This is a genomic window from Escherichia albertii (genome assembly GCF_028622335.1).
Classification (GTDB): domain Bacteria; phylum Pseudomonadota; class Gammaproteobacteria; order Enterobacterales; family Enterobacteriaceae; genus Escherichia; species Escherichia albertii.
On record NZ_CP117568.1, the window covers coordinates 1,960,831 to 2,422,203 of the forward strand.

Below are 461,373 nucleotides of genomic sequence, written 5' to 3' on the forward strand. Positions count from 1 at the left end.
CTCGAACATGTTCAACGAGGGTAATGATATCCTTCTCTCTTGGACTCCATAGTGCTAATGCTTCCATAACCAACCGCATGTTGCGAACTGAAATACGCTCCTGAATTAATCGCTGAATTACTTCAGATATGCGCTGTACAGTAATATAACGCAGTATTTCCTTTAGTAGATCAGGATATTTCACTTCGAGCTGATCAAGAATATATTTTGTTTCTTGTATACCGAAATACTCATTGATATTATGAGCAAGACAGACGGATAAATGATTATACATTTCATCCATAGCTGTACGTGTATAGCAGCCGATTCTTGTTAATTTCTGAGCATCATTTTTCGTAACCCAATAATATTGTTCTCCATTGCTGTTCACTATCACTGGTTTTTTTAAGAGCGCCGAAAAAATCTCATCAGAATACTCTATCAGCAATACCATATCATGATAGATCTTAAATTGAGAGGCCCTAACTTCATTCAACATCAATATTACATCTTCATCATTAAGTCCATCCCCCTCACGAATAACAATTCCAGGTATGCGAATTCCATATTCGATAAAAAACTGGCTACGAATTCTGTCTGCAAGATTAATATCAGTATACTTTTTGGCCTGTTTACTATTCATAATCAGAACAAGCGGAACAGTTTCGGTAATAACTTGATCCAGTTTATTAATAATGCCCAACGAGATATCATCATTCTGATTATAAGGCTCCAGACCAAGTGATATTTCATCTTCAGTAGCCGTGTTCTCTGTATCTTTCTTCTCAAATTTAAAATAAAAGTAAATCCCAAGTATAAATGCCAGACATAAAAAAACGGCAAGAGGAAACCCCGGTAACAATCCTATACTTAATGCAAGAACGCAGGTAACTATAATTACAAATGAATTACTTAACAATTGGGACATTATATTTTTCCCCATATTGTCACTATCACCATTTACACGTGTAACAATAAAACCGGCACTAATAGCTATTAACAGAGCTGGTATTTGAGAGACAAGTCCATCTCCCACAGTAAGAATAGTATAAACGGTTAATGCCGTTGAGAAATCCATTCCATTCTGACCTACCCCGACTGATAACCCACCAATTATGTTGACAAATATAATAATAATATTAGCAATTGCATCGCCTTTTATAAACTTCATCGCGCCATCAAACGAGCCATACAATTGGCTTTCTCGTTCCAAAACACTCCGTCGTTCTTTGGCTGCTTCTGCATCAATAATACCGGCTCGTAAATCTGCATCGATACTCATTTGTTTACCAGGCATACCATCGAGAGAAAAGCGGGCCGCAACTTCCGCCACACGCTCAGATCCTTTGGTAATCACGATAAACTGAACAATGGTTACAATTGAAAATATAACAAAACCAACAATAAGGCTGTCCCCAATAACAAACTCACCAAAACTTGTGATAATTTCCCCAGCATCAGCCTCAAGGAGTATGAGTCGACTGGTACTGATAGCGAGTGCTAAACGAAACAAAGTGGTTATAAGAAGAATTGAAGGAAATGATGAAAAGCTCAGTATTCTATCTACATAAAATGATCCTAAAAAAACTAAAATAGCCAATGTTAAATTGAGACCAATTAAAAAATCGATAAGGTAGGTTGGTAATGGAATGATAAGCATGGCGATAATCATCACCATTAACCCTAAAATAATTAATTCTGGGTGGCTACGTAAACCTATCAGAACCTTATTAAACATTGAACATTACCTTCTTCCATGATTTTTTATTATTTATGTTTTTATCTCTATATGTTTCAAAGAGTTCTACATTAAATGTTTCTTTTATCATTTTCTTGCAACACTCTCTGATCTCTAGTAATTGTTCATTGTTTATAAAAAGAGAAAATGGCAGATTATTACAACCACTATAGATTGTTTTGAGTAATGAGGTTCTTTCCTTAAATCTGGTATCGATTGGTAACGCCGCCAGTGCGTTCTGCATCAACTCTTCTGCTGTTTCTGGAAATTTAATTAATGATATTAAAAAAAATATCCAATAGTCTTCTGCAGCAATAGCTTTTTGTACTAAAGCATTATTCATTATTGTTTTAAGGAATAAGTTCTCTGCTGACTGCAGTGAAAGTAGTTTTGCCAGTTTATTAAGAAACAATCCAAACTCTAGTGATGAGCAACTTGCATCTAATGCATTGATATCAGAGAACAATGATTCTTTAATAAATTTAGTAACCATGCTCCTGTTTTGATAACCATAGCTACCAATCCATTCAACATAGGTATCTATAGCGTCCTCTTCTGCCATCAGAAACTGCCGATAACTGGTTCGCAATAACTTTGGATTTAATGAAAGTGTTTTGCCAAACAATTTTGCTTTCAAGGCACTATTGATACCGCTATTAATGAATTTTTTCGTTGTCTCTTCATCAACTTTTTTAAGTAAAGCTTCAGCGTTGAGCCTTGCTCTCTCTGAAATTTGTTTTTTGCGCAGTATCCCTCGCAGAACAATGACTAAATCACTTTCATCAGGAAAGAGTTTTTTTGCAAAGACATATAGTTCATGCTCATGTGTCGCGGCAGTTTTAAGCGCTTCCATGACTTTATCCGTTTTCTCGACAGCATGGTCTTCCAGAATATACTCTTCACCATCAAGAAAATGAGCTAACTGCTCTTCATGTACTTTCTTTTTCATAAACTGCGTTAACGCAGCTGACATCTCATCTGTAGCTTGAAAAAATCGAGCTTCTTTTCCCGCTGGATCATCACCAACTTTGAACATTTCAGCTTCAATTTCCTCACTATCTTCTGCAACAATATTTTCTAGCCGAGAAACCTCTCTGGATCTTTCTAATACACCTACGTGCTCAATGTGTGTCGCCATTTGGTTATCCTCCGACGACTTCACGATTAAGATATGTTTTTACCCATTTTTGTAGCAATTCATCTTTAATATCTTTATTTCTTACCATTTGCTCAGAAATAGCGCTGGCATCAACCGCAGCGTCATTTGCATTATTCATCATACCTTCATCGATTTCTCTTGGTTCTATAAGAAACACACGCACAATATTATTTTCATTTGTTCCTTCATAGCTAAATAACTTTCCAATAAAAGGAATGCTACCCAGTATAGGTATTTTTCTACTCTCATAAGTGTTAGTATTTCGAGTATATCCCCCAACTAATAAACTTTTTCCTTGAGGAACCCGTGCCACCGTACTAATCAATGTCCGTCCGACCTGTGGCAAGTCATCAACATTTGTATGTTCTGAACTTATTTCATTGCCATCTTCAATATTGAGTAATAATTCAATTTGATTCTTCGCTGCAAAACGGGGAAGCACACTGATCATTGTACCGTAAGTGACTTCATCCAGTTCAGCAGTTCGCTCCCCAACTAACTTAGTATAGAAAGTACGGTTATTATCAAATATTGCAGGTATATTTTCCTGGGTTAGTACAACTGGACGAGACACCACTGCAGCTCTTTTCTTTTGTGCAAGGGCCTGTATAGTTGCAATAAACTGAGTCCCATCGAGGGTACTAATTGAACCAGTACGATTAAATGATGCACTTAAATTAGAACCAATTTTTATCGTACCAGACCAGTCTGCACCTATCTGTTCCAAATCTGTTTTATCAATATCTATAATCCATAAAGATAATTCAATATGCCTTTTGGGAATATCTAAAGCGGTTACTAGCTTTTCAATAAAATTAACCTGGGAAACGGTTCCTTTAACCAACAAACTGTTTGTGTCTGGATAAGCGATGATTTGTATGTCATCTGTAGATGGCGCGCCACTTGTTGAAATTATTTTTTCTACCTGTAAATCACTCTCTTCTTCATCTCCCACAGGAAAGGGAGGCATCCGGGTTGGATTTTTTATCTGCTGAGAGCTGGAAAGTTCAGACAGTACGTTAACACCTGTACCTTGCTTAACATGACTATTCAGTAAAGTTGAGAGCACTTTTGCCATGCCAGGAATTACAATATGCTCACCGCGTAAATCATAATTTCGATCGTTCACGAAAGTGTTAATGAGATGTATAACACCTATTTTATTACTTCCAATTTCTATTCCATCACTATTTTGCTCAAGTAGTTTTGCAGCATTGATCACCAGTTCAACATAAACAGGAGGACCTGAAACATAAAAAGTTCCATTACTTCCTCCCTTTATTTCATAACGAACATTATAGAGTCCTGACCGTTTTAAGAAATTATTAAATTCTGCTGTCGAAATTTTTCGTAAAGTGATTAATGCATTACGCATTTCAGATGAGTCATAAATATAAATAGCTTTGCCATCATCATACCAAATGAGTCCCATTTGTCGTGAAAGACGCTCAATCAATGCATAAGGATCTGTTAAATCAAAGTTGCCACTAATTTGCTTTTTCATCGCTATCTTACTTACGATAGTTGGCTTCCCTGCATACGATGATACGGTTTCAAAAAAACTACGTAAATTTTCTTTATTTGCCATATACCCATTAGCTGTTGTTGCCGCAGCCATAGATGTAGCAAATACCGGGAAGATAAAAAAAATCGTAACAAATAATAATGTGATCTGTGATTTTATTTTCATATTATTATAACTTCTTACAGAGTTCTCTTGGTGTTTTTCCTAATCGGCTTTTTACTTCCGCAGAAAAATGGGATGAAGAAGAATAACCATACTTATGGGCAATAGTAGTCATATCACTATTGCCCTCAATGATTTCTAATACTGCTCTTGCGACTCTCCATCCACAGAGTTCTGTTTTAACTTTACCGCCCAAAGCATAACTGCATAAACGACGAAAATGTGAATATGAAACACCGTAGAGTTCACCAAGATCATACAGTGAAGTTTGCATAAGTGATTGAGATAATAAATAACGAACGAGCTTATAACACTCTGTTTTCCTTAGATGTCTAAATAATATTTCGTTAGCATTATCATTGCTAAGATAAACAGCCAGAAACCAGGCTTCACTTGCAACCTTACTAAATAGTACCATCTCGGATGTAAAGGGTATTGCATCGGCAAAAAACTCATGATGTTCTCTTTCTGCAACACCTGCGGACTCATCTATAAAAGCTAATAGTTTACTCAGGATATCAATTCGCAGTGGGTGATAGACAACTTTTCCCGTGATCACCTCAATTTGGCTTCTATCAAGTAGAAGTAAAACATCTTCTACAATAATTATTCTTTGATGATTGTTCCCAATGCTAACAGCAAGGCTTACATCTTGATTTTCATTGTATCTTAAGAACCACAATTCTGGGTCCAGCAGAGTTAACTTCTGTCCTTGAAGCAAAACACTCATTGGAAGTAACAGCCCTTCTTCAATCATGTTTCATCTCCTTATTCCATATTCTCATTCTCCATAAACTTTCAACAGAAACATGATTAAAAAATGATGATTATCGCCGAATAAATAATACTTAATCTTCATTACCCTTACACAAACAACCTCATAAACATGTTATTTATCAATAAATTACACAAGAAACATTATCAAATTAGATGTTCTTATATTTTTAGTAAGTCGTCATGGATGTTACCTGGTTAATATTTTATGTGAAGGTCATTATTTTTGTGATTCTTATTAAAGATTTATTTCCTTTCGTAGAGTTAATCATTTCCTCTCTTTGGGAGTGCTTATGTTTTTCTGAGTTGTACTTGCATTTATCTTATTGCTCAGATTTGTGTATCATCAGACTTATAACAGCAGGAAAAAGACTTAACGGCCATGTCAAACCAACTATAATTGCAGAGAAAAAACGAAAGAGTAAAGTTTCTTCTGACAAAATAAAGATCACTATGGAAGTAAAAAATACGCCGAGCAGATAGATAAGCAGAAGTATATTCATTTTCTTATTTTCCTTATCCGCAAACGCAATCAATTGCGGCTCTTAACATTAAGAACCGCAATTGATAAGTTAATGATTTGCATCCACCTTATCATGCATGACGCTTGAAAACTCTTTCAGCATTAATGTCATCGATGCTTTTGACCAGTTTAGCGGGATAATTGGGCTTGGAACTTCATGTAAACTGCCTGATAAATAGATATAATTATAGCTTTCCGGCAATGCCATTTCCGGTACATTTCTGCCATTTGCGCCAATCATGTTCGCTCCTGTAATCTGAGCTATAGAACGATTCATAAATTTTACAGCATCATTTAAGTATTGATCTTTCTGAGTTTCTTTATAAACAATCACTGCTGATTTTGCATACCATGAGTCAAAAAACCATTCTGCTTCTGTTGAAGGAATAAAACTATTCTCTCTCTTTATATGAGAGAGTTCATCAGTATCCGTTTTTATATTGTTAAACCAAAAATTGGCTGACTGGTAGTTATCTTTCTCGTACCTTTTTATACCGTAAGGACCTGCCAGCGTTTTTACCAACTTTAGTACCTGCTCCTTACGTCTGGTATTTATCTTAGAAAGATTAGCAGGATAAATAATATTGAGTAGTGCCGCGTCTGCTTCCCGGTAGTGTTTATCACTTCCCAGATAACCTGGAGATTCTCCACCAAGATCAAGCTGCAAAGTGATTCTTTCATATCCTTTATCAATTTGGTGATTGAGTCTGTCAATGGTCAGCGGCTCATCCAGTTCATTAATTTTCGCCTCCTTCACTAGCTCCGTAGCAAAATCAGACTGTTTCCTGGCAAGTAATGTAACAAGGCGTTCCAGTCCCGATGTGACCAACGCGACTGATGATGTATTGAGACGAGCATCCTCTTCCCACGCACCAGAATCTTCCATTCTGTAAAAACAAACCTTATCCAGGTAGGCAACAAGAAGCACGACTGACTTTAAACGGTCCCCTTTTTCCCAGTCTTCAGCTTTAATTATCCCCGTATCAGCAGCCTGAATAAGAATATCAAGGTACAACCCAAGGGCATCATTTTGTTTATGGTTCCATAACTGAGGTTTGCCACCTTCCTGGACATCTGCCATTACGGAGGAGTTACTATCAAAGCGGATATGCACGGCATTCATTTGTCCATTAGGTGCATTTATTAGTTCTGGATTATTTATGACATCCTGCATTCGTTTTATTTGCTCTGGCGTCGACATATAATCCCAAAGCGTTAACAACACTTTTTTTGCCGAATCTTTATTATTTTCATCTGATGCTAATGCCAGATATCCCCATAGACTATCCCTGAGCCAGACCGCATCATAATGGGTTTCTTCAGCCGTTTTATCATCTTCAAATGTCGACGCAAGGATAAACGTTCCCCATGGCTTATCAGTAAGTGCCAGTTTACGTGTATTCTCTGTAATTTTTGTCAGTTGCAAAAGATCGTTTTGTGTATAACTACTCTTTATCTCATTTTTTAATTTATCTGCGTGTATATATATTGGATAATTCGGATACTTTTCTGGATTTATTGATAAATAACTTTTATTTATTGCTGATGGCTTTTCATTCAGATGGCTAAAAACAGATTCACTCGTCATTTCTGATGACATTGCATAAGTCGGCATACAAGCAAGTACACTTGTGAGGAAAATATCTACAACCGATTTCCTTTTCATAAAAAATCAAGAATCCATACAGTCTGGTTTAAAACTGTAGCTAACCACTTCTATAATATTTTGAAAATAAGGTTATTTACTTAATCCAGATAAGTAAGGTTGTCTATATTGAGTTATGTTTATTACAGAAGATTAGCCTTTGGAAGGTGGTTTTATAGCGCAACAGGAATTGTCCCAGCAAAAACAGACGCTGCTAATGGTTTTGCATTTGCTGTCCTGCGGAACAGGCACTGAAGTCGCCTGGTAAATGCGAATACCACTCTGTTAAGTGCTATTCATATCACGGGTGGGAGACAGAATCACCAGAACGGGTGTCTGTATCTGCTTTCGCTGTTCAGGAAGTGGAGCGAGTGAGGGGAATCGAACCCCCGTCATTTGGTTGGGAACCAAAAGCTCTACCATTGAGCTACACTCGCGAATGATCACGTTGTCGGAACGCTTAACACTCAGGTTGCATGCGCCACCGCTAAACTAACTCTGTATTAAAGAGCGTAAGGGATTATAAACCTTACGCTCTTCTTGGCAAGGGACTTCCCCACTGAATGGCGATTAATTCGCCGTCAACATTTTGGCTTACTGCCCTGCGGTGGCAAATAGCGCAACGGATCGATAGCTGTCGCCCGATAGCGAATCTGGAAATGCAGACGCACAGATGCCGCATCAGAACTCCCCATCGTCGCAATTTTTTGCCCTGCCTTTACCGTTTGCCCATTGTTCACCAACATCGTGTCGTTATGGGCGTATGCGGTGATGTAATCTTCACTGTGTTTAATCATGATGAGATTACCGTAACCACGCAATTGATTACCGACATACACGACCTTTCCAGCGCCTGCGGCGTAAATTGGCGTACCGCGCGGCGCTGAGATATCAATCCCTTTATTGCCGCCATCTGCCGTCGAATACGGTACGATAACTTTCCCTGTCGTTGGCCATAACCAGCAACGTTGACCAACCGGCGGCCATGAAGATTTTGGAACCGCTGAAGATGGCGTTACAGCGGCTGTTTTCGTCGTCGATTTTGCAGTGGATTTACGCGAGCCGCTGCTGCTTTTCGCCCCACCGAGTTTCAGTTTTTGGCCGACTTCTATGGTATACGGAGGAGAAATACCGTTCAGCCGGGCGAGTTCTTTTACGCTGGTTCCCGTGGTGCGTGAAATACGATAAAGCGTATCCCCCCGTTTCACGGTGTAAACGGAGCCAGAATACGTTTCGGTATTTGATGATTTGCTACCCGAACAGCCCGCCAAAAGCAGTCCTGTCGATAACAGCATCACAATCCCCAGAGTGTGTTTATTCAGGCGTCCTGCGCTCAAAATTGTTCCTCTCTCAAAAAACAAGACGCTATATCATAGCAGCCACCCGCCAGATCCCCAATCCATTGCTCTGGAACATCTCCTGTACAATGCTCGTTTTGTTATTGAATCTCTTTTCGATTAACCACAGACCAACAAAAACGATAAATACAATTTTCAGATAATGCCCAAAGTTTATTTATCACAATGATTTTTATCACGCTCATATTGATACGATCTCCCCTTTTTCATTACTGATAAAATCACATCATCTCCGTCGTTTTTTTAACGACATCACACTTCCCTCCTCACCTCACGCTTATAGTCGTTTCTGGCGTAATTCTTGCCTGCATTACCTCAATCATTGCCATTAAGAATGAAATATTCAAACCAAGGGGATTTTAATGGAAGCGCGGGAAGCTACCGCTACAGGTGAATCATGCATGCGCGTAGATGCTATTGCCAAAGTCACCGGGCGGGCACGATATACAGATGATTATGTTATGGCAGGCATGTGCTACGCGAAATATGTACGTAGTCCAATTGCACATGGTTATGCCGTGAGTATTAACGATGAAGAAGCCAGAAACTTACCTGGTGTGCTGGCCATTTTCACCTGGGAAGATGTGCCTGACATTGCGTTTGCCACAGCAGGACATGCATGGACTCTGGATGAAAATAAACGTGACATTGCCGATCGCGCCTTGTTAACTCGTCACGTTCGCCACCATGGCGATGCAGTTGCTATCGTCGTTGCCCGTGATGAACTCACGGCAGAAAAAGCAGCACAACTTGTGCATATCGAATGGCAAGAATTACCCGTCATTACTACGCCAGAAGCGGCACTTGCAGAAGATGCTACGCCAATTCATAGCGGTGGTAATTTGCTAAAACAAAGCGCGATGTCGACAGGTAATGTCCAGCAAACAATCGACGCGGCAGATTACCAGATTCAGGGGCACTATCAGACGCCGGTCATTCAACATTGCCATATGGAAAGCGTAACATCGCTGGCATGGATGGAAGATGATTCACGAATTACGATCGTTTCCAGCACTCAAATCCCGCATATTGTTCGCCGGGTTGTTGGTCAGGCACTGGATATTCCCTGGTCGTGCGTGAGAGTGATTAAACCGTTTGTCGGCGGTGGTTTTGGTAATAAGCAAGATGTGCTGGAAGAGCCAATGGCGGCATTCCTGACCAGTAAGCTTGGCGGCATTCCGGTGAAAGTTTCGCTTAGCCGCGAAGAGTGTTTCCTGGCGACTCGTACCCGTCATGCCTTCACCATTGATGGGCAGATGGGGGTGAACCGCGACGGTACGTTAAAAGGTTATAGTCTGGATGTTCTGTCCAACACTGGTGCCTATGCCTCGCACGGTCATTCCATTGCCTCTGCGGGCGGTAATAAAGTCGCTTATCTTTATCCTCGTTGCGCCTACGCTTACAGCTCAAAGACCTGCTATACCAACTTACCCTCGGCTGGCGCGATGCGTGGCTATGGCGCGCCGCAAGTGGTATTTGCTGTCGAATCACTACTTGATGACGCCGCCGAAGCACTAAATATCGACCCGGTAGAAATACGTTTACGCAATGCAGCCCGCGAAGGTGATGCCAATCCACTCACGGGCAAACGCATTTACAGTGCCGGATTGTCTGAGTGTCTGGAAAAAGGACGTGAAATCTTTGAATGGGACAAGCGTCGTGCAGCATGCCAGAAGCAGCAAGGCAATCTGCGCCGCGGCGTTGGCGTAGCCTGCTTTAGTTACACCTCAAACACATGGCCCGTCGGTGTTGAAATTGCTGGCGCACGCTTATTGATGAACCAGGATGGAACCATCAATGTCCAGAGTGGGGCCACAGAGATCGGCCAGGGTGCCGATACAGTATTCTCACAGATGGTCGCTGAAACCGTAGGTGTTCCCGTCAGCGATGTACGCGTGATTTCAACGCAAGATACCGATATTACACCGTTTGACCCAGGCGCATTTGCTTCACGCCAGAGTTATGTCGCCGCACCGGCATTACGCAACGCAGCACTGTTGTTGAAGGAGAAGATCATTGCCCACGCTGCAGTGATGCTGCATCAATCAGCAATGAATCTGACGCTGATAAAAGGCAATGTCGTTCTGGTTGAAAGACCGGAAGAGCCATTGCTATCGCTAAAAGAGCTGGCGATGGATGCTTTTTATCATCCTGAGCGCGGCGGGCAACTTTCTGCGGAAAGCTCAATAAAAACGACGACGAACCCGCCAGCATTTGGCTGCACTTTTGTCGATCTGACGGTTGATATTGCGCTGTGTAAAGTGACCATCAATCGCATCCTCAACGTCCATGATTCGGGTCATATTCTTAACCCGCTGCTGGCTGAAGGTCAGGTACACGGCGGAATGGGAATGGGCATTGGCTGGGCGCTATTTGAAGAGATGATTATCGACGCTAAAAGTGGTGTGGTACGTAACCCGAATCTGCTGGATTACAAAATGCCGACCATGCCAGATTTGCCACAACTGGAAAGCGCGTTTGTCGAAATTAGTGAGCCGCAATCCGCATATGGACATAAGTCACTGGGTGAACCGCCCATTATTCCTGTCGCCGCGGCGATTCGTAATGCGGTGAAAATGGCCACCGGTGTTGCAATCAATACACTGCCGCTGACACCAAAACGGTTGTTCGAAGAATTCCATCTGGCAGGATTGATTTGAGGAAAACATCATGTTTGATTTTGCTTCTTACCATCGCGCGACCTCAATTGCCGATGCCATCAACCTGCTGGCTGACAATCCGCAGGCCAGACTGCTCGCTGGCGGCACTGATGTGCTTATCCAGCTCCACCATCACAATGACCGTTACCGCCATATTGTTGATATCCACAATCTGGCGGAACTGCGGGGAGTTACGCTGGCGGAAGATGGCGCGCTACGAATCGGTTCAGCGACAACATTTACCCAGCTCATTGAAAATCCGTTAACACAGTGTCATCTTCCGGCGTTATGTGCCGCAGCTTCGTCAATTGCCGGACCGCAAATCCGTAACGTCGCGACCTACGGTGGTAATATTTGCAACGGCGCCACTAGCGCAGACTCTGCCACACCAACGCTGATTTATGACGCAAAGCTGGAAATTCATTCGCCACGCGGGATCCGCTTCGTCCCAATAAACGGATTTCATACCGGACCAGGCAAAGTTTCTCTTGAACACGATGAAATCCTGGTCGCATTCCACTTTCCCCCCCAACCGAAAGCACACGCTGGTAGCGCACACTTTAAATATGCTATGCGTGACGCAATGGATATTTCAACCATTGGTTGCGCCGCCCATTGCCGACTGGATAACGGCAACTTCAGCGAGTTGCGTCTGGCATTTGGCGTTGCCGCACCAACGCCGATTCGTTGCCAGCATGCAGAACAGGCTGCGCAAAATGCACCATTAAACCAACAAACGCTGGAAGCCATCAGCGAATCAGTCCTGCAAGATGTTGCCCCACGTTCTTCCTGGCGGGCAAGTAAAGAGTTTCGTCTGCATCTCATCCAGACGATGACTAAAAAAGTGATTAGCGAAGCCGTCGCCGCGGCGGGGGGGAAATTGCAATGAATCACAGCGAAACGATTACCATCGAATGCACCATTAACGGGATGCCTTTTCAGCTTCACACCGCGCCAGGCATGCCGCTCTCGGAACTACTTCGCGAGCAAGGACTGCTTAGTGTCAAACAAGGTTGTTGCGTGGGCGAATGTGGTGCCTGTACGGTGCTGGTTGACGGCACCGCGATAGACAGTTGTTTATACCTGGCGGCCTGGGCTGAAGGAAAAGAGATCCGCACTCTGGAAGGTGAAGCGAAAGGCGGCAAACTATCCCATGTCCAGCAGGCTTATGCGAAATCCGGCGCAGTGCAATGCGGGTTTTGTACGCCGGGCCTTATTATGGCTACCACGGCAATGCTGGCGAAACCACGCGAGAACCCATTAACCATTACGGAAATTCGTCGCGGCCTGGCAGGGAATCTGTGCCGTTGCACAGGATATCAAATGATTGTAAATACGGTTCTGGATTGCGAGGAAACAAAATAAGAGATATCCGGCCTGAATTCAGGCCGGATTTTTACTGTCATGCGTCCAGCAATTCATATTTTTTTATCTTACGATAGAGGGTTGCAATACCAATTCCCAGTTCATCTGCGACTTGCTTTTTACTGTTATGACGTGAAAGCGCCTCGCGAATCATCTGTTTTTCCATCTCCTCCAGAGCAGTGCCGCCTGCATCATCTAATGCCAAATGCGCTTCACTGGCTTCTGCTCCTTCAGCTTGTTCCGTACTGATATTCAGCAGATTTGGCGGCAGAAGTGTACTGTCAATGACCTCGCCTGAAGGAACAACGTTAACCAGATATTCCATCAAATTGCTTAACTCGCGCAAATTCCCCGGCCAGCGATGCTTACGTAATAACTCAACAACATCAGGGGCAATGCCCGGGTAAACCGACCCCAGGCGACGCGTATGCAGATGTAAGAAGTAATGGACCAGTAATTCAATATCTTCCTGACGCTCACGCAACGGAGGCAGAGTTAACGGAATAACATTCAAGCGATAGAAAAGATCTTCACGAAATTTACCTTCAGCAATAAACTGGGCCAAATTCTGATTAGTTGCAGAAATAATACGGATATCGACCTGTATCGGACTGCTGGCGCCAATCGGCAGGATCTCTCGCGCTTCAATGGCCCGCAACAATTTTGCCTGCAGCATTAACGGCATATCGCCAATTTCATCAAGAAATAGCGTTCCCGTGTTCGCCGCCTGAATCAACCCGGTTTTACCATTGGCAGAAGCGCCAGTAAATGCGCCTTTGACATAACCGAACAATTCGCTCTCCAGCAACTGCTCTGGGATCGCCGCACAGTTAATAGCAATAAAGGGCTTGTTCCGCCGCCCACTCAACTTATGGATAGCACGGGCGACAACTTCTTTCCCAGTTCCGCTTTCTCCTACGACCATAACACTCGATGGGCTGGGCGCGATGCGACTAATGAGCCGTTTTAATTGCCGCATCACTCTACATTCCCCCACCAGTTGTTCAATATGCGGTTCGTCAGTAGCATTTGCCACAGAAAAACTGCTATGGGACTGGTGAAATGCCATTAAAAATAGTTGTCGTCCCTGGATGTTATGCAACTGACCAATAATCAATTCACTTTTATCATCCCACGAGACAATATGTTGCATATGCCCATGGGTAAAATTACTCTCAAATGTTAATGGCCTGAAACGGATAGGTTTCCCAATGATATTATTTTGCACGACACCAAGCGTTTTTAATGCCGTCTGGTTAACAAACTGAACCCGATTTTCCTCATCAATAACTAATACACCTTGATCCATATTATCGATCATAGTGGCGAATATTTTACTGATGTTATCTCCTGGCCCCTGATCCTCCAGAAGTTTTGAAACAAAAATAGTGGATATATGGCGAACGTAATCAGAGAACTCGCGCAAATTATCACTGATATGTTCTTGTTGCTCATGGGTAACAGCAATCAAACTTATCACCCCGACACAGCGATCCTGTAAAATTACAGGCGTACCAAGAAATGCTTTTTCACGGCAACTGTCTTTACTGTCGCAACCTTCGCAAAGAGGATCGAAGCGAGACTGTGTCACAACCTTTTCGGTTTTGGTTTCGAGGACATAGCGGAGCAAGCGTGAGTTGCCGCTCAGCTGGCGGCCAAGAAATTTCCCATACGCGCCGGTTCCAGCGACGCGACACAAGTTTTCATCAACGATCTCAACCTCAAGCTGCAAAACGCTGGCAAGCATTCTGGCAAAACGCTGAATTGTTGGTTGAATTTGCATCAATACTGACTGCGTAGTAGCAAGCTCCATAGCTTTACCTTCCAGAATCACTTAATAGTCGATCATTGAAGACGTTGATGGTTCACAGATCATGATGATATTAACTCAGGCGAATTTTGCTTTGATAAAAACATAAGATTTTTATCACTTTCTAATGAAATTATGGAAGAGATATCACATTTCTATATCAATATGAGAATCACGTAGGGGAGTTTATCAAACTGACGAGGGATAACCTGTCCCGTTATCTTATTTCTGATAATTAGCAGCAAATAAATAACACTATAAAAAAAGCCAAACGTTTTCGTATTTTCTGATGAATATGAGGATGGCATCAATTTGTGATCAAACCCACATATTACCTGTCAAATTAGCATTTCGCTTCTGCGTGGATAATTCTGGCATGTTTATTGTTAGTTCCGGGTATAGCTGTGAAAACACCAATCATTTGGCACGTCACAGTGAAATAAACCACTTTGCCTGTCATTCCACTACCGGGACTTTATGATGAAAACTGTTAATGAGCTGATAAAGGATATCAATTCGCTGACCTCTCACCTGCACGAGAAAGATTTTTTGCTAACGTGGGAACAGACGCCAGACGAACTGAAACAAGTACTGGACGTTGCCGCAGCGTTAAAAGCACTGCGTGCTGAAAACATCTCAACCAAAGTCTTTAACAGTGGATTAGGTATTTCCGTATTCCGCGATAACTCCACTCGTACCCGCTTCTCTTACGCTTCCGCACTTAACCTGCTCGGCCTTGCACAACAGGATCTCGACGAAGGTAAGTCACAAATTGCTCACGGCGAAACCGTTCGCGAAACCGCCAATATGATCTCCTTCTGCGCCGATGCAATCGGGATCCGTGACGATATGTATCTGGGTGCGGGCAACGCCTATATGCGTGAAGTTGGCGCGGCGCTCGATGATGGTTATAAACAAGGTGTACTGCCACAGCGTCCAGCTTTAGTTAACCTGCAATGCGATATTGACCACCCGACTCAGTCTATGGCTGACCTGGCATGGTTACGTGAACACTTTGGTTCACTGGAAAACCTGAAAGGTAAAAAAATCGCCATGACCTGGGCTTATTCCCCAAGCTACGGCAAACCACTCTCTGTTCCTCAGGGCATCATCGGCCTGATGACCCGCTTCGGTATGGATGTCACTCTGGCCCATCCAGAAGGTTACGACCTGATCCCAGATGTCGTTGAAGTCGCTAAAAACAATGCTAAAGCATCCGGCGGCAGCTTCCGTCAGGTCACCAGCATGGAAGAGGCATTCAAAGATGCAGACATCGTTTATCCGAAATCATGGGCGCCTTACAAGGTGATGGAAGAACGTACTGAACTGCTGCGCGCTAATGATCATGAAGGTCTGAAAGCACTGGAAAAACAGTGTCTGGCACAGAACGCACAACACAAAGACTGGCATTGCACAGAAGAAATGATGGAACTGACCCGCGACGGTGAAGCCCTGTATATGCACTGCCTGCCAGCCGATATCAGCGGCGTATCCTGCAAAGAAGGTGAAGTCACTGAAGGCGTATTCGAAAAATATCGTATTGCAACCTACAAAGAAGCTAGCTGGAAGCCATATATCATCGCCGCGATGATCCTTTCTCGTAAATATTCAAAACCAGGCGTACTGCTCGAACAACTGCTGAAAGAAGCGCAAGAACGCGTGAAATAACCCCCTTGAGCCGATCGACAGGTCGGCTCTCTATTTCCAGAGGCCAAAAGGATAGGATATGTCCGTTTTCTCATTGAAGATTGATATCGCCGATAACAAATTTTTCAACGGCGAAACATCACCGCTCTTTTCGCAAAGCCAGGCAAAACTGGCGCGCCAGTTCCACCAGAAAATCGCTGGCTATCGCCCAACGCCGCTTTGCGCGCTGGACGATCTCGCAAACCTTTTTGGTGTGAAGAAAATTCTCGTTAAGGACGAATCAAAACGATTCGGTCTTAACGCCTTCAAAATGCTCGGCGGTGCGTATGCCATCGCTCAGTTACTGTGCGAAAAATATCATCTTGATATCGAAACACTGTCATTTGAGCACCTGAAAAATGCCATCGGTGAAAAAATGACATTCGCCACTACTACTGATGGCAACCACGGACGCGGTGTGGCATGGGCTGCACAGCAACTCGGTCAGAATGCGGTGATTTATATGCCGAAAGGTTCCGCTCAGGAGCGCGTCGACGCCATTCTGAACCTGGGAGCCGAGTGTATCGTCACTGATATGAACTATGACGATACCGTTCGCCTGACGATGCAACACGCACAGCAACACGGCTGGGAAGTGGTGCAGGATACCGCCTGGGAAGGCTACACAAAAATCCCAACCTGGATCATGCAAGGTTATGCCACTCTGGCGGATGAAGCCGTTGAGCAAATGCGTGAAATGGGTGTAACGCCGACTCATGTTCTGCTGCAAGCCGGCGTCGGTGCGATGGCCGGCGGAGTGCTGGGTTATCTGGTCGATGTCTATAGCCCACAAAATCTGCACAGCATTATTGTTGAACCTGACAAAGCTGACTGTATTTATCGTTCTGGCGTCAAAGGCGACATCGTCAACGTTGGCGGCGATATGGCCACTATCATGGCAGGCCTGGCCTGCGGCGAACCTAACCCGCTGGGCTGGGAAATCCTGCGTAACTGCGCCACCCAATTCATTTCCTGCCAGGACAGCGTTGCCGCATTAGGTATGCGCGTGCTGGGTAATCCGTATGGCAACGATCCGCGCATCATCTCCGGTGAATCTGGCGCTGTTGGTTTAGGCGTTCTTGCGGCAGTTCATTATCACCCACAACGTCAAAGCCTGATGGAAAAACTGGCGCTGAACAAAGATGCCGTGGTGCTGGTTATCAGCACGGAAGGCGACACCGACGTGAAGCACTACCGCGAAGTTGTCTGGGAAGGCAAACACTCTGTAGCACCTTAATCACCCTATTGGAACTGCTCTTCGCAAAACGGGGAGTAAAAACTGGAGAAAAATAATGGCTAAGAATATTCCATTCAAACTGATTCTTGAAAAAGCAAAAGATTACCAGGCAGACATGACTCGCTTTCTGCGCGATATGGTTGCGATCCCCAGCGAAAGCTGTGACGAAAAACGCGTAGTGCATCGTATTAAAGAAGAGATGGAAAAAGTCGGCTTCGACAAAGTTGAAATCGACCCGATGGGCAACGTTCTCGGTTATATCGGCCACGGCCCACGTTTGGTTGCGATGGACGCACATATCGACACCGTTGGTATTGGTAACATCAAAAACTGGGAATTCGACCCGTACGAAGGTATGGAAACCGATGAACTTATCGGCGGTCGTGGTACTTCCGACCAGGAAGGTGGCATGGCGTCTATGGTTTATGCCGGTAAGATCATTAAAGACCTCGGTCTGGAAGACGAATACACCCTGCTGGTAACCGGTACAGTACAAGAAGAAGACTGCGACGGCCTGTGCTGGCAGTACATTATTGAACAATCCGGCATTCGCCCGGAATTTGTGGTCAGTACAGAACCAACTGATTGCCAGGTATACCGTGGTCAACGCGGTCGTATGGAAATTCGCATTGACGTTCAAGGTGTTAGCTGCCACGGCTCTGCACCAGAACGCGGAGATAACGCTATTTTCAAAATGGGCCCGATTCTTGGCGAATTACAAGAACTGTCCCAACGTTTGGGCTATGACGAATTCCTTGGCAAAGGCACTCTGACCGTTTCCGAAATTTTCTTCACCTCTCCAAGCCGCTGCGCCGTAGCAGACAGTTGTGCAGTCTCTATTGACCGCCGTCTGACCTGGGGCGAAACCTGGGAAGGCGCGCTGGACGAAATCCGCGCCCTGCCGGCTGTGCAGAAAGCGAATGCCGTCGTTTCTATGTACAACTACGACCGCCCGTCCTGGACGGGTCTGGTTTACCCAACTGAATGCTACTTCCCGACCTGGAAAGTGGAAGAAGATCACTTCACCGTTAAAGCGCTGGTCAATGCCTATGAAGGTCTGTTTGGCAAAGCTCCGGTTGTTGATAAGTGGACCTTCTCTACTAACGGCGTCTCCATCATGGGTCGCCACGGCATTCCGGTTATCGGCTTTGGTCCGGGTAAAGAACCGGAAGCACACGCACCAAACGAAAAAACCTGGAAATCTCATCTGGTGACCTGTGCCGCTATGTACGCTGCAATCCCGTTAAGCTGGCTGGCAACAGAATAATTATTCGTCACTTATTCCCCTCCGGTTCGCCGGAGGGGTTCTGGAGTTTGCTATGCGCGTATTGATTAAAAACGGCACAGTAGTTAACGCTGATGGACAATCAAAGCAGGATTTGTTGATTGAAAGCGGTATTGTTCGCCAGTTGGGCAACGATATTTCGCCGCAGCTCCCCTGTGAGGTCATTGATGCCGCGGGTTGTTATGTTTTCCCTGGCGGCGTGGATGTCCATACACATTTCAATATTGATGTCGGTATTGCACGCAGTTGTGATGATTTTTTTACCGGTACCCGCGCAGCCGCGTGTGGCGGTACAACAACCATTATTGACCATATGGGGTTTGGCCCGAACGGATGTCGGTTACGCCATCAACTGGAAGTTTATCGCGGTTATGCCGCCCATAAAGCAGTCATCGACTACAGCTTTCATGGCGTTATCCAGCATATTAATCACGCCATTCTTGATGAAATTCCAATGATGGTCGAAGAAGGGCTTAGCAGTTTCAAACTCTATTTAACCTATCAATACAAACTCAACGATGACGAAGTGTTGCAAGCGCTACGTCGTTTGCATGAATCCGGCGCACTAACTACCGTGCACCCGGAAAATGACGCGGCAATTGCCAGTAAGCGAGCGGAGTTTATCGCCGCCGGGCTAACCGCACCGCGCTATCACGCATTGAGCCGACCGTTAGAGTGCGAAGCAGAAGCTATCGCCCGGATGATCAACCTGGCGCAGCTTGCCGGTAATGCCCCACTTTATATCGTTCATCTGTCTAACGGTTTAGGCCTGGATTATCTACGTCTTGCCCGTGCGAATCACCAGCCTGTCTGGGTGGAAACTTGCCCGCAATATCTCCTGCTGGACGAACGCAGTTACGATACAGAAGATGGAATGAAGTTCATTCTTAGTCCGCCGCTACGCAATGTTCGCGAACAAGACAAACTGTGGTGCGGTATCAGCGATGGCGCGATTGACGTCGTCGCGACTGACCACTGCACCTTCTCAATGGCCCAACGCCAGCAAATCTCCAAAGGCGACTTCAGCCGTTGCCCAAATGGCTTACCCGGGGTGGAAAATCGCCTGCAATTGCTATTTTCCAGCGGCGTAATGAGCGGACGCATTTCGCCTGAACGTTTTGTGGAATTAACCAGCGCGATGCCCGCCAGATTATTTGGTCTGTGGCCGCAAAAGGGATTATTGGCGCCAGGTTCTGATGGCGACGTAGTGATTATCGACCCACGTCAGAGCCAACAAATTCAGCATTGTCATCTCCACGACAACGCCGACTACTCTCCCTGGGAGGGCTTTACCTGTCAGGGAGCAATTGTCAGAACGCTATCTCGTGGTGAAACGATCTTCTGTGACGGCAACTTTACAGGCAAAGCCGGACGTGGCCGTTTTCTGCGACGCAAACCGTTTGTCCCTCCCGTGATCTAACCACTGCCAGGGATCTATACACAATCAAGAATGATGAGTGAGGAAAAATGAGTAAGAAAATTGTTCTCGCCCTGGGCGGGAATGCGCTGGGCGACGATCTGGCCGGACAAATGAAAGCGGTGAAAATTACGTCTCAGGCAATTGTCGATTTGATTGCCCAGGGACATGAGGTCATCGTCACACACGGTAATGGACCGCAGGTGGGTATGATTAACCAGGCATTCGAAGCTGCCGCGAAAACTGAAGCACACTCGCCGATGCTGCCAATGTCTGTCTGTGTCGCCTTAAGTCAGGGCTATATTGGTTACGATCTGCAAAACGCCTTACGGGAAGAATTGCTTTCTCGTGGCATTAATAAACCCGTTGCGACTCTGGTTACCCAGGTCGAAGTCGACGCTAACGATCCCGCGTTCCTCAATCCGACGAAACCAATCGGTTCATTCTTTACCGAACAAGAAGCAGAGCTACTGACAAAACAAGGCTATACCCTGAAAGAAGATGCCGGTCGCGGCTATCGTCGTGTAGTCGCTTCACCGAAACCAGTTGATATCATTGAGAAAGAAACGGTAAAAGCGTTGGTGGACGCAGGCCAGGTTGTGATTACCGTTGGTGGTGGTGGTATTCCTGTGATTCGTGAAGGTAACCATCTACGCGGCGCCAGCGCAGTTATTGATAAAGATTGGGCCAGCGCCCGTCTGGCAGAAATGATCGATGCTGATATGTTGATAATCCTTACCGCCGTCGAAAAAGTGGCAATTAACTTTGGCAAAGAAAATGAACAATGGCTGGACCGCCTGTCATTGGCTGATGCAGAACGCTTTATCGAAGAAGGTCATTTTGCGAAAGGCTCTATGCTACCGAAAGTAGAAGCTGCCGCATCATTTGCTCGCTCTCGTGCAGGCCGCGAAGCACTGATTACCGTATTGAGCAAAGCGAAAGAAGGGATTGAAGGCAAAACCGGAACAGTGATTTGCCAGTAATTTAAAGGTCGGATGACGATGCCATCCGGTCAAAGACTGTTAACAAAGTGCGCTTTGTTGATGCCGGATGCGGCGTGAATGCCTTATCCGGCCGACAAAACATCGTAAGTTCAATACATTGCAATACTATTGATTGTAGGCCTGATAAGCGTAGCGCATCAGGCATATTTGGCGTTTGTCATCACTCTCTGGCCGGGTAGGTAATACCATCCGGCCAATTTCATTTAAGCCACTTCCAGCACTTCTTTTGTTGCTTTAACGCCCTGATGCATCAGCATCATTAACGCCTCCAGCACACCGCCGCCAATAGCTCTGGCTTTATCAGAAACGCTGGTGAAATCAGCCGTTTCACCACGGGGATCGATATCACCAATTTTAAAGCCGCCGACCACAGCCAGTCCGTCGTTCAGCAATCCACGCACCATTCCCGTCAACGGTGCTTTAATTTCATGCTCGCCAATCCAGGCAATGACATCGCCCTCTTTAACCAGATCGCCCAATTTCACGTTCGAACGCATAATGCCCGCAGCCGGAGCGCGGATCACTCGCCGGGTGGTATGCCCCATAATATTGCCGGGAACGCCGGTGTTCTCCTGCGCACAACCGGAATAAATGACTTGACCAAGCCAGTGCCCGCGATTTGTTTCAATCACCGCATGGCAATCTTTACCTGCGGTAAAACCAGGCCCAAGCGCAATTGTCACTGGCGCCATATCTGCCCGCGTACCCAAATTCTGTTTCGCCAGGATAGCGTCCACCACACAAAGGGGATTTAACTCATCAAGCAGTGAACAGGCAGGATCCACCATCACCGGAATAACCCCTCGTTCAGTCAACGTCATTGCTTCCACGGAGGTCTGAGCCAGACGGGCTGTAACGCCTTCAACTGTCATTTCACCGTCAAATACGGCCTGAGCAAACGCCACGGAGCAGCGAATCACAGTTGGTTTTTCCACTTCTAACATGATCACTTTGAAGCCAGCATGATACAGACGCAGAGCCACGCCAGTTGCAATATCGCCTGCCCCACGAATCACCACACGTTGATGTCCAGAAGGATGTGAAGGTTTCATCATCAGCCCTCCTGGCGCGTTATTTTTCACCTGTAATATTTCTGCCAGCACGCTGATGGCGATCTCCTGTGGCGTTTCCGCACCAATGTTGTAGCCAACTGGCGCATGTAAACGGGCAATATGATCTTCTGAGACGCCTTTCTCGCGTAACTGGCGCAAGAAAAGCTGAACCTTACGGCGACTGGCCAGTAAACCCAGCCATGCAATGGGTTGTTCAATGAGTTTGTCGAGGGCTTCACGATCCTGATTATTGGTGGCAATCAGGACAAAATTATCAGGGCGAATCTCCAGTGCCTCCACTGCCGCGCCAAACGACTCAGCGTGTAGAAGCGTAGTTGATGGTGGGAAAAGTTCGGGGTTCAGACTTTCGCGATAAATATCGGCAACGGCGATATCAAATCCTAATAATGCAGCACTCTGGGCAATCGCCCGGTTAACATGTCCTGCGCCGATCAACACCAAACGTGGCCGCATCCCATGTACGCTGATGAATACTGACATTGCGCCTCCGCAATCTGACCCGACGGCATCCGCGCCGTTACGAGCCATGCGCCCATGGAATAATCGCGGCTTACGTTCCTGCAATGCCTGTAGCGACTCTTCAATCACTTTACGCTCAACCATTCCACCACCAATTGTGCCGACGATAGAACCATCGGCGCGCACTAACATTTGTGCAGAATGGCGGGGAGTGGAGCCTCGGCTATCAACAATTTGCGCCATCGCAAACGGACAATTTTGCTCTTCGAGTTTTGCAGCCTCTGTGAAAATATTCATACCAACCTCAATCGATATCCATTCAGTAACCCGGAGTACCCTGGCCGCTAATTCACAAATCTGCGCGCGATTGCAGGAAATTCTTGTATATCGCCCAGCCAGATTGCCTCTACGTCATGTTGTTGCAGCGGCTTAAGTAGCTCACTTTGCGCAATCGCATTCTCACAATGAGAAAAACGGTTAATGAACCAGACCCGCCGACAGTCTTGCGGTACGTTTTTAAATGCGCCCAACGGGTGGCGAACCAACGTAACGAGATCGCTCAGTTGCAAGGTGGTACCCGGCGTCAGCCCGGTAATGTCGGCAAACTGCGGCCAGCGATGGACATTTTCTGCGCCTATTTTCTCGCCCAGTAAGAGCCCGCTCATCACAGCAATCACGCAGCAACTGCTTTGCGGTATGCAAGGTTCATGCTCATCCGGCGCTTTTAAGGGCATTCCACGCGAACCATCTGCCTCAACGAGAATCACGTCACATTCCGGGCGCTGTGTCAGCGCATCAATGGCCTCTGGTGCAAATCCTTTGGCTTTCCCCTGCGTCGCTTTCCAGTGGTGAAAACAAAATGAAACAGGCGATGAGAGAGACGTTCGAGGAAGCATTGCGGGATCACGGCAGAAAATCACGGGCCAGGTGGACTCTGGCAAAAACATATGTGTCGTTGTGGTGATTAAAACGCGCCTACCGCCAGACTGAAATAACTGCGCCAGCCAAAAAAGCAGACTGGTTTTCCCTCCAGCGCCAACAACGGAAATGACGGTAGGACGTTTCTGCGCGCCTAAATCAATAAACAATGCAGCCGGGTCAATTATACTTTTCACGAGACTTTATGAACCTCTCTGGGGTAAATTAGCCTCACCACGTCATTTATTTGGAAGTGACTAAATTTCCAGACGTTATTAACCAATATAAATAATGGAAGCACTATGTCAGCTATCGACTGTATAATTACTGCTGCCGGATTATCATCTCGAATGGGGCAATGGAAAATGATGTTACCCTGGCAACAGGGAACAATTCTTGATGCAAGTATCAAAAATGCGTTGCAGTTCTGTAGCCGAATTATTTTAGTTACGGGTTATCGTGGTAATGAACTGCATGATCGCTATACGAACCATAGTAATATTATTATTATCCACAACCCAGACTATGCGCAGGGGTTACTGACCTCGGTAAAAGCGGCAGCATCAGTAGTACAAACAGAATTTTGTTTTCTCACCCATGGTGATATGCCCACTATTAACAGTGATATATTCCGAAAAATCTGGGCATTGCGTAACAATGGGGCAATACTTCCTTTGCACAAGGGGATCCCCGGCCATCCGATTTTAGTGTCAAAATCATGCCTGATGCAGGCAGTTCAACGACCTAACATTAGCAATATGCGTCAATCATTACTCATGGGCGAACATTATTCCGTCGAAATAGAAAATGAAGAAATAATTTTAGATATTGATACCCCAGACGACTTTATTAATGCGCAAAAAAGGTATACTAAAATTTAGCAACTCCAGTTAAACGATTGCGTTCAAATATTTAAACGGCTCAAAGCGCTTTTATCATAATGATAAGGAATCACTGATTTTGAGAAATGAGAAAAAGTGATAAAACAGCTGACAACAATAAAATCCAGGAGTGATTTTAATTCTCATTTAGTACCTGTGAGATCATTCACAAAAAGCCGTTAAGTTTCGAGCCGCCTCACATTTTTTTATATTTCCCGGCAAACCTGGCAAGAGTGGTGCGATTGTTGCTCTATCCCCCTAAACCACCGGATTTCTCAATACCGGTCACTCAATGATATCTGTATAAGCTAAGGAGAGGGTTATGGGGGATATTATGCGTCCCATTCCGTTTGAGGAACTTTTGACGCGCATATTTGATGAATACCAACAACAACGCTCAATCTTTGGTATTCCCGAGCAACAGTTTTACTCGCCTGTAAAAGGTAAAGCTGTCAGCGTCTTCGGTGAAACCTGTGCCACCCCCGTCGGCCCTGCCGCTGGCCCGCACACGCAACTTGCGCAAAACATTGTCACCTCCTGGCTGACAGGCGGACGCTTCATCGAACTGAAGACCGTACAAATCCTTGATCGTCTGGAGCTCGAAAAACCCTGTATCGACGCCGAAGACGAATGTTTTAACACTGAATGGTCCACCGAATTTACCCTGCTAAAAGCGTGGGATGAATACCTTAAAGCCTGGTTTGCCTTGCATCTGCTTGAAGCCATGTTCCAGCCTTCCGCATCCGGTAAATCGTTCATCTTTAATATGAGCGTCGGTTACAACCTCGACGGTATTAAACAACCGCCAATGCAGCAGTTCATCGACAATATGATGGACGCGTCCGCGCATCCGAAATTCGCCCAATACCGCGATACGCTTAATAAGCTGCTCCAGGATGACACATTTTTAACCCGCCACGGATTGCAGGAAAAACGCGAAAGCTTGCAGGCCTTACCTGCCCGTATCCCCGCCAGCATGGTTCAGGGCGTCACCCTCTCCACGATGCACGGCTGCCCTCCACATGAAATCGAAGCCATTTGCCGCTACATGCTGGAAGAAAAAGAGCTGAACACTTTCGTGAAACTCAACCCAACCTTACTGGGGTACGCACGTGTTCGCGAAATTCTTGATGGTTGTGGATTCGATTACATCGGCTTAAAAGAAGAGTCCTTTGATCATGATCTCAAACTGACACAGGCGCTGGAAATGCTGGAACGCCTGATGTCGCTGGCAAAAGAGAAATCTCTCGGCTTTGGCGTCAAACTGACTAACACCCTCGGCACCATCAACAACAAAGGCGCACTGCCAGGTGAAGAGATGTATATGTCCGGGCGCGCGCTGTTCCCGCTCTCTATTAATGTTGCAGCAGTTCTGTCTCGCGCCTTTGATGGCAAACTGCCGATTTCTTATTCCGGTGGCGCCAGCCAACTGACCATCCGCGATATTTTCGACACAGGTATTCGCCCAATCACCATGGCAACTGACCTGCTGAAACCTGGTGGTTATCTGCGTTTAAGCGCCTGTATGCGCGAACTGGAAACATCCGACGCCTGGAATCTTAACCATGTTGACGTTGAAAGACTGAACAGGCTGGCTGCAGACGCGCTAACCATGGAATACACACAGAAGCACTGGAAGCCAGAAGAGCGTATCGAAGTGGCGGAAAACCTGCCACTGACCGACTGCTACGTTGCCCCTTGTGTTACCGCCTGCGCCATCAAACAGGATATTCCAGAATACATTCGCCTGCTGGGCGAACACCGCTATGCTGATGCACTGGAACTCATCTATCAACGCAACGCCCTGCCAGCCATCACTGGTCACATTTGCGATCACCAGTGCCAGTACAACTGTACTCGTCTGGATTACGACAGTGCGCTGAATATCCGCGAACTGAAAAAAGTCGCCCTGGAAAAAGGCTGGAATGAGTATAAACAACGTTGGCACAAACCTGCGGGTTCGGGCTCGCGTCATCCCGTTGCCGTAATTGGCGCAGGTCCGGCTGGTCTGGCTGCCGGTTATTTCCTTGCCAGAGCCGGTCATCCGGTCACACTGTTTGAACGCGAAGCCAATGCAGGCGGCGTAGTGAAAAATATCATTCCCCAGTTCCGTATCCCGGCGGAATTAATTCAGCACGATATTGATTTCGTCGCCGATCACGGTGTGAAATTTGAGTATGGCTGCTCACCGGCGCTGACCGTCGAACAGTTGAAAAATCAGGGATTCCATTACGTTCTTGTCGCCACGGGCACCGATAAAAACAGCGGCGTAAAACTGGCGGGCGATAACCAAAATGTCTGGAAATCCCTCCCCTTCCTGCGCGAATACAACAAAGGCACGACACTCAACCTGGGTAAACATGTGGTGATTGTCGGTGCGGGTAACACGGCTATGGACTGCGCGCGTGCCGCATTACGCGTGCCTGGCGTTGAAAAAGCAACCATTGTCTACCGCCGTTCACTGCAAGAGATGCCAGCGTGGCGTGAAGAGTATGAAGAAGCATTGCAAGATGGCGTGGAGTTCCGTTTCCTGAACAACCCAGAACGTTTTGATGCTGATGGCACCTTGACGTTGCGCGTCATGTCTCTTGGCGAACCTGACGAGAAAGGTCGTCGTCGCCCGATTGAAACTAACGAAACGGCAACTCTGCACGTAGACAGTCTGATCACCGCCATTGGCGAACAGCAGGATACCGAAGCACTGAATGCCATGGGCATACCGCTGGATAAAAACGGTTGGCCAGACGTCGACCATAATGGCGAAACTCGTCTGACTGATGTCTTTATGATCGGCGACGTTCAGCGCGGCCCCTCTTCTATCGTCGCGGCTGTCGGCACCGCGCGTCGGGCAACCGATGCCATCCTTAGTCGAGAAAACATCCGTTCCCACCAGAACGACAAACACTGGAACAACGTCAACCCAGCAGAAATTTACCAACGCAAAGGCGATATCTCTGTCACTCTGGTGAACAGCGACGATCGTGACGCATTTGTCGCTCAGGAAGCCGCACGCTGCCTTGAATGTAACTATGTTTGCAGCAAGTGTGTAGATGTTTGCCCGAACCGCGCCAACGTCTCGATTCCGGTCCCAGGTTTCCAGAACCGTTTCCAGACACTGCACCTCGATGCCTACTGTAACGAATGTGGTAACTGCGCCCAGTTCTGCCCATGGAATGGCAAACCGTACAAAGACAAAATCACCGTCTTCAGTCTGTCGCAAGACTTCGATAACAGCAGCAATCCGGGCTTCCTGGTGGAAGATTGCCGGGTACGCGTACGTCTGAATAACCAAAGCTGGGTGTTAAACATCGACAGCGAAGGCCAGTTCAGCAACGTACCGCCAGAGCTGAACGATATGTGCCGCATCATTAGCCATGTCCACCAGCATCATCATTATCTGCTGGGCCGCGTGGAGGTGTAATCATGTTGATTCTGAAGAATGTCACCGCAGTGCAACTGCATCCGGCAAAAGTACTGGAAAGTGTCGATATCGCTATCGAAAACGATGTAATTGTCGATATTGGCGACGCCCTGACACAACGTTATCCAGATGCCAGCTACAAAGAGATGCATGGACGGATTGTGATGCCAGGGATTGTCTGCTCGCATAACCATTTTTACTCGGGTCTTTCTCGCGGAATTATGGCGAACATCGCCCCCTGCCCGGATTTCATCTCAACGCTGAAAAATCTCTGGTGGCGACTCGATCGCGCTCTTGATGAAGAATCGCTCTACTACAGTGGACTGATTTGTTCACTGGAAGCAATTAAGAGCGGTTGCACATCGGTTATCGATCACCATGCATCCCCGGCGTATATCGGCGGATCACTCTCGACGTTGCGCAACGCTTTTTTAAAAGTTGGCCTGCGTGCGATGACCTGTTTTGAAACCACTGACCGTAATAGCGGCATCAAAGAGTTGCAGGAAGGAGTGGAAGAAAACATCCGCTTCACCCGTCAAATTGATGAAGCGAAGAAAGCAGCAGTCGAACCGTATCTGGTAGAAGCACACATCGGCGCTCACGCACCGTTTACTGTTCCTGATGCAGGTCTGGAAATGTTGCGCGAAGCGGTAAAAGCAACGGGACGTGGTTTACACATTCACGCCGCCGAAGACCTGTACGACGTATCCCACAGTCACCACTGGTACGGCAAAGACCTGCTGATACGCCTGGCGGAGTACGATCTCATCGACAGTAAAACGCTGGTCGCTCACGGGCTATATCTGTCGAAAGACGATATCGCGCTGCTCAATCAGCGCGATGCGTTCCTGGTGCATAACGCCCGTTCAAACATGAACAACCATGTCGGCTACAACCACCACCTTAGCGATATCCGTAATCTGGCATTAGGTACTGACGGCATCGGTTCAGACATGTTTGAGGAGATGAAATTCGCCTTCTTTAAACACCGCGACGCGGGAGGACCACTGTGGCCAGACAGTTTTGCCAAAGCCCTGGCTAACGGCAACGAACTGATGAGCCGCAACTTCGGTGCGAAATTTGGTCTTCTGGAAGCCGGTTACAAAGCTGATTTAACCATTTGCGATTACAGCTCTCCGACCCCGCTATTGGCAGATAATGTCGCCGGACATATCGCCTTCGGTATGGGATCAGGCAGTGTTCACAGTGTGATGGTCAACGGTGTGATGGTTTATGAAGACCGTCAGTTTAACTTCGATTGCGATTCCATTTATGCACAAGCCAGAAAAGCTGCCGCCAGTATGTGGCGTCGGATGGATGCGCTGGCATAAATGACAAATCCCCTCTTCTTTCAAAGAAGAGGGGGAATTAAGGAAAGAAGATGATTGAACAATTTTTCAGGCCCGACTCAGTAGAACAGGCGCTGGAACTGAAGCGCCGATACCAGGATGAAGCTGTCTGGTTTGCCGGAGGCAGCAAACTTAATGCTACGCCGACCCTGACGGATAAAAAGATTGCCATTTCCTTGCAGGATCTGGAGCTGGACTGGATTGACTGGGATAACGGCGCACTGCGTATTGGCGCAATGTCACGCTTACAATCCCTGCGCGATGAACGCTATATACCTGCAGCGCTGCACGAAGCGCTCGGTTTTGTTTACTCCCGTCATATTCGTAACCAGTCCACTATCGGTGGTGAAATCGCAGCTCTGCAGGAAGAGTCCGTGTTACTTCCCGTTCTTCTGGCGCTGGATGCTGAACTGGTTTTTGGCAACGGCGAAATCCTGTCGCTCGAAGACTATCTTGCCGCTCCATGTGACCGTCTACTGACGGAAATTATCATTAAAGATCCATATCGCACCTGTGCTACTCGAAAAATTAGCCGTTCCCAGGCTGGATTAACGGTGGTTACCGCTGCCGTTGCGTTAACCGAGCACGATGGTCTACGGATTGCGCTGGACGGCGTCACCAGTAAAACTCAGCGCCTGCACGACGTAGAAAAACAAAACCTGGAAGGTAGCGCGCTGGAACACGCTGTCGCCAACGCCATTTTTCCCAAGGAAGATTTGCGGGGTAGCGTAGCGTATAAACGTTATATCACAGGAGTTCTGGTAGCCGACCTGTATGCCGACTGCCAACAGGCTGGGGAGGAAGCCGTATGATCATTCACTTTACTTTAAATGGCGTTCCCCAGGAGCTAAAGGTCAACCCGGGTAAAAACGTACAAAAACTGTTGTTTAACATGGGAATGCACTCCGTGCGCAACAGTGATGATGGTTTCGGTTTCGCCGGTTCCGACGCAATTATCTTTAACGGTAATATCGTCAACGCTTCCTTACTTATCGCCGCACAGTTAGAAAAAGCAGACATTCGCACCGCTGAATCTTTGGGTAAATGGAACGAATTGAGTCTGGTTCAGCAAGCAATGGTTGATGTCGGCGTAGTGCAGTCTGGTTATAACGATCCGGCTGCGGCACTGATCATCAGCGATCTGCTCGATCGCATTGCAGCACCAACCCGCGAAGAGATCGACGACGCGCTTTCCGGTTTGTTCAGCCGCGATGCTGGCTGGCAGCAGTATTATCAGGTTATTGAGCTCGCGGTAGCGCGGAAAAACAATCCTCAGGCAACAATTGATATTGCCCCAACCTTCCGTGACGATCTTGAGGTTATCGGTAAACATTATCCAAAAACCGATGCCGCCAAAATGGTGCAGGCGAAACCCTGCTATGTTGAAGACCGCGTAACGGCTGACGCCTGCGTCATTAAAATGTTACGCAGCCCACATGCCCACGCGCTGATTACACATTTAGATGTCAGCAAAGCCGAAGCCTTACCGGGTGTCGTTCACATTATTACTCACCTGAACTGCCCGGATATTTATTATACCCCGGGAGGTCAGAGCGCACCGGAACCTTCACCGCTTGACCGTCGCATGTTTGGCAAGAAAATGCGCCACGTTGGCGATCGTGTTGCCGCAGTAGTCGCTGAAAGTGAAGAGATAGCGCTCGAGGCACTTAAGCTCATCGACGTTGAATATGAAGTGCTCAAACCGGTCATGTCCATTGACGACGCAATGGCAGAAGACGCGCCGGTCGTTCACGATGAACCCGTCGTATATGTTGCCGGTGCACCAGATACTCTGGAAGAAGACAATAGTCATGCAGCCCAGCGCGGCGAGCATATGATTATCAACTTCCCCATCGGCTCTCGCCCACGCAAAAATATCGCAGCCAGTATTCATGGTCATATTGGCGATATGGACAAAGGCTTTGCCGATGCCGATGTGATCATTGAACGAACCTATAACTCAACTCAGGCGCAGCAATGCCCGACTGAAACACATATCTGCTTTACCCGCATGGACGGCGATCGACTGGTGATCCACGCCTCCACTCAGGTACCGTGGCACCTGCGTCGTCAGGTGGCGCGTCTCGTCGGAATGAAACAGCATAAAGTTCATGTCATTAAAGAACGCGTCGGTGGGGGCTTTGGTTCCAAACAGGACATTTTGCTGGAAGAAGTGTGCTCATGGGCGACCTGCGTAACCGGACGTCCGGTACTGTTCCGCTATACCCGCGAAGAAGAGTTTATTGCCAACACCTCACGCCACGTCGCAAAAGTCACCGTTAAACTGGGGGCGAAAAAAGATGGTCGTCTGACGGCAGTGAAAATGGATTTCCGCGCGAATACGGGGCCTTACGGCAACCATTCACTTACCGTACCGTGTAACGGGCCGGCTCTGTCATTGCCGTTATATCCGTGCGATAACGTCGATTTCCAGGTTACCACCTACTACAGCAACATTTGCCCGAACGGTGCCTATCAGGGCTATGGCGCACCGAAAGGTAACTTCGCTATCACCATGGCGTTAGCGGAGCTGGCCGAACAGTTGCAAATTGACCAACTGGAAATTATTGAGCGTAACCGGGTACATGAAGGGCAAGAGCTGAAGATCCTCGGTGCTATCGGCGAAGGTAAAGCGCCAACCTCAGTTCCTTCTGCGGCCAGTTGCGCGTTGGAAGAGATCCTGCGCCAGGGCCGTGAAATGATCCAGTGGTCTTCACCGAAGCCGCAGGAAGGTGACTGGCACGTAGGACGTGGTGTCGCCATTATCATGCAGAAATCAGGGATCCCAGATATCGATCAAGCTAACTGTATGATCAAACTGGAATCTGATGGCACGATTATCGTCCATTCAGGCGGCGCAGATATTGGCACCGGTCTGGATACCGTGGTGACTAAACTGGCGGCAGAAGTGCTGCATTGTCCACCTCAGGACGTGCATGTTATCTCTGGCGACACTGACCATGCGCTGTTTGATAAAGGCGCATATGCCTCGTCCGGTACTTGTTTCTCAGGCAACGCTGCGCGCATGGCCGCAGAAAATCTGCGTGAGAAAATTCTCTTCCACGGTGCGCAAATGCTGGGTGAACCACTGGAAGATGTTCAACTGGCAACGCCTGGCATCGTCCGCGGTAAGAAAGGAGAAGTCAGTTTCGAAGAAATCGCCCATAAAGGAGAAACAGGTACTGGCTTTGGCTCGCTGGTGGGAACAGCCTGTTATATCACACCTGATTTTGCCTTCCCGTATGGCGCAAACTTCGCTGAAGTTGCCGTCAATACACGTACAGGTGAAATCCGCCTGGATAAATTCTACGCACTGCTGGACTGCGGTACACCGGTCAACCCGGAATTAGCGTTGGGACAAATCTACGGTGCCACCCTGCGTGCCATCGGGCACAGTATGAGCGAAGAAATCATTTATGACGCCGAAGGCCACCCATTAACCCGTGATTTACGCAGTTACGGCGCACCGAAAATTGGTGATATCCCGCGTGATTTCCGCGCTGTGCTGGTGCCGAGCGACGATAAAGTCGGTCCGTTCGGGGCGAAATCGATCTCGGAAATCGGTGTAAATGGCGCAGCTCCAGCGATTGCTACCGCAATTCACGATGCCTGCGGCATATGGTTACGCGAATGGCATTTCACACCGGAGAAAATACTCACCGCGCTGGAAAAAATATAAGTAATAAATGGCCGCTCCGGCGGCCTGTTTCTCTGTTTTAACGATGATTAATTAGTAACTGCGAAAATGAGATAAGTCGTTCTCAAGGCGTCCTGCGCTCCAAATTCGTGGGTATTTATTTTACTGATTCAGATGATCAAATTTACTTTAAAAGGAGTGAAGGGATGTCTGATATAAACCGAGCAGGTTCCGACCTTATATTTGAACTGGAGGATCGTCCTCCCTTTCATCAGACCATCGTTGGCGCCATTACCCATCTGTTAGCAATTTTCGTTCCGATGGTGACCCCCGCCTTAATTGTTGGTGCGGCCTTACAACTTTCCGCAGAAACTACCGCCTATCTGGTTTCTATGGCGATGATCGCTTCCGGCATTGGCACCTGGTTGCAGGTAAACCGTTATGGCATCGTAGGTTCCGGTTTACTCTCAATTCAGTCAGTCAATTTTTCATTTGTTACGGTCATGATTGCGCTGGGCAGCAGCATGAAAAGCGACGGTTTTCACGAAGAGTTAATCATGTCGTCGCTACTCGGCGTCTCCTTCGTTGGCGCATTTCTCGTGGTTGGCGCTTCATTTATTCTCCCTTATTTACGCAGAGTGATTACGCCCACAGTCAGCGGCATCGTCGTGTTGATGATTGGTTTAAGTCTGATTAAAGTCGGCATCATTGATTTTGGCGGTGGCTTTGCGGCCAAAAGCAGCGGGACATTCGGCAGTTACGAACACCTTGGCGTCGGTTTGCTGGTTCTGATTGTCGTTATCGGCTTTAACTGCTGTCGCAGCCCACTCCTGCGTATGGGCGGTATCGCTATTGGTTTGTGTGTTGGCTATATCGTTTCGTTATGTCTGGGAATGGTTGACTTCAGCAGTATGCGCAATCTACCGCTCATCACCGTCCCACATCCCTTCAAATACGGATTTAGTTTCAGCTTTCATCAGTTTCTTGTTGTCGGCACCATCTATTTACTTAGCGTACTTGAAGCCGTAGGCGATATTACCGCCACAGCGATGGTTTCTCGCCGCCCGATTCAGGGGGAAGAATATCAGTCCCGTCTGAAAGGCGGCGTGCTGGCTGATGGGCTGGTCTCTGTTATCGCTTCCGCTGTCGGTTCATTGCCATTAACAACTTTTGCGCAAAATAATGGCGTAATTCAAATGACCGGTGTCGCCTCACGTTATATCGGGCGAACTATTGCAGTAATGCTGGTAATTCTGGGGCTATTTCCAATGATCGGCGGATTCTTCACCACTATTCCCTCATCGGTTCTGGGTGGAGCAATGACGCTAATGTTTTCCATGATTGCGATTGCCGGTATTCGCATCATTATCACCAACGGGTTAAAGCGTCGTGAAACCCTGATCGTCGCCACCTCTTTGGGACTGGGTCTCGGTGTTTCATATGACCCCGAAATTTTTAAAATCTTACCCGCATCTATTTATGTATTAGTTGAAAATCCTATTTGTGCCGGAGGGTTAACCGCGATTGTATTAAATATTATTCTCCCTGGAGGCTACCGACAGGAAAATGTTCTGCCAGGTATTACCCCCACGGAAGAAATGGATGAACAGTAAAGGAGTTAATGATGTCAGGCGAACACACGTTAAAAGCAGTACGAGGCAGTTTTATTGATGTCACCCGTACGGTCGAGAACCCGGAAGAAATTTCTTCTGCGTTACGATTTATCGAAGATGGATTGTTACTGATTCGCCAGGGAAAAGTGGCATGGTTTGGCGAGTGGGAAGAGGGAAAACATCAAATCCCTGACACCATTCGTGTCCGCGATTATCGCGGCAAGCTGATAGTTCCAGGTTTTGTCGATACGCATATCCATTATCCGCAAAGTGAAATGGTCGGCGCCTATGGCGAACAGTTGCTGGAGTGGCTGAATAAACACACCTTCCCTGCCGAGCGCCGGTATGAAGATTTAGAATACGCACGTGAAATGTCGGCGTTCTTCATCAAGCAGTTACTACGTAATGGCACAACCACCGCGCTGGTGTTTGGAACAGTTCATCCGCAATCGGTGGATGCATTGTTTGAAGCTGCCAGTCATATCAATATGCGAATGATCGCCGGCAAGGTGATGATGGATCGCAACGCGCCAGATTATCTACTCGACACGGCTGAAAGTAGCTATCAGCAAAGCAAGGAACTAATCGAACGCTGGCATAAAAACGGTCGTCTGCTGTATGCCATTACACCACGTTTCGCTCCCACCTCAACGCCCGAGCAGATGGCAATGGCGCAACGCCTGAAAGAAGAATATCCCGATACGTGGGTGCATACCCATCTTTGTGAAAACAAAGATGAAATTGCCTGGGTGAAATCACTTTATCCTGAACACGATGGCTATCTGGATGTTTATCATCAGTACGGTCTGACGGGTAAAAACTGCGTCTTTGCTCACTGCGTCCACCTGGAAGAAAAAGAGTGGGACCGCCTTAGCGAAACAAAATCCAGTATTGCTTTTTGCCCGACCTCTAACCTTTATCTCGGCAGCGGCTTATTCAACCTGCAAAAAGCATGGCAGAAAAAAGTAAAAGTCGGCATGGGTACCGACATTGGTGCAGGAACCACCTTTAACATGCTGCAAACACTTAACGAAGCTTACAAGGTGTTGCAATTGCAGGGATATCGCCTCTCTGCTTACGAAGCATTTTATCTTGCAACTCTGGGAGGTGCGAAATCATTAGGACTCGACAATCTGATCGGCAACTTTATGCCGGGTAAAGAAGCCGATTTCGTGGTGATGGAACCAACAGCAACGCCGCTTCAGCAGTTGCGCTATGACAATTCTGTTTCTTTAGTCGACAAATTGTTCGTGATGATGACGTTAGGTGATGATCGTTCGATCTACCGCACCTACGTTGATGGTCGTCTGGTGTACGAACGCAACTAATAATAAAACCTTAACATCCTCGTGAGGACATCATTATGTCTGGAGACATCCTACAAACACCGGACGCACCAAAGCCGCAAGGCGCGCTGGACAATTATTTTAAAATTACCGCTCGTGGGAGTACCGTGCGCCAGGAAGTACTGGCAGGTTTGACAACCTTTCTGGCCATGGTTTATTCCGTTATCGTGGTTCCCGGCATGTTAGGAAAAGCGGGGTTTCCTCCGGCCGCAGTTTTTGTCGCCACCTGTCTGGTTGCGGGCTTCGGCTCCCTGTTGATGGGGTTATGGGCTAATTTGCCAATGGCGATCGGCTGTGCCATCTCATTGACCGCCTTCACCGCATTTAGTCTGGTTCTCGGGCAGCAAATTAGCGTTCCTGTCGCGTTGGGCGCGGTCTTTTTGATGGGACTCATCTTCACTACCATCTCCGTAACGGGTATTCGTACCTGGATATTGCGCAATTTACCAATGGGAATTGCACACGGTACAGGTATCGGTATTGGTCTGTTCCTGCTGCTGATTGCCGCTAACGGCGTCGGCATGGTCATCAAAAATCCGATTGAAGGTTTACCTGTTGCGCTTGGTGCATTTACCTCTTTCCCGGTAATGATGAGCTTGTTAGGGTTAGCGGTTATTTTTGGTCTGGAAAAGTGCCGCGTACCTGGCGGGATCTTGCTGGTGATTATCGCTATCTCGATCATTGGCTTAATTTTTGATCCTGCAGTCAAATACCACGGTCTGGTGGCAATGCCAAGTTTGACCGGAGAGGATGGTAAGTCTCTGATCTTCAGTCTCGATATTATGGGCGCGCTCCAGCCGACTGTGCTCCCAAGCGTGCTGGCACTGGTGATGACCGCAGTTTTCGACGCAACCGGGACCATCCGCGCCGTAGCCGGTCAGGCGAATTTGCTGGATAAAGACAACCAAATCATTAACGGTGGTAAAGCACTGACCAGCGACTCGGTAAGTTCAATATTCTCCGGGTTGGTGGGCGCAGCACCTGCGGCAGTTTATATCGAGTCAGCGGCAGGAACCGCTGCTGGGGGGAAAACAGGTTTAACCGCAACCGTGGTTGGTGCATTGTTCCTGATGATTCTGTTCTTATCACCGTTGTCGTTTCTGATCCCCGGTTATGCCACAGCTCCCGCTCTGATGTACGTTGGCCTGCTGATGTTAAGTAACGTCTCGAAACTGGACTTCAATGACTTTATTGATGCTATGGCAGGTCTGGTTTGTGCGGTCTTTATCGTCCTGACCTGCAATATCGTTACCGGTATTATGCTGGGCTTTGTCACTCTGGTAGTGGGCCGCGTCTTTGCGCGCGAATGGCACAAACTGAATATCGGTACCGTTATCATTACCGTCGCTCTGGTCGCGTTTTACGCGGGAGGTTGGGCAATTTAAGAGAAGCTCCGCGCTATACAGCGCGGAGTTTTTATCAGAGAGGATTCTCACCGCTGGTAGCAATACGTTGCCGGCGGATCCGCTTAAGTTCTCCCTCGGTCATCAACTGTAACGCCTTCGTCGGACAGGACTCTACACAAGCCGGTCCTGCAACCCGATGTTCGCAAAGATCACATTTCACAATCAGTGGGCGTGTATTTCCCGGCAATATCTGAACGGTGATCATGCCAAACGGACACGCACTGACACACCTCTGACAGCCAATACAACGGGCGGCGTTTGCCTGTACTACCTGCTCCCCCATCGTCAGCGCATGTACCGGGCAAGCCCTTACACACGGCGCGTTTTCGCACTGATGACACATCACCGGAGCACTCACGCTATCCAGACGTTGCACCTTCAGGCGTGGCAGAAAAAAACGGGCATTCAACTCCTGTTCTGACGAGTGAGCAACCACACAAGCGACTTCACAAGTACGGCAACCAATGCAGTCAGTTTGATTGACGATAATTAACGATTTCATTGCGATACCTGCGTATCAAACATGGCTAACATATCGCGCGCAGCCTGTCTTCCTGCCGCCATTGCAGTGACGACCAGATCCGCACCATGAACAGCATCGCCACCAGCAAAGACTTTTTTCAGATGCGTTTGAGTGGATAAATATCCCGCGTCGCCGGTTTTAATCAGGCCATATTTATCGAGTTTAATACCACTACCTTGCAACCACGGCATCGCGTGCGCCTGAAAACCAAAGGCCATAATCAGAACATCGGCGGGCAGCTCAAACTCAGAACCGGCAACCGGACGTGGACGGCGACGCCCGTCAGGGCCAGGGTCTCCCATTGCGGTGCGAATCAACCCTACCGCCGTTAAACGTCCATCTTCATCACAGGCGATATATTGCGGCTGAACATTAAACTGAAACTCAACGCCTTCTTCGCGCGCATTGACTACCTCTTTGCGAGATCCCGGCATACTGACTTCATCACGACGATAAGCACAGGTTACGCTGGCGGCATTCAAACGAATAGATGTACGCAGGCAATCCATTGTTGTATCGCCGCCCCCCAGCACCACAACCCGTTTACCAGCGACATCAGTCAGCGGATATTCTTCAGATTCAGGCAGCCCCATTAACTGACGGGTATGCGCAGTAAGGAACGGCAATGCCTGAATCACACCAGGCGCATCTTCATGAGGTAACTCCGCACGCATCATGCCGTAAGTCCCAACGCCGAGGAAAACGGCGTCATATTCCGCCATTAAATCGCTAAAGGAAATATCGCGACCAATTTCACAGTTGAGATGAAAGCCTATCCCCATCGCTGTGAAAATCTCCCGCCGTTGGCTTAATACTGTTTTATCCAGTTTGAAAGGAGGAATACCAAAAGTCAGCATGCCGCCGATTTCAGGATGACGATCAAAGACATCAACGTGAACGCCTGCGCGCGCCAGAATATCCGCACATCCCAGCCCTGCAGGCCCTGCGCCAATCACCGCCACTTTTTCCATGCGGGGTACAACATGGCTGACATCGGGACGCCAGCCCATCGCCAGCGCAGTATCAGTAATGTAACGCTCCAGATTACCGATAGAGACTGCGCCAGAGTGATCTTTTAGTGTACATGCGCCTTCACAAAGCCGGTCCTGCGGGCACACCCTGCCGCAGATTTCTGGTAAGGAACTGGTCTGGTGACAGAGTTCCGCCGCTTCAATAATCTTTCCTTCTTGCACCAGACGAATGTAGTCAGGAATGGCGTTATGCAGCGGACAATGCCAGTTGCAGTTAGCTTTTTCGGCACAATAGACACAGCGGTCGCTTTCATAAAGCGCTTGTTTTTGATCCAGAGCGCAATAAATTTCGCCAAAGTGTTTTTTTCGCTCATGGGCAGAAATTTTTGCGGCCCCCTTGCGAGGCGCTACGGGGAGCAATGCCTCACTGCGGGATGAGGACGGTTGTTTTACTGTTTTTCCTTCCACCGTTCTGCGCTGACGCGTTATTTTTATCTGTTGTAACCCTTTGCCATCCATCAGCCGTAACGCCTGCGTTGGGCAAACGTCAATACACGCTTGTGCGCCTGAATCTCGTTGAAGACAAAGGTCACATTTCAATGCAACCACGTGATTCATCTCAATAACACCAAAGGGGCAAGCGATTGCGCACCTTTTACAACCAATACACTTCTGTTCATCCAGATGCACACTATCAGGTTGAAAAGTAAGAGCATTAACGGGGCAAGCTGTAACACAGGGGGCATTATTGCAATGATGGCAAGCAACTGGACTCGCGACCAGTCCTTTCCCAACAACATGGATACGGGGTCGAAAATCACTCTGACTCTGTGGCCAGTTTTCATGATTATGTGCCACCGCACAGGCAATTTCACAGGCATGACAGCCTATACATTCCGCAGCATCAGCAGCGATAAATTTGTTCATTCGCATCCCTTTCATTTGATGAGTTTTGGCCTCTCAAATATTGCGATGCAATAAACGGGCATATATTAGATAGCAAGTCTGTTTTAATTATAATTTTGCGAGTCAGGTCAAATTATTGCCTCGCAATCTATGCCGTTTTCATTAATTGCTCCCCATCCCCCTAAATAGACGTTTCAGGATAAAAAGCAATAAATATGAGAGTTTGACGTGCCAGAATGATTAAAGAAATATCAATATGAGAAAATTAGAGATAACTTCACTCCCCATTTATTTTCTCCCCAGTTCTGTTTAACGGCGATTATGTGATTGCCTCCGCATTTCCACCTTATAACCTCGCCTCCTCGCTAAAACTGGCATTCCACGAGCATGTGTTTATTCAGTTTCATAAAGGTAAACGGTTGCTTTTTAATCTGGCGAGCTTAAGGAGAGACGCATGAGCGCCATAGATTCTCAACTTCCCTCATCTTCAGGGCAAGAACGCCCTACTGATGAAGTTGACCGCATATTATCACCTGGAAAGCTGATCATACTCGGTCTGCAGCACGTACTTGTTATGTATGCAGGCGCGGTCGCTGTACCGCTGATGATTGGCGACAGACTCGGCCTCTCTAAAGAGGCTATTGCAATGCTCATCAGTTCCGACCTCTTTTGCTGTGGTATCGTCACGTTGTTGCAATGTATAGGCATCGGTCGTTTTATGGGGATTCGCTTGCCTGTCATTATGTCGGTGACCTTCGCTGCCGTGACGCCGATGATTGCTATCGGGATGAACCCGGATATTGGGCTACTGGGGATTTTTGGCGCTACTATCGCAGCGGGATTTATCACCACATTATTGGCGCCGCTTATCGGTCGCTTAATGCCTTTATTCCCGCCGCTGGTAACTGGGGTAGTCATTACTTCGATTGGTCTTAGCATCATTCAGGTCGGCATTGACTGGGCCGCAGGCGGTAAAGGCAATCCGCAATATGGTAATCCCGTTTATTTAGGGATCTCCTTCGCCGTTTTAATTTTCATCCTGCTCATCACTCGCTATGCGAAAGGATTTATGTCCAACGTCGCCGTATTACTGGGGATTGTATTTGGCTTTTTTCTGTCGTGGATGATGAATGAAGTGAATTTATCCGGGCTGTATGATGCATCGTGGTTTGCAATTGTCACACCGATGTCGTTTGGCGTGCCAATTTTCGATCCCGTTTCAATTCTGACCATGACAGCCGTACTCATCATCGTATTTATCGAATCGATGGGAATGTTCCTTGCGTTGGGCGAAATAGTCGGTCGCAAACTCTCATCGCAGGACATCATTCGCGGGCTACGAGTAGATGGCGTGGGGACAATGATTGGCGGTACGTTTAACAGCTTCCCGCATACGTCATTTTCGCAAAACGTCGGGCTGGTTAGTGTGACGCGCGTGCACAGTCGCTGGGTGTGCATTGCTTCCGGCATCATTTTGATTCTGTTCGGCATGGTGCCGAAAATGGCGGTACTGGTGGCTTCCATACCGCAATTCGTGTTGGGTGGTGCGGGCCTGGTGATGTTCGGTATGGTTCTGGCTACAGGGATTCGTATTCTGTCCCGCTGTAACTACACCACTAACCGTTACAACTTGTACATTGTCGCGATCAGCCTCGGTGTTGGTATGACCCCAACGCTTTCTCATGATTTCTTTTCTAAGTTGCCGACCGTACTGCAACCCTTGCTGCATAGCGGCATTATGTTGGCAACCCTTAGCGCCGTTGTGCTGAACGTCTTCTTTAATGGCTATCAGCATCATGCCGATCTGGTTAAAGAATCTGTTGCTGATAAAAATTTGAAAGTCAGAACAGTACGTATGTGGCTTCTGATGCGCAAGCTAAAGAAAAATGAGCATGGTGAATGATATGAATCTTTTAATACGCGCGATATTCAGTCTGCTGTTGCTCTTTACTCTCTCTATTCCTGTCATATCTGACTGCGTTGCGATGGCCATTGAAAGCCGCTTCAAATATATGATGCTGCTTTTTTAATTGCCTTTCCCTGTCGGCATCTGTTCGCTACAGACAGATGCCGATAAACACTCACATAGTTAATCATTTCACTCTTCTGTTATCTATAATGATGAGTGATTAGAATTACATGTGAGAAATTATGCAAACGGAACACGTCATTTTACTGAATGCACAGGGAGTCCCCTCGGGTACGCTGGAAAAGTACGCCGCCCACACGGCTGATACCCCATTACATCTGGCATTTTCATGCTGGCTTTTTAACTGTGAAAAACAACTATTAGTCACCCGCCGCGCATTGAGCAAAAAAGCGTGGCCCGGCGTGTGGACCAACTCGGTTTGCGGCCACCCACAGCAAGGAGAAAGTAATGAAGAGGCAGTGATCCGCCGTTGCCGCTTTGAACTGGGCGTGGAAATAACGCCCCCCGAACCGATCTATCCAGACTTCTACTATCGCGCCACCGACCCGAATGGCATTGTCGAAAATGAAGTCTGTCCGGTATTTGCCGCGCGAATTACCAGCGCGTTACAGCCCAACAATGATGAAGTAATGGATTATCAGTGGTGTGATTTAGCGCAGGTATTACGCGGTATCGATGCCACGCCGTGGGCATTCAGCCCATGGATGGTAATGCAAGCGACAAATAGCGAAGCCAAAAAACGGTTGTCTGCATTTGCCCAGCGTAAATAAAAAACCCCGACGATTGCCGGGGTGACAATGTTTTCGCTATTTCATGCCGGATGCGGCGTAAACGCCTTATCCGGCCTACAACATCGCAAAAATTCAATATATTGCAGAGGCGATGCAGGCCTGATAAGCGTAGCACATCAGGCAATTTTGCATTTATCAACAGTCACAACCCCGACGATTGCCGGGGTTGTGAGCGTAGCGTAATGCTTATTTTACCGGACGCATCGCCGGGAACAGAATCACGTCGCGGATGGTGTGGCTGTTGGTGAACAGCATCACCATACGATCGATACCAATCCCCAGACCAGCAGTTGGCGGTAAGCCATGTTCCAGCGCGGTGACGTAATCTTCGTCGTAGAACATCGCTTCGTCGTCGCCCGCCTCTTTCGCGGCAACCTGATCCTGGAAACGTTGCGCCTGATCTTCTGCGTCGTTCAGCTCGCTAAAGCCGTTACCGATTTCACGACCACCGATGAAGAATTCAAAGCGGTCAGTGATTTCCGGGTTAACGTCGTTACGGCGTGCCAGCGGAGAAACTTCTGCCGGATATTCAGTAATGAAGGTCGGCTGAATCAAATGTGCTTCTGCCACTTCTTCGAAGATCTCAGTTACGATACGGCCCAGTCCCCAGCTCTTCTCAACGTGAATGCCAATAGATTCAGCAATCGCTTTCGCAGAGTCGAAGTTATCCAGATCCGCCATCTCAGTTTCCGGGCGGTATTTTTTGATCGCTTCACGCATGGTCAGTTTTTCAAACGGCTTACCGAAGTCCAGCGTCACGTCGCCATAGGTTACTTCCGTCTTACCGAGAATATCCTGTGCCAGAGTACGGAACAGCGATTCGGTCAGCTCGATCAGATCTTTGTAATCTGCGTAAGCCATGTAGAGTTCCATCATGGTGAACTCTGGGTTATGACGTACGGAGATACCTTCGTTACGGAAGTTACGGTTGATTTCGAATACACGCTCGAAGCCGCCAACCACCAGACGCTTGAGGTACAGTTCCGGCGCGATACGCAGGTACATGTCGAGATCCAGCGCGTTATGGTGGGTAATAAACGGACGTGCTGCCGCACCGCCTGGAATCACCTGCATCATCGGCGTTTCAACTTCCATAAAGCCGCGATTTACCATGAACTGGCGGATGCCAGAAAGGATCTGCGAGCGCACTTTAAAGGTGTTACGGGATTCATCATTAGAGATGAGATCCAGATAACGCTGACGATAGCGCGCTTCCTGATCCTGCAAGCCGTGGAACTTATCCGGCAGCGGACGCAGTGCTTTGGTCAGCAGACGCAGCTCGGTGCAGTGGATAGACAGTTCGCCAGTTTTGGTTTTGAACAGTTTACCTTTCGCGCCGAGGATGTCGCCGAGGTCCCATTTTTTGAACTGCTCGTTGTAAACGCCTTCCGGCAGATCGTCACGGGCAACGTACAACTGAATGCGACCGCCAACGTCCTGCAAAGTAACGAAGGAAGCTTTACCCATAATACGACGGGTCATCATGCGGCCAGCAACGGCCACTTCGATATTCAGCGCTTCCAGCTCTTCGTTCTCTTTATCATCGAATTCTGCGTGCAATTGGTCAGAGGTATGATCACGACGGAAATCGTTCGGGAAGGCAATCCCCTGCTCACGCAGGTTCGCCAGCTTCTCACGACGCGTTTTCAGTTCATTGTTAAGATCGACTACCGCGTCAGCGCCCTGTGCGTGTTGTTCAGACATGTTGGTTCCTCATAACCCTGCTTTCAAACTTGCTTCGATAAATTGATCCAGGCTGCCGTCCAGCACGGCCTGCGTATTGCGGGTTTCAACCCCGGTGCGCAGATCTTTAATGCGGGAGTCATCAAGGACATAAGAACGAATCTGGCTGCCCCAGCCGATATCAGATTTGTTATCTTCCATCGCCTGTTTCTCGGCATTCTTCTTCTGCATCTCCAGTTCATAAAGCTTCGCTTTCATCTGCTTCATGGCCTGGTCTTTGTTCTTGTGCTGGGAACGATCGTTCTGGCACTGAGTCACAATCCCGGTCGGGATGTGAGTAATACGCACTGCGGATTCGGTACGGTTAACGTGCTGACCGCCCGCGCCGGATGCGCGATAAACGTCGATGCGCAGATCCGCCGGGTTAATTTCGATATCGATATCGTCATCGACTTCCGGGTAAACAAACGCAGAACTAAACGACGTGTGGCGACGACCGCCGGAGTCGAACGGGCTTTTACGCACCAGACGGTGAACACCGGTTTCAGTGCGTAGCCAGCCATATGCGTAGTCGCCGGAAATCTTAATAGTTACGGATTTGATACCCGCCACTTCACCTTCTGACTCTTCGATAATTTCAGTTTTGAAACCGCGCGATTCCGCCCAGCGCAGATACATACGCTCAAGCATGCTCGCCCAATCCTGTGCTTCAGTACCACCGGAGCCGGCCTGAATATCGAGATAGCAGTCAGCGCTGTCATATTCGCCGGAGAACATACGACGGAACTCAAGCTGCGACAGTTTTTCTTCCAGGGCGTCAAGTTCAGCAACGGCTTCGTTAAAGGTTTCTTCGTCGTCAGCTTCTACAGCCAGTTCCAGCAGACCAGAAACATCTTCCAGTCCCTGTTTCATTTGGTCGAGAGTGTCGACAACGGCTTCGAGGGAGGAACGCTCTTTACCCAGCGCCTGTGCGCGTTCGGGTTCGTTCCAGACATCCGGCTGTTCCAGCTCGGCGTTTACTTCTTCCAGACGCTCTTTCTTGGCGTCGTAGTCAAAGATACCCCCTAAGAACGTCGGAGCGTTCCGTGAGGTCCTGAATGCGATTATTTACCGGATTAATTTCAAACATGGTCTGATTTCTTTTCTTGAGCTAGTCAAAATGCGGTGATAAGAGCGGGATTGTACCCAATCCACACTCTTTTTTATAGAGAAGATGACGCTAAATTGGCCAGATATTGTCGATGATAATTTGCAGGCTGCGATTGCCGCGAAACTCGTTGATATCAAGCTTATAAGCCAGTTGCACTTCGCGCACGCCGTTATCCGGCCAAAGGGCGGTATCAACGTTAAAGGCAATGCCGTCCAGCAGCGGGCCGCCGCCGACCGGTTCAACCATGACCTTCAAATGGCGTTCGCCTACCAGTCGTTGTTGCAGAAGGCGGAAATGACCGTCAAACAGCGGTTCCGGGAACATCTGTCCCCACGGGCCAGCATCGCGCAGTAACTGCGCCACTTCCATGGTCATTTCGGCTGGGCTTAACGGACCGTCTGACACCACTTCGCCTTGCAATAGTGAAGGGTCCAGCCACTCAGTCACCAGTTCGCCAAAGCGTTGCTGAAAGAGTTCGAATTTATCCTCTTCCAGTGACAGCCCGGCCGCCATTGCATGGCCGCCAAACTTAAGCATCATGCCGGGGTAGAGCGTGTCCAGCCGCTCCAGCGCATCGCGCATATGCAACCCCTGAATGGAACGACCAGAACCTTTCAGCGTACCGTCGCCCGCAGGGGCAAAGGCGATAACCGGACGGTGAAAACGCTCTTTGATACGCGATGCCAGAATGCCAACAACGCCCTGATGCCATTCAGGGTGATACATTGCCAGCCCGCCGGGTAGCGTGTCACGGCTGCGTTCCAGTTTCTCGCACAGGGTCAGGGCTTCAGCCTGCATTCCCTGTTCGATCTCTTTTCGCGTCTGGTTTAGCGCGTCGAGTTCATTTGCCAGCACGCGCGCTTCACCGATGTTGTCGCACAGCAACAGCGCCACACCAACGGACATATCATCCAGTCGCCCGGCAGCATTGAGACGTGGCCCCAGCGCAAAACCTAAATCGCTGGCGGCGAGTTTTTGCGCATCGCGGTTTGCCACTTCCAGCAGCGCTTTAATCCCCGGACGGCACTTTCCGGCACGAATGCGACTCATCCCCTGCCAGGTCAGAATGCGATTATTAGCGTCCAGCGGCACGACGTCCGCCACTGTCCCCAGCGCCACCAGATCCAGCAATTCTGCCAGGTTAGGAATTGCGATACCGCGCTCATCAAACCAGCCCTGATCGCGCAGAAAAGTGCGTAGCGCCAGCATCAGATAAAACGCCACGCCCACGCCTGCCAGAGATTTCGACGGAAAATCGCAGTCGCGCAAGTTAGGGTTAATGATCGCTTCTGCCTCGGGTAACGTATCGCCCGGCAAATGGTGATCGGTAACAATAACCGCAATACCCAGCGCGCGGGCATGTTCAACACCCGCATGAGAGGAAATGCCGTTATCAACTGTGACAATCAACTGCGCGCCGCGGGCATGGGCCTGATCGACCACCTCCGGGCTTAAGCCGTAACCATCTTCAAAACGGTTCGGCACCAGATAGTCGATATTAGCGCAGCCAAGTGAACGCATCGCCAGTACGCTGAGGGCAGTGCTGGTTGCGCCATCGGCATCGAAATCACCGACCACAATAATGCGCGTTCCTTCGCGAAAGGCGTTGTAAAGAATTTCAACGGCTTTCTCTACACCACTCAGTTGCTGCCAGGGCAACATACCTTTAACACTGCGTTCCAGTTCCTGCGCATTGCGCACCCCCCGGCTGGCATATAAACGGCGCAGTAAGGGCGGCAAATCTGCAGGCAATTCTGCCGTTTCATCGACTTCACGGCGACGAAGTTGTATCTGTTGTTTCACGCGAATTATTTACCGCTGGTCATTTTTTGATGTTCGTCGAGGAATTCTTTCATCTCTTTCGGCGGCTGGTAACCCGGAACAAGTGTGCCATTGCTCAGTACAATCGCCGGAGTACCAGTGACGCCAAGCTGGACGCCAAGTGCGTAATGGTCGGCAATATCGATATCGCAACTTGCCGGAGTGGCTGCTTTACCTGCCATCACATCATCAAACGCTTTCTTTTTATCTTTTGCACACCAGATAGCTTTCATTTGTTGCTCAGCCTGGCTCTCCAGCCCCTGGCGCGGGAAGGCAAGATAACGCACGGTGATCCCCAGCGCGTTGTAGTCTGCCATTTGCTCATGCAGTTTATGGCAGTAACCACAGGTGATATCAGTAAACACGGTGATGACGTGTTTTTCCTGCGGCGCTTTATAAATGATCATCTCTTTTTCAAGCGCGTTCAGCTGCTTTAACAGCATCTTATTGGTGACGTTAACCGGAGCCGTGCCGCTAACGTCATACATTGGCCCCTGAATGATATGTTTACCATCGTCGGTGATGTACAACACACCGCTGTCAGTCAGTACGGTTTTCATACCTGCAACGGGCGCGGGCTGAATATCGCTGCTTTTAATGCCCATTTTGGTTAACGTTTGCTGTATTGCCGCGTCATCCGCCTGAACAAAGCCAGAAAACGCAGTCAACAGAGTAAACAACATAAAGCTTTTCTTCATAAATTTTCCTGTTCTTTTCAACCATCACGCCCGCGGGTGATGTTGTTGATGAAGTTGCCGCAGACGCTCGGTGGCGACATGCGTATAAATTTGAGTCGTGGAGAGATCGCTATGGCCCAGCAGCATTTGTACCACGCGTAGGTCCGCACCATGATTTAACAAATGGGTGGCAAAGGCATGACGCAACACGTGCGGTGACAGCTTTTCGCTGTCAATCCCTGCCAGCACAGCATAATGTTTAATGCGATGCCAGAAAGTCTGCCGCGTCATCTGTTGCGCGCGCTGGCTGGGAAACAGCACATCAATCGACACGCCATTCAGTAGCCAGGGGCGTCCGTGTTCCAGATAGGTTTCCAGCCAGTAAACCGCCTCTTCACCCAACGGCACCAGCCGCTCCTTGTTGCCTTTACCGATTACCCGCACCACGCCCTGACGCAGGCTGATATCGCTCATCGTCAGCCCAACCAGTTCAGAGACGCGCAGCCCGGTAGCATACAGTACTTCAAGCATCGCCTTATCGCGCAACTCCAGCGGCTGATCGATTAGCGGCGCCTGCAACAATCGTTCAACCTGCGCTTCGCTTAAATCTTTCGGCAAACGCTGGGGCAATTTTGGCGACGCAAGATGCGCACTGGGATCGTCCTCGCGAAACTTTTCGCGATAAAGATACTGGAACAATCGACGCACCGCACTCAGCAAACGCGCTGAACTGGTGGCCTTATACCCGCCCTCCAGCCGCTCTGCCAGTAATGCCTGCAAATCATCGCTTTGCGCCGTTGCCAGCGTCAGCCCGCGATGATGCAACCACTCCACCATCATTGACAAATCGCGCCGGTAAGCGTTCAAAGTATTTTCTGCCAGATTTTTTTCAAGCCACAGGGCATCAAGAAACTGCTCGATGCGTGCCAGATCCTGTTTCACTTGCGCCCCTTATCGTTACCCATTTGATCTATTATGCCTTATTGTGCCGTGACTAAAGCGATTCTGATACACTAGCCGCAAAAGCCACAGCAGAATCGAGAAGCTTACGTGATGAATATGGGTCTTTTTTACGGTTCCAGCACCTGTTACACCGAAATGGCGGCAGAAAAAATCCGCGATATTATCGGCCCAGAACTGGTGACCTTACATAACCTCAAGGACGACTCCCCGAAATTAATGGAGCAGTACGATGTGCTCATTCTGGGGATCCCGACCTGGGATTTTGGCGAAATTCAGGAAGACTGGGAAGCGGTCTGGGATCAACTCGACGACCTGAACCTCGAAGATAAAATTGTTGCGCTGTATGGGCTTGGCGATCAACTGGGATACGGCGAGTGGTTCCTCGATGCGCTCGGTATGCTGCATGACAAACTCTCGACCAAAGGCGTGAAGTTCGTCGGCTACTGGCCAACGGAAGGATATGAGTTTACCAGCCCAAAACCGGTGATTGCTGACGGGCAACTGTTTGTTGGTCTGGCGCTGGATGAAACTAACCAGTATGACCTTAGCGACGAGCGTATTCAGAGCTGGTGTGAGCAAATCCTCAATGAAATAGCAGATCACTACGCCTGATGTGATGTGACTGGCGGCTTAGCGTATTTGCTTCGCCGTCACTGTATCTCTTGTTGTAACAAAATTCGCCGCAAATCCCGCCATTCAGCTTCATCCATACTGTCGGCTGCCAGCCACAGGTGCTGACGTTTGCCGCTATCAGAGAGTAAACGCAACATCATGCCAGTTTTAATCATCCACGGCGCTCTGACGATGCTCCACTCCTGCCCCTGCCAACGTAAACGCCCATCCATCAACAGGCGAATCTCCCCCTGACGAGCATTAATGCGCCGCTGACTGCGGACGCAATCAAACACCACCAGCGAAAGCAACACCATCCATAACGGGGTATAACTTAGCGGCCAGGGCATGAGTAAAATAGCAGCGGCAACCAGCCCATGAATCAGCAAGGAGAGCCACTGCGCGCGCCAGGAGACGCGCAAATCAGATTGCCACAGGACCACGTTCCCGGTTCCGTGTCTGGATGAGTCGGACCATCATTTCCAGTTCTGCGTCGGCCGGTTTACCGTGATTCATCAACCAGTTGAATAAATCGGGATCGTCACATTCCAGCAGTCGAATAAAGATGCGTTTTTCGTCATCGCTTAAGCTATCGTACTCATGTTCGAAAAACGGCATGATTGAAATATCGAGTTCGCGCATACCACGGCGGCATGCCCAGTGAATGCGGGCTTTATTGTTAATGTCCATCTTCTTCCTGTCTCACGAAAATCCAGTACCTGGCTATTGTAACGTGTTTTTCGACTTCTTTTGCGGGAATATCAGGAAACACTATCGCGATCGCGAAATGAATCCACAATAATTCACTGGCTTCATTTTTTTGGAAGTCGCCTCGCAAAGCCAGGCAGAAGGCACAGATCGCGTAGTGAAAGCTCTTGCAATGCCCCATAGCTCTTTTACCATTAGTCATTATTACGCCGTTTGTAAAACAGGACTCCAATATGGCTTTTACTCCTTTTCCTCCCCGTCAACCTACGGCTTCTGCCCGTTTACCGCTGACTCTGATGACGCTTGATGACTGGGCGCTTGCCACCATTACCGGCGCGGACAGCGAAAAATATATGCAGGGCCAGGTGACGGCTGATGTCTGTCAGATGACGGAAGACCAGCATCTGCTCGCCGCCCATTGCGATGCCAAAGGTAAGATGTGGAGCAATTTACGGCTGTTCCGCGACGGCGATGGCTTTGCGTGGATTGAACGCCGTAGCGTACGCGAGTCGCAGCTCACTGAACTGAAAAAATATGCAGTGTTCTCTAAAGTGACCATCGCACCAGACGACGAACGTGTGCTGCTCGGCGTTGCTGGTTTTCAGGCGCGCGCCGCGCTGGCAAATCTCTTTAGCGAACTGCCTTCGAAGGAAAAACAGGTGGTCAGAGAAGGCGCGACCACTCTGCTGTGGTTTGAACATCCAGCAGAACGTTTTCTGCTCGTCACCGATAAAGCTACCGCCAATACACTGGTCGATAAACTTCGCGGTGAAGCGGAACTGAACAATAGCCAACAATGGTTGGCATTAAACATTGAAGCAGGTCTCCCGGTGATTGATGCCGCCAACAGCGGGCAGTTTATCCCCCAGGCAACCAACCTCCAGGCGCTGGGCGGTATCAGCTTTAAGAAAGGTTGCTATACCGGGCAAGAGATGGTGGCGCGAGCAAAATTCCGTGGCGCCAACAAACGCGCCCTCTGGTTGCTTGTAGGTCACGCCAGCCGTTTGCCGGAGGCAGGTGAAGATTTAGAGATGAAAATGGGCGAAAACTGGCGCCGTACCGGAACTGTGCTGGCTGCGGTAAAACGGGAAGATGGTCAGGTCGTGGTGCAGGTCGTCATGAATAACGATATGGAGCCAGACAGCATCTTCCGCGTGCGTGACGATGCGAACACACTGCATATCGAGCCACTGCCGTATTCGCTGGAAGAGTAAATCTCTGTATCGCTCCGCTCCCCGGCCCCCACTGCCTGATGCGACGCTGACACGTCTTATCAGGCCTGAGATTTGATGCCTTTTTCACAAATGAGAAACGGCTCGTAGGCCGGATAAGGCGTTCACGCCGCATCCGGCGGTTGCGTTCCGATGCCTGATGCGACGCTGATGCGTCTTTTCAGGCCTGAGATTTGATGCCTTTTTCACAAATGGGAAACGGCTCGTAGGCCGGATAAGGCGTTTACGCCGCATCCGGCGGTTGCGTTCCGGTGCCTGATGCGACGCTGATGCGTCTTTTCAGGCCTGGGATTTGATGCCTTTTTCACAAATGAGAAACGGCTCGTAGGCCGGATAAGGCGTTTACGCCGCATCCGGCGGTTGTATTCCGATACGGATGCTGCCGCTGGAGTGTCTTTTCAAGCATACAAAGGCGTACCAATTACGCCTGCCCAATATACAAATAGATCGCCAGGAAATGACACACACTGCCGCCGAGCACAAAACCGTGCCAGATGGCGTGATTGTACGGGATACGTTTACAGACGTAAAAAATGACCCCGAGCGAATAAACTACACCGCCGACTGCCAGCAATGTCACGCCACCTACCGCCAGTTTCACCGCCAACTGATAAATCACAATCAGCGAAAGCCAGCCCATTGTCAGGTAGGTTACCAGCGACAAGATTTTAAATCGGTGCGCAATGGTCAGTTTGAACAGAATCCCCAGCAGCGCCAGACTCCAGATAACAATCATCAGCCCACGCGCTAACGGTGAACCCAGCCCCACCAGTAAAAACGGCGTGTAGGTTCCGGCAATCAACAGATAAATGGCGCAATGGTCAAATTTCTTTAACCACATTTTTGCCCGTTGATGAGGGATAGCGTGATAGAGCGTTGAAGCCAGAAACAGCAGGATCATGCTGCCGCCATAGAGGCTGTAACTGGTTATCGCCGTGGCGCTGGCATTGAGATCCACCGCCTGGACCAGTAACAACACTAGCCCGACGATACCAAACACCAGCCCAATACCATGACTGACGCTGTTGGCAATTTCCTCTGCCAGCGAATATCCCTGCTTAATGAGAGGCTTCTGAACCATAACTTACTCCGGAGAAACATACACGCACGCGCGTGATTGCAACTCCAGCGTAACTGAGAATAGTTCCAGTGAACACCTGTTAGCTAAAATAAATTCAGATTTGCGATTAATCTCCGAAAATTCATGAAATTAAAGATTAAATTTCAACTAACGGGCGTGAGCTTAATTTAAAGACATTTAAATTCAATCACATAAAACTGTGTCTGACCGGGATAGATATCAGCAATGACTTTTTTCAGTTCGGTCAGCGTCATATTTTCCTGCTCAGCATGTTTTTCTGTGAGAGTATCCAGCGTTACGGTTGAGGTTGCGGTGACTTCAATGGTGCAAAAATAGCCGTCATCCTCAAAGCGTCCGACGCGAAGCACATCACCCGTTTTAAAGTGCGATTCAGACTCGTCGCGGATGGTAATGGTTTTACACCCAGCCAGAATGTCATCCTGGAATCGTTGAAAAAAAGTGATGTCGTTTGGCTGCATGGTACTATTTCCTGTAAGAATTGACTCATCTGGAGCCTATGATAGTGAAAAAACTCACTTTACCGAAAGATTTCTTATGGGGCGGCGCCGTTGCCGCTCATCAGGTCGAAGGCGGCTGGAACAAAGGCGGCAAAGGGCCGAGTATTTGTGACGTGCTGACCGGTGGTGCACATGGCGTGCCGCGCGAAATCACTAAAGAAGTCTTGCCCGGCAAATACTATCCTAACCATGAAGCCGTTGATTTTTATGGTCACTATAAAGAAGACATCAAGCTGTTTGCCGAGATGGGCTTCAAATGTTTTCGTACTTCCATCGCCTGGACGCGTATTTTTCCAAAAGGCGATGAAGCACAGCCAAACGAAGAAGGGCTGAAGTTCTACGACTCCCTGTTCGATGAACTGCTGAAATACAACATCGAACCGGTGATCACCCTCTCCCACTTTGAAATGCCTCTGCATCTGGTGCAGCAATACGGTAGCTGGACTAACCGTAAAGTGGTTGATTTCTTTGTCCGTTTCGCGGAAGTGGTATTTGAACGCTATAAGCATAAAGTCAAATACTGGATGACCTTCAACGAAATTAACAACCAGCGTAACTGGCGTGCGCCACTGTTCGGTTACTGCTGCTCCGGCGTTGTCTATACCGAGCATGAAAACCCGGAAGAGACCATGTATCAGGTGCTGCATCACCAGTTTGTCGCCAGCGCCCTGGCGGTGAAAGCCGCGCGTCGCATTAACCCGGAGATGAAAGTCGGCTGTATGCTGGCCATGGTGCCGCTCTATCCGTATTCCTGTAACCCGGACGATGTGATGTTTGCCCAGGAGTCGATGCGCGAACGCTACGTCTTTACCGATGTGCAGTTGCGTGGCTATTACCCGTCCTATGTGTTGAACGAGTGGGAGCGTCGCGGATTTAACATCAAAATGGAAGATGGCGATCTGGATATTCTGCGCGAAGGCACCTGCGATTATCTCGGCTTTAGCTACTACATGACCAATGCGGTGAAAGCCGAAGGCGGCACCGGCGATGCTATTTCTGGTTTTGAAGGCAGCGTACCGAACCCGTATGTTAAAGCATCTGACTGGGGCTGGCAGATTGATCCGGTGGGCCTGCGTTACGCACTTTGCGAACTGTATGAGCGTTATCAGAAGCCGCTGTTTATTGTCGAAAACGGTTTTGGCGCCTACGACAAAGTGGAAGATGACGGCAGCATCAACGATGACTACCGCATTGACTACCTGCGCGCCCATATTGAAGAGATGAAAAAAGCGGTGACTTACGATGGCGTGGATCTGATGGGCTACACGCCGTGGGGCTGCATCGACTGCGTATCATTCACCACCGGGCAGTACAGCAAACGCTACGGTTTCATCTATGTGAATAAGCATGACGACGGTACTGGCGATATGTCGCGTTCACGTAAGAAGAGCTTTAACTGGTACAAAGAGGTGATTGCCAGCAACGGCGAGAAGCTTTAATCCTTACATATTACCCGCCAGTTGGCGGGTAATACTTTGAGCGAGCCTTACCAGGTCTTACCTATTTTAAATTCCCAGCGTACATCTTCCATCTTAGCTGGCGACTTCGCTTCCTGCATTACAGGGAAGAAAGCGCCAGCACCAAACCATAATTTTAGTGAATCGACGGCAATATTAAATGACGGTCCAACAACCCATTCGGTAGTACCTGAGTGGTTATTAATGGTGCTGCCATTAGGCAATTTTTTTGTACCTGAAGCGTTATTGCTGTAAGCGCTTTCCAGACCAATATCCAGCGGTAAATCGCTGAACATATACCGCATCTGAGTATTCCATTGAAATTCACCGCCACGTTTCACATCCTGATTACCGCGCTCAAAAGGCCCCTGATAAACAAAATCCATATCACCTTTAATATTTGTTGTGAATGATTTCGTTAAAGAAAGTGATACTCGCCCTCCCCAGGCGCTATTACCCGGCAAATGATTATTTCCGTCTTGCCCGGTAGGAAGTAATAAGGCCCCACCTACCGTAACCCAAAACGGATCGCCTCTTCGCTGGCTCATTAAGGCATAGGTGGCACCCACAGATTGGTCGCCCATTCCCTCTATATGTTCGGGTGACATATTGTCTCGTTTGTTATTGATATAAGAGCCCACGGTTGATAACTCCAGCCTGTCGGTCAGACCGTAACGAACCTTCAATAACCATATCTGAGAGTAAACATCCGGGCTTCCGTGCCCCTCGATTTGATGATCTTTATCGCGAAATGAGCTATTCACAGCGGTTAATAACATACCTTCAGGTAAAACCGCACCTCCAGAAATTGCGGTATTAACCGGTGCGCCTAATAGGTTACTGGGTTTATTTTCTCCTTCAACTGCCACTGCATTCATTGATAAAAAGCATGTTATTAATGGCAGAAATATAAATCGTTTCATCATTCCCTCCAGGTATGAAAAATAAATCGCTAAGTTAATAACTATTTGCGTTACTTATGTTTATTTTGAATTTATAGTTTGAATAAATAGTTTGATATATTTAATATACAGAAAGCTTTGCAGCTATGTTGAGAGGTAAATAACGATTTCAAAGGGAAATTATTTGTGATTGCATGTGAGTACACAGTATTCGCTTTATTAAATAACAGCAAAATACAAATCATTCACAATGAATAATGAGTGAAAAGCTTATTAAAAATCAGGCAATTTAATTCCGACTAACAAACTGATGGCAAGTACATAATTGTCTGATGCGCTACGCTTATCAGAGCGACCAATCCCTGCAGGTGCTGAACGCTGGTCGAATAAGAGGCGCATACTGCTTCCAGCATAAACAAAGTGTACTTTGTCAACACGCGAAAAAGGCGCCGAAGCGCCTTTAGACGTTAGTCGAATCAGTAAATTACTGGTATTCGCTAATCGGTACGCAGGAGCAGAACAGATTACGATCGCCGTAAACATCATCCAGACGTTTCACTGTCGGCCAGTATTTGTCTGCCACGCCTGCCGGGAATACCGCAACTTCACGGCTGTACGGGTGTGCCCACTCGGCGACCAGTTCGTTCTGAATGTGCGGCGCGTTCACCAGCGGGTTATCTTCCAGCGGCCAGACACCGGCTTTCACCTGGTCGATCTCCGCGCGGATAGCCAGCATCGCGTCGATAAAGCGATCCAGTTCCACTTTGCTTTCAGATTCAGTCGGCTCAACCATCAGCGTCCCTGCCACCGGGAACGACATGGTCGGCGCGTGGAAACCGTAGTCAATTAGACGCTTGGCAATATCCAGCTCGCTGATGCCGGTTTCTTCTTTCAGCGGACGAATATCGAGAATACATTCGTGCGCCACGCGACCATCACGACCGGTATACAGCACCGGGAAGGCATCCTGCAGGCGGCTGGCAATATAGTTGGCGTTAAGAATTGCCACCTGGCTTGCTTTTTTCAGCCCTTCTGCACCCATCATGCGGATGTACATCCAGCTGATTGGCAGAATGGATGCGCTACCGAACGGCGCCGCAGAAACCGCGCCCTGACGGGTTAACATACCTTCGATTTGCACCACGCTATGACCCGGCACAAACGGTGCCAGATGCGCTTTCACGCCGATCGGTCCCATCCCCGGGCCGCCGCCGCCGTGCGGAATGCAGAAAGTTTTATGCAGGTTAAGGTGCGAAACGTCCGCGCCAATAAAGCCCGGCGAGGTAATGCCGACCTGGGCGTTCATGTTCGCGCCATCAAGGTAAACCTGACCGCCGTACTGATGCACGACTTCACACACTTCACGGATCGTTTCTTCGTACACACCGTGGGTGGAAGGATAGGTCACCATGATGCAGGAGAGGTTATCGCCCGCCTGTTCCGCTTTAGCGCGCAGATCAGCCAGATCGATGTTGCCATTTTTATCACACGCCACAACGACCACCTGCATTCCTGCCATATGCGCGGAAGCAGGATTAGTACCGTGCGCCGATGCCGGGATCAGACAGATATCACGATGACCTTCGTTGCGGCTTTCGTGATAATGGCGAATCGCCAACAGGCCCGCGTATTCGCCCTGGGCGCCAGAGTTCGGCTGCATACACACGGCGTCGTAACCGGTCAGTTTCACCAGCCAGTCAGCCAGTTGCGCGATCATCTGCTGATAACCTTCGGCCTGTTCCGGTGGGCAAAACGGATGCAGTTCGGCAAATTCCGGCCAGGTTATCGGGATCATCTCGGCAGCGGCGTTCAGTTTCATGGTGCAGGAACCCAGCGGGATCATCGCCTGATTCAGCGCCAGATCTTTACGCTCCAGCGAGTGCATATAGCGCATCATTTCGGTTTCGCTGTGGTAGCGATTAAACACCGGATGGGTAAGGATTTCGTCATCGCGCAACATCGCAGGCTGAATAGAGCGGCTATCGTGCGCCACGTCTTTGTCCAGCGTGTCGATGTCCAGCCCGTGATTATCGCCCAACAGCACGCTGAAAAGCTGCATCACGTTTTCGCGGGTGGTGGTTTCATCAAGGGTGATCCCAACCGCGTTCAGAATATCGCTACGCAGGTTGATTTCAGCCGCTTCGGCACGCGCCAGCACGCCCGCTTTATCTGCCACTTCCACACATAAGGTGTCAAAATAGTGCGCATGACGCAGCTTCAGACCTTTTTGTTGCAGGCCCGCCGCCAGGATATCGGTAAGACGGTGGATGCGGTTAGCGATACGTTTCAGGCCAACCGGACCGTGATAAACAGCATACAGACTGGCGATATTTGCCAACAATACCTGAGAGGTACAGATGTTGGAGTTCGCTTTCTCGCGACGAATATGTTGCTCGCGAGTCTGCATCGCCATGCGCAGAGCGGTGTTGCCAGCTGCATCTTTCGATACACCGATAATACGGCCCGGCATTGAGCGTTTGTATTCATCTTTCGCCGCAAAGAATGCCGCGTGTGGGCCACCGTAGCCCATCGGTACGCCAAAGCGTTGCGCCGAACCAAAGACAATATCCGCGCCCTGTTTACCCGGCGCAGTTAACAGCACCAGCGCCATAATATCGGCGGCGACGCTGACCACAATTTTGCGTGATTTCAGTTCGCTGATAAGCGCAGTGTAATCGTGGATTTCCCCCGTCGTGCCGACCTGCTGTAACAGCACGCCAAAGACGTCCTGATGATCGAGCGCTTTTTGCGCGTCATCGACAATAACTTCAAAACCAAAAGTTTCAGCACGGGTGCGTACTACATCCAGCGTTTGCGGATGCACGTCAGAAGCCACGAAGAAGCGGTTGGCATTTTTCAGTTTACTGACGCGTTTCGCCATCGCCATTGCTTCGGCGGCGGCAGTGGCTTCATCCAGCAAAGAAGCAGAGGCCATATCCAGTCCGGTTAAATCCAGCGTTACCTGCTGGAAGTTGAGCAGTGCTTCAAGGCGGCCCTGAGAAACCTCAGGTTGATACGGAGTATACGCGGTATACCAGCCCGGATTTTCCAGCATATTGCGCAGGATAACCGGCGGCAACTGCACGGCGGTGTAACCCATGCCGATGTAAGACGTGAAGCGTTTATTGCAACTGGCAATAGCCTTGAGTTCCGCCAGCGCGGCGTATTCGGTCGCCGGTGCGCCAACCTGTGGCGGGGTCGCAAGCTGAATATCTTTCGGCACAATCTGGCCGGTCAGCACGTTTAACGATTGTGCGCCAACGGCATTCAGCATTTCTTGCTGTTGCGCGGCGTCCGGTCCGATATGGCGTTCAATAAAAGCGCCGCTGTTTTCAAGCTGGCTTAACGTCTGTGTCATGAGCGATGGTTCCTGAAACGTGCAGTGAATGGTGAACCTCTCTCCTTGCGAAGAGAGTGGGGTGAGGCGCGAATTTTCCTCACCCCGGCCCTCTCCCGCAGAAGAGGGATAAAGCCGTTACTCGTCTTCTAACAATGCTTCGTATGCGGTCGCATCCAGCAGTGAATCCAGTTCGCTTTCATCGCTGGCTTTGATTTTAAAGATCCAGCCACCAGCGTACGGCTCGCTGTTTACCAGTTCCGGGGAGTCGCTCAGTGCGTCGTTCACCGCCACGATTTCACCGCTTACTGGCGCATAAATGTCTGACGCCGCTTTTACCGATTCGGCAACCGCGCAGTCATCGCCCGCGCTTACCGTTGCGCCGACTTCCGGCAGGTCAACAAACACCATATCGCCTAACAGCTCCTGAGCGTGCTCAGTGATGCCAACAGTGTAAGTGCCGTCGGCTTCTTTACGCAGCCATTCGTGTTCTTTGCTGTATTTCAGTTCTGCTGGTACGTTGCTCATCAATCAATCTCCAAAAAAGTAAATCACGCGACGGCTTTGCCGTTACGCACAAAAACAGGTTTAGTCACTTTAACCGGCATCTCACGGTTGCGAATTTGCACAATCGCCGTTTCGCCAATGCCTTCCGGCACGCGCGCCAGCGCAATGCTGTAACCCAGCGTCGGGGAGAACGTCCCGCTGGTGATAATGCCTTCATGCTGATTGCCCTGCGCATCGGTAAAACGTACCGGCAGTTCATTACGCAGCACGCCTTTTTCGGTCATCACCAGGCCAACTAATTTTTCTGTGCCATGTTCACGCTGCGCTTCCAGGGCTTCGCGACCGATAAAGTCACGATCTGCCGGTTCCCAGGCGATGGTCCAGCCCATGTTGGCGGCTAAAGGAGAAATGGTTTCGTCCATCTCCTGACCATAAAGATTCATACCCGCCTCCAGACGCAGCGTGTCACGCGCGCCCAGGCCACATGGCTTAACGCCCGCTTCTACCAGCGCGCGCCAGAAATCCGCCGCTTTTTCATTGGGCAGCGCAATTTCGTAGCCCACTTCACCGGTATAACCGGTGGTGGCAATAAACAGATCGCCCGCCTGCACGCCAAAGAAGGGTTTCATCCCTTCCACCGCCTGACGCTGAGCATCATTAAACAGTGTGGCAGCTTTTGCCTGCGCATTCGGCCCTTGTACGGCAATCATGGAGAGGTCATCACGAACGGTAATTTCGATGCCAAAAGGTTCAGCGTGTTGGGTAATCCAGGAGAGGTCTTTTTCGCGGGTGGCGGAGTTGACAACGAGGCGGAAGAAATCTTCAGTGAAGTAGTAGACGATGAGGTCATCTATCACCCCGCCAGAGGCATTTAACATCCCCGAGTAAAGGGCTTTTCCGCTTTTGGTGAGCTTCGCCACATCGTTCGCCAGCAGATAACGCAGAAACTCCCGGGTGCGACTGCCGCGAAGATCGACGATGGTCATATGTGACACATCAAACATTCCCGCATCGGTGCGTACCGCGTGGTGTTCGTCGATTTGCGAACCATAATGCAGCGGCATCATCCAGCCGTGGAAATCCACCATGCGAGCGCCGCAAAGCGTGTGTTGTTCGTACAAAGGTGTCTGTTGTGCCATCTTGTCCTCATTGAATAAGCGGGGCTGACAACTTTTTCACGGTGAAATCATCACCACGAAACCCAGCATCGGAGCCACTCCCGGTCCCCAACGCAATCGTTCTCTTTTCCCTGAACTTACCACCGAAACAGACGGTTAACCATAAGGTAAAATTGATCATCACATTAGCTTATGGTTAAAAAATGCCAAAATCTCAACAGAATAAAAAACTAAAAAATATTCATATTCTTATGCAAACACACCATATTCAGACAACGAATTCATATAAGCCAATATTAAGAACTAAAAAGATGTCAGAAATCACCAAACCCAAAAAATGAGACATTAGAAAATATAATGCGAAATTGCAGGTGAAATTAGTTTATTTCAAATGAGGAAAATCTCCCGGCGAAAAAACCGGGAGATAAAAGTGTGATGGGTATCAAATAAACAGCAGAGGGGAAATTTTTAACGCAGCCATTCAGGCAAATCATTTAATCCCATTGCCTGACGGATAAGTTGCGGTTTAACGCCAGGAAGCGTATCGGCCAGTTTCAGCCCAATATCGCGCAGTAGTTTTTTCGCCGGATTAGCCCCGGAAAACAGATCGCGGAATCCCTGCATACCTGCCAACATCAACGCCGCGCTGTGTTTGCGGCTACGCTCATAGCGACGCAGGTAAATGTACTGCCCGATGTCTTTACCCTGACGATGCAACCGTTTCAGTTCAGCAATCAGCTCCGCGGCATCCATAAAGCCGAGATTCACGCCCTGGCCTGCCAACGGATGAATGGTATGCGCGGCGTCGCCCACCAGCGCCAGACGGTGCGCGGCAAACTGGCGCGCATAGCGCCCCGTCAACGGGAACACCGGGCGTTCACTCTCAACCTTGCATAAGCCCAGGCGATTATCAAAAGCGATATTTAACGCGCGATTAAATTCCTCTTCGCTTGCCTGCTGCATCCGTTTCGCTTCCTGTGGTGCTAATGACCAAACAATTGAGCAAAGATGCGTATCGCTAAGCGGCAAAAAGGCCAGAATGCCTTCGCCGTGGAAAATCTGGCGCGCCACTGCTTCATGCGGCTCTTCCGTGCGAATAGTCGCCACCAGCGCGTGATGCTGATAATCCCAGAAAGTCAGCGGAATATCGGCTTTGTTGCGCAACCAGGAATTAGCGCCGTCTGCGCCAATCACCAGACGCGCCGTTAACATACTGCCGTCTTTCAACGTCAGGAAGGTTTCGTTCTCTCCCCAGGCAACCTGCTGTAATTCTGCGGGGGCTAACAGGCTGATATCTGACGACTGCTGCGCTTTGTTCCACAGCGCGTAGTGAATGACTGAATTTTCAACGATATGCCCAAGATGGCTATAGCCCATGCTTTGATCATCAAACGAGATGTGACCAAAACTGTCTTTATCCCACACTTCCATGCCGTGATAGCAGCTAGCTCTGCGGGAGAGGATCTCCTGCCAGACGCCAAGACGGGTGAGTAATTTTTCGCTGGCGGCATTGATAGCCGAAACGCGCAGTTGTGGTGGTGCATCCGCCGCCAGAGGTTCCGGTACGCGCTGCTCCAGTACGGCGACGCGTAATCCGCTCCCCTGTAAGCCGCAGGCAACCGCCAGCCCCACCATGCCGCCGCCAACAATGGCTACATCAACACTTTGCATTGTTTATTCCTTAAAGCCGCCTTCAACGCGCTACCCAACCGAGGGTGCGCTGCGCCAGCACATCGCGTGCCGGAGTGAATAATTCCATCGCCATCAGCCCGAGGTTACGCCCGGCAATCAGCGGCGCCCAACGGTTGGCAAAGAGATGCACCAGACTGTCCGTGACGCTAATGGTTGCTTCGCGATCGCTCTGCCGACGCTGCTGATAACGGCACAATACGCCGTAATCACCAATATCTTCTGCACGCTCCTGCGCCTGAGTCAGAGTTTCCGCAAGACTCATCACATCACGCATACCAAGGTTGAATCCTTGCCCGGCGATCGGGTGCAGGGTTTGCGCCGCATTACCTACCAGCACGGTACGATGGGTAATAGGTTTGGCAGCGCGAGTTAACGCCAGCGGATAAGCACTGCGTTTTCCTGCATGGGTAATTTGCCCCAGTCGCCAGCCAAAGGCAGACTGGAGTTCACGGCAAAACTTCTCGTCGCTCCACGCCAGCACCTCTTCGCGCCGTTCCAGTGGATGACACCAGACCAACGAACAGCGTTCGTCAGACATCGGCAACATCGCCAGCGGGCCATGTTGTGTGAAGCGTTCAAAAGCGCGCCCTTCGTGCGCAACGGAAGTCGCAACGTTGGCAATCACTGCCAGTTGTTCGTAAGGCTCCTGCTGCCAGTCAACGCCGCACGCGGTGGCTAACGCTGAATGGGTGCCGTCAGCCGCCGCCAGCACACTGCCCGTCAGCGCCTCGCCACTCTCCAGCGTCACTTCAACGTGGCTCTGAGTACGGGCAACGTTAGCCACGCGATCAGGGCAATGCAGCGTTACGCCAGGTGCTTTGCGCAGCAATGCAAACAACCGTTGCCCGACATTGTGCAATTCGACAACCTGCCCCAACGCCGCCAGTTGGTAATCTTCTGCAGCGAGGGTGACGAATCCGGCATGACCGCGATCGCTGACATGCACGGTAGTGATGGCGGTTGCGCAATCAGCCAGAGATTGCCAGACGCCGATGCGCGCCAGTTGCTGACAGGTACCCGCCGCCAGCGCAATAGCTCGTCCATCAAAGCCCGGATGAGCATGTGACTCTGGCGCGGTCGCTTCAATCAGATGTACCGGCAGCGTCCCGTGACTTAGCCGGGAAATAGCCAGCGCCAGCGTCGCGCCCGCCATGCCGCCACCGACGATGATTACGCTCATTGTTTTCTCGCAGCTGCCATCAACGCTTCGATTTCTTCCGGCTTTTTCACCACGCTGGCGGTGAGGTTTTCGTTGCCGGTTTCGGTGATCACAATGTCGTCTTCAATACGAATGCCGATGCCGCGATATTGTTCTGGCACATCCGCATCCGGCGCGATATACAGACCCGGCTCTACGGTCAGTACCATGCCCGGTTCCAGAATGCGCGAGCGATCCTGACCATAAACGCCAACGTCGTGAACATCCAGCCCTAACCAGTGGCTAAGGCCATGCATAAAGAAGGGACGGTGCGCATTTTGGGCGATCAGTTCATCGACATCGCCTTTCAGGATACCCAGTTTTACCAGGCCGCTAATCATAATGCGCACCACTTCACCGGTGACTTCCTGAATGGACGTTCCCGGACGATACAGGCGCAAACTGGTTTCGAGAGACTCCAGCACAATGTCGTAGATTTCGCGCTGAGCCGGCGTGAATTTGCCGTTGACCGGGAAGGTGCGGGTAATATCGCCAGCATAACCTTTGTATTCGCAACCCGCGTCAATCAACACCAGATCGCCGTCGCGCAGTTCACACTCGTTTTCGGTGTAGTGCAAAATGCAGCCGTTCTCACCGCTGCCGACAATGGTGTTGTAGGAAGGATAACGCGCGCCGTGGCGGTTAAATTCGTGGTGAATTTCGCCCTCCAGATGGTACTCAAACATCCCCGGACGGCATTTTTCCATCGCCCGTGTATGCGCCAGTGCAGTAATTTCGCCCGCTCGACGAAGAACGGCAATCTCTTCTGGCGATTTGAACAGACGCATTTCATGGACCATGGGACGCCAGTCGATCATCGTTGCCGGGGCAGTGAGATTTTGCCGCGAGCCTTTACGCAGTTTTTCCAGCGCGCTGTTCACGATTTCATCAGCATACGCGTATTCGCCCTGGGCGTGGTAAACCACATCCAGACCATTAAGCAATTGATAAAGTTGCTGATTGATTTCGCTGAACGCCAGTGCGCGGTCAACGCCCAGTTTCTCTGGCGCGGCATCCTGACCTAAGCGGCGACCAAACCAGATCTCTGCCGTCAGATCGCGAACGCGGTTAAACAGAACGCTGTGGTTATGAGTGTCATCGCTTTTAATCAGCACCAGCACCGCTTCCGGTTCGTTAAAGCCAGTGAAGTACCAGAAGTCGCTGTTCTGACGATAGGGGTATTCGCTGTCGGCGCTACGAGTCACTTCCGGGGCGGCAAAAATCAGCGCCGCGCTGCCAGGTTGCATTTGCTCCACCAGGGCCTGACGGCGGCGCTGAAATTCTTGCTGGGATATCACACTCATAACACTCTCCTTACGTTTTTTGTTTTTAGTGTAGAGTCGGTTTTTGTACTTCTGGCGCGGTCGGTTGCGGATGGGTAAAGGTATCGTGGCATAACAGCGCAGCGACACGGACATACTCGATGATCTCTTCAAGCGACATTTCCAGCTCTTCCTGATCTTCGTCTTCGTCGTAGCCCAACTGCGCAATATTACGCAGATCGTCGATGGCTTCACCGGTTTCGCCGGTCACTTTGTCCAGCTTCGGTTGCGTAACGCCAAGACCAAGCAGGAAGTGATTGACCCAACCTGCCAGCGCATCCGCACGATCGAAAACGCTGACATCATCACCATCAGGCAGATAAAGCTGAAAAAGAAAACCGTCATCCTGCAGGGCATCGCTGGTAGCAGAGTGCATTTTGCGCAGTGCCTGTGCCAGCTCATGACCGAAAGCCATGCCTTCGTTCGTCAGGTCGTGAAGCAGCGGCAGCCATGAGCTGTCATCGTTACCGCCGCATACCATCCCGCTGATCAAACCATGCATTTCAGCAGGGGTCAGACCCGTCCCTTGTTGGTTCAGATACTGGTTCATTTCGTTGTAACCAGGCATTTCATTCTGTATAGACATAAGCATTCGTCATCAAAGGGAGGAATATTCATGGTATGCTACCACTTTGGGCCCTGGTGGACCAGAAAAGGGCTTGTCTCTTCTCATCAGGGTAGCTATAGTGTCGCCCCTTCGCAGACCATGGGTCTAAAGACGAAGGCAGCGCAGTCAATCAGCAGGAAGGTGGCATGTCTGCACAACCCGTCGATATCCAAATTTTTGGCCGTTCACTGCGAGTGAACTGCCCGCCTGACCAAAGGGATGCGTTGAATCAGGCCGCGGACGATCTGAACCAGCGGTTGCAAGATCTGAAAGAACGCACTAGAGTCACAAATACAGAACAGTTGGTCTTCATTGCCGCGTTGAATATCAGCTACGAGTTAGCGCAAGAAAAAGCGAAAACTCGGGACTACGCGGCGAGTATGGAACAGCGTATTCGGATGCTGCAACAGACCATAGAACAAGCGTTACTTGAACAAGGTCGCATCACCGAAAAAACGAACCAAAACTTTGAATGACACTTTTCGGTTTACTATGGTAGAGTAACCGTGAAGACAAAATTTCTCTGAGATGTTCGCAAGCGGGCCAGTCCCCTGAGCCGATATTTCATACCACAAGAATGTGGCGCTCCGCGGTTGGTGAGCATGCTCGGTCCGTCCGAGAAGCCTTAAAACTGCGACGACACATTCACCTTGAACCAAGGGTTCAAGGGTTACAGCCTGCGGCGGCATCTCGGAGATTCCCTTCTTATCTGGCACCAGCCATGACACAATTATCAGAACTCCCACTGACATTATCCCGACAAGACATCCGCAAAATGATTCGGCTGCGTCGTCGTGCGTTAACGTCAGAACAACAACAAGAAATGGGTCAACAAGCCGCTACCCGGATGATGAATTATCCCCCGGTGGTGATGGCGCATACAGTTGCCGTATTCCTCTCGTTTGATGGCGAACTCGACACTCAACCGCTCATAGAACAACTCTGGCGCGCCGGAAAGCGCGTATATCTTCCAGTTTTGCATCCTTTTAGTGCCGGTAATTTGCTATTCCTGAATTACCATCCGCAAAGTGAACTGGTGATGAACAGGTTGAAGATCCACGAGCCAAAACTGGACGTGCGCGATGTGCTTCCCCTTTCCCGGCTAGATGTATTGATCACACCGCTGGTAGCTTTTGATGAATACGGTCAACGCCTGGGAATGGGCGGTGGTTTTTATGATCGAACCTTACAAAACTGGCAGCACTACAAAATGCAACCGATAGGTTATGCGCATGATTGCCAGTTAGTAGAAAAACTGCCGGTGGAGAAGTGGGATATTCCACTGCCTGCGGTGGTTACACCGTCGAAAGTCTGGGAGTGGTAAGGGCGACACACTCCCGCATCGCCCTGATTGACATCGTTGATTCTTTGACCTAGCTTAGTGAGTAAGGGTAAGGGAGGATTGCTCCTCCCTCTGACTTCTGTTTAGAAAGCTGGTGCGCTTATCATCAACAGAATGACCAGTATGATGACGCTCTTCATCATAACCCTTCTCCTTCAAGCCCTCGCTTCGGTGAGGGCTTTACCGTTACAGCCCTGTGCTGCCTCGCCATCGTAAATCCTCCATATACAAAGACAACGCATTGATCTAGCTTTGGTTTATTTCTTCGAGCAGACTCGCAAAGATATATGTACGGCACTGCAAATGTGGGGAAAACGGATAAAAAAACGGGCAAGTCAGCGACCTGCCCGTTATTTGTCAGAGATGGAGAAATCAGTACAGCAGACGAGCGCGGATAGTCCCCGGAATAACTTTCATCGCTTGCAGTGCTTTCTCGGCGACGTCCTCATCAGCTTCAATATCAATAACTACGTAGCCCATCTGAGCAGAAGTTTGCAGATACTGCGCGGCAATGTTAACGCCCTGCTCGGCAAATATTTTGTTCAGCGCAGTCAGCACGCCCGGACGGTTTTCATGGATGTGCATTAGTCGGCGACCGCCATGTAACGGCAGCGAGACTTCCGGGAAGTTCACTGCAGAGAGCGTAGAGCCATTATCAGAGTATTTGATAAGCTTACCAGCCACTTCCAGACCAATATTCTCCTGCGCTTCCTGAGTCGAACCACCAATGTGCGGCGTCAGCAGAACATTGTCGAATTCGCATAGCGGAGAGGTAAACGGATCGCTGTTGGTCGCCGGTTCCGTGGGAAATACGTCGATTGCCGCACCGGCCAGATGTTTGCTCGCCAGCGCATCGCACAGAGCGGGAATATCAACCACCGTGCCACGAGAGGCGTTAATCAGTAGCGAGCCGGGCTTCATCAGCGAGATCTCTTTCGCTCCCATCATGTTTTTGGTGGACGGATTCTCTGGCACATGCAGACTCACCACGTCGCTCATATTCAGCAGGTCAGAAAGATGTTGTACCTGAGTGGCATTGCCCAGCGGCAGTTTGTTTTCAATATCATAGAAGTAAACATACATTCCCAGCGATTCCGCCAGAATGCCCAGTTGTGTACCAATATGACCATAGCCGATGATACCCAACTTTTTACCGCGCGCTTCAAAAGATCCCGCCGCCAGTTTATTCCACACGCCACGGTGTGCTTTGGCGTTAGCTTCCGGCACGCCGCGCAACAGTAACAGAAGTTCGCCAATCACCAGCTCCGCGACAGAGCGCGTATTCGAGAACGGCGCGTTAAATACCGGGATCCCGCGTTTTGCCGCCGCATCCAGATCAACCTGATTTGTGCCGATACAAAAGCAACCAATTGCGACCAGTTTTTCTGCGGCGTTGATCACGTCCTCAGTCAGATGGGTACGGGATCGCAGGCCGATGAAGTGGGCATCGCGGATGGATTCTTTTAATTGTTCATCATCCAGCGCGCCTTTGTGAAATTCGATGTTGGTATAACCTGCCGCGCGAAGACTTTCCAGCGCCTTTTGGTGCACGCCTTCTACCAGCAGAAACTTAATCTTGTCTTTCTCCAGCGATACCTTTGCCATTTACCCAATCCTGTCTTTGAAATGTTGTGTGTGGATTTGCATCCGCCTTTCAACATATCAAAAAATAATATTGCGGCAATATGAACGTTTGCGTCGCGATGTTGAGGAAATATCACGTGAGGTTAATTAACAGAAGAAAATACTGGGGATAAGACTTTCTTTAGATGGTTAGGCAATTTCGCAGGAAAAACGTGACACATGTCACCAAATTTAACAGTACAAAAATTTTAGCGGGGGAACTCGTTCCCCCGTCAGCTCATTTCACAATGGTTTTGACACCGTCAGCCGTGCCAATCAGTGCAACATCCGCACCACGGTTAGCAAACAGACCAACAGTAACAACACCAGGAATAGCGTTAATCGCGTTTTCCATTGCTATAGGGTCAAGAATTTCCATACCGTGAACGTCGAGAATCACGTTACCGTTATCGGTTACCACGCCTTGACGGTATTCCGGTCGGCCACCCAATTTCACCAGCTGGCGCGCTACTGCGCTACGCGCCATCGGAATAACTTCTACCGGCAGCGGGAATTTACCCAGAATATCAACCTGCTTAGAGGCGTCCGCAATACAGATAAATTTCTTCGCCACTGAAGCAACTATTTTTTCACGCGTTAGCGCCGCACCACCGCCTTTGATCATCTGCATATGGCCGTTGATTTCATCAGCGCCATCAACATAGATGCCGAGGCTGTCCACTTCATTGAGATCAAAAACGTGAATGCCGAGGCTTTTCAGTTTTTCAGTGGATGCTTCAGAACTGGAAACCGCACCTTCAATCTGATCTTTCATCGTGCCGAGCGCATCAATAAAATGTGCGGCGGTTGACCCCGTGCCTACGCCAACAATGGTCCCGGGCTGAACATATTGAAGTGCTGCCCATCCTACTGCTTTTTTCAATTCATCCTGCGTCATGATCGTTTCGCCTGTGATATGAAATTCAAGGCGCATTATAGATCATTAATGAGAAAAATATCCCCGCGAAGGCACGTAGATAGTGGATTTGCTCTGTATCCAATGCAAAATTATGTCATAGTTCGGCATAAGAAAATTTCAGGAGCAGGCCAAAGCAATGAAACGCCCGGACTACAGATCATTACAGGCACTGGATGCAGTGATACGTGAACGAGGATTTGAGCGCGCAGCACAGAAATTGTGCATTACGCAATCAGCAGTCTCACAACGTATTAAGCAACTGGAAAATATGTTCGGGCAGCCGTTATTGGTGCGTACGGTCCCGCCACGTCCAACAGAACAAGGGCAAAAATTGCTGGCGCTGCTTCGCCAGGTTGAATTGCTGGAAGAAGAGTGGCTGGGCGATGAACAAACCGGTTCAACTCCGCTATTACTCTCACTGGCGGTTAACGCCGACAGTCTGGCAACCTGGTTGCTTCCGGCGCTGGCCCCTGTGCTGGCAGACTCGCCTATCCGCCTGAACTTACAGGTGGAAGACGAAACCCGTACCCAGGAACGTCTGCGTCGCGGCGAAGTCGTTGGCGCAGTGAGTATTCAACACCAGGCGCTGCCCAGTTGTCTTGTAGATAAACTGGGCGCGCTCGACTATCTCTTTGTCAGTTCCAAACCGTTTGCCGAAAAATATTTCCCCAACGGTGTAACGCGTTCTGCATTGCTGAAAGCGCCAGTCGTCGCCTTTGACCATCTTGACGATATGCACCAGGCATTCTTGCAACAAAACTTCGATTTGCCGCCAGGTAGCGTGCCATGCCATATCGTTAACTCATCAGAAGCGTTCGTGCAGCTCGCTCGTCAGGGAACAACCTGCTGTATGATTCCGCACCTGCAAATTGAGAAAGAGCTGGACAGCGGCGAGTTGATCAACCTGACACCCGGACTATTTCAACGGCGGATGCTCTACTGGCACCGTTTTGCCCCTGAAAGCCGCATGATGCGTAAAGTAACCGATGCGTTACTTGACTATGGTCACAAGGTTCTTCGTCAAGAGTAATCAATCACTTAATGCCTGGTAGCACATATCAGGCATTCCACCAATATCTTTTTATATTCTTTGAATTCCATCACAAAACAGACAAATCTCACACGGCAAAAAACGACGCCTCAATGCATTTTTTTTGCTGGCGACAAATCAGCGTAAAAAGTTCACCGTAAGCGCAAATACCCTCATTTTTATTGCGTTTTATGGAGCAGATAATGTCTAACGTGCAGGAGTGGCAACAGCTTGCCAACAAGGAATTGAGCCGTCGGGAGAAAACCGTCGACTCGCTGGTGAAGCAAACCGCGGAAGGGATCGCCATCAAGCCGCTGTATACCGAAGCCGATCTCGACAATCTGGAAGTGACCGGTACTCTTCCTGGTTCGCCGCCCTACGTGCGTGGTCCTCGCGCAACCATGTATACCGCCCAACCGTGGACTATCCGTCAATATGCGGTTTCTCCACCGCAAAAGAGTCCAACGCCTTTTATCGTCGTAACCTCGCCGCCGGGCAAAAAGGACTTTCCGTTGCATTTGACCTGGCAACTCACCGTGGCTACGACTCTGATAATCCACGCGTCGCGGGCGACGTCGGTAAAGCGGGCGTCGCAATCGACACGGTGGAAGATATGAAGGTGCTGTTCGACCAGATCCCGCTGGATAAAATGTCAGTTTCGATGACCATGAACGGTGCAGTCCTGCCGGTGTTGGCGTTTTATATCGTTGCCGCCGAAGAACAAGGCGTTACGCCCGAAAAACTGACTGGCACCATTCAGAACGATATCCTGAAAGAATATCTCTGTCGCAATACCTACATTTATCCGCCAAAACCGTCCATGCGCATTATCGCCGACATCATCGCCTGGTGTTCCGGTAACATGCCGCGCTTTAATACCATCAGTATTAGCGGCTACCACATGGGAGAAGCGGGCGCGAACTGCGTACAGCAGGTCGCGTTTACCCTTGCCGATGGCATTGAATACATCAAAGCAGCAATCTCCGCTGGGCTGAAGATTGATGACTTCGCACCGCGTCTGTCATTCTTTTTTGGCATTGGCATGGATCTGTTTATGAATGTCGCTATGCTGCGCGCGGCACGTTATTTGTGGAGTGAAGCGGTCAGCGGATTCGGCGCCCAGGACCCGAAATCGCTGGCGCTGCGCACCCATTGTCAGACCTCCGGCTGGAGTCTGACTGAACAGGATCCGTATAACAACGTCATCCGCACAACCATTGAAGCGCTGGCGGCCACTCTGGGCGGAACGCAATCGCTACATACTAACGCATTTGATGAAGCGCTTGGTCTGCCCACCGATTTCTCGGCACGCATTGCCCGCAACACGCAGATCATCATTCAGGAAGAGTCAGAAATCTGTCGCACAGTCGATCCTCTGGCCGGTTCTTATTACATCGAATCACTGACCGATCAGATCGTGAAACAAGCCAGATCCATCATTCAGCAGATCGATGAAGCAGGCGGGATGGCGAAAGCGATCGAAGCCGGTTTACCAAAACGAATGATCGAAGAAGCATCCGCGCGCGAGCAGTCGCTTATCGATCAGGGCAAGCGTGTGATCGTTGGCGTTAACAAGTACAAACTGGATCACGAAGACGAAACTGATGTACTTGAGATCGACAACGTAATGGTGCGTAACGAGCAAATTGCTTCACTGGAACGCATTCGCGCCGCCCGTGATGATGCAGCAGTAACAGCCGCTCTGAACACCCTGACTCACGCAGCACAGCATAATGAAAACCTGTTGGCAGCCGCCGTTAACGCCGCGCGTGTTCGTGCGACGCTGGGCGAAATCTCCGATGCGCTGGAAGCCGCATTTGACCGTTATCTGGTACCGAGCCAGTGTGTTACTGGCGTGATTGCGCAAAGCTACCATCAGTCCGATAAATCAGCCGCCGAATTCGACGCTATCGTTGCGCAAACAAACCAGTTCCTCACCGAAAACGGTCGCCGTCCCCGTATTCTGATCGCCAAAATGGGCCAGGATGGACACGATCGCGGAGCAAAAGTGATCGCCAGCGCCTACTCCGATCTCGGTTTTGATGTCGATTTAAGCCCTATGTTCTCAACACCGGAAGAGATCGCTCGTCTGGCAGTGGAAAACGACGTTCATGTCGTTGGCGCATCCTCACTGGCGGCGGGTCATAAAACGTTGATACCAGAACTGGTTACAGCATTGAAGAAATGGGGACGTGAAGACATCTGCGTGGTTGCCGGCGGCGTTATTCCGCCGCAGGATTATGCCTTCTTGCAAGAGCGCGGCGTGGCAGCGATCTATGGTCCTGGCACCCCCATGCTCGACAGCGTGCGCGATGTGCTGACCCGCATCAGTCAACATCATGATTAATGAAGCCTCGCTTGCAGACAGTATCCGGCGCTTACGTTTGGGTGAGCGCACCACGCTCGCCCAGGCAATGACCCTGGTGGAAAGCCGTCATCCTCGTCATCAGGCGCTCAGCACCCGATTGCTTGACGCCATCATGCCATTTTGCGGTAACGCCCTCCGGCTGGGCGTTACCGGCACGCCAGGCGCAGGGAAAAGTACCTTTCTTGAAACTTTTGGCATGTTGCTAATTCGCCAGGGATTAAAAGTTGCGATTATCGCCGTTGATCCCAGCAGCCCGGTCACAGGTGGCAGCATTCTCGGGGATAAAACCAGAATGACTGAACTGGCGCGTTCCGATGCAGCATTTATTCGCCCGGTTCCTTCAGCCTGTCACCTTGGCGGCGCCAGCCAGCGGGCCCAGGAGTTAATGCTGTTATGTGAAGCGGCGGGTTATGACGTGGTGATTATCGAAACGGTCGGCGTCGGTCAGTCAGAAACGGAAGTGGCCCGCATGGTGGACTGTTTTATCTCACTGCAAATTGCCGGCGGCGGCGACGATCTACAGGGTATCAAAAAGGGGCTGATGGAAATGGCGGATCTGATCGTCATTAACAAAGACGATGGAGATAACCATGCGAATGTCGCCATTGCCCGCCATATGTATGAGAGCGCCCTGCATATTATGCGTCGCAAATACGATGAATGGCAGCCACGGGTCCTCACCTGTAGCGCGCTGGAAAAACACGGTATTGATGAGATCTGGCGCACAATCATTGATTTCAAAACAGCGCTCACTGCCAGTGGCCGTTTGCAGCAGGTACGGCAGCAACAATCGGTGGAATGGCTACGTAAGCAAACCGAAGAAGAAGTGCTGCACCACCTGTTCGCTAATGAAGATTTCAGTCGCTATTACCACCAGACATTGTTAGCGGTCAAAAACAATACGCTTTCGCCACGCACCGGCCTGCGACAGCTCAGTGAATTTATTCAGACGCAGTATTTTGATTAAGGGAATTTGTATGTCTTATCAGTATGTTAATGTTGTCACTATCAACAAAGTTGCGATCATTGAGTTCAACTATACCCGCAAACTCAATGCGTTAAGTAAAGTATTTATTGATGACCTGATTCAGGCGTTAAGCGATCTTAACCGACCAGAAATCCGTTGTATTATCCTGCGAGCGCCGAGTGGATCGAAAGTTTTCTCCGCAGGCCATGATATTCATGAACTGCCATCAGGCGGTCGCGATCCTCTCTCCTACGACGATCCGCTGCGCCAGATCACCCGCATGATCCAGAAATTCCCGAAGCCAATCATTTCGATGGTCGAAGGCAGCGTCTGGGGGGGCGCGTTTGAAATGATCATGAGCTCAGATCTGATCATCGCCGCCAGTTCTTCGACCTTCTCAATGACGCCGGTCAACCTGGGCGTACCATATAACCTGGTTGGCATTCACAACCTGACCCGCGATGCAGGTTTCCACATCGTCAAAGAGCTGATTTTTACCGCTTCGCCTATCACCGCTCAGCGCGCGCTGGCCGTCGGCATTCTCAACCACGTTGTTGACGTCGAAGAACTGGAAGACTTCACCTTACAAATGGCACATCACATTTCGGAAAAAGCGCCACTGGCGATTGCGGTAATTAAAGAAGAACTGCGCGTACTTGGCGAAGCACACACCATGAATTCAGATGAATTCGAACGTATTCAGGGTATGCGACGCGCCGTTTATGACAGCGATGATTATCAGGAAGGTATGAATGCATTCCTGGAAAAACGTAAACCTAATTTCGTCGGCCATTAATGGCCTGCGAACGAAGGAGTAAAGGATGAATATTTCCTGGACAAGGATGAGCGCCGATGAAGCGGCGGAAATTATCCAGCATAACGATATGGTGGCATTCAGCGGTTTTACTCCCGCAGGTTCACCAAAGGCTCTGCCTGTCGCTATTGCCCGTCGCGCCAGCGAACAACATGAAGCGAAGAAACCGTATCAAATTCGCTTGCTGACCGGGGCATCGATTAGCGCCGCCGCTGACGATGTTCTCTCTGAAGCCGATGCAGTCTCATGGCGCGCGCCGTATCAAACATCGTCGGGTTTGCGTAAGAAAATCAATCAGGGATCGGTGAGCTTTGTTGATCTGCATTTGAGTGAAGTGGCACAAATGGTCAATTACGGTTTCTTCGGCGAGATTGATATTGCGGTAATTGAAGCGTCTGCGATAGCGCCGGATGGTCGAGTCTGGTTAACCAGCGGGATTGGTAATGCCCCGACCTGGTTATTGCGAGCGAAGAAAGTGATCATTGAACTCAATCACTATCACGATCCGCGTGTCGCCGAACTGGCCGATATTGTGACTCCCGGCGCCCCTCCACGCCGCAATAGCGTTCCGATCTTTCATGCGATGGATCGCGTTGGCACTCGCTATGTGCAAATTGATCCGAAAAAAATTGTCGCTGTCGTGGAAACCAACCTCCCCGATGCCGGTAACGTACTCGATAAGCAGAACCCTATTTGTCAGCAAATCGCCGACAATGTAGTGACCTTTTTGCTGAATGAGATGGCAAACGGACGCATTCCACCAGAGTTTCTACCGCTGCAAAGCGGAGTAGGTAACATCAATAACGCAGTAATGGCGAGGTTGGGCGAAAACCCGGATATTCCTTCATTTATGATGTATTCGGAAGTACTACAGGAATCTGTCGTGCATCTGTTAGAAACCGGAAAAGTTACCGGCGCCAGTGCTTCAAGTCTGACGGTTTCTGCCGATTCACTGCGCAAGATTTACGACAATATGGACTATTTCGCCAGTCGCATTGTGCTGCGACCACAGGAAATTTCCAATAATCCAGAAATTATCCGCCGTCTTGGCGTTATCGCCCTGAACGTCGGCCTGGAGTTTGATATCTACGGGCACGCCAACTCCACGCACGTTGCCGGCGTTGATTTGATGAATGGTATCGGCGGAAGCGGTGATTTCGAACGTAACGCTTATCTGTCGATCTTTATGGCGCCATCTATTGCTAAAGAGGGTAAGATCTCAACCGTTGTGCCAATGTGCAGTCATGTCGATCACAGCGAACACAGTGTGAAAGTGATCATCACGGAGCAAGGGATCGCCGATCTTCGCGGCCTGTCTCCACTTCAACGCGCCCGTTCTATTATTGATAACTGCGCTCACCCCATGTACCGGGATTATCTGCATCGCTATCTGGAAAATGCGCCAGGCGGTCATATTCATCACGATCTAAACCATGTTTTCGATCTACACCGCAATCTGATCGAAACCGGCTCAATGTTGGGTTAATTGCTCGTACCGTCACGATCTTCAGCAATATATTGAAGCATCGTGGCGGTATATCGATGATTTCTAATCGAATAAAGATATTCCTGCATATACATTGGCGTATGCGGCGCATCAAAATATTTCAGCTTTGCCGGATTTACCAGGCGCCAGGCAAAATGCGGGATCACCGTAAGGAAATGTCCACGCTCTACGGCGCTGATTTTGGCCATAAAACTGTATGGACGATAAATAATGGTTGGATTGATCCCACAAGGGCGCATGTTCGCATCAATCATCGCTTCAAAGTTCGCCCGGTTCTGAAAGCGCATCTGTAACCAGGGCAACTCCTGTAGCAGTTCCTGTTCTTGTCGCTCTTCATAACGGCGAGAAACAAGAAAGCCCAGTCGTAGCGGCGGCAATTCGCTGATCGCCAGATTTTCCAGGTCCTGCACGCGAGCGGAGACGTGCTGTGGGGAGATAATAAAATCAAGCTGGCGATCAAAAAGGTTGTCGATAACGCCATTTTCACTGAACTCAATCGGCTGTGCTGTCACTCCTTCATACTTATCGCCGAGGCTGATTAGCTGATCAAAAATAATTGTCGGATAAGTATTATCGATACCAATCACAATTTCACGTGAACGACGCCCTGAGTTATGGATCTCATTATCAATAGCAGAAAGCCGTTGATAAACAGGAAAAAGTTTTTGATAAAGTTCCTGCCCTGCTTTGTTGAGGCTAATATTATTATCTTTGCGGGTAAACAGTGTATAACCAATTTGCTCTTCCAGAGCGGCAATACTTTTGCCAAATGGCGAGGCAGTCATATGTATTTTTTCTGCTGCCCTGGCAATATTATTAGTTTGCGCTAATAAAATAAAATTGCGCATCTTTTTCGAAATAAAAATATCCATACCTGCTCTCCACCGACATCCCTATCCGCTTAACCGTTTCAGTAAGCCTATCCTTAATAAAATCACGGACAAAGATAGGTGATTGCGTCATGGTTTTACAGAAACTTACAGAAAAAGAAGGCAATATCAGGTGAAGATATTAGCCCGACGAATGAGTCGGGCTGGATGTATTATTTTGCTGGTTGTTGATCAACAGGTTCTAACTGGAAGACGACATCGACCTGATCATCAAACTGAATTGCAGCCTGCTCATAGGTTTCCTGAGAAGAAACCGGGGCGGCATCCGCTTTCATCATCCGTACCATTGGGCTTGGTTGATAGTTTGAAACATGGTAGCGCACACTGTAAACCGGCCCCAATTTGCGATTAAAACCGGCAGCCAGCTCCTGCGCCTGATGAATCGCATCATCGATCGCCGCTTTGCGCGCTTTATCTTTATAAGAATCCGGCTGTGCCACGCCTAACGAAACAGAACGAATCTCGTTAAGCCCGGCCTTCAGCGCACCATCCAACAAAGAATTTAGTTTGTCTAACTGACGCAACGTCACTTCTACCGTTCTCACAGCCCGGTAACCTTTCAGAATACTTTTACCGTCCTGGTAATCGTAATCTGGCTGGGTCCGTAAATTCGCAGAACGAATATCCTTTTTGGCTATCTGATTGAGTTCAAGGAAAGAGATATATTGCGCAACGCGTTCATCCGCCTGTTTCTTAGCTGTAGCAGCATCCTTCGCAGCCACGTTAACTTCAATAGCAAGAGTGGCGATATCTGGCACCGCATCGACACTTGCCGTACCGGAGGTAACAATATGCGGTCCATCCGGCAATTCGTTAGCTTGCACCGCCATCCCGCTAAAACCCATCAATGCCGCCAGGGCGATAACTTTGAACTTCACGTTAGTCTCTCCGTGTTAATTGACTTGCCCACAATTTCAGGACCTCTGGATGCAAGCTTAGCGGTTCTGTTTTAATTTTCCATCAGATAGCGCCTAACTGAATAAGGCTTGTACATGAGCAATGCCATCTTTCGCCAGTTGCAGGGCGATAAACCACATCACACCACCCACAATAATATTGATAATACGCTGTGCATTGGCAGTCCGCAGACGCGGCGCCAACCAGGCTGCTAACAACGCCAGGCCAAAAAACCACAGAAAAGAAGCACTAATCGTACCAAGTGCAAACCAGCGTTTTGGCTCCGGGGCCAGCTGCCCACCCAGGCTGCCCAATACCACAAAGGTATCCAGATAAACATGCGGATTCAGCCAGGTGACTGCCAACATAGTGGCGATAATTTTCCATCGTCCCTGCTTCATCATCCCGGCACTGACTAGCTCAGTATTGCTGCTCATTGCGTTTTTAAAAGCACCAAAACCATACCACAGCAAAAAGGCAACGCCGCCCCAGGTCACCAGCGCCAGCAGCCATGGCGACTGCATGAGTAACGCACTACCGCCAAAAACACCGGCGTAAATAAGCAGCAAATCGCTGAGTGCACAAAGCAAGGCCGTCATAATATGGTATTGGCGACGAATCCCCTGGTTCATTACAAACGCATTTTGTGGGCCAATCGGCAGGATCATTGCAGCACCAAGAGCAAGCCCTTGAAAATAATAAGATATCACGTTAATTATTCCGATTTAATTATCTGACGCGGAGACTATAGCGCGGGAATAACATTAGTAGAAATTGATAATATTAATTGGCAATCAGAATAACTAATAAGAGAGAGGCCAGATAAAATTATCTGGCCTCAGCGTTGATTATGCCGCTTTGTTCTCTTTTACCCGCTTAAAGTTCACATCCATTTGCGGATACGGGAAGCTGATACCTGCGGCATCAAACTCGCGTTTAATACGCTCCAGAACGTCCCAGTAAACATTTTGTAGATCGCCGCTTTTGCTCCAGACACGAACGATAAAATTAATCGAAGATGCGCCAAGTTCATGCAAGCGAACAGTCATTTCACGATCTTTCAAAATACGATCGTCGGACTGAATAATATTGGTCAGGATCTGCTTAACCTGATCGATATCAGAATCATATGCCACGCCAATAATAAACTCGTTACGGCGCGCTGGCTCGCGAGAGAAGTTAATAATATTACCAGCAATAATTTTCCCGTTCGGAATAACGATAATTTTACCGTCTGCGGTGCGCATGGTGGTGGAGAAAATCTGCACACTCAGCACAGTACCCGCAACCCCGCCGAGATCAACATATTCGCCGGCACGGAACGGGCGGAACAGTACCAGCAATACGCCAGCGGCCAGGTTGGACAAAGACCCCTGCAAGGCCAGACCAACGGCTAAACCTGCGGCGCCCAGAACAGCAATAATCGATGCCGTTTGTACGCCCACGCGACCCAGTGCTGCGATTAGCGTAAAGGCAATAATCGCATAACGAACTAATGCAGAAAGAAAATCAGCAACAGTGACATCGATTTTACGGGAGATCATCAGGCGATTCACCGCGTTGGAGAAAACCCTCGCCACAATCAAACCAATGATGATAATCGCGAGTGCCGCCACGATGTTTACAGCATAGCTTAACAGCAGTGCCTGGTTATTCACCAACCAGTTCCCTGCGTCGTTTATGCTATCGACAACATTCAAATCTTCCATTCAATATTCCTTTTCAACTGACTCAAAATGGAGAAAAACTCCGCCGCCATATGGCGGACAGTCAGACAAGGGTAAACAAAAAATAATAATTTTGCCAAATAGATCACAGATTTCCCCTATCCATCACCTTGCTTTTGGCGAAAAAAAGCCCTGCGGAGCGGGTTCTCAGACAGATGACAATGTGCGCTTTGTCATGCCGGATGCGGCGTAAACGCCTTATCCGGCCTACAAAAACATGAAAATTCAAGATATTGCAGGATACGTGTAGGCCTGATAAGCACAACGCATCAGGCAATTTTTCTTTTGGCGAAAAAAGACCCGCTGAGCGGGTTCTCAGACAGATGACAATGTGCGCTTTGTCATGCCGGATGCGGCGTAAACGCCTTATCCGGCCTACAAAAACATGAAAATTCAAGATATTGCAGGATACGTGTAGGCCTGATAAGCACAGCGCATCAGGCAATTTTTCTTCTGGCGAAAAAAAGACCCGCAGAGCGGGCCTTGAGATAAGCAGAAAGGAATATCTTACAGAACGTCGATTGCGTTCAGTTCCTGGAATGCTTTTTCCAGACGAGCAATCATTGAAGTCTGGCCGGCACGCAGCCATACGCGCGGATCGTAGTATTTCTTGTTCGGCTGATCTTCGCCTTTCGGGTTGCCCAGCTGCCCCTGCAGGTAAGCTTCGTTCGCTTTGTAGTAGTTCAGAACGCCTTCCCAGGTTGCCCATTGGGTATCGGTATCGATGTTCATTTTAACTACGCCGTAGCTTACGGAGTCTTTGATTTCCTGAGCAGTAGAACCGGAACCGCCGTGGAATACGAAGTTCAGGCTGTTGTGCGGCAGGTTGTGTTTCTTAGAAACATATTCCTGAGAGTCGCGCAGGATGGTCGGAGTCAGAACCACGTTACCCGGCTTGTAAACACCGTGTACGTTACCGAAGGAAGCTGCGATGGTGAAACGCGGGCTGATTTTGCTCAGCTCGGTGTATGCGTAATCAACGTCTTCCGGCTGGGTGTACAGTGCAGAAGCGTCCATGTGGCTGTTGTCCACGCCGTCTTCTTCACCACCGGTGCAACCCAGTTCGATTTCCAGAGTCATGCCGATTTTGGACATGCGCGCCAGGTATTTAGAGCAGATTTCGATGTTTTCGTGCAGAGACTCTTCAGACAGGTCGATCATGTGAGAAGAGAACAGCGGTTTACCGGTAGCAGCGAAATGTTTTTCACCCGCGTCCAGCAGACCGTCGATCCACGGCAGCAGTTTCTTCGCACAGTGGTCAGTATGCAGGATAACCGGAACACCATAGTGTTCAGCCATCTGGTGAACGTGATGCGCACCAGAGATCGCACCCAGGATAGCAGCACCCTGCGGAACGTCAGATTTCACGCCTTTACCAGCGATAAAGGAAGCACCACCGTTGGAGAACTGAACGATAACCGGCGCTCTAACTTTAGCAGCGGTTTCCAGTACGGCGTTGATGGAGTCAGTACCGACGCAGTTTACTGCTGGCAGTGCGAAGTTGTTTTCTTTTGCTACCTGGAAAACTTTCTGTACGTCATCACCAGTGATTACGCCAGGTTTTACGAAATCAAAAATCTTAGACATGTCTCTTGTCCTGTATCGTCGGGCCTTATACTCCTCATACTTCAAGTTGTATGTGCTGCGTCTTGAATTATTTAGAGTATGAAAAATTGCGTGCTACATGAGCGCGCTGCAACAAGGGCAGGTTTCCCTGCCCTGTGATTTTTTACTTCTTAGCGCGCTCTTCGAGCATCGCTACTGCAGGCAGTACTTTACCTTCCACGAATTCGAGGAATGCGCCGCCGCCAGTGGAGATGTAGGAAATTTTGTCAGCAATGCCGAACAGATCGATTGCTGCCAGAGTGTCACCGCCGCCAGCGATGGAGAACGCTTCGCTGTCTGCGATAGCGTTAGCCACAATTTCAGTCCCTTTACGGAAGTTCGGGAATTCGAACACACCAACCGGACCGTTCCACAGAATGGTTTTCGCATTCTTCAGGATTTCAGCCAGTTCCTGTGCGGAAGCATCGCCGATATCCAGGATCTGCTCGTCAGCTTTCACGTCGTTAACCGATTTCAGGGTAGCCGGAGCGGTTTCAGAGAATTCAGTTGCTACGCGAACATCAGAAGGAACCGGGATGTTGCAGGTGGTCAGCAGACGTTTAGCTTCGTCAACCAGGTCAGCTTCGTACAGGGATTTACCCACATCGTGGCCTTGTGCCGCGATAAAGGTGTTAGCAATACCACCACCAACGATCAGTTGGTCAGCGATTTTAGACAGGGAGTCCAGAACGGTCAGTTTGGTAGAAACTTTAGAACCACCAACGATAGCCACCATCGGGCGAGCTGGTTCTTTCAGTGCTTTACCCAGCGCGTCCAGTTCAGCCGCCAGCAGCGGGCCTGCACATGCAACGTCAGCAAATTTACCGATACCGTGCGTAGAAGCCTGAGCGCGGTGAGCTGTACCGAATGCATCCATTACGAACACGTCACACAGTGCAGCGTATTTTTTGGACAGGGTTTCGTCGTCTTTCTTCTCGCCTTTGTTGAAGCGAACGTTTTCCAGAACAACCAGTTCACCTTCAGCAACATCAACGCCGTCGAGGTAATCTTTGACCAGACGAACCGGATTAGACAGTTTATCTTTCAGGTAGTTAACAACCGGCAGCAGAGAGAATTCTTCGTTGTACTCGCCTTCGGTAGGACGACCCAGGTGGGAAGTTACCATCACTTTTGCGCCTTGTTTCAGGGCCAGTTCGATGGTCGGCAGAGAAGCACGGATACGCGCATCGCTGGTTACTTTCCCGTCTTTTACTGGTACGTTCAGATCCGCACGGATAAATACACGTTTCCCAGCAAGATCCAGATCGGTCATCTTAATTACAGACATGGTGAATCCTCTCGTTGATTCTAAAAGTTTTGCAGACGCGCACGCGTCTTACCTGAAGGCAACAGCGGTCATCGCTAACGTCGTGTCAAGCATTCGGTTAGCAAAGCCCCATTCGTTATCGCACCAGACCAACGTTTTGATCAGATGTGCGCCACTGACCCGGGTTTGGGTGCCATCGACAATGGCACTGTGCGGATCGTGGTTAAAATCTACAGAGACCAACGGCAATTCCGTATAGTCAACTATACCATGAAATGCACCTTGTGCTGCTTTTTGCAGCAATCGGTTGACTTCATTGGCTTTTACCGGTTTCTTCACCGTTACGCTTAAATCGATTGCCGTCACGTTGATGGTCGGCACACGTACCGCAATCGCCTCAAAGCGATCGTTAAACTGCGGAAAAAATCGTGTGATACCGGCGGCCAGTTTTGTATCGACCGGAATGATCGACTGGCTGGCAGCCCGGGTGCGGCGCAGGTCAGGATGGTACGCATCAATAACCTGTTGATCGTGCATGGCGGAGTGAATTGTGGTCACAGTGCCAGATTCAATACCGTACGCATCATCTAACAATTTGATGACGGGAATTATGCAATTCGTGGTACAGGAGGCATTAGAAACGATGCGGTGTTCCGCCCGAAGTTGATCCTGATTGACGCCATAAACAACAGTTGCGTCGAGATCATTACTGCCAGGATGTGAAAAGAGCACTTTTTTGGCCCCGGCGGCAATGTGTGCTTCGCCATGCTCGCGGGTGCCATATACGCCGGTACAGTCAAGGACCACATCAACGCCAAGTTCACGCCAGGGCAGCGATTGCAGTGAACGTTCATGCAATACGCGGATGGCGTCACCACCAACAAAAAGCTGATCGCGTTCCTGGCGAACTTCCCAGGCAAAACGGCCATGGCTGGTGTCGTATTTCAACAAATGCGCCATGCCCGCAGCATCCGCCAGTTCGTTGATTGCCACCACGGTAATTTCCGCCCGACGTCCTGATTCATACAAAGCACGAACCACATTACGCCCGATGCGACCGAAGCCATTTATCGCTACGCGTACGGTCATAGATCTCCTGCAAGGCTTTCCCTGAGCAAATTTGCCAGACAGAGTAATCCAGCAAATCGTCCGGGGAAACCTTACCTGTCGCAAACTGCGACTGATTGGTTAATTGTCGAACATTTAATCGACTGAAACGCTTCAGCTAGAATAAGCGAAACGTGGAATAAAAGGAATGATTGTCCAGTCAAAGAAGACAATTATCTGACTTACGTCACATTTTTCCTCTCTGTCAAACAAGAATTTATTCCAATACGGCGTAATAATAACTATGCAATAACTGGAATAAATCATTAGGATGCGAAGCAATATCTACCTTCTTCAGTCATCTCTAGTATCAGATTGGCTCTACGGCTATTCATCAATACACGCTCGACATTGGGACCATCGGTTCGGGCATAAAAAGCTTCCGCTTCTTCCCGCGATAATCCCCCGGCAATTTTACGACTAATCAAGCGTTCCCGCAGAATTTGAGCTGGTGCATGAATAAAAATAGAAAAATCGCAGAAGGATGCCAACACCTGCCACTTTTCATCGTCCAGCAACAACCAGTTTCCTTCGACGATGACGAGAGATGCGGTAACGTGCAATGCATCTTCTACCGGATCGTGCTTTTGTCGATCATACTGCGGCCACGTACAATCCCCTTCCACTGCCCGGCGCAGATTTTCCGCCAGTTTCGCCACATCGAATGTCTCTGGCGCGCCTTTGAAGGGGCGTAATTGGTGCGCATCCAGCCAGCCGTTGTAATGGTGAAACCCATCCATCGGTAGCGTCTGGATAGTGGGTAATTCAGGGTCTTGTTGCGCGAGATATTCCCAGAAGGTGGTTAGGGTAGATTTACCCGTCCCCGGCGGAGCGCAAAGAAAAACCACCGTACGCCGCTGCGGATTTACCGCCTGTAAGGCCGCCAGCATACGCAGTAGCGGTTTATGAACATTCTCAATTTCATCATCAGAGTACTGCGCCTGTACCTTTAGTCCATTCACCGTCAGTTCGATTTTCACGGCGTTAATTCCTTTAAGGTGGTCGTTACTGCCAGCGTCAGCGCCGTTTTGACCATCCCGCTAAAACGCGCCTCTGACCAGACGGCGAAATCGGCGAACTTCATCGCTTTCAACGCGTCATAGAGCGTCGCATTGCGGGTTATGCTATTGACGTTGCTGATAAAATCCCAGGTCATGTCATCGGCAAATCCGGGCGTTTCATCCTGTTCGTTCAGGTAATGCCAGAACTGGGAAAAATGCGTGATATCGGCGTACAGCCATTTATCCATTTTCCCCAGCGCATAAATCAAACGCAGCGCAACATCAATATCGTCAAGTGGGCCACTTTGGGCGAGTAGCGGCTTCACTGCATATTCCACGATCTCTTCATCGTTATCGACAAACAGCGACGGCAGAAACTGGCGTATCCCCTGGAGCAAAATAGAATGCGCAGTTTTCATAAATGAAAATAAATTGTCCTGTGCATCCAGTTGCTCAAGCACATCATCTTCTGTCAGCGTCGCCATTGGTCTTCCGATAGATCACCATCAATGCAGGGAGTCTATTATATTACACGTTTGGTCCGCGCCGCCGATCAGTAATGTCTGCGTCCGCACCCCATTCGCCGTCTGTTGGATACCGTTCACCAACTCGCCGCCCGTCACGCCCGTAGCGCTAAAGAGGATATCGTTCCCCCTCACCAGTTCATCGAGCGAGTATACTCGGTTAACGTCAACGCCCATTGCCTTGCAACGCTTGCGCTCCTGCTCTGCAATCTGCCGATTTTCCGTGTAATCCCCTTTAGCCTGACAAAAGTCAATCAGCTCGGCCTGCATATCTCCGCCCAGCGCTTTGACGGCACAGGCAGAAATAACCCCTTCTGGTGCGCCGCCGATGGTATACATCACGTCGTAAGGATTATCCTGCCAGCAGGTCAGCACGCTGGCGGCGACATCGCCATCCGGCAAGGCGAAAACCTTCACGCCCAGTTGCGTTGCTTCCTCAATCACGGCACGAAGACGGGGTTTATCCAGCGTAACCATGCGTAGCCGGTCCAGCGGTTTTCCTAACGCTTTCGCCACGTTGCGCAAGTTATCCGCCAGAGGCAAAGACAAATCAATCGCGCCCGCCGCCAGTCGATTAACAACCAGTTTTTTCATATACATATCGGGCGCGTGTAACAAGCTACCTCGTGGTGCGAAAGCCATTACCGCCAGCGCATTGCTCTGCCCCATCGCCACCATCCGCGTACCTTCAATGGGATCAACCGCAATATCCACTTCTGGCCCATCCCCCTTGCCTACATCTTCACCAATCCACAGCATCGGCGCGTGGTCAATCTCCCCCTCACCGATAACCACTCGCCCACGAAAAGCGACGTCGTTCAACGCCTGACGCATCGCGGTGACCGCCAGACCATCAATTTTGTTTTTATCGCCACATCCGGTTTGCGGCCAGGCAGCCAACGCTGCCTGTTCCGTAACGCGAAATAATGGCCACGCCAGGGACATCATTGCGCAGCCTCCCCGATATCAACGCCAAATTGCGCCAGCAGATATTTCTCGGCCTGTTCATTCCAGATACCGTGCGTTTCCTCAACCAACCGCGCCAGCGCTTTAAACAGCGGATCGGTTTTGCCTTTTTCGGCAAAATCAGCAATGGCGGTCAGCGGCATGGTGACACCGTTATAAATGAGTTTTTTGCCGCCGGGGATATCCGGCAAATTGAGCACGGTATCTGGCACCGCATCCAGCCCACCGACATGGGTCACCATAAAGGACGGCTGCAACTGCCCCGTGGCACTTAGCGCTATCGCCTCTTTCATATCGTCCGTTGAACCGCCAGATGTACCGACAACATGCGTGCTGTTGTAATGCACGTTGTAGAAATTAAACGGTACTTTGAAGTTTTTATCCGTCGGCCCGGCAAAGAAGTTCAGGCAACCATCTTCCGCCAGTAATTCGTCAGCCATCTCAACGACAGCAGGCACCGCCGCATAAACAAAAATGTCATCGAACCCGGCATCTCCTGTCAGTGCCCGCAGTATCTGGACCGGATCGCTCATCCCTTTGGTATTCACATATACCAGCTCAATGCCTTTACTGGCCGCCATTTCCGCCGGCAGCAGCTTCTGCACCTGCTCCAGCCGTTTTTCGTCGATATCGACCACCACTATCCGCGACGGTTGTATATCACCGTTAATGGCGTAATCGATAGCACCAATCCCCATCGGGCCAGCACACGCCAGCAGCGCAATATTGCCGCCAGGTTTGACGCCCATGCGATGTTCGTAAACATATTGCGTGGTGTGATAATTGGCATGATAAGCGCCAATAATGCAGCACATCGGTTCCGCCAGCGATGCCGCAGCAAAATAAGAGCCGTGATACGGTAATACGCAGCCCAGGTTAATAGCGACCTCAGGAATAATCATATAAGTGGCATTACCGCCAAAATATTCGTAGCTGTATCCGGCTGAATATCCACTGGGTAATCCCATTGCCGGTTGCAGTACAAAACGCTGCCCCTTTTTATATTTCCCGGTAAGATTCTTACCCACTTCGACAATAATCCCGGCACATTCATGCCCGGTAATGACCGGATGATTTTCTAAATCGTCGGGGACGCGTTTATGTTCACTACCGAGTAACGCCGCTTTCCATGTTGATAAACAAACACTGTCGGAAATAACGCTAACCAGTAATTCATTATCGGTAATTTCGGGCAATTCAAATTCGCGCAGACGGACATCCCGCTTGCCATAAATAGCAGCAACTTTGGTTTTCATTTTTACCTCTGCAATCAGTTTTTATGTTCGGCGGTTAATTGATTAAATAAAGTGTCGAGTTTTGGATCGCCAATATAGTTATTAATCAATATCAGTGGCTTCTCCGTCACGCGTTTCACTCGCCCTTCCAGACTGGCGTGCGTGACGACAATATCTGCATCCGCAGGCACGTTTTCGATGGCGTAATGTTTTACTTCAATTGCCAGTCCCGCTTTTTCCAGACGCTTACGGAAGGTGGTTGCGCCCATCGCGCTGGAGCCCATCCCCGCATCGCAAACAAAAGCAATACGCTTAACACGGCTTAATGAGAACGCGCCTTTCTGCTTCATTGCCTTAACGGCATTGGCTGATTCGGCAAACTCATCCTCACTCTCGGTTTCTGCCGTTTTTTCCATCTTCAGTATCAGGGAAGTAATGACGAAAGACACCAGGGTGCCGACTGTAACACCGGCAATTGTCGCCAGGAACGAGCCTTTCGGCGTCAGTGCCAGGTAAGCAAAGATAGACCCCGGACTTGGGCCAGCCACCAGACCACCATCCAGTAAGTTAAACATCCAGGTGCCAGACATGCCGCCCGCAATCATGGCGATAATAGTCAGCGGCTTCATCAGCACGTACGGGAAATACAGTTCGTGGATCCCGCCGAGGAAGTGAATAATCATCGCGCCAGGCGCAGAGTGCTTACTCATTCCCTTACCAAACAGACTAAACGCCAGCAGCAACCCCAACCCTGGCCCCGGATTCGACGCCACCATAAAGAAGATGGATTTACCGTTAACCGAAGCCTGTTGCATCCCCAACGGATAATAGACGCCCTGATCGATAGCGTTATTGAGGAAAAGCACTTTTGCTGGTTCATTGATGACTGACAGCAAAGGCAAATAGCCCGCATGTACCAACGCCTCAATACACTCTTTGACGAAAGTATTGGCAATTAACACTGCCGGACCGATAACTTCAAAGCCCAACAAGCAGAGGATCATCCCGGCAATCCCTAATGAGAAGTTATTGATAACCATCTCAAAACCGGCGGGGATTCGCTTTTCCAGAACCTTATCGATGTATTTAATCACCAGGCCGCCCAGCGGCCCCATAATCATTGATCCAAGGAACATAGGTATATCAGCGCCGACGATCACACCGATAGTACCGATTCCCCCCATTACTGCGCCGCGCTTACCACCGACCAAATGACCGCCGGTAGAACCAATCATCACGGGCAATAAATAGGTAATCATTGGACCGACAATTTTGGCGAAATGTTCGTTTGGCAGCCAACCGGTGGGAATAAATAACGCCGTTATAAATCCCCAGGCAATAAAGGCACCGATATTGGGGATGACCATTGCAGTCAAAAAGCCCCCAAAAGCCTGGACCTTTGCACGAGCAGACTTGTTTTCCATGATATTATCCTGTAGAGGAGAGAGTAATTATCCGCGGCTGATAATGTCCGCTAATTGTCTTTCTGATGTTGCTGTTAATAATTGTTCGAGTATTTCATCTTCACTCAGTAATTCGCCTAACGCCTGAATAGCGCCAATGTGCGAATCGGCATCGGCAGCAGAAAGCCCGATAAGTAATTTAATCGGTTCATTACTTCCCGGAAAATACACTGGCCGTTCGAGTAATGTCAGAGACATCCCGGTTTTAAGCGCCCCACATTCTGGCCGTGCATGAGGCATCGCTACTCCCGACGCAAGAATATAATAAGGACCATTGCTGATAGTTGAATCTTTAATAGCCTGGATATAATCCTCGCTGATATAATTTTCTGCTAGCAGTGATGCCATCGAAAAATCAATAGCATCCTGCCACTCTTTTGCTGCATGTATAACTGAGATTGATGATTCTGGAAAATAATCAATAAGCTGCATAAAATATCCTTATTTTTAGAATGCCGCCGAGCGGTAAAAACAGAATACAGCGAATAAAATTGAAATCAATTCAGCTTAAAAGACAGCATTTAAAAGTCGGCAATAATATCAAACTATAATTAACAATGAGTTGTGATAAGATAAAAATAAGTCAATCATTAAAACGTGACAGTGAACACAAATAATGATTTTTTTATTAAACATATAATTGTGACTTGCATCACTTTTTGTATATTGAAAGTACGAAAATGGACAATTTAGTTTTAATCATTTCCGCTATCGCCTTTATAGAATCCTAATTAACAAGCGTTCTCTGTTCTCTTTTCTGCCCATATGACATATTCCGTATCTTTACTCAAGGAAGATACACATGAAAGCCCCAATTGCGATAACCTCATTCCGTCCGCAAAAACCTCTTGCCATCTCTATTGGCGTTCTGGCCATTGTGATACTGCCCTTTCTCTCGTATTACACCGTAAATGAAGGCGAGCGCGGTATTTTGCTTCGCTACGGAAAAATAGTAAAAGTGGCCGATCCGGGGTTGGGTTTTAAGATTCCTTTTATGGAAAGTGTGGAGAAAATTTCCACGCGTAATCAGGCTGTTGTCTATCAAGGGTTGCAAGCCTACAGTCGTGACCAGCAGCCAGCGCAAATGACTGTATCAGTCAGCTTCCATATTAAGCCTTCAGAAGCGGGGGCGGTTTATACTACCTATAACACCATTGACGCCTTAAAAGATCGCCTTATTGTTCGACAGTTGCCGACCCAACTGGAGAACGTTTTCGGGCAGTATACTGCCATCAGCGCCGTACAGGATCGTACAAAATTAGTTCAGGATCTACAAAACGCGATGCGTAAAGCCGTGGTTGGCCCGGTGGTTATTGACGGGGTGCAAATTGAGAATATTGATTTTTCTGATGCTTATGAAAAGTCGATTGAGGACCGGATGAAAGCGGAAGTCGCTATTGCCACACGTAAACAAAATCTGGAAACAGAAAAAATCCAGGCGCAAATTGCGGTAACTCAAGCCCAGGCAGAAGCAGATAGTAAGCTGGCGGCGGCCAAAGCGGAAGCAGAAACGATTCGCGTAAGAGGTGCGGCAGAAGCCGAAACTATCCGTTTAAAAAGTGCCGCAGAAGCAGAAGCTATTCGCCTGCGCGGAGAAGCACTGCGAGATAATCCAGGCCTTGTAGCCCTTACCACTGCTGAACGCTGGAACGGTAAATTACCCGATACCATGATCCCCGGCAGTACAGTTCCGTTTATCTCCACCAAATAATAAAGGGCCGCGTTTGCGGCCCATGAGACTGATGGCAAAGGCAAAACTGCCTGATGCGCTACGCTTATCAGGCCTACATACTTCCTGCAATATATAGAATTTGCACGATCTAGTAGGTCGGATAAGGCGTACACGCCGCATCCGACATAAACAACGCGCACTTTGCTAATAATCTGCAGGGCCGCTTTCGCGGCCCTTCTCACAAAACGTCTTACTGATTACAGCAGCGCTTTGGCTTTCGCAACAACGTTGTCAACGGTGAAGCCGAACTCTTCGAACAGCTGTTCTGCCGGAGCAGATTCACCGAAGGTATTCATGCCGACGATAGCGCCATTCAGGCCAACATACTTGTACCAGTAGTCAGCAATGCCCGCTTCCACCGCAACGCGAGCAGTAACCGCTTTCGGCAGTACAGACTCACGGTAAGCCGCATCCTGCTTGTCGAACGCGTCGGTAGACGGCATAGAAACCACGCGCGCTTTCACGCCTTCGGCAGTCAGTTTTTCATATGCAGCGACAGCCAGTTCAACTTCAGAACCAGTGGCGATGAAGATCAGTTCCGGCTGACCGGCACAGTCTTTCAGCACATAACCACCACGCGCGATGTTTGCCAGCTGCTCTTCAGTACGTTCTTGCTGCGCCAGGTTCTGACGGGAGAGGATCAATGCGGTCGGGCCGTCCTGACGCTCAACACCGTATTTCCACGCTACCGCGGATTCAACCTGGTCACACGGGCGCCATGTAGACATGTTCGGGGTCACGCGCAGAGAAGCGACCTGCTCTACCGGCTGGTGAGTCGGGCCATCTTCGCCCAGACCGATGGAATCGTGGGTGTAAACCATCACCTGACGCTGTTTCATCAGCGCTGCCATACGTACGGCGTTACGTGCGTATTCCACAAACATCAGGAAGGTGGAGGTGTACGGCAGGAAACCACCGTGCAGGGAGATACCGTTAGCAATCGCGGTCATACCGAACTCGCGAACACCGTAGTGGATGTAGTTACCCGCGGCATCTTCGTTGATTGCTTTAGAGCCAGACCACAGAGTCAGGTTAGATGGCGCCAGGTCAGCGGAACCGCCGAGGAATTCCGGCAACAGCGGACCGAACGCTTCAATCGCATTCTGAGATGCTTTACGGCTGGCGATTTTCACCGGGTTCGCCTGCAGTTTAGCGATGAACTCTTTTGCTTTCGCGTCGAAGTCAGACGGCATTTCGCCTTTCATACGGCGGGTAAATTCAGCAGCTTCCTGCGGATAAGCTTTCGCGTAAGCAGCGAATTTCTCGTTCCATGCGGACTCTTTCGCCTGACCTGCTTCTTTCGCATCCCACTGAGCATAGATTTCAGACGGGATTTCGAACGGCGCATATTTCCAGCCCAGCTGTTCGCGGGTCAGGGCAATTTCAGCGTCGCCCAGCGGCGCACCGTGGGAGTCGTGCGTACCGGCTTTGTTCGGGGAACCGAAACCGATGATGGTTTTGCACATCAGCAGGGACGGTTTGTCAGTCACTGCGCGCGCTTCTTCTACTGCGCGTTTGATGGATGCCGCGTCATGACCGTCGATGTCGCGAATAACGTGCCAACCGTAGGCTTCGAAACGCATTGCGGTATCGTCGGTGAACCAGCCTTCAACGTGACCATCAATAGAGATACCGTTGTCATCGTAGAATGCAATCAGTTTACCCAGCTTCAGGGTGCCCGCCAGAGAGCAAACTTCGTGGGAGATGCCTTCCATCATGCAGCCATCACCCATGAACGCGTAGGTGTAGTGGTCAACGATGTCGTAACCAGGACGGTTAAACTGCGCCGCCAGCGTTTTTTCTGCGATAGCCATACCGACTGCGTTGGCAATACCCTGACCCAGCGGACCAGTGGTGGTTTCCACACCAGCGGTGTAACCCACTTCCGGGTGGCCCGGCGTTTTGGAATGCAGTTGACGGAAGTTTTTCAGTTCTTCCATCGGCAGATCATAACCAGTGAGGTGCAGCAGGCTGTAGATCAGCATGGAGCCGTGGCCGTTGGACAGCACGAAGCGGTCACGGTCAGCCCAGGACGGATTCTGCGGGTTATGTTTCAGGAAATCACGCCACAGGACTTCGGCAATGTCAGCCATACCCATCGGGGCGCCCGGGTGACCGGATTTGGCTTTTTGTACTGCGTCCATGCTCAGCGCACGAATAGCATTGGCAAGCTCTTTACGTGAGGACATTTTGACTCCAGATCGGATGATGAAGGGCACGCCCTTAACGACTTGACGACAGCGCGTTTTGGGCTACGCCGGAAAATTTGCCAACAATTTACCGCAAGCCGCGCGTCATGTACATGGAACATCCTTTTGCCGTCTCAGAAATCTCTGGATCATGCTCGCATGTTGCGCAATCTGCTCGCCCGTCCATCACGCTTTTCCTTATACTTAGCCAGAACGTCGATTCACCTGCAAACGGCGTATTTTTAGAATAATCCTGACCTTGTGCGGAAGAGAAAACATGAAAATTCGCGCCTTATTGGTAGCAATGAGCGTGGCAACGGCACTGACCGGTTGCCAGAATATGGACACCAATGGACTGCTCTCATCTGGAGCGGAAGCTTTTCAGGCTTACACGCTGAGTGATGCGCAGGTGAAAAGCCTGAGCGATCAGGCATGCCAGGAGATGGACAGCAAGGCGACGATTGCACCAGCCAGTAGCGAATATGCTAAACGCCTGACAGCAATTTCCCGTGCATTGGGCGATAACATCAACGGTCAGCCGGTGAATTACAAAGTGTATATGGCGAAGGATGTGAACGCTTTTGCAATGGCGAATGGCTGCATCCGTGTCTACAGTGGCTTGATGGATATGATGACCGATAACGAAGTTGAAGCAGTGATAGGCCACGAGATGGGACACGTCGCATTAGGTCATGTGAAGAAAGGGATGCAGGTAGCGTTAGGTACCAATGCAGTACGCGTCGCGGCGGCCTCTGCGGGCGGAGTTATCGGCAGCTTATCGCAATCACAACTCGGCGACCTGGGCGAGAAACTGGTCAACTCGCAATTCTCTCAGCGCCAGGAATCGGAAGCAGATGATTACTCCTATGACCTTCTGCGCCAACGCGGCATCAGCCCGGCGGGTCTTGCCACCAGCTTTGAAAAACTGGCGAAACTGGAAGCTGGCCGCCAAAGCTCAATGTTTGACGACCATCCGGCCTCCGCCGAACGCGCCCAGCATATTCGCGATCGCATGAGCGCGGATGGAGTTAAGTAAAGTCTGGTGGTGCCGAACGTAGATCAGATAAGGCATTCACGCCGCATCCGACATGAATGGCACATTTACTACCTCGTGCGCATTGCCGGATGCGATGCTGGCGCATCTTATCCGGCCTACAGGTGCCGAACGTAGGTCAGATAAGGCGTTCACGCCGCATCCGACATGAATGGCACATTTACTACCTCGTGCGCATTGCCGGATGCGATGCTGGCGCATCTTATCCGGCCTACAGGTGCCGAACGTAGGTCAGATAAGGCGTTCACGCTGCATCCGACATTAATAGCAAATAGTACGTTACCCGTGCGCAGCTTATTCGGCGCTTACTCGCCCTTTTTCGCCGCCTGAATATACAGCATCTCCAGCGCCAGCGTCGCTGCTGCCAGAGCGGTGATTTCAGACTGATCGTATGCCGGAGCCACTTCCACTACGTCCATCCCAACAATGTTGAGATCTTTCAGACCACGAACCAGTTTAATGGCGCGATCGGAGGTCAGGCCGCCAATCACTGGCGTACCGGTTCCCGGCGCAAATGCAGGGTCCAGGCAATCGATATCAAAGGTCAGGTAAACCGGCATATCACCAACAATCTGTTTCACCTGGGCGATAACGTCATCCACACTGCGATCGTTCACCTGGCAAGCATCCAGCACGGTAAAGCCATTATCTTTATCGAACTCAGTACGAATACCAATCTGCACGGAATGATTCGGGTCGATCAGACCTTCTTTCGGCGCAGTATAGAACATGGTGCCGTGGTCAAATTCACAACCGTTCGCATAGGTATCGGTGTGGGCGTCAAAGTGTACCAGCGCCATTTTGCCGAAATGCTTCGCATGAGCACGCAACAGCGGCAGCGTAACAAAGTGGTCACCACCGAAGGAGAGCATACGCTTGCCAGCAGCCAGCAGCTTCTCGGCGTGCGCCTGCAATTTCTCGCTCATCTCACGGGCATCGCCGAAGGCATACACCAGATCGCCGCAGTCCACCACGTTCAGGCGCTCACGCATGTCGAAATTCCACGGGAAGCGATTGTGTTCCCAGGCCAGATTCGTCGAAACCTGGCGAATCGCTGCCGGACCGTGGCGCCCCCCCGCACGACCAGAAGTGGCCATATCAAACGGCACGCCAGTAATCACCCAGTCGGCATCGCTGTCATACGGCTGGAAGTTCATCGGCAGGCGTAAAAAACCAAAGGCATTGGAAACCAGTGAGTTATCGTATTGATGACCTAAGGTGCTCATGGATGGACTCCTATTACAAAGTCGATATAAAAAAACCCTTCCGCGTCGTTAGGCCCGACGAGGAAGGGTTGGATTCGCGAAACACATATTTAGAGCAATTATCGCCTTAAATGGGCGAAGCATCAAGCGAGGTTGCTACTTACGACACGGCGGCGGCGCATAACCGTTGTTGTCTGCAGGAAATGCCTGCGCAGAACATGGCGGTTGCGCATTTTGAACCGGGCTTTGCAATTCAAAAGCGGCAAAGCCAATCACCCCTGTATTACGCACATCGCCTTGCGCCGAATTGGCAGCGTAGGAATCAGCAACGTTGGCGAACTGAAAAGCCGCTTCGGTATGTTTATCTTTGCGGAATCCTTTAATCGCTAACGAATCTCCAGCATTCACAATATAGCCATTGTTGTTCAACGAACCTTGTTTTCCGTTCAGAACATCCAGGCCATCAACCGTGGCAACAATCTCGTAGTTAGTGTTACGGCTGTAGTTACGGATATATAGTTGATAATTCATTCCCACACGAGCCTGAACAATATATCTCGGCTCATTATTTGATGAATCATAAACCCGTGTTATAGGAAGCGAATTGAAATTAGCATCACGAATAGCATATTCCAGTTCGTTAATACGAATACTGTAAACGCGATCGTAACCAGAAGGAATGTTAGTTGAATAGTTAATAACGATCATTTCTGCGGGATCGCGCCAGGCTCGTTCAGCAGATACGCCCTGAACCGATGAGTGCACATCCCCACCCCAGGCGGTGCCGACATTGCCCGATGCACTGCTATTATACTGCGCATTACTGGAACAACCAGCCAGCAGCACGACTAATGCTATCAACGCGCTACGTACTTTCCATTTTTTCATAACCGTTCCCTCTGCATTTAATTAATGCAGCGATTGTAGGGAGATTATTTAATAAGAAAAGCAGCAAAATTATTTTTAAGAATATATAAAAAGAAAGCGAGCCGATTTACGTAAATAAATCGACCCGCCAGCGGAATAATCTTAATTACTCATCTTCAAGATAAGTATAACCGTACAAACCTGCCTCGAACTCTTCCAGGAACTGTTGTTGCAGTTCAGCATCAAGATCGGTTTTCTTCACCTGATCGCGGAACTGGGTTAACAGCGTTTTCGGATCGAGCTGAACATATTGCAGCATGTCCGCCACGGTATCGCCTTCATCAGACAGTTCCACTTCTACGCTGCCATCCGGGAAGACAAATACGTCAACCGCTTCGGTATCACCGAACAGGTTGTGCATGTTGCCGAGGATCTCCTGATAGGCACCGACCATAAAGAAACCAAGCATCGGCGGATTCTCCGGGTCGTACTCCGGCATCGGCATTGTCGTGGCGATACCATCGCCATCAATATAGTGATCGATAGCGCCGTCAGAGTCACAGGTGATATCCAACAGAACCGCGCGGCGTTCCGGGACTTGATTCAGCCCTTCCAGCGGCAGAACCGGGAACAACTGGTCGATCCCCCACGCATCCGGCATCGACTGGAACAATGAAAAGTTGACGTACATTTTGTCCGCCATACGTTCCTGCAATTCGTCGATAATCGGGCGATGGGCGCGATTTTGCGGGTCCAGTTGTTTCTGCACTTCATGGCACATACTCAAATAGAGCTGTTCCGCCCATGCGCGTTCTTGCAGGTTATAAGTGCCTGAAGAATAGCCAATATGAATATCGTGCAGATCCATCTGGCTGTCATGCAGCCACTCGCGCAGTGAACGGCGAGTTCCCGGCTCGTGCATCTCCAGCCAGGTTTCCCACATGCTTTGCAGCGCGCGCGGCGCGTCTTCTGCGGGCGCGGTTGGGACCGTGTATTCGTTACGTTCCACACCGATGATATTCGATACCAGCACGGTATGGTGCGCAGTCACCGCACGGCCCGATTCGGTGATCACCGTCGGATGCGGCAGGCCATTTTCTTCACAGGCATCGCCAATCGCCCAGATAATGTTGTTGGCGTATTCATTGAGGCCGTAGTTCACCGAACAATCGGACTGCGAACGAGTACCTTCATAATCCACACCCAGACCGCCGCCAACATCAAAACACTGAATGTTGACACCCAGTTTGTGCAACTCAACATAGAAGCGTGCAGATTCACGAACGCCAGTGGCGATATCGCGAATATTCGCCATCTGTGAACCGAGGTGGAAGTGCAGCAGTTGCAGGCTGTCGAGACGCCCGGCTTCACGCAACGTTTCAACCAGTTGCAGAACCTGCGTCGCTGCCAGACCGAATTTCGACTTCTCGCCGCCGGAAGACTGCCATTTGCCAGAACCTTGCGAGGCCAGACGGGCACGCACGCCCAGACGAGGGATGACGTTCAGACGTTCTGCTTCATCCAGCACAATGGCGATTTCCGACATTTTCTCAATAACCAGATAGACCTTATGGCCCATCTTCTCGCCAATCAGCGCCAGACGAATATATTCACGATCTTTATAACCGTTACAGACGATGACGCTGCGAGTCATTCCTGCATGCGCCAGAACCGCCATCAACTCGGCTTTCGACCCGGCTTCCAGCCCCAGCGGTTCGCCAGAGTGAATCAGCGACTCAATCACACGGCGATGCTGGTTAACTTTGATCGGATAAACGAGGAAATAGTCGCCGTTGTAACCGTAGGATTCACGCGCGCGTTTGAACGCAGCGTTAATAGAACGCAAGCGGTGTTGCAAGATCTGCGGGAAGCAGAACAGTGCAGGCAGACGCTGGCCCTGCGCTTCGCGAGTTTTCACCAACTGCGCGAGATCGACGCGAGCTTCCGGGACGTCCGGGTCCGGGCAGACACTGATGTGGCCCAGCTCATTCACGTCGTAGTAGTTATTGCCCCACCAGGCAATATTGTAAGTACGCAGCATCTTGCTGGCTTCCTGCGAGCTCATTGCAACCTCCTGCATGGAGCGTAGTACACCATGTTCGCCCGCTGACGAAGGCAAACTCATAGACATGTCGTCAGACATAGCGAACCTCAAATTATTTTATTAAGTGTAAAACAGTTAACCACTATCGCAGCCTCAAACTGCGATAACAACCCATAAGCACACGGATTTTCCAGCAGCGTATGCTGACACTCCGACTGCGCAATCGGTTTCTTTTTCATAACATTATTAAGCACATAACCGAACGTAACTGTGACAGTCCGGCGAAACCACGAGAAAACTCTTGTCATAACAAGAGCGCCCTTGTTCAGTCCTCAATAACTGTTGCCAGCTCTTGAATCCTGAGAAGCGCCGAGATGGGTATAACATCGGCAGGTATGCAAAGCAGAGATGCAGAGTGCGGGGAACGAATCTACACCAGAACGGTGCGACAGATTAAGCAGCAGACAACGATTCATTATTTCGTATCACCTCCACGGCCGCCTGCAAAGACGAACCAACAAGCTAAAACACTGATTTCAACCCGGCTGGAAGTGGCAACACGAAAGAAACGCCGTGTGCTTTTTATTTAAGCCGCGCGTCGCGTTTTATACCCCACAATGGCAGAAAAATGCAAAAGATAAATGCGCAGAATGCCAGCATTGTCAGGAAAAATTTCCAGCCACGTTTTTAGCAGAATGAGACATGTTTCAAAAAAAAGTGGCAATCGGGTGAAGAATTGACCTAAAATAGCCATCCAGATGTTAATCCGTCCATACTGATTAACACTCAGACTGCCAGTGTTTTTAACCTGCAGAGTCGTGGTAGGATCCGCTACCACAGAAATTCCACACAACAGTTTGAGCTAACTAAATTCTCTTTAGGTGATATTAAATATGGCAAAACACCTTTTTACGTCCGAGTCCGTTTCTGAAGGGCATCCTGACAAAATTGCTGACCAAATTTCTGATGCCGTTTTAGACGCGATCCTCGAACAGGATCCGAAAGCACGCGTTGCTTGCGAAACCTACGTAAAAACCGGCATGGTTTTAGTTGGCGGTGAAATCACTACCAGCGCCTGGGTAGACATCGAAGAGATCACCCGTAATACCGTTCGTGAGATTGGCTATGTGCATTCCGACATGGGCTTTGACGCTAACTCCTGTGCGGTTCTGAGCGCCATCGGTAAACAGTCCCCGGATATCAACCAGGGTGTTGACCGTGCCGATCCGCTGGAACAGGGCGCGGGCGACCAGGGTCTGATGTTTGGCTACGCGACCAATGAAACCGACGTGCTGATGCCAGCACCTATCACCTATGCGCACCGTCTGGTACAACGTCAGGCTGAAGTGCGTAAAAACGGCACTCTGCCATGGCTGCGCCCGGACGCGAAAAGCCAGGTTACTTTCCAGTATGATGACGGCAAAATCGTCGGCATCGATGCGGTGGTGCTTTCCACTCAGCACTCTGAAGAAATCGACCAGAAATGCCTGCAAGAAGCGGTTATGGAAGAGATCATCAAACCGATTCTGCCGTCTGAATGGCTGACTTCTGCAACCAAATTCTTCATCAACCCGACCGGACGTTTCGTGATCGGCGGTCCGATGGGCGACTGCGGTCTGACCGGACGTAAAATTATCGTAGATACCTACGGCGGCATGGCGCGTCACGGTGGCGGTGCGTTCTCCGGTAAAGATCCATCAAAAGTGGACCGTTCTGCAGCGTACGCCGCACGCTATGTAGCGAAAAACATCGTTGCCGCTGGCCTGGCTGATCGTTGTGAAATCCAGGTTTCCTACGCAATCGGCGTGGCTGAACCGACCTCCATCATGGTGGAAACTTTCGGTACCGAGAAAGTGCCTTCAGAACAACTGACCCTGCTGGTGCGCGAGTTCTTCGACCTGCGTCCATACGGTCTGATTAAGATGCTGGATCTGCTGCACCCGATCTACAAAGAGACCGCGGCATATGGTCACTTTGGTCGCGAACATTTCCCATGGGAAAAAACCGACAAAGCACAGCTTCTGCGCGATGCCGCTGGACTGAAATAATACTCCAGCGCCTTCGTCTTCAAGGCCAGCCACGCGCTGGCCTTTTCTTTTCCAGTGAAATGCCCGATGCGCTACGCCTATCAGGCCTACAACTATCGCAATAGAAAGGTGGATAAGGCATTCACGCTGCATCCGGTAAAAAGCCGTCCGCACGATAGCAATATTCTGTTGCTGAACACGTTTACTCGTAAAGTATCACAATAATTGAAACCGATTACACCAGCCTACATGCCAGATATTAATAATATTTTCATCATATTATTCAATTTCCACAGTTGTTACATTTCTTTTCAGCAAAGTCTTAACTGAAGATAACTCTGTTTAATTCATGATGATATAAATCAATAATTTTCATGCACTTAAATTATAGTTATTATGAATGCCAGTGTAAGCGATTACACTGATGTGATTTGCTTCACATCTTTTTCCGTCATACTCACCTATCTTAATTCACAATAAAAAATAACCACATTGGAGGGCATCATGCCTGACGCTAAAAAACAAGGGCGGTCAAACAAGGCAATGACGTTTTTCGTCTGCTTCCTTGCCGCTTTGGCGGGATTACTCTTTGGTCTGGATATCGGCGTAATTGCTGGCGCACTGCCGTTTATTGCAGATGAATTCCAGATTACCTCGCACACACAAGAATGGGTCGTAAGTTCCATGATGTTTGGTGCGGCAGTCGGAGCTGTGGGCAGCGGCTGGCTCTCCTTTAAACTCGGGCGCAAAAAGAGCCTGATGATCGGCGCAATCCTGTTTGTTGCCGGGTCGTTGTTCTCTGCTGCCGCGCCAAATGTTGAAGTGCTGATCCTTTCCCGTGTTTTATTAGGTCTGGCAGTAGGTGTTGCCTCTTATACCGCACCGCTGTATCTCTCTGAAATTGCACCTGAGAAAATTCGCGGCAGTATGATCTCGATGTATCAATTGATGATTACCATCGGCATCCTCGGTGCTTATCTTTCTGATACCGCCTTCAGCTACACTGGCGCATGGCGCTGGATGCTGGGCGTGATTATCATCCCGGCGATACTGCTGCTGATTGGTGTCTTCTTCCTGCCAGACAGTCCACGTTGGTTTGCTGCAAAACGCCGCTTTATCGATGCCGAGCGCGTGCTAATGCGTTTGCGTGATACCAGTGCAGAAGCCAAACGCGAGCTGGATGAAATCCGCGAAAGTTTGCAGGTTAAACAGAGTGGTTGGGCGCTGTTTAAAGAGAACAGCAATTTCCGCCGTGCAGTATTCCTGGGTGTACTGTTGCAGGTAATGCAGCAATTCACCGGGATGAACGTCATCATGTATTACGCACCGAAAATCTTCGAACTGGCAGGTTATACCAACACCACAGAGCAAATGTGGGGGACAGTGATCGTCGGCCTGACCAACGTACTCGCCACCTTTATCGCTATCGGCCTTGTTGACCGCTGGGGACGTAAACCAACGCTAACGCTGGGCTTCCTGGTGATGGCTGTTGGCATGGGCGTGCTGGGCACAATGATGCACATCGGTATTCACTCGCCGTCGGCGCAGTATTTCGCCATCGCCATGCTGCTGATGTTTATTGTCGGTTTTGCCATGAGTGCCGGTCCGCTGATTTGGGTATTGTGCTCCGAAATTCAACCACTGAAAGGCCGCGATTTTGGTATCACTTGCTCCACCGCCACCAACTGGATTGCCAACATGATTGTCGGTGCAACGTTCCTGACTATGCTCAATACGCTGGGCAACGCCAATACATTCTGGGTTTACGCGGGTCTGAATGTGTTGTTTATCCTGCTGACGCTGTGGCTGGTGCCGGAAACCAAACACGTTTCGCTGGAACACATTGAGCGTAATCTGATGAAAGGCCGCAAACTACGTGAAATCGGCGCTCGCGATTAATCACGTCAGGCTTCCTCCCGTCGGGGAGGAAGCCGCCTCTTGCAGTCCTCTTTTCTTCGCTCTATCCTCTGCCGCTATGAAAACTCCCCGTCTCCCTATCGCTATCCAACAGGCTGTTATGCGTCGCCTGCGGGAAAAACTCGCCCAGGCCAACCTGAAGCTGGGGCGTAGCTACCCGGAGCCAAAACTCTTTTACACTCAACGCGGAACATCAGCCGGAACGGCCTGGCTGGAGAGCTATGAAATTCGTCTCAATCCCGTTTTGCTGATGGAAAACAGCGAAGCCTTTATTGAAGAAGTGGTGCCGCATGAACTGGCGCATTTGCTGGTATGGAAACATTTCGGGCGCGTAGCGCCGCATGGCAAAGAGTGGAAGTGGATGATGGAAAGCATACTGGGCGTTCCTGCGCGCCGTACACATCAATTTGAACTACAATCTGTGCGCCGCAACACCTTCCCTTACCGCTGCAAATGTCAGGAGCATCAGCTCACCGTGCGTCGCCACAATCGTGTAGTACGTGGCGAGGCCGTCTATCGCTGCGTTCGCTGCGGTGAACAACTGGTTGCTAAATAACCACCTGAACTATCAGGAACTTTCCTGATCTGGCTGATTGCATAGCAGAACAACTTTCGCTACGTTGCTGGCTCGTTTTAACACGGAGTTAGTGATGTACCGTTATTTCTCTGTTGCTGCGCTGGTACTGAGCGCCGCATTTTCCGGCTCAACGTTGGCCGAAGGTATCAATAGTTTTTCTCAGGCGAAAGCCGCTGCGGTAAAAGTCCACGCCGATGCGCCGGGTACGTTTTACTGCGGATGTAAAATTAACTGGCAGGGTAAAAAAGGCGTTGTCGATCTGCAATCCTGCGGGTATCAGGTGCGCAAAAATGAAAACCGCGCCAGCCGCGTAGAGTGGGAACACGTCGTTCCCGCCTGGCAGTTCGGTCACCAACGCCAGTGCTGGCAGGACGGTGGACGTAAAAACTGCGCCAAAGATCCGGTCTATCGCAAGATGGAAAGCGATATGCATAACCTGCAACCGTCAGTTGGCGAAGTGAACGGCGATCGCGGCAATTTTATGTACAGCCAGTGGAATGGCGGCGAAGGCCAGTACGGGCAGTGCGCCATGAAGGTGGATTTCAAAGAAAAAGTCGCAGAACCGCCAGCACGTGCGCGTGGCGCCATTGCTCGTACCTACTTCTATATGCGCGACCAGTACAATCTGACGCTTTCCCGCCAGCAGACACAACTGTTTAACGCCTGGGACAAGATGTATCCGGTCACCGACTGGGAGTGCGAACGCGACGAACGCATCGCGAAGGTACAGGGCAATCATAATCCGTATGTGCAACGCGCTTGCCAGGCGAGAAAGAGCTAACCTACACTAGCGAAATTCTTTTTTGTTAACCCTACCCCACGCGCGCAATCGCGTGGGGAGACGACGCGGATTTTTAACTATGCGTATCCCTCGCATTTATCACCCTGAGCCACTCACCAGTCACTCGCATATCGCACTTTGCGAAGACGCTGCCAACCATATTGGTCGCGTCCTGCGTATGGGGCCGGGGCAGGCATTACAGTTATTTGACGGTAGCAATCAGGTCTTTGACGCTGAAATTACCAGCGCCAGCAAAAAGAGCGTGGAAGTAAAAGTACTGGAAGGTCGACTCGACGATCATGAATCGCCGCTGCATATCCACCTCGGACAGGTAATGTCACGCGGTGAAAAAATGGAATTCACTATCCAGAAATCGATCGAACTTGGGGTAAGCCTCATTACGCCACTTTTTTCTGAGCGCTGCGGCGTTAAACTGGATAACGAACGTCTGAACAAGAAGCTCCAGCAGTGGCAGAAAATAGCAATTGCTGCTTGTGAGCAGTGTGGTCGTAACCGGGTGCCGGAAATCCGTCCAGCGATGAGTCTGGAAGCCTGGTGCGCAGAACAGGATGAAGGACTGAAACTGAATCTTCATCCGCGCGCCAGTAACAGTATCAACACGTTGCCATTACCGGTTGAACGCGTCCGCCTGCTGATTGGCCCGGAAGGCGGTTTGTCGGCAGATGAAATTGCCATGACTGCCCGCTATCAATTTACTGATATCCTGTTGGGACCTCGCGTTTTGCGTACAGAGACAACAGCGCTCACCGCCATTACCGCACTGCAGGTGCGATTCGGCGATTTGGGCTAACGGAGAAGAATAATGATCAAGCTCGGCATCGTGATGGACCCCATCGCAAGCATCAACATCAAGAAAGATTCCAGTTTCGCCATGTTGCTGGAAGCACAACGCCGTGGTTACGAACTTCACTATATGGAGATGGGCGATCTGTACCTGATCAATGGTGAAGCCCGCGCCCGTACCCGCACGCTGAACGTGAAGCAGAACTACGAAGAGTGGTTTTCATTTGTCGGTGAACAGGATCTGCCGCTGGCGGATCTCGATGTGATCCTGATGCGTAAAGATCCCCCATTTGATACCGAGTTTATCTACGCCACTTATATTCTGGAACGCGCTGAAGAGAAAGGTACGTTGATCGTCAACAAACCGCAAAGTCTGCGTGATTGTAACGAAAAACTGTTTACCGCCTGGTTCTCTGACCTAACGCCGGAAACGCTGGTCACTCGCGATAAAGCGCAGATAAAAGCGTTCTGGGAGAAACACAGCGACATCATTCTTAAACCGCTGGACGGGATGGGCGGTGCGTCCATTTTCCGCGTGAAAGAAAGCGATCCGAACCTTGGCGTGATTGTCGAAACCCTGACCGAACACGGTACTCGTTACTGCATGGCGCAGAATTATCTACCTGCCATTAAAGATGGCGACAAACGCGTGTTGGTGGTGGATGGCGAACCCGTACCGTACTGTCTGGCGCGTATTCCGCAGGGTGGCGAAACTCGTGGCAACCTGGCCGCCGGTGGTCGCGGCGAACCTCGTCCACTGACAGAAAGTGACTGGAAAATCGCCCGTCAGATTGGACCGACATTGAAAGAAAAAGGGCTGATTTTTGTTGGTCTGGATATCATCGGCGACCGCCTGACTGAGATTAACGTTACCAGCCCAACCTGTATTCGTGAGATTGAAGCCGAATTTCCGATCTCGATCACCGGAATGTTGATGGATGCTATCGAAGCGCGTTTACAGCAGCAGTAAAAACCCTTAACGAGAGGGATCTCGTTAAAACCGTGAGTGACAGCGCTCTTCTTTCCCAGCATACTGAGCGCTGTTGCTTTTTTGAACCAGGAAACAGAACCTCTGACAATGAATTTACAGCATCACTTTCTTATTGCCATGCCTGCTCTCCAGGATCCGATTTTCCGCCGTTCCGTGGTCTACATTTGCGAACATAATGCAGATGGAGCAATGGGGATTATCATTAATAAACCGCTGGAAAATCTCAAAATTGAAGGGATTCTGGAAAAGCTAAAGATCACGCCGGAGCCGCGTGATGAGTCAATCCGTCTGGATAAACCCGTTATGCTCGGTGGCCCGTTGGCAGAAGATCGCGGGTTTATTTTGCATACTCCCCCCTCCAATTTTGCCTCCAGCATTCGCATTTCTGACAACACGATCATGACCACATCCCGTGATGTACTGGAAACTCTCGGCACCGATAAGCAACCCACTGACGTGATAGTGGCGCTGGGCTACGCCTCCTGGGATAAAGGCCAACTGGAGCAAGAAATTCTCGATAACGCCTGGCTAACTGCCCCGGCAGACCTGAACATTCTGTTCAAAACGCCGATTGCCGACCGCTGGCGCGATGCGGCAAAACTGATTGGTGTTGATATTCTCACCATGCCTGGTGTAGCAGGGCACGCCTGATGAGTGGAACCTTACTCGCCTTCGACTTCGGCACCAAAAGCATTGGCGTAGCGGTCGGTCAACGCATTACCGGCACCGCTCGCCCACTCCCCGCAATTAAAGCGCAGGACGGTACGCCGGACTGGAACATCATCGAGCGTTTACTGAAAGAGTGGCTGCCGGACGAAATCATCGTCGGTTTGCCGCTGAATATGGACGGCACCGAGCAACCTTTAACCGCCCGGGCACGTAAATTCGCCAACCGTATTCATGGTCGTTTCGGCGTTGATGTAAAGCTGCATGACGAACGTCTTAGCACCGTAGAAGCGCGTTCCGGCCTGTTCGAACAGGGCGGTTATCGGGCGCTTAATAAAGGCAAAGTCGACTCCGCCTCTGCGGTTATCATTCTCGAAAGTTATTTCGAGCAGGGATATTAGGGCGATTCGCAAGCCTGACAAATTGTAGATAGCGCCATCGCCCCGTCTTGCCGGATGCGGCGTAAACACCTTATCCGGCCTACATCTGGCAGCGATTGTAGGTCTGATAAGACGCGTTAGCGTCACATCAGACATTTATTGCCTTTGTAGGCCCGATAAGCTTGCACATCGGGCATGGCAACGTCACAAACGCCCTTCCCCCACCCGCTGCTGATAACTCTGCTGAAAAGTTAACATCCCCACCTGCTGCCCGGTTTGAATAACATGCGGCAACTGGTGGTTTTTCCCTTCGCGAATCAAATTCCCCACCGCAGGTGTGTTAATCAGCAATTCAAACAGCGCCACGCGTCCTTCCTGTTTATCCACTTCCAGCTTTTGTGACAACACTGCCCGTAAACTACCCGCCAGTTGATTACGCACGGGATCTTTTTCCTGCGCCGGAAACGAATCCACCAGCCGCTCGACCGCCTGAGCCGCTCCGCGCGTATGCAAGGTTGCCAGCACCAGATGACCTGTTTCTGCCGCCGTCAACGCCAGGCGAATAGTCTCGCTGTCCCGCAGCTCGCCAAGCAAAATTACATCGGGATCTTCCCGCAATGCCGCACGTAATCCCGATGCAAACGTCATACAGTGCAAACCAATCTCCCGCTGCTGGATCAAACATCGCTGGCTGGCATAAAGATATTCCACAGGATCTTCCAGCGTAAGAATATGCGCATCGGTATGCTGATTGAGATAACCAACCATCGCCGCCAGTGTGGTGGATTTGCCGCTCCCCGTCGCCCCCGTCACCAGAATCAGTCCATTCTCGTTATTGAGTAGTTCCGGTAATACCGTCGGCGCACCAAGTTGTTCGAGTTGCGGGCAATGCGAAGGCAACAACCGTAACGCCAGCGAAATGCCTTGCCGTTGCGCGAACGCACTGCCGCGCAATCGCTGGTTTTCCGCCAACGACACGGCAAAATCCAACTGCCCATTCTCCAGCAATAACGCTCGCTGAGCGTCATCCAGCCATTCCCTTAGCAGCACTTCAACGTCCGGCGTATCAAACGGCGCAGCTTCCATCCTCCCGCGAATACGCCAGCGTGCAGGCCAGGCGCTACACAGGTGTAGATCCGAGACATTATGCTTTACACTAAGAGCCACAATTTCTTCCATATTCATACTAAGATCCTCGGAAAATGAACGATATCGCGCATAACCTGGCACAGGTCCGGGACAAAATCTCAACGGCTGCAACGCGTTGCGGCCGTTCTCCAGAAGAAATTACGCTACTTGCAGTCAGTAAAACCAAACCTGCGAGCGCCATCGCAGAAGCTATTGATGCCGGGCAGCGTGAATTTGGAGAGAATTACGTTCAGGAAGGTGTTGATAAAATTCGCCACTTTCAGGAACTGGGCGTAGAAGGATTGCAATGGCATTTCATTGGCCCATTGCAGTCCAACAAAAGCCGTCTGGTGGCAGAGCACTTTGACTGGTGTCATACCATCGACCGTTTGCGTATCGCCACGCGTCTCAACGATCAGCGTCCGGCAGAACTTCCCCCTCTTAACGTGCTGATACAAATCAACATCAGCGATGAAAACAGTAAGTCAGGCATTCAACTGGCGGAACTGGACGAGCTGGCGGCGGCGGTGGCTGAGCTACCACGTTTACGTCTGCGCGGACTGATGGCAATCCCTGCGCCAGAGTCAGAATATGTAAGGCAGTTTGAAGTCGCACGCCAAATGGCTGTAGCATTTGCCGGGCTGAAAACGCGCTACCCGCATATCGACACACTCTCCCTGGGGATGTCAGACGATATGGAAGCCGCCATTGCGGCAGGTAGCACGATGGTTCGCATCGGCACTGCCATCTTTGGTGCACGTGATTACTCTAAAAAATAAGGAATTAAAGGAACGCCATGAATACGTTGACTTTCCTGCTTTCAACGGTCATTGAGCTGTATACCATGGTGCTGTTATTACGCATCTGGATGCAGTGGGCTCATTGTGATTTTTATAACCCTTTCTCACAGTTTGTGGTGAAAGTCACACAGCCAATTGTCGGACCACTGCGCCGTGTTATTCCGGCAATGGGGCCTATCGACAGTGCCTCACTGCTGGTTGCCTATATTCTCAGCTTTATCAAAGCCATCGTGCTGTTCAAAGTGGTAACCTTCCTACCAATCATCTGGATTGCCGGTTTGTTGATCCTGCTGAAAACCATCGGCCTGCTGATTTTCTGGGTCCTGCTGGTAATGGCGATTATGAGCTGGGTAAGCCAGGGCCGTAGCCCTATTGAATACGTGCTGATTCAGTTAGCCGATCCGCTGCTGCGTCCTATTCGCCGCCTGCTGCCTGCTATGGGGGGAATTGATTTCTCGCCGATGATCCTCGTACTGCTACTGTATGTCATCAATATGGGTATCGCAGAAGTACTGCAGGCGACCGGAAACATGCTGCTACCGGGGCTGTGGATGGCGTTATGAGTGCCGTAACAGTGAACGATGACGGTCTGGTTTTACGGCTTTATATTCAGCCGAAAGCCAGCCGTGATTCTATTGTCGGTTTACATGGCGACGAGGTAAAAGTCGCCATTACCGCACCGCCGGTCGATGGTCAGGCCAACAGCCATCTGGTGAAGTTTCTCGGCAAGCAGTTCCGGGTAGCGAAAAGCCAGGTAGTGATTGAAAAAGGCGAACTTGGTCGTCACAAACAAATTAGAATCATTAATCCGCAACAAATTCCGCCAGAAATCGCGGCGTTAATTAATTAGGTATCCTATGCAAAAAGTTGTCCTCGCAACCGGCAATGCCGGTAAAGTGCGTGAGCTGGCGTCGCTGCTTAGCGACTTCGGCCTTGAGATCGTAGCTCAAACGGAACTCGGCGTGGATTCTGCCGAAGAGACCGGACTGACTTTTATCGAAAACGCGATTCTGAAAGCGCGCCACGCAGCAAAGGTGACTGGCTTGCCGGCGATTGCTGATGATTCCGGCCTGGCGGTTGATGCACTTGGCGGCGCACCGGGTATTTACTCCGCACGTTACTCCGGCGAAGACGCGACCGATCAAAAGAATCTGCAAAAACTACTGGAAACACTGAAAGACGTACCGGACGACCAACGTCAGGCGCGCTTCCATTGCGTGCTGGTATATCTGCGCCACGCTGAAGATCCAACCCCGCTGGTATGCCACGGCACCTGGCCGGGGGTGATTACCCGTGAACCTGTCGGTACTGGCGGCTTTGGTTATGATCCAATCTTCTTCGTACCTTCCGAAGGCAAAACTGCTGCCGAACTGACCCGCGAAGAAAAGAGCGCCATTTCCCACCGTGGTCAAGCGTTGAAACTGCTGCTGGACGCTTTACGTAATGGTTAAATTACCGCCGCTAAGTCTCTACATTCACATCCCGTGGTGCGTGCAGAAATGCCCGTACTGCGATTTCAACTCTCACGCGTTGAAAGGGGAAGTGCCGCACGACGATTATGTTCAGCATTTGCTTTGCGATCTGGACAACGATGTGGCTTACGCCCAGGGCCGTGAAGTGCAGACAATCTTTATTGGCGGCGGCACGCCGAGCTTGCTTTCTGGCCCGGCGATGCAAACGCTGCTGGACGGCGTGCGTGCGCGTTTGCCGCTGGCAGCGGATGCAGAAATTACGATGGAAGCGAACCCTGGCACAGTAGAAGCCGATCGCTTTGTTGATTATCAGCGTGCTGGTGTGAACCGCATCTCTATTGGCGTACAGAGTTTCAGCGAAGATAAGTTAAAACGGCTGGGGCGTATTCATGGTCCGCAAGAAGCGAAACGCGCTGCAAAACTGGCAAGCGGGCTGGGGCTACGTAGTTTTAACCTCGATTTGATGCACGGGTTACCCGATCAATCACTGGAAGAGGCGCTTGGCGATCTGCGCCAGGCCATTGCACTGAATCCGCCGCACCTTTCCTGGTATCAACTGACCATCGAACCCAATACGCTGTTTGGCTCACGCCCGCCCGTTCTGCCGGATGACGACGCGTTGTGGGATATTTTCGAACAGGGGCATCAGTTGTTAACCGCGGCAGGTTATCAACAATATGAAACTTCCGCTTATGCCAAACCAGGTTATCAGTGTCAGCACAATCTTAACTACTGGCGATTTGGCGACTACATCGGTATTGGCTGCGGCGCGCACGGCAAAATCACCTTCTCTGATGGTCGCATCCTGCGTACCACCAAAACGCGTCACCCGCGTGGTTTTATGCAGGGGCGGTATCTGGAAAGCCAGCGCGATGTTGAAACCACAGATAAGCCATTTGAGTTCTTTATGAATCGCTTCCGTTTGCTGGAACCTGCGCCGCGCGTGGAGTTTAGCCAGTATACTGGCCTTTCTGAAGCAGTGATTCGCCCACAGTTAGACGAGGCTATCGCTCAGGGCTATCTCACCGAATGTGCGGATTACTGGCAGATAACGGAACATGGGAAGTTGTTTTTAAATTCGCTGCTGGAGCTTTTTCTGGCGGAGTAAATTTGTGTAGCCGGATGCGGAGTGAACGCCGCATCCGGCTACAGGCCATGCGTCATCGCAATAATTATTTAATCACTCCATTACGCCGTAAATCGTCAGTATCTTTTTTCCAGCGATCGCAGGCCTGGTTGATATCGTCAATCTTCATCAAAATCGCGACTTTTTTACTGTTTATTTCCGAAACTTTCATCGTTAGCGGATATTGTCCTTTTTCAAGCGTTATCCAGTCATCCTGCAATTTACGGCTGAGTTTTTCTGATTGTAGAAAAGTCTGTCGCCGCTGTTCATTGATATCAAAATCCCGTTTCTGCTGAATGGGCACTTCATAACACTCTGCGCTTTGTTTATGGCATGCCGCTATCGCAGGTTGATAGACCTCTTTGTCATATTTCGTGGCGAACGCTTCACTATCATTTTGTTTATTAAACTCATCTCTCTGCTGGAATATCTTTTTAAATGCATCTTCCCGGGTCATTTGTTTGCCATTTGCATTTTTTCCCCAATAAGCATCTGCCGCTTTCTGCGCCGCAACCATTTGCTTATCAAGCTCTTTTACATCCTTTTCCAGCGCAGGAATCGAGTTCTTCTGGGTATTCAACGCTGCTTCAAGCTGACTAAAGCGATAATTGAAATCTTCGCTATTCACAATCAGGTATTTATTATTCGTTTTAATATCGTCGACCACCCGCCCACTATCACTGGCTGCCGCCTGAAAAGAGTAAAAGTTCACCGTCCAGCCAGACGCCGGCGTTCCTTTACTGGTCAGCATTGCTGAGAATTTTACCGGTTTATCTTTCGCCCAGGTCTGTTCGAGCAGTTCATAATCTGCCAGTTGACCGACCCAGGTATAGAGATCATCGCTGGAAGAGACATCGCCTTCTGCTGACCAGGTGGCCTGATTACCTTTCGCATCAAGGTTTTTTAAACTGATAGCATCAAGTTTGAGTATGCCGTGATACTGCTTTTTGAATTGATCTTTTAAAACATTTTCAGTTGGCGGTTCGCCATCAGCCCAGCCATTACCAGACATCAACACAAACAGTGCAGTGCCGACAATCCATTGCTTTTTCACCAGAAAACCTCCGTGCGAAATAATTTGTTCCAGCAATTATCATTAGCGCGATAACAATTAGCAATGGACGTGAGTCTGAAGTGAAAAAGCCCCGGCAAGATACCGGGGCGAGGTGATTAGTACTGATTGAAGATCTGCTGGATCTGCTGCGGATCTTTGGTTTGCGTCAAAGCCAGTTGCAGCAGAACGCGCGCTTTTTGCGGGTTCAGCGTGCCAGAGGCGACGAAACCGTATTTTGCATCATCCACTTCGGCATCCTGAGTCGTTGCCCCTGTCGGTACACGGGAAGAACGCACTACCGCAGTGCCGTTTTTCGCCGCAGTCGCCAGAGTATCAAACACGGTTTTATACAGATTGCCATTACCCACGCCGGCGCTAACGATACCGTCATAGCCCGCCTCTACCAGCGCTTTTGCCGGAAGATCGGAGGCGTTAGCGTAGTTATAAACGATACCGACTTTCGGCAGTTCATTCAGCTTAGAGACATCGAACGGTGTGTCGCTGGTATGCTTACGTGCCGGAGTACGCTGGTAGTCAATCTTACCGTTGTGAATGTAACCCAGCGGGCCATAGTTAACAGACTTAAAGGTCGCTACGTCAGTGGTGTTGGTTTTCGTGACATCACGACCGTCCAGCACGGTATCATTCATCACCACCAGCACGCCACGATTGGCGGAGGCTTTATCTGCTGCGGTAACGACAGCGTTATACAGGTTGAATGGACCGTCTGCGCTCATAGAAGTGGACGGACGCATTGCACCAACCATCACGACTGGCTTATCACATTTCACCGTCAGATCAAGGAAGTAAGCCGTCTCTTCCATCGTGTCGGTGCCGTGAGTAATGACAAAGCCGTCAGTCTTATCGCAGTCGGTGTTAATTTTTTTCGCCAGAGTCAGCCAGACATTATCGTTCATGTCCTGAGAGCCGATATTCACGACCTGCTCGCCTTTAACGTTCGCTATGTCCTTCAGTTGCGGTACCGCATTGACCAGATTTTCTACGCCAACTTTACCCGCTGTGTAGTTAGATTTGGTTGCGGAGTCACCACCACCGGCAATGGTCCCGCCGGTTGCTAAAATGGTGATATTCGGTAATGCCAATGCTGCACCACTAAAACCCATAACCAGTGCGGCAAGTGCCGTCTTTTTGAAAAACTCCATTTCATTCCTCCAGTTACGTGAACGTTACGTATTATCCCTTAGCTTTGTATGGGAAATTTGACGTTAAACAATTTACAACGTGAATATATTTTGGAGTTCTATAAAGTTAGAGGCAGGTAACAAAACGAAGAATTAAACGGCATAAAACAGTATTATGCCGCCTTAAAATAGAGGATTATTTTAAATTTCCGACCAGAGCTTTGCGGCTCTCTTCCAGAGTCACCACACGGCTACAGACATCTTTGCCAAACTGCTGGAAATCTTTTTCCTGCTTTTTCCATTCATTCTGGATTGAGGATTGCAGACCGCCCAGGCTTCCCAGCACGTTCTGTAATGGGTTACCGCCGCTTTTCAGCACCGCTTTCGCGCCCATTTCATTAATGCTGTCCTGCAAAATACCGCCCATCGCCTGATTTACTAACTGCTGACCATCGGCACGAACCTGATCAATGGCTTTGTAGTGGAATGTCAGACCATCGCTGCGCGTTTCGATAATGCGATTCATCTGCTCTTTTAACTGCGCATCAAGTTTAGTCAAACGACTGCGCATTTTGCTGTTTTCGCCCATTTCCTGAACGATGATCTTATCCAGCGCGACACGTGCCTTCTCTACGCGGCTTTTCGCACCTTCATCGATCCACGGCAACGTGCTGCGCAGTTCCGCCTGATAATCCTTCGCCTGCTCGCGCTGGGCGGCGTTCAGAGAATATTGCTTGCCGTTGTACTTCACATTACCGTCTGGCGTGATCACCAGGTCGCCGTTTTCACCTTTCACCTGTACGGTTTGCGGGCTGACAATCACATCATCACGCGGCGTGACGCTGCACTTGTAGTCAGCGTGCGCGGCCATTGCCGTTACTGAAAGCGCTGCCGCCAGCAGCATTTTGCGCATCATAGTCTTCCCTCAAGAAAAATCAGGCCAGCATTTGCTGGCCCCAGATTGATAACAAAGTGCGCATTGTCCATGCCGGATGCGATGTAAATGCCTTATTCGGCCTACTCGATTATGCATCTTTGCAGGCCTGATAAGCGTAGCGCATCGGGCAGTTTTGCATTTGTCATCACCCGTATGCTTTCTTAGTCCCACCAAACGTCGAAAAGTTCGCTGGTGCGAACCTCTTCCAGTTTGCGCTCTTCCAGCCACTTGCGTACAACGGCCTGATGTTCTTCGGTGCATTTGCCGATTTCCTGCATGCAGATCAAACCTTCCCAGGCCAGATATCCGCTGCCGTCAAAGGCCAGTTTGTTCGGTTCGATAACTTCGTTGATAAAATCATCAACGGTTTTATCAATCTGTTCTTCCGATGTACCTTCCGGGAATCGCCATGCCACCGAAAATCCTAATTCCTGGAATTCGTCAATGTGCATTTTTTTACGCAGACGACGGCTACGGTTCTTTGCCATTATTTCACCCTCTCGAACATTAAGTCCCATACTCCGTGACCAAGACGATGACCACGTTGTTCAAATTTCGTCACCGGACGAGATGCCGGACGCGGTACGTAATCGTTGCTCTCTGACAGGTTGTTATAACCATCAATGGAAGACATCACTTCAAGCATATGCTCCGCATAAGGTTCCCAGTCGGTCGCCATATGGAATACGCCCCCCAGCTTCAGTTTGCTTTTTACCAGCCCGGCAAACGGTACCTGAACGATACGGCGTTTATTATGGCGCGCTTTGTGCCACGGGTCAGGGAAAAATAGCTGAACCATGCTCAATGAGTTGTCAGGAATCATTTTATGCAGCACTTCTACCGCGTCATGGCACATCACACGCAGGTTGCTTAAGCCTTCTTCATGCGCGGAGGCCAGGCACGCGCCGACACCCGGTGAATGCACTTCAATGCCGAGAAAGTCCTGCTCCGGGCGTTCTTTCGCCATTGCTACCAGCGAAGCCCCCATACCAAAACCAATCTCAAGTGTCACCGGCGCTTCACGGCCAAACAGCGTCGGGAAATCCAGCATATCTTCGCTGAACTCAACGCCCATCACCGGCCAGTAGTTTTCCAGCGCATGTTCCTGGCCTTTGGTCAGTCGCCCCTGACGGCGCACAAAACTACGGATACGGCGCAGAGGGCGGCCGTTTTCATCAAATTCCGGTGAGATGACGTCGTTTTTCATAAAGATTTAGTCGCTTGTGAAAGTGTTCTGAAAACGGGCATTATCCAAAGTTAGTTGTCGGATGCAAGCATGATAAGGCCGTGACTGCGGAAAGTTCCGGTTTACACTCTGCCGCTGCTGTGCTGCAATCTTGCCCCCAACAACAGTGAATTCGGTGACCATGCAAGCGTCGCAATTTTCAGCCCAGGTTCTGGACTGGTACGATAAATACGGGCGGAAAACCCTGCCCTGGCAAATTGACAAGACGCCCTACAAAGTATGGCTCTCAGAAGTAATGTTGCAACAAACACAGGTTGCGACCGTTATCCCCTATTTTGAACGCTTTATGGCGCGCTTCCCGACGGTGACCGATCTCGCCAATGCGCCGCTGGACGACGTTCTCCACTTGTGGACCGGGCTTGGCTATTACGCCCGCGCGCGCAATCTGCATAAAGCGGCACAGCACGTTGCCACCTTACACGGCGGTAAGTTCCCGGAGACCTTTGAGGAAGTCGCGGCACTGCCTGGCGTCGGACGCTCCACCGCAGGCGCGATTCTCTCACTTTCTCTGGGTAAGCACTTTCCGATTCTCGACGGCAACGTCAAACGGGTGCTGGCGCGATGCTATGCTGTAAGCGGCTGGCCAGGGAAAAAAGAGGTCGAAAATAAACTGTGGCGTTTGAGCGAGCAGGTTACACCCGCCGTCGGCGTGGAGCGGTTTAATCAGGCGATGATGGATTTGGGCGCGATGATTTGCACGCGTTCAAAGCCGAAATGTTCGCTTTGCCCGCTACAAAACGGATGTATTGCCGCTGCCAATAATAGCTGGTCGCTTTATCCGGGAAAAAAACCAAAACAGACGCTGCCGGAGCGCACGGGCTACTTTTTGCTATTACAGCATGATGATGAAGTATTGCTGGCGCAACGTCCGCCAAGCGGATTGTGGGGCGGCCTGTTCTGTTTCCCACAGTTTGCCGATGAAGAAAGTTTGCGGCAATGGCTGGCGCAACGGCAAATCAACGCCGATAAACTGACGCAATTAACCGCATTTCGTCATACCTTCAGCCATTTCCACTTAGATATTGTGCCTATGTGGCTTCCCGTGTCGTCATTCACCGACTGCATGGATGAAGGTAATGCGCTCTGGTATAACTTAGCGCAACCGCCGTCAGTTGGCCTGGCGGCTCCCGTGGAGCGTTTGTTACAGCAGTTACGCACTGGCGCGCTGGTTTAGCGCGTGAGTCGATAAAGAGGATGATTTATGAGCAGAACGATTTTTTGTACTTTCCTGCAACGTGAAGCAGAAGGTCAGGATTTTCAGCTATACCCAGGCGAACTGGGAAAACGCATCTACAACGAGATTTCTAAAGAAGCCTGGGCGCAATGGCAACATAAACAAACCATGCTGATTAATGAAAAGAAACTCAACATGATGAATGCCGAGCACCGCAAGCTGCTGGAACAGGAAATGGTGAATTTCCTGTTCGAGGGTAAAGAGGTGCATATCGAAGGCTATACGCCGGAAGATAAGAAATAAAAGACATTGCCGGAGCACACCTCCGGCAAATTGCATAAAAACAAACACTACACGCATTCCCGGAATGATGAAAAAATATCTTGCGCTGGCTTTGATTGCGCCGTTGCTCATCTCCTGTTCGACGACCAAAAAAGGCGATACCTATAATGAAGCCTGGGTCAAAGATACCAACGGTTTTGATATCCTGATGGGGCAGTTCGCCCACAATATTGAGAACATCTGGGGATTCAAAGAAGTGGTGATCGCTGGTCCGAAAGACTATGTGAAATACACCGATCAATATCAAACCCGCAGCCACATCAACTTTGATGACGGTACGATTACTATCGAAACCATCGCCGGGACAGAACCTGCAGCGCACTTGCGCCGGGCAATTATCAAAACGTTACTGATGGGTGACGATCCGGGTTCAGTCGATCTCTATTCCGATGTTGATGATATCAGGATTTCGAAAGAACCTTTTCTTTACGGTCAGGTGGTGGATAACACCGGGCAGCCCATTCGCTGGGAGGGGCGTGCGAGCAAATTCGCCGATTATTTGCTAAAGAACCGACTGAAAAGTCGCAGTAACGGGCTGCGTATCATCTACAGCGTGACCATTAACATGGTGTCGAACCATCTTGATAAACGTGCGCACAAATATCTCGGTATGGTCCGTCAGGCATCGCGTAAATATGGCGTCGATGAGTCGCTGATTCTGGCGATCATGCAGACCGAATCTTCCTTTAACCCGTATGCGGTCAGCCGTTCCGATGCGCTGGGGCTAATGCAGGTGGTACAACATACTGCCGGGAAAGATGTGTTCCGCTCACAGGGGAAATCCGGCACGCCAAGCCGCAGTTTCTTGTTTGATCCTGCCAGCAATATTGATACCGGCACCGCGTATCTGGCAATGCTGAATAATGTTTATCTCGGCGGCATTGATAACCCAACGTCACGGCGTTATGCCGTTATCACCGCCTATAACGGCGGCGCAGGCAGCGTTTTACGCGTCTTCTCAAATGATAAAATTCAGGCTGCCGCTATTATTAATACCATGACACCGGGCGATGTTTATCAGACGCTGACGACCCGCCATCCTTCGGCGGAATCTCGCCGCTATCTGTATAAGGTAAATACGGCGCAGAAGTCCTGGCGCCGTCGATAATTCTACTTTTGCCTCTGAGGATGCCAGAGGCAAAAGTGTTACGTGCGTCACAATTTCGTTTTGCAAATCGGGAATGTTTGCAATTATTTGTCACAGGTAACAAAAAAACAGTCAGTGAAGTTGATAGAATCGCATCATATTGCACGGTCAAATGTGCTTTTTAGAACACTTATCCGCATCATGATGTGAGGAAATTAACATGAATCTTAAGCTGCAGCTGAAAATCCTCTCTTTTCTGCAGTTCTGTCTGTGGGGGAGTTGGCTAACGACCCTCGGCTCCTATATGTTCGTTACCCTGAAGTTCGACGGTGCTTCTATCGGTGCAGTTTATAGCTCTCTGGGTATCGCCGCGGTCTTTATGCCTGCATTGCTGGGGATTGTGGCCGATAAATGGATGAGTGCGAAATGGGTATACGCTATTTGCCATACCATCGGCGCTATCACTCTTTTTATGGCGGCGCAGGTCACCACACCGGAGGCGATGTTCCTCGTTATCCTGATTAACTCGTTTGCTTATATGCCAACGCTTGGGTTAATCAACACCATCTCCTACTATCGTCTGCAAAATGCGGGGATGGATATCGTTACTGATTTCCCGCCAATCCGTATCTGGGGCACCATCGGCTTTATCATGGCAATGTGGGCAGTGAGCCTGTCTGGTTTCGAACTGAGCCATATGCAGTTGTATATCGGCGCTGCGCTCTCCGCCGTTCTGGTTCTGTTTACCCTGACTCTGCCGTATATTCCCGTTGCTAAACAGCAAGCTAACCAGAGCTGGACGACGCTGCTGGGGCTGGATGCGTTCGCACTGTTTAAAAATAAGCGTATGGCGATTTTCTTCATCTTCTCGATGTTGCTGGGTGCAGAACTGCAAATTACCAACATGTTCGGTAATACCTTCCTGCACAGCTTCGACAAAGATCCAATGTTCGCCAGCAGCTTCATCGTGCAGCATGCGTCAATCATTATGTCGATTTCGCAGATCTCGGAAACGCTGTTCATCCTGACAATCCCGTTCTTCTTAAGCCGCTACGGTATTAAAAACGTAATGATGATCAGTATCGTGGCGTGGATCCTGCGTTTCGGTCTGTTTGCCTATGGCGACCCGACTCCGTTCGGTACTGTACTGCTGGTGCTGTCGATGATTGTTTACGGCTGCGCATTCGACTTCTTCAACATCTCTGGTTCGGTGTTTGTCGAAAAAGAAGTGAGCCCGGCAATTCGCGCCAGTGCACAAGGAATGTTCCTGATGATGACCAACGGCTTCGGCTGTATCCTCGGCGGCATCGTGAGCGGTAAAGTTGTTGAGATGTACACCCAAAACGGCATTACCGACTGGCAGACCGTATGGCTGATTTTCGCAGGCTACTCCGTGGTTCTGGCCTTCGCATTCATGGCGATGTTTAAATACAAACACGTTCGTGTTCCAGCCGGAACACAAACTGTTAGCCACTAATTACGCAAAGAAAAACGGGGCGCCAGAAGGTGCCCCGTTTTTTTATTCTTACTTCAACACATAGCCGTACAACCGTTTCATACCATCCGCATCGGTTTCGCTATAGACACCTTGTAGCTCCGGCGAAAATCCTGGCAGCAAATTCACCCCTTCTTCCAACGCGAGAAAATAACGCTGAACCGCCCCGCCCCAGACTTCTCCTGGCACCACGCAAAGTACGCCTGGTGGATAAGGAAGCCCGCCTTCTGCGGCAATTCGTCCTTTAGCATCACGAATGCGCACCAGCTCAACTTCACCACGAATATAGGCACTGTGCGCGTCCTGGGGATTCATCACCACTGGCGGGAAACTCTGTTGGCGGAACATCGCTTTTTGCAGGTCTTTGACGTCGAAACTGACATACAGGTCGTGCATCTCCTGACACAACTGACGCAGGGTATAGTCGCGATAGCGCACTGGATATTTGTTATAAACGCCTGGCAACACTTCAGCCAGTGGCGAGTCATCCTCAATATGTTGTTCAAACTGCGCCAGCACCGCCACCAGTTGCGCCAGTTTCTCGTGACTTTCCGCCGGGGTTAATAAGAACAGAATGGAGTTGAGATCGCACTTTTCCGGCACAATACCGTTTTCACGCAGATAGTGCGCCAGAATCGTCGCCGGAACGCCAAAGTCGCTATATTCGCCGGTTTGCGCATCGATTCCCGGCGTGGTCAGGAGCAGCTTGCATGGATCAACAAAATACTGATCCTCGGCATATCCCTCAAAGCCGTGCCACTTTGCCCCCGGCTCAAAACTGAAGAAACGGCGGTCGGAAGCCAACACTGAGGTCGGATAATCCTGCCACAATTTGCCATCGACAACGGGCGGAATAAACGGGCGGAACAGCTTACAGCGCGCAAGAATCGCCTTGCGAGCGTCAATCCCCAACTCGACACACTCCGCCCACAGCCGACGCCCACTCTCTCCTTCATGAATTTTGGCGTTAACGTCCAGCGCGGCAAACAGCGGATAGAACGGGCTCGTAGAGGCATGAAGCATAAAGGCATTATTCAACCGTTTATGCGGGCAAAAACGTGCCTGCCCGCGAATATGGTTATCTTTTTTATGGATCTGCGAAGTCTGTGAGAACCCCGCTTGCTGTTTGTGCACAGACTGAGTGACAAAGATACCTGGATCATTTTCGTTAAGCGCTAACAACAACGGCGAGCTATCCGCCATCATCGGAATAAATTGCTCGTAGCCGACCCACGCGGAATCAAACAGAATGTAATCACACAGATGGCCAATGGTATCGATCACCTGACGAGCGTTGTAGATGGTGCCGTCATAGGTCCCCAACTGAATAATCGCCAGACGGAACGGACGCGGCTGTTCGGCTTTTTCTGGCGCAACGTCGCGAATTTGCTGGCGCAGATAATCTTCATTAAAACAATGAGCATCAATACCGCCGATAAAACCAAACGGGTTACGTGCGGCTTCCAGATACACAGGCGTCGCACCAGCCTGAATCAGCGCACCATGATGATTCGACTTATGGTTATTGCGATCGAACAACACCAGATCACCGCGCGTTAATAGTGCGTTAGTCACAACCTTATTCGCTGCCGAGGTGCCGTTAAGCACAAAGTAGGTTTTATCGGCATGAAATACCCTGGCGGCGAATTTCTGGGCATCCTTCGCAGAGCCTTCATGGATAAGCAAATCACCCAGTTTCACATCGGCATTACACATATCGGCGCGAAAGACGTTCTCGCCAAAGAAATCGTGAAAATGGCGTCCGGCAGGGTGCTTTTTAAAAAACGCGCCATGTTGATGACCAGGGCAAGCAAAGGTGCTGTTGTCCATCTCAACGTACTGCGTCAGCGTGTCATAAAACGGCGGCAGCAAATTCTCTTCATACCGACAGGCCGCGGATTCCAGTTCCAGCCAATGCTGCTCATTACCGTTGATGAGTGCCGTGACGCCCGCTGGCAACTCGACCACATATTCGGAAAATAAAAATACTGGCAGTTGAAAACCAATACGCTTAAGTAACGTAAGAATGCCGCTACGACTATCTGCAGCGGTAATAACAACTGCCGCAATATCAGTAAAATCAGTATCTTCCAACGCCACCACACGGCGATGAGTAGAAAGCCGGGAAACCAGTTCGCCACTGGCGGCAATACCCATTAATTTCATAAGCGCAAAACCCGTTTCGGGGAAGTTAAAATGCCGGGCAAGGTGGAAAACCCAGCCCCATGAGATGTGGCTAAAACTGGTCATCAGCTCCGACTGCCGGACATCAGTAAAAGCAGAAACGCTCTGATTTTACTGTTATCTCGCAGTGAGCGTGCGTTAACGTCACCGCATGAAAATCAGCGTCACAGCACGGGAGGCATTTCGCGCAAAATGGCGGAAAGCGGGAGAATGCAAGGAGGCGGCATACATCAGGCAAACTCCGTACAGGAAGGGGAAAATTTGCGCAATCATGGCACCTTTCATCAGAGCGAGCAAGCCAGGACTTTGCGACCAGACAAGCCATCAGGCAGCGAATACGTTCATAATGAGAGTATCTGACAATACAGTTAGCAGGAACTCTTGTGGTAATTGGTCCCTTTATCAATGCAGGTGCAGTATTAACAGGCGGCGTTCTTGGCGCTCTGTTGAGTCAACGCTTACCGGAGCGGATCCGTGTCTCGATGACGTCCATTTTTGGCCTGGCATCGCTGGGGATTGGTATTTTACTGGTAGTAAAATGCGCCAACCTTCCCGTTATGGTATTAGCCACCCTGTTGGGAGCGCTGATTGGCGAGTTTTGTTTTCTGGAGAAAGGAATCAATAACGCTGTTACCCGAGCGCAGAGTCTGTTTCGTTCCCCACACAAAAAACCAACGCATGAATCATTTATTCAGAATTTTGTGGCGATTATCGTCCTGTTCTGTGCCAGCGGTACCGGGATTTTTGGTGCAATGAACGAAGGAATGACTGGCGATCCGAATATTTTGATCGCCAAATCGTTTCTCGATTTCTTTACTGCGATGATTTTCGCCTGCTCGCTCGGCATTGCGGTGTCAGTAATAAGCATTCCATTACTGATCATCCAGTTAACCCTTGCCAGTTGCGCCACGCTGATATTGCCGCTGACCACTCCTGCAATGATGGCTGACTTTAGCGCCGTAGGCGGATTACTGCTGTTGGCAACCGGTTTGCGCATTTGTGGCATAAAAATGTTTCCGGTGGTCAACATGCTACCGGCATTACTTCTGGCAATGCCGCTTTCCGCCGCCTGGAGCGTCTGGTTTGCCTGACGATGCGTGCAATAGCGGCAAAGTGATGATAGATTGTGCAGTCTGCCGTAAATTGAAGAAATTTAATTGACGAGACAAGGCGAATCAGGTTTAATGCGCTCCGTTGCCCGGATAGCTCAGTCGGTAGAGCAGGGGATTGAAAATCCCCGTGTCCTTGGTTCGATTCCGAGTCCGGGCACCAAATTCATATCAACGGACCTCCACGGAGGTCCGTTTTTCGTTTCAGAGCTTTATTCTTCAGTGTCAACGTCATTGCCCGAATGTCATCGCGGGTATCCCCCAGTCAGACAGTGTTTGTGCCCTCTTTAACGTATACAGAGGGCTAACCTATGGCACTGACCGGCGCAGAAATCCAGGCAACAAAGCTCACAGACAAGGCTGATTCCACCCTATCCTGTTCAGAGCGAACTTCACGGAGCTGAAAAATTCAGAAGGCATATATAATGGATTAATGATATTGCCAAAGAGTATTATAAATTAGAACATCCCCACTGGTTTGCTTAGATAACTCGAATATATCTCTTAATAACAGAGTGTCATTACTTAAAGATATTTTTGTTTCCGATGTATTTAAATCCACGCGTAAGCTACTTCTTGGTCTTAACGTCAATTCAAAAGAACCATAGGACCATATAAATTTTAGAGTACATTTATTTCCTTTTACATTAGATAATATTTTCACTTCCTCAGATGTATCTGTAAAACTTGATACATTAATAGTCTCGGGGTTCCTGTTATCATTATTTAAGAAAATAAGATGAGACGGTTGTTTTACTCCATTGAAATAGTAGTGACACCCTCCTTCTCCAAAAACATGTGATGATTTCCCTGAAGATATATAAAACTCCGCCCCCGGATTAGTTACTTTGTATATAAACATGTCTTGGGAAGAAACAACTCTATAATTACCAAAATCAAATTCACTAACATTATCCTTAAAGAAAAAAAGACTGTTATTTTCTAATATATTCAGGGGTTCTAATACACCAATATCACGATGATGCTTTTCGAATTTTGGAATATCAATCTTTGCTGCGACTACGGGCCTTACTTTATTCGTGGATAGTTCTAACTCTATACCATCAAGAGTATACATAACTATTTTTCCTAAATAATCATATATGTTGCCCCCCTTATCCCCGTGAAATTCAATATGTTTCACAGAAGCACCATGATTTCCTCTTAGGTATAAAACTATTTTATCAGAGTGCCTGATGATATTTCTTATATTATTTACAGGAAAATCAAGTTGGACATATTGAATGAGACTATCTGCATCCAAAATAATTTTAGCAATGAAAAAATCATTAATCTTATTAGGAATGGTTATTACATTTGAACCTTTTCCGGGATATATAGTTGCACCTGAACGCCCAATGACAAAGTGATTATCGAATTCATTACCAATAAAAACATTAATCCCATGGTCAGAACCAATAATGGTATTTATATTTTTTTGGATCAGCGCCATATTTGATTCAATTTCAGCTTGATAAACAGCCACAGTTTGTTGGCTCGTCAGATTTAAATTGACAAAAACATCAAAATTTTTTGATAATTGACTAAATGATAGTATGTTTTTTGCTCCAGGAGCGCCTATTATATTAAAATTACCAACACCATTGGGGAAAACAGTAATACCTTTCTCGCCTCCTCTGACAGTGAACCAATGAGTGCTTAACTTATATAAATCATCACTATTCTTAGGAGAAAAAATATCATTATCCAATACAGGAAGAATTATCTTCACATTTTTATTACCTGTAACAACCTCAGCATTTTTATTCATTATTTCAACCAAAGGATAATTTTCCCTTGCAACCTCTTGAAAATCATCCCAGGTCATTCTAATTACTTCTGTATTGGCCACAATTTGAGAGGAATACCCCAGTATTACGGTATCATAATTCCCCTTTTTTATCGTCGGTACATGTGAAGGCCATACCCTGTTTGCAAACCCTCGAACTAATCTCGATTCTGATAAAGATAGTTCCCTGCATCTTTCCCCTCTATTCCCCCCACCAAAACTAGGAACATGCAGGTCATCATCATTAACACAAGCAACAGCATATTTACTTCTTTTTCTAACTTCCATATCACTCAGCTTTGGATCATTTCCAATATTTTTTCCACTGTTATATGAAAGATCACCTGATAATTTCACATTTTCTGTTGAAAGATCTAGTTTTAGATTACCAATTATATCAATTGCCGAAAGGTCTATTACTCCCCGGGAAGTATCAACTTTAACAACATTACGTCTTGCAGCAGTATCTAGATAGTGCTCAACTTTTTTCCAGGCGTCTCTTCTCTCATTTTCCATGTGAAGATGTGCTTTAAACGTCTTTATATCTTGTTGTAAAAAAATAAGCGGCAGAGTGGCTAATGCGATGGGAGGGAAGGCAAAACTAGATAGTGTAAGCGCGGTATAAGTTGATGCAAAAGCAACATCTATTTCTGCCAGCATTTTATCTAAACTGCCACTTTTCTCCGATGTATATCTGTGAATAGATTCACCAAGAGACCATAAGTTTAATGCTGTATCGATGACAGGAAATTTAATTACATTAGCTATCTTAGATAAAATTCTTCCTTGAACTCCACCAATTCTTGTTGCAACTTGAGACAACTTAATAGCAGCCATTGTTTCTAAACGAATCTGAGAGATGCTGGTGCCAAATTTTTCTACTCCCATAAACATCAGGCTCGTGCCCACAACTTTCTCTACTACTGTCTTTATATCTGACACGAAATTCGCATGGTCTATCGCTGATACATAGCCACCATACCCCGTAATTTTCATATATTGAATAATACCGACAATAGCCATAATTCCATCAATATTCATTTCATCAATGGCTTCAGTTAATGAATCAAGGCCTTGTCTGAGCGTTATATTTAAATCTGAAGTATCAATATTAACATTTATATTTTTATTATTATCTAAATCATACAGCGATAACTTAACACTATCACTTTCACTATTAGGATTAACTGAATTAATTCTATATTTATGAACATTTATATCGCGTAATTTCTCTGATATTTTCTGGTGAATAGCACTTAAGATCCCCGAAACTGATTCTTCTTGAATTTGAAGCTTACTTAGTAATCCAGTACCAACGTTATCTGTTAGAAATACATCCTTCACAAGGATTTTGTTTTGCTCTGATACTTTATTAATTTCATTTATAAGTAATTTTATTTTCTCATGTTCTTTTGCTGTTATGTAGTTCGTATCAATATATTTTTTCAATATATCTAAGCTTATTGTCATTTTGTATAATTCATTAAATGAAAGCTTTGATATACTAAATTTTTCATCTATTCTTTTCCCATTAAAGAAAACGCCATAATTATATAAATCGATAATTTTAAATACTCCATCACCAAGTTGAATATCCATATTCAACTTTCTCAATTTTTCAACTGAAGATAAATGTTTTACTGATGTAAGTTGACAGGCATCATGATCAATAATTCTTCCCCATTGATTATCTTCCATGATAAACATATCTATAGCAACATCACCTTTCTTACCCGTATAGATTTCTTTTATATCTGGAGAAATGCTAACAGAACTCTCAATAAACGCTAATGATTGTTCCAGAGATGAAAAATCAGCATATCCGAAGTTAGGATCTGTAACACGAACCACATCATCGAAGACGGATACTACAAAACTGTGATGTTCTGTGGTTATCAGAATATTATTTATGTTTTTGTCTTTTAAGTAATGAACAACACTTGCTGTATTAAAATCAGTTAACCGTATTCTCTCAAGCTCCCCGGACTGTAATAATTTATTATTCCCATGCTGCTGATAATATTCAATTTGTGATACAGTGTTTTTCAACAATCGATGATCACTTTCTGAAAGATGTGCATTGTCAGATATATCTTGTTGATATAATGAGCTGATTAAATCAAGGTTCTCTTGTAACGTATTATATTTTTCTTTAGTATCAGCAAGGATATATAACTCACTTAAACCGATACAACGCCCTTCATTGGGTGAAAACAACATCTGGGGATGATATCTTGGCTCACTACCGGAGTATTTTATCACGGCTTCATGCCATAATCTGGCATTGTGCCCATAAAAGTTTCTCCATTCCAGAGCTCTATATTTTGCCCGAATAGAAATATCATGTAATGTCGGGGATGATATTGGTGATTTAATATAACTATCGCTTCCTGTATAGCCTATACTTTCCCATGTTACGGGATCAACTAATGGTGAATCCATTATAGAATATATTGATGGAAGTCTATATTCTTTTTCCTTCAAGAGAATTTCTGATACACTGGGCAGTTTATTATGCACGATAGATGAAATACAGTCGATAAAAGATCTGTTGCCCGTTAATCCTTCACTAAGAGCACTTAAAGACATATGTTCATATTGCTTTGATTTACTTAAAAAGTTAGTAATATCAGCATCACCTGATAACATAAAATCAAGGGATTTTTGCTTGAATATATATTTTATTAAATTAGCATTAATATTACCTTTATTCTTTATGATAGTTCCAGTCTCATATAATGCGGAAAAATAATTTTTAAGATTTTCAAAAATTATATCTTTTTTACTATCTTGTATTTCTTTAATGCCAGATATAATTACATCATCTGACAAAGCATTATCCGTATTAGAAAACTTTACTCCCAGCCCAGACACATTCTGATTCATAATCGATACAAAATATCTATTAATATTTTTCGTATCGATATCACTTAATATTCCAGCAATGATCTCATGATGAATTTTGCTTTGCTTACTGGAATCTCTGACAATCTCTTCGATACCGAATAATTTATTATATAATTTATCTAAAATAGAAGAGGTATCCACATCGAACGTTGATGCATATTTGGATACAATATCGACTAACTCTTTTGATGGTGCTGAAACAGCAGCATTTTGTATAACAACTCCAGACTCTTTGCTAATGAGCGAATACTTAGCAATTCTTTCGATATCCTCAAATCCATACCCGTCATGAATTATGTTTTTTATTAAACTATTATCATTAAACTCAATATTTATTTCTTTTACTTTAACTCTATCAGAAAATTCACTTTCTTTTAATACACTATATAGTTCTTTAATTTTTTCTGCATTCTTTGATATATATTTATCCCATAACATATTAATATGTTTTTTCTTATATAATCCCTTAAGATTTTTTGTTAGTGTATCGACATCTTTTATATCATATACATTAATAGGATTACCGCTCTTATCTACTATTTTTCTTAATGGTGAAAACAATGTTTTGTTTTCTATGTCGATTAACTTAGCCTTTAAGAAATCATCCTCAGAAAGATTTGTTGATATAATCAATAATCTTTCTTGTCCATTTTTATCAATAATATCAAGCTGTTCTTTTTCTTTCAGTCTTAGATATTCCAATAATAACCTTCTCTTCGTTTTATCATGTTGCCCATTTAGCAGTTTATAAATTAATTGTCTTCTGGATTCCATTATCCATAACTCCCTCAATATGAGAGATTTATTTATATTATTATCGTTCCAAATATATACTACGGTATTACTATCACTTGCCAAAAGAGAATTTATAGACTGAACATTATCTTTAAATTGTTTATGAATATCTGACATCAGATAATGTATCTTATTTTCAATAGGGAGTGTAAGATGCTTTATTTTCTCAGCCAGTTGTTCTGCTAATGATATGCCTACCCATTTAACAAGACTATTAGTTTGAGATATCAAATACTTGCTTATCTTTTGATCTACTTGAGATATCTCTTCCAGATCTATAGTACTACCACTAATTATTCTATTATAGTCATCCTCCATTGAAGGCCACTTTTCTTTTATTGCTTTTTTTATTTCTGGCGGCCAACCAACAGTTAACTTTGATATATTTATTTCTGTTGGCGTTATATTCCACCCAGAATTTTTCTTCAATTTATCAATATTAGAAAATATATCTTCTATCTTCTCTAGTTTAGCAACCCAGGTACTTGCATCGTCAGGCGTAACATCATTAACACACACCGAGTTAGCATTAACCCAGTCATAATGAACACCTTTTGCACCTTCAATCACTTTAAGATTCCCTACAAATGAATCTTCCGCCAATCCTTTGAAGTTTCTGGCTTCTCTATCAATCCGGCACTCACCCAGCTCACCTAATGAATTATAGTAATCTTTCATCGCCATCATAATGGCATCTGGGCCAGAAATAAAAAGCGTGCTGTATTTTTTAGGGATAATTGAGTCCATTCGATAATTAGAAAAAAGACTATTTTCAGAATAATATTTTTCAGGAATGAAGTCTTTTTTTATTGGCTGACTAACACTTTCTTTTTTACTTACACTGTCAAATACTTTAATATCCAATATATTCTTTATGGCATCATCATTATAATTCGTTTTATATTGCGATAATTTTTCACCATCCAATAAGACAATCTGGTCGAAGACAGGAGAATTATGAGGAGGAAGCTTTTTTAAATGATATTTTTCAGCTTTATTCAATCCTGAAGCAGAAAAAAGTTCTGTCATATATTCTTTAAACTTTTCTGTTTCTGAAAACTCAACAACACCACCATTTGCATCATAAAAACCATATTTTCGCTCATTATCGTTACCAATAGCCCAGGCAGCCATTGCATGACCAGGAGCCTCCAGTTTCAATAAAACTGGATTATCTGTAGTTTTTGGGGAAATTATTAAATCTATAACTTGTTCAACTGTTTGATGTGCTATTTTTTCTTTCCATATTTGTGTTAAGGTAGAGCTCAACGGATTTTTTGCATGAAGTTTAGCCAAGCTTGTTAACAGTTTGTTGGCATTTGTTATTTCTACTTCACTATATAAACCAGGTTCACTTAATACCGCTGCTGTTGAATATAGATTTTCCAGAAATAGCTTTGTCTGCTTCTGTGAAGATTGGTTTTCAAGGTGTTTTGCAGTAAGAACCAAAATAGACAACGGATCACAACGACCTCCATATCCGTCACCAGAAAGGTTTAAGAAAAATAATTGTGGTATCAAGAATTCAACAGCATATTTATCCGTAGAACCTTTTGATACGACATTATTGAAAAGCTTATGGTACTCTTCTACATTAGAATGGAATGTAGCCAGTAACGCACGTTTTTCAATCTCATAGGCCATAGCTCCTTTTTGCTCGTTACTTAAGCTATTTATATTTTTTTCATCAGCTTAACTAACTTTTTAATGTTCATGTCACTACGAAATCCATCCACTATCCTCTCTGCATTTCCTGAACTATAGCCTCTTAAGAAATCCTCCGTCGCTCTAATATCTTTAGGTTTTAGTCCACTTGCATTGCTATCAAGTAGTGCTCCATATACTGCCAGATCTTTTTTTAAGTCTTTAAGAACCTCTTTATTTTTCTTTTTATTAGCGGCATGCTTCACCCCCGACACGACCAAATTTGCTTCTGCCTTTTTATCTCCCCGATGAAAATCAAGAGAATTAATATTATCTGAATGTTGTTGTGCTATGTTGCCTGTATCTCGTAACTTCTCTCTTACCTCAAGAAGCTTTTTATAGGCTATTTCTTGCCTGTTTATTACGAAATCAGTTACTTTACTTCCTTTATGTGTGGCAAGGAAATTATTATTTGCACGAATATTCCAGCCTTTCTCCTTCCCCCAATATTGATAACGTTTTGACATCACCATTGAGTCTCTGATTATCATAGTATCGATAGGAGAAAATATATCTTTAGGGTCAAGTTGTTTTATCTTGTCGATGATAACAGAGAGACGTTTTCTGTCTTGTTCAGGGAGTTTATTTTTTATTCCTGAACTTGGTTCTTTACTTATAATAGAAAGAATCTCATCATTTAATGCCCTTCGATGATGCTCTTTCTCTAAGAAATCATAATTAATACTATGCTCTTGAATTATTTTGTAGACATTTTTTCCATAAGCAGGAGTGACGTCATAATCTGTATATATTCCACCATATTCTTTGAGTATATAAACACGTAATTGATCTGTCGCAGACGCATAATTGCCACGCAATATCAATTCTTGTTGATATCGTTGTTTATATTGTACTTTTTTCATCTCCGGCAACTTTGTTGCATCATGAATATGAAAATTATCTTGGCCAAAGATATTACTCAATTCATCATCCAGAGAATATGTTTTTATCTTGTTTTTATGGATAACCTCTTTAAATTTCTCAATTCTCTCATTATCATAATGTAAAATTTCTTTCAGAAATGAAATTCGATCTTGATCGCTGAAATTTAATATCCCTCTGGTATAGGCATAATTCATTACAGCGTCCTGGATCTGTAGAACCGACTTTAATAAGTTAGTTTCAAAAAGCGAATTTAATTTAGCATGAAAACCATCATCAGGTTGCTCCTTATTTTTTAATACATTAAGCTCCTCGATAGTTAAACTGTTAATAACTTCACTTTTTGCATGTTCAAGTGCTACACTTTTTAATTGAGAGTTAAATTCATAAGCTGCAAATGCGTTAGGGTCTATCCACAAATTAAAAGAAAAATCAGGATAAGCTGCTTTATATGCTTTTGCATATTTTGTTATAGTCTCAGGTGGCGCGCCAGCGATCCAAATCACATGAATTTTTTTATCTATTTCCACCTTAAGTGATTTATATTCGCTATGCAATGAACTAATTATTTCAGATATATTATCCTGAACGACTGGAGATACATCAGCCCGAAGCTTTTCCAAAATACTTGCCTGGTTTTTTAGACTTTCAATGCCTTTTCTGCTATTTTTTTCTGGTAGACTTATATAGGTCCTAATTTCATCCTTAAGGATTTTTATCAATTTCTTATCTTTGGGTGACACCGTATCAATATGACCAAATATCTTATCCTTTATGTTATCCACTGTTAGTGAATATTTTGTATCTTTTTCCGCAGTTTGAATAATCTCCTCTGTTTTTTTTATGTTGTTTGTATTCCTTTTTTCCCTTTTATGAATCACTTGCGTTTGACTATTATTTTCTCTTACAGATTCAGGATGTTCTTTGATACCAGTAGGTATTAAATTTCTATTGTTATTTTCTGATATATGATGAGGTAACGAAGTTACATCTTTTGGCTCCTGCTGTAAGTTATAAGAAAAAAATGGTATCTGCAAAGGTTTAGATATTAACAACCCTATATAATGAATAATAACCGACTTCCAGTTCCTGGCCGATGTGGTCGCAGGTAAAGGTGAAGGCTGTAGAGTTCTTCTTATTTCACTCTGAATAATTCCACCTATAGAAATTACGTCATCTACAGACAAATGTCTTATTTTTCTATTCTTTTCAAGAAAATATAAATTTTGCCTTTCACTTCTTCTTTGGCGAACTTGTTTTGTGACATCATTTGTGTTTTGGGTTTCTATATTCAAAGTAACCTCCTATATAATTTATCACGTATACTTTTTTTGTGAATATAGGTAAATTTGCTGGCCGTAAGGAAATATCAGTGAATCACCGACCAGTAATCCACTTCCTTTCAAAGAAAAACGAGGTGCTAATTTTTTCGATGTGTGATGAGATCGCCACAAACACTCGCGACTATCTGTATCTATGGATATTTTCTGAACCAGAAGAGTCAGTGCATGATGCTGATGTCCGGGAAGAAAGATCAGAGTAAGGATGAGTCCTGTCCCTGGACTTCATCTGACTGATTTCATATAAGGAAACTACCACCATTGATTCTCTGGCGTTTCGAACTATCACGGATAATGATAAAACAGCAAAGCTACCGCACATTATTTGCAAAGACGCAAATAATGTAAAATTTGTCATCTGTTCTAAATCCTAACAACCAGCATGGTAATACTGTCAATCAAATATAGATAAAATGCATAAGTGAATCGCTGTAGATAATCCATAAACATCTGATTCATTGATAATATTGATTTTTATATTCGGTCGTAAACGGCTGACCATACTGACACTGACTGGTATAAAACAGCTAAATAATCATCGGCGCAATCACGAAACCTAATGCCACTCCTGCAATAATTCCCCCCAATCCTGGCAACATGAATGGATGATTCAGCACATATTTGCCCACGCGAGTTGTGCCAGTAGTATCAAATTCCATGGCGGCCAGCGACGTTGGATATGTTGGCAGTACAAATACACCTGTGACAGCGACATAGGACGCCAGAATTGCCCAGGTGGGTACATCAAGCGCCACGGCAAGCGGGATAATTAACGGCGTGGTCGCGCCTTGCGAGTAGAGCAGAGCACAAGTGCCAAAAAGAACCAACGCCAACAACATCGGATACGCCTGCAAAATATCGCCAGCAATATCCTTAATCTCGGTTAAATGCGCATCAATAAACGTGGTGCCTAAGGTTACAATGCCGAGAATCACCGCCAGCGAGCTCATCCCCGCACGGAATGTGGAGGTGAGAATAATGGCATCGGTAGCCGTCTTGCACAGCGCCACCATCAGGCAGGCGGCAGAGAGCATACAGATAATAATAATATCGCGTGTTTCCATCGGTTTGCCGATATCAACCCCCGGACGCAGTTGAGGGAAAGCGGCAAGAATAACAATGGCGACCGTCGCCAGCAGGAACAATCCTACGGAAAGCGTCGCACCAGGTTTGATGCTGCTATTATTCTCGTATTTTTGCACCAGTCCTTTTTGCAGACGCTCAAGATAGACCTCGTCATCCTGCAACTCACATCCTTGTCGGGAAGCAATAAAAGCGGCGACCATCGCGGCGGCAAAAGAGGTAGGAAGACATACCGACATCACCTGAATAAAACTGACGCCGTTAACCTCCATAATAGTGAGCATAGCGGCCATTGCGGCGCTGATCGGCGAACCAGAAATCGCCACTTGCGAAGCAACGACCGAACCGGCGAGCGTACGGGAAGGACGAATACCTGACTCTTTCGCAACTTCAGCAATCACCGGCAGTGTGGAAAAAACAATAAATCCGGTACCGGCCATAATAGTCATTGACCAGGTAATAATCGGCGCGATGATGTTGATATATTTCGGGTTACGACGCATAAAATTACCGGCGACGCGTACCAGATAATCCATTCCGCCTGCGGCCTGTAATGCTGAAGCCGCCACAACAACGGTCATAATAATCAGGATCACGTCTACTGGCGGCGACCCCATAGGCAGACCAAATCCCAGAGTCAGGATAGCGAGCCCAAGCCCGCCACATAAACCAATACCGATCCCTCCCTGGCGAATACCAAAAAATATTGCGCCAAGTACTACGATAATTTCCAGCCAAACCATGATGTTCTCCGTTATAAATATAATTTTTTCTAAAAGTGAATGACTTTCTGGCTGCGATTAAAATGATTATTGGGTTAGAAGATGCTGTTTTCCGACACGATTTTCATACCATTTTATTCCGGCGCGAACGAGTGAAGCAGTTGAGTCAATATAATGAGAAGGCTGCTCTTTAACAGCTTGCGCCAGAATAACCGGAATTTCCGTACAACCAAGAACAAGAACTTCAGCGCCGCGGGAAAATAATATTTCAGCCTGCTCGCTCATCAACTGTTGTGCATGCGTCATATCGCCTGCTTTCAAAGAATAAATACTTTCCATTACTTTTTTCTGACTGTCTGCATCGGGGCGGATACAGGTAAGTCCCAGTGACTCAATTCCTTTTTGGTATAATCCCATATACAGCGTAGCATTGGTGGCTAACAGGCCAATGCGGGTTTTACCACAGTCGCGAACTTCATTGATCGTTGTCTCTACGATACTTAATATATCAATATGACAAGCATCTTTTAATTCTTTGAACCAGTAATGTGCGGTATTACAGGGAATAACAATACATTCCGCCCCGGCATCTTCCAGTTTATGCATATAGTCACGCATAACAGGTAACGGCGAGCGCCCATGATGCATTAATGCATCGGTACGGTCAGGAATATTCGGAATAGAAGAAATAATTAATGGAATATGTTCCTGATCACGTTGTGCGGCGGTAAACGTCACAAATTTATTAAACAGATCGACGGTAGCCGCCGGCCCCATTCCGCCGAGTACACCAATTAATCCTTTCACAAGATCTGCCTCTCAAAACGTTAATGGCAATGAGTAATGAATAACTACTGCTCTCTTTTTTAACAGCCAAAATAGACAATGAGAAATGCAAGGTTGTACAAGGTGATGCAAGACACGCATAGTGTAGCTATAGAGCACACAGTTCATTCGCCATGGTTATGACATTTTCTGGCTATCTAATGGAAAAAACTCGTTTTTTTGCTGAAGTGTGATATCAACGTCAATACCGGAAATGAAGGTGTTATGCACAAAACGAATGACAAAAGCCCAATTGTGCGACTTGAGAACATTATTTTTATTGCCAGGATGTTTTATTATGCCTCCAGGTTGAAAATACAGGTGCCATGATAATGAAAAATATCGAGACAAAATGGTTATACGATTTCCTGACGCTGGAAGCCTGTCGCCATTTTTCTCAGGCGGCAAAAGAGCGTAATCTTTCACAACCCGCATTCAGCCGACGAATTAAGGCGCTGGAAGCGGCGATCGGCGTTGCTTTATTCGATCGCACAACCACCCCTTTACAATTAACCGAAGAAGGCAGGCTCTTTCATTCCCAGACTCGCAGCTTATTACAGCAGCTTGAATGCAATTTGGGGGAGTTAAACGGCCAGAATTTACTCGGCGTACCCAACATTAAAATTGCCGCCGCGCACTCACTATCCCTGAGTGTATTACCCAAACTGGTGAATTCACTGACCGCCTATGGCGGAGAATTCGTCTATCATGTTGAAGCCATTGATGTTGTCCAGGCCGTAAATACGTTACGCGAAGGCAAGAGTGACTTTATTATTTCGTTTCGCGATGAAGATCTTATGCAATCGCCTTTTTGTTGCCTGAAACTGTTTGAATCTGAGTTGTACCCGGTATGTGCCGCCGATGTACAGGGGCAGCCAGTATTTGATATCACCCAGCCCCAGGTTCCTTTACTCAACTATACTGCCACTTCTTATATGGGCAGGCTGGTCAATCGCCATCTGGCAGAGGTTGGCGGTATTACCGGACGCACGATATTTATCTCTTCGATGAGCGAACTATTAAAAAATATGGCACTCAACGGATATGGTATTGCCTGGTTACCGATCTGGTCGATCATCGATGAACTGCAGACCAAACGTCTGATATGCCTTGATTCAGCTAAATTGACAGTCCCCATTCAGGCTTATATTTACCGTATGAACACCCGACTGAATAGAACCGCCGAAAATCTCTGGCGTATTTTGCAGGAACATATGCCGGGCGATTTAATTCAGCAGATATCAATGGAAAAACCAGCGCGCCGTTATTGATGGCGTGCTGAAAAAGATCAGCCCCGACGCCAGCCCTTATCCGGCTGGCGTTTCTTTCAGGAGAATAATGCTGTCGATTGAATATCCTACCCGCGCCCAAACTCCAGCCGCTGCACATTCACCATCCCTGGTTTTTCTCCGGCACTGACATCAATTTGTGTCACCCGCAACGCATATTTTTCATTCAACGTATTAAGCCAGTCCAGGAGATCATTAAATACCACAGGGCCTATCCAGACCTGAATATTCTCCCCGCGTTCGGCTATCCGCTTGATAACCACAGAATGTGCAGAAGCGCTGTCGCTGATGACTCGCGATATCTGTGCCGGCGTTGTCGTGCCGGATTTTCGTGCCGCAATAATATTCGGCGCGGCGCTCTGCAGCCGGGTATTCATCGCCGCCAGTTGTTGCAACGTTGTCTCCTGTTGCTCAATCCGTTCACTCAGCGGTTGCCAAATGAGGACGTAATATCCGACGCTAAACAGGAACACCATTGCTGCCAGCAACATCCCCTTTTCGCGCGGTGAACGCCCCGCCAGATGCTGTGACAGCCAGTGTTCGCCCCGACTTAACTGCCGCTCACGCCATTGCTGAAAATAGTGAATGTATTTATCGCGTAACATATTATTTCCTCCGCAGCGTTACGCCGCCTGAAACTGCATCACCCTCTTTTTGTAACGCGTCCTGTTGCACCACAAAATCTGCCGCCAGTGCGGTACGCAGTTTGTCGAAGCTGGCAAAATTCGCCGCCCGTAACTGGAGGTGAAGCGTCTGGCGTTTTTGATCAAAGGTGAAACCGCGCATCTCAATATCAGTAAGTGACGCTGATTTCAGAGTGCTGGCGATCGCAGACAGTTGACCGAGTAGATCAGCATCGTCGGTCTGCGGACGATATTTTTTCAGCGCCATCGTGATCTGCGAGCGTAAATTCACAATTCGCTTCTGTTCAGGGAACAGTTTTAAGAACTGCTTCTCTGCCTGAGTGCGGCTTTGCGCCACTTGTTCGCTGACGCTCCATAACGTCACGCCCCGCTCCACGGCTAACGCAACCAGAATCAGCAATATTGGCAGAACCATCACCCGCCAGCGCGCCCACTGTTTTCGGTAGCTGACGCGGGGCTGCCACGGCCCTGTCAGCAGGTTCCCTTCAGGTTCGCCACAGGGGGTTATAGCAGGTAGAGTCGTAACGGTCAGGCGTTCAGCGTCTGCGCCAGCCCATGCAGATAGCTCTTCCGGTGCAATGCCGACCACCGTCAGCGAAAGCGGTAAATCCTGCTCATTGAGCTGTGCGCGAAACATGACCGGGGCCAACGCCCATCCGGCGCTCCATCCCCGGCATTCATCGATTCGGCAGATAACCCGTTGCGCATCGCCAGCCATATAGCCACAGGGAATGGACATCCAGTCCGGTGCAACGGTAACGCGGGTGATGCCATTAGCCTGCAACCAATCTGCAATATTGCGCATATGTTGCTGGTGTATCACTGCCACGGTAGCCTGCTGTTGGTCAATTTTCAGCGGTGCAAAATGCAGCTCGTCGATATCCTGATTCAGCTCTTCTTCCAGTAAAGCAGGCAGAATCGTCTGTACCTGCTTGCGGGGAACATCAGGCAGTTCAACCTGCCAGACGCTTATCCATTCGCCGGGAATATAGAGTCGAATCGTGTCTGTTTGCAGCCATTGCTGGAGATATTCGTCGGCGACGTCAGGCCAGATGCCGTGCTCCGTATCGGCGGTACGGCGTTGCCAGCGAACAGGATCGGAGGCGCAAAGCGGAAAAAAAATCTCAAGTACAGAACTCACTCACTTTCTCCTGTCTGATGCCAGAGAACAGAAAAGTGTTGTGGGCCCATGCGGACAATTAACGAATTCATCGTCAGTTCAATCTCATTCACGGTGATATCTGAACGCAACCAGAAGTAATTGCTGTCCACGCTCAGGACGGTTTTTAGTTGTTTTTTTGTACGCTCATCGACATCAGCAAGGAGCGGCTGCGCAAGAAACTGATCGACATCCTCCCAGCCCTTCGCCGGACGTTGTTGCAATAACGTCCGCGCCTGAGTTGGGCTTAACCACGGGTCGAACAGTGCCTCAATAATGGCGCTTTGCGTGACGTCTAAGGTGTTGATGTTGATTTGCTGGCTGTCCATCGGCAGCGCACAGACCAACGGTTTCAGTTTTTGATAGAGTCCGGCGTCCATTCCCTGCACTACGCGCATTTCGCTGATATCGGCCAGCGGTTGATTGGCTGCGTAGAAAGGCACCGAGCGGGCGAGATATTCACTGTCTTCCCGGCCCAGACGTGTCTGCACGCTGCGGTCCTCATCAATAAACTCCCACAGACTTTCTGCTATCAGCTCGGCCCGATAAGCAGGAACATCGAGGCGCGTGATCAGGGCAATCAACTGTTGCACCGCGAGCGGACGTGAAGCCGTTGTCGAGCGGGCGAGAGCATTCAGGTTAAAACAGGCCTGGGCGTCGCGCAGAGTGACGGCAATTTGCCCCTGCGGCAGTGGAAAAAAACGAGGTCCGGCAGCCCACGGCTGCGCCAGGTGCACACGCTTTTCATTTTTCAGGCTCAGACTGAGCGCGCTCAGTGCCAGGCTTTCCGCACTGGCGCTGTACCACAATGCTTGTTGGTATTCCTGCTGACTGCGCGTTCTCCCCAGTTGCTGCTGCATCCGCCCGGAAAGCGTGATAGTCACCAGCATCATAACCGCCAGCAATACCAGCACCACGACCAGTGCCATTCCGCGTTTGGGGGGTGAGATAATCATGATAACTGCGGCCCGCGTAACAACCAGATGCGTTCAATCTCGCCCCATTGCGGCGAATGCAGGGTCATGCGCACCGCCACAGGGATCGCCTGCAGCGACGACCAGCTCTCCTGCCAGCGCGTGCCATCGTAGAACTGCAAATGGAGTGAATCTGCCGGAATCAATTTTTGCATTGTTGGCTTCACGCTGCCTGCGGCATCGGTCAGCGGCCAGGCTAACCGCTCCAGGTAGCCGTCATGAATGCGGTAACCGACGGAGATCAGATTACTGCGCGGCAGGCGCATCAACGGATTGACCACGCCACCGCGCACAAAACGCATTCCTTCACTCTCAGACGCCAGCACGCCAGCGCCCGCCAGCAACGCCGGTTCCCGCTGGCCCTGCTCGCCTCTTACCGGACGCGGCATCATTTGTGTCAAATCGTGGCTCAGAAAACTCATCGTTTGCTGCATGAGATTTAGTTTTTGATCGTGTTCCGAGACAGCACTGTTCACGCGTGTGACACCGTTTGTCACCTGCTGTGCCATTAATGCCAACGAGGCAAAAATCGCAATCGCAATCAGCATTTCCAGTAATGTGAAGCCAGAGCGAATCTTTCTCACTGCTGACCTCCTGTGGCGCTGAACCACGCGCGTCGTGACTGAATCACCGACGAAAAGTCTTCGCGACGGCTGACTTCAATATCCACCGCCTGAAGCAACGCATTGCCTGTATTCAGAGGAATGGTTCGCCAGTACCAGCGGCTACCCGCCATTTCGCTCTCGCCCTGATGCCTGACCGCCCGCTGCTCGCGAGTCATCAGGTAGAGCAGTGCGGTCTGGTTTTCAGCTACCCAGCCAGCCACCGTTTTTTCCTCAAGGACTTGCTGATTACTCAGCGCGCCGCTGGCTATCTGTAACACCGCCATGGCGGCCAGTGCAAAAATCGCCAGTGCGAGCATCACTTCCAGCAAGGTAAAACCACGCTTCATAGCGTCCTCTCATCACATTGATTGAGAGATAACGCGCCATCGTGCGCCAGTTTCACCGCCCAGCATTCACTTTGCTCAGCAGAGTAAAAGCGCAACGCAAACGGCGTGGCGGGCTCAAAAGGCGAGAAACGGATCTGCGGCGTTTTCTTTTTCGCCTCTTTTTGCAGCTCCAGCTCAATATCATGCAGCGTCAGGCGGCGACGTTGCAGCTCCAGCGCATATTCCTTCTGCCAGATATCACTCCCGGGTTGTAGCAGCATCTGCACCTGTTTCGGCACTGTGACCTGCGTCGGTAACCGGGCCGTGGAAACAGGCAGCCAGCGCCCCTGACGACGCTGCATAAACTGGTAGCCGGGCGGGTCGATTAGCACACCGAGTGTTTGCCCTTCGATCACCGCCTTATCCTTAAACTGTGCAAAACGGGCCAGAAAATCCTGCGCCGCTTTTTTCGCAGGTGGTTCAGAACGGGTCGCAAAAGTTTGCACCACGCCCGCACTGGCAAGGCCGATAAGGAAAATCACCAACATGATTTCCAGAAGAGTGAATCCGCGTCTGGGCACTGATTTACTGAAACTCCTGCAAATTCCAGTTACCGATATCTGCACCAGCGCCTTCCCCGTTTTCCTGGCCATCCGCCCCTAAGGTGTAAACATCAAACAGCCCTTTTTCACCCGGACTGAGATACTGATAATCGTTGCCCCACGGATCTTTTGGCAATCGCTTGATGTACCCACCAGTACGGTAATTGCGGGAATCCGCCATATTGCCCGGTTGCTGGATCAGCGCTTCCAGCCCCTGTTCGGTGGTCGGATAACGCCCATTATCCAGTCGGTACATATCCAGCGCGTTTTCCAGCGCCACAATATCGCTAATGGCTTTTTGCCGATCTGCTTTCTCTTTATTACCTAACAGATTAGGCACCACCAGACTTGCCAGAACGCCAAGAATAACAATCACCACCATCACTTCCAGCAGGGTAAAACCTGCCCGTGGTTTTTGCGTGCGGGATAACGAATTCATGTGATAACTCCGTAAATTACATTCCAACCATATTGTTCAGTTGCAGCATCGGCTCGAGAATAGCGATGACGATAAACAGCACCACGCCCGCCATCATCACCACCAGCGCCGGTTCAAACAGTCCTAACGCCAGCCCTACCTGGGTATCAAACTCCCGTTCCTGGTTGACTGCGGCCTGCTCAAGCATGGTTTCCAGTTCGCCGCTCTGCTCGCCGGAGGCGATCATGTACAGCATCATCGGCGGGAACAGGCGCAACTCCGTCAGTGCTGCACGCAGGCTGCTTCCTTCGCGGACGCGATCTGCCGCCAGCAGCAGTTGTTGCTCGACATAACGATTTGCCGACACGGCAGCGGCGGTCTGAATACCTTCCAGCAACGGAACGCTACTGGCGGTGAGGATGCTTAAGGTGCGGGAAAAGCGCGCCGTATTTAGCCCGCGAGCGACCCGCCCGATAACAGGCAGGCGCAGCAGGGTTTTATCCCAGCGCAGGCGCATAGCGGGATTTTTGAGTAGCCGTTGCCCCAGTACCAGAAGCCCCAGCAATCCCGCCAGCCAGTAAACGCCGCTGGTCTGTAAAGCGTCGCTCATGGCGATGAGCATTCGGGTGGAGGCAGGCAGCGCATGTCCGAGGTGATCAAACTGTTCGATGATTTTCGGCACCACTGCCGTCAGCAAAATAGTGACCACGCCCGTTGCCACCACCAGCAGTACCAGCGGGTAGAGCATCGCCTGCAACAGACGCGATTTCAGGCGTTGTCGCTGTTCGGTGTAATCCGCCAGGCGATTGAGCACCACATCGAGATGCCCGGATTTTTCTCCGGCTGCGACCATCGAACAAAACAGGGAGTCAAAGACGCGGGGATGTTCGCGCAGGCTGTCCGACAGGGTGTAACCTTCCTGAATCCGGCTGCGCAGCGCCATTCCGAGGCTTTTTACATGCAGTTTTTCACTTTGCTCACTGACCGCCTGTAAGCAGGTTTCCAGCGGCATTGCTGCCTGCACCAGCGTTGCCAGTTGGCGAGTGAACAGCGCCAGATCGGCCGCCGCCACGCGACGATGTGCGTGTCGCCGACGCTGCAACAATCCCCCTGTCGAAGCATTCATCCGGGCTTCAATGTGCACGGGAATGAGTTCTTTTCCACGTAACAACTGACGGGCGTGACGCGCGGAATCCGCCTCAATCATACCTTTGGTTTTGCGACCATTACGCTGTAGCGCCTGATAGTAAAACAGTGCCATTACGCCTCCATGGTTACCCGCAGAACTTCATCAAGAGAGGTCTCTCCGGCGAGTACTTTCTCAATGCCGTTACTGCGGATACCTGCGGAGTGTTGCCGGACATAACGTTCCAGCTCCAGTTCCCCGGCCTGACGGTGGATCAAATCACGCAATGTGGCATCCACCACAATCAGTTCATGGATGGCGGTACGCCCGCGAAAACCTTTGTGATTACAGGCGGGGCAGCCCTGCGGATGGTACAGCGTGACGGTATGCACGTTGCTAATTCCCATCAGACGTTTTTCTTCGTCAGTGGCAGGCCGGGCCTGGCGGCAGTCGTGGCACAGCGTTCGAACCAGTCGCTGCGCCATCACGCCCGTCAGGCTGGAAGAGAGCAGGAAAGGCTCGACGCCCATATCCTGCAAACGCGTGATCGCCCCCACCGCCGTGTTGGTATGCAGCGTGGAAAGTACCAGGTGCCCGGTAAGCGACGCCTGAACGGCGATTTCTGCAGTTTCGGTATCGCGGATTTCACCGACCATCACCACATCCGGGTCCTGACGCAAAATCGCGCGCAGGCCACGGGCAAAGGTCATGCCGACGCGGGTGTTGACCTGTGTCTGACCGATCCCTTCAATCATGTATTCGATAGGGTCTTCAACCGTGAGAATGTTGCGCGAGTGGTTGTTCAGCTCCTGCAATCCGGCGTACAGCGTGGTGCTTTTGCCGGAACCTGTCGGCCCCGTCACCAGAAAGATGCCGTGCGGTTTGTGCAGTAGCTGACGCAACTGCGCGGTCAGTTCGTGACTTAACCCCAGACGTTCCAGCGTCAGGCGAGCCTGGTTTTTGTCCAGCAGTCGCAGTACCACGCGCTCGCCCCAGGCGGAAGGCATGGTGGAGACACGCACGTCAATCGCCCGACCGCCCAGCAGCAGCGCAATACGACCATCCTGCGGCACGCGCTTTTCGGCGATATCCAGCCGCGCCATCACTTTGATACGCGATACCAGTAGCGAGGCCAGTTTGCGCCCTGGACGCAACATTTCATGCAACGTGCCGTCAACGCGAAAACGGATCACCAGACTCTTTTCAAACGTCTCGATGTGGATATCCGAAGCGCCTTCTTTAATCGCCTCTGCCAGCATGGCGTTGATCAGTTTGATGATCGGCGCATCGTCGTCGCTTTCCAGCAGATCCTCGGTTTCCGGCAGCTCCTCCGCGAGGGTAAAAAAGTCCTCGGCGGAGCCGATATCTTCCATCAACTGACGCGCCTCGGAAGAGTCCCGCTGCCAGACCGCATTCAGTCGCTGTTCAAATTCAGCCTCGTCGATTTGCCGTAGCGTAAAGGGTGCGCTCAGCCCCCGCTGCAGCTCCTGCAAAACAGAGAGCGACAGCGGATGAACGTGGAGGATCTCCAGCGACGCTTCGCACCATGCCACCAGGCTAAACCGACGGCTGAAACTGTAGGGCAGGCGCACGGCGTTAGCCGTGGTTTCCTGTGCTACAGGCGCCATTAACGCGTTCTCCCGGCATTAAGGAACGCGCGAACTTCCGGCGGTAAAGCCTGGTTTTGCGCAGGCAATACCGGCTGTGAAGTATGCGGCATCAGGCTTAACCCCTGCTCGTCGCGATAGATCTGCTCGGCACGCATATAGTTATATTTGCGCTGCGATACACCGTCTGCCGCCATACCGTCACGCAGAATGGTCGGGCGGATAAACACCATCAGGTTACGTTTTTCTTTTTTATCCGCCGTCGATTTAAACAGGTTGCCAATCAACGGGATATCGCCCAGCAACGGTACTTTCGCCACACTTTCTCCCGCCTGGTCGTCCATCAGACCGCCGAGCACGATCAGTTCGCCGTCGTTAGCCAGTACGGTGGTTTTCAGTTTGCGCTCGCCAAATACCACGTCGAGGCTGGTCTGTCCTTCCACCTTCGAGACTTCCTGTTCAATCACCATCTGTACCGCATTACCTTCGTTAATCTGCGGCGTGACTTTCAGCATGATGCCGACTTTTTTCCTCTCTACTGTATTGAAAGGATTGCTGTTATTGGAGCCAACGGTAGATCCGGTTAATACCGGAACGTCCTGGCCCACCATGAAGAAGGCTTCCTGGTTGTCCAGTGTGGTGATACTCGGCGTGGAGAGGACGTTAGAGCTGGAGTCATTTTTGACCGCCTGCACCAGCGCCATCCAGTCGCCTTTCACCACGCCAACCGCCGTACCGCTAAAGCCAGAAAGAAGCTGGGCGAGCGTGGAGAGGTCGCCGTTGGTCTCCGGGTTAATGGTGGTGGCGCCATTTTCACTGATCACCGTGGAACCTTTCTGCGGCTTCGCTTGAGAAATGGCTGCTCCCAGCGTACCGATAGGAATCTGCGTGCCGTTGGCAAACTGCATTAATCCAGCATCTTTCGATGCCCACTGCACGCCAAAGTTGATATTGCTGCCTTCGGCAACTTCCACGATCAACGCCTCGACATGTACCTGAGCACGGCGAATATCCAGTTGTTCAATCACGCTTTGCAGCGACTGCATGATGTCCTGCGGCGCGGTAACAATCAGGGCATTACTGTGTTTGCTGGCAGCGATGGAGACAACCTCACGCCCGCTACCCACCGTACCTTCCGCCTCTTCTTTAGCCGCCGTGAGCGTGCCGCTAACCTGCTTCAGCACATCGACCAGATCTTCCGCTTTGCTGTATTTGAGATAGAACACCTGGCTGTTGCCGCTACGCTCCATTTCTGAGTCCAGGCGACGGATCAAACGGCGCATTTTGTCTCGCGTGGCGGGATCGCCGCTGACAATCACGCTGTTGGTGCGTTCATCAGCAACAATTTGTGACTTCAGCGTTGCTGGCTGGTTCTCGCCACTGTTTTTGGTCAGGCTTTCCAGCACACGGGCAATTTCCGAAGCCGATGCGTTATCCAGTGGGATCACCTCTTCGGTACGGTTTCCCGCACGGTCCACACGCTGGATCACTTCCGTCAGCCGTTCCACGACAGAGGCGCGTCCGGTGAGCATAATCACGTTGGAGGGATCGTAATTGACGACGTTGCCGGATCCTGCGCTGTCGATCATCTGGCGCAGCATCGGCGCCAGGTCGCGTACCGACACATTACGTACCGGCACCACTTTGGTAACCATTTCATCGCCTGCATAGTTATCGTTGCCTTCACTCACTAACGGCAGCGGTTCAACCTTTGCGGCACTGGATTTCACTACCTTCAGCACGTCGTTCTCCATTGGTACGACGGCATATCCCTGCGCTTCCAGCAGGTTAAGGAATAGCTGGTAATACTGGCGTTCATTGAGCGGCGTCATGGTACGAATGCTCACCTTCCCCTGTACGCCCGGCCCCATAATGATGGTTTTATTGAGGTTAGCGCCGACGGTTTCAATGAACGATTTCAGGTCAGTATCTTTAAAATTAGCGGTAAAGGTGTGCTCTTCCGCCCAGGCCGGTGAACTACATAATGCCGCAGCCAGCATCAGCGGCAGTAAACGCTTTTTTGTTTTGAAGGCAGTTGTCTTTTTACGCCAGACCGACAACGTAATATCACGCCAAAACACGATGAATGATTCTCCTGGATTAAATGCAATTAGCGCAGCGCAATGGAAATGTCGTAGCGCGCACCCTTTCGCAAAACCGTAAGTTGAATTGAATCCATTGAAGGTAACTGCCGCATCAGAGCAATCATTGCTCGTGGATCAGTGAAATCCTGCTGATTTAGCGCAATGGCGATATCGCCTTCCTTGAAACCGCTGGCATCGAACAGAGAACGATCTGCCCCCGGCTTCACTGCATAACCGACAATCCCCTCCTTACGCACGGGCGTAAGTTGGATATAGTTGAAAATTTTCTGCGGATCTTTCGCCAGTGCCTGACGCACGGCAGCCGGGATCTCCACTGGCGCGCTGACAGTAGACTCAACAACAGCTTGCTTTACTTCGTCACTGGCGGCTTTTTTGTTGGTCACGGCTACGGCGGAACGCTCCTCCTCAGCCAGACTCAAACGTTCCATTTTCCCCTGATAACGCAGCATCACATGGTCGCGATTGATTTCCTCAATCACCGCGTTGTGAGAGTCAAGCCGTTCGCCCTGCAAATAAAGCTGTTGTTTGCCGCCCTCTTCAATCACCGCACCAGGTCTGGCGCCAAAAGCGATACCTCGCAGCACCACATTAAGGCGCGTTTCTGCCACAGGCGCAGGTTCAGGTTGTTTTACCGGCGCGACAACGGGCTGATATTTGCCAAACCAGTTTTGCTGGCTGATTAATTGCGCATCGTTTTTATCAAACGGTTTTGCCTCCGAACGGGGCGTTTTATTCCCGGATGAAGAAACCGTCGTATATTCCGCAGAAAAGACGATGTAGCGCCAGAGTGAGTGCGCCATTTTCGCAGAAATAATAAGCAGCATCAGCCAGAACATCCCGCGCGCTATTTTCCGCAGATGTTCTTTATCTGTATTAAGAGATTGTCCCTGGCTAAGAACGTGACGAATTTTTGTCAGCCATTGATTGAGATAAATCCGTGCATCACGAAAAACAACCCGCGCCAATTTATATCTACCCGACGTTATGCTTTGACTATTCCACAGGTGGTGCGATCCAGCTTCCGCTGGTACTGGTTGCCTGTGCGTGTATCTTTAATCGTTATGCTGTAATTAATCCCTTCGGCAATCATCAATTTCACCGTTGGGTCAGCGCACATTTGTCGTTGATAGCTGGTTAAAAAGGCGTCAGGCGTTTGCGTAGTCTGGGCACCCGCTTCGCTGATAATGGTCATTTTTACCGTTGCGCCGCTACTTTGCGCCAGCACTAAGGTATATCCCGCAGATTTAATGGGCAGGTTTTGACTGATATTTTGCGCCTGTTTTTTCGCCAGCAAACTGGCGTTTTCATTATGGCTGGCGCAGCCACTTAATAATCCAGTAACGCTCAACAATAGCGATATTAATACCCTCCCTGGCATCTGTTTTATTGACATGGTAAATAATCTCTAATGTTATTAATTAAAATAAAAATGTCACTTCGATAATTACATGTTTGTCATTAAAGCAATGCCTGTAGATAAAGTGTTGCTATACCGCCCAGACTTAAACATGGCCCAAAAGGCAGCGTGGTTGATCCTTTTTTTGTAATAACGGCATATATCAGGCCGCAACATGAAGCGATTAACGCAACATGGGGCAGCGACAACGCGCCCACCCAACCGCCTAAAGCAGCGAAGAGTAATACATCGCCCATGCCTAATGCTTCTTTACGCAGAATTATTCCGGCCAACCAGCGCAGGGAATAAAACGTTGCGAATCCCACCAGTACGCCGGTAACCGCGTCCTGTAGCGTTAACGGACTCTGCTGAGCCCATGCCGCAATCAGTCCCGTCCACAATACGCCCTGAGTAAAGACATCAGGCAACCATTGGTGACTGAGATCGATGATGCTCGCGGCAATCAGCCAGGCGGATAATATCATCACCGCCAGCGCCCATCCACTCTCCGGCCAGACCAGACTTGCCAGCAAAAAAGCGAGTGCCGTCAATAATTCCACCAGCGGATAACGCTTGCTGATTTTTGCCTGACAGTCACGGCAGCGCCCTTTGAGCATCAGCCAGGAAAGCAGCGGAATGTTGTCACGTATCCGAATGGCCTGCTGACAATGCGGGCAGTGCGAGCGCGGCAACGCCAGGCTCATTTTCGGCTGTACGTTCTGCGTTTCCCCCTGAAACTCCGCCATTTGTTGGCGAATCATGATGGGGTAGCGCCAGATCACCACATTCAAAAAACTGCCGATGATCAATCCTCCGACAGTTGCCAGTATGGGCATCGCTGCGGGGTATTGCTGAAAAACATCAAAATACATGGTTAAAGGTTATGTGTTGTAGCTTGCCGGATGCGGCGTGAAACGCCTTATCCGGCCTACGGGTGTCTGCCAACGCAAATAATCGCGGCTTTCCCTGTCTGTAGGCCCGATAAGCTGGCGCATCGGGCAAGTGTGTTAACCCGGTGCGCCTTATTTCATGCCGGATGCGGCGTAAACGCCTTATCCGGCCTACAGGCTTACTCGGCTGACATCGCGTGCTCGGTAACCTTGTTAATGGTTTCCGGCCCGTTTTCCGGTTTCGGCAGCTTAAGCGCCGCCAGCGTAGCGTAAGCCGACGAGCTCACCCCGCCCTGGAAACTCATCTCCGTTGCTCCCGGCAGCTGATAAGCACTTGCACCCGGATTCCATTTCTTAAAGAACTCCGAAAGGTCCGCCCGGGCAACCCAGGAGGCACACAGCATCAGCGTGTCGGCAGCGTTACCGTTTGATTCGGCACAGTAGTTCTTACCGCCGAACTTGTCATTGCCAACCTCATCGCCACGTGCTTTACGGTGCATCAACTGGAACAGGTTCCAGCCTTTCATCCCTTCACGCTCGCTGTAGAACGCTGGCAGAGTTGTACCTTCTGGATACCACTTCCTGATATCAAAGTTTTTCTCTGCCCACTCCTTCAACTGTGCGTACATCAGCAGACGGTCACCCGCACCGCCGCGCGCCCATGCCTGACCTTTGCTCTCCTCCAGATATTCCGGCGCGACGGTAATATCGTCAGCGACACGGTTCATCTTGCCGAGATAGCGATCCTGCATGTACAGCGCCAGCACGTTGTTCGCCACTTCGGTCGCGCCTGGAACAGTCAACGGCGTTTCTGCGGCGTTATGACCAACTTCGTGCCAGATCAACCAGTCGTTCAGCGGCGTCGTCGGCAGCGTGGTGCTGTTCGGCGAGAAGCTGCTGTTCATCACCGGATAACCCGAGTGCGCATCCCCGATGGAGATCTGCACATCGTTGGTGAAACGATGTTTGTGACCCGGCAAGTTTTTATAGGTAAACATCCGGTGGTTACCGCTTTCGTCATTACGACCGTAGAAATCATTCATCGAGCTGGCAAAGGTATCCAGTTCATCGGCGAACTGTTTTACACCTTCAGCATAATTGCTGGCCTTCAGGTTATTCTTCGGCGTGGTATAGACGAACGACGCAGACTCCAGTTCGCCCAACGGCGCCGGGGAACTCAACTCATGCTTCCACTGACCATCTTTATAGAACGGTGCTTTTACTACACCGGTAAAGGTGAATTCAGCTGATTGCACCTCTTTGCTGTCGCCCTTGATATAAATCAGACCACCGTAAGGCACCTTAAACTTCACCGTACCATTAGCCGCCAGAGTATACGTTTTAGTCACTCTTGGCGGACGGTTCAGAGCAACTTCATGCTTCTCACGTCCGGTCAGGTCGTCAGCCAGCGCCACGGTAACGGTCACAGGAACTTTTGCTGTGGACTGAATGCTGACGTCCTGCTGAGCCGGAGCCCACAGACCAGTAGACTGCATGTTACCCGCAAACCATTTGGTCGGATTCGAGTACAGGCTGATGGTTTCCGTAACGGTTTCACCACTCGCAGACACATCCCCCGGATACTTAGCAACATCAACCTTAATGTTCAGATCCCACCAGGAACGGCCCAGCATCAGGCGCGTCAGCGGTTTTTCCATATAGTTGAGCGGATAGCTCGGGTTCATCATGCCTGCTTTATTACCGCTCTTTTCGCCGTAGATCATGTTGTTATCGACCAGCGATTTCTTCAGATCCGCGGAGCACAGCGTGCCTTTGGTATAAGCATCATTGGCGTAGCAGTTCAGGAACTCGGTGAAGGTTTTAAAGCCCAGCTCATCTTCCTTACCTTCCTCATAACGATAGCTCGTATCGTTCCACAGCCAGACCGACATGTTCTGGTACAGACGTTCCAGATCGACGCTGTTCAGACGCTCGCCTTTACGACCATTGGTACGGAAATAGAGCTCATGCTGATACAGACGCTGAATGTTGGTGCCTAAATCCGCAGCCTGCACCATCGCTTTCGCGGTGTCGGCGTTAAGACTCAGTTGCGTATACTGTGGAACATACATGCCACCTGTAACCGGAACCTTCGTGCCAGGACGGTATTCCAGACAGTTAATCTCGTAATGGTAAGTCGGGTCGGTACACTCTTTCAGTCCCGGGAACGCTGCAAAGATCTTATCTTTTGCGGCTTTCAGAGACTCATCAGTTGTATGTTTAGCCACATCAATAAAAGCGTATTGAGTTACCTGTTTACCATCAACCTCTTCTTGCCAGCTAGCAACTTCCAGTGTTGGTTTCTTATCTGGTTTATTTTCAACCTGATATTTCCAGACAACTTCTTTGGTATCAGGATCGATGGTATACGGTAGCTCCCCTTCTACAGCAGGATAACGCTCATAGACCCACATACCTTTTTCATTCAACTGACGAACACGGCTCGGATACCCCTGCGGATCGTTATTCACCACCGACTTGTTCAGTGCCATTGACAGACCCGCAGCATCCAGCAGACGCACAAAGCCAGACGCGCTCTCTTCCTTAAGATTGCTCATCACGTTTTCCATGATCAGCACAGAACCGCCTTTGTTCATATAGGCGATAAGATCGGTCACATCCTGCTGAGTCAGTTTCGGCTTGCTGGTGTCTGCACGCAGGGGGATCGCATAAGGATCATTCCCCACCTGAGTGACATACTCAAAGCCATTAAGGATCAGCAATGGAACCTCTTCCGGATTCAGATCGCCATAGCTGCTCAAATGCTTAACAGAGATACCGGCAAAATCCGGGTGGAAGCCAAACGCAGCACTGCTCCCGGTGACCTGACCATGACGTTTGAAATAAACGTTTTCCAGGTTCGTACCCACGGTCATTGTGCTCTTTGTATTCGGCTGCCAGATGTCGTTTGACAGGTAGCGCAGTACGTTCTGCATGAAGTGCTTCATGTCATCTGAATCACCGCTGAGCGTACACTCACCTTTATTATTAACACCACCGTTCCAGCTATAACCGTTCGGGCAGCGCAGGATGCTGTTATAGTGCGGGTTACCGATAACCATCAGTTTGCCCTCGCCGACTTGCCCCAGCGAAATAAACGGCAGGTTGAAGGTCGCGGTATCACGCGTAACGTTTTCCGGTCGCACAATAGAAGGCGCTTCCGTAATGTACGCCAGCTCATTTTTATCCCAGGCGCGTTTTTCGCCGAAAGCCAGCCAGTAGTTTTTATCATTACGCGCCATCAGAATCGGGAATGCCGCGTTGGAGATATTCACCACCGCCTGACCACGTGCGTTGCCGGTGCTGCCATAGAAGTTGGTGGAGTCATGGAAGACGTGGAACTTGCTGACAGACTGGTAGTTCGTATCCACGCCCCACAGCTTGTTGATAACGCTCTGAATCTGACCGTCATTGACATTGCGCGTCGTCAGAGAGAACCAACGAGCGGAGTTGCAGTTGTTGGTTTTACCGCAAATCGCGGTATCGATCTCCTTAGCCTGGCCCGTTTTAAACTGTTCGATGAATTCGTTTGGCAACGTAACGGGTTTATCGCCTTCGTTCAACGTCTCACCATTGGATAACGAGAGATTGATAATCTCGTTGATCACGTTGGGATACTCGGCAAAAACTTTGCGCACAACATCCGGGAGTTCACGATCGCCGTTTTTCCCCGCCTGGGAATAACGATGAATCAGTTGATCGATATTCGCCCCGCGAACTTCGTCGCCCAGCTCAGTCAAGGCAATGGTCGACTTATTACCGCGTACTGAGCCCAGTTCAAAGGTATCGATGCCGAAGGAGACGGTTTCGCCCCAGCTAAAGGAGAATTTACCGTTTTCGCCCGTTACACCACGGCCTGAATTGGTGTAGTAGTCAACGCCAGCAACACCGTTCCCCAGGCTATCCACCAGTCGGCCTTCGGAAAGAATGATTTCAGTGGGTTGATACTGATAAAACTGTTCCGCATTCGCCGACACGAAAGAAGCGTTCAGATCCGGTTTAGTGCCCGGCGTCGTGGCTGGCACGACCGGAGACGTATGGGTAGACGGCGCTTTATCAGTGGCGGCATTGTTTTCCACCTCTTCATTCACCAGCTTGCTGAAGTCGTCCGGTGTCAGTTCTATTTGCTTATACAGTTTTTCAAAACGCGCGCGATCAACCACTGACGGGAAGGTCAGACAAAGTTGCTCTGCATCTGCCGGGCAACTGTCGCTGGAAGTCACCAGAGAGATAGCGTTGGCTTTCTTGTTGTCTGACCCCGCCAGTTCTTGCGCATCTTCCAGGCTAAATGACACTTTTTCAACCGAACGCAGGCTACGCGCCGTTTCTGACTGGGTGTCAAATGTCGCGATTGTCGTCCCGCCTACCACGCAAGTGATGGTGTTACCAGGCGTAAAGGTAAAGCCGTCGCTGGTTTCACCATTACAGGTAGCCCCCGTTACCCGCTGGCTTCCGCCCAACGTCAGATAGCCCGTTTTCGTGGGAACAGGCTCTGGTTCCGGTGTTGGCTCCGGTTCTGGAGTGGGATCCGGCGTAGGTTCAGGTTCTGGCGTCGGATCAGGCGTCGGCTCCGGGTTTGGCGTGGGATCGGGTTTCACCTCTGGCAGAGAACCGGTCCCAGAATCAACAGGTGGCGTATCGGAGGATGATCCCGAACCACCACCATCACAACCGGTTAACAAGGTTGCGCTTAAAATAGCCGCTAATAGCGATTTCTTATATTTAAATTTCTTATTCATTAATAACGCAAGTGACCAAATAGAGTTAAAGATTTCGTAACCTGGGAAATAGTTTTATGTTTTTACTTTCTCTTGAAACAGAACCTCCTCTATTCATAAAACTGCATTATTGATAACGACATGATAAATAAAAGCATCAGGATAACCCCGCAGCGATGTAGAACGGGTTATTTGCGCAAAGATGCAATACTCGAAAAAACAACAATTATTCAGAAGGTAATTATCCCAAATTGTTGATATTTTTATCGATAAAGACTGCAAAATCAACAGATAACATGGTGTTTGCTCATTACGTAAGCACTCTTTGCACGCACTTGTTTTGCATTATGAAAAAATAATACGTGTTCTCACTCCCGGAATTATTTAGCATGTTATCTAAACAAGAAATATTGTTTATCAATAGATAATAAAGAACGAAATGATTTTGCAGTTATTCAAACAGAATAACGAAGTAAGAGTGGAAAGAAGCCGAATGATATTGACAACCATCCGGCTTTATCGACTTACGAAACTAACATTCCGGTAAATACATATGCCTGTAACAGGGTGATAATGCCGATAACACTGGCAAAGATCAGACTGTGCTTTACGGTATAGCGGAACAGCTCAGATTCTCTGCCCACCATCCCCGTTGCAGCACAAGCCACGGCGATAGATTGCGGGGAGATCATCTTACCCGTCACACCACCGCTGGTGTTTGCTGCCACCAGCAGAGTGTCTGAGACATTGATTTGCTGCGCCGTGGTTGATTGCAGTGAACCAAACAGAGCGTTCGAGGATGTGTCCGAGCCGGTAAGGAATACCCCCAGCCAGCCGAGGAATGGCGAAAAGAACGGAAACATCGTACCAGTTCCTGCCAGTACCAGCGCCAGCGTGGTAGACATACCGGAATAGTTAGTCACAAAAGCAAATGCCAGCACCATGCCAATCGATAATATCGGCCACTTCAGGCTAATTAGCGTTTCTGCGAAGACAGCAATGCCTTTTTTGATCCCCACGCCGAGAATGAAGATAGAGATAATCGCCGCGATAAATATAGCAGTGCCGCCAGCGGAGAGTGGATCGAATTTAAATACCGCATCCATTGGCGTCGACTGGGCGACAATGGGCGCTGCTTTCATTACCTGGTGATGCAAATGGGGGATCTGGAAATTAATCACCAGCGAATAAAGTGCACCGCCCGGAGCAAATAACGCTTTAAACGGTTTCATGGTCCAGATGGTGACCAGTACCGTTAAGATTAAAAACGGTGACCATGCGCGAATGATTTGTCCGACGCGATATTCCGAAGGTACCGGGCCGCCAGAAGATGGCTTATTCACCACCATCGCACCAGCGGATTGCCCCATGCTGATAGCCGTTTCAGTATTTTTTGGCCGCCACACTTTAAGGAATAAAGAGAGTGAGACGATACTCACCAGCGCCGAAGTAATATCCGGCAGCTCCGGGCCAATGTAGTTAGAAGTAAAGAATTGGGTTACAGCGAAACTTCCCCCCGCCACCAGCGCGGCCGGCCATGTCTCTTTCACACCTTTCCAGCCGTCCATCATCGCCACCAGCCAGAACGGCACCAGCACCGACAGGAACGGCAACTGGCGTCCCGCCATTGCGCCAATGTGGAAGGGATCGATACCAGTGACCTGCCCGGCAACCAGAATCGGCACGCCCAACGCACCAAACGCCACCGGCGCGGTGTTGGCTATCAGGCACAGCCCCGCCGCGTATAACGGTTTGAAGCCCAGTCCCACCAACAGTGCGCCAGTAATCGCCACCGGCGCGCCAAAGCCCGCGGCTCCTTCTAACAACGCGCCAAAGGAGAAACCAATCAGCAACACCTGCAAACGCTGATCGTCGGTAATCGAGATAACCGAGCTGCGGATAATATCAAACTGACCGCTGGCAACGGTTAATTTATAGAGGAATACCGCCGCCACTATAATCCAGGCGATGGGCCATAAACCGTAAATAAAACCATATCCCGCAGCAGCAAATGCCATATCAATCGGCATTTTAAAGGCGAATATCGCAATCAGGATAGATAATATGAGGGTTATTGCTCCGGCGACATGGCCTTTCAGACGTAATACAGCGAGTGCCACAAAGAAAAATATTATTGGAATTAAGGCGACCAGAGCGGATAGCCCCAGTCCTCCCATCGGCATATACATTTGAGTCCAGGTAACCATATTGTTCAGTCTCTTATTATCTTTATATGCTTGATATACTTAAGGTTGTAATAAGCAAAAGAGGACTGAACTGTAAAGTATAGGCGTTATACTTTACAGCAACAGCACGCCGCTAACGCAATTGCTACCTCTGGCATAACAAGTATATCGGGTAAGGGGTTCTGTTCCGCACACACAGGCGCAGAGTATCGTTAAGATGTCCATCTTATTATTTTAATCCCGCTAGTGATGCGCTGCGGGTATTTAATATTGTTAAACCCTGATCATCGCTCCGGTTATTTCCGGGATAAATGCACTACCGCAGTAACTATAATAGCCCCGGCAGTAAAACTTGCCGGGGCTTTTTGACGCTATTAATGACTTTCTTTTTCGCGTAAACGCCAGGCATGTAATAACGGTTCGGTATAACCGTTTGGCTGTTTCACGCCGAGGAAGATTAAATCGCTGGCGGCCTTAAAGGCACACGAGTGAGCGAAATTCCCCGCCATCGGACGATAAGCCGGATCGCCAGCATTTTGCTGATCGACCACTTTCGCCATATTCTCCAGCGACGCCTGCACCTGTTCTTTGGTCAAAATGCCGTGGCGTAACCAGTTGGCGATATGCTGGCTGGAGATGCGCAGTGTTGCGCGGTCTTCCATCAGCGCTACGTTGTGAATATCCGGCACTTTTGAACAACCAATCCCCTGCTCGACCCAACGCACTACGTAACCCAGAATTCCCTGCACGTTGTTATCCAGTTCTTGTTGGATCTCTTCCACTGACCAGTTAGCATTTTCCGCTACCGGAATAGTCAGCAGATCGTCCAGCAGCGGCTCAAATTCGGCATTAAACCCGGTCTGGGCAATGTTAGCTTGCACGCTCTGTACGTTGGTTTGGTGGTAATGCAGCGCATGGAGCGTCGCGGCGGTTGGCGACGGAACCCATGCAGTGTTCGCCCCGGCGCGAAGTTGATCACCTTTCTGGCGGTACATGTCAGCCATCAGATCCGGCATTGCCCACATTCCTTTACCGATCTGCGCTTTGCCGCGCAGTCCGCAAAACAGACCAGACAGTACGTTGTTGCGCTCGTAGGCTTTGATCCACGGTGTCGATTTCATCTGGTTTTTACGCAGCATCGGGCCCGCTTCCATTGCCGAATGCATCTCATCGCCGGTACGATCAAGGAAACCAGTGTTAATAAATGCCACACGATGGCGCGCCTGAGCGATGCAACTGCGTAAATTCAGCGAGGTTCGGCGTTCTTCATCCATAATGCCCATTTTCAGGGTATTCGGCGCCATGCCGAGCATTGCCTCAATGCGGGTAAACAGTTTGTTGGCAAACGCCACTTCCTGCGGACCGTGCATTTTCGGTTTCACAATGTAGACACTGCCGGTGCGTGAGTTTTTCTGTACTTTTAAATCGTAGAGGGCAATCGCGCCAGTCATTACGCCATCAAGAATGCCTTCCGGGATTTCATTACCTTCGCTATCCCAAATCACGGGAATAGTCATCAAATGACCCACGTTACGGATAAACAACAGCGAGCGTCCGTGCAGAGAGATTTCAGAACCATCGGCGGCAGTGTATTGACGATCTGCATTCAGCTTACGCACGATTTGCCGACCGTTTTTCTCCATTTTCTCTTGCAGAGTGCCCTGCATCAGGCCCAGCAGGTTGCGGTACAGCAGGATTTTATCTTCCGCATCAACCGCCGCGACCGAGTCTTCACAGTCGAGAATGGTACTGATAGCCGCTTCGACGATAACATCGTTGATGTGCGCCGGATCGTCTTTGCCAATTCGCCCGTTGGCATCAATTTGCAGCTCGATATGCAGGCCGTTATTTTTCAGCAAAATGCAGCTCGGCGCAGTGACGTCGCCACGGTAACCAACAAACTGCACCGGAGTACGTAACGTGGTTTCCGTGCCATTTTTTAACCGGATACGTAATTGTTTATCGACCACTTTGAACGAGAGCACATCCTGATAACTGCCGTTTTCCAGTGGTAATGATTCATCAAGAAAGCGACGGACCCAGGCGATAACCTGCTCGCCGCGCTGCGGATCGTAGCCGCTGACCATCGCCCCTTCCTGTGGGATAATGTCGCTGCCGTAAAGCGCGTCGTACAATGACCCCCAGCGAGCGTTCGCTGCGTTCAGCGCGTAGCGCGCGTTCATTGCCGGAACCACCAGTTGCGGGCCGGCCTGGCAGGTGATTTCGCTGTCAATACCGGTAGTTTCTACCATGACGTGATCCGGTTGCGGCACCAGGTAACCCAGTTCCCGCAGGAAGGATTTATAGGCCGCTTTGTCTTTTACCGGCCCCGGATTGCTGCGATGCCATTCGTCCAGCGCCGCCTGAATGCGATCGCGTTCTGCCAATAGCTGACGATTCTCTGGCGCCAGATCGTGAACGATCTCATCAAAATTGCGCCAGAATGCCGCAGCATCCAGTTCCACGCCCGGTAACACTTCTTCATCGACAAAACGTTTAAAGTCGGCGTCAATGCGTAAACGGCCCTGGGTTATGGTTTGACTCATTGTTTATCTCCTCGTTTTCGCTTATTTCGCCAACACCGCTGCCGCTGCTTTCGCGACCTGCGCATCTTGTGCTCCGGTTAAACCAGAAACGCCCACCGCACCAATAATTTGCCCATCAACAATAACCGGAACGCCACCTTCCAGCGACGTCAGTAACGGCGCGGTCACAAACGCGGTACGCCCATTATTTACCATCTCTTCATAGCCCTTAGTTTCGCGACGCCCCAGCGCGGCAGTACGCGCTTTCTCCTGGGAGATGTAGGCCGCTATCGGCGCGCAATCATCCATGCGACTTAACGCCAGCAGATGACCGCCGTCATCGGCAACAGCAATGGAAACAGACCAGTTATTTTTCTGCGCTTCTTCCTGACCTGCGGCAATAATTGCGCTCGCCATTTGCTGGCTAAGAATGACTTTAGTTTTCATTTTGTTATTCCTTTTCAAGGGCTTGTTCTACAATTTCAATCCAGTGACGCACAGAGGTACGACCGGCGCTCGCCAGATGCGTCTGGCAACCAATGTTGGCGGTGACGATCATTTCCGGTTTGCCGCTTTCCAGTGCATTCATTTTGTTATCCCGTAGCTGGCGCGCCAGCTCGGGATGCGTTAATGCATACGTTCCCGCCGACCCGCAGCACAGATGGCTGTCGGGGACATCGGTTAAGGTAAATCCAAGACGGAGTAACACTTTTTCCACTTCGCCGTTCAGCTTTTGCGCATGTTGTAGGGTACACGGGCAGTGAAAGGCCAGTTTTTTATCGCCGCGAATCGCTAGCTTTTCCAGCGGTTCCTCACGTAAAAGCTCGACTAAATCGACCGCCAGTTCACTGACCTGACGCGCTTTATCGGCATACAATGCATCGTTTTTCAGCATCTGCCCGTACTCTTTGACGAACGCGCCGCAGCCACTGGCGGTTTGCAAAATTGCCTCGGCGCCCGCTTCAATCGCGGGCCACCATGCATCAATGTTATTTCGCGCCCGCGCTAACCCTTTTGCTTGCGCATTTAGATGATAGTCCACTGCGCCACAACAGCCTGCTTCGTCAGCTGGCATGACGCTGATCCCCAGGCGATCCAGCACACGCGCGGTTGCCGCGTTAGTATTGGGCGAAAGCGCAGGCTGGGCGCAACCTTCCAGCATTAAAACCCGGCGCTTATGGCGCAGCGGCGGACGCGGTTTGGCTTTCACAATTTTGGCGGGTAATTTTGCTCTGGCCTGTTCTGGCAACAACGGGCGTAACACCAGCCCTACCCGCGTCAGCGCACGGAAGACTGCCGGACGCGGCACCACCTGGCGCAAACCTTCACGTAACATTCGCTCCGGTAACGGGCGTTTCACTTTCTGCTCGACAATATCACGCCCGATATCCAGCAGATTGTGATAGTGCACACCAGAAGGACAGGTAGTTTCACAATTACGGCAAGTGAGGCAACGATCGAGATGCTCCTGCGTTTTAAGCGTGACTTCGTTACCTTCCAGTACCTGCTTAATCAGATAGATGCGCCCGCGCGGCCCGTCCAGTTCATCTCCTAAAAGCTGATACGTTGGGCAGGTTGCGGTACAAAATCCGCAGTGAACACAGGCGCGCAGGATACTGTCGGCTTCCTGCGCCCGCGGGTTCTGGCGCATCTCTTCGGTTAATCGGGTTTGCATAGCCTGCTCCTTAAAGTTCCGCGTACATGCGACCGGGGTTAAACACGCCGCAAGGGTCGAGCTGCTGTTTAAGCCGCTGGTGATAGCGGAATAAAGGGGCGGATAGCGGGGCAAAGCCGCCATCTCCGGCACTAAAGCGGGTCGCATGACCGCCAGCGTTGCGGGCGATGCGATGGATTTGATTGTCATCGGCTGTCGATTTCAGCCAGCGTAACGCCCCGCCCCAGTCGAGCAGTTGCTCGCCGGGTAAATCCATCATCGGCGCATCGCCAGGGAGTGAAATGCGCCATAAGGTGCCAGGTAATGAGAAAAACGGCAGTTGTTGTTCACGCAATTGCTGCCAGAACTGACTCGCAACCTCTTCGCCCCCCAGCAGTTCACGCGCCGCTTTTACCGATCCTTCACCGCCTTCGAGGCGAAACCACAACGCGTTGTCGAAGTAGCATAAACCACTAATGGGGAGTGGCTGGAGTTGCCACTGAGCGATTTCGTTCATGGCTTCTTGCAGGCTGATTTCCCGACGCAGACTCAGGGAGGCACGCGGTCGCGGTAACACTTTCATCGAGATTTCAGTGAGCACGCCAAGACAGCCGTAACTTCCGACCATTAACCGCGAGAGATCGTATCCGGCAACGTTTTTCATCACTTCGCCGCCAAAACGCAGATGTTTACCAGTGCCGGTAATAATGCGCGTACCGAGGACAAAATCGCGGACCGAACCGCTCCACGGGCGACGCGGCCCCGCCAGCCCGCAGGCGACCATCCCGCCCCAGGTGGCTTCTTCGCCATAATGCGGCGGCTCGCAGGGCAGCATTTGCCCGGCGCTTTCCAGCGCTGCTTCAATCGCCACCAGCGGTGTTCCGGCGCGAGCGGTGAGCACCAACTCGGTCGGGTCGTAATTAACAATGCCGCGATGGCAACGCACATCCAGCGCTTGTCCGGTGACAGGGCGTCCTAAAAAGGCTTTGCTATTGCTGCCCTGAATCACCAGCGGCGTTTTATCGCTAATCGCCTGATTCACCTGCTCCAGCAGCGCCTGACTGTAATCACACTCGCGTAGCATCAGAAACGCTCCAGTTCAGGGAAAGGTAAATGACCGTGATGCACATGCATGGCGCCAAATTCAGCGCAGCGGTGTAGCGTGGGAATGTTTTTTCCTGGGTTCAGCAAACCATCGGGATCAAACGCCGCCTTGACCGCATGAAAAGTCGTGATTTCATCGCTGTTGAACTGGGCACACATTTGATTAATTTTTTCTCGCCCGATGCCATGTTCCCCGCTAATGCTGCCGCCCACTTCGACGCAGAGTTCGAGGATCTTCCCGCCCAGCTCTTCCGCGCGGGCAAATTCACCGGGTTCGTTGGCATCGAAAAGGATCAACGGGTGCATGTTGCCGTCTCCGGCATGAAAGACGTTGGCGACGCGTAAATCATATTGCTGCGATAAACGGGCAATGCCTTCCAGTACGCCAGGCAGCGCACGGCGCGGGATGGTGCCGTCCATGCAGTAGTAATCCGGGGAGATACGTCCTACCGCCGGGAAAGCGTTTTTGCGGCCCGCCCAGAAACGCACACGTTCCGCTTCGTCCTGCGCCAGACGGACGTCAGTCGCGCCCGCTTTCCGTAAGATGTCGTTAACTCGTTCGCAGTCTTCCTGTACGTCAGACTCCACGCCATCCAGTTCGCATAACAAAATCGCTTCGGCATCGACGGGATAACCAGCATGAATAAAATCTTCCGCCGCGCGAATCGACAGGTTATCCATCATCTCCAGTCCACCAGGGATAATGCCATTGGCTATGATGTCACCGACGGCGAGTCCGGCTTTTTCTACCGAGTCAAAGCTGGCTAACAGAACCCGCGCCACGGGCGGTTTAGGCAGCAGTTTTACCGTCACTTCGGTGGTCACGCCGAGCATACCTTCCGATCCGGTAAACAGCGCCAGCAGATCAAAACCCGGTGAGTCCAGCGCATCCGATCCCAGCGTCAGCACCTCACCCTCCAGCGTTTGCACTTCAATTTTCAGCAAGTTATGTACGGTAAGCCCATATTTCAGGCAGTGGACGCCCCCCGCGTTTTCCGCCACATTGCCGCCAATGGAACAGGCGATTTGTGAGGAGGGATCCGGCGCGTAATAGAGATTATGTGGCGCAACGGCCTGGGAGATCGCCAGGTTACGCACGCCCGGCTGCACGCGCGCACGACGACCGACGGGATTGATTTCGAGGATTTTTTTAAAGCGCGCCATCACCAACAACACACCTTTTTCCAACGGCAACGCGCCGCCAGAAAGCCCGGTGCCTGCGCCACGGGTCACCACCGGCACACGCAAACGATGGCAGACAGCCAGAATCGCCGTCACCTGTTCCATCTGCTTAGGTAGAACAACCAGTAATGGACGCGTGCGATACGCGCTCAACCCGTCACACTCGTAAGGAATGATCTCCTCTTCGGTATGCAGGATCTCGAGTCCAGAGACATGCTCACGCAGTGCCATCAGTACCGATGCGCGATCGACATCGGGTAAAGCGCCGTCAAGACGCTCTTCGTACAAGATGCTCATGAGTAGGGTTCGCTTTGTTGTGTGTGTGTGGCAGCTAATTTTTGTACGCTGCTTCTGTGAACAGTTATTAAACGGGCTTTTCGTTTTCGTCTATCTCTTTAGCTACCGGTCAGACCATTTTTTTTCCCTCTCTGTGACTGCACATAGGTTAACTTAATGTTAAATTGATGTAGCATAATCACTTACGTGATGTCCGTGTTTCGCGACTTAATAACAGAAAAATTGGTCCTACCTGTGCACGAGGTCCGGGAATGAAAGATGAGCGTCGCCCTATTTGCGAAGTGGTTGCGGAGAGTATCGAACGGTTAATTATTGACGGCGTGCTGAAGGTCGGGCAGCCGCTTCCTTCGGAGCGTCGACTGTGTGAAAAGCTCGGCTTCTCGCGTTCCGCACTGCGTGAAGGGCTGACTGTGCTGCGCGGACGCGGGATTATTGAAACGGCGCAGGGGCGTGATTCTCGTGTGGCGCGGCTTAATCGTGTGCAGGACACCAGCCCACTGATCCATCTGTTCAGCACACAGCCAAGAACGCTTTACGATCTTCTCGACGTTCGCGCATTACTGGAAGGCGAATCTGCAAGACTAGCGGCTACGCTGGGAACCCCGGCGGATTTTGTTTTGATAACTCGCTGTTATGAAAAAATGCTCGCCGCCAGCGAGAGTAACAAAGCGATTTCGCTGATCGAACATGCGCAATTGGATCACGCTTTTCATCTCGCCATTTGCCAGGCTTCCCACAATCAGGTGCTGGTGTTTACTCTGCAATCATTGACCGATCTGATGTTTAATTCAGTGTTTGCCAGCGTGAACAATCTCTATCATCGCCCTCAACAAAAAAAACAGATCGATCGCCAGCATACCCGGATCTACAACGCCGTTTTGCAGCGTCTGCCGCTCATTGCCCAACGCGCTGCCCGCGATCATGTGAGGACGGTGAAAAAGAATCTCCACGATATCGAACTGGAAGGGAATCATTTGATTCGATCCGCGGCGCCACTGGAGATGAAATAGCGTCAAAGCCGTTTCTCATATAAGCGGTAACGCTTGTACGGTTCTGCGCCAATGCGCTCCAGCATGTTATTCATGCCCGCATTGGTTTCGAGGATCCATGACATCTCCAGCGCATCAATCTTCCGGCGGGTAAACGGATCGCGTAAGGCTTCAATCAATAACAGCGCAATCACCGGGCCGATGCGGCTAAACTGATACTCTTCGCGCACGCCCATTAGCGGCACCCGCGCAGTACGAACACCGCTGACTTTTAAGCGCCACAGCAATTTTGCCCAGCCGAAGGGAAAGAGCGATCCGTTAAGATCGGCAATCGCTTCATTGATGTTCGGTAAGCCGACAATAAATGCACAAGGAGCAGAATCTATCTCAGCAATGTAGATCATGTCATCCGGCACCAGATACTTAAGCTGATCGCCCATTGTCGCGAACTCATGTTCGGTAAACGGCACAAATCCCCAGTTGTGCTGCCAGCCAGAGTTAAAAATCTCGCGCAGGATCTGCATCTCTTCAGCAAATCGCTGACGATTAATACAGCGTATGGTCACCTTTTTGCGAACTTGATCCATCAGTTTCTTTAGCGCTGGTGAGAAAGTGAGATCGGTACGCTGCATCCACCACGCCAGCAAATCAATGCCTTTACGATAACCCAGTTGCTCAATATGCAAGGCATACCACGGTTTACCGTGAGGCATCATTGCACTGGGCGGCGTGTCAAACCCTTCAATCAGCAATCCACTTTCCTGATTAATATTCAGGCTGAATGGGCCAGTGATATTGCGCGCGCCTTGTGATTCCAGCCATGCTTCCGCTGCAGCAAATAAAGCAGCAAAAACGTCAAAATCATCAATGGCGTCAATCATACCGAAATGCCCCGTCTCTTCGCCGTAACGCTCGCGGTGCAAGGTATCAATTTGCGCGGTAATACGCCCTACGACACGCCCTGCTTTTTTCGCCACCCATGCCTGCCAGATGATATGCTCAGTCCCCGGATTCTTCGCCGATAAATGCTCATTGCGTTCAACGAATAAAGGCGGGATCCAGTTCAGATCATCTTGATATAGGGACGAAGGAAAAGCGATAAATGTTTGTAATTCATGCTTATTCATGACTTTTTCAATGTGAATCATTAGCGGCTCATATTTTTGTGGATATCAAATAATTAACGGAGGAAATACAAGCGGCAACAGAGAAATGCGAAACCGTAATAATTCTTCCATGAATATGCAAAAAGATAACAACATTCTCATTTATTACTACATGAAAAGTTTTGTCTAAATTACTACGCGAAATTTGATTTTCTTAGCACTAAATGCGTCAACGCCGAGATCATTATTGATATATTCACCACATAACTTATTGAATCAACATTAAGTAATATTCACCTGATAAATATTATTCACTGAAAGATATTTATCACATCAATTTATTACTCAAACAAATATAAAATATCTGGTACGTGAAAATACTATCCCCTTTCTCTTTTATGCATATATAATCCACCGCATTATTGTCATTTTATTTTCTGATATCCAATTTTCTTGTGGTGTATATGTCTAACAGAATCTTTACGCATTCCCTACCTATGCGCTATGCCGATTTTCCAACGCTGGTTGAAGCTTTGGACTATGCCGCTCTGGGAAGCGCCGGAATGAATTTTTACGATCGACGTAGCCAACTCGAAGAAAAACTGGAATATCACACATTAAAAACACGGTCCGAAACCGGAGCCAGGCGGCTGTTATCGCTGAACCTGAAAAAAGGTGATCGCGTGGCGCTGATTGCAGAAACCAGCGCTGGATTTGTCGAAGCGTTTTTTGCCTGCCAGTACGCAGGTTTAGTTGCTGTCCCGTTGGCGATTCCAATGGGCGTCGGGCAACGTGATTCATGGAGCGCTAAATTACAGGGTTTACTGGCAAGTTGTCAGCCAGCCGCGATAATCACCGGCGAGGAGTGGTTGCCGCTGGTCAATGCCGCCACGCTGGACAACTCTCAGTTACATGTTTTAAGCCACGCCTGGTTTAATGCTTTACCTGAAGCCGATATTGCACTTCAGCGCCCAGCCCCGGACGATATCGCCTACCTTCAGTACACTTCAGGCAGCACCCGTTTTCCGCGTGGCGTTATCATTACCCATCGCGAAGTGATGGCCAATCTACGCGCCATCAGCCATGACGGAATCAAATTACGTCCGGGCGATCGTTGTGTCTCCTGGTTGCCTTTCTATCATGACATGGGGCTGGTCGGTTTCCTCCTCACCCCAGTCGCTACACAGCTTTCTGTTGATTATTTGCGGACCCAGGATTTCGCTATGCGTCCGCTACAATGGCTAAAGTTGATCAGCAAAAATCGCGGCACAGTCTCTGTTGCGCCGCCGTTTGGCTATGAATTGTGTCAGCGACGCGTCAATGAAAAGGATCTTGCAGAACTGGATCTCTCCTGCTGGCGCGTCGCCGGTATTGGTGCAGAACCCATCTCCGCAGAGCAACTTCATTTATTTGCTGAATGTTTCCGTCAGGTCAACTTTGACGATAAAACCTTTATGCCCTGCTATGGACTGGCAGAGAACGCGCTGGCCGTCAGTTTTTCCGATGAAGCCTCTGGTGTTGTCGTTAACGAGGTCGATCGCGATATCCTTGAATATCAGGGGAAAGCCGTTGCGCCCTGCTCGCAGACACGCGCTATTTCGACCTTTGTTAACTGTGGTAAAGCGTTGCCACAGCATCGTATTGAAATTCGTAACGAAGCAGGCATTCCCGTAACGGAACGCGTAGTAGGCCATATTTATATTTCCGGCCCAAGTCTGATGAGCGGTTATTTTGGCGATCAAACGTCACAGAATGAGATTGCCGCAACAGGTTGGTTAGATACCGGCGACCTTGGTTATCTTCTGGACGGTTATCTGTATGTCACCGGGCGTATTAAAGATCTGATCATTATTCGTGGACGAAATATCTGGCCGCAAGATATTGAATATATTGCTGAGCAGGAACCGGAAATTCACTCTGGAGATGCAATTGCCTTCGTTACCGCTCATGAAAAAATTATTTTACAGATCCAGTGCCGGATCAGTAATGAGGATCGTCGAGCCCAGCTTATTCATTCTCTGGCCGCACAAATACAAAGCGAATTTGGCGTGACGGCAGCTATCGATTTGTTACCACCACACAGTATTCCACGCACCTCTTCCGGTAAGCCTGCCCGTGCAGAAGCGAAAAAACGTTATCAGAAAGCCTATGCCGCTAATTCCCATATACAGGAATCTCTCGCAGGTTTTGCGCAATGAATCAAACGGTCGCGGTAACTGGCGCTACTGGGTTTATCGGTAAATATATTATCGATAACCTGCTCAACCGCGGCTTTCACGTTCGCGCATTAACACGCACTCCTCGTGCTCACGCCAGCGATAGTCTTATCTGGGTGAACGGCTCGCTGGAAGATGCACATTCGCTTACTGAACTGGTAGCCGGAGCAAATGCAGTGGTCCACTGTGCCGGACAGGTGCGCGGACACAAAGAAGAGATCTTTACCCATTGTAACGTTGACGGCAGTCTGCGGCTGATGCAGGCAGCAAAAGAGAACGGCTTATGCCAACGATTTCTGTTTATCTCTTCACTGGCGGCGCGTCATCCTGAGCTTTCCTGGTACGCAAGATCTAAATATGAAGCCGAACAAAAATTAGCGGCAATAGCTGGCGAAATTGCGCTGGGCGTTTTTCGCCCAACGGCGGTGTATGGCCCTGGCGACAAAGAGCTAAAACCGCTTTTCGACTGGATGCTTCGCGGATTGCTGCCGCGACTTGGTGCGCCTGAGACTCAACTCTCTTTTCTACACGTCTCCGATTTAGCGCAAGCTGTGGGTCAGTGGTTGTGCGCCGATACTGTGCAAACACAAACGTATGAATTATGCGATGGCGTCGCCGGAGGCTATGACTGGCAACGGGTTCAACAACTGGCCGCCGACGCTCGTCAAGGGCCTGTACGGATGTTAGGCATACCTCTGCCACTGCTTATATGCCTTGCAGATATCAGCACAACATTAAGCCGCCTGTCTGGTAAAGAACCCATGCTGACACGCTCAAAAATTCGTGAATTAACCCATGCCGACTGGTCGGCAAGTAATAAATGTATTTCTGAAGATATTAATTGGTTTCCCGGGGTTAGCCTGGAACACGCATTACGCAACGGGCTATTTTGATTGTCTTGTTAAAAGGTGTCTTAACGTTTCTATGGTAAATCGTGAAATAGTAATGGATTACATCCTTTCCTGTTTACAGGATTTGGTCGAAAACGGTGTAGAAATTAAACCGGGTAGCGATCTTGTCAACGATCTTGGCCTGGAGTCGATCAAAGTGATGGATCTCTTAATGATGCTGGAAGATAGATTCGATATTTCCATTCCTATCAATATTCTGCTGGATGTCAGAACCCCTGTGCAATTAATGGAAACACTACTTCCATGGCTGGAGAATAAATAATGGGGCTATACGATAAATATGCGCGCCTTGCCACCGAGAGGCTGCAATTCAGTGATAACGGGTTAACGCCGTTTGGAACCTGTATTGATGAAGTCTATTCCGCAACGGAAGGACGTATCGGCGATAAAAAAGTGATCCTTGCCGGGACCAATAATTATCTTGGTTTAACCTTCAATGCCGAGGCCATTGCAAAAGGACAGTCAGCGTTAGCAACGCAAGGAACCGGCACTACCGGTTCGCGTATGGCTAACGGTAGCTATGCGCCGCACCTGGTATTAGAGAAAGAAATTGCAGAGTTCTTCAACCGTCCGACTGCCATCGTCTTTTCCACCGGCTATACCGCTAATTTAGGTGTTATCAGCGCCCTCGCTGACCACAACGCAGTCGTATTGCTGGACGCCGATAGCCATGCCAGTATCTATGATGCCTGCTCGCTTGGTGGGGCAGAGATCATTCGTTTTCGCCATAATGACGCTAAAGATTTGGAACGGCGGATGATTCGCCTCGGTGAACGGGCGAAAGAAGCGATTATCATCGTCGAAGGCATCTACAGTATGCTTGGTGACGTTGCGCCGCTGGCGGAAATTGTTGATATCAAACGTCGTCTTGGCGGCTATTTGATTGTCGATGAAGCTCACTCATTTGGCGTGTTAGGTGCGACGGGACGCGGATTGGTTGAGGCTGTTGGGGTTGAGGATGACGTTGATATCATCGTCGGAACTTTCAGTAAAAGCCTGGCCTCCATCGGTGGTTTTGCCGTCGGTTCGGAAGCGATGGAAGTGCTGCGTTATGGCAGTCGTCCGTATATCTTCACCGCTTCGCCTTCTCCCTCATGTATTGCTACCGTTCGTTCGTCGTTAAGAACTATTGCGACACAGCCAGAGCTGCGACAAAAGCTGATGGATAACGCCAACCGTCTGTATGCAGGTCTGGAGAAACTCGGTTACGAGTTAAGTTCACACATTAGCCCGGTAGTGCCGGTGATTATCGGTTCGAAAGAGGAAGGGTTACGTATCTGGCGCGAGCTTATTTCTCTGGGCGTATATGTGAATCTGATCCTGCCACCTGCCGCACCTGCAGGCATTACGCTGCTGCGCTGTAGCGTTAATGCTGCACACAGTCATGAGCAAATTGATGCCATCATTCAGGCTTTTGCAACTCTGAAACAGTAATGCTGCCCCGCCGTGGCGTTATGCCATGGCGGATTTAATGTTTCCTGTCGTATCGATATACCAGAATTAACGCTGCCAGCATAAACACGATCGGCAAACCGAGCGCTGTGACTGGCACGCTCAACGCGAATAACAATCCCAGATTGGCCATGATTTGATAGCTGATCCAGGTCAGTAGACCAACGATGACGCCCACAGCAAGACGGCTGCCCATCCCGGGAGCGCGCGGCACGCTAAAAGTAAAAGGAACGGCCAGTAAAATCATCGCCAAAGTTAATATGGGATGCCCTAGTTTTTCCCACAATGCCAGACGGTATTCACTGCCGGGTTGCCCGGTCTCCTGCAAATAATGGATGTAGTGGTTCAACTGGCGAACGGAAAAGCTGTTGCCCGGCATCGACAGTTCCTGAAGATTCATGCTGGTGAACGTCGATTGCCATGCCAGCTTATCTAACGTCTCCAGCGACTCCTTACCGTTGTGCCATTTTTTATGATTCACACCATGCAACATCCACGTTTTATTGTCTTCAATAGTGGCGCTACGTGCATAAATGTAGGATTCGAGCGAAAGATCATCCCGATAGTGAAAAATCTCTACGCCCACAGGTTGCCCCTGTTCGTTGAGCGATTTTACCGTCACAAATTCATTGCCACGTCTGGCCCACAGCATATTCCCGGTAATGTCGTGCTCATCGCCCAACGCAGTGGCAGTAGATTTGATTTGCAGCGCATGTTGCTGCAACGGCGACGCCACCCACTCATCAATCGCCCCCAATGAAACAGCCCACAAAATGCCGGCAACCAGCACCACCATCGCAATACGAAAAATAGAAAATCCCGTGGTTCGAATTGCAGTAAGTTCGCTGTTCTTCGACATTTGCCCAAGACCGACGATCCCACCTAACAAGGCAATAAATGGTCCAAGATCAATAAGTGTACGCGGCAGAGTCATTAACGCTACCATCACCGCCTGAGTCCAGCGATAACCACCGGGGCTAACGTCATCCAGCTCATTAATCAGGTTGAAAGTCGTGAAAAGCGGTAGCAGTAATCCTGCCGCAGCGGCAAAACCGAGAAAAACGTAACGAATTAAATAGCGACTGAAGATATTCATCGGAAGAATTTCTGCAACAAAGAGAAGTCGCGAGCGATTAGCATCAGCAAGCCGACTAACATCAGTCCGGGTATCAACCACAAACCAGGAATAAGGGGAATCGCCCCATTCGCCACCAGCGTACGGCAAACATCGCCGCCATAAAAAATGGCGATAAACAGCAACGTCAGCGGCAACAACGTTGAAAAACGTCCCTGACGCGGTTTAACCCGGCTCAATGAAATTGCCAGCATGGCCATTAGCAGAGCCGTAAAACCACGGCTTTGCCGCCATTGCAGTTCGGCATGATCGGCAGGAAAAACAGAGCGTGCCAGCTCTGTGACTGATTTCGCTTTACGCTTGACGTTCACGCTTTGATCCAGCGGATTAAGATGTAATTGCAGATTACGGTAGAGCTGTTCGTTGTCGTCACGCCCCTGATGATCGAGAACATAAGCCGTGCCGGTATGCAGCATGACGGTAGGTTTCTCTGGAGAAGGATCAACAACATCTACTGAATGAGCGCGAAAAATACGAGTTCGGTTGGCCGTCGAGGTATAAATCAGCGTATCAGTAAGATGGTTATTGTCTGGATCGACCGTCTGCGCAAGGATCATGCGTCCATTATCGTTAGTATTAAATTTCTTTGCCTGAAGATGGCGAACATCCAGCTCTGATTGCGACTGTTGCTCTAACTGATAAATTTGCGCATAAGCCCAGGGCCGACCATACATCGACAAAAGAGCAACAATAATACTCAGCGGGATCGCCAGATAAAGAACGGCTTTATACAAACGCGCAGGGCTGGCGCCAGACGCCGCGATAGCGGTAATTTCCGAATCGGTATACATCTGCCCAAGTGTTACGCCGACCGACACATACAAGCCGACAGGCAACAGCATCTCCAGTGCAATCAGTACCTTATAAAAAACAATATCCAGCACAACATTAAGAGCTAAAGTGCCATTAGCCGCTTCGGTCAGATAGCGCTGTGCAGAGTAGCTGGCGAAGATAAAGATCAAAAAACCAACGATGATCAACACTAAACGGCGCGTACCACACATGATGTAATGTTCAACCAGCTTCATCTCACCAACGCCCTCAATCCTTTGAATTTATTCTTCATTGATCAGCTTATTCGCCAGTGCAATGACATAATCGACTTCTTCCGGCGTCAAGCTGCCGTCCTTCGCCCACTGAATTTTCCCATCTTTACTCAACACCATGATGGTTGAACTTTGTTCCGGCAATTGCCAGGCAACGCGTCCCTGGCCGTTACCGTCGATAACGAATTGCGCCCAGGGATAATGGCGTTTATTTTTCTCAATTTTACCAACCACAAAATAACCGGAACCAAAGATGGCATCATCGGTGTTCACAATGGTGGTCGGCTGAAAACGATCCTGTGGGAAATTCGCCGCTTCTACTGCTTTGATTAACAGCGAGTTCTTTTTTTTTGCCGATTTCCTCCCGGCGATATACTGAATGATGCGTACTTTTCCTGTCAGTTGCGTACTGTTCCACTTTTGGTAGTGAATTTCGTCATCAGCGTTCAGCAGCAACTCGCCGCCGTCCTGGATATAAATCGGCGTCACCGGTTTGCCGGTAACAAAATTATGCGCCGCTGCACCGAATGGCAGGAACAAAAATGTCAGCACGATAATCAGACGAGATGGCATTATTTCTCCGGCTATACGGGAAAGCGCGAAATCAGCAGCTCTAAGCGCTGGCGAATATTGCTGTCGAGCGCTACCGGCGCGTCATACGGCTGGCGGTTTTCCATATCGTCCGCCACCATCTCATCATGCTTGTCCCCCATCAGACCGTTAATTGCCGCCAGAAAACGGGATATTTGCAGCGCCTCTTTATTTTCGGGATCAATCGATCTTAAGGTGTCGTAATAAGAAACCTGTTGGCTGATGATTTTACGCACATCATGAAATTCCCTGCCAGTCAGCAGTGGGCTGGAGACAATCTCTTTTAGCATGCGCATCTGTGCCTGACGGTAGGCGATAAAACCGTTTACACTTTCTAATTGGCTATGACGTAGTGAATAATTTACCAGCCACCAGACAGGAGAGCTTAAATAAACCCGTAAAAGGTTGCCGTAATATGACACTATATTTTTCTTACCGTTGCGGAAACCATCCTGAAAACGGCCAAGAAAGACGGTTGTTTTGCCAAACAAAAAACCTGCCTGATGTTTTTTTAAGTACAATCGTTGAGCAAAACGGAGATGTTTGTAGCGCGCACGCATGTATTTATACTGTTTACGCTCGTCAGTGGAGAGTTCATCTCCTGCTGCTTGCTTCAGCGTTAAGCGGAGTAGTTCCTTTCGATTTACACCATCCAGCCAGAATTTAAGACATAATGCATAATTGTCATGAATAATATCGGACGTACAGCGTAACGTGATAGTTGGCGGTAAGCTGACTTCTGCATCAACAACATCATCCTCTTCAACTGCAATAAATAAACGCTCACTGACCTCAAGTGGAAAATATTTTCTCATCATTGGGATTTTACTCCAGTTGCGTTACAGGCCAATAAATGGCGTTGGAAAAACGCCTTTAAGGTCGGAATTAACGAGAGCACCACATCCAGACATTGACCACCGAAATAAGCAAATGCCGCCCCCAGCACGCCAAACAGGTGACAGAATATGAACAGTAGAACGATGTAGCCCGCCGAAGCGATGGTTTGCGCCACGAGGAAAGCACGCTGTTTCCCTGCCATCAACAGTAATGATTCCTGCGGGAAGCCCAGCATTGAAATAACAATCGCGCCAAGCATCACCTGGATCAGGTCATAGGCTTCGAGATACTTCACGCCGAATACCAACGAAATAAGCGGCTTACCAACGATTAACACCGCCAGCGCCACCAGTATACCAATCCCCCCCGCCAACAAACCTGACTTCACTCCGAGTAGCCACGGTCTGGTGGTTCGTGGATCTAACCGCATGACTTCAGGATAAAAACTCTTACCCAGCAAGCTGGCGGGCGTACCGGCGGCATCGAAAAATGTCATTGCGATTTTAAATAGCCCGGCTGCAGCTGGCCCTAATACGATCCCCACCAGCACCGTGCTACATGAGTTACGCGCAGACCAAATGGAGTGGGCAATATTCGTTGACCAGACAAAACTCCACGCGCCTTTGATATGCCGCGCGGACTCAAACAGGTTCAATTTAAAGGCGCCATGAATATTTCTGCGACGCAATTCGCGCGCAGCAAACCACCAATACATAGTGCCGCCAATCAGATTCGAGGCGTACCAGGCGATAACGAAGCCAGCAAAGCCAAAGTTAAAATACCAGGCAATGACGCTACCTGCCGCACGCAGAAAAGGTTTCGTCGCCTGCTGCACCGCAATTAAATCGAAGCGATCTACCGCACGCAAAATACCCGTCGGCGTAGAAGAGGCCATCGAAGGAATAAGCGTGCAATAGAGCGCGGCCAGCCAAAAGCTTTGAGAATCAAGTCCTAAGGAATGGGAAAGGAAAGGCAGCAAGGCAATACCGCCGACAATCGCCACCGCCCCACTGACGATATCCAGCGAGAAGGAAAATGAGACAACATTACGAAATTGCTGGGGATTATTGTTGGTTAAGGCAGGCGTTCCGTACTGCACCACCAGTTGCCATGTCTGAAACTTAATAAAATCGCTAATCGACTTGGCGTAGGACTGTATGACAACGAGTACGCCAAACATCGCTGGTGTCATCCCTTTACCGGCACACGAGAGCGCCAGCAATCCCAGTAAAGCGCTCACGACATTGCTGGAACCTAACCAGGCGCTGTTGCGAATAATGGTGCGAAATGCGCCATCTGCAAACCAATGTTTGATGTTAAAACCCGCCAATTCAGCCAGACCTTATCGTTAAAAAATGAAAAATATCCCGTCGACCTTAAGTCAGGCTTCGGCGGTCAGAAACAATGGCGACTAACGAAACGGCCTGTAGCGCCCGTTCCAGCACCTCGCTATAGGGCGCTCTGGAATCGATCTCCAGAATTTTCGTGCCGTTATAGCCAATCTTCGACATGACGCTAATTTTGTCCTGCAGCTCGGCATAATCGTGATCAGGCTTGCGGGCGATGGCGGTATCTATATCAATTCCGAGACGAATGATTAATTCCGGGCGGTACTGTGCCATGTGTTGATACAAACGCCGTTCACTCTGCGCCAGAGAGATTTTGATTTTCCCGGTCGCACGCTCAACGCCAATCCCCGGCCCGTCATAATAAAAACCAGAAATTTCTGCCTGCGGAAAACGATCGCTGACTACCAGTACGCCACTTTGCGCCAGCCGCTGGACTTTACGCAGATTCGCCATACGCCGTAGTGAAAAGCAGTACATAATTACTGCCGCCCATAGCGCTGGCGATTTCGTTTTCATGCTCTGAGTTTTAGAGGATTTCGCCGCCAGCCGTCGCTCCAGCCAGACACCAACTAACGGCAACCGTTTGATTTTATCGCCGTCTTCACCGGAGAGTAGCCCCAGATAACGCCGTTCAGTCTGCCAGTGCTGTTGCAACGATTTTACCAGGTCGGTGGTCAACGTTGACTTACCAGTGCCGTCGCAGCCGACCACCGCAATCAACCCAGGAATATAGTTGGCCTGCGGCACGGTAGTGCTATTAACCGTTTGTGTTTGTAGTGCATCCATTCGTTAAATCATCCCTTATCCATTTTGCTGATCAGGAAAGTACGCTCTGAATAGAACGTAGCGAAGCTTGCAAAATCTCGTCTGCTGGCTGTCGCCCATCCAGTTCCAGGATCGTCGCGCCATTGAACGTCAATTGCGGCGTAACAGCGATTTTTTCGCGTAACGCCGCCAGTTGATGGTCAGGTTTACGCAAAAATGCCGTCTGTTCATCGATACTAAGGCGAATCAATAACACCGGTAGATATGAAGCCATCCACTGGTACAGTTTCAGTTCGCTCTGCCTTAACATTTTTACCCAGCCGTTGCCGCCCGTGGTTTTTGCCAGTTGCGGGCCATCGAAGCGAAACCCCGGCACTTCAACCTGTGGATAACGATCGGTAATTAGCAAGTAGCCTTGCTGGCTTTTGCTTAACATTTTACGAAACTTGTACGCACGCCAGCAGGAAAGCAGGTAGATGACCAGCGCAGTAAAATTGCCGGGCGGCGTTAAAGGCCGCTCGTGCACGTCGGCCGCTTTGCCCCGCAGATAACGCCCAAAGGGCGCACCAATACCAGGCAACTGCGAAATCCACTCACCGATACGCCCGGAAGACTGCCCCAGATAGATCTGTTCTGTGGGTATTTTCGCTGTCAGTTCATTGACCAGACTCGCAGTAAGCGTCGATTTACCCGAACCATCACATCCTACAATGGCAATAACACGCAGTGGTGTGGAATTAATTATTGACATATTACGTTGATTCACGAAAAACCCGGCAGCAAATAATGTATTGAATATTACGTAGTCCGTGTCCAGAATATCCGTTCAACCTTATTGTGACAATGCCTAATTGTGGCATTAGTCTGAATAACGTCTTTATAAAATCATATTGACCAAATAAATATTTACAATGGATATTTAAATTAAGGGATATATTCATGGAATCAATAATTCCACCAGTCATTGCCGTTATCGGTAGCGATGGTTCAGGTAAATCTACAGTTTGTGAACATCTTATTTCTGTTGTCGAAAAATATGGCGCCGCAGAAAGAGTTCATCTCGGAAAACAGGCAGGGAATGTCGGGCGTGCTGTGGTAAAAATGCCATTAATGGGAAAATCACTGAATAAATCCATTGAACGAAATAAAGTAAAAACGGCTAAAAAATTACCTGGACCGATTCCTGCACTGGTGATTACGGCATTTGTCGCCCGCCGCTTACTACGCTTTCGCCATATGCTCACCTGCCGACAACACGGATTAATTGTCTTAACCGATCGTTATCCGCAGGACCAAATCCCTGGCGCTTATGACGGTACGGTGTTTCCCCCCAACGTTGAGGGAAGCCGTTTTGTTTCATGGCTTGCTAATCTGGAACGTAGAGCATTTCACTGGATGGCGAGCTATAAGCCGGATCTGGTGATTAAGCTCAACGTTGATCTGGATGTCGCCTGTGAACGTAAACCTGACCATAAAAGGGAGTCTCTGGCGAGGAAAATTGCCATCACGCCACAGTTAACCTTTGGCGGCGCGCAATTGATTGATATCGATGCCAATCAGCCACTTGAGCAGGTACTTGTTGATGCAGAAAATGCCATTAAGGATTTTATGGCAGCACGAGGTTATCACTAATCAAAATTAAAAATGCCCGATCACAAAGACCGGGCATCACCAGTAAAGTCAAATAAATTGCAACGCAATCCAGTAAAGACTGCCAGACAGAAAAATCGCCGCCGGTAAGGTAAACACCCACGCCATCAGAATACTGGTGACGGTTTTACGCTGTAACCCGCCACCATCAACCACCATCGTCCCTGCGACAGCAGAAGAGAGTACATGTGTCGTGGAAACCGGCATCCCAATATAGCTGGCAAGACCGATAGACACCGCAGCGGTCATCTGCGCAGCCATCCCTTGAGCATACGTCATACCACGCTTACCAATTTTCTCGCCAATGGTCATCGCCACACGACGCCAGCCTATCATGGTACCGATACCCAGCGCCAAAGCCACTGCCATAATGATCCAGACCGGTGCATATTCAATGGTGCTTAACATATCAGTACGCAGTTTTTTCAGCAGGTTCTGATCTTCTTTGCTAACGCCCGGCAATTTCGCCAGCTTCGCGGAGGTATCGGAGATGCAAAGCATAATACGACGCAACTGGCTGCGTTGACCTACGCTTAACGGCTCATAACTGTCCATATTACCCGGTAGCATCGTTTTAACACGGTCAATGGCATCAAAAGTGTTTGCAGGATGACAATGGAACTCTTTCGGCTGAGAACCGTCAGCCGGAGTGGCAGGCAATGGTTGTTCCATCGCAATCAATTTTTGCGGCAGTTCGGGATGCTGTTGCAAATAGTGTTCGAAGTTAGTGACCGCATCTCGAGTACGAGTAATTTCATATCCTGATGCGTTCATGTTAACAACGAACCCGGCAGGCGCAATCCCTACCAGCACCAGCATGACCAGGCCAATCCCTTTTTGCCCATCGTTCGCACCATGAGAGAAAGCCACGCCCGCAGCGGAAACAATCAGCGCAATACGTGTCCAGAACGGCGGCTTGCGTTTGCCTTTTTTCTTCTTCCGCTCCTCTGGAATACGATGGATGCGATCGCGCTTTTTCGTCCCGCTCCAGTAGCGGCGCAACAGGAAAATCAGTCCCCCAGCAATCACCAGTCCAACAATGGGAGAAACTATCAACGAAGAGAAAATCTTTGTAACTTCACGCAGATTTAATGCATCCATGACCGACGAACCGGTTAAAAGTGCATTGGTTAAACCGATGCCGATAATCGCGCCAATCAAAGTGTGAGAACTGGAGGCAGGTAAACCAAAGAACCACGTTCCCAGGTTCCAGATAATCGCTGCTAACAGCATGGAAAAGACCATCGCCAGGCCATGGGCCGAGCCCATATTGAGCAACAAATCAGTAGGCAACATATGAACGATGGCATAAGCAACGCTAAGCCCACCAAGCAACACGCCAAAAAAGTTAAAAAATGCCGCCATCACTACAGCAAGATGCGGCTGCATGGCGCGGGTATAAATAACGGTTGCTACCGCATTCGCCGTGTCATGAAAACCATTGATCGCTTCGTAGAACAACACAAATGCCAGAGCCAGTAATAGCAAAAGCCCTGTGTATATATCAAGGCCAACAAATAAATTTAGCATATATTAGATTACGCCATTTTGAATTTACGAACGAACGCATTATCAGTGACTTTAATGGCGTGGGCAAAGTGAAATATCGCTTTTTAGTGATAAAAACAAAGTTATTTCTTTAGTATCAGACAATAAGTCGCCTCTCAAAACTTTAAAGAATATTTAATAATGGCGTATTTTATCCGTTAATATATTTAGGGTGTGAACATATTGGCATTAATATATACAATTAATTAATGATTTGAATAATCTGCGGACATGTTCCCGTACCGATTAATTTCATAATCAGTACGGGTTTACTACAACATGTATTACTCTTTCACCACAATTAACGGTTCAATATCACTCTCTTTTTTGATGACCAGTGATTCATCGCCGCGCAGGCAAGTTCCACCATAGTTACCACCAACAGTGAAGGTACACACCTGGATATACTTACCGTCCACTTTTGGCAGGCACCACAGTTGCTGGTAAATATTTTTCTGTTCGGCAAATTTACCACTGGTCTGATCAAGCACCTCTTCATGATGGCTGACCAGGTCGATGTTGCTACCACAGCGCCCGGCAATCGGTTTAACGGCATAACCGGTTTTCACCAGCTCATCATTCACGGTGAAGTCAGTATCCAACAGATAACGATGGTGCGGGAACAGAGACCAGAGGATCGGCAGAATCGCTTTGTTACCGGGGATCACCGTCCATAGCGGCTCAAAAACCAACACTTCCGGGCGTAACAGAACGTCTATCAGACGAACTTCATTTTGTGGATGCCCGGTGCGAATCGGCACTGCGGCAAATTCACGGTCGCTCACTTCGCGGATTTGATCAAATGCCGTTTCCCACGCCCAGGTTTTCCATACACAGTTAACCTGTCGCCCTTCTCCATCAATCAGTTGCCCGGCAGCATCCCAACGCAGTTCCTCTAACCCGCGTAAAATACGCGTTTCAAAGCCTGCTTGTTGCAGCGCCTGCTCCATAAACTGAGCGTGATAATTCTCCTCAATATCTTTGTCCTGCATGATATGCACAAACGGACGCGCGCGGCTGTGTTTCCATGCGCCTGCCAGCTCGTTAATCAACCCTTCAGCTGGATTGAAGCCGCTGCCTTTATAACCCTGCTCCGCCCAGCGTTCGAGGATTAAGCCTGCTTCGGTATGGCAGGAGGCGGAATCGGCGTTGTATTCATAGACTTTCAGGCCACGCTCATCCATGCAGAAGTCCATTCGGCCGGTAATCATATGGTGTCGGCGACGCTGCCAGGAGAGACGCAAACGCGGCCAGAGGATTTTTGGAATATCGAACAGCGCCAGCAGATTGTCATCTTTCAGCACCTTGTCGGTGGCATGCAGATACATCAGGTGCAGCTCGTTAGTGGCTTTTATCAGCTCCTGTTCGGCGCTCTCGGTAATGGTGTAATAATGATACGGGTCCTGATTGATTACCTGACCGTTCGCCTGCACGTAGGCATTTTGTAGCGGATCCTGCTCATCCAACCATTTACCGTCAAACTGACCTTTGTTTTCCAGTCGCGCCCCGCTGATTTTCAACAAATCACTTTCAATTTGCGGCTGCGGCAAGCTGTGTTCGGTATCTTCCGTCTGGATCATCCAACCAAGAATAGTAGTGTCATCAAAAGTATCTTTCAGGGTATAACAACCGTTTTCGACTACCATCTCCAGCTCGCGCGTCCACTGTTGCCCTTGCGGCAACGGAGAATGAATCACGTTCTGTTCCGCAATGCGAACTTTATTCCCGTGCAATTGCGTAATAATGGCGACATGGCCTGTGTCTTTAAATTCACCGCCTTTATCCCAGATAAGAAGCGCGCCCGCGACTGGCGCACGTGGCGAGCCATTAGGGAACGCCTGCAATGGCAAAATGTTGTCATTAACCACTTCACGCAGGAAGCGCAGTGAGAAAATCTCCCACGCCATTCCCACATCTGTGAAGACTACACCGTAGTTCAGAAAGAGAAAACGGCGAGCAAATTCAACACATTGCCATTTGTAGCCCATATATTCGTCGTCGATATAGCTACGGAATACGGCATCATCTTCGTATTCCTGCGGATCGAGAGAACTGTAATCTGAAGAGTAGATTGCTACACCACCGGGGGCATAGCCTAATAATGTCCCAAACGGGGCATCCTGACTGGTCGTTCCTTTGCTCATCACGTTACCTTAAACAATACAGCCTAAGCAGTTGGCGTAAATGTTATGCTCTGATTACCTGCTCAGTGACATTAACCGGACAGAGGTCAGACTAATCATACACCTCAACGCAGCGGCTGGCGCAAAGGGTTAAAAAATTCACAATCTGTACAGCAGACGAACTGCTACACTGCTTCAACATTACCACTCAGAAGGCAACTCACTATGGCAGAAAATACTTATCAGCCCGCGAAAGTCTGGACGTGGGATAAATCCTCTGGTGGCGCGTTCGCCAATATCAATCGCCCGATGTCTGGCCCGACACATGAAAAAGCGCTACCGGTTGGTAAACACCCGTTGCAGCTCTATTCTCTGGGTACGCCAAACGGTCAGAAAGTCACCATAATGCTTGAAGAACTGTTGGCGCTGGGCGTTACTGGCGCAGAGTACGATGCCTGGCTGATCCGCATTGGCGATGGCGATCAATTCTCCAGCGGCTTTGTGGAAGTGAACCCGAACTCGAAGATCCCGGCACTGCGTGATCATACGCATAATCCGCCTATCCGCGTATTTGAGTCAGGATCGATTCTGCTTTATCTGGCAGAGAAATTTGGCTACTTCCTGCCGCAGGATCTGGCTAAACGTACCGAAACGCTGAACTGGTTGTTCTGGTTACAGGGCGCCGCGCCGTTCCTTGGCGGTGGTTTTGGTCACTTTTACCATTACGCACCGGTGAAAATTGAGTACGCCATCAATCGCTTTACCATGGAAGCCAAGCGTCTGCTCGACGTGTTGGACAAACAACTGGCACAACATAAATTTGTTGCGGGTGATGAGTACACCATTGCGGATATGGCAATCTGGCCGTGGTTTGGCAACGTGGTGTTAGGTGGCGTGTATGATGCCGCAGAGTTTCTTGATGCAGGTAGCTATAAGCACGTGCAACGCTGGGCGAAAGAAGTGGGCGAACGTCCGGCAGTAAAGCGTGGGCGTATTGTTAACCGCACCAACGGGCCGCTGAACGAGCAGTTACATGAGCGCCATGACGCCAGCGATTTCGAGACGAATACGGAAGATAAGCGTCAGGGGTAATGGTTAGTGCTCGTCGCAGCAAGCCATCCAGGCCGGATAAGGCGTTCACGCCGCATCCGGCAATCGAGCGCAATATCTGATGCGACGCTAGCGCGTCTTATCAGGCCTACAAATGCCTCCGGCTTTCATCATCACGCGCTGGTAATGTCGTAATCCATTTGGCGCAGCGCGTCTAATGTGGCTTTGGCTTCATCTTCGTCGATGATGCTCATGGCAAATCCGACGTGTACCAGCACCCACTGGCCCAGCAGATCGGCAGGGTTACCTTCGCAAATCAGGGCGATATTCACGTCGCGCTTGATACCACATACTTCAACCTGCGCAAGCTGGTGAATATCTTCACCGACAGCCAGCACCTGACCAGGAACACCAATACACATTGTTAACTCCGGTTATTCAACTTCAATACTTTTGACGATCAGCGAATCGCCGGTATCGACACGCAACCACTCGCCGTGACAGATCGGACACTGCGCATCGTGCTGATGAATCTCCACCACCTGGCTGCAATCCCAACACCAGGCCTGGGCGGGTTTATAGACGATATGTAAATCGCACCCTTGCGCCACCGTTCCCTGGCAGACGATTTCAAAACTAAAACGGACGGCGCTCTCCTCAACGCAGGAGAGCGCGCCAATTTCCAGCCACACGGCGGTGACGCGCTTAACATCGTGCTGCTCCGCCTGCCGTTGGATAATTTCAACGGCGCTCTGGCAAAGCGACAACTCATGCATTTTCGCCACTCCTGCGACCAAACAGCAGGGCGCGACGCCCTGCGTGTGGTACATCTGGATTGGTGACTGGCAACGAAAGGATCATTCGCGCACAGTCATCCGTCAGGCGTTGCCCCTCTTCAATCGACATACTGTGCGAAAGCGGCGACATCAGAGAACAGGAGAGATATTGCGAAACATCGTCCAGTTCTCCTACGGTAAAGGTCATGGTGCCATACGGCAGTTGCAGACCGATTTTCTCACTCACTTTGCGCAGCGGCCAGAGTTGATCCGGGCCGGGGAAGATAACTGCACTCAGCATCCACGGGGTGATCACACACCCCGTCCACTGACCTTCGAACAGCGTAAAGTCGGAAACATACACCGGCATTGAAGGATGCAGAAAAGAGAGATCGTGCATCGAACGCCGGGCAATTTCTTCAAACGCTGCCTGTACTAGCGCCTTCGGGGAGGTCTGGAAACCGGCTATCTCTTCAGTCATGAGCAACCTCCCGCGGGATGGCTTCCACGCCTGATTCGCGCAGCGCAGCCAGAACCTGCTCAAGCGCAGGTTCAATCATTGCTTCAACCGTCGGCGTCAAGCCGATGTGCGGCTCCAGCGATTCCGGGATCACGCCGACAAGAGTCAGTTTTTTCGGAAACTCGCCGGTGAAGCGCAGGGCCGACAAGACGTCGGCCAGGCCAAGCTGATGCGGAGAGATTTTATTGGTAAACAACGCCGGAACTTCTTCATCCCGCAGGATCATCATTGTTCCCGGCGCGTTCTTTTTCGACACAATGGCATCGGCGATAATCAGATGATCGCGATTTGCCATGTCGCCAAGCAGCTCCATTCCCGCCGTGCCGCCATCAAGGATTTCAACATAATCCGGCAGAATGTATCGTTGCTCTAACGCTTCAACAATCCGCACTCCGATGGCTTCATCGGTCAGCAAAATATTGCCGACCCCTAAGACTAAAATACGCATTACAGAACCTTCACTGAAACCACTTCGTTGCCGTCGGCATCCACTACGTGTACCGCACAGGCCATGCACGGGTCGAAAGAGTGAATGGTACGCACCACTTCCAGCGGTTTATTCGGATCGGCAACCGGTGTACCCACCAGCGACTGCTCGTAAGGACCGACGTCATCATTGAAGTTACGCGGACCAGAGTTCCAGGTTGATGGAACAACGGCCTGGTAGTTACTGATGATACCGTCTTTGATCACCATCCAGTGAGAGAGCATACCGCGCGGCGCTTCGAGGAAGCCAACGCCTTTGAACTCACCCGTTACCGGAATGTTCGGCTTCACAAAGGTGGTGTGATCGCCTTTGCCGATATTGGTGATCAGCGCACTGTATTGGTTTTGCAGGATATCCTGCAATTCGCAGCAGTGAACGGTACGACCAATAATACGACCCAGCGTGGAATGCAACTGCGCCACTTCCAGCGTGTTGCCGGTCAGTTTCTGATAAATCGCAACGATTTCATTCAGTTTGTTCTGGGTAGACTCGCGTCCTGCCGCCAGTTTCACCAGCATGTTAGCCAGCGGCCCCACTTCTACCGTTTTGCCGTAGAAAGTCGGTGATTTCACCCAGGAGTATTTACCGTCGTCAGACCAACCATCGTAAGCCGGAATAGTGGTGCCTTCCCACGGTGCCTGCGGCGCTTCGTCTTTATACCAGGAATGCTTCGCGCTTTCCTGAATCCCTTTGATCAGGTATTCATCGGAATGAGAAGTGATCGGACGATACGAGGACAGATCCGCATTCTCAATGTAACCGCCCGGGAACAGGAAGCTGCCGTTTTTGCTGTCGGTCGGGAATTCCGGCACGCTCAGGTAGTTCACCGCACCTTTGCCGCGCGTCAGCCATTCCGGGTAGAACGCGGCAATAACTGCGGTATCAACCTTGTAAACCTGCTCAACAAAGTCACTCAACTTGTCGATGAAAGACTTGATGTACATCAGGCGCTCAAGGTTCAGCACGCCCAGACCGTCCAGGTTGATCGGGTTCGCAACACCGCCTACCGCCAGGTTCTGAATATGCGGCGTTTTACCGCCCAGCAGCGCCACCACGCGGTTAGCATCACGCTGGCACTCCAGCGCTTGCAGGTAGTGCGCTACGGCAATCAGGTTCACTTCCGGCGGCAGTTTCATCGCCGGATGTCCCCAGTAGCCGTTAGCAAAAATACCCAACTGACCGCTGGCAACCAGATCTTTAATCTTGTTCTGAACTTTGGTGAATTCTTCCGGGCTGTTCAGGTGCCAGGTCGAAACGCCTTTCAGCATTTCGGAGGCTTTAGCCGGATCGGCCTGCAGTGCAGAAGTGATGTCCACCCAGTCCAGCGCCGAAAGCTGATAGAAATGAACGATATGGTCATGCGTGGTGTGCGCAGCCAGAATGATGTTACGGATGTATTGCGCGTTAACCGGAACGTCGATATTCAGCGCACTCTCTGCCGCACGAACAGAAGACAGCGCGTGAGTGGTAGTACATACGCCACAGATACGTTGCACAATCATCCATGCATCGCGCGGATCGCGGTTTTTCACGATCTCTTCCATACCGCGCCACATGGTACCGGAAGCCCATGCTTTTGAAACGACGCCATTTTCGATTTCGCAATCGATGCGTAAATGCCCTTCAATACGGGTTACCGGATCAATAGTAATTCTCTGGCTCATGCTTTGCTCGCCTCATGACGATTATGATCGTTTTGTTTTAAAGGAGGAAGTATCGGCAGTAGACGAATGAGTACGATGTAAGCGCAAATCTCAATAGCCACAAAACCAATAGAAATCAACAGTTCTTCCCAGGTCGGGAAGTAGGCGTAACCGCCGCCCGGGTTGAATGCCACCAGCGAATAGGTCAGACGCCAGGTTGCACAACCTAACAGAGCGCTCAGTGCCGACAGGAACAGCATGCGTGAATCGTTGCGCAGTTTCGCCACACGCAGAACCACCAGCGGGAAGAGCATCAGCAGAACTTCAACCCAGAACATCACGGAGTAGAAGTCACCGGCAAACGCCAACGACAGCTTGTCGCGATAGATAAGCTCGCCAAAGCGCAGCACGATGAAAATCGCCAGCAATACGCTGATGGTGTTGGTCAGTTTGACGAACAGACTCTTCTCATCCGGGCCGTTGCCACGCAGACCCGCCTGCACCAGCGAACCTTCAAAGATGACAATCGAGAAGCCCATGATGAACGCCGTCAGCAGCGAGAACAGCGGCAACATTTCATAGCTCTGCCACAACGGATGCACCTTGTAGCCCGCCGAGATCATCAGCGACCCCATTGAAGACTGGTGCATGGTCGGCAACAGCGCACCGAGCGCGATGATGAAGAACATCACCTTGTTCAGACGCTTGAGAGAAACCTTCCAGCCCAGACGTTCAAACAATGCCGGAGCAAACTCCAGTGCCATCACGCCAATGTAGATGGTCATACAGACCGCTGTTTCGAACAGCACCGAGTTCACGTTGAAGTGACCCGGAATGTAGAAGTACGGCAGGTTCCAATAGCGACCAACGTCGATAGTGATCGACAAACCGCCCAGTGAGTACCCGAACAGACTCGCCAACAGCGCCGGGCGCACCAGCGGATGATATTGCCCACGGTTAAAGACGTATACCGCCCATGCCAGCGCCCAGCCGCCACAGGCGAAGCCAGTGCCAATCAGCAAATCAAACGCAATCCACACGCCCCACGGGAAGCCGCCGTTCAGGTCGGAGACAGAGCCCAGACCGAACACCAGACGCTTCACAATCAGGAGCATACAGATGACGATTAACGGTCCAAAAATCATGACCGGTTTACTGATGATTTTGCCGCCCAGCGGTTGTGGATCATGACTCATGATCATCTCCTCCGTCGTGATGGTCGTTTTTAGTGTTGCGACGAACCAGCACGGTTAAGCCCGCCAGCACGGCCAGTGGTAGCATCATGCCTTTATACAGGGTGTGTTGAATATTTTCGGAACGCGCGCCAGTAGAAAGATCGTCCAGTTTCGGTAGATCGAGGTTTTCGTAAGGTACGCCTGTCAGTACCAGAACCTGAGTACCGCCCCCCTCTTTCTCACCATACAAATGCGGATAATATTTCGGCACGGTATGCAAATACGTATCGCCAGATTTCAACGTCTGACGCGGATAGTGATATTCGCTACCCGGCTTCAGCGCCAGGCGTTTTTTCGCCTCGGCCATCAACTCTTCACGCGTACCAAAAATCACCGCTCCCGCCGGGCACACTTCTACACAGCCTGGCAGACCGCCTTTATCGAGACGCTCCACACCTTTCTGGTTACACAGCTCACACTTATGCAGCGCACCAAATGGGTTGTTGTAGTCGTACTTCGGCACGTTGTACGGGCAGGCGACCATGCAGTAACGACAGCCGGTACACACGTCTTTGTCGTAATGGACAATGCCGGTTTTCGGATCTTTTTTCAGTGCAGAGACCGGGCACACGGAGACACAGTTCGGATCGACACAATGCATACATTGTTTCTTAATGTACGCGTAGCCGTTCTCTTCCTGGTCTTTGTTAACGCCCGTGCCGCTGGTCCACACCTGAATGATGTTATTGGTATACGGCGACAGTTTGTCGTTGTTCGACCAGGTCTGTTCTCCTTGTGGGTTACGCTCAGGGAAGTTGATATCCTGACACTTGGTAACGCAAGCCTGGCAGCCTACGCACAGCGTCGAGTCGTACAGCATCCCCAGCGATCCCGGAATTGGCGGGCGGTTTTCAGCAGCCGCATGACTGACAGACGGTAGCGCGCCCGTCAGCAATGCCCCGCAGGAGGCTGCTTTAATAAAATTACGTCTGTTCACGGTTATTCTCCCCGTGAGTCAGCGTTATCTTTCTTTTGCTGACGACCCAGTTCACGCACCGCCATCACGCTGACACCGGCAACCAGCCCAACCACACCCCCGAGCAAACCAATAGCGCCCGCAGAGACGTTACCGCCCTCTTTAGCGTTAACGTCCGGTTTCTGTGAACGCGGCGTCTGGTTTTCGACGTTGGCAAGCTGATGGATGCCTTTATGGAAGCCGATACCTTCTTCGTTACAGCCATAGCACGGGTGACCAATAGCCACCGGCCACACGCCGCCAACGTCACAGAATTGCAGCGTTGAGCAGTTGCCGTAAGTTTCCGGCCCTTTACAGCCGAGGTGGTACAGGCACCAGCCTTCGCGGTGACCTTCATCGCCGAACTCTTTGGCGAAGCGACCAGCATCAAAGTGCGGGCGACGTTCGCAGTGTTCGTGAATCAGACGACCATAGGCGAAAGTCGGACGGTTTTTGTCATCCAGTTTCGGCGGTTTGCCGTAAGTGATGATGTGCGCAACGGTCGCGAGGAAGTTGTGCGGGTTCGGCGGGCAGCCAGGAATGTTGATTACGGTTTTGCCTGGCAGAACTTCTTGCAGGCTAACCGCGCCGGTTGGGTTAACCCCAGCAGCGGCGACACCGCCCCACGCGGAGCAGGAACCGATAGCGATAATTGCTGCTGCGCCTTCTGCCGCTTTGCGGATGTGGTCCACAATCGGCTCACCGGCAACCATGCAATAAATACCGTTATCTTTTAATGGGATGGAACCATCCACAACCAGCACATACTGCCCTTTGTATTTCTCAAGCGCATTATGTTTGTTCTCTTCAACCTGATGGCCGAAGGCGGCGGAAAGCACCTCGTGGTATTCCAGAGAAATTGTCTCCAGAACGAGATTTTCTACCGTTGGATGAGTGGCACGAAGCAGAGATTCCGTACAACCGGTGCACTCCTGCGCGCCAATCCAGATAACCGGTGGGCGCTGCGGGTTAGTGACCGATTCGGCCATCTCTGCAGCGGCTTTGCTACTCAGCCCCATAGTGGCGGCCAATGCTGCACAAAGCTTCATGAAATCACGACGATTAATGCCGTGAGAATGGATGAGGGTGTTATCTCCAGTCATTTATAGTTATTCCGTTGCGAAGACCTGGCATATATTTTGCCTCAATCGCAAAATCAATAATGCGATCGATGCGCCATTTACCACACATTTATTATGGTTATCATTGCAATGATACTGCGGCAGGCCGCTAAAACGAAGGGAAGAAGCGTTAGTGTAATTAATTAAAGCAAGATAATACGTATGTTTGATCAATTTTCGCGGCGTTAACCGACCAGAGTCCAAACAAAGTGATGAAAACTTAACCGTGCCGATACTCGATGCCCAACGTTCCCACCGGATATTGCCACTTCGCTAATAACGACTCTCCGCATAATACCCGGCAAGTACCACATTCAAGGCAACCCGCATAATCAAAGAGAAAATGGCCATTTCCATCACAGCGATACAAACCGGCAGGACATGCCATTACCAGTAATTGAAATAACTGCGGATCGATCTGTTCATTGAGAACAATATGAGGATTTCCTTCATCAACATAAAATTTATTGACGCCCAATTTGACATCGACATTCACCGTATTCATAAGCTACGAACTCCTTTCAAACCATCCTTGAATAAATTGAATAATCCAACTTTTTTGATATGAGGAAACAACTTATTACGCAATGGTCGTTGTGGCCCTGTCACAGAAAATACTTCATGCATGAGATCAGCCATGAGACCGGGATACTGTGTAAACAAACGGGGGTTATTCATCAGATCCGGTATATTTTGATAGAGCTTCAGGTCATTCATAATAAAACTTTGCTCCAGTAAATCACGATACATGCCCAGCCCGTAGCGACTAAAATCTTCGTTTTCTTTTGCCTTAATGATCGCTTTTGCCGCAGCTTCACCAGACGCGATAGCCAGATCCATTCCACGAACAGTGTAACCAATATTCAAACACAACCCCGCAGCGTCCCCTGCCACGACGATTCCATCGCCAACCAGCTCGGTAACCATCTTCAAACCGCCTTCCGGTACCATATGGGCAGAATATTCCAACAATCTTCCATCACTGATAAGCGGAGCGACAATGGGATGGTTTTTAAAATCTTCCAGCATCTGTGGGATACTATGGGGAAACTTGCTGACATTGTGCAGCCCCATAACCAGGCCTAATGAAACGCTGGTTTTATTGGTATAAAGAAACCCACCGCCCATATGCCCACACGATGGCGCCCCAGCAAACAACCATGCTGTTCCGGTATTCCCCGTACAGCCAAAACGATCGAGCATTTGCGTGGGAGATAGTTCGATCAATTCTTTAACGCCAACCGCAACAGTATGCGCATTAATTTTCTGCGCAATTCCTGCCTGTTTAGCCAGCAATGAATTCACGCCATCTGCCAGAATCACCGCCCGAGACTCAATTTCGTCATCCCCGGCTTTAACACCGCATATTTTTCCATCTTTGCGGATTAACTCATCGACTCTGACGCCAGTGATCACCTGAGCGCCTGCATCTTCTGCTTTTCCCATTAGCCATTGATCAAACGACGATCGCAACACTGTCCATGATGCTGCAGACGGCGCACGCCCCGGATGCTGATAATCCAGCGTGACGCCAGAGTCTGCCGTCATCATGGTTATTTTTTCTCGAACAACCAGCCGCTCCACAGGCGCCTCTTCTGCAAATCCAGGAATAATCGATTCCAGACTATGAGCATACAGACGCCCCCCTGTCATATTCTTACTGCCAGCAAAATTGCCTCTCTCAACCACCAGCACATCGCATCCGGCTCTTGCCAACACCAGAGCAGCGGTGGCTCCTGCTACACCACCGCCAACGATGATGGCGTCGAAAATATCTTCAGCCATACGTCAATCCTTTCTGAGAAATAATCGCAGTTTCACACCGCTAACTTTTTGGTCAACTCCGGGAGTATTTTGTAGATATCCCCAACGATGCCGTAGTCTGCCGCACTGAATATCGGCGCATTCTTGTCTTTGTTAATCGCTACGATCGTTTTCACCCGATTAACACCAACCATATGTTGAATTTGCCCGGAAATACCAACTGCAACATATATATTGGCCGACAACGCTACCCCAGAAACGCCAATATACCGTTCCTGTTCCATCCACCCTTCACCTTCCGCGATTGGCCGTGAACAACCAACTTCCCCCTGAAGCGCAGTCGCCAACGCACTGGCAAGCGCAAGATCATCCTGTTTCGCAAAACCACGCCCCACACCAACAACGCACTTTGCTTTACTTAAATCGACCTGACTTGCCGCTTTTTCTTTACGTGAAACAAATCTGATGGGATGGGCAGGGCTGACAAACCCGGCGGTCAATACTGTTGCCGCGACGCTAACCGACGGCGCCATTTCGACAACATGACCGGAACCGCATGTCACGACAGACCATGCAGAATGGAGCTGTACGTTCGCATGAGCAAGACCACCGTAGAACTGATGTGAACTGGTCAATTGATCATCTGTAATGCGCAAGTCTGCCATATCGTTGATGACTGCCGCATTCAATCTGACGCCCAGTTTTGCCGCAATGGCTTTGCCTCGTTTTGTTGAAGGCATCAAGACCAATCCCCGCGTTCCCGTAGTCTCGATAACCCGCGCAAAGGAGAGAACATAATCTTCAACAAGAACATCATGCTGAGGGCTAAAATGGTGAATTACGTCAACACCGCAATGCCGTTGCTCTTGCAACTGCTCTTCATCGCCAACAAAAAGAAGATGTACGCGCTCTGCCCATTGCCGCCCTGTTGCCACTAATTCATTAATTCGTTGCGGGTTATCGGACCAGACAAAAATTTCAGGTAATCGCATTGTCATAACTAACTCCCTTTATAAAATTTAGTGGTTGAGCGCCTGACGCAAATAATCTGCAAAAATATTAATACTCTCGTCAGAGTCCTCCTCGACAATCACGCCAAGCCGATTTTTCTGCTCCGGCGCCGACACAGAAATACGTGTTGCTGTCGGCTGTAAAACGTCTGTCGCCAGGTCATCCGCTCCCCACTGAATAATCGGTTTTTTATTTGCTGAAAGAATAGCTTTCATCGATGGAAGTTTGGGAACATTGATATCTGAACTGACCGATATCACCGCTGGCAAACTTAACTCCAGCTCTTCTACAGCGTCTTCAAGAGTACGTTCGACAATAACGCAGGAATCTGAAACAGTAATTTTACTGACCGCATTTATACAGGGAAGATTTAGTCGTTCACCAATTTGTATTCCCGTTTGTTGAGCATACAAGTCACCAGAACCTTCACCGCAGATTAATAAATCAAAACCTATTTTCTTCGCTGCCGCAGCAAGCAATATAGCTGACTCTGTCGGATATAATGCTTCATATTCCTCACCAGTAATAACTGTTAAGGCATCGACTCCACGCGATAAAATATCTTTGCGGATTTTTGAGTTCTCCAGCATGGATTGACTACCAAGGCTCAACGCAGTCACATGCGAATCAGGCTGATTCTGAGCTATTTCAACGGCTGCTTCTAAAGCATTCAAATCATAAAGACTGATCTTGAGCCCAGCATTGTCAGTATTAATCCCTTGATGAGCTTTGACAATAATATCCAGTTCGTCACGAACCACTTTGCAACACGTAATCAATTTCATAGGCGGGTATCTCTGTCTTTGTTATTAGTTAATTAATGAGAAACTTATTATTTCGCGGTAAATTCATCAGGCCAGAATATGTTTAGCAATCACCATTCGCTGTATTTCGCTGGTACCTTCAAAAATTTCCGTCAGTTTCGCTTCACGCATCAGGCGCTCCACAGGGTACGATTTGGTGTATCCCATGCCGCCGTGCAATTGCACCGCCTTCTGAGCTACATAACTCGCTGTTTCTGAAGCGTATAATTTTGCCTGCGCCGATTCGAGGGTATATGGCTCGCAGGCCATTTTCGCTGCGGCAGCCCGCAGAACGAGCATACGAGCACAATCAACACGCGTCGCCATATCAACTAACATCCATTGCACGCCCTGATTGGCGGCAATGGGTTTCCCAAACTGGATACGTTCTTTGGTATAGGCAATCGTGGCATCCAGCGCGCTCTGCGCGATACCCAACGCAATTGCCGCGCAACTCAATCTCCCGCCGTCTAATGTCTCCATGGCAATATGGAATCCTTGCCCCTCCGCACCTAAACGCGCGCTTTCTGACACGACACAGTCGCTGAAACTGACGGAACACGTATCCGAACCGTTCATCCCCATTTTTTCTTCTGGAATACCAATACTGATTCCCGGATTATCTCGTTCCACCAGGAATGCCGTGATCCCTTTGACTCCGCGACTTTTGTCGGTCATTGCGAAAACAATGTAGAACGCTCCTTGCGGCGCGGCAGTGATCCATAGCTTGGAACCGTTGATGACATACTCATTACCGCAACGTACAGCTACCGTCTGCTGAGCCGCTGCATCACAACCCGCACCGGGTTCTGACAGACAAAAACAACCTATTTTTTCACCGCTGACGACTCCTGGCAGTAGACGCTGTCGGGTTTCCTCGTCGGCGTATTTCTCAATAACAGGCCCCGTTAGCGAACACTGAGATCCCATTATCATCGCGTGTGCTGCGCTGACCTTAGACATTTCTTCGGTCGCCAGAACGTAGCTAATAATGTCCGCTTCCGTTCCACCATATGCTTCGCCAATGTTGAAACCAAACAGTCCTGCCGCGCCCATCGGGGCAATACTCTCAACCGGAAAGCGATGTGCTTTATCAATTTCAGCCGCAATAGGCCTGACTTCGGTATTGACAAACTCCCGCACCATATCCCTGATCAGGATTTGTTCTTCAGTAAGCTGTAAATTCATTTGCCATATCTCTCTTAAACTTAAAAAGTTGTGCTCATGCGGATAAGGAATTAACCACCGAAAGCCGTAATAGATGCCGGTAACACTGCGTATAGCAGCAACATGAAACACATCGCGATCAGTGGTATCGCTAACGTCAGAATGCCAACCGGACCATAGCCTTCTTTATGGCTGACTCCGCATACACTCAGAACGGTGACAATCAGGCCATTAAACGGCGGTGTCGTACTCATACACGACATTGTCGCCACACGGTGCAAAGCCCCCTGATCAACAACCGTTGCTGGGAACATGCTGGCGATCAGCGGCATCGCGACGCTTAGCGCGCCAGAACCTGAGCCGCTAATAAACACCAGGGCGCCAACAGAGATTGCCGTTACCATCAATGGACTGAGACCGGAATGAACAATGGCCTGAAAAGATTGCTGGAAAGCAGGAAGTGTCATCACCAGCGCGCCAAAACCGACAATGACCGCCGTATTGAACAATGACATGACACCTTCCATCGTGCCTGCGGCCAGGTTACTGACAATCGCTTTCCAGTCCAGATAGCGCAAATAGACAACTAATGCGGCGATGATTGCAGAAAACAGCGCAATCGCGGGATCCCACTTCAAAATATTCAATACCACCAGCAATACGAGCATGGGTAATAGCGCGACAACTACGTGTGGCAAGGTGCGGGTCGCATTATCTTTTCCGGCTTTGGCACTCTTTTCGTCCTCCTGCCAGCCTTCGCCATTCGCCCTCACCCGTTTAAACAACCAACTCAGATACAGCACCACCAACGTAACCTGAAACAACGCAGTAAGCATGCCGGGAACCAGTCCGGCTGTAGCCGACGTACCAAGATATTTCATCGGTATTAAATTCTGGATTTGCGGAGAACCCGGCATAATCATGACAAATGTACCGGCACCCGCGAAATAGACTGCGGGGATTAATCGACGAGGTAAATTCGCTTTGCGGAACAGACTTACCATCATGGAATAGACAGTGAATAACGCAACAAATACAGATACGCCGCCATACGCCAGAATTGCACAGGCGGCTACCAGAGAAGGAATTACCGCTTTCTGACCAAATTTTCCGATAATAAAAGATGCCACGCTATCTGCCGCACCGCTAATTGCGGTAAGTTTTCCAAATATTGCGCCAAGAACAAAAATAAAGAAAAAATTGCCGAAATAGCCTCCCACTCCCGCCGTATACACCTTCAGAATAGTATCTAATGGATTAATCGTTCCCGGAGAAGTTATCCATGCCGTTGTTGCGAGAAACAAACTTGTGACAAATACAGCGATAAATACATGAATCCCCTTCATACACATGGCCATTAATATGAAGAGGCCGATAATCAGACAGACGATGCCCATAAGAACTCACTTATATTCAGTCAGTCAATTACGATTTGAGAACAATAATAAATACGTTCATGCATGAATGAACCAAACCGTAATAATTGTTATAGAATAATTAATTTACAGATAAAACATCGGCAAACGTCTGCAACGCAGTTCGTGCCTGCTCATATGTCTTCGTCTGCTGATCTACTTCGATAATAATCGAAGGAATACCTTCTTTATCGAGATATTTTTTTATCACCGGCGCATCGAATTCTTCGGGATCACAGAACTTTGTCAGCAGATAAACGACGCCATCGGCATTATTCTGGCGAACCATCTCTGCCAGTAATCTCCCACGTTTCTTTTCTACGTCATATAAAAGCGAGCATCCTTCCAGCTCTGCAATCTGGCGGGAAAGTGCTGTCCATGGATTTGGATCGGCAGGAACATCCTGGCGAAACTGTCGGGATTCATGCGCCACTTCATCCGCTACAATAGCCATATGGTTATCAGCAAGGATCTGCAGGATTGTGGGACTATCGGCAATAATCCCCGTAACAACGATTTTGTGACCTTTCCACTGTTGTAACGGCTGCTGTTTTGTCAGCGTAATGATGTCCCACAGATATCGGGTATGCTCGATGACATCCATAAAGTAACCGCTTTTTATCACCGCACTACGCAAGGCTGGTGTAAAAATATGCGGATACTGAGCCACAACCTGAGAAAATATCCTCAGAGCAGCACGGTGCTGGTTATAAATTTCGATGGCATTAATCAGTCCATCGTCTGTAACTTCCACACCAGAGATTGCGGTTAACCTGGCAGCTATTTTTTTATATTGCTCCGTCAGAAATGTAACACCGCCCGGAGTAGCGCGATTCTGCGGATGTACTAGCTGAATAAACGGTACTTGAGGAACGCCAACTTTCCAGTTTTGTCCAAGGCATTTCAGCGTGTCACACAAAGAGGGAATAATTACCGCCGATAATTTATTCAACGCATTGTCCAGTCCCAACTCAAGAGAGGAGAGCGCCAGCGCACAATAAAATGGTGGAAAATATCGCTTTGCTTCAGAAATATTACGACCTTCCTGTCCCCATATACCAAACGGTACCATACCCGCGGCATAAACAATTTCATATGGCGTATATTCAGGAAAGCAGCCCACCACCTTCTGATTATTTTTGATAAAATGTTCGAGTTGTTTTGCAGGATTATTCACTATCGCCCGCAGTTGCTCAATTTTTTGGCTGAGTACGTCCATTATTGTTTTCCTCCCTGCATTTCGACCTTATTGGTCGCCATGATCTCCGCCAACGCCTCAATACGCGTAACGTACTGCGCCTCGGAAAAACCTCTGGGATCGGCCTGATCGCCATCAAAAGTCACCGTTGGAATGCTCAATTCACGACGGAGCTTCCTTTCAATTTCAGGCATTATTCCGCTCCACATCTTGCAACTACGATTGATATGGATCACCGCGCCATCCACTTTATTCTGTCGACAAACATCAATACGCATATCTGCCGCTCGTTCCACTGAAACGCAATTAGGCACGTAGGAATAGGCCCGCATCATCTCTTCGCTATTCTGGTAAATAACGCCAAACGCAGTTGCATAAACAGTCGCCGTTACGTTCATTCCATGCTCTTTCAGCGGTGTCGACGTTGCCCTCAGATAAGGCCAGCAGGCAATACCTTCAAATAAAATTCGGTACTTTTCTTCTCCACGCCAGGTGGATTTTTGTTCGCGAATATTTTGTTCCATCTCTTCGCATAGCAATTCAAACGCGTCGGCCGCTTCCTTTTTCCCACGTGCACATACCGCCACCGCCATGTGATTAAACAAATCAAAGCCATTCATTGGCGAGGGATGATACTGACAATATTCTGCGGCTTTCAGCCAGGCTTTACCTGTACGCTGAGATATTTCACAGACTTCATTAAATCTCTCCATGGAAAATGTTTTTCCCGTAATGCCCTCTAATTTTCTGATAGCATCATCGAACTGAGACTGAATGTAACGTACAGAAATATCATCTGTTTCATAATCATTTTTATAAGGGATGTCGATGAGAATCATTGGGATCTGTAATTCATAAGCAATATTTTCGTACCACTTAATCATGCAGTTACAAATGTTGTTACTGCACAACAGGAAGTCCGGTTGCGGCATATCCATTTCGTCACAGTGTTTTACATCCATGAAAGAAAGACTGATACGGGCATAGGCACAAATATCATTTGAATAACCCATACTCTCAGCGTGCTCACACATCCGTAAACCACCACCTTTAGCAGCAATTGCTGCCGCCTGATTTTCTGGATAAACCACGCAAACATCTAACGTTTCGGCAATTTCCTGCGGGAAATTCGACGCGCACCATCCTATCTTTTCACCACGTTTTTTTGCATCCCAGGCGCGTTGGTAGGCATCTGCGGCAATTTTCTGTAATCGCTTTTTAGCCGGTATATATTCAGATGAAGCTATAGTCACATCGCTCATAAAATTCGTCCTTGTTCAGATTCTTTAATTTTTAACTGGCGGTAAGACTCCCAGGCATATATTGCTGCGCCAATCGCACCGTTATATTGCGAAAGCGGAGAAGTCATCACTGACGCTCCAATCTCCTCGCTGATATAGCGAACAACTTCAAAATTACGTGAAACACCTCCGGTCATTACAACCGGATCCTCAATGCCTACCCGCTTCGCCAGACCAGCAATACGGCCTGACACAGATCGATGAATACCATTAATAATGTCAGGTATCGTTTGGTTATTTGCTAAATGCGAAATCACTTCGCTTTCAGAAAAAACCGTACAGGTCGAGCTGATGGTCACATTCTTCTGTGATTGCGCCCCTTGTGCGGCAAGTTCGGCAATATCCGTCTCCAGAACGCGAGACATCACATCAAGAAATCGTCCAGTTCCTGCGGCACATTTGTCGTTCATCACAAAGTTGAGCAAACGACCTTTCCCATCCATATGCAGCGCTTTTACATCCTGACCGCCAATATCGATAACCGTTCTGACACCCGGAAAGAGGAAATTTGCGCCTTTAGCATGGCAACTCAGCTCACTGACTTCTTTATTGGCTATCGCTAAAGAATTTCGCCCGTAGCCTGTTGCACAAACCCAATGAATATTCTGCAAGTTGCCGCCAACTTGCCGGAAAATATCAGCAATTGCTTTCTCAGGGCCCGAAGTCCCAGCCCCGACCGGGACCAGAGATTTCGCCAAAATTTGGCTGCCATCACGCATCAGGATGCACTTCGAAGCGGATGAACCAATATCAACGCCCAGCGTCAGAATATTTTGCATATCATTACTCCTGACCCACACTCAGTCACGCCAGACAGCAATATCGTTATCAGCTTCAAGTTGGGTAATTTCCGCTTCGCTGTACCCGAGGTCGCGCAAAATTTGCGGCGTATTTTCCCCTAACAGCGGTGCTCGCAAATAATCCGGCAGACCACATTCACGCAGCGAAATGGGGGGGCGTACCAACGCCTTCTCACTGCCATTGGCATATTTCATGGAATAAAATACATCAATTGCCCACGCCTGCTCGTCCTGTAGAACTTCTTCCCACGTTTGCGCCACACTGAACGGAATATCATTTTCAATCAGGATCTCCCGCCATTCGCTGGCAGTTTTTTGTTCTATTTGTTGCCAAATGATGTCGTAAACTTCGGGAGACCGCATATGTTTCGCCACTTCCTGCAAACGGGTATAGCGTTCATCTCCAGCCAGATCAGGGCGGCCAATACAGCTAATAAACTTCGGATAGTAAGCGTCATAAACGGGCATACAAATCTGAATGAAACGGTCATCCTTCGTTTTATAAGCAAGGACAAACGGGCTGGTAGTCGTGCGACGATCGATAGGGTAAGGCTGCCCATAGTCAGGATATTGCGCAGCCTGAATCATAATTGCCTGAGTATAGATAGAGGTATGCAAAAGATTAGTTGAAACATATTCCCCTTCCCCCGTATTTTTTGCCCGAATATAAGCCGCCAGTGCGCCAGAAACCAACGCCATGGCGCACTGGTGATCGCCCAACCCAGGAATGACGTTCATCGGTACCGTCCCTTTCTGATACAACGATCCCAATATCCCGGCTCGCGCAAAAAAGGCCGTATAATCAAATCCAGGTAAATCCTGATCGGGTCCATTCTCACCATAACCAGTCACACAGGCGTAAACTAATTGAGGAAAACGCTCTTTTAGCGTTTCATAATCAAGGCCAGCCCGGGCACGTGCTTTTGGTCGCCAGTTGGTCATAAAAATATCGGCTTTTTCCAGTAGCTGAAATAATATTTTTCGCCCTGATTCTGTTTTTGTATTTAGCGCAATACCTTGTTTATTCGCATTTTCTAAATCAAAAGTCGTATTTTCATATTGATCTAAAGGTCGTCCCTCTGTGGGGGCTGTATAACGTAGGTTATCACCATCAAGGGACTCTATTTTTATTACTGTAGCCCCCATATCAGCCAGAATGCGACCTGCAGCGGGAACTGCAATAAATGTTGCCAACTCAACAACGGTAATGCCTTCCAGTGCTTTCTTCGTCATTTGTTATTCCTCACAATTATATAATCCGGCAAGCGACCAAAACGCTTCTGGCTGTTTTATTCCCTGAACGAAACAAATAATTTATTGATGGAAAACCGTACGCTTTGTATATCTATTTTTCCACATGCGGTAAGTGGGAATGTAGAAAAAAAGAAAATATGCGCCGGAACTTTATATCTCGCCAATCGCTGATGCAGAAAATACATCAATGCTGATTCACTTAATGGCATGTTATTTTTAGGACACACTGCCGCCGCCACAACCTCACCAAGAGACTCTGACGCTAAACCAAAAACACATACCGACTCTACCTCAGGAAATTCAGCGATTGCCGACTCAATCTCTCGTGGGCTGATATTTTCTCCTCCCCTGATAATGATGTCCTTCTTACGCCACAAATAATGGAAGTAGCCATCCCGATCAACAAACCCAATATCTCCTGAATGAAACCATCCATGTGAGTCAATAACATGTTGTGTTTTCTGCGGATCGCCATCGTATCCTGCCATTAGATGATAACCACGGGTACATAACTCCCCTTTATCGCCCGGCGCGCACAATTCCCCGGTAACCCAATCAATTACACACATTTCTACGTAAGGTAGCGGTTTACCGATGGTCGAACCTTTGATCACTAACGAGTCAGAAGGAAATCCCTGAGTACAACATGGCGAGGTTTCAGTTTGACCATAAGAGACCACTATTCCGCTCATACCAAGTCGATGCGTAATATCACGAATAAGTTGCTCTGGGCAGAAAGCTCCCGCAACAATACCTTTTTTCAGCGTATCTATAGCATATTGGGCCAGAGTTTCATGCTGGATAAGACGATTAAAGATCGTTGGCACGCCATGCAAAGTCGTACAGCGATAACGTTGTACGGCACTCAATATTTCTTCTGTGTTATAACTATCAAGAATAACAAGCCGACATCCTGTCATTAATGAAAAATATAGCCCAGACACAAGACCAAAACAGTGAAATAAAGGGATGGCAAGGCACAGAACGTCTGTACTATCTATTCCAAGGCGCTGAGCAGAAAAAATAGCATTATTAGTAATATTGCGATGGCTTAAGATGACTCGCTTAGGCATTGCGGTACTTCCTGAGGTCAACTGAATAACCAGAGGATCGATGTGCGACACGGCTTCTACTGACTCTGTATATTTTTCTGCTGAAACAGACGCCCCATGTTCAATAATTTCTGTTAGCGGCAAAACAGCGCTATCATGATTTGTTCCAAGGCCGATGAGTAAACCTGGAACTATATTATGCGGGAGATGTTTAATTATCTGATTAAAATTATTGTCACGGAAACCATCGGCAAAGCAAAGCGCTGTTAGACGACACTCCGACAAAATGTCCTCTAACTCTCTTTCTTTAAAATGAATATTAATACAGAGTGCAATAATGCCTGTTTTAGCTGCAGCAAGGAAACAAGTGACCCAATCGATACTGTTAGGTGCCCAAATTCCTAGCCTGTCTCCTTTCTTTAATCCTTTAGCCAGTAACCCCCTTGCAATTTTATCAACACGACTGTTCAGGTCACACCAGGAAACTTCCCGCCCTGACTGCGCATCAATAATTGCAGTCTCCAATGCCTGAGTTTCAACTCTGGCATCAAGACATAATCCGGTCGTTACTGATAAAAGACGCATAATGCCTCCTCCGATATTGTGACGATTGTGGAGGACAGGCCTACGATGAGACTTGGTAAATTACGAACTAATTTTCGTCATTCCCTGTTTACAGATAAAAAATGCTCTCTGTCGGCACAGAACACACGAACATCAGGAACTGTAGTATTAATGTTTTAATTGGTGATAAAAATGTTGTGAATTAGTGATTGGTGTTAAATAAATATAATCTGGCAAGGTGCGTTCTACGATATTCAGAAGGTGTAACCATATTTTCCGCTTTAAACTTACGACTCAAATTAGATATATCGCTAAAACCACAATCATAGGCTATTTGAGTAATATTCTTTTCTGCCAAAAGAGGATCAGTCAGCGCACACTTATAATTTTCCATACGACGATTCTGGATCCATTTATTTACTGTCGTTCCCTGCTCCTGAAACAGCTTCTGTAAATACCGTGTTGAAATCCCACACTTTTGCGCGCAGTCGTGGATGCTCAAATCAGGATCGGAAAGGTGACGTTCGAGATAATCCTGCGCAATAAAAAAAATGGTTGTATGACCACAAGGTTGTACCGGAGATCCCTCACTCAACTCACTGAGTGCAGAAACGATCAGATTCAGCAGGATGTCAGACAGTTGGCTGGCGCGTTGCGGAGAAAGCAAATCCAGGAAGGGAACATATTTCATCACAAAGCTATAAACCAGAGAACCGCTCACACTGTTCCCACGTACCGCTTTTGCAGTCAAATTATGAGTATTACCCAGTTTGCTGGAGATTTTTTCACGTGGAATCAAAATCTTATATAACGAATAATCACTCTCAAATCGCCATGAAACGGCTCTGGACATATCACAGAAGCAGAAGTCGCCCTGGCGGAGAAAAGCGGTACGTCCATCCTGCGTGAGTTGTCCGGCACCAGAACGCTGCAACTCAATATAAAAATCGCCTCCCTGACCGCAGCTTAACGCTCTCGGCTTACTGCTCGCCTGATGAGCATTTGACTCTAACAAAAGAAACTGCAAATCCAGAACACGTTGTTGAACAAGATTGGCATAAAACGGCTGTTGTAACATTCGCCCCTGGCCGGGATCGCAGTCATAGGAAGAGAGGAAACGCGACCTGACAGTATCCCGAAAAAACGAGAACCGTTCATGAGAGGGGACATCTTGCGTCGTGATTAAGTTCTTCATCAATAACCCACTGGTATTGCCAAGAGCCATTGAGACACGTATATCCATATCGCAAGAAAAGAGCAAGATGATACTTGTTAAAATAGAAGCGAGCTCTCACTTGCCAATTTTTGCTCAGTTTTCCAATCGATAACCCGCCATGAAAAACCGCAATATCGTACTGGAGTGATTCTCACGGAAAAAATCCATCACCATTTCTTTATCCAGCCCATAACGACGCGTCAGAATGCCTGCTTTCCAGGCGCTCAGCTGGCGGTCGCCGGTTTTTTCATACATACGATGCGAGAAACCTAATACAAAACCACGCTTATAATCAGCGCAGAATTTCGCCACATTGACGGCACTGTCGGCATGTGTTGCTTCCAATCCCGCCATCAGACCTTTACCAAAATGGTTATTCATCATTCACCTCAACCGCTATATATAATTATATATAGCGATATTTTAGGCAAAGAATGGCACCATCGCACGCTATTTTTTCTGCGATTAAAAAAAGTTACCTTGTATGCAATATGTGAATTAAAAGAGATAGTTGGCAATATCTGATAAGTATTCTCTGCCTACGCAAGGTGAGTCACCAATTTGTCACCGCCAGGCGTCGGATCGTTATGGCGCCCGTTATCCCGCGAATACACATACATCTCCTGTCGTCGTCATTTTCCAGATTGCATATACTGCGGCAGCATTCACGACTCTCTCCCGACATAGCGCTTTGAGCAAAACATAAGCGACTGTTTTTTCGTCACTCTGTGAGCCAGGTGACGGGATCTCCTCTGGCGAATCGCTAAGCTAGAAATATTGTTTCGAAATTGAACGGTAGAAAGGAGATGTCATGGTCTGGTTAGCGAATCCCGAGCGTTATGGACAGATGCAGTATCGTTATTGCGGGAAAAGTGGTTTACGCCTGCCCGCGCTGTCATTGGGCTTATGGCACAATTTCGGCCACGTAAACACACTGGAAACACAGCGCGCGATACTGCGCAGAGCCTTTGATTCAGGTATCACCCACTTCGATTTAGCCAACAATTACGGACCGCCTCCAGGCAGTGCGGAAGAGAACTTTGGTCGTTTGCTACGAGAGGATTTTGCCGCTTATCGTGATGAGCTGATTATCTCCACCAAAGCAGGATACGATATGTGGCCCGGCCCATATGGCTCTGGAGGCTCGCGTAAATACCTGCTCGCCAGCCTCGATCAAAGTCTGAAACGCATGGGACTGGAATACGTTGATATTTTTTATTCTCACCGCGTTGATGAGAATACGCCAATGGAAGAAACCGCCTCAGCGCTGGCGCATGCAGTGCAAAGCGGTAAGGCGCTATATGTCGGGATCTCGTCTTACTCTCCAGAGCGCACCCAAAAAATGGTCGAGTTGCTACGCGAGTGGAAAATTCCTCTGTTAATTCATCAGCCTTCGTACAATCTACTGAATCGTTGGGTAGATAAAAGCGGTCTGCTGGATACTCTGGAAACTCATGGCGTGGGATGTATCGCCTTTACCCCTCTGGCCCAGGGATTGCTGACCGGAAAATATCTCAACGGTATTCCAGAAGATTCAAGGATGCATCGCGAAGGTCACCAAGTCCGCGGACTGACGCCGGGAATGCTTACCGAAGTCAATCTCAACAGTCTGCGGTTATTGAATGAAATGGCGCAACGGCGCGGTCAGTCGATGGCGCAAATGGCCTTAAGCTGGCTACTCAAAGATGAACGCGTCACATCAGTTCTGATTGGCGCCAGCCGCCCGGAACAGGTAGAGGAGAATGTGCAGGCGATAAATAATCTGACATTTAGCGCCGAAGAACTGGCGCAGATTGACCAACATATCGCCGATGGCGAACTGAATCTGTGGCAGGCATCATCGGACAAATAGCGCAATGATGCGGGTACGAGAGTTGTGCCCGCCAACAAGTCGTAATGATAAATCGGGCATTTGGCGATGTTGCCGTATCTGTGTGCGGCAGCGAACATTCAGGCTGAAAAAATGCCCGGCTGTGAAAAACAACCGGGCATCATCGTACGTTTAACTCTTGCCAGATGCGACATTAGCGCCTTACCCAGCCGACAAATTCGTGAAAATTCAATATATCACGATATATCTTGTAGGCCTGATAAGTGTGGCGCATCAGGCAATTATGCTTTACTTCGCTTTGGCGGTTTCTTCGCCAACCAGACCTATCTTCAGGTAACCCGCCTGATGCAACGAATCCATTACCTTCATCAACGTCTCGTAATCGACGGTCTTGTCAGCACGAAAGAAGATAGTAGTATCTTTTTTGCCTTCCGTTAACGCATTCAGCGCCGTGATCATGGTTTCATCGGTGACCGGATCATTACCGATAAACATCGATTTATCTGCCTTCACCGACAGATAAACCGGCTTTTCCGGGCGCGGCTGCGGCGTACTGGTAGAAGCAGGCAAGTTCACCTTCACATCTACCGTCGCTAATGGCGCCGCCACCATAAAGATAATCAGCAGAACCAACATCACGTCGATAAACGGCGTCACGTTGATATCGTGCATTTCGCCATTATCGTCGAGGTTTTCGTTAAGATGCATTGCCATTGAGCATTACCCTGCACGTAATTTTTGTGCGACACGTACCGGATGCGCCGCGGCGCTGGCTTCCAGATCCAGGTCACGACTTTGCAGCAACAGAACCTGCGCTGCGACATCGCCCAGCATCGCTTTAAAGCCGCCAATCTGACGTGCAAATACGTTATAGATAACGACCGCCGGAATCGCAGCCACCAGACCGATTGCCGTTGCCAACAGAGCCTCTGCGATACCCGGCGCAACCACCGCCAGGTTGGTAGTCTGCGTTTGCGCAATACCGATAAAGCTGTTCATGATGCCCCAGACCGTACCAAACAAGCCCACAAACGGCGAAATCGCACCGATGGTTGCAAGGTAGCCATTACCACGGCCCATTTGGCGACCTACTGCGGCGACCCGACGCTCAAGGCGGAAACTGGTACGCTCTTTAATACCTTCGTTATCATCGCTGCCTTCTGACAGTTCCAGCTCATTTTGCGCTTCATTGAGCAAATGCAGACTTAAGCTTTTGCTACCAAAATCAGCAGCGATATCGTTGGCCTGGTTTAAGGAGCGAGCTTCAGCCAGCATTTGCTGTTCGCGCTTAAGACGGCGCTTCTGGTTGAAGAACTCAACGCTCTTACTGAAGAAGATTGCCCAGGTGACGACGGAGGCCAAAATCAGCCCGATCATCACACACTTAACAACAATATCGGCGTGCTGATACATACCCCAGACGGAAAGATCCGTCTGCATTAAATTATTACCCACTGTGTATCTCCAGGACGCAAGTCACAAAATCTGCGCATAATAATATCAAAACGACGTCGAATTGATAGTCGTTCTCATTACTATTTGCATACTGCCGTAGCTTTGCTTTCTTTTCCTTGCGTTTACGCAGTAAAAAAGCCACCCGCATGTCATTTGCGAAAATTTTCTTCTTTGTGCCAATTCTTCAGGATGCGCATGACAACATTCATGCTAATTTAGACATCCAGACGTATAAAATCAGGCATCTCAACATGGCAGACAAACAACTTGATACTCAGCTGGTGAACGCAGGACGCAGCAAAAAATACACTCTTGGTGCGGTGAATAGCGTGATTCAGCGCGCTTCTTCGCTGGTTTTCGACAGCGTGGAAGCGAAAAAGCACGCAACACATAATCGTGCTAATGGCGAATTGTTCTATGGAAGGCGTGGAACGTTAACCCACTTCTCACTGCAAGAGGCGATGTGCGAGCTGGAAGGCGGCGCAGGATGTGTGCTGTTTCCTTGCGGTGCCGCGGCTGTTGCTAATTCCATTCTTGCCTTTGTCGAACAGGGCGATCATGTGTTGATGACCAATACCGCCTACGAACCGAGTCAGGATTTCTGTAGCAAAATCCTCAGTAAATTAGGGGTGACGACATCATGGTTTGATCCGCTGGTTGGTGCGGATATTGTTAAGCATCTACAGCCAAATACCAAAGTGGTTTTTCTGGAATCACCAGGCTCCATCACCATGGAAGTCCACGACGTTCCGGCGATTGTTGTCGCCGTGCGCCGCATGCTGCCGGACGCCATCATTATGATCGATAACACCTGGGCTGCTGGCGTACTGTTCAAAGCTCTGGATTTTGGCATTGATGTTTCCATACAGGCGGGAACAAAGTATTTGGTCGGTCACTCAGACGCGATGATCGGCACAGCGGTTTGCAATGCCCGCTGCTGGGAGCAACTGCGAGAAAATGCCTATCTGATGGGGCAGATGGTCGACGCCGATACCGCCTATATGACCAGCCGCGGCTTGCGAACGTTAGGCGTGCGTCTACGTCAACATCATGAAAGTAGCCTGAAAGTCGCCGAATGGCTGGCGGCGCATCCTCAGGTCGAACGGGTTAACCATCCAGCTCTGCCTGGAAGTAAAGGGCATGAATTCTGGAAACGAGACTTTACAGGCAGCAGCGGGCTATTCTCATTCGTGCTCAATAAAAAACTGAGTAACGAAGAGTTAGCGAACTATCTGGATAACTTCAGTTTATTCAGCATGGCTTACTCATGGGGCGGTTATGAATCGTTAATCCTCGCAAACCAGCCGGAGCATCTCGCCGCCATCCGTCCGCAAGGTAAGCTCGATTTTAGCGGTACGTTGATTCGCCTGCATATTGGTCTGGAAAACGTCGATGATTTGATTGCCGATCTGGACGCGGGCTTCGCGCGAATTGTGTAACATTGCAAGCTTTGGACAATTTTGCAGACATTTTATTGTGAAAAGTCTTAAATTGTTGCGTCCGGGATCAAGGCGTCCTGGACGATTCAGGAGTACAATAGGCAGATAAAGGCTAAAACGCTGTTCCACAGGAAAGTCCATGGCTGTTATTCAAGATATTATCACTGCGCTCTGGCAACACGACTTCACTGCACTGGCTGATCCCCATATTGTTAGCGTTGTTTACTTTGTCATGTTTGCCACGTTGTTTTTAGAAAACGGTTTGTTGCCGGCCTCATTTTTGCCAGGCGACAGCTTGTTGATACTGGCAGGTGCATTGATTGCCCAGGGGGTTATGGATTTTCTTCCAACCATCACGATCCTGACTGCCGCAGCCAGTCTGGGCTGCTGGTTAAGCTATATTCAGGGACGCTGGTTAGGCAATACTAAAACGGTGAAAGGCTGGCTGGCGCAGCTTCCGGCTAAATATCACCAGCGCGCCACTTGTATGTTTGACCGCCACGGTTTGCTGGCGCTGCTGGCGGGGCGTTTTCTCGCATTCGTGCGCACACTGCTGCCAACGATGGCGGGCATCTCCGGGCTACCAAATCGTCGATTCCAGTTTTTTAACTGGTTGAGCGGTTTGCTGTGGGTATGTGTCGTCACCAGTTTTGGCTATGCCTTAAGCATGATCCCGTTTGTTAAACGCCATGAAGATCAGGTAATGACATTCCTGATGATTCTGCCGATTGCCCTGTTAACCGCAGGTCTGCTGGGCACACTGTTTGTAGTGATTAAAAAGAAATACTGCAACGTCTGACGTTTTACTCCGTTCCCGGCCCACGGGCCGGGAACGCATCAATTCCCCTGCATCATCCGCATTCTTGCCGCATCTTCCCCTGGCGTCACGCCAAAGTAACGTTTGAACTCACGACTGAACTGCGATGCGCTCTCATACCCCACGCGCATCGCCGCCGCGCTGGCCTTCATGCCATCGTGGATAATCATCATCCGCGCCTTATGCAGACGGTAATTTTTCAGATACTGCAACGGCGAGGTACTGGTGACAGACTTAAAATTATGGTGGAACGCCGAAACGCTCATGTTGGCTTCTGCTGCCAGTTGCTCAACGCTTAAATTTTCGGTGTATTTATTCTCAATCCGTTTCAGCACACGACTTATCAGGCTGAAATGCGTCTGGCGACTTACCAGCGCCAGTAACGAACCGCCGCAAGGTCCGGTCAGCACGTAGTACAGAATTTCGCGGATAATCTGTTTACCGAGAATGCGCGCATCCAGTGGTCGCTCCATCACATCCAGTAACCGCTCTGCCGCGCATAAAATCTCTTCTGACAACGTGGCGGAGTTTATGCCGCTGGCTGCCGTTGATGGCTGAAAACGTTCATCTTCGCCAATGTCCATCAACAATTCCTGTAACTGCAACATATCGACATTAAGACGCAAGCCTGCCAACGGCACCTCCGGCGTGGCATAGGTTTCGCACTCAAACGGTAATGGTACCGTCAGCAACAGATATTCATTGGCGTCATAACGAAACACGCGCTCATTGATATAACCAACTTTATGCCCGGAAAAGAGGATTATGATGCCAGGATCGTACATCACTGGCGTACGTGCGCCAGGCGTCTCACCATACAACAAGCGCACATTGGGCAACAGTTCTGATAAATTATTTTCTTTATTTTTCAGACTATTAATTTTATCCGTCAACAGACGGCAAATTTCTTCACGTTTCATATCGCGTAATTTCTTAGGAATAATACGGCAATTTGATTGTGCGCAATTTTGTACCATTTCTCCAGCACTCTGGAGAAATAGGCAAGACATTGGCAGAAATGAGCATTGAGAGCCCCGGCGCTGGAGACCACAATAAAAAACATCAGGCAGACTGACCTCTGCACTCATATTGACCCAGTAAAGGGAGCCAAAAAATGAACAACTTTAATCTGCACACCCCAACCCGCATTCTGTTTGGTAAAGGCGCTATCGCTGGCTTACGCGAACAAATTCCTCACGATGCTCGTGTATTGATTACCTACGGCGGCGGCAGCGTGAAAAAAACAGGCGTCCTCGCTCAAGTGCTGGATGCGCTGAAAGGAATGGACGTACTGGAGTTTGGGGGTATCGAACCCAACCCGGCTTATGAAACGCTGATGAACGCCGTAAAATTGGTTCGCGAGAAAAAAGTCACTTTCCTGCTGGCCGTTGGCGGCGGTTCTGTACTGGACGGCACCAAATTTATCGCCGCTGCTGCCAACTACCCGGAAAACATCGATCCGTGGCACATCCTGCAAACGGGCGGTAAAGAGATTAAAAGCGCCATTCCAATGGGCTGCGTACTAACGCTGCCAGCGACGGGTTCAGAATCTAACGCAGGCGCAGTTATCTCCCGTAAAACCACTGGCGACAAGCAGGCGTTCCATTCTGCCCACGTTCAACCAGTATTTGCCGTGCTCGACCCGGTTTATACCTACACCCTGCCGCCGCGTCAGGTGGCTAACGGCGTAGTGGACGCCTTTGTACACACGGTGGAACAGTATGTAACCAAACCGGTTGATGCAAAAATTCAGGACCGCTTCGCAGAAGGCATTTTGCTGACGCTGATTGAAGACGGCCCGAAAGCCCTGAAAGAGCCAGAAAACTACGATGTACGCGCTAACGTCATGTGGGCGGCGACTCAGGCACTGAACGGTTTGATTGGCGCAGGCGTACCGCAGGACTGGGCAACACATATGCTGGGGCATGAACTGACGGCGATGCACGGTCTGGATCACGCGCAAACGCTGGCTATCGTCCTGCCTGCGCTGTGGAACGAAAAACGCGACGCCAAACGCGCTAAACTGTTGCAATATGCAGAACGCGTCTGGAACATCACCGAAGGTTCTGACGACGAGCGTATTGATGCCGCAATTGCCGCCACCCGCAACTTCTTCGAGCAATTAGGCGTACCGACCCACCTCTCCGACTATGGTCTGGACGGTAGCTCCATTCCGGCATTGCTGAAGAAACTGGAAGAGCACGGCATGACCCAACTGGGTGAAAATCATGACATTACGCTGGATGTCAGCCGCCGCATTTACGAAGCCGCCCGCTAAGCTTTTTACGCCTCAAACTTTCGTTTTTGGGCATTTCGTCCAGACTTAAGTTCACAACACCTCACCGGAGCCTGCTCCGGTGAGTTCATATAAAGGAGGAACGTATGGCTAATCCAACCGTTATTAAGCTACAGGATGGCAATGTCATGCCCCAGCTGGGACTGGGCGTCTGGCAAGCAAGTAATGAGGAAGTTATCACCGCCATTCAAAAAGCGTTAGAAGTGGGTTACCGCTCAATTGATACCGCGGCGGCCTATAAGAACGAAGAAGGCGTCGGCAAAGCCCTGAAAAATACCGCACTAAACAGAGAAGAGCTGTTCATCACCACCAAACTGTGGAACGACGACCACAAACGCCCCCGCGAAGCCCTGCTCGACAGCCTGAAAAAGTTACAACTTGATTATATCGATCTCTACTTAATGCACTGGCCTGTTCCGGCTATCGATCACTATGTGGAAGCCTGGAAAGGCATGATCGAGTTGCAAAAAGAGGGATTAATCAAAAGCATCGGCGTCTGTAACTTCCAGATCCACCACCTGCAACGCCTGATTGATGAAACGGGTATAGCGCCTGTTATCAACCAAATCGAACTTCACCCGCTGATGCAGCAACGTCAATTGCATGCCTGGAACGCTACGCACAAGATTCAGACTGAATCATGGAGTCCATTGGCCCAGGGCGGAAAAGGCGTTTTTGACCAGAAAGTCATTCGTGAACTGGCGGATAAGTACGGCAAAACCCCGGCGCAAATTGTCATCCGCTGGCATCTGGATAACGGTCTGGTGGTGATCCCGAAATCGGTCACGCCTTCACGTATTGCCGAAAACTTTGATGTCTGGGATTTCCGTCTGGACAAAGACGAACTTGGCGAAATTGCCAAACTCGATCAAGGCAAACGCCTCGGTCCAGATCCAGACCAGTTCGGCGGTTAACACCTCTCCAGGCCCGGTATTCCTGCCGGGCTTTATTTTCGAAATATTAAGAAACAATTAGTCCCTGAGCGTCAGTGTATTTTTTCCGTATATACGTGCAGCATTACCGCCAAATAATCACATAATTACTCATAATTATTATATTTAATACATTTATATTCATATAAATTATAGGTGTTAACTATGGCGGAAGAAAAGTCTCAGGGCGTCAAATGGCTCCCATTAATTTTTATTGTTCTTATTTCTGGAGGTTTGTGGCAAATTTCCCCACCTTCTGGTCTTAGCGGGCCGGCCTGGCATTCAGCGATTATTTTTGTCGCGACCATTGCATCAATTGTGGCAAAGGTTCTTCCCATCGGCGCTGTAGGTATTATCGGTATCACCATCTTTGCTCTTGCCTACGCAGCAGGAGATACAACACCCAGTCAGGCTATCGCAACAGCTCTGAGCGAGTTAAACAGTTCGCTTATCTGGCTGATTGTCGTAGCATTTATGATCGCCAGAGGATTTATTAAAACCGGATTGGGGCGTCGTATTGCGCTGCAAATGATCCGTCTGTTAGGTAAACGGACTCTGGGGCTGGCGTATGGCCTTGCCTTTGCCGACCTGATACTCTCTCCCGCCATGCCCAGTAATACCGCACGCTGCGGAGGAGTTATTTACCCCATTGCCGATTCTCTGGCGCGTAGTTTCGACTCACGTCCTGATGATGAATCACGCAGTAAAATTGGTACCTTTCTGGTCACATGTATCGGTAACGTCAATGATATAACTGCAGCACTGTTTATGACCGGTTATACCGGCAACCTGTTGGCGGTAAAACTGGCAGCAAATGCCGGAGTAACATTGACCTGGGGAAGCTGGTTTATAGCGGCGCTGCTGCCATGTGTGGTTTCGTTGTTGATCGTCCCGCTTTTGGTTTACTGGCTGACGCGCCCGGAGATCAAACATACCCCAAATGCTCCTGATATCGCCCGTAAAGAATTGGCCCAAATGGGCAGGATGTCGCGTGGTGAGTGGCTGATGCTGGCAACGGTTGGTGTTTTGCTGGTGTTGTGGATTTTTGGCGATGTACTGAAAGTTGATGCCACTACCGCGTCGTTTGTTGGCCTGTCAATTTTATTGCTAAGTGGTGTTCTCAGTTGGGAAGATGTCAAAAGCGAGAAAGGCGCATGGGATACCTTAATCTGGTTCGCTGCGCTGTTGATGATGGCCAACCAATTGAAAAAACTCGGCTTCACTACCTGGTTTGGTAACCTTATAGGTGACACAATTGGCAGTGCAATGGGCGGTACCAGTTGGATAGTGATTTTGTTACTGCTTAATGCGGCATATTTCTATACCCATTATTTCTTCGCCAGTGGTAACGCACAGATTGCAGCATTGTATGCAGTGTTCCTCGGTGTCGGGCTACATCTTAATATTCCGGCAGCTCCCATGGCGCTGATGTTGGCATTTACCAGCAGCCTTTACTGCTCATTAACGCAATACACCCATGCCCGAGGCCCGATTCTGTTTGGTGCGGGATATGTCCCAACAGGTGTATGGTGGCGTACCGGGTTTGTTATCAGCTTATTTAACCAGGCAGTATTTATTACAGTCGGCCTGGCCTGGTGGAAAATGCTAGGTTTGTATTAAGTTTATTTTTGTCAAATTAAACCGTTTTTTCTATCCGTGGAGAAAACGGTTTTACGCCGTATTTAATACCAGGATAAATAGATTCACCAATAAAATGGATTATGAGGGAACAATAAAATGAAAATGTTTCTCTTGATTATCAATATTCTTTTGATATTCCCTGCCCTCGCACAATCACCATCACTGACAGTCGAACAAACGGTCAGGCAAATTTACCAAGACTATACTGGTGGAACCAGCGTGCCTTATTTCGGTGATGGCGGAGAGAAAGCCATAACGTCAGTGCGAATGCAAAAGGCGCTGACTCTGAATGATAATCTCACGCTACCAGGCAATATTGGCTGGCTGGATTACGATCCGGTTTGTGATTGTCAGGACTACGGTGATCTGGTGTTAGAAAACGTTGCAATCACCCAGACGGATGCCGATCACGCGGCTGCCATCGTGCGTTTCCGCCTCTATAAAGAAGATAAAGAAAAAATAACGCAAACACTGAAAATGGTGGCTGAAAATGGTCGCTGGGTCATTGATGATGTTGTCAGTAGCCATGGCAGCGTCTGGCAAGCGGTTAATGGCGAGAATGAAAAAATACTGACAGTGCTGGCGTCGCTGCAAAAAGAACAACCTGAAGCTTTTGTTGATGAATTATTTGAACATATTGCCGATTATAGCTGGCCCTGGACATGGGTTGTTTCCGATACCTATCGTCAGGCAGTAAATGCCTTTTATAAGACGACCTTCAGGAATGGCAGTAATTCTGATGAAGATATGCAGACAGAGCGACAATTTATTTACGATAACCCGATCTGCTTTGGTGAGGAAACGCTATTTTCCCACATTGATGAAATTCGTACTCTGGAGAAAAATGCCGACGCTGCCCGTATTCATGTTCGTTTTTCGCTAACCAATGGTAATAGTGAAGAACAGGATTTGGTTTTACAGAAACATGAAGGAAAGTGGGAAATAATGGATTTTATTCGTCCAGGGAGTGGGAGTTTGCTCAAACAAATTGAAGCCAAAACCACGGATAGATTAAAGCAAGGGGCTGAGTAAAATGCCAAAAACAACGTGCCCAATCTGCCTTATCCATTCCATCACTTTGCCGCATGGGGTTTGTCAGGTTTGTTTTAATCGATGAAAAGCCTGGCATTTTCACACCAGTGATTTCTGGAAGGAGAGCTGGGAAATACTCTTCAGCCCCGGGAAGGATAATCTCGATTTATTCATCGGAAAGATAACTCAGGGCAGAACTTAATGATTAAAACCGAGTTTGGTATTATTGATGAAATTGATACTAATAAAGACTATGGTCACTATGAGCCTGAGAAATACAACTGCGTCTATATTGATGATGATATTTATATTAATGATTGGTGGGAACAACTCAACGCGGTAAAAACATTTTATCATAACTTAAGTCGTCCAGGTTATGCACTTGCTCGCCATGGAGTTACCATCATCCCACCGGGTTCATTAAAACAATTTCATCATATTGTGATATCAGACCCAAGATTCAAGCATGACCATTTACTTTTTTCTTTATCAGTAGTAATACAAAAAGCCATCATTGAAAATAAACATATGATACATTTTGGCATATAATAAAAATCATGATGAAATCTAACAAAAGGCACCATAAAAATGAAAATAATTCTATTATTGATTTCACTGATACTCTGCGTAGCCTGCAGCCCCAGTAGCCAAAAACTCACTCATATAGAAAAAGACATTCAACAGGTGAATATAAAAGTGAATCAACTCCAAATGGATATTGATGCTTTACGTCAGGAAGTTCAGGCCGCCAAAGAAGCAGCAGAAAGGGTAAATACACGGTTGGACGAGGCAGCGGAATGGCCTAACGGATTTTTTGCGAATCCACCGCGTTATTAACCGATCGCTAAGCGTAAAAATATAATTAGGAACAATAAATATAAGGGAACAATAAATGAAAAAGATTTTCACCGCGGGAATAGTCATTCTGGCAACCAGTCTGTTAAATGGTTGTGTGAATGAGCAAAAAGTCAATCAACTGGCGGGCAATGTGCAAACTCTGAATGCAAAAATAGCCCGGCTTGAGCAGGATATTAAAGCATTACGTCCGCAAATCTACGCCGCAAAATCCGAAGCCAACAGAGCCAATACGCGTCTTGACGCCCAGGACTTTTTTGATTGTCTGCGTTGTTTGCGTCTATATTCGGAATGATAAAAATAGCCCCGGCAGCACATTGCTGCCGGGGATTTGTGACTTAACGACCTGATGCCACTTTAGGGCGTTTCTTCGCCCCTGTATTCACCAGACGAGGCTGCACTTTCTTTGCTCCTGCTGGCGTTTGCCGTTGAGTCGCCATCGGCGTATGTTTGGTCAACGCCGGACGGGTATTACGGTTCTGACGGCGAGCTTCGCGCATCTCTTCAATAGTTGGCGCTGGAACTAAACAATCACGACGGCTGCCTATCAAATGTTTCTTACCCATCGCTTCCAGAGCCTGGCGGATTAACGGCCAGTTTGCCGGATCGTGATAACGCAGCAACGCTTTATGCAGGCGACGCTGCTTATCGCCTTTCGGCACAAAAACGTCTTCGCTCTTATAACCAATCTTCGCCAACGGGTTTTTGCCGGTGTAATACATGGTGGTTGAGTTAGCCAGCGGCGACGGATAGAAATTCTGTACCTGGTCGAGGCGGAAGCGATGCTTTTTCAGCCACAGCGCCAGGTTCACCATATCTTCATCGCGCGTACCGGGGTGCGCGGAGATGAAATACGGGATCAGATACTGCTCTTTACCTGCCTGTTTCGAGTAGGTGTCGAACAGCTCTTTAAAGCGGTCATAGCTGCCCATGCCCGGCTTCATCATCTTCGACAGCGGCCCTTCTTCGGTATGCTCCGGGGCAATCTTCAGATAACCACCAACGTGATGGGTCGCCAGCTCTTTGATATAGCGCGGATCTTCCACGGCGATGTCATAACGCACACCGGAGGCGATCAGGATCTTCTTGATACCTTTCAGATCGCGAGCACGGCGATAGAGATTGATCGTCGGTTCGTGGTTAGTGTCCATATGCGGACAAATATCCGGGTAGACGCAAGACAAACGACGGCAAGTCTGTTCAGCGCGCGGTGATTTGCAGCGCAACATATACATGTTCGCAGTCGGTCCGCCGAGATCGGAAATCACGCCCGTAAAACCTGGAACAGTGTCGCGGATCGCTTCAATCTCATTGATGATCGAATCTTCGGAGCGGCTCTGAATAATGCGCCCTTCATGCTCGGTAATAGAACAAAAAGAACAGCCGCCAAAGCAGCCACGCATGATGTTGACCGAGAAACGAATCATTTCGTAAGCCGGAATACGGGCATTACCGTAAGCCGGATGCGGCACGCGCTTGTACGGCAACGCAAAAACGCTGTCCATCTCTTCGGTAGAAAGCGGAATAGCAGGCGGGTTAATCCACACATAGCGGTCGCCGTGTTTTTGCATCAATGCACGAGCGCAGCCTGGGTTGGTTTCGTGGTGCAGAATACGCGAAGCATGAGCGTACAGGACTTTATCGCCCTTCACTTTCTCGAAAGAAGGCAGCAATACGTAGGTTTTTTCCCACGGTTTCGGGCGCGGCGGCTGCACGGTTACGGCTTTCGCTTCCTGCTTTTTCGGCGCAACAGGTTTGTTATCCGCACATGGCAAATCCTCGCCATACGGATGCGGAATTGGGTCGATTTTTCCAGGTGTGTCAAGACGGGTGGAATCCACGCCACTCCAGCCAGGCAGTGCCTCTTTCACAATAATCGCGGTATTACGCACATCGCGAATTTCACTAATCGGCTCGCCCATCGCCAGACGATGCGCCACTTCCACCAGCGGACGCTCGCCATTGCCAAACATCAACATGTCGGCTTTAGAATCCACCAGCACTGAACGGCGCACGGTATCAGACCAGTAATCATAATGCGCGGTACGCCGCAGGCTGGCTTCGATACCGCCGAGGATCACCGGCACATCTTTCCACGCCTCTTTACAACGCTGGGTATAAACCAGTGTTGCACGATCCGGGCGCTTACCCGCGACGTTATTCGGCGTGTAGGCGTCATCATGGCGCAAACGGCGATCGGCTGTGTAACGGTTGATCATCGAGTCCATGTTGCCCGCAGTAACGCCGAAAAACAGATTCGGTTTCCCCAGACGCATAAAGTCGTCTTTGCTGCTCCAGTCCGGCTGAGCGATGATCCCGACACGAAACCCCTGCGCTTCCAGCATACGACCACAAATCGCCATCCCGAAGCTTGGGTGATCAACATACGCATCGCCTGTTACCAAAATGATGTCGCAGCTATCCCAGCCAAGTTGATCCATCTCTTCACGTGACATCGGCAAAAACGGCGCCGGTCCAAAACAGGCGGCCCAGTACTGCGGCCAGGAGAACAGGTCGCGATCCGGTTGGATCAGGGAGATAGAGCTCATTTTGCTTCCAGAAATGGTAAAAAAATAATCAAAGGCCGGGGATTATACGCTGTATCGCGCGCTGAAATGAAGTGGTGTTGATGAAAGGTTACGAAACTATTTTTCACAGCCCTACCGCAGCAAACACATTTAAGGCTGGCGGTCTCCTGGCAACTGCCGCTACTATTTACCCCGCTCAGCACCGCTCGCCCTGAAAGAAGTCATGTTGCATGACGATCGGCTATCCGAGGACACCCACAGTAAGGCAAGGTATGGAACAGGTTATTACAAAACGCCGCTATTACGATATTGGTCTACAGATTGAAGAGTTACTGTATTCAGGCGTATTCAAAGCCGGAGAGCGCTTACCTTCAGAACGTGAACTTAGCGAGCGGTTTAATACCAGTCGAACGACCATTCGTGAAGCCATCATTATGCTGGAACTCAAAGGCGTACTGAATGTGAAGCAAGGTTCAGGGATCTTTTTTGTTGATTCCACTGATAAGCTTAATCAGAAATCATTAATGCCCTATTCAGAAATCGGTCCATTTGAATTGTTGCAGGCGCGTCAGGTAATTGAGAGCAATATTACAGGCTTTGCGGCCCGTCAGATCAGTTTTAATGAGCTACAAGAGTTAAAGAAAATCATTAAGTTACAAGAGAAAGCTATTGCCGCAGAAAGTGATAAATTTGAAGAACTGGATCACCGTTTTCATAGCATTATTGCCGAAGCGACACAAAATCGGGTACTCATCAAACAAGCAGCCGAATTATGGCGGGCAGTGCGCACAGAAAATCCACGCTGGAAAAAGCTGAACTACAAATACCTGCACGAAAAGCATTTGCGTCTGCAATGGCTGGAGGATCACCGGGCTATTTTTCTTGCTTTGCAACAGAAAGATTCTGAACTCGCCAGAGAAGCGTCCTGGAAGCATCTGGAAAATAGCAAAAACGAACTGATCAAAATCTTCAAACAAGACACCTCAATCAGCGATTTTGATGACTTTTTCTTCGCACGTTGACCTTCATTAGTCCAGAGCTGACGTGAAAAATGGCGCCGGCTCTGCGTCCCGCCCCCATTGGTACACGCTCTATTACTAATTGGTCTAATAAATCGGACGGCTAATATTAGTATTGATTCCCCCCAATATGATCTCTTGAAAATTCCCAGATCGATTTATACATACAACCTACTGATATTAAATAAAATAGCTTATTTTCATTCTGTTTCTTACTTTGACCTTTATCTGCAAGCGTGATGCATATCTCTGTTTTTGGTCTAGTGAATTATGTAAATTGGTCCACACACAATAACCAACAGAGATAAGAACACAATGTCAGGGAACGAAAGCATCGCTGTCGCCCACTATGATCAGGTAACCACCTGGCCTCGGGGCGGGTTACAGGCAGATATTGTCCATATTGGTTTTGGCGCTTTTCATCGGGGACACCAGGCTGTCTATACGGATCTCACCAATCAGCTTTCGGACACCCGCTGGGGGATCTTTGAGATCAACCTGTTTGGTGATGCTCAACTGATCGAAAACTTAAATGCGCAAAATGGGCTGTTTTCGGTTGTGGAAACGTCTGCATCGCAATCTACCTCGCGCCTTGTGCGTTCGGTGGCTGGCGGTATTCATACGCCAGTGGACGGCATTGCCGCAGCGATCCAGAAATTGACTGAACCTCAGGTAAAAATCGTTTCATTAACCATCACCGAGAAAGGCTATTGTCTCGCGCTCGCTTGATCTCACCAATGGATTAATCCAACACGATCTACAAAACCCGGATGCGCCTCAGTCGGCTATTGGCTTGATCGTCTGTGCTTTGCAACAACGTAAAGCGGCCGGACTCGCTGCTTTTAGCGTGCTCTCCTGCGATAACTTGCCAGACAACGGACATCTGACGCGAAATGCCGTTCTCGGTTTTGCCCGACAACTGGACCAGCCCCTGGCTCAGTGGATCGAAGAAAATGTCTCGTTTCCAGGCACGATGGTCGACCGCATTGTTCCGGCAATGACTGAATCGCAATTCGCCTTACTGGAAACGAAAACCGGTTATGCCGACCCCTGCGGAATCGTCTGCGAATCGTTTCGTCAGTGGGTGATCGAAGATAATTTTGTGCGCGGACGGCCGGAATGGGATAAAGCCGGCGCGATGTTGGTCAGTAATGTTCAGCCTTATGAAGAGATGAAGTTACGCATGTTAAATGGTAGCCATTCATTTCTGGCTTATAACGGCTCGCTGGCAGGTTATGAATTTATCTGGCAATGCATGGAAGACGCTGATTTTCGTTCCATTACCCTCCAGCTGATGATTAATGAACAAGCCCGAACACTTAATCCAGACTTAAATATCAACATCCAGGAATACGCCGACCTGTTAATTGAACGTTTTAGCAACCGTAACGTTGCACACCGTACCGGACAAATAGCCATGGACGGTTCACAAAAGCTTCCCCAGCGAGGGCTGACTCCCTGGCTGAAATTGCATCAGCAAAAACAAAACAATGCTGTTCTGTCACTGCTCGTCGCTGGTTGGTTGCATTATGTCATTGAAGCCGTTGAGAAAAGCCAGTCTGTCGCTGATCCAATGAGTGAACAATTTCAGGCGCTAATAAAGGAACAACAAGACGCATGGCAACAGGCACTCGCATTACTGCACCTTAGCGCCATATTTGGTGAATTAAGCAATCATCAGCCATTTATAAATGAAATAAAAATCGCCTTTGCGAATATAGAAAACAACGGCATCAAGGCTACCATTAGCCAGTTATTATTGGATAAGCAAAAATGAAAACATTAATTTGTCAGCGGCCTGGCGTTATGGAATATGAGGAAAAGGATATTCCCGTGCCAGCAAATAACGAAGTGCTATTAAAAATTAAAGCCGTGGGTATTTGTGGTACTGATATTCACGCATTTGCCGGTAGACAGCCTTTTTTTAGCTACCCACGTGTATTAGGCCATGAAATATGCGCCGAAGCGGTTTCACGAGGTAGCCAGTGCCAAACAGCACAGTCAGGCCAGCGCTATTCCGTCATCCCATGCATACCATGTGGCGAGTGCGCAGCCTGTCGGGAAGAGAAAACGAACTGCTGCGAACGTGTTTCGTTGTATGGCGTGCATCAGGATGGGGGTTTTTGTGAATACCTTGCGGTACGTGAAGACAACCTTGTGCCGCTCCCTGACGAGGTCAGCGATAGCGCCGGAGCATTGGTTGAATGCTTCGCTATTGGAGCACACGCCGTTCGCCGTGCTGAGATCAAGACTGAACAAAACGTACTGGTGATTGGCGCCGGACCAATCGGTCTGGCGACCGCAGCCATTGCCAGGGCTAAAGGGGCGCATGTTGTTGTTGCAGATATTGATAGCCAACGTCGCCAGCACGTTGTGGGTAATCTGGCTATTAATGCCTTCGATCCCACACAGGAAGATTTTATTCCCGCGCTTCGTGAGGCCTTTGGAGGCGAACTGGCTTGCGTACTACTGGATGCGACGGGAAATAAAGCTTCAATGAGTCAGGATGTAAATCTTATTCGTCATGGCGGCAAAATTGTTTTTATCGGTTTGTATATTGGTGAACTTGTTATTGACGATCCGACCTTCCATAAAAAAGAGACAACTTTACTCAGCAGTCGCAATGCCACACGGGAAGATTTTGTGTTGGTGATTGAACTGATGCGCAGCAATAAAATTCACGAAAATTTAATGAAAAACCAGCAGTTCAATTTCTTTCGTGTTGGCGAGGATTACCAGCGAAACGTGGTAGAAAATAAAAATATGGTCAAGGGTGTGATTACTTTTTAAGGGAACAAAAATGACAACTGTTTATGTCAGTGAAGAAAATTTAAAATCACTGGTGCACCACAAATTACATACCGCCGGTCTGGATGCCGACACCGCACAACAGGTGACAGATGTTTTAGTTCATGCCGATATTACTGGTGTGCATTCACATGGTGTTATGCGTGTCGAACATTATTGCACCCGTCTTGCTGCCGGAGGGTTAAATAAAACCGCACAGTTTAGTATCGAGCAAATTTCACCGTCAGTGGCAATTCTCGACTCTGACGACGGGATGGGGCATTCCGCATTAATTAACGCCACTGAACACGCCATTAAACTGGCCCAGGAAGAAGGGCTCGGTTTTGTTAGCATTAAAAACACATCTCACTGTGGCGCGTTATCTTATTTTGCAGAGATGATCACCAACAAAGGGTTGGTCGCTATTGTAATGACGCAAACCGATACCTGCGTGGCTCCTCATGGCGGCGCCGAGCGCTTTTTGGGAACTAACCCCATCGCCTTCGGTTTCCCGGTGGAAAACAGCCATCCGATGATTGTTGATATGGCGACCAGCGCCACGGCTTTCGGCAAAATACTGCATGCAAAAGAAACTGGCAAACATATTGCTGAAGGGCTGGCGATAGATAAAGACGGTTATGGCACCACTGATCCGCATAAGATTGAAAATCTGCTACCTTTCGGCCAACACAAAGGTTCGGGCATTGCGCTGGCTATAGATGCACTGACTGGCGTGCTGATGAATGCAAATTTTGGCAACCATATTGTTCGCATGTATGGTGATTATGACAAAATGCGTAAGCTGGCAAGTCTGGTTATTGCTATCGATCCGAAAAAGTTCGGCAATCCTGTTTTTGCAAAAACCATGGCGCAAATGGTCACGGAACTGCATGCCGTTAAGCCAGTTCCCGGTGTCGAAAAAGTATTAGCACCAAATGATCCACAAATACACTACAAAGAAAAATGCCAGCGAGAAGGAATTCCGGTTCCTGAAAGCATTTTCCATTATCTGGCAGAGAATTAATAACCACTTTTTACTATAACGATAGAAAAGCGCGGTATTTATCGTTTCTGTTATATTAACCAGGAGCAGGATATGAAAGCACTTCGTCCTCTAACGGCATCGCTTATGCTGTTAACCAGTTGTTTATTAATTTCCAATGCAACGCTGGCGAAAACAACATTAAAACTCAGTCATAATCAGGATAAAAGCCATGCTGTCCATAAAGCATTAAGTTATTTAGCTGATAAAACTAAAGAATATTCTAACGGTGAACTGGTTATTCGAATTTACCCAAATGCCACATTAGGTAACGAACGTGAATCACTAGAACTAATGAACTCCGGTGCATTACAGATGGTGAAAGTGAACGCCGCGTCACTGGAATCTTTTGCCCCGGATTACAGTCTTTTCAGTCTGCCATTCTTATTCCGCGATCGCGATCACTATTATCGTGTTCTGCAAAGCGATTTAGGTAAAAAAATACTTAAGTCATCAGAAAGCAAAGGTTTTGTTGGTATTACATATTATGACGGCGGTGCGAGAAGTTTTTACGCCAATAAACCGATTACCAAACCTGAAGATTTAGCAGGAATGAAAATCAGGGTTCAACAAAGTCCCAGCGCTATCGCAATGATGAAAGCACTTGGTGGTGTCGCTACCCCTATGGCGCAGGGTGAACTCTACACCGCACTTCAGCAAGGTGTGGTTGATGGCGGAGAAAACAGCACTGTCGTTTATTCCGACATGCGTCACGCCGAAGTCGCAAAAGTCTATTCACGAGATGAGCATACTATGGTGTCAGATGTATTAATTATTAGCACCAGCGCGTTGAATAACCTTGGAGACAAAGAACGCACAGCATTATTAAAAGCTGCCGATGAATCAATGCAGCAAATGAAAGATGTCATCTGGCCTGCAGCAGAAAAAGAGGCCTATGAAAAAATAAAAGAGATGAATGCAACTGTTGTTGATGTTGATAAATCTGCGTTCAAAGCGCGAGTAAAACCTTTATATGACGAGTTCAAGGCAAAAGATGCGCAGTCAGCCAAAAACCTTGAGCAAGTAGAAAATATGTAACCCTAATGGGCGGGTAATACCTGCCCTTTCAAGGAAGACTTATGCAAACATTCACACATATTATTAATAAGATTCTTGCCGGATGTTGCTGCATTATTCTCGCCATTATGGTGTTCTGTGTAACCTGGCAAGTGATTGCACGTTTTATTTTTAACGCTCCCAGCACTGTGCTTGACGAGTTTACTCAGATTTTATTTATGTGGATGATTTTACTTGGCGGCGTCTATACTGCCGGGTTAAAAAAACATCTGGCGATTGAGCTGTTAGCACAAAAACTTCCCGTAGCTTCTGCACGAGTTCTGGACTGCTTTATCCAGATTGTTATAACGGTCTTTGCGATTATTTTTATGATATATGGCGGTAACATTGTTGTCGAAAAAGCTCAACATGTTGGACAAATATCCCCCGTATTAAAATGGCCGATGGATAAAGTCTATTGGGTAATGCCTGTCAGTGGGGTTATTCTGGTTTGGTATTCAGTAATGAATATTATCGACAACTATCGTAAACGGAATTCTCATTAACGAGGGAAGTATGGACTTTGAATATATCTACCCCGTATTAATTCTATTTGGCAGTTTTGCCGTTATGCTGGCAATAGGTGTGCCAATCACTTTTTCTATTGGTCTTTCTTCACTGTTATCTATTATTACTGCTCTCCCCCCAGATGCCGCCATTTCTGTTATTTCACAAAAGATGACCGTAGGTCTGGACGGTTTTACGCTATTAGCTATTCCCTTTTTCGTGTTAGCCGGAAACATTATGAATACCGGCGGCATCGCCCGACGACTGGTTCATCTGGCGCAGGCGCTGGTTGGTCGTCTTCCCGGTTCGCTGGCTCATTGTAATATCCTTGCGAATACTCTGTTTGGCGCGATTTCAGGTTCGGCCGTTGCGTCAGCAGCCGCGGTAGGCGGGATTATGTCGCCACTACAGGAAAAAGAGGGCTATGATCCGGCGTTCTCTGCGGCAGTGAATATTGCCTCTGCTCCCATTGGCCTGATGATCCCGCCGAGCAATGTGTTGATTGTCTATTCGCTTGCCAGCGGGGGGACTTCTGTTGCCGCGCTATTCTTAGCCGGATATCTACCGGGTATTCTCACCGCAATTGCTTTAATGTTTGTAGCGGCACTTTATGCACGACGTAACCATTATCCGGTGGCTGAGCGGATAAGTTTTCGTCAGTTTTTACAGGTATTTCGCGAATCAATTCCCAGCCTGATGCTTATTTTTATCATTATCGGCGGTATTATTGCGGGGATATTTACACCTACGGAGGCGTCTGCCATTGCGGTAATTTATAGCTTACTGCTGGCGATGATTTATAGAGAAATTACCCTTAAGAAACTCAATGACATTCTGTTAGATTCTGTGGTAACCAGCTCAATCGTATTACTATTGGTAGGATGTTCGATGGGAATGTCATGGGCCATGACCAATGCAGATGTTCCTGAGTTAATCAATGAGCTCATTACCCGCGTTTCGGATAACAAATGGGTTATTCTGTTTATTATTAATATCATTCTGTTGATCGTCGGTACTTTTATGGATATCACGCCCGCAATTCTGATATTTACGCCCATTTTCCTGCCGATCGCTCAACATCTGGATATAGATCCCATTCACTTTGGCATCATTATGGTTTTCAACTTAACCATTGGCCTTTGTACACCGCCAGTCGGCACTATCCTGTTTGTGGGGTGCAGTATTGGCAAGGTCAGTATCGACAGGGCAATAAAACCATTGCTACCGATGTTTCTGGCTTTGTTTGTAGTGATGGCAATTATTTGCTATTTCCCACAGATTAGCTTGATGCTACCAGGGCTATTTTCGAACTGACAGACAGACGGGCCTGAAGTATTCAGGCCCGTCTGCTTACTTCGCGGCACATAGCGAGGATTGCATGTAACGTAATTGATTCACCGGCAGTACTGATTCTTTCGCCTGAAGACTTTGTTCAATTGCGGTACAGAATTGTACCTGACTCATTCCGGCAGCCAAAAAATCATCTGGCGTCATGCCATCCTTGATGCAATTCATTACTTCTTCCGCCCCCGGAGGCGTATTTTTTGCCAGCATATCCTTTAGAATCAATACGAAGGTGCCATGATCGTCCTCGTATTTTTGTCGCCAGGTCGCCAGTAATAATGGCTTCGTACGTTCCTGATGTTGAATAAACCGTTGCCAGTCAATTAGATTAGCGTCAATCAGTGCCTGTATTACAGCAATATTCCCAAAACGCACAATGTAAGCCAGCACCGTTCTGCCGCTATTATCCTTCGATTGCAGCAGCGTTGGATACGCCTTTACCTCTTGAACCAGTTCTGTCGTCATGGGAATTACGGACATTGCCTCCAGGCGTAAAACAGGCGTGGGCGGCGGCTGTATCTGCCAGAAAGTTTTCAGCGTTGCACTGTCATAAGAATCAATAACATTGGCATACACTTCCTCGCTCAATAATTCCGGCATCAGAGACAGCAATGTCAGGCTTATTTTGCGTGCGGAAACAAGCTGACGAGCAATATCTTCATCGCTATAGCGAACAGGAACGCGTATCCCCCTGTACATCTCCAGTAATGGATTGTCTTCTCGAATAATTTCACGGTATTTCTGCGCTTGTTGGGAATCCCCTTGCAGAAAACGACTGAATGCTCGGATTGCGCGCGCATTGTAGTGCTCCAGCGCCAGAGAAAAAAATGAGCGGGTAAAATACTTTTCATCGTCAATGGAAGGAATGGTAAACGGTGAGATCCGATCTGACAGGTAACGAAAGACCTTTTCGGATGTTTCATTCTCTGGGGACTTCAACGCTACCAGCAACATCTGTTCCAGCCGTCGAGTATCACGAATCCTGTCCAGTGTGCGGAAGTTTTCCTGTTCCGCCTCGACCAACTGACGTAGTTGTTGGTGATTAAACCAGGCTGTAGTTAACATGGGCTCTGCCTGCCAAAAGAGCAACAACAAGCAAATAGTATGGCAAATACATGTCCATACGAGGGAACGCTGTCTCCATTTATTTATCAGTATTATTAATATTAGACAGGGGAATAATATCCACACCGAATTAAACAAAAACCCAAACGCAACAGAAGATAACGCCAGTAAATACAACCCAGTCGGCAACAAAAACACCATCGCCAGCTGCGGTAATATCCCCCACATTCCTGTTTTTCGCCATCCCGAACGACTAAAGGAAAGGACGAGGACAATAAACAGCAATAACAGATATCCCCCCACCATAAGTAGTGTCAGGAAAAAATGGTGAAGCGCTTCATCGTCACGCATAAATTAATCCCTTAATTTGCATTGCTGATTTATCTTTTCATGCGTCGCGTTCCAATTAGCGGTATCAACATGAATAACACAAACAACTATTTTTGCGGAGCATCGCGTCAGTCGCAAATCCACACTATCAACATTAAATTTACCATTTACTGTTCCATTCGTTGGTGCAAATGGGAAATCTGTTTTCCTTCCCATCCTTCAAGGATTGCTCTTTGTAGTGAATTGACGGGCTCCATACATCCCCAAAGAATAACAAAAATGATATGACACAATAGCCAAATATATTTAAGATGCCGCCGCCCAATAACCGCAACCAGCAATGCGGGAAATTGGCTTATCAGCGCGAAGGTGATAATCATCCCCAGATAATCTACCTGTTCCAGCCAATAAAAGAGAAAAGCCGCGGCAGAAACAACCGCTGTTTGGGGCAGTATGACCCACAACCAAACCGCACGAACACGTGGGCTATGGAGCACCAATGTAATCAGCAGCAATGCGCAGATGTCTGCTAATGCCAAAGGCCATAGCCAAAGACCAATTGCAAATTCTCGTCCCATTGAAGTCTCTGCCATGAAAGATAATACCGGGACAATAGCGCGTTATCATTGCGCAAACAGCACCCGAAATTCTGAAACGGCTTCAACCTCAAGCGGATTTGTGAGACACAGGACGTGTCATATGAAAAATATTGCTGTGCAGAACTCCCCAGGCAATGCTGAGAATGAAAAAAGGGGCGCAATGCCCCTCATTAAATCTTGCTGCTTCAGCGAATTAATCACTATTAACATCAGTGTATAGCTGATCTATGTAATCAATTTCTCCATGGACCTTCCCGGAGCCTCCCTCAATCCAGGCGGGAGAATTCGTCCGTTATGGCACCGGGTTTACCAGCAACTGCCCAATCGAACCGCGATCCGCCATTTCCAGCGTCTGGCTACCAAAGTAGAACGGGAAATGCGCCCAGGAAGGCTGACCGTAATAGACCAATAGTTCTACCTGTCCATCGACCCAAACGGTGTCTTTCCAGCCTCTGTCTTCCGGGAATGGCATCGCGCCGTTCACATTGCGGATCAGGAACATCACGCCTTCAATATGGAACGCTTGCGGTTCGTCTGCGCGCACCGTCCATCGTTCCCACGTTCCCTGCTGGGCGGCTATATCAATGCGGTTAACATCCCATAGCTGTCCATTAATGCCGGGATCATCGCTGAGGCTAATATCACGGCTACGAATCGGCGAACCCGTCATAATTTCAGTTGGCAACAGGCGCATCGGCAGGCTATCAGTCACCAGCGGCAGAAGCCCGGTCGGGCGCAGTGTAAGCACTAACGTAGAAACCAGAATGCTGGATGGCTCAAAGAAACCGCGAATACGATCAACAATACTCGCCGCCTCACCGCAGGTGATCGACACTTCATCACCGTTGCTCATATCCACCAAAACTTCACGGCGTTCTCCCGGAGCCAGCGAAAGTTGTTTTACCGACACCGGCGCAAGCAGGAATCCCTGATCGCCAGAAATCACGTGCAACGGGCGTCCGTCACTCATCTGCAATTGGTAACGACGTGAGTTCGAAGCATTCAACAAACGCAGACGTACCCAGCCGCGCGACACTTCGACGTACGGACTTTGTACGCCATTGACCAGCAGCGTATCACCAACAAAGCCGCCGCTTCCCGGTTCGTTGTATTCCGGTGTACCAAAGTTATCCAGACGTTTATCCTGGATAATTACGGGAAAATCATCCACACCATAATGATTGGGAATCGGCAGTGATTTACTGACTTCATCTTCCACCAACCACATCCCGGCAAGACCGTTATAGACCTGCTGGGCGGTACGGTTTGGCGTATTGGCGTGATACCACAAGGTCGCTGCATTCTGACGAATCGGCAGCACTGGCGCCCAGTCAGCGTTCGGCGACATCATGCGAGCCGGGCCCCCCATCAACGGACCGGGCACCTGTAGCCCAGCCACGGTCATTGAGACATTTTCTGTCAATCGGTTGCTGTAAATCAGCTTAACATCATCGCCCTTCCAGACGCGGATAGTCGGCCCAAGATAACGACCATTGATACCCCAGACCGGCGCGCGCGTTCCTGGCGTAAATGACCAGTGCGCGCGCTGTACTGTCATAAACAGCGGTTGCCCACGGCGAGATTCAAGCAGCGGCGGAACGGGCAGAGGTTGCTGTTGACCGGCTGCGCTTGCCTTCAGGGGGACAGCTCCTGCACACAATGCAATCCCCGATGCCTGAATGAACTGACGCCGACTGAGTGACATATTTGCTCCATGTAAAACTGGCTAAAGTAATACCGTGCAGGAAAATATTCCCGCAAAAACAGATTGCCGACTTAAACTTTTCCGGCGGCTTCGCGCTCTGCGACTTCTTTATCGAGCTCGGCGATTTTTTGTTCCATTATCGAACGACAATGGGCAGCCAGCTCGCGAACTTGATCTTTGCCATATTGACTAACGTCAATTGGCGGCAGCATTTCTACGATCACTAAACCATTATTCAAGCGGTTAAGATTAATCTTATTCGAAGTTGTGGAAACACACACGGGAATAATAGGAACACCTGCCGCAATTGCCGCATGAAATGCCCCTGTTTTAAATGGCAGCAAGCCACGACCACGGCTACGCGTTCCTTCCGGGAACATCCAGATGGAAATGCGGCTTTTTTTGAAGTGATTTACAACTTCCGCGATGGTGCCGTGAGCTTTAGTACGATTGTTTCTGTCGATCAATAAGTTACCGGTTAACCAGTACAACTGCCCGAAGAAGGGGATCCACAACAAACTCTTTTTACCTACCGTCACTGTCGGCGGCTGTACAATGTTTGATGCCGTCACCATGTCGTAATTGTTCTGGTGGTTAGCAATATAGATAGCATTACCATAGCTTTCAGCATCTGCAGGTTTACGGCACTCAACTTTCAGGCCAAAAAGCGGCGCAAGACGACCAAACATATGCCCAAAAGTAGCCACATGCTTCGGATTACGTGGGCTGAAAAGGCAATAAATAGAGCCGAATACACAGACTAAGATGCTGTAAATCACGGTAATAATCAGACGAAAAATATATAGCATAACACCCTCTAAAGGTCTGAGAGACTGGCATTGTACGTCACCTGAAGTCAGGTTAGGGCATTGTTAAAGGCCGCTCTCCGTAAAAGCGTATTGTTAATCGCAATACATGAATAAACAACGGGTTCAGGGGAATTTTTATCGTTTCTACGGACTCAACGCGGTGCCGGATGGTAGCATCAATGCCTCATCCGGCGTACCTTGCAGGCTGGAGGAGGCAATACCCCTCCGGCATTTTACTCTTCGCTGTCGCCATTACCGGCGCGTCGCGGGGAGTCAATCTCGACACGATCAATACGCTGTAAACCGCGCATTAATGTCCCGCGACGCCCACGCTCGCCTGTGACCTTTTGCAACTCTTCCGGGCGCAATTTAATTTTGCGTTTCCCGACATGAATGGTCAGCGTACTTTGTGGCGGTAGAATATACAGCTGCGCCAGTCCATCTTCTCCACGTGCGGCTTCAGCCGACGGAATATTGATGATCTTGTTGCCTTTACCCTTCGACAACTGCGGCAGGTCGCTTACCGGGAACATCAACATTCGGCCCGCCTGAGTGATTGCCAGCAGCATATCAGAGGCATCTTCAATCACCACCGGTGGCATGACATGTGCATTTTCCGGCAAAGTAATCAATGCTTTACCTGCACGGTTACGGGCCACCAAATCATTAAAAGTACAGACAAAACCATAACCAGCATCGGAAGCCATCAACAGTTTCTGATCATCACTTTCCATCAACATATGGTCAACGGTGGCGCCTGGCGGCAGCGTCAGTTTACCCGTGAGCGGTTCACCCTGACCACGCGCGGAAGGTAGCGTAATCGGATCGATGGCGTAACTACGTCCGGTGGAGTCAACAAACACCACCGGCTGGTTGCTCTTGCCTTTTACCGCTGCTTTAAAGCTATCGCCCGCTTTGTAGTTCAAACCTGGCGCATCGATATCGTGGCCTTTGGCGCTACGTACCCACCCCATCTGCGACAGCACAATGGTAACGGGTTCTGACGGCAGCATGTCGTGCTCGCTCATCGCTTTCGCTTCTTCGCGTTCCTGCAACGGCGAGCGGCGCTCATCGCCATAAGCTTGCGCATCGGCCTGCAACTCTTTCTTCAGCAGATTATTCATCTTGCGCTCGGAAGCCAGAATGCTCTGCAACTGGTCGCGCTCTTTTTCCAGTTCGTTCTGCTCACCGCGAATCTTCATCTCTTCCAGTTTGGCGAGGTGACGCAGTTTTAGTTCGAGGATTGCTTCTGCCTGAGTTTCCGTAATACCAAAACGCGACATCAACTTCGGTTTCGGCTCATCTTCACTACGAATGATCTCAATCACTTCGTCGATGTTGAGAAACGCCACCAGCAAACCTTCCAGGATATGCAGGCGCTTGAGGACTTTCTCCAGACGATAGTTCAGACGGCGGCGCACAGTATCACGGCGGAACACCAGCCATTCGGAGAGGATTTCCAGCAGGTTTTTCACCGCCGGACGACCATCCAGGCCAATCATATTGAGGTTAATGCGATAGCTCTTTTCCAGATCGGTGGTGGCGAAGAGATGATTCATCACCTGATCCATATCCACACGATTAGAACGCGGCACAATCACCAGACGAGTCGGGTTCTCGTGATCGGATTCATCGCGCAGATCGTCAACCATCGGCAGTTTTTTGTTGCGCATTTGTGCAGCAATTTGCTCAAGCACACGTGCGCCGGAAACCTGATGCGGTAAAGCACTGATAACCACCGCACCATCTTCTTTCTTCCACACCGCGCGCATACGCACAGAACCACGACCATTTTCGTAGATTTTACGGATCTCGGCACGGGAGGTGATGATTTCCGCTTCAGTCGGATAATCCGGCCCCTGCACGATATCCAGTAACTGGTCGAGCGTGGTTTTCGGATCGTCGATTAAGGCGATTGCCGCCTGTGCCACTTCGCGCAGGTTATGTGGCGGGATGTCCGTTGCCATGCCAACGGCAATACCGGTAGTGCCATTAAGCAAAATGTTCGGCAGGCGGGCAGGCAGCATTTTCGGCTCCTGCAAGGTGCCGTCGAAGTTTGGCACCCAGTCAGCCGTCCCCTGTCCCAACTCGCTCAATAGCAGCTCGGAATATTTCGACAACCGGGATTCGGTGTAACGCATCGCCGCGAACGATTTCGGATCGTCCGGCGCCCCCCAGTTACCCTGACCATCAACCAGCGGATAGCGGTAAGAAAACGGCTGCGCCATTAATACCATCGCTTCATAACAGGCGCTATCGCCATGCGGATGGTATTTACCCAACACGTCACCCACGGTACGGGCCGATTTTTTAAATTTGGCGCTGGCATTTAGACCCAGTTCAGACATCGCATACACAATGCGGCGCTGAACGGGTTTCAGGCCATCACCAATAAACGGCAACGCGCGGTCCATGATGACGTACATGGAGTAGTTTAAGTAGGCGTTTTCCGTAAATTCATGTAGCGCAAGGCGCTCTGCCATATCGCTCATTAATTCTGATTCCTCAACTTATTCGCCAGCCTTCAAAGGGGCAATATTGCCGGAGATACTACATTATCTGCCGCGTCGAGTCACAGGAGATCAGCGTGAATAGCGCCGTCGGACGCGTTCCGACGGCGATAAAGGCATCAATGTGCCTTGATATACAACTCTTTGCTGTAAACATAATCCTGGGGATTATGCAGTGGGAAACCGCCAACGTAAGGTTTAAGCAGTTTGATGAGCGGCTGATAGTAGACAGGAATGAGCGGTGCTTGTTGATTAATGATGACCTCAGCCTGCTGATACAGCGCATTACGCGTTGTTGCATCCGTCGTTTGTGCCGCCTGGTTTAGTAAGGCGTCATACTGTGCGTTTTTCCAGTGGCCGACATTTTCTTCGCTATCGCTCTTAAGCGTGTTCAAAAAGGTTGATGCATCATTGTACGTCGCATCCCACGACTGCCGCGATAGCATGAAATCGCCGCTACGCCGGGCATCAAGATAGGTTTTCCACTCCATCGTACGCAGCGTCACCTGCGCGCCAAGCCATTTTTTCCATTCAGAAGACAAGGCAATCGCCGTTTTTTCATGCAGATCGTACTTGTTATAGAACAGCTCAAAACGTAACGGATGAGAGGCATCGTATCCCGCTTGTTTCAGCAAGGCTTTTGCTGCCGCGACGCGCTCGCTCATCGGTTGTTGCAGTTCCCCGAACGTTGGCGCACGAAAACCTTCTACCTCTGGCGGCGTCAACGTCATTGCAGGCGTTCGCAATCCAAGGATCTTCTGCGCAATTAACGGCCTGTCGACCGTAAGGTACAGCGCCCGACGCACACGGACGTCATCAAACGGCGGTTTCTGAATGTTGAAATTGTAATATTCGCTGTTCAGACGCGGGATGATCCGCAGTTCGCCCGGGAGGGACTTTTCGATAGCGGGAATTTGCTGCGCCGGAACCCAGGTAAGATCGACCTCTCCCGCACGATAGCGGTTATAGCCGGTGACCGAATTATCCAGCGCCAGATACTCAACCTGTTGCAATACCGTATGTTGTGCATCACGGTAGTTTGGATTTTTACGTGCGGTAATTTTTTCGTTGACTACCCACTTATCAAGCACAAAGGCGCCGTTGTAAACCATATGTTCTGGCTTACTCCAGCTATCGCCATATTTTTCAACCACATGATGCGGAACCGGAAACAGCGTTGGCCAGGCCAGCATGGCGGTAAACCACGGCGCAGGTTGCTCAAGCGTGACTTCCAGAGTGCGGTCATCTGTCGCTTTCACACCTAATGATGAAACTTTCGCTTTTCCCGCCACAATAGCGGCTGCATTTTGAATATGCGCCTGCGCCAGATATCCGGCAAAGGGGCTTGCCGTTTGCGGGTCAACCGCACGCTGCCAGCCGAGGACAAAATCCTGCGCCGTCAGAGGCTGACCATCAGACCACCGTAAGCCTTTACGTAAATGGAAGGTATAACGTTTGCCGCCATCTGACACATCCCAACGTTCGGCCTGCGCAGGTTGAACTTTTCCTTCGCCGTCCATCCATACCAGACCTTCAAACAGATCCAGCACAATCTGCGCGGCAGTATTCTCTTCAACCTTTTGTGGGTCGAGTGTGCCGGGGTCGCTATGGTTGTTGTAACGAAAAACTTGTTGCGGAGCGAGCAGTGTGTTGGCGGGAATGTCAGCTGCGTAGAGAGGAGCCGCACTTACCAGGCTGACCAGCCATAATAAATTTCGCGTATACATGGTATTCCTTACCGGAGAGATTATAAGCCCGACAACAATACGCCTGTGGCATTGTTTGCTCAAACGTATAGCGAGTGATTTGGCTCACACTCCAGTAAAAGATTCCCGTCACGCCAACGGCACATAAACATCCGTTTCCAGTCGCCGCTCTGTCATCCCTTCGGCAAGATTGGCGTAGTGAAACAGGATCGGCGCTTTACGCATTTTCTCGCCGCTTGCCGGAAGCCAGTGGCGAATGATGGCCCAGATAGTGTGAGAGATATTATCCAGATCGCCAAAATGACGGGCGACAGCATAACGTCCACCAGTAAGTTCTCCATTACTCACGCCATAACGATTATCGGGAATCGGTTCGTTAACACTGCCGCAAATATCAAAACGAAATGCGTCTGGCTCAGTGGTAGCAGGATCGTCCCAGGCGACGCCAAATGTTTTACTTTGATTAACAGGAGAGAATCCGCTGTCTTTGCGCCACATGATGAATTTCGCCACACTGTAGTTGAGCAAATCCGGGCTACCGCGATGCGGCAACATCGCCACGCGGGTTGATGGGAAATCGATAACACTAACCTTCAAAGTCTGGTCTTTCATTTTGCCTCCCTGCGTAATTATTCCCGGGAACACGCCCCGGGAGAGATAATTATTATGGATTAACTTTGCGGATCTCTTTAACGTCAATCTCAACGGAGTTCCAGTCTTTATCGACTTCGCCCTGAATCTCAACGGTATCTTTCGGCGTAACCGTCACACCTCTCCAGCGTTTGTGGTCGATATCCACATTGATGGTGCCGCTGGCATCTTTAAACAGATAGAGATCGTCAGAAATACGTTCAACAATATTTCCGCGCAGGGTTACCCAGGTATCGTCACGCATTGATTTTGCGCTTTCTACGGTCGTTACACTACCGTTCGGCCCCTGGAATCCACCGGCCTGACTCTGCGTTGCCGTTGGGCCAGAAAATCCCCCCTGCTCTGCTGCCATAACCGGTGCGCTGCACAGGGCCATTACTGCGATTGCTGCTGCAAATTTTTTCATGCTTATTACTCCCTTTCATGTCTGTTTCCGGGCATTTAACAAGATAGTCCTTAACAACTTCTTAAGGCAAAAAAAGAAAATTTAGTGCTGTACAGAGCCCGTTACAACACGGTTTACTGGCAGCAAATACGAATATCGCAGGGAATAAAAGATGCGAATTTTACTGATAGAAGATGACATGCTGATTGGCGACGGTATCAAAACGGGCCTGAGTAAGATGGGCTTTAGCGTCGACTGGTTTACAGAAGGTCGTCAGGGTAAAGAGGCGCTTTATAGCGCACCTTATGACGCGGTGATTCTGGATCTAACCTTACCAGGAATGGATGGTCGCGATATTTTGCGCGAGTGGCGGAATAAAGGCCAGCGTGAACCAGTACTGATCCTCACCGCGCGAGACGCGCTGGCCGAACGCGTGGAAGGTTTGCGTCTGGGAGCCGACGATTATCTGTGTAAACCTTTTGCGTTGATAGAAGTTGCCGCCAGACTGGAAGCTCTGATGCGTCGCACCAACGGCCTGGCCAGCAACGAGCTGCGCCACGGTAATGTAATGCTCGATCCGGGTAAACGAATCGCCACTCTGGCAGGCGAATCTTTAACACTCAAACCCAAAGAATTTGCCCTGCTGGAACTGCTAATGCGTAACGTCGGGCGGGTATTACCACGCAAACTCATCGAAGAAAAACTGTATACCTGGGACGAAGAAGTCACCAGTAATGCCGTCGAAGTACATGTGCATCATCTGCGACGCAAGCTCGGCAGCGACTTCATTCGTACCGTTCACGGTATTGGCTACACATTAGGTGAGAAATGAAATTTACCCAACGCCTTAGTCTGCGGGTCAGGCTGACGCTGATCTTTCTAATTTTGGCCTTGCTGACCTGGATTATCTCCAGTTTTGTTGCCTGGAAACAAACGACAGATAATGTCGATGAATTGTTCGATACTCAGCTTATGCTGTTTGCCAAACGGTTAAGTACGCTCGATCTTAACGAAATCCATGCAGCAGATCGTATGGCAAGAACACCGGATAAATTCAAACACGGCCATATAGATGACGACGCGCTAACTTTCGCCATCTTTACCCATGACGGCAAAATGGTCCTCAACGACGGTGATAACGGGGAGGACATTCCCTACAGCTATCAACGTGAAGGATTTACTAACGGGCAACTGGTGGGCGATAAAGATCCATGGCGCTTTATCTGGATGACCTCCCCTGATGGAAAATACCGTATTGTGGTTGGTCAGGAGTGGGAATACCGCGAAGATATGGCGCTGGCGATTGTCACCGGGCAACTGATTCCCTGGCTTGTCGCACTGCCCATTATGTTAATTATCATGATGGTACTACTGAGTCGCGAACTTTCACCGCTAAACAAACTGGCGCTGGCGCTACGTATGCGTGATCCCGACTCGGAAAAACCGCTTAACGCTACCGGCGTACCCAGCGAAGTACGTCCGCTGGTCGAGTCGCTGAATCAACTGTTCGCCCGTACGCATGCAATGATGGTTCGTGAGCGACGCTTTACCTCCGATGCGGCCCACGAACTGCGTAGTCCGTTAACGGCGCTGAAAGTACAAACCGAAGTTGCACAGCTTTCTGATGATGATCCGCAGGCGCTAAAAAAAGCCTTTGTGCAATTACACTCAGGGATTGATCGCGCGACCCGACTGGTTGATCAGCTGCTGACTCTGTCACGGCTTGACTCGCTGGATAATCTGCAGGATGTCGCGGAAATCCCGCTTGAAGACCTCCTGCAATCATCAGTGATGGATATTTACCACACAGCGCAACAGGCGAAAATTGACGTCCGGCTGACACTCAACGCACATGACATCAAACGTACCGGACAGCCGCTATTACTAAGTTTGCTGGTACGAAATCTGCTGGATAATGCCGTGCGCTACAGTCCACAAGGTAGCGTAGTGGATGTCACCCTGAATGCCGATAATTTCATCGTCAGAGACAACGGCCCCGGCGTGACGTCAGAGGCGCTGGCGCGAATTGGTGAACGTTTCTATCGTCCACCAGGACAAACCGCCACCGGCAGTGGGCTTGGGCTGTCGATTGTCCAACGAATCGCCAAATTACATGGCATGAATGTTGCGTTTGGGAACGCAGAACAAGGTGGATTTGAGGTAAAAGTGAGCTGGTAGCGGTAAGACTTTTGCTAAATTCGCAAAAGACTTTGCACATTTTGCTAATTTCACCGCACCGCTCTGTGACGTACTATTGTCGGCAAACGTCTCTCCTTGAGGATAAAAAATGAGCAACATTCTGATTATCAACGGTGCAAAGAAATTCGCCCACTCCAATGGCCAACTGAACGACACCCTGACCGAAGTTGCGGATGGTACGCTGCGCAACCTCGGGCATGATGTCCGCATCGTTCGCGCCGACAGCGACTACGATGTAAAAGCCGAAGTTCAAAACTTTCTCTGGGCTGATGTGGTGATCTGGCAGATGCCAGGCTGGTGGATGGGTGCGCCGTGGACAGTGAAAAAATACATTGATGATGTGTTCACCGAAGGTCACGGGACGCTGTATGCCAGCGATGGACGTACTCGTAAAGATCCGTCGAAAAAATACGGTTCTGGCGGCCTGGTACAGGGTAAAAAATATATGCTGTCCCTGACCTGGAACGCACCAATGGAAGCTTTCACCGAAAAAGATCAGTTCTTCCACGGCGTTGGCGTTGACGGTGTGTATCTGCCGTTCCATAAAGCAAACCAATTCCTCGGTATGGAACCGCTGCCGACATTTATCGCTAATGACGTGATAAAAATGCCTGATGTTCCCCGCTATACTGAAGAATATCGCAAGCATCTTGTGGAAATTTTTGGTTAACTAGAGCTCTGGCTTTAGAAGGAGTTAACCATGATTACAGTAATCGCAGAAATCCGTACTCGTCCTGGTCAACATCACCGTCAGGCAGTATTGGATCAGTTTGCTAAAATCGTTCCAACTGTACTGAAAGAAGAAGGTTGCCACGGCTATGCGCCGATGGTGGATTGCGCTGCTGGCGTGAGTTTCCAGTCTATGGCGCCAGATTCTATTGTGATGATTGAGCAGTGGGAAAGCATCGCGCACCTTGAAGCGCATCTACAAACCCCGCACATGAAAGCATACAGCGAAGCCGTAAAAGGCGACGTGCTGGAGATGAATATTCGCATCCTGCAGCCGGGGATTTAACCCTGCCTTGTTTGCCCGGCCATCCTGACCGGGCAATGTTCTTTCTTTTAAACCTCAATCTCCGCCATGTCGCCTTTCTCTTGCAACCAGTTACGGCGATCTTCCGCGCGTTTTTTCGCCAGCAGCATATCCATTACCGCATCAGTACGCTGATCGTCTTCATCGCTGATAGTTAACTGCACCAGACGGCGAGTGTTCGGATCAAGCGTTGTCTCACGCAATTGCATCGGGTTCATTTCCCCGAGACCTTTAAAACGCTGGACATTTGGCTTGCCTTTTTTGCGTTTTAATTGCTCGAGCACACCCTCTTTTTCTTCTTCCGTCAGGGCGTAATAAACTTCCTTGCCCAGATCGATTCGATACAACGGTGGCAGAGCGACGTAAACGTGACCGTGTTTCACCAGCGTGCGGAAGTGTTTTACAAACAGCGCACAGAGCAGCGTGGCAATGTGCAGGCCATCAGAGTCCGCATCCGCCAGAATACAGATCTTGCCGTAACGCAACTGGCTAAGATCGTCGCTGTCAGGATCGATACCGATCGCCACCGAAATATCGTGCACTTCCTGCGAGGCCAGCACTTCATCGGAAGAGACCTCCCAGGTGTTAAGGATCTTACCTTTCAGCGGCATGATCGCCTGATATTCCCGATCGCGCGCCTGCTTGGCGGATCCACCTGCGGAGTCACCTTCCACGAGGAACAGTTCGGTACGGTTAAGATCCTGCGCGGTACAATCAGCCAGTTTGCCAGGCAACGCCGGACCACTGGTGAGTTTTTTACGTACAACCTTCTTCGCAGCGCGCATACGACGCTGGGCGCTGGCTATCGCCATTTCCGCCAGCAGTTCAGCCGCCTGAACGTTCTGGTTCAGCCACAGAGTGAACGCATCTTTCACCACGCCAGAAACAAATGCCGCACACTGACGAGAAGAGAGACGCTCTTTCGTCTGTCCTGCAAACTGCGGATCCTGCATTTTTACTGACAGCACATATGCGCAGCGATCCCAGATATCTTCTGCCGACAGCTTCACGCCGCGCGGCAGAATATTGCGGTATTCGCAAAATTCACGCATCGCATCCAGCAGGCCCTGACGCAGGCCGTTAACGTGCGTACCGCCCTGCATAGTAGGGATCAGGTTAACATAGCTTTCAGTCAGCAGTTCGCCACCTTCCGGCAACCACAGCAGCGCCCAGTCTACGGCCTCCGTTTCACCATTAAAATTACCGATAAACGGTTTTTCCGGCAGCGTCGGTAAGCCATTTACGGCCTCCGCCAGGTAATCGTTCAGACCATCCTGATAGCACCAGCGTTGTTCGGTATTGTTGATCTCATCTTTAAAAGTGATCTCAACACCAGGACACAACACTGCTTTGGCTTTCAGCACATGTGTCAGGCGCGAAACAGAAAAGCGTGGACTGTCAAAGAAGGTTTCATCTGGCCAGAAGTGCACGCTGGTGCCGGTATTACGTTTACCGCAAGTACCGACAACCTGCAGATCCTGTACCTTTTCACCATTTTCAAAGGCAATGTTATAGATCTGACCATCGCGGCGCACATTGACTTCTACGCGTTTAGACAAAGCGTTAACTACCGAGATCCCTACGCCGTGCAAACCGCCAGAGAACTGGTAGTTTTTATTAGAGAATTTACCCCCTGCGTGAAGACGGCAAAGAATCAGTTCGACCGCCGGCACGCCCTCTTCCGGGTGAATATCAACCGGCATCCCGCGGCCATCGTCAATCACTTCCAGCGACTGGTCAGCATGTAAAATAACGTCCACGCGTTTGGCGTGGCCGGCCAGTGCTTCATCCACACTGTTATCAATAACTTCTTGCCCCAAATGGTTAGGGCGAGTGGTATCGGTATACATCCCCGGGCGGCGGCGAACCGGCTCAAGCCCGGTGAGTACCTCAATGGCATCAGCGTTATAAGTTTGCGTCATGGTTTAAGTTAGCAATTCGAGTTGATCGTCAGAGATGGTGCAGACCAAGAAAATCGACGATCGGGTTGAAATAATCTTCGAAGCCCGTGAATGCGTGGTTGCCGCCTTCTATGACAGTCTGGCGGCAGGAAGCGTAATACGCTACCGCCTGACGGTAATCCAGCACTTCATCTCCCGTCTGTTGCAGCAACCAAATCAAATCCGGCGCTTCCAGCGGGTCAATCTGCATGACTTTAAGATCGTAAATATGGCGTGACTCTAGCACATATTGCTGCCCGGTGTAGGGGTTCTCGTTCTGACCGAGATAGTCCGTCAGCAGCTCAAACGGACGGACTGCCGGGTTAACCACCACAGCCGGCAGCATAAAACATTGCGACAACCAGGTAGCGTAATAGCCGCCCAGTGACGAACCGACAATACCCAACGAATCACCGCCATGCTCAAGAACGATTGACTCCAGCAGTTCTGCCGCATCGGAAGGATACGGCGGTAACTGCGGAATAATCATCTCAACGTCAGGGTGATGTTCCGCCAGCCAGTTTTTTAACAAACTCGCTTTCGCTGAACGCGGCGAGCTGTTGAAACCGTGTAAATAGAGTAGCGTAAACATCAGTAGCCTTCTGAAGCGGTATCAGGTTGAAAACGGGTATCCGCCAGACGGTGCACTTCGGTAGTCAGCGTGCCATCGGCATGTAATTCCAGCGTACGCCAGCCTGGCGCGATGGTGTCCAGGGTGAAGTTGGAACAGTGCGGTTTAAACTGCACGCAGGTCGACGGCGTTGCCAGCAAACGACGACCATTCCAGTCGAGATCCAGTTCCTGATGGATATGTCCGCACAACAGATATTTGACGTGCGGAAACTTCGCCAGCACGTTGTCCAGTTCGCCTGCGTTACGCAAACTGTGTTGGTCAAGCCAGCGACAACCCGCAGGCAGCGGATGATGATGCAGTAACAGCAAGGTATGGCGTTCTGGCGCATCGGCCAGTTTACGTTCCAGCCACTCAAGCTGAAACTCGCTCAACTCGCCATGCGGCACGCCAAACACCTGGCTATCCAGCAACAAAATTTGCCACTGTTCACCGATAAACACGCGTTTCGCCGGAGAGATCCCCGCATCTTGTAACGCGCTATACATCGCAGGCTGGAAATCATGGTTGCCAGGCAACCAGACGCAAGGCGCACGAAAACTTGCGATGCCTTCCGCAAAATGCAGATAGGCCGCCGCCGTTTGATCCTGCGCTAAATCACCTGTCGCAACAATCAGGTCGAATTCGTGCTGGTGTGGGCGAATCGCCTCCAGCACCGCCTGGTAGCTTTCCCAGGTGTTTACCCCCAACAGGGCTTCGTGCTTTTGCGCAAACAGGTGAGTGTCGGTAATTTGTAAAATCCTGACTCTGGCCTCACCAGCCAGAGGAAGGGTTAACAGGCTTTCCAAATGGTGTCCTTAGGTTTCACGACGCTAATAAACCGGAATCGCCATCGCTCCATGTGCTAAACAGTATCGCAACCAGTCCGCTAAAAACTGGTTAATTTGATGCTTTTCGTCGCGTTGATGCAACTTTTTATTCGGATAATCATACCGCGCTTTAAAGCGAAAAATCTGCTGACTTGAACACACTTCAGCCACCATCGCATCATGATACAGACGCACTGTCATTGACGGAAGACTCCAGTAACTGATCGCCGGAGCAGTCTGTTCAATTGTCACCAGGGTAGTGTATCGGGTCGATTCCACAATCGTTAGCCGATATTGTGCGTTCGCCACCTGATAGCTTACAGTTTCGCCGGGTGCGTCATTGCGCGGCAACAAACGGCGCAATTGCGAAAAATTCATCTCGCACAGACGCATCATTTCAGGAAAGTCAGGTGTGTAACGCTTCATTTATGTCCACTCATTTTTTAACGCTTGATGATGCAACTGCAGCCATTGCAAAGCGATGACCGACGCTGCGTTGTCGATTTTCCCCTCTTCTACCCACTGGTATGCCTGTTCCCGGCTTACCACATGAACCCGAATATCTTCGTTTTCATCAGCCAGACCGTGGATCCCGTTTGCGGTCGTGGCATCCACTTCCCCCACCATAATTGATGAGCGCTCACTCGTGCCGCCTGGGCTTGCCAGGAAACTTAACACCGGTTTGGTCCGTTTGACTATCACTCCCGCCTCCTCAACCGCTTCCCGGCGGGCGACATCTTCCACACTTTCACCCTCTTCAATCATCCCGGCAACCATTTCCAGCAGCCAGGGCGTTTCGCTGGTGTCATACGCGGCAATCCGAATCTGTTCAATCAGCACAACTTCATCGCGCACAGGGTCAAAGGGTAGCAAGACTGCGGCGTGACCGCGCTCAAAAATTTCCCGCCGAACCTCATGACTCATTTGCCCGTTGAATAGACGATGACGAAACCTATAAAGATCTAATGAAAAAAAGCCGCGATAAAGTGTTTCTCGTGCAATAATTTCTACATCGTTTTTGCCAAATGTAACGGGCGGGTTGTCTGGCTTAAGCATGGTTAATACCCTGGCATTAAAAGTGAATAAAATGTGAATTTCAGCGACGTTTGACTGCCGTTTGAGCAGTCATGTGTTAAATTGAGGCACATTAACGCCCTATGGCACGTAACGCCAACCTTTTACGGTGGCGGCTTCTGCTAGAATCCGCAATAATTTTACAGTTTGATCAGCGCTAAATACTGCTTCACCACAAGGAATGCAAATGAAGAAATTGCTCCCCATTCTTATCGGCCTGAGCCTTTCTGGGTTCAGTACATTGAGCCAGGCCGAGAACCTGATGCAAGTTTATCAGCAAGCACGCCTTAGTAACCCGGAATTGCGTAAGTCTGCCGCCGATCGTGATGCTGCATTTGAAAAAATTAATGAAGCGCGTAGCCCATTACTGCCACAGTTAGGTTTAGGTGCAGATTACACCTATAGCAACGGCTACCGCGACGCGAACGGCATTAACTCTAACGCAACCAGCGCGTCACTACAGTTGACCCAATCCATCTTCGATATGTCGAAATGGCGTGCGCTGACCTTGCAGGAAAAAGCGGCCGGTATTCAGGACGTCACTTACCAGACCGATCAACAAGCCTTGATCCTCAACACCGCGACTGCGTATTTCAACGTGTTGAATGCTATTGACGTTCTTTCCTACACCCAGGCACAGAAAGAAGCGATCTACCGTCAGTTAGATCAAACGACCCAACGTTTTAACGTGGGTCTGGTTGCTATTACCGACGTACAGAACGCCCGCGCACAATACGATACCGTGCTGGCGAACGAAGTAACGGCTCGTAACAATCTCGATAACGCCGTTGAACAGTTACGTCAGATCACCGGTAATTACTACCCAGAACTGGCGGCCCTGAATGTCGAAAACTTTAAAACCGACAAACCTCAACCGGTTAACACACTGCTGAAAGAGGCCGAAAAACGCAACCTGACGCTATTGCAGGCGCGTTTGAGCCAGGATCTGGCACGCGAACAGATTCGCCAGGCGCAGGATGGTCACTTGCCGACGCTGAATTTAACCGCCTCTACCGGGATTTCTGACACCTCTTACAGTGGTTCAAAAACCCGCGGCGCAAACAGCGCTCAGTATGACGACAGTAATATGGGCCAGAACAAAGTCGGCCTGAGTTTCTCGCTGCCGATTTATCAGGGCGGGATGGTTAACTCGCAGGTGAAACAGGCGCAGTACAACTTTGTGGGCGCCAGTGAACAACTGGAAAGCGCACATCGTAGCGTCGTGCAAACCGTACGTTCCTCCTTCAACAACATTAATGCATCTATCAGTAGCATTAACGCCTACAAACAAGCCGTGGTTTCCGCCCAAAGCTCTTTAGACGCGATGGAAGCGGGCTACTCGGTCGGTACGCGTACCATTGTTGACGTGCTGGATGCGACCACTACGCTGTACAACGCCAAGCAGGAACTGGCGAATGCCCGTTATAACTATCTGATTAACCAGTTGAATATTAAGTCAGCTCTGGGTACGTTGAACGAGCAGGATCTGCTGGCGCTGAACAATGCGCTGAGCAAACCGGTTTCCACTAACCCGGAAAACGTTGCGCCGCAAACGCCGGAACAAAACGCTATTGCTGACGGCTATACTCCAGATAGTCCGGCGCCAGTCGTTCAACCAGCGTCAGTACGCACCAATACCAGCACCGGAAAAAATCCTTTCCGTAACTGATGATGATGACGGGGCTTCGGCCCCGTCTGAACGTAAGGCAACGTAAAGATACAGGTTATCTGCCGCATTCTTCCCCCTTCTCGCTTCAATTTCGACCAGCCATCCTCTATTCTGATGGATATTTACCACTGGTCCCGGAAGACAAAAATGAAACGGACAAAATCCATACGCCACGCATCGTTCCGCAAAAACTGGAGCGCACGCCACCTGACGCCTGTCGCTCTCGCTGTCGCCACTGTTTTTATGCTGGCAGGCTGTGAAAAGAGCGATGAAACTGTTTCTCTGTATCAAAATGCTGATGATTGTTCAGCCGCAAATCCTGGCAAGAGCGCAGAATGCACCACCGCGTATAACAATGCGTTGAAAGAAGCAGAACGTACCGCGCCAAAATACGCCACCCGTGAAGACTGCGTTGCCGAATTTGGCGAAGGTCAGTGCCAGCAGGCGCCTGCTCAGGCAGGAATGGCGCCTGAAAATCAGGCGCAAGCCCAGCAATCCAGCGGTAGTTTCTGGATGCCGCTGATGGCAGGTTACATGATGGGGCGTCTGATGGGCGGCGGCGCGGGCTTTGCACAACAACCGCTGTTTACCTCGAAGAACCCAGCCAGCCCGGCTTACGGTAAATATACCGACGCGACCGGTAAAAACTATGGCGCTGCCCAACCAGGCCGCACCATGAGCGTACCGAAGACGGCAATGGCGCCGAAACCGGCGACCACTACCACTGTTACCCGCGGCGGCTTTGGTGAATCCGTTGCTAAACAAAGCGCCATGCAGCGTAGCGCAACAGGCACTTCATCACGTTCAATGGGTGGCTGATACCGATGGAAAGAGTCAGTATTACCGAGCGCCCGGACTGGCGCGAAAAAGCCCACGAATACGGTTTCAATTTTCACACTATGTATGGCGAGCCTTACTGGTGTGAAGATGCTTACTACAAGCTCACTCTCGCCCAGGTTGAAAAGCTGGAAGAAGTCACCGCCGAACTGCACCAGATGTGCCTGAAAGTGGTAGAAAAAGTGATCGCCAGCGATGAGCTGATGACCAAATTCCGCATACCGAAACATACCTGGAGTTTTGTGCGTCAGTCCTGGCTGACTCACCAGCCATCGCTTTATTCGCGTCTTGATCTGGCGTGGGACGGCACAGGCGAACCTAAGCTTCTGGAAAATAACGCCGATACGCCAACTTCATTGTATGAAGCAGCGTTCTTTCAGTGGATCTGGCTGGAAGATCAGCTCAATGCCGGTAATTTGCCGGAAAACAGCGATCAATTTAACAGTCTACAAGAGAAGCTGATTGACCGTTTTGTGGAGCTGCGAGAGCAATACGGCTTCCAGTTGCTGCATCTCACCTGCTGTCGGGATACGGAGGAAGATCGCGGCACCATTCAATATTTGCAGGATTGCGCTAACGAAGCTGAAATCGCCACCGAGTTCCTGTACATCGACGATATCGGTTTAGGTGAAAAAGGTCAGTTTACGGATTTGCAGGATCAGGTGATTGCGAATCTGTTCAAGCTATATCCGTGGGAATTTATGTTGCGCGAAATGTTCTCCACCAAACTGGAAGATGCTGGCGTACGCTGGCTGGAACCGGCATGGAAGAGCATTATCTCCAACAAGGCGCTTCTGCCGCTATTGTGGGAGATGTTCCCGAATCACCCGAATCTGTTGCCGGCTTATTTTGCGGAGGACGATCATCCGCAAATGGAAAAATATGTTGTTAAACCGATCTTCTCACGTGAAGGCGCAAACGTGTCGATCATTGAGAACGGTAAAACCATTGAAGCGGCTGAAGGTCCATATGGCGAAGAAGGGATGATTGTTCAACAATTCCATCCGTTACCGAAATTTGGCGACAGCTATATGTTGATTGGCAGTTGGCTGGTAAACGATCAACCTGCCGGAATTGGCATTCGCGAAGACCGCGCGTTGATCACCCAGGATATGTCACGTTTTTATCCGCATATCTTTGTAGAGTAAATATACTGAACGTTGCCTGGCACATCCGGGCAACGCTACTTAACGTCCTCTATCTCTTCAATATATTCTACATATATCTCACTTATATTTAACATTACCCGTTCATTTTCTCTTTCTTTTTATTACCACAAAAACTCGCCTGATTTTTTAATCTAACTCTATGATTTATCATAGAACAGATCTCAACACGAAAATAAAATTAGCCATTGTTGTATTAAATAAAAATGTCGCCACGATCACATTGCAGGACATTATTTATTGTTCGGAATATACAATCACCCTACTATCAAAAATAATAAAAAAGAACCACCAGCCATAAAACAAATATATTTAACCCTGTGTTATTTTCCTTTTCTGACGAATAAATGGCCCTATCTTATTCACCTAACAAATTATTAAGCGTCATCTTAACAGTAGATATTTATCAGTATTATATATTTTATTTATATAAGGAGATATATCCATGTTTGTTTCATATAGAAAAACGCTGGTTGCAGGGGCTGTGGCATTAACTCTGGGGTTCTCTGTCAGCAACGTCATGGCGGCAGGTTTTAAACCCGCGCCTCCTGCCGGGCAATTAGGCTCCATTGTTGTCGATCCTTACGGTAATGCACCGCTGACGGCAGTCGTGAATTTAGATAGTCACGTGATTTCTGACGTTAAAGTAACGGTTCACGGTAAGGGCGAAAAAGGTGTGCCTATTACTTATAAAGTGGGCCAGGAATCACTGAAAACTTACGACGGCGTACCAATTTTTGGTCTTTATCAGAAATTCGCCAACAAAGTGACGGTCGAATGGAAAGAAAACGGTAAAGCCATGAAGGATGATTACGTTGTGCAGACGTCATCCATCGTAAACCAATATATGGATAACCGCTCCATCTCCGATCTACAGCAGACCAAAGTCATTAAAGTCGCTCCCGGTTTTGAAGATCGCCTTTATCTGGTTAATACCCATACATTTACCGCGCAAGGTTCCGATCTCCACTGGCATGGCGAGAAAGATAAAAACGCCGGTATCCTTGATGCCGGTCCAGCGACTGGAGCGCTGGCTTTTGATATCGCGCCCTTTACCTTTATTGTCGATACCGAAGGAGAATACCGCTGGTGGCTGGATCAAGACACCTTCTATGACGGTCGTGACCGCAATATTAACAAACGTGGTTATCTGATGGGTATCCGTGAAACGCCACGCGGTACCTTTACTGCAGTTCAAGGCCAGCACTGGTACGAATTCGACATGTTAGGCCAGGTACTGGAAGATCATAAATTGCCGCGCGGATTCGCCGATGCGACCCATGAATCTATCGAGACGCCAAAAGGAACGGTGTTACTACGCGTAGGTAAGAGTAATTATCGCCGTGATGACGGTGTCCATGTCACCACTATTCGTGATCATATCCTCGAAGTGGATAAATCTGGTCGCGTTATTGATGTATGGGATCTAACGAAGATCCTCGATCCGAAACGTGATGCTCTTCTGGGCGCGCTGGATGCGGGCGCCGTTTGCGTTAACGTTGACCTTGCTCATGCCGGACAACAAGCAAAACTGGAACCGGATACTCCGTTTGGCGATGCATTAGGCGTCGGTCCAGGCCGTAACTGGGCGCATGTCAACTCCATCGCCTATGATGCAAAAGATGATTCGATCATTATCTCTTCTCGCCATCAGGGTGTATTTAAAATCGGCCGTGACAAACAGGTGAAATGGATCCTCGCTCCGTCCAAAGGATGGCAAAAACCACTGGCCAGTAAACTCCTGAAACCCGTTGACGCTAATGGCAAACCAATTAGCTGTAACGAAAATGGCGTATGTGAAAACTCTGATTTCGACTTTACCTACACGCAGCATACCGCCTGGCTTTCCAGCAAAGGGACGCTCACCATTTTTGATAACGGCGATGGTCGACATCTGGAACAACCTGCATTACCAACCATGAAATACTCTCGCTATGTGGAATATAAAATAGACGAGAAAAAAGGCACAGTTCAGCAAGTCTGGGAATACGGAAAAGAGCGCGGCTACGATTTCTATAGCCCAATTACCTCCATCATTGAATATCAGGCCGATCGTAACACCATGTTTGGCTTCGGTGGTTCTATTCATTTGTTCGATGTCGGCCAGCCGACCGTCGGTAAGTTGAACGAAATCGATTACAAAACCAAAGAAGTGAAAGTGGAAATCGACGTGTTATCTGATAAACCCAACCAGACTCACTATCGCGCGCTGTTAGTTCGTCCACAAGAGATGTTCAAATAATTAAGAGGGAACAAGAATGTCAAAGTCAGGAATTACATCACTATTTAAAAGCGTACTATTAACAGCGACATTGGCTATTTCATTTACCGCCAGTGCATTCACTGAAGGCACTGATTATATGGTGCTGGAAAAACCTATTCCTAACGCGGATAAGACGCTGATTAAAGTTTTCAGTTATGCCTGCCCGTTCTGCTATAAATACGATAAAGCAGTTACCGGCCCGGTATCGGAAAAAGTGAAAGATGTCGTCGCTTTCACGCCTTTTCATCTGGAAACCAAAGGTGAATACGGCAAACAAGCGAGCGAAGTCTTTGCAGTATTAATCAACAAAGATAACGCGGCTGGTATTTCTCTGTTTGATGCAAACTCGCAGTTCAAAAAAGCCAAATTTGCCTATTACGCTGCTTATCACGACAAAAAAGAGCGCTGGTCTGATGGTAAAGATCCGGCTGCTTTTATCAAAACGGGTCTGGATGCTGCCGGGATGAGCCAGGCAGATTTTGAAACAGCACTCAAAGAACCTGCGGTGCAAGAAACACTGGAAAAATGGAAAGCAGCCTATGATGTCGCAAAAATTCAGGGCGTTCCGGCGTATGTTGTTAATGGCAAGTACTTGATTTACACCAAGAACATTAAATCCATTGACTCTATGGCAGAGCTTATCCATGAATTAGCGAGCAAGTAAACAGGGAGTCAGGCTATGGCTTTCATCAAGGGGATGTGGAAAAACCTTCGCTCTTCACCAGTGGAGACGCTGGTAAGATGGCAAGAGCAGCGCTTTTTGTGGTTGCTGATGGCCGTAGCGATGGGTGCACTGATTATCCTGGCGCACTCTTTCTTCCAAATCTATCTCTACATGGCCCCATGTGAACAGTGCGTTTACATCCGTTTCGCCATGTTCGTGATGGTTATTGGAGGATTGATTGCGGCGATCAACCCGAAAAACATCGTCATGAAGTTGATCGGATGCGTTATGGCATTTTACGGCAGCATTATGGGACTCAGATTTTCGTTCAAACTGAACGATATCCACCATGCCGTACATAACCCGGATCCCGATTCATTGTTTGGTGTGCAGGGCTGCTCGACCGATCCAACGTTCCCCTTCAACTTACCGTTGGCACAGTGGGCGCCGGAGTGGTTCAAACCTACTGGCGATTGCGGCTACGATGCACCTATCGTTCCCGATGGCGTCTCGCTCAGCAGCACTCAACAGTGGTTTGTGGACCTGTATCAACAATCTGAAGGCTGGTATCTGCTGCCGCCGTGGCATTTTATGAACATGGCGCAAGCGTGTATGTTGGCTTTTGGAATGTGTCTGGTGCTGCTGGTCATTATGAGTGGCGCATGGGCGCTTAAAATCGTCAAAGGGTAACTCAGCAATACCCGAGGCCAGTCATTCTGGCTTCGGGTTATTTTATTAGCCTATCTGCACCGACAGCATACTTAAACTCCCCATCTCAATGCCATCAACAGGGACTGTTATCGATTCCCGGCCATTCCATGCCCCTAAAATATAAAGCAGCGGCAGAAAATGTTCTGGCGTCGGATTCGACAAAGCGCCCCCATCATGGTCAAGATAATTGATTAATGGATGCTGCTCTATCGGGCCTTGCCACGCCAGATTAGCTTTCACATATTCATTGAACGACATCGCCCACGGATATGGCGAACTATCGCCATGCCATTTGACTGTGCGCAGATTGTGCACAACGTTGCCGCTGGCGATCAACATGATTCCTTCGTCGCGCAACGCCGCCAGTTTACGCCCCATCTCAAAATGCCAGGCCGCAGGTTTGGTGCTATCGATACTCAACTGCACCATTGGAATATCTGCGTCTGGATACATCTTAATCAGCACGCCCCAGGAACCGTGATCAAAACCCCAGGCTTCTTTATCAAGCGTCACTGGAACAGGAGCTAACAGTTCGACCAGTCGCTGCGCCAGTGCAGGCGATCCGGGAGCAGGGTAATGAGTGTCATAAAGCGCCTGAGGAAAGCCGCCAAAGTCATGAATAGTAGGCGGTGCTTCCATCGCAGTAACCCCCATACCTCGGGTAAACCAGTGCGCGGAAACCACGACAATCGCTTTCGGACGTGGCAATGTCATCCCCAACGTCTGCCAGCTACGGGTATACAGATTATCTTCCAGCACATTCATCGGGCTACCGTGACCTAAAAACAATGCTGGCATACGTATTGAAGACATGATGATATCCTTAACTAAAGGTGTCATTTTGATATCCTCACAATACGCTTGTTCGACGGAGTAAGAACCCGGATAACAATGATGATCATCATCAGTTATTTTGAAGATCTGCCTGAAGGCGAAGGTTTATAAGGAGTTGTCGATGTCAGTACCTCTCATTCTGACCATACTGGCGGGGGCAGCCACATTTATTGGCGCGTTTCTCGGCGTTCTTGGGCAAAAACCCTCGAACAGATTACTGGCGTTTTCGCTGGGGTTTGCGGCGGGAATTATGCTACTTATCTCGTTGATGGAAATGCTCCCCGCCGCATTAGCCGCCGAAGGAATGTCACCGGTATTGGGGTATGGGATGTTTATCTTCGGTCTGCTGGGCTATTTTGGTCTGGACCGTATGTTACCCCATGCCCATCCACAAGATTTAATGCAAAAATCGGTGCAACCGTTGCCAAAATCGATCAAACGCACCGCTATTTTATTGACCCTGGGCATCAGCCTGCATAACTTCCCGGAAGGGATCGCCACCTTTGTGACGGCAAGCAGCAACCTGGAGCTGGGCTTTGGCATCGCTCTGGCCGTCGCATTACACAATATTCCTGAAGGTCTGGCGGTGGCGGGTCCAGTTTACGCGGCAACGGGCTCGAAACGAACGGCGATTCTGTGGGCGGGTATTTCTGGGCTGGCGGAAATTCTCGGCGGCATTCTGGCGTGGTTGATCCTCGGCAGCATGATATCACCAGTCGTTATGGCAGCAATTATGGCGGCAGTCGCCGGAATTATGGTCGCGCTTTCTGTCGACGAATTAATGCCGCTGGCCAAAGAGATCGATCCCAATAATAACCCCAGCTACGGCGTACTGTGCGGGATGTCTGTAATGGGCTTCAGCCTGGTGCTGCTACAAACGGCGGGAATCGGCTGAAAACAACGCCAGATGTTGTCCAGCATATGGACAACATCTGCTGGCTTCACTAAAGTCCTATTTCAATTTTTCTGCTGTCTCTTCTCTCGCACTGTTTAAGTATTTGTTCCGCGCCTCCAGCAGAGCGTCTCTGTCCTGGCGAAACGCCCGACAATAACGTTTCAAATGCAGAAAATATCCCACCACAACCAGAGCAATCAATACAATCCAGTACCAGGAAATATACATCCTTTTAACCTTCTCATTAACATTCCCAACGTTGTGATATTACAAAAAATATCCACGCCATTCGATATATTCATATAACCACAAAATATCCAAAGATGTATATGATTTTGATCATACAATCAAACAAAGCTAAATCTTAGCTACACACCTAATATAATTGAGATATTTATAAAAATATTAACATCAGAATTAATCATGCACGTGGAAATAGAATATATAAAGCAGTTAAAGAATATCATTCTGCGGATTATGGCGGCCTGAATAAACTCGTCTATTTATCGTTCCTGGCTTTTTTGCAAAAAAAAATGAACAGCACAAAAGGTATAGCAAAAATCTTTTTTTGAATATTATATCCAAAAATCAATAATTACAGCGAATAGATTTGCTTAATAGCACCACAAAATGATGTTTTTACGAGCAAACTTATTCACCAACAATATTTTTTAAGTTTCCCTAAAAATTAAATTTAGTAAATATAACAAGCTGAAAATCATTTCAGCATGTTATGTTTGTAAACAGGGAAACATAGACACAAAATATATGTTATCCCATGCATACTTACAATATTTAATTTAGCAAAGGTTATATTCATGTCTAAAAAAATGCTCCTGTCTGTTGTTGCAACTGCACTATTATCAGGCGTTGCTTTTAATGTACTGGCAGACGACCCTAATCAGGGCTCCGGTAAAATCACTTTCAAGGGTGAAGTTATCGATGCGCCATGCTCAATTGCCCCTGGTGATGAAGATCAGACCATTAACCTCGGTGAAGTGGCTAATAAAGTATTAAACAATGGACAAAAATCTTTACCTGTTGATGTTACCGTTCATTTACAGGATTGTATTCTGTCTGATGGTGCTAACACCGTTGATAAGGTAAAAATCACCTTCAGTTCTGCCAGTGTCGACGCAAATGATTCCAGCCTCCTGAAAAACACTCTCGAAGGCAACATCGGTGGCGCGACCAACGTAGGCGTGCGTCTGGTGAAATCTGACAACACCAATGTCACTTTGGGTACGCCTATCGTTATCAACTTCCCGACAACGAACGCTTATCAGGAGCTGAATTTCAAAGCTCGCATGGAGTCACCAACGAAGACAGCAACAACAGGCAACGTCCAGGCACAAGCAAACTACGTTCTCGATTACAAATAATCGTCATTTAGTCAAAACATAACGCCAGGTAGTAAAGCCGATTAAATATTATCGGCCAATTCGGTTTTTTTAAAAAATGGATTTTTATGAAACATAAAAACACGTTTAACCGGGATAGTTTATCCCTTTCAATTAAAAATGCCCTTTCTGGCGTTATATATTCACTATTATTAGTTCTACCAACGCAAGCAGTTGAATTTAACGTTGATATGATTGACGTCGAAGATCGTGGGAATATCGATATTTCCCGTTTTGAGAAAAAAGGTTATATCACACCGGGGAAATATCTCGTTCGGGTGCAAATAAATAAAAATATGCTGCCTCAAGCGTCAATGCTGGAGTGGGTAAAAGCTGATACTGAAAGTGGCTCATTACTTTGCCTGACCAAAGAACATTTAACCAGCTTTGGCCTGAGTATGGACTTTATTTCATCACTGCAAACACCTGCTGGCACTGAATGCCTCGATTTAAGTCAAAAAAATGAGTTAATAACTCGCCTCGATAAATCCACCATGGTGTTATCGCTCAGCGTTCCACAAGCCTGGTTAAAATATCAGGCAAAAAACTGGACGCCTCCTGAATTCTGGGACGAAGGCATCGCTGGACTCATTCTCGATTACAATCTGTATGCCAGTCAGTATGCTCCCCATCACGGAGATAGCACCCAGAACATCAGTTCTTACGGTACATTAGGGTTTAACCTCGGCGCATGGCGGTTACGAAGCGATTATCAATATAACCAGAATTTTGCCGATGGCCGTTCTGTAAATCACGACAGCGAACTGGCACGTACATATTTGTATCGTCCAATTCCCGCATGGTCGTCAAAATTCACCACAGGGCAATATGATCTCAGCTCTAATCTCTACGATACCTTCCATTTTACTGGTGCATCCTTAGAAAGTGACGAAACGATGTTGCCGCCAGACTTACAGGGCTACGCCCCGCAAATTACGGGTATTACGCAAACTAACGCCAAAGTCACAGTGGCGCAAAATGGTCGTATACTTTACCAAACCACCGTCGCACCGGGTCCATTTACCATTTCAGATTTAGGCCAGTCATTTCAGGGGCAGCTGGATGTCACGGTAGAAGAGGAGGATGGTCGCACTAATACTTTTCAAGTCGGTACAGCCTCGATCCCTTATTTAACGCGTAAAGGGCAAATACGCTATAAAACGTCATTGGGGAAACCAACGTCTGTCGGACATAACGATATCAACAACCCCTTCTTCTGGACGGCTGAAGCCTCATGGGGTTGGTTGAATAATGTGTCGCTCTATGGCGGGGGCATGTTCACAGCGGACGATTATCAAGCTGTGACCATGGGTATTGGCTTTAACCTTAATCAATTGGGTTCGCTCTCTTTCGATGTCACCGGAGCTGAAGCCTCGCTGCAGCAACAAAATAGTGACAATCTACGCGGATACAGCTACCGATTTAACTATGCAAAACATTTCGAATCAACAGGTAGCCAGATTACCTTTGCCGGTTATCGCTTCTCTGATAAAGATTACGTCTCAATGAGCGAATATCTCTCCTCACGCAATGGTGATGAATCAATCGATAACGAAAAAGAAAGCTATGTTATTTCTCTGAACCAATACTTCGATGCGCTGGAATTAAACTCTTACCTCAACGTAACACGCGACACTTATTGGGATCGAAAAAGTAATACCAACTACTCACTCTCTGTGAGTAAAAACTTTGATATTGGCGATTTTAGAGGAATATCCGCATCACTGGCGATAAGCCGAATTCATTGGGATGATGACAAAGAGAATCAGTATTACTTCTCTTTCTCCCTGCCATTACAGCAAAGCCGAAATATTTCCTACAGTATGCAACGCACTGGGGGCAGCAATACCTCGCAGATGGTCTCCTGGTATGACTCATCAGATCGCAACAATATCTGGAATATTTCTGCTTCAGCAACGGACGATAATATCCGCGACGGTGAGCCGACACTTCGCGGCAGCTACCAACACTATTCACCCTGGGGTCGCATGAATATTAACGGTAGCGTGCAGCCAAATCAGTATAACTCGGTCACTGCGGGTTGGTATGGTTCACTAACGGCTACACGTCACGGCGTTGCGCTTCACGATTATAGCTATGGCGATAACGCTCGTATGATGGTTGATACCAACGGTATCGCTGGCGTTGAAATAAATTCGAACCGTACTGTCACCAACGGGATGGGCGTGGCTGTTGTACCTTCTTTATCGAACTACACCACAGCCATGCTACGCGTAAACAATAACGATTTGCCAGAAGGCGTTGATGTTGAAAATTCCGTTATTAGCACCACTCTCACCCAGGGGGCGATTGGTTACGCGAAACTGAATGCGACTACGGGTTATCAAATCGTTGGCATAATCCGTATGGAAAATGGCCACTTCCCTCCACTGGGGATCAGCGTTACAGATAAAACCTCCGGTAAAGATGTGGGGTTGGTTGCAGAAGATGGCTTCGTGTACCTCAGCGGTATTCAAGAAAACAGTACCCTGCGTTTAACCTAGGGTAACACCACCTGTGAAGTTACGCCGCCTAATCAGAGCAACATCAGCGAAAGCGCCATTATTTTACCTTGTAAAATGGTCAATTAATTCAGGATGAATATGATGAAATCGCCATTAATCGTAACAGGAATGATTTGTTTGTTGAGTATAAGTCATTTTGCTCAGGCAACCGTCTCTCCTGATAGAACTCGCATTATATTTAATGCGTCGAATAAAAGTGCTACGGTTCGCCTGATCAATCAAAGCAAAACCGAACCCTATCTTGCGCAATCCTGGATTGAAGATGCCAGCGGTAAAAAAACGCGTGATTATATTTCGACACTACCGCCGATGGAACGAATTGAACCAGACGAACAGGTGCAAATTCGTCTGATGGCGCTGGCATCGCTTAGCAACTTACCGCAGGACCGAGAAACGTTGTTCTATTTTAACGTACGAGAAATACCACCGCGTGCAAAAGAACAGAACGTAATGCAAATAGCGATGCAGAGTCGCCTGAAACTGTTCTGGAGACCAAAAGCAATTGAGTTAAAAGACGGTGAGATAGTCCCCGTGCATAAAATGACGGTAACCCGAACAACTGCGGGATTGACACTGAACAATCCCACGCCTTACCACATCACTGTCGGTTATATCGGTACTAACGGTAAAACGTTAATGCCTGGAGCAGACAGTATTATGGTCGCACCGTTTGCCTCTGCGACATCTCATCTGAGTAACCTGCCAGCCACTTTTCTGGTAGGGTTTGTTGGCGATTATGGCGGGCTGGAGATGTTTAAAGTGGAATGTAACTCCATCCAGTCTCTCTGCCAAAGCACACCCGCCAGGAAGGGGAAAATATGATTAAGTTGTTTCGACTACTGGCAATTCTGTGCCTTTTTTTTAACATTTCGGCTTATGCCGTAGATTGCTATCAGAACAATCATGGCGGTAATACCAGAATTATAGGTGAATTAGCGGCCTTTAGAATTCCAGAAAATGCCCAACCAAATCAAAAAATTTGGGAAAGTGGCGATATCAACGTTACGGTTTATTGTGACAATGCGCCAGGCTGGACTCAGGGTAATCCGACAGAAGATGTTTATGCCTGGATTAAGATGCCCGCAATAAATAGTGCTGACGTTTTAAACAACCCCTACCTGACATTCGGTGTAACCTATAACGGTGTTGACTATGAAAACAGCGATGTAGGAATTGATACGTTTGCCTGTCTGGATAAATATGAGCAACTTTATTCCGGTATCTATCACGACCCTGTTTGTAACGGCACAACATTACAAAAAAATGTCACGTTTAACGCTCGCTTTCGCGTATATGTGAAATTCAAATCACGCCCCACGACAGATCAGACATGGAATTTTGGCGATGTAAATGTACTACAATTTGACGGCGAAGGCGGCGCTAATCTGTCATCTGGAGCCCAAAACTTGCGTTATGTTATTACAGGATTAAATAATATCTCATTCCTTGATTGCAGCGTTGATGTGCGTATATCCCCAGAGAGCCAAATCGTAAACTTTGGACAAATCGCGGCCAACACCATCGCCACCTTCCCGCCCAAAGCAGCATTTAGCGTCTCCACTATTAAAGATGTCGCCGCCGATTGTAGCGAGCAATTTGATGTATCGACCAGTTTCTATACTACAGATACATTATATGATGAAAAACACCTGGAAATGGGTAATGGTCTGTTGATGCGTATTACCGATCAAAAAACGCAAGAAGACATCATATTTAACCAGTATAAGCTCTTCACAACCTATATTCCTGGTCAGGGTAACGTAATGGCAACGCGTGACTACCAGGCTGAATTATCACAAAAACCTGGAGAAAGCCTTAATTACGGTCCTTTTCAAAAAGACCTTATTGTAAAAGTTAACTATAACTAAACAGCAAAATGCCGGATAAACTCCGGCATTTTTGATTTTACGCTATCAGCTAGCTTTACGCTCATGCGCCTGACGATACGCCACCAAATCTTCGATGGTGACTAGCGCCATATTGTGTTTATTGGCGAACTTGATGCACTCTGGCGCGCGAGCCATAGTGCCATCATCATTAGTCAGTTCACACAGCACACCTGCAGGTTTAAACCCAGCCAGCGTCATCAGATCAATGGTGGCTTCCGTATGACCGCCACGTGTCAGTACGCCGCCCGCCTGCGCACGCAGTGGGAAAACGTGACCCGGACGATTCAAATCTGATGGTTTTGCACCATCGGCAATCGCCGCGCGAACGGTCGTAATACGGTCAGCAGCAGAAACACCGGTCGTCACACCTTCTGCCGCTTCAATGGTCACGGTGAAACCAGTGCCGTAGGCGCTGGTGTTATTTTCCACCATCATCGGCAGATCAAGTTGTTTACGACGATCTTCGGTGATACACAGGCAAACAATACCGCTGCCGTGGCGGATGGTCAGCGCCATCTGCTCTACAGTCATCGTTTCTGCCGGGAAGATCATATCGCCTTCATTTTCACGGTCTTCATCATCAAGCACCATTACACCGCGTCCTTCACGCAGTGCAACCAGCGCGTTTTCAACGCGTTCGAAAGGCGTACCAAAAGAGGAAAGTAGCGTCTGATTCATGGTAAAAAAACCTCACTAAAATTATGGTTACCAGAATCAGGGCAGTCTTAGGAGTGGCGGCATGCAGCCAAAATAACGTGAGCGGGTCCATGCCCGGCAGAATCGTTACTCTCTCCCATCCGGACTTTAACCGTCGGCCCCGGAATTACACCGGATCTGCTGTCCTCTGAGTTCACACTCAAAGCGCTCGCGGGCTTTCAACTGTGTTGATTTACCGCCGGTGGGGAATTTCGCCCCGCCCTGAGAATAAGCGGATTCACTATAACGCTAATGATTAGCGGCGGCAACGCATAGGTTCACATAATTCTGGTTTATGCCTTAGCCTTATCGCACTACAATGGCATCCAACACCTATCAGTACAGGGAAACAACAATGATTGACCCGAAAAAGATTGAACAAATTGCTCGCCAGATTCACGAATCAATGCCAAAAGGAATCAGGGAGTTCGGGGAAGATGTGGAGAAAAAAATCCGCCAGACCCTACAAGCACAACTGACACGCCTCGATTTGGTAAGCCGCGAAGAGTTCGATGTGCAGACACAAGTCCTGTTGCGGACTCGTGAGAAACTGGCGTTACTGGAACAACGCCTCAGTGAACTGGAAGCACGCAGCATCCCGGTAGCAGAAGAACAGACTCCACCGGTTGATAAGTCTGAATAAACAAAAACGGGCCAAATGGCCCGTAATATCAATGTTCTAATTCCAGTTCTCTGGTCTGCATCATCTGTTGGCAATACCAGGTATAGCGGGCGCAAAACCAGGTTCGATGTTCTTCATCCATGTTACCGGTGATGGCCAGAATATCGACCGGACGGCCTTCTGCATGCATTCTGGCAAAACTACGTGCCAGAAAATCAAAATTATTTAATGAATTAAGACTATGGTCCATAAGCACATCCTCCGGTTATCACATACCTTGTAAGGTCATATGCTTTTTCTGATTTCAGTATTCCCCATTCAGTGTAGCGGCTTTAAACATAACGTGCGTAAATATATTGTCTCGGATCACATTTTTTATCGAAAAATAAAAAGAACATTAGAACTCTTTTCCTTTTAAAACTTAGTCAAGTTATGTTATTATTAAAAAGTAAAATACAAGCAAAGAAATTATAATATAACGAACGATGCGTCACTAAATGGACAACGGAGTGACATATGATTTTATTTTCCGATTACAACACCCCGTACCTCTTTGCTATTTCCTTTGTACTGTTAATTGGTCTGCTGGAAATTATTGCCATCATCTGTGGTCATATGCTCTCCGGCGCTATTGATGCACATCTTGATCATTATGATTCCATCACCACAGGTAATATTAGCCAGGCGCTTCATTATCTCCATATTGGAAGATTGCCAGCTCTCGTCGTCCTCTGTCTGTTGGCCAGTTTTTTCGGTCTCATTGGCATTCTCCTGCAACATGTCTGCATCATGGTTTGTCAAACTCCGCTCACGAACCTGTTCGTTGTTCCTGTGAGCTTGCTGCTTGCCACTATTGCCGTTCATTATATTGGTAAGGTGATCGCGCCATGGCTTCCTCGCGATCATAGCTCTGCCATCACAGAAGAAGAATATATTGGCAGCATGGCGTTAATTACCGGTCATCAGGCAACATCTGGAACGCCCTGTGAAGGAAAACTCACCGATCAATTCGGTCAAATTCACTATTTATTGCTGGAGCCCGAAGAAGGGAAAACTTTTAATAAAGGTGACAGGGTTTTAATTATTTGCCGACTTTCTGCAACACGGTATTTGGCTGAAAACAATCCCTGGCCAAATATATTGTAAATATTTAATCAAAAGGAAATTTAATAATGGATGATATTGTTAATTTAGTGCCGTCATGGATGTTTATGGCGATTGTTACCGTATGCGTTCTGTTTATTATCGGTATTATTTTCGCGCGGCTTTATCGTCGGGCATCCGCCGAACAGGCATTTGTGCGTACCGGGTTAGGTGGACAAAAAGTGGTTATGAGCGGCGGCGCAATTGTTATGCCGATTTTCCATGAAATCATTCCTATCAATATGAACACCCTGAAACTGGAAGTCAGTCGCTCGACAATCGATAGTCTGATTACCAAAGATCGTATGCGTGTCGATGTGGTAGTCGCTTTCTTTGTGCGAGTTAAACCGTCGGTAGAAGGTATAGCCACAGCCGCCCAGACACTGGGGCAACGAACGCTATCACCGGAAGATTTACGTATGCTGGTCGAAGATAAATTCGTTGATGCCCTGCGCGCCACCGCGGCGCAAATGACTATGCATGAGTTACAGGATACCCGCGAAAACTTTGTTCAGGGCGTGCAAAATACGGTTGCAGAAGACCTGTCGAAAAACGGTCTTGAGCTCGAGAGCGTGTCACTCACCAACTTCAACCAAACCTCGAAAGAACATTTCAATCCGAATAACGCTTTCGATGCCGAAGGTCTGACAAAATTAACCCAGGAAACGGAACGTCGTCGTCGCGAACGTAACGAAGTTGAACAGGATGTAGAAGTTGCAGTGCGTGAGAAAAACCGTGATGCGCTGTCGCGGAAGCTAGAAATTGAGCAACAAGAAGCGTTTATGACGCTTGAGCAGGAACAACAAGTTAAAACCCGCACCGCCGAGCAGAATGCGAAAATTGCCGCTTTTGAAGCTGAACGTCGTCGTGAAGCGGAGCAAACACGAATTCTGGCTGAACGTCAAATTCAGGAAACCGAAATCGACCGTGAACAGGCCGTCCGCTCCAGAAAAGTTGAGGCAGAACGCGAGGTTCGCATTAAAGAAATTGAACAGCAGCAGGCTACCGAAATCGCTAACCAGACGAAATCGATCGCCATTGCCGCAAAATCAGAACAACAGTCGCAGGCGGAAGCGCGTGCTAACCTTGCTCTTGCGGAAGCCGTAAGCGCACAACAAAACGTGGAAACCACTCGTCAGACAGCCGAAGCCGATCGTGCCAAGCAGGTTGCGCTGATTGCTGCGGCGCAAGATGCCGAAACCAAAGCCGTTGAACTGACAGTACGGGCGAAAGCAGAAAAAGAAGCCGCAGAGATGCAGGCGGCGGCTATTGTTGAGCTAGCCGAAGCAACGCGTAAAAAAGGTCTGGCAGAAGCGGAAGCACAGCGTGCGTTGAACGACGCTATTAACGTGCTTTCTGACGAACAAACCAGCCTAAAATTCAAACTGGCATTGTTGCAGGCGCTGCCTGCGGTAATTGAGAAATCCGTGGAACCGATGAAGTCTATTGACGGCATCAAGATTATTCAGGTCGATGGTCTGAATCGTGGTGGCGCTGCGGGTGATGCAGGCACAGGTAGCGTTAATGGAGGAAACCTTGCAGAACAGGCATTATCTGCCGCCCTTTCTTACCGCACACAAGCACCGCTGATTGACTCCTTGCTCAATGAAATCGGTGTTTCTGGCGGCTCGCTGGCGGCATTAACTTCCCCCTTAACCACAACAACTCACATCGCAGAAATCGCAGAATAAATCTTCAGCTATAAAAATCCTCTGCCTCAAAAAGCCGGGGATTTTTTATATCTGCGTTCCGCTAAAAAGAGCAAATGATCAGGTTGTTGCAGCGTTTTTCGAGCCGACTCGGGGAAGAGAAAACGGCATCCGAGAAAACGTTGCGCAGGGTCTGGCACTCATCAACAATCGGGAGGCAGCAAGGGGCTGAAACGGGAACGCCCCTCCCGAGGAAGGGGCCTTACAGAAGGAAAGGGTTATGATGAAGCTCGTCATCATACTGATTGTGTTGTTACTCGTAAGTTTCGCAGCTTATTAACAGCCAATCAGAGGGGGGAGAAATCCTCCCTCACCCTTGTTCCTTTACTCTAGGTTGAAAAAACAACAGCGTCAAGAAGGTTTCGCTAACACATATCCCTGGCCCAAAAAGCCGGGGATTTTTTATATCTGCGTTCCGCTAAAAAGTACAAATGATCAGGCTATTACAGCGTTTTGCGAGTCGACTCGGGGAAGAGAAAACGGCATCAGAGAAAGCGTTGCGCAGGGTCTGGCGCTCATCAACAATCGGGGAGTCAGCAAGGGGCTGAAACGGGAAAGCCCCTCCCGAGGAAGGGGCCTTGTATAAGGAAAGGGTTATGATGAAGTTCGTCATCATACTGATTGTGCTGTTACTGTTAAGTTTCCCGACTTACTAACAACCAATTCAGAGGGGGGAGAAATCCTCCCTCACCCTTGTTCCTTTACTCTAGGTTGAAAAAACAACAGCGTCAAGAAGGTTTCATTGACACACATCCCTGGCCCAAAACACCGGGGATTTTTTATATCTGCGTTCCGCTAAAAAGTACAAATGATCAGGCTATTACAGCGTTTTGCGAGTCGACTCGGGGAAGAGAAAACGGCATCAGGGAAAGCGTTGCGCAGGGTCCGGCGCTCATCAACAATCGGGAGGCAGCAAGGGGCTGAAACGGGAAAGCCCCTCCCGAGGAAGGGGCCTTGTATAAGGAAAGGGTTATGATGAAGTTCGTCATCATACTGATTGTGCTGTTACTGATAAGTTTCCACGCTTATTAACGGCCATTCAGAGGGGGGAGAAATTCTCCCTTACCCTTGTTCCTTTACTTTAGGTTGAAAAAACAACAGCGTCAATAGGTCTATCCGGCACAACGTGAGAACTGAGAACCGCTTTCCGGTTAGCCTTTTTTATCCTGTTGGATCTTCTTAATAATGTTAGTGGTCGAGCAACCGTCTTCAAAGTTGAGCACCAGCACTTCACCGCCATTGGCCCAGACTTCTTTACTCCCGGCAATCTCTTCCGGTTTATAGTCGCCGCCTTTCACCAGCAGATCGGGCAAGATCCCGGCAATCAGGCGCTGCGGCGTGTCCTCTTCAAACGACACCACCCAGTCGACCGATTCCAGCGCCCCCAATACAATCATACGCTGTTCGAGCGGGTTAACCGGGCGGGAATCCCCTTTCAGCCGTTTCGTTGAAGCATCGCTGTTCACTGCAACAATTAAGCGGTCCCCCAGTTTACGGGCGTTTGCCAGATAGGAGACGTGCCCGGCGTGGAGAATATCGAAGACGCCGTTGGTCATCACCACTTTTTCACCGCGTTTACGTGCCGCCGCTACAGCCAGTTTCAGTTCCTCTTCAGTCATCACGCCAAAGCCGGTGTCCGCACGTCCGCGCACTGCATTTTCCAGTTCAACAGGTGAAACCGTAGACGTTCCCAGTTTACCGACAACAACACCAGCCGCCGCATTAGCAAAGAAGCAGGCTTTTTCCAGTGAATTGCCCGCCGCCAGCGTTGCCGCCAGTACGCCAATTACCGTATCGCCCGCACCGGTAACGTCATACACTTCCTGCGCCTGGGTTGGCATATGCAGCGGAGCTTTACCCGGTTGCAGCAACGTCATTCCCTGTTCAGAACGCGTTACCAACAGCGCAGAGAGTTCGTAGTCGGCAATCAATTTCATGCCGCGTTCAACGATCTCTTCTTCGCTCTTACACTTACCGACAACAGCTTCAAATTCCGAAAGATTCGGCGTTAACAGCGTAGCGCCGCGGTAGCGCTCAAAATCGGTACCTTTTGGATCAATCAGTACCGGAACACCCGCTTTACGCGCCAGTTGAATCATCTGCTGCACGCTTGCCAGCGCGCCTTTGGCGTAGTCAGACAGAACCAGCGCGCCAATCGAACCCAGAGCCTGATTAATCCGCTCATGCAACGGCTGCGGATCAACACCTTCGAAACCTTCTTCGAAATCCAGACGAATCAGCTGCTGATTGCGGGAAAGTACCCGCAGTTTGGTGATGGTCGGATGCGTCGGCACAGAAACGAAGTCGCATTTTACGTTTACGTCGGCCAGAGATTTACTCAGCGCGCGCGCCGCATCGTCAATCCCTGTCAGCCCAACCAGGCGTGCGTTTGCGCCGAGAGAAGCGATGTTCATCGCCACGTTTGCCGCGCCGCCCGGACGTTCTTCGATGGTGTTCACTTTAACCACGGGCACCGGCGCTTCCGGCGAGATACGGCTGGTGGGACCGTACCAGTAACGATCCAGCATCACATCACCAACCACCATCACTCCTGCACGTTCAAACTCTGGCAGCGTTACTTTCATTCCTGTCTCCTGAGAGATTCAAAATTTGCGCGCGATAATACCATATTTCATTCTTCCACCAGCCACTTCTGCCAGCTTGCCCGCACCAGTTCACGCTCTGCGGTAAAGCAATCCTCCGGCACATGGCCCGGCAACTCTTGCAATGCCAGATGATGAAGTTCATCGCGAAGCGTCGTGTAAGCACGAGTCAGCGCCACCGCTTCCTGCTCTTCCATAATGTCGTTTTGTGCCAGCAGTTCCAGAATGCGCACATTGTCTGACCAGCGCGTTAACTTCGGTTTTTCATGAGCGTAGCGCAACACCAGATATTGAGTAATAAATTCGATATCGGTAATTCCGCCTTCATCAGCTTTGATATCAAAGCGATCGCGATGTTTATTACCAAGGTGAGCGCGCATTTTCTCGCGCATCTCCCGCACTTCTGTTTGCAAGGTTTTACCTTCGCGCGGCAGCGTCATAATCTCCCTACGCACCGCGTCAAAGTGCGCAGTGAGCTGTGGATCGCCATATACCACACGCGCACGTACCAGTGCCTGATGTTCCCACGTCCAGGCCTCGTTTTTCTGATAATCGGCAAACGCTTCTGCAGAAGTCACCAACATTCCTGCCGCCCCGGATGGACGCAGTCGTGCATCCACTTCGTACAAAATGCCGGAAGAGGTGCGCGTGCTGAACAGGTGCATAATGCGTTGCGCCAGACGCAGATAAAACTGTCGCCCGTCGATTTCCCGTTCACCATCAGTTATCGCATCCATTGGGCAATCATGGAGGAAGATAAGATCAAGATCAGAGCTGTAGCCTAACTCCCAGCCGCCCAGCTTGCCGTAGCCGACCACCGCAAAACCACGGCCTTCGCGTTCGTTCAGGTGATTTGGCTTACCGTAGCGGGCAACCATTTGAACCCACGCCTGCTGAACGACGGCATCTATCATCGCTTCCGCCAGCCAGGTTAAGTGATCGCTCACTTTCATTACCGGCAGCGTACCGGCAATATCCGCCGCCGCGATGCGTAACAGTTGCGCCTGTTTGAACTGACGCAACGCCTCAAGCTGTTGTTCTTCGTCATCTTCCGGCACACGCAGCAAATACTGACGCAGTTCGTCACGGTAGGCGTCCGTTGCGGTCGGCTGGTAGAGCGTGTTGGGATCGAGCAGTTCGTCCAGCAATAATGGATAACGAGCCAGTTGGCTGGCGATCATTGGCGATGCAGCACACAGAGAAATCAAATGCTTAAGTGCCGCCGGGAATTCACTGAGTAATTCTAAATAGGTGGTGCGGGTAACAATCCCCACCAGCAAGGCGGTAATGCGCGACAGCGTGACAGCAGCGTCTTCACGCGCGCAGACATCACTTAGCAAATGCGGCATCAGATGGTCGAGCACCTGACGTCCACGCGGCCCGATAGTGCGCTTATCCAGCTCTTTGCGGAAATCGGCTATCAGCGTCAGCACTTGTTTACGATCATCCTCGCAGAGATGCGCCAACACAGGCGTAGTGTCATCTTCCTGCAATACATCCTGCCACAACTCACGCCACTGTTCCGACAGTGACTCTTCCTGAGTTTCGCTTTCATCGTCGCCAATGAGTTCGTTAAACACCCGGCGCACATTGGCCATATGTGCGGTCAGCACCCCGGTCAATTGCGGCCAGTCAGCAAAGTCCATCGCCCACGCCAGCCGCGCACGGTTAAGCTCATCAGAAGGAAGCGTCTGGGTTTGTTCGTCATTAATGCTTTGCAGCAAGTTTTCCAGGCGCCGCAGGAACAGATACGCTGCCCGCAATTGTTCGGCATCGTTTTCAGAAAGCAGATTCAGTGCGGCAATAGCGCTGAGCGTGGGCAGTAAAGAGCGCGATTGCAGCGACGGTTCACGCCCGCCGCGAATAAGCTGGAACACCTGGACGATAAATTCAATTTCGCGAATACCGCCCGCACCAAGTTTAATGTTGTCGGTCAAACCACGACGGCGCACTTCACGGGCAATCATCCCTTTCATGTTGCGCAGCGACTGGATCACGCTGAAATCAATGTAACGGCGGAAGACAAACGGGCGTAGCATCGAACGCAATTCGTTAGCATAGACGCCATCGCTATCGCCCATAATCCGCGCCTTGACCATGGCGTAACGCTCCCAGTCGCGCCCCTGCTCCTGGTAATAATCTTCCAGCGCGGCAAAACTCAGTACCAGCGGACCACTTTCGCCAAAAGGACGCAGCCGCATATCCACGCGATAGACAAAACCATCTTGTGTGGGCTGATCCAGCACTTTAATCAGCCGCTGGCCCATACGGGTAAAGAACTGAGCGTTATCCAGTTCGCGGCGTCCGCCCTGCGTGCAACCATGCTCAGGCCAGGCAAAAATCAAATCGATATCTGAAGAGAAATTCAGTTCGCCGCCGCCCAGCTTACCCATGCCTAAAATCAGCAGCGGTTGCGCTTCGCCCTGCGCATTGCACGGCGTTCCCCACTCACGACAGCAGGCGTCATACAGCCAGTCGCGCGCGGCGACAATCAGTGTCTCCGCCAGATGACTCAACTGCTGCAAAATACTCTCTTCAGCAACCAGCGTCAGCGTTTGCGCCCAGGCGATGCGCACCATAATGCGCCGCCGGAACAGCCGCAGTTCACGCATTAACCCAGCCTCGTCACTCACATGACTGAGCGCCTCCTGCAACCATGCAGCGTAATACTGCCATTCGTCGGCCTGCGGTGGTTCGCTTTCCAGTTCCTTCAGCCACTCTGGATGCGCAATCACGCTGTCCTGCACAAAATCACTGAAAGTAAGTACCGACTTCGCCTGTATGCTAAGTGATTCCTCGGCTAAAGGCGCTGGCAGCCGCTCAACAACGGTCTGCCAGTACTGCTGTAACGATGAAGAGAGCGGCTTCATAAGCAATTTTATCCTTGCCAGATTAACGTTTTCCGCTGTGCAACCAGAACGGTTCCTGATTGTTTGCCTCGTTACGGAAATGTTCAATTTCAATGCGTTTCCCGGTCACAATGGCGCGACGCAGTCCCTGCCAGTTCTCCAGCCAGGCTTGCGCAACAAGGGGATCGTAGTAACCCGCCAGCAGCAGTATAGAGTCGATATCACGCGTCAGGCGCGGCAACTGGTCACGATAGCGATCGCCCAGCGGCTGGCAAAAAACGCTTTTCAGTTCGGCAGCATGGCGGGAAAGATGGATATCGGCAAAGCGTTTAAAAGAATCGCTGATTTTTCCCTGCGCTTTGGCATCTAAAAACGGTTGCCAGGCTTTGCTCACCAGCCATTCGGTCAACGCCAGTTTCGCCATCGCCGTTTCGGTGGAGTAGACCGCCGTCGTGGCAGAAACCGCAGAAGCAATCGTCGCCTCGCATTGGGTCAGCAAGTCACGTAAGTGAGTGCTTGCTTTGCGTGGAACAATGCCGCCGAACAGCATCAGCGTATGACGAACCAGGCCAATGGCTGCCAGCACCTGCTCTTTCGCCGCATCGTTGCCGCGTACCCACAGTTCTTCATGATACTGCCATTGCGCTAACGCCAGCTCCAGTGCCGCTTCCAGCCCCTGTTCCACGTTAGCTTTTGCCGCAACATGCAAAATGGTAGTGGGTTTAATTTCACGCACAGGATTGCCCTGCGCCAGATGGTAACCGCGCGCCGCTTTGCTCAGGCTGCCCTGGCGTAATCCGGCTTGCGATACCAGTTGATTCGCCAGTTTCAGCACTGCACGTGTTTCTCCGCTGAGTAATTCCAGCTCCAGCTCACTGATAGGTTCAGCAAATTCCCCTGCTTTCACCTCGCCCTGGTCGAGGGCAATTTCAATCTGGCTGCCATCAACCTCCACCAGCCATTTTTCGCGATAAAAATCGGTACTGAACAGCGGCTGCACACGGGAAGCGAGATCGGCAGGTAACTCGCCGTTCGGCCAGACTTCCGTTGGTAACTGCGCAAGGTCGAGCGTCGGTTCGCTCAACGCCACGTTATATTCCGGGCGCTGGTGTAAGCCGCCAGTCACTCTCCCTGCGACTTTCATGGTCATCTCATAGCGACCGTTTTCACCACGAATACGCAGGCCCATATCGTGCCCACGCAGCCAGTTATCTGGCGTTTCGTAGTAAATATTCAGCAACTGCACGGGATCATGGTGCTCGCCGCCCAACGTATTGAGATGGTCACGTAACGCCTCAACGGCACTGTGATTAACAATAAACTTTAATTCGATTTCCTGAGCCATGGCCTTTACTTACTGGTTGTGTCACATAAGTGACGATGAACGGCGAACTTAATGCGATCTTTCTTGTCAGTAGATAGTATTTTGCGCCAAATTGCCATGCAACGGGCAATTTGACGGGCGTAAAAGTTTGAAGCAGTGGCAAAACCTGACACAGAGGATTCCGATTGATACCGAATGCTTTGCGTAGCGACACTGATGCCACTACTATCGTTCCACTTTCCATGACAATAACGACAGCCTGATGCCAAAATTACGCCTGATCGGATTAACTTTACTCGCACTTAGCGCCACTGCCGTCTCACACGCCGAAGAAAAGCGCTATGTTTCTGACGAACTGAACACCTGGGTCCGCAGCGGTCCGGGGGATAATTATCGCCTCGTGGGCACGGTTAATGCCGGCGAGGAAGTGACCTTATTACAAACTGACGCCAACACCAATTATGCCCAGGTGAAAGACAGCTCCGGTCGTACTGTCTGGATCCCGTTGAAACAACTGAGCACAGAGCCAAGTCTGCGCACCCGCGTGCCAGATCTGGAAAATCAGGTCAAAACGCTGACCGATAAGCTCACCAATATCGATAACACCTGGAATCAGCGCACCGCAGAAATGCAGCAAAAAGTGGCGCAGAGCGACAGCGTGATCAACGGGTTAAAAGAAGAGAATCAGAAGCTAAAAAACGAACTGATTGTCGCCCAGAAAAAGGTCGATGCCGCCAGCGTTCAACTGGATGACAAACAGCGCACCATCATCATGCAGTGGTTTATGTATGGCGGCGGCGTGCTGGGGCTTGGCTTGCTGCTCGGTCTGGTACTGCCGCACCTGATCCCCACGCGCAAACGCAAAGATCGCTGGATGAACTAAATCGCCTTCTCCGTCACACTGTCTTATTATTAGGAATTGTGAATATGACGAAGGGATGATGGCGTGAAGATTTTTCTGGTCGGTGGTGCGGTTCGGGATGCATTGTTAGGGCTACCGGTCAAAGACAGAGATTGGGTAGTGGTTGGCAGTACGCCACAGGAGATGCTCGACGCGGGCTACCAACAGGTAGGCCGCGATTTTCCTGTTTTTCTGCATCCGCAAACCCATGAAGAGTATGCGCTGGCGCGTACCGAGCGGAAATCCGGTTCCGGTTATACTGGTTTTACCTGCTATGCCGCACCAGATGTTACGCTGGAAGATGATCTTAAGCGTCGTGATTTAACCATCAACGCACTGGCCCAGAATGATGACGGCGAAATTATCGATCCGTACAACGGTCTGGGCGATCTACAAAATCGCCTGTTACGTCATGTTTCCCCCGCCTTTGGCGAGGATCCGCTACGCGTACTGCGCGTGGCGCGTTTTGCTGCACGTTATGCCCACCTCGGTTTTCGTATTGCCGATGAAACCCTGGTGCTGATGCGCGAGATGACTCACGCTGGCGAACTGGAACACCTGACACCAGAACGGGTGTGGAAAGAAACGGAAAGCGCCCTCACCACACGTAATCCACACGTGTTCTTCCAGGTACTGCGCGATTGCGGCGCACTGCGCGTTTTATTCCCGGAAATTGACGTGCTGTTTGGCGTTCCGGCACCCGCCAAGTGGCACCCGGAAATCGACACAGGCATTCACACCTTAATGACGCTGTCGATGGCGGCGATGCTGAGTCCGCAGGTCGATGTCCGGTTTGCAACCTTATGCCACGATCTCGGAAAAGGGCTGACGCCGCCAGAACTTTGGCCGCGCCATCATGGTCACGGTCCGGCGGGCGTAAAGTTAGTGGAGCAACTGTGCCAGCGTTTACGCGTGCCAAATGAAATTCGCGATTTAGCCAAACTGGTGGCTGAGTTTCACGATCTCATCCACACCTTCCCAATGCTGAACCCGAAAACTATTGTTAAATTGTTTGATTCTATTGACGCCTGGCGTAAACCGCAGCGTGTCGAGCAACTGGCGTTGACCAGCGAGGCCGATGTACGCGGCAGAACCGGCTTTGAATCGGCGGACTACCCGCAAGGACGCTGGTTGCGCGAAGCCTGGGAAGTGGCACAGTCAGTGCCGACAAAAGCCGTCGTTGAAGCGGGATTCAAAGGTGTAGAGATTCGCGAGGAGCTGACTCGCCGCCGGATTGCAGCGGTCGCCAACTGGAAGGAACAGCGTTGCCCAAAACCAGAGTGAGTGCGGGGCATTTTGCCGGATGCGACGTAAACGCTTTATCCGGCTACATGTCAACGACAGTTGTAGGTCGGATAAGACGCGCCAGCATCGCATCAGGCATTGATTGCCGGATGCGGCGTGAGCGCCTTATCCGGCCTACGCAATCGTGGACAATTCCAGGCATCTGACACTGTTCTTTACATCAAAAGAACACGACGTACACCGCTGCTGCCACAATAAAGCGATAAATGGCAAACGGGATAAACGAAATCCGCTTAATCAGTTGCAGGAAGGTTTTAATCGCAATCAGCGCCACCACGAAGGCAGTGATAAACCCAACGGCAAACATCGGGATATCGCCAGTCGTCAGGAACCCCCAGCTTTTGTAGAGATCGAGCGCCGTTGCGCCCATCATCATCGGCACCGCCAGCAGGAACGAGAACTCGGAAGCGGCATAACGGCTCACGCCCATCAGCATCCCGCCGGAAATGGTCGCCCCGGAGCGGGAGAAGCCCGGCCACAGCGCCAGACACTGGAAGCAGCCAATCATAAACGCCTGGCGATAAGTCATATCGTCCAGCCCCGGCGCACGCGGCTCTTTCGGCTTCAGGCATTCGGCGGCAATCAGCAACAGACCGCCAACGACCAGCGCATACATGACATTAACCGGGTTAAACAATGACTTAATCGTGTCGTGGAATAACAGTCCCAGCACTACCGCCGGAACCATCCCCAGCAGAATGTGGATCAGCGTTAGACGGCCTTTGCTTTCTCCTTCATGCTGTAGCGGACGACCAAAGTGAATGCCAATCAGGCCAAACAGACGGCGCCAGAACATCACTACCACAGCCAGAATCGATCCTAACTGGATGACGACTTCAAAGGTTTTCGCCGTATCGCCTTCAAATCCCAACAAATGACCGACAATAATCATATGGCCCGTGCTGGATACCGGCAGAAATTCTGTCAATCCTTCGACCACACCCAATATTGCCGCTATTAGCAGCGAGTGCATATCGCTCATCAATAAACCCCTAAATTATAAAAATATACCGCGTGTCCAAACGACAGCAGTATGACCTGGTTATAACCGTTTGGTTTAATAACTGTAAAATTAATTATTTTCTTTCAGATTATTGCCACGCTCAATAATGACGCCAACATTCGCCGCACGCGCCACTGCGCCCGGTTTGCTAAGTTTGATACGCACCCACGGCGAGTTAAAGCGAGTCAACAGCAATTCAGCCACCTCTTCCGCCACGCGTTCCACCAGAGCAAAACGTGCGCCCTCAACGTGATGGATCACCGTTTCTGCGATGTCGGCATAGCTGAGGCAATCCGCCACATCATCGCTTTTCGCCGCTTTGCGGTTATCCCACGCCATTTCGATATCGAACACCAGCTTCTGTTCGATGGTCTGTTCCCAGTCGTAAACACCAATAGTGGTGATTACCGAAAGTTGCTCTATAAATACAATATCCATCACGTCCTGCCTGCTTTTTGGCTAACCGGATACCACTTCCGGCGAAATGTGCGTATTATCCACAGATTCATCGTTGAACACGAATTTTCAAAACGGAACAGCTTATGAGTGCAATCGCGCCTGGAATGATCCTCATCGCGTACCTCTGCGGCTCTATTTCCAGTGCCATCCTGGTTTGCCGCCTGTGTGGGCTGCCCGATCCGCGAACCAGCGGCTCCGGTAATCCTGGCGCAACCAATGTGTTACGTATCGGTGGCAAGGGAGCAGCCGTAGCAGTACTGGTTTTCGACGTTCTGAAAGGAATGTTGCCCGTCTGGGGCGCATATGCATTAGGCGTCAGCCCCTTCTGGCTCGGCCTGATTGCCATTGCCGCCTGCCTGGGGCACATCTGGCCGATCTTCTTCGGTTTCAAAGGAGGAAAAGGCGTAGCCACCGCATTTGGCGCTATCGCCCCAATTGGCTGGGATCTAACAGGAGTAATGGCGGGAACCTGGCTACTTACCGTGCTATTAAGCGGATATTCGTCGCTGGGGGCGATTGTCAGCGCGCTAATTGCGCCTTTTTACGTGTGGTGGTTTAAGCCCCAATTCACTTTCCCGGTCTCGATGCTCTCTTGCCTGATTCTGTTGCGTCATCATGACAACATCCAGCGTTTGTGGCGTCGTCAGGAGACGAAAATCTGGACGAAATTCAAAAGAAAGCGTGAAAAAGATCCCGAGTGATTTCTGGCGGCCCTACAAAACCTGATACCCCTCATTGGGTTTACCCAGACGCTGTTGGCACCACGCCGCCAGAAACTCCACGCAGACACGTAATTTCATACTGCGATAAAGCGGTTCCCGATAGACCGCCCAAATATTAGCACTTTGCGCATATTCCGGTAACACCCGAACCAGCTTACCGCTTGCCAGAAACGGCTGCACATCCCACTCGGAACGCAACATAATTCCTTTGCCCTCCAGCGCCCATTGCAACACAATCTCGCCGCTATTGGAGGAAAGATGCCCACTCACCTTCACCGACTTTTTCTCCTGTCCGTTCCCCAACTCCCATATTCCGTGAGTCATATCACGCTCTTTAGTCACCAGGCAGTCATGACGGCTTAATTCCTGTAATGATTGCGGCAGGGGATATTTTTGCAGATACTCAGGCGCTGCACATAATATTCTTTTATTTTTCGTTAACAGATGTGTGATATAATAATCAGGAATTTCATCGTTAATCCGAATATCCAGATCAATATTATCCTGCACTAAATCAATTTGCCGATCGAACAATTCAAAATGCACCTGCAACTCGGGGTAATTGCGCATCAATTCGGTAATGGCTGGTGCAATATAACTGCGACCAAAACCAAAACTGCAACCAATACGAATCATTCCTTCTGGACGCGTTTTGATTTGTGTGACGTCATCGACCAGCCGCTGATATTGCGTGAGGATTTCTAACGCATGTTCATAGCAACGTTGACCGCTTTCGGTTAGCGCCACACCGCGGGCAGAGCGATTAAGTAGCATCGTTGCCAGCGTGTTTTCAAGGATTTGGATCCGTTTAGTAACAAAAGCAGGCGTCTGCCCAAGCGCAGCGGCGGCGGCACTAAAACTGCCGCAATGGACGATTTCTACCAGTACCTGCAAATCCTTAGCCAGAGGCCATGTATTCAGCATCATTCATTGTCCGCAGTTTTGATAAGCGAAGTGTATTTCGCCAGGCATTTCTATTCTCTGCTCTGGCGCAATATTCATCTTTATTTTCGCGCTGATTCACGAACTGTTAATTACATATTCACGGTAGCAAAAAATATAAAACCACACTTTTAGTGGTAGTTTGTGGTAGTGAATTTTTCCAGACAAATACAAAAACTGGAGTTGCTATGAGCGAATGTAATAAACAACAGGCAGTAAATAAGCTGACAGATATTGTCGCTAACTTTACTGCAATGATTTCCACTCGTATGCCCGACGACGTAGTGGATAAATTAAAACAGCTACGGGATGCCGAGACGTCGGCAATGGGAAAAATTATCTACCACACGATGTTCGACAACATGCAAAAAGCGATCGACCTCAATCGCCCTGCTTGTCAGGACACCGGGGAAATCATGTTTTTCGTTAAAGTCGGTTCTCGCTTCCCGTTGCTTGGCGAGCTGCAAAGTATTCTTAAGCAAGCCGTGGAAGATGCAACTGTCAAAGCCCCGCTACGCCACAACGCAGTAGAAATTTTTGACGAAGTGAATACCGGCAAAAATACCGGCAGCGGCGTACCGTGGGTAACCTGGGACATCATTCCCGACGGTGACGATGCGGAAATCGAAGTTTACATGGCAGGCGGCGGCTGCACATTACCAGGCCGCTCGAAAGTGTTAATGCCATCGGAAGGCTACGAAGGGGTAGTGAAATTCGTCTTTGAAAATATTTCTACTCTCGCGGTAAACGCCTGTCCGCCGGTACTGGTGGGCGTGGGCATCGCCACCTCGGTGGAAACCGCCGCCGTTCTCTCGCGTAAAGCCATTTTGCGCCCGATTGGCAGCCGACATCCCAACCCGAAAGCCGCAGAGCTGGAGCTACGCCTCGAAGAAGGACTCAACCGTCTGGGGATTGGTCCACAAGGGCTGACAGGCAACAGTTCAGTAATGGGTGTTCATATCGAATCTGCCGCTCGCCATCCATCAACCATCGGTGTTGCTGTTTCTACAGGTTGCTGGGCACATCGCCGCGGTACGCTGCGGGTTCATGCCGATCTCACCTTTGAAAATCTGTCTCACACCCGGAGCGCGTTATGAAAAAGATCCTGACAACCCCGATCAACGCTGAAGATCTGCAAGATATTCGCGTCGGCGATGTGATCTACCTGACCGGTACGCTGGTGACCTGCCGCGACGTTTGCCATCGCCGTTTGATCGAACTTAAACGTCCGATCCCTTACGATCTCAACGGCAAGGCGATTTTCCACGCTGGCCCTATCGTGCGTAAAAACGGCGATAAATGGGAGATGGTGTCTGTTGGCCCGACGACCAGTATGCGGATGGAAAGTTTTGAACGTGAATTTATCGAACAGACTGGCGTAAAACTGGTAGTCGGCAAAGGCGGAATGGGGCCGCTGACCGAAGAAGGTTGCCAGAAATTTAAGGCACTGCATGTAATTTTCCCGGCAGGTTGCGCGGTTCTGGCGGCAACTCAGGTGGAAGAGATTGAAGAGGTGCACTGGACAGAACTCGGGATGCCGGAGTCGTTGTGGGTATGCCGGGTCAAAGAGTTCGGTCCGCTGATTGTCTCTATTGATACCCACGGCAACAACCTGATAGCCGAGAACAAAAAACTGTTCGCCGAACGCCGCGATCCTATCGTGGAAGAGATCTGCGAGCGCGTCCATTACATCAAATAACCTTCACGGAGAGGCTCGCCCCTCTCCGTTTTCGCAGGCATAACACGATGAAATCTTCCACTGAATGGTGGCGATATCTCGCGCCGCTGGCCGTCATCGCCATTATTGCTCTACTTCCGGTTCCCGCAGGGCTAGAGAGCCATACCTGGCTCTACTTCGCCGTTTTTACAGGTGTGATCGTTGGACTGATCCTCGAACCCGTGCCGGGTGCCGTGGTGGCGATGGTGGGTATCTCCATCATCGCCATTCTTTCGCCGTGGCTGCTATTCAGCCCGGAGCAACTCGCCCAGCCCGGCTTTAAATTCACCGCCAAATCCCTCTCCTGGGCGGTTTCCGGTTTTTCTAATTCGGTTATCTGGCTGATTTTCGCCGCCTTTATGTTTGGCACCGGCTATGAAAAAACCGGGCTGGGGCGACGTATCGCGCTGATTCTGGTAAAAAAAATGGGGCATCGTACGCTGTTTCTCGGCTATGCGGTGATGTTCTCCGAGCTGATCCTGGCGCCTGTAACACCGTCCAACTCGGCGCGTGGCGCAGGGATTATCTATCCCATCATCCGTAACCTGCCGCCGCTCTATCAATCACAACCGAATGACAGCAGCTCGCGCAGTATTGGGTCTTACATTATGTGGATGGGGATTGTTGCCGACTGCGTGACCAGCGCCATTTTCCTGACGGCGATGGCCCCTAACCTGTTGCTGATTGGCCTGATGAAAAGTGCTTCTCATGCCACACTTAGCTGGGGCGACTGGTTCCTCGGCATGTTGCCGCTCAGTATTTTACTGGTTCTGTTGGTTCCCTGGCTGGCTTACGTGCTGTATCCGCCGGCGCTGAAGTCAGGCGATCAGGTGCCGCGCTGGGCAGAGACGGAACTGCAAGCGATGGGCCCACTCTGTTCGCGTGAAAAACGGATGCTGCTGTTGATGGTCGGCGCACTGGTGCTGTGGATTTTCGGCGGTGATTATATCGATGCCGCGATGGTCGGTTACAGCGTGGTGGCACTGATGCTGCTCCTGCGCATTATCTGCTGGGACGACATTGTCAGTAACAAAGCCGCGTGGAACGTCTTCTTCTGGCTAGCCTCGCTTATCACCCTCGCCACCGGACTCAACAACACGGGTTTTATTAGCTGGTTTGGCAAGCTGTTAGCAGGCAGCTTAAGCAGCTATTCGCCAATAATGGTGATGGTGGCGTTAATTGTGGTGTTTTATCTACTGCGCTACTTTTTTGCCAGCGCCACGGCGTATACCTCTGCCCTCGCGCCGATGATGATTGCCGCCGCGCTGGCGATGCCGGAAATCCCACTGCCAGTGTTCTGCCTGATGGTTGGCGCGGCAATTGGTCTGGGAAGTATCCTTACACCATATGCCACCGGCCCCAGCCCGATTTATTACGGTAGTGGTTATCTGCCAACAGCAGATTACTGGCGACTGGGGGCGATTTTTGGGCTGATATTCCTCGTGTTGCTGGTGATTACCGGCTTACTGTGGATGCCCGTGGTGTTGCTTTAAGGGAGGACGGTGCCGGAAGTGACTCTCCGGCACCGGATAGTTTTACGCAGCCGGTAACTCTGCCAGCGGCCAGCGCGGACGCACGCTGACGCCGAGATCCGCCGTCGCGCCAGCTTTAAACCGCACCATTCCGGCATAGGCGATCATCGCACCGTTATCAGTACAAAACTCCGGGCGTGCGTAGAACACTTCGCCGCGACGCTTTTTCATCATTTCCGCCAGTTTCGCCCGCAGCGTACGGTTAGCACTCACGCCGCCCGCCATGACCAGACGCCTGAAGCCCGTCTGATCCAGCGCTCGCTTGCATTTAATCATCAGCGTATCAACCACCGCATCTTCAAAGGCGCGAGCAATATCGGCTCTCGTCTGGTCGTCGGTACCGTTGTCACGAATGGTGTTCGCGGCAAAAGTTTTCAGACCAGAGAAGCTGAAATCCAGCCCCGGGCGATCGGTCATCGGGCGCGGGAAAACAAAACGCCCGGCGGTGCCCTGAGCCGCCATTTTCGACAGCAGCGGCCCACCTGGATAATCCAGCCCCAGCAGCTTCGCGGTTTTATCAAACGCTTCCCCGGCAGCATCATCAATGGACTCACCGAGCAGCTCATACTGGCCAATGCCAGTCACACTAATTAACTGCGTATGACCGCCGGAAACCAGCAGCGCGACAAACGGGAACTCTGGCGGATTATCTTCCAGCATCGGCGCTAACAGATGCCCTTCCATATGATGTACCGGGATCGCCGGAACGTCCCAGGCAAACGCCAGTGAACGTCCCACCGTTGCGCCAACCAGCAACGCGCCGACTAATCCAGGGCCTGCGGTATAGGCCACAGCATCAATGTCTTTTGCCGTTAAACCAGACTCCTTCAGCGCCTCCTGAATCAGCGGTACGGTTTTACGCACGTGATCGCGGGAGGCCAGTTCAGGCACTACGCCGCCGTAGTCAGCGTGCAATTTCACCTGACTATACAATTGGTTGGCTAACAAACCTTTTTCATCGTCGTAAATGGCGATGCCGGTTTCATCGCAGGAAGTTTCAATACCCAGTACACGCATGACTTGTTTTACCTCGCTTTATTACCGCGCAGTGTAGGACCAATGCGGGTTGATGTAAAACTTTGTTCGCCCCTGGAGAAAGCCTCGTGTATACTCCTCACCCTTATAAAAGTCCCTTTCAAAAGCGGCCGCGGTGCTTTACAAAGCAGCAGCAATTGCAGTAAAATTCCGCACCATTTTGAAATAAGCTGGCGTTGATGCCAGCGGCAAACCGAATTAATCAAAGGTGAGAGGCACATGCCGGTAATTAAAGTACGTGAAAACGAGCCGTTCGACGTAGCTCTGCGTCGCTTCAAGCGTTCCTGCGAAAAAGCAGGTGTTCTGGCGGAAGTTCGTCGTCGTGAATTCTATGAAAAACCGACTACCGAACGTAAGCGCGCTAAAGCTTCTGCAGTGAAACGTCACGCGAAGAAACTGGCTCGCGAAAACGCACGCCGTACTCGTCTGTACTAATTCCCCGAGAGCGTTGCTCTCCGATCAGACCGAGTTGTAGTTGTAAGGCCGTGCTTCCGAAAGGAATGCGCGGCTTATTTTCGTTTATGAATTGCTAAAAATCGGGGCCTATGGCTGGACGAATCCCACGCGTATTCATTAATGATCTGCTGGCACGCACTGACATCGTCGATCTGATCGATGCCCGTGTAAAGCTGAAAAAGCAGGGCAAGAATTATCACGCGTGTTGTCCATTCCACAACGAAAAAACCCCGTCATTCACCGTTAACGGTGAAAAACAGTTTTACCACTGCTTTGGATGTGGCGCGCACGGCAACGCGATCGACTTCCTGATGAACTACGACAAACTTGAGTTCATCGAAACGGTCGAAGAGCTGGCGGCAATGCACAATCTTGAAGTGCCTTTTGAAGCAGGCAGCGGTCCCAGCCAGATAGAACGCCATCAACGACAAACTCTTTATCAGTTGATGGACGGTCTGAATACGTTTTACCAACAATCGTTACAGCAACCTGTTGCAACATCTGCGCGCCAGTATCTGGAAAAACGCGGATTAAGCGATGAAGTGATCGCCCGCTTTGCGATTGGTTTTGCCCCCCCCGGTTGGGACAACGTCCTGAAACGGTTTGGCGGCAATCCAGAAAATCGCCAGTCATTGATTAATGCAGGCATGTTGGTAACCAACGATCAGGGCCGCAGTTACGATCGTTTTCGCGAGCGGGTAATGTTCCCCATTCGCGATAAGCGTGGTCGGGTGATTGGTTTTGGCGGGCGCGTTCTGGGCAACGATACGCCAAAATATCTGAACTCGCCTGAAACCGATATTTTCCATAAAGGCCGCCAGCTTTACGGTCTTTATGAAGCACAGCAGGATAACGCTGAACCCAATCGTCTGCTTGTGGTCGAAGGCTATATGGATGTGGTAGCGCTGGCGCAATACGGTATTAATTACGCTGTAGCGTCATTAGGCACTTCAACCACCGCCGATCACATTCAGTTGTTGTTCCGCGCGACCAACAATGTCATTTGTTGCTATGACGGCGACCGGGCTGGTCGCGATGCCGCCTGGCGAGCGCTGGAAACCGCGCTGCCTTATATGACAGATGGCCGTCAGTTGCGCTTTATGTTTTTACCGGACGGCGAAGATCCTGACACACTGGTGCGCAAAGAAGGTAAAGAGGCGTTTGAAGCGCGAATGGAGCAGGCAATGCCGCTCTCCGCGTTTCTGTTTAACAGCCTGATGCCGCAGGTTGATCTGAGTACTCCTGACGGGCGCGCACGTTTAAGTACGTTGGCGTTGCCGCTGATTTCTCAGGTGCCAGGAGAAACATTGCGCATCTATCTTCGTCAGGAATTAGGCAACAAGTTAGGCATACTTGATGACAGCCAGCTTGAACGATTAATGCCAAAAGCAGCGGAGAGCGTCGTTTCTCGTCCTGTACCGCAGCTAAAACGCACGACCATGCGTATACTTATTGGGTTACTGGTGCAAAATCCAGAACTAGCGACGTTGGTACCGCCGCTTGAAAATCTGGATCAAAATAAGCTTCCCGGACTTGGCTTATTCAGAGAACTGGTCAACACTTGTCTCTCTCAGCCAGGTCTGACCACCGGGCAACTTTTAGAGCACTATCGTGGTACAAATAATGCGGCCACCCTTGAAAAACTGTCGATGTGGGACGATATAGCAGATAAGAATATTGCTGAGCAAACCTTCACCGACTCACTCAACCATATGTTTGATTCGTTGCTTGAATTGCGCCAGGAAGAGTTAATCGCTCGTGAGCGCACGCATGGTTTAAGCAACGAAGAACGCCTGGAGCTCTGGACATTAAACCAGGAGCTGGCGAAAAAGTGATTTAACGGCTTAAGTGCCGAATAGCGCTCGGGAAGCCCCCGACAGCCGCACTGAGAGGCAGCGGCAATGATATAAGTACGCCCTCGTAATTATCGTTGGCGATAAACAACCGTTGAATTTCAGCGTTAACGTCTGAATGACATCCGGTCAGTCGCCCAACACCAACCTCATGAAATAAGTGTGGATACCGTCTTATGGAGCAAAACCCGCAGTCACAGCTGAAACTTCTTGTCACCCGTGGTAAGGAGCAAGGCTATCTGACCTATGCCGAGGTCAATGACCATCTGCCGGAAGATATCGTCGATTCAGATCAAATCGAAGACATCATCCAAATGATCAACGACATGGGCATTCAGGTGATGGAAGAAGCACCGGATGCCGATGATCTGATGCTGGCTGAAAACACCGCGGACGAAGATGCTGCCGAAGCCGCCGCGCAGGTGCTTTCCAGCGTGGAATCTGAAATCGGGCGCACGACTGACCCGGTACGCATGTACATGCGTGAAATGGGCACCGTTGAATTGTTGACCCGTGAAGGCGAAATTGACATCGCTAAACGCATTGAAGACGGGATCAACCAGGTTCAATGCTCTGTTGCTGAATATCCAGAAGCGATCACCTATCTACTCGAACAGTACGATCGTGTTGAAGCAGAAGAAGCACGCCTGTCCGATCTGATCACCGGCTTTGTTGACCCGAACGCAGAAGAAGAGCTGGCGCCGACCGCCACTCACGTCGGTTCAGAGCTTTCCCAGGAAGATCTGGACGATGACGAAGATGAAGACGAAGAAGATGGCGACGATGACGCCGCCGACGATGACAACAGCATCGACCCGGAACTGGCTCGCGAAAAATTTGCTGAACTGCGCGCTCAGTATGTTGTAACGCGTGACACTATCAAAGAAAAAGGCCGCAGCCACGCCGCCGCCCAGGAAGAGATCCTGAAACTGTCTGAAGTGTTCAAACAGTTCCGCCTGGTGCCGAAGCAGTTCGACTATTTGGTCAACAGCATGCGCGTCATGATGGACCGCGTTCGTACGCAAGAACGCCTGATCATGAAGCTCTGCGTTGAGCAGTGCAAAATGCCGAAGAAAAACTTCATCACCCTGTTTACCGGCAACGAAACCAGCGATACCTGGTTCAACGCGGCAATTGCGATGAACAAGCCGTGGTCGGAAAAACTGCATGATGTTTCTGAAGAGGTGCATCGCGCCCTGCAGAAACTGCAGCAGATTGAAGAAGAAACCGGCCTGACCATTGAGCAGGTTAAAGATATCAACCGTCGTATGTCCATCGGTGAAGCAAAAGCCCGCCGCGCGAAGAAAGAGATGGTTGAAGCGAACCTGCGTCTGGTTATTTCTATCGCTAAGAAATACACCAACCGTGGTCTGCAGTTCCTCGATCTGATTCAGGAAGGCAACATCGGTCTGATGAAAGCGGTAGATAAATTCGAATATCGCCGTGGCTACAAGTTCTCCACCTACGCAACCTGGTGGATCCGTCAGGCGATCACCCGTTCTATCGCGGATCAGGCGCGCACCATTCGTATTCCGGTGCATATGATTGAGACCATCAACAAACTCAACCGTATTTCTCGCCAGATGCTACAAGAGATGGGTCGCGAACCGACGCCGGAAGAACTGGCTGAACGTATGCTGATGCCGGAAGATAAGATCCGCAAAGTACTGAAGATCGCCAAAGAGCCAATCTCTATGGAAACCCCGATCGGTGACGATGAAGATTCGCATCTGGGGGATTTTATCGAGGATACCACCCTCGAGCTGCCGCTGGATTCTGCGACCACTGAAAGCCTGCGTGCGGCAACGCACGACGTGCTGGCAGGCCTGACTGCGCGTGAAGCGAAAGTTCTGCGTATGCGTTTCGGTATCGATATGAACACCGACCACACGCTGGAAGAAGTGGGTAAACAGTTCGACGTTACGCGTGAACGTATCCGTCAGATTGAAGCGAAGGCACTGCGTAAACTGCGCCACCCAAGCCGTTCTGAAGTGCTACGTAGCTTCCTGGACGACTAATCTGTAGACCGGATAAGGCGTTCACGCCGCATCCGGTGCTCGTCGCTATACTCAAACGCCATCTTTCCGGTGGCGTTTTTTATTGCCCACGCACCACCAGCGCCTCATTCAACTCCCGATAAGCCTCCACCAGTTTCTCCAGTGAAATGCGGTTTAAACCGCTGGGATTCGGCAACACCCAAATCTGCGTCGAACCAATGACGAGAGTTTGCTTTCCCCACTGCGCGCCTCGCTGGCGGAATCCTTGCTCAAACGCCTGTTTACCCAGAATCGCCAGCGCCTGCGGCTGAAAATTCTCAATTTTTTCAATCAACCTGCGCCCGCCTGCATACAGTTCCTGTCTTGAGACTTCACTGGCCTGCACCGTTGGTCTGTCAACCAGTCTGGTAGCGCCACAGCGATAATCCAGCAGATGCTGCGCCTCCTGCGGCTTCAGTTGCCGGTCAGTAAATCCGGCCTGATAAATAACCTTCCAGAAGCGGTTTGCCGGATGGGCGAACGGAAAACCAAACTCTGCAGTAGAAAGCCCCGGATTGATACCGCAAAACACTACACGCAACTCCGGCGCAAGAATATCGTTAACCATATAAACCCCTAAACAACACAACCGGGGAAAAGTATAACGAATTGAAAACACATTGTTTATAAAAACAGCAGCCGCACGGTAATGGCTGGATCACGACACAGAGTTACTTTATAATCCGCTACCATGGCCCCTTAGCTCAGTGGTTAGAGCAGGCGACTCATAATCGCTTGGTCGCTGGTTCAAGTCCAGCAGGGGCCACCAGATACGGCAAAGGCTGACGAGAAATCGTCAGCCTTTCGTTTTTTCTTGCAGTTCAATCACTTCGCGTGCCAATAAGCCGCTGCGCGTACCCGCTGTGGATCGTATTGTTCCGCTTCAAAGCGACGGCTTAAATTCTTCACCACCTTTCCTTCGCCCGTGACCCAGATGAAGTAATCATCAGCAGGAATCGTCAGTTGCGCCAGACGCGCGTCTACCGCCTGTTCATCATGCGCCAGCCATTCGATATTAAAGCCTTCAAAATGCGCAAGATAATCCTGATAAGCGTTATCCCGCACACTGACCAGTGCGATAACTTGTGGTTTAACGGTAAGTTTGCTCAACGTCTCCAGACGACGACATAGTGCGGGCATCCCTGACTCATCGCAGACATACACCTGATACGTGTAATCCTCTGGCACCACCAGTGAACCGCGCGGCCCAGCCACCGTGAGTTTATCACCCGGTTGCGCCTGCATCGCCCAGCTGCTGGCGACACCACCGTCATGAATAAAGAAATCGATCGCCAGTTCATGGCGTTGTTCATCGTACAGCGGCGTATAGTCGCGAGAAGGAGGACGCGGTCCTTCCGGCCAGACAATCCCCTCTTCAGTTACCGTTGGCAGCACAAAGTGAGAGCCAGGTTGAGGAAAGAAGAGCTTGCTGTGATCGTCAAAGCCGCGCGACGTAAAACCCTCCAGCGCCTCATCGCCGAGGACAATGCGCTGAAAACCGGCGCTGATACGCTCAACGCGTAACACGGTTAATTCACGGAAGCGCAATTCATTGCGAACGCGCTGCGGGTAGCGGGGGGAGTTATTCATTGTTATCGCCTTCGTGATAGTAATCAGATATATCTAAACAAAATTTGTAAATGATAATGATTGTTAATCATGATAAATGCAAGCGATTTGTCGATGATATATCTGAAGTATGTGAAGACATTCAACATTGCAGCAAAGCTGCCGGATGCGGCGTGAACGCCTTATCTGGCCTACATACTGAGTTCATTTGCGTTTAAAAATCATTTTTGTACTTGCAGCAATGCTAACATCAGATATAAATTAGATATATCTAATTAAACAAAAGGAGGCTGACATGAGCCATCATCACGAAGGGTGTTGTAAACACGAAGGACAACCACGCCATGAAGGCTGCTGTAAAGGTGAGAAATCAGAACACGAGCACTGCGGGCACGGTCACCAGCATGAGCACGGCCAATGCTGTGGTGGTCGCCACGGTCGCGGCGGCGGTCGTCGGCAGCGTTTCTTTGGTCACGGTGAATTGCGTTTGGTGATTCTGGATATTCTCTCCCGCGATGACAGCCACGGTTACGAATTGATTAAGGCAATTGAGAATCTGACTCAGGGGAATTACACCCCAAGCCCGGGCGTTATTTATCCGACGCTGGATCTCCTCCAGGAACAATCGCTAATCACCATCCGCGAAGAAGAAGGCGGCAAGAAGCAGATTGCGCTGACTGAACAGGGTGCACAGTGGCTGGAAGAAAACCGCGAACAAGTGGAGATGATTGAAGAGCGAATCAAAGCGCGTTGCGTTGGCGCTGCGCTGCGCCAGAACCCGCAAATGAAGCGGGCGCTGGATAATTTTAAAGCGGTGCTGGACTTACGCGTCAACCAGAGCGATATCAGCGACGCACAGATAAAAAAGATCATTGCGGTGATCGACCGCGCCGCCTTTGATATCACACAACTGGACTAATCGCCGATTGCCGAATGCGGCATAAACCCCTTATCCGACCTGCACACCCCGTAGGCCGGATAAGATGCGCCAGCATCGCATCAGGCATTGTGTTCAAACGGCGACATCCGGCATACCGATTAATGCAGTACCGTCACCGCGTCTTCCAGTCGGCTGGTGCGGTGTTTTGCCCTCGCCGACACCGGCGCACTCTCTTCCACCAACAAAGCACAAAATCTAATTCATTGATTTAAAAAACTTTCACTACTGTAATTATACGGGGGCGTTAATTATCTTGCCCAAAAATCAGGCATTTATTGCCCTGAAAAAGTGTATTTGCGCAGCGAGCACCAAATCCATACCCGATAAAAGGCGTGCAAAACAACAGCAAATGCTAATAAATAGCATTAAATGTTGCGCAAATGATAACCAAATTTGTGTTTATCCCGATTTTCGCAATCGCAACCGGAGTGGCGCAATCCCTGCAATACTTAAATCGGTATCATGTGATACGCGAGCCTCTGGAGCATATTTTGAACAGGTTACCTTCGAGCGCATCGGCTTTAGCGTACAGCGCCCACGCCCTGAATCTCATTGAAAAGCGAACGCTGGATCATGAGGAGATGAAAGCACTTAACCGAGAAGTGATTGAATACTTCAAAGAACATGTCAATCCGGGGTTTTTAGAGTATCGCAAATCTGTTACTGCCGGCGGGGATTACGGAGCCGTAGAGTGGCAAGCGGGAGGTTTAAATACGCTTGTCGACACCCAGGGACAGGAGTTTATCGACTGCCTTGGCGGTTTTGGTATTTTCAACGTGGGGCACCGTAATCCAGTTGTGGTTTCCGCCGTACAGAATCAACTTGCGAAACAACCGCTGCACAGCCAGGAGCTGCTCGATCCGTTACGGGCGATGCTGGCGAAAACCCTTGCCGCGCTAACGCCCGGTAAACTGAAATACAGCTTCTTCTGCAATAGCGGCACCGAGTCCGTTGAAGCGGCGCTTAAACTGGCGAAGGCTTATCAGTCGCCGCGTGGCAAGTTTACTTTTATTGCCACCAGCGGCGCATTCCACGGCAAATCGCTTGGCGCACTGTCAGCCACGGCGAAATCGACTTTCCGAAAACCGTTTATGCCGCTGCTACCGGGGTTCCGTCATATACCGTTTGGCAATATCGAAGCCATGCGTACAGCGCTTAGCGAGTGCAAAAAAACCGGCGACGATGTAGCCGCGGTGATCCTCGAGCCGATTCAGGGCGAAGGTGGCGTTATTCTGCCGCCGCCGGGTTATCTCACCGCCGTGCGTAAGTTGTGCGACGAGTTCGGCGCATTGATGATCCTCGATGAAGTACAAACGGGCATGGGGCGCACAGGCAAGATGTTCGCCTGTGAGCATGAGAACGTTCAGCCGGATATCCTGTGCCTGGCGAAAGCGCTCGGCGGCGGCGTGATGCCGATTGGTGCGACCATCGCCACCGAAGAGGTGTTCTCCGTGCTGTTCGATAACCCGTTCCTGCATACCACGACCTTTGGCGGCAACCCGCTGGCCTGTGCGGCGGCGCTGGCGACCATCAATGTGTTGCTGGAGCAGAACTTACCGGCCCAGGCCGAGCAAAAAGGCGATATGTTGCTGGATGGTTTCCGTCAACTGGCGCGGGAATATCCCGATCTGGTGCAGGAAGCGCGCGGCAAAGGCATGTTGATGGCGATTGAGTTTGTGGACAACGAAATCGGCTACAACTTTGCCAGCGAAATGTTCCGTCAGCGCGTGCTGGTTGCCGGAACGCTCAACAATGCCAAAACTATCCGCATTGAACCCCCACTGACGCTGACGATTGAACAGTGTGAACTGGTGATCAAAGCGGCGCGTAAGGCGCTGGCTGCCATGCGCGTGAGTGTGGAAGAAGCGTAATACCGATGTCGGATGGCGATACGATGTCGCCATCCGCCATTTTCTTATACGATTCGTACGCCTGTCGGCATCATCCGTTCCGGCGTTAACAATACGCTTTCACTGCCGTCATCTGTTTCCGCGCACAGCAGCATGCATTCCGACGTTTCACCGCGCATTTTCGCTTTTTGCAGATTGCACAGCACCACCACCGTTTTACCCATCAACTCGTCTTCGCTGTAATGCGGTACCAGGCTGGTCACGGTTTGCAGCGTTCTTTCACCGACCTCGACCTGCACGATGTACAGCTTATCAGCGTTTTCATGGCGTTTAACTTCCACAATCTTTCCGACGCGCATTTCCAGACGCGCAAAATCGGCGTAAGACACAGTTTCCATCGTTTCCTCCTCAAGTAAAATTTTACTAAACTATAGCAAAAGTTTTTCTCTGTTCTGTACGCTAAAAATGGAGAATGCAGGAGCGATCACATTCATGAGCCGCTGTGTTAACGTTACAGCGTCAAAGAAACGCGCTTTATTTACTGAAAACAGGTGATCAGATAAGCACTTCCTCTACAATGAAGGCGCACATCAGGGAAAGTAAAAAAGGTAAACATGGCAACATTAAAAGACATTGCAATCGAAGCTGGCGTATCCCTGGCGACAGTATCCAGGGTCTTAAATGACGATCCAACGCTGAATGTGAAGGAAGAAACGAAGCATCGCATTCTGGAGATTGCTGAAAAGCTGGAGTACAAGACCAGCAGCGCCCGTAAAATCCAGCCCGGTGCCGTCAGCCAACACCATATTCTGGCCATCTATAGCTACCAGCAGGAGCTGGAGATCAACGATCCTTACTATCTGGCTATCCGCCACGGTATTGAAACTCAATGCGAAAAACTGGCAATCGAGTTGACCAACTGTTATGGACACAGCGGCTTGCCTGACATTAAAAACGTCACTGGCATTTTAATTGTCGGCAAACCTTCGCCAGCCCTACGCGCCGCGGCCTGCGCGTTGACCGACAATATCTGCTTTATCGACTTTCACGAACCCGGCAGCAGTTACGACGCCGTGGATATCGATCTGGCGCGTATCAGTAAAGAAATCATCGATTTCTATATTGCTCAGGGTGTTAATCGTATTGGTTTTATCGGCGGCGAAGACGAACCGGGCAAAGCGGATATTCGCGAGGCAGCGTTTGTCGAGTATGGTCGTCTCAAGCAAGTGGTGCGTGAAGAAGACATCTGGCGCGGTGGCTTTTCCAGTTCGTCGGGCTACGAACTGGCAAAGCAAATGCTGGCGCGGGAAGACTATCCGAAGGCGCTGTTTGTCGCTTCTGACTCCATCGCTATTGGCGTCTTACGGGCAATTCACGAACGTGGCCTGAACATCCCACAGGATATTTCGCTTATCAGCGTTAACGACATCCCCACCGCGCGTTTTACTTTTCCACCGCTCTCCACCGTGCGCATCCATTCCGAAATGATGGGAAGTCAGGGCGTCAACCTGGTATATGAAAAGGCCCGCGATGGCCGCGCGCTGCCGCTATTAGTCTTCGTTCCCAGCAAACTAAAACTGCGCGGCACAACCCGCTAAATCCCCTTACACGCTGTCCGGTAATCGTTGCTGCCGGACAGTGCTGTCGCTTATTTTCGTGATCCAGTTAAAGTAAATGCATTTACTCGCTATTTTTAGTAAAAATTTTACTAAACTCCCCAGTAATTACACAAACTACCATCACCATAAATGGTTCCGATTTCTCTCTACCGGGAGGCCCTATGAATCGCTGGGAAAACATTCAGCTCACCCACGAAAACCGACTGGCGCCGCGTGCGTACTTTTTTTCTTATGATTCTGTTGCGCAGGCGCGTACCTTCGCCCGCGAAACCAGTAGCCTGTTTCTGCCCTTAAGCGGTCAGTGGAATTTCCACTTTTTTGACCATCCGCTACAAGTGCCAGAAACCTTCACCTCTGAGCTAATGGCTGACTGGGGGCACATTACCGTTCCCGCCATGTGGCAAATGGAAGGCCACGGCAAACTGCAATATACCGACGAAGGTTTTCCGTTCCCTATCGATGTGCCGTTTGTTCCCAGCAATAACCCAACCGGTGCCTATCAGCGCATTTTCACTCTCAGCGACGGCTGGCAAGGCAAGCAGACACTGATTAAATTCGACGGCGTCGAAACCTATTTTGAAGTCTACGTGAACGGCCAATATGTCGGTTTCAGCAAGGGCAGTCGTCTGGCCGCAGAGTTTGACATCAGCGCGATGGTGAAAACCGGCGATAACCTGTTGTGTGTGCGCGTGATGCAGTGGGCGGATTCCACCTACGTGGAAGACCAGGATATGTGGTGGTCGGCGGGGATCTTCCGCGATGTTTATCTGGTCGGAAAACACCTAACGCATATTAACGACTTCACCGTGCGCACCGACTTTGACGAAGCCTATTGCGACGCTACTCTGTCCTGCGAAGTGGTACTGGAAAATCTCGCCGCCTCCCCTGCTATAACCACGCTGGAATATACTCTGTTTGATGGCGAGCGCGTGGTGCACAGCAGCGCTATTGCTCATCTGATGATTGAAAAACAGACCTGCGCCAGCTTTGCCTTTACCGTCGCACAGCCGCAGCAATGGTCGGCAGAGTCTCCTTATCTTTACCATCTGGTCATGACGCTGAAAGACGCCGACGGCAACGTTCTGGAAGTGGTGCCGCAACGCATCGGCTTTCGAGATATCAAAGTGCGCGACGGTCTGTTCTGGATCAATAACCGTTATGTGATGCTGCACGGCGTCAACCGCCACGACAACGATCATCGCAAAGGCCGCGCCGTTGGAATGGATCGCGTCGAGAAAGATCTCCAGTTGATGAAGCAGCACAACATCAACTCTGTGCGTACCGCTCACTACCCGAACGATCCGCGTTTTTACGAACTGTGCGACATCTACGGTCTGTTTGTGATGGCGGAAACCGACGTCGAGTCGCACGGCTTTGCTAACGTCGGCGATATCAGCCGTATTACCGACGATCCGCAGTGGGAAAACGTCTACGTCGAGCGTATCGTTCGCCATATTCATGCGCAGAAAAACCATCCGTCGATCATCATCTGGTCGCTGGGCAATGAATCCGGCTATGGCTGTAACATCCGCGCGATGTACCATGCGGCGAAGGCGCTGGATGACACGCGACTGGTGCATTACGAAGAAGATCGCGATGCTGAAGTGGTCGATATTATTTCCACCATGTACACCCGCGTGCCGCTGATGAATGAGTTTGGTGAATACCCGCATCCCAAGCCGCGCATCATCTGCGAATACGCTCATGCGATGGGGAACGGACCTGGTGGGCTGACGGAGTACCAGAACGTTTTCTATAAGCACGATTGCATTCAGGGACATTATGTCTGGGAGTGGTGCGACCACGGGATCCAGGCGCAGGATGACAACGGCAATGTCTGGTATAAATTCGGCGGCGATTACGGCGACTATCCCAACAATTATAACTTCTGCCTTGATGGTTTGATCTATTCCGATCAGACGCCGGGACCGGGTCTGAAAGAGTACAAACAGGTTATCGCGCCAGTGAAAGTTCACGCGCTGGATCTGACCCGCGGCGAGTTAAAAGTAGAAAATAAACTGTGGTTTACCACGCTTGATGACTACACCCTGCACGTAGATGTGCGCGCCGAAGGCGAAACGCTCGCGACGCAGCAGATTAAACTGCGCAACGTTGCGCCAAACAGCGAAGCGCCATTGCATATTACGCTGCCGCAACTGGACACCCGTGAAGCGTTCCTCAACATTATGGTGACCAAAGATTCCCGCACCCGCTACAGCGAAGCCGGGCATCATATCGCTACATATCAGTTCCCGTTAAAGGAAAACACTGCGCAGCCAGTGCCTTTCACACCGAACAACGCTCGCCCTCTAACGCTGGAAGACGATCGTTTGAGCTGCACCGTTTGCGGCTACAACTTCGCGATCACCTTCTCAAAATTAACGGGCAAACCGACGTCATGGCAGGTGAATGGCGAATCGCTGCTGACTCGCGAGCCGAAGATCAACTTCTTCAAGCCGATGATCGACAACCACAAGCAGGAGTACGAAGGGCTGTGGCAGCCGAATCATTTGCAGATTATGCAGGAACATCTGCGCGACTTTGCCGTTGAACAGAGCGATGGCGAAGTGTTGATCATCTGCCGCACGGTGATTGCCCCACCGGTGTTTGACTTCGGAATGCGCTGCACCTACATCTGGCGCATCGCTGCCGATGGCCAGGTTAACGTGGCGCTTTCCGGCGAACGTTACGGCGACTATCCGCACATCATTCCGTGCATCGGTTTCACCATGGGGATTAACGGCGAATACGACCAGGTGGCGTACTACGGACGCGGGCCGGGCGAAAACTATGCTGACAGCCAGCAAGCCAACATTATCGATATCTGGCGCAGTAACGTCGATGCGATGTTCGAGAACTATCCGTTCCCACAGAACAACGGCAACCGTCAGCATGTACGTTGGGCGACGCTCACTAATCGCCACGGCAGCGGCCTGCTGGTGGTTCCGCAGCGCCCAATTAACTTCAGCGCCTGGCACTACACCCAGGAGAACATCCACGCCGCCCAGCACTGCAACGAGCTGCAGCGTAGTGATGACATCACCCTGAATCTTGACGATCAGTTGCTCGGCCTCGGCTCCAACTCCTGGGGCAGCGAAGTGCTGGACTCCTGGCGCGTCTGGTTCCGTGATTTCAGCTACGGCTTTACGTTGTTGCCGATTTCTGGCGGGGAAGCTACCGCGCAAAGCCTGGCGTCGCATGAGTTCGGCGCAGGGTTCTTTTCTACAAATTTGCACAGCGAGAATAAGCAATGAGGATCATCGATAACTTAGAACAGTTCCGCCAGATTTATGCCTCTGGTAAAAAGTGGCAACGTTGCGTTGAAGCGATTGAAAATATCGACAACATTCAGCCTGGCGTCGCCCACTCCATCGGTGACTCATTGACTTACCGCGTGGAGACAGACTCCGCGACCGATGCGCTATTTACCGGGCATCGACGCTATTTTGAAGTGCATTACTACCTGCAAGGGCAACAAAAGATCGAATATGCGCCGAAAGAGACATTACAGGTAGTGGAATATTATCGCGATGAAACTGATCGTGAATATTTAAAAGGCTGCGGAGAAACCGTTGAGGTCCACGAAGGGCAAATCGTTATTTGCGATAACCATGAAGCATATCGGTTTATCTGCAATAACGCGGTCAAAAAAGTGGTCCTCAAAGTTACCATCGAAGATGGTTATTTCCATAACAAATAACAACTACGGCGGCATAAGGAGTTTGCCGCCACCGCTACCCTACTCATTTTCGGAGATGTGTTATGTCTGATACCAAACGTAATACAATTGGCAAATTTGGCTTGCTCTCGCTGACTTTTGCCGCCGTTTACAGCTTTAACAACGTTATCAATAATAATATTGAGCTTGGACTGGCCTCGGCGCCAATGTTTTTCCTCGCAACGATTTTTTATTTTATTCCCTTCTGTCTGATCATCGCAGAATTTGTCTCGTTAAATAAAAACTCAGAAGCTGGTGTCTACGCGTGGGTAAAAAGTTCGCTGGGCGGGCGTTGGGCATTTATTACTGCCTATACCTACTGGTTCGTAAACCTGTTCTTTTTCACCTCGCTGTTACCGCGCGTTATTGCTTACGCTTCATATGCCTTCCTCGGCTACGAATATATTATGACGCCGGTTGCCACCACTATTATCAGTATGGTGCTGTTCGCCTTCTCTACCTGGGTTTCTACCAACGGGGCGAAAATGCTGGGGCCAATCACCTCTGTCACCTCAACGCTGATGCTGCTATTAACACTCTCCTACATTTTACTGGCAGGAACAGCACTGGTTGGCGGCGTGCAACCTGCGGACCCCATCACCGTTGACGCGATGATCCCGAACTTTAACTGGGCATTCCTCGGCATTACCACCTGGATCTTTATGGCCGCAGGTGGTGCGGAGTCCGTCGCGGTGTACGTTAACGACGTCAAAGGTGGTTCGAAATCGTTCGTTAAAGTGATCATCCTCGCCGGGATTTTCATTGGCGTGCTGTACTCCGTCTCCTCGGTGTTGATTAACGTTTTTGTCAGCAGCAAAGAGTTGAAGTTTACCGGTGGATCGGTGCAAGTATTCCACGGCATGGCGGCGTATTTTGGTCTGCCGGAAGCGTTGATGAATCGCTTTGTCGGTCTGGTGTCCTTTACCGCGATGTTCGGTTCCCTGCTGATGTGGACCGCAACGCCGGTGAAAATTTTCTTCTCCGAAATCCCGGAAGGTATCTTTGGTAAGAAAACCGTCGAACTGAACGAAAACGGCGTTCCGGCGCGCGCGGCATGGATCCAGTTCCTGATTGTCATCCCGCTGATGATTATCCCGATGCTCGGTTCCAATACCGTGCAGGATCTAATGAATACCATTATTAATATGACTGCCGCAGCGTCCATGCTTCCGCCGTTATTCATCATGCTGGCTTATCTGAATTTACGTGCCAAATTAGATCACCTGCCACGCGATTTCCGCATGGGCTCCCGTCGTACCGGAATTATTATCGTTTCGATGCTGATTGCGATATTTACCGTAGGGTTTGTCGCTTCTACTTTCCCGACCGGCGGCAATATTATGACTATCATTTTTTATAACGTCGGCGGTATCGTTATCTTCCTCGGCTTTGCATGGTGGAAATACAGTAAATATATAAAAGGATTAACGGCTGCAGAGCAGCCATATTGAAGCATCTCCCGCCAGCAATGTTGAATAATCAGACTGATAAAAAATGAGTAGGGACTTCCCCTCTTCCTGAAAGGAAGAGGGAGAAAAGTATCCGCTTTTGTATTTTTTCATTATTTATTACACCGATAAAAGGCTGTATTTTTTTCTTTAGCTCATGGACTAACATAATGAAATTAACCAGTGCACCATGCAGAGCATTACTTGCTCTGCCATTTTGCTACGCTTTTTCTGCGATTGGCGAAGAGATTCGCCCAGCAGAACATGACGACACCAAAACGCCCGTTATTACCTCGCCATCTTCTCCTTCGTTTCGTTTTTACGGCGAATTAGGGGTTGGCGGATATATGGATTTAGAGGGTGAAAATAAACATAAATACAGCGACGGCACCTATATTGAAGGCGGTCTGGAGATGAAATATGGCGCCTGGTTTGGTCTGATTTATGGTGAAGGCTGGACCGTGCAAGCCGATCACGACGGCAATGCCTGGGTGCCCGATCATAGTTGGGGCGGTTTTGAAGGAGGGATTAACCGTTTCTATGGCGGTTATCGTACCAACGATGGCACCGAAATCATGTTGAGCCTGCGTCAGGATTCCTCGCTGGATGATCTGCAATGGTGGGGCGATTTTACACCCGATCTGGGCTACGTCATTCCCAATACCCGCGACATTATGACCGCGCTGAAGGTGCAAAACTTAACCGGAAACTTCCGCTATAGCGTCACCGCTACCCCTGCCGGACATCATGACGAAAGCAAAGCCTGGCTGCATTTCGGCAAATACGATCGCTACGACGACAAATACACCTATCCGGCAATGATGAACGGTTACATCCAGTATGATCTCGCCGAAGGTATCACCTGGATGAACGGTCTGGAAATTACCGACGGCACAGGACAACTCTATCTTACTGGTCTGCTTACCCCTAACTTCGCCGCCCGCGCCTGGCACCATACCGGACGCGCCGACGGACTGGACGTACCGGGAAGTGAAAGTGGGATGATGGTGAGCGCCATGTATGAAGCGTTAAAGGGTGTTTATCTCTCCACCGCTTACACCTACGCCAAACATCGTCCTGACCACGCAGAGGATGAAACTACCTCCTTTATGCAGTTTGGTATCTGGTACGAATACGGCGGCGGACGTTTCGCTACGGCTTTCGACAGTCGCTTCTACATGAAAAATGCATCTCACGATCCCAGCGACCAACTCTTCCTGATGCAATATTTTTACTGGTAATAAGGACAGTAACCTCATGAAAATCAAAACCATTTTAACGCCATTAGCCTGTGCTCTGCTGATGAGTTTTTCCGCCCATGCCGCTAACGCTGACAATTATAAAAACGTGATTAACCGTACCGGCGCGCCGCAGTACATGAAAGATTACGATTACGACGACCACCAGCGTTTCAACCCATTTTTTGATCTCGGTGCCTGGCATGGTCATCTGTTGCCAGATGGCCCGAACACCATGGGCGGTTTTCCGGGCGTTGCGCTGCTGACAGAAGAGTACATCAACTTTATGGCCAGTAATTTCGATCGCCTGACCGTCTGGCAAGACGGCAAGAAAGTTGACTTCACGCTGGAGGCGTACAGTATTCCCGGCGCGCTGGTGCAAAAGTTGATATCGAAAGATGTACAGGTCGAAATGACTCTGCGCTTCGCCACGCCGCGCACATCACTACTGGAAACCAAAATCACCAGCGATAAACCGCTGGATCTGGTGTGGGATGGCGAACTGCTGGAAAAACTGGAAGCGAAAGAAGGGAAACCACTTTCCGATAAAACCATTGCTGGCGAGTACCCTGACTATCAGCGCAAAATCAGCGCCACTCGTGATGGCCTGAAAGTCACCTTTGGCAAAGTGCGCGCCACCTGGGATCTGCTGACTTCCGGCGAATCGGAATATCAGGTGCATAAATCATTACCGATGCAGACTGAAATCAACGGTAATCGCTTTACCAGTAAGGCGCATATCAACGGTTCAACGACGCTCTACACCACCTACTCCCACCTGCTGACTGCCCAGGAAGTTAGCAAAGAACAGATGCAAATCCGCGATATTCTGGCGCGTCCGGCGTTTTATCTCACCGCCTCACAGCAACGCTGGGAAGAGTATCTGAAGAAAGGATTAACTAACCCGGATGCAACGCCGGAGCAGACGCGCGTCGCGGTGAAAGCGATCGAAACCCTCAACGGTAACTGGCGCTCGCCTGGCGGTGCGGTGAAATATAACACTGTCACGCCGTCGGTAACCGGGCGTTGGTTCTCCGGCAACCAGACCTGGCCGTGGGATACCTGGAAGCAAGCATCTGCGATGGCGCACTTCAACCCGGATATCGCCAAAGAGAATATTCGCGCGGTCTTCTCCTGGCAGATCCAGCCTGGCGACGCGGTGCGTCCACAGGATGTGGGATTTGTGCCGGACCTGATTGCGTGGAACCTTAGCCCCGAGCGTGGCGGCGATGGCGGCAACTGGAACGAACGTAACACTAAACCCAGCCTTGCCGCCTGGTCGGTGATGGAAGTGTACAACGTCACTCAGGACAAAGCCTGGCTGGCAGAGATGTACCCGAAACTGGTGGCCTATCACGACTGGTGGTTACGTAACCGCGATCACAACGGTAACGGCGTGCCGGAATATGGCGCAACCCGCGATAAAGCCCACAACACTGAGAACGGCGAAATGCTGTTTACGGTGAAAAAAGGCGACAAAGAAGAGACGCTGTCTGGGCTGAACAACTACGCTCGCGTGGTGGAGAAAGGCCAGTATGACAGTCTGGAAATTCCGGCACAGGTTGCCGCATCGTGGGAATCGGGTCGTGATGATGCCGCCGTTTTTGGTTTTATCGACAAAGAACAACTGGACAAATATGTCGCAAGCGGCGGTAAACGTAGCGACTGGACGGTGAAATTCGCCGAGAACCGCAGCCAGGACGGAACATTGCTGGGCTACTCGCTATTGCAGGAATCGGTGGATCAGGCCAGCTACATGTACAGCGACAACCATTATCTGGCCGAGATGGCGAAAATCCTCGGCAAACCCGAAGAAGCCAAACGTTATCGCCAGTTGGCAGTACAGCTCGCAGATTACATCAATACTTGTATGTTCGACCCGGCCACACAGTTCTACTATGACATACGCATTGAAGATAAACCGTTAGCGAACGGCTGCGCGGGCAAGCCGATTGTCGAACGAGGTAAAGGACCGGAAGGCTGGTCGCCGCTGTTTAACGGTGCAGCAACGCAGGCCAACGCCGACGCGGTGGTGAAGGTGATGCTGGATCCAAAAGAGTTCAACACCTTTGTCCCGCTGGGAACGGCAGCGTTAACCAACCCGGCCTTTGGCGCGGATATCTACTGGCGCGGGCGCGTATGGGTGGATCAGTTCTGGTTTGGTCTGAAAGGGATGGAGCGTTACGGTTATCGCGATGATGCCCTGAAACTGGCGGATACGTTCTTCCGACACGCCAAAGGGTTAACCGCCGATGGTCCGATTCAGGAGAATTACAACCCGCTCACTGGCGCGCAGCAAGGCGCACCAAATTTCTCCTGGAGTGCCGCGCATTTGTATATGTTGTATAACGATTTTTTCCGTAAGCAGTAATTTGCAACGGCTGGCGGATGCGGCGTGAACGCCTTATCCGCCCTACATGTGCTACATGTGCAATCCCCCAGTTCCCCAGGCCGGATAAGACGCGGCAGGCGTCGCATCCGGCGTTTGCACCGCGCCACTGGCGGAGGCAGCGTAAACACCTTATCCGCCCCGCATGTGCGTTCCGTAGGCCGGATAAGACGCGGCAAGCGTCGCATCCGGCGTCTGCACCGCGCACTGCGGAGGCAGCGTAAACACCTTATCCGCCCTACATGTGCAATCCCCCAGTTCCGTAGACCGGATAAGACGCGTCAAGCGTCGCATCCGGCGTTACCACCGGGTGTATTCTTTTTGAATCCCATCACAAACCCCGCATTCCCCTTTTCCCTTTTCTCCGGCGATGGCTAAATTAGAACTCATCCGACTACATAACAATTATTTTACATACTGGACAATCTTATGAGCTATCCGTCACTGTTCGCCCCGCTTGATTTAGGCTTCACCACATTAAAGAACCGTGTGCTGATGGGCTCAATGCACACCGGACTGGAGGAATACCCGGACGGTGCGGAACGGCTGGCGGCGTTTTATGCTGAACGCGCCCGTCACGGCGTGGCGCTGATTGTCAGCGGCGGCATTGCCCCAGATTTAACAGGCGTTGGCATGGAAGGCGGCGCAATGCTTAACGACGCCAGCCAGATCCCGCACCATCGCACCATTACTGAAGCGGTACATCAGGAAGGCGGCAAAATTGCCCTGCAAATTTTGCATACCGGGCGCTATAGCTACCAGCCGCATCTGGTTGCGCCCTCCGCATTGCAGGCCCCCATCAACCGCTTTGTTCCCCATGAACTGACCCACGAAGAGATCCTGCGACTGATCGACGACTTCGCCCGCTGCGCACAACTGGCGCGAGAAGCAGGATACGATGGCGTAGAGGTAATGGGTTCCGAAGGGTATTTGATCAACGAGTTCCTTACCCTGCACACCAACCAGCGTAGCGACCAATGGGGCGGCGATTACCCTAACCGGATGCGGTTTGCCGTTGAAGTGGTGCGTACAGTACGCGAGCGCGTCGGCAACGACTTTATTATTATCTATCGCCTGTCAATGCTCGACCTGGTCGAAGGCGGCGGGACTTTTAGCGAAACGGTAGAACTGGCGCAGGCCATTGAAGCGGCGGGTGCAACCATTATCAATACTGGAATAGGCTGGCATGAAGCGCGGATTCCGACCATCGCCACCCCCGTGCCGCGCGGCGCATTTAGCTGGGTCACACGCAAACTGAAAGGCCACGTCTCGCTACCACTGGTGACCACCAACCGGATTAACGATCCGCAGATTGCCGACGATATTCTCTCCCGTGGCGATGCGGACATGGTGTCAATGGCGCGACCATTTCTCGCCGATGCGGAACTGTTATCAAAAGCGCGATCGGGACGAGCGGATGAGATCAACACCTGCATCGGCTGCAATCAGGCCTGCCTGGATCAGATCTTCGTCGGTAACGTCACCTCGTGCCTGGTAAATCCTCGCGCCTGCCATGAAACCAAAATGCCGATCCTTCCCGCCGTGCAGAAAAAAAATCTGGCGGTGGTCGGTGCGGGTCCTGCGGGACTGGCGTTTGCCATTAACGCGGCAGCACGTGGACATCAGGTAACGCTGTTTGATACTCACGGTGAGATCGGTGGGCAGTTCAACATTGCCAAACAGATCCCCGGTAAAGAGGAGTTCTACGAAACACTACGTTACTACCGCCGAATGATCGAAGTGACCGGAGTAACGCTCAAACTTAATCACACTGTGACAGCGGATCAATTACAGATGTTCGATGAAACGATCCTCGCCAGCGGGATCGTACCGCGCGTTCCGCCCATCGACGGGATCGATCATCCAAAGGTGCTGAGTTACCTCGATGTACTGCGCGACAAAGCGCCGGTAGGCAACAAAATCGCCATCATCGGTTGTGGCGGTATTGGTTTTGATACGGCGATGTATTTGAGTCAGCCAGGGGAGTCCACCAGCCAAAATATCGCCGAGTTCTGTAATGAGTGGGGGATCGACAGCAGCCTGCAACAGGCCGGAGGTTTAAGTCCGCAAGGCATGCAGATCCCGCGTAGCCCACGGCAAATTGTGATGCTCCAGCGCAAAACCAGCAAACCAGGGCAAGGGTTAGGCAAAACGACGGGCTGGATCCATCGCACCACTCTGCTCTCGCGCGGCGTGAAAATGATCCCTGGCGTAAGCTATCAAAAGATCGATGATGATGGATTACACGTGGTGATCAACGGCGAAACGCAGGTATTCGCCGTTGATCATGTGGTGATCTGCGCGGGACAAGAGCCAAACCGCACGCTGGCACAACCGCTGATTGATAGTGGGAAAACCGTGCATTTAATCGGTGGCTGCGATGTGGCAATGGAACTGGACGCGCGGCGAGCGATAGCGCAGGGAACACAGCTTGCACTGGAGATTTAAATCGTGCATTGAAGTACCGGATCCGGCCTGAGAGTAACGTGCTGAACGTAGGCCGGATAAGGCGCTCACGCCGCATCCGGCAGGTGGCATTAATCAATAAACAACGCAGGGGAAATGCCGAATCGCGCTGCCAGTTTTTTAGCGTGTTCCAGCGTTAATTTTCTCTTCCCGTTCAAAACGCGTGATACCATGGATTTACTGCCAATTTCTGGAAGATCGGAAAGGGTTAAGCCGTATTGATCCATCAGGGTACGAATCACAGCAACACCGCCAGACATGGCTTGAACCATCGCATTAAATTCAGCAAATTCGGGCGCTGATTCTTCCCACGCGGTTATTTTGGCACACACCAGATCCAGCAAGGGATTTTCAGGATCGTTGAGCAGCAGATGATCTACCAGTTCCAGCGCCTGGGCATACTGTTCTTCGCTCTGGATACCCGCCAGAAAAGGTGCCACATCGGTTAGCTTTTCTCCTGCTTGCAAGATATCGGCAATCGCAATCATTTTTTCCCCTTAGTACGATGAACAGCGGTAAAGAAATCGTATTCTTTGTGCGTCATAACTTCACGTATGTAGCACTTTTGCGATTCAAAAAAGACCATTGCTACAACACGTAATTCATTGCCCCCGACATTGAAAACATAATGCTTATCCAGATATTTGAAGTTATCCAGAGATGGGAACACTGCTTTTAATGACTCAGGTTTTTTGAAGTATCCCTTAGCAATCGTGTTCCCCAGTGCCACCAACTCCGTTTTATGCTGCGGATATTTTTCCGCTGCATCTTTCAATGCTTTTTGAGTGATCAGGTGCATTCTTCATCAAGTCCGTTGACAAATTGGCAATATGATAACATCCGTTGACAGATTGGCAACGGATGAATTTATCTGTGTGACGGAAGAATAAACGTTGAAAAACGCTAAACAAGAGAATGCAGGGATGGTGACAGGGATTTTTTGTTTTATGGAAGCGCGATTCCAAAACTGGGCATACATTGCCGGATGCGACGCTTAACGCGTCTTATCCGGCCTGAGGGTAACGTGCTGAACGTAGGCCGGATAAGGCGTTCACGCCGCATCCGGCAGGTTTTCTTAATCTTATCGACGACGCCCCAGTTTCACCGATTTCAGCACCACAAATTTATTATTCGTCGCAATAGTGGTGCAATTGCCAAAAATCTTCTTCAGTTTGTGAAAGTAATCCAGATGGCGGTTGGCAACGATATACAGCTCGCCGTTGATTTTCAGGCAGCGGCGGGCGTGGTGGAACATCTCCCAGGCAACGTTATCGGTCAGCGCATGTTGCTGGTGAAACGGCGGGTTGCAGAGCACAGCATTAAAGCGGAAAGGCTCCACGCCGGAGAGCGCATTGTTGATCATAAACTCGCAACGATCCAACGCCTCTGGCATGTTGGTTTCTACGTTCAAACGGCTGGAAGCAACCGCCATCGGCGATTCATCGACAAACACCACTTTCGCCAGCGGGTTTTTATCAAGCAGCGTCAGGCCAATAACGCCGTTACCACAGCCGAGATCAACAATCTCACCATCGAGATTTTCCGGCAGATGCTGCATAAAAAAGCGCGCACCAATATCCAGCCCGGTGCGGGAGAAGACATTCGCATGATTATGGATAGTCCAGTCGGTGCCTTCCAGCTTCCAGCTAACGGTCTGCGGCGCATCGGCCAGCGGCGGTTCATTGAAAGTACAATTAATCAGGCGTGCTTTCTTCCAGGCCAGCGTGGTGGTGGTCGGGCCGAGCACTTTTTCGAACAGTTCCAGCGTGGAGGTGTGAATGTCACGCGCTTTAGCACCAGCAATAATACGTGTATCCGGCGTGACCACTTTGCGCAACGCACGCAGTTGTTGTTCCAGCAATGCCAGCGTTTTCGGCACTTTGATCAGCACTACGCCCGGCTGTTGCGGGTAGTCAGCGGTACTGTCGAGAAACTTCACGCTCGATTCATCAATTCCGTTGAGGCGCAAATTCTCGCGCGTCGCCAGTTCGCTGATGTATGAGTCGCCAATGCTGTACGGCTTATGTTCTGCCAGCGCACAACTTAACGCACCAAAAGCATCATTCAGGATCAACACCGGGCCGCGGATTTCTGTGTCGTCCAACTGTTGCAGCAAATATTCATCCGCCGCTTCCCACGCCTGTAGCGGGTTAACGTCATCCGTCGCCGGAAAACGTTGTAATGTCAGTGAACGGAAACCGTTGTCTAAGTGGCTCATCGGCCCTCCTGAATGATAAAATTTCGACGTTGCCCCTGAAAAGGGTGCGTGAGTATACCCTTTTTCTCTTTTTCGTGGGCGGTTATGAGCAATCTTACTTATCTTCAGGGTTATCCCGAGCAGCTACTTTCCCAGGTGCGCACGCTGATTAATGAACAGCGTCTGGGCGATGTGCTGGCAAAACGCTATCCGGGAACACACGACTACGCCACCGATAAAGCCCTCTGGCAATACACTCAGGATCTGAAAAATCAGTTTCTGCGCAATGCCCCGCCGATCAATAAAGTGATGTATGACAATAAGATCCACGTGCTGAAAAACGCGCTCGGGTTACATACCGCTGTTTCGCGTGTGCAGGGCGGCAAGCTGAAAGCAAAAGCAGAGATTCGCGTCGCGACCGTGTTTCGCAACGCGCCGGAACCGTTTTTGCGCATGATCGTGGTGCACGAGCTGGCGCATCTGAAGGAGAAAGAGCACAACAAAGCGTTCTACCAGTTGTGCTGCCATATGGAGCCGCAGTACCACCAGCTTGAGTTCGATACCCGCCTGTGGCTGACGCAACTGTCGCTTGGGCAGGACAAAATCTGAAAATGATCTCAGGCGTTATCTTTTTTATTGTTAACGCCTACAATCGGCCTCTCCTCTTTCGTTAAGGATAACGACCATGTTGCGCGCATTTGCCTGCTTTCTCCGCCGCGTTTGTTTTTCTCGCCGGGCTCTCAAGATTGCCTGTTTTCTGTTGCTCGCAGCGGGAGCGATGATTTTTATCGCCGATCGGACGATGGTCAAAGCTAGTCAACAACTGACCTGGAGCGATGTTGATGCTGTTCCGGCACGTAACGTTGGGCTGCTACTGGGGGCTAAACCCGGTAATAATTACTTTACCCGGCGAGTGAATAGCGCAGCAGCGTTGTACCACGCAGGAAAAGTAAAGTGGCTACTCGTCAGCGGCGATAACGGAAGTAAAAATTACGATGAAGCTTCTGGAATGCAACAGGCATTAATCGCTAAAGGCGTCCCGGCCAAAGCGATTTTCTGTGATTACGCAGGTTTCTCAACTCTCGATTCTGTGGTTCGCGCCAATAAGGTTTTTGGTGAAAACCATATCACCATTATTTCGCAGGAATTTCATAACCAACGCGCTATCTGGCTGGCAAAACAATACAACATAGACGCCATCGGGTTTAACGCTCCAGACCTGGAGAAAGGACGCGGAAAGTTGGTTCGCCTGCGAGAGAAACTCGCCAGAGTCAGCGCGGTGATTGACGCGAAAATCCTCCATCGTCAGCCGAAATATCTGGGGCCATCGGTCATGATTGGCCCGTTTAGTGAGCATGGCTGTCCGGCGAAAGAATAATGCGTATCTGCGCACGTCGAAGATGAAAAAGGCGTGCTACATTGACGACAGAATCCCTTTATGGAGTAACCCCGCGTTATGATACGTTTCGCCGTGATTGGTACCAACTGGATCACCCGCCAGTTCGTCGAGGCCGCCCATGAGAGCGGCAAATATAAGTTAACCGCCGTCTATTCCCGCAGCCTTGAACAGGCCCAGCACTTCGCTAATGATTTTTCTGTCGAACATCTGTTTACGTCGCTGGAAGCGATGGCAGAAAGCGATGCCATTGACGCGGTGTATATTGCCAGTCCAAACGCCCTGCATTTTCCCCAGACGCAACTTTTCCTTAGCCACAAAATTCACGTGATTTGCGAGAAGCCGCTGGCGTCGAACCTGGCGGAAGTGGATGCCGCCATTGCTTGCGCGCGGGAAAATCAGGTGGTGCTGTTTGAAGCGTTTAAAACAGCCTACCTGCCTAATTTTCATTTGTTACGCCAGATGCTGCCGAAAGTCGGCAAACTGCGTAAAGTTTTTTTCAACTATTGCCAGTATTCCTCGCGTTATCAACGTTATCTGAACGGCGAGAATCCCAACACCTTTAACCCAGCGTTCTCTAACGGTTCGATTATGGATATCGGTTTTTACTGTCTGGCAGCAGCGGTGGCGTTATTTGGCGAACCGAAAAACGTGCAGGCGACCGCCAGTTTGCTGGATAGCGGTGTGGATGCTCACGGCGTAGTGGTGATGGATTACGGTGATTTCAGCGTCACCTTGCAGCACTCAAAAGTCAGCGATTCTGTACTGGCGAGCGAGATTCAGGGCGAAGCGGGATCGCTGGTGATTGAAAAACTGTCTGAATGTCAGAAAGTCTGCTTTGTGCCGCGCGGCAGCCAGATGCAGGATCTCACTCAGCCACAGCATATTAATACCATGCTCTACGAAGCTGAGTTGTTTGCTGAACTGGTGGATGAGCATCTGGTTAATCATCCGGGGCTGGCAGTCAGTCGCATCACTGCCAAACTGCTGACCGAGATCCGCCGCCAGACCGGGGTAGTTTTTCCGGCAGATAGCGTAAAGCAATAATGGTTACCGTAAAGCAGTGTAAAAGGTATGTAACAGACCATTGACTGGCTGAATGGTCTGTCATACTTTGTTACCTGCAAAGGGGAGTAACTTCATTGTCGGTCGATCGTCATTACGATGTGTGAAAAACCACATCCGGTCACCGGGCAACCCGAAAGGAATACGCAGATATGTCCCTTTCAGACTGATGGCAAACGTAAAGTTGCCTGATGCGCTTCGCTTATCAGGCCTACATTGTTCCGGCAATCTATTGAATTTGCATGGTTTTGTAGGCTGGATAAGGCGTTCACGCCGCATCCGGCATTAACAAAGACACTTTGTCACCAATCTGAAAGGAATACGCAGACGTATTCCTTTTTTGTTGTAAGTGAGACCTTGCCGGAAGGCGAGGTCTATGCATAAAAAGCAGCGGCTGACGTCTTCCGACGTTGGCCGTTTTTTTATGTGTAAGGAACTTCTATGAATACTGTCGGCACGCCGTTGTTATGGGGCGGATTCGCTGTCGTTGTCGCCATTATGCTGGCTATCGACCTGTTGTTGCAGGGGCGTCGTGGCGCACATGCCATGACCATGAAACAGGCTGCGGCCTGGTCGCTGGTCTGGGTGACGCTGTCATTACTGTTTAACGCCGCTTTCTGGTGGTATCTGGTGCAAACCCAGGGACGCGAAGTTGCCGACCCGCAGGCACTGGCTTTCCTCACCGGTTATCTGATTGAGAAATCGCTGGCGGTTGATAACGTCTTTGTCTGGCTGATGTTGTTCAGCTATTTCTCTGTTCCGGCGGCGTTACAACGGCGCGTGCTGGTATATGGCGTACTCGGGGCGATTGTTCTGCGTACCGTTATGATCTTCACCGGTAGCTGGCTGATTTCGCAGTTCGACTGGATCCTGTATATCTTCGGCGCATTCCTGCTGTTTACCGGCGTGAAGATGGCGCTGGTTCATGAAGATGAATCAGGAATCGGCGATAAGCCGCTGGTGTGCTGGCTGCGCGGTCATTTGCGCATGACCGACACCATCGACAACGAGCATTTCTTTGTGCGCAAGAATGGCCTGTTGTATGCCACGCCGCTGATGCTGGTGTTGATTCTGGTGGAGTTGAGCGACGTGATTTTCGCCGTGGATAGCATTCCGGCTATCTTCGCCGTGACCACTGACCCGTTCATCGTGCTGACCTCAAACCTGTTTGCGATCCTCGGCTTGCGTGCGATGTATTTCCTGCTGGCAGGCGTGGCAGAGCGTTTCTCGATGCTCAAATATGGTCTGGCGGTGATTCTGGTGTTTATCGGTATCAAGATGCTGATTGTCGATTTCTACCATATTCCGATCGCCGTCTCACTGGGCGTGGTGTTTGGCATTCTGGTGATAACGTTTATTATCAACGCGTGGGTGAATTATCGGCATGATAAGCAGCGGGGAGAATGATTCGCTGCATATTAAGCCATTACTGGAGATAACCCATTCCAGACAAAGATGAGCCATTAATTATGTAATCGGCTTATAGCTCTTTACAAAAAGAGCGCATGGGTGTTGGCGGCGATTGGCCGCCCCCTGCGCGCTCCCTGCGCCAGTGACTTGATATGGCATTGCACATTAAAGGAGCGCAACCGTTCTCATATTCCAAATAGTTTTGCCCATATGTTATCTAATCAGCCTTAGTAGTCAGTCCTTCCCTCTGTTTATGTCAAATAAATGTAACCATTAAGTTGCAAAATATGACCTCTCTTTAAAATCCAGTATTTTTCGCTTCCCGAAGCTGTAACTTTCCTTATACTCGACCTTGCAAACACTTTGTTACATCCTGAAAGATGCGTCGACAGAACGCACCAGGAATGTGCAACAACACAATGAAAGGATCGAAAAATGACTACGCAACGTTCGTCTGGGCTATTCCAGCGTTTCGCTCATGGCAGCCTGGTAAAGCAAATTCTGGTCGGTCTCATACTGGGGATTCTTCTGGCATGGATCTCAAAACCGGTCGCTGAGGCTGTTGGCCTGTTAGGCACTTTGTTCGTCGGTGCCCTGAAAGACGTAGCGCCAGTTCTGGTACTGATGCTGGTTATGGCTTCCATCGCTAATCACCAACACGGGCAAAAAACTAGTATTCGCCCTATTCTGTTTCTCTATTTGTTAGGTACCTTCTCTGCCGCCCTTACTGCGGTTGTCTTCAGCTTCGCGTTCCCTTCTACGTTACATTTGTCCACCAGCGCAGGCGATATTTCCCCGCCATCAGGTATTGTGGAAGTGATGCGCGGATTGCTAATGAGCATGGTTTCTAACCCCATCGACGCGTTGCTGAAAGGCAACTACATCGGGATTCTGGTGTGGGCGATTGGTCTTGGTTTCGCGCTGCGTCATGGCAACGAGACAACCAAAAACCTGATCAACGATATGTCGAATGCCGTCACCTTTATGGTGAAACTGGTGATTCGCTTCGCGCCGATCGGTATTTTTGGCCTGGTGTCTTCCACTCTGGCCACCACCGGGTTTGACACGCTGTGGGGCTATGCTCAGCTACTGGTCGTGCTGGTTGGCTGTATGCTGATGGTAGCGCTGGTCGTTAACCCGCTGCTGGTGTGGTGGAAAATTCGTCGCAATCCGTTCCCGTTAGTTCTGCTCTGCCTGCGCGAAAGTGGCATGTATGCCTTCTTCACCCGTAGTTCGGCGGCGAATATTCCGGTAAATATGGCGCTGTGCGAAAAGCTGAATCTGGATCGTGATACCTATTCCGTTTCTATTCCGCTGGGGGCCACCATCAATATGGCAGGCGCGGCTATCACCATTACCGTGTTAACACTGGCAGCAGTTAATACGCTGGGTATTCCGGTGGATCTGCCAACGGCGCTGCTGTTGAGCGTTGTCGCCTCCCTGTGTGCCTGCGGCGCATCGGGAGTGGCAGGGGGTTCTCTGCTGCTGATCCCGCTGGCCTGTAATATGTTCGGCATTCCGAACGACATCGCCATGCAGGTCGTGGCTGTCGGCTTTATTATTGGTGTATTGCAAGATTCCTGCGAAACCGCGCTGAACTCTTCAACTGACGTGTTATTCACCGCAGCAGCGTGCCAGGCTGAAGATGCTCGCCTGGCGAATAGCGCCCTGCGGAACTAATGTTTAGCCCCTTTCGTCTACGGCGGAAGGGGTTTTCTCCACTTTAAACGGATCAATCCCTCTTTGCTGCATCCGCCAGAAACGAATAATGTTCAGGCCATTCATCAACAGAAAACTGCCCTCAATCATTGTGCCGCCAATCGACCCTGCCCAGATATTGTGAGTTAACCAGCAACAGGTGGAAAACCACATCACGCAACGCATGGTCAGCCCTTTACAGCGAAACAGCGCCCAGGTACTAACAATCGTGCCAATGACCGGTAGCAACTCCATGGGATGATGGAACTTCGCCAGACCGAATCCTCCCGTCAGCACAATAAAGATCGCCATTATCCACAGGCTGCGTGTGCGTAAAGTAATTAATGTTCGAATGGCATTAAGAATGGCGCTGGCGCCTGCGGGATACGTTCCCATCAGGAAAAAATGCACGCCAATAATGGCGCTATAGACAGAGAGCTGTATTTTGAAGCGACGTTCATCGCGATTGAAAAATGTCGTGATACCAATCAGAAAAGCGATGACACCCACGCCCTGGGCCAGCCAATACGCGGTCATGATAAATCCTTAGCAGGTCTGGACAAAACAACGGTGCTTCGAGAGAGAAACGCCACTTCAGATTGCTGACAAAGTGCGTCTCATTTTTTGCCGGATGCGGTGTAAACGCCTTATCCAGCCTACAAGATCGTGCAATTTTACTATATTGCAAATCTCGACGTAGGCCTGATAAGCGAAGCGCATCAGGCAACTATGCGTTTATCAACAGTCTTAAACGGCGATTCACATTATGAAACGCCGCCTTTTATTAACAACTTATTTCGATTTTACAACGTTACGCCGCTTTTAAAGATCGCCAGCTCACGGAAGTCATTACGCTCGTTGCAAGTTTGCTTACCGTTGGCAAACTCAACGATGGTATCGATAAATTCGTCCAGCAACTGCGGCATCGCTTTACCGTGGATCAACTGACCGGCATCAAAATCGATCCAGTGTTTTTTCTTCGCCGCCAGTTCGCTGTTAGTGGCGATTTTCACCGTTGGCACAAAGCCACCATAAGGTGTGCCGCGACCGGTACTGAACAGCACCATATGACAGCCCGCTCCCGCCAGTGCGCTGGTCGCTACGGCATCGTTACCCGGCGCGCTTAACAGGTTCAGCCCCGGCGTTTTCAGACGTTCGCCGTAACGCAGCACGTCAACCACTACACTGGAACCTGCTTTCTGGGTGCAACCGAGAGATTTATCTTCCAGCGTAGTGATACCGCCTGCTTTGTTCCCCGGCGATGGGTTTTCGTAGATAGGCTGGTCATGGGCAATAAAGTACTGCTTGAAGTCATTGACCATTGTCACAAGTTTTTCAAACGTCGCTTCGTCACGGCAATGGCTCATCAGAAGCTGTTCCGCGCCGAACATCTCTGGTACTTCGGTCAGCACGGTGGTGCCGCCGTTAGCAATCACGTAGTCAGAGAAACGACCGAGCATCGGGTTCGCCGTAATACCGGAAAGGCCGTCAGAACCGCCGCACTCCAGACCAAACTTCAGTTCGCTAAGCTTGCCCGGCTCGCGCTTGTCGTGGCGCATCACGTTATACAACTGATGCAAATGCTCGACCCCGGCTTCAATTTCATCATCCTGCTGTTGGCAGATCATGAAATGAACACGTTCAGGATCGATATCGCCCAGCGTTTCACGGAACGCGGCAACCTGGTTGTTTTCACAACCCAGACCGATTACCAGCACGGCGCCCGCGTTCGGATGACGTACCATGTTTTGCAGCATGGTGCGGGTATTGATGTGATCGTCGCCCAACTGCGAACAGCCGTAAGTGTGACTGAAGAGGAATACGCCGTCAGTGCCTTCGGCGTTATTCGTCTCTTTCAGAAAACGGTTCTGGATCTGCCGTGCAATACCGTTGACACAGCCCACGGTTGGCAGGATCCATAATTCGTTACGCACACCGACATCGCCGTTAGCGCGACGGTAGATCTGTACTTCACGATCTGCCGCTTGCGCAGGCAGTTCCTGAAAATCAGGTTGATAGCGATACTGATCCAGATCGCTCAGATTCGTGCGCGTATTGTGGGCGTGAACGTGTTCTCCCGCAGCAATATTCGCCAATGCATAACCAATCGGCAGGCCATATTTAATGACGTTGGCCCCTTTCGCGATATCCGTTAACGCAAATTTATGTCCACGTGCAACATCCTGGCACAGCGTAACAGTCTGGTTATCGACACTGACTTCTGTGCCTTCAGCCAAATCTGCTAAAGCGACCGCGACGTTATCCAGCGCATGGATCTTGATGTATTGCATATCAACCCCAGACCTTAGTTCAGTTCAATGGCGAAGTAGTCACGCGCATTGTTAAAGCAAATATTTTTCACCATCTCGCCCAGCAGGTTGATGTCCGCCGGTGCTTCGCCCGCTTCCACCCAGCGACCGATCATCTGGCACAGAATGCGGCGGAAGTATTCGTGACGGGTGTATGACAGGAAGCTACGGCTGTCAGTCAGCATACCGACAAAGCGGCTCAGCAGACCGAGCTGCGCCAGTTGGGTCATCTGACGTTCCATACCGTCTTTCTGGTCGTTAAACCACCAGCCGGAACCGAACTGCATTTTGCCCGGCATACCTTCGCCCTGGAAGTTACCGATCATCGTACCCAGCACTTCGTTATCGCGCGGGTTCAGGCAGTAGAGAATGGTTTTCGGCAGCAGGTTTTCTTCGTTCTGTTTGCTCAGGAGTTTAGACAGTTCTTCTGCCATCGGACGGTCATTAATAGAATCGAAGCCGACATCTGGTCCCAGCAGTTTGAACTGACGCAGGTTGTTATTACGCAGTGCGCCGATGTGGTACTGCTGTACCCAGCCACGACGAGCATATTCTGCGCCAAGGAACACCAGTACCGCAGTTTTGAACTGTGCCACTTCGTGCTCGTTCAGGGTTTCGCCCGCCAGACGACGTGCCAGGATGCTATCCAGTTCCGCTTCGCTCGCTTCGGCAAACATCACCACATCCAGTGCGTGGTCAGACACTTTACAGCCGTGAGCAGCGAAGTGATCCAGACGTTTGGTCAGGGCAGTTTGCAGATCCGCAAAGCGGCGAATATCGGTATCAGAAACTTCGCCCAACTTCGCCATGTAGTCGTTGAAGGTCGCCTGTTCGATATTGAACGCTTTATCCGGGCGCCAGCTCGGCAGCACTTTAATGGTGAAAGAACCGTCTTTAGCGATCTCTGCATGATGCTCCAGAGAATCGATCGGATCGTCGGTGGTGCCGACCATTTTCACATTCATTTGCTTCATGATGCCGCGCGCGGAGAAATTATCCTGCGCCAGCAGTTCATTACATTCGTTCCAGATTTCATCCGCAGTAGACGGAGACAGCAGTTTTCCGGTGATACCGAACGGACGGCGCAGTTCAAGGTGCGTCCAGTGGTATAACGGGTTACCGATAGTGTGTGGAACGGTTGCTGCCCAGGCGTCAAATTTTTCACGGTCAGTCGCATCACCGGTACACAGACGCTCAGCCACACCATTGGTACGCATAGCACGCCATTTATAGTGATCGCCTTTTAGCCAGATGTCATACAAGTTTTTAAAGCGATAGTCTTCCGCAATCTGCTGTGGCGGCAAATGGCAGTGGTAATCGAAAATCGGCTGGTCTTTTGCGTAGTCGTGATACAGACGGCGGGCAAATTCAGTATCTAACAGGAAATCTTCAGTCATAAACGGAGTCATTATCGTCTTCCTCTCAACGAGTGAGCTAGCTTGCTTATGGTGCGATGCTGACAAAGTTATCACACCAATTTCCAGAGCCTGAAGATATTTTCGTGAGTTAGATCAATAAATGAAGTTAAAAAATTTACTCTCAAAGTGGTAAATCGCGCTGCAGGCCGCGTCAGTACTGGCCTCGCCGCCCTCAGATAATGTCCACACAAATATTCGCACATTTGTGATGGCTCTCACCTTTTAAAGTTGTATGACAAGTTATCTTTCTGCCGTCGCAAATCATAAGTCGACGGAATGCAAATTGCTGATTCATTCATTTATTAGATGAATCGGGTTAACCGGTACGGAAGCCGAATTAGCACGAAACTTTCATGGCAACGTTCGGGGCGTGCCGGTTTTTTTTCGGTTACCCGGTCGTAACTAACATCTTCAGCCTCTGGCGGGATGATCGCCGCGCTTCCTGCGGATATAACAAAACGATGAGGTTTTACATGCGTAAAATTAAAGGGTTACGTTGGTATATGATCGCACTGGTGACGCTCGGCACCGTGCTTGGTTATCTTACGCGTAACACTGTGGCGGCAGCTGCGCCGACTCTGATGGAAGAGTTAAACATCTCCACCCAACAGTATTCCTATATCATCGCAGCCTATTCTGCTGCTTATACGGTCATGCAACCGGTAGCGGGCTATGTCCTGGATATTCTGGGTACGAAAATCGGTTACGCAATGTTTGCTGTGTTGTGGGCAGTATTCTGCGGCGCCACCGCGCTGGCAGGTAGCTGGGGTGGCCTGGCCGTTGCCCGTGGTGCAGTAGGTGCAGCGGAAGCGGCGATGATCCCGGCGGGTCTGAAAGCCAGTTCCGAATGGTTCCCGGCAAAAGAGCGTTCCATTGCAGTAGGTTATTTTAACGTTGGTTCTTCGATTGGTGCGATGATTGCACCACCGCTGGTGGTGTGGGCCATTGTGATGCATAGCTGGCAGATGGCATTTATCATCTCTGGTGCACTGAGCTTCATCTGGGCGATGGCATGGCTGATTTTCTACAAACATCCGCGCGACCAGAAACATCTGACCGATGAAGAACGTGACTACATTATTAATGGTCAGGAAGCCCAGCACCAGGTTGGCACGGCGAAGAAAATGTCCGTTGGTCAGATCCTGCGTAACCGTCAATTCTGGGGTATCGCGCTGCCGCGCTTCCTGGCTGAACCGGCCTGGGGTACTTTCAACGCATGGATCCCACTGTTCATGTTTAAAGTTTACGGCTTTAACCTGAAAGAGATCGCGATGTTCGCCTGGATGCCGATGCTGTTTGCTGACCTCGGTTGTATCCTCGGTGGTTACCTGCCGCCGCTGTTCCAGCGTTGGTTTGGCGTGAACCTGATTGTCTCCCGTAAAATGGTCGTAACGCTGGGCGCAGTGTTGATGATTGGCCCGGGTATGATCGGTCTGTTCACCAACCCGTATGTGGCGATTATGCTGCTGTGTATCGGTGGTTTTGCTCACCAGGCACTGTCTGGCGCGCTGATTACGCTCTCTTCTGACGTATTCGGTCGTAACGAAGTGGCAACGGCAAATGGTCTGACCGGGATGTCCGCATGGCTGGCAAGTACGCTGTTTGCACTGGTTGTAGGTGCGCTGGCTGATACCATCGGCTTCAGCCCGCTGTTCGCAGTACTGGCAGTATTCGACCTGCTGGGTGCGCTGGTTATCTGGACCGTATTGCAGAACAAACCGGCGATTGAGGTGGCGCAGGAAGCACATAACGATCCCGCCCCTCAACATTAACGCTTAGTCTCTGTTTTATCTTTCTTCAAAGCCGCCTTCTCCAGGCGGCTTTTTAATCACTGCGAGTGGAGCTAATCTCGCAAAAGTGGTATAACAAATATAGTCTGCCGTATCATGCCTGGAGCGCATATGGAAATCACCGAACCACGCCGTTTGTATCAACAACTTGCCGCTGACCTGAAAGAGCGCATCGAACAGGGCGTCTATCTGGTGGGTGATAAACTTCCCGCTGAACGCTTTATTGCCGATGAGAAAAACGTCAGCCGTACCGTGGTTCGTGAAGCCATCATTATGCTGGAAGTCGAAGGCTATGTTGAAGTCCGTAAAGGCTCCGGCATTCATGTGGTTTCCAATCAGCCTCGTCATCATCAGGCCGCTGACGATAATATGGAATTTGCCAATTACGGCCCATTTGAGTTGCTGCAAGCGCGCCAGCTTATCGAAAGCAATATTGCTGAGTTTGCCGCCACCCAGGTGACCAAACAGGACATTATGAAACTGATGGCGATCCAGGAGCAGGCACGCGGCGAACAATGCTTTCGTGACTCCGAGTGGGATTTACAGTTCCATATTCAAGTGGCCCTGGCGACGCAGAACTCTGCTCTGGCGGCTATCGTTGAGAAGATGTGGACTCAGCGTAGCCATAACCCGTACTGGAAAAAACTGCACGAACATATTGATTCCCGCACCGTCGACAACTGGTGTGATGACCACGATCAAATCCTCAAGGCGTTGATTCGCAAAGATCCTCATGCCGCCAAGCTGGCTATGTGGCAGCATCTCGAAAATACGAAGATTATGTTATTTAATGAAACCAGTGATGATTTCGAGTTCAATGCCGACCGCTATTTGTTCGCGGAAAACCCGGTTGTACATCTCGACACGGTCACCAGCAACAGCAAATAAAATCCCCATCTGACAGGCGCTACGAGGCGCCTGTTCGCTTTGTCGGTAAGCGAAAAGTATAAAGTGTCAGCCTGTGTAAATCCTCTCGCCTCCCTCGCCCTCAACCCGCAAAATCAGACTCCCCGGACATGTAATTTTGATAACGAACAACGTTGACCTTTGTTACAATTAGATTCAATTTGAATTTATGCTATTGAATGTTTTCTTATCTCACGTTTTAACAGGGAATGGTTCAGGCCGTGTTGGTGTCTCGACCCGCAATTCACACAAAAACAGCAATAACCTGGCGGGAGTGCATCATTTGAAACCGGCGTGGCGTTAACCGATACACCAGGAATAATGAATGGAACTTTTGACCCAATTACTGCATGCCTTATGGGCGCAGGATTTTGAAACACTGGCCAATCCGTCGATGATTGGCATGTTGTATTTTGTCTTGTTTGTAATTTTGTTCCTCGAAAACGGCTTGCTTCCGGCAGCCTTTTTACCGGGCGACAGCTTACTGGTGTTGGTTGGCGTATTGATTGCTAAAGGTGCAATGGGCTACCCGCAAACAATTATGCTGCTTACCGTTGCCGCCAGCCTCGGCTGCTGGGTCAGCTACATACAGGGGCGATGGCTGGGTAATACCCGAACGGTACAAAACTGGCTTTCTCACTTGCCTGCGCACTATCACCAACGTGCACACCATCTTTTTCATAAACACGGTTTATCGGCGCTGCTGATAGGTCGCTTTATCGCATTTGTCAGAACATTGCTGCCTACAATCGCCGGGCTGTCAGGGCTTAATAACGCACGTTTTCAGTTCTTCAACTGGATGAGCGGCCTTCTGTGGGTGTTAATACTGACAACCTTAGGTTACATGATCGGCAAGACGCCGGTATTCCTGAAGTATGAGGATCAGCTGATGTCATGCCTGATGCTGCTCCCGGTGGTTCTGCTGGTGTTTGGCCTGGCGGGTTCTCTGGTTGTGTTATGGAAAAAGAAATATGGAAATCGGGGGTAAGGGATGCATATACCTCGCATGTCGCTTCGTCAGCTAACCTGGTCAGGCGCAGCTCTTTTATTACTGGTCGGCACGATGATGCTGGCATGGTCAGCGGTTCGCCAGCAGGAGTCTACACTGGCGATCCGTGCCGTTCACCAGGGCACAACAATGCCAGATGGCTTTTCGATCTGGCATCATCTTGACGCCCACGGCATTCCTTTCAAAAGCATCACCCCCAAAAACGACACTCTGCTCATCACATTTGACTCCAGCGACCAGAGTGCCGCCGCAAAAGTCGTTCTCGACAGAACATTACCTCATGGCTATATCATTGCGCAGCAGGACGATAATAATCAGGCCATGCAATGGCTGACCCGGCTGCGGGACAACTCCCATCGCTTCGGATAACTTCCAGTAATCCGAATTATATCACTCCCTCTGGTGGTTTCGTCGTTACTGGCTATGATTAATGAGGCGGTAAGTAATACTACCGCTTTGTTATCTGGACAATCGCCCCTCTGTAATGGGGCCAAGTCACAATGGAAGGTTCAAGAATGAAATACCACATCGCTTTTGCTGTTTCTCTTTTTGCTCTCAGCACCAGTAGTTATGCCACTACCCTTTGTCAGGAAAAGGAGCAAAATATCCTCAAGGAAATCAACTATGCCGAAAAACATCACAATCAGAATCGTATCGACGGTCTGAACAAAGCTCTTAGCGAAGTTCGGGAGAATTGTTCGGATAGCCAGTTGCGTGCCGATCATCAAAAGAGAATCGCAAAGCAGAAAGATAAGGTGGCGGAACGTAAGCATGATTTAGCCCAGGCAAAACAAAAAGGCGATGCCGATAAGATAGCTAAACGAGAAAGGAAACTGGCGGAAGCGCAGGAAGAGCTGAAACAGCTGGAAGCGCGCGACTACTAACCTAAAACAGTGACTACTTACTCACCTGGAGAAAACTATGTCGAAAGAACACACTACGGAGCATCTGCGTGCTGAGCTGAAATCCCTGTCCGATACGCTGGAAGAGGTGCTAAGCGCCTCAGGCGAGAAGTCAAAAGAAGAGTTGAGTAAGATTCGTAGCAAAGCTGAACAGGCGCTGAAACAGAGCCGTTATCGTCTGAGCGAAACTGGCGACGCCATTGCCAGACAGACCCGTGAAGCGGCGGCGCGTGCCGATGAATATGTGCGTGAAAATCCGTGGACGGGCGTCGGTATCGGCGCTGCCATCGGCGTAGTGCTGGGCGTACTGCTGTCACGTCGTTAATTATGGCGGACACTCATCACGCACAAGGGCCCGGAAAAAGCGTTCTGGGCATCGGACAGCGAATTGTCACCATCATGGTCGAAATGGTGGAGACCCGTCTACGGCTGGCAGTGGTGGAGCTGGAAGAAGAAAAAGCCAATATCTTTCAGCTATTACTGATGCTCGGCCTGACGATGCTTTTCACTGCTTTTGGTCTTATGAGCCTGATGGTGCTGATTATCTGGGCGGTTGATCCGCAATATCGTCTGAATGCGATGATTGCCACCACCGTGGTGTTGTTCCTTCTGGCGTTGATTGGCGGCATCTGGACATTACGCAAATCGCGGAAATCCACTTTACTGCGCCATACGCGCCGTGAACTGGCAAACGATCGACAGCTGCTCGAGGAGAGTTCCCATGAGCGGTAAAGTCGAGCGTGAACGTCGTAAAGCGCAACTGCTCAGTCAGATCCAGCAACAACGGCTGAACCTTTCAGCCAGCCGTCGTGACTGGCTGGAGGCGACAGGCGCTTATGATCGTCGCTGGAATATGCTGTTGAATCTGCGCTCCTGGGCATTGGTCGGTAGCAGCGTGATGGCTATCTGGACGATTCGCCATCCGAATATGCTGGTCCGCTGGGCCAGACGTGGTTTTGGCGTATGGAGTGCCTGGCGTCTGGTTAAAAATACGATTAATCAGCAACAACTTCGCGGTTAACCTCTTCTCTGGCCGGAGCTATTCCGGCCTTATCTCTCAAATTTTTTGAAAAAATCTGACAGTTTTCCTTGCTAACAATCATCATTCACCCCGTTTATGATTCTCTCCATCGACAGCAATGACGCTAACACCGCGCCTTTGCACAAAAAAACAATCAGCAGCCTGAACAGGTGCAGTGGAGAGTAAGATGAAAAAATTAGAAGATATTGGTGTACTGGTAGCACGCATTTTAATGCCGATTCTGTTCATTACCGCAGGCTGGGGCAAAATCACCGGTTACGCAGGTACTCAACAATATATGGAAGCGATGGGCGTACCAGGCTTTATGCTGCCGCTGGTGATCCTGCTTGAGTTTGGCGGCGGTCTGGCAATTCTGTTTGGTTTCCTGACACGCACCACTGCGCTATTTACCGCAGGCTTTACACTGTTGACCGCGTTTTTGTTCCACAGCAACTTTGCTGAAGGCGTCAACTCACTGATGTTTATGAAAAACCTGACTATCGCCGGCGGATTTTTGTTGCTGGCAATCACCGGTCCGGGCGCATACAGCATCGACCGTTTGCTGAATAAAAAGTGGTAAGCACACGCTATACTTAACGATAAAAAACGAGGGGGAAGCTCCTCGTTTCAGATTGTTGACAAAGTGCGCGTTGTTCATGCCGGATGCGGCGTGAACGCCTTATCCGACCTACAAAAACATGCAAATTCAATATATTGCAGAAACCTCGTAGGCCTGATAAGCATAGCGCATCAGGCAGTTTTGCGTTTGCCAGCAATTTTAAAACGAGGAGAAACGCTCCTCGTTTTAAAATTGGAGGATAGAAAAATGGGTCAACTGATTGACGGCGTCTGGCATGACACCTGGTACGACACCAAATCCACCGGCGGTAAATTTCAACGTTCAGCTTCCTCATTTCGTAACTGGCTCACCGCTGACGGCGCGCCGGGTCCAACTGGCAAAGGTGGTTTCGCTGCCGAGAAAGATCGTTACCATCTCTATGTTTCACTCGCCTGCCCGTGGGCGCACCGCACGCTGATCATGCGTAAACTCAAAGGTCTGGAACCCTTCATCTCTGTTTCCGTGGTGGATCCGCTAATGCTGGAAAACGGCTGGACCTTTGATGACAGTTTCCCGGGCGCAACCGGCGATACACTCTATCAACACGAATTTCTGTATCAGCTTTATCTCCATGCCGATCCGCACTATAGCGGTCGGGTCACTGTCCCTGTGCTGTGGGACAAAAAGAATCACACCATTGTCAGCAACGAATCAGCGGAAATCATCCGCATGTTCAATACTGCGTTTGATGCGCTGGGCGCAAAAGCCGGAGATTATTATCCCCCTGCGCTGCAAACGAAAATTGACGAACTTAACGGCTGGATTTACGACAACGTAAATAATGGCGTGTATAAAGCCGGTTTTGCCACCAGCCAGGAAGCCTACGACGAAGCGGTGGTGAAAGTGTTTGAATCGCTGGCGCGACTGGAACAGATTTTAGGTCAGCATCGTTACCTGACAGGCAACCAGTTAACCGAGGCCGATATTCGCCTGTGGACTACGCTGGTCCGTTTTGATCCGGTGTATGTCACCCACTTTAAGTGTGATAAGCACCGCATCAGCGATTACCTGAACCTGTACGGCTTCCTGCGTGATATCTATCAGATACCGGGGATTGCCGAAACCGTCAATTTTGATCACATTCGTCATCACTACTTCCGCAGCCACAAAACCATTAACCCGACGGGAATTATTTCGATTGGCCCGTGGCAGGATCTCGATGAACCACACGGGCGAGACGTTCGCTTCGGTTAACCACAGGCACCCTTCGCGGTGCCTTATATTGTTGGCTGAGTACGTCTTATTCCTGTCGGATGCAGTATGAACGCCTTATACAATCTACAAAATACTGTACATTCAATATATTGCAAAGATCGCGTAGGCCAGATAAGCGTAGCGCATCTGGCAATTTTGCGCTTGTTATCAGTCTCAACGCACCTTCACAGCACCTAATTAATTCATTGGGTTAATATTTACTGCCGTTTCATTCATGTCTATTCTTAATTTGCTGCTTTAAAAACAAATGATTGAGCAAAATTGAGGCAAAAATGGACTGGTATCTGAAAGTACTAAAAAATTATGTCGGTTTCCGGGGGCGTGCGCGACGCAAAGAGTACTGGATGTTTATTCTGGTCAATATCATCTTTACGTTCGTGCTGGGGCTGCTGGACAAAATGTTAGGCTGGCAGCGCGCCGGTGGCGAAGGCATCCTGACCACTATTTACGGTATTCTGGTGTTCTTACCGTGGTGGGCAGTTCAGTTCCGTCGCCTGCACGATACCGACCGTTCGGCATGGTGGGTGCTGCTGTATTTAATCCCGTTTATCGGCTGGCTAATCATTATCATCTTTAACTGTCAGGCGGGTACGTCAGGTGACAACCGATTTGGACCGGACCCGAAACTGGAACAGGAATAAAGCTGAAGCACCTTTTACAAGGTGCTTCAGCTTATTGACAAAGTGCGCTTTGTTTACGCCGGATGCGGCGTAAACGCCTTACCAAGCCTACAAAATCGTCTAAATTCAATATATTGCAGTGACTTCGTAGGCCTGATAAGCGTAGTGCATCAGGCCGTTTTGCGTTTGTCAGAAGCTCTTTTTACAAGGTGCTTAATCATTTATTTTCCACTAAAAAGTTTGGGAATTTCCCGCAAGCACCAGGATTTTGCTTCCCCCATACTGTCGCGACGCCAGGCCATAATAATGTCTATCTCACTGGTTGATTCCGGGCTGACTACGCGTAACCGCCCTTCAGCAATATCTTTTTCGACCATCGGATACGGCATCGTCGCGACGCCAAGCCCCGCCAATAATGCCTGACGTTTATCTTCAATAGTGCTCACCGTTAAACGCGGCTGTTTGTCCAGCAACTGCACAGTCAATACCGGACGCTCACGGGCGGTATCCGCCACCGCAATACCACGATATTTCACCCGCGTCACTTCCGAAAGCGGCTCTGGCTCCTGATGGATCGGGTGATCCGGCGCGGCAACGTAGACGTTCATTAAGGTATAAAGTTTGCGCGAGTTGATCTCCGACGAGGAGCGAAAATGCATATCCGGCGCGATAACAATATCCGCACGCCCCTGCTCCAGCCGCTCCCACGCTCCCGCCAGCACCTCAGTGATGATTGCCAGTTGGGTATTGGCTTTTGCCGCCAGTTTGTCGATTAACGGGAAAAAAGCAGGCGTCGGCACCAGCGCTTCGGTCACAATAGTGAGATGTGTTTCCCAACCGCGCGCGAGAGCTTCGGCATCGGTGGTCAGCTTATCTGCGGCTTCCAGCAGAACGCGTCCCCGCTCCAGCAGCATACGACCAACATTGGTGAATTTGGTGCGATGGCCCGAGCGGTCAAACAGCACCACGTCCAGCTCTTCCTCCAGTTTTTGCATGGTGTAGCTGAGTGCGGAAGGTACGCGTCCCAGCTCATCCGCCGCCGCCGCAAAACTGCCACGACGATCAATCGCATCCATAACCCGCAGTGCTTCCAGCGTTAACGCCCTTTCTTTAGCCATTTCGTTCTCATTCAGGAAATTTGAACATACCAGGCAGAATATCTGGCTAACAATGTAGCGTCCAGCCCCTTACCATAAAAGGAAGTAAAGAGAGGTCAAGAATTATGATTACTACCCGAACTGCCAGGCAGTGTGGACAAGCAGACTACGGATGGTTGCAGGCCCGGTATACTTTCTCCTTTGGACACTACTTCGACCCGAAATTGTTAGGTTATGCGTCCTTGCGCGTACTTAACCAGGAAGTGCTGGCACCAGGCGCCGCCTTCCAGCCACGTACCTATCCCAAAGTCGACATCCTGAATGTAATTCTGGATGGAGAAGCTGAGTACCGGGATAGCGAAGGCAACCACATTCAGGCCTGCGCCGGCGAAGCGTTATTGCTTTCTACCCAGCCGGGCGTGAGTTACAGCGAACATAACATCAGCAAAGACAAACCGTTAACGCGGATGCAGCTTTGGCTGGATGCGTGCCCACAACGTGAGAATCCTCCTCGCCAGAAACTGACGCTGACCATGGATAAGCAACAGTTAATCGCCTCACCAGATGACGCGAAGGGTAGCCTGAAACTGCGCCAGCAGGTGTGGCTACATCATATCGTGCTCGACAAAGGAGAAATTGCGAATGTCCAGTTGCACGGGCCGCGCGCTTATTTGCAATCGATTCACGGTCAATTTCATGCAATTACGCATCATGAAGAGAGAGCATCATTGACCTGCGGCGATGGTGCGTTTATTCGTGACGAGGCTAACATTACGCTGGTTGCCGATTCCCCACTGCGCGCTTTACTGATAGATTTGCCTGTCTAGTTATTTTTACAGGGAGATGATGATGAGTAAAAAATCGGCGAAAAAGCGTCAACCAGTGAAGGCCGTTGCGGTGAAAGAAACCGCCCGCACCACCAAAAATTTTGGTTATGAAGAGATGTTAAGCGAGCTGGAAGCGATAGTTGCCGACGCCGAAACGCGGTTAGCCGAGGATGAAGCGGCCGCGTAAAGACAGATTGCCGGATGCGGCGTAAACGCCTTATCCGGCCTACAAAATCAACAACATCAACAAATTGCACAATCCGCAGGCCGGATAAGATGCGCCAGCATCGCATCCGGCATCAGGTACAAAACCCAACAGCATCAACAAATTGCGCAACCCGCAGGTCGGATAAGATGCGTCAGCACCGCATCCGGCATCAGGTCAACCAACACCAGGCGCTTACCGGGCCTTGCTCGCCATAATCTCGATAATCTGCCGATCCGTTTGCTGCATCGAATGACTTGCCAGCGCACACAAGTTGGCAATCGACTGCTCAACATCATGCGCCACAATCCCTTCGTTGCCGGTCACGGCGGTATCATCCAGCGCCATTAACACCGCTTTCCACGCCGCCGACGCGCTGGTCGACACCTTCATCGCACAACTGTTCGACGCACCATCACAAATCATACCGCTGACATCGCCGATCATACTGCTGATCGCCATTGCGATAGTTTCATAACGCCCGTCCACCAGCCATGCCATCCCGGCAGCGGCGCCCATTGCGGCCGTGGTCGCGGCACACAATGCAGACAATCGCGGCAACTGGTTATGAATATAAATCGCGCTTAAATGCGAGAGCATCAACGCGCGCGCCAGTCGCTCATCATCCGCGCCAAAGTGTTCCGCGACCACCACCACTGGCAGCGTCGCGGTGATCCCCTGATTACCGGAACCAGAGTTGCTCATTGCCGGAAGCGTTGCGCCCCCCATACGCGCATCGGAAGCCGCGCTGGTACGAATCACAATCGCCGAGGAGAGATCTTTCGCCAGTAAACCACGTGCACACTGTCTTTCCAGCGTCGCACCAATATGCAAGCCCCAGTTACCGCTCAAGCCTTCCTGCGATAGCGCGCCATTTAACTTTGCAGAATCGAGAATGAAGCGAATCGCTTCGAACGGCACTTCATTAACGAACTTCAGGATCTCTGCCAGCGTCGTTTTGGACAACACCGCCAGCGGCGACTCTTGCTCCCCCTCTGTCACACATGCCTGTTGGGTAAACACCACGCCATTGTGCGTCTCAATATGCACAATGTTGGTATGTCCGCCGACGATGGTGACACACGCCCACTTCTCGCCACTCCAGACTTTGGCGCGAGAGAAGAGGATTTCATCACAAGGTTCCTGGATTTTAACCGCGACTTTACCCGCCGCCAGCAATGCTTTGGCATCGGCAATAGCCTGCTCTGTTGCGCCTTTCAGCACTTCCAGTCCGGCGTTGGCATTTCCACCTAACGCTCCCAGCGCCGCCGCAATCGGCAGCCCCACCATTCCTGTACCGGGAACGGTGACGCCCAGACCGTTTTTCATCAGATTTGGTGAAACCCAGGCTTCTACACGTTCAACCGGACCGTCCAGTTCTGCCGCAGCAACCGCCGCCGCCAGCGCCAGTGAAATCGGTTCAGTACATCCCAACGCCGGTTTTACTTCCTCCTGAACGGCGAGGATGTAACGCTGCCATAACGGATTTAAAGTCGAATCAAACATAATAAAAACCTTAAAATTTCAGGTAAATCAAGAAAATGCCAGGAACGGAGAAACACAAAGCAACAAGCCAGTGACGATAATCAGGTACAGAGACATGCCTTTGTATTTGTGCAATGCCGGTACTTTGTAAACCAGCCACGCTGGGATCAGGCAACCTACCATGCCGAAAATCGGGCTACAGATAGAGGTGAAACTCAGCACCGGTGCGTTCAGTACGATGGCGCTCCAGGCCAGCAAAATGGCGAAAACCATGATGCCGCGCTGGACGAGATTTTCGTTAATCTTCTCAGCGGGCATTTTGCGGCGCAGGATGTTCATGACGATCCCTTGCGTCGCTTCGCGAAAGCCTAAATAAACCCCAAAAAACGCGGTCATTACGGCAAAAATATTGAGGATGACGCTGACCACTTTTACCCATGCAGCACCGTCACCGCTAATAAACTGAGCCGCAATCGCCAGCGCAGAAATATTCTGTTCATAGGCTTTCACCGCTTCGTCATGCCCCATGGCCAGCGTAAACGACACTGCGTAGAAAAAGACGGTGACAAACAGAATGCCGAACGCAATATTCATCGCTCGTAGCGCCTTGTGTCGCGCCACTTCTATCGATTTTTCCCGCGAGCGATAGGAAATCACCATCGGGCTTAACGTCTGAATAAACAGAATTGAGGTCAGGGTAAACGGCAACGTAATAATGGCGTTTTTTACCAACAGCCCCAGCGGCGGTAGCGCCCCCACGTTATATAAATGCCACATTCCGACCATTGACACGCCCAGCGCAGCAACCACTAATAATTTGGTCAACACCATGCCGGTCGAAATTTTGAATAACAGCTTCTCGCCACGCGAAGAGATCGCCACCAGAATACAAATCAGTACCAGACCATATAACGGATTGTCCGACAGCACGCTTTCCGTCACGCCAAAGGTATGCAGGTAGGAGGCGCTATCGTTGGTGATGGCAGTGGAATAAACAAACATCCAGATAACCAACATCACGAAATAGAGCGCACCTAACAGGATGCCCCAGTTTTTGCCTAAATAACCACTAATGACGCTCGGGTAATCTTTACATTCCGGCGATTCTGCCAGCGTATTAATAAACAGCCGCTGAAACAGATACATTGCCGGGTAACCAATCACTGATGAGAGCAAAAAGACCCACAACCCCATCAAACCGACCTGCACCGGGAGAAAAACAATCCCCGCGCCAATCGCCATACCGATACTCATAATCACCCAGCCGGTATCGATACTGTCGAATTTGATCGCTTCACGCCACTCACGCTCACTCATTCCAGCACGACCCGCCGGGGTCGAAGCGTCTTTAATAACGCCTTTATCTGTTGCAATTTCCATAAGTTCTCGCTCAATCTTTTGTAGGGCTTATTATTTTTTTCCGAGCCGCATCAAGGCGATACGCGGTCTACGTTTTGCAGGCGAGTTATTAGAATAAGGAAATGATACGCGTGAGGTCAGAGAAAATCTTCACAATCAAGACTTTGAAATAACGGAGATGGATAAGATTTTTCTACTAAATAACACACAGAAGAATATTTATTCTCTATTTGCGGCAGATCACAATAAAAAAGGGTGCACATTTTGTGCACCCAGAGATGATAGCCAACAGTAATATCAGCCGCAGACCACTTTAATAGCCAGTCCTCCACGTGAGGTTTCGCGGTATTTATCGTTCATATCTTTGCCAGTTTCATACATGGTCTCGATCACTTTATCGAGTGAAACGCGTGGAGCAGAAGTACGCCGCATCGCCATCCGTGCAGCGTTCACCGCTTTCACGGCATTGATGGCATTACGTTCAATACATGGGATTTGCACCTGCCCGGCAACCGGATCGCAGGTCAGCCCGAGGTTATGCTCCATGGCGATTTCCGCCGCATTGCATACCTGCGCCGGACTGCCCCCCAGCAGTTCGGTTAACCCTGCCGCCGCCATCGAGCAAGCCACGCCAATTTCCCCCTGACAGCCGACTTCCGCCCCGGAAATAGAAGCATTCATTTTATATAGTGCGCCAATCGCTCCCGCCGCCAACAGATAACGGGCAATAGATCGTTCATTAACCGGACGACGAAATTTATCGTAATAGGCCAGCACCGCCGGAATAATACCGCAAGCGCCGTTAGTCGGTGCTGTCACGACACGCCCGCCAGCGGCGTTTTCTTCACTAACCGCCAGTGCATACATATTGATCCAGTCAATAACGTTCATCGGATCGTTTGAAATATTGTCGCTGGAAACCAGCAAGCGGCGCAGCGCTACAGCACGGCGAGGTACATTGAGCGGGCCAGGCAGTACACCTTCGGTATTCATTCCGCGTTCAATGCCATCGTGCATTACCTGCCAGATACGGGAAAAACCGGCATCAATCTCCGCCTTGCTGCGCAGCGCCAGCTCGTTTTGCATCATCAGACCAGAAATAGACAGGCCGTTGTAATCACACATTTTCAGCAGTTCGCCTGCTGAGTGGAAATCATAAGGCACGGACGTTTCGACATCATGCGACAGCCCAAAGTGCTCTTCTTCAACAATAAAACCGCCGCCGACAGAGTAATAGACTTTACTTAACAGCTCTTCCTGCCCATTCCAGGCAGTAATACGCATTCCGTTCTCATGACGCGGCAACATTTCAGGATGAAAAATAATGTTCTTTGCCACCGGAAAATCAACCACATGGGCGCCTGCCGCCACCGGGAGCCGACTACTGCACGTCACGAGTTCAATAAATGCAGGGATCTCATCAATAACAACATCCTGTGGACTGTTTCCCGCCAGCCCCATGATGATGGCGACATCCGTGGCATGGCCTTTACCCGTCAATGACAACGACCCGTAAAGATCGACCATAATGTGGCTTGTCATGGTTAACAAGCCACTGTTCACCAGTTGGTCGATGAAACTTTTTCCAGCATTCATTGGCCCCACGGTATGCGAACTGGAGGGACCAATACCAATTTTGAAAATATCGAATGCACTAATCATACCCACACCCTCGGATTGCCATTCTGTGAAGAGGAACGGAGCAACCTTGCGATCGCCCCGCTCAAGAGGCTTTATGCGTTGCGTACCGCGATAGCTTCAATTTCCAGCTTCACATCTTTTGGCAAACGAGCGACCTGCACGCAGCTACGTGTTGGGTAAGTTGCCTGATGCTCATCAAAGAACTGCTTATAGACTTCATTGATGGTGGCAAAGTCGTTCAGATCGGTAATGAACACCGTCATCTTCACGATATCGCCCACGGTCAAACCCGCTGCAATCACGATCTCTTTGACGTTCTCCAGGCTTAAACGCGCCTGATCTTTAACGTCTGCCGGAATCGCTCCGGTCTGCGGGCAAACCGGGATTTGCCCGGAGGTAAATACCATGCTACCTAAATCAATGCCCTGTACATACGGGCCAATTGCGCCTGGCGCACGTTGTGTTTCGATAATCTTTTTCATATGTCCTCCGGCGTCAGAGCGCCTGGGTAAAGGTACGTGAAATCACATCCTGTTGCTGTTCACGGGTCAGCGCATTAAAGCGCACAGCGTAACCAGAGACACGGATTGTCAGGTTGGGGTATTTTTCCGGGTGTTCGATAGCATCGAGCAGCATTTCTCGATTCATAACGTTGACGTTGAGATGCTGGCCGCCTTCGACATCCGCTTCATGATGGAAATAACCATCCAGTAGGCCAACAAGGTTGGTTTTGCGTACTGGATCTTCTTTACCCAGCGCCGCAGGTACGATGGAGAAGGTGTACGAGATCCCATCTTTGGCATAGGTAAACGGCAGTTTCGCCACTGAAGTCAGCGAAGCTACAGCCCCCTTGCGGTCACGACCGTGCATCGGGTTAGCGCCCGGCGCGAATGGCGTACCCGCACGGCGCCCGTCTGGCGTGTTACCCGTTTTCTGCCCGTACACCACGTTAGAGGTGATGGTCAGAATCGACTGAGTTGGCACAGCGTTGCGATAAGTTGGCAGAGCTTTAATTTTCTTCATAAAGCGTTCAACCAGATCGCAGGCAATGGTGTCTACACGCTCGTCGTTGTTGCCGTACTGCGGATATTCACCGTCAATTTCAAAGTCCACCGCCAGACCGTTTTCGTCACGGATCGGTTTCACACGGGCATATTTGATAGCAGATAAGGAATCCGTCGCCACCGATAGTCCAGCGATGCCACATGCCATCGTACGATAGACATCACGATCGTGTAGCGCCATCAGCGAGGCTTCATAGCTGTACTTATCGTGCATGTAATGGATGATATTCAGCGCGCTGATATACTGCACAGCCAGCCAATCCATGAAGTGGTCGAGGCTATCCATCACCTTGTCGTAGTCCAGCACATCGTCCATCAGCGGAGCCGTTTTCGGACCAACCTGAATCTTCAGCTTCTCATCCACCCCACCGTTGATTGCGTACAGCAGCGTTTTCGCCAGGTTAGCGCGAGCACCGAAGAACTGCATTTGTTTACCAATCACCATTGGGCTGACGCAACAGGCAATCGCGTAATCGTCGCTGTTGAAGTCAGTACGCATCAGATCATCGTTTTCATACTGCAAAGAGGAAGTCACGATAGACACTTGCGCGGCATATTTTTTGAAAGCAATCGGCAACGCTTCCGACCACAGAATAGTCAGGTTCGGTTCCGGCGCTGGCCCCATTGTGTGTAGCGTATGCAGATAGCGGAAGGAGTTTTTGGTCACCAGCGTACGGCCATCCAGCCCCATTCCACCGATCACTTCCGTTGCCCAGATGGGGTCGCCGGAGAACAACGAATCAAATTCCGGCGTACGCAGGAAGCGCACCATACGAATCTTCATGATGAAGTGGTCGATCAGTTCCTGTGCCTGTTGCTCATTGAGTACACCGGCTTTAAAGTCGCGCTCAATGTAGATATCGAGGAACGATGCAGTACGGCCCAGCGACATCGCACCACCATTCTGCGACTTCACTGCCGCCAGGTAAGCAAAATAGAGCCACTGCACCGCTTCCTGGGCATTCTGCGCCGGACGGGAGATGTCGAAGCCATATTTCGCCGCCATTTCCTGAATCTGCAACAACGCATGACGGTGCTCCGCCAGTTCTTCACGCAAACGGATGGTCGCTTCAAGATCCTGACCTTTTTCCAGGCGAGACTGGAGATCGGCAAATTGCAGCTCGCGTTCACGGACCAGATAACGGATGCCATACAGCGCCACACGGCGATAATCACCAATAATGCGCCCACGACCATAACCGTCCGGCAGACCGGTCAGTATGCCGGATTTACGGCAGCGCAACATATCTGGCGAGTAAACATCAAATACGCCCTGATTATGGGTCTTACGCAAATCGGTAAACAGGTATTCAAACTCACTGTCCATTTCACGGCCATAAGCATGGAATGAACTTTTAATCATGTTAATGCCACCAAACGGATGCAGCGCGCGTTTCAGCGGCGCATCGGTTTGCAGGCCAACAATTTTTTCCAGCGGCTGGTCAATATATCCCGCATCATGAGCGGTAATGGTGGTGGCAATATTGGTATCGAAATCTAACGGCGCATGAGTCGCGTTTTCAATACGAATTCCTTCCATCACCTTTTCCCACAATGCCGTGGTGGCAGGTGTCGCTTCGGCGAGGAAAGATTCATCACCTTCATATGGCGTATAGTTATGTTGAATAAAATCGCGGACATTAATTTCATCTTTCCAGTCCGTACCTTTAAAGCCAAGCCATGCGTTGGCGTACAGCTTATCGCTGGTATCAATATCTACCTTCATGGAAAATAATCTCTCTACAATACTTCAACTAAATTATGCAAATTCTGCGGGAGCGTTAACTTTGCCTAAATGAATAGCATCTAACGCAATCATTTTTTCTTCATTTGTCGGAATAACGGCACAAGTTACGCGGGCATTTCCGCGGGAAATAATTCGTTCGCCATAAGCATTAGAGCGATTATTTAAATCCTCATCAATCTCTACACCTAATACGGCTAAATGCTCCATAACCAACCGACGAATTAAATTTGAATTTTCCCCTATTCCTCCAGTGAATATAATGCCATCCAACCGATGTAACGAAGCGGCATGTCCGGCAATATGGCGAGCAATGCGGTGAACAAAGGTTTTAATTGCCAGTTGCGCGCGTTCGTGACCTTCATGCCAGGCTTTTTCCAGAACACGTAAATCTGAAGAAAGACCGGAAATACCTAATAATCCCGACTCTTTATTCACTACACGTTCCAGGTCACTCAGACTTTGACGGGTTTGGCTCGCCACCCAGGACATTGCGCCGAAATCAACATCACCACTGCGCGTGCCCATCATCAAGCCTTCCAGCGGCGTCATACCCATCGACGTATCCACGCTCTGACCGTTACGAACTGCGCAGATTGACGCGCCATTGCCAAGATGCGCCACAACCAGGCCAGAGTCATCTTCCGCCAGCTCCAGCAGCGAATGGGCGCGCTGAGAAACATAACGGTGCGACGTGCCGTGGAAACCATAACGACGCACACCTAACTCTTCGTAATATTTCCACGGCAGACCGTATAAATAAGCCTCTGGCGCCATTGTCTGGTGGAAACTGGTATCAAATACCGCTACCTGAGTGACACCCGGGAATAATTGCTGCGCCGATTCAATACCACTTAAATTGGCGTAATTATGTAGTGGTGCTAATGGAGAAACGCGACGGATATTATCAATGACTTCATCGGTAATAATGACGGACTCGGTAAAAATACTGCCGCCGTGGGCGATGCGGTGGCCAATTAAGGCCACACTGTCATTTAAATTCCGTTTTTCCAGTTCAAATGCAATTGCCTTCAACGCACCTTCGTAGCTGTGGTGAGCCAGCTTAGCTGGCTCTCCTCCATTTACGGACAAGAATGCATTTTCCGAGTTAATACCGTCGGCAATACCTGACATTAATACTTCACAATCACAGGCATCCAGTACGGAAAATTTAATTGAAGACGAACCACAGTTAATAACCAAGACAACCGGAAATTCATTCATCTCTTTTCTCATCCTGAATTACGGATTAAAACAATTTGTATACGATGTTCAGAATGGTCAGCAGACCAATCGCAGTGACAAACACGTTATCCAGACGGCCACGGTATTTCGCCAGAGACGGCGCTTTACGGATGGCATACATCGGCAACAGGCAGAGCAATGAAGCGATAATCGGCGCGCCCATAGCTTCAATCAGGTCCAGAATATTTGGGTTGGCGTAAGCAACTACCCAAGTGGAACCCATGATGAAAATCATACTAAGGGTGTTCAGTTTACCCATCGATACTTTGGTTTTGTCGCCTTTATAACCGAACTTCAGAATCAGGCCATTCAGGCCTTCCAGTGTTCCCAGATAGTGACCAAAGAAAGATTTGAAGATAGCAACTAACGCGATGATGGAAGCCGCATATTCCAGCGTGGTGGCAAAGGTCGATTTCTCACCGGACATGGAAGCAAAGTGGTTAGCCAGGTAAGAGAGCACCGGAATATTCTGCGCTTTTGCTTCTGCCATGTTTGCCGGAGACAGAGTAAACAGGCAGCTAAAAGCAAAGAACATCACCACAGCAACCATCAACACGCTGGCGCGGGAGATAATTTGGGAACATTTCTGCTCGGTAAAGTCGCGACCAAAATCTTTTTCATACTCTTCGCGTTTAGAAACCACAAAGGAAGAGACAATGGGCGAGAAGTTAAAGGAGAAGACCATGATGGAAATCCCCAGCCACAGCGTAACCAGAATGCCATCATGCCCGGTCAGCGCGATATTGCTCAGATCAACTTGATCAATAACCGCAGAGTTCCAGTAAGGAATCAGTGACAGAGAGATCAGTACCAGACAGGCGATAAACGGAAACACCAGGAAGCTCATCACCTTAACCATCAAATCTTTACCAAACCAGATGACGAATGCCATCAGCAGCAGCAGGAACAGCGCCACAAAGCCACGGTTTAGCGCCGCAAAGCCCAACTGGTTTTCCCAGAAGGTCATAAAGGTATTGGTAATGGTGACGCCATAAATCCACAACAGCGGACAAATTGCGAAGAAGTACAGGAAGGTAATAACTACCCCGCCCATCTTACCGAAGTGCTCCTCCACCGTTTCCGTAATGTTGCCGGAAGGGTTAGAACCAGAGAGGCACAGACGCGCCAGCGCCCGGTGGCAGAAAAATGCAATGGGGTATGCCAATACCAACATCAAAAGAATCGGGATCAGTCCGCCATAACCTGCGCGGATAGGGAAGAACAGCACCCCGGCGCCGATTGCTGTACCAAACAAACCTAACGTCCATGTGGTATCTGATTTACGCCAGGACGATTGTTTTGTCTGGCTGGATACAATGCTATCTGAAGTACTCATATCCTATCCTCAACGAGATAATTAAGCGTCAACGAAACCGGTGATTTGAGAGACGCGAGAAAGATCGATATTTCCGCCGGAAATAATACTGACGGTTTTTCTGTTTTGAATATATTGGTCCAATTTACCGCTTAATAATGCAGCACATGCCAGAGCGCCAGCGCCTTCGGTGACGACTTTATTACGCTGAATTAAAGCAATCATGCTGTTTCTGATTTCATCTTCGCTAACCAGTACAATGTCATCGACTAATTCACGAACGATTTCGTAAGTTAAATTACCCGGGCGGGCGACATCACAACCATCCGCCAGGGTGCCGGTAGTTCGGTGCGTGGTTATTTCTCCAGAGTGGAAAGATGCCGCCATGCCGTGAACGTTTTCTGACTGCACACCAATAACGCGGATAGTCGGGTTAATAGATTTAATCGCCACCGCAATACCAGCAATTAAACCGCCGCCGCCGATTGGCACAATCACGTTATCAACATCATAGAGATCTTCCATAATTTCCAGACCAATGGTTCCCTGACCGGCAATGACTTTCGGATCATCATAAGGAGGAATAAAGATGCGACCTTCCGTTTCGACAATTTCGCTTACTTTAGCGATAGTGTCGTTGAAGTTGTCACCGTGCAGCACCACTTCAGCAGAGTAATCGCACGTTGCCGCGACTTTAGATTTTGGCGCGCCTTTCGGCATCACCACTTTACCGTCGATCCCAAGCATTGCGCAGGAGAGTGAAACCCCTTGTGCGTGATTGCCTGCGGAACACGCCACCACGCCTTTGCGTTTTTCTGCATCAGTAAGTGAACTTAATTTGTTAAATGCGCCACGAATTTTAAAAGAGCCAGTACGTTGCATGTTTTCAAATTTCAGGAATATTTCACCTTTGCAACGTTCACTAAAATAGTTAGAGCGAGGCATGCCTGTTTTATAAATTCGCCCAGCCAGACGTTGTTTTGCTTCAATAATGTCATCAATAGCAACCGGCAGATCGTATGTAATATGCATTATAAAACCTCTTAACCTGGATTAAATATGTAGGTAACCGTAACCGACACCCGAAAAACAGACAGGTGGATTATTTATGCTTAAGAAAAAATAAATATCTAACCAACTTCTATTAATTGCCTTCGTCGACACCCATTATAAGATGAATATTCTTTGGCTAATTCCACCAAAACCGATGCTGCTTTTTTAATACGATAATTTTTTGACCATACCGCGGCATATCGCGCTACAGGCAATGTTTCTTCAACCGGAATAGTAATAAATTGATTAGAACCAAAAGGCGAAGTCATATCACAAGGAATTACAGTTAAGAAATCAGCATTGAGAACAAGGTTATATATTGTTACAACTGAATCGGTTTTAACGATGTTTTCAATACTGATGCCATTTCTTTGTAATGTAGTAAGAAGCTCGCTGTAGTATCCCATATTCGTCTGCGGCAACACCCACTGTTCATTCTTTAATGACTCCAGTGTGGTGGTGCCGATGCATGTTCGGGACTTGCTGGCCACCAGAACAAACTCTGACTCAAACAGCGGCTCAACATGCAAATCCTGAAGTTTCATTTCTGCACTCAACGTACCAATCGCAAAGTCCAGACGCCCATCACGGATTGCGGGTAAGAATGAAGACAATTGCGCTTCATACATTGAAACCTGCGCTTTCGGGAACACCTCTTTGAATTTGCTGAGCATTCCTGACATAAAAGTGAAGCCAATCAACGAAGGAAAACCAAATGAAACTTCAACAATAGCCTCAGAGGACATTCCGCTAATTTCATTAACCATATTTTTCATTTCACGGGTAATGGATTCGGAGCGTGAGAGCAATAATTGACCAGCGGGTGTTAACGTTACGCCAGTATTTTTCCGCACCACTAATTCCACACCAAAATAATCTTCAATATCATTAATGATTTTACTGACAGCAGGTTGAGTTAGCCCTAACTCTTTTGCAGCCGAGCCGATAGAGCCACTTCTGATGACTTCCTGAAAGATCACCAGATGTTGCGTTTTAGGAAGAAGAATAGTGCTCATAGCAACCTACGTTAATTACCTCATTGACGGCATGGAGTGTACCAAATTGAAATCGACAGGATATGTGCGACCACTCACAAATTATCTTTCAATTGTTTTCCAGGTATCTTTTAAAACTAATAAACACATTAAACATCAATGAGTTATAAACATAAAATCAGCATAAACCCTGATTTTTATCAAAGAAACAAGGAGGGATAACCATATTTTATGGCGATAACAACACGTTTTATATGGCTTATTAAAAAAGTACTCTGCGATGATATTTCAAGCAATTACTGTGTATTTCACAAGCAAACTTTAAGTTAAATTTAATAAGCAAGTTATCAACTTTTACTATAAATAAATCATTTCTACGGATAAATAATGCGCCGCATCACATTTTTTTACGCTATTTGTTGGTCGCACAACATTTATTTTATCAATACAACAAACAATTCATCACAACAGGTAAACACATGAAACAACCCATCAACATCCATGTTTTCCGCCATAACAGAACGTCATTTTGTGAATGCAATCGTTTTTCATAATTTTTTCCTTTCTTCTGACTACCGAATAGCATTTTGTGTTGAGGATCACAAAACTAATAATTGCTACCAGAAACCATATGCCGAAAAGGAGAACACAAGGGTAGCTGAAGTCACACTCCGCATCGTCAAGGTCACGAAGTTTTTTATCCGTTTACGCTAATGCTGGTAAGTGAGCATTTTTCTGACCGTTCTCCCCCACCAATGCAAACACATAGTTACAATAATAATAAAGTCATTGATTATTGGTCGGTAAAAATAAAGTTTGCGGAGATAATCTCAGCGTATGATGTTATTGAAAATAACGTGGGGCTTAATAACAGGGATAATTCATATATTAAATATATATGAATTATGATTGCAATTCTTATCCAGGCATGGATGAACATAATGGATGTTATATTTATTTTTCATTATTCTCATATTAATTGTTGACAAATTGCGCGTTGTTCATGCCGGATGCGGTGTGAACGTCTTATCCGGCATGCAAAATATTTCTTTTGGATATAGCGTGTGGACAGTCATTCATCCTCTTGCACGCCAAAAGCAAAAACCCGCCAGCTTACACTGGCGGGTTTTCGTTAAAACAGGTGAAACTGACCGATAAGCCGGGTTCTGTCGTGGACAGTCATTCATCTAGGCCAGCAATCGCTCACTGGCTCAAGCAGCCTACCCGGGTTCAGTACGGGCCGTACCTTATGAACCCCTATTTGGCCTTGCTCCGGGTGGAGTTTACCGTGCCACGGACTGTTACCAGCCGCGCGGTGCGCTCTTACCGCACCCTTTCATCCTTACCTGATCCCACTCGCGTGGGCCATCGGCGGTTTGCTCTCTGTTGCACTAGTCGTGGGTTTCCCCCCCAGGCGTTACCTGGCACCCTGCCCTATGGAGCCCGGACTTTCCTCCCCTCCGCCCGTCTCCCCCGAAGAGGACGACGACGAAGCGGCGACTGTCTGGTCAGCTTCGGCGCGCAGTATAGAGGGTTTGCACGCCCTTGTCACCCCGCGTTGCGCATTCCAATCGCCAGTGTCGCGGCGATATTACGCGAAGCACGGTAAATATTGTCATAAGCCCCGCGGAAAGCTTCATCCAGCGTAACAACGCTGTTCAATACGCTGAATACAGCATCAATGCCATGTTGATGTACAACAGCGACATCGTTCGTCAGGCTACCTGCAATACCAATTACCGGTTTATGGTACTTCTTCGCCACGCTCGCCACCCCAACAGGCACCTTGCCGTGTATGCTCTGGCTATCGATGCGCCCCTCTCCGGTGATCACCAACGTACAATCATGAATGTGCTCTTCCAGATTCAGCGCCGCGGTAACAATTTCAATACCGCTTTTTAGCTCTGCCCCGAGAAACGCCATCAACGCCGCCCCCATACCGCCCGCCGCGCCCGCACCAGGCACATCCTTCACATCAACATGGAGAGATTTTTTGATGACATCAGCATAATGAGAGAGATTCTTGTCCAGCTCGACAATGGTCGCTTCGCTCGCTCCCTTTTGTGGGCCAAAGATACGCGAAGCACCACTATCGCCCACCAGCGGGTTGGTGACATCACAGGCTACGCGGATCGTACAATCCTTTAAACGCGGGTCGAGGCCGGAAATATCAATCGTGTTCAGGGTATTAAGGCTGCCGCCGCCAAAGCCTATTTCATTGCCATTGGCATCGCTTAGCTTCGCCCCCAATGCCTGCACCATGCCTGCACCGCCATCATTGGTGGCGCTGCCGCCAATGCCAATAATGATACTGGTCGCGCCGCTCTCCAGCGCCTGTAAGATAAGCTCACCAGTGCCACGTGAAGTGGTCACCAGCGGATCTCGCTTTTCTGGAGGTACCAACGCCAGCCCACTGGCTGCGGCCATTTCGATAAACGCCGTTTTGCCGTCGCCAGAAATCCCCCAACTGGCCTTCACTTTCTCGCCCAATGGCCCGGTAACCCACGCCTGACGCTCAGCGCCTTGCGTGGCGGCAATCATCGCCTCTACTGTCCCTTCCCCTCCGTCAGCAACCGGAACAGAAACGTACCGCGCATCAGGAAAAATTTCCCGAAATCCTTTTTCTATCGCCTGTGCGACCTCGCTGGCAGATAAACTTTCTTTATAAGAGTCTGGAGCGATTACGATTTTCATACCTTTGCCTGTTACCACATGACGCCGGAGGGCGTTTCTCTTATCGGCCTGAATTCCGTGCCCGGATAGCAATACGCCATCCGGGCACGACGTCATCAACGAGTGACTTCGATTTTTGCCAGTTTTTCGTAGTAGCACACCAGGGCGCTATGGTCCGCCGTTCCTGAACCATCGGCACGCAGCGCCTGCATCATCTCCATGACCGCTGCTGTCAACGGCAGTTGTGCGCCCACACCATGGGAAGTATCCAGCGCGTTTGCCAGGTCTTTAATATGCAAATCAATACGAAACCCCGGTTTAAAATTCCTGTCCATAACCATTGGCGCTTTCGCATCCAGAACGGTACTCCCCGCCAGCCCACCACGAATTGCCTGATAAACCAGATCCGGGTTAACGCCCGCTTTGGCAGCCAGCGTTAATGCTTCTGACATCGCTGCAATATTCAACGCAACAATGACCTGGTTTGCCAGTTTGGTGACGTTACCCGCACCGATTTCACCGGTATGCACCACGGACCCCGCCATCGATTTCATCAAATCATAGTATTTGTCGAAAATAGCCTTATCGCCACCTACCATCACTGACAAAGTGCCATCGATCGCTTTCGGTTCGCCGCCGCTCACCGGGGCGTCCAGCATATCAATACCTTTCGCTTTCAGTGCTTCGCTGATTTCACGACTTGCCAGCGGAGCGATTGAACTCATATCGATCAATACCGTGCCCGGTTTGGCGCCATCAATGATGCCATTTTCCCCCAGCGCCACCTCTTTTACATGCGGGGAGTTTGGCAGCATGGTAATAATGACATCGCACTGTTCAGCAATCGCTTTAGCCGTAGAGGCTGTTTCTGCACCTGCGGCAATCACTTCAGCAATCGCTTCAGGATTACGGTCAGAAACCACCAGTGAGTAACCCGCTTTCAGAAGGTTTTTACTCATTGGTTTACCCATAATACCCAGGCCAATAAAACCCACTTTCATCGTCATATCAATCATCTCTCTTGTTGCGGCGGTGGTTATTTTTTAAAGGTATCTGCCAGTTTCTGGGTGGCAGAGCGGAACACGCCGAGATCGCTACCGACGGCCACAAACGTCGCCCCCCATTCCAGATAACGACGAGCATCAGCTTCAACAGGCGCAAGGATGCCGCAGGGCTTACCGTAAGCTTTGGCGCGATTAAAAATATGCTGAATGGCGTTTTGTACTTCCGGGTGTAAGGCATTACCGAGATGGCCTAATGCTGCCGCCAGATCGCTGGGACCGACGAAGATGCCATCTACGCCTTCGGTCGCAGCGATGGTATCGACATTGTCTACGCCTTGCTGGCTTTCAATTTGCACCAGAATAGTGATGTTCTTATTCGACTGGACGAAGTAATCCGCCACGGTGCCAAACATATTGGCGCGATGAGAAACAGAGACGCCACGGATACCTTCCGGCGGATAACGCGTCGACGCCACCGCCTGCTCTGCTTCCTCTTCCGTTTCCACAAATGGGATCAGAAAGTTATAAAAACCGATATCCAGAAGACGCTTAATCATCACCGGTTCGTTGGTCGGCACCCGTACCACTGGCGCGCTGGCACTGCCTTTCAGGGCCATCAATTGTGGAATGAACGTCGAGATATCATTTGGCGCATGTTCCCCATCAAGCACCAGCCAGTCAAAGCCGGCCAGGCCCAGAACTTCTGTGCTAATAGGATTAGAGAGCGCTGACCAGCAGCCAATCTGCACCTGTTTCGCGGCCAATGCGGCTTTGAATTTATTGGGGAAAATATTGTTATTCATCGCTTATACCTTCGCTTATTTCTGCAATTCCATTCGTTTAATGTCGCCAACCACAAAGAGGTAGCAGACCATCGCCATCAGCGCCGAACATCCGACAAAGACCAGAGCCGCATTGAAGGAGTGCAATTCACTCACCAGATAACCAATCACCAGGGGAGTGACGATGGAAGCAACATTGCCAAAGACGTTAAATACGCCGCCGCAGAGGCCAATAATCTCTTTCGGCGCGGTATCGGAAATCACCGGCCACCCCAGCGCGCCAAAACCTTTGCCAAAAAAAGCCAGCGCCATCAGCATGATTACCAGCGTGGTGTTGTTGGTGTAGTTACATAAGATGATGGTGGAAGCCAGCAGCATACCCAGCACAATCGGTAACTTACGCGCCAGAGTCAGAGAAGCGCCGCGTTTGATCAAATAATCCGAAAAGACACCGCCGAGTACGCCGCCGGCAAAACCACACAATGCCGGAATCGACGCGACCAGTCCCACTTTCAGAATCGACATCCCCTTTTCCTGCACCAGATAAATCGGGAACCAGGTCAGGAAAAACCAGGTGATGGTGTTGATAAAATATTGTCCGAAAAATACTCCCAACATCATGCGGTTAGAGAGCAATTGCTTGATGTAATGCAGCCTGGGACCACTTACCGTCGCACTGCCCGGCTTTTTGTGATCCATATCGACCACCGCGCCATTTTCAGAGATAAACTTCAGCTCTTCCGCTGAAATACGCGGGTGCTCTGTCGGGTTATGAATTAACTTGACCCACAACGCCGTTAGCACAAAACCAATTCCTCCCATAACGGTAAAAACATGTTCCCAGCCCCAGGCGAAGGTCAGCCACCCCAACAGCGGCGAGAAAAGCGCCAGAGAGAAATATTGCGCCGAGTTAAAGATAGCGGAGGCGGTTCCCCGTTCTTTCGTCGGGAACCAGGCAGCCACAATACGGGCGTTAGCGGGGAAGGAAGGCGCTTCCGAGAACCCCAGCATAAAGCGCATAAAAAACATCGAGATACCTGCCCAGGCCAGCGGGAACATATCGACAAAGCCTTGCAGGAAGGTGAACAGCGACCAGAAAAAGAGGCTGTAAGTGTAAACTCTCTTCGATCCAAACTTATCAAGCAACCAGCCGCCAGGGATCTGCATCAGCAGGTAGGCCCAACCAAAAGCGGAGAAAATATAGCCCATTGAAACCGTGCTTAATTGCAGTTCTTTTGCCACTTCAGTACCGGCAATCGACAGCGTTGCACGATCGGCATAGTTAACAGCGGTCACAATAAAAATAATAAGTAATATTAAATAGCGTGTATGTACGCCTTTCTTTTTTTCTTCCACGGTGTCCAGAATCATTCTATTTACCTCGGGTACTGGTGTTAATTTTATTATTATTTGATGAGTGTCATGTATAAGCCTCATTAATATTTCAAGCATAATGAAGTCGTGAATTAGTATAAGTAACAGGAGAATAATAATCATTGTGCATTTGCTAATTTAATTAGTGTTATTTAAATATTATTTTGAGCAAATGCACATGACACTGCGCGCTAAAGCACAGATTGATATATCACTCAGGCGACAAGCGTTGCTATAACTGAAATGATTGATATCGATCACATTTATGCAGTCAAACTCCTGACATTCTAAATTCACCTTACGTTATTTTTTTATTAAATGAGCCACGACACTCATTTTAATATCCCTGGCTGGAGAATATTGCACAATGGCCAACATCAAAATTAGACAAACAACACCGACTGCGTTTTATATAAAAGTGCACGACACAGATAATGTCGCGATCATTGTTAATGATAATGGCCTTAAAGCAGGAACATGTTTCCCGGATGGTCTGGAATTAATTGAACATATTCCCCAGGGGCATAAAGTCGCATTAGTAGATATTCCGGCTAATGGCGAAATCATTCGTTATGGCGAAGTGATTGGTTATGCCGTGCGTGCAATCCTCCGCGGAAGCTGGATCGACGAATCGATGGTGATATTGCCGGAAGCACCGCCATTACATACGCTACCGCTGGCAACCAAAGTGCCAGCCCCCTTACCGCCGCTGGAAGGGTACACCTTTGAGGGCTATCGCAATGCCGATGGTAGCGTCGGCAGCAAAAACCTGCTTGGAATCACCACCAGCGTCCACTGTGTCGCAGGCGTGGTGGATTACGTAGTGAAAATCATTGAGCGTGATCTACTGCCGAAATACCCGAACGTCGATGGCGTAGTAGGACTGAATCACCTGTACGGTTGTGGCGTAGCGATTAATGCTCCGGCGGCAGTGATACCCATTCGTACCATTCACAATATTTCGCTTAACCCAAACTTTGGCGGCGAAGTGATGGTAATTGGTCTGGGATGCGAAAAGTTGCAACCTGAGCACCTGCTGGCTGGAACGGAAGATGTACCAGCCATTTCACAGGAAAATGCCAGTATTATCAGCTTACAGGATGAAAAGCATGTCGGTTTTCAGTCGATGGTCGAGGATATTTTGCAGGTTGCCGAGCGCCACCTGCACAAGTTGAATCAACGCCAGCGAGAAACCTGTCCGGCTTCAGAACTGGTGGTTGGTATGCAGTGCGGCGGCAGCGACGCGTTTTCTGGCGTGACAGCAAATCCGGCAGTGGGCTACGCATCTGATCTACTGGTGCGCTGCGGTGCAACGGTGATGTTCTCGGAAGTAACGGAAGTACGTGACGCGATTCATCTGCTGACACCGCGCGCCGTTAACGAAGAGGTCGGCAAGCGTCTGCTGGAAGAGATGGAATGGTACGATAACTACCTCAATATGGGGAAAACCGACCGCAGCGCCAACCCTTCGCCCGGTAATAAAAAGGGCGGCCTGGCAAACGTGGTGGAGAAAGCACTCGGCTCCATTGCGAAATCAGGCAAAAGCGCCATTGTTGAAGTATTGTCACCTGGTCAACGCCCGACTAAGCGCGGATTAATTTACGCCGCCACGCCTGCCAGCGATTTTGTCTGCGGTACACAGCAAGTGGCTTCAGGAATTACCGTGCAAGTGTTTACGACAGGTCGCGGCACGCCATACGGCCTGATGGCGGTGCCGGTGATTAAAATGGCGACTCGCACAGAGCTGGCGAACCGCTGGTTTGACTTAATGGATATCAACGCAGGCACCATCGCCACCGGCGAAGAAACCATCGAAGAGGTCGGCTGGAAACTGTTCCACTTTATTCTCGACGTCGCCAGCGGGAAGAAGAAAACCTTCTCGGATCAATGGGGACTGCATAACCAACTGGCGGTGTTTAACCCGGCACCGGTGACTTGATTTCTTTTGGAACGTCCCTCGCAAAACATGGCCTTAGTGCCATGTTTTTATTGTTTAAAGTCCCCACATCCATTAATAATGCATTTGCATTACCTTAGTTCAAGCTTATAATTTGAGCAGAAAACAGGCTGTAAAAGGACAGCAAATAATGCCCGCTAATGCTCGCTCTAACGCTGTACTGACCACTGAATCAAAGGTCACGATACGCGGACAAACAACTATCCCCGCGCCAGTGCGTGAGGCCTTAAAACTGAAGCCTGGCCTGGACAGCATTCATTACGAAATTCTGCCTGGTGGGCAAGTATTTATGTGCCGACTGGGAGATGAACAGGAGGATCATACTATGAATGCATTTTTGCGTTTTCTGGATGCAGATATCCAGAACAACCCGCAAAAAACTCGTCCATTCGACATTCAACAAGGAAAGAAACTTGTCGCTGGCATGGACGTCAACATTGATGATGAGATTGGCGACGACGAATAATGGATTTTCCACAAAGGGTTAATGGTTGGGCGCTATATGCTCATCCCTGTTTTCAGGAAACCTACGACGCTTTAGTTGCCGAAGTCGAGACATTAAAGGGAAAAGATCCTGAAAATTATCAGAGAAAAGCCGCCACAAAGTTATTGGCGGTAGTCCATAAAGTGATTGAGGAGCATATCACGGTCAACCCATCATCACCGGCATTCCGTCATGGCAAGTCGTTAGGCTCTGGGAAAAATAAAGACTGGTCACGGGTAAAATTTGGTGCTGGTCGTTTTCGTCTCTTCTTTCGTTACAGCGAAAAAGAGAAAGTCATCATTCTGGGATGGATGAACGATGAAAACACACTGCGCACCTACGGTAAAAAAACAGATGCCTATACAGTATTCAGCAAAATGTTAAAAAGAGGACATCCTCCTGCCGACTGGGAAACCCTCACCCAAGAGACAGAAGAAAAGCATTGATGGTGTTCACAATGCCCGCCGAACGCATTGGTGTTGACCAGCGGGCACCCTTTCTCACTCCCCGACCAAAATCACCTCAATCCCAGCCTTTCGCAGTCCTTCCAGACTATCCGCAGGAATGCCTTCATCAACAATGATCATATCGATCCGCTGGGTATCGATGATTTTATGTAGGCTGGAGCGGTTGAACTTACTGGAATCGGTGACCACGATGATCCGTTCCGCGACTTCGCACATCCGCCGATTTAAACGTGCTTCATCTTCATTGTGCGTGCTGACGCCGCGCTCCAGATCGATAGCATCTACGCCGAGAAATAACATATCGAAGTGATAATTTTGCAGCGATTGCTCCGCCTGATCGCCGTAAAAAGATTGCGACTGACGGCGCAGATGCCCGCCGGTCATCAGGAGCTCAACGCCTTCCGCTTCCAGCAAAGCATTGGCCACGTTCATACCGTTGGTCATGGCAATGACGTCGGTGTGCTTGCGCATCAAACGAGCAATCTCAAAAGTAGTGGTTCCTGAGTCAAGAATGATGCGATGACCCGGTTGAATTAACTCGACGGCTGCCTTTGCAACGCTACGTTTCATCGCGATATTCAACGCACTTTTATCTTCCACCGAAGGCTCGAGCGAGGGCGTATTACTGTCGCAGATCAACGCGCCGCCGTAGGCACGCACAGCGATCCCCTGTTTTTCCAGGAATGCCAGATCGTTGCGGATCGTCACCGTAGAAACACCAAATAATGCCGACAGATCGTTAACCTGCACGCTACCTTGCTGGCGTAGTCGTTGAATGATCTGCTCTCGTCGTTCGCTGGTGCCCGTTACTCGCTTCTCGCCTGCAGCGTCGGTATTGCTCATAGTAAGTCCTTTCGTAAAACTTTCGTTTTATTTCGTTTCGTCTATTAACGCCTTTCTATTAAGCAAATGCAAGTCCACATCGCCCGGTGGCGCAAGCTGCTATCGTTTCAGTTGCTTTCATTATGTTTCTTTTGTGAATCAGATCAGAAAACCATTATCTTTCGTTTTATTTTTATCTCACCATGACGCAGTATCAATTGAAACAAAACGAAAGATTGATATCGCAGTAATCTGAACTGGAGAGGAAAGTGAAACATCTGACAGAAATGGTGAGACAGCACAAAGCGGGCAAAACAAAGGGGATTTATGCCGTTTGTTCCGCGCATCCGCTGGTGCTGGAAGCAGCAATCCGCTACGCCTGCGTAAACCACACACCGCTACTGATTGAAGCGACCTCCAACCAGGTGGACCAGTTCGGCGGTTATACCGGAATGACGCCCGCCGATTTTCACGGCTTCGTTTGCCAACTCGCCGACTCGCTGCATTTCCCACAGGACGCGTTGATTTTGGGTGGCGATCATCTTGGCCCTAACCGCTGGCAAAACTTGCCTGCCGCTCAGGCCATGGCTAATGCCGATGATTTGATTAAAAGCTACGTCGCGGCGGGATTCAAAAAAATCCATCTCGATTGCAGTATGTCTTGTCAGGACGATCCGGTTCCCTTAACCGATGACATCGTGGCTGAGCGCGCTGCCCGTCTGGCGAAAGTGGCGGAAGAAACCTGTCGTGAACACTTTGGCGAAGCCGATCTGGTGTATGTCATTGGTACTGAAGTTCCGGTGCCCGGCGGCGCGCATGAAACCTTAAACGAACTGGCGGTCACCACACCGGATGCCGCCCGCGCCACGCTGGAAGCCCATCGTCACGCCTTTGAAAAGCAGGGGCTGAACGCCATCTGGCCGCGCATTATTGCGCTGGTCGTGCAGCCTGGCGTCGAATTCGATCACACCAATGTTATTGATTACCAGCCAGCAAAAGCGACCGCCTTAAGCCAGATGGTCGAAAACTATGAAACGCTGATTTTCGAAGCTCACTCTACCGATTATCAAACGCCGCAGTCACTGCGCCAGTTGGTGATTGACCACTTTGCCATTCTGAAAGTTGGCCCGGCGCTGACTTTCGCCCTGCGTGAGGCCCTGTTTTCTCTGGCGGCGATTGAAGAAGAACTGGTGTCGGCAAAAGTCTGTTCCGGTCTACGCCAGGTACTGGAAAACGTGATGCTCGACCGCCCGGAATACTGGCAAAGCCACTACCACGGTGACGGCAACGCGCGTCGTCTGGCACGCGGTTACAGCTATTCGGATCGCGTACGCTACTACTGGCCAGACAGCCAGATTGATGACGCTTTCGCTCATCTGGTCCGCAATCTGGCAGATGCGCCTATTCCACTGCCGCTCATCAGCCAGTATCTGCCGCTGCAATACGTGAAGGTTCGATCCGGCGAGCTACAGCCAACGCCACGGGAACTCATTATCAACCATATTCAGGACATCCTGGCGCAGTACCACGCCGCCTGTGCAGGCCAATAACCAAAACAACGAGGAACACGCTATGCCAAATATTGTTTTAAGCCGGATTGATGAACGCTTGATTCACGGTCAGGTCGGCGTTCAGTGGGTCGGATTTGCGGGGGCAAATCTGGTGCTGGTAGCCAATGATGAAGTTGCCGAAGATCCGGTACAACAAAACCTGATGGAAATGGTGCTGGCAGAAGGGATCGCCGTACGTTTCTGGTCGCTGCAAAAAGTCATCGACAACATCCACCGCGCCGCCGATCGGCAGAAAATCCTGCTGGTTTGTAAAACACCTGCCGATTTCCTGACGCTGGTTAAAGGTGGCGTTCCGGTGAGTCGCATTAACGTTGGCAATATGCACTACGCCAATGGCAAGCAACAAATCGCCAAAACGGTTTCTGTGGATGCAGGCGATATCGCGGCATTTAACGATCTGAAAGCCGCTGGGGTGGAATGCTTCGTTCAGGGCGTTCCAACAGAACCTGCTGTGGACCTCTTTAAATTACTTTGAGGGAATCATCATGGAAATTAGTCTGTTGCAGGCATTCGCGTTAGGCATTCTCGCCTTTATCGCTGGCCTGGATATGTTTAACGGTTTAACCCATATGCACCGCCCGGTGGTCCTCGGTCCGTTAGTCGGGCTGATACTTGGCGATCTGCATACCGGTATTTTAACCGGCGGTACGCTGGAACTGGTATGGATGGGGCTGGCTCCGCTGGCGGGCGCACAACCGCCTAACGTCATTATTGGCACCATTGTCGGCACGGCGTTTGCCATTACCACGGGCGTAAAACCGGATGTTGCTGTCGGGGTCGCCGTACCTTTCGCGGTTGCGGTACAGATGGGGATTACCTTCCTGTTCTCGGTGATGTCTGGCGTGATGTCCCGCTGCGACCGGATGGCGGAGAATGCCGATACGCGCGGCATTGAACGCGTGAACTATCTGGCGCTGCTGGCGCTTGGCATCTTCTACTTTCTCTGCGCTTTTCTGCCGATCTATTTCGGTGCAGAACACGCAAAAACCATTATTGATGTCCTGCCGCAACGCTTAATCGACGGCCTCGGCGTCGCAGGCGGCATCATGCCAGCCATCGGTTTTGCCGTACTGCTGAAAATCATGATGAAAAACGTCTACATCCCTTACTTCATCCTGGGCTTTGTTGCCGCCGCCTGGCTCAAGCTACCGGTGCTGGCTATTGCTGCCGCCGCACTGGCGATGGCGCTGATCGACCTGCTGCGTAAATCTCCTGAACCGACTCAACCTGCGGCACAGAAAGAGGAATTTGAAGATGGCATCTAACCAAACCACCCTGCCGAATGTCAGCGAAAACGAAGAAACGCTGCTGACTGGCGTCAATGAAAACGTGTATGAAGATCAGAGCATTGGCGCGGAGCTGACGAAAAAAGATATCAACCGTGTCGCCTGGCGTTCCATGCTGTTGCAGGCTTCTTTTAACTACGAACGTATGCAGGCTTCCGGCTGGCTGTACGGTCTGCTGCCGGCTCTGAAAAAGATCCACACCAATAAACGCGACCTGGCGCGCGCCATGAAAGGACATATGGGCTTCTTCAATACCCATCCGTTTCTGGTGACGTTTGTTATCGGCATTATCCTCGCGATGGAGCGTTCTAAGCAGGATGTAAACAGTATTCAGAGCACCAAAATTGCCGTCGGCGCGCCGCTAGGCGGGATTGGTGATGCAATGTTCTGGCTGACGCTGCTGCCGATTTGTGGCGGGATAGGCGCAAGCCTCGCGCTACAAGGCTCTATTCTTGGCGCGGTCGTATTTATTGTGCTGTTCAACGTGGTGCATCTCGGTTTGCGTTTTGGTCTTGCGCATTACGCGTATCGAATGGGCGTCGCCGCAATCCCGCTGATTAAAGCGAACACCAAAAAAGTGGGTCATGCGGCGTCTATCGTTGGGATGACGGTGATCGGCGCACTGGTAGCGACCTATGTCCGTTTAAGCACCACGCTGGAAATTACGGCTGGCGATGCTGTGGTGAAATTGCAGGCTGACGTTATCGACAAACTGATGCCAGCCTTCTTACCGCTGGTCTATACCCTGACGATGTTCTGGCTGGTACGTCGCGGCTGGAGTCCGCTGCGTCTGATTGCCGTCACCGTGGTCCTCGGCATCGTCGGTAAATTCTGTCATTTCCTTTAAATACAACGAGGTAATAGATGTTAAGTATTATTTTGACAGGGCATGGCGGATTTGCCAGCGGCATGGAAAAAGCAATGAAGCAAATTCTCGGCGAGCAGTCGCAGTTTATCGCGATCGATTTCCCGGAAACCTCAAGTACCGCATTACTGACTTCGCAGCTTGAAGAAGCCATCGCCCAACTGGATTGTGAAGACGGCATTGTTTTTCTGACGGATTTGTTGGGCGGCACACCGTTTCGCGCGGCTTCAACGCTGGCAATGCAAAAACCGGGCAGTGAAGTGATCACCGGCACCAATTTACAACTGTTACTCGAAATGGTGCTGGAACGCGAAGGATTAAGCGGTGAAGAATTCCGTGTACAAGCGCTGGAGTGCGGACACCGTGGGCTGACCAGTCTGGTGGACGAGTTAGGTCGCTGCCATGAAGAATGCCCGGTCGAGGAAGGAATATGACGCACGTTCTGCGCGCCAGAAGGCTGCTGACTGAAGAGGGCTGGCTCGATGACCATCAGCTGCGTATTGCTGACGGTGTGATCGCGGCAATCGAACCGATCCCCGTAGGTGTAACCGAACGCGATGCGGAGCTGCTCTGCCCCGCTTATATCGATACTCATGTACACGGCGGTGCGGGCGTTGATGTGATGGATGATGCGCCGGATGCGCTCGACAAGCTGGCAATGCACAAAGCGCTCGAAGGCGTCGGCAGTTGGTTGCCGACGACCGTAACCGCGCCGCTCAATGACATTCATACGGCGCTGGAACGTATCGCACAACGTTGCCAACGCGGCGGGCCTGGCGCACAGGTGCTGGGGAGTTATCTCGAAGGACCGTACTTCACGCCGCAGAATAAAGGCGCGCATCCGCCGGAGCTGTTCCGTGAGCTGGAGATTGCCGAACTGGATCAACTGATTGCCGTTTCTCAGCACACCTTGCGCGTGGTAGCGCTGGCACCAGAAAAAACGGGGGCATTGCAGGCCATCCGCCATCTTAAACAACAAAACGTACGGGTGATGCTGGGGCATAGCGCGGCGACCTGGCAACAAACTTGCGCCGCATTTGACACTGGTGCAGACGGTCTGGTGCATTGCTATAACGGGATGACAGGTTTACATCACCGCGAACCGGGAATGGTTGGCGCGGGGTTAACGGACAAACACGCCTGGCTGGAGCTGATTGCCGATGGTCATCATGTGCATCCAGCGGCGATGTCGCTGTGCTGTTGCTGTGCGAAAGAGAGGATCGTACTGATCACCGACGCGATGCAGGCCGCCGGGATGCCAGATGGTCGTTATACATTATGCGGTGAGGATGTGCAGATGCACGACGGTATTGTACGCACCGCGTCTGGTGGACTGGCGGGCAGCACGCTGTCTGTCGATGCGGCGGTACGGAATATGGTCGAGTTGACAGGTGTGACGCCAGCAGAGGCGATTCATATGGCATCGCTACATCCGGCGCGAATGCTGGGTATGGATGATGTTCTCGGATCGCTAAAACCGGGGAAACGCGCCAGCATTATCGCTCTGGATAGCGGATTGCATGTGCAACAAGTCTGGATTCAGGGCCAATTAGCTTCAGGAGTATTGTAAATTTGGGAGTGTTGGAATTTATAACACTCCCTGTCTTTATATTTATGGGGTGCCCTTTTTGACCCAGCCATATTTTTCGAATGCTGGTGCTGCTTCATCAGAATGCAGCCATGCAGCAAACTGGCGGGTTTCAGCATCCGCATCCTGGCGTACGGCAATATTCATATCACGCCAGATAACATAATCCGGCGCTATCTCTACCACATCACCGATACCGGGGTTACTGGCTGCCCAGTCAGCCCAGGTTATCCAGACATCAGCATCTGGCTGATTTTCCAGCGCTTTACGTGCTGTTCCACTGTTGGGCGCATACAGAATAATATTCTTGCGAATACCGGCTATGGTTTCAATATTCCCCTTACGCCCGGCAATATCTTCCCAAACACCGGTGCCAGATGTATTACTGGTTCCGCCACCATCATTGACGATAATACCAATACCAGGTCTGGTCAGATCGTCAATCCCTTGAATGTTTTTAGGATTGCCTTTCTTTACCAGTAAAATACTTTTACGCAGGTAAAGAGGTTGAATATCCTTTTCGCTGAATCTGTCTTTATGATCACGGACGATAGCCAAAGCAGACTGCTCGGAAGCACCAAACAGAATATCAGCGTTTTGTCTGGCTTCTTCATTCCACTTCTTCTGTGGCCCGTAATGAACATTTACCGTAACACCGGTTTTCCTGGTGTAAAGATTAGCGGCATCCAGCAACGCTGTATGTGGGCCACCAGGCCCATACAAATTGATATCTGCATATGCAGCAGAAGATAGAAAGATTAAAACGCCAGCCAGTGTTTTTTTCATAAATAACTCCTGTAGTTACATAATGCATTGAAATCATAACTAAATCCAACAACATGCCAACACTCATTACACAATTTTAAAAATCATTCATTTTGTTACACAAAATATTAAAGGTGCGGATCGGGATGAAATCTTTCATCGCCCACCAGAAGGAATACCTGGTGGTAAGTAGCAATGAGTTCATGGAGGTATGTGGAAGATAAAGAAGGAGCGACAGGTTACTGGTTCCGGGGAAAATGCGAATACTTGAAGGTGTGATGTATAAGGATAATGAAGACGAGTGCATCGGCGGTTACTGAAGGTCGCTTCACTGAAGCCAGATGTGTTTGATAGATCTGCAGGGGAGCTATCGTTGGTCAGAACAGAACCTGATACATGAGCCACTTGCGACGGGGCCAACCCGGACTTTCCGCAAGGAATTTACGTCCTGAATCAGTGAAAATAAGCAAAATAAAGCCATCATGGCGTAAATCATTCGTGAGTAATCAACAAAAGCGATGATATTGTGCATGTATCCCAGCACGAAATAAAATCGTAACAAAGTATTTTTTCTTTTTACGCACCAACGCCCCGTTATTTAAATTTTATCATTTAATTTATTCGGAATTGCCTGTGAGATGATTTCCTGAGTTGTTTCATTGGAAACGAATAGAAACAATCTGTTAAAGTTGCTTTATTATCTGTCGCTGATGAATATGCAGAAAAAAATGGACAATGCTAATCCAGCAGTGGGATTTAACATTGTCGCAGTTAACCATTTATTTTGAAAGACAACTGAATACTGTGGTGGCGTTGTAGACCTTTTAACGTAACACAGAATTCTGTACGCTTTCAGGAAACCGGAACTACTCGTCTTTATGGCTGAATGTTTTTCTGGACGAATTGCTCCAGTTTTTTCAACACGTGTACTGAATCCATATCAAGACCATAACGTTTGAGCTCTTCTGCCGAATGATAGCTGACATTCACCTGTCCATCAGGGCGCTGGCTGATGAGAACGCGGAAAGGTAAATCCAGCGCAAGTTCCGGGTGAGCTATCATCAAGGGCGTTCCCGCTCTGGGGTTACCAAATACCAGAACAGTCGTGGGAGGCATTGTAAGCCCGGCACCATGAGCTGCCTTTGCATGATCAAATTCGCCAAATAAGACCAGTCCGTTATCTGAAATTGCTTTGATCAGACGTTCCCTGGTCTGTTGATAATCGAATGCACTCTGAGATGTAATCAACATATGTATACCATTTTCACTTGAGTGAGCCAAAGGCACAAATGCCAATAGCAATGCAGATATTAGAAAAAACGGCTTCAGAACTTTCTTCATCATCTCCCCTTATTTATAGAGCCCCAAAAAGGTTGGTTATCAATATCTGGTCGTTTTATCTGGCTGGCCTTTTCTGAAGCGCTAAAGCGCCCTCTTTTTACACCCCAACCATCCAAATAAACAACCACCAACATAGTTATTATTTAACACTGACAGACATTACTGCAAGTATATCGGTTTTCCCCATTTAATATTTATTGATAAAGGAATCGTATTATAAAGACAGCAAGATGACATTATAGTATCAGGAGATATATATCGGTGTTCATTGAAGATGCCCGGTTTGGTTGTACCAGAGGAATCATCTGAGGCCGCCCGGATTGCCCACCACACGGTCTTTTTCATAGTGTCGTCTATCACAATACCGACTTTACGAATCTCAGCCAGGTAAGCGAAGAACGTCGACAGACTGGCACAAGTTCGACAACCAGAGCCTGCAACTGTTTTTCGACCATACCGCAACCTGGTTTTGATGTTGGATTGAACACATCAAAAGCAGACACTTACACAATCTTACGTACAGCTCTCTGTATGTTCTCCTTATTTCCTTCCCTTATCTTTTCTTTCAGCGATCACAGATTTCACTTTATTTCTTTTATAAACATTGAAGTTTCAATTCCTTTTCTATAGATTTTAACAAACGAAAGAAACCATCAAATGAAACGAAACGAAAGGCAAGCGAAAGATACTGCGCCTGAAGTCCAGTTCATCAGACTAAGGATTGAGTTATGCCAGAAAATTACACCCCTGCTGTCGCAACTACCGGCACATGGACTGAAGAAGAAATCCGCCAACAGCCTCGCGCCTGGATCCGTTCTCTCGTCAACATTGACGCGTTACGCTCCGCGATTGATAACTTCCTTCAACCATTACTGCGCAAAGAGAACCTGCGGATCATCCTGACCGGCGCCGGAACTTCGGCATTTATCGGCGACATCATCGCACCGTGGCTTGCCAGCCATACTGGCAAAAACTTCAGCGCCGTACCGACCACCGATCTGGTTACCAATCCAATGGATTACCTGAATCCAGCCCATCCATTGTTGCTTATCTCCTTTGGCCGTTCTGGCAACAGCCCGGAAAGCGTCGCCGCCGTAGAACTGGCGAATCAGTTTGTACCGGAGTGCTATCACCTGCCGATCACCTGCAACGAAGCGGGCGCGCTCTATCAAAACGCGATCAACAGCAATAATGCATTTGCCCTGCTGATGCCCGCAGAGACGCACGATCGCGGCTTTGCGATGACCAGCAGTATTACCACCATGATGACCAGCTGCCTCGCGGTTTTCGCACCTGAGATGATCAACAGCCAGACCTTCCGCGACGTGGCGGATCGTTGCCAGACGATCCTGACCTCTCTGGGCGATTTCAGCGAAGGCGTGTTTGGTTACGCGCCGTGGAAACGGGTCGTTTATCTCGGCAGCGGTGGCTTACAGGGCGCGGCACGCGAGTCGGCGCTGAAGGTACTGGAACTGACGGCGGGTAAGCTGGCAGCCTTTTATGATTCCCCAACCGGATTCCGTCATGGCCCAAAATCACTGGTCGATGGTGAAACACTGGTGGTGGTGTTTGTCTCCAGCCACCCTTACACCCGTCAGTATGATCTTGATCTGCTGGCAGAACTCCGCCGCGATAACCAGGCGATGCGCGTAATCGCCATCGCCGCGGAAAGCAACGACGTTATCGCTGCTGGCCCACATATTATCCTGCCGCCCTCCCGTCACTTTATCGACGTTGAGCAAGCATTTTGCTTCCTGATGTACGCCCAGACGTTTGCACTGATGCAGTCGCTACATATGGGCAATACACCGGATTCCCCATCAGCCAGTGGCACCGTAAACCGCGTGGTGCAAGGCGTCATTATTCATCCGTGGCAGGCATAAAAGGATCGCATTATGAGCATTATCTCCACTAAATATCTGTTACAGGACGCCCAGGCCAATGGTTACGCGGTGCCTGCATTTAACATCCATAATGCCGAGACTATCCAGGCGATCCTCGAAGTGTGCAGTGAAATGCGATCGCCGGTGATCCTCGCCGGAACGCCGGGGACCTTTAAACATATTGCGCTGGAAGAGATCTACGCCCTGTGTAGCGCCTATTCCACAACCTACAACATGCCGCTGGCGCTGCATCTCGACCACCACGAATCGCTGGATGATATTCGCCGTAAAGTCCACGCAGGCGTGCGCAGCGCAATGATCGACGGCAGTCACTTCCCGTTTGCCGAGAACGTGAAGCTGGTGAAATCGGTTGTCGATTTCTGCCACTCGCAGGATTGCAGCGTAGAAGCGGAGCTGGGACGACTGGGCGGCGTGGAAGATGATATGCATGTTGATGCTGAAAGCGCATACCTGACCGACCCACAAGAAGCGAAACGCTTTGTTGAACTGACTGGCGTCGATAGCCTGGCAGTGGCGATTGGTACGGCACATGGTCTGTACAGTAAAACGCCGAAGATTGATTTCCAGCGACTGGCGGAAATTCGTGAAGTGGTGGACGTTCCTCTGGTGCTGCACGGTGCCAGCGATGTCCCGGACGAATTTGTCCGTCGTACGATTGAACTTGGCGTCACAAAAGTGAACGTTGCCACAGAATTAAAAATAGCCTTCGCCGGCGCAGTAAAAGCCTGGTTTGCAGAAAATCCGCAGGGTAATGATCCTCGCTATTATATGCGCGTCGGCATGGATGCGATGAAAGAGGTTGTCAGAAATAAAATTAATGTCTGTGGTTCAGCGAATCGAATCTCAGCATAGTCATTAATTTAATAATATTTATTCACAGGTGCTGCCCGATTAATATCGGGTAGTGCATTAATGGTAAAGGAGATGGCTAAATTTAATAAATACATCCGTACAATGCCACAACGATAATATATTTAAAAAATCTATATAATCAATTTTTATGGCGAGGATTAAAAATGAGCAGTCCAAATATTCTCTTAACCCGTATTGATAACCGTCTGGTTCACGGCCAGGTTGGCGTGACCTGGACATCCACCATCGGTGCGAATCTGCTGGTGGTTGTAGACGATGTTGTCGCTAACGATGATATTCAACAGAAACTGATGGGTATTACCGCGGAAACCTACGGCTTTGGCATTCGTTTTTTTACTATTGAAAAAACCATTAACGTCATCGGCAAAGCTGCGCCGCATCAGAAAATATTCCTGATTTGTCGTACGCCGCAGACGGTACGTAAACTGATAGAAGGCGGTCTTGATCTGAAAGATGTCAACGTCGGCAATATGCATTTCTCGGAAGGGAAAACACAAATCAGCAGTAAAGTTTATGTCGATGAGCAGGATCTCACTGATTTACGTTTTATTAAACGACGCGGCGTGAATGTTTTTATTCAGGACGTCCCTGGCTCTCAAAAAGAGCAAATTCCTGACTAACGTCGCCATCGCCTTAATATTCGTTTGAGGTAATAAAAATGCATGAAATAACTCTTCTTCAGGGGCTCTCCCTGGCGGCGTTAGTTTTCTTTCTGGGGATTGATTTTTGGCTGGAAGCCTTATTTTTATTCCGACCGATAATCGTTTGTACTCTTACTGGCGCTATTCTTGGTGATATTCAGACAGGTTTAATTACCGGCGGTCTGACAGAACTGGCTTTCGCCGGGTTAACCCCTGCCGGCGGCGTTCAACCGCCCAACCCGATTATGGCGGGTCTGATGACCACCGTCATTGCGTGGTCTACGGGCGTCGATGCCAAAACGGCAATTGGTCTTGGTCTGCCGTTTAGTCTGTTAATGCAATACGTCATTCTGTTCTTCTATTCGGCATTCTCATTATTTATGAGCAAAGCCGATAAATACGCGAAAGAGGCGGATACAGCAGCGTTTACCCGACTTAACTGGATAACGATGCTGATTGTTGCCTCTTCGTATGCGGTGATTGCGTTTCTCTGTACTTACCTGGCGCAAGGCGCGATGCAGGCACTGGTGAAAGCAATGCCGGCCTGGTTGACTCACGGCTTTGAAGTGGCTGGCGGTATTTTACCTGCCGTCGGTTTTGGTCTGCTGCTGCGCGTGATGTTCAAAGCGCAATACATCCCTTATCTGATCGCCGGTTTCCTGTTTGTTTGCTACATCCAGGTCAGCAATTTGTTACCTGTTGCCGTACTGGGCGCAGGCTTTGCCGTGTATGAGTTTTTCAACGCGAAATCCCGGCAACAAGTGCAACCGCAGCCCGTTGCCAGTAAAAATGAAGAAGAGGACTACAGCAATGGGATCTGAAATCAGTAAAAAAGATATCACCCGTCTGGGCTTTCGTTCATCGCTGCTGCAAGCGAGCTTTAACTACGAAAGGATGCAGGCGGGCGGCTTTACCTGGGCGATGTTGCCGCTCCTGAAAAAGATCTATAAGGACGACAAACCGGGCTTAAGCGCGGCGATGAAAGATAATCTGGAATTTATTAACACCCACCCGAATCTGGTCGGATTCCTGATGGGGTTATTAATTTCAATGGAGGAAAAAGGGGAAAACCGCGACACCATTAAAGGTCTGAAAGTAGCGCTGTTTGGCCCAATCGCCGGGATTGGCGATGCGATTTTCTGGTTTACCTTGTTGCCGATTATGGCGGGAATTTGCTCATCATTTGCCAGCCAGGGAAACCTGCTGGGGCCGATTCTATTTTTCGCCGTTTACCTGCTTATCTTTTTCCTGCGCGTCGGCTGGACCCACGTCGGTTATTCAGTCGGCGTGAAGGCTATTGATAAAGTGCGAGAGAACTCGCAGATGATTGCTCGTTCGGCAACCATCCTCGGGATCACGGTAATCGGCGGGCTGATCGCTTCGTATGTGCATATTAACGTGGTGACATCGTTTGCCATCGACAGTACCCACAGCGTCGCGCTGCAACAGGATTTCTTCGATAAAGTCTTCCCGAATATTTTACCGATGGCTTACACCCTGTTGATGTACTACTTACTGCGGGTGAAAAAAGCGCATCCAGTACTGTTAATCGGCGTAACGTTTGTGCTTTCCATCGTTTGTTCCGCATTCGGCATTTTGTAAATGGAACGAGGCATCGCGTCTGACGGTGCCTCCTTACTTAAGGAATTTCATCCTGTGCAACCCCTTCAGCAAGTGGAAAACTATACGGCGTTAAGTGAACTCGCCAGCGAATATTTATTGGACGTGATCTGTAGCAACCCGAATGCCGTGATTTGCCTGGCAACCGGAGCCACGCCATTACTGACTTATCGATATCTGGTAGAAAAAATCCACCAGCAGCGCGTTGATATCAGCCATCTCACCTTTGTGAAGCTCGATGAATGGGTAGGCCTGCCATTAACGATGCCTGGCACCTGCGAAACTTTCCTTCAACAGCATATCGTGCAGCCGCTGGGGCTACGTGAAGATCAGCTCATCAGCTTTCGCTCCGAAGATATTGATGAGACCGAGTGTGAACGGGTGACGAACCTGATTGCACGTAAAGGCGGGCTGGATTTATGCGTACTCGGTCTGGGGAAAAACGCTCATCTGGGGCTGAACGAACCGGGAGAAAGCCTGCAACCGACCTGCCATATCAGCCAACTCGATGCCAGAACACAGCAACATGAAATGTTAAAAACCGCTGACCACCCGGTGACTCAGGGGATCACCTTAGGGCTGAAGGATATTCTCAATGCCCGCGAAGTTTTGCTGCTGGTGACAGGCGAAGAAAAGCAGGATGCGACAGAACGTTTTCTCACAGCTAAAGTCTCCACCGCTATCCCGGCTTCGTTTTTATGGCTGCATAGCCATTTCACGTGTTTGATTGATGAGATGTGTCGTCGTTAACTCGCCTGCTACAGGCGTTGCAGCGCTATTCCTGCTGCGACGCCTATAATCACTCCCCTTGCTGCTCCAGCGCATACTTATACAGCGCGTTTTTCTTCACGCCGTGAATTTCTGCTGCCAGAGCCGCCGCTTTTTTCAGCGGAAGCTCGGCCTGTAACAGCGCCAGCGTACGCAGGGCATCGGCGGGTAAGTCTTCTTCCTGTGCTTTATGGCCTTCGACAATCAGCACCATTTCGCCTTTGCGACGGTTTTCATCTTCTTTCACCCACGCCAGCAGCTCGCCAACGGGCGCGCCATGAATGGTTTCCCAGGTTTTGGTTAGCTCACGCGCCAGCACCACGTAGCGGGACTCGCCTAATACCGCGACGATATCTTCCAGGCTATCTAACAGACGGTGGGTCGATTCATAAAAAATCAGCGTGCGCGGTTCCGCTTCAATGGCTTTTAGCGCATCACGGCGACCTTTCGATTTGGCAGGCAGGAAACCTTCATAACAAAAGCGATCTGATGGCAAACCCGCGGCGCTTAATGCAGTGATGGCAGCACACGGTCCAGGTAGCGGCACCACGCGAATACCCGCTTCACGGCAGGTGCGTACCAGATGATAGCCCGGATCATTAATCAGCGGCGTTCCGGCATCAGAAACCAGCGCAATGTTTTGCCCTTCTTGCAGCTTAGCCAGTAACGTTTCAGCTTTCTGCTGTTCGTTATGGTCGTGCAAGGCGAACAACCGGGCGTTGATACCAAAATGTTGCAGCAGTAAACCGGTATGGCGTGTATCTTCGGCGGCAATCAGATCAACGGCCTGTAACACCTCCAGCGCACGCTGGGTGATATCCGCCAGATTGCCGATCGGTGTCGGTACAATGTAAAGCTGGCCCTGAGAATTATCCGCTGATTGGTGTTGTTTCATTGTGTCGTCCGTATTGCCGATTTAATATTGAGCATTGCGTAAAAAAAATATCACTGGATACACTATGGTACCCTCAACATTTTCTCGTTTGAAAGCCGCGCGTTGTCTGCCTGTTGTTTTGGCAGCCCTGATTTTCGCCGGTTGTGGCACCCATACCCCCGATCAGTCCACTGCCTATATGCAGGGGACGGCACAGGCAGATTCTGCCTTTTACCTGCAACAGATGCAGCAAAGCTCTGATGATACCAGGATCAACTGGCAATTACTTGCCATTCGTGCACTGGTGAAAGAAGGTAAAACCGGACAGGCGGTGGAGTTGTTCAACCAACTACCGCAAGAACTGAACGATACCCAGCGTCGCGAGCAGTCATTGCTGGCCGTAGAAATTAAACTGGCGCAGAAAGATTTTACTGGCGCGCAAACCTTGCTGGCGAAAATCACACCTGCCGATTTAGAACAAAACCAGCAGGCCCGCTACTGGCAGGCGAAAATCGACGCCAGCCAGGGCCGTCCTTCCCTTGATTTACTGCGCGCGTTAATTGCTCAGGAACCACTGCTCGGCGCGAAAGAAAAACAGCAGAATATCGACGCCACATGGCAGGCACTCTCCTCCATGACCCAGGATCAAGCGAACACGCTGGTGATCAATGCCGATGAAAATATCCTGCAAGGCTGGCTGGATCTACAGCGTGTCTGGTTTGATAACCGTAACGATCCCGACATGATGAAAGCCGGCATTGCCGACTGGCAGAAACGTTATCCGAACAACCCGGGCGCGAAAATGTTGCCAACACAGTTGGTAAACGTAAAAGCGTTTAAACCTGCGTCAACCAATAAAATCGCCCTGCTATTGCCGTTGAATGGTCAGGCCGCGGTATTTGGTCGCACTATTCAGCAAGGCTTTGAAGCGGCGAAAAATCTTGGTACTCAGCCTGTCGCGGCTCAGGTAGCCGCTGCGCCTGCCACGGACGTAGCAGAACAACCTCAGCCGCAAACCGTGGATGGCGTTGCCAGCCCGGCGCAAGCTTCAGTTAGCGATCTGACGGGTGAAGAAACTACGCCCCAACCCGCGCCAGTTAGCGCTCCGTCGGCAACCACTGCGGCAATAAGCGCGCCAGCGAATCCGTCTGCAGAACTGAAAATCTACGATACCTCATCACAACCGCTTAGCCAGATCCTCAATCAGGTTCAGCAGGATGGCGCAAGCATTGTGGTCGGTCCGCTGCTGAAAAATAACGTTGAAGAGTTGCTGAAGAGCAACACTCCGCTGAACGTGCTGGCGCTGAATCAGCCGGAAAATGTCGAAAACCGCGCTAATATCTGTTACTTCGCGCTGTCGCCGGAAGATGAAGCCCGCGATGCAGCGCGCCATATTCATGACCAGGGCAAACAAGCGCCGCTGGTGCTGATCCCGCGGAGTTCACTGGGCGATCGCGTGGCAAATGCGTTTGCACAAGAGTGGCAGAAACTGGGCGGCGGCACCGTTCTGCAACAAAAATTTGGATCCACCAGCGAATTACGCGCGGGTGTTAACGGCGGTTCTGGTATCGCTTTAACAGGTAGTCCAATTGCCACCAGCACCTCCGCTGATACAGGAACAACAAGTAATCCGTCACTGCAAACCACACCAACCAGTGATCAATTCACCAATAACGGCGGTCGAGTGGACGCGGTGTATATCGTCGCGACACCGAGCGAGATCGCCTTTATCAAGCCGATGATCGCCATGCGTAACGGTAGCCAGAGCGGCGCAACGTTATACGCCAGTTCTCGTAGCGCGCAAGGCACCGCAGGCCCGGATTTCCGTCTGGAAATGGAAGGCTTGCAGTACAGTGAAATCCCCATGCTGGCGGGTAACAATCTGCCATTAATGCAGCAGGCGCTCAGTGCCGTGAACAATGACTATTCGCTGGCTCGGATGTATGCAATGGGCGTCGATGCCTGGTCACTGGCAAATCATTTCTCGCAAATGCGCCAGGTTCAGGGTTTTGAAATCAACGGTAATACCGGAAGCCTGACGGCTAGCCCGGATTGCGTGATTAACAGGAAGTTATCATGGCTACAGTACCAACAGGGTCAGGTAGTTCCCGCCAGTTAACGACTAAGCAGACCGGTGATGCGTGGGAATCCTCCGCGCGTCGCTGGCTGGAAGGCAATGGACTGCGGTTTGTCGCCGCCAACGTGAATGAGCGTGGCGGCGAAATTGATCTGATAATGCGTGAAGGCCAGACAATCGTTTTTGTCGAGGTGCGTTATCGCCGCTCTGCTTTCTACGGCGGCGCGGCTGCCAGTGTGACCCGTAGCAAACAACACAAATTATTACAGACTGCCCGCTTGTGGCTCGCGCGTCATAATGGGAGTTTTGATACTGTGGATTGTCGGTTCGATGTGTTAGCCTTCACCGGGAATGAAGTTGAGTGGATTAAGGACGCCTTTAATGACCACTCATAATTAAGGTTTAAGGATTAGCGTGCAAGAAAGAATCAAAGCTTGCTTCACTGAAAGCATTCAAACTCAAATTGCGGCGGCAGAGGCACTACCGGATGCGATCTCCCGTGCAGCCATGACGCTGGTTCAGTCTCTGCTCAATGGCAACAAAATTCTCTGTTGTGGTAATGGAACCTCCGCTGCCAACGCACAGCATTTTGCTGCCAGCATGATCAACCGCTTCGAAACGGAGCGACCTAGCTTACCCGCCATTGCACTAAATACGGATAATGTTGTCTTAACGGCGATTGCCAACGATCGCTTACATGATGAAGTGTATGCAAAACAAGTTCGGGCGCTGGGACATGCGGGTGATGTGCTGCTAGCCATTTCTACTCGTGGTAATAGTCGCGATATTGTTAAAGCTGTTGAAGCTGCCGTTACACGTGATATGACCATTGTGGCACTAACCGGCTATGACGGCGGTGAACTGGCGGGGCTGTTAGGGCCACAGGACGTGGAAATCCGCATTCCCTCGCATCGTAGCGCTCGCATTCAGGAAATGCATATGCTGACGGTAAATTGCCTGTGCGATCTGATCGATAACACGCTTTTCCCTCACCAGGATGATTAAGGAGAACACATGAAGGCATTTTCGCCAATCGCAGTCCTTATTTCCGCGCTGCTATTGCAAGGGTGCGTTGCTGCCGCTGTGGTAGGTACTGCTGCTGTCGGCACCAAAGCAGCGACCGATCCTCGCAGTGTCGGCACTCAGGTGGACGACGGTACCCTGGAAGTGCGCGTTAACCGCGCATTGTCGAAGGACGAACAGATTAAGAAAGAAGCGCGCATTAATGTCACGGCGTATCAGGGTAAAGTTCTGCTGGTTGGGCAGTCGCCAAACTCTGAGCTTTCGGCTCGTGCGAAACAGATTGCCATGGGCGTAGACGGCGCAACCGAAGTGTATAACGAGATCCGCCAGGGTCAACCAATTGGTCTGGGCGAAGCTTCTAACGATACCTGGATCACCACCAAAGTGCGTTCGCAACTGTTGGCCAGCGACCTGGTGAAATCGTCTAACGTGAAAGTCACCACCGAAAACGGCGAAGTGTTCCTGATGGGGCTGGTGACTGAACGCGAAGCAAAAGCGGCGGCCGATATTGCCAGCCGGGTGAGCGGCGTGAAGCGGGTAACCACGGCGTTTACGTTTATTAAATAACCCTCCTTATCATGCCTGATAAGACGCTTACCACGTCTTATCAGGCCTACAACGGCGCCAACCACAGGTCGGATAAGGCGTTCACGCCGTATCCGGCTGCCGTTGCCTGATGCGACGCTTGCCGCGTCTTATCAGGCCTACAACGGCGCCAACCACAGGTCGAATAAGGCGTTCAAGCCGCATCCGACATGTTTTTCTTCAGGTCAGAATAACAGCGCCAGACTGCCGACAATCACACCTGCTCCCCTGAAGGCGTAAATATGATGCTCACTATCAATTTATTCAGCTCTTTTGCGTAATTCTGAAGAAGTTAAAATAGTCACGCCTTCATGCTCGGGCCGCATCGCCTCTGCCAGCATCACCCGCGCCACGTCTCTCGCATCAATGGATTTCCAGTTACCTGGCAGCAAACGGAACAACGGCGCAAATAAAGTTTCGTTCATCCGCTGCTTGCTGCGATCTCCCAGCAACATCGACGGACGGGCAATGGTCAGCTTCGGCCAGTTCTGGGCAATTAACGCTTCTTCCATCTCCCCTTTGACGCGGTTATAGAAAAACGGCGAATGGGCATTTGCCCCCATGGCGCTGACCACCAGCATATGCTGCGCGCCCAGTCGTCGCCCGGTTAAGGCGGTGTCCACCACCAGCGTGTAATCGGCATGAATAAACGCCTCTTTGCTACCTGCCTCCCGCCGCGTGGTACCGAGACAACAAAACACAATGTCGATCGGATCGGTGACTTGCGCCAGCGCATCGGTTAATTGCGGATCGTGTGGGTTATAGACTCCTGGCATATCTGCCAGCGGGCGTCTGGTCGGCGCGGCAATAGCATTAACTTTCGGTTCGTTAATCAACATACGCAGCAGATGACCGCCCACCAGCCCCGTTGCGCCTGTAATTAAAACCTGACTCATATTGCCTCCAGCCCTGTATGTACACTCATGTTTAACTATAGGTTACCGTTGCCAAACCAGTTTTTTACCAAAACCCAGTGTGTTGTCGGTGAATTTGATTTCATCGAGGCGGATTTCCCAAACTGGAGCTAACAGCATTCTGGCAACCGGAAAGCGACGATTATACGCCTGACGCGCGAAGTCGCCTTCTTCGCCTTCCAGTCGACGAATCTCCCCTTTAAACTGCACGCCACGGATTAATGCCACCGTTTTCGGCTGACCATTTACCGTTCCGGCAACATGAGCTTGTGGGCCGCTCATCTGCGCATGACGCGTTTTTTCTTCTGTCAGAATGTAGAATGCGACTTTCTGCGCATCAAAAAGATAAAAGGCATTAGCGCACCAGAGTTCCCCGTCCTGCTGCACGCACCAGGTAACAACATGTTGTTTTGCCAGCCAACGGCTGATGGCGGTGAGTGTTTCCATTTCTGTTCTCTTTTATACTGTTGTCTGAACTTAACATGTGATGCATACAATGACACCCTGGTTCCTTTACTTGATCCGCACCGCTGACAATAAGCTTTATACCGGGATAACCACGGATGTTGAACGCCGCTATCAGCAGCATCAAAGCGGTAAAGGAGCAAAAGCACTGCGCGGGAAAGGAGAACTGACACTGGCGTTTTCCGCACTGGTTGGCGACCGTTCGCTGGCGCTACGGGCGGAATATCGCGTCAAACAACTGACCAAACGGCAGAAAGAGCGTCTGGTCGCAGAAGGAACAGGGTTTGCAGAGCTGTTAAACCGTCTACAAACCCCGGAGATTAAAAGCGATTGAAGTGATCGTGATACTCAACCAGGCCGGTTACGCCATTCAGCGCATCATCCGCTAAACGATGTACCAGGAAGGCGCTTTCAGTGCCCGGCCAGCGGCAACGCAGATCGTGATGCGCCGCCAGTTCAAAGCCAAAACGACTGTACAGCGCCGGATCGCCCAGCGTCACCACTGCGGCATAGCCGAACTCATTAAGCGAATCGAGTCCTTCATAGACCAGTTGACGCGCCAGCCCTTGCCCGCGGTATTTTTCATCTACCGCCAGTGGCGCCATACCGACCCATTGCAGGTCTTCGCCCTGCACATCAACCGGACTAAATGCCACATAGCCAATGACCTGACCTTCATCATCCGTCGCTACCAGTCCCAGCGTCAGAAAGCCATCTTCACGCAGATCGTGAACCAGCTTTGCTTCCGCATCGCTTTCGAATGAACGACGCAGCAGGGCATCAATACCCGGCGCATCAATGGGAATTTCTACTCGAATTAGCATGGTTCACCTACCGATGTCTGTTTGGTTTCAGGCGTGGTTTTCATTCCCGCCTCAACAAAATCTGCCAGTTGCAGTAGCATCATACGTAACGCTTTCGGCATTTGCTCCAGTTCAATGGCGTCCATCAGGTTTTTCACATATAACCCCAGCTCCGTATCACCCTCGATCACCAGCCGGCGCTGGAAGAAGAGTGTATCTGGATCCTGTTTACGCGCTGCAATCATCAGCAGATCGCTGGCATCGGCACTAAAACTCACATCAGCTTGTGCGTTCTGGCTGACGACCAGTTTGCCGTTCACCACCGAGGTGTACCATTGCAGGTCAATATCACGCACATGAATACTTAACCAACGACCTTCAAGGAACTCCAGCTCGCCATCGTCCAGCGCCTGGCGGAATTGCCAGCTTAAAACTTGCTCAAGAACCTGGCGTTTAAGCGCAAAGGGCGTCAGTTTTACCGGTACACTCAACAGAGATGGTCCCAAATGCACAATGCGGGAACGCAGTTTATCCAACACGAGTTTTACTCCCTGTTTCAACAATCGTCCTATTTTGCCATATCAGAAAAATAACATAGCGGTATAAATCAACAATTCCATATGAAATTGCTGCTACCACCAATACAACTTTAACTGCCTTAAATCAAAAATTGTCGCAGCAAGGTTAACTAAAATCCCAGTTCGTTAACATTTTTGCGCTTTGACAGCGCAACCTTCAGGAAAAATTATGGAGCTGCTCTGCCCTGCCGGAAATCTCCCGGCGCTTAAGGCGGCCATCGAAAACGGCGCAGATGCTGTTTATATCGGGCTAAAAGATGATACCAATGCCCGTCACTTCGCCGGCCTTAACTTTACCGAAAAAAAATTGCAGGAAGCGGTGAGTTTTGTCCATCAACATCGCCGCAAACTTCACATCGCAATTAACACTTTTGCGCACCCGGACGGCTACGCCCGCTGGCAGCGCGCCGTGGATATGGCGGCGCAACTGGGTGCCGACGCGTTGATCCTTGCCGATCTCGCCATGCTGGAATACGCCGCCGAGCGTTACCCACATATTGAACGTCACGTATCGGTGCAGGCTTCAGCGACCAATGAAGAGGCGATTAACTTTTATCATCGCCATTTTGACGTTGCCCGCGTGGTGCTGCCGCGCGTGTTGTCGATTCATCAGGTGAAACAACTGGCGCGAGTTACCCCTGTTCCACTGGAAGTGTTTGCTTTCGGCAGCCTGTGCATTATGTCGGAGGGCCGTTGCTATCTGTCGTCATATCTGACGGGTGAGTCACCCAACACCGTGGGCGCGTGTTCCCCAGCTCGTTTCGTTCGCTGGCAACAAACGCCACAGGGACTGGAATCTCGCCTGAACGAAGTACTGATCGACCGTTATCAGGACGGCGAGAACGCAGGTTATCCGACGTTGTGTAAAGGGCGTTATCTGGTGGACGGCGAGCGCTATCACGCGCTGGAAGAACCCACCAGTCTCAATACCCTTGAGCTACTGCCGGAGTTAATGGCGGCGAATATCGCTTCGGTGAAAATTGAAGGCCGTCAGCGTAGCCCGGCGTATGTCAGCCAGGTAGCGAAAGTCTGGCGTCAGGCTATCGATCGTTGTAAGGCCGATCCGCAAAACTTCGTACCACAAAGTGCGTGGATGGAGACGCTCGGGTCGATGTCCGAAGGCACGCAAACCACCCTTGGCGCGTATCACCGTAAATGGCAGTGAGAAAAGCAATGAAATATTCCTTAGGGCCGGTACTGTGGTACTGGCCAAAAGAGACGCTGGAAGAATTTTATCAGCAGGCCGCCGCCAGCAGCGCCGACGTGATTTATCTCGGTGAAGCGGTATGCAGCAAGCGCCGGGCAACCAAAGTTGGCGACTGGCTGGAGATGGCAAAATCACTCGCCGGGAGTGGCAAGCAGATAGTGCTCTCCACGCTGGCGCTGGTGCAGGCGTCCTCCGAACTGGGCGAACTGAAACGCTATGTAGAGAACGGCGAGTTTCTGATTGAAGCCAGCGATCTCGGCGTGGTGAATATGTGCGCTGAGCGCAAATTGCCGTTCGTCGCCGGGCACGCGCTGAACTGCTATAACGCGGTGACGCTGAAAATATTACTCAAACAGGGCATGATGCGCTGGTGTATGCCGGTGGAGCTTTCCCGCGACTGGCTGGTGAATCTGCTTAATCAGTGCGATGAACTGGGCATTCGCAACCAGTTTGAAGTGGAAGTCCTGAGCTACGGTCATCTGCCGCTGGCCTACTCCGCCCGCTGCTTTACGGCACGTTCGGAAGACCGCCCGAAAGATGAGTGTGAAACCTGCTGCATTAAGTATCCGAACGGGCGCAACGTGCTGTCGCAGGAGAATCAGCAGGTGTTTGTACTCAATGGCATTCAGACCATGAGCGGCTACGTTTACAATCTCGGTAACGATCTGGCATCAATGCAGGGGCTGGTTGATGTGGTCCGCCTGTCACCGCAGGGGACTGACACTTTCGCGATGCTCGACGCCTTCCGCGCTAATGAAAATGGTGCGGCACCACTCCCGTTGACGGCAAACAGCGACTGTAACGGCTACTGGCGGCGGCTGGCGGGGCTGGAGCTGCAAGCCTAAGCAAATATGCTCGTCATACTTCGAGTTGCATGTGCTGCGTCTGCGGGTTATTCGGCCCATCCATGGGCCTCACCCCTTACGGGGCCGCTGCAAGCAGCGTTCAAATCCGCTCCATGCGAATTTGTCGTTCACCCCAGTCACTTACTTATGTAAGCTCCTGGGGATTCACTCTCTTGTCGCGTTACTCGGCCTGAGGCCTCGCCCTTTCAGGGCCAACGCAAGCGTTGTTCAAAACGCCACTGCCGTTTTGTCCTGCAACTCGAATTATTTAGAGCATAGCTCACTTTGTTAACAACTTTAACTACCCTTTAATGCAGTATTAAAGATTAATCGGTAACAAAGTGAGCTGTTATGACTGATAAAACCATTGCGTTTTCGCTACTCGATCTGGCCCCCATCCCCGAAGGTTCTTCAGCGCGGGAAGCGTTCTCTCACTCTCTCGATCTTGCCCGTCTGGCTGAAAAGCGCGGCTATCATCGCTACTGGCTGGCGGAACACCACAATATGACCGGCATTGCCAGTGCTGCAACGTCGGTGTTGATTGGCTATCTGGCGGCGAATACTACCACGCTGCACCTGGGTTCTGGCGGCGTGATGTTGCCGAACCATTCGCCACTGGTGATTGCCGAGCAGTTCGGCACGCTCAATACTCTCTATCCGGGGCGAATCGATTTAGGGCTGGGTCGCGCGCCGGGTAGCGATCAGCGAACAATGATGGCGCTACGTCGTCATATGAGCGGAGATATTGATAATTTCCCCCGCGATGTCGCAGAGTTGGTGGACTGGTTTGACGCCCGCGATCCCAATCCGCATGTGCGCCCGGTACCGGGCTATGGCGAGAAAATCCCGGTGTGGTTGTTAGGCTCCAGCCTTTACAGCGCGCAACTGGCGGCGCAGCTTGGTCTGCCGTTTGCGTTTGCCTCACACTTCGCGCCGGATATGTTGCTCCAGGCGCTGCGTCTTTACCGTAGCAACTTCAAACCGTCGGCACGGCTGGAAAAACCGTACGCGATGGTGTGCATCAATATCATCGCCGCCGACAGCAACCGCGACGCTGAGTTTCTTTTTACCTCGATGCAGCAAGCCTTTGTGAAGCTGCGCCGCGGAGAAACCGGGCAACTGCCGCCGCCGATTCAGAATATGGATCAGTTCTGGTCACCGTCCGAGCAGTATGGCGTACAGCAGGCACGGAGTATGTCGCTGGTGGGCGATAAAGCGAAAGTGCGTCATGGTTTGCAGTCGATCCTGCGCGAAACCGACGCCGATGAGATTATGGTTAACGGGCAAATTTTCGATCACCAGGCGCGCCTGCATTCGTTTGAACTGGCAATGGACGTGAAGGAAGAGCTGTTGGGGTAGTGTATTTTATTTTGTCTGATGCAGCGGGAAGCCTTATCCGACCCGCCCAATGTAGGCCTGATAAGCGAAGCGCATCAGGCATTGTACAGGCAGTAGAAATGTCGGATAAGGTACAGTTGATTACTGATACACCGGCAGCAAATTAAAACTCGACAGGATGTGCACCTGTGCGTTGCCAACGCCAAACAGCAGAATCAGGGCAATCATCGGCTTGCCGCCCCAGACACGGAATTTAGGGCTACCAAAGCGTTTACGCGATGCGCGGGCCAGCAGCGCCGGAACAATTGCCGCCCAGATGGTAGCGGCTAATCCCGCATAGCCAATGGCATACAGGAACCCATTCGGGAACAGCAGGCCGCCAACGACGGGCGGTGCAAAGGTCAACAGTGCCGTTTTAAAGCGCCCCATTGCCGAATCATCAAAGCCAAACAGATCCGCCAGATAGTCGAACAGACCCAGCGTTACGCCGAGGAACGAACTCGCCACTGCAAAGTTTGAGAACACGACCAGCAGAAGGTCCAGACTACGGCTGTTCAGCACGCCGCTCAACGCCTGTACCAGCACATCAATATTGCCGCCTTTCTCCGCAATACCGATAAACTCCGGGCGAGGAATATTCCCCATTGTTGCCAGCAACCAGATGGTATACAGCGCCAGCGCCATTAACGTACCGTACACCAGACATTTCACGATAGTTTTCGGATCCTTGCCGTAATATTTCATCAGGCTCGGAACGTTGCCGTGATAGCCAAACGATGCCAGACAAAACGGCAGTGTCATCAACAGATACGGCGCGTAAGACGCATTGCTTTCCGCGACGTTGAACAATGTCGCAGGCTGTACATGCCCCAGCAGGCTACCGAAAGTGAGGAAGAAGGTAATGACTTTCGCCCCCAGCACAATCGCCGTCATGCGGCTGACGGCTTTGGTGCTTAACCACACCACAAACGCTACCAGCAGTGCAAAACCAAAACCTGCCGCCCGTGCCGGGACGTTGAGCGACATCTCCGAGAAAGTGTGATGAAGAATCGAACCACTGGCGGAAATATAGGCGTAAGTCAGGATATAGAGCACAAAGGCAATGGAAATGCCGTTGACTACGTTCCAGCCTTTGCCCAGTAAATCTTTGGTAATGGTGTCAAAGCTCGAACCGATTCGGTAATTCAGGTTAGCTTCCAGGATCATCAAGCCGGAATGCAGCATACAAAACCAGGTGAAGATCAGCGCCGCCATCGACCAGAAGAACCACGCACCGGACATGACCACTGGCAGAGAAAACATCCCTGCGCCAATAATGGTGCCGCCGATAATCACCACGCCGCCAAGCAGCGACGGTGACGTTTGGGTGGTGGTTAGTGTTGCCATGAGGGCTTCTCTCCAGTGAAAAATAGTGCGACTGCGTTGTTATGTGTTGCACTGTACCAGTACGCGAGTACAAAAAACAGAAAAAAAACCCCGATTGTTAGAATCGGGGCTGTATATTTTACTTTACGTCAGGTAATAGCGATTTAGTGTGAATTACGCATCGCCACCGAAACGACGGCGACCGGTAGAGTCATCACGACGCGGTGCGCGGCCTTCACGACGTTCGCCGCTGAAACGACGACCATCACCACGACCCCCTTCACGGCGTTCACCGCTGAAATTACGACCGCCCTCACGACGCTCACCACCGAAGCCACGACCACCGCCACGACGTTCAGTATGCGGCTGTGCATCACCCAACAGTTGCATGTTCATTGGTTTGTTAAGAATGCGAGTACGGGTAAAGTGTTGCAGCACTTCACCTGGCATCCCCTTCGGCAGTTCGATAGTGGAGTGAGAAGCAAACAGCTTGATGTTACCGATATAACGGCTGCTAATATCGCCTTCGTTGGCAATTGCACCAACGATATGACGAACTTCAACGCCATCATCACGGCCCACTTCAATGCGGTAAAGCTGCATTTCACCAACATCGCGACGTTCACGACGCGGACGATCTTCACGGTCGCCACGCGGGCCACGGTCATTACGATCGCGCGGACCACGGTCATCACGGTCACGGAATTCACGACGCGGACGCATCGGCGCATCTGGCGGCACGATCAGAGTACGTTCACCCTGTGCCATTTTCAGCAGTGCGGCTGCCAGAGTTTCGAGATCCAACTCTTCACCTTCCGCAGTCGGCTGAATTTTGCTCAACAGTGCACGGTATTGATCCAGATCGCTACTTTCCAGTTGCTGCTGTACTTTGGCAGCAAATTTTTCCAGACGGCGTTTGCTCAGCAGTTCTGCGTTAGGCAGTTCGACTTCTGGAATGGTCAGCTTCATGGTGCGTTCGATGTTGCGCAGCAGACGACGCTCGCGGTTTTCAACGAACAGCAGCGCACGACCCGCACGACCCGCACGACCGGTACGACCGATACGGTGAACGTAAGACTCGGAATCCATCGGGATATCGTAGTTAACCACCAGGCTGATACGCTCAACGTCCAGGCCACGGGCCGCAACGTCGGTGGCGATCAGGATGTCCAGACGACCATCTTTCAGACGTTCCAGAGTCTGCTCACGCAGCGCCTGGTTCATATCACCGTTCAGCGCGGCGCTGTTATAGCCGTTACGTTCCAGGGCTTCAGCCACTTCCAGAGTCGCGTTTTTGGTACGAACGAAAATAATCGCCGCATCAAAATCTTCCGCTTCCAGGAAACGCACCAGCGCTTCATTTTTACGCATACCCCAGACAGTCCAGTAGCTCTGGCTGATGTCAGGACGGGTCGTCACGCTGGACTGAATACGCACTTCCTGCGGCTCTTTCATAAAGCGACGGGTAATGCGACGGATCGCTTCCGGCATGGTTGCAGAGAACAGAGCGGTCTGATGACCTTCCGGGATCTGCGCCATAATGGTTTCCACGTCTTCGATGAAGCCCATACGCAGCATTTCATCAGCTTCATCCAGAACCAGACCGCTCAGTTTAGAGAGGTCCAGAGTGCCACGTTTCAGGTGGTCCAGCAGACGGCCTGGAGTACCGACAACGATCTGCGGCCCCTGACGCAGGGCACGTAATTGCACGTCATAACGCTGGCCGCCGTACAGAGCAACCACGTTTACGCCGCGCATGTGTTTAGAGAAATCCGTCATTGCTTCAGCAACCTGTACCGCCAGTTCGCGGGTCGGTGCCAACACCAGAATCTGTGGCGCTTTCAGCTCAGGATCAAGATTTTGCAGCAAAGGTAAGGAGAATGCTGCAGTTTTTCCGCTCCCCGTCTGGGCCATACCCAGAACGTCGCGGCCATTCAGCAGATGTGGAATACACTCCGCCTGAATTGGAGATGGTTTTTCGTAACCCAGATCGTTAAGGGCTTCAAGGATAGGAGCCTTCAGGCCCAGATCTGCAAAAGTGGTTTCGAATTCAGCCATGTAGTACGTGTGCCTCAAAATTAATGGCGGCCAGTCTACATAACTCATCATGAAATTGATCAGCAATTTTCATTGAAAAGTGTGAACCGGCTCAAAGTAGGTGTATTAACGAACAACAACGCCCTCACCCGTTAAGGTGATGGCAATCAAAAAAGATTACGGGCTGATGTGTACGTCAGCTATTGCTGGTCCGATTCTGCCAGGTCATCTTGGTCCTGGCCCAGGAGCGATAATTCCAACAATGCGTATCGGTGCTCAACAAAGTTATGAACGTTGTTGGCAACCGCCAGTTTGAACAGTGCCGCAGCGCTGTCCAAATCCCCCAGACTTAGGTAGTACTTACCTAAATAGAAGTTGGTTTCACTGAGATGCTCAGCGAGCGAGGTGTTATCCGTTGCGTCCGCCTTGAGCCTTTCCATTAACGTTTGTTCGCTAATGTTGCCCAGGTAGAACTCGACAATGTTCCATCCCCACTGTTCCTTGTCCGATTTTTCGAAGTGTTGCTTCAACACTTCTTTAGCCTGCTTCTCATCGAGCTTCTGCTCGGCAAGATAAAGCCACAGACTACGGAAAGGATCATTGGGATCGTCTTGATAAAACGCCAGCAGATCATCTTGCGCTAACCTGGCACGACCGCCGTAATATAATGCGATCCCGCGATTCAAGTGCGCGTAGTTGTAAGTTGGATCAAGCTCAAGTACAGAATCAAACGCTTCATAGGCAGCATCAAAATTGCCTGCCTGCGTTAAATATATGCCCAAGTAATTGAATACTTCAGGCATATCCGGTCGGATTGCCAGCGCCTGCGAAAAATCGTTACGCGCTAATGCCCTCAGACCGAGACTATCATACAACACTCCGCGCTCATATAAAAGCTGTGCGCGTTCGTCATCGGTTAAAGCCCGACTGGCAAGGATCTGTTCCATACGTGCCAGAATCACTTCCTGCTGTAAAGTCGGTTGCAATGGTACTGCGAGGACTTCACTTTTACGCCAGGAAATATTACTGCATCCTGCAAGCGTAAGTGCTGTCGCAACGAAACACCAGCGCAAAAAAGGCTTCATTTCCCACTCCCGAAGACCACGGTTGAATGAACGTCCTGTTCCCGGTTGCTAACAAGGCGTCCAGCCCGGTTAAAAGCCCCCCACCGCAGCGGAGGGCAAATGGCAACCTTACTCGCCCTGTTCAGCAACCGGAGCTTCCGGTGCCGCAGCAGGTTGAGACTGCTCAGTCGCTTCTTTAATGCTCAGACGGATACGGCCCTGGCGATCAACTTCCAGAACTTTAACCGGTACTTCCTGATTCATCTGCAGGTAATCGGTCACTTTCTCAACACGTTTGTCGGCGATTTGAGAAATGTGTACCAGACCTTCTTTACCGCCGCCGATGGCAACAAATGCGCCAAAGTCAACGATACGGGTCACTTTACCATTGTAGACGCGGCCCACTTCGATTTCCGCAGTGATCTCTTCGATACGACGAATCGCGTGTTTCGCTTTTTCGCCGTCGGTCGCTGCAATCTTCACAGTACCATCATCTTCGATTTCGATAGTGGTGCCCGTTTCTTCGGTCAGGGCGCGGATAACAGAACCGCCTTTACCGATAACGTCTTTGATCTTGTCCGGGTTGATCTTAATGGTATGGATACGCGGAGCAAACTCAGAGATATCGCCGCGCGGCGCGTTGATCGCCTGTTCCATTACGCCCAGGATATGCAGACGCGCACCTTTAGCCTGGTTCAGCGCAACCTGCATGATCTCTTTGGTGATGCCTTCAATTTTGATATCCATCTGCAATGCAGAGATACCGTCGCGAGAACCCGCAACTTTGAAGTCCATATCGCCCAGGTGATCTTCGTCGCCCAGAATGTCAGACAGTACAACGTAGTTATCGCCTTCTTTCACCAGGCCCATTGCGATACCCGCAACAGCAGCTTTGATCGGCACACCTGCGTCCATCAGCGCCAGAGACGCGCCGCACACAGAAGCCATAGAAGAAGAACCGTTGGATTCGGTAATTTCAGACACTACACGTACGGTGTACGGGAATTTGTCCATATCCGGCATGACGGCCAGCACACCGCGTTTCGCCAGACGACCGTGACCAATTTCACGACGCTTCGGAGAACCGACCATGCCGGTTTCACCTACGGAGTACGGAGGGAAGTTGTAGTGGAACAGGAAGGTGTCGGTACGTTCGCCCATCAGTTCATCAAGAACCTGTGCGTCACGTGCAGTACCCAGCGTTGCGGTAACCAGTGCCTGCGTTTCACCACGGGTGAACAGCGCAGAACCGTGAGTACGCGGCAGCACGCCAGTGCGCACATCCAGACCACGGATCATGTCTTTTTCACGACCATCGATACGCGGTTCGCCTGCCAGTACGCGGCTACGAACAACTTTTTTCTCAATGGCGTGCAAAATTTCACCCAGTTCGTTTTCGTCCAGGGTTTCGTCTTCAGCAAGCAGCGTCGCAATGGTTTCAGATTTGATGACATCAACCTGTGCATAGCGCTCTTGTTTATCGGTGATACGGTAAGCATCGCTCAGGCGAGCTTCAGCCAGTGCAGCAACGCGCGCGTTCAGCGCTTCGTTTACCGGCTCTGGCTGCCAATCCCAACGCGGTTTACCCGCTTCTTTCACCAGTTCATTGATGTTCTGAATAACAACCTGCTGTTGTTCATGACCGAACACAACCGCACCCAGCATCTGGTCTTCGCTCAGCAGTTCAGCTTCAGATTCAACCATCAGCACAGCGGCTCCAGTACCGGCAACAACCAGGTCCAGTTTGCTCTCTTTCAGCTCGTCCTGAGTCGGGTTCAGTACATACTGGTCATTGATGTAACCTACGCGGGCAGCACCAATCGGACCATTGAACGGAATACCAGACAGAGACAGCGCCGCAGAAGCGCCAATCATCGCAACGATATCCGGGTTAACCTGCGGGTTAACAGAAACCACGGTGGCGATAACCTGAACTTCGTTGACGAAGCCTTCCGGGAACAGCGGGCGAATCGGGCGGTCAATCAGACGCGCAATCAGCGTTTCGCCTTCGCTTGGGCGGCCTTCACGACGGAAGAAGCTACCCGGGATACGACCAGCAGCGTAGGTACGCTCCTGATAGTTAACGGTCAGAGGGAAGAAGTCCTGACCTGGTTTGGCTTTTTTCTGGCCGACAACGGTAACAAATACAGCGGTGTCATCCATGCTAACCATAACAGCGGCAGTAGCCTGACGAGCCATCATGCCGGTTTCCAGAGTGACGGTATGTTGGCCGTACTGGAATTTACGAACGATCGGATTAAGCAATGTAATATCCTTTCTCTTTCTTAGACAGTACCTTACGGCACTGGTGTTAATACCCGATCTTCTGCGCATCCTCGCGACTAATGACAACCCTAACCCAGCCAGATGTGGGTAAAGCCTCTCATTAGCCGCGCGAACCTCTGCAACGGAAGATCATTCATAGCAACAATACATTAGTTTCCAGTGAATTGCTGCCGTCAGCTTGAAAAAAGGGGCCACTCAGGCCCCCTTTTCTGAAACTCGCAAGAATTAGCGACGCAGACCCAGGCGCTCGATGAGCTGGGTGTAACGCGCTACGTCTTTACGTTTCAGGTAGTCGAGCAGTTTACGACGCTGAGAAACCATGCGCAGCAGACCACGACGGCTGTGGTGATCTTTTTTGTGCTCTGCAAAGTGGCCCTGCAGGTGGTTGATCTGTGCAGTCAGCAGTGCTACCTGAACTTCGGTAGAACCAGTGTCGTTTGCGTCACGACCAAACTCAGAAACGATTTTAGCTGTTGCTTCAGTACTTAGAGACATTTTAAAACTCCAAAGTATATAAGAATGAAAGGACGCCGATCTCTAATTCAGCGATCCCAGTGTACGTTACGTAAAGTGTTAAACGATCTACGCGACGTTAAGCGGCAGTATTCTACTCGTAGCGACTTGTTATCGCAAGACGGTTAATATTACGCCGGGTATTCAACCACCAGGCGACGAGGCGCGACGCGGCCTTCATCGTCAATTTCGCCCATACCGATAAACTTGCCATTCTCACCTTCTGTAACGCGAACCAGTCCTTCCAGCGGCGCACCAGATGTACGAACCGGGTTACCATTTTTGAAGTAAACAGAAGACGTTAGCGGAAGATTAACCACCGGGTAGTCCGAAGCCGGACTGTCCATTGGCATCAGTAAAGAATCAAGTAACTCCGCAGCAGGAATATCTTGCCGTTCGGCTTGCTCAACCAGTTCACGCAGATGTTCCAGAGTCACCATCCGTTCAACCGGATATTTACTCACCGCCAGACGACGCAGGTAAATCACATGCGCGCCACAGCCAAGTTTTTCGCCCAGATCATCAATGATAGTGCGAATATAAGTACCCTTTGAGCAGTGAATTTCCAGCTCCAGTTCATTGCCTTCATGGCGAATAAACAGCAACTCATAGACGGTAATCGGGCGTGCTTCACGCGGGACTTCAATACCCTGACGCGCGTATTCGTACAGTTTTTTGCCCTGATATTTCAGCGCTGAATACATCGAAGGGATCTGTTCGATGTCACCACGGAAGGTATCCAGCGCTGCAGCCAGTTGCTCTGCACTAAAGGTTACCGGACGCTCTTCAACGATTTGCCCGTCTGCGTCAGAAGTATCGGTACGCTGCCCAAGACGCGCAATCACCCGGTAGCGTTTGTCGGAATCCAGCAGATATTGGGAAAATTTCGTCGCTTCCCCGAGGCAAATCGGCAGCATGCCCGTCGCCAGCGGGTCCAGCGCGCCAGTGTGCCCGGCACGATTGGCGTTATAAATCCGTTTTACTTTTTGCAACGCATCGTTGCTGGACATACCTTGCGGTTTATCCAGCAACAAAACGCCGTTAATGTCGCGACCGCGACGACGAGGACGACTCATTAGTCCTCCTTGCTGTCGTCCGGGTTAACACGACGTTCTTCGTCATGTTTGACCACGCTGGTTACCAGGTTTGACATACGCATCCCTTCAACCAGTGAGTTATCGTAGAAGAAGGTCAGTTCCGGCACGATACGCAAGCGCATGGCTTTGCCAAGCAGACTGCGGATGAAACCAGAGGCTTCCTGCAACGCTTTGATGCCCGCTTTAACCGCGTCTTCATCTTTGTCGTTGAGGAAAGTCACATACACTTTGGCATAGGCCAGGTCACGAGACATTTCGACACCGGAAACGGTGGTCATCATCCCCAGACGAGGGTCTTTAATTTCACGTTGCAGGATGATAGCGATCTCTTTTTGCATTTCCTGCGCTACGCGCTGTGGGCGACCAAATTCTTTCGCCATAATAAATTCTCCTGACAAAAAAGGGGCCATAAGCCCCTTTTAAAATTAATCTCAGGTGGAAGGGCTGCTCACGTTGGCCTGATAAGACGCTCCAGCGTCGCATCAGGCAACGGCTGCCGGATGGGGCGTAAACGCCTTATCCGGCCTACAACCCAGACAACCTTAAGCGATGGTACGCTGAATCTCGATGATTTCGAATACTTCGATCACATCGCCAGTGCGCACGTCGTTGTAGTTCTTAACGCCGATACCACATTCCATGCCGTTACGGACTTCGTTAACGTCATCTTTGAAGCGGCGCAGGGACTCCAGCTCGCCTTCGTAGATAACCACGTTGTCGCGCAGAACGCGGATCGGGTTATGACGTTTAACCACACCTTCAGTAACCATACAACCTGCAATGGCGCCGAATTTCGGTGATTTGAACACGTCACGAACTTCCGCCAGACCGATGATTTCTTGTTTCAGTTCTGGAGAAAGCATACCGCTCATCGCCGCTTTCACTTCATCGATCAGATTATAGATGACGGAGTAGTAACGCAGATCCAGACTTTCGGACTCAATAACTTTACGCGCAGATGCATCAGCACGTACGTTAAAGCCAACCAGAATCGCGTTGGACGCTGCTGCCAGGGTTGCATCGGTTTCGGTGATACCCCCGACGCCAGAACCGATGATCTTAACTTTCACTTCGTCAGTAGACAGTTTCAGCAAGGAATCGGAAATCGCTTCCACAGAACCCTGAACGTCAGCCTTCAGCACGATGTTCACTTCGTGAACTTCACCTTCGGTCATGTTGGCGAACATGTTCTCAAGTTTAGATTTCTGCTGACGCGCCAGTTTAACTTCGCGGAATTTACCCTGACGATACAGCGCAACTTCACGTGCTTTCTTCTCGTCACGAACAACGGTCACTTCATCACCTGCAGCCGGAACACCGGACAAGCCCAGGATTTCCACCGGAATGGACGGACCTGCTTCCAGCACTTCCTGACCCAGTTCGTTACGCATTGCACGAACACGGCCGTATTCGAAACCACACAGAACGATGTCGCCTTTATGCAGCGTACCTTCACGTACCAGAACGGTGGCAACCGGACCACGACCTTTATCAAGGAAGGATTCGATAACCGCGCCGCTCGCCATACCTTTACGTACCGCTTTCAGTTCCAGCACTTCAGCCTGCAGCAGGATAGCATCCAGCAGTTCATCAATACCGGTACCCGCTTTCGCAGACACGTGTACGAACTGGCTTTCACCGCCCCACTCTTCCGGCAGGATACCGTACTGGGAGAGTTCGTTCTTAACGCGATCTGGATCGGCTTCTGGTTTGTCGATCTTGTTCACTGCCACCACCACCGGAACCTGTGCAGCTTTCGCATGCTGGATTGCTTCGATGGTCTGCGGCATTACGCCGTCATCCGCAGCGACAACCAGGACGACGATGTCCGTTGCCTGCGCACCACGTGCACGCATTGACGTAAATGCGGCGTGCCCCGGGGTGTCCAGGAAGGTGATCATGCCATTTTCAGTTTCAACGTGGTATGCACCGATGTGCTGGGTAATGCCGCCCGCTTCGCCAGAAGCCACTTTCGTTGAACGAATATAGTCCAGCAGAGAGGTTTTACCGTGGTCAACGTGACCCATGATGGTCACAACCGGTGCGCGCGGCTCAGCCGCAGCCCCCGTGTCACGGTCGCTCATTACCGCTTCTTCCAGCTCGTTTTCACGACGCAGGATAACTTTGTGGCCCATCTCTTCAGCAACCAGTTGTGCGGTTTCCTGGTCGATGACCTGATTGATGGTTGCCATTGCGCCCAGCTTCATCATCACTTTGATGACCTGAGAGCCTTTAACCGCCATCTTGTTCGCCAGTTCGCCAACGGTGATGGTTTCGCCGATCACAACGTCACGGTTAACGGCTTGAGCAGGCTTCTGGAAGCTTTGCTGCAGCGAAGAACCTTTACGTTTTCCGCCTTTACCGCCACGTACTGCTGCGCGAGCTTCTTCACGATCAGCTTTTGATTCAGCGTGTTTGTTGCCTTTCTTAGGACGCGCAGCTTTCGCGTTACGACCACGGCCACGACCGCCTTCGACTTCACGATCGCTTTCATCTTCTGCCTGGCGGGCATGTTGAGAAGTAGTAACGTGATAATCGCTGGAATCTTCAGTCGGTTCTGCGTTATCAGTCCATTTGTTTTCTTCCGCCATACGACGTGCTTCTTCAGCAACACGACGTGCTTCTTCTTCGAGTTTACGACGCGCTTCTTCTTCGGCTTTACGCTTGAGCTCTGCAGCTTCCAGCTCACGGCGGGCTTTTTCAGCCTGGGCGGTTTTAGTCATATCGTCTTGTTGATTGCTCACTTTGTCTTTTTCCGCAGCTTCACGTTTCGTTTGTTCAGCGGCTTCACGTTTAGCTTGTTCTGCGGCCTCACGTTCAGCTTTTTGTTGCGCTTCGCGTTTGGCCAATTCTTCTGCCTCACGACGGGCTTGCTCTTCCGCTTCACGCTGCGCCTGCTCTTCCGCAGCAAGGCGCTCAGCCTCTTGCGGATCGCGTTTCACAAAGGTGCGTTTCTTGCGGACTTCGATTTGTACCGATTTACTTTTTCCACCGGTACCTGGAATGTTAAGGGTGCTGCGTGTTTTACGCTGCAGCGTCAATTTATCCGGCCCCGAATTTTTCTGATTCAGGTGGTCAATTAAAGTCTGTTTCTCTTGCGCGGACACAGAGTCGTCAGCAGACTTCTGGATACCTGCATCAGCAAATTGCTGTACCAGGCGTTCCACGGAGGTCTGTCGCTCTGCGGCCAGCGTTTTAACGGTTACATCTGTCATGCTGTTCCTTCCTGCTACAGTTTATTACGCTTCGTCACCGAACCAGCAAATATTACGGGCAGCCATAATCAGTGCTCCGGCTTTTTCGTCGGTCAACCCTTCGATATCAGCCAGATCATCAATGCCCTGTTCGGCGAGATCTTCCAGCGTACAAACGCCACGGGCGGCCAGTTTGAATGCCAAATCACGATCCATCCCTTCAAGGTTCAGCAGATCGTCAGCCGGTTTATTATCGCCGAGGCTTTCTTCCTGGGCCTGTGCAATGGTGGCCAGTGCATTTTTAGCACGCTCGCGCAGTGCTTCAACAGTCGGCTCATCAAGGCCTTCAATTTCCAGCAGCTCTTTCATCGGCACATAGGCCAGTTCTTCCAGCGTCGAGAAGCCTTCTTCTACCAGAACAGTAGCGAAGTCTTCGTCAATGTCGAGATAACGGGTGAAGGTGTCGATTGCTGCGTGCGCTTCCGCCTGATGTTTAGCCTGCAGGTCGTCAACGGTCATTACGTTGAGTTCCCAACCGCTCAGTTGCGAAGCCAGACGCACGTTCTGACCGTTACGGCCAATTGCCTGCGCCAGGTTACCGGCTTCAACGGCGATATCCATGGTGTGTTTATCTTCATCCACCACGATAGAAGCAACGTCTGCCGGTGCCATCGCGTTGATCACGAACTGCGCCGGGTTATCATCCCACAGGACGATATCGATACGCTCACCGCCCAGTTCAGTAGAAACCGCCTGAACACGCGCGCCACGCATACCTACACAAGCCCCTACCGGATCGATACGTTTATCGTTGGTTTTCACCGCGATTTTTGCACGAGAACCCGGATCGCGAGCCGCTGCTTTAATTTCAATCACTTCTTCGCCGATTTCCGGCACTTCAATACGGAACAGTTCGATCAGCATTTCCGGTTTGGAACGAGTCACGAACAGTTGCGCGCCACGCGCTTCCGGGCGAACGGAATAGAGCACGCCACGAACACGGTCACCAGGGCGGAAGTTTTCACGCGGCAGCATATCTTCACGCAGGATCACAGCTTCAGCGTTGTTGCCCAGATCCAGAGAGATGTTGTCGCGGTTTACTTTTTTCACCACGCCGGTGATGATTTCACCTTCGTGTTCACGGAACTGATCAACCACCATAGCACGTTCAGCTTCACGTACTTTCTGCACGATAACCTGTTTTGCCGTCTGGGTGGTGATACGGTCAAAGGTGACAGATTCAATCTGATCTTCAACATAATCGCCCAGGTTCAGGCTTTCATCTTCAAAGCGTGCGGCTTCAAGAGTGATTTCTTTAGTCGGCTGTGTGACTTCATCAACAACCAGCCAGCGGCGGAAAGTGTCAAAATCACCGCTTTTGCGATCGATCTGTACACGGACGTCGATCTCTTGTTCATATTTTTTCTTGGTTGCTGTAGCCAGAGCGCTTTCCAACGCTTCGAAAATTTTCTCGCGAGGCAGCGCCTTTTCATTGGAGACGGCTTCAACTACAGCCAAAATTTCTTTGTTCATCGCGGGCTTTTCACCTCATCCAGACTATTAAAAGTGGGGAACCAGGTTCGCCTTCTGGATATTACTCAGCGCGAACACTTCATCTTTACCTTCGACGGTAACTGTGATCATTTCACCGTCTACTGCTTTGATAACGCCCTGCCATTTACGACGGTTTTGTACCGCCATACGGAGAACCAGAGTCGCCTCTTCTCCGACAAAACGGGCGTAGTGTTCAGCCGTGAACAGTGGGCGATCGAGACCCGGTGAGGAGACTTCCAGGTTATAAGCAACGGTGATGGGATCTTCAACATCCAACACAGCGCTCACCTGGTGGCTCACATCAGCACAATCATCAACATTGATGCCATCTTCACTATCAATATAGATGCGCAGTGTGGATGTGCGACCGCGAATAAACTCGATGCCAACCAGTTCAAAACCCAGGGCCTCAACTGGCGCAGTAATCATCTCTGTTAATTTTTGCTCTAATGTGGACAAGCCCACCCCCAAGACATAAAAAAAGGGCCTAAAGCCCAGTTATTCTGTAGTCAGATAACAAAAAACCCCGATAAATCGGGGCTTTATATAACTGAACCCTATAACCGCAACTGCGGTCTGGAGCACTTTCCAGAAGGATTTTTTCAAATCCCACTACGAAGGCCGAAGTCTTCACAGTATATTTGAAAAAGAACTCTAAGGGAAAGTGGTTGCGGGGGCCGGATTTGAACCGACGACCTTCGGGTTATGAGCCCGACGAGCTACCAGGCTGCTCCACCCCGCGCCTGAAACGTGGCAAATTCTACTCGTTTTGGGTAAAAAATGCAAATACTGCTGGGATTTGGTGTACCGAGACGGGACGTAAAATCTGCGGGCATTATAGTGATCTACGCCACATTTTGTCAACGCTTATTGCTAATCATGTGAATGAATATCCAGCTCACTTTCATTTCTTGAATGCTTTTGTCCTCTCCTGCTCTCCCTTAAGCGCATTATTTTACAAAAAACACGCTCTCCCCTTCCTGTCTTTGATAAAAGATGATTAAATGAAAACTCATTTATTTTGCATAAAAATTCAATCAGAGCAAAATCCAGGCTCATCATCAGTTAATCAAGCAGGGTGTTATTTTATGACAACGATTCTCAAGCATCTCCCGGTAGGTCAACGTATTGGTATCGCTTTTTCTGGCGGTCTGGACACCAGCGCCGCACTGCTGTGGATGCGACAAAAGGGAGCGGTTCCTTATGCATATACTGCAAATTTGGGCCAACCAGACGAAGAGGATTATGATGCGATCCCTCGTCGTGCCATGGAATACGGCGCGGAGAACGCACGTCTTATCGACTGTCGCAAACAACTGGTAGCCGAAGGTATTGCCGCTATTCAGTGTGGCGCATTTCATAACACCACTGGCGGCCTGACCTATTTCAACACGACTCCACTGGGTCGCGCCGTGACCGGCACCATGCTGGTTGCGGCTATGAAAGAAGATGGCGTGAATATCTGGGGTGATGGCAGCACTTACAAAGGTAACGATATCGAACGCTTCTATCGTTATGGCCTGCTGACCAACGCAGAACTGCAGATTTACAAACCGTGGCTCGATACTGACTTTATTGATGAACTAGGCGGTCGTCATGAAATGTCTGAATTTATGATTGCCTGCGGTTTCGACTATAAAATGTCGGTCGAAAAAGCCTACTCCACCGATTCCAACATGCTCGGCGCAACACACGAGGCGAAAGATCTGGAATACCTCAACTCCAGCGTCAAAATCGTCAATCCGATTATGGGCGTGAAATTCTGGGACGAGAGCGTGAAGATCCCGGCAGAAGAAGTCACAGTACGCTTTGAGCAAGGTCATCCGGTGGCGCTGAACGGTAAAACCTTTAGCAACGACGTAGAAATGATGCTGGAAGCTAACCGCATCGGCGGTCGTCATGGTCTGGGAATGAGCGACCAGATCGAAAACCGTATTATTGAAGCAAAAAGCCGCGGCATCTACGAAGCTCCTGGGATGGCGCTGCTGCATATCGCTTATGAACGTCTGCTGACCGGTATTCACAACGAAGACACCATTGAGCAGTATCATGCGCATGGTCGTCAGTTGGGCCGTTTGCTTTACCAGGGACGTTGGTTTGATTCCCAGGCGCTGATGCTACGTGACTCCCTGCAACGCTGGGTCGCCAGCCAGATTACAGGTGAAGTCACTCTTGAGCTGCGTCGCGGGAACGATTACTCCATCCTCAATACCGTCTCTGACAACCTGACTTATAAGCCTGAACGTCTGACGATGGAAAAAGGTGACTCGGTGTTCTCGCCAGATGATCGTATCGGCCAGCTGACCATGCGTAATCTGGATATTACAGATACCCGCGAGAAACTGTTTGGTTACGCAAAAACGGGGCTGCTCTCCTCTTCTGCTGCCTCGGGTGTGCCGCAGGTCGAAAATCTGGAGAACAAAACGAAGTAATCGGGAAAGATTCTGTTTAGTAGGCCGCGAAAGCGGCCTTTTTATTATGTGCGTTGTAGCCCTGTAAGCTTACACCAAAATCACGTATTTCTACTGTCGTCTGATAACGATACGCTTAATAAAGCTATATTTATCAGACGAAAAAAAAGACGCTTTTCAGCGTCTCTTTTCTGGAATTTGGTACCGAGGACGGGACTTGAACCCGTAAGCCCTATTGAGCACTACCACCTCAAGGTAGCGTGTCTACCAATTCCACCACCTCGGCACAGATATTACTTTTTAGTTCGGGATGTCGCTGGTCGGTTTAGCCGGAGCAGCTGGCTGAGTCTGTTCGGTTTTCGCCGGAGCACTCAGGTTTTCCCATTCACTACCTTTATTGGTTTTGTTGCTGTTGATGTTACCCAGCACCAGGCTGATGATGAAGAATAACGTTGCCAACAGCGCCGTCATGCGGGTCATGAAGTTACCAGAACCACTTGAACCAAACAGCGTAGCGGAAGCGCCTGCTCCGAAGGAGGCTCCCATATCAGCGCCTTTACCTTGCTGCAGCATGATCAGACCAACAAGGCCAATCGCCACAATAAGGAAAACAACTAAAAGAGCTTCGTACATAATCAACCTGTTCCTTGCGGAGTTGCCGCGTACCAATGCTTCAACCAATAAAACGGGATTTTTTAATCTTTCCCACTGAAGCGGGTGTGAATACTAACCAAAGCGAATGGCCTTCGCAAGGGCAATTTTACTGCATTGTATCAACTGCGGAAAAAAACAGCAAAATCGATATTTTGATAAAGGGAAAAGGCGACAATCGCCGCCTTTTTAATCAGTTAGCTATCACATTAAACCGCTTTTACTGCATCTGCGATACGATGCGCAAATTCAGTCACCTGCGCTTCGTCTTCGCCTTCTACCATTACACGAATTAACGGCTCGGTACCGGATTTACGCAGCAGCACGCGTCCACGGCTCCCCAGTGCCGCTTCAACTTCTGCGGTCACAGCTTTGACTGATTCATGCTCCAGCGGGTCGCCGCTTCCCGCGGTATAACGCACGTTAACCAGGATTTGCGGGAACATTTTCATGCCGCTGCAAAGGTCATGCAGACTCATATGATTACGCGCCATCGCCGCCAGCACCTGCAAACCAGCAACAATGCCGTCACCTGTGGTCGTTTTATCCAGCAGGATCACGTGACCAGAGTTCTCCGCGCCAATACGCCAGCCTTTTTCCTGCATCTTTTCCAGTACATAGCGGTCGCCCACTTTTGCGCGAGCAAATGGAATGCCTAACTGTTTCAATGCCAGCTCCAGCCCCATGTTGCTCATCAATGTCCCCACCACGCCGCCACGCAGTTGGCCCTGACGAAGACCTTCGCGCGCAATGATATACATGATCTGATCGCCATCGACTTTATTGCCTTCATGGTCAACCATAATCACGCGGTCGCCGTCGCCGTCAAAGGCAATGCCGAGATCCGCTTTTTCAGCCAACACGCGCGCCTGTAGCGCACGCACATCAGTCGCCCCCACTTCGGCATTGATGTTTACGCCGTTCGGCTCACAACCAATGGCAATAACGTTCGCCCCCAGTTCACGCAGCACGTTTGGCGCAATGTGATAAGTCGCGCCGTTTGCACAATCCACGACAATCTTCAGTTCACTGAGGCTAAGTTCATTCGGGAACGTGGCTTTGCAAAACTCGATATAGCGACCCGCAGCATCAACGATACGGCTGGCTTTACCCAGTTCTGCCGAATCAACGCAGCTAATCTCTTTTTCCATTTCGGCTTCAATGGCTTCTTCCACCGCGTCCGGCAGTTTGGTGCCGTCGATGGAGAAAAATTTAATGCCGTTATCGTAAAACGGGTTATGCGATGCAGAAATCACAATCCCGGCCTCTGCGCGGAAAGTACGCGTCAGATAAGCCACTGCCGGTGTCGGCATCGGGCCGGTAAAGAGCGCAGAAAGGCCCGCTGCCGCCAGCCCCGCTTCCAGTGCTGACTCCAGCATATAGCCAGAAATACGCGTGTCTTTACCAATAATGATCTTACGGGAGCCGTGACGTGCCAGAACTTTACCCGCTGCCCAACCCAGCTTAAGCACAAAATCAGGCGTGATCGGCGCATCCCCTACACGACCGCGAATCCCATCGGTACCGAAATATTTACGATTACTCATAGCGTTTGTTTTCCTTTGCAGACAGAGTGGCTTCCACCACTCGCATCGCTTCTACGGTTTCTTTGACGTCATGAACACGAATAATGTGCGCACCCTGCATCGCTGCGATGACCGCGCAAGCCAGACTACCGCTCAGGCGTTCGGACGGTCCTACGTTCAGCAACTGTCCAATCATCGATTTTCGTGACATGCCCACCAACAGCGGCAGGTTGAAATGATGAAATTCAGCCAGGCGCGCCAGTAATGAATAGTTATGGGAGAGATTTTTACCGAAACCGAATCCGGGGTCGAGCAACAATTTCTCTTTTGCGATGCCCGCCCGTTCACAGCGTGCTATTTGCTCAATAAAGTAGCGATTCACCTCGGCGAAGACATCGTCATATTTAGGTGCTTCCTGCATGGTCTTTGGATTTCCCTGCATATGCATCAGGCAAACCGGTAAACCAGTTTCTGCAGCCGCTTCCAGAGCGCCGGGTTCGGAAAGGGAACGGATATCGTTAATGATATGAGCGCCCGCTCGCGCTGATTCACGAATAACTTCCGGTTTAGATGTATCAACCGAGATCCAGACTTCAAATCGTTGAGCAATCGCTTCAACCACCGGAATAACACGCTGCAACTCTTCTTCAACACTCACTTCCGCAGCCCCTGGACGCGTGGACTCGCCGCCAACGTCAATGATCGTCGCTCCAGCGTTGATCATCAGATTCGCATGTTTCACCGCATCAATCAGCGAGTTATGCGTGCCGCCATCAGAGAAAGAATCTGGCGTAACGTTGAGGATCCCCATTACGTGAGGATGGCTGAGGTCCAGTGAAGTGCCCTGGGCAAAGAGTTTCATGGTGTTATCCCTGGTATAAATTGATAAGAAAAAACCCCGGAGCAAGCCCCGGGGTTTTCGGTACAAATACAGTCATCTGATGCGGGAACTTACTTGTCGCCTAACTGCTCTGACATGGTGTTACCCGGGTTCGGCGTGCGCGGTTCATCGACCGGACGCGGTGCCTTTGGGCTACCATTATCACCAGAATTGTTAGAAGCGCCTGGTTCTTCCCAGCCTGCTGGCGGACGAACATCGCGACGTGCCATCAGGTCATCGATCTGCGGCGCATCGATGGTCTCATATTTCATGAGCGCATCTTTCATTGCATGCAGGATATCCAGGTTGTCATTTAGCAACTGACGCGCACGATTATAGTTACGTTCAATCAGTGACTTCACTTCCTGGTCGATGATACGTGCAGTTTCATCGGACATATGTTTTGCTTTCGCCACGCTACGACCGAGGAATACTTCCCCTTCTTCTTCCGCATACAACAACGGACCTAATTTCTCGGAGAAGCCCCACTGGGTCACCATGTTACGCGCCAGATTAGTCGCAACTTTAATGTCGTTTGACGCCCCGGTAGAAACATGTTCAGGACCATAAATGATCTCTTCCGCCAGACGACCACCGTACAACGTAGAAATCTGGCTTTCCAGTTTCTGACGGCTGGCGCTGATTGCGTCGCCCTCAGGCAGGAAGAAGGTCACACCCAGCGCACGGCCACGTGGGATAATCGTCACTTTGTGCACCGGATCGTGTTCCGGTACCAGGCGACCGATAATCGCATGACCAGCCTCGTGGTAAGCAGTCGATTCTTTCTGCGCTTCCGTCATCACCATGGAGCGGCGTTCCGCGCCCATCATGATTTTGTCTTTCGCTTTCTCAAACTCAACCATCGACACAACGCGTTTGTTGCCACGAGCAGCGAACAGTGCCGCTTCATTCACCAGGTTCGCCAGATCCGCACCAGAGAAGCCAGGAGTACCACGGGCAATGATTGCCGCGTCGATATCGGGTGCCAAAGGTACGCGACGCATATGAACTTTCAGGATCTGCTCACGACCACGAACATCTGGCAAGCCAACAACAACCTGACGGTCGAAACGGCCAGGACGCAGCAGCGCTGGGTCGAGTACATCAGGACGGTTAGTCGCGGCGATAACGATGATACCTTCGTTACCTTCGAAGCCGTCCATCTCAACCAGCATCTGGTTCAGGGTCTGTTCACGTTCATCGTGACCACCGCCCAAACCTGCGCCACGCTGGCGGCCTACGGCGTCGATTTCATCGATAAAGATGATGCACGGTGCCGCTTTTTTCGCCTGTTCGAACATGTCACGTACACGGGATGCACCAACACCAACGAACATTTCAACGAAGTCAGAACCGGAGATAGTAAAGAACGGAACTTTCGCTTCGCCTGCAATCGCTTTCGCCAGCAGCGTTTTACCGGTACCCGGAGGACCAACCATCAGCACGCCTTTCGGGATCTTACCGCCCAGCTTCTGGAAACGGCTCGGCTCACGGAGATACTCAACCAGTTCGGCAACTTCTTCTTTTGCTTCGTCGCAACCGGCAACGTCAGCAAAGGTCGTTTTTATCTGATCTTCCGTCAGCATACGTGCTTTGCTCTTGCCGAACGACATAGCGCCCTTACCGCCGCCGCCCTGCATTTGACGCATGAAGAAGATCCAGACACCAATTAGCAACAGCATCGGGAACCAGGAGATGAAGATAGAAGCCAACAGGCTTGGTTCTTCAGGCGGTTCACCGACAACTTTGACGTTCTTGGTCAGCAGGTTATCCAGTAATTTCGGATCCTGAATCGGAATGTAAGTGGTATAACGGTTACTATCTTTCTTGGTAACGTTGATTTCACGTCCGTTGATACGCGCTTCACGAACCTGGTCGTTATTGACCTCTTGTAGGAAGGTAGAGTAATCCACCTTACGGCCATTAGACTCGCTGGGCCCAAAGCTCTGGAATACTGACATCAGCACAACGGCAATGACCAGCCAGAGTATTAGGTTTTTCGCCATGTCACTCAAGGGATTAACCTCTTATTACAACTGTGTTAAAAACAGCGTCAGGATACTCTATATCCAGCATCTTTCAAACTTTCGTTTGAAATCTCCCGGTTAGGGTTTACGCCCGGTCGCTACTATATACACTTCCCGCGAACGAGCACGAGAAGAGTCCGGCTTACGAACTTTGACCTTCGTAAACAGGGAGCGAATTTCCCTTAGATACTCATCGAAACCTTCGCCCTGGAACACCTTCACAACAAAACTGCCACCTGGCGCCAGAACATCACGACACATTTCTAACGCCAGTTCCACCAAATACATGGCACGGGGAATATCCACCGCCGGTGTTCCGCTCATGTTTGGTGCCATATCGGACATGACAACCTGGACTTTACTGTCGCCTACGCGCTCCAGTAGTGCTTGCATTACCAGTTCATCACGAAAATCGCCCTGAAGAAAGTCCACACCAACGATAGGATCCATAGGTAAAAGATCACAAGCGATGATGCGACCTTTGCCGCCAATTTGACTGACCACATACTGTGACCAACCACCTGGTGCAGCACCAAGATCGACAACCGTCATCCCCGGTTTAAAGAGTTTGTCACTTTGCTGTATTTCATCAAGTTTAAACCAGGCACGGGAACGTAACCCTTTTTTCTGCGCCTGTTGAACATATTTATCGCTAAAGTGTTCCTGAAGCCAGCGGCTGGAGCTGGCAGAACGCTTCTTACCTGTCATTTAACTTTCCCATTGGGATAACTCATCGTAACCAATTGCGTAAATTTTTACGCGCCTATTTGGCGATATATGGGAGATGGCGGTAGAATGACCCGTTTTCAATCCCAACGTAAGCAAAAAATACGATGAATCTGAGTACTAAACAAAAACAGCACCTGAAAGGTCTGGCACATCCGCTCAAGCCGGTAGTTCTGCTTGGCAGCAATGGTTTGACCGAAGGGGTACTGGCCGAGATTGAACAAGCGTTAGAGCACCATGAACTTATCAAGGTGAAAATCGCCTCGGAAGATCGCGAAACTAAAACCTTGATCGTGGAAGCTATCGTGCGCGAAACCGGCGCCTGTAACGTACAGGTCATCGGTAAAACGCTGGTGCTTTATCGTCCAACTAAAGAACGTAAAATCTCGCTGCCGCGCTAAGATTATCCTAAAGTTACACACATTTGCTGTGTAAAACGAGGGATTTTCCGCAGACAGGAGAGCAAAATGCCACGCTCTGTTCGTTGATAAAAGGCCGCATAGCGGCCTTTTTCCTTTCTTTACAATACATCAACATCTTGAGTATTGGGTAATTCTTACAGGTATTCCACCTTAACGACTTCAAATTCTACTTCGCCGCCCGGTGTTTTGATGACCACAACATCATCTTCTTCTTTGCCAATTAGCCCACGAGCAATAGGCGAGTTTACAGAAATCAGGTTCTGCTTAAAGTCAGCTTCGTCGTCGCCAACGATGCGATAAGTCTGCTCTTCGTCAGAATCCAGATTCAACACCGTTACGGTTGCACCAAAAATCACGCGACCATTATTTGGCATTTTGGTGACATCAATCACCTGCGCGTTCGACAGCTTGGCTTCGATATCTTTGATACGTCCTTCGCAAAAACCTTGCTGTTCACGGGCTGCGTGATATTCAGCATTTTCTTTCAGGTCGCCATGCTCGCGCGCTTCAGCGATAGCGGCAATGATTTCAGGACGGCGCACAGATTTCAGAAAATCCAGCTCTTCGCGTAATTTTTCAGCGCCGCGTAAGGTCATCGGAATAGCTTGCATTTGTTATACCTCTTGAATATTCCTGATGGGGCAGGTCTCCACCCACCCCGGCTGTTCGGCATGCCCGGCACAACTCCTCGCCGGGACCAGAAGCAAAAAAATACCGACCCGGGAACAGGTCCCAGGCCAGCTACAATTCACATTTTGATAGTCATTTTACCCTGAAGTTCCCGAAGGGTCATCGTTTACTTTATAGGGCGTTGCGCCGTAGTATGACGGCTTGATTCCAGGTTGTTAGCGCGAGATTATGCGATTTTCCAGATTTATCATCGGACTGACCAGCGGTATAGCGTTCAGTGTTCAGGCCGCGAATGTTGATGAGTACATTACTCAACTCCCCGCCGGTGCCAACCTTGCCCTGATGGTGCAAAAAGTCGGCGCTTCTGCCCCTACTATTGATTACCACAGTCAACAGATGGCGCTTCCCGCCAGTACACAGAAGGTGATCACTGCGCTGGCGGCATTAATTCAGCTTGGCCCCGATTTTCGTTTTACCACCACGCTGGAAACCAAAGGCAACGTAGAGAACGGTGTGCTTAAAGGCGACTTAGTCGCGCGATTTGGTGCCGATCCGACACTAAAACGTCAGGATCTTCGCAATATGGTCACCGCGTTGAAAAAGTCTGGCGTCACACAAATCGATGGCAATGTGCTCGTTGATACTTCTATTTTCGCCAGCCACGATAAAGCCCCCGGCTGGCCGTGGAACGATATGACACAATGCTTTAGCGCTCCGCCAGCCGCCGTTATTGTCGATCGCAACTGCTTCTCCGTCTCGCTTTACAGCGCACAAAAACCTGGTGATATGGCTTTTATTCGTGTGGCGTCATATTACCCCGTTACGATGTTCAGCCAGGTACGAACGCTTCCTCGCGGCTCTGCTGAGGCACAATATTGCGAGCTGGACGTAGTGCCTGGCGACCTGAATCGTTTTACGTTGACCGGATGCCTGCCACAACGCTCAGAGCCGCTACCATTGGCTTTCGCCGTGCAGGATGGCGCCAGCTACGCTGGGGCCATTCTGAAAGATGAGCTAAAGCAGGCGGGTATCACTTATAGCGGCACGTTGCTGCGCCAGACGCAGGTTAATGAACCAGGAACGGTGGTCGCCAGTAAACAATCAGCGCCTTTGCACGATCTGCTTAAGATTATGCTGAAAAAGTCGGACAACATGATCGCTGATACAGTTTTCCGCATGATTGGTCATGCGCGCTTCAATGTGCCTGGAACATGGCGGGCCGGATCGGACGCCGTACGTCAGATCCTGCGCCAGCAAGCTGGTATCGATATTGGTAACACGATTATTGCCGATGGTTCAGGGCTTTCGCGGCATAACCTGATTGCCCCCGCCACCATGATGCAAGTGCTGCAATACATAGCTCAACACGATAATGAACTTAACTTTATCTCCATGCTGCCGCTGGCGGGCTATGACGGCTCTTTACAGTACCGTGCAGGTCTGCATCAGGCAGGCGTAGATGGTAAAGTTTCGGCAAAAACCGGTTCGTTGCAGGGTGTGTATAACCTGGCGGGATTCATTACCACCGCAAGTGGGCAACGGATGGCGTTCGTACAATATCTTTCTGGTTACGCGGTAGAACCGGCGGACCAGCGTAATCGCCGTATTCCGTTAGTGCGTTTCGAAAGCCGATTGTATAAAGATATTTATCAGAATAATTAGTCTAAAGAGAAATCCCGGCGCATGGCCGGGGTTTCAGATTATTGACAAAGTGCGCTTTGTTTATGCCGAAGGCGGCGTAAACACCTTATCCGACCTACAAAATTATGCAAATTCAATATATTGCCATACTCTGTAGGCCTGATAAGCGTAGCGCATCAGGCCATTTGTCATCGGTCATTAACGTTTGTAAATGAACTCAACGCCTTCTTCGTCGTCTTCATCCCAGTCGTCGTCCCAGTCTTCATCATCCTCTTCAGCAATCTCTTCAAGCTGCTGACGGTGATAATCATCCCACATGAACTCGACTTTCTCTGGTTGTTTCGCTTCCTCGGCCTGCACAACTGGGTTTTCAATGATAAAGGTCATCACATCCCAGCAGAGATCTTTCACGCCCAGTCCGCTCGCCGCAGAGATCAAATAATATTTATCTTCCCAGCCCAACGCCTCAGCGATCGCTTTCGCTTTCTCTTCGGCTTCCGCTTTATCCAGCAGGTCAATCTTATTGAAGACTAACCAGCGTGGTTTCGCTGCCAGATCCTGACTGTATTTTTCCAGTTCACTGATAATAATGCGCGCATTCTCAACCGGATCGGAACCATCAATCGGATCGATATCGATGAGGTGCAACAGCACGCGACAACGTTCCAGGTGCTTCAGGAAGCGAATCCCAAGACCAGCACCTTCCGCAGCGCCTTCAATCAGCCCCGGAATATCGGCAACAACGAAGCTCTTTTCGTTATCCATACGTACCACGCCCAGGCTTGGCACCAGAGTGGTAAACGGATAATCCGCCACTTTCGGTTTAGCCGCCGAGACCGCACGGATAAAGGTCGATTTACCGGCATTTGGCATCCCCAACATACCGACGTCAGCCAGCAGCATCAGCTCCAGCAGCAGCTCGCGCTTATCGCCCGGCGTACCGTTGGTTTTCTGCCGTGGTGTACGGTTAACAGAAGATTTAAAACGGGTATTGCCCAGACCGTGCCAGCCGCCCTTGGCAACCAGCAGGCGCTGACCATGTTTGGTCATATCGCCCATGGTTTCGCCAGTGCCCTGGTCAATAACACGCGTTCCCACCGGCACTTTAATCGTGACGTCTTTACCACGCTTACCGGTGCAATCACGGCTTGCGCCGTTTTGACCACGCTCTGCGCGGAAAGATTTTTCGAAACGGTAATCGATAAGCGTATTCAGGTTCTCATCGGCTTCCATCCAGACGTCGCCGCCGTCACCGCCGTCGCCGCCATCCGGGCCGCCTTTCGGAATATACTTTTCGCGGCGGAAGCTCACGCAACCATTACCGCCATCACCTGCAACGACCAGAATCGATGCTTCATCAACAAACTTCATTTTATTCTCCGTAAATCATTCGCCTGCGCGGGGTTGCGATACCACCGTTGTATGCTTACGTAATCCGCTCCAAATACGATGACCAATGGCGGAATACATCGCGCCCGCAACCACGACAAACGCACCGAGATAACCTAAAAGGTTTAACATCGGTCTGGCGAAGAAATCGGGCCAGGCCAGTGATAAAAGATCTGAAAAAAACAGCGTAAACAGTGGGGTAAGCGTGATTATCGCGCTCACCTGCGCTGCCTGCCAGCGTGCCATCGCTTCCGCCAGGGCGCCATATCCTACCAACGTATTCAGCCCGCAAAAAATTAAACATGCGAGCTGCCAGTTGCTAAGCTGCGCTATCACCCCAGGCTGTGCCAGTGGGAAGAGCGCCATTGTACACAAAGCGTACAGCAAAAACAGAATCTGCGGTGAAGCCAACCGACGCAATAAAACCTTTTGCGCCACGCCATAACTCACCCAAACCGTCGCCGCACCGACCCCAAAGATAACTCCCCAGGTGTAATCGGTGAGTCGGGTAAAAATCTCGACCAGACTGGTGTTAAAGAACATCACCAGCCCACTCAAAAGCATCAATGCCCCCACAACCTGGGTGCTACGCATTTTCTCCTTCAGGATAAATACGCTGGCAACCATCATGCCTACCGGCGAGAGTTGCCCAATCACCTGCGAGGCAGTAGGACTCAGATATTGCAAAGACGAGCTGAACAGGATGAAGTTCCCAAACAGCCCGGCAGTCGCCACTGCCAGCAAAATCAACCAGCGAGGCTTACGAAAAACACGTAATGGCGGCAGTTTCTTTTTCGCTGCAAGAATGGCGCCCAGGCCAACGCTTGCCATCAAGAAACGGTAAAACACGATTGTCGGAGGCTCCATGACCTCCAGCACCTGCTTCATTGCGATTGGCAACGCTCCCCAGCAAATTGCTGTAGTGAGCGCTAAAAGAATACCAATGCCTGCCTGCTGCTTCATACCGTATTTCCTGCAAAACGCGTTTGCGGATTAACGCCGCGCTGTGAGCATTTTTTACCGGTTATCTAATGTAAAAAGCCCCGCAACGTGTTGCGGGGCTTTCATCCGTTACCGGGACGCGAAAAACTTATTCAGCTTCGATGCTGATAAATTTACGGTTTTTCGGGCCTTTAACTTCGAATTTCACTTTACCGTCTGCTTTAGCAAACAGAGTGTGGTCACGACCGCAACCTACGTTAGCGCCAGCGTGGAATTTGGTGCCACGTTGACGAACGATGATGCTACCCGCCAGAACGGATTCGCCACCGAAACGCTTAACGCCCAAGCGTTTAGCTTCTGAATCGCGACCGTTACGTGTGGAGCCGCCAGCCTTTTTATGTGCCATTTGAAATCTCTCCTCAGGTCTTAGGCGCTGATGCCAGTAATTTTCACATCAGTGAACCACTGACGATGGCCCTGCTGCTTACGATAGTGTTTACGACGGCGAAACTTAACGATTTTAACTTTCTCGCCACGACCGTGAGCAACAACTTCAGCTTTGATTACGCCGCCATCAACGAAAGGAACGCCGATTTTGACTTCTTCACCGTTTGCGATCATCAGAACTTCAGCGAACTCAACAGTTTCGCCAGTTGCGATGTCCAGCTTTTCCAGGCGAACGGTCTGACCTTCGCTTACTCGGTGTTGTTTACCACCACTTTGGAAAACCGCGTACATATAAAACTCCGCTTCCGCGCACACCTTTTCAATGATTCAGAGTGCGCTATAAATATTCACAATAGGGCGCGAATATTACGCAAAACGCGCGCCTTTGACAAGTGCTACAGTCGATACACGAAGAAAAAAAACACAACTTGTACGGTAACGTTTATCTGTGCCGTTTTTTCAGTACAATCAGCATATATTCCTAACCATAAACCCTAAGTTGCCTGTGTTCACAGTAAGGTAATCGGGGCGAAAAGCCCGGCTTTTGCGATGAATTTAGAAAAAATCAATGAGTTAACCGCGCAAGATATGGCGGGTGTTAATGCGGCAATTCTCGAGCAGCTTAATTCCGACGTCCAGCTGATCAATCAGTTAGGCTATTACATCGTTAGCGGCGGCGGTAAACGTATTCGTCCGATGATTGCCGTACTGGCTGCCAGAGCCGTTGGCTATGAGGGAAATGCGCATGTCACCATCGCCGCTCTGATCGAGTTTATCCACACCGCGACCCTTCTACACGACGACGTTGTGGATGAATCGGATATGCGTCGTGGTAAAGCCACAGCCAATGCCGCATTTGGCAACGCTGCCAGTGTGCTGGTCGGTGATTTTATTTATACCCGCGCTTTCCAGATGATGACCAGCCTCGGCTCGCTCAAAGTTCTGGAGGTGATGTCAGAAGCAGTCAACGTCATCGCAGAAGGTGAAGTTCTGCAACTTATGAACGTTAATGACCCGGATATCACTGAAGAGAACTACATGCGCGTTATTTACAGCAAAACCGCGCGTCTGTTTGAAGCTGCGGCTCAGTGTTCCGGTATTCTGGCAGGCTGTACGCCGGAAGAGGAAAAAGGCCTGCAAGATTATGGTCGCTACCTTGGCACGGCCTTCCAGCTCATTGACGATCTGCTGGACTATAACGCCGACGGCGAGCAGTTGGGTAAAAACGTTGGGGATGATCTGAACGAAGGCAAGCCAACACTGCCGCTGCTACATGCCATGCATCACGGTACTCCAGAACAGGCGCAGATGATCCGTACAGCTATTGAGCAAGGTAATGGTCGCCATCTACTGGAACCGGTTCTGGAAGCAATGAACGCTTGTGGTTCTCTGGAATGGACGCGTCAGCGTGCAGAGGAAGAAGCAGACAAAGCTATAGCAGCATTGCAGGTATTACCGGATACGCCATGGCGAGAAGCATTAATCGGCCTCGCACACATCGCGGTTCAACGCGATCGTTAATCCCTTCCCCTCATCCCGCGTGCTGCGCGGGATGATTCCAGTATACTCCAAAAAACTCTTTATTCGGCTTAATGCTGTCTAAACTTCAGCCCGCTAATCTTGATATATTCTGAATATTCACACTCTTTACAGGAACTTTTTAGAGCAATACGCCATCCAGAGTATAGTTGTGCTACCCGAAGTTTATGTTCTGAATGTAAGTGACTTAAGGAGTGAGGAAAGATGGAGAATAATTTCATTGACTGGCATCCCGCAGATATTATTGCTGGCTTGCGGAAAAAAGGTACGTCAATGGCGGCGGAATCTCGCAGAAACGGTTTAAGTTCTTCAACACTGGCGAATGCGTTGTCGCGTCCATGGCCAAAGGGAGAGATGATTATTGCGAAAGCGCTGGGAACTGACCCCTGGGTTATCTGGCCATCACGCTATCATGATCCGCAGACACATGAGTTTATCGACAGAACGCAGTTGATGCGAAGCTACACCAAACCGCAAAAATGAGTAGCCTGGCGGTAGCCCCGCGAACGGGGCTGCCAGCTATCAGACGATCACTCGCCTTTCACACGTTCGATGTTAGCGCCCAGCGCGCGCAATTTGTCTTCAATGCGCTCGTAGCCACGATCGATGTGATAAATACGATCAACAACCGTTGTACCTTCTGCGATACAGCCTGCGAGTACCAGACTTGCTGAAGCACGTAAATCGGTCGCCATAACTTGTGCGCCGGAAAGTTTTTCAACGCCGTGACAGATAACGGTATTGCTTTCAATCTCGGCATGCGCGCCCATACGGCTCAGCTCTGGCACGTGCATGAAACGGTTTTCAAAGACCGTTTCGGTGATGAATCCGGTACCTTCCGCCACCAGGTTCAGCAGCGTAAACTGGGCCTGCATATCGGTCGGGAATGCCGGATGCGGCGCGGTGCGCACGTTCACAGCCTTCGGACGTTTGCCATGCATATCCAGGCTAATCCAGTCTTCGCCAACTTCGATGTCCGCTCCGGCATCACGCAGTTTCGCCAGCACTGCGTCAAGAGTATCTGGCTGAGCGTTACGACAGATAATTTTGCCGCGAGAGATCGCCGCCGCCACCAGGAAAGTACCGGTTTCAATGCGGTCAGGCAACACGCGGTAGACGCCGCCGCCTAAACGTTCCACACCTTCGATGACGATACGATCGGTGCCCTGACCGCTAATTTTCGCGCCCAACGTAATCAGGAAGTTAGCGGTATCAACAATCTCGGGTTCACGCGCCGCATTTTCAATAATGGTGGTGCCTTCCGCCAGAGTCGCTGCGCACATGATGGTCACAGTTGCACCGACGCTGACTTTATCCATCACGATATGCGCGCCTTTCAGACGACCATCGACAGATGCTTTTACATAACCTTCTTCCAGCTTGATGGTTGCGCCTAATTGCTCAAGGCCGGAAATATGCAGATCAACCGGACGAGCACCGATAGTACAACCACCTGGTAGAGAAACCTGTCCCTGGCCAAAACGGGCCACCAGCGGCCCCAGCGCCCAAATAGAAGCTCGCATGGTTTTGACCAGTTCATATGGCGCGCAAAAAACATTAACATCGCGAGCATCAATATGCACAGAACCATTACGTTCTACTTTTGCGCCCAATTGGCTGAGCAGCTTCATTGATGTATCGACGTCTTTCAGTTTCGGGACGTTCTGGATCTCTACAGGTTCTTCCGCCAGCAACGCAGCGAAAAGGATTGGCAGAGCAGCATTTTTAGCGCCGGAAATTGTGACTTCGCCCTGGAGCTTTGTTGGCCCCTGAACACGAAATTTATCCATTTAGTTTATTCTCAGTTAACAATTCATATCCGCTACCGGCGAGTCGCCCATAGCTCAAAAGCCATTCAGTTTGCGATCGCGCGCCCACTCCGCCGGTGTATACGCTTTGATCGACACAGCATGAATACGGTTATCCGCTATATATTCCATCAGCGGACCATAAATCGTCTGCTGTTTTTTTACCCTACTCATGCCGTCAAACATCTCACCCACAGCAATAACCTGAAAGTGGCTGCCATCGCCGGAAACGTGGACTTCCTGGAGGGAAAGTGCGTTCATCAACACGCTCTGAATTTCATTATTTTCCATGGGCTCTTCATTCATCAGTAAATAAACCAGCGAAACATCTTAGAGCAAAGTTGCGCTGTCATAAATAAGCAAAAAGCCTCGCTGGTAAATCAGACAAGGCTCGACTTGCAGACAGATTTACCGGACAGGTGATTAACACCTTATCCGGCCTGAAAAATTTAACGGGGCAGGACATCAGCAGGTAAATTATACAATTTCGCCAGGGTGTACACTTTGTCGTTTACCCCCTGAAGCGTCACGCTATTGCCCTGCTTTTTCGCCAAATCGATAAGGTGGAGCAACAACGCCAGTCCACCTGTATCAACGCGGGACACGCGGCTGAGATCGATGCGGTTAATTCCCTTCACCGCTTCTTCTCGCATTTCCCAAAGCGGCAGCAATACGTCTTGATCCAGCTCTCCGGCTAATGCCAGGGTATCCCCTGTCTGCATCCAGCTCAGCGACTCGCTCATTATTTTTTCTCTTCCAGAGTGATTTTCTGTTGAGAAATAGACTTCAGTTGCGCAGTCAGGCCGTCAATGCCTTTGGTACGTAGCAGCGTCCCCCACTCGTTTTGTTTGGTGGTGATCATGCTGACGCCTTCAGCAATCATGTCGTAAGCCTGCCAGTTGCCCGTTTGGGAGTTTTTACGCCACTGGAAGTCCAGACGCACCGGAGGACGGCCATTTGGATCAATAATGGTAACGCGAATAGGCACAATCGTTTTATCACCCAGCGGTTGTTCTGGCGCAATCTGATAAGTCTGACCGTGATACATCGCCAGTGCCTGACCGTAAGCCTGCTTCAGGTACTCACGGAAAGCGGCAAAGTAAGCTTCACGCTGGGCCGGGGTCGCGCTTTTGTAGTACTGGCCCAGTACCAGCGCACCGGCGTATTTTATCTGTACGTACGGTAACAGTTCCTGATCGACGATGGTACGCAGGTAATCCGGGTTGGCCCGAATTTGCGATTGCTCATTCTTCAGGCGATCGAACGTTTTCTGCGCCGCCTCATCCATCAGCTTATACGGGTTGGTCTGATCTGCCGCGATTGCCGCGCTCAGCGGCGCAATCACCAGCAAAGCGACCATCATTAAACGTTTAAACATGCGTCGGTTCTCCTGAAATTATTTCGTTGTACCCACAGGTTCAGTGGCCTCATTATTACCTGGAGCAGTTGCTGGCGCATCACCACTATTCTTATTGTCATCGCCTTTACTGCCATAAAGGAACTGACCGATGAGATCTTCCAGCACCATCGCAGATTTAGTGTCCTGAATCGTATCGCCATCTTTCAGAATAGCAGTTCCCAGTTCTGGATCTTCAAAACCGACGTTTAACGCCAGATATTGTTCGCCAAGCAAGCCGGAGGTGCGAATGCTCAGCGAACTGGTGTCGGGAATGTGGTTATAACGTTGTTCAATTTCCAGCGTTACACGTGGCAGATAGGTTTTCGGATCCAGCGTAATATCCGCTACACGCCCCACAACAACGCCGCCAATACTCACCGGAGAGCGCGCTTTCAGACCGCCGATGTTATCGAACGTCGCATAGAGCGTGTAGGTCGGCTCAGTACGCATTGACGTTACGTTTGCTGCCTTCAGGCAAACAAACAGCGCCGCCAGCAGTGCTGCTAATAAAAAGATACCCACCCAAATTTCATTTTTTTTCGTTTGCATGAACTCAATTCCCAAACATCAATGCGGTCAGCACAAAATCCAGCCCCAGTACGGCCAGAGACGAGTGGACAACGGTGCGAGTGGTTGCCCGACTAATCCCGGCAGAAGTCGGGATGGCGTCATAACCGTTAAACAACGAAATCCACGTCACTGTAATCGCGAACACTACGCTTTTAATCAGACAGTTAACCAGATCCATACGCCAGTCGACGGCGTTTTGCATTGCCGACCAGAAGAACCCGCTATCAATGCCTTTCCAACTGACACCGACCAGCGAACCGCCCCAAATCCCCACGGCGACAAAAATAATCGTCAGCAGCGGCAATGAAATAACCCCAGCCCAGAAACGTGGAGAAATAACCCGGCGCAACGGGTCTACGGCCATCATCTCCATACTGGAGAGTTGTTCAGTCGCACGCATCAGGCCGATTTCAGCGGTTAGCGCCGAACCGGCGCGCCCGGCAAACAGCAGCGCGGCGACCACCGGTCCCAGCTCGCGCAGTAACGATAACGCCACCAGCATACCCAGGCTGGTTTCCGCACTGTAAGTCGTCAGAACCAGATAACCTTGCAGTCCCAGCACCATTCCGATGAACACGCCAGAAACCACAATAATCAGCATCGACAGGACGCCGACATTATAGAGCTGACGCACCAGCAGCGGTGCATGCTTGCGAAATTCTGGTTTGCCGACCAGTGCATTGAATAACATTAACCCGGCCCGCCCGAACGTTCTCAGGGTTTTAATCCCTTTATGTCCGAGCGACGCCAGCGCATTTAACAGCATGAGTGGCTTAACTCCCTGGTAAAAGATCAGCGTGATAATCGCCGGCAGGATAGCGGAACGGAACAGGCCCGTCAGCAATCCCGTCCAGAAACTGACGGACGCGCGGATCAGGATTTGCTTGCAACGCCTGGGCGCTACCGTGAGCGACAATCTTTTTGTCCGCCAGAATCCAGGCGTGATCCGCAATACTTAATACTTCCGGCACATCGTGAGAAACCACCACGCAGGTCACACCCAGCGCACTGTTCAGCTCGGAAATCAACTTCACCAGTACGCCCATGGTGATCGGATCTTGTCCAACAAACGGCTCATCAAACATGATGAGATCCGGCTCCAGGGCAATCGCGCGCGCCAGCGCCGCGCGTCGCGCCATTCCGCCAGAAAGCTCCGATGGCATAAGTTTAGCCGCCCCACGCAACCCCACAGCTTCCAGTTTCATCATCACCGTACTATGTAGCAATGGCGCGGGTAGTTGGGTATGTTCACGCAGTGGATAAGCGACGTTGTCAAATACGTTCATATCAGTGAACAACGCCCCGGACTGGAACAACATGCTCATCCGCTTACGCACCGTATACAACCGCGAACGAGACATTGCCGGAATATTCTCGCCATCAAAAAGGATCTCGCCGTTATCTGGCGCGATCTGCCCGCCAATCAGTCGGAGCAGCGTCGTTTTACCGATACCTGATGGCCCCATGATTGCCGTAATTTTCCCTCGCGGCACGGTCAGGGAAATATTATCGAAGATGCAGCGATTGCCACGCGTAAAACTGACATCGCGCATATCGACTAAATTCGCCACAGACTGATCCATTGATTCACCCTTCGTCTTGCGTTGTTTTTCTAAGCATGGCGCTCAATTTAACCATGAACCCAGCATATTTACAGAATATTACCTGCCATGGTTAGCGAAAGCTGGCATTTGTTTTACTTTTTAGCCGCATAAAGTCAAAATTAAGAATTCGTCACGGCTTTCTGAAAATCTTCAGCGGACCGGCGAGTATACCTGAAGAAAGGACGTTAGATGTTTTTAGCAACGGCACTGTTAATTGTTGGTTTACTTTTGGTCGTTTACAGTGCCGACCGTCTGGTATTTGCCGCCTCAATTCTTTGCCGAACGTTTGGCATTCCACCGCTAATCATCGGTATGACGGTCGTCAGTATTGGGACTTCACTGCCAGAAATCATCGTTTCACTCGCAACATCATTACATGAACAACGAGACTTAGCTGTCGGCACTGCGCTCGGCTCAAACATTATCAACATATTACTGATTCTCGGTCTGGCCGCGCTGGTGCGCCCTTTTACCGTCCATTCCGATGTTCTGCGCCGCGAATTACCCTTAATGTTATTGGTCAGTGTGGTGGCTGGTTCCGTACTCTACGACGGACAACTTAGCCGTAGCGATGGTATCTTTCTCCTTTTTCTGGCTGTGCTATGGCTGCTGTTCATTGTTAAACTTGCACGTCAGACCGAGCGTCAGGGGACGGACAGCCTGGCCAAAGAACAGTTGGCAGAGTTGCCACGCGAAGGGGGATTGCCCGTCGCATTTTTATGGCTCGGTATTGCGCTGATTATCATGCCAGTAGCAACGCGAATGGTGATTGATAATGCGACTGTGCTGGCAAATTATTTTGCTATCAGCGAGCTGACCATCGGTCTGACGGTAGTTGCTATCGGCACCAGCCTGCCGGAACTGGCAACCGCAATAGCCGGTGTTCGTAAAGGTGAAAACGACATCGCCGTCGGTAATATCATCGGTGCGAACATTTTTAATATCGTTATTGTGTTGGGCCTGCCTGCGCTGATAACGCCAGGGGAAATTAACCCGCTGGCGTACAGCCGTGACTATAGCGTAATGCTGCTGGTGAGCATTATTTTTGCGTTGCTGTGCTGGCGACGCTCCCCTCAACCAGGCCGCGGCGTAGGGGGATTATTAATAAGCGGATTTATCGTATGGCTGGCGATGTTGTACTGGTTATCGCCAATACTCGTTGAATAACTGGAAACGCATTATGTCGCACGTAGAGTTACAACCGGGTTTTGACTTTCAGCAAGCAGGTAAAGAAGTCCTGGCGATTGAACGTGAATGCCTGGCGGAGCTTGATCAATATATCAATCAGGATTTCACACTCGCCTGTGAAAAGATGTTCTGGTGTAAAGGGAAAGTCGTGGTCATGGGGATGGGAAAATCGGGGCACATTGGACGCAAAATGGCCGCAACGTTTGCCAGCACCGGTACGCCGTCGTTTTTTGTGCATCCTGGTGAGGCCGCGCATGGTGATTTAGGCATGGTCACTCCGCAGGACGTAGTGATAGCCATCTCCAACTCAGGCGAATCCAGCGAAATATCCGCATTAATTCCGGTTCTCAAGCGTCTGCGCGTACCGTTAATCTGTATCACGGGCCGCCCGGATAGCAGCATGGCGCGCGCAGCAGACGTGCACCTGTGTGTTAAAGTCGCGAAAGAAGCCTGCCCACTGGGGCTGGCGCCGACCAGCAGCACCACCGCCACGCTAGTCATGGGCGATGCGCTCGCCGTTGCTCTGTTAAAGGCACGCGGCTTTACCGCACAAGATTTTGCGCTCTCGCATCCGGGCGGCGCACTAGGTCGTAAACTTCTGTTACGGGTCAGCGATATTATGCATACGGGCGATGAGATCCCGCATGTCAAAAAAACCGCCAGTCTGCGAGACGCATTACTGGAAGTCACCCGCAAAAATCTTGGTATGACCGTCATTTGCGATGACAATATGATGATTGAAGGCATCTTTACCGACGGCGATTTACGCCGTGTCTTCGATATGGGCGTGGATGTCCGTCAATTAGGTATTGCCGATGTGATGACGCCAGGCGGAATTCGCGTACGTCCTGGCATTCTGGCCGTCGAGGCGCTGAACTTAATGCAGTCCCGCCATATCACCTCCGTAATGGTTGCCGATGGCGACCGTTTACTCGGTGTGTTACATATGCATGATTTACTGCGTGCAGGCGTAGTGTAAAGATTCAAGGATAAACGACAATGAGTAAAGCAGGTGCGTCGATTGAGACCTGTTACGGCCCTGTCAGCGCTGATGTTATGGCAAAAGCAGAAAATATTCGTCTGCTGATCCTCGACGTCGATGGCGTATTGTCAGATGGTCTGATTTATATGGGCAACAACGGCGAAGAGTTGAAAGCGTTCAATGTTCGTGACGGTTATGGCATTCGTTGTGCGCTCACCTCTGATATTGAAGTCGCTATCATTACCGGGCGAAAGGCTAAACTGGTAGAAGATCGTTGTGCGACTTTAGGGATCACCCATTTATACCAGGGGCAGTCGAACAAACTTATCGCCTTTAACGATCTGCTAAAAAAACTGGCGATCGCACCGGAAAACGTGGCTTACGTTGGAGATGATCTCATCGACTGGCCGGTGATGGAAAAAGTGGGCTTAAGCGTTGCCGTTGCCGATGCGCATCCACTGTTGATTCCACGCGCCGACTATGTGACGTACATTGCTGGCGGTCGCGGCGCGGTACGCGAAGTTTGCGACTTATTACTCCTGGCGCAGGGCAAACTGGATGAAGCCAAAGGGCAATCGATATGAGTAAAGCCAGACGTTGGGTTATCATTGTGCTATCACTGGCGGTTTTGGTGATGATCGGCATTAACATGACCGAGAAAGACGATATCGCCCAGGTGGTCGTCAACAATAATGATCCCACCTATAAAAGCGAGCATACGGACACGCTCGTCTATAACCCAGAAGGAGCGCTAAGCTATCGATTGATTGCTCAACACGTTGAATATTATTCCGATCAGGCTGTTTCGTGGTTTACGCAGCCGGTACTTACCACGTTTGATAAGGATAAAATCCCGACATGGTCGGTAAAAGCTGATAAAGCCAAGCTGACTAATGACCGGATGCTCTATTTGTATGGACACGTTGAAGTCAACGCGCTAGTGCCGGACTCTCAACTTCGTAGAATCACGACGGATAACGCGCAGATCAATCTGGTAACGCAGGATGTTACCTCTGAAGACCTCGTCACGTTATACGGAACAACATTTAACTCCAGCGGTCTGAAAATGCGCGGCAACTTACGCAGCAAGAACGCCGAGCTGATTGAAAAGGTTAGAACATCCTATGAAATTCAAAACAAACAAACTCAGCCTTAATCTTGTGCTTGCCAGCTCACTTCTGGCCGCCAGTATTCCGGCATTTGCCGTAACCGGGGACACTGACCAGCCGATCCACATTGAATCGGACCAGCAGTCTCTTGATATGCAAGGCAACGTGGTTACCTTCACCGGTAACGTCATCGTTACCCAGGGCACCATCAAAATTAATGCCGATAAAGTGGTCGTCACCCGTCCCGGTGGCGAACAAGGTAAAGAAGTGATCGATGGCTACGGTAAACCTGCAACTTTCTATCAGATGCAGGACAACGGCAAACCTGTCGAAGGTCACGCCTCCCAGATGCACTACGAACTGGCAAAAGATTTTGTTGTACTTACTGGCAATGCCTTTCTGAAGCAGATCGACAGCAACATCACGGGTGATAAGATCACATATCTGGTGAAAGAGCAGAAAATGCAGGCCTTCAGCGACAAAGGCAAGCGCGTAACCACCGTTCTGGTACCGTCGCAGTTGCAGGACAAAAACAACAAAGGCCAAACCCCGGCGCAGAAGAAGGGTAATTAATTCGTTATGGCAACATTAACCGCAAAGAACCTTGCAAAAGCCTATAAAGGCCGCCGCGTGGTAGAAGACGTCAGTCTGACCGTCAATTCCGGGGAAATTGTCGGTCTGCTTGGGCCAAACGGCGCCGGTAAGACAACGACTTTCTATATGGTTGTAGGTATCGTGCCGCGCGACGCGGGCAACATCATCATTGATAATGACGATATCAGCCTGCTTCCACTACACGCCCGCGCACGTCGCGGTATCGGTTATCTGCCGCAGGAAGCTTCAATTTTTCGTCGCCTGAGCGTCTACGATAACCTGATGGCAGTACTACAAATTCGTGACGACTTATCGGCTGAACAGCGCGAAGACCGCGCAAATGAGCTGATGGAAGAGTTCCACATTGAGCATTTGCGCGACAGCATGGGACAGTCACTCTCCGGTGGTGAACGTCGCCGTGTAGAAATTGCCCGCGCACTGGCAGCGAATCCGAAATTTATCCTGCTCGATGAACCATTTGCTGGGGTCGATCCGATCTCGGTTATCGACATCAAACGCATTATTGAACATCTGCGCGATAGCGGTCTGGGTGTGCTGATCACTGACCACAATGTGCGTGAAACACTGGCGGTTTGTGAACGCGCTTACATCGTCAGTCAGGGGCATTTGATCGCCCACGGCACGCCTACAGAAATCTTACAAGACGAACACGTTAAGCGTGTATACCTTGGGGAAGACTTCAGACTCTGATAGGGTAGAAGTTTGCGACGTTTTAGCAGGAGAATACGATTCTGAACATGAAGCAAGGTTTGCAACTCAGGCTTAGTCAACAACTGGCGATGACGCCTCAGCTACAACAGGCGATTCGTCTGTTGCAGTTGTCCACGCTGGAGCTTCAGCAGGAGCTACAGCAAGCGCTGGAGAGCAATCCGCTGCTTGAGCAAATCGACACTCATGAAGAAATCGACACCCGCGAAACACAAGACAGCGAAACGCTGGACGCCGCTGACGCGCTCGAACAAAAAGAGATGCCGGAAGAGCTACCGCTTGATGCCAGTTGGGACACGATCTATACCGCCGGTACACCATCTGGCACCAGCGGCGACTACATCGACGACGAGTTGCCGATCTATCAGGGTGAAACGACGCAAACCTTGCAAGATTACCTGATGTGGCAGGTCGAACTGACGCCGTTTTCCGATACTGACCGCGCTATCGCCACCTCTATCGTCGATGCTGTTGATGAGACGGGTTATCTCACCGTGCCGCTGGAAGATATTCTCGAAAGCATGGGCGATGACGAGATCGATATCGATGAAATTGAAGCTGTCCTCAAACGGATCCAGCGCTTTGACCCGGTTGGCGTAGCAGCGAAAGATCTGCGCGACTGCCTGTTGATCCAACTCTCCCAGTTCGACAAAACCACGCCGTGGCTGGAAGAGGCCAGACTCATTATAAGCGATCACCTTGATCTGTTAGCCAATCACGACTTCCGCACGTTAATGCGCGTTACACGACTGAAAGAAGATGTGCTGAAAGAAGCCGTCAATCTGATCCAGTCGCTCGATCCGCGTCCGGGTCAGTCGATCCAGACCGGCGAACCGGAATATGTCATTCCAGACGTGTTAGTACGTAAGCATAACGGTCGCTGGACGGTTGAACTCAACAGTGACAGCATTCCGCGTCTGCAAATCAACCAGCACTACGCCTCAATGTGCAACAGCGCACGCAACGATGGCGATAGTCAGTTTATCCGCAGCAATCTGCAGGATGCCAAATGGTTGATAAAGAGTCTGGAAAGCCGTAACGATACGCTGCTGCGCGTCAGTCGCTGTATCGTTGAACAGCAGCAAGCCTTCTTTGAACAAGGCGAAGAATATATGAAACCGATGGTGCTGGCCGATATCGCCCAGGCCGTCGAGATGCATGAATCGACGATATCTCGCGTGACCACGCAAAAATATCTGCATAGTCCACGAGGCATTTTTGAACTGAAGTATTTCTTTTCCAGTCATGTCAATACTGAGGGCGGGGGCGAAGCCTCTTCCACAGCGATTCGCGCACTGGTGAAGAAATTAATCGCGGCGGAAAACCCAGCGAAACCGTTGAGCGACAGCAAGTTAACCTCTTTGCTGTCGGAACAAGGTATCATGGTGGCGCGCCGTACTGTTGCGAAGTACCGAGAGTCTTTATCCATTCCGCCGTCAAACCAGCGTAAACAGCTCGTTTGACCCAACTGATAAGGAAGACGCTATGCAGCTCAACATTACCGGAAATAACGTCGAGATCACCGAGGCCCTGCGCGAATTTGTCACCTCAAAATTTGCCAAACTTGAGCAATATTTTGACCGAATCAACCAGGTTTATGTTGTTCTGAAAGTGGAGAAAGTCACCCACACCTCAGATGCGACACTGCATGTTAACGGTGGTGAAATTCATGCCAGTGCGGAAGGTCAGGATATGTACGCCGCCATTGACGGTTTAATTGATAAGCTGGCACGTCAGTTGACCAAGCATAAAGATAAATTGAAACAACACTAATTGTCCGGGCGATTAGCAAGTGCATAACGGCCTGTTGTGCAGCACAACAGGCCATTTGTACGGTTAATGCTCCGAACCTGTTCCACGGTTTGAGTGGACGGGTTCTTAGGTGAAATTATGATAAATAATGATACAACTCTACAGCTTAGCAGTGTTCTTAACAGGGAATGTACGCGAAGTCGCGTCCACTGCCAGAGCAAAAAACGTGCACTGGAAATCATCAGCGAACTGGCGGCAAAGCAGCTTAGCCTGCCGCCTCAGGTAGTTTTTGAAGCTATCCTGACGCGGGAAAAAATGGGCAGTACCGGTATCGGTAATGGCATTGCGATCCCGCACGGCAAACTGGAAGAAGATACCCTGCGTGCCGTTGGCGTCTTCGTTCAACTGGAAACGCCAATCGCTTTTGATGCTATCGACAACCAACCCGTCGATCTGCTTTTTGCCCTGCTGGTGCCTGCTGACCAAACCAAAACGCACCTGCATACTCTTTCACTGGTTGCGAAACGCCTGGCGGACAAAACCATTTGCCGCCGTTTACGCGCCGCCCAGAGCGATGAAGAGCTGTATCAAATCATTACGGATACCGAAGGTACTCCGAATGAAGCGTAGTTATTCGGTAATGTCTCTTTTAGACGTTGTGAGGAGAAACAGTACATGGTACTGATGATCGTCAGCGGACGTTCAGGTTCAGGTAAATCTGTCGCCCTGCGTGCGCTGGAAGATATGGGTTTTTACTGCGTGGATAACCTTCCCGTCGTACTGTTACCCGATCTGGCCCGCACCCTGGCCGATCGCGAGATTTCTGCTGCTGTCAGCATTGATGTTCGCAATATGCCAGAGTCGCCTGAAATATTCGAACAGGCGATGAGCAATCTACCTGATGCTTTCTCACCGCAACTGCTTTTTCTTGATGCCGACCGTAACACCTTAATTCGCCGTTACAGCGATACGCGACGCCTGCATCCGCTCTCCAGCAAAAACCTGTCGCTGGAAAGTGCTATCGACAAGGAAAGCGATCTGCTGGAACCACTGCGCTCACGGGCCGATCTGATTGTCGATACATCAGAAATGTCCGTTCACGAGCTGGCGGAAATGCTGCGTACCCGTTTGCTGGGTAAACGTGAGCGTGAACTGACGATGGTGTTTGAGTCCTTCGGCTTCAAGCACGGTATTCCTATCGATGCGGATTACGTCTTTGACGTACGTTTCCTGCCGAACCCGCACTGGGATCCCAAACTGCGTCCGATGACCGGTCTTGATAAGCCCGTCGCCGCATTCCTTGACCGCCACACAGAAGTACACAATTTTATCTACCAGACGCGTAGTTATCTTGAGCTATGGTTACCTATGCTGGAAACCAATAACCGTAGCTACCTGACGGTCGCTATTGGTTGTACCGGCGGGAAACACCGTTCGGTGTATATTGCAGAACAACTGGCAGACTACTTCCGCTCACGCGGTAAAAACGTGCAGTCACGCCATCGTACGCTGGAAAAACGCAAATCATGACCGTCAAACAAACCGTCGAAATCACTAATAAGCTGGGCATGCATGCCCGGCCTGCTATGAAATTGTTTGAATTAATGCAAGGTTTTGACGCTGAAGTGCTGCTACGCAACGACGAAGGGACCGAAGCTGAAGCCAATAGCGTTATTGCTCTGTTGATGTTGGACTCCGCCAAGGGACGACAGATTGAAGTAGAAGCAACTGGCCCACAGGAAGTTGAGGCGCTGGCCGCCGTTATCGCCCTCTTTAACTCCGGTTTTGACGAAGATTAATCTTCATCATTCAGACACTTAAATCCCTCTAAATACACACCTTCAGACGAAATAGCACCTGGGATAGGATCATCCCTGGCTTCCGAGATTTGTACATTTCGTGCTCTTTTTATCTCCAAACCAACATTAAGAAAACCTTAAGAAAGGCTGTTTAAATTCTGTTTAAGTAAAACGCCCATACTGGAGAATGTCAGGATATATTTCCAGGAGATGGCATGATCCACTTATCCGCACAAACTCCCCTGGGCACCGGAAGACATCGTAAATGTTATGCGCATCCGGATGATACCCAACGCTGCATTAAGATTGTCTACCACCGTGGCGACGGTGGGGATAAAGAGATTCGCCGTGAGTTAAAATACTATGCGCACCTTAACCGCCGATTAAAAGACTGGAGCGGGCTCCCACGTTACCACGGTACAGTTGAGACGGATTGTGGAACGGGTTACGTCTACGACGTAATTACCGATTTCGACGGAAAGCCATCAATTACGTTGAGCGAATTTGCTGAGCAATGCCGTTACGAAGATGATGTCACACAATTGCGCCAGTTACTGAAACAACTGAAACGTTATTTACAGGATAATCGCATCGTGACGATGTCGCTGAAGCCACAAAACATCCTCTGCCATCGCATCAGCGAATCAGAGATTGTCCCTGTCGTCTGCGACAATATTGGGGAAAGTACGCTAATTCCACTGGCGACCTGGTCGAAGTGGTGTTGCCAGCGTAAACAAGCACGGTTATGGAAACGGTTTGTTGCGCAACCGGCATTAGCTATTGCTCTACAAAAAGAGGCGCTGCCTCGCGAGAGCAAAAGGCTCGCCCTCTCCTCACGCGAAGCTTAATCCAGTTGGTGTTGCCGCATAAATGACTCGCCGCCTAACTGGCGCATTTGTCGTAAAATCCACGCCTGACGGTTACGCACGTAACCTGATGGCGCAGAGACTTTAAAACGTAGCGGGTTCGGTAGCACTGCTGCCAGTAACGCGGCTTCCGACTGAGTAAGTTTGCTGGCTGGCTTATGAAAATAGCGCTGCGCCGCAGCTTCGACACCAAACACCCCTTCACCAAATTCAGCAATATTGAGGTAAACCGTCAGGATGCGCTTTTTGCTCCAGACTGTTTCTATCCCCAACGTCAGGACAGCTTCCAGCCCTTTACGTATCCAGCTACGCCCATCCCACAAAAAAAGATTTTTAGCCGTCTGCTGGGAAAGGGTTGATGCACCGCGAATGCGGTTTTCATTGCGCTCATTGTGTGCCAGAGCTTTCTCAATGGAAGCGACATCAAACCCCCAGTGCTCGGGAAATTTTTGATCTTCAGCGGCAATCACCGCCAGCCCCATCCACGGCGAAATTTGTTCCATACTGGCCCACTCAGAATGCGCCACATAACGAAAATTACCGTGCAACCAGGCATTCACTTGCCGCTCCGCCATTACCGCCGAGAACGGTACCGGAACCACACTAAACAGTACAATGCCCCCGCTCCAGAACACAGCGAGAACAACGACTAACCGCAGAAGAAAACGGCGAACAAAGTTGAACGCCGTTAAGCGGCTTTTGCTCATTCAGCCAGAACCAGTACGCGGGAAACCAGCTTATCGATACCGCTTGCCGCTTCAGCGATATTCTGTGCCAACATATATGCTGGCGTAGTGACAATCTTATTGTCTTCATCAACAACGATATCATCGACCGGGCAAGGTACATGTTCTGCCCCCATCTCCTCCAGCACTTCAGCGGTATCAATATCTGTACCAATGGTCAGGCGCAGGGGGAAATCAAAGATTTTCGGCAACATTGCTGGAGCAATACACATAAACCCCTGCGGTTTACCGGCCTGATGCATCGCTTGCGCCAGTGCTTTTAACGCGTTGTCAACGTGGCACTCGCTGCCCTGGCTTGCAAAGTTGCTTAAATTTTTTGCTGCGCCAAAGCCTCCGGGCACAATCAGCGCATCCAGTTCGGCAGCATCGGCCTGCGCCAAAGAACGGATCTCACCACGAGCAATGCGCGCCGCTTCAATCAGCACATTACGTGATTCAGCCATTGCCTCCCCAGTTAAATGGTTGATGACATCAACCTGCTGCTTATCCGGCGCAAAGCAGACCGCCTGCGCGCCGCTACGCGCTATCGCCAGAAGCGTCAGCACGGCTTCATGTATTTCAGAACCGTCGTAAACACCGCATCCGCTCAGAACTACGCCAATTTTCTTCATTGTGATCATCCTTTCGCAACTGACTAAAACACATTAATCTTTTTAATAAAAACGCTACGCATCACACATTTAACTGATTCATGTAACAAATCATTTAAGATTTGCTATCTTAACTGCGTGCGGCCTGAAAAACAGCGCTGTGCCTTTGTAACGCATCATAATAATGTACGGCGCAGCTACGATTTCCCTGGTGTTGGCGCAGTATTCGCGCACCCCGGTATAGCCGGGGTCATTTTTTAGTGGCTTTTGCCACCCACGCTTTCAGCACTTCTACGTCGTGACGCCACTCTTCTTTCATCTCTTCAATCCATTCACCGACGTTATCTTCCCATGCAGGAAGATCGGGAGACTGGATTTGCTGACCAAGCTGTTGCAGATGGCGTAACCCCACTGAACCGGCAGCGCCTTTAATTTTATGCCCTTCCTCAACGATGCCTTTTTTATCCTGCGCCGTCAGATTCGACTCCAGCACGCTGACATAGCCCGGCATCATCCTCTCAAACACCGCTAACCCGTCGGTGATCAGCTTCGGTCCTACAAGTTCGAGATACTGTTCCAGCATGGGAATATCGAGCAATGCTTCTGATTTACTGTTCTCTTCTATCGTCACCGTACTCTCCTCATCATCCTGGGTATCCCAGAATTTCTTGATCATCGCGGTTAGCGCCGGAACAGAAAGCGGCTTACTCAGCACATCATCCATTCCAGCATTGAGGTACTCTTGTTTGTCTTTCAGCACGTTAGCGGTTAAGGCCACCAGCGGCGGTAAATCCTCGCGCGGATAACGCTTCGTCAGTTCACGAGAGATATCCAGCCCGGTCATATCTGGCAACTGAATATCCAGCAACACCAGGTCGTATTCGCCCGGTTTAAACATCTCCAGCGCCGCCTTGCCGGTCATTGCCACATCGACGCTGTTACCCAGTTTTTCCAGTACCGAACGAGCAACAATGACGTTCAGTTCAATGTCTTCCACCAGCAACACATTCAACGCGGGTAAAGGCATATCATCTTCGTCAAACGCATCATCCACTTCTTCCGCTACTGACGGCGCGTGGATTGTCAGAGTGAAGATCGAACCTTTACCCTGTTCGCTGGTAACGGTGATATCACCGCCCATATTTTTCGCCAGTCGACGAGATACCGCCAGACCAATGCCGGTTCCAGTGGCAGGTTTACCGCCATGACTATCTTTAACCTGGTAATACATGGCGAAAATTTTATCCAGCTCATCCTGCGGAATACCGATACCAGAGTCTTCCACGTCAAAATGTAACATCTCGCCTTCATCGTAGCGCACGCGCACAGTAACCTGGCCTTGCTGGGTAAATTTGACGGCGTTGCTAATTAAGTTCCACAAGATCTGGCGTAAACGCGTACCGTCGGTAATAACCTGATGCGGTAACGGTAGCGTCGGCTCAAGAACAAAGCGTAAACCTTTTTGCTGCGCCTGTAGCGCAGAGAGGTTTTCCAGGTCAGCCAGGAAACTGGTGAAGTCAACCGGCTGGTTATCAAGCTGAACCTTGCGTCGCTCCATCTTATCCATGTCGATAATATCGTTGAAAATATTACCCAAAGTAACGGCAGAAACATGGATGGTTTTGAGATATTTTTCCTGTTCGGCGGTCAGTTCGGTATCCAGCAGAATGCGACTCAGACCGACGATACCGTTCAGCGGTGTACGTAACTCATGGCTGATGGTGGAGATAAAGGTCGTTTTGTCACGGCTGGCGCGTTCAAGCGCATCCTGATACCGCTTACGCTCGGTAATGTCGCGACCAAAGCCCATCAAACCGTGACGTTTACCCACGCGGTCGTAATACGGCACTTTACGAATTTCAAAGCAGGCTTTACGTCCGTCCGGGTAATCCAGCCACTGTTCATAAGTGAGGGACACATTATGACGGAACACTTTCTCATCGGTTTCCATGACTTTCGCTGCGGCTTCTGGCGAATAAACGTCCGCAGGCTTTAGATGCACCAACTGTTTTTCGCTTTTCCCGGTCAGCAATTCCATCGCACGGTTACAGCCGGAAAACTCTTTATCTTCGTTACGGTAAAAAACCAGATCAGGAGAAGCGTCAAGGAATGAACGTAAAAATGAGGATTGTTGTTCGAGCTGAATTTGCGTCTCTTCGCGTTCTTTAATTTCAATTTTCAGTTGGCCGAACGTTTCCTGCAACTCGGCTTCGGCTTTCTCGCGATCGGCAATTTCCTGATTAAGCTGGGTAATATTGTCTTTCAATTGCACATTGAGGCTCAGATCGCGCTCGCGCATCTCTTCCAGTTTTTGCACCAGACGTGATAAGCGTTGCCGGGACTCTTCCAGCTGTTCAACAACCACCGAAAGAAAGTAGACCGCCCACGGCGTAATCAATAAACCAAAGAAGATAGAGCGAATAACATCAATGCTTTCGACCTGTCCATGCAGCACCATGGTCACTGCCATTTGTACCACAATGGCGAGAACGACGAGAGCCAGCGCCAGCAACATTGAGAAGCGCACCAGCCCCAACTTCATCATCAGATCAACATAGTACTGCGCCAGCAGACGAATTTGCTTCATTAGGGAATTCCTTCACAACAACCTGCCCCAATAATACCCAATTCTGACAGTGACGTTGTAAATTGTGTGAGAAATGCGGAATTCCCCTCAATACCTACACTGTTGGAGGTAACCACGGGCGTCCCAATGCCGATCCTTGTACACCGTATTCGTTAAGATAGCGATCCAACTCGACCATGCCCGTCCAACGGTTTTCACACCACAGCGGCGCCAGTAAAGTTGGGCGGCGGGCGCTGGCGGAAATACGGTGGTAGATAACCTCCGGTGGCGTATGACGAATCATTTCCCCCGCCGTCACTGTGTAATCCTCCAGTTCAATGCCGTTTAAACGCCCCGCTTCCCAGGCTTTTGCCATAATGCTGCCTTTCACAATATGCAGCGGATGCAGCTTTATACCGTCAACACCGGTTTCAACCACTCGCTCCAGCGTTTGCAGGCATTCGGCGTGCCCTTCTCCCGGCAGCCCGACAATTAAGTGCGCGCACACTTTCAGCCCGCGTTCCCTCGCCAGTTGGGTCGTGCGCTGATAGCAAGCAAAATCATGACCGCGATTAATGCGATGCAGCGTTTTATCGTGCGCAGTTTGCAACCCCAGCTCCAGCCATACTTCATAACCCTGGTCTTTATATTCACAGAGCAGATCCAGCACCGCATCTGGCACGCAGTCCGGGCGGGTACCAACACACAAACCGACAATGTTGGCCTGACTCACCGCCTGTTGATACATAGAGCGCAGTACCTGAACTTCAGCAAAGGTGCTGGTATAAGCCTGAAAGTAGGCAAGATAGCGTTTCGCGCGGTTGACCAGATTAGCCTGATGCGCCAGTTGTTCGGCGATCGAACGGTGTTGCTGGGCCTCATCAGCAAACGAAGCAACATTACAGAACGTACAGCCCCCGCGCCCAATGGTGCCGTCGCGATTCGGGCAGCTAAAACCGCCGTGCAGCGTCAGCTTATGCACCTTTTGCCCATAACGACGGGTAAGATCCCCACCAAACATATTGACTAATTTCTGTAACTGCATAATCTGATAGACCGCGCCTTGAAAAGAGGCCAAAGCCTGCCATTTTTAGCCCAATTCGGCGATGACCTGGATCAATCGCCCTGGTCCACCTTTATCAACTGCATAACAAATCATAATTACTGAAATTTCATGCAGCATGGCATGAATTATTTTTACTTATCTTGCGTCGGATTTTTTTACCGTCCGAGAGATTTTAGACAAAAACAGTAGTATGAAACGCTTTTTACGCGCAAGGCAGGATAAAACACTAGTTTCACCGTCAGTTCAAGGCAGGATAAGGGTTAACACGACTCGATAGCAGTCAGTAACCCGACGTTTCCTTTACTCAGCCATCATTAAGCCAAAATAATTTTTTGATTAAATTTCAATAAATTAACAAAGATTTTTGCGCTAAAGCACATTTCCGTATCAATGCGCTTGCCATTTGACCTGTGTCTGCTTTCCCGATAAGTTGGAAATCCGCTGGAAGCTTTCTGGATGAGCGACCTGCTCATCATATTTATGCAGTAATTGAGATCCCCTCTTCACCGTATTAACCGATGCGAAAGGATAAAAAAGGGGCGAATGCGAGGTAAACGTATGAAACGTAACCCCCGTCGCCATGCTCTTTCTGTGCCCGTGCGCAGCGGTTCGGAAGTGGGGTTCCCGCAGAGCCTGGGGGAGGTTCACGATATGTTGTACGATAAATCCCTTGAGAGGGATAACTGTGGTTTCGGCCTGATCGCCCACATAGAAGGCGAACCTAGCCACAAGGTAGTGCGTACCGCCATACACGCACTGGCCCGCATGCAGCACCGTGGAGCGATTCTCGCCGATGGTAAAACCGGAGACGGTTGCGGCTTGTTATTACAAAAACCGGATCGCTTTTTTCGCATCGTTGCGCAGGAACGCGGCTGGCGTTTAGCTAAAAACTACGCCGTCGGGATGATTTTCCTGAATAAAGATCCTGAACTCGCCGCTGCCGCACGTCGCATCGTGGAAGAAGAATTACAACGCGAAACCTTGTCGATTGTAGGCTGGCGTGATGTCCCCACTAACGAAGGCGTGCTGGGTGAAATCGCCCTCTCCTCTCTGCCGCGTATTGAGCAAATTTTCGTTAACGCTCCGGCAGGCTGGCGTCCGCGTGATATGGAGCGCCGTCTGTTTATCGCCCGTCGCCGCATTGAAAAGCGTCTCGAAAGCGACAAAGACTTCTACGTCTGTAGCCTGTCGAATCTGGTGAATATCTATAAAGGTCTGTGTATGCCGGCGGATTTGCCGCGCTTTTATCTGGATCTTGCGGACCTGCGTCTGGAATCGGCCATCTGCCTGTTCCATCAGCGCTTCTCCACCAACACCGTGCCACGCTGGCCACTGGCGCAGCCATTCCGCTACCTGGCACATAACGGTGAAATCAACACCATCACCGGCAACCGTCAGTGGGCACGCGCCCGTACCTATAAATTCCAGACGCCGCTAATCCCTGACCTGCACGATGCCGCGCCGTTCGTCAACGAAACGGGGTCTGACTCCAGCTCGATGGATAACATGCTGGAACTGCTGCTGGCAGGCGGGATGGATATCATCCGCGCCATGCGTCTGTTAGTGCCGCCCGCCTGGCAGAACAACCCGGATATGGACCCGGAACTGCGCGCGTTCTTCGACTTTAACTCCATGCATATGGAGCCGTGGGATGGTCCGGCGGGCATCGTGATGTCTGACGGTCGTTTTGCCGCCTGTAACCTCGACCGTAACGGTCTGCGTCCGGCGCGCTACGTCATCACCAAAGATAAGCTCATCACCTGTGCCTCTGAAGTGGGTATCTGGGATTACCAGCCCGACGAAGTGGTGGAAAAAGGCCGCGTGGGCCCAGGCGAACTGATGGTGATCGACACCCGCAGCGGGCGCATTCTGCACTCGGCAGAAACCGATGACGACCTGAAAAGCCGCCATCCTTATAAAGAGTGGATGGAGAAAAACGTCCGCCGCCTGGTACCGTTTGAAGATCTGCCCGATGAAGAAGTCGGTAGCCGCGAACTGGACGACGACACGCTTGCCAGCTACCAGAAACAGTTTAACTACAGCGCGGAAGAGCTGGATTCCGTGATCCGCGTGCTGGGCGAAAACGGCCAGGAAGCCGTTGGGTCGATGGGCGACGACACCCCATTCGCCGTGCTCTCCAGTCAGCCGCGCATTATTTACGACTACTTCCGCCAGCAGTTTGCCCAGGTGACTAACCCGCCAATCGACCCGCTGCGTGAAGCGCATGTTATGTCGCTCGCCACCAGCATTGGCCGCGAAATGAACGTCTTCTGCGAAGCAGAAGGCCAGGCGCACCGTTTAAGCTTTAAATCGCCGATTCTGCTCTATTCCGATTTCAAACAGCTCACGACGATGAAAGAGGATCACTACCGCGCAGATACGCTGGATATCACCTTTGACGTCACTAAAACCACGCTCGAAGCGACGGTGAAAGAACTGTGCGACAAAGCCGAAAAAATGGTACGTAGCGGCACCGTGCTGCTGGTGCTCTCCGACCGGAATATCGCTAAAGATCGCCTGCCGGTTCCGGCTCCGATGGCGGTTGGCGCGATCCAGACCCGTCTGGTCGAGCAAAGCCTGCGTTGCGATGCCAACATCATCGTAGAAACCGCCAGCGCCCGTGATCCGCACCACTTCGCCGTGTTGCTGGGTTTCGGCGCGACGGCTATTTATCCATACCTTGCCTATGAAACGCTGGGCCGCCTGGTAGACACCCACGCGATTGCCAAAGATTATCGTACCGTGATGCTCAACTATCGTAACGGCATCAACAAAGGCTTGTACAAAATCATGTCCAAAATGGGCATCTCCACCATCGCCTCTTACCGCTGCTCGAAACTGTTCGAAGCGGTCGGTCTGCACGATGATGTAGTGGGCCTGTGCTTCCAGGGGGCAGTCAGCCGTATTGGCGGCGCGAACTTTGAAGACTTCCAGCAGGATCTGCTGAATCTGTCGAAACGAGCCTGGCTGGCGCGTAAGCCCATCAGCCAGGGCGGCCTGCTGAAATACGTGCACGGTGGCGAATACCACGCCTACAACCCGGACGTCGTACGCACGCTGCAACAGGCGGTACAGAGCGGCGAGTATAGCGACTATCAGGAATACGCGAAGCTGGTTAATGAGCGTCCGGCAACCACGCTGCGCGATCTGCTGGCAATTACGCCGGGTGAAAACGCGGTCAACATTGCTGATGTTGAACCGGCAAGCGAACTGTTTAAACGCTTCGATACCGCCGCGATGTCTATCGGCGCGTTAAGCCCGGAGGCCCACGAGGCGCTGGCGGAAGCGATGAACAGCCTCGGCGGCAACTCTAACTCCGGCGAAGGTGGTGAAGACCCTGCGCGCTATGGCACCAACAAAGTCTCGCGCATTAAACAGGTGGCGTCCGGTCGCTTCGGCGTTACTCCGGCATATCTGGTCAATGCCGACGTCATTCAAATTAAAGTCGCCCAGGGCGCGAAGCCGGGCGAAGGCGGTCAGTTGCCGGGTGATAAAGTCACTCCTTACATTGCCAAACTGCGCTATTCCGTACCCGGCGTCACGCTAATTTCACCGCCGCCGCATCACGATATTTATTCTATCGAGGACTTAGCGCAGCTCATTTTCGACCTCAAACAGGTCAACCCGAAAGCGATGATCTCCGTGAAGTTAGTGTCCGAACCGGGCGTCGGCACTATCGCTACCGGTGTGGCGAAAGCCTACGCGGACTTAATTACCATCGCAGGCTATGACGGCGGCACTGGCGCAAGTCCGCTTTCATCGGTGAAATACGCAGGTTGCCCGTGGGAACTGGGGCTTGTTGAAACGCAGCAAGCGCTGGTCGCTAATGGTTTGCGTCACAAGATCCGTTTGCAGGTCGATGGCGGTCTGAAAACTGGCGTTGATATCATCAAAGCAGCCATTCTCGGCGCGGAAAGTTTCGGCTTCGGCACTGGCCCAATGGTGGCGCTCGGCTGTAAATATCTGCGTATTTGCCACCTGAACAACTGCGCGACTGGCGTAGCAACTCAGGATGACAAACTGCGTAAGAACCACTATCACGGCCTGCCGTTCAAAGTGACCAACTACTTTGAATTTATCGCCCGTGAAACCCGCGAGCTGATGGCACAGTTGGGGGTAACGCGTCTGGTGGATCTGATTGGTCGCACCGACCTGCTGAAAGAGCTGGACGGTTTCACTGCCAAACAACAGAAACTGACACTGTCGAAGCTGCTGGAGACTGCCGAGCCACATCCAGGCAAAGCGCTCTACTGCACCGAAAACAACCCGCCGTTTGATAATGGCCTGCTAAACGCGCAGTTACTGCAACAGGCGAAACTCTTTGTCGATGAGCGCCAGAGCAAAACCTTCTGGTTCGATATTCGCAACACTGATCGTTCTGTCGGCGCGTCGCTTTCAGGCTATATCGCCCAGACGCACGGCGATCAGGGGCTGGCGGCCGATCCGATCAAAGCATACTTCAACGGCACCGCGGGCCAGAGCTTCGGTGTGTGGAACGCCGGCGGCGTGGAGCTGTATCTGACGGGAGATGCTAACGACTATGTCGGTAAAGGCATGGCGGGCGGCTTAATCGCCATTCGTCCTCCGGTTGGCTCAGCCTTCCGCAGCCATGAAGCGAGCATTATCGGCAACACCTGCCTGTATGGCGCCACTGGTGGCCGTCTGTATGCCGCAGGCCGCGCGGGTGAACGTTTCGGCGTGCGTAACTCTGGCGCAATTACCGTGGTAGAAGGTATTGGCGACAACGGTTGTGAATATATGACGGGCGGTATCGTCTGTATTCTGGGTAAAACCGGCGTGAACTTCGGCGCGGGCATGACCGGCGGCTTCGCTTACGTTCTCGACGAAAGCGGTGATTTCCGCAAACGCGTTAACCCGGAACTGGTCGAAGTATTAAGCGTTGACGATTTGGCGATCCATGAAGAGCATCTGCGTGGTCTTATCACCGAGCATGTGCAGCATACCGGTTCCCAGCGTGGTGAAGAAATTCTGGCGAACTGGTCAACCTTTGCCACTAAATTCGCGCTGGTTAAACCGAAGTCCAGTGATGTAAAAGCACTGCTGGGTCACCGTAGTCGTAGCGCAGCAGAGTTGCGCGTGCAGGCGCAGTAAGGGGTAGCAACAATGAGTCAGAATGTTTATCAATTTATCGACCTGCAGCGCGTTGATCCGCCAAAGAAACCGCTGAAGATCCGCAAAATTGAGTTTGTGGAAATTTACGAGCCGTTTTCCGAAGGCCAGGCCAAAGCGCAGGCTGACCGCTGCCTGTCGTGCGGTAACCCATACTGCGAGTGGAAATGCCCGGTACACAACTACATCCCGAACTGGCTGAAACTCGCCAACGAGGGACGTATTTTTGAAGCGGCAGAACTGTCGCACCAGACCAACACTCTGCCAGAAGTATGCGGACGTGTCTGCCCGCAGGATCGTCTGTGCGAAGGTTCCTGCACCCTGAACGATGAGTTTGGCGCAGTAACCATCGGCAACATTGAGCGCTATATCAATGATAAAGCGTTCGAAATGGGCTGGCGTCCCGATATGTCCGGCGTGAAACAGACCGGTAAAAAAGTGGCGATTATCGGCGCTGGTCCGGCAGGTCTGGCGTGTGCGGATGTCCTGACGCGCAACGGCGTGAAAGCGGTCGTCTTCGACCGTCACCCGGAAATTGGCGGATTGCTGACCTTCGGTATTCCGGCCTTCAAGCTTGAAAAAGAGGTAATGACGCGCCGCCGTGAAATCTTCACTGGCATGGGTATTGAATTCAAACTCAATACCGAAGTGGGCCGCGACGTACAACTGGACGATCTGCTGAGTGATTACGATGCCGTATTCCTTGGCGTCGGAACTTATCAGTCAATGCGCGGCGGGCTGGAAAACGAAGACGCCGATGGCGTGTACGCGGCGCTGCCATTCCTCATCGCCAACACCAAACAGTTAATGGGCTTTGGTGAAACCCGCGAAGAACCGTTCGTCAGCATGGAAGGCAAACGCGTAGTGGTTCTTGGCGGCGGCGATACCGCGATGGACTGCGTGCGCACGTCTGTACGCCAGGGTGCGAAGCACGTTACCTGTGCCTATCGTCGTGATGAAGAGAACATGCCGGGTTCCCGCCGCGAAGTAAAAAACGCGCGGGAAGAAGGTGTTGAGTTCAAATTCAACCTCCAGCCGCTGGGTATCGAAGTGAATGGCAACGGTAAAGTCAGCGGCGTGAAAATGGTGCGCACCGAAATGGGCGAACCCGATGCCAAAGGCCGTCGCCGCGCGGAGATTGTTGCAGGGTCAGAACATATCATTCCGGCAGATGCGGTGATCATGGCGTTTGGTTTTCGTCCACACAGCATGGAATGGCTGGCAAAACACAGCGTTGAGCTGGATTCGCAAGGGCGTATTATCGCTCCAGCAGGCAGCGATAACGCCTTCCAGACCAGTAACCCGAAAATCTTTGCTGGCGGCGATATCGTCCGTGGTTCCGATCTGGTGGTGACCGCTATTGCCGAAGGTCGTAAAGCGGCAGATGGCATTATGAACTGGCTGGAAGTTTAATCCCTGCTCCAGCGCCGCCTCCTCAGAAAAGAGTCGGCGCTGAAATTCTCCTTTCGTTCTGGAAAGCGCCTCGCATAATCTGAAGAAAACCAATGTAATACGCACATCTGGATTGTTACCGGCAGATGCCCGGCGTATAGCTGATTCCATTATTCAACACTGCGCCATATGAAGGGACAGATAATGGAATCGCTCTCAGAAGGAACCACAGCAGGCTACCAGCAAATCCACGACGACATTATTCATCTGGTCGATAGCGCCCGGACGGAAACGGTACGTAGTGTTAACGCGTTAATGACCGCGACGTACTGGGAAATTGGCCGACGGATTGTCGAATTTGAACAAGGCGGCGAGGCAAAAGCGGCTTATGGTGCACAGCTGATTGATCGGTTATCGCAGGATTTAAGTCGACGGTATAAACGTGGTTTTTCTAAACAAAACCTACGTCAGATGAGAGTTTTTTATCTTTATTTTCAATACATTGAAATTCACCAGACAGTGTCTGGTGAATTCAAACAACAGGAGAATTGGCAGACACTGTCTGCAGAATCTTTAAATTGAACTAAGTTTTAAGCCATTAACTCAGACTTAACCTTCACCACCACCTTTTTAATCTCACCCGGCTCGCCAACAACACATCCCGGTTTATGCGGTTCTCCTGGCATAAATACGGCAAACATTCCCGGTTTCAGGATGATGGCTTGCTCGTTCTCAATGGTGCTGCAAAGCTGGTAATCATCCTCATGATGGAACTCTTCACAGTGGCGCGCAGTACCTGCCATGCCAAACAGAATCCGTTCCTCGCCGTTTAACAACAACTGAATATCAATGTACTGCTGGTGCAATTCGGCTTTTTTCTCAACGGGCGATTGAGTATTAAACGTCATAACATTCATAAAGATATTGTCGCCCTGTAATTCGTAACGGCCCGGTGTTTTTTCTTGCGGACTGGCGGCTAATGCCAGCGTTAACGCGTCCAGTAGCGCCGGAGGCAATCCAGAAGTCGGTAATGACTGTACTTCACCCATCATCATAATTTTTCCCCCTGGGCCAACAACGCAGCCCCAAGTAAACCTGCATCATGGCGATAGTGCGCCGCCAGTAAATCAACGCAAAATGCTGCTGGCTCCTGAGCGAGATACGTTTCCACCAGCGCCAGGTATCCTTCCGCCAAACCAACGCTGCCGCCAACCACCACACACTGGCAATCCGTTGTGGCTTTGATATCGGCAATCAATCTTGCCAACACGCGTGCAGAACGGTGAATCAGTTGCAGCGCTTGTTCGTCGCCCTGCCCGGCGCGCGTGAAAATGGTTTTCGCATCCGCGCCCATGAGTTCACCTTGCGCCGCCGCCGCAATGCCGCGACCAGAAGCAATCGCTTCCACGCAACCAGTACGCCCACAGCCACAGACTGGGCCGTGTGGATCGGCCAGCGTATGCCCGATATGACCCGCCAGACCACCAGGGCCGATCAGCAGTTTGCCGCCGCTGACCACACCGCCGCCAACACCAGTAGAAACAGTGATAAACACCATATCGGTTATATCGCCTTCCAGCGCCTGATACTCTGCCCATGCCGCAGCCTGCGCGTCGTTTATCGCAATGGTCGGCAAATTGGTAAGTTGTTCCAGCGTTTTAACTAACGGAAAGTGAAGCAATCCACCGAGATTACATGGATTCAGCGCCAGCAGGCTGCCGTCGCGGATAATCCCGGTTGAAGCGATAGCGACCTGCTGTGCCTGAGTCTGTAGCGGAGCAACTAACTCAGCTAAGGATTCACGCAGTGCTTCAGGAGTCTGGCTTGCAGGTGTCGGTAGCTCTTGGCGATCGCGGATCTGCCCGTCAGCGCCAATCAGCGCGGCGGCAAGTTTAGTACCGCCGATATCAATCGCCAGTGTGGTCATAGCACCGCCTTTTTCATCGCTGTGTTGTACCACTGACAAATGTGTTCAAGGCGCGTGATTGCAGAACCAACCGTCACCGCCCATGCGCCGTGGCGCATTGCGTCTGCTGCCTGGGCTGGCGTGTTGTAACGCCCTTCAGCAATCACCCGACATCCGGCGTCGCTCAACGTTTTCACCAGCGCCAGATCCGGCTCTTCCGGCGTTTCTGCCGTGGTATAGCCAGAAAGCGTGGTGCCGATAATTTCTGCGCCCAGTGTTTGACATGCCAGACCATCTTCTCGCGTTGAACAGTCCGTCATTGCCAACAAACCATGATGATGAATACGCGCCAGCAGCGTTTCAACAGGCACCGGACGCGGGCGTTCGGTACCGTCAATGGCGATAATATCCGCGCCCGCCTGCGCCAACGCATCGACATCTTCAATATAAGCGGTGATGCGTACCGGAGAATCTTCCAGATCGCGTTTCACAATCCCGATAATCGGCACACTCACTACCGCACGTGTGGCCTTCAGATTTGCCACACCTTCGATGCGAATGGCAACCGCCCCCGCCTGCTCTGCCGCTAATGCCATGGCGGCGACAATTTCAGGTTTGTCGAGCGGGCTGTCCGGCACCGGCTGACAGGAGACAATCAGGCCACCGTTAGCCGCGATTTTTTGATCCAGTTGTGCAAGTAACGACATATATCTTCCCTTAGCAAAAGGCCCGGTCCAGGACCGGGCGACAGGATTAACTTTTGGTTTTGACTAAATCGTTTTTGGCGCTGCCAAACGGCACGGCACCGCTAAAGGGTTTGCCGTCGATAGCATCATGAGTTCGCAATGCTTCCGGGCGCAACCAACGCTGAACACGGGATGGCATATCCAGGCCAATCAACAGGATCACCACAAATGTCAGACTGAACGAGAGCGATGCCAGCGCAGTACCCAAATCCAGACGTTGAGCGATCAATGCGCCGATGATTGGGGCCAGTGCGCCGCCCAATGCGCCAACGTTGTAGGTAAAGCCCAGCCCCGCCGCACGTTGGTCAGTATCGAAATAGCCGCCGATCAGTTTCGGCAAGATCCCGGCGATCCCTTGTCCAAGCATTTGCTGGAAGAACAGTAGCAAACCAAGCACCCAGACGTTTGCTCCGCCAATCGCAAATACCGGAATAATCAGCAGTTGCGAAGCCAGCAGACTGCAAACATAGGCTTTGCGCGTTCCCAACCAGTCACCGAGGAAACCACCGACACAGCAACCCACCGCCGCACCAAAGCCGCTAAAAAACAGCACATTGGCGACGGTATGCGGGTCATAAGCCAAATCGGTTTTCAGATATGTTGGCAGCAGCGCCTGAATCGGCCATGAGTAAAGAAACGCAAACAGTACAACGACCATCAGCATTACGCCTGTCGGCCAGCGTTTACCCGTACTCTGAACCATAAAACTGATAAAGATAGCGGCACATAACAACCCGAGAACCGCCACGATTGCGGCATTTTGCAGGTTACCGGCGAAGCAGAACCACAGCGCAGTCGCCGCTGCCAGCGTCATTACAATATTGGCGATACGATGTTCACCACGGTAGAGAATGTCCACCATGGTACGTACTGGTGCTTTGCCTGCGTGTTTTTCTTTCCAGTCTTCCGCTTCCGGGATGTTTTTCCGCAGCCAGAGGGCGAAGATGATCGGTAAGATGCCGATAAAGAACAGTGCGCGCCAGCCCCAGACCGGAACGACCAGGCTGTAGACTTGAGCAGCAACGACGGCCCCCACAGAGAAGCCGGAGATCAGAAAACCACTGGCTTTGTTACGCAGGTGTTTTGGCCAACTTTCAATAACATAGGTGGCGCTGGAACCGTATTCGCCAGCCATTCCCATGCCGATGACCAGACGTGCGATAAACATGGTGATGTAGCCGGGCGCGAAGCCACAAGCCAGAGTACCAGCAGAGAAGAGAACAATACTGGTGACCATTGCCAGTCGACGTCCGTAGCGGTCGCCCATGGCACCGAGCATCAGGCCGCCGAACCAACGAGAGATGAAAGCGGCAGAGATCAGGCTTGCCGCCTGCACCGTCGTCAGTCCAAATTCGCTTTGTACTTCAGTCAGTACAAGAGCGATTAAAACAAAATCAAAACCATCAAGCAGATATCCCAACCAGGCGGCAGAAAATGCGCGCCATTGTGCACGGTTGAGATGGCGATACCACGGGATATTTTGGGTCGTTGTACTCATTGTGAGTCTCCCGCTGTGGGCAATGCCCACACGCTTTGGTATGAACGTTGTAGGGTACAGATGCGTTTCTTTCCCCTCACCCGGTAGGGGGCGGGTGAGGGAAAAGAACTCACCCGCGCTCTTGCATCAACTGCTGAGCCAGCGCTTTCAGTTCTGGCAGATATTTTTCATCTACCGGACCAAACGGTTTGCGGCACAACGGCACAGACACCACATCCATATAATGCAGAACGGTTTTCAAGCCGCGGAATACGCCAGTTTTAATCAATAAATCAATGACTTTATTACATTCGGTTTGCAGCTTCTGCGCGGTCTGGATATCGCCTTCTTTCAGCGCCTTCACGATACCCTGATAACGCCAGCCCATGATGTTGTAGGTACTGCCGATACCACCATCAGCGCCCGCCAGCAGACCAGAGGCGAAGATTTCGTCGTAACCGTTATAGAGCACCAGATCTGGATGTTCGCGACGGATCTGTTCCATTTGATAGAGATCGCCAGAAGTCTGTTTCAGGGCACCGACACCTGGCAGCGTAACCAGTGTGTTGATCTGATCCAGAGTCAGTTTTACCCCGCTCAGAGCAGGAATGTTGTACACCACCATCGGCAAACCATCCGCCGAATCAATAATTGCCCGATAGTGATCGCAGTGTTCTTCGAAGCTGAAAGGATAGTAGAACGGCGTGACGGCGGAGACGGCATCGAAACCATAACGTTTGGCAGATGCCGCAAGCTGTTGGCTTTCGGCGGTGCTGACGCAACCTACGTGGGCAATGAGTTTAATCTTGCCTTTCGCCTCTTCGGCGACGATTTCCAGTACCTGTTCACGCTCGGAAAGACTTTGTACAAAGGCTTCGCCGGTCGAACCACCCACATATAAACCGTCGATGCCCTGCTGAATATTGAACTGAACCAGGCGACGCAGACTCGCTTTATCCAGTGCCTGTTGTTGGTCAAAAGGAGTCAGGAGTGCGGCCATTACGCCACGTAAATTCGTTGCCATAAATACCTCTGAAGTGATGCTTGTCTGATAAAACGATATACCTTTATACCTGTTATACCAGATTAAATTAGCAACACTCCATACAGAAAGCTTATAATGCGATCTGCTTCACTAAAGTGGCATTATTTCTTTTTGTTGGTCGCCTGGCCGAAGGCGTGCCAGGTGGCAGAAACGCTGTTGAGATGCGATTGCAACGCGCGATCGGCTTCATCGGGATCGTGACGGCGGATCGCGTCAACGATCGCAATATGCTGTTGATAGCTAACGTTGTTATGCTCGTGCAGTGCCTGATCGGTCACCGTCGGACGCGCGGCAATCAACCAGTCGAGCAGGGCAACGTGAATTGCCATAAAGATCGGATTACCCGGGATTTCCGCCAGCACACGATGAAAATCAACGTCTGAACGAATAAACGCGGTGTTGTTATCCAGCGACTGACTGTTGATTTCCAGCGCCTTTGCCAACCGATCAATTTGCTCATCGGTGGCATGTTCCGCCGCATAACGCACCAGGCTGGATTCAAAGAACAGACGTAACTGTTCGAAATGGGCTATCCCGCCAGGATGAGAAAGGAAATCTTTCGCCATACCGGACAGCTCACCAATGATGGTATCCGCAGAAGGACGTGAGACGCGAGCGCGTTCACCGTTATTGATTTGTACCAGACCTTTGCGCTTTAACGCCGCCAGCGCTTCACGTACCGAAGGACGCCCGACATTAAAGAACGCCATGAGTTCGCGTTCAGACGGCAGTTGCTCCCCTTCGCCAAACTCACGACGACGGATCATCTGCTCCAGCTCTTCTTCCACCATTTCGGAGAGTTTTTTACGCGCCAGCGGACGACGACGTAAGTTGCGACCGATAGTAGCCGGAGAATCTTCTGCTTGCGGATCAAATGCGTTCATAGGGCTCATTCTGGAAAATGCGTTAGCGAATAATAACGAAGTTATCGTAACACAGTATCAAAATCAGGCGAAAAGATGACAGATAGCAAAACAGGCCGCATGGGCCTGTTTTTATTTTACTTCACGACGCGTAATGCCGGACGACCACCTCGTGGCGGCGGTGGCGGTTCATCATCAGGATGATGGTCATCATCGTGATCTGGCTTGTCACCATCAATGACCGACATAACGGTTTCATTGTCTGCTGATGCCCCTTCATCATTCATGATGCTGGCATCTTCTTCGTAGGCGGCTTCAGGCTCAAACATCGTGCCTGCACCATTTTCCCGGGCATAAATTGCCAACACGGCAGCCAGCGGCACAGCAACCTGACGAGGAATACCGCCAAAGCGCGCGTTAAAACGAACTTCGTCATTCGCCAGTTCCAGATTCCCTACCGCACGCGGCGCAATGTTGAGTACGATTTGCCCATCGCGCGCATATTCCATAGGAACCTGCACGCCAGGGAGCGTCACATCCACCACCAGATGCGGCGTGAGCTGGTTATCCAGCAACCACTCATAGAATGCACGCAGCAGATAGGGACGACGTGGTGTTAGCTGTGACAAATCCATGCAAATTAACTCCGACCCAGACGCATTTCACGTTCTGCTTCAGTTAAGGAAGCAAGGAAAGAGTCGCGCTCAAAGACACGGGTCATATAGCCTTTCAGCTCTTTCGCCCCCGGGCCGCTGAACTCGATGCCCAGTTGCGGTAAACGCCACAGCAGCGGGGCAAGGTAGCAATCGACCAGGCTGAACTCATCGCTCAGGAAGTACGGCTTCTGACCGAAGACTGGCGCAATGGCCAACAGTTCTTCGCGCAGTTGCTTACGTGCGGCATCCGCTTCAGAGGCTGAACCGTTGATGATGGTGTTCATCAACGTGTACCAGTCTTTTTCGATGCGGTGCATATACAGACGGCTTTCACCACGAGCTACCGGGTAAACAGGCATCAACGGCGGATGCGGGAAACGCTCATCCAGATATTCCATAATGATGCGAGATTCCCACAGGGTCAGCTCACGATCCACCAGGGTCGGAACGCTCTGATTCGGGTTGAGGTCAATCAGATCCTGAGGCGGATTGTCCTTTTCCACGTGTTCGATCTCGAAACTTACACCCTTTTCAGCCAGCACGATGCGGACCTGATGGCTATAGATGTCAGTAGGACCGGAAAACAGCGTCATTACCGAACGTTTGTTGGCAGCGACAGCCATGAAAACCTCCAGGTATAGTCAGAATTTTTACTGCTACCAGCCACCGGGTGGCCAGTCAGAAGTTGAGTTACCCAATGTAGAACTACTCTCATTGTTCGAAAATCAAACAAAAAATGAGCAATACCCGACATTTGGGCAGAAAATTGGATGATAGTTTACCAGATTTTACGACCTTTGTGGTGAGTCGATGTCGGAAATGGGGAAAAAGAGATGCGCTTTAGTCTGAAATAGTTGACTTAATCCCTTATCAACGATGTTGTTTTTGTTTTACCTGCCTGTCAGACGGCAGCAAAAAGCGCGTTTGCTGTTTTGATGTGGATTCAGGTTTTAGCCATAAAAAAACCCGCCGAAGCGGGTTTTTTCGCAAATTGTATTCTGCCAGAGCAGAAAGCAATTAACGTTTGGAGAACTGCGGACGACGGCGTGCTTTACGCAGACCGACTTTCTTACGTTCAACCTGACGAGCGTCACGAGTAACGAAGCCAGCTTTACGCAGTTCAGAACGCAGGGACTCGTCGTATTCCATCAGAGCGCGGGTGATACCGTGACGGATCGCACCAGCCTGACCAGAGATACCACCACCTTTAACGGTGATGTACAGGTCCAGTTTCTCAACCATGTCGACCAGTTCCAGCGGCTGACGAACTACCATGCGGGCAGTTTCACGACCGAAGTACTGTTCCAGAGAACGTTGGTTGATGACGATTTTACCGTTGCCCGGTTTGATGAAAACGCGAGCTGCGGAACTTTTGCGGCGACCAGTGCCGTAGTATTGATTTTCAGCCATTGCCTATAATCCCGATTAGATGTCAAGAACTTGCGGTTGCTGTGCCGCGTGGTTGTGCTCGTTACCCGCGTAAACTTTCAGTTTACGGAACATAGCACGACCCAGTGGGCCTTTTGGCAGCATGCCTTTAACCGCGATTTCAATCACACGCTCAGGACGGCGGGCAATCATCTCTTCAAAGGTCGCTTGTTTGATACCACCGATGTGGCCGGTGTGGTGATAGTACACTTTATCAGTACGCTTGTTGCCAGTTACAGCAACTTTGTCAGCGTTCAGAACGATGATGTAATCACCGGTATCTACGTGCGGAGTGTATTCCGCTTTGTGCTTACCGCGCAGGCGACGAGCCAGTTCAGTAGCCAGACGGCCCAGAGTTTTACCGGTCGCGTCAACAACATACCAGTCGCGTTTTACGGTTTCTGGTTTAGCTGTAAAAGTTTTCATTAAAAGCTTACCCAATAAATAGTTACACGTTGGTGAACACCCAAACGTCTTCAATTGTTGAGGTTCACACGACAAAGTCCGGCAAACCTACCCCTTCGAATAGCCTATGCCAGCACACAAAAAGTTCTGGGAAAAAAACTTTCTTGTAACGTGGGGTCGCAGGATTATAGAGAAGTCAGGGTCAAAGATCGACCCCTTTTTGTGATTTGTGGCAGGTTTTACCCCGCCAAATGCTCGCGCTTCAAATACTCTTCGCTTTGCATTTCTTGTAAACGCGACAGGCAACGCTGGAACTCAAATTTTAACCGCTCGCCTCTGTAAATCTCATATAAAGGCACTGCCGCGCTCACCACCAGCTTGACGTGGCGTTCGTAAAACTCATCCACCAACGCAATAAAACGCCGGGCTTCACTTTCCATAAGCGACGTCATGACCGGTACATCAAACAACATCACGGTGTGAAACAGGCGTGAAAGCGCAATATAGTCATGTTGGCTACGGGCGTCGACGCATAGCGTAGCAAATGACACAGCCAGCGTCTGATTCTCAACGCCCATTGTCGCCAGCGGTCGGTGATTGATTTCCAGCAATGGGGATTTTTCTCGCTTTGCCCCCGCCAGCGCCAGCCACAGTTTATCCATCTGTTCGCGCGTTTCATCATTGAGCGGAGAAAGCCACAGATGCGCCTGAGTGAGTGTACGCAGTCGATAATCAACACCGGCGTCCACGTTCATGACATCACAATGCTGTTTAATAGCATCGATTGCAGGCAAAAAACGCGCGCGTTGCAGGCCGTTGCGATAAAGCTCATCCGGCGGAATATTTGACGTTGCGACCAACGTTATTCCGCGAGCGAACAGGGCTTTCATCAGGCCGCCCAGTAGCATGGCGTCGGTAATATCAGAAACGAAAAACTCATCAAAACAGAGCACGTCAGTTTCTGCTTTAAAGCGATCGGCAATAATTTCCAGCGGGTCGGTCTGCCCCTGTAATGCAGTCAGTTCTTCATGCACGCGTAACATAAAACGGTGAAAATGCAGGCGTTGTTTCCGCTCACCCGGCAGGCTTTGATAGAAAAGGTCCATCAGCCAGGTTTTCCCGCGTCCCACCCCGCCCCACATATATAAGCCACGCACCGGTGTACTGCTTACCTCTTCGCGTTTACCCCACAATTTACCGACTCGCGCCATTAATCCACCCGTCCTCGCAACTGGCGGCGTGCTGCTGATTAATTCCTGGTAGATAATCTCCAGCCGACTGACGGCCTCTTTTTGTACGTCATCGGGTTGATGGCTGCCCTCATTGAGGGCCTTCAGATATTGCGATGTTGGGGTAGCGCTTTGCATGATCTTATTGTTATTCCTTGAATAATCGGTGTGCCGTTGTTCACGGTTGACGAAAAAAAGGCCGTTCTACACTACGCGATATGCTGTCGGGATTCCACTTCTGTGGAATTAACGGTTATAGTGGCATAATCAGCCGCAGGCATGGAGCCTGAAGCCAACACCCTACGGAAACAAAAGACAACGGGAGATGTTCATGACCTGGGAATATGCGCTAATTGGGTTAGTCGTCGGCATCATTATTGGTGCTGTGTCCATGCGTTTTGGTAATCGTAAACTACGCCAGCAACAGGCGTTGCAGTACGAACTGGAAAAGAATAAAGCTGAACTGGACGAGTATCGCGAAGAGCTGGTTAACCACTTTGCCCGCAGCGCGGAATTACTGGATACCATGGCGCACGACTATCGCCAGTTGTATCAACACATGGCGAAAAGCTCCAGCAGCCTGCTGCCAGAACTGTCTGCGGAAGCCAACCCGTTCCGTAATCGTCTGGCCGAGTCCGAAGCCAGCAACGATCAAGCGCCGGTTCAAATGCCGCGTGACTATTCTGAAGGCGCATCCGGCCTGCTGCGTACCGGTGCAAAGCGCGACTAATTTATTTTTCGGGCGCAGTCGTTGCGCCCTCCTCTTATCTCCCTCCCCGACTATCATTTAATTTGGCGTCTCATTGTTAGCCGTCTGAAAATTCAATAACATCAAACTGTTTTGAATCTCTTTTCTTATCATTCAGGTACGAGAGCAGGAATAATGAAAAAACAAACCCAGCTGTTGAGTGCGTTAGCGTTAAGTGTCGGGTTAACTCTCTCGGCGCCATTTCAGGCCGTCGCGTCGATTCCCGGTCAGGTTGCCGGCCAGCCTCCACTGCCCAGCCTGGCCCCGATGCTGGAGAAAGTGCTTCCCGCAGTGGTGAGCGTTCGGGTTGAGGGGACAGCCAGTCAGGATCAGAAAATCCCGGAAGAATTCAAAAAATTTTTCGGTGATGATTTACCGGAGCAACCGGCACAACCTTTCGAAGGTTTAGGCTCCGGCGTCATCATCAATGCCAATAAAGGTTATGTGCTGACCAATAATCACGTAATTAATCAGGCACAGAAAATCAGTATTCAGCTCAATGATGGGCGAGAGTTCGATGCAAAGCTGATTGGCGGCGATGACCAGAGCGATATCGCCCTGCTACAAATCCAGAATCCAGGCAAATTAACGCAAATCGCTATTGCTGACTCTGACAAACTGCGCGTTGGCGATTTTGCTGTTGCAGTCGGTAACCCGTTTGGCCTCGGGCAAACCGCCACCTCCGGGATTATATCTGCATTAGGTCGCAGTGGGCTGAATCTCGAAGGCCTGGAAAACTTTATTCAAACTGATGCCTCCATTAACCGCGGTAACTCCGGTGGTGCGCTATTAAACCTTAACGGTGAACTAATCGGCATCAACACCGCAATCCTTGCCCCCGGCGGCGGCAGTGTGGGGATTGGTTTTGCCATCCCCAGTAATATGGCGCGAACTCTGGCGCAACAACTTATCGACTTTGGTGAGATCAAACGCGGTCTGTTAGGCATCAAAGGCACGGAGATGAGTGCCGATATCGCCAAAGCCTTCAACCTTGATGTACAGCGTGGCGCGTTTGTCAGCGAAGTGCTGCCGGGTTCCGGCTCGGCGAAAGCGGGCATCAAAGCGGGCGATATTATTACCAGCCTCAATGGCAAACCACTTAACAGTTTTGCTGAATTGCGCTCCCGCATCGCAACTACCGAACCAGGTACGAAAGTGAAACTCGGCCTGCTGCGTAACGGCAAGCCGCTGGAAGTGGAAGTGACGCTCGATACCAGCACTTCTTCGTCGGCCAGCGCCGAGATGATCACACCAGCGCTGGAAGGTGCGACCCTGAGCGATGGTCAGCTAAAAGATGGCGGAAAAGGAATTAAGATCGATGAAGTCGTCAAAGGTAGTCCTGCGGCTCAGGCAGGTTTACAAAAAGACGATATAATCATTGGCGTCAACCGCGATCGAGTTAACTCAATTGCTGAAATGCGCAAAGTACTGGCGGCAAAACCGGCCATAATCGCCTTGCAAATCATACGTGGCAATGAAAGCATCTACCTGCTGATGCGTTAATGTCGTAAACCGGGCATCAGGCTAATGTGTGATGTCCGGTTGACTCGTGATATGCTGCTGCCGTTCCCTTTTTTAACGATGCCTCCATCATGTTTGTGAAGCTCTTACGTTCCATTGCGATCGGATTAATTGTCGGCGCTATTTTGCTGGTGGCGATGCCTTCGCTACGCAACATTAATCCGCTTTCCGTACCGCAATTCGACAGTACCGATGAGACGCCTGCCAGTTATAATCTGGCGGTTCGCCGCGCTGCGCCAGCGGTGGTTAACGTTTACAACCGCGGTTTGAACACAACTTCGCACAACCAGCTTGAGATCCGCACATTGGGATCCGGCGTAATCATGGATCAACGCGGTTACATCATCACCAATAAACACGTTATCAACGACGCCGATCAGATCATTGTCGCCTTGCAGGATGGTCGGGTTTTCGAAGCATTGCTGGTTGGCTCGGACTCTCTGACCGATTTGGCAGTGTTGAAAATTAACGCCACTGGCGGCTTACCAACGATTCCAATCAATCCACGCCGCGTACCGCACATTGGCGATGTGGTGCTGGCGATCGGTAACCCGTACAACCTCGGGCAGACCATTACCCAGGGGATTATCAGTGCCACCGGGCGAATCGGCCTGAACCCGACCGGGCGACAAAACTTTCTGCAAACCGATGCCTCTATAAACCACGGTAACTCCGGCGGTGCGCTGGTTAACTCGCTAGGCGAACTGATGGGTATTAACACGCTGTCATTTGATAAGAGTAACGATGGTGAAACGCCGGAAGGGATCGGTTTTGCCATCCCCTTCCAGTTAGCGACCAAAATTATGGATAAACTGATCCGTGATGGACGAGTGATCCGTGGCTACATTGGCATTGGTGGGCGCGAGATCGCTCCATTACATGCGCAGAATGGCGGCATGGATCAATTGCAAGGGATCGTGGTTAACGAAGTGTCGCCTGATGGCCCGGCGGCAAATGCAGGTATTCAGGTTAATGATCTGATTATCTCGGTGGATAACAAACCCGCCATCTCGGCTCTGGAGACAATGGATCAGGTTGCAGAAATTCGCCCTGGCTCAGTGATTCCAGTCGTGGTGATGCGTGACGATAAACAGTTAACGTTGCAGGTTACTATTCAGGAATATCCAGCGACGAATTAATATCGGCGTTAAAAGCAAAAAAACCGGAGTCTGTGCTCCGGTTTTTTGTTATTCGTTAATTCATTACTTATTAACGAACTCTTCGCCCAACGCGATATCTTTCTTCAGCGTATCCAGCATACCTTCCAGCGCGTTCTGTTCAAATGCGCTCAGGGTGCCGATAGATTTACGTTCTTCCACGCCATTTTTACCCAGCAACAGCGGCTGAGAGAAGAAACGTGCGTACTGACCATCGCCTTCAACATAAGCACATTCAACAACGCCTTTTTCGCCCTGCAATGCGCGAACCAGAGACAGACCAAAACGGGCTGCGGCCTGACCCATCGACAGGGTTGCAGACCCGCCACCGGCTTTTGCTTCAACCACTTCCGTGCCCGCGTTCTGGATACGTTTGGTCAGATCTGCGACTTCCTGCTCGGTAAAACTGACGCCAGGAACCTGTGACAGCAGCGGTAGAATAGTAACGCCAGAGTGACCGCCAATAACCGGCACTTCTACATCACCCGGTTGTTTACCTTTCAGTTCCGCGACAAAGGTGTTGGAACGAATAATATCCAGCGTAGTAACGCCAAACAGCTTGTTTTTGTCATAAACACCGGCTTTTTTCAGCACTTCCGCAGCGATAGCCACAGTGGTGTTAACCGGGTTAGTGATAATGCCAATGCACGCTTTCGGGCAAGTTTTCGCAACTTGCTGAACCAGATTCTTTACAATACCGGCGTTAACGTTAAACAGGTCGGAACGATCCATACCCGGTTTACGCGCTACACCCGCAGAAATCAGTACTACATCTGCGCCTTCCAGCGCTGGAGTAGCATCTTCACCAGAAAAACCTTTTATTTTCACAGCAGTAGGGATATGGCTCAGGTCGACAGCCACACCGGGAGTCACTGGAGCGATATCATACAGGGAGAGTTCTGAACCTGAAGGCAGTTGGGTTTTTAACAGTAATGCAAGCGCCTGGCCAATACCGCCAGCAGCGCCGAGGACTGCGACTTTCATCCTAAACTCCTTATTATATTGATAAACTAAGATATGTTGCTCCGCTGCCGCGACCTTAATCCACAAATTCGTCGTTTACAATGACCACTTCTCAAGAATGTGTAGTCACGCAAGTTTAGCGTTTATGCATTTAATTGACGTAATCAGGAAGCTAATTTACGTAATTAACAGCCTCTTATGCATTAGAGCAACATTCCAACAGGTGGTGACAATATACCCTACCGTTTAGCCAAAACAATATCAATTTGATAACAATCAGTTTACTTTTAAGCGAAATTTACACACCGTGACACAGGCATGTTTCTCAATAACGAAATTTGATAAAATTCCGCTCTTTCATAACATTATTTCAGCCCTCTCCAGGGCAGACTGTTTGCATAAAAATTCATCTGTATGCACAATAATGTTGTATCAACCACCATATCGGGTGACTTATGCGAAGCTCGGCTAAGCAAGAAGAATTAGTTAAAGCGTTTAAAGCGTTACTTAAAGAAGAGAAATTTAGCTCCCAGGGCGAAATTGTCGCCGCATTACAGGAGCAGGGTTTTGACAATATTAACCAGTCCAAAGTCTCGCGGATGTTGACGAAGTTTGGTGCTGTACGCACCCGCAACGCAAAAATGGAAATGGTTTACTGCCTGCCTGCAGAATTAGGTGTACCGACCACTTCCAGCCCGCTGAAAAATCTGGTGCTGGATATCGACTACAACGATGCTGTCGTTGTGATTCACACCAGTCCGGGCGCGGCACAGTTGATTGCACGTCTGCTGGACTCACTGGGTAAAGCAGAAGGTATTCTCGGCACCATTGCTGGTGATGACACCATCTTTACCACCCCTGCGAACGGTTTCAGCGTCAAAGACCTGTACGAAGCGATTTTAGAGCTGTTCGACCAGGAGCTTTAATCTCTATCCCGTCGCTATTGGCGGCGGGAAAATCCCGCCGTTCCCTCTTAACCGCCTTCCGCATCTCCCTGCGATTCATTTAACGAATAGTGCGTTTTATCGCGACATATTATTCACATAGTGAATACTTAATATCGATAACGCACATTTTGCAAAAATCCATATGCCATTGAAATAATTAACATTTATTTTATGCCGCTCGTTTTTTAATTCTTTTCTGTTATAAAAATCAATATTTTTAACATTTAGTATCAACTGAAACAGTTAGCGTGGTATTAATTAGAGCAATAATTAGTGTATACTTGATTTTGTGATATGGGTCACGAAACAAAGGCCCAGCTAAAAGATTATGTCGAGGTGAAAATCATGAAAATCAAAACCGCTGTTACTGCATTAAGTGTACTTTCTGTTCTTTCTTTCGGCGCATTCGCTGCCGACTCCATTGATGCTGCCCAGGCACAGAATCGTGAACTAATCGGTACTGTATCCGTCAGCGGTGTAGCGTCCTCTCCAATGGATATGCGTGAAATGCTGAACAAAAAAGCAGAAGAGAAAGGTGCAACGGCCTACCAGATTACTGAAGCTCGCAGCGGTGATACCTGGCACGCTACGGCAGAATTGTACAAGTAAACCCCAACCGTCTGTCCGACGATATTGCCCCCGGTTCGGGGGCTTTTTTTGCGCTAATGGCGCACATTAAAACGCAAATGCCCTTCCAGCTCTTCTTCCGCCTCATCAAACAGCAATATTAACGCCCCAAAACGCCGACGCGTTTTCTCCCCCAGATGAACAAATTCGATCTCCAGTGGTAACGGCAGGACATCATTCATTAATACATCCCACAGTGAGTCGAGATCGCTCACTTGTTCTTTCGCCAGACCAAAGGTTTGATTAAAGTCGCGATAGAAATCGTCCTGACTCTCGATCTCATCAAAATCAAAGGTATAGATATTCATCTGTTACCACCGTCACGTTTCGCGGCCAGTTCAGCCGATCATCGCTAAGTATAGACATGAAAAAACCGACGCTTTTGGCGTCGGTTTCAGAGTGCTGACAACGTGCGCTTTGTTCATGCCGGATGCGGCGTGAACGCCTTATCCGGCCTACCAGGGTGTGCAAATTCAATATAATGCAATTCCCTTGCAGGCCTGATAAGCGTAGCGCATCAGGCAATCTGGAGTCTGTCTGCAATATCAACCGACACCTTTTAGCGTCGGCTTCAGAGTGCTGACAACGTGCGCTTTGTTCATGCCGGATGCGGCGTGAACGCCTTAATCCGGCCTACCGGGGGGTGCCAATTCAATATAATGCAATTCCCTTGTAGGCCTGATAAGCGTAGCGCATCAGGCAATCTGGAGTCTGTCTGCAATATCAACCGACACCTTTTGGCGTCGGTTTCAGAGTGCTGACAACGTGCGCTTTGTTCATGCCGGATGCGGCGTGAACGCCTTATCCGGCCTACCAGGGTGTGCCAATTCAATATAATGCAATTCCCTTGCAGGCCTGATAAACGTAGCGCATCAGGCAATCTGGAGTCTGTCTGCAATATCAACCGACACCTTTTGGCTTAATTATCGGTTAGCGCGTGCTGGTATTTATGCAGCATGCCCGCCAGCCGATGCACCGATTCTGTGACCTGCGGCGGCGCCTGCCAGATGCGTAGCTTTTCCTGGTAAATATCCAGTTCCTCCAGCAACTGGCTAAAGTAACGACGGCGTTTGTCATCACTGCGAGCTGCAATAACGTGGTCCGCAGTCCGTCTCATTTGCCGATGAAATGCCGATAAGTCTTCATTTATCGGCACCGGCGCATCGCGCAGTCGCTGGTGAGCGATAATCATCGTTAACGCCAGACGAAATTTCGGCAAATCGCCGGGGAATTTATTCATCAGCAAAAACAACTGTTGATAAAGCGCCGGAAGATGGTTCTCTTTGCGCCGCACAACGTTGGTGGTCATCGCGGAAACAGCCGCAGAGACAAACTGATTAAGCAATACACGTCCAGTCCGATCGCGCGATTTATCCCGTACCAGCAGAATAACAATAAACGCCAACACACAGCCGACGATTTGCCCTAATGCACTGTCGAGGAATTGACTAAACTGGAAGGTCATCGGGTTATCCAGCACGATAATATTTATGGTGCTGGCCAACGCCCCCATCGATCCCAGTCGCCGCTTCTGCACTTCAATGCCGAGAAAAAATCCCAGCACAGCCAGACTTAAGCACAACAGCAACATACTTTGTTGCGTATTGGGAATGATCACCAAAAAGTAGAGTAATCCCAACGGCAGCGCCGCCAGCGTCCCGTAGATAAAGTCGATCGCCACCATACGCGGATTCGGTAAACGCATCGCCAACGAGGTGACCACTGCTATCATCACCATTGCGCCGCTGCCGGAAGTCCAGCCAGTCCACAGCCAGAACAACGTTCCCAGAACACAGGAAAGCGTGGTGCGCCAGAAATTGACCATCGCATGATGGCGTTCAGCAGACTCAACCTTCACTTCTGGCTCACCTTGCAGAATCTCTTCTTCGGTAGCGTTAATTTTTGTATTGCTGACGACACCACGCTTAAGTAACTGATAACGAGTTGCCGCCGCTACCCAGCTATAAATAGTGATGGGCGTTTCGCGCTCCCCGGTCCAGGCAATCACCCGCCGTAGGCGTTTAAGCTGCCTGTGAACGTCCTGCGCGGTTTCTACTGGCGTGTCAAAAAATTCACGGAAAGTATCGGTAATCAGTTCAGGGCGCGTATTCTGAATAAGATAAGTTTCACAGGACTGAGTGATCAGCGTAAGCGACAGTGTATTGATCGCTTTTAAACGTCGATTGGCGCGTGCCCAGCGGGAGGACTCCATATTCAGGTTGCTACGCATCCCTTGCAGAGCTGTGGTCCGACGGACCAGATCCCCCCAGGCTTTATCAACAACCTCGCCATCGCCATGTTTGATGCACAACTGCATTAGTTGATATTGCGCGACCAGCAAACTTTCCAGTTCGCGATCCACTTCTTGCTTGATCGAGCGTGGAGAAAAGAGTAAATCCGCCACAATGGCACACACAATGCCAATGACAATTTCACTGCAACGTTCAACGGCAAACTGCGGGGCCAGCAGCGGTTCCGGTTGAATGGTGATCACAATGATCAACGCCGTATAACCGGCAAGCCCCCACGCGTAGGAGTTTTCAACCCGAACCAGCGAGGAGATCCACGTACAAAACCCGGCCCAGATACAGCACACCAGGATCATCAACAATGGCGCGCGGATCATCGCAATAATGATCACTAGTCCAGCAATACAGCCAATAAAAGTGCCGATAATTCGCAAAAAGCCGCGATAACGAATAGCGCCAGAATAAGGTTCACCGCCAGCTGCGAAGGCCGGGCCTGCAGCAACAATCGCCGCCGTCAGCACCGCCCAGCGTGGCGTTTCGAGCTGAAAGTGAAAACCAACAAACAACGCCAGTACGATAGCGGTCGCCAGTTTAACCGCAAAGCGAATGTGCTGGTTAGCGATAGTGAAAATGCCCATCGTGATTAACCAAACTCACGCAGGCGGTGGGCCATTTTACGGAAAAACGAATCCTGACTTTCGTCGCGATCCTGTTTACCAGTAACAACCACGGTGGCAGTCGTTCCCGCAGGCCAGATATTGTCTTGCTGGTTATCGAGGCGGATACGTACCGGAACGCGTTGCGCCAGGCGTACCCATTCAAGGTTGGAATCAATGGTCGCCATGCCCTTATCATCACGCGTACTGCTGGCGTTGGTCACCCCGGCAGCAACGCTATCGACCGTACCTTTCAGTACCTTGTTGCTGCCAAGCGGCGTGATCTCAGCGCGATAACCTGGATGTACGCCCTCCAGTTTGGTTTCTTCCATATAGGCCAGCACATAGAAGGAATTCTGTTTCACCAGCGCAACCGCCGTTGATCCGCGCGTAATAAATTCACCGGTATAGACGTTGAGGTTCGTTACCCAGCCATCTGCTGGCGCGCGGATCACCGTACGTTCAAGATCCAGTTTTGCCAGATCGCGGGTCGCCTGGGCTTTCGCTAACTGATGCAGAACCGTTTGCAGCACGTTATTCGCCTGGTCGATCTCTTCGCGAGACATTGCCTGTATGCCCAGACGGTTACGACGTCCAGCTTCCTGACGTTTCTCCTGTGCTAACACCTGATAATAAGCAACGTCAGCTTGCGCTTCCTCAAGCGCCTTTTGATAGCGCGGCTGGTCGATGGTGAACAGTACCTGTCCTTTTTTTACCAGTTGGTTATCATGAACATTCACCTGGGTAATGAGTCCAGAGACATCCGGCGCGATCGCCACCACATCGGCGCTAAAGCGCGCGTCACGCGTCCACGGAGATTCAGTGTAATAGACCCAGGCGCGAAAAATTGCGATGAAAGCCAGGATGACTAATACGACCGTGATGGTCGTACGGGAGAATTTTCTTATTAGTGTTTTCACTTCAACCTCAAACGAACAGTCGCGATATCAAATAAAACAAGCAGCAATAGAGCGCAGTGTTGAACAGCGCCGGGTGCCAGACAAAATCGTAAATACCTGTTGGCACAAGTACCCGGCGCACCAGCCAGAAAATCGCCAGTGATAAAAGCAATTCGAAAAATATCGGTGGGAATGACAGCCCAAACACCACGATAACGGGAAACAGACTCATGTTGACCTTGGTTGTATAGAGAGAGCAGGTGTTATTATTTTCAGCATCTGTCGCCGCAGAGAAGGGCATGGAAAGCCGGGCGAGAGCAACATTGCCGTTGATTGATATTTAATATATTAGCGTAACTGTTATGCTGTTATCTATATTATGTGATCTAAATCACTTTTAAGTCAGAGTGAATAATGGAACGACTAAAACGCATGTCGGTTTTTGCCAAAGTGGTTGAATTTGGCTCTTTTACCGCCGCCGCCAGACAGCTACAGATGAGCGTTTCGTCCATCAGTCAGACGGTGTCTAAACTGGAAGACGAGCTGCAGGTTAAGCTACTAAATCGCAGTACGCGCAGCATTGGCCTGACCGAGGCGGGAAGAATTTACTATCAAGGCTGCCGTCGAATGCTCCATGAAGTGCAGGACGTTCATGAGCAACTGTATGCTTTTAACAACACCCCCATCGGGACGCTGCGCATCGGCTGTTCTTCAACCATGGCACAAAATGTTCTCGCTGGCTTGACGGCAAAGATGCTGAAAGAATATCCCGGTTTAAGCGTGAATCTGGTCACAGGTATTCCTGCACCTGATCTGATTGCCGATGGTCTGGATGTGGTGATCCGCGTCGGCGCATTGCAGGATTCCAGCTTGTTTTCCCGTCGTCTGGGGGCGATGCCAATGGTGGTATGCGCCGCCAAAAACTATCTTTCGCAGTATGGCGTGCCGGAAAAACCCGCCGATTTAAGTAGTCATTCATGGCTTGAATACAGCGTGCGCCCGGACAATGAATTTGAGTTGATCGCACCAGAAGGGATCTCGACTCGACTGATCCCACAAGGGCGATTTGTGACTAATGATCCGATGACGCTGGTGCGCTGGTTAACCGCGGGGGCAGGAATCGCCTATGTACCGCTGATGTGGGTGATCAATGAGATCAATCGCGGGGATCTTGAGATCCTGTTGCCACGTTATCAGTCAGATCCACGTCCGGTTTATGCGCTGTATACAGAAAAAGATAAACTGCCGTTGAAGGTGCAAGTCGTGATCAATTCACTGACTGATTATTTTGTTGAGGTCGGAAAGCTATTTCAGGAAATGCACGGACGCGGGAAAGAGAAATAATCAGAGGCTAATGACAAACGTAAAATCGCCTGATGCGCTATGCTTATCAAACCTACATAGCGACTGCAATATATTGAATTTATACGATTTCTCAGGTCGACACATCCGATATAAACAAAACACACGTTGTCAACAATCTGAATCGTCATTGTGCTTTTCAGCAAATACTCAACTTAAGATACGATGCCAGCAATAACAGGCATTCGGAGCGTAACAACAGGTCGGTTTGCCACCAGCCCCCAAAATGGCTGTATAAATTCAGATTTAACGTTCTGTTTTTCGTGTTTTCCGCCAGAAAGTGGTACGACTCATACCAATACTGGCGGCTGCTTTCCCTTTTTTGCCTCCGGCTTCGACAAGCGCTTTTCTGATAATTTCTTCTTTCTCTTGTGAAAAATCGCAGTCGTTCTCTGGGGGTACCGACCCTTCAAGCAAATATTTAATGGTTTCCCTGTCTATCAGCTTCCCTCTTACCGTAGTCGCAACCCGGGTCATTATATTCTGCATCTCCCTGATATTTCCTTGCCACGGCCACTCACAAAGTTCCCGCATCGCACCAGAAGTAAAACCGGGTATCGGTGTTATTCTGGGGAGATACCGGCGAAGAAAATAGCGACACAAAAGAGGAATATCTTCTTGTCTTTCGCGTAATGGCGGCAAGTGAAGCATCAGGACATTGAGTCTGTAATAGAGGTCTGAACGAAACTTACCCAACTCAAGTTGTCGGGGGATATTCTCGTTACTGGCAGCAATAACACGCACGTCAAAAGGGGTAACCGTATCGCTGCCAAGACGCATTACCTGTTTTTCCTGTAGTACTCGTAATAATTTTGTCTGGATATGTGGCTCAATCTCCGTAATCTCATCCAGAAAAATGGTGCCGCCATCCGCCTGCTCGAATAATCCTGGTTTTCCTTTATTACTGGCCCCCGTGAACGCACCCGGAACATACCCAAATAATTCACTCTCCAGTAGCGTTCCGGGAAGCGCAGAGCAATTTACCGCCACAAAAGCCTTTGTAGCCCGAGTGCTGCTGTTATGAATACTTTGAGCAAACAGTTCCTTTCCGGTTCCGGTTTCACCCACAATAAACACTGTGCCATCCGTTTTAGCATACTGCTTCGCCAGCGCAATGGTTCGCTGAATAGTGGAGCTTGAACCATGGATATCTCTGAAATTCGCACGTGCAATATGTCCAGTTCCGGTATGTTTTTTATTATTTGAAGCCAGAACAGACTGACAATTCTGACGCTGGAAATTCACTACCACACCGACAACCTCTTCATCGAGCTTTACCGGCCTTGCCTGTCCAATCACATTTTCTGTTTCATCCGACGAAAAGGGTAACAGGGGCAATTCGCTTCTTATTGCCATATCAAAATCAAATGTCGGCCACAGCGTGGAACATGGTTTGCTAAGTGCATCGCTAACATTAATCCCCATGATGTGTTCAGCCATAAAATTGAACTCAACAACTCTACCTAATCGGTCTAACGCAACAATGGCATTATCCGCGGCATTCACTGCGGCATGGAGAAGCGAACTTTTACTCCTGCTCATGCGTATCATTTCATAAATACGCTGTGCTTCCGTCATGGCGGCGATAATACTTTCTTCCCCACTTTGCACAACAACGTGTGGAACCTTTAAGCGCGCCGCAGCAATACCCGTTGATGAGCTCCCCACGACCACGGCAGCCCCTTCATGAACGGCTCGTAATATGATGGGTTCAACTTCTTCCTCCTTAAAAATAGAATAAAGACGGAGATGTAGATTCAAAACCCGGGCGGTTGCAGTTAGCCCCTCGACCAGATGAGGAAGCGCTATGGCGGCGATGGGGCTACCAATGCTTTGAGCAAGATTAAGTGCAGAAATGTAATCAAAGGCCGAACGTTGAATAGTGACATGGATAAATGACGGAAATGCTTCCCGAATTGCCTTCGACGTGGCTCCGCGGCTAATGAGGATCTCTGCGCCTTGCCGTATCTGATTTGCAGCGACAGCCACACCTTCTCCCAGAATCCCTCGCACAACGATAATTTCAGGGAATAGTTGCATACTTAATTTGTGTACCAGAGAGAATAAAGTCCTGTCTGCGGCGATCAGTGTAATATTACTCATTGAATGCACTCCTTGTTATTAGAACGACTACTATCCGTATAGCTTTATGTTTTGAAACAATTCCCCCGATTGAAACAAACAAACCAATTAATTAGATGTTTTTATGTTTCATGAAACATTTTTATTTAAAGTCAAAAAAACAAGACCAGTAAAAATACAGAGGCAACTCACTGAATAAAATCATGAATTATCAAGCATCCACTTCTGTATTGTACGTTTTTTATATTCTGGCACGAAGAATGCTTTGATCTCTATGACCGTCTAACCCTCTTCCATAATAAGATAAAGGATATGGTAAAATATTATGAGTTATATTGATCAAACATCCTGTACGGGTTGTAAAGTTTGTTTACTTTTCTGCCCTGATGATGCAATCGAGTATTATGATGGCAAATGCAGCATAGATTCAAAACAGTGTACGCTGTGTGGATGCTGCGAAGGCTGCTGCCCTTTCAGCGCCATCCATCCCACGACTAACCTGACTGACCTGCAAATTTTTCAGCAAACCTTTGGCGATCCCAGAGGCTCGAAAGTCACTGGCGGCAACGCGGGGCGTGGTGGGAAAGAAATAAAAACGCTTGATGTCAAACCCACTCTCAAACCCGATCACCTCAGTATATGCCTTGATATGGGCCGACCTGGCGTTGGCTTGTATTTGCATGACGCAGAAAAAATCATTATGGCATTGATGGCTGCTGGTATGGAGTTTGCCGAAGGCGATTTTCCGCTCTCCACAATTATTCCCGACCGCACAACAGGTAAATTTCGCCCAGATTGTCTTGATATTCATATGCATAGTCTTCTCACTGAAGGTTGTTTCCATAAAAGCAAACTCCCAGGCGTACTTCAGGCACTGAAAGATGTTTCAACGCAAATAGATACCGTGCTCTGCCCAGGTTTAATTTTTGCTGTGAATGAAAATATTGAAAACGAAGAGGTACTGCGCTGCCTTGATGAACAGGGAATTCCTCGTCCTGTACGTTCAAAAATTAACGTCGGGCTGGGAAAACCGTTTTCACCCGATTTATCAAAAAACTCCACTTTGTGATGCAGCGTTTCAATTAACCATAACCTATTACATTCCAGGAAAAATAAAATGACACATACATTATACAGATCCGGTACTCCCGAATCCCAAAGTGAAGAAATATGTTGGCTGGCTTACTCTACCAAAGGAGTGAACGACGATAATTTTCCCGAAACTGCCAGACACCTCCTCAAAGCAGTAGAGGACAGTGGCGATGTCGCAAACTGGGGCGATACCAAAATTGGCACCATTCTCACTATGCCGGCTGCAGAGATTAAAGAAAAATTGTTGCAGAACTCACGACTGCGTGGCGTATTTTCCAACCCACGGGCCGCAGTAAAATTTTTGCAAATCCTGAAAAAGAAAGAGCTGAATCAGTCCATCCTTCTCTCTGGTGTCATTACCGAACTACGCCATATCTGCAAAGAAGCCGGTGTAACCCCTTGTTATGCCAATATGTCGCTTGGTGTATTTGGCAACACATCTCGTCTTACCGACGCTAAAACCCTTTCCGTTACCACTATGTGTGGTCACCAGCGTATACCCGCAAAATATGTACAAGCACTGCAACATGATGTGGAACAGGGAAAAATAACAGCAGAAGAAGCAGCCAAAAAATTAGGCAGCATCTGCATGTGCGGTGTCTTTAACCCCAACAGAGCAGCAAGCATTCTTGCCAACAAGCAACAGCCCTGTTCATGCAGAGATAACGGCAATCTACTGTAAAAATAAAAGATTCTGCTCGCCAATGGTCTGAAGCCTTCAGGGCTTCAGACGGCGTCAGTAAGGAAAAAATATCATGCAAACCGTTGCGCCTGTCGTCGCACAGACGAAAAAAAACTTTCTCGCAGCCAACTGGCAACGCATCGTCTGGGCCGCACTCTTCCTCATTCTCTTTTTCTCCCCCGCACCACAGGGGTTGAGCCATCAGGCCTGGCAATTATTCGCAATTTTTATCTCAACTATACTGGGATTCATCATCAAGCCTTATCCCATGGTAGTTGTGGCGCTTACCGGGATAGTCTTATGTGGTCTAACCGGTACGCTTAAGGCAAAAGAAGCCTTGAGTTCCTTCGGTGATACCTCAATTTGGCTTATTGTCACTGCATTCTTTATTTCACGCGCTTTCAGTAAAACGGGTCTGGGGCAGCGTATTGCCTATCTATTTATGAGCAAAGTTGGAAAAACCACGCTTGGCCTCGCTTACGCCACATCGCTAACCAATCTTGTTATCGCTCCCGTCGTCCCCTCTAACACTGCGCGACTTGGCGGGATCCTCTTTCCATTACAACAGTCGATCTCTCTGGCATATAACAGCGATCCTGCCATGGGGACCGAAAGGCGTCTGGGCTCGTTTATTATGGCAAACGCTTTTCAGGGAAATCTGGTGGTGTCCGCAATGTTCCTGACGGCTGCCGCTTTTAATCCTATCGTCGCCAATGTAGCGATAGACAACGGCATCCATCTGGATTGGGGGACCTGGTTCCTTGGGGCGATCGTCCCCGGTATCGTTTGTCTGGCAATTCTACCGCTGGTATTGATGCTGGTCTGGCCCCCGGAAGTGAAAAAAAGCCCTGAAGCCGTAACAATAGCCAAAGGAAAACTCCATGAGCCTGGCCCAGTAAAAAGAGAAGAATACATCATGCTTGGTGTGTTTTTAGGGCTGATTTTTCTCTGGACTGTCGGTGCGAAACTGTTCCATGTCGATGCGACAATCGCTGCAATGGCAGGGCTGGTTGTAATGTTACTTACCAGAGTATTAACCTGGGCGGATCTCGCTGCAGAAAAAGGGGCATGGAATACACTAATATGGTTTTCCGCGTTGGTGATGATGGCCAAGTATCTTAATTCGCTCGGATTCATTCCCTGGCTCACAGAACATCTGTCCACATCACTTAACGGTCTTGGATGGCAGGCTGCATTCGTGCTGGTTATATTAAGTTATATGTATGCGCATTACTTCTTTGCCAGTTCCACTGCACACACAGCCGCAATGGCCCCAGCGTTCTTGCCGCTACTGCTCGTGCTTGGCACACCGCCGATGCTGGCGGCTCTTGGTTTAGGATATGCAGGTAATTTCATGAGCGGTTTAACCCATTACGGTAATGGTTCCGCACCTATCTTTTTCGATTCAGGCTATATTCCTCTGAAACCATTCTGGCTTCTTGGCCTGTTGTTCAGTGTGATCTTCACCGTAATTTTCGCCCTGGTTGGCCCAATATGGTGGGAGGCCATCGGTTTAGTTCAGTTTTGATGACTAATTTATTGCAGGATTAACTTGTTATTATCATGAAAAAGGCTTCAGTGATAATCGGATTACCGCCACTGAAGCCTGTACTGAATAGCCTTTAATGACCGACGTGATATTACGTCAAAAAGTCAATTACGCTGTGCCGCCAACAGTCAGGTTATCGACTTTGAGCGTCGGCTGGCCCACGCCAACCGGCAGGCTTTGCCCTTCTTTACCGCAAACACCTACGCCGTTATCCAGTTTCAGGTCATTACCCACCATCGAAATCTGCTGCATGGTTTCGATACCGGAACCAATCAGCGTTGCGCCTTTCACGGGCTTCGTCACTTTGCCGTTTTCAATCAGATAAGCTTCTGACGTGGAGAAGACAAATTTACCGGAAGTAATATCTACCTGACCGCCACCGAAATTCGGCGCATAGATGCCATACTCAACGGATTCAATAATTTCCTGCGGCGTCGATTTACCCGGCAGCATATAGGTGTTGGTCATGCGCGGCATGGGTAAGTGAGCGTAAGATTCACGGCGACCATTACCAGTGGGCGTCATCCCCATTAAGCGCGCGTTGAGTTTATCCTGCATGTAGCCTTTGAGGATCCCGTTCTCAATCAGCACGTTATACTGACCCGGCGTACCTTCATCATCAATCGCTACCGAGCCACGGCGATCGACTATCGTACCGTCATCCACCACAGTACACAGTTCAGAAGCCACCAGTTCACCGACCTGTCCACTGAAGACCGAAGTACCACGGCGGTTAAAGTCGCCTTCCAGACCATGACCCACCGCTTCATGCAACAGCACGCCCGGCCAACCTGCGCCAAGAACCACTGGCATGGTGCCCGCTGGCGCTGCAACGGCTGAAAGATTGACCAGCGCCATACGTACCGCTTCTTTCGCCCATGCATCCGCACGGACTTCACCGTCGAGATCGGCAAGGAAGAACTCATAACCAAAACGACCGCCGCCGCCGCTGGCGCCGCGTTCGCGTTTGCCGTCTTCTTCAACCAGTACACTTACGGAAAGACGCACCAGCGGGCGAACATCCGCCGCCAGCGTGCCGTCAGTCGCAGCAACCAAAATTAATTCATAGACGCCACTCAGGCTGGCGGTCACTTCCTGTACGCGTTTGTCTGCTTCGCGGGCAACTTTATCGACACGGCGCAGAATATCCAGCTTCTCTTCCCGGCTCATGCTTTGCAGCGGATCAAGCGAGGTATACAACGGGCTATGCTCTACCGCACCCAGCGTCTGTACTTTGCCATCGCCACTATCACGGACGATGGTTCGCGCCGCTTGTGCGCTCTGTTCCAGCGCCAGCAGGCTGATTTGGTCAGCATAAGCAAAACCGGTTTTTTCACCGCTAATCGCACGCACGCCAACGCCCTGATCGATGTTGTAAGAACCATCTTTAATAATGCGATCTTCTAAAACCCAGGATTCGTGATAGCTCGACTGAAAATAGAGATCGCCATAATCAAGGCGACGTTCGGCCAGTTGACCGAGGATCGCGAACAAGTCCTGATGTTTCAGGCCGTTCGCCGTTAGCAATTGTTCACTTACCAGGTTCAGACTCATCGTTTTTGCTACTCGTTAGTTACTGCGGTAGAGGATTTTTTACGGCTGCCGGATGCGGCGTGAACGCCTTATCCGGCCTACGGTTATGTTCCGGCTCGTTGGCCTTTGGCAACGATTATCCTATGAGATTGGGGCAATTACGCGCCCTCGTCAAATCATTGCGCTTTTTCTTTACGCGGTTGGCGCAACACTTCGTTGATTTGCGGATCGTCCAGCGGACCCGAAATGTGATAGCGCAAAATAGAAACTTTGCTCCACAATGGCCCCAGCACTTTACTGGCGGCGAACACCGCCGCGCCGACAATCGGATTAACCGCAAAGGCCGCAGCCACGCCAACCGTCGCAGAAATCTCTGGCGCGACAACCGCTTCCATATTCAGATCGCGACGCACCAGATTCACCGACCCTTTCATGGCGATATCCGCTTCCAGCCCATCCACCAGCGTGTCGTCAGTGTGCATAACGCCGTCTTTGATCCACGCGGTGCTGCGAATGGAGTCAAAATAGAACCCTTCGCCAAAGGTGTCTCTGAAATCAAAACGCAGCTTACGCATCAGGGCATCGACGCTCAATAAACGCAGCAGTTGCCCGGCATGTCCGGTGCTGATTTCGGTAATTTCGCCTTTGCCCAATTGAGTATGAATGATGCCATTCAACGTCTCCGCATCCGGCAACCAGGGCGCTTTACGCCAGTGTAAATCGTAATCCACATTAAATGATGACTGGCGTATGGGGGTCGTGACACCAAAAAATTCTGCGGCGGCATCAATTTTCTGCCCACGCAGTTTTCCCTTCAGCGATGTTCGCTCATTCCCTGGGTTGTTAACCCACTCACCATCGGCAGTAAGCCGCGAAAAACCGGTATCAATAAGCCCGTTAGTCAGCGTCAACGTATCGCCAGAAATGGTGATATCACTGTCGATGCGCCCGAATTTTTGCCCCCAGAACCAACACTCGGCGCAACGTATTTGTGCGTTCGGCCAGCCACGGAAGCTAATGTGCTCCGTTGTCGGGAACGGTGATGAAGACGTTGAATTACTGCTATTTTTCGCCACGCTGGGGTTGTAATAGAGATATTTAATCGTCGCCAGCCACGGCGCGTTGTTGCGCATCGCCAGCGTAGCATTAATTTCACGCCCTTGCGCTTCGACCTGCGTGCCATTCGCCGTCAGCTGCGAGACGATGCTCAGGTTGTTCCACTGCTGATTCCCCAGTGACAACGCCGGTGTACGCAAAGTAATACGCTGGGGAAAACTCGCCGCGCTGCCAACCTTCTCCGTCGCGCCTTTCTGGAACAGCGCCAGCCACTCAGCGCCATCCATTGGCGGCATATTGAGTTCAACACCACTTTGTTCCGGTAACGGCGGGAGCGTTTTGCTGTCTGACGCCCAGATGGCACGATCGAGCGTTAGCTTTTGCCCCAGCAACCAGCGACTATTGAAATGACTATCCGCGCCAGCCTGCCCGGCTAACTCAAAACTATTGAGATTTCCGTCGACCTTAATATTCACAGGGAGCGACTCACCTACGGATTTGGCTAACGGTGAAGGTAAGTGACTACTCACATTCTTCAAATCGCCATTCAGTTCTACGCTATACGTCGCGCCGGCATGATAAGGCAGCTCAATACCCACTTTACCATCCCAGGCCACGCTGCCGCTTAACGCTTCGTTCACGGCTTCAGGCAAAACGCCAGTTTTCGCCGGTTGCCAGTTACCGTTGAGATTCACCGCCACCTGATAGGCTTTTTCCCCTTCTTTGGTGGAGAAATCCACATTCAGTGGCTGATTAAACCAGCTTGCTGTCAGTGGTTCGCTTTGCAGATCACCATTGATAAAGCTGAATTTACCGCTCAAATTTTTCAGTGTGCTATCAAGCGGTTTAATAAACAGACTGTTATTACGCAGCGTCACTTCGCCTTTCGCTGTAACCAGTTCGCCGTTCAGTGGGATATCAAGATGTAAGCGAGCATTCACATCGCCATCGAGCTGGAGTTCCTGCAAAGTAGCGCCCAGTGAGTCTTTCAGCGGCGTTTCATCAAAATATGGACCGACGGCTTTACCTGGGCCTTTAATGTCAGCATCAATCAGTAACTTCTCTTTCGCGTAATCAGGGATTACAGCGGTGAGATTACTGGCGCGCACACCGCCAAGATTGACGCCATCGGTTTTCATCCATAAACCGTCGTTAATAAAGTCCAGTTCAATATTGAGGTTGGTCAGCGCTGGCCAGTCTGGCTGGAACGCAAACTTTGCATTACGCAGAGGTACCAACACTTCAAACTGACCTTCATTATGTTTGTAAGGGAAAAGATGCGGGTTACCGCCATAAACCAACGTCGCGTTATCCGCTTCACCGCCCCGAATCGCCCCACTTAAGTAATCAACTAACTCTTTTCCCATCAGATTTTCCGGGAAATAGCGCCAGGCCTGCGAACCATCGTCGGTGCTGATGCCAGCCAGAATCCCCAGCCAGGGTTCATCATTAACTGGCTGTAAGTAACGGAAACCGCCGCGTGCATGCACCGCTTTAGCTTTAACATCAATATTGCGACCATCAAGCTGGAAACCTTTGTCATTGTTCAGCCAGCTTAAGATCGCCTCACCGTCGGCAATTTCCAGCGGCGCGCGGAATACCGTTTCGTAAGGCATCTTCGCCTGCTTCATAGACGCCGTCAGTAAACCATTTTCTACGCTACCGGAAAGCGTCCCGGAAAAGTGTTCCGCGCCCGGCAGTAATTTCCATTGCTTCCATGCCAGATCGCTCCACGATGCCTGAAACCGGGTCTTTTCCACCGCCTGAAGCGGAATGTCCAGCGCCAGTGTGTTGATCTTGCCTCGAGGTTGCGTGGACCGCCAGATGTCTCCCAGCACAGGCGAAAGTTTCGCCACCAGCGGGCGTACGCCTTCCAGTCCCGCCAGTTCCAGATTACTGGCGCGAATCCGTAGTTCGTCGCTGCGTTTATTATTTTTCCCACCAATATCCTGTTCCGGTATCCAGGCCAGCGTTAATGCCCCGCCTGGCCAGGGTTTACCGTCCATGGTGATACGAGTATCAGGAATGGAAAACTGCCAGCCCGGATGTTCACGAGTAATATGCGCAGTCAGATTATCCACAGACAGCGAATGCGTTTGCTTCTCGCCCAACCAGCTAGCACCGCCCTGTTTCAACCAGACATCACCGCCAGTCACATCGCCTTTGTCGATTGTCATCCAGCCTTCAAGGGAGAATTGCGCTGTTTCCAGCGCAATATTGTCCTGTATCCATTTACCCAGCCAGGGCTTCAGGTCAATGTTATCAGCCTGTAACCAAACTCGACCGTCACTTAACACACCTTCGTCATCCCGCAGATCCATCCGCACCTGCATCACGCCGTGTTGTCCGGTGAGGCTGGAGAGGCTTACTTGTCCTTCTGCACGGTGTCGGCGCGGATTGTTAAGCCAGGTCAGTTGAGGGATCGCCAGTTCAGCACGCTGACCGGACGGCGTCAGGAAGCTGACTTCGCTGTCGCGGAGATCGAAGTGATCGAACTGATGGAGGAAAAGATTGCTAATGTGGCCTGCTTCCAGGCTGTCATTGCCGCCGCTACTGGAAATAGGTGTATTCGTGCGAAAGCGCAATTGCCAGAAAGTGAGATCGCGAAACTGCCAGCGCATATGCAGCAGGCTCTGCCAGACATCCAGCGCCAGGGTAACGCGTTTAACCGAAAACTCACCGCCATCTTTCAGCTCTGCGCGAATGTCACGCGCTTCAAGCGTCGGACCGAAATTCTGCCAACTGGCTGATAGCTGGCTGGCTTCTACCGGCATACCGGTCGCATCTTCGATTTTATTGAGGATCTCAGGACGCCAGGCGTCGAGATGCGGTAAAGCAATACGCAGGCCGCTAACCAGCAGCGCAGCGATCACAACGAGCGCGGCCCCAGTAAGCAGTAAAATCCCCGGCAATCGCCTCACCCGTCACTCCTTGTCTGCTAAAAATGTGACTCAAACAACCCTTTGCCGGATGGCGGCCCAGCATCTGTTTACATCATGACAACGTCAAACTGCTCCTGGTTATAGAGCGGTTCAATTTGCACTTTGACCTGCTTGCCAACAAAAATTTCCACTTCCGCCAGCGAGTGAGATTCTTCACCTTTCAGTGCTTCAGCGACTGCCGGAGAAGCATAGACCAGGAAGCGGTCAGAGTCGTAAGCATGATGTACGCGAACGATCTCACGCATGATTTCATAGCATACGGTTTCCACGGTTTTCACCGTTCCGCGGCCATGGCAGGTAGGGCATTCATTACACAGTACGTGTTCAATGCTTTCACGGGTTCGCTTGCGCGTCATCTCCACCAGCCCCAGCGCAGAGAAGCCGTTGACGCTGGTTTTCACCCGGTCTTTACTCAACGCCTGCTCCAGCGAATGCAGCACCCGACGGCGGTGATCTTCATTATTCATATCAATGAAATCAATAATGATAATCCCGCCAAGATTACGTAACCGCAACTGGCGCGCAATGGCCTGTGTCGCTTCAATATTAGTATTGAAGATAGTGTCGTCCAGATTGCGATGACCGACAAATGCGCCAGTGTTGATATCTACGGTCGTCATCGCTTCGGTCTGATCGATAATCAGATAACCGCCGGATTTCAGTTCAACTTTACGCTCCAGTGCCCGCTGGATCTCGTTTTCCACATCAAAGAGATCGAAGATTGGCTGACGGCCCGTGTAATGCTCCAGCTTGCTGGTCATCTCAGGAATGTATTCCGAAGTAAACTCAAGCAACGCTTCGTAAGTCAGGCGTGAGTCAACGCGAATACGATCCAGCTCAGCATCAGCGAAGTCACGCAGAACACGCTGTGCCAGCGCCAGTTCGCCGTACAGTTGATAGCGTGTCTGCGGGCGCTTTTTACGCTCCATGACTTTGGTCCAGACACGCTTCAGATAAGCAGCATCGGAAGCCAGTTCAGTTTCGCCAACACCTTCCGCTGCAGTACGGATGATAAATCCGCCCTGCTCGTCGCAATACTCCGTGACCACTTTTTTCAGGCGTTCACGTTCAGATTCACTTTCAATGCGCTGGGAAACGCCAACGTGCGATGCTCCCGGCATAAATACCAGATAGCGAGAAGGTAGTGTGATATCGGTGGTCAGGCGCGCGCCTTTGGTCCCCAACGGATCTTTCACCACCTGAACCATCAGGTCTTGCCCCTGACGAACCAGTTCTGATATATCGCGCACCGTGAACTGCTTTTGTTCCTCACCCGCCACACATTCGGTATGCGGCATGATGTCGGAAGCGTGAAGAAACGCGGCTTTATCCAGCCCAATATCTACAAAAGCCGCCTGCATACCCGGAAGTACACGACTTACACGACCTTTGTAGATATTGCCTACGATTCCGCGTCGCGCCTCACGTTCAATATGAATTTCCTGCAGAATGCCGCCATCAATATACGCCACTCGTGTTTCCGAAGGCGTTACGTTTACCAACAATTCAGCCGTCATGTTTATCCCTTTTCTCACGCAGTGCGTTAAAATTACTTAATAATTCATACGTTTCAACCAGCGGTAAGCCGACTACGGCGTGGTAGCTGCCATTTATCTTCCTGACAAAACAACCACCAAGCCCCTGAATACCGTATGCACCTGCTTTATCTAACGGTTCACCACTGGCAACATAGCCAGCGATGTCTTCATCTGTTAACGTTCTGAACGTCACATCGGTGACCACCAGGCAATCAACAATGTGTTGGCTGTCAGCCAGCGCCACTGCGGTCATCACCTGATGGGTCTGTCCCGATAATTTACGTAACATCCGCGCCGCATGTTCTGCATCGTGCGGTTTCTCTAACACTTCTCCGTTCAAAATCACGATGGTGTCCGCGCCCAACACCGGAAGAGCCTGCGCCGTTTGCTCGACGCCTGCCAGTGCTTTCTCTCGCGCCAGACGTACGACATATTGTTGCGCGCTCTCCTGCGGATGTCGCTGCTCCTCAATACCCGTAACAATACGTTCAAAGGTGACGCCAAGCTGCGCAAGCAACTCCTGACGACGCGGAGAACCGGAAGCTAAATACAGAGAAGTCATAGAAACCTTTATTGCACTGCAAACTGCTGACGGATTTTGCGCATCAGCAAGAAAATCCACGGCCAGAGCACACCATTGACTACACTACTCCAGAACACTTCGGGTCTGAAAGAGACGTTGATCACTAAAAACTCTGCCCAGAAAACAATAATATCCACCACCAGCGAAAGCAACATGACGACCAGCGCCTGCTGCCATAATGCCAGGTTACGGAAAAGCTGGTATTTCAGCGCCACCAGATAAGCAACAATACTCATCGACAACGCCCGAACCCCAAGCGTAGAGCCGCTTATCAAATCCAGTATGGCACCCATCACAAAACCTGTGCCCACATTTACGCGATGGGGCAAGGCCAGGATCCAATACAACAAGATGAGCAACACCCAGTTTGGCCGGAAAACAATAAGGTTGTCCGGCCAGGGCATAATTTGCAGTAACAGCGCAATGAGGAAAGAGAGCCAGATAACCCAGCGCCCCTGGCTACGATAGCTGGCCACTATTGTCCTCCCGGCGCGCGCGCAGGCGGTTCGGCGCCACTTTGCGGCGGCGTAGCCCTTTGCGGAGAGCGATTAGCGGCTGGTTGCGTTGGTGTAGCCACCGCAGGCACGCTTGCCGTCGGAGCGGTAGTTACTGGCGCGGGTTGCTGCGGATTCGGCTGGGTTATTCCCGTTGCCGGTTCAGGTAACTTCGGCCCCATGGCATCTGGCGAAGGCAATACCTGCGGCATCATCTGCATTAAACGTTCATTGGCGACACGATGCACCTCTTCCGGCGTCATCGGGTTTGCGCCATTACGATCCGCGCCCCACAACAGCAGCAGATAACGTAAACGTTGCAATCCAGCGGTCGGACGTGCCTGAATCACGGTATAAGCGCGTTGAGTATCAAGTTTCACAGAAGAAACCACCGCCACCGGATAACCTTCCGGGAAACGACCGCCAAGGCCGGAGGTCACCAGCACATCACCCACACGAATGTCAGTATTCGCAGGCAGATGCTCGAGCTGCAAATCATCGGTACAGCCGTTACCAGCGGCAATAACGCGGATGTCATTACGTAGCACCTGAATCGGCAGCGCATGGGTTGCATCGCAAATCAGCAGCACCCGGCTGGTCATTTTAGCGACCGCCACAACCTGGCCTACAACGCCTTTGTCGCTGATGACCGGCTGGCCTTCATAAACGCCATTAACGCTACCTTTATCGATAACAACCTGATCGCTGTACGGATCGTTAACTGTGGAGATAACCTGGGTCACCATCTTCTGCTCATCCTGACGCAGCGGTGAACCCAGCAGTTCGCGCAGACGCGCGTTCTCCTGTTTGTATTGTCCAAGCATCAGCAGTTCGCTGTTTTTCAGCAGCAGTTCCTGACGTAACGCCCGGTTTTCAAGTTCTAGTTGGTCACGCGAGGCCAGCGTCTGCGATACGCCATCCAGCAATTCACGAGGAGCATTGGAAACAAAGTAGAAAGGGCTGACGGCGGTATCCATATAGGTACGGATTTGACTGAACATCCCCAGGCGGCTGTCGGCAATAATAATGCCGAGCGCCACCAGCACCGCCAGAATAAGGCGAATCTGTAGCGACGGGCCACGGCTAAAAATTGGCTTCATAAGTTATGCGTATTCTCGTATCAGACCAGGCAGGGTTAACAGAGACTTCCCCTGCCTGCATCCGATTACTCTTCGCTGAACAGGTCGCCGCCGTGCATATCGATCATTTCCAGCGCCTTGCCGCCGCCACGCGCCACACAGGTCAGCGGGTCTTCAGCAACAACAACTGGAATGCCGGTTTCTTCCATTAACAAACGGTCAAGGTTACGCAGCAATGCGCCACCGCCGGTGAGCACCATTCCGCGCTCGGAAATGTCGGAAGCCAGTTCCGGCGGGCACTGTTCCAGAGCAACCATCACCGCGCTAACGATACCGGTCAACGGCTCTTGCAGCGCTTCGAGGATTTCGTTGGAGTTCAGCGTAAAGCCGCGTGGAACACCTTCTGCAAGGTTACGGCCACGAACTTCGATTTCACGAACTTCGTCGCCCGGATAAGCAGAACCGATTTCATGTTTGATACGTTCTGCGGTGGCTTCACCGATCAGAGAACCATAGTTACGACGAACGTAGTTAATGATGGCTTCGTCAAAGCGGTCGCCGCCGATACGAACAGAAGAGGAATAAACTACGCCGTTCAGAGAGATAACGGCAACTTCAGTAGTACCACCGCCGATATCAACGACCATGGACCCCGTCGCTTCGGAAACCGGCAGGCCAGCACCGATTGCCGCAGCCATCGGTTCTTCAATCAGGAATACTTCACGGGCACCAGCGCCCTGTGCGGATTCACGAATAGCACGGCGTTCAACCTGGGTCGCGCCAACCGGCACACAAACCAGAACGCGCGGGCTCGGGCGCATAAAGCTGTTGCTATGCACTTGTTTGATAAAGTGCTGGAGCATTTTTTCCGTCACAAAGAAGTCGGCGATTACGCCATCTTTCATCGGGCGAATGGCAGCAATATTGCCTGGTGTACGGCCCAGCATCTGCTTCGCATCATGGCCTACTGCAGCTACGCTTTTTGGTGAACCAGCACGATCCTGACGAATGGCCACCACGGAAGGCTCATTCAATACGATGCCTTGTCCTTTTACATAAATGAGGGTATTCGCAGTACCCAGGTCAATGGACAAGTCATTGGAAAACATGCCACGAAATTTTTTCAACATACTAAGGGATAATCCTGAAAGCTGGGGCGGAAAAGAAAATCCGCTTACTTTACCAACCACACGCAGCAGCGACAAGGCGCAAAAATCATCTGCTACGGTGAAAATTAGTGCAGTTCGTTTCCTTTGTTACAAATCTCTGCCTGAGTCCAGAAAGGCTAAATGCGTCAACAGCATTCCTCGCCTGTTTGCAACTGCGTAAGGTCATTCATCTGCATATATGCTGCAACAATCTGGCGAGCAGACAAGCACACTCCCATAAGACGCAGCGCGCGTTATTCTACGTGAAAACGGATTAAACGGCAGGTTAAACCGAGTATCTTTGTGAATATTTTTTCACGTTAGTATCAAGTGGCTGTGAGGACGCGAAAAAATCCCCCTGCCCACCTGCAACCCCGCGCTGAATCAGGGTCTGCCACTCGCTTCGCGAACGCACGCCAGTGGCGTAAACCTGGGTGTTTGTCCCGGAACAGGCCTCTACCAGACTCTGAACCAATAGCTGGTTCTCCGTTCGCTTCTCAATGTTTCTTACCAACCCCGGATGGAGCTTAAGTAATTCAACATTAAGTTCTTTGATCCAACTGGTACTCACCAGCGTCAATCCGGCCTGATTAACGGCTACCCGTACGCCTAAAGCATTCACCAAACGAATGACGGGTTGTAAACGGCTGATATGTTGACCAACATCAGCCTCTGCAAGTTCAATAATTATGCGTTTTCGTTGCGATTTTTCACACTGCATCAACGTATCACGCAGCCAACGCTGAAAACGCGGGCGAATCAGCGACTCGACCGTAACCTGAACGGCCAGATTTTCCTGCGGCCAGTAACGCAATAACGGGATCAGACGGCTAATTTGCAGACGGTCATACTCTTCCGATAAACCAAACTGCATCACCATCGGCATATATTCTGCCGAGCTCACTTCTTCGTTACCATCAAAGATGCGGCACATGAGTTCGCGGTGATGGACCTGTCCTTCGCGGGTGACCGCAGGCTTCTGATAAAGACGTGGGCCGCCGCGACTCAGCATTTGCTCGATCAGTGTGCGCCAACGAACATTGCCGCGTCCTTTTTCAGGTAATGAGTCATCGTAAATAGCCCAGCTATTCCCCCCCTGTAATCCCGCATTGCGCGTGGCGGATTCCGCATGATCCATCACCTGCTCGGTGTCCTGACCGCTACGCCAGGCGCAGATGCCAATGTGGATCATATCATCACGATCGAGCATTTTGTTGGCCGGCAAGGTATCAACCGCTTTGATCAATTGACTGGCGATGCTCTCCGCTTCTTTTAATGTCCGGTGCGGCAACAGCGCGGCAAAGTCACTACGGTGATAACGCGCCAGCAGCGCCCCCGGATAACGCATCATAAATGTCGACAACAGATTCGTCAGGGTAAAAAACTGTTCTTCCACCAGGCTATGCCCCCAGGTGTCGCTCAACATATTGAAATCCGGCAGACGGATCATCATCACGATACCGTGGGTGCCAACTTTCTCCTGATCTTCCAGTAATGTCGCCAACTGGTTATCGAAAAAGAGACGATTATTAAGGCCGGTTTTGATGTCCTGTGCGGCATAAGAGCGAATCAGCGTATCAAGACGACTGTGCTGTTCACGGGCGTTCTGAATTTCACGCAGCAGCGTATCCAGCGCACTACTGGTTCTGGGCGGCCATTCATAAATGCTCCCCAGCACATTCGCGCCACGCTCGCCGTTTAAGATGCGAGTGGCGCGGGTCTCCAGCAGTTCTTGTCCGGCAAGTTGCCGTTGCAACCAGCGTACCGCCAGAAAGAGCATAATAATGATAAAGCCAATCGCGATAGTGAGCGGCGCGGTGGTCATCAGCGAATGGAAGTAGTTACCCATCGGATCCTGATAAACCAGACGTAGTGACATCCCCGGATGCTTAACCAACGGAACAGTCAGATCGCGAAACAGATCGCTAGTGCCGACCGGGCGATAACTCCCGTTACGGGACTGGGTATAAACCGTTTTTTTGTCGTGTAAAAGCTCCACACGAACGATATCCGCCGACATCATTAGCTCGGTAATTTGTGGTCTCAACGTACTGAAATCATTCGACACGAGGTGAGTATCGATCGCCGTCGCCACCGCCTGAACACGATGGCTAAACTTATACTGAATAGCGTTGTAGAAACTGAGTGAGCACCCCAGCAGAGTCACAAAAATCGTTAACCCGGTGAGCAGCGTGACAAAGGCCGAAAATTTCGTCGTTAATCTCATCCTTGTGTTAACTCCGATAGTGAGGAAGCGGGCATACTAGCAAATCAGATTTATCTCGCAATTTATTGCGCTTCATCGGCTTTGCTTTTCAATTAGCGAGTATAGTCTTCCGAAATTATTTTCCAATCCATCATGCACATGAGGACAACTTATGCAGGCGTTACTTTTAGAACAGCAGGACGGCAAAACCCTCGCATCTGTACAGACTCTGGACGCAAGTCGCCTGCCGGAAGGCGATGTGACCGTCGATATCCACTGGTCGAGCCTGAATTATAAAGATGCGTTAGCAATCACCGGAAAAGGAAAAATCATCCGTAATTTTCCGATGATTCCTGGTATCGACTTTGCCGGAACGGTACACGCCAGCGAAGATCCTCGTTTTCATGCCGGTCAGGAAGTGTTACTCACTGGCTGGGGCGTCGGTGAAAACCACTGGGGCGGGCTGGCAGAACAAGCGCGCGTGAAAGGTGACTGGCTGGTTGCCATGCCGCAAGGTTTGAACGCCCGCAAAGCGATGGTTATCGGTACTGCCGGGTTTACTGCCATGCTGTGCGTGATGGCGCTGGAAGATGCCGGTGTTCGTCCGCAGGATGGCGAGATTGTCGTGACTGGGGCCAGTGGCGGCGTCGGCAGTACTGCAGTGGCGCTGTTACATAAGTTGGGTTATCAGGTCGTTGCTGTATCTGGTCGCCAAAGTACCCATGGGTATCTGAAAAGTTTAGGCGCCTGCCGTATTCTGCCACGCGATGAGTTTGCCGAATCCCGCCCGTTGGAAAAACAACTTTGGGCCGGAGCGATTGACACTGTCGGCGACAAGGTGCTGGCAAAAGTACTGGCGCAAATGAATTACGGCGGCTGCGTCGCGGCCTGCGGTCTGGCGGGAGGGTTTACTCTGCCAACAACAGTTATGCCATTTATTCTGCGTAACGTCCGTTTACAGGGAGTAGATTCAGTGATGACGCCACCAGCACGCCGCGCACAAGTCTGGCAACGTCTGGTTACTGATCTACCGGAGTCATTCTATGCTCAGGCAGCAAAAGAGATATCTTTGGCAGAGGCGCCGAAGTTTGCCGAGGCTATCATTAATAACCAGATCCAGGGGCGCACACTGGTGAAGGTTAACTAACCATTCAGCAAGGATTAATAAGAGAGGGAACTCATTTTGAAATCATTATTCAATCGGTTAACGGGAAAAGCGGTTAGCCGGACAGCTTTCGCCGAGCATCTTGGTCATGAAGTTGTACAACATCATCCAAACTGGAAAGTCATGATTTCGACTGACCATAAATTGATGCGCATTGATACGGGTCACCAAACGGTGGAAATCACCCTTGATGATGCCTACAAACGTTATCAAGCCTCACCAAATCCACTGGAAGAAGTGGCTACGGATATGCTGAAACAGCTTGCAGAAATGCTGCCGTCCGGGCGCTGTATTATCCCGGTGATTAAAGAAAAAGCCTGGCTGGATACCGTTCGCCAACAGCTTAGCCAGTACGAGTCAGATCCAGAGGTCCTCAACGCCTCGCTGGATTTTGCCTGGGAAGACTTTAACGATGAGTTAATTATCCTGTTTGCTGAAGATGGTAGTGAAACCATGCGCTATCTGATGCGCCAGGAAGTGGCTATTGACCGTGAACAAGCCATCAGTAATTTGAAGCAAATATTGCCAGAAATTACGGCTGAAATCGTTGATACAGACGCCAATGATGCGAAGGTTGCGGCTATCTCCGCAGGCGGCACTTATGAACCCAGCCTGATGTTAGTTGACGATCTTTGGGCACAGTCACCCGCTCCTGAATGTGGAGAACTATTAGTGACCATTCCCTCCAGAGGGAAACTGTTTTTCACTCATAATGATCAGCCTGCAAACCTCAGCGCATTACGGCAGATAACAGAACAATGTTTCCGTGAGGATGACCATCCTCTGACAACACAGATATTCATCCGCCGTAACGGTCACTTTTTTCCCTGGGTAGAAACCTTGCATTAACGCCCCCTCCGTCATGCTTAAAAAAGCTTGTCAGAGTATGTGATGAAAGCTGCAAACTCACCAAAGCCGATGTTGCTATCAAATCGGCTTTGGTATTGCAGCACGGTAAGTTCTGAAAGCATCAGGTAGCAGCATTGCCGCCAGACAAAGCAGTTTGCCTTCTGCAAAATGGGGGAATAATCTGATTTTACTTGATCATAAATCAACCACTCAAACCGGGTTAATACAGGCATTGTCTGTGGGTTGATTTTGCCTGCTTTAGCATTCACTTCTAACCAGGCGATGCGGTGAAAATGGGGTAAACCCCGGCAACAGTTGCATAATATCGTCTATCTTATCGCTATCCTGGTCCCCCTACATTATTTGTGGTCTGTGAAAATTATCTCACTGCAGCGCCTCATCTTCGCCAGGCTGGCTTTAGCATTTTTAGCCTTACGTTATAAGAAGTTCCGTCAATGGTGGCGCTAATTTCATGAATTGTGCGGTTTGTTGCAAAACGCGCGGCGTTGAAGGTTATTTACACGTTAGCTGTTGATTATCTTCCCTGATAAGACCAGTATTTAGCTGCCATTTGCTACGAAATCGTTATAATGTGCGACCTCGCTTCTCCTGACGCGTTTTTTAAGCCGCGGAAAAGGTGACAATGGCGCAACGAAGGTATATTTTGTTTTTTGCCGGAGGATAGCAGCAAATCGCTGCACAATGTCCGTCAAGTCTTACATTGACACTCTGGGGCAAAATAGACCGGCGTCCCGGCCTGCTGGAATTTACCGCTATGCATCAGCTGTCGGGACATACGCTTTACTAGACGGCGGTGAAACGCCTGTCACAATCACACTAAACAAAGAGTACGGAACCCACTCATGGATATTCGTAAGATTAAAAAACTGATCGAGCTGGTTGAAGAATCAGGCATCTCTGAACTGGAAATTTCTGAAGGCGAAGAGTCAGTACGCATTAGCCGTGCAGCACCTGCCGCAAATTTCCCGATGATGCAACAAACTTATGCTGCACCAATGATGCAGCAGCCAGCTCAATCTAACGCAGCCGCTCCGGCGACCGTTCCTTCCATGGAAGCGCCAGCAGCAGCGGAAATCAGTGGTCACATCGTACGTTCCCCGATGGTTGGTACTTTCTACCGCACCCCAAGCCCTGACGCGAAAGCGTTCATCGAAGTGGGTCAGAAAGTCAACGTGGGCGATACCCTGTGCATCGTTGAAGCCATGAAAATGATGAACCAGATCGAAGCGGACAAATCCGGTACCGTGAAAGCAATTCTGGTCGAAAGTGGACAACCGGTAGAATTTGACGAGCCGCTGGTCGTCATCGAGTAACGAGGCGAACATGCTGGATAAAATTGTTATTGCCAACCGCGGCGAGATCGCATTGCGTATTCTTCGTGCCTGTAAAGAACTGGGCATCAAGACTGTCGCCGTGCACTCCAGTGCGGATCGCGATCTAAAACACGTATTACTGGCAGATGAAACGGTCTGTATCGGTCCGGCGCCGTCAGTCAAAAGTTATCTGAATATCCCGGCAATCATTAGCGCCGCTGAAATCACCGGCGCAGTAGCAATCCATCCGGGTTACGGCTTCCTTTCCGAGAACGCCAACTTTGCCGAACAGGTTGAACGCTCCGGCTTTATCTTCATTGGTCCAAAAGCAGAAACTATTCGCCTGATGGGCGACAAAGTGTCAGCAATTGCCGCGATGAAAAAAGCCGGCGTCCCTTGCGTACCGGGTTCTGACGGCCCGCTGGGCGACGATATGGAAAAAAACCGCGCCATTGCTAAGCGCATTGGTTATCCGGTGATTATCAAAGCCTCTGGCGGCGGCGGCGGTCGTGGTATGCGTGTTGTACGCAGCGACGCTGAACTGGCGCAATCTATCTCTATGACCCGTGCGGAAGCGAAAGCTGCTTTCAGCAACGATATGGTTTACATGGAGAAATACCTGGAAAATCCTCGCCACGTCGAGATCCAGGTTCTGGCAGACGGCCAGGGCAACGCTATCTATCTGGCTGAACGTGACTGCTCTATGCAGCGCCGCCACCAGAAAGTCGTCGAAGAAGCGCCAGCACCGGGTATCACCCCAGAACTGCGTCGTTACATCGGCGAGCGTTGTGCAAAAGCGTGTATTGATATCGGCTATCGCGGCGCGGGTACGTTTGAGTTCCTGTTCGAAAACGGCGAGTTCTATTTCATCGAAATGAACACCCGTATTCAGGTAGAACACCCGGTTACTGAAATGATCACCGGCGTTGACCTGATCAAAGAACAGCTGCGTATCGCTGCCGGTCAACCGCTGTCGATCAA

At 49.9% G+C, this 461,373-nt stretch carries 417 protein-coding genes, 5 tRNA genes, 2 other RNA genes, 10 pseudogenes and 1 riboswitch (2 of these 435 cut by a window edge); of the genes and pseudogenes, 196 read left to right on the forward strand and 238 right to left on the reverse strand.

Annotation, left to right across the window (positions count from 1 at the left end; all coding sequences use genetic code 11):
• From PS053_RS09575 to actS, 8 genes are all read right to left on the reverse strand, one after another.
• Window positions 1-1,717, reverse strand: partial view of an EscV/YscV/HrcV family type III secretion system export apparatus protein gene (locus tag PS053_RS09575; protein WP_059236715.1) — the 5' portion only. 344 nt of this gene lie to the left of the window's left edge; 1,717 of the gene's 2,061 nt are visible here — the first part of the coding sequence; it begins with the start codon at window positions 1,715-1,717; its stop codon lies off the left edge, out of view.
• Entirely contained in the window at window positions 1,710-2,855 is a 1,146-nt protein-coding gene (locus PS053_RS09580) for a YopN/LcrE/InvE/MxiC type III secretion system gatekeeper (protein ID WP_059236713.1), read from the reverse strand. The genes PS053_RS09575 and PS053_RS09580 overlap by 8 nt, the downstream gene beginning before the upstream one ends.
• A gap of 4 nt (window positions 2,856-2,859) precedes the next feature.
• Window positions 2,860-4,566, reverse strand: a complete 1,707-nt coding sequence (sctC, locus tag PS053_RS09585; RefSeq protein ID WP_059236711.1) for a type III secretion system outer membrane ring subunit SctC — start codon at window positions 4,564-4,566, stop codon at window positions 2,860-2,862.
• Window positions 4,567-4,570: 4 nt separating this feature from the next.
• Window positions 4,571-5,320 carry a helix-turn-helix domain-containing protein gene (locus tag PS053_RS09590; RefSeq protein WP_000568785.1) on the reverse strand — a complete coding sequence of 250 codons (750 nt, stop codon included), beginning with the start codon at window positions 5,318-5,320 and terminating at the stop codon, window positions 4,571-4,573.
• Between the two features lie 340 nt (window positions 5,321-5,660).
• On the reverse strand, window positions 5,661-5,840 hold the full coding sequence (locus tag PS053_RS09595) for a GhoT/OrtT family toxin (RefSeq protein ID WP_001023678.1): 180 nt from the start codon (window positions 5,838-5,840) through the stop codon (window positions 5,661-5,663).
• 69 nt (window positions 5,841-5,909) lie between these two features.
• The gene (locus tag PS053_RS09600) at window positions 5,910-7,475 is read right to left on the reverse strand and encodes a glycoside hydrolase family 15 protein (protein ID WP_370649773.1); all 1,566 of its coding nucleotides are present in this window, start codon (window positions 7,473-7,475) and stop codon (window positions 5,910-5,912) included.
• Window positions 7,476-7,868: 393 nt separating this feature from the next.
• A tRNA-Gly gene (locus tag PS053_RS09605) sits at window positions 7,869-7,942 on the reverse strand.
• A 144-nt stretch (window positions 7,943-8,086) separates the two neighbouring features.
• Window positions 8,087-8,842, reverse strand: coding sequence for an amidase activator ActS (actS, locus tag PS053_RS09610; protein WP_010331023.1), 756 nt, complete (start codon window positions 8,840-8,842; stop codon window positions 8,087-8,089).
• Window positions 8,843-9,225: 383 nt separating this feature from the next.
• Between actS and xdhA the strand changes: the two genes are divergently transcribed.
• From xdhA to xdhC, 3 genes are read left to right on the forward strand one after another with little or no spacing between them, the layout of a single operon-like run.
• A complete protein-coding gene (xdhA, locus tag PS053_RS09615; protein ID WP_000388094.1) occupies window positions 9,226-11,523 on the forward strand; it encodes a xanthine dehydrogenase molybdenum-binding subunit XdhA in 2,298 nt (765 codons plus the stop codon).
• Between the two features lie 10 nt (window positions 11,524-11,533).
• Entirely contained in the window at window positions 11,534-12,412 is an 879-nt protein-coding gene (gene xdhB, locus PS053_RS09620; protein ID WP_000459210.1) for a xanthine dehydrogenase FAD-binding subunit XdhB, read from the forward strand.
• Window positions 12,409-12,888, forward strand: a complete 480-nt coding sequence (gene xdhC / locus PS053_RS09625; RefSeq protein WP_256878863.1) for a xanthine dehydrogenase iron sulfur-binding subunit XdhC — start codon at window positions 12,409-12,411, stop codon at window positions 12,886-12,888. The genes xdhB and xdhC overlap by 4 nt, the downstream gene beginning before the upstream one ends.
• Before the next feature lie 37 nt (window positions 12,889-12,925).
• On the opposite strand, the gene PS053_RS09630 is transcribed toward xdhC, so the two are convergent.
• Window positions 12,926-14,701, reverse strand: coding sequence for a sigma-54 interaction domain-containing protein (locus PS053_RS09630; RefSeq protein WP_000417827.1), 1,776 nt, complete (start codon window positions 14,699-14,701; stop codon window positions 12,926-12,928).
• Between the two features lie 477 nt (window positions 14,702-15,178).
• On the opposite strand from PS053_RS09630, the gene ygeW reads away from it, so the two are divergent.
• The 5 genes from ygeW to arcC are packed head-to-tail and all read left to right on the forward strand — an operon-like array spanning window position 15,179 to window position 21,306.
• On the forward strand, window positions 15,179-16,366 hold the full coding sequence (ygeW, locus tag PS053_RS09635; RefSeq protein WP_024165344.1) for a knotted carbamoyltransferase YgeW: 1,188 nt from the start codon (window positions 15,179-15,181) through the stop codon (window positions 16,364-16,366).
• Between the two features lie 58 nt (window positions 16,367-16,424).
• Complete coding sequence (dpaL, locus tag PS053_RS09640) at window positions 16,425-17,621, forward strand: diaminopropionate ammonia-lyase (RefSeq protein WP_000110494.1); 1,197 nt, start codon at window positions 16,425-16,427, stop codon at window positions 17,619-17,621.
• Window positions 17,622-17,676: 55 nt separating this feature from the next.
• Window positions 17,677-18,888: a YgeY family selenium metabolism-linked hydrolase gene (locus tag PS053_RS09645; RefSeq protein ID WP_001107129.1), complete on the forward strand. Its 1,212-nt coding sequence runs from the start codon at window positions 17,677-17,679 to the stop codon at window positions 18,886-18,888.
• Window positions 18,889-18,940: 52 nt separating this feature from the next.
• Window positions 18,941-20,326: a D-phenylhydantoinase gene (gene hyuA / locus PS053_RS09650; RefSeq protein WP_025238435.1), complete on the forward strand. Its 1,386-nt coding sequence runs from the start codon at window positions 18,941-18,943 to the stop codon at window positions 20,324-20,326.
• 47 nt (window positions 20,327-20,373) lie between these two features.
• The gene (gene arcC / locus PS053_RS09655; RefSeq protein ID WP_000037981.1) at window positions 20,374-21,306 is read left to right on the forward strand and encodes a carbamate kinase; all 933 of its coding nucleotides are present in this window, start codon (window positions 20,374-20,376) and stop codon (window positions 21,304-21,306) included.
• A 224-nt stretch (window positions 21,307-21,530) separates the two neighbouring features.
• Here the strand turns inward: arcC and yqeB are convergent, their stop codons facing one another.
• Both yqeB and yqeC read right to left on the reverse strand, forming a co-directional pair.
• Complete coding sequence (gene yqeB / locus PS053_RS09660) at window positions 21,531-23,156, reverse strand: selenium-dependent molybdenum cofactor biosynthesis protein YqeB (RefSeq protein ID WP_001020393.1); 1,626 nt, start codon at window positions 23,154-23,156, stop codon at window positions 21,531-21,533.
• A 47-nt stretch (window positions 23,157-23,203) separates the two neighbouring features.
• Complete coding sequence (gene yqeC, locus PS053_RS09665) at window positions 23,204-23,974, reverse strand: selenium cofactor biosynthesis protein YqeC (RefSeq protein WP_000835682.1); 771 nt, start codon at window positions 23,972-23,974, stop codon at window positions 23,204-23,206.
• Window positions 23,975-24,079: 105 nt separating this feature from the next.
• On the opposite strand from yqeC, the gene mocA reads away from it, so the two are divergent.
• From mocA to ghxQ, 8 genes are all read left to right on the forward strand, one after another.
• Window positions 24,080-24,658 carry a molybdenum cofactor cytidylyltransferase gene (gene mocA / locus PS053_RS09670; protein ID WP_001272836.1) on the forward strand — a complete coding sequence of 193 codons (579 nt, stop codon included), beginning with the start codon at window positions 24,080-24,082 and terminating at the stop codon, window positions 24,656-24,658.
• A gap of 322 nt (window positions 24,659-24,980) precedes the next feature.
• Window positions 24,981-28,079, forward strand: coding sequence for a putative selenate reductase subunit YgfK (gene ygfK, locus PS053_RS09675; protein WP_256878862.1), 3,099 nt, complete (start codon window positions 24,981-24,983; stop codon window positions 28,077-28,079).
• A gap of 2 nt (window positions 28,080-28,081) precedes the next feature.
• Window positions 28,082-29,410, forward strand: coding sequence for a putative aminohydrolase SsnA (gene ssnA / locus PS053_RS09680; protein WP_256878861.1), 1,329 nt, complete (start codon window positions 28,082-28,084; stop codon window positions 29,408-29,410).
• A gap of 50 nt (window positions 29,411-29,460) precedes the next feature.
• On the forward strand, window positions 29,461-30,240 hold the full coding sequence (ygfM, locus tag PS053_RS09685; protein ID WP_054410397.1) for a molybdopterin-dependent oxidoreductase FAD-binding subunit: 780 nt from the start codon (window positions 29,461-29,463) through the stop codon (window positions 30,238-30,240).
• Window positions 30,237-33,107: a molybdopterin-dependent oxidoreductase Mo/Fe-S-binding subunit gene (locus tag PS053_RS09690; protein WP_256878860.1), complete on the forward strand. Its 2,871-nt coding sequence runs from the start codon at window positions 30,237-30,239 to the stop codon at window positions 33,105-33,107. Before ygfM ends, PS053_RS09690 begins: the two co-directional genes overlap by 4 nt.
• 164 nt (window positions 33,108-33,271) lie before the next feature.
• Window positions 33,272-34,678, forward strand: coding sequence for a xanthine/proton symporter XanQ (xanQ, locus tag PS053_RS09695; RefSeq protein WP_001280217.1), 1,407 nt, complete (start codon window positions 33,272-33,274; stop codon window positions 34,676-34,678).
• An 11-nt stretch (window positions 34,679-34,689) separates the two neighbouring features.
• Window positions 34,690-36,006 carry a guanine deaminase gene (gene guaD / locus PS053_RS09700; protein ID WP_000012249.1) on the forward strand — a complete coding sequence of 439 codons (1,317 nt, stop codon included), beginning with the start codon at window positions 34,690-34,692 and terminating at the stop codon, window positions 36,004-36,006.
• Window positions 36,007-36,041: 35 nt separating this feature from the next.
• Window positions 36,042-37,409 (forward strand): guanine/hypoxanthine transporter GhxQ, encoded by a 1,368-nt coding sequence (gene ghxQ / locus PS053_RS09705; RefSeq protein ID WP_000012150.1) that lies wholly within the window; start codon window positions 36,042-36,044, stop codon window positions 37,407-37,409.
• Window positions 37,410-37,443: 34 nt separating this feature from the next.
• Here ghxQ and PS053_RS09710 read toward each other — a convergent pair whose 3' ends face one another.
• Entirely contained in the window at window positions 37,444-37,932 is a 489-nt protein-coding gene (locus PS053_RS09710) for a 4Fe-4S dicluster domain-containing protein (RefSeq protein WP_000838437.1), read from the reverse strand.
• A complete protein-coding gene (ygfT, locus tag PS053_RS09715) occupies window positions 37,929-39,851 on the reverse strand; it encodes a formate-dependent uric acid utilization protein YgfT (RefSeq protein ID WP_059274577.1) in 1,923 nt (640 codons plus the stop codon). Before ygfT ends, PS053_RS09710 begins: the two co-directional genes overlap by 4 nt.
• A 433-nt stretch (window positions 39,852-40,284) precedes the next feature.
• Here ygfT and uacT point away from each other — a divergent pair, with 433 nt between their 5' ends.
• The 3 genes from uacT (at window position 40,285) to idi (ending at window position 42,530) form a co-directional block, all read left to right on the forward strand.
• Window positions 40,285-41,733: a urate/proton symporter UacT gene (gene uacT / locus PS053_RS09720; RefSeq protein WP_001272878.1), complete on the forward strand. Its 1,449-nt coding sequence runs from the start codon at window positions 40,285-40,287 to the stop codon at window positions 41,731-41,733.
• A gap of 1 nt (window position 41,734) precedes the next feature.
• Window positions 41,735-41,860 carry a protein YqfG gene (gene yqfG, locus PS053_RS09725; RefSeq protein WP_032275372.1) on the forward strand — a complete coding sequence of 42 codons (126 nt, stop codon included), beginning with the start codon at window positions 41,735-41,737 and terminating at the stop codon, window positions 41,858-41,860.
• Window positions 41,861-41,981: 121 nt separating this feature from the next.
• Window positions 41,982-42,530: an isopentenyl-diphosphate Delta-isomerase gene (gene idi / locus PS053_RS09730; RefSeq protein ID WP_001192776.1), complete on the forward strand. Its 549-nt coding sequence runs from the start codon at window positions 41,982-41,984 to the stop codon at window positions 42,528-42,530.
• Between the two features lie 207 nt (window positions 42,531-42,737).
• On the opposite strand, the gene lysS is transcribed toward idi, so the two are convergent.
• From lysS to xerD, 5 genes are all read right to left on the reverse strand, one after another.
• A complete protein-coding gene (gene lysS / locus PS053_RS09740; protein ID WP_256878859.1) occupies window positions 42,738-44,255 on the reverse strand; it encodes a lysine--tRNA ligase in 1,518 nt (505 codons plus the stop codon).
• 9 nt (window positions 44,256-44,264) lie between these two features.
• A protein-coding gene (gene prfB, locus PS053_RS09745; RefSeq protein WP_095522726.1) for a peptide chain release factor 2 occupies window positions 44,265-45,363 on the reverse strand; the annotation gives its coding sequence in 2 pieces (ribosomal slippage) (window positions 44,265-45,287 and window positions 45,289-45,363; 1,098 coding nt in all).
• A 90-nt stretch (window positions 45,364-45,453) separates the two neighbouring features.
• Window positions 45,454-47,187, reverse strand: a complete 1,734-nt coding sequence (gene recJ, locus PS053_RS09750) for a single-stranded-DNA-specific exonuclease RecJ (RefSeq protein WP_059258720.1) — start codon at window positions 47,185-47,187, stop codon at window positions 45,454-45,456.
• 5 nt (window positions 47,188-47,192) lie between these two features.
• The gene (dsbC, locus tag PS053_RS09755) at window positions 47,193-47,903 is read right to left on the reverse strand and encodes a bifunctional protein-disulfide isomerase/oxidoreductase DsbC (protein ID WP_000748105.1); all 711 of its coding nucleotides are present in this window, start codon (window positions 47,901-47,903) and stop codon (window positions 47,193-47,195) included.
• Window positions 47,904-47,927: 24 nt separating this feature from the next.
• Window positions 47,928-48,824: a site-specific tyrosine recombinase XerD gene (gene xerD, locus PS053_RS09760; RefSeq protein ID WP_000806638.1), complete on the reverse strand. Its 897-nt coding sequence runs from the start codon at window positions 48,822-48,824 to the stop codon at window positions 47,928-47,930.
• A 111-nt stretch (window positions 48,825-48,935) separates the two neighbouring features.
• On the opposite strand from xerD, the gene fldB reads away from it, so the two are divergent.
• A complete protein-coding gene (fldB, locus tag PS053_RS09765) occupies window positions 48,936-49,457 on the forward strand; it encodes a flavodoxin FldB (RefSeq protein WP_125060507.1) in 522 nt (173 codons plus the stop codon).
• Window positions 49,458-49,495: 38 nt separating this feature from the next.
• On the opposite strand, the gene PS053_RS09770 is transcribed toward fldB, so the two are convergent.
• From PS053_RS09770 to PS053_RS09780, 3 genes are read right to left on the reverse strand one after another with little or no spacing between them, the layout of a single operon-like run.
• Complete coding sequence (locus tag PS053_RS09770; protein WP_000244763.1) at window positions 49,496-49,900, reverse strand: protein YgfX; 405 nt, start codon at window positions 49,898-49,900, stop codon at window positions 49,496-49,498.
• On the reverse strand, window positions 49,881-50,147 hold the full coding sequence (gene sdhE, locus PS053_RS09775; protein ID WP_000354046.1) for an FAD assembly factor SdhE: 267 nt from the start codon (window positions 50,145-50,147) through the stop codon (window positions 49,881-49,883). Before sdhE ends, PS053_RS09770 begins: the two co-directional genes overlap by 20 nt.
• Window positions 50,137-50,367 (reverse strand): hypothetical protein, encoded by a 231-nt coding sequence (locus tag PS053_RS09780; protein WP_000181267.1) that lies wholly within the window; start codon window positions 50,365-50,367, stop codon window positions 50,137-50,139. The genes sdhE and PS053_RS09780 overlap by 11 nt, the downstream gene beginning before the upstream one ends.
• Window positions 50,368-50,398: 31 nt before the next feature.
• Here PS053_RS09780 and ygfZ point away from each other — a divergent pair, with 31 nt between their 5' ends.
• Window positions 50,399-51,379 (forward strand): tRNA-modifying protein YgfZ, encoded by a 981-nt coding sequence (gene ygfZ / locus PS053_RS09785; RefSeq protein ID WP_256878858.1) that lies wholly within the window; start codon window positions 50,399-50,401, stop codon window positions 51,377-51,379.
• Window positions 51,380-51,818: 439 nt separating this feature from the next.
• Here ygfZ and trhA read toward each other — a convergent pair whose 3' ends face one another.
• Both trhA and yqfB read right to left on the reverse strand, forming a co-directional pair.
• Window positions 51,819-52,478, reverse strand: coding sequence for a PAQR family membrane homeostasis protein TrhA (gene trhA / locus PS053_RS09790; RefSeq protein WP_000250281.1), 660 nt, complete (start codon window positions 52,476-52,478; stop codon window positions 51,819-51,821).
• A gap of 167 nt (window positions 52,479-52,645) precedes the next feature.
• Window positions 52,646-52,957 carry a N(4)-acetylcytidine aminohydrolase gene (yqfB, locus tag PS053_RS09795; protein WP_001182937.1) on the reverse strand — a complete coding sequence of 104 codons (312 nt, stop codon included), beginning with the start codon at window positions 52,955-52,957 and terminating at the stop codon, window positions 52,646-52,648.
• 44 nt (window positions 52,958-53,001) lie between these two features.
• Between yqfB and bglA the strand changes: the two genes are divergently transcribed.
• Window positions 53,002-54,435, forward strand: coding sequence for a 6-phospho-beta-glucosidase BglA (bglA, locus tag PS053_RS09800; RefSeq protein WP_025238420.1), 1,434 nt, complete (start codon window positions 53,002-53,004; stop codon window positions 54,433-54,435).
• Window positions 54,436-54,482: 47 nt separating this feature from the next.
• Here the strand turns inward: bglA and PS053_RS09805 are convergent, their stop codons facing one another.
• The 4 genes from PS053_RS09805 to gcvT all read right to left on the reverse strand — a co-directional run bounded on the left by PS053_RS09805 (window position 54,483) and on the right by gcvT (window position 60,338).
• Window positions 54,483-55,376 (reverse strand): transporter, encoded by an 894-nt coding sequence (locus tag PS053_RS09805; RefSeq protein ID WP_059228138.1) that lies wholly within the window; start codon window positions 55,374-55,376, stop codon window positions 54,483-54,485.
• A gap of 463 nt (window positions 55,377-55,839) precedes the next feature.
• Window positions 55,840-58,713: an aminomethyl-transferring glycine dehydrogenase gene (gcvP, locus tag PS053_RS09810; protein ID WP_256878856.1), complete on the reverse strand. Its 2,874-nt coding sequence runs from the start codon at window positions 58,711-58,713 to the stop codon at window positions 55,840-55,842.
• A gap of 117 nt (window positions 58,714-58,830) precedes the next feature.
• Window positions 58,831-59,220, reverse strand: coding sequence for a glycine cleavage system protein GcvH (gene gcvH / locus PS053_RS09815; protein WP_002461349.1), 390 nt, complete (start codon window positions 59,218-59,220; stop codon window positions 58,831-58,833).
• A gap of 23 nt (window positions 59,221-59,243) precedes the next feature.
• Window positions 59,244-60,338 carry a glycine cleavage system aminomethyltransferase GcvT gene (gcvT, locus tag PS053_RS09820; protein WP_059271230.1) on the reverse strand — a complete coding sequence of 365 codons (1,095 nt, stop codon included), beginning with the start codon at window positions 60,336-60,338 and terminating at the stop codon, window positions 59,244-59,246.
• Between the two features lie 320 nt (window positions 60,339-60,658).
• Between gcvT and PS053_RS23150 the strand changes: the two are divergent.
• A pseudogene (locus PS053_RS23150) lies at window positions 60,659-60,712 on the forward strand (hypothetical protein); the annotation flags it as partial.
• 73 nt (window positions 60,713-60,785) lie between these two features.
• On the opposite strand, the gene ubiI reads toward PS053_RS23150, so the two are convergent.
• The 4 genes from ubiI to ygfB are packed head-to-tail and all read right to left on the reverse strand — an operon-like array spanning window position 60,786 to window position 65,115.
• Window positions 60,786-61,988 carry an FAD-dependent 2-octaprenylphenol hydroxylase gene (gene ubiI, locus PS053_RS09825; RefSeq protein WP_256878855.1) on the reverse strand — a complete coding sequence of 401 codons (1,203 nt, stop codon included), beginning with the start codon at window positions 61,986-61,988 and terminating at the stop codon, window positions 60,786-60,788.
• 22 nt (window positions 61,989-62,010) lie between these two features.
• A complete protein-coding gene (gene ubiH, locus PS053_RS09830) occupies window positions 62,011-63,189 on the reverse strand; it encodes a 2-octaprenyl-6-methoxyphenyl hydroxylase (protein ID WP_103053874.1) in 1,179 nt (392 codons plus the stop codon).
• Window positions 63,186-64,511, reverse strand: coding sequence for a Xaa-Pro aminopeptidase (pepP, locus tag PS053_RS09835; protein WP_054410373.1), 1,326 nt, complete (start codon window positions 64,509-64,511; stop codon window positions 63,186-63,188). Before pepP ends, ubiH begins: the two co-directional genes overlap by 4 nt.
• Before the next feature lie 25 nt (window positions 64,512-64,536).
• A complete protein-coding gene (gene ygfB, locus PS053_RS09840; RefSeq protein ID WP_002461343.1) occupies window positions 64,537-65,115 on the reverse strand; it encodes a UPF0149 family protein YgfB in 579 nt (192 codons plus the stop codon).
• Between the two features lie 167 nt (window positions 65,116-65,282).
• Here ygfB and zapA point away from each other — a divergent pair, with 167 nt between their 5' ends.
• The 3 genes from zapA to PS053_RS09855 all read left to right on the forward strand — a co-directional run bounded on the left by zapA (window position 65,283) and on the right by PS053_RS09855 (window position 66,460).
• Window positions 65,283-65,612 (forward strand): cell division protein ZapA, encoded by a 330-nt coding sequence (gene zapA, locus PS053_RS09845; RefSeq protein WP_001276008.1) that lies wholly within the window; start codon window positions 65,283-65,285, stop codon window positions 65,610-65,612.
• 41 nt (window positions 65,613-65,653) lie between these two features.
• A non-coding RNA gene (gene ssrS, locus PS053_RS09850) (6S RNA) lies at window positions 65,654-65,837 on the forward strand.
• A 20-nt stretch (window positions 65,838-65,857) separates the two neighbouring features.
• Window positions 65,858-66,460 (forward strand): 5-formyltetrahydrofolate cyclo-ligase, encoded by a 603-nt coding sequence (locus tag PS053_RS09855; protein WP_000192779.1) that lies wholly within the window; start codon window positions 65,858-65,860, stop codon window positions 66,458-66,460.
• A gap of 101 nt (window positions 66,461-66,561) precedes the next feature.
• Here PS053_RS09855 and PS053_RS23155 read toward each other — a convergent pair whose 3' ends face one another.
• The 3 genes from PS053_RS23155 to rpiA form a co-directional block, all read right to left on the reverse strand.
• Entirely contained in the window at window positions 66,562-66,621 is a 60-nt protein-coding gene (locus PS053_RS23155) for a type I toxin-antitoxin system Ibs family toxin (protein WP_107192362.1), read from the reverse strand.
• Between the two features lie 229 nt (window positions 66,622-66,850).
• A complete protein-coding gene (gene serA / locus PS053_RS09860; protein ID WP_001151605.1) occupies window positions 66,851-68,083 on the reverse strand; it encodes a phosphoglycerate dehydrogenase in 1,233 nt (410 codons plus the stop codon).
• A 256-nt stretch (window positions 68,084-68,339) separates the two neighbouring features.
• Window positions 68,340-68,999: a ribose-5-phosphate isomerase RpiA gene (rpiA, locus tag PS053_RS09865; protein ID WP_002461336.1), complete on the reverse strand. Its 660-nt coding sequence runs from the start codon at window positions 68,997-68,999 to the stop codon at window positions 68,340-68,342.
• Between the two features lie 157 nt (window positions 69,000-69,156).
• On the opposite strand from rpiA, the gene argP reads away from it, so the two are divergent.
• The 5 genes and pseudogenes from argP to scpC all read left to right on the forward strand — a co-directional run bounded on the left by argP (window position 69,157) and on the right by scpC (window position 75,685).
• Window positions 69,157-70,050: a DNA-binding transcriptional regulator ArgP gene (gene argP, locus PS053_RS09870; RefSeq protein WP_000828341.1), complete on the forward strand. Its 894-nt coding sequence runs from the start codon at window positions 69,157-69,159 to the stop codon at window positions 70,048-70,050.
• Window positions 70,051-70,253: 203 nt separating this feature from the next.
• Window positions 70,254-72,397 (forward strand): annotated as a pseudogene (scpA, locus tag PS053_RS09875) (methylmalonyl-CoA mutase).
• Window positions 72,390-73,385, forward strand: coding sequence for a methylmalonyl Co-A mutase-associated GTPase MeaB (meaB, locus tag PS053_RS09880; RefSeq protein ID WP_059228123.1), 996 nt, complete (start codon window positions 72,390-72,392; stop codon window positions 73,383-73,385). Before scpA ends, meaB begins: the two are co-directional and overlap by 8 nt.
• Before the next feature lie 10 nt (window positions 73,386-73,395).
• The gene (gene scpB / locus PS053_RS09885) at window positions 73,396-74,181 is read left to right on the forward strand and encodes a methylmalonyl-CoA decarboxylase (RefSeq protein ID WP_000122071.1); all 786 of its coding nucleotides are present in this window, start codon (window positions 73,396-73,398) and stop codon (window positions 74,179-74,181) included.
• Window positions 74,182-74,206: 25 nt separating this feature from the next.
• Window positions 74,207-75,685, forward strand: coding sequence for a propionyl-CoA:succinate CoA transferase (scpC, locus tag PS053_RS09890; protein WP_001027665.1), 1,479 nt, complete (start codon window positions 74,207-74,209; stop codon window positions 75,683-75,685).
• Here scpC and srsR read toward each other — a convergent pair.
• From srsR to cmtB, 13 genes are all read right to left on the reverse strand, one after another.
• Window positions 75,682-76,578: a LysR family transcriptional regulator SrsR gene (gene srsR / locus PS053_RS09895; protein WP_000350796.1), complete on the reverse strand. Its 897-nt coding sequence runs from the start codon at window positions 76,576-76,578 to the stop codon at window positions 75,682-75,684. The genes scpC and srsR overlap by 4 nt on opposite strands.
• Before the next feature lie 170 nt (window positions 76,579-76,748).
• Window positions 76,749-77,474, reverse strand: coding sequence for an oxidative stress defense protein (locus PS053_RS09900; protein WP_000669821.1), 726 nt, complete (start codon window positions 77,472-77,474; stop codon window positions 76,749-76,751).
• A gap of 93 nt (window positions 77,475-77,567) precedes the next feature.
• Window positions 77,568-78,203: an arginine exporter ArgO gene (gene argO, locus PS053_RS09905; RefSeq protein ID WP_256878854.1), complete on the reverse strand. Its 636-nt coding sequence runs from the start codon at window positions 78,201-78,203 to the stop codon at window positions 77,568-77,570.
• Between the two features lie 138 nt (window positions 78,204-78,341).
• Entirely contained in the window at window positions 78,342-79,202 is an 861-nt protein-coding gene (gene mscS / locus PS053_RS09910) for a small-conductance mechanosensitive channel MscS (protein WP_125060495.1), read from the reverse strand.
• 525 nt (window positions 79,203-79,727) lie between these two features.
• Window positions 79,728-80,807, reverse strand: a complete 1,080-nt coding sequence (gene fbaA / locus PS053_RS09920) for a class II fructose-bisphosphate aldolase (RefSeq protein WP_000034391.1) — start codon at window positions 80,805-80,807, stop codon at window positions 79,728-79,730.
• A 142-nt stretch (window positions 80,808-80,949) separates the two neighbouring features.
• A complete protein-coding gene (gene pgk / locus PS053_RS09925) occupies window positions 80,950-82,113 on the reverse strand; it encodes a phosphoglycerate kinase (protein ID WP_000111269.1) in 1,164 nt (387 codons plus the stop codon).
• 48 nt (window positions 82,114-82,161) lie between these two features.
• Window positions 82,162-83,181, reverse strand: a complete 1,020-nt coding sequence (gene epd / locus PS053_RS09930) for an erythrose-4-phosphate dehydrogenase (RefSeq protein WP_000218488.1) — start codon at window positions 83,179-83,181, stop codon at window positions 82,162-82,164.
• Between the two features lie 284 nt (window positions 83,182-83,465).
• Window positions 83,466-84,179: a nucleoside/nucleotide kinase family protein gene (locus tag PS053_RS09935; RefSeq protein WP_256878853.1), complete on the reverse strand. Its 714-nt coding sequence runs from the start codon at window positions 84,177-84,179 to the stop codon at window positions 83,466-83,468.
• Window positions 84,176-84,685: a fumarase E gene (fumE, locus tag PS053_RS09940; protein ID WP_000224131.1), complete on the reverse strand. Its 510-nt coding sequence runs from the start codon at window positions 84,683-84,685 to the stop codon at window positions 84,176-84,178. Before fumE ends, PS053_RS09935 begins: the two co-directional genes overlap by 4 nt.
• A gap of 21 nt (window positions 84,686-84,706) precedes the next feature.
• Complete coding sequence (gene glpX, locus PS053_RS09945) at window positions 84,707-85,672, reverse strand: class II fructose-bisphosphatase (protein ID WP_256878852.1); 966 nt, start codon at window positions 85,670-85,672, stop codon at window positions 84,707-84,709.
• The gene (locus PS053_RS09950) at window positions 85,669-86,946 is read right to left on the reverse strand and encodes a zinc-binding dehydrogenase (protein ID WP_137649247.1); all 1,278 of its coding nucleotides are present in this window, start codon (window positions 86,944-86,946) and stop codon (window positions 85,669-85,671) included. Before PS053_RS09950 ends, glpX begins: the two co-directional genes overlap by 4 nt.
• Window positions 86,947-86,960: 14 nt before the next feature.
• A complete protein-coding gene (cmtA, locus tag PS053_RS09955) occupies window positions 86,961-88,349 on the reverse strand; it encodes a PTS mannitol transporter subunit IICB (RefSeq protein WP_256878851.1) in 1,389 nt (462 codons plus the stop codon).
• Between the two features lie 27 nt (window positions 88,350-88,376).
• Entirely contained in the window at window positions 88,377-88,820 is a 444-nt protein-coding gene (gene cmtB, locus PS053_RS09960; RefSeq protein ID WP_044712681.1) for a PTS mannitol transporter subunit IIA, read from the reverse strand.
• A 370-nt stretch (window positions 88,821-89,190) separates the two neighbouring features.
• Between cmtB and PS053_RS09965 the strand changes: the two genes are divergently transcribed.
• Window positions 89,191-90,099, forward strand: a complete 909-nt coding sequence (locus PS053_RS09965; RefSeq protein WP_059216744.1) for a prohibitin family protein — start codon at window positions 89,191-89,193, stop codon at window positions 90,097-90,099.
• A gap of 218 nt (window positions 90,100-90,317) precedes the next feature.
• Here PS053_RS09965 and tkt read toward each other — a convergent pair whose 3' ends face one another.
• Window positions 90,318-92,309, reverse strand: coding sequence for a transketolase (tkt, locus tag PS053_RS09970; RefSeq protein WP_000098638.1), 1,992 nt, complete (start codon window positions 92,307-92,309; stop codon window positions 90,318-90,320).
• A gap of 277 nt (window positions 92,310-92,586) precedes the next feature.
• Between tkt and loiP the strand changes: the two genes are divergently transcribed.
• Entirely contained in the window at window positions 92,587-93,345 is a 759-nt protein-coding gene (loiP, locus tag PS053_RS09975) for a metalloprotease LoiP (RefSeq protein ID WP_256878850.1), read from the forward strand.
• A 323-nt stretch (window positions 93,346-93,668) separates the two neighbouring features.
• Here the strand turns inward: loiP and speB are convergent, their stop codons facing one another.
• The 6 genes from speB to PS053_RS10005 form a co-directional block, all read right to left on the reverse strand.
• A complete protein-coding gene (gene speB, locus PS053_RS09980; RefSeq protein WP_000105566.1) occupies window positions 93,669-94,589 on the reverse strand; it encodes an agmatinase in 921 nt (306 codons plus the stop codon).
• Window positions 94,590-94,724: 135 nt separating this feature from the next.
• On the reverse strand, window positions 94,725-95,456 hold the full coding sequence (locus PS053_RS09985; RefSeq protein WP_256878849.1) for a hypothetical protein: 732 nt from the start codon (window positions 95,454-95,456) through the stop codon (window positions 94,725-94,727).
• A 145-nt stretch (window positions 95,457-95,601) separates the two neighbouring features.
• Complete coding sequence (speA, locus tag PS053_RS09990) at window positions 95,602-97,578, reverse strand: biosynthetic arginine decarboxylase (protein WP_059214552.1); 1,977 nt, start codon at window positions 97,576-97,578, stop codon at window positions 95,602-95,604.
• Between the two features lie 8 nt (window positions 97,579-97,586).
• Complete coding sequence (yqgB, locus tag PS053_RS09995) at window positions 97,587-97,718, reverse strand: acid stress response protein YqgB (protein WP_256878893.1); 132 nt, start codon at window positions 97,716-97,718, stop codon at window positions 97,587-97,589.
• Window positions 97,719-97,811: 93 nt separating this feature from the next.
• Window positions 97,812-97,955 carry a protein YqgG gene (gene yqgG, locus PS053_RS10000; protein ID WP_269446598.1) on the reverse strand — a complete coding sequence of 48 codons (144 nt, stop codon included), beginning with the start codon at window positions 97,953-97,955 and terminating at the stop codon, window positions 97,812-97,814.
• A 110-nt stretch (window positions 97,956-98,065) separates the two neighbouring features.
• Complete coding sequence (locus tag PS053_RS10005; RefSeq protein WP_024164720.1) at window positions 98,066-98,317, reverse strand: hypothetical protein; 252 nt, start codon at window positions 98,315-98,317, stop codon at window positions 98,066-98,068.
• Window positions 98,318-98,372: 55 nt separating this feature from the next.
• Here PS053_RS10005 and metK point away from each other — a divergent pair, with 55 nt between their 5' ends.
• From metK to ruvX, 9 genes are all read left to right on the forward strand, one after another.
• On the forward strand, window positions 98,373-99,527 hold the full coding sequence (gene metK / locus PS053_RS10010) for a methionine adenosyltransferase (protein ID WP_001062126.1): 1,155 nt from the start codon (window positions 98,373-98,375) through the stop codon (window positions 99,525-99,527).
• Between the two features lie 66 nt (window positions 99,528-99,593).
• Window positions 99,594-99,731: a hypothetical protein gene (locus PS053_RS10015; RefSeq protein ID WP_157730407.1), complete on the forward strand. Its 138-nt coding sequence runs from the start codon at window positions 99,594-99,596 to the stop codon at window positions 99,729-99,731.
• A gap of 279 nt (window positions 99,732-100,010) precedes the next feature.
• Window positions 100,011-101,405: a galactose/proton symporter gene (galP, locus tag PS053_RS10020; protein ID WP_002461300.1), complete on the forward strand. Its 1,395-nt coding sequence runs from the start codon at window positions 100,011-100,013 to the stop codon at window positions 101,403-101,405.
• Between the two features lie 76 nt (window positions 101,406-101,481).
• Window positions 101,482-101,979: a SprT family zinc-dependent metalloprotease gene (locus PS053_RS10025; RefSeq protein WP_054410340.1), complete on the forward strand. Its 498-nt coding sequence runs from the start codon at window positions 101,482-101,484 to the stop codon at window positions 101,977-101,979.
• Window positions 101,980-102,073: 94 nt separating this feature from the next.
• Entirely contained in the window at window positions 102,074-102,781 is a 708-nt protein-coding gene (gene endA / locus PS053_RS10030; protein ID WP_002461298.1) for a deoxyribonuclease I, read from the forward strand.
• Window positions 102,782-102,860: 79 nt separating this feature from the next.
• The gene (gene rsmE / locus PS053_RS10035; protein ID WP_002461297.1) at window positions 102,861-103,592 is read left to right on the forward strand and encodes a 16S rRNA (uracil(1498)-N(3))-methyltransferase; all 732 of its coding nucleotides are present in this window, start codon (window positions 102,861-102,863) and stop codon (window positions 103,590-103,592) included.
• A gap of 12 nt (window positions 103,593-103,604) precedes the next feature.
• Entirely contained in the window at window positions 103,605-104,555 is a 951-nt protein-coding gene (gshB, locus tag PS053_RS10040) for a glutathione synthase (protein WP_000593300.1), read from the forward strand.
• A gap of 108 nt (window positions 104,556-104,663) precedes the next feature.
• Entirely contained in the window at window positions 104,664-105,227 is a 564-nt protein-coding gene (locus PS053_RS10045) for a YqgE/AlgH family protein (RefSeq protein ID WP_002461296.1), read from the forward strand.
• Window positions 105,227-105,643, forward strand: a complete 417-nt coding sequence (gene ruvX / locus PS053_RS10050; protein ID WP_000017099.1) for a Holliday junction resolvase RuvX — start codon at window positions 105,227-105,229, stop codon at window positions 105,641-105,643. Before PS053_RS10045 ends, ruvX begins: the two co-directional genes overlap by 1 nt.
• A 183-nt stretch (window positions 105,644-105,826) precedes the next feature.
• Here ruvX and PS053_RS10055 read toward each other — a convergent pair whose 3' ends face one another.
• Window positions 105,827-106,807 carry a PilT/PilU family type 4a pilus ATPase gene (locus PS053_RS10055; RefSeq protein ID WP_256878848.1) on the reverse strand — a complete coding sequence of 327 codons (981 nt, stop codon included), beginning with the start codon at window positions 106,805-106,807 and terminating at the stop codon, window positions 105,827-105,829.
• Window positions 106,808-106,824: 17 nt separating this feature from the next.
• Here PS053_RS10055 and yggS point away from each other — a divergent pair, with 17 nt between their 5' ends.
• Genes yggS through hemW form a run of 5 tightly spaced genes read left to right on the forward strand, consistent with a single transcriptional unit; the run spans window position 106,825 to window position 110,130 of the window.
• Window positions 106,825-107,529, forward strand: coding sequence for a pyridoxal phosphate homeostasis protein (gene yggS, locus PS053_RS10060; RefSeq protein WP_000997809.1), 705 nt, complete (start codon window positions 106,825-106,827; stop codon window positions 107,527-107,529).
• 17 nt (window positions 107,530-107,546) lie between these two features.
• The gene (gene yggT / locus PS053_RS10065) at window positions 107,547-108,113 is read left to right on the forward strand and encodes an osmotic shock tolerance protein YggT (protein ID WP_001094839.1); all 567 of its coding nucleotides are present in this window, start codon (window positions 107,547-107,549) and stop codon (window positions 108,111-108,113) included.
• Window positions 108,110-108,400: a DUF167 family protein YggU gene (gene yggU / locus PS053_RS10070; RefSeq protein WP_001277225.1), complete on the forward strand. Its 291-nt coding sequence runs from the start codon at window positions 108,110-108,112 to the stop codon at window positions 108,398-108,400. The genes yggT and yggU overlap by 4 nt, the downstream gene beginning before the upstream one ends.
• A gap of 7 nt (window positions 108,401-108,407) precedes the next feature.
• Window positions 108,408-109,001, forward strand: coding sequence for an XTP/dITP diphosphatase (locus PS053_RS10075; protein WP_001174776.1), 594 nt, complete (start codon window positions 108,408-108,410; stop codon window positions 108,999-109,001).
• A complete protein-coding gene (gene hemW / locus PS053_RS10080) occupies window positions 108,994-110,130 on the forward strand; it encodes a radical SAM family heme chaperone HemW (RefSeq protein WP_059273233.1) in 1,137 nt (378 codons plus the stop codon). The genes PS053_RS10075 and hemW overlap by 8 nt, the downstream gene beginning before the upstream one ends.
• A gap of 64 nt (window positions 110,131-110,194) precedes the next feature.
• Here the strand turns inward: hemW and PS053_RS10085 are convergent, their stop codons facing one another.
• From PS053_RS10085 to trmB, 5 genes are all read right to left on the reverse strand, one after another.
• Window positions 110,195-111,202 carry a DUF1202 family protein gene (locus tag PS053_RS10085; RefSeq protein WP_131109251.1) on the reverse strand — a complete coding sequence of 336 codons (1,008 nt, stop codon included), beginning with the start codon at window positions 111,200-111,202 and terminating at the stop codon, window positions 110,195-110,197.
• A 116-nt stretch (window positions 111,203-111,318) separates the two neighbouring features.
• Window positions 111,319-112,365, reverse strand: coding sequence for an L-asparaginase 2 (gene ansB / locus PS053_RS10090; protein ID WP_000394134.1), 1,047 nt, complete (start codon window positions 112,363-112,365; stop codon window positions 111,319-111,321).
• 175 nt (window positions 112,366-112,540) lie between these two features.
• Window positions 112,541-113,260, reverse strand: a complete 720-nt coding sequence (locus PS053_RS10095; protein ID WP_000984785.1) for a YggN family protein — start codon at window positions 113,258-113,260, stop codon at window positions 112,541-112,543.
• A gap of 182 nt (window positions 113,261-113,442) precedes the next feature.
• Window positions 113,443-113,769: a YggL family protein gene (locus PS053_RS10100; RefSeq protein WP_001107570.1), complete on the reverse strand. Its 327-nt coding sequence runs from the start codon at window positions 113,767-113,769 to the stop codon at window positions 113,443-113,445.
• Window positions 113,769-114,488, reverse strand: a complete 720-nt coding sequence (gene trmB / locus PS053_RS10105) for a tRNA (guanosine(46)-N7)-methyltransferase TrmB (RefSeq protein WP_000786924.1) — start codon at window positions 114,486-114,488, stop codon at window positions 113,769-113,771. Before trmB ends, PS053_RS10100 begins: the two co-directional genes overlap by 1 nt.
• A gap of 160 nt (window positions 114,489-114,648) precedes the next feature.
• Here trmB and mutY point away from each other — a divergent pair, with 160 nt between their 5' ends.
• The 4 genes from mutY (at window position 114,649) to nupG (ending at window position 118,607) form a co-directional block, all read left to right on the forward strand.
• On the forward strand, window positions 114,649-115,701 hold the full coding sequence (gene mutY, locus PS053_RS10110; protein WP_024164719.1) for an A/G-specific adenine glycosylase: 1,053 nt from the start codon (window positions 114,649-114,651) through the stop codon (window positions 115,699-115,701).
• A gap of 27 nt (window positions 115,702-115,728) precedes the next feature.
• Window positions 115,729-116,004 (forward strand): oxidative damage protection protein, encoded by a 276-nt coding sequence (locus PS053_RS10115; protein WP_000091700.1) that lies wholly within the window; start codon window positions 115,729-115,731, stop codon window positions 116,002-116,004.
• Window positions 116,005-116,071: 67 nt separating this feature from the next.
• Window positions 116,072-117,151 (forward strand): membrane-bound lytic murein transglycosylase MltC, encoded by a 1,080-nt coding sequence (mltC, locus tag PS053_RS10120; RefSeq protein WP_024164718.1) that lies wholly within the window; start codon window positions 116,072-116,074, stop codon window positions 117,149-117,151.
• A gap of 199 nt (window positions 117,152-117,350) precedes the next feature.
• The gene (gene nupG, locus PS053_RS10125) at window positions 117,351-118,607 is read left to right on the forward strand and encodes a nucleoside permease NupG (protein ID WP_001049796.1); all 1,257 of its coding nucleotides are present in this window, start codon (window positions 117,351-117,353) and stop codon (window positions 118,605-118,607) included.
• 48 nt (window positions 118,608-118,655) lie between these two features.
• Here the strand turns inward: nupG and speC are convergent, their stop codons facing one another.
• Window positions 118,656-120,791 carry an ornithine decarboxylase gene (gene speC, locus PS053_RS10130; protein WP_256878847.1) on the reverse strand — a complete coding sequence of 712 codons (2,136 nt, stop codon included), beginning with the start codon at window positions 120,789-120,791 and terminating at the stop codon, window positions 118,656-118,658.
• A 401-nt stretch (window positions 120,792-121,192) separates the two neighbouring features.
• Between speC and PS053_RS10135 the strand changes: the two genes are divergently transcribed.
• A complete protein-coding gene (locus tag PS053_RS10135; RefSeq protein ID WP_000234474.1) occupies window positions 121,193-121,900 on the forward strand; it encodes a DUF554 domain-containing protein in 708 nt (235 codons plus the stop codon).
• A 105-nt stretch (window positions 121,901-122,005) separates the two neighbouring features.
• Window positions 122,006-122,081: transfer RNA gene (locus tag PS053_RS10140), tRNA-Phe, on the forward strand.
• A gap of 267 nt (window positions 122,082-122,348) precedes the next feature.
• Here the strand turns inward: PS053_RS10140 and PS053_RS10145 are convergent.
• The 4 genes from PS053_RS10145 to cuyB form a co-directional block, all read right to left on the reverse strand.
• Entirely contained in the window at window positions 122,349-129,053 is a 6,705-nt protein-coding gene (locus PS053_RS10145; RefSeq protein ID WP_273774873.1) for a DUF3491 domain-containing protein, read from the reverse strand.
• Between the two features lie 29 nt (window positions 129,054-129,082).
• Window positions 129,083-131,290, reverse strand: coding sequence for a TcdA/TcdB catalytic glycosyltransferase domain-containing protein (locus PS053_RS10150; protein ID WP_273774874.1), 2,208 nt, complete (start codon window positions 131,288-131,290; stop codon window positions 129,083-129,085).
• Between the two features lie 572 nt (window positions 131,291-131,862).
• Window positions 131,863-133,161 carry an anaerobic C4-dicarboxylate transporter gene (locus tag PS053_RS10155; RefSeq protein ID WP_256921799.1) on the reverse strand — a complete coding sequence of 433 codons (1,299 nt, stop codon included), beginning with the start codon at window positions 133,159-133,161 and terminating at the stop codon, window positions 131,863-131,865.
• 66 nt (window positions 133,162-133,227) lie between these two features.
• Window positions 133,228-133,947 carry a cysteate racemase gene (gene cuyB, locus PS053_RS10160; RefSeq protein WP_000677251.1) on the reverse strand — a complete coding sequence of 240 codons (720 nt, stop codon included), beginning with the start codon at window positions 133,945-133,947 and terminating at the stop codon, window positions 133,228-133,230.
• Window positions 133,948-134,297: 350 nt separating this feature from the next.
• Between cuyB and hypT the strand changes: the two genes are divergently transcribed.
• Entirely contained in the window at window positions 134,298-135,236 is a 939-nt protein-coding gene (gene hypT, locus PS053_RS10165; protein ID WP_054410315.1) for a hypochlorite stress DNA-binding transcriptional regulator HypT, read from the forward strand.
• Window positions 135,237-135,322: 86 nt separating this feature from the next.
• Here the strand turns inward: hypT and yghD are convergent, their stop codons facing one another.
• The 20 genes from yghD to glcD all read right to left on the reverse strand — a co-directional run bounded on the left by yghD (window position 135,323) and on the right by glcD (window position 160,772).
• Window positions 135,323-135,859 carry a GspM family type II secretion system protein YghD gene (gene yghD, locus PS053_RS10170; protein WP_125060477.1) on the reverse strand — a complete coding sequence of 179 codons (537 nt, stop codon included), beginning with the start codon at window positions 135,857-135,859 and terminating at the stop codon, window positions 135,323-135,325.
• A gap of 1 nt (window position 135,860) precedes the next feature.
• Window positions 135,861-137,039, reverse strand: coding sequence for a type II secretion system protein GspL (gene gspL / locus PS053_RS10175; RefSeq protein ID WP_256878844.1), 1,179 nt, complete (start codon window positions 137,037-137,039; stop codon window positions 135,861-135,863).
• Complete coding sequence (gspK, locus tag PS053_RS10180; protein ID WP_000587246.1) at window positions 137,036-138,013, reverse strand: type II secretion system minor pseudopilin GspK; 978 nt, start codon at window positions 138,011-138,013, stop codon at window positions 137,036-137,038. The genes gspL and gspK overlap by 4 nt, the downstream gene beginning before the upstream one ends.
• Window positions 138,010-138,615, reverse strand: coding sequence for a type II secretion system minor pseudopilin GspJ (gene gspJ, locus PS053_RS10185; RefSeq protein WP_113640697.1), 606 nt, complete (start codon window positions 138,613-138,615; stop codon window positions 138,010-138,012). The genes gspK and gspJ overlap by 4 nt, the downstream gene beginning before the upstream one ends.
• Window positions 138,612-138,983: a type II secretion system minor pseudopilin GspI gene (gspI, locus tag PS053_RS10190; RefSeq protein ID WP_000820094.1), complete on the reverse strand. Its 372-nt coding sequence runs from the start codon at window positions 138,981-138,983 to the stop codon at window positions 138,612-138,614. The genes gspJ and gspI overlap by 4 nt, the downstream gene beginning before the upstream one ends.
• Complete coding sequence (gspH, locus tag PS053_RS10195) at window positions 138,980-139,543, reverse strand: type II secretion system minor pseudopilin GspH (RefSeq protein ID WP_025238377.1); 564 nt, start codon at window positions 139,541-139,543, stop codon at window positions 138,980-138,982. Before gspH ends, gspI begins: the two co-directional genes overlap by 4 nt.
• A gap of 4 nt (window positions 139,544-139,547) precedes the next feature.
• Window positions 139,548-140,003, reverse strand: coding sequence for a type II secretion system major pseudopilin GspG (gene gspG, locus PS053_RS10200; RefSeq protein WP_001087299.1), 456 nt, complete (start codon window positions 140,001-140,003; stop codon window positions 139,548-139,550).
• 16 nt (window positions 140,004-140,019) lie between these two features.
• Window positions 140,020-141,243 (reverse strand): type II secretion system inner membrane protein GspF, encoded by a 1,224-nt coding sequence (gspF, locus tag PS053_RS10205; protein ID WP_001173480.1) that lies wholly within the window; start codon window positions 141,241-141,243, stop codon window positions 140,020-140,022.
• Window positions 141,243-142,736 carry a type II secretion system ATPase GspE gene (gene gspE, locus PS053_RS10210; protein WP_000035513.1) on the reverse strand — a complete coding sequence of 498 codons (1,494 nt, stop codon included), beginning with the start codon at window positions 142,734-142,736 and terminating at the stop codon, window positions 141,243-141,245. Before gspE ends, gspF begins: the two co-directional genes overlap by 1 nt.
• Window positions 142,736-144,796, reverse strand: a complete 2,061-nt coding sequence (gene gspD, locus PS053_RS10215) for a type II secretion system secretin GspD (RefSeq protein WP_059241608.1) — start codon at window positions 144,794-144,796, stop codon at window positions 142,736-142,738. Before gspD ends, gspE begins: the two co-directional genes overlap by 1 nt.
• 29 nt (window positions 144,797-144,825) lie before the next feature.
• On the reverse strand, window positions 144,826-145,785 hold the full coding sequence (gspC, locus tag PS053_RS10220; protein WP_149477173.1) for a type II secretion system protein GspC: 960 nt from the start codon (window positions 145,783-145,785) through the stop codon (window positions 144,826-144,828).
• 17 nt (window positions 145,786-145,802) lie between these two features.
• Complete coding sequence (gene gspS2 / locus PS053_RS10225; RefSeq protein WP_024164873.1) at window positions 145,803-146,213, reverse strand: type II secretion system pilot lipoprotein GspS-beta; 411 nt, start codon at window positions 146,211-146,213, stop codon at window positions 145,803-145,805.
• 65 nt (window positions 146,214-146,278) lie between these two features.
• Complete coding sequence (locus PS053_RS10230) at window positions 146,279-147,088, reverse strand: prepilin peptidase (protein WP_059218109.1); 810 nt, start codon at window positions 147,086-147,088, stop codon at window positions 146,279-146,281.
• A 197-nt stretch (window positions 147,089-147,285) separates the two neighbouring features.
• Window positions 147,286-151,845, reverse strand: coding sequence for a lipoprotein metalloprotease SslE (gene sslE, locus PS053_RS10235; protein WP_256878843.1), 4,560 nt, complete (start codon window positions 151,843-151,845; stop codon window positions 147,286-147,288).
• Window positions 151,846-152,348: 503 nt separating this feature from the next.
• Window positions 152,349-154,031: a glycolate permease GlcA gene (gene glcA, locus PS053_RS10240; protein WP_256878842.1), complete on the reverse strand. Its 1,683-nt coding sequence runs from the start codon at window positions 154,029-154,031 to the stop codon at window positions 152,349-152,351.
• 353 nt (window positions 154,032-154,384) lie between these two features.
• Window positions 154,385-156,556, reverse strand: coding sequence for a malate synthase G (gene glcB / locus PS053_RS10245; RefSeq protein WP_256878841.1), 2,172 nt, complete (start codon window positions 156,554-156,556; stop codon window positions 154,385-154,387).
• Between the two features lie 21 nt (window positions 156,557-156,577).
• Window positions 156,578-156,982, reverse strand: coding sequence for a GlcG family protein (locus tag PS053_RS10250; protein WP_001352944.1), 405 nt, complete (start codon window positions 156,980-156,982; stop codon window positions 156,578-156,580).
• A 4-nt stretch (window positions 156,983-156,986) separates the two neighbouring features.
• On the reverse strand, window positions 156,987-158,210 hold the full coding sequence (gene glcF, locus PS053_RS10255) for a glycolate oxidase subunit GlcF (protein WP_059253489.1): 1,224 nt from the start codon (window positions 158,208-158,210) through the stop codon (window positions 156,987-156,989).
• A gap of 10 nt (window positions 158,211-158,220) precedes the next feature.
• Window positions 158,221-159,273 carry a glycolate oxidase subunit GlcE gene (glcE, locus tag PS053_RS10260; RefSeq protein ID WP_256878840.1) on the reverse strand — a complete coding sequence of 351 codons (1,053 nt, stop codon included), beginning with the start codon at window positions 159,271-159,273 and terminating at the stop codon, window positions 158,221-158,223.
• Window positions 159,273-160,772, reverse strand: a complete 1,500-nt coding sequence (gene glcD, locus PS053_RS10265) for a glycolate oxidase subunit GlcD (protein WP_256878839.1) — start codon at window positions 160,770-160,772, stop codon at window positions 159,273-159,275. The genes glcE and glcD overlap by 1 nt, the downstream gene beginning before the upstream one ends.
• A 251-nt stretch (window positions 160,773-161,023) precedes the next feature.
• Between glcD and glcC the strand changes: the two genes are divergently transcribed.
• Window positions 161,024-161,782: a transcriptional regulator GlcC gene (gene glcC / locus PS053_RS10270; RefSeq protein WP_024164874.1), complete on the forward strand. Its 759-nt coding sequence runs from the start codon at window positions 161,024-161,026 to the stop codon at window positions 161,780-161,782.
• Window positions 161,783-161,784: 2 nt separating this feature from the next.
• Here the strand turns inward: glcC and yghO are convergent, their stop codons facing one another.
• On the reverse strand, window positions 161,785-162,909 hold the full coding sequence (gene yghO, locus PS053_RS10275; RefSeq protein ID WP_103053907.1) for a protein YghO: 1,125 nt from the start codon (window positions 162,907-162,909) through the stop codon (window positions 161,785-161,787).
• Window positions 162,910-163,331: 422 nt separating this feature from the next.
• On the opposite strand from yghO, the gene PS053_RS10280 reads away from it, so the two are divergent.
• Genes PS053_RS10280 through spt form a run of 4 tightly spaced genes read left to right on the forward strand, consistent with a single transcriptional unit; the run spans window position 163,332 to window position 167,428 of the window.
• Entirely contained in the window at window positions 163,332-165,065 is a 1,734-nt protein-coding gene (locus PS053_RS10280; protein ID WP_256878838.1) for a fatty acyl-AMP ligase, read from the forward strand.
• Window positions 165,062-165,976 (forward strand): NAD-dependent epimerase/dehydratase family protein, encoded by a 915-nt coding sequence (locus PS053_RS10285; protein WP_256878837.1) that lies wholly within the window; start codon window positions 165,062-165,064, stop codon window positions 165,974-165,976. The genes PS053_RS10280 and PS053_RS10285 overlap by 4 nt, the downstream gene beginning before the upstream one ends.
• A 31-nt stretch (window positions 165,977-166,007) precedes the next feature.
• Complete coding sequence (locus tag PS053_RS10290; RefSeq protein WP_000248101.1) at window positions 166,008-166,256, forward strand: acyl carrier protein; 249 nt, start codon at window positions 166,008-166,010, stop codon at window positions 166,254-166,256.
• Window positions 166,256-167,428, forward strand: a complete 1,173-nt coding sequence (gene spt, locus PS053_RS10295; RefSeq protein WP_000524993.1) for a serine palmitoyltransferase — start codon at window positions 166,256-166,258, stop codon at window positions 167,426-167,428. Before PS053_RS10290 ends, spt begins: the two co-directional genes overlap by 1 nt.
• A gap of 34 nt (window positions 167,429-167,462) precedes the next feature.
• Here the strand turns inward: spt and lptG are convergent, their stop codons facing one another.
• From lptG to PS053_RS10330, 7 genes are read right to left on the reverse strand one after another with little or no spacing between them, the layout of a single operon-like run.
• The gene (gene lptG, locus PS053_RS10300; RefSeq protein WP_256878836.1) at window positions 167,463-168,542 is read right to left on the reverse strand and encodes an LPS export ABC transporter permease LptG; all 1,080 of its coding nucleotides are present in this window, start codon (window positions 168,540-168,542) and stop codon (window positions 167,463-167,465) included.
• Window positions 168,539-169,609 carry an LPS export ABC transporter permease LptF gene (gene lptF, locus PS053_RS10305; protein ID WP_256878834.1) on the reverse strand — a complete coding sequence of 357 codons (1,071 nt, stop codon included), beginning with the start codon at window positions 169,607-169,609 and terminating at the stop codon, window positions 168,539-168,541. The genes lptG and lptF overlap by 4 nt, the downstream gene beginning before the upstream one ends.
• 27 nt (window positions 169,610-169,636) lie before the next feature.
• Entirely contained in the window at window positions 169,637-170,200 is a 564-nt protein-coding gene (locus tag PS053_RS10310) for a YtfJ family protein (protein ID WP_059235314.1), read from the reverse strand.
• A gap of 11 nt (window positions 170,201-170,211) precedes the next feature.
• The gene (locus PS053_RS10315) at window positions 170,212-171,036 is read right to left on the reverse strand and encodes a hypothetical protein (RefSeq protein ID WP_059227473.1); all 825 of its coding nucleotides are present in this window, start codon (window positions 171,034-171,036) and stop codon (window positions 170,212-170,214) included.
• The gene (locus PS053_RS10320; protein ID WP_000896909.1) at window positions 171,033-172,385 is read right to left on the reverse strand and encodes a lipopolysaccharide biosynthesis protein; all 1,353 of its coding nucleotides are present in this window, start codon (window positions 172,383-172,385) and stop codon (window positions 171,033-171,035) included. The genes PS053_RS10315 and PS053_RS10320 overlap by 4 nt, the downstream gene beginning before the upstream one ends.
• 46 nt (window positions 172,386-172,431) lie before the next feature.
• Window positions 172,432-173,190, reverse strand: coding sequence for a nucleoside/nucleotide kinase family protein (locus tag PS053_RS10325; RefSeq protein ID WP_000339546.1), 759 nt, complete (start codon window positions 173,188-173,190; stop codon window positions 172,432-172,434).
• 31 nt (window positions 173,191-173,221) lie between these two features.
• On the reverse strand, window positions 173,222-173,935 hold the full coding sequence (locus PS053_RS10330) for a dTMP kinase (protein WP_072247250.1): 714 nt from the start codon (window positions 173,933-173,935) through the stop codon (window positions 173,222-173,224).
• A 173-nt stretch (window positions 173,936-174,108) separates the two neighbouring features.
• On the opposite strand from PS053_RS10330, the gene PS053_RS10335 reads away from it, so the two are divergent.
• Window positions 174,109-174,801: a dTMP kinase gene (locus PS053_RS10335; RefSeq protein WP_000443823.1), complete on the forward strand. Its 693-nt coding sequence runs from the start codon at window positions 174,109-174,111 to the stop codon at window positions 174,799-174,801.
• 48 nt (window positions 174,802-174,849) lie between these two features.
• Here the strand turns inward: PS053_RS10335 and pitB are convergent, their stop codons facing one another.
• Window positions 174,850-176,349 carry an inorganic phosphate transporter PitB gene (pitB, locus tag PS053_RS10340; protein WP_000933256.1) on the reverse strand — a complete coding sequence of 500 codons (1,500 nt, stop codon included), beginning with the start codon at window positions 176,347-176,349 and terminating at the stop codon, window positions 174,850-174,852.
• Window positions 176,350-176,651: 302 nt separating this feature from the next.
• On the reverse strand, window positions 176,652-178,511 hold the full coding sequence (gss, locus tag PS053_RS10345; RefSeq protein ID WP_010341429.1) for a bifunctional glutathionylspermidine amidase/synthase: 1,860 nt from the start codon (window positions 178,509-178,511) through the stop codon (window positions 176,652-176,654).
• A 204-nt stretch (window positions 178,512-178,715) separates the two neighbouring features.
• On the opposite strand from gss, the gene yghU reads away from it, so the two are divergent.
• Entirely contained in the window at window positions 178,716-179,582 is an 867-nt protein-coding gene (gene yghU / locus PS053_RS10350) for a glutathione-dependent disulfide-bond oxidoreductase (RefSeq protein WP_000829980.1), read from the forward strand.
• 131 nt (window positions 179,583-179,713) lie between these two features.
• On the opposite strand, the gene hybG is transcribed toward yghU, so the two are convergent.
• The 21 genes from hybG to PS053_RS10455 all read right to left on the reverse strand — a co-directional run bounded on the left by hybG (window position 179,714) and on the right by PS053_RS10455 (window position 200,203).
• Window positions 179,714-179,962, reverse strand: coding sequence for a hydrogenase maturation factor HybG (gene hybG, locus PS053_RS10355; RefSeq protein ID WP_000334896.1), 249 nt, complete (start codon window positions 179,960-179,962; stop codon window positions 179,714-179,716).
• A gap of 12 nt (window positions 179,963-179,974) precedes the next feature.
• Window positions 179,975-180,316, reverse strand: a complete 342-nt coding sequence (gene hypA / locus PS053_RS10360) for a hydrogenase maturation nickel metallochaperone HypA (RefSeq protein WP_256878833.1) — start codon at window positions 180,314-180,316, stop codon at window positions 179,975-179,977.
• On the reverse strand, window positions 180,309-180,797 hold the full coding sequence (gene hybE, locus PS053_RS10365) for a hydrogenase-2 assembly chaperone (RefSeq protein ID WP_256878832.1): 489 nt from the start codon (window positions 180,795-180,797) through the stop codon (window positions 180,309-180,311). The genes hypA and hybE overlap by 8 nt, the downstream gene beginning before the upstream one ends.
• Window positions 180,790-181,284, reverse strand: a complete 495-nt coding sequence (locus tag PS053_RS10370) for a HyaD/HybD family hydrogenase maturation endopeptidase (RefSeq protein WP_025238351.1) — start codon at window positions 181,282-181,284, stop codon at window positions 180,790-180,792. Before PS053_RS10370 ends, hybE begins: the two co-directional genes overlap by 8 nt.
• The gene (gene hybC / locus PS053_RS10375) at window positions 181,284-182,987 is read right to left on the reverse strand and encodes a hydrogenase 2 large subunit (RefSeq protein WP_256878831.1); all 1,704 of its coding nucleotides are present in this window, start codon (window positions 182,985-182,987) and stop codon (window positions 181,284-181,286) included. Before hybC ends, PS053_RS10370 begins: the two co-directional genes overlap by 1 nt.
• Complete coding sequence (gene hybB / locus PS053_RS10380; protein ID WP_000017696.1) at window positions 182,984-184,162, reverse strand: Ni/Fe-hydrogenase cytochrome b subunit; 1,179 nt, start codon at window positions 184,160-184,162, stop codon at window positions 182,984-182,986. The genes hybC and hybB overlap by 4 nt, the downstream gene beginning before the upstream one ends.
• Complete coding sequence (gene hybA, locus PS053_RS10385; protein WP_001081870.1) at window positions 184,152-185,138, reverse strand: hydrogenase 2 operon protein HybA; 987 nt, start codon at window positions 185,136-185,138, stop codon at window positions 184,152-184,154. Before hybA ends, hybB begins: the two co-directional genes overlap by 11 nt.
• A 2-nt stretch (window positions 185,139-185,140) precedes the next feature.
• Window positions 185,141-186,259 (reverse strand): hydrogenase 2 small subunit, encoded by a 1,119-nt coding sequence (gene hybO / locus PS053_RS10390; RefSeq protein WP_000145410.1) that lies wholly within the window; start codon window positions 186,257-186,259, stop codon window positions 185,141-185,143.
• Window positions 186,260-186,497: 238 nt separating this feature from the next.
• Window positions 186,498-186,782, reverse strand: coding sequence for a ferredoxin family protein (locus PS053_RS10395; RefSeq protein WP_001099020.1), 285 nt, complete (start codon window positions 186,780-186,782; stop codon window positions 186,498-186,500).
• Window positions 186,779-188,062: an FAD-dependent oxidoreductase gene (locus PS053_RS10400; protein ID WP_256878830.1), complete on the reverse strand. Its 1,284-nt coding sequence runs from the start codon at window positions 188,060-188,062 to the stop codon at window positions 186,779-186,781. Before PS053_RS10400 ends, PS053_RS10395 begins: the two co-directional genes overlap by 4 nt.
• Window positions 188,063-188,094: 32 nt before the next feature.
• Window positions 188,095-189,039 (reverse strand): FAD-binding protein, encoded by a 945-nt coding sequence (locus PS053_RS10405; RefSeq protein WP_059259001.1) that lies wholly within the window; start codon window positions 189,037-189,039, stop codon window positions 188,095-188,097.
• A gap of 21 nt (window positions 189,040-189,060) precedes the next feature.
• Window positions 189,061-189,837 carry a putative electron transfer flavoprotein FixA gene (fixA, locus tag PS053_RS10410; RefSeq protein WP_256878829.1) on the reverse strand — a complete coding sequence of 259 codons (777 nt, stop codon included), beginning with the start codon at window positions 189,835-189,837 and terminating at the stop codon, window positions 189,061-189,063.
• Window positions 189,838-189,903: 66 nt separating this feature from the next.
• Window positions 189,904-191,043: an acyl-CoA dehydrogenase family protein gene (locus PS053_RS10415; RefSeq protein WP_001053228.1), complete on the reverse strand. Its 1,140-nt coding sequence runs from the start codon at window positions 191,041-191,043 to the stop codon at window positions 189,904-189,906.
• Window positions 191,044-191,093: 50 nt separating this feature from the next.
• A complete protein-coding gene (locus PS053_RS10420; RefSeq protein ID WP_000513261.1) occupies window positions 191,094-192,419 on the reverse strand; it encodes a GntP family permease in 1,326 nt (441 codons plus the stop codon).
• 100 nt (window positions 192,420-192,519) lie between these two features.
• Complete coding sequence (locus tag PS053_RS10425; RefSeq protein WP_000382839.1) at window positions 192,520-193,656, reverse strand: 2-hydroxyacyl-CoA dehydratase subunit D; 1,137 nt, start codon at window positions 193,654-193,656, stop codon at window positions 192,520-192,522.
• Window positions 193,656-194,897: a 2-hydroxyacyl-CoA dehydratase subunit D gene (locus PS053_RS10430; RefSeq protein WP_001286369.1), complete on the reverse strand. Its 1,242-nt coding sequence runs from the start codon at window positions 194,895-194,897 to the stop codon at window positions 193,656-193,658. Before PS053_RS10430 ends, PS053_RS10425 begins: the two co-directional genes overlap by 1 nt.
• Entirely contained in the window at window positions 194,894-195,715 is an 822-nt protein-coding gene (locus PS053_RS10435; RefSeq protein ID WP_001179653.1) for an acyl-CoA dehydratase activase, read from the reverse strand. Before PS053_RS10435 ends, PS053_RS10430 begins: the two co-directional genes overlap by 4 nt.
• 21 nt (window positions 195,716-195,736) lie before the next feature.
• Window positions 195,737-196,969 carry a CaiB/BaiF CoA transferase family protein gene (locus PS053_RS10440; protein WP_000161884.1) on the reverse strand — a complete coding sequence of 411 codons (1,233 nt, stop codon included), beginning with the start codon at window positions 196,967-196,969 and terminating at the stop codon, window positions 195,737-195,739.
• Between the two features lie 56 nt (window positions 196,970-197,025).
• Entirely contained in the window at window positions 197,026-198,627 is a 1,602-nt protein-coding gene (locus PS053_RS10445) for an AMP-binding protein (RefSeq protein WP_137646730.1), read from the reverse strand.
• 181 nt (window positions 198,628-198,808) lie between these two features.
• Entirely contained in the window at window positions 198,809-199,684 is an 876-nt protein-coding gene (locus PS053_RS10450; protein WP_000941443.1) for a helix-turn-helix domain-containing protein, read from the reverse strand.
• 231 nt (window positions 199,685-199,915) lie between these two features.
• Window positions 199,916-200,203 carry a DUF2623 family protein gene (locus tag PS053_RS10455; RefSeq protein WP_001059117.1) on the reverse strand — a complete coding sequence of 96 codons (288 nt, stop codon included), beginning with the start codon at window positions 200,201-200,203 and terminating at the stop codon, window positions 199,916-199,918.
• Window positions 200,204-200,633: 430 nt separating this feature from the next.
• Here PS053_RS10455 and gpr point away from each other — a divergent pair, with 430 nt between their 5' ends.
• Complete coding sequence (gpr, locus tag PS053_RS10460) at window positions 200,634-201,674, forward strand: L-glyceraldehyde 3-phosphate reductase (protein WP_256878828.1); 1,041 nt, start codon at window positions 200,634-200,636, stop codon at window positions 201,672-201,674.
• Between the two features lie 267 nt (window positions 201,675-201,941).
• Here gpr and exbD read toward each other — a convergent pair whose 3' ends face one another.
• Window positions 201,942-202,367 (reverse strand): TonB system transport protein ExbD, encoded by a 426-nt coding sequence (exbD, locus tag PS053_RS10465; RefSeq protein ID WP_001240708.1) that lies wholly within the window; start codon window positions 202,365-202,367, stop codon window positions 201,942-201,944.
• 6 nt (window positions 202,368-202,373) lie between these two features.
• Window positions 202,374-203,108, reverse strand: coding sequence for a tol-pal system-associated acyl-CoA thioesterase (gene exbB / locus PS053_RS10470; RefSeq protein WP_000527852.1), 735 nt, complete (start codon window positions 203,106-203,108; stop codon window positions 202,374-202,376).
• 251 nt (window positions 203,109-203,359) lie between these two features.
• On the opposite strand from exbB, the gene metC reads away from it, so the two are divergent.
• Together metC and yghB are read left to right on the forward strand one after the other, a co-directional pair.
• Window positions 203,360-204,547: a cystathionine beta-lyase gene (gene metC / locus PS053_RS10475; protein ID WP_059218202.1), complete on the forward strand. Its 1,188-nt coding sequence runs from the start codon at window positions 203,360-203,362 to the stop codon at window positions 204,545-204,547.
• 139 nt (window positions 204,548-204,686) lie between these two features.
• Window positions 204,687-205,346: a DedA family general envelope maintenance protein YghB gene (gene yghB / locus PS053_RS10480; protein ID WP_000268446.1), complete on the forward strand. Its 660-nt coding sequence runs from the start codon at window positions 204,687-204,689 to the stop codon at window positions 205,344-205,346.
• Between the two features lie 38 nt (window positions 205,347-205,384).
• Here yghB and yqhC read toward each other — a convergent pair whose 3' ends face one another.
• Window positions 205,385-206,284 (reverse strand): DNA-binding transcriptional regulator YqhC, encoded by a 900-nt coding sequence (gene yqhC / locus PS053_RS10485; protein WP_025238335.1) that lies wholly within the window; start codon window positions 206,282-206,284, stop codon window positions 205,385-205,387.
• A gap of 194 nt (window positions 206,285-206,478) precedes the next feature.
• On the opposite strand from yqhC, the gene yqhD reads away from it, so the two are divergent.
• From yqhD to yqhH, 7 genes are all read left to right on the forward strand, one after another.
• A complete protein-coding gene (yqhD, locus tag PS053_RS10490; protein WP_001058795.1) occupies window positions 206,479-207,642 on the forward strand; it encodes an alcohol dehydrogenase in 1,164 nt (387 codons plus the stop codon).
• A gap of 104 nt (window positions 207,643-207,746) precedes the next feature.
• The gene (gene dkgA, locus PS053_RS10495; protein ID WP_000013161.1) at window positions 207,747-208,574 is read left to right on the forward strand and encodes a 2,5-didehydrogluconate reductase DkgA; all 828 of its coding nucleotides are present in this window, start codon (window positions 207,747-207,749) and stop codon (window positions 208,572-208,574) included.
• Between the two features lie 183 nt (window positions 208,575-208,757).
• Complete coding sequence (locus PS053_RS10500; RefSeq protein WP_256878827.1) at window positions 208,758-210,212, forward strand: DASS family sodium-coupled anion symporter; 1,455 nt, start codon at window positions 208,758-208,760, stop codon at window positions 210,210-210,212.
• Window positions 210,213-210,329: 117 nt separating this feature from the next.
• Complete coding sequence (locus PS053_RS10505) at window positions 210,330-211,265, forward strand: YqhG/Tai3 family protein (RefSeq protein WP_059225116.1); 936 nt, start codon at window positions 210,330-210,332, stop codon at window positions 211,263-211,265.
• A 201-nt stretch (window positions 211,266-211,466) separates the two neighbouring features.
• Window positions 211,467-211,814, forward strand: coding sequence for a hypothetical protein (locus tag PS053_RS10510; protein ID WP_000597944.1), 348 nt, complete (start codon window positions 211,467-211,469; stop codon window positions 211,812-211,814).
• 39 nt (window positions 211,815-211,853) lie between these two features.
• A complete protein-coding gene (locus tag PS053_RS10515) occupies window positions 211,854-212,102 on the forward strand; it encodes an LPP leucine zipper domain-containing protein (protein WP_044708328.1) in 249 nt (82 codons plus the stop codon).
• Window positions 212,103-212,157: 55 nt separating this feature from the next.
• Window positions 212,158-212,415, forward strand: coding sequence for a lipoprotein YqhH (yqhH, locus tag PS053_RS10520; protein WP_000719315.1), 258 nt, complete (start codon window positions 212,158-212,160; stop codon window positions 212,413-212,415).
• A gap of 43 nt (window positions 212,416-212,458) precedes the next feature.
• Here yqhH and PS053_RS10525 read toward each other — a convergent pair whose 3' ends face one another.
• Window positions 212,459-214,669, reverse strand: coding sequence for a YgiQ family radical SAM protein (locus PS053_RS10525; protein WP_256878826.1), 2,211 nt, complete (start codon window positions 214,667-214,669; stop codon window positions 212,459-212,461).
• Between the two features lie 251 nt (window positions 214,670-214,920).
• Here PS053_RS10525 and PS053_RS10530 point away from each other — a divergent pair, with 251 nt between their 5' ends.
• The 7 genes and pseudogenes from PS053_RS10530 to PS053_RS10560 all read left to right on the forward strand — a co-directional run bounded on the left by PS053_RS10530 (window position 214,921) and on the right by PS053_RS10560 (window position 222,373).
• Window positions 214,921-215,670, forward strand: coding sequence for a FadR/GntR family transcriptional regulator (locus PS053_RS10530; protein WP_000438649.1), 750 nt, complete (start codon window positions 214,921-214,923; stop codon window positions 215,668-215,670).
• A 312-nt stretch (window positions 215,671-215,982) separates the two neighbouring features.
• A pseudogene (locus PS053_RS10535) lies at window positions 215,983-217,444 on the forward strand (mannitol dehydrogenase family protein).
• Complete coding sequence (locus tag PS053_RS10540; protein ID WP_000853936.1) at window positions 217,441-218,457, forward strand: zinc-binding alcohol dehydrogenase family protein; 1,017 nt, start codon at window positions 217,441-217,443, stop codon at window positions 218,455-218,457. The pseudogene PS053_RS10535 and the gene PS053_RS10540 overlap by 4 nt, the downstream one beginning before the upstream one ends.
• 10 nt (window positions 218,458-218,467) lie before the next feature.
• Window positions 218,468-219,478, forward strand: coding sequence for an Ldh family oxidoreductase (locus PS053_RS10545; RefSeq protein ID WP_000214535.1), 1,011 nt, complete (start codon window positions 218,468-218,470; stop codon window positions 219,476-219,478).
• A gap of 72 nt (window positions 219,479-219,550) precedes the next feature.
• Window positions 219,551-220,534 carry a TRAP transporter substrate-binding protein gene (locus PS053_RS10550; RefSeq protein WP_256878825.1) on the forward strand — a complete coding sequence of 328 codons (984 nt, stop codon included), beginning with the start codon at window positions 219,551-219,553 and terminating at the stop codon, window positions 220,532-220,534.
• Window positions 220,535-220,575: 41 nt separating this feature from the next.
• Window positions 220,576-221,058, forward strand: coding sequence for a TRAP transporter small permease (locus PS053_RS10555; protein ID WP_001193039.1), 483 nt, complete (start codon window positions 220,576-220,578; stop codon window positions 221,056-221,058).
• A gap of 10 nt (window positions 221,059-221,068) precedes the next feature.
• The gene (locus PS053_RS10560; protein ID WP_256878824.1) at window positions 221,069-222,373 is read left to right on the forward strand and encodes a TRAP transporter large permease; all 1,305 of its coding nucleotides are present in this window, start codon (window positions 221,069-221,071) and stop codon (window positions 222,371-222,373) included.
• 36 nt (window positions 222,374-222,409) lie between these two features.
• Here PS053_RS10560 and PS053_RS10565 read toward each other — a convergent pair whose 3' ends face one another.
• The 8 genes from PS053_RS10565 to ygiW all read right to left on the reverse strand — a co-directional run bounded on the left by PS053_RS10565 (window position 222,410) and on the right by ygiW (window position 232,184).
• Window positions 222,410-223,468 (reverse strand): hypothetical protein, encoded by a 1,059-nt coding sequence (locus PS053_RS10565; protein ID WP_059216438.1) that lies wholly within the window; start codon window positions 223,466-223,468, stop codon window positions 222,410-222,412.
• Between the two features lie 497 nt (window positions 223,469-223,965).
• A complete protein-coding gene (locus PS053_RS10570; RefSeq protein ID WP_256878823.1) occupies window positions 223,966-224,391 on the reverse strand; it encodes a hypothetical protein in 426 nt (141 codons plus the stop codon).
• Between the two features lie 298 nt (window positions 224,392-224,689).
• Window positions 224,690-226,102, reverse strand: coding sequence for a cell division protein FtsP (ftsP, locus tag PS053_RS10575; protein ID WP_000059379.1), 1,413 nt, complete (start codon window positions 226,100-226,102; stop codon window positions 224,690-224,692).
• Between the two features lie 71 nt (window positions 226,103-226,173).
• Window positions 226,174-226,911 carry a 1-acylglycerol-3-phosphate O-acyltransferase gene (gene plsC, locus PS053_RS10580; protein WP_000965718.1) on the reverse strand — a complete coding sequence of 246 codons (738 nt, stop codon included), beginning with the start codon at window positions 226,909-226,911 and terminating at the stop codon, window positions 226,174-226,176.
• A 233-nt stretch (window positions 226,912-227,144) separates the two neighbouring features.
• Window positions 227,145-229,403 carry a DNA topoisomerase IV subunit A gene (gene parC, locus PS053_RS10585; RefSeq protein ID WP_256878822.1) on the reverse strand — a complete coding sequence of 753 codons (2,259 nt, stop codon included), beginning with the start codon at window positions 229,401-229,403 and terminating at the stop codon, window positions 227,145-227,147.
• Between the two features lie 137 nt (window positions 229,404-229,540).
• On the reverse strand, window positions 229,541-231,148 hold the full coding sequence (locus PS053_RS10590) for an ABC transporter substrate-binding protein (RefSeq protein ID WP_256878821.1): 1,608 nt from the start codon (window positions 231,146-231,148) through the stop codon (window positions 229,541-229,543).
• Between the two features lie 108 nt (window positions 231,149-231,256).
• The gene (locus PS053_RS10595) at window positions 231,257-231,739 is read right to left on the reverse strand and encodes an AraC family transcriptional regulator (RefSeq protein ID WP_137653915.1); all 483 of its coding nucleotides are present in this window, start codon (window positions 231,737-231,739) and stop codon (window positions 231,257-231,259) included.
• A gap of 52 nt (window positions 231,740-231,791) precedes the next feature.
• Window positions 231,792-232,184 (reverse strand): OB fold stress tolerance protein YgiW, encoded by a 393-nt coding sequence (gene ygiW, locus PS053_RS10600; protein ID WP_000712651.1) that lies wholly within the window; start codon window positions 232,182-232,184, stop codon window positions 231,792-231,794.
• A 151-nt stretch (window positions 232,185-232,335) separates the two neighbouring features.
• Between ygiW and qseB the strand changes: the two genes are divergently transcribed.
• The 4 genes from qseB (at window position 232,336) to PS053_RS10620 (ending at window position 235,377) form a co-directional block, all read left to right on the forward strand.
• Window positions 232,336-232,995 carry a quorum sensing response regulator transcription factor QseB gene (gene qseB, locus PS053_RS10605; protein ID WP_001221484.1) on the forward strand — a complete coding sequence of 220 codons (660 nt, stop codon included), beginning with the start codon at window positions 232,336-232,338 and terminating at the stop codon, window positions 232,993-232,995.
• Window positions 232,992-234,341 carry a quorum sensing histidine kinase QseC gene (gene qseC / locus PS053_RS10610; protein WP_000673335.1) on the forward strand — a complete coding sequence of 450 codons (1,350 nt, stop codon included), beginning with the start codon at window positions 232,992-232,994 and terminating at the stop codon, window positions 234,339-234,341. The genes qseB and qseC overlap by 4 nt, the downstream gene beginning before the upstream one ends.
• 109 nt (window positions 234,342-234,450) lie before the next feature.
• Window positions 234,451-235,032, forward strand: coding sequence for an NADPH:quinone oxidoreductase MdaB (gene mdaB, locus PS053_RS10615; RefSeq protein WP_032226298.1), 582 nt, complete (start codon window positions 234,451-234,453; stop codon window positions 235,030-235,032).
• A gap of 30 nt (window positions 235,033-235,062) precedes the next feature.
• Window positions 235,063-235,377: a putative quinol monooxygenase gene (locus PS053_RS10620; protein ID WP_000633737.1), complete on the forward strand. Its 315-nt coding sequence runs from the start codon at window positions 235,063-235,065 to the stop codon at window positions 235,375-235,377.
• A gap of 47 nt (window positions 235,378-235,424) precedes the next feature.
• Here PS053_RS10620 and parE read toward each other — a convergent pair whose 3' ends face one another.
• Genes parE through nudF form a run of 5 tightly spaced genes read right to left on the reverse strand, consistent with a single transcriptional unit; the run spans window position 235,425 to window position 239,831 of the window.
• The gene (gene parE, locus PS053_RS10625; RefSeq protein WP_000195278.1) at window positions 235,425-237,317 is read right to left on the reverse strand and encodes a DNA topoisomerase IV subunit B; all 1,893 of its coding nucleotides are present in this window, start codon (window positions 237,315-237,317) and stop codon (window positions 235,425-235,427) included.
• A gap of 28 nt (window positions 237,318-237,345) precedes the next feature.
• Complete coding sequence (gene yqiA, locus PS053_RS10630; RefSeq protein WP_000494578.1) at window positions 237,346-237,927, reverse strand: esterase YqiA; 582 nt, start codon at window positions 237,925-237,927, stop codon at window positions 237,346-237,348.
• Window positions 237,927-238,754, reverse strand: coding sequence for a 3',5'-cyclic-AMP phosphodiesterase (gene cpdA / locus PS053_RS10635; RefSeq protein ID WP_000444759.1), 828 nt, complete (start codon window positions 238,752-238,754; stop codon window positions 237,927-237,929). The genes yqiA and cpdA overlap by 1 nt, the downstream gene beginning before the upstream one ends.
• Before the next feature lie 24 nt (window positions 238,755-238,778).
• The gene (locus tag PS053_RS10640) at window positions 238,779-239,201 is read right to left on the reverse strand and encodes a DUF1249 family protein (protein WP_000833393.1); all 423 of its coding nucleotides are present in this window, start codon (window positions 239,199-239,201) and stop codon (window positions 238,779-238,781) included.
• On the reverse strand, window positions 239,202-239,831 hold the full coding sequence (gene nudF, locus PS053_RS10645; protein ID WP_000917132.1) for an ADP-ribose diphosphatase: 630 nt from the start codon (window positions 239,829-239,831) through the stop codon (window positions 239,202-239,204).
• Between the two features lie 205 nt (window positions 239,832-240,036).
• On the opposite strand from nudF, the gene tolC reads away from it, so the two are divergent.
• The 6 genes from tolC (at window position 240,037) to dsbI (ending at window position 247,138) form a co-directional block, all read left to right on the forward strand.
• Window positions 240,037-241,518 (forward strand): outer membrane channel protein TolC, encoded by a 1,482-nt coding sequence (gene tolC / locus PS053_RS10650; protein ID WP_000735296.1) that lies wholly within the window; start codon window positions 240,037-240,039, stop codon window positions 241,516-241,518.
• A gap of 147 nt (window positions 241,519-241,665) precedes the next feature.
• Entirely contained in the window at window positions 241,666-242,337 is a 672-nt protein-coding gene (locus PS053_RS10655) for a DUF1190 family protein (protein ID WP_000831547.1), read from the forward strand.
• A 5-nt stretch (window positions 242,338-242,342) separates the two neighbouring features.
• Window positions 242,343-243,503 (forward strand): glutathionylspermidine synthase family protein, encoded by a 1,161-nt coding sequence (locus PS053_RS10660; protein WP_000442872.1) that lies wholly within the window; start codon window positions 242,343-242,345, stop codon window positions 243,501-243,503.
• 463 nt (window positions 243,504-243,966) lie between these two features.
• The gene (locus tag PS053_RS10665) at window positions 243,967-245,763 is read left to right on the forward strand and encodes an aryl-sulfate sulfotransferase (RefSeq protein WP_000498158.1); all 1,797 of its coding nucleotides are present in this window, start codon (window positions 243,967-243,969) and stop codon (window positions 245,761-245,763) included.
• Window positions 245,764-245,779: 16 nt separating this feature from the next.
• The gene (locus PS053_RS10670) at window positions 245,780-246,448 is read left to right on the forward strand and encodes a thiol:disulfide interchange protein DsbA/DsbL (protein WP_000045426.1); all 669 of its coding nucleotides are present in this window, start codon (window positions 245,780-245,782) and stop codon (window positions 246,446-246,448) included.
• 15 nt (window positions 246,449-246,463) lie between these two features.
• Window positions 246,464-247,138, forward strand: coding sequence for a protein-disulfide oxidoreductase DsbI (dsbI, locus tag PS053_RS10675; RefSeq protein ID WP_000874114.1), 675 nt, complete (start codon window positions 246,464-246,466; stop codon window positions 247,136-247,138).
• Window positions 247,139-247,183: 45 nt separating this feature from the next.
• Here dsbI and ygiD read toward each other — a convergent pair whose 3' ends face one another.
• On the reverse strand, window positions 247,184-247,972 hold the full coding sequence (gene ygiD, locus PS053_RS10680; RefSeq protein WP_010339056.1) for a 4,5-DOPA-extradiol-dioxygenase: 789 nt from the start codon (window positions 247,970-247,972) through the stop codon (window positions 247,184-247,186).
• Between the two features lie 142 nt (window positions 247,973-248,114).
• Here ygiD and zupT point away from each other — a divergent pair, with 142 nt between their 5' ends.
• On the forward strand, window positions 248,115-248,888 hold the full coding sequence (gene zupT, locus PS053_RS10685) for a zinc transporter ZupT (RefSeq protein WP_000115865.1): 774 nt from the start codon (window positions 248,115-248,117) through the stop codon (window positions 248,886-248,888).
• Window positions 248,889-248,945: 57 nt separating this feature from the next.
• Here zupT and yqiD read toward each other — a convergent pair whose 3' ends face one another.
• On the reverse strand, window positions 248,946-249,116 hold the full coding sequence (yqiD, locus tag PS053_RS10690) for a protein YqiD (protein ID WP_000275977.1): 171 nt from the start codon (window positions 249,114-249,116) through the stop codon (window positions 248,946-248,948).
• A gap of 590 nt (window positions 249,117-249,706) precedes the next feature.
• Between yqiD and PS053_RS10695 the strand changes: the two genes are divergently transcribed.
• From PS053_RS10695 to PS053_RS10710, 4 genes and pseudogenes are all read left to right on the forward strand, one after another.
• Window positions 249,707-250,270: a fimbrial-like protein gene (locus PS053_RS10695; protein ID WP_044712660.1), complete on the forward strand. Its 564-nt coding sequence runs from the start codon at window positions 249,707-249,709 to the stop codon at window positions 250,268-250,270.
• Window positions 250,271-250,356: 86 nt separating this feature from the next.
• Window positions 250,357-252,879, forward strand: a pseudogene (locus PS053_RS10700) (fimbria/pilus outer membrane usher protein).
• Window positions 252,880-252,894: 15 nt separating this feature from the next.
• On the forward strand, window positions 252,895-253,635 hold the full coding sequence (locus PS053_RS10705; RefSeq protein ID WP_052583080.1) for a fimbrial biogenesis chaperone: 741 nt from the start codon (window positions 252,895-252,897) through the stop codon (window positions 253,633-253,635).
• Window positions 253,632-254,681 carry a pilus assembly protein gene (locus PS053_RS10710; RefSeq protein ID WP_059218147.1) on the forward strand — a complete coding sequence of 350 codons (1,050 nt, stop codon included), beginning with the start codon at window positions 253,632-253,634 and terminating at the stop codon, window positions 254,679-254,681. Before PS053_RS10705 ends, PS053_RS10710 begins: the two co-directional genes overlap by 4 nt.
• 45 nt (window positions 254,682-254,726) lie before the next feature.
• On the opposite strand, the gene ribB is transcribed toward PS053_RS10710, so the two are convergent.
• Window positions 254,727-255,380, reverse strand: a complete 654-nt coding sequence (ribB, locus tag PS053_RS10715; protein ID WP_001077007.1) for a 3,4-dihydroxy-2-butanone-4-phosphate synthase — start codon at window positions 255,378-255,380, stop codon at window positions 254,727-254,729.
• A gap of 103 nt (window positions 255,381-255,483) precedes the next feature.
• Window positions 255,484-255,632: riboswitch (FMN riboswitch) on the reverse strand.
• A 121-nt stretch (window positions 255,633-255,753) separates the two neighbouring features.
• Between ribB and ubiK the strand changes: the two genes are divergently transcribed.
• Window positions 255,754-256,041, forward strand: coding sequence for a ubiquinone biosynthesis accessory factor UbiK (gene ubiK / locus PS053_RS10720; protein ID WP_000566822.1), 288 nt, complete (start codon window positions 255,754-255,756; stop codon window positions 256,039-256,041).
• A gap of 28 nt (window positions 256,042-256,069) precedes the next feature.
• Here the strand turns inward: ubiK and glgS are convergent, their stop codons facing one another.
• The gene (gene glgS / locus PS053_RS10725; protein WP_000350094.1) at window positions 256,070-256,270 is read right to left on the reverse strand and encodes a cell surface composition regulator GlgS; all 201 of its coding nucleotides are present in this window, start codon (window positions 256,268-256,270) and stop codon (window positions 256,070-256,072) included.
• A gap of 266 nt (window positions 256,271-256,536) precedes the next feature.
• Here glgS and PS053_RS10730 point away from each other — a divergent pair, with 266 nt between their 5' ends.
• From PS053_RS10730 to PS053_RS10750, 5 genes are all read left to right on the forward strand, one after another.
• Window positions 256,537-257,166, forward strand: coding sequence for an OB-fold-containig protein (locus tag PS053_RS10730; RefSeq protein WP_000600173.1), 630 nt, complete (start codon window positions 256,537-256,539; stop codon window positions 257,164-257,166).
• A 26-nt stretch (window positions 257,167-257,192) separates the two neighbouring features.
• Complete coding sequence (locus PS053_RS10735) at window positions 257,193-258,854, forward strand: flotillin family protein (RefSeq protein WP_059270839.1); 1,662 nt, start codon at window positions 257,193-257,195, stop codon at window positions 258,852-258,854.
• Between the two features lie 238 nt (window positions 258,855-259,092).
• Entirely contained in the window at window positions 259,093-259,152 is a 60-nt protein-coding gene (locus PS053_RS10740; RefSeq protein WP_001387081.1) for a type I toxin-antitoxin system Ibs family toxin, read from the forward strand.
• 316 nt (window positions 259,153-259,468) lie between these two features.
• A complete protein-coding gene (locus PS053_RS10745; RefSeq protein WP_071821827.1) occupies window positions 259,469-259,528 on the forward strand; it encodes a type I toxin-antitoxin system Ibs family toxin in 60 nt (19 codons plus the stop codon).
• A 316-nt stretch (window positions 259,529-259,844) separates the two neighbouring features.
• Window positions 259,845-259,904: a type I toxin-antitoxin system Ibs family toxin gene (locus PS053_RS10750; protein WP_100733770.1), complete on the forward strand. Its 60-nt coding sequence runs from the start codon at window positions 259,845-259,847 to the stop codon at window positions 259,902-259,904.
• Between the two features lie 119 nt (window positions 259,905-260,023).
• Here the strand turns inward: PS053_RS10750 and hldE are convergent, their stop codons facing one another.
• From hldE to ygiF, 3 genes are read right to left on the reverse strand one after another with little or no spacing between them, the layout of a single operon-like run.
• Entirely contained in the window at window positions 260,024-261,457 is a 1,434-nt protein-coding gene (gene hldE, locus PS053_RS10755) for a bifunctional D-glycero-beta-D-manno-heptose-7-phosphate kinase/D-glycero-beta-D-manno-heptose 1-phosphate adenylyltransferase HldE (protein ID WP_000869166.1), read from the reverse strand.
• A gap of 47 nt (window positions 261,458-261,504) precedes the next feature.
• Window positions 261,505-264,345 (reverse strand): bifunctional [glutamate--ammonia ligase]-adenylyl-L-tyrosine phosphorylase/[glutamate--ammonia-ligase] adenylyltransferase, encoded by a 2,841-nt coding sequence (gene glnE, locus PS053_RS10760; RefSeq protein WP_059235412.1) that lies wholly within the window; start codon window positions 264,343-264,345, stop codon window positions 261,505-261,507.
• 22 nt (window positions 264,346-264,367) lie between these two features.
• Window positions 264,368-265,669, reverse strand: a complete 1,302-nt coding sequence (gene ygiF, locus PS053_RS10765) for an inorganic triphosphatase (RefSeq protein ID WP_059216448.1) — start codon at window positions 265,667-265,669, stop codon at window positions 264,368-264,370.
• A 241-nt stretch (window positions 265,670-265,910) separates the two neighbouring features.
• On the opposite strand from ygiF, the gene PS053_RS10770 reads away from it, so the two are divergent.
• Complete coding sequence (locus PS053_RS10770; RefSeq protein ID WP_059218151.1) at window positions 265,911-266,531, forward strand: TIGR04211 family SH3 domain-containing protein; 621 nt, start codon at window positions 265,911-265,913, stop codon at window positions 266,529-266,531.
• Window positions 266,532-266,594: 63 nt separating this feature from the next.
• The gene (gene cca, locus PS053_RS10775; RefSeq protein ID WP_059218152.1) at window positions 266,595-267,833 is read left to right on the forward strand and encodes a fused tRNA nucleotidyltransferase/2',3'-cyclic phosphodiesterase/2' nucleotidase/phosphatase Cca; all 1,239 of its coding nucleotides are present in this window, start codon (window positions 266,595-266,597) and stop codon (window positions 267,831-267,833) included.
• A gap of 181 nt (window positions 267,834-268,014) precedes the next feature.
• Here the strand turns inward: cca and bacA are convergent, their stop codons facing one another.
• Window positions 268,015-268,836 (reverse strand): undecaprenyl-diphosphate phosphatase, encoded by an 822-nt coding sequence (bacA, locus tag PS053_RS10780; RefSeq protein WP_024164710.1) that lies wholly within the window; start codon window positions 268,834-268,836, stop codon window positions 268,015-268,017.
• 90 nt (window positions 268,837-268,926) lie between these two features.
• Window positions 268,927-269,295: a bifunctional dihydroneopterin aldolase/7,8-dihydroneopterin epimerase gene (gene folB / locus PS053_RS10785; protein ID WP_010320576.1), complete on the reverse strand. Its 369-nt coding sequence runs from the start codon at window positions 269,293-269,295 to the stop codon at window positions 268,927-268,929.
• A 104-nt stretch (window positions 269,296-269,399) separates the two neighbouring features.
• On the opposite strand from folB, the gene plsY reads away from it, so the two are divergent.
• On the forward strand, window positions 269,400-270,017 hold the full coding sequence (plsY, locus tag PS053_RS10790; RefSeq protein WP_001272802.1) for a glycerol-3-phosphate 1-O-acyltransferase PlsY: 618 nt from the start codon (window positions 269,400-269,402) through the stop codon (window positions 270,015-270,017).
• A gap of 12 nt (window positions 270,018-270,029) precedes the next feature.
• Here the strand turns inward: plsY and ttdR are convergent, their stop codons facing one another.
• A complete protein-coding gene (gene ttdR / locus PS053_RS10795; protein WP_256878892.1) occupies window positions 270,030-270,962 on the reverse strand; it encodes an L-tartrate utilization transcriptional activator TtdR in 933 nt (310 codons plus the stop codon).
• Window positions 270,963-271,168: 206 nt separating this feature from the next.
• Between ttdR and ttdA the strand changes: the two genes are divergently transcribed.
• The 3 genes from ttdA to ttdT are packed head-to-tail and all read left to right on the forward strand — an operon-like array spanning window position 271,169 to window position 274,190.
• The gene (gene ttdA / locus PS053_RS10800) at window positions 271,169-272,077 is read left to right on the forward strand and encodes a L(+)-tartrate dehydratase subunit alpha (RefSeq protein WP_001287669.1); all 909 of its coding nucleotides are present in this window, start codon (window positions 271,169-271,171) and stop codon (window positions 272,075-272,077) included.
• The gene (gene ttdB / locus PS053_RS10805) at window positions 272,074-272,679 is read left to right on the forward strand and encodes a L(+)-tartrate dehydratase subunit beta (protein ID WP_256878820.1); all 606 of its coding nucleotides are present in this window, start codon (window positions 272,074-272,076) and stop codon (window positions 272,677-272,679) included. The genes ttdA and ttdB overlap by 4 nt, the downstream gene beginning before the upstream one ends.
• A gap of 47 nt (window positions 272,680-272,726) precedes the next feature.
• Complete coding sequence (ttdT, locus tag PS053_RS10810; protein ID WP_256878819.1) at window positions 272,727-274,190, forward strand: L-tartrate/succinate antiporter; 1,464 nt, start codon at window positions 272,727-272,729, stop codon at window positions 274,188-274,190.
• 42 nt (window positions 274,191-274,232) lie between these two features.
• Here the strand turns inward: ttdT and tsaD are convergent, their stop codons facing one another.
• On the reverse strand, window positions 274,233-275,246 hold the full coding sequence (tsaD, locus tag PS053_RS10815; RefSeq protein WP_001264378.1) for a tRNA (adenosine(37)-N6)-threonylcarbamoyltransferase complex transferase subunit TsaD: 1,014 nt from the start codon (window positions 275,244-275,246) through the stop codon (window positions 274,233-274,235).
• 237 nt (window positions 275,247-275,483) lie between these two features.
• Between tsaD and rpsU the strand changes: the two genes are divergently transcribed.
• The 3 genes from rpsU to rpoD all read left to right on the forward strand — a co-directional run bounded on the left by rpsU (window position 275,484) and on the right by rpoD (window position 279,591).
• Entirely contained in the window at window positions 275,484-275,699 is a 216-nt protein-coding gene (gene rpsU, locus PS053_RS10820) for a 30S ribosomal protein S21 (RefSeq protein WP_001144069.1), read from the forward strand.
• Between the two features lie 110 nt (window positions 275,700-275,809).
• Window positions 275,810-277,555: a DNA primase gene (gene dnaG, locus PS053_RS10825; protein ID WP_256878818.1), complete on the forward strand. Its 1,746-nt coding sequence runs from the start codon at window positions 275,810-275,812 to the stop codon at window positions 277,553-277,555.
• A 194-nt stretch (window positions 277,556-277,749) separates the two neighbouring features.
• On the forward strand, window positions 277,750-279,591 hold the full coding sequence (gene rpoD / locus PS053_RS10830; protein ID WP_000437385.1) for an RNA polymerase sigma factor RpoD: 1,842 nt from the start codon (window positions 277,750-277,752) through the stop codon (window positions 279,589-279,591).
• A gap of 79 nt (window positions 279,592-279,670) precedes the next feature.
• On the opposite strand, the gene mug is transcribed toward rpoD, so the two are convergent.
• Window positions 279,671-280,177: a G/U mismatch-specific DNA glycosylase gene (gene mug, locus PS053_RS10835; protein ID WP_000245810.1), complete on the reverse strand. Its 507-nt coding sequence runs from the start codon at window positions 280,175-280,177 to the stop codon at window positions 279,671-279,673.
• Window positions 280,178-280,302: 125 nt separating this feature from the next.
• Here mug and PS053_RS10840 point away from each other — a divergent pair.
• Window positions 280,303-280,378, forward strand: a tRNA-Ile gene (locus PS053_RS10840).
• Window positions 280,379-280,434: 56 nt separating this feature from the next.
• Here the strand turns inward: PS053_RS10840 and PS053_RS10845 are convergent.
• Window positions 280,435-281,199 carry a siderophore-interacting protein gene (locus PS053_RS10845; RefSeq protein WP_256878817.1) on the reverse strand — a complete coding sequence of 255 codons (765 nt, stop codon included), beginning with the start codon at window positions 281,197-281,199 and terminating at the stop codon, window positions 280,435-280,437.
• A gap of 274 nt (window positions 281,200-281,473) precedes the next feature.
• Here PS053_RS10845 and nfeR point away from each other — a divergent pair, with 274 nt between their 5' ends.
• Window positions 281,474-282,097, forward strand: a complete 624-nt coding sequence (nfeR, locus tag PS053_RS10850; RefSeq protein WP_000018012.1) for a DNA-binding transcriptional regulator NfeR — start codon at window positions 281,474-281,476, stop codon at window positions 282,095-282,097.
• 119 nt (window positions 282,098-282,216) lie between these two features.
• On the opposite strand, the pseudogene PS053_RS10855 reads toward nfeR, so the two are convergent.
• Window positions 282,217-282,306, reverse strand: a pseudogene (locus PS053_RS10855) (hypothetical protein); the annotation flags it as partial.
• 303 nt (window positions 282,307-282,609) lie between these two features.
• Between PS053_RS10855 and ygjG the strand changes: the two are divergent.
• The gene (gene ygjG, locus PS053_RS10860; protein WP_256878816.1) at window positions 282,610-283,989 is read left to right on the forward strand and encodes a putrescine aminotransferase; all 1,380 of its coding nucleotides are present in this window, start codon (window positions 282,610-282,612) and stop codon (window positions 283,987-283,989) included.
• A 44-nt stretch (window positions 283,990-284,033) separates the two neighbouring features.
• Here the strand turns inward: ygjG and PS053_RS10865 are convergent, their stop codons facing one another.
• Window positions 284,034-284,366, reverse strand: a complete 333-nt coding sequence (locus PS053_RS10865) for a tRNA-binding protein (protein WP_256878815.1) — start codon at window positions 284,364-284,366, stop codon at window positions 284,034-284,036.
• Between the two features lie 216 nt (window positions 284,367-284,582).
• Between PS053_RS10865 and ebgR the strand changes: the two genes are divergently transcribed.
• From ebgR to fadH, 7 genes and pseudogenes are all read left to right on the forward strand, one after another.
• A complete protein-coding gene (ebgR, locus tag PS053_RS10870) occupies window positions 284,583-285,566 on the forward strand; it encodes a transcriptional regulator EbgR (protein ID WP_000212431.1) in 984 nt (327 codons plus the stop codon).
• 182 nt (window positions 285,567-285,748) lie between these two features.
• On the forward strand, window positions 285,749-288,841 hold the full coding sequence (ebgA, locus tag PS053_RS10875) for a beta-galactosidase subunit alpha (RefSeq protein WP_059238183.1): 3,093 nt from the start codon (window positions 285,749-285,751) through the stop codon (window positions 288,839-288,841).
• On the forward strand, window positions 288,838-289,287 hold the full coding sequence (locus PS053_RS10880) for a beta-galactosidase subunit beta (RefSeq protein ID WP_001219956.1): 450 nt from the start codon (window positions 288,838-288,840) through the stop codon (window positions 289,285-289,287). The genes ebgA and PS053_RS10880 overlap by 4 nt, the downstream gene beginning before the upstream one ends.
• Before the next feature lie 62 nt (window positions 289,288-289,349).
• Window positions 289,350-290,784, forward strand: a pseudogene (locus PS053_RS10885) (amino acid permease).
• A gap of 139 nt (window positions 290,785-290,923) precedes the next feature.
• A complete protein-coding gene (gene ygjJ, locus PS053_RS10890; RefSeq protein ID WP_000779376.1) occupies window positions 290,924-291,994 on the forward strand; it encodes a protein YgjJ in 1,071 nt (356 codons plus the stop codon).
• Window positions 291,995-292,010: 16 nt separating this feature from the next.
• The gene (gene ygjK / locus PS053_RS10895; protein ID WP_000695424.1) at window positions 292,011-294,362 is read left to right on the forward strand and encodes an alpha-glucosidase; all 2,352 of its coding nucleotides are present in this window, start codon (window positions 292,011-292,013) and stop codon (window positions 294,360-294,362) included.
• Window positions 294,363-294,809: 447 nt separating this feature from the next.
• A complete protein-coding gene (gene fadH / locus PS053_RS10900) occupies window positions 294,810-296,828 on the forward strand; it encodes an NADPH-dependent 2,4-dienoyl-CoA reductase (protein ID WP_256878814.1) in 2,019 nt (672 codons plus the stop codon).
• 89 nt (window positions 296,829-296,917) lie between these two features.
• Here fadH and higA read toward each other — a convergent pair whose 3' ends face one another.
• The 3 genes from higA to rlmG form a co-directional block, all read right to left on the reverse strand.
• Window positions 296,918-297,334, reverse strand: coding sequence for a type II toxin-antitoxin system antitoxin HigA (gene higA / locus PS053_RS10905; protein ID WP_256878813.1), 417 nt, complete (start codon window positions 297,332-297,334; stop codon window positions 296,918-296,920).
• Window positions 297,331-297,645 carry a type II toxin-antitoxin system toxin HigB gene (gene higB / locus PS053_RS10910; protein ID WP_000550189.1) on the reverse strand — a complete coding sequence of 105 codons (315 nt, stop codon included), beginning with the start codon at window positions 297,643-297,645 and terminating at the stop codon, window positions 297,331-297,333. Before higB ends, higA begins: the two co-directional genes overlap by 4 nt.
• 282 nt (window positions 297,646-297,927) lie before the next feature.
• A complete protein-coding gene (gene rlmG, locus PS053_RS10915) occupies window positions 297,928-299,064 on the reverse strand; it encodes a 23S rRNA (guanine(1835)-N(2))-methyltransferase RlmG (protein WP_060877474.1) in 1,137 nt (378 codons plus the stop codon).
• Window positions 299,065-299,148: 84 nt separating this feature from the next.
• Between rlmG and PS053_RS10920 the strand changes: the two genes are divergently transcribed.
• The 5 genes from PS053_RS10920 (at window position 299,149) to sstT (ending at window position 304,594) form a co-directional block, all read left to right on the forward strand.
• The gene (locus PS053_RS10920; RefSeq protein ID WP_001295542.1) at window positions 299,149-299,652 is read left to right on the forward strand and encodes a M48 metallopeptidase family protein; all 504 of its coding nucleotides are present in this window, start codon (window positions 299,149-299,151) and stop codon (window positions 299,650-299,652) included.
• A 76-nt stretch (window positions 299,653-299,728) separates the two neighbouring features.
• Complete coding sequence (locus PS053_RS10925; RefSeq protein WP_000942533.1) at window positions 299,729-300,421, forward strand: SanA/YdcF family protein; 693 nt, start codon at window positions 299,729-299,731, stop codon at window positions 300,419-300,421.
• A gap of 78 nt (window positions 300,422-300,499) precedes the next feature.
• Window positions 300,500-301,486, forward strand: a complete 987-nt coding sequence (locus tag PS053_RS10930; RefSeq protein ID WP_000617693.1) for a Gfo/Idh/MocA family protein — start codon at window positions 300,500-300,502, stop codon at window positions 301,484-301,486.
• A 459-nt stretch (window positions 301,487-301,945) separates the two neighbouring features.
• Window positions 301,946-302,911: a TerC family membrane protein Alx gene (gene alx, locus PS053_RS10935; protein WP_256878812.1), complete on the forward strand. Its 966-nt coding sequence runs from the start codon at window positions 301,946-301,948 to the stop codon at window positions 302,909-302,911.
• A 438-nt stretch (window positions 302,912-303,349) separates the two neighbouring features.
• Window positions 303,350-304,594 (forward strand): serine/threonine transporter SstT, encoded by a 1,245-nt coding sequence (gene sstT, locus PS053_RS10940; protein ID WP_273774910.1) that lies wholly within the window; start codon window positions 303,350-303,352, stop codon window positions 304,592-304,594.
• A 3-nt stretch (window positions 304,595-304,597) separates the two neighbouring features.
• Here sstT and PS053_RS10945 read toward each other — a convergent pair whose 3' ends face one another.
• The 3 genes from PS053_RS10945 to uxaC form a co-directional block, all read right to left on the reverse strand.
• Window positions 304,598-305,149 carry a YgjV family protein gene (locus PS053_RS10945; protein ID WP_000128129.1) on the reverse strand — a complete coding sequence of 184 codons (552 nt, stop codon included), beginning with the start codon at window positions 305,147-305,149 and terminating at the stop codon, window positions 304,598-304,600.
• Window positions 305,150-305,415: 266 nt separating this feature from the next.
• A complete protein-coding gene (gene uxaA / locus PS053_RS10950) occupies window positions 305,416-306,903 on the reverse strand; it encodes an altronate dehydratase (protein ID WP_059254019.1) in 1,488 nt (495 codons plus the stop codon).
• 14 nt (window positions 306,904-306,917) lie between these two features.
• Window positions 306,918-308,330, reverse strand: coding sequence for a glucuronate isomerase (gene uxaC, locus PS053_RS10955; protein WP_000187456.1), 1,413 nt, complete (start codon window positions 308,328-308,330; stop codon window positions 306,918-306,920).
• 482 nt (window positions 308,331-308,812) lie between these two features.
• Here uxaC and exuT point away from each other — a divergent pair, with 482 nt between their 5' ends.
• From exuT to PS053_RS11010, 12 genes are all read left to right on the forward strand, one after another.
• A complete protein-coding gene (exuT, locus tag PS053_RS10960) occupies window positions 308,813-310,111 on the forward strand; it encodes a hexuronate transporter ExuT (RefSeq protein ID WP_002461065.1) in 1,299 nt (432 codons plus the stop codon).
• 129 nt (window positions 310,112-310,240) lie between these two features.
• Complete coding sequence (gene exuR / locus PS053_RS10965; protein WP_000406485.1) at window positions 310,241-311,017, forward strand: transcriptional regulator ExuR; 777 nt, start codon at window positions 310,241-310,243, stop codon at window positions 311,015-311,017.
• A gap of 187 nt (window positions 311,018-311,204) precedes the next feature.
• Window positions 311,205-311,339, forward strand: a complete 135-nt coding sequence (locus PS053_RS23160) for a hypothetical protein (protein WP_418921613.1) — start codon at window positions 311,205-311,207, stop codon at window positions 311,337-311,339.
• Between the two features lie 21 nt (window positions 311,340-311,360).
• The gene (gene yqjA, locus PS053_RS10970) at window positions 311,361-312,023 is read left to right on the forward strand and encodes a DedA family general envelope maintenance protein YqjA (protein WP_000422135.1); all 663 of its coding nucleotides are present in this window, start codon (window positions 311,361-311,363) and stop codon (window positions 312,021-312,023) included.
• A 3-nt stretch (window positions 312,024-312,026) separates the two neighbouring features.
• Complete coding sequence (gene mzrA, locus PS053_RS10975; RefSeq protein ID WP_000547976.1) at window positions 312,027-312,413, forward strand: EnvZ/OmpR regulon moderator MzrA; 387 nt, start codon at window positions 312,027-312,029, stop codon at window positions 312,411-312,413.
• 146 nt (window positions 312,414-312,559) lie between these two features.
• Window positions 312,560-312,928 carry a DUF1090 domain-containing protein gene (locus PS053_RS10980; RefSeq protein ID WP_000873707.1) on the forward strand — a complete coding sequence of 123 codons (369 nt, stop codon included), beginning with the start codon at window positions 312,560-312,562 and terminating at the stop codon, window positions 312,926-312,928.
• A gap of 37 nt (window positions 312,929-312,965) precedes the next feature.
• On the forward strand, window positions 312,966-313,271 hold the full coding sequence (locus tag PS053_RS10985; protein WP_000031411.1) for an ElaB/YgaM/YqjD family protein: 306 nt from the start codon (window positions 312,966-312,968) through the stop codon (window positions 313,269-313,271).
• 2 nt (window positions 313,272-313,273) lie between these two features.
• On the forward strand, window positions 313,274-313,678 hold the full coding sequence (locus PS053_RS10990) for a phage holin family protein (protein WP_054410501.1): 405 nt from the start codon (window positions 313,274-313,276) through the stop codon (window positions 313,676-313,678).
• Window positions 313,668-313,967: a YqjK-like family protein gene (locus tag PS053_RS10995; RefSeq protein ID WP_000015591.1), complete on the forward strand. Its 300-nt coding sequence runs from the start codon at window positions 313,668-313,670 to the stop codon at window positions 313,965-313,967. The genes PS053_RS10990 and PS053_RS10995 overlap by 11 nt, the downstream gene beginning before the upstream one ends.
• Before the next feature lie 187 nt (window positions 313,968-314,154).
• Complete coding sequence (locus PS053_RS11000) at window positions 314,155-314,547, forward strand: DoxX family protein (RefSeq protein ID WP_010340709.1); 393 nt, start codon at window positions 314,155-314,157, stop codon at window positions 314,545-314,547.
• 246 nt (window positions 314,548-314,793) lie between these two features.
• Complete coding sequence (gene yqjG, locus PS053_RS11005) at window positions 314,794-315,780, forward strand: glutathionyl-hydroquinone reductase YqjG (RefSeq protein ID WP_059238192.1); 987 nt, start codon at window positions 314,794-314,796, stop codon at window positions 315,778-315,780.
• A gap of 293 nt (window positions 315,781-316,073) precedes the next feature.
• Entirely contained in the window at window positions 316,074-316,442 is a 369-nt protein-coding gene (locus PS053_RS11010; RefSeq protein ID WP_002461055.1) for a DUF805 domain-containing protein, read from the forward strand.
• 200 nt (window positions 316,443-316,642) lie between these two features.
• On the opposite strand, the gene yhaJ is transcribed toward PS053_RS11010, so the two are convergent.
• Entirely contained in the window at window positions 316,643-317,539 is an 897-nt protein-coding gene (gene yhaJ, locus PS053_RS11015; protein ID WP_001041010.1) for a DNA-binding transcriptional regulator YhaJ, read from the reverse strand.
• Window positions 317,540-317,643: 104 nt separating this feature from the next.
• Between yhaJ and PS053_RS11020 the strand changes: the two genes are divergently transcribed.
• On the forward strand, window positions 317,644-318,345 hold the full coding sequence (locus PS053_RS11020; protein ID WP_256878809.1) for a pirin family protein: 702 nt from the start codon (window positions 317,644-317,646) through the stop codon (window positions 318,343-318,345).
• 22 nt (window positions 318,346-318,367) lie between these two features.
• Window positions 318,368-318,532 carry a protein YhaL gene (gene yhaL, locus PS053_RS11025; protein ID WP_010320436.1) on the forward strand — a complete coding sequence of 55 codons (165 nt, stop codon included), beginning with the start codon at window positions 318,368-318,370 and terminating at the stop codon, window positions 318,530-318,532.
• Between the two features lie 213 nt (window positions 318,533-318,745).
• Here the strand turns inward: yhaL and cyuA are convergent, their stop codons facing one another.
• The 14 genes from cyuA to garP form a co-directional block, all read right to left on the reverse strand.
• Complete coding sequence (gene cyuA / locus PS053_RS11030; protein WP_000460491.1) at window positions 318,746-320,056, reverse strand: cysteine desulfidase; 1,311 nt, start codon at window positions 320,054-320,056, stop codon at window positions 318,746-318,748.
• Window positions 320,057-320,083: 27 nt separating this feature from the next.
• The gene (locus tag PS053_RS11035; RefSeq protein ID WP_054410504.1) at window positions 320,084-321,415 is read right to left on the reverse strand and encodes an SLC5/6 family protein; all 1,332 of its coding nucleotides are present in this window, start codon (window positions 321,413-321,415) and stop codon (window positions 320,084-320,086) included.
• A 276-nt stretch (window positions 321,416-321,691) separates the two neighbouring features.
• A complete protein-coding gene (tdcG, locus tag PS053_RS11040; RefSeq protein WP_000622091.1) occupies window positions 321,692-323,056 on the reverse strand; it encodes an L-serine ammonia-lyase in 1,365 nt (454 codons plus the stop codon).
• Between the two features lie 71 nt (window positions 323,057-323,127).
• The gene (locus tag PS053_RS11045) at window positions 323,128-323,517 is read right to left on the reverse strand and encodes an enamine/imine deaminase (RefSeq protein ID WP_025238282.1); all 390 of its coding nucleotides are present in this window, start codon (window positions 323,515-323,517) and stop codon (window positions 323,128-323,130) included.
• A gap of 13 nt (window positions 323,518-323,530) precedes the next feature.
• Entirely contained in the window at window positions 323,531-325,825 is a 2,295-nt protein-coding gene (gene tdcE / locus PS053_RS11050) for a 2-ketobutyrate formate-lyase/pyruvate formate-lyase (RefSeq protein WP_054410506.1), read from the reverse strand.
• Between the two features lie 33 nt (window positions 325,826-325,858).
• A complete protein-coding gene (tdcD, locus tag PS053_RS11055; RefSeq protein WP_025238281.1) occupies window positions 325,859-327,067 on the reverse strand; it encodes a propionate kinase in 1,209 nt (402 codons plus the stop codon).
• A 25-nt stretch (window positions 327,068-327,092) separates the two neighbouring features.
• Window positions 327,093-328,424 (reverse strand): threonine/serine transporter TdcC, encoded by a 1,332-nt coding sequence (gene tdcC, locus PS053_RS11060; protein ID WP_000107730.1) that lies wholly within the window; start codon window positions 328,422-328,424, stop codon window positions 327,093-327,095.
• A 21-nt stretch (window positions 328,425-328,445) separates the two neighbouring features.
• On the reverse strand, window positions 328,446-329,435 hold the full coding sequence (gene tdcB / locus PS053_RS11065) for a bifunctional threonine ammonia-lyase/L-serine ammonia-lyase TdcB (protein ID WP_000548353.1): 990 nt from the start codon (window positions 329,433-329,435) through the stop codon (window positions 328,446-328,448).
• A gap of 98 nt (window positions 329,436-329,533) precedes the next feature.
• Window positions 329,534-330,472 (reverse strand): transcriptional regulator TdcA, encoded by a 939-nt coding sequence (gene tdcA, locus PS053_RS11070; protein WP_000104193.1) that lies wholly within the window; start codon window positions 330,470-330,472, stop codon window positions 329,534-329,536.
• A gap of 1,118 nt (window positions 330,473-331,590) precedes the next feature.
• An RNA gene (gene rnpB, locus PS053_RS11075) (RNase P RNA component class A) lies at window positions 331,591-331,967 on the reverse strand.
• A gap of 32 nt (window positions 331,968-331,999) precedes the next feature.
• Entirely contained in the window at window positions 332,000-333,145 is a 1,146-nt protein-coding gene (garK, locus tag PS053_RS11080) for a glycerate 2-kinase (RefSeq protein WP_000706499.1), read from the reverse strand.
• A 95-nt stretch (window positions 333,146-333,240) separates the two neighbouring features.
• Window positions 333,241-334,131, reverse strand: a complete 891-nt coding sequence (gene garR / locus PS053_RS11085; protein WP_024165029.1) for a 2-hydroxy-3-oxopropionate reductase — start codon at window positions 334,129-334,131, stop codon at window positions 333,241-333,243.
• A gap of 29 nt (window positions 334,132-334,160) precedes the next feature.
• On the reverse strand, window positions 334,161-334,931 hold the full coding sequence (garL, locus tag PS053_RS11090) for a 2-dehydro-3-deoxyglucarate aldolase (protein WP_025238278.1): 771 nt from the start codon (window positions 334,929-334,931) through the stop codon (window positions 334,161-334,163).
• 15 nt (window positions 334,932-334,946) lie between these two features.
• On the reverse strand, window positions 334,947-336,281 hold the full coding sequence (garP, locus tag PS053_RS11095; RefSeq protein WP_025238277.1) for a galactarate/glucarate/glycerate transporter GarP: 1,335 nt from the start codon (window positions 336,279-336,281) through the stop codon (window positions 334,947-334,949).
• A 370-nt stretch (window positions 336,282-336,651) separates the two neighbouring features.
• On the opposite strand from garP, the gene garD reads away from it, so the two are divergent.
• The 3 genes from garD (at window position 336,652) to yhaV (ending at window position 339,171) form a co-directional block, all read left to right on the forward strand.
• Window positions 336,652-338,223 (forward strand): galactarate dehydratase, encoded by a 1,572-nt coding sequence (gene garD / locus PS053_RS11100; protein WP_256878808.1) that lies wholly within the window; start codon window positions 336,652-336,654, stop codon window positions 338,221-338,223.
• 148 nt (window positions 338,224-338,371) lie between these two features.
• Window positions 338,372-338,707, forward strand: coding sequence for a type II toxin-antitoxin system antitoxin PrlF (prlF, locus tag PS053_RS11105; protein ID WP_001296435.1), 336 nt, complete (start codon window positions 338,372-338,374; stop codon window positions 338,705-338,707).
• The gene (gene yhaV, locus PS053_RS11110; protein ID WP_059227548.1) at window positions 338,707-339,171 is read left to right on the forward strand and encodes a type II toxin-antitoxin system ribonuclease toxin YhaV; all 465 of its coding nucleotides are present in this window, start codon (window positions 338,707-338,709) and stop codon (window positions 339,169-339,171) included. The genes prlF and yhaV overlap by 1 nt, the downstream gene beginning before the upstream one ends.
• Window positions 339,172-339,225: 54 nt before the next feature.
• Here yhaV and agaR read toward each other — a convergent pair whose 3' ends face one another.
• On the reverse strand, window positions 339,226-340,035 hold the full coding sequence (gene agaR, locus PS053_RS11115; protein WP_000072169.1) for an aga operon transcriptional regulator AgaR: 810 nt from the start codon (window positions 340,033-340,035) through the stop codon (window positions 339,226-339,228).
• Window positions 340,036-340,283: 248 nt separating this feature from the next.
• On the opposite strand from agaR, the gene kbaZ reads away from it, so the two are divergent.
• From kbaZ to nagA, 6 genes are read left to right on the forward strand one after another with little or no spacing between them, the layout of a single operon-like run.
• The gene (gene kbaZ / locus PS053_RS11120; protein ID WP_256878807.1) at window positions 340,284-341,564 is read left to right on the forward strand and encodes a tagatose-bisphosphate aldolase subunit KbaZ; all 1,281 of its coding nucleotides are present in this window, start codon (window positions 340,284-340,286) and stop codon (window positions 341,562-341,564) included.
• A gap of 22 nt (window positions 341,565-341,586) precedes the next feature.
• Window positions 341,587-342,060, forward strand: a complete 474-nt coding sequence (agaV, locus tag PS053_RS11125; protein ID WP_002461030.1) for a PTS N-acetylgalactosamine transporter subunit IIB — start codon at window positions 341,587-341,589, stop codon at window positions 342,058-342,060.
• Window positions 342,061-342,070: 10 nt separating this feature from the next.
• Window positions 342,071-342,850, forward strand: coding sequence for a PTS N-acetylgalactosamine transporter subunit IIC (gene agaW, locus PS053_RS11130; protein WP_000406226.1), 780 nt, complete (start codon window positions 342,071-342,073; stop codon window positions 342,848-342,850).
• Entirely contained in the window at window positions 342,840-343,718 is an 879-nt protein-coding gene (agaE, locus tag PS053_RS11135; protein ID WP_001295548.1) for a PTS N-acetylgalactosamine transporter subunit IID, read from the forward strand. Before agaW ends, agaE begins: the two co-directional genes overlap by 11 nt.
• 17 nt (window positions 343,719-343,735) lie before the next feature.
• Window positions 343,736-344,170: a PTS galactosamine/N-acetylgalactosamine transporter subunit IIA gene (agaF, locus tag PS053_RS11140; protein ID WP_149451364.1), complete on the forward strand. Its 435-nt coding sequence runs from the start codon at window positions 343,736-343,738 to the stop codon at window positions 344,168-344,170.
• A complete protein-coding gene (gene nagA, locus PS053_RS11145) occupies window positions 344,167-345,306 on the forward strand; it encodes an N-acetylglucosamine-6-phosphate deacetylase (protein ID WP_256878806.1) in 1,140 nt (379 codons plus the stop codon). The genes agaF and nagA overlap by 4 nt, the downstream gene beginning before the upstream one ends.
• Window positions 345,307-345,348: 42 nt before the next feature.
• Here the strand turns inward: nagA and paa are convergent, their stop codons facing one another.
• Entirely contained in the window at window positions 345,349-346,110 is a 762-nt protein-coding gene (gene paa / locus PS053_RS11150) for an AcfC family adhesin Paa (protein WP_000751603.1), read from the reverse strand.
• Between the two features lie 647 nt (window positions 346,111-346,757).
• Between paa and PS053_RS23080 the strand changes: the two are divergent.
• Window positions 346,758-346,908 (forward strand): annotated as a pseudogene (locus tag PS053_RS23080) (IS256 family transposase); the annotation flags it as partial.
• Window positions 346,909-346,965: 57 nt separating this feature from the next.
• On the opposite strand, the gene PS053_RS11155 reads toward PS053_RS23080, so the two are convergent.
• Entirely contained in the window at window positions 346,966-347,430 is a 465-nt protein-coding gene (locus tag PS053_RS11155) for a DUF302 domain-containing protein (protein ID WP_059254036.1), read from the reverse strand.
• A 728-nt stretch (window positions 347,431-348,158) separates the two neighbouring features.
• Between PS053_RS11155 and PS053_RS11160 the strand changes: the two genes are divergently transcribed.
• The 6 genes from PS053_RS11160 (at window position 348,159) to PS053_RS11185 (ending at window position 353,218) form a co-directional block, all read left to right on the forward strand.
• Window positions 348,159-349,313, forward strand: coding sequence for an AgaS family sugar isomerase (locus PS053_RS11160; protein WP_059235453.1), 1,155 nt, complete (start codon window positions 348,159-348,161; stop codon window positions 349,311-349,313).
• A 12-nt stretch (window positions 349,314-349,325) separates the two neighbouring features.
• Window positions 349,326-350,186, forward strand: a complete 861-nt coding sequence (gene kbaY / locus PS053_RS11165) for a tagatose-bisphosphate aldolase subunit KbaY (RefSeq protein ID WP_025238269.1) — start codon at window positions 349,326-349,328, stop codon at window positions 350,184-350,186.
• 164 nt (window positions 350,187-350,350) lie between these two features.
• Window positions 350,351-350,827: a PTS galactosamine transporter subunit IIB gene (gene agaB, locus PS053_RS11170; protein ID WP_054410515.1), complete on the forward strand. Its 477-nt coding sequence runs from the start codon at window positions 350,351-350,353 to the stop codon at window positions 350,825-350,827.
• 38 nt (window positions 350,828-350,865) lie between these two features.
• Window positions 350,866-351,669, forward strand: coding sequence for a PTS galactosamine transporter subunit IIC (gene agaC, locus PS053_RS11175; RefSeq protein WP_000544468.1), 804 nt, complete (start codon window positions 350,866-350,868; stop codon window positions 351,667-351,669).
• Window positions 351,659-352,450: a PTS galactosamine transporter subunit IID gene (gene agaD, locus PS053_RS11180; protein ID WP_000534361.1), complete on the forward strand. Its 792-nt coding sequence runs from the start codon at window positions 351,659-351,661 to the stop codon at window positions 352,448-352,450. The genes agaC and agaD overlap by 11 nt, the downstream gene beginning before the upstream one ends.
• Window positions 352,451-353,218, forward strand: a complete 768-nt coding sequence (locus PS053_RS11185; protein ID WP_059277353.1) for a galactosamine-6-phosphate isomerase — start codon at window positions 352,451-352,453, stop codon at window positions 353,216-353,218. It abuts the gene before it with no gap.
• 49 nt (window positions 353,219-353,267) lie between these two features.
• On the opposite strand, the gene rsmI is transcribed toward PS053_RS11185, so the two are convergent.
• Window positions 353,268-354,131 carry a 16S rRNA (cytidine(1402)-2'-O)-methyltransferase gene (gene rsmI / locus PS053_RS11190; RefSeq protein ID WP_000809263.1) on the reverse strand — a complete coding sequence of 288 codons (864 nt, stop codon included), beginning with the start codon at window positions 354,129-354,131 and terminating at the stop codon, window positions 353,268-353,270.
• A 64-nt stretch (window positions 354,132-354,195) separates the two neighbouring features.
• Here rsmI and lpoA point away from each other — a divergent pair, with 64 nt between their 5' ends.
• Genes lpoA through dolP form a run of 4 tightly spaced genes read left to right on the forward strand, consistent with a single transcriptional unit; the run spans window position 354,196 to window position 357,777 of the window.
• Window positions 354,196-356,229, forward strand: a complete 2,034-nt coding sequence (gene lpoA / locus PS053_RS11195; RefSeq protein ID WP_113623096.1) for a penicillin-binding protein activator LpoA — start codon at window positions 354,196-354,198, stop codon at window positions 356,227-356,229.
• Window positions 356,187-356,582 (forward strand): YraN family protein, encoded by a 396-nt coding sequence (locus tag PS053_RS11200; RefSeq protein ID WP_059218172.1) that lies wholly within the window; start codon window positions 356,187-356,189, stop codon window positions 356,580-356,582. Before lpoA ends, PS053_RS11200 begins: the two co-directional genes overlap by 43 nt.
• Window positions 356,583-356,601: 19 nt before the next feature.
• On the forward strand, window positions 356,602-357,192 hold the full coding sequence (diaA, locus tag PS053_RS11205; RefSeq protein ID WP_001158034.1) for a DnaA initiator-associating protein DiaA: 591 nt from the start codon (window positions 356,602-356,604) through the stop codon (window positions 357,190-357,192).
• Window positions 357,193-357,201: 9 nt separating this feature from the next.
• Window positions 357,202-357,777, forward strand: coding sequence for a division/outer membrane stress-associated lipid-binding lipoprotein (dolP, locus tag PS053_RS11210; protein ID WP_000643277.1), 576 nt, complete (start codon window positions 357,202-357,204; stop codon window positions 357,775-357,777).
• 278 nt (window positions 357,778-358,055) lie between these two features.
• Here the strand turns inward: dolP and PS053_RS11215 are convergent, their stop codons facing one another.
• The gene (locus PS053_RS11215) at window positions 358,056-358,691 is read right to left on the reverse strand and encodes an NAD(P)H-binding protein (protein WP_000084523.1); all 636 of its coding nucleotides are present in this window, start codon (window positions 358,689-358,691) and stop codon (window positions 358,056-358,058) included.
• A gap of 42 nt (window positions 358,692-358,733) precedes the next feature.
• Window positions 358,734-359,156: a YhbP family protein gene (locus PS053_RS11220; RefSeq protein ID WP_256878805.1), complete on the reverse strand. Its 423-nt coding sequence runs from the start codon at window positions 359,154-359,156 to the stop codon at window positions 358,734-358,736.
• Between the two features lie 49 nt (window positions 359,157-359,205).
• Between PS053_RS11220 and yhbQ the strand changes: the two genes are divergently transcribed.
• Complete coding sequence (yhbQ, locus tag PS053_RS11225; RefSeq protein WP_010338903.1) at window positions 359,206-359,508, forward strand: DNA damage response exodeoxyribonuclease YhbQ; 303 nt, start codon at window positions 359,206-359,208, stop codon at window positions 359,506-359,508.
• On the opposite strand, the gene PS053_RS11230 is transcribed toward yhbQ, so the two are convergent.
• Together PS053_RS11230 and ubiT are read right to left on the reverse strand one after the other, a co-directional pair.
• Window positions 359,495-359,998 (reverse strand): GNAT family N-acetyltransferase, encoded by a 504-nt coding sequence (locus PS053_RS11230; protein ID WP_000908549.1) that lies wholly within the window; start codon window positions 359,996-359,998, stop codon window positions 359,495-359,497. The two genes, yhbQ and PS053_RS11230, sit on opposite strands and share 14 nt — an antisense overlap.
• Window positions 359,992-360,516, reverse strand: coding sequence for a ubiquinone anaerobic biosynthesis accessory factor UbiT (ubiT, locus tag PS053_RS11235; RefSeq protein WP_010341736.1), 525 nt, complete (start codon window positions 360,514-360,516; stop codon window positions 359,992-359,994). Before ubiT ends, PS053_RS11230 begins: the two co-directional genes overlap by 7 nt.
• A 208-nt stretch (window positions 360,517-360,724) precedes the next feature.
• Here ubiT and ubiU point away from each other — a divergent pair, with 208 nt between their 5' ends.
• The 3 genes from ubiU to PS053_RS11250 all read left to right on the forward strand — a co-directional run bounded on the left by ubiU (window position 360,725) and on the right by PS053_RS11250 (window position 363,966).
• Window positions 360,725-361,720: a ubiquinone anaerobic biosynthesis protein UbiU gene (ubiU, locus tag PS053_RS11240; RefSeq protein WP_000421305.1), complete on the forward strand. Its 996-nt coding sequence runs from the start codon at window positions 360,725-360,727 to the stop codon at window positions 361,718-361,720.
• 8 nt (window positions 361,721-361,728) lie between these two features.
• A complete protein-coding gene (locus PS053_RS11245) occupies window positions 361,729-362,607 on the forward strand; it encodes a U32 family peptidase (RefSeq protein WP_024165327.1) in 879 nt (292 codons plus the stop codon).
• Window positions 362,608-362,958: 351 nt separating this feature from the next.
• Window positions 362,959-363,966: a luciferase-like monooxygenase gene (locus tag PS053_RS11250; RefSeq protein WP_273774911.1), complete on the forward strand. Its 1,008-nt coding sequence runs from the start codon at window positions 362,959-362,961 to the stop codon at window positions 363,964-363,966.
• Between the two features lie 120 nt (window positions 363,967-364,086).
• Here PS053_RS11250 and mtr read toward each other — a convergent pair whose 3' ends face one another.
• From mtr to PS053_RS11310, 12 genes are all read right to left on the reverse strand, one after another.
• Window positions 364,087-365,331, reverse strand: a complete 1,245-nt coding sequence (gene mtr / locus PS053_RS11255; RefSeq protein WP_256878804.1) for a tryptophan permease — start codon at window positions 365,329-365,331, stop codon at window positions 364,087-364,089.
• A gap of 153 nt (window positions 365,332-365,484) precedes the next feature.
• Entirely contained in the window at window positions 365,485-367,368 is a 1,884-nt protein-coding gene (gene deaD / locus PS053_RS11260; protein WP_025238258.1) for an ATP-dependent RNA helicase DeaD, read from the reverse strand.
• Window positions 367,361-367,441 (reverse strand): protein YrbN, encoded by an 81-nt coding sequence (gene yrbN / locus PS053_RS11265; RefSeq protein ID WP_010723222.1) that lies wholly within the window; start codon window positions 367,439-367,441, stop codon window positions 367,361-367,363. The genes deaD and yrbN overlap by 8 nt, the downstream gene beginning before the upstream one ends.
• Before the next feature lie 106 nt (window positions 367,442-367,547).
• The gene (nlpI, locus tag PS053_RS11270; protein ID WP_000802066.1) at window positions 367,548-368,432 is read right to left on the reverse strand and encodes a lipoprotein NlpI; all 885 of its coding nucleotides are present in this window, start codon (window positions 368,430-368,432) and stop codon (window positions 367,548-367,550) included.
• A gap of 108 nt (window positions 368,433-368,540) precedes the next feature.
• A complete protein-coding gene (gene pnp / locus PS053_RS11275) occupies window positions 368,541-370,676 on the reverse strand; it encodes a polyribonucleotide nucleotidyltransferase (protein WP_256878803.1) in 2,136 nt (711 codons plus the stop codon).
• A gap of 246 nt (window positions 370,677-370,922) precedes the next feature.
• On the reverse strand, window positions 370,923-371,192 hold the full coding sequence (gene rpsO / locus PS053_RS11280) for a 30S ribosomal protein S15 (RefSeq protein WP_000059466.1): 270 nt from the start codon (window positions 371,190-371,192) through the stop codon (window positions 370,923-370,925).
• A 149-nt stretch (window positions 371,193-371,341) separates the two neighbouring features.
• A complete protein-coding gene (gene truB / locus PS053_RS11285) occupies window positions 371,342-372,286 on the reverse strand; it encodes a tRNA pseudouridine(55) synthase TruB (protein ID WP_059227565.1) in 945 nt (314 codons plus the stop codon).
• Window positions 372,286-372,687: a 30S ribosome-binding factor RbfA gene (gene rbfA / locus PS053_RS11290; protein WP_001040202.1), complete on the reverse strand. Its 402-nt coding sequence runs from the start codon at window positions 372,685-372,687 to the stop codon at window positions 372,286-372,288. The genes truB and rbfA overlap by 1 nt, the downstream gene beginning before the upstream one ends.
• A 162-nt stretch (window positions 372,688-372,849) precedes the next feature.
• Window positions 372,850-375,522 (reverse strand): translation initiation factor IF-2, encoded by a 2,673-nt coding sequence (gene infB, locus PS053_RS11295; protein ID WP_256878802.1) that lies wholly within the window; start codon window positions 375,520-375,522, stop codon window positions 372,850-372,852.
• A gap of 24 nt (window positions 375,523-375,546) precedes the next feature.
• Window positions 375,547-377,034, reverse strand: a complete 1,488-nt coding sequence (gene nusA, locus PS053_RS11300) for a transcription termination factor NusA (RefSeq protein WP_001031048.1) — start codon at window positions 377,032-377,034, stop codon at window positions 375,547-375,549.
• 27 nt (window positions 377,035-377,061) lie between these two features.
• On the reverse strand, window positions 377,062-377,514 hold the full coding sequence (gene rimP, locus PS053_RS11305) for a ribosome maturation factor RimP (RefSeq protein ID WP_002460999.1): 453 nt from the start codon (window positions 377,512-377,514) through the stop codon (window positions 377,062-377,064).
• A gap of 206 nt (window positions 377,515-377,720) precedes the next feature.
• Window positions 377,721-377,797, reverse strand: a tRNA-Met gene (locus PS053_RS11310).
• Window positions 377,798-378,143: 346 nt separating this feature from the next.
• Here PS053_RS11310 and argG point away from each other — a divergent pair.
• Window positions 378,144-379,487 carry an argininosuccinate synthase gene (gene argG, locus PS053_RS11315; RefSeq protein ID WP_000207690.1) on the forward strand — a complete coding sequence of 448 codons (1,344 nt, stop codon included), beginning with the start codon at window positions 378,144-378,146 and terminating at the stop codon, window positions 379,485-379,487.
• Between the two features lie 178 nt (window positions 379,488-379,665).
• Here the strand turns inward: argG and PS053_RS11320 are convergent.
• The 6 genes from PS053_RS11320 to rlmE form a co-directional block, all read right to left on the reverse strand.
• Window positions 379,666-379,752 (reverse strand) — tRNA-Leu (locus PS053_RS11320).
• 14 nt (window positions 379,753-379,766) lie between these two features.
• Window positions 379,767-380,099 (reverse strand): preprotein translocase subunit SecG, encoded by a 333-nt coding sequence (gene secG, locus PS053_RS11325; protein WP_001295556.1) that lies wholly within the window; start codon window positions 380,097-380,099, stop codon window positions 379,767-379,769.
• Window positions 380,100-380,326: 227 nt separating this feature from the next.
• On the reverse strand, window positions 380,327-381,664 hold the full coding sequence (gene glmM / locus PS053_RS11330) for a phosphoglucosamine mutase (protein ID WP_000071146.1): 1,338 nt from the start codon (window positions 381,662-381,664) through the stop codon (window positions 380,327-380,329).
• Window positions 381,657-382,505: a dihydropteroate synthase gene (gene folP, locus PS053_RS11335; RefSeq protein WP_000764740.1), complete on the reverse strand. Its 849-nt coding sequence runs from the start codon at window positions 382,503-382,505 to the stop codon at window positions 381,657-381,659. Before folP ends, glmM begins: the two co-directional genes overlap by 8 nt.
• 89 nt (window positions 382,506-382,594) lie before the next feature.
• Window positions 382,595-384,529 carry an ATP-dependent zinc metalloprotease FtsH gene (gene ftsH / locus PS053_RS11340; protein ID WP_001107461.1) on the reverse strand — a complete coding sequence of 645 codons (1,935 nt, stop codon included), beginning with the start codon at window positions 384,527-384,529 and terminating at the stop codon, window positions 382,595-382,597.
• A 99-nt stretch (window positions 384,530-384,628) separates the two neighbouring features.
• The gene (gene rlmE, locus PS053_RS11345; protein WP_000145968.1) at window positions 384,629-385,258 is read right to left on the reverse strand and encodes a 23S rRNA (uridine(2552)-2'-O)-methyltransferase RlmE; all 630 of its coding nucleotides are present in this window, start codon (window positions 385,256-385,258) and stop codon (window positions 384,629-384,631) included.
• A gap of 125 nt (window positions 385,259-385,383) precedes the next feature.
• Between rlmE and yhbY the strand changes: the two genes are divergently transcribed.
• Complete coding sequence (yhbY, locus tag PS053_RS11350; protein WP_002460990.1) at window positions 385,384-385,677, forward strand: ribosome assembly RNA-binding protein YhbY; 294 nt, start codon at window positions 385,384-385,386, stop codon at window positions 385,675-385,677.
• A 155-nt stretch (window positions 385,678-385,832) separates the two neighbouring features.
• Here the strand turns inward: yhbY and greA are convergent, their stop codons facing one another.
• Window positions 385,833-386,309 carry a transcription elongation factor GreA gene (greA, locus tag PS053_RS11355; RefSeq protein ID WP_001148003.1) on the reverse strand — a complete coding sequence of 159 codons (477 nt, stop codon included), beginning with the start codon at window positions 386,307-386,309 and terminating at the stop codon, window positions 385,833-385,835.
• Between the two features lie 247 nt (window positions 386,310-386,556).
• Between greA and dacB the strand changes: the two genes are divergently transcribed.
• The gene (gene dacB, locus PS053_RS11360) at window positions 386,557-387,990 is read left to right on the forward strand and encodes a serine-type D-Ala-D-Ala carboxypeptidase (RefSeq protein ID WP_256878801.1); all 1,434 of its coding nucleotides are present in this window, start codon (window positions 386,557-386,559) and stop codon (window positions 387,988-387,990) included.
• A gap of 177 nt (window positions 387,991-388,167) precedes the next feature.
• Here dacB and cgtA read toward each other — a convergent pair whose 3' ends face one another.
• From cgtA to rplU, 4 genes are all read right to left on the reverse strand, one after another.
• The gene (gene cgtA, locus PS053_RS11365) at window positions 388,168-389,340 is read right to left on the reverse strand and encodes an Obg family GTPase CgtA (RefSeq protein ID WP_130223782.1); all 1,173 of its coding nucleotides are present in this window, start codon (window positions 389,338-389,340) and stop codon (window positions 388,168-388,170) included.
• A gap of 15 nt (window positions 389,341-389,355) precedes the next feature.
• The gene (locus PS053_RS11370) at window positions 389,356-390,321 is read right to left on the reverse strand and encodes a DMT family transporter (RefSeq protein ID WP_105632648.1); all 966 of its coding nucleotides are present in this window, start codon (window positions 390,319-390,321) and stop codon (window positions 389,356-389,358) included.
• Window positions 390,322-390,448: 127 nt separating this feature from the next.
• Window positions 390,449-390,706, reverse strand: coding sequence for a 50S ribosomal protein L27 (gene rpmA, locus PS053_RS11375; protein WP_000940595.1), 258 nt, complete (start codon window positions 390,704-390,706; stop codon window positions 390,449-390,451).
• Window positions 390,707-390,726: 20 nt separating this feature from the next.
• Complete coding sequence (rplU, locus tag PS053_RS11380; protein WP_000271401.1) at window positions 390,727-391,038, reverse strand: 50S ribosomal protein L21; 312 nt, start codon at window positions 391,036-391,038, stop codon at window positions 390,727-390,729.
• A 258-nt stretch (window positions 391,039-391,296) separates the two neighbouring features.
• On the opposite strand from rplU, the gene ispB reads away from it, so the two are divergent.
• Window positions 391,297-392,268: an octaprenyl diphosphate synthase gene (ispB, locus tag PS053_RS11385; RefSeq protein ID WP_001047336.1), complete on the forward strand. Its 972-nt coding sequence runs from the start codon at window positions 391,297-391,299 to the stop codon at window positions 392,266-392,268.
• 222 nt (window positions 392,269-392,490) lie between these two features.
• A complete protein-coding gene (gene sfsB, locus PS053_RS11390) occupies window positions 392,491-392,769 on the forward strand; it encodes a DNA-binding transcriptional regulator SfsB (protein ID WP_000429728.1) in 279 nt (92 codons plus the stop codon).
• A 47-nt stretch (window positions 392,770-392,816) separates the two neighbouring features.
• Here sfsB and murA read toward each other — a convergent pair whose 3' ends face one another.
• The 7 genes from murA to mlaF form a co-directional block, all read right to left on the reverse strand.
• Window positions 392,817-394,076 (reverse strand): UDP-N-acetylglucosamine 1-carboxyvinyltransferase, encoded by a 1,260-nt coding sequence (gene murA, locus PS053_RS11395; RefSeq protein WP_000357276.1) that lies wholly within the window; start codon window positions 394,074-394,076, stop codon window positions 392,817-392,819.
• Window positions 394,077-394,130: 54 nt separating this feature from the next.
• A complete protein-coding gene (gene ibaG, locus PS053_RS11400) occupies window positions 394,131-394,385 on the reverse strand; it encodes a BolA family iron metabolism protein IbaG (RefSeq protein ID WP_002460982.1) in 255 nt (84 codons plus the stop codon).
• A gap of 158 nt (window positions 394,386-394,543) precedes the next feature.
• Window positions 394,544-394,837 carry a lipid asymmetry maintenance protein MlaB gene (mlaB, locus tag PS053_RS11405; RefSeq protein ID WP_000004485.1) on the reverse strand — a complete coding sequence of 98 codons (294 nt, stop codon included), beginning with the start codon at window positions 394,835-394,837 and terminating at the stop codon, window positions 394,544-394,546.
• Window positions 394,837-395,472, reverse strand: coding sequence for a phospholipid-binding protein MlaC (gene mlaC / locus PS053_RS11410; RefSeq protein WP_000476469.1), 636 nt, complete (start codon window positions 395,470-395,472; stop codon window positions 394,837-394,839). Before mlaC ends, mlaB begins: the two co-directional genes overlap by 1 nt.
• A gap of 18 nt (window positions 395,473-395,490) precedes the next feature.
• Window positions 395,491-396,042 (reverse strand): outer membrane lipid asymmetry maintenance protein MlaD, encoded by a 552-nt coding sequence (gene mlaD / locus PS053_RS11415; RefSeq protein WP_002460978.1) that lies wholly within the window; start codon window positions 396,040-396,042, stop codon window positions 395,491-395,493.
• A 4-nt stretch (window positions 396,043-396,046) separates the two neighbouring features.
• Window positions 396,047-396,829 (reverse strand): lipid asymmetry maintenance ABC transporter permease subunit MlaE, encoded by a 783-nt coding sequence (gene mlaE, locus PS053_RS11420; RefSeq protein WP_000925792.1) that lies wholly within the window; start codon window positions 396,827-396,829, stop codon window positions 396,047-396,049.
• A gap of 7 nt (window positions 396,830-396,836) precedes the next feature.
• Window positions 396,837-397,646 (reverse strand): phospholipid ABC transporter ATP-binding protein MlaF, encoded by an 810-nt coding sequence (gene mlaF, locus PS053_RS11425; RefSeq protein WP_000372845.1) that lies wholly within the window; start codon window positions 397,644-397,646, stop codon window positions 396,837-396,839.
• A gap of 210 nt (window positions 397,647-397,856) precedes the next feature.
• Between mlaF and PS053_RS11430 the strand changes: the two genes are divergently transcribed.
• From PS053_RS11430 to yrbL, 12 genes are all read left to right on the forward strand, one after another.
• A complete protein-coding gene (locus PS053_RS11430; RefSeq protein ID WP_000477917.1) occupies window positions 397,857-398,834 on the forward strand; it encodes a calcium/sodium antiporter in 978 nt (325 codons plus the stop codon).
• Between the two features lie 13 nt (window positions 398,835-398,847).
• Entirely contained in the window at window positions 398,848-399,834 is a 987-nt protein-coding gene (gene kdsD, locus PS053_RS11435) for an arabinose-5-phosphate isomerase KdsD (protein WP_256878800.1), read from the forward strand.
• 20 nt (window positions 399,835-399,854) lie between these two features.
• Complete coding sequence (kdsC, locus tag PS053_RS11440; protein ID WP_000029999.1) at window positions 399,855-400,421, forward strand: 3-deoxy-manno-octulosonate-8-phosphatase KdsC; 567 nt, start codon at window positions 399,855-399,857, stop codon at window positions 400,419-400,421.
• Window positions 400,418-400,993 (forward strand): LPS export ABC transporter periplasmic protein LptC, encoded by a 576-nt coding sequence (gene lptC / locus PS053_RS11445; RefSeq protein ID WP_000030541.1) that lies wholly within the window; start codon window positions 400,418-400,420, stop codon window positions 400,991-400,993. Before kdsC ends, lptC begins: the two co-directional genes overlap by 4 nt.
• Entirely contained in the window at window positions 400,962-401,519 is a 558-nt protein-coding gene (gene lptA, locus PS053_RS11450) for a lipopolysaccharide ABC transporter substrate-binding protein LptA (RefSeq protein WP_000669777.1), read from the forward strand. The genes lptC and lptA overlap by 32 nt, the downstream gene beginning before the upstream one ends.
• Window positions 401,520-401,525: 6 nt before the next feature.
• Window positions 401,526-402,251 (forward strand): LPS export ABC transporter ATP-binding protein, encoded by a 726-nt coding sequence (gene lptB, locus PS053_RS11455; protein WP_000224109.1) that lies wholly within the window; start codon window positions 401,526-401,528, stop codon window positions 402,249-402,251.
• A 47-nt stretch (window positions 402,252-402,298) separates the two neighbouring features.
• Window positions 402,299-403,732: an RNA polymerase factor sigma-54 gene (rpoN, locus tag PS053_RS11460; RefSeq protein WP_025238246.1), complete on the forward strand. Its 1,434-nt coding sequence runs from the start codon at window positions 402,299-402,301 to the stop codon at window positions 403,730-403,732.
• 22 nt (window positions 403,733-403,754) lie between these two features.
• On the forward strand, window positions 403,755-404,042 hold the full coding sequence (hpf, locus tag PS053_RS11465) for a ribosome hibernation promoting factor (RefSeq protein ID WP_001176602.1): 288 nt from the start codon (window positions 403,755-403,757) through the stop codon (window positions 404,040-404,042).
• Window positions 404,043-404,159: 117 nt separating this feature from the next.
• On the forward strand, window positions 404,160-404,651 hold the full coding sequence (gene ptsN, locus PS053_RS11470) for a PTS IIA-like nitrogen regulatory protein PtsN (RefSeq protein ID WP_000609337.1): 492 nt from the start codon (window positions 404,160-404,162) through the stop codon (window positions 404,649-404,651).
• Window positions 404,652-404,696: 45 nt separating this feature from the next.
• Window positions 404,697-405,551, forward strand: a complete 855-nt coding sequence (rapZ, locus tag PS053_RS11475) for an RNase adapter RapZ (RefSeq protein WP_000243742.1) — start codon at window positions 404,697-404,699, stop codon at window positions 405,549-405,551.
• The gene (npr, locus tag PS053_RS11480; protein WP_000216792.1) at window positions 405,548-405,820 is read left to right on the forward strand and encodes a PTS phosphocarrier protein NPr; all 273 of its coding nucleotides are present in this window, start codon (window positions 405,548-405,550) and stop codon (window positions 405,818-405,820) included. Before rapZ ends, npr begins: the two co-directional genes overlap by 4 nt.
• 215 nt (window positions 405,821-406,035) lie before the next feature.
• On the forward strand, window positions 406,036-406,668 hold the full coding sequence (gene yrbL / locus PS053_RS11485) for a PhoP regulatory network protein YrbL (protein WP_000581584.1): 633 nt from the start codon (window positions 406,036-406,038) through the stop codon (window positions 406,666-406,668).
• Here yrbL and mtgA read toward each other — a convergent pair.
• The 4 genes from mtgA to mnmL all read right to left on the reverse strand — a co-directional run bounded on the left by mtgA (window position 406,665) and on the right by mnmL (window position 411,633).
• Window positions 406,665-407,393, reverse strand: a complete 729-nt coding sequence (gene mtgA / locus PS053_RS11490; RefSeq protein WP_000047060.1) for a monofunctional biosynthetic peptidoglycan transglycosylase — start codon at window positions 407,391-407,393, stop codon at window positions 406,665-406,667. The two genes, yrbL and mtgA, sit on opposite strands and share 4 nt — an antisense overlap.
• Window positions 407,390-408,043, reverse strand: coding sequence for an isoprenoid biosynthesis glyoxalase ElbB (gene elbB / locus PS053_RS11495; protein ID WP_002460962.1), 654 nt, complete (start codon window positions 408,041-408,043; stop codon window positions 407,390-407,392). Before elbB ends, mtgA begins: the two co-directional genes overlap by 4 nt.
• Window positions 408,044-408,272: 229 nt before the next feature.
• Window positions 408,273-410,609 carry an aerobic respiration two-component sensor histidine kinase ArcB gene (gene arcB / locus PS053_RS11500; RefSeq protein ID WP_256878799.1) on the reverse strand — a complete coding sequence of 779 codons (2,337 nt, stop codon included), beginning with the start codon at window positions 410,607-410,609 and terminating at the stop codon, window positions 408,273-408,275.
• Window positions 410,610-410,703: 94 nt separating this feature from the next.
• Window positions 410,704-411,633, reverse strand: coding sequence for a tRNA modification radical SAM protein MnmL/YtqA (mnmL, locus tag PS053_RS11505; protein ID WP_024164699.1), 930 nt, complete (start codon window positions 411,631-411,633; stop codon window positions 410,704-410,706).
• A gap of 672 nt (window positions 411,634-412,305) precedes the next feature.
• On the opposite strand from mnmL, the gene gltB reads away from it, so the two are divergent.
• From gltB to PS053_RS11520, 3 genes and pseudogenes are all read left to right on the forward strand, one after another.
• Window positions 412,306-416,766 carry a glutamate synthase large subunit gene (gene gltB / locus PS053_RS11510; RefSeq protein WP_256878891.1) on the forward strand — a complete coding sequence of 1,487 codons (4,461 nt, stop codon included), beginning with the start codon at window positions 412,306-412,308 and terminating at the stop codon, window positions 416,764-416,766.
• Between the two features lie 12 nt (window positions 416,767-416,778).
• Entirely contained in the window at window positions 416,779-418,197 is a 1,419-nt protein-coding gene (gltD, locus tag PS053_RS11515) for a glutamate synthase subunit GltD (protein WP_059235471.1), read from the forward strand.
• A gap of 183 nt (window positions 418,198-418,380) precedes the next feature.
• Window positions 418,381-418,749: pseudogene (locus PS053_RS11520) on the forward strand (DUF1016 N-terminal domain-containing protein); the annotation flags it as partial.
• Window positions 418,750-418,766: 17 nt separating this feature from the next.
• Here PS053_RS11520 and nanQ read toward each other — a convergent pair.
• The 11 genes from nanQ to zapE all read right to left on the reverse strand — a co-directional run bounded on the left by nanQ (window position 418,767) and on the right by zapE (window position 428,069).
• Complete coding sequence (nanQ, locus tag PS053_RS11525; protein ID WP_256878797.1) at window positions 418,767-419,231, reverse strand: N-acetylneuraminate anomerase; 465 nt, start codon at window positions 419,229-419,231, stop codon at window positions 418,767-418,769.
• Window positions 419,228-420,103: an N-acetylmannosamine kinase gene (nanK, locus tag PS053_RS11530; RefSeq protein WP_149450054.1), complete on the reverse strand. Its 876-nt coding sequence runs from the start codon at window positions 420,101-420,103 to the stop codon at window positions 419,228-419,230. The genes nanQ and nanK overlap by 4 nt, the downstream gene beginning before the upstream one ends.
• Window positions 420,100-420,789, reverse strand: a complete 690-nt coding sequence (locus PS053_RS11535; RefSeq protein WP_000054236.1) for an N-acetylmannosamine-6-phosphate 2-epimerase — start codon at window positions 420,787-420,789, stop codon at window positions 420,100-420,102. Before PS053_RS11535 ends, nanK begins: the two co-directional genes overlap by 4 nt.
• Window positions 420,790-420,835: 46 nt before the next feature.
• Entirely contained in the window at window positions 420,836-422,326 is a 1,491-nt protein-coding gene (nanT, locus tag PS053_RS11540; RefSeq protein ID WP_000108488.1) for a sialic acid transporter NanT, read from the reverse strand.
• A gap of 109 nt (window positions 422,327-422,435) precedes the next feature.
• On the reverse strand, window positions 422,436-423,329 hold the full coding sequence (nanA, locus tag PS053_RS11545; RefSeq protein ID WP_000224714.1) for an N-acetylneuraminate lyase: 894 nt from the start codon (window positions 423,327-423,329) through the stop codon (window positions 422,436-422,438).
• A 122-nt stretch (window positions 423,330-423,451) separates the two neighbouring features.
• A complete protein-coding gene (gene nanR, locus PS053_RS11550) occupies window positions 423,452-424,243 on the reverse strand; it encodes a transcriptional regulator NanR (RefSeq protein WP_000074794.1) in 792 nt (263 codons plus the stop codon).
• Window positions 424,244-424,350: 107 nt separating this feature from the next.
• Entirely contained in the window at window positions 424,351-424,848 is a 498-nt protein-coding gene (sspB, locus tag PS053_RS11555; protein ID WP_000366122.1) for a ClpXP protease specificity-enhancing factor, read from the reverse strand.
• Window positions 424,849-424,853: 5 nt separating this feature from the next.
• Window positions 424,854-425,492, reverse strand: a complete 639-nt coding sequence (gene sspA, locus PS053_RS11560) for a stringent starvation protein SspA (RefSeq protein WP_000257293.1) — start codon at window positions 425,490-425,492, stop codon at window positions 424,854-424,856.
• Between the two features lie 394 nt (window positions 425,493-425,886).
• Window positions 425,887-426,279, reverse strand: a complete 393-nt coding sequence (gene rpsI / locus PS053_RS11565; protein ID WP_000829818.1) for a 30S ribosomal protein S9 — start codon at window positions 426,277-426,279, stop codon at window positions 425,887-425,889.
• A 15-nt stretch (window positions 426,280-426,294) separates the two neighbouring features.
• A complete protein-coding gene (gene rplM, locus PS053_RS11570; RefSeq protein ID WP_000847559.1) occupies window positions 426,295-426,723 on the reverse strand; it encodes a 50S ribosomal protein L13 in 429 nt (142 codons plus the stop codon).
• A gap of 218 nt (window positions 426,724-426,941) precedes the next feature.
• Window positions 426,942-428,069 (reverse strand): cell division protein ZapE, encoded by a 1,128-nt coding sequence (zapE, locus tag PS053_RS11575; protein WP_001190235.1) that lies wholly within the window; start codon window positions 428,067-428,069, stop codon window positions 426,942-426,944.
• Window positions 428,070-428,262: 193 nt separating this feature from the next.
• Between zapE and zapG the strand changes: the two genes are divergently transcribed.
• From zapG to degS, 3 genes are all read left to right on the forward strand, one after another.
• Window positions 428,263-428,661, forward strand: a complete 399-nt coding sequence (gene zapG / locus PS053_RS11580) for a Z-ring associated protein ZapG (RefSeq protein ID WP_002460946.1) — start codon at window positions 428,263-428,265, stop codon at window positions 428,659-428,661.
• A gap of 153 nt (window positions 428,662-428,814) precedes the next feature.
• A complete protein-coding gene (gene degQ, locus PS053_RS11585; RefSeq protein ID WP_010323300.1) occupies window positions 428,815-430,182 on the forward strand; it encodes a serine endoprotease DegQ in 1,368 nt (455 codons plus the stop codon).
• Window positions 430,183-430,271: 89 nt separating this feature from the next.
• Window positions 430,272-431,339 carry an outer membrane-stress sensor serine endopeptidase DegS gene (gene degS / locus PS053_RS11590; RefSeq protein ID WP_000497700.1) on the forward strand — a complete coding sequence of 356 codons (1,068 nt, stop codon included), beginning with the start codon at window positions 430,272-430,274 and terminating at the stop codon, window positions 431,337-431,339.
• A gap of 63 nt (window positions 431,340-431,402) precedes the next feature.
• Here the strand turns inward: degS and mdh are convergent, their stop codons facing one another.
• The gene (mdh, locus tag PS053_RS11595) at window positions 431,403-432,341 is read right to left on the reverse strand and encodes a malate dehydrogenase (protein ID WP_001517183.1); all 939 of its coding nucleotides are present in this window, start codon (window positions 432,339-432,341) and stop codon (window positions 431,403-431,405) included.
• A gap of 434 nt (window positions 432,342-432,775) precedes the next feature.
• On the opposite strand from mdh, the gene argR reads away from it, so the two are divergent.
• Entirely contained in the window at window positions 432,776-433,246 is a 471-nt protein-coding gene (gene argR, locus PS053_RS11600) for a transcriptional regulator ArgR (RefSeq protein WP_001257845.1), read from the forward strand.
• Window positions 433,247-433,612: 366 nt separating this feature from the next.
• Window positions 433,613-433,876 carry a peroxide/acid stress response protein YhcN gene (gene yhcN / locus PS053_RS11605; RefSeq protein WP_024164860.1) on the forward strand — a complete coding sequence of 88 codons (264 nt, stop codon included), beginning with the start codon at window positions 433,613-433,615 and terminating at the stop codon, window positions 433,874-433,876.
• A gap of 53 nt (window positions 433,877-433,929) precedes the next feature.
• On the opposite strand, the gene PS053_RS11610 is transcribed toward yhcN, so the two are convergent.
• The 4 genes from PS053_RS11610 to aaeX form a co-directional block, all read right to left on the reverse strand.
• Window positions 433,930-434,202, reverse strand: a complete 273-nt coding sequence (locus PS053_RS11610; protein ID WP_001029002.1) for a barstar family protein — start codon at window positions 434,200-434,202, stop codon at window positions 433,930-433,932.
• 611 nt (window positions 434,203-434,813) lie between these two features.
• The gene (gene aaeB, locus PS053_RS11615; protein WP_059218186.1) at window positions 434,814-436,781 is read right to left on the reverse strand and encodes a p-hydroxybenzoic acid efflux pump subunit AaeB; all 1,968 of its coding nucleotides are present in this window, start codon (window positions 436,779-436,781) and stop codon (window positions 434,814-434,816) included.
• Between the two features lie 5 nt (window positions 436,782-436,786).
• Entirely contained in the window at window positions 436,787-437,719 is a 933-nt protein-coding gene (gene aaeA / locus PS053_RS11620) for a p-hydroxybenzoic acid efflux pump subunit AaeA (RefSeq protein ID WP_000854040.1), read from the reverse strand.
• Between the two features lie 7 nt (window positions 437,720-437,726).
• Window positions 437,727-437,930 (reverse strand): p-hydroxybenzoic acid efflux pump operon protein AaeX, encoded by a 204-nt coding sequence (gene aaeX / locus PS053_RS11625; RefSeq protein ID WP_000051841.1) that lies wholly within the window; start codon window positions 437,928-437,930, stop codon window positions 437,727-437,729.
• 182 nt (window positions 437,931-438,112) lie between these two features.
• On the opposite strand from aaeX, the gene aaeR reads away from it, so the two are divergent.
• On the forward strand, window positions 438,113-439,042 hold the full coding sequence (gene aaeR, locus PS053_RS11630) for an HTH-type transcriptional activator AaeR (protein ID WP_025238233.1): 930 nt from the start codon (window positions 438,113-438,115) through the stop codon (window positions 439,040-439,042).
• A 264-nt stretch (window positions 439,043-439,306) separates the two neighbouring features.
• On the opposite strand, the gene PS053_RS11635 is transcribed toward aaeR, so the two are convergent.
• On the reverse strand, window positions 439,307-441,163 hold the full coding sequence (locus PS053_RS11635) for a sigma-54-dependent Fis family transcriptional regulator (RefSeq protein WP_256878796.1): 1,857 nt from the start codon (window positions 441,161-441,163) through the stop codon (window positions 439,307-439,309).
• A gap of 304 nt (window positions 441,164-441,467) precedes the next feature.
• Here PS053_RS11635 and PS053_RS23165 point away from each other — a divergent pair.
• Window positions 441,468-441,536: pseudogene (locus tag PS053_RS23165) on the forward strand (4Fe-4S binding protein); the annotation flags it as partial.
• Between the two features lie 33 nt (window positions 441,537-441,569).
• Here the strand turns inward: PS053_RS23165 and PS053_RS11645 are convergent.
• Window positions 441,570-441,824: a hypothetical protein gene (locus tag PS053_RS11645; RefSeq protein ID WP_256878795.1), complete on the reverse strand. Its 255-nt coding sequence runs from the start codon at window positions 441,822-441,824 to the stop codon at window positions 441,570-441,572.
• Window positions 441,825-441,842: 18 nt separating this feature from the next.
• Here PS053_RS11645 and PS053_RS11650 point away from each other — a divergent pair, with 18 nt between their 5' ends.
• The 3 genes from PS053_RS11650 (at window position 441,843) to PS053_RS11660 (ending at window position 444,444) form a co-directional block, all read left to right on the forward strand.
• Window positions 441,843-442,211 (forward strand): hypothetical protein, encoded by a 369-nt coding sequence (locus PS053_RS11650; RefSeq protein ID WP_233708781.1) that lies wholly within the window; start codon window positions 441,843-441,845, stop codon window positions 442,209-442,211.
• 48 nt (window positions 442,212-442,259) lie between these two features.
• The gene (locus PS053_RS11655) at window positions 442,260-442,916 is read left to right on the forward strand and encodes a hypothetical protein (RefSeq protein ID WP_000149911.1); all 657 of its coding nucleotides are present in this window, start codon (window positions 442,260-442,262) and stop codon (window positions 442,914-442,916) included.
• Between the two features lie 73 nt (window positions 442,917-442,989).
• The gene (locus PS053_RS11660) at window positions 442,990-444,444 is read left to right on the forward strand and encodes an anion permease (protein WP_256878794.1); all 1,455 of its coding nucleotides are present in this window, start codon (window positions 442,990-442,992) and stop codon (window positions 444,442-444,444) included.
• Between the two features lie 129 nt (window positions 444,445-444,573).
• On the opposite strand, the gene tldD is transcribed toward PS053_RS11660, so the two are convergent.
• From tldD to csrD, 8 genes are all read right to left on the reverse strand, one after another.
• Entirely contained in the window at window positions 444,574-446,019 is a 1,446-nt protein-coding gene (gene tldD / locus PS053_RS11665; protein ID WP_044711839.1) for a metalloprotease TldD, read from the reverse strand.
• A gap of 155 nt (window positions 446,020-446,174) precedes the next feature.
• The gene (yhdP, locus tag PS053_RS11670) at window positions 446,175-449,975 is read right to left on the reverse strand and encodes an AsmA2 domain-containing protein YhdP (protein ID WP_256878793.1); all 3,801 of its coding nucleotides are present in this window, start codon (window positions 449,973-449,975) and stop codon (window positions 446,175-446,177) included.
• Window positions 449,976-450,043: 68 nt separating this feature from the next.
• Window positions 450,044-451,513, reverse strand: a complete 1,470-nt coding sequence (rng, locus tag PS053_RS11675; protein ID WP_000123202.1) for a ribonuclease G — start codon at window positions 451,511-451,513, stop codon at window positions 450,044-450,046.
• Window positions 451,503-452,096, reverse strand: a complete 594-nt coding sequence (yhdE, locus tag PS053_RS11680) for a nucleoside triphosphate pyrophosphatase YhdE (protein WP_256878792.1) — start codon at window positions 452,094-452,096, stop codon at window positions 451,503-451,505. Before yhdE ends, rng begins: the two co-directional genes overlap by 11 nt.
• Before the next feature lie 8 nt (window positions 452,097-452,104).
• Window positions 452,105-452,593 (reverse strand): rod shape-determining protein MreD, encoded by a 489-nt coding sequence (gene mreD / locus PS053_RS11685; RefSeq protein ID WP_000179407.1) that lies wholly within the window; start codon window positions 452,591-452,593, stop codon window positions 452,105-452,107.
• A complete protein-coding gene (mreC, locus tag PS053_RS11690; RefSeq protein ID WP_000802495.1) occupies window positions 452,593-453,711 on the reverse strand; it encodes a rod shape-determining protein MreC in 1,119 nt (372 codons plus the stop codon). Before mreC ends, mreD begins: the two co-directional genes overlap by 1 nt.
• A gap of 65 nt (window positions 453,712-453,776) precedes the next feature.
• Window positions 453,777-454,820: a rod shape-determining protein MreB gene (mreB, locus tag PS053_RS11695; RefSeq protein ID WP_000913396.1), complete on the reverse strand. Its 1,044-nt coding sequence runs from the start codon at window positions 454,818-454,820 to the stop codon at window positions 453,777-453,779.
• Window positions 454,821-455,124: 304 nt separating this feature from the next.
• Entirely contained in the window at window positions 455,125-457,065 is a 1,941-nt protein-coding gene (csrD, locus tag PS053_RS11700; protein ID WP_001241458.1) for an RNase E specificity factor CsrD, read from the reverse strand.
• A gap of 151 nt (window positions 457,066-457,216) precedes the next feature.
• Here csrD and acuI point away from each other — a divergent pair, with 151 nt between their 5' ends.
• Both acuI and PS053_RS11710 read left to right on the forward strand, forming a co-directional pair.
• Window positions 457,217-458,191 carry an acrylyl-CoA reductase (NADPH) gene (gene acuI / locus PS053_RS11705; protein ID WP_256878790.1) on the forward strand — a complete coding sequence of 325 codons (975 nt, stop codon included), beginning with the start codon at window positions 457,217-457,219 and terminating at the stop codon, window positions 458,189-458,191.
• A 36-nt stretch (window positions 458,192-458,227) separates the two neighbouring features.
• On the forward strand, window positions 458,228-459,058 hold the full coding sequence (locus tag PS053_RS11710) for a DUF1444 domain-containing protein (RefSeq protein ID WP_256878789.1): 831 nt from the start codon (window positions 458,228-458,230) through the stop codon (window positions 459,056-459,058).
• 17 nt (window positions 459,059-459,075) lie between these two features.
• On the opposite strand, the gene PS053_RS11715 is transcribed toward PS053_RS11710, so the two are convergent.
• On the reverse strand, window positions 459,076-459,327 hold the full coding sequence (locus PS053_RS11715) for an ABC transporter permease (RefSeq protein WP_071987660.1): 252 nt from the start codon (window positions 459,325-459,327) through the stop codon (window positions 459,076-459,078).
• On the opposite strand from PS053_RS11715, the pseudogene PS053_RS11720 reads away from it, so the two are divergent.
• The 3 genes and pseudogenes from PS053_RS11720 to accC all read left to right on the forward strand — a co-directional run.
• Window positions 459,287-459,526, forward strand: a pseudogene (locus tag PS053_RS11720) (cytochrome b family protein); the annotation flags it as partial. The gene PS053_RS11715 and the pseudogene PS053_RS11720 overlap by 41 nt on opposite strands.
• 395 nt (window positions 459,527-459,921) lie before the next feature.
• On the forward strand, window positions 459,922-460,392 hold the full coding sequence (accB, locus tag PS053_RS11725; protein ID WP_000354616.1) for an acetyl-CoA carboxylase biotin carboxyl carrier protein: 471 nt from the start codon (window positions 459,922-459,924) through the stop codon (window positions 460,390-460,392).
• A gap of 10 nt (window positions 460,393-460,402) precedes the next feature.
• Window positions 460,403-461,373, forward strand: the 5' portion of a protein-coding gene (gene accC, locus PS053_RS11730; RefSeq protein WP_000884646.1) for an acetyl-CoA carboxylase biotin carboxylase subunit. 379 nt of this gene lie beyond the right edge of the window; only the first 971 of its 1,350 coding nucleotides appear in the window; its start codon is at window positions 460,403-460,405; the stop codon falls past the right edge of the window.

Coding starts and splice junctions, on each gene's coding strand:
- PS053_RS09580 (WP_059236713.1), bottom strand. CDS start 2,855: ATGGCGACACACATTGAGCACGTAGGTGTATTAGAAAGATCCAGAGAG.
- sctC (WP_059236711.1), bottom strand. CDS start 4,566: ATGAAAATAAAATCACAGATCACATTATTATTTGTTACGATTTTTTTT.
- PS053_RS09590 (WP_000568785.1), bottom strand. CDS start 5,320: ATGATTGAAGAAGGGCTGTTACTTCCAATGAGTGTTTTGCTTCAAGGA.
- PS053_RS09595 (WP_001023678.1), bottom strand. CDS start 5,840: ATGAATATACTTCTGCTTATCTATCTGCTCGGCGTATTTTTTACTTCC.
- PS053_RS09600 (WP_370649773.1), bottom strand. CDS start 7,475: ATGCCGACTTATGCAATGTCATCAGAAATGACGAGTGAATCTGTTTTT.
- xdhA (WP_000388094.1), top strand. CDS start 9,226: ATGGAAGCGCGGGAAGCTACCGCTACAGGTGAATCATGCATGCGCGTA.
- xdhB (WP_000459210.1), top strand. CDS start 11,534: ATGTTTGATTTTGCTTCTTACCATCGCGCGACCTCAATTGCCGATGCC.
- xdhC (WP_256878863.1), top strand. CDS start 12,409: ATGAATCACAGCGAAACGATTACCATCGAATGCACCATTAACGGGATG.
- PS053_RS09630 (WP_000417827.1), bottom strand. CDS start 14,701: ATGGAGCTTGCTACTACGCAGTCAGTATTGATGCAAATTCAACCAACA.
- ygeW (WP_024165344.1), top strand. CDS start 15,179: ATGAAAACTGTTAATGAGCTGATAAAGGATATCAATTCGCTGACCTCT.
- dpaL (WP_000110494.1), top strand. CDS start 16,425: ATGTCCGTTTTCTCATTGAAGATTGATATCGCCGATAACAAATTTTTC.
- PS053_RS09645 (WP_001107129.1), top strand. CDS start 17,677: ATGGCTAAGAATATTCCATTCAAACTGATTCTTGAAAAAGCAAAAGAT.
- hyuA (WP_025238435.1), top strand. CDS start 18,941: ATGCGCGTATTGATTAAAAACGGCACAGTAGTTAACGCTGATGGACAA.
- arcC (WP_000037981.1), top strand. CDS start 20,374: ATGAGTAAGAAAATTGTTCTCGCCCTGGGCGGGAATGCGCTGGGCGAC.
- yqeB (WP_001020393.1), bottom strand. CDS start 23,156: ATGAATATTTTCACAGAGGCTGCAAAACTCGAAGAGCAAAATTGTCCG.
- mocA (WP_001272836.1), top strand. CDS start 24,080: ATGTCAGCTATCGACTGTATAATTACTGCTGCCGGATTATCATCTCGA.
- ygfK (WP_256878862.1), top strand. CDS start 24,981: ATGGGGGATATTATGCGTCCCATTCCGTTTGAGGAACTTTTGACGCGC.
- ssnA (WP_256878861.1), top strand. CDS start 28,082: ATGTTGATTCTGAAGAATGTCACCGCAGTGCAACTGCATCCGGCAAAA.
- ygfM (WP_054410397.1), top strand. CDS start 29,461: ATGATTGAACAATTTTTCAGGCCCGACTCAGTAGAACAGGCGCTGGAA.
- PS053_RS09690 (WP_256878860.1), top strand. CDS start 30,237: ATGATCATTCACTTTACTTTAAATGGCGTTCCCCAGGAGCTAAAGGTC.
- xanQ (WP_001280217.1), top strand. CDS start 33,272: ATGTCTGATATAAACCGAGCAGGTTCCGACCTTATATTTGAACTGGAG.
- guaD (WP_000012249.1), top strand. CDS start 34,690: ATGTCAGGCGAACACACGTTAAAAGCAGTACGAGGCAGTTTTATTGAT.
- ghxQ (WP_000012150.1), top strand. CDS start 36,042: ATGTCTGGAGACATCCTACAAACACCGGACGCACCAAAGCCGCAAGGC.
- PS053_RS09710 (WP_000838437.1), bottom strand. CDS start 37,932: ATGAAATCGTTAATTATCGTCAATCAAACTGACTGCATTGGTTGCCGT.
- ygfT (WP_059274577.1), bottom strand. CDS start 39,851: ATGAACAAATTTATCGCTGCTGATGCTGCGGAATGTATAGGCTGTCAT.
- uacT (WP_001272878.1), top strand. CDS start 40,285: ATGAGCGCCATAGATTCTCAACTTCCCTCATCTTCAGGGCAAGAACGC.
- yqfG (WP_032275372.1), top strand. CDS start 41,735: ATGAATCTTTTAATACGCGCGATATTCAGTCTGCTGTTGCTCTTTACT.
- idi (WP_001192776.1), top strand. CDS start 41,982: ATGCAAACGGAACACGTCATTTTACTGAATGCACAGGGAGTCCCCTCG.
- lysS (WP_256878859.1), bottom strand. CDS start 44,255: ATGTCTGAACAACACGCACAGGGCGCTGACGCGGTAGTCGATCTTAAC.
- dsbC (WP_000748105.1), bottom strand. CDS start 47,903: ATGAAGAAAAGCTTTATGTTGTTTACTCTGTTGACTGCGTTTTCTGGC.
- fldB (WP_125060507.1), top strand. CDS start 48,936: ATGAATATGGGTCTTTTTTACGGTTCCAGCACCTGTTACACCGAAATG.
- sdhE (WP_000354046.1), bottom strand. CDS start 50,147: ATGGACATTAACAATAAAGCCCGCATTCACTGGGCATGCCGCCGTGGT.
- PS053_RS09780 (WP_000181267.1), bottom strand. CDS start 50,367: ATGACTAATGGTAAAAGAGCTATGGGGCATTGCAAGAGCTTTCACTAC.
- ygfZ (WP_256878858.1), top strand. CDS start 50,399: ATGGCTTTTACTCCTTTTCCTCCCCGTCAACCTACGGCTTCTGCCCGT.
- trhA (WP_000250281.1), bottom strand. CDS start 52,478: ATGGTTCAGAAGCCTCTCATTAAGCAGGGATATTCGCTGGCAGAGGAA.
- yqfB (WP_001182937.1), bottom strand. CDS start 52,957: ATGCAGCCAAACGACATCACTTTTTTTCAACGATTCCAGGATGACATT.
- PS053_RS09805 (WP_059228138.1), bottom strand. CDS start 55,376: ATGAAACGATTTATATTTCTGCCATTAATAACATGCTTTTTATCAATG.
- gcvP (WP_256878856.1), bottom strand. CDS start 58,713: ATGACACAGACGTTAAGCCAGCTTGAAAACAGCGGCGCTTTTATTGAA.
- gcvH (WP_002461349.1), bottom strand. CDS start 59,220: ATGAGCAACGTACCAGCAGAACTGAAATACAGCAAAGAACACGAATGG.
- gcvT (WP_059271230.1), bottom strand. CDS start 60,338: ATGGCACAACAGACACCTTTGTACGAACAACACACGCTTTGCGGCGCT.
- ubiI (WP_256878855.1), bottom strand. CDS start 61,988: ATGCAAAGTGTTGATGTAGCCATTGTTGGCGGCGGCATGGTGGGGCTG.
- ubiH (WP_103053874.1), bottom strand. CDS start 63,189: ATGAGCGTAATCATCGTCGGTGGCGGCATGGCGGGCGCGACGCTGGCG.
- pepP (WP_054410373.1), bottom strand. CDS start 64,511: ATGAGTGTGATATCCCAGCAAGAATTTCAGCGCCGCCGTCAGGCCCTG.
- ygfB (WP_002461343.1), bottom strand. CDS start 65,115: ATGTCTATACAGAATGAAATGCCTGGTTACAACGAAATGAACCAGTAT.
- zapA (WP_001276008.1), top strand. CDS start 65,283: ATGTCTGCACAACCCGTCGATATCCAAATTTTTGGCCGTTCACTGCGA.
- PS053_RS09855 (WP_000192779.1), top strand. CDS start 65,858: ATGACACAATTATCAGAACTCCCACTGACATTATCCCGACAAGACATC.
- serA (WP_001151605.1), bottom strand. CDS start 68,083: ATGGCAAAGGTATCGCTGGAGAAAGACAAGATTAAGTTTCTGCTGGTA.
- rpiA (WP_002461336.1), bottom strand. CDS start 68,999: ATGACGCAGGATGAATTGAAAAAAGCAGTAGGATGGGCAGCACTTCAA.
- argP (WP_000828341.1), top strand. CDS start 69,157: ATGAAACGCCCGGACTACAGATCATTACAGGCACTGGATGCAGTGATA.
- meaB (WP_059228123.1), top strand. CDS start 72,390: ATGATTAATGAAGCCTCGCTTGCAGACAGTATCCGGCGCTTACGTTTG.
- scpB (WP_000122071.1), top strand. CDS start 73,396: ATGTCTTATCAGTATGTTAATGTTGTCACTATCAACAAAGTTGCGATC.
- scpC (WP_001027665.1), top strand. CDS start 74,207: ATGAATATTTCCTGGACAAGGATGAGCGCCGATGAAGCGGCGGAAATT.
- srsR (WP_000350796.1), bottom strand. CDS start 76,578: ATGGATATTTTTATTTCGAAAAAGATGCGCAATTTTATTTTATTAGCG.
- mscS (WP_125060495.1), bottom strand. CDS start 79,202: ATGGAAGATTTGAATGTTGTCGATAGCATAAACGACGCAGGGAACTGG.
- fbaA (WP_000034391.1), bottom strand. CDS start 80,807: ATGTCTAAGATTTTTGATTTCGTAAAACCTGGCGTAATCACTGGTGAT.
- pgk (WP_000111269.1), bottom strand. CDS start 82,113: ATGTCTGTAATTAAGATGACCGATCTGGATCTTGCTGGGAAACGTGTA.
- epd (WP_000218488.1), bottom strand. CDS start 83,181: ATGACCGTACGCGTAGCGATAAATGGCTTCGGTCGCATCGGGCGTAAT.
- fumE (WP_000224131.1), bottom strand. CDS start 84,685: ATGGCGACGCTGACAGAAGATGATGTGCTTGAGCAACTGGATGCACAG.
- glpX (WP_256878852.1), bottom strand. CDS start 85,672: ATGATGTCCCTGGCGTGGCCATTATTTCGCGTTACGGAACAGGCAGCG.
- PS053_RS09950 (WP_137649247.1), bottom strand. CDS start 86,946: ATGAAAACCAAAGTTGCTGCTATTTATGGCAAGCGGGATGTCCGTCTG.
- cmtA (WP_256878851.1), bottom strand. CDS start 88,349: ATGGAAAACAAGTCTGCTCGTGCAAAGGTCCAGGCTTTTGGGGGCTTT.
- cmtB (WP_044712681.1), bottom strand. CDS start 88,820: ATGCAGCTTATTGATTATTTTCCAGAATCATCAATCTCAGTTATACAT.
- PS053_RS09965 (WP_059216744.1), top strand. CDS start 89,191: ATGAAAGCCCCAATTGCGATAACCTCATTCCGTCCGCAAAAACCTCTT.
- tkt (WP_000098638.1), bottom strand. CDS start 92,309: ATGTCCTCACGTAAAGAGCTTGCCAATGCTATTCGTGCGCTGAGCATG.
- loiP (WP_256878850.1), top strand. CDS start 92,587: ATGAAAATTCGCGCCTTATTGGTAGCAATGAGCGTGGCAACGGCACTG.
- speB (WP_000105566.1), bottom strand. CDS start 94,589: ATGAGCACCTTAGGTCATCAATACGATAACTCACTGGTTTCCAATGCC.
- PS053_RS09985 (WP_256878849.1), bottom strand. CDS start 95,456: ATGAAAAAATGGAAAGTACGTAGCGCGTTGATAGCATTAGTCGTGCTG.
- speA (WP_059214552.1), bottom strand. CDS start 97,578: ATGTCTGACGACATGTCTATGAGTTTGCCTTCGTCAGCGGGCGAACAT.
- yqgB (WP_256878893.1), bottom strand. CDS start 97,718: ATGAAAAAGAAACCGATTGCGCAGTCGGAGTGTCAGCATACGCTGCTG.
- yqgG (WP_269446598.1), bottom strand. CDS start 97,955: ATGAATCGTTGTCTGCTGCTTAATCTGTCGCACCGTTCTGGTGTAGAT.
- metK (WP_001062126.1), top strand. CDS start 98,373: ATGGCAAAACACCTTTTTACGTCCGAGTCCGTTTCTGAAGGGCATCCT.
- PS053_RS10015 (WP_157730407.1), top strand. CDS start 99,594: ATGCGCTACGCCTATCAGGCCTACAACTATCGCAATAGAAAGGTGGAT.
- galP (WP_002461300.1), top strand. CDS start 100,011: ATGCCTGACGCTAAAAAACAAGGGCGGTCAAACAAGGCAATGACGTTT.
- PS053_RS10025 (WP_054410340.1), top strand. CDS start 101,482: ATGAAAACTCCCCGTCTCCCTATCGCTATCCAACAGGCTGTTATGCGT.
- endA (WP_002461298.1), top strand. CDS start 102,074: ATGTACCGTTATTTCTCTGTTGCTGCGCTGGTACTGAGCGCCGCATTT.
- rsmE (WP_002461297.1), top strand. CDS start 102,861: ATGCGTATCCCTCGCATTTATCACCCTGAGCCACTCACCAGTCACTCG.
- gshB (WP_000593300.1), top strand. CDS start 103,605: ATGATCAAGCTCGGCATCGTGATGGACCCCATCGCAAGCATCAACATC.
- PS053_RS10045 (WP_002461296.1), top strand. CDS start 104,664: ATGAATTTACAGCATCACTTTCTTATTGCCATGCCTGCTCTCCAGGAT.
- ruvX (WP_000017099.1), top strand. CDS start 105,227: ATGAGTGGAACCTTACTCGCCTTCGACTTCGGCACCAAAAGCATTGGC.
- PS053_RS10055 (WP_256878848.1), bottom strand. CDS start 106,807: ATGAATATGGAAGAAATTGTGGCTCTTAGTGTAAAGCATAATGTCTCG.
- yggS (WP_000997809.1), top strand. CDS start 106,825: ATGAACGATATCGCGCATAACCTGGCACAGGTCCGGGACAAAATCTCA.
- yggT (WP_001094839.1), top strand. CDS start 107,547: ATGAATACGTTGACTTTCCTGCTTTCAACGGTCATTGAGCTGTATACC.
- yggU (WP_001277225.1), top strand. CDS start 108,110: ATGAGTGCCGTAACAGTGAACGATGACGGTCTGGTTTTACGGCTTTAT.
- PS053_RS10075 (WP_001174776.1), top strand. CDS start 108,408: ATGCAAAAAGTTGTCCTCGCAACCGGCAATGCCGGTAAAGTGCGTGAG.
- hemW (WP_059273233.1), top strand. CDS start 108,994: ATGGTTAAATTACCGCCGCTAAGTCTCTACATTCACATCCCGTGGTGC.
- ansB (WP_000394134.1), bottom strand. CDS start 112,365: ATGGAGTTTTTCAAAAAGACGGCACTTGCCGCACTGGTTATGGGTTTT.
- PS053_RS10095 (WP_000984785.1), bottom strand. CDS start 113,260: ATGATGCGCAAAATGCTGCTGGCGGCAGCGCTTTCAGTAACGGCAATG.
- PS053_RS10100 (WP_001107570.1), bottom strand. CDS start 113,769: ATGGCAAAGAACCGTAGCCGTCGTCTGCGTAAAAAAATGCACATTGAC.
- trmB (WP_000786924.1), bottom strand. CDS start 114,488: ATGAAAAACGACGTCATCTCACCGGAATTTGATGAAAACGGCCGCCCT.
- mutY (WP_024164719.1), top strand. CDS start 114,649: ATGCAAGCGTCGCAATTTTCAGCCCAGGTTCTGGACTGGTACGATAAA.
- PS053_RS10115 (WP_000091700.1), top strand. CDS start 115,729: ATGAGCAGAACGATTTTTTGTACTTTCCTGCAACGTGAAGCAGAAGGT.
- mltC (WP_024164718.1), top strand. CDS start 116,072: ATGAAAAAATATCTTGCGCTGGCTTTGATTGCGCCGTTGCTCATCTCC.
- nupG (WP_001049796.1), top strand. CDS start 117,351: ATGAATCTTAAGCTGCAGCTGAAAATCCTCTCTTTTCTGCAGTTCTGT.
- speC (WP_256878847.1), bottom strand. CDS start 120,791: ATGAAATTAATGGGTATTGCCGCCAGTGGCGAACTGGTTTCCCGGCTT.
- PS053_RS10145 (WP_273774873.1), bottom strand. CDS start 129,053: ATGGCCTATGAGATTGAAAAACGTGCGTTACTGGCTACATTCCATTCT.
- PS053_RS10155 (WP_256921799.1), bottom strand. CDS start 133,161: ATGGTTTGGCTGGAAATTATCGTAGTACTTGGCGCAATATTTTTTGGT.
- hypT (WP_054410315.1), top strand. CDS start 134,298: ATGAAAAATATCGAGACAAAATGGTTATACGATTTCCTGACGCTGGAA.
- yghD (WP_125060477.1), bottom strand. CDS start 135,859: ATGTTACGCGATAAATACATTCACTATTTTCAGCAATGGCGTGAGCGG.
- gspK (WP_000587246.1), bottom strand. CDS start 138,013: ATGATTATCTCACCCCCCAAACGCGGAATGGCACTGGTCGTGGTGCTG.
- gspI (WP_000820094.1), bottom strand. CDS start 138,983: ATGAAGCGTGGTTTTACCTTGCTGGAAGTGATGCTCGCACTGGCGATT.
- gspG (WP_001087299.1), bottom strand. CDS start 140,003: ATGAATTCGTTATCCCGCACGCAAAAACCACGGGCAGGTTTTACCCTG.
- gspF (WP_001173480.1), bottom strand. CDS start 141,243: ATGGCACTGTTTTACTATCAGGCGCTACAGCGTAATGGTCGCAAAACC.
- gspE (WP_000035513.1), bottom strand. CDS start 142,736: ATGGCGCCTGTAGCACAGGAAACCACGGCTAACGCCGTGCGCCTGCCC.
- gspS2 (WP_024164873.1), bottom strand. CDS start 146,213: ATGTCAATAAAACAGATGCCAGGGAGGGTATTAATATCGCTATTGTTG.
- PS053_RS10230 (WP_059218109.1), bottom strand. CDS start 147,088: ATGTATTTTGATGTTTTTCAGCAATACCCCGCAGCGATGCCCATACTG.
- sslE (WP_256878843.1), bottom strand. CDS start 151,845: ATGAATAAGAAATTTAAATATAAGAAATCGCTATTAGCGGCTATTTTA.
- glcA (WP_256878842.1), bottom strand. CDS start 154,031: ATGGTTACCTGGACTCAAATGTATATGCCGATGGGAGGACTGGGGCTA.
- glcB (WP_256878841.1), bottom strand. CDS start 156,556: ATGAGTCAAACCATAACCCAGGGCCGTTTACGCATTGACGCCGACTTT.
- PS053_RS10250 (WP_001352944.1), bottom strand. CDS start 156,982: ATGAAAACTAAAGTCATTCTTAGCCAGCAAATGGCGAGCGCAATTATT.
- glcF (WP_059253489.1), bottom strand. CDS start 158,210: ATGCAAACCCGATTAACCGAAGAGATGCGCCAGAACCCGCGGGCGCAG.
- glcE (WP_256878840.1), bottom strand. CDS start 159,273: ATGCTACGCGAGTGTGATTACAGTCAGGCGCTGCTGGAGCAGGTGAAT.
- glcD (WP_256878839.1), bottom strand. CDS start 160,772: ATGAGCATCTTGTACGAAGAGCGTCTTGACGGCGCTTTACCCGATGTC.
- glcC (WP_024164874.1), top strand. CDS start 161,024: ATGAAAGATGAGCGTCGCCCTATTTGCGAAGTGGTTGCGGAGAGTATC.
- yghO (WP_103053907.1), bottom strand. CDS start 162,909: ATGATTCACATTGAAAAAGTCATGAATAAGCATGAATTACAAACATTT.
- PS053_RS10280 (WP_256878838.1), top strand. CDS start 163,332: ATGTCTAACAGAATCTTTACGCATTCCCTACCTATGCGCTATGCCGAT.
- PS053_RS10285 (WP_256878837.1), top strand. CDS start 165,062: ATGAATCAAACGGTCGCGGTAACTGGCGCTACTGGGTTTATCGGTAAA.
- PS053_RS10290 (WP_000248101.1), top strand. CDS start 166,008: ATGGTAAATCGTGAAATAGTAATGGATTACATCCTTTCCTGTTTACAG.
- spt (WP_000524993.1), top strand. CDS start 166,256: ATGGGGCTATACGATAAATATGCGCGCCTTGCCACCGAGAGGCTGCAA.
- lptG (WP_256878836.1), bottom strand. CDS start 168,542: ATGAATATCTTCAGTCGCTATTTAATTCGTTACGTTTTTCTCGGTTTT.
- lptF (WP_256878834.1), bottom strand. CDS start 169,609: ATGAAGCTGGTTGAACATTACATCATGTGTGGTACGCGCCGTTTAGTG.
- PS053_RS10310 (WP_059235314.1), bottom strand. CDS start 170,200: ATGCCATCTCGTCTGATTATCGTGCTGACATTTTTGTTCCTGCCATTC.
- PS053_RS10315 (WP_059227473.1), bottom strand. CDS start 171,036: ATGATGAGAAAATATTTTCCACTTGAGGTCAGTGAGCGTTTATTTATT.
- PS053_RS10325 (WP_000339546.1), bottom strand. CDS start 173,190: ATGGATGCACTACAAACACAAACGGTTAATAGCACTACCGTGCCGCAG.
- PS053_RS10335 (WP_000443823.1), top strand. CDS start 174,109: ATGGAATCAATAATTCCACCAGTCATTGCCGTTATCGGTAGCGATGGT.
- pitB (WP_000933256.1), bottom strand. CDS start 176,349: ATGCTAAATTTATTTGTTGGCCTTGATATATACACAGGGCTTTTGCTA.
- gss (WP_010341429.1), bottom strand. CDS start 178,511: ATGAGCAAAGGAACGACCAGTCAGGATGCCCCGTTTGGGACATTATTA.
- yghU (WP_000829980.1), top strand. CDS start 178,716: ATGGCAGAAAATACTTATCAGCCCGCGAAAGTCTGGACGTGGGATAAA.
- hybG (WP_000334896.1), bottom strand. CDS start 179,962: ATGTGTATTGGTGTTCCTGGTCAGGTGCTGGCTGTCGGTGAAGATATT.
- hypA (WP_256878833.1), bottom strand. CDS start 180,316: ATGCATGAGTTGTCGCTTTGCCAGAGCGCCGTTGAAATTATCCAACGG.
- hybE (WP_256878832.1), bottom strand. CDS start 180,797: ATGACTGAAGAGATAGCCGGTTTCCAGACCTCCCCGAAGGCGCTAGTA.
- PS053_RS10370 (WP_025238351.1), bottom strand. CDS start 181,284: ATGCGTATTTTAGTCTTAGGGGTCGGCAATATTTTGCTGACCGATGAA.
- hybC (WP_256878831.1), bottom strand. CDS start 182,987: ATGAGCCAGAGAATTACTATTGATCCGGTAACCCGTATTGAAGGGCAT.
- hybB (WP_000017696.1), bottom strand. CDS start 184,162: ATGAGTCATGATCCACAACCGCTGGGCGGCAAAATCATCAGTAAACCG.
- hybO (WP_000145410.1), bottom strand. CDS start 186,259: ATGACTGGAGATAACACCCTCATCCATTCTCACGGCATTAATCGTCGT.
- PS053_RS10395 (WP_001099020.1), bottom strand. CDS start 186,782: ATGAATACGGTGAATGTCGATGTCAAATTGGGCGTCAATAAATTTTAT.
- PS053_RS10400 (WP_256878830.1), bottom strand. CDS start 188,062: ATGGCTGAAGATATTTTCGACGCCATCATCGTTGGCGGTGGTGTAGCA.
- PS053_RS10405 (WP_059259001.1), bottom strand. CDS start 189,039: ATGACAATGCGATTACCTGAAATTTTTGTCTGGTCCGATAACCCGCAA.
- fixA (WP_256878829.1), bottom strand. CDS start 189,837: ATGAAATTGATTACGTGTTGCAAAGTGGTTCGTGACGAACTGGATATT.
- PS053_RS10415 (WP_001053228.1), bottom strand. CDS start 191,043: ATGAATTTACAGCTTACTGAAGAACAAATCCTGATCAGGGATATGGTG.
- PS053_RS10420 (WP_000513261.1), bottom strand. CDS start 192,419: ATGGGCATCGTCTGTCTGATTATCGGCCTCTTCATATTAATGGCCATG.
- PS053_RS10425 (WP_000382839.1), bottom strand. CDS start 193,656: ATGGACGTACTCAGCCAAAAAATTGAGCAACTGCGGGCGATAGTGAAT.
- PS053_RS10430 (WP_001286369.1), bottom strand. CDS start 194,897: ATGAGCGATGTGACTATAGCTTCATCTGAATATATACCGGCTAAAAAG.
- PS053_RS10435 (WP_001179653.1), bottom strand. CDS start 195,715: ATGCAAAATATTCTGACGCTGGGCGTTGATATTGGTTCATCCGCTTCG.
- PS053_RS10440 (WP_000161884.1), bottom strand. CDS start 196,969: ATGACGAAGAAAGCACTGGAAGGCATTACCGTTGTTGAGTTGGCAACA.
- PS053_RS10445 (WP_137646730.1), bottom strand. CDS start 198,627: ATGCGTCTTTTATCAGTAACGACCGGATTATGTCTTGATGCCAGAGTT.
- PS053_RS10450 (WP_000941443.1), bottom strand. CDS start 199,684: ATGTTACAACAGCCGTTTTATGCCAATCTTGTTCAACAACGTGTTCTG.
- PS053_RS10455 (WP_001059117.1), bottom strand. CDS start 200,203: ATGAATAACCATTTTGGTAAAGGTCTGATGGCGGGATTGGAAGCAACA.
- gpr (WP_256878828.1), top strand. CDS start 200,634: ATGGTCTGGTTAGCGAATCCCGAGCGTTATGGACAGATGCAGTATCGT.
- exbD (WP_001240708.1), bottom strand. CDS start 202,367: ATGGCAATGCATCTTAACGAAAACCTCGACGATAATGGCGAAATGCAC.
- metC (WP_059218202.1), top strand. CDS start 203,360: ATGGCAGACAAACAACTTGATACTCAGCTGGTGAACGCAGGACGCAGC.
- yghB (WP_000268446.1), top strand. CDS start 204,687: ATGGCTGTTATTCAAGATATTATCACTGCGCTCTGGCAACACGACTTC.
- yqhC (WP_025238335.1), bottom strand. CDS start 206,284: ATGAAACGTGAAGAAATTTGCCGTCTGTTGACGGATAAAATTAATAGT.
- yqhD (WP_001058795.1), top strand. CDS start 206,479: ATGAACAACTTTAATCTGCACACCCCAACCCGCATTCTGTTTGGTAAA.
- dkgA (WP_000013161.1), top strand. CDS start 207,747: ATGGCTAATCCAACCGTTATTAAGCTACAGGATGGCAATGTCATGCCC.
- PS053_RS10500 (WP_256878827.1), top strand. CDS start 208,758: ATGGCGGAAGAAAAGTCTCAGGGCGTCAAATGGCTCCCATTAATTTTT.
- PS053_RS10505 (WP_059225116.1), top strand. CDS start 210,330: ATGAAAATGTTTCTCTTGATTATCAATATTCTTTTGATATTCCCTGCC.
- PS053_RS10510 (WP_000597944.1), top strand. CDS start 211,467: ATGATTAAAACCGAGTTTGGTATTATTGATGAAATTGATACTAATAAA.
- PS053_RS10515 (WP_044708328.1), top strand. CDS start 211,854: ATGAAAATAATTCTATTATTGATTTCACTGATACTCTGCGTAGCCTGC.
- yqhH (WP_000719315.1), top strand. CDS start 212,158: ATGAAAAAGATTTTCACCGCGGGAATAGTCATTCTGGCAACCAGTCTG.
- PS053_RS10525 (WP_256878826.1), bottom strand. CDS start 214,669: ATGAGCTCTATCTCCCTGATCCAACCGGATCGCGACCTGTTCTCCTGG.
- PS053_RS10530 (WP_000438649.1), top strand. CDS start 214,921: ATGGAACAGGTTATTACAAAACGCCGCTATTACGATATTGGTCTACAG.
- PS053_RS10540 (WP_000853936.1), top strand. CDS start 217,441: ATGAAAACATTAATTTGTCAGCGGCCTGGCGTTATGGAATATGAGGAA.
- PS053_RS10545 (WP_000214535.1), top strand. CDS start 218,468: ATGACAACTGTTTATGTCAGTGAAGAAAATTTAAAATCACTGGTGCAC.
- PS053_RS10550 (WP_256878825.1), top strand. CDS start 219,551: ATGAAAGCACTTCGTCCTCTAACGGCATCGCTTATGCTGTTAACCAGT.
- PS053_RS10555 (WP_001193039.1), top strand. CDS start 220,576: ATGCAAACATTCACACATATTATTAATAAGATTCTTGCCGGATGTTGC.
- PS053_RS10560 (WP_256878824.1), top strand. CDS start 221,069: ATGGACTTTGAATATATCTACCCCGTATTAATTCTATTTGGCAGTTTT.
- PS053_RS10565 (WP_059216438.1), bottom strand. CDS start 223,468: ATGTTAACTACAGCCTGGTTTAATCACCAACAACTACGTCAGTTGGTC.
- PS053_RS10570 (WP_256878823.1), bottom strand. CDS start 224,391: ATGGCAGAGACTTCAATGGGACGAGAATTTGCAATTGGTCTTTGGCTA.
- ftsP (WP_000059379.1), bottom strand. CDS start 226,102: ATGTCACTCAGTCGGCGTCAGTTCATTCAGGCATCGGGGATTGCATTG.
- plsC (WP_000965718.1), bottom strand. CDS start 226,911: ATGCTATATATTTTTCGTCTGATTATTACCGTGATTTACAGCATCTTA.
- parC (WP_256878822.1), bottom strand. CDS start 229,403: ATGAGCGATATGGCAGAGCGCCTTGCGCTACATGAATTTACGGAAAAC.
- PS053_RS10590 (WP_256878821.1), bottom strand. CDS start 231,148: ATGTATACGCGAAATTTATTATGGCTGGTCAGCCTGGTAAGTGCGGCT.
- PS053_RS10595 (WP_137653915.1), bottom strand. CDS start 231,739: ATGAAAGACCAGACTTTGAAGGTTAGTGTTATCGATTTCCCATCAACC.
- ygiW (WP_000712651.1), bottom strand. CDS start 232,184: ATGAAAAAATTTGCAGCAGCAATCGCAGTAATGGCCCTGTGCAGCGCA.
- qseB (WP_001221484.1), top strand. CDS start 232,336: ATGCGAATTTTACTGATAGAAGATGACATGCTGATTGGCGACGGTATC.
- qseC (WP_000673335.1), top strand. CDS start 232,992: ATGAAATTTACCCAACGCCTTAGTCTGCGGGTCAGGCTGACGCTGATC.
- mdaB (WP_032226298.1), top strand. CDS start 234,451: ATGAGCAACATTCTGATTATCAACGGTGCAAAGAAATTCGCCCACTCC.
- PS053_RS10620 (WP_000633737.1), top strand. CDS start 235,063: ATGATTACAGTAATCGCAGAAATCCGTACTCGTCCTGGTCAACATCAC.
- parE (WP_000195278.1), bottom strand. CDS start 237,317: ATGACGCAAACTTATAACGCTGATGCCATTGAGGTACTCACCGGGCTT.
- yqiA (WP_000494578.1), bottom strand. CDS start 237,927: ATGTTTACGCTACTCTATTTACACGGTTTCAACAGCTCGCCGCGTTCA.
- PS053_RS10640 (WP_000833393.1), bottom strand. CDS start 239,201: ATGAAGCGTTACACACCTGACTTTCCTGAAATGATGCGTCTGTGCGAG.
- nudF (WP_000917132.1), bottom strand. CDS start 239,831: ATGCTTAAGCCAGACAACCCGCCCGTTACATTTGGCAAAAACGATGTA.
- tolC (WP_000735296.1), top strand. CDS start 240,037: ATGAAGAAATTGCTCCCCATTCTTATCGGCCTGAGCCTTTCTGGGTTC.
- PS053_RS10655 (WP_000831547.1), top strand. CDS start 241,666: ATGAAACGGACAAAATCCATACGCCACGCATCGTTCCGCAAAAACTGG.
- PS053_RS10660 (WP_000442872.1), top strand. CDS start 242,343: ATGGAAAGAGTCAGTATTACCGAGCGCCCGGACTGGCGCGAAAAAGCC.
- PS053_RS10665 (WP_000498158.1), top strand. CDS start 243,967: ATGTTTGTTTCATATAGAAAAACGCTGGTTGCAGGGGCTGTGGCATTA.
- PS053_RS10670 (WP_000045426.1), top strand. CDS start 245,780: ATGTCAAAGTCAGGAATTACATCACTATTTAAAAGCGTACTATTAACA.
- dsbI (WP_000874114.1), top strand. CDS start 246,464: ATGGCTTTCATCAAGGGGATGTGGAAAAACCTTCGCTCTTCACCAGTG.
- ygiD (WP_010339056.1), bottom strand. CDS start 247,972: ATGTCTTCAATACGTATGCCAGCATTGTTTTTAGGTCACGGTAGCCCG.
- zupT (WP_000115865.1), top strand. CDS start 248,115: ATGTCAGTACCTCTCATTCTGACCATACTGGCGGGGGCAGCCACATTT.
- yqiD (WP_000275977.1), bottom strand. CDS start 249,116: ATGTATATTTCCTGGTACTGGATTGTATTGATTGCTCTGGTTGTGGTG.
- PS053_RS10695 (WP_044712660.1), top strand. CDS start 249,707: ATGTCTAAAAAAATGCTCCTGTCTGTTGTTGCAACTGCACTATTATCA.
- PS053_RS10705 (WP_052583080.1), top strand. CDS start 252,895: ATGAAATCGCCATTAATCGTAACAGGAATGATTTGTTTGTTGAGTATA.
- PS053_RS10710 (WP_059218147.1), top strand. CDS start 253,632: ATGATTAAGTTGTTTCGACTACTGGCAATTCTGTGCCTTTTTTTTAAC.
- ribB (WP_001077007.1), bottom strand. CDS start 255,380: ATGAATCAGACGCTACTTTCCTCTTTTGGTACGCCTTTCGAACGCGTT.
- ubiK (WP_000566822.1), top strand. CDS start 255,754: ATGATTGACCCGAAAAAGATTGAACAAATTGCTCGCCAGATTCACGAA.
- glgS (WP_000350094.1), bottom strand. CDS start 256,270: ATGGACCATAGTCTTAATTCATTAAATAATTTTGATTTTCTGGCACGT.
- PS053_RS10730 (WP_000600173.1), top strand. CDS start 256,537: ATGATTTTATTTTCCGATTACAACACCCCGTACCTCTTTGCTATTTCC.
- PS053_RS10735 (WP_059270839.1), top strand. CDS start 257,193: ATGGATGATATTGTTAATTTAGTGCCGTCATGGATGTTTATGGCGATT.
- hldE (WP_000869166.1), bottom strand. CDS start 261,457: ATGAAAGTAACGCTGCCAGAGTTTGAACGTGCAGGAGTGATGGTGGTT.
- glnE (WP_059235412.1), bottom strand. CDS start 264,345: ATGAAGCCGCTCTCTTCATCGTTACAGCAGTACTGGCAGACCGTTGTT.
- ygiF (WP_059216448.1), bottom strand. CDS start 265,669: ATGGCTCAGGAAATCGAATTAAAGTTTATTGTTAATCACAGTGCCGTT.
- PS053_RS10770 (WP_059218151.1), top strand. CDS start 265,911: ATGCCAAAATTACGCCTGATCGGATTAACTTTACTCGCACTTAGCGCC.
- bacA (WP_024164710.1), bottom strand. CDS start 268,836: ATGAGCGATATGCACTCGCTGCTAATAGCGGCAATATTGGGTGTGGTC.
- folB (WP_010320576.1), bottom strand. CDS start 269,295: ATGGATATTGTATTTATAGAGCAACTTTCGGTAATCACCACTATTGGT.
- plsY (WP_001272802.1), top strand. CDS start 269,400: ATGAGTGCAATCGCGCCTGGAATGATCCTCATCGCGTACCTCTGCGGC.
- ttdR (WP_256878892.1), bottom strand. CDS start 270,962: ATGCTGAATACATGGCCTCTGGCTAAGGATTTGCAGGTACTGGTAGAA.
- ttdA (WP_001287669.1), top strand. CDS start 271,169: ATGAGCGAATGTAATAAACAACAGGCAGTAAATAAGCTGACAGATATT.
- ttdB (WP_256878820.1), top strand. CDS start 272,074: ATGAAAAAGATCCTGACAACCCCGATCAACGCTGAAGATCTGCAAGAT.
- ttdT (WP_256878819.1), top strand. CDS start 272,727: ATGAAATCTTCCACTGAATGGTGGCGATATCTCGCGCCGCTGGCCGTC.
- tsaD (WP_001264378.1), bottom strand. CDS start 275,246: ATGCGTGTACTGGGTATTGAAACTTCCTGCGATGAAACCGGCATCGCC.
- rpsU (WP_001144069.1), top strand. CDS start 275,484: ATGCCGGTAATTAAAGTACGTGAAAACGAGCCGTTCGACGTAGCTCTG.
- dnaG (WP_256878818.1), top strand. CDS start 275,810: ATGGCTGGACGAATCCCACGCGTATTCATTAATGATCTGCTGGCACGC.
- rpoD (WP_000437385.1), top strand. CDS start 277,750: ATGGAGCAAAACCCGCAGTCACAGCTGAAACTTCTTGTCACCCGTGGT.
- mug (WP_000245810.1), bottom strand. CDS start 280,177: ATGGTTAACGATATTCTTGCGCCGGAGTTGCGTGTAGTGTTTTGCGGT.
- PS053_RS10845 (WP_256878817.1), bottom strand. CDS start 281,199: ATGAATAACTCCCCCCGCTACCCGCAGCGCGTTCGCAATGAATTGCGC.
- nfeR (WP_000018012.1), top strand. CDS start 281,474: ATGAGCCATCATCACGAAGGGTGTTGTAAACACGAAGGACAACCACGC.
- PS053_RS10865 (WP_256878815.1), bottom strand. CDS start 284,366: ATGGAAACTGTGTCTTACGCCGATTTTGCGCGTCTGGAAATGCGCGTC.
- ebgR (WP_000212431.1), top strand. CDS start 284,583: ATGGCAACATTAAAAGACATTGCAATCGAAGCTGGCGTATCCCTGGCG.
- ebgA (WP_059238183.1), top strand. CDS start 285,749: ATGAATCGCTGGGAAAACATTCAGCTCACCCACGAAAACCGACTGGCG.
- PS053_RS10880 (WP_001219956.1), top strand. CDS start 288,838: ATGAGGATCATCGATAACTTAGAACAGTTCCGCCAGATTTATGCCTCT.
- ygjJ (WP_000779376.1), top strand. CDS start 290,924: ATGAAATTAACCAGTGCACCATGCAGAGCATTACTTGCTCTGCCATTT.
- ygjK (WP_000695424.1), top strand. CDS start 292,011: ATGAAAATCAAAACCATTTTAACGCCATTAGCCTGTGCTCTGCTGATG.
- fadH (WP_256878814.1), top strand. CDS start 294,810: ATGAGCTATCCGTCACTGTTCGCCCCGCTTGATTTAGGCTTCACCACA.
- higA (WP_256878813.1), bottom strand. CDS start 297,334: ATGATTGCGATTGCCGATATCTTGCAAGCAGGAGAAAAGCTAACCGAT.
- higB (WP_000550189.1), bottom strand. CDS start 297,645: ATGCACCTGATCACTCAAAAAGCATTGAAAGATGCAGCGGAAAAATAT.
- rlmG (WP_060877474.1), bottom strand. CDS start 299,064: ATGAGCCACTTAGACAACGGTTTCCGTTCACTGACATTACAACGTTTT.
- PS053_RS10920 (WP_001295542.1), top strand. CDS start 299,149: ATGAGCAATCTTACTTATCTTCAGGGTTATCCCGAGCAGCTACTTTCC.
- PS053_RS10925 (WP_000942533.1), top strand. CDS start 299,729: ATGTTGCGCGCATTTGCCTGCTTTCTCCGCCGCGTTTGTTTTTCTCGC.
- PS053_RS10930 (WP_000617693.1), top strand. CDS start 300,500: ATGATACGTTTCGCCGTGATTGGTACCAACTGGATCACCCGCCAGTTC.
- alx (WP_256878812.1), top strand. CDS start 301,946: ATGAATACTGTCGGCACGCCGTTGTTATGGGGCGGATTCGCTGTCGTT.
- sstT (WP_273774910.1), top strand. CDS start 303,350: ATGACTACGCAACGTTCGTCTGGGCTATTCCAGCGTTTCGCTCATGGC.
- PS053_RS10945 (WP_000128129.1), bottom strand. CDS start 305,149: ATGACCGCGTATTGGCTGGCCCAGGGCGTGGGTGTCATCGCTTTTCTG.
- uxaA (WP_059254019.1), bottom strand. CDS start 306,903: ATGCAATACATCAAGATCCATGCGCTGGATAACGTCGCGGTCGCTTTA.
- uxaC (WP_000187456.1), bottom strand. CDS start 308,330: ATGACTCCGTTTATGACTGAAGATTTCCTGTTAGATACTGAATTTGCC.
- exuT (WP_002461065.1), top strand. CDS start 308,813: ATGCGTAAAATTAAAGGGTTACGTTGGTATATGATCGCACTGGTGACG.
- exuR (WP_000406485.1), top strand. CDS start 310,241: ATGGAAATCACCGAACCACGCCGTTTGTATCAACAACTTGCCGCTGAC.
- PS053_RS23160 (WP_418921613.1), top strand. CDS start 311,205: ATGCTATTGAATGTTTTCTTATCTCACGTTTTAACAGGGAATGGTTCA.
- yqjA (WP_000422135.1), top strand. CDS start 311,361: ATGGAACTTTTGACCCAATTACTGCATGCCTTATGGGCGCAGGATTTT.
- mzrA (WP_000547976.1), top strand. CDS start 312,027: ATGCATATACCTCGCATGTCGCTTCGTCAGCTAACCTGGTCAGGCGCA.
- PS053_RS10980 (WP_000873707.1), top strand. CDS start 312,560: ATGAAATACCACATCGCTTTTGCTGTTTCTCTTTTTGCTCTCAGCACC.
- PS053_RS10985 (WP_000031411.1), top strand. CDS start 312,966: ATGTCGAAAGAACACACTACGGAGCATCTGCGTGCTGAGCTGAAATCC.
- PS053_RS10990 (WP_054410501.1), top strand. CDS start 313,274: ATGGCGGACACTCATCACGCACAAGGGCCCGGAAAAAGCGTTCTGGGC.
- PS053_RS10995 (WP_000015591.1), top strand. CDS start 313,668: ATGAGCGGTAAAGTCGAGCGTGAACGTCGTAAAGCGCAACTGCTCAGT.
- PS053_RS11000 (WP_010340709.1), top strand. CDS start 314,155: ATGAAAAAATTAGAAGATATTGGTGTACTGGTAGCACGCATTTTAATG.
- yqjG (WP_059238192.1), top strand. CDS start 314,794: ATGGGTCAACTGATTGACGGCGTCTGGCATGACACCTGGTACGACACC.
- PS053_RS11010 (WP_002461055.1), top strand. CDS start 316,074: ATGGACTGGTATCTGAAAGTACTAAAAAATTATGTCGGTTTCCGGGGG.
- yhaJ (WP_001041010.1), bottom strand. CDS start 317,539: ATGGCTAAAGAAAGGGCGTTAACGCTGGAAGCACTGCGGGTTATGGAT.
- PS053_RS11020 (WP_256878809.1), top strand. CDS start 317,644: ATGATTACTACCCGAACTGCCAGGCAGTGTGGACAAGCAGACTACGGA.
- yhaL (WP_010320436.1), top strand. CDS start 318,368: ATGAGTAAAAAATCGGCGAAAAAGCGTCAACCAGTGAAGGCCGTTGCG.
- cyuA (WP_000460491.1), bottom strand. CDS start 320,056: ATGTTTGATTCGACTTTAAATCCGTTATGGCAGCGTTACATCCTCGCC.
- PS053_RS11035 (WP_054410504.1), bottom strand. CDS start 321,415: ATGGAAATTGCAACAGATAAAGGCGTTATTAAAGACGCTTCGACCCCG.
- tdcG (WP_000622091.1), bottom strand. CDS start 323,056: ATGATTAGTGCATTCGATATTTTCAAAATTGGTATTGGTCCCTCCAGT.
- PS053_RS11045 (WP_025238282.1), bottom strand. CDS start 323,517: ATGAAAAAGATTATCGAAACACAACGTGCGCCAGGCGCAATTGGCCCG.
- tdcE (WP_054410506.1), bottom strand. CDS start 325,825: ATGAAGGTAGATATTGATACCAGCGATAAGCTGTACGCCAACGCATGG.
- tdcD (WP_025238281.1), bottom strand. CDS start 327,067: ATGAATGAATTTCCGGTTGTCTTGGTTATTAACTGTGGTTCGTCTTCA.
- tdcC (WP_000107730.1), bottom strand. CDS start 328,424: ATGAGTACTTCAGATAGCATTGTATCCAGCCAGACAAAACAATCGTCC.
- tdcB (WP_000548353.1), bottom strand. CDS start 329,435: ATGCATATTACATACGATCTGCCGGTTGCTATTGATGACATTATTGAA.
- tdcA (WP_000104193.1), bottom strand. CDS start 330,472: ATGAGCACTATTCTTCTTCCTAAAACGCAACATCTGGTGATCTTTCAG.
- garK (WP_000706499.1), bottom strand. CDS start 333,145: ATGAAAATCGTAATCGCTCCAGACTCTTATAAAGAAAGTTTATCTGCC.
- garR (WP_024165029.1), bottom strand. CDS start 334,131: ATGACGATGAAAGTGGGTTTTATTGGCCTGGGTATTATGGGTAAACCA.
- garL (WP_025238278.1), bottom strand. CDS start 334,931: ATGAATAACAATATTTTCCCCAATAAATTCAAAGCCGCATTGGCCGCG.
- garP (WP_025238277.1), bottom strand. CDS start 336,281: ATGATTCTGGACACCGTGGAAGAAAAAAAGAAAGGCGTACATACACGC.
- garD (WP_256878808.1), top strand. CDS start 336,652: ATGGCCAACATCAAAATTAGACAAACAACACCGACTGCGTTTTATATA.
- prlF (WP_001296435.1), top strand. CDS start 338,372: ATGCCCGCTAATGCTCGCTCTAACGCTGTACTGACCACTGAATCAAAG.
- yhaV (WP_059227548.1), top strand. CDS start 338,707: ATGGATTTTCCACAAAGGGTTAATGGTTGGGCGCTATATGCTCATCCC.
- agaR (WP_000072169.1), bottom strand. CDS start 340,035: ATGAGCAATACCGACGCTGCAGGCGAGAAGCGAGTAACGGGCACCAGC.
- agaV (WP_002461030.1), top strand. CDS start 341,587: ATGCCAAATATTGTTTTAAGCCGGATTGATGAACGCTTGATTCACGGT.
- agaW (WP_000406226.1), top strand. CDS start 342,071: ATGGAAATTAGTCTGTTGCAGGCATTCGCGTTAGGCATTCTCGCCTTT.
- agaE (WP_001295548.1), top strand. CDS start 342,840: ATGGCATCTAACCAAACCACCCTGCCGAATGTCAGCGAAAACGAAGAA.
- agaF (WP_149451364.1), top strand. CDS start 343,736: ATGTTAAGTATTATTTTGACAGGGCATGGCGGATTTGCCAGCGGCATG.
- nagA (WP_256878806.1), top strand. CDS start 344,167: ATGACGCACGTTCTGCGCGCCAGAAGGCTGCTGACTGAAGAGGGCTGG.
- paa (WP_000751603.1), bottom strand. CDS start 346,110: ATGAAAAAAACACTGGCTGGCGTTTTAATCTTTCTATCTTCTGCTGCA.
- PS053_RS11155 (WP_059254036.1), bottom strand. CDS start 347,430: ATGAAGAAAGTTCTGAAGCCGTTTTTTCTAATATCTGCATTGCTATTG.
- PS053_RS11160 (WP_059235453.1), top strand. CDS start 348,159: ATGCCAGAAAATTACACCCCTGCTGTCGCAACTACCGGCACATGGACT.
- kbaY (WP_025238269.1), top strand. CDS start 349,326: ATGAGCATTATCTCCACTAAATATCTGTTACAGGACGCCCAGGCCAAT.
- agaB (WP_054410515.1), top strand. CDS start 350,351: ATGAGCAGTCCAAATATTCTCTTAACCCGTATTGATAACCGTCTGGTT.
- agaC (WP_000544468.1), top strand. CDS start 350,866: ATGCATGAAATAACTCTTCTTCAGGGGCTCTCCCTGGCGGCGTTAGTT.
- agaD (WP_000534361.1), top strand. CDS start 351,659: ATGGGATCTGAAATCAGTAAAAAAGATATCACCCGTCTGGGCTTTCGT.
- PS053_RS11185 (WP_059277353.1), top strand. CDS start 352,451: ATGGAACGAGGCATCGCGTCTGACGGTGCCTCCTTACTTAAGGAATTT.
- rsmI (WP_000809263.1), bottom strand. CDS start 354,131: ATGAAACAACACCAATCAGCGGATAATTCTCAGGGCCAGCTTTACATT.
- lpoA (WP_113623096.1), top strand. CDS start 354,196: ATGGTACCCTCAACATTTTCTCGTTTGAAAGCCGCGCGTTGTCTGCCT.
- PS053_RS11200 (WP_059218172.1), top strand. CDS start 356,187: ATGGCTACAGTACCAACAGGGTCAGGTAGTTCCCGCCAGTTAACGACT.
- dolP (WP_000643277.1), top strand. CDS start 357,202: ATGAAGGCATTTTCGCCAATCGCAGTCCTTATTTCCGCGCTGCTATTG.
- PS053_RS11215 (WP_000084523.1), bottom strand. CDS start 358,691: ATGAGTCAGGTTTTAATTACAGGCGCAACGGGGCTGGTGGGCGGTCAT.
- PS053_RS11220 (WP_256878805.1), bottom strand. CDS start 359,156: ATGGAAACACTCACCGCCATCAGCCGTTGGCTGGCAAAACAACATGTT.
- yhbQ (WP_010338903.1), top strand. CDS start 359,206: ATGACACCCTGGTTCCTTTACTTGATCCGCACCGCTGACAATAAGCTT.
- PS053_RS11230 (WP_000908549.1), bottom strand. CDS start 359,998: ATGCTAATTCGAGTAGAAATTCCCATTGATGCGCCGGGTATTGATGCC.
- ubiU (WP_000421305.1), top strand. CDS start 360,725: ATGGAGCTGCTCTGCCCTGCCGGAAATCTCCCGGCGCTTAAGGCGGCC.
- PS053_RS11245 (WP_024165327.1), top strand. CDS start 361,729: ATGAAATATTCCTTAGGGCCGGTACTGTGGTACTGGCCAAAAGAGACG.
- PS053_RS11250 (WP_273774911.1), top strand. CDS start 362,959: ATGACTGATAAAACCATTGCGTTTTCGCTACTCGATCTGGCCCCCATC.
- mtr (WP_256878804.1), bottom strand. CDS start 365,331: ATGGCAACACTAACCACCACCCAAACGTCACCGTCGCTGCTTGGCGGC.
- deaD (WP_025238258.1), bottom strand. CDS start 367,368: ATGGCTGAATTCGAAACCACTTTTGCAGATCTGGGCCTGAAGGCTCCT.
- yrbN (WP_010723222.1), bottom strand. CDS start 367,441: ATGAAAATTGCTGATCAATTTCATGATGAGTTATGTAGACTGGCCGCC.
- nlpI (WP_000802066.1), bottom strand. CDS start 368,432: ATGAAGCCTTTTTTGCGCTGGTGTTTCGTTGCGACAGCACTTACGCTT.
- rpsO (WP_000059466.1), bottom strand. CDS start 371,192: ATGTCTCTAAGTACTGAAGCAACAGCTAAAATCGTTTCTGAGTTTGGT.
- truB (WP_059227565.1), bottom strand. CDS start 372,286: ATGAGTCGTCCTCGTCGTCGCGGTCGCGACATTAACGGCGTTTTGTTG.
- rbfA (WP_001040202.1), bottom strand. CDS start 372,687: ATGGCGAAAGAATTTGGTCGCCCACAGCGCGTAGCGCAGGAAATGCAA.
- infB (WP_256878802.1), bottom strand. CDS start 375,522: ATGACAGATGTAACCGTTAAAACGCTGGCCGCAGAGCGACAGACCTCC.
- nusA (WP_001031048.1), bottom strand. CDS start 377,034: ATGAACAAAGAAATTTTGGCTGTAGTTGAAGCCGTCTCCAATGAAAAG.
- argG (WP_000207690.1), top strand. CDS start 378,144: ATGACAACGATTCTCAAGCATCTCCCGGTAGGTCAACGTATTGGTATC.
- secG (WP_001295556.1), bottom strand. CDS start 380,099: ATGTACGAAGCTCTTTTAGTTGTTTTCCTTATTGTGGCGATTGGCCTT.
- glmM (WP_000071146.1), bottom strand. CDS start 381,664: ATGAGTAATCGTAAATATTTCGGTACCGATGGGATTCGCGGTCGTGTA.
- folP (WP_000764740.1), bottom strand. CDS start 382,505: ATGAAACTCTTTGCCCAGGGCACTTCACTGGACCTCAGCCATCCTCAC.
- ftsH (WP_001107461.1), bottom strand. CDS start 384,529: ATGGCGAAAAACCTAATACTCTGGCTGGTCATTGCCGTTGTGCTGATG.
- rlmE (WP_000145968.1), bottom strand. CDS start 385,258: ATGACAGGTAAGAAGCGTTCTGCCAGCTCCAGCCGCTGGCTTCAGGAA.
- yhbY (WP_002460990.1), top strand. CDS start 385,384: ATGAATCTGAGTACTAAACAAAAACAGCACCTGAAAGGTCTGGCACAT.
- greA (WP_001148003.1), bottom strand. CDS start 386,309: ATGCAAGCTATTCCGATGACCTTACGCGGCGCTGAAAAATTACGCGAA.
- dacB (WP_256878801.1), top strand. CDS start 386,557: ATGCGATTTTCCAGATTTATCATCGGACTGACCAGCGGTATAGCGTTC.
- cgtA (WP_130223782.1), bottom strand. CDS start 389,340: ATGAAGTTTGTTGATGAAGCATCGATTCTGGTCGTTGCAGGTGATGGC.
- PS053_RS11370 (WP_105632648.1), bottom strand. CDS start 390,321: ATGAAGCAGCAGGCAGGCATTGGTATTCTTTTAGCGCTCACTACAGCA.
- rpmA (WP_000940595.1), bottom strand. CDS start 390,706: ATGGCACATAAAAAGGCTGGCGGCTCCACACGTAACGGTCGCGATTCA.
- rplU (WP_000271401.1), bottom strand. CDS start 391,038: ATGTACGCGGTTTTCCAAAGTGGTGGTAAACAACACCGAGTAAGCGAA.
- ispB (WP_001047336.1), top strand. CDS start 391,297: ATGAATTTAGAAAAAATCAATGAGTTAACCGCGCAAGATATGGCGGGT.
- sfsB (WP_000429728.1), top strand. CDS start 392,491: ATGGAGAATAATTTCATTGACTGGCATCCCGCAGATATTATTGCTGGC.
- murA (WP_000357276.1), bottom strand. CDS start 394,076: ATGGATAAATTTCGTGTTCAGGGGCCAACAAAGCTCCAGGGCGAAGTC.
- ibaG (WP_002460982.1), bottom strand. CDS start 394,385: ATGGAAAATAATGAAATTCAGAGCGTGTTGATGAACGCACTTTCCCTC.
- mlaB (WP_000004485.1), bottom strand. CDS start 394,837: ATGAGCGAGTCGCTGAGCTGGATGCAGACAGGGGATACCCTGGCATTA.
- mlaC (WP_000476469.1), bottom strand. CDS start 395,472: ATGTTTAAACGTTTAATGATGGTCGCTTTGCTGGTGATTGCGCCGCTG.
- mlaD (WP_002460978.1), bottom strand. CDS start 396,042: ATGCAAACGAAAAAAAATGAAATTTGGGTGGGTATCTTTTTATTAGCA.
- mlaE (WP_000925792.1), bottom strand. CDS start 396,829: ATGCTGTTAAATGCGCTGGCGTCGCTCGGACATAAAGGGATTAAAACC.
- mlaF (WP_000372845.1), bottom strand. CDS start 397,646: ATGGATCAGTCTGTGGCGAATTTAGTCGATATGCGCGATGTCAGTTTT.
- PS053_RS11430 (WP_000477917.1), top strand. CDS start 397,857: ATGTTTTTAGCAACGGCACTGTTAATTGTTGGTTTACTTTTGGTCGTT.
- kdsD (WP_256878800.1), top strand. CDS start 398,848: ATGTCGCACGTAGAGTTACAACCGGGTTTTGACTTTCAGCAAGCAGGT.
- kdsC (WP_000029999.1), top strand. CDS start 399,855: ATGAGTAAAGCAGGTGCGTCGATTGAGACCTGTTACGGCCCTGTCAGC.
- lptC (WP_000030541.1), top strand. CDS start 400,418: ATGAGTAAAGCCAGACGTTGGGTTATCATTGTGCTATCACTGGCGGTT.
- lptA (WP_000669777.1), top strand. CDS start 400,962: ATGAAATTCAAAACAAACAAACTCAGCCTTAATCTTGTGCTTGCCAGC.
- lptB (WP_000224109.1), top strand. CDS start 401,526: ATGGCAACATTAACCGCAAAGAACCTTGCAAAAGCCTATAAAGGCCGC.
- rpoN (WP_025238246.1), top strand. CDS start 402,299: ATGAAGCAAGGTTTGCAACTCAGGCTTAGTCAACAACTGGCGATGACG.
- hpf (WP_001176602.1), top strand. CDS start 403,755: ATGCAGCTCAACATTACCGGAAATAACGTCGAGATCACCGAGGCCCTG.
- ptsN (WP_000609337.1), top strand. CDS start 404,160: ATGATAAATAATGATACAACTCTACAGCTTAGCAGTGTTCTTAACAGG.
- rapZ (WP_000243742.1), top strand. CDS start 404,697: ATGGTACTGATGATCGTCAGCGGACGTTCAGGTTCAGGTAAATCTGTC.
- npr (WP_000216792.1), top strand. CDS start 405,548: ATGACCGTCAAACAAACCGTCGAAATCACTAATAAGCTGGGCATGCAT.
- yrbL (WP_000581584.1), top strand. CDS start 406,036: ATGATCCACTTATCCGCACAAACTCCCCTGGGCACCGGAAGACATCGT.
- mtgA (WP_000047060.1), bottom strand. CDS start 407,393: ATGAGCAAAAGCCGCTTAACGGCGTTCAACTTTGTTCGCCGTTTTCTT.
- elbB (WP_002460962.1), bottom strand. CDS start 408,043: ATGAAGAAAATTGGCGTAGTTCTGAGCGGATGCGGTGTTTACGACGGT.
- arcB (WP_256878799.1), bottom strand. CDS start 410,609: ATGAAGCAAATTCGTCTGCTGGCGCAGTACTATGTTGATCTGATGATG.
- mnmL (WP_024164699.1), bottom strand. CDS start 411,633: ATGCAGTTACAGAAATTAGTCAATATGTTTGGTGGGGATCTTACCCGT.
- gltB (WP_256878891.1), top strand. CDS start 412,306: ATGTTGTACGATAAATCCCTTGAGAGGGATAACTGTGGTTTCGGCCTG.
- gltD (WP_059235471.1), top strand. CDS start 416,779: ATGAGTCAGAATGTTTATCAATTTATCGACCTGCAGCGCGTTGATCCG.
- nanQ (WP_256878797.1), bottom strand. CDS start 419,231: ATGATGATGGGTGAAGTACAGTCATTACCGACTTCTGGATTGCCTCCG.
- nanK (WP_149450054.1), bottom strand. CDS start 420,103: ATGACCACACTGGCGATTGATATCGGCGGTACTAAACTTGCCGCCGCG.
- PS053_RS11535 (WP_000054236.1), bottom strand. CDS start 420,789: ATGTCGTTACTTGCACAACTGGATCAAAAAATCGCGGCTAACGGTGGC.
- nanT (WP_000108488.1), bottom strand. CDS start 422,326: ATGAGTACAACGACCCAAAATATCCCGTGGTATCGCCATCTCAACCGT.
- nanA (WP_000224714.1), bottom strand. CDS start 423,329: ATGGCAACGAATTTACGTGGCGTAATGGCCGCACTCCTGACTCCTTTT.
- nanR (WP_000074794.1), bottom strand. CDS start 424,243: ATGAGCCCTATGAACGCATTTGATCCGCAAGCAGAAGATTCTCCGGCT.
- sspB (WP_000366122.1), bottom strand. CDS start 424,848: ATGGATTTGTCACAGCTAACACCACGTCGTCCCTATCTGCTGCGTGCA.
- sspA (WP_000257293.1), bottom strand. CDS start 425,492: ATGGCTGTCGCTGCCAACAAACGTTCGGTAATGACGCTGTTTTCCGGT.
- rpsI (WP_000829818.1), bottom strand. CDS start 426,279: ATGGCTGAAAATCAATACTACGGCACTGGTCGCCGCAAAAGTTCCGCA.
- rplM (WP_000847559.1), bottom strand. CDS start 426,723: ATGAAAACTTTTACAGCTAAACCAGAAACCGTAAAACGCGACTGGTAT.
- zapE (WP_001190235.1), bottom strand. CDS start 428,069: ATGCAAAGCGCTACCCCAACATCGCAATATCTGAAGGCCCTCAATGAG.
- zapG (WP_002460946.1), top strand. CDS start 428,263: ATGACCTGGGAATATGCGCTAATTGGGTTAGTCGTCGGCATCATTATT.
- degQ (WP_010323300.1), top strand. CDS start 428,815: ATGAAAAAACAAACCCAGCTGTTGAGTGCGTTAGCGTTAAGTGTCGGG.
- degS (WP_000497700.1), top strand. CDS start 430,272: ATGTTTGTGAAGCTCTTACGTTCCATTGCGATCGGATTAATTGTCGGC.
- mdh (WP_001517183.1), bottom strand. CDS start 432,341: ATGAAAGTCGCAGTCCTCGGCGCTGCTGGCGGTATTGGCCAGGCGCTT.
- argR (WP_001257845.1), top strand. CDS start 432,776: ATGCGAAGCTCGGCTAAGCAAGAAGAATTAGTTAAAGCGTTTAAAGCG.
- yhcN (WP_024164860.1), top strand. CDS start 433,613: ATGAAAATCAAAACCGCTGTTACTGCATTAAGTGTACTTTCTGTTCTT.
- PS053_RS11610 (WP_001029002.1), bottom strand. CDS start 434,202: ATGAATATCTATACCTTTGATTTTGATGAGATCGAGAGTCAGGACGAT.
- aaeB (WP_059218186.1), bottom strand. CDS start 436,781: ATGGGCATTTTCACTATCGCTAACCAGCACATTCGCTTTGCGGTTAAA.
- aaeX (WP_000051841.1), bottom strand. CDS start 437,930: ATGAGTCTGTTTCCCGTTATCGTGGTGTTTGGGCTGTCATTCCCACCG.
- aaeR (WP_025238233.1), top strand. CDS start 438,113: ATGGAACGACTAAAACGCATGTCGGTTTTTGCCAAAGTGGTTGAATTT.
- PS053_RS11635 (WP_256878796.1), bottom strand. CDS start 441,163: ATGAGTAATATTACACTGATCGCCGCAGACAGGACTTTATTCTCTCTG.
- PS053_RS11645 (WP_256878795.1), bottom strand. CDS start 441,824: ATGCAAATACAAGCCAACGCCAGGTCGGCCCATATCAAGGCATATACT.
- PS053_RS11650 (WP_233708781.1), top strand. CDS start 441,843: ATGGCATTGATGGCTGCTGGTATGGAGTTTGCCGAAGGCGATTTTCCG.
- PS053_RS11655 (WP_000149911.1), top strand. CDS start 442,260: ATGACACATACATTATACAGATCCGGTACTCCCGAATCCCAAAGTGAA.
- PS053_RS11660 (WP_256878794.1), top strand. CDS start 442,990: ATGCAAACCGTTGCGCCTGTCGTCGCACAGACGAAAAAAAACTTTCTC.
- tldD (WP_044711839.1), bottom strand. CDS start 446,019: ATGAGTCTGAACCTGGTAAGTGAACAATTGCTAACGGCGAACGGCCTG.
- rng (WP_000123202.1), bottom strand. CDS start 451,513: ATGACGGCTGAATTGTTGGTAAACGTAACGCCTTCGGAAACACGAGTG.
- yhdE (WP_256878792.1), bottom strand. CDS start 452,096: ATGACTTCTCTGTATTTAGCTTCCGGTTCTCCGCGTCGTCAGGAGTTG.
- mreC (WP_000802495.1), bottom strand. CDS start 453,711: ATGAAGCCAATTTTTAGCCGTGGCCCGTCGCTACAGATTCGCCTTATT.
- mreB (WP_000913396.1), bottom strand. CDS start 454,820: ATGTTGAAAAAATTTCGTGGCATGTTTTCCAATGACTTGTCCATTGAC.
- csrD (WP_001241458.1), bottom strand. CDS start 457,065: ATGAGATTAACGACGAAATTTTCGGCCTTTGTCACGCTGCTCACCGGG.
- acuI (WP_256878790.1), top strand. CDS start 457,217: ATGCAGGCGTTACTTTTAGAACAGCAGGACGGCAAAACCCTCGCATCT.
- accB (WP_000354616.1), top strand. CDS start 459,922: ATGGATATTCGTAAGATTAAAAAACTGATCGAGCTGGTTGAAGAATCA.